At 41.8% G+C, this 461,373-nt stretch carries 452 protein-coding genes, 4 tRNA genes, 2 pseudogenes, 4 riboswitches and 1 other annotated feature (2 of these 463 running past the window's edge); of the genes and pseudogenes, 142 read left to right on the forward strand and 316 right to left on the reverse strand.

Features of this window, described 5'->3' with window-relative positions; genetic code table 11:
- A protein-coding gene (locus tag ACN6NB_RS16900; RefSeq protein ID WP_144491544.1) for a glycosyltransferase crosses the window boundary here: on the forward strand, positions 1-1,207 show its 3' end. The gene continues 1,331 nt to the left of window position 1, outside the view; 1,207 of the gene's 2,538 nt are visible here — the last part of the coding sequence; its start codon lies beyond the left edge, outside the window; it ends in the stop codon at positions 1,205-1,207.
- Between the two features lie 108 nt (positions 1,208-1,315).
- On the opposite strand, the gene ACN6NB_RS16905 is transcribed toward ACN6NB_RS16900, so the two are convergent.
- The 3 genes from ACN6NB_RS16905 to tagD all read right to left on the reverse strand — a co-directional run bounded on the left by ACN6NB_RS16905 (position 1,316) and on the right by tagD (position 5,590).
- Positions 1,316-3,595, reverse strand: coding sequence for a CDP-glycerol glycerophosphotransferase family protein (locus tag ACN6NB_RS16905; protein WP_144516275.1), 2,280 nt, complete (start codon positions 3,593-3,595; stop codon positions 1,316-1,318).
- Between the two features lie 43 nt (positions 3,596-3,638).
- Positions 3,639-5,105, reverse strand: a complete 1,467-nt coding sequence (locus tag ACN6NB_RS16910) for an alpha-glucosyltransferase N-terminal domain-containing protein (protein ID WP_126682378.1) — start codon at positions 5,103-5,105, stop codon at positions 3,639-3,641.
- A gap of 95 nt (positions 5,106-5,200) precedes the next feature.
- Positions 5,201-5,590 (reverse strand): glycerol-3-phosphate cytidylyltransferase, encoded by a 390-nt coding sequence (gene tagD, locus ACN6NB_RS16915; RefSeq protein WP_034281137.1) that lies wholly within the window; start codon positions 5,588-5,590, stop codon positions 5,201-5,203.
- Positions 5,591-5,958: 368 nt separating this feature from the next.
- On the opposite strand from tagD, the gene ACN6NB_RS16920 reads away from it, so the two are divergent.
- Positions 5,959-6,729, forward strand: a complete 771-nt coding sequence (locus ACN6NB_RS16920; RefSeq protein ID WP_039181899.1) for a WecB/TagA/CpsF family glycosyltransferase — start codon at positions 5,959-5,961, stop codon at positions 6,727-6,729.
- 11 nt (positions 6,730-6,740) lie between these two features.
- Positions 6,741-7,931: a CDP-glycerol glycerophosphotransferase family protein gene (locus tag ACN6NB_RS16925; RefSeq protein ID WP_126682379.1), complete on the forward strand. Its 1,191-nt coding sequence runs from the start codon at positions 6,741-6,743 to the stop codon at positions 7,929-7,931.
- Between the two features lie 17 nt (positions 7,932-7,948).
- Here ACN6NB_RS16925 and ACN6NB_RS16930 read toward each other — a convergent pair whose 3' ends face one another.
- The 12 genes from ACN6NB_RS16930 to ACN6NB_RS16985 form a co-directional block, all read right to left on the reverse strand.
- Positions 7,949-10,579 carry a glucosaminidase domain-containing protein gene (locus tag ACN6NB_RS16930; RefSeq protein ID WP_144491547.1) on the reverse strand — a complete coding sequence of 877 codons (2,631 nt, stop codon included), beginning with the start codon at positions 10,577-10,579 and terminating at the stop codon, positions 7,949-7,951.
- A gap of 124 nt (positions 10,580-10,703) precedes the next feature.
- Positions 10,704-11,654, reverse strand: coding sequence for a mannose-6-phosphate isomerase, class I (gene manA, locus ACN6NB_RS16935; protein ID WP_058837516.1), 951 nt, complete (start codon positions 11,652-11,654; stop codon positions 10,704-10,706).
- A 147-nt stretch (positions 11,655-11,801) separates the two neighbouring features.
- The gene (locus ACN6NB_RS16940) at positions 11,802-12,623 is read right to left on the reverse strand and encodes a carbohydrate ABC transporter permease (RefSeq protein ID WP_144489985.1); all 822 of its coding nucleotides are present in this window, start codon (positions 12,621-12,623) and stop codon (positions 11,802-11,804) included.
- The gene (locus tag ACN6NB_RS16945; protein WP_186315101.1) at positions 12,620-13,591 is read right to left on the reverse strand and encodes a carbohydrate ABC transporter permease; all 972 of its coding nucleotides are present in this window, start codon (positions 13,589-13,591) and stop codon (positions 12,620-12,622) included. The genes ACN6NB_RS16940 and ACN6NB_RS16945 overlap by 4 nt, the downstream gene beginning before the upstream one ends.
- A gap of 55 nt (positions 13,592-13,646) precedes the next feature.
- On the reverse strand, positions 13,647-14,912 hold the full coding sequence (locus ACN6NB_RS16950; protein ID WP_144491548.1) for an ABC transporter substrate-binding protein: 1,266 nt from the start codon (positions 14,910-14,912) through the stop codon (positions 13,647-13,649).
- A gap of 102 nt (positions 14,913-15,014) precedes the next feature.
- Positions 15,015-16,433: a response regulator gene (locus ACN6NB_RS16955; protein WP_144491549.1), complete on the reverse strand. Its 1,419-nt coding sequence runs from the start codon at positions 16,431-16,433 to the stop codon at positions 15,015-15,017.
- The gene (locus ACN6NB_RS16960) at positions 16,427-17,869 is read right to left on the reverse strand and encodes a sensor histidine kinase (protein WP_474253498.1); all 1,443 of its coding nucleotides are present in this window, start codon (positions 17,867-17,869) and stop codon (positions 16,427-16,429) included. The genes ACN6NB_RS16955 and ACN6NB_RS16960 overlap by 7 nt, the downstream gene beginning before the upstream one ends.
- The gene (locus tag ACN6NB_RS16965) at positions 17,866-18,867 is read right to left on the reverse strand and encodes a sugar-binding protein (protein ID WP_144491550.1); all 1,002 of its coding nucleotides are present in this window, start codon (positions 18,865-18,867) and stop codon (positions 17,866-17,868) included. Before ACN6NB_RS16965 ends, ACN6NB_RS16960 begins: the two co-directional genes overlap by 4 nt.
- Positions 18,868-18,934: 67 nt before the next feature.
- Positions 18,935-19,390 carry a GNAT family N-acetyltransferase gene (locus tag ACN6NB_RS16970; RefSeq protein ID WP_144489979.1) on the reverse strand — a complete coding sequence of 152 codons (456 nt, stop codon included), beginning with the start codon at positions 19,388-19,390 and terminating at the stop codon, positions 18,935-18,937.
- A 118-nt stretch (positions 19,391-19,508) separates the two neighbouring features.
- Positions 19,509-20,108: a bifunctional 4-hydroxy-2-oxoglutarate aldolase/2-dehydro-3-deoxy-phosphogluconate aldolase gene (locus ACN6NB_RS16975; protein ID WP_058837510.1), complete on the reverse strand. Its 600-nt coding sequence runs from the start codon at positions 20,106-20,108 to the stop codon at positions 19,509-19,511.
- A complete protein-coding gene (locus tag ACN6NB_RS16980) occupies positions 20,080-21,096 on the reverse strand; it encodes a sugar kinase (protein ID WP_144491552.1) in 1,017 nt (338 codons plus the stop codon). Before ACN6NB_RS16980 ends, ACN6NB_RS16975 begins: the two co-directional genes overlap by 29 nt.
- 86 nt (positions 21,097-21,182) lie before the next feature.
- Positions 21,183-22,193, reverse strand: coding sequence for a LacI family DNA-binding transcriptional regulator (locus ACN6NB_RS16985; RefSeq protein ID WP_144491553.1), 1,011 nt, complete (start codon positions 22,191-22,193; stop codon positions 21,183-21,185).
- Positions 22,194-22,451: 258 nt separating this feature from the next.
- Between ACN6NB_RS16985 and kduI the strand changes: the two genes are divergently transcribed.
- The 5 genes from kduI (at position 22,452) to ACN6NB_RS17010 (ending at position 27,873) form a co-directional block, all read left to right on the forward strand.
- Positions 22,452-23,279: a 5-dehydro-4-deoxy-D-glucuronate isomerase gene (gene kduI / locus ACN6NB_RS16990; protein WP_144491554.1), complete on the forward strand. Its 828-nt coding sequence runs from the start codon at positions 22,452-22,454 to the stop codon at positions 23,277-23,279.
- A gap of 5 nt (positions 23,280-23,284) precedes the next feature.
- The gene (gene kduD, locus ACN6NB_RS16995; protein ID WP_144489973.1) at positions 23,285-24,058 is read left to right on the forward strand and encodes a 2-dehydro-3-deoxy-D-gluconate 5-dehydrogenase KduD; all 774 of its coding nucleotides are present in this window, start codon (positions 23,285-23,287) and stop codon (positions 24,056-24,058) included.
- Positions 24,059-24,160: 102 nt separating this feature from the next.
- Positions 24,161-25,627, forward strand: a complete 1,467-nt coding sequence (locus tag ACN6NB_RS17000; RefSeq protein ID WP_144491555.1) for a spore germination protein — start codon at positions 24,161-24,163, stop codon at positions 25,625-25,627.
- Between the two features lie 3 nt (positions 25,628-25,630).
- Entirely contained in the window at positions 25,631-26,731 is a 1,101-nt protein-coding gene (locus ACN6NB_RS17005) for a GerAB/ArcD/ProY family transporter (protein WP_106025548.1), read from the forward strand.
- Positions 26,728-27,873, forward strand: coding sequence for a Ger(x)C family spore germination protein (locus tag ACN6NB_RS17010; RefSeq protein ID WP_144489969.1), 1,146 nt, complete (start codon positions 26,728-26,730; stop codon positions 27,871-27,873). The genes ACN6NB_RS17005 and ACN6NB_RS17010 overlap by 4 nt, the downstream gene beginning before the upstream one ends.
- A gap of 185 nt (positions 27,874-28,058) precedes the next feature.
- Here the strand turns inward: ACN6NB_RS17010 and ACN6NB_RS17015 are convergent, their stop codons facing one another.
- A complete protein-coding gene (locus ACN6NB_RS17015; protein ID WP_144491556.1) occupies positions 28,059-29,456 on the reverse strand; it encodes a bifunctional glycosyltransferase family 2 protein/class I SAM-dependent methyltransferase in 1,398 nt (465 codons plus the stop codon).
- Between the two features lie 136 nt (positions 29,457-29,592).
- Positions 29,593-30,957, reverse strand: coding sequence for a sugar porter family MFS transporter (locus ACN6NB_RS17020; RefSeq protein WP_144489965.1), 1,365 nt, complete (start codon positions 30,955-30,957; stop codon positions 29,593-29,595).
- A gap of 257 nt (positions 30,958-31,214) precedes the next feature.
- Between ACN6NB_RS17020 and ACN6NB_RS17025 the strand changes: the two genes are divergently transcribed.
- Positions 31,215-32,180 (forward strand): LCP family protein, encoded by a 966-nt coding sequence (locus ACN6NB_RS17025; RefSeq protein WP_144491557.1) that lies wholly within the window; start codon positions 31,215-31,217, stop codon positions 32,178-32,180.
- A gap of 363 nt (positions 32,181-32,543) precedes the next feature.
- Positions 32,544-33,425: a Cof-type HAD-IIB family hydrolase gene (locus ACN6NB_RS17030; RefSeq protein ID WP_186319806.1), complete on the forward strand. Its 882-nt coding sequence runs from the start codon at positions 32,544-32,546 to the stop codon at positions 33,423-33,425.
- Positions 33,426-33,481: 56 nt separating this feature from the next.
- Here ACN6NB_RS17030 and ACN6NB_RS17035 read toward each other — a convergent pair whose 3' ends face one another.
- The 5 genes from ACN6NB_RS17035 to pgsB form a co-directional block, all read right to left on the reverse strand.
- Positions 33,482-34,705: a C40 family peptidase gene (locus tag ACN6NB_RS17035; protein WP_058838591.1), complete on the reverse strand. Its 1,224-nt coding sequence runs from the start codon at positions 34,703-34,705 to the stop codon at positions 33,482-33,484.
- Positions 34,706-34,813: 108 nt separating this feature from the next.
- Complete coding sequence (gene edmS, locus ACN6NB_RS17040) at positions 34,814-34,984, reverse strand: extrachromosomal elements maintenance protein EdmS (protein ID WP_087976066.1); 171 nt, start codon at positions 34,982-34,984, stop codon at positions 34,814-34,816.
- Positions 34,981-36,147 carry a CapA family protein gene (locus ACN6NB_RS17045; protein WP_144491559.1) on the reverse strand — a complete coding sequence of 389 codons (1,167 nt, stop codon included), beginning with the start codon at positions 36,145-36,147 and terminating at the stop codon, positions 34,981-34,983. The genes edmS and ACN6NB_RS17045 overlap by 4 nt, the downstream gene beginning before the upstream one ends.
- An 18-nt stretch (positions 36,148-36,165) precedes the next feature.
- Complete coding sequence (gene pgsC / locus ACN6NB_RS17050; RefSeq protein WP_007497520.1) at positions 36,166-36,615, reverse strand: poly-gamma-glutamate biosynthesis protein PgsC; 450 nt, start codon at positions 36,613-36,615, stop codon at positions 36,166-36,168.
- Positions 36,616-36,630: 15 nt separating this feature from the next.
- Entirely contained in the window at positions 36,631-37,812 is a 1,182-nt protein-coding gene (gene pgsB / locus ACN6NB_RS17055; RefSeq protein WP_039181962.1) for a poly-gamma-glutamate synthase PgsB, read from the reverse strand.
- 746 nt (positions 37,813-38,558) lie between these two features.
- Here pgsB and ACN6NB_RS17060 point away from each other — a divergent pair.
- The 9 genes from ACN6NB_RS17060 (at position 38,559) to rbsB (ending at position 48,010) form a co-directional block, all read left to right on the forward strand.
- Positions 38,559-40,040, forward strand: coding sequence for a spore germination protein (locus ACN6NB_RS17060; protein ID WP_144491560.1), 1,482 nt, complete (start codon positions 38,559-38,561; stop codon positions 40,038-40,040).
- Complete coding sequence (locus ACN6NB_RS17065) at positions 40,030-41,127, forward strand: GerAB/ArcD/ProY family transporter (RefSeq protein ID WP_126682398.1); 1,098 nt, start codon at positions 40,030-40,032, stop codon at positions 41,125-41,127. Before ACN6NB_RS17060 ends, ACN6NB_RS17065 begins: the two co-directional genes overlap by 11 nt.
- Complete coding sequence (locus ACN6NB_RS17070) at positions 41,117-42,259, forward strand: Ger(x)C family spore germination protein (RefSeq protein WP_126682399.1); 1,143 nt, start codon at positions 41,117-41,119, stop codon at positions 42,257-42,259. The genes ACN6NB_RS17065 and ACN6NB_RS17070 overlap by 11 nt, the downstream gene beginning before the upstream one ends.
- A 117-nt stretch (positions 42,260-42,376) precedes the next feature.
- On the forward strand, positions 42,377-43,363 hold the full coding sequence (locus tag ACN6NB_RS17075; RefSeq protein ID WP_039181973.1) for a LacI family DNA-binding transcriptional regulator: 987 nt from the start codon (positions 42,377-42,379) through the stop codon (positions 43,361-43,363).
- The gene (gene rbsK / locus ACN6NB_RS17080) at positions 43,360-44,238 is read left to right on the forward strand and encodes a ribokinase (protein ID WP_064497941.1); all 879 of its coding nucleotides are present in this window, start codon (positions 43,360-43,362) and stop codon (positions 44,236-44,238) included. The genes ACN6NB_RS17075 and rbsK overlap by 4 nt, the downstream gene beginning before the upstream one ends.
- Positions 44,235-44,627: a D-ribose pyranase gene (gene rbsD, locus ACN6NB_RS17085; protein WP_064497940.1), complete on the forward strand. Its 393-nt coding sequence runs from the start codon at positions 44,235-44,237 to the stop codon at positions 44,625-44,627. The genes rbsK and rbsD overlap by 4 nt, the downstream gene beginning before the upstream one ends.
- Positions 44,628-44,642: 15 nt before the next feature.
- Positions 44,643-46,124, forward strand: a complete 1,482-nt coding sequence (locus tag ACN6NB_RS17090) for a sugar ABC transporter ATP-binding protein (protein ID WP_474253499.1) — start codon at positions 44,643-44,645, stop codon at positions 46,122-46,124.
- A 1-nt stretch (position 46,125) separates the two neighbouring features.
- Complete coding sequence (gene rbsC, locus ACN6NB_RS17095) at positions 46,126-47,079, forward strand: ribose ABC transporter permease RbsC (protein WP_024423678.1); 954 nt, start codon at positions 46,126-46,128, stop codon at positions 47,077-47,079.
- Between the two features lie 13 nt (positions 47,080-47,092).
- Positions 47,093-48,010, forward strand: a complete 918-nt coding sequence (rbsB, locus tag ACN6NB_RS17100; protein WP_144491562.1) for a ribose ABC transporter substrate-binding protein RbsB — start codon at positions 47,093-47,095, stop codon at positions 48,008-48,010.
- Positions 48,011-48,045: 35 nt separating this feature from the next.
- Here the strand turns inward: rbsB and ACN6NB_RS17105 are convergent, their stop codons facing one another.
- Positions 48,046-48,648: a flavin reductase family protein gene (locus ACN6NB_RS17105; protein WP_047202606.1), complete on the reverse strand. Its 603-nt coding sequence runs from the start codon at positions 48,646-48,648 to the stop codon at positions 48,046-48,048.
- 65 nt (positions 48,649-48,713) lie between these two features.
- On the reverse strand, positions 48,714-49,610 hold the full coding sequence (gene alsR, locus ACN6NB_RS17110; protein ID WP_144491563.1) for an acetoin biosynthesis transcriptional regulator AlsR: 897 nt from the start codon (positions 49,608-49,610) through the stop codon (positions 48,714-48,716).
- 155 nt (positions 49,611-49,765) lie between these two features.
- On the opposite strand from alsR, the gene alsS reads away from it, so the two are divergent.
- The 5 genes from alsS (at position 49,766) to ACN6NB_RS17135 (ending at position 54,035) form a co-directional block, all read left to right on the forward strand.
- Positions 49,766-51,466, forward strand: coding sequence for an acetolactate synthase AlsS (gene alsS / locus ACN6NB_RS17115; protein WP_106025536.1), 1,701 nt, complete (start codon positions 49,766-49,768; stop codon positions 51,464-51,466).
- Positions 51,467-51,501: 35 nt separating this feature from the next.
- Positions 51,502-52,272 (forward strand): acetolactate decarboxylase, encoded by a 771-nt coding sequence (gene budA / locus ACN6NB_RS17120; RefSeq protein ID WP_058838581.1) that lies wholly within the window; start codon positions 51,502-51,504, stop codon positions 52,270-52,272.
- Between the two features lie 152 nt (positions 52,273-52,424).
- Complete coding sequence (locus tag ACN6NB_RS17125) at positions 52,425-52,901, forward strand: Lrp/AsnC family transcriptional regulator (protein ID WP_144467996.1); 477 nt, start codon at positions 52,425-52,427, stop codon at positions 52,899-52,901.
- Positions 52,902-52,917: 16 nt separating this feature from the next.
- Positions 52,918-53,499, forward strand: a complete 582-nt coding sequence (locus ACN6NB_RS17130) for a chromate transporter (protein WP_144516273.1) — start codon at positions 52,918-52,920, stop codon at positions 53,497-53,499.
- Positions 53,496-54,035, forward strand: a complete 540-nt coding sequence (locus ACN6NB_RS17135; protein WP_395944087.1) for a chromate transporter — start codon at positions 53,496-53,498, stop codon at positions 54,033-54,035. Before ACN6NB_RS17130 ends, ACN6NB_RS17135 begins: the two co-directional genes overlap by 4 nt.
- A gap of 33 nt (positions 54,036-54,068) precedes the next feature.
- Here the strand turns inward: ACN6NB_RS17135 and ACN6NB_RS17140 are convergent, their stop codons facing one another.
- Both ACN6NB_RS17140 and ACN6NB_RS17145 read right to left on the reverse strand, forming a co-directional pair.
- Positions 54,069-55,388 carry a UDP-glucose dehydrogenase family protein gene (locus tag ACN6NB_RS17140; RefSeq protein WP_144491565.1) on the reverse strand — a complete coding sequence of 440 codons (1,320 nt, stop codon included), beginning with the start codon at positions 55,386-55,388 and terminating at the stop codon, positions 54,069-54,071.
- 116 nt (positions 55,389-55,504) lie between these two features.
- Complete coding sequence (locus tag ACN6NB_RS17145) at positions 55,505-55,648, reverse strand: YwzD family small protein (protein WP_003214884.1); 144 nt, start codon at positions 55,646-55,648, stop codon at positions 55,505-55,507.
- 186 nt (positions 55,649-55,834) lie between these two features.
- Here ACN6NB_RS17145 and ACN6NB_RS17150 point away from each other — a divergent pair, with 186 nt between their 5' ends.
- Both ACN6NB_RS17150 and ACN6NB_RS17155 read left to right on the forward strand, forming a co-directional pair.
- Positions 55,835-57,442 (forward strand): SWIM zinc finger family protein, encoded by a 1,608-nt coding sequence (locus ACN6NB_RS17150; protein WP_144489947.1) that lies wholly within the window; start codon positions 55,835-55,837, stop codon positions 57,440-57,442.
- Complete coding sequence (locus ACN6NB_RS17155; protein ID WP_144491566.1) at positions 57,429-60,206, forward strand: DEAD/DEAH box helicase; 2,778 nt, start codon at positions 57,429-57,431, stop codon at positions 60,204-60,206. The genes ACN6NB_RS17150 and ACN6NB_RS17155 overlap by 14 nt, the downstream gene beginning before the upstream one ends.
- A 69-nt stretch (positions 60,207-60,275) precedes the next feature.
- On the opposite strand, the gene ytvA is transcribed toward ACN6NB_RS17155, so the two are convergent.
- The 3 genes from ytvA to ACN6NB_RS17170 form a co-directional block, all read right to left on the reverse strand.
- A complete protein-coding gene (ytvA, locus tag ACN6NB_RS17160; RefSeq protein ID WP_039182012.1) occupies positions 60,276-61,064 on the reverse strand; it encodes a YtvA family blue-light photoreceptor in 789 nt (262 codons plus the stop codon).
- Between the two features lie 153 nt (positions 61,065-61,217).
- On the reverse strand, positions 61,218-62,078 hold the full coding sequence (locus ACN6NB_RS17165; RefSeq protein WP_474253552.1) for a Cof-type HAD-IIB family hydrolase: 861 nt from the start codon (positions 62,076-62,078) through the stop codon (positions 61,218-61,220).
- A 402-nt stretch (positions 62,079-62,480) separates the two neighbouring features.
- Positions 62,481-62,837, reverse strand: coding sequence for a hypothetical protein (locus ACN6NB_RS17170; protein WP_041087904.1), 357 nt, complete (start codon positions 62,835-62,837; stop codon positions 62,481-62,483).
- 117 nt (positions 62,838-62,954) lie between these two features.
- On the opposite strand from ACN6NB_RS17170, the gene ACN6NB_RS17175 reads away from it, so the two are divergent.
- Positions 62,955-63,365 carry a YwpF-like family protein gene (locus ACN6NB_RS17175; RefSeq protein ID WP_024423692.1) on the forward strand — a complete coding sequence of 137 codons (411 nt, stop codon included), beginning with the start codon at positions 62,955-62,957 and terminating at the stop codon, positions 63,363-63,365.
- 221 nt (positions 63,366-63,586) lie between these two features.
- Here ACN6NB_RS17175 and mscL read toward each other — a convergent pair whose 3' ends face one another.
- Both mscL and fabZ read right to left on the reverse strand, forming a co-directional pair.
- Entirely contained in the window at positions 63,587-63,982 is a 396-nt protein-coding gene (gene mscL, locus ACN6NB_RS17180) for a large conductance mechanosensitive channel protein MscL (RefSeq protein WP_024423693.1), read from the reverse strand.
- A 127-nt stretch (positions 63,983-64,109) separates the two neighbouring features.
- Positions 64,110-64,544 carry a 3-hydroxyacyl-ACP dehydratase FabZ gene (gene fabZ, locus ACN6NB_RS17185; protein WP_106025530.1) on the reverse strand — a complete coding sequence of 145 codons (435 nt, stop codon included), beginning with the start codon at positions 64,542-64,544 and terminating at the stop codon, positions 64,110-64,112.
- Positions 64,545-64,763: 219 nt separating this feature from the next.
- On the opposite strand from fabZ, the gene ACN6NB_RS17190 reads away from it, so the two are divergent.
- A complete protein-coding gene (locus tag ACN6NB_RS17190; protein ID WP_058838575.1) occupies positions 64,764-65,819 on the forward strand; it encodes a tetratricopeptide repeat protein in 1,056 nt (351 codons plus the stop codon).
- Between the two features lie 14 nt (positions 65,820-65,833).
- On the opposite strand, the gene ACN6NB_RS17195 is transcribed toward ACN6NB_RS17190, so the two are convergent.
- From ACN6NB_RS17195 to spoIIID, 4 genes are all read right to left on the reverse strand, one after another.
- Positions 65,834-66,652 carry a flagellar hook-basal body protein gene (locus tag ACN6NB_RS17195; protein WP_039182027.1) on the reverse strand — a complete coding sequence of 273 codons (819 nt, stop codon included), beginning with the start codon at positions 66,650-66,652 and terminating at the stop codon, positions 65,834-65,836.
- A gap of 29 nt (positions 66,653-66,681) precedes the next feature.
- Entirely contained in the window at positions 66,682-67,521 is an 840-nt protein-coding gene (locus ACN6NB_RS17200; RefSeq protein WP_039182029.1) for a flagellar hook-basal body protein, read from the reverse strand.
- A gap of 124 nt (positions 67,522-67,645) precedes the next feature.
- Positions 67,646-68,647 (reverse strand): cell shape-determining protein Mbl, encoded by a 1,002-nt coding sequence (gene mbl / locus ACN6NB_RS17205; RefSeq protein ID WP_007497573.1) that lies wholly within the window; start codon positions 68,645-68,647, stop codon positions 67,646-67,648.
- A gap of 184 nt (positions 68,648-68,831) precedes the next feature.
- Positions 68,832-69,110, reverse strand: a complete 279-nt coding sequence (spoIIID, locus tag ACN6NB_RS17210) for a sporulation transcriptional regulator SpoIIID (protein ID WP_008343327.1) — start codon at positions 69,108-69,110, stop codon at positions 68,832-68,834.
- Positions 69,111-69,457: 347 nt separating this feature from the next.
- On the opposite strand from spoIIID, the gene ACN6NB_RS17215 reads away from it, so the two are divergent.
- The 3 genes from ACN6NB_RS17215 (at position 69,458) to ACN6NB_RS17225 (ending at position 71,788) form a co-directional block, all read left to right on the forward strand.
- Positions 69,458-69,871, forward strand: coding sequence for a MarR family winged helix-turn-helix transcriptional regulator (locus tag ACN6NB_RS17215; protein WP_024423697.1), 414 nt, complete (start codon positions 69,458-69,460; stop codon positions 69,869-69,871).
- Between the two features lie 15 nt (positions 69,872-69,886).
- Positions 69,887-71,074: an MFS transporter gene (locus ACN6NB_RS17220; RefSeq protein WP_039182032.1), complete on the forward strand. Its 1,188-nt coding sequence runs from the start codon at positions 69,887-69,889 to the stop codon at positions 71,072-71,074.
- Between the two features lie 114 nt (positions 71,075-71,188).
- Positions 71,189-71,788: an undecaprenyl-diphosphatase gene (locus ACN6NB_RS17225; protein WP_024423699.1), complete on the forward strand. Its 600-nt coding sequence runs from the start codon at positions 71,189-71,191 to the stop codon at positions 71,786-71,788.
- A gap of 38 nt (positions 71,789-71,826) precedes the next feature.
- Here ACN6NB_RS17225 and ACN6NB_RS17230 read toward each other — a convergent pair whose 3' ends face one another.
- Positions 71,827-73,215 (reverse strand): MFS transporter, encoded by a 1,389-nt coding sequence (locus tag ACN6NB_RS17230; protein ID WP_059376399.1) that lies wholly within the window; start codon positions 73,213-73,215, stop codon positions 71,827-71,829.
- A gap of 170 nt (positions 73,216-73,385) precedes the next feature.
- Between ACN6NB_RS17230 and ACN6NB_RS17235 the strand changes: the two genes are divergently transcribed.
- From ACN6NB_RS17235 to ACN6NB_RS17255, 5 genes are all read left to right on the forward strand, one after another.
- Complete coding sequence (locus ACN6NB_RS17235; protein WP_058838573.1) at positions 73,386-74,273, forward strand: transporter substrate-binding domain-containing protein; 888 nt, start codon at positions 73,386-73,388, stop codon at positions 74,271-74,273.
- 41 nt (positions 74,274-74,314) lie between these two features.
- On the forward strand, positions 74,315-74,992 hold the full coding sequence (locus ACN6NB_RS17240; protein ID WP_126682410.1) for an amino acid ABC transporter permease: 678 nt from the start codon (positions 74,315-74,317) through the stop codon (positions 74,990-74,992).
- Between the two features lie 10 nt (positions 74,993-75,002).
- Positions 75,003-75,743, forward strand: coding sequence for an amino acid ABC transporter ATP-binding protein (locus tag ACN6NB_RS17245; protein ID WP_099663740.1), 741 nt, complete (start codon positions 75,003-75,005; stop codon positions 75,741-75,743).
- Between the two features lie 192 nt (positions 75,744-75,935).
- Positions 75,936-77,144, forward strand: coding sequence for an ammonium transporter (locus ACN6NB_RS17250; RefSeq protein ID WP_039182048.1), 1,209 nt, complete (start codon positions 75,936-75,938; stop codon positions 77,142-77,144).
- 17 nt (positions 77,145-77,161) lie between these two features.
- Complete coding sequence (locus ACN6NB_RS17255) at positions 77,162-77,509, forward strand: P-II family nitrogen regulator (RefSeq protein ID WP_039182051.1); 348 nt, start codon at positions 77,162-77,164, stop codon at positions 77,507-77,509.
- 87 nt (positions 77,510-77,596) lie between these two features.
- Here the strand turns inward: ACN6NB_RS17255 and ACN6NB_RS17260 are convergent, their stop codons facing one another.
- Positions 77,597-78,493, reverse strand: coding sequence for a peptidoglycan DD-metalloendopeptidase family protein (locus ACN6NB_RS17260; protein ID WP_144489940.1), 897 nt, complete (start codon positions 78,491-78,493; stop codon positions 77,597-77,599).
- 116 nt (positions 78,494-78,609) lie between these two features.
- On the opposite strand from ACN6NB_RS17260, the gene ACN6NB_RS17265 reads away from it, so the two are divergent.
- Positions 78,610-79,119, forward strand: coding sequence for an N-acetyltransferase family protein (locus tag ACN6NB_RS17265; protein WP_474253500.1), 510 nt, complete (start codon positions 78,610-78,612; stop codon positions 79,117-79,119).
- 32 nt (positions 79,120-79,151) lie between these two features.
- On the opposite strand, the gene ACN6NB_RS17270 is transcribed toward ACN6NB_RS17265, so the two are convergent.
- From ACN6NB_RS17270 to ACN6NB_RS17280, 3 genes are read right to left on the reverse strand one after another with little or no spacing between them, the layout of a single operon-like run.
- Positions 79,152-79,682 (reverse strand): TlpA family protein disulfide reductase, encoded by a 531-nt coding sequence (locus ACN6NB_RS17270; protein ID WP_058838569.1) that lies wholly within the window; start codon positions 79,680-79,682, stop codon positions 79,152-79,154.
- Entirely contained in the window at positions 79,679-80,236 is a 558-nt protein-coding gene (locus ACN6NB_RS17275; RefSeq protein WP_058838568.1) for a MauE/DoxX family redox-associated membrane protein, read from the reverse strand. The genes ACN6NB_RS17270 and ACN6NB_RS17275 overlap by 4 nt, the downstream gene beginning before the upstream one ends.
- A 1-nt stretch (position 80,237) precedes the next feature.
- Positions 80,238-82,037 carry an ABC transporter ATP-binding protein gene (locus ACN6NB_RS17280; RefSeq protein ID WP_126682412.1) on the reverse strand — a complete coding sequence of 600 codons (1,800 nt, stop codon included), beginning with the start codon at positions 82,035-82,037 and terminating at the stop codon, positions 80,238-80,240.
- A 98-nt stretch (positions 82,038-82,135) separates the two neighbouring features.
- On the opposite strand from ACN6NB_RS17280, the gene ACN6NB_RS17285 reads away from it, so the two are divergent.
- Positions 82,136-82,645 carry a thioredoxin domain-containing protein gene (locus ACN6NB_RS17285; RefSeq protein ID WP_144489938.1) on the forward strand — a complete coding sequence of 170 codons (510 nt, stop codon included), beginning with the start codon at positions 82,136-82,138 and terminating at the stop codon, positions 82,643-82,645.
- A gap of 46 nt (positions 82,646-82,691) precedes the next feature.
- On the opposite strand, the gene ACN6NB_RS17290 is transcribed toward ACN6NB_RS17285, so the two are convergent.
- The gene (locus ACN6NB_RS17290; RefSeq protein ID WP_144489936.1) at positions 82,692-83,087 is read right to left on the reverse strand and encodes a hypothetical protein; all 396 of its coding nucleotides are present in this window, start codon (positions 83,085-83,087) and stop codon (positions 82,692-82,694) included.
- A gap of 525 nt (positions 83,088-83,612) precedes the next feature.
- Here ACN6NB_RS17290 and ACN6NB_RS17295 point away from each other — a divergent pair.
- The 4 genes from ACN6NB_RS17295 to rpsN all read left to right on the forward strand — a co-directional run bounded on the left by ACN6NB_RS17295 (position 83,613) and on the right by rpsN (position 85,894).
- Positions 83,613-84,035, forward strand: coding sequence for a DUF5362 family protein (locus ACN6NB_RS17295; protein ID WP_039182073.1), 423 nt, complete (start codon positions 83,613-83,615; stop codon positions 84,033-84,035).
- 144 nt (positions 84,036-84,179) lie between these two features.
- Entirely contained in the window at positions 84,180-84,329 is a 150-nt protein-coding gene (rpmG, locus tag ACN6NB_RS17300) for a 50S ribosomal protein L33 (protein ID WP_003214771.1), read from the forward strand.
- Positions 84,330-84,411: 82 nt separating this feature from the next.
- Positions 84,412-85,608 (forward strand): GTP-binding protein, encoded by a 1,197-nt coding sequence (locus ACN6NB_RS17305; RefSeq protein WP_047202541.1) that lies wholly within the window; start codon positions 84,412-84,414, stop codon positions 85,606-85,608.
- Between the two features lie 16 nt (positions 85,609-85,624).
- Positions 85,625-85,894, forward strand: a complete 270-nt coding sequence (rpsN, locus tag ACN6NB_RS17310) for a 30S ribosomal protein S14 (protein ID WP_107162945.1) — start codon at positions 85,625-85,627, stop codon at positions 85,892-85,894.
- A gap of 254 nt (positions 85,895-86,148) precedes the next feature.
- Here the strand turns inward: rpsN and moaA are convergent, their stop codons facing one another.
- Entirely contained in the window at positions 86,149-87,156 is a 1,008-nt protein-coding gene (gene moaA, locus ACN6NB_RS17315; RefSeq protein WP_144489934.1) for a GTP 3',8-cyclase MoaA, read from the reverse strand.
- Between the two features lie 10 nt (positions 87,157-87,166).
- Positions 87,167-87,955: a formate dehydrogenase accessory sulfurtransferase FdhD gene (fdhD, locus tag ACN6NB_RS17320; protein ID WP_047202543.1), complete on the reverse strand. Its 789-nt coding sequence runs from the start codon at positions 87,953-87,955 to the stop codon at positions 87,167-87,169.
- A 134-nt stretch (positions 87,956-88,089) separates the two neighbouring features.
- On the opposite strand from fdhD, the gene ACN6NB_RS17325 reads away from it, so the two are divergent.
- Together ACN6NB_RS17325 and ACN6NB_RS17330 are read left to right on the forward strand one after the other, a co-directional pair.
- Complete coding sequence (locus ACN6NB_RS17325) at positions 88,090-89,355, forward strand: L-lactate MFS transporter (protein WP_144491575.1); 1,266 nt, start codon at positions 88,090-88,092, stop codon at positions 89,353-89,355.
- Positions 89,356-89,437: 82 nt separating this feature from the next.
- The gene (locus ACN6NB_RS17330) at positions 89,438-91,786 is read left to right on the forward strand and encodes an FdhF/YdeP family oxidoreductase (RefSeq protein ID WP_144491576.1); all 2,349 of its coding nucleotides are present in this window, start codon (positions 89,438-89,440) and stop codon (positions 91,784-91,786) included.
- 50 nt (positions 91,787-91,836) lie between these two features.
- Here ACN6NB_RS17330 and ACN6NB_RS17335 read toward each other — a convergent pair whose 3' ends face one another.
- The 6 genes from ACN6NB_RS17335 to ACN6NB_RS17360 all read right to left on the reverse strand — a co-directional run bounded on the left by ACN6NB_RS17335 (position 91,837) and on the right by ACN6NB_RS17360 (position 97,335).
- Entirely contained in the window at positions 91,837-92,514 is a 678-nt protein-coding gene (locus ACN6NB_RS17335; protein WP_144491577.1) for a VWA domain-containing protein, read from the reverse strand.
- Positions 92,515-92,597: 83 nt separating this feature from the next.
- Positions 92,598-93,296, reverse strand: coding sequence for a VWA domain-containing protein (locus tag ACN6NB_RS17340; RefSeq protein WP_039182096.1), 699 nt, complete (start codon positions 93,294-93,296; stop codon positions 92,598-92,600).
- Between the two features lie 322 nt (positions 93,297-93,618).
- Positions 93,619-94,644: a stage II sporulation protein D gene (spoIID, locus tag ACN6NB_RS17345; protein ID WP_041087858.1), complete on the reverse strand. Its 1,026-nt coding sequence runs from the start codon at positions 94,642-94,644 to the stop codon at positions 93,619-93,621.
- 256 nt (positions 94,645-94,900) lie between these two features.
- Positions 94,901-96,208: a UDP-N-acetylglucosamine 1-carboxyvinyltransferase gene (gene murA / locus ACN6NB_RS17350; RefSeq protein ID WP_024423722.1), complete on the reverse strand. Its 1,308-nt coding sequence runs from the start codon at positions 96,206-96,208 to the stop codon at positions 94,901-94,903.
- 32 nt (positions 96,209-96,240) lie between these two features.
- Complete coding sequence (locus ACN6NB_RS17355; RefSeq protein ID WP_126682413.1) at positions 96,241-96,975, reverse strand: YwmB family TATA-box binding protein; 735 nt, start codon at positions 96,973-96,975, stop codon at positions 96,241-96,243.
- 129 nt (positions 96,976-97,104) lie between these two features.
- The gene (locus ACN6NB_RS17360; RefSeq protein ID WP_024423724.1) at positions 97,105-97,335 is read right to left on the reverse strand and encodes a DUF1146 family protein; all 231 of its coding nucleotides are present in this window, start codon (positions 97,333-97,335) and stop codon (positions 97,105-97,107) included.
- 170 nt (positions 97,336-97,505) lie between these two features.
- On the opposite strand from ACN6NB_RS17360, the gene ACN6NB_RS17365 reads away from it, so the two are divergent.
- Entirely contained in the window at positions 97,506-97,982 is a 477-nt protein-coding gene (locus ACN6NB_RS17365) for a hypothetical protein (RefSeq protein ID WP_144491578.1), read from the forward strand.
- Between the two features lie 42 nt (positions 97,983-98,024).
- Here the strand turns inward: ACN6NB_RS17365 and ACN6NB_RS17370 are convergent, their stop codons facing one another.
- From ACN6NB_RS17370 to prfA, 21 genes are all read right to left on the reverse strand, one after another.
- Entirely contained in the window at positions 98,025-98,420 is a 396-nt protein-coding gene (locus tag ACN6NB_RS17370) for a F0F1 ATP synthase subunit epsilon (RefSeq protein WP_003214592.1), read from the reverse strand.
- A 24-nt stretch (positions 98,421-98,444) separates the two neighbouring features.
- A complete protein-coding gene (gene atpD, locus ACN6NB_RS17375; RefSeq protein ID WP_008354929.1) occupies positions 98,445-99,866 on the reverse strand; it encodes a F0F1 ATP synthase subunit beta in 1,422 nt (473 codons plus the stop codon).
- 24 nt (positions 99,867-99,890) lie between these two features.
- The gene (locus ACN6NB_RS17380; protein ID WP_024423727.1) at positions 99,891-100,757 is read right to left on the reverse strand and encodes a F0F1 ATP synthase subunit gamma; all 867 of its coding nucleotides are present in this window, start codon (positions 100,755-100,757) and stop codon (positions 99,891-99,893) included.
- 88 nt (positions 100,758-100,845) lie between these two features.
- Positions 100,846-102,354, reverse strand: coding sequence for a F0F1 ATP synthase subunit alpha (atpA, locus tag ACN6NB_RS17385; protein WP_039182105.1), 1,509 nt, complete (start codon positions 102,352-102,354; stop codon positions 100,846-100,848).
- A gap of 16 nt (positions 102,355-102,370) precedes the next feature.
- The gene (locus ACN6NB_RS17390; protein WP_047202549.1) at positions 102,371-102,916 is read right to left on the reverse strand and encodes a F0F1 ATP synthase subunit delta; all 546 of its coding nucleotides are present in this window, start codon (positions 102,914-102,916) and stop codon (positions 102,371-102,373) included.
- Positions 102,913-103,425, reverse strand: coding sequence for a F0F1 ATP synthase subunit B (atpF, locus tag ACN6NB_RS17395; protein ID WP_007497634.1), 513 nt, complete (start codon positions 103,423-103,425; stop codon positions 102,913-102,915). The genes ACN6NB_RS17390 and atpF overlap by 4 nt, the downstream gene beginning before the upstream one ends.
- Before the next feature lie 120 nt (positions 103,426-103,545).
- Positions 103,546-103,758: a F0F1 ATP synthase subunit C gene (atpE, locus tag ACN6NB_RS17400; RefSeq protein ID WP_003214968.1), complete on the reverse strand. Its 213-nt coding sequence runs from the start codon at positions 103,756-103,758 to the stop codon at positions 103,546-103,548.
- Between the two features lie 48 nt (positions 103,759-103,806).
- A complete protein-coding gene (gene atpB / locus ACN6NB_RS17405; RefSeq protein ID WP_474253501.1) occupies positions 103,807-104,541 on the reverse strand; it encodes a F0F1 ATP synthase subunit A in 735 nt (244 codons plus the stop codon).
- A gap of 7 nt (positions 104,542-104,548) precedes the next feature.
- On the reverse strand, positions 104,549-104,932 hold the full coding sequence (locus tag ACN6NB_RS17410; RefSeq protein WP_024423731.1) for an ATP synthase subunit I: 384 nt from the start codon (positions 104,930-104,932) through the stop codon (positions 104,549-104,551).
- A 499-nt stretch (positions 104,933-105,431) separates the two neighbouring features.
- On the reverse strand, positions 105,432-106,061 hold the full coding sequence (gene upp, locus ACN6NB_RS17415) for a uracil phosphoribosyltransferase (protein WP_003214553.1): 630 nt from the start codon (positions 106,059-106,061) through the stop codon (positions 105,432-105,434).
- Between the two features lie 147 nt (positions 106,062-106,208).
- Positions 106,209-107,456 (reverse strand): serine hydroxymethyltransferase, encoded by a 1,248-nt coding sequence (gene glyA, locus ACN6NB_RS17420; protein ID WP_034281450.1) that lies wholly within the window; start codon positions 107,454-107,456, stop codon positions 106,209-106,211.
- A 177-nt stretch (positions 107,457-107,633) separates the two neighbouring features.
- Complete coding sequence (locus ACN6NB_RS17425) at positions 107,634-108,173, reverse strand: TIGR01440 family protein (RefSeq protein ID WP_039182113.1); 540 nt, start codon at positions 108,171-108,173, stop codon at positions 107,634-107,636.
- A gap of 12 nt (positions 108,174-108,185) precedes the next feature.
- On the reverse strand, positions 108,186-108,635 hold the full coding sequence (rpiB, locus tag ACN6NB_RS17430; protein ID WP_003214714.1) for a ribose 5-phosphate isomerase B: 450 nt from the start codon (positions 108,633-108,635) through the stop codon (positions 108,186-108,188).
- 133 nt (positions 108,636-108,768) lie between these two features.
- The gene (locus ACN6NB_RS17435) at positions 108,769-109,227 is read right to left on the reverse strand and encodes a low molecular weight protein arginine phosphatase (protein ID WP_059376376.1); all 459 of its coding nucleotides are present in this window, start codon (positions 109,225-109,227) and stop codon (positions 108,769-108,771) included.
- A gap of 63 nt (positions 109,228-109,290) precedes the next feature.
- The gene (locus ACN6NB_RS17440) at positions 109,291-109,845 is read right to left on the reverse strand and encodes a manganese efflux pump MntP (RefSeq protein ID WP_059376373.1); all 555 of its coding nucleotides are present in this window, start codon (positions 109,843-109,845) and stop codon (positions 109,291-109,293) included.
- Between the two features lie 60 nt (positions 109,846-109,905).
- Positions 109,906-110,958 carry an L-threonylcarbamoyladenylate synthase gene (locus tag ACN6NB_RS17445; RefSeq protein ID WP_082700845.1) on the reverse strand — a complete coding sequence of 351 codons (1,053 nt, stop codon included), beginning with the start codon at positions 110,956-110,958 and terminating at the stop codon, positions 109,906-109,908.
- A gap of 161 nt (positions 110,959-111,119) precedes the next feature.
- Positions 111,120-111,563, reverse strand: a complete 444-nt coding sequence (locus ACN6NB_RS17450) for a GNAT family N-acetyltransferase (protein ID WP_059376369.1) — start codon at positions 111,561-111,563, stop codon at positions 111,120-111,122.
- A 64-nt stretch (positions 111,564-111,627) separates the two neighbouring features.
- Positions 111,628-112,281, reverse strand: a complete 654-nt coding sequence (gene spoIIR, locus ACN6NB_RS17455) for a stage II sporulation protein R (RefSeq protein WP_247544068.1) — start codon at positions 112,279-112,281, stop codon at positions 111,628-111,630.
- Between the two features lie 123 nt (positions 112,282-112,404).
- Positions 112,405-112,884, reverse strand: a complete 480-nt coding sequence (locus ACN6NB_RS17460) for a hypothetical protein (RefSeq protein ID WP_058838603.1) — start codon at positions 112,882-112,884, stop codon at positions 112,405-112,407.
- Positions 112,885-113,025: 141 nt separating this feature from the next.
- Positions 113,026-113,910 carry a peptide chain release factor N(5)-glutamine methyltransferase gene (prmC, locus tag ACN6NB_RS17465; RefSeq protein ID WP_327842081.1) on the reverse strand — a complete coding sequence of 295 codons (885 nt, stop codon included), beginning with the start codon at positions 113,908-113,910 and terminating at the stop codon, positions 113,026-113,028.
- Entirely contained in the window at positions 113,900-114,967 is a 1,068-nt protein-coding gene (gene prfA / locus ACN6NB_RS17470; protein WP_039182133.1) for a peptide chain release factor 1, read from the reverse strand. Before prfA ends, prmC begins: the two co-directional genes overlap by 11 nt.
- Before the next feature lie 210 nt (positions 114,968-115,177).
- Here prfA and racA point away from each other — a divergent pair, with 210 nt between their 5' ends.
- Positions 115,178-115,726, forward strand: coding sequence for a chromosome-anchoring protein RacA (gene racA / locus ACN6NB_RS17475; RefSeq protein WP_058838550.1), 549 nt, complete (start codon positions 115,178-115,180; stop codon positions 115,724-115,726).
- Positions 115,727-115,959: 233 nt separating this feature from the next.
- Here racA and ACN6NB_RS17480 read toward each other — a convergent pair whose 3' ends face one another.
- From ACN6NB_RS17480 to ACN6NB_RS17525, 10 genes are all read right to left on the reverse strand, one after another.
- Positions 115,960-116,916 (reverse strand): AEC family transporter, encoded by a 957-nt coding sequence (locus ACN6NB_RS17480; RefSeq protein ID WP_341040845.1) that lies wholly within the window; start codon positions 116,914-116,916, stop codon positions 115,960-115,962.
- A gap of 90 nt (positions 116,917-117,006) precedes the next feature.
- A complete protein-coding gene (gene malS / locus ACN6NB_RS17485; protein WP_327842079.1) occupies positions 117,007-118,707 on the reverse strand; it encodes an oxaloacetate-decarboxylating malate dehydrogenase in 1,701 nt (566 codons plus the stop codon).
- 279 nt (positions 118,708-118,986) lie between these two features.
- Positions 118,987-119,589: a thymidine kinase gene (locus ACN6NB_RS17490; protein ID WP_024423745.1), complete on the reverse strand. Its 603-nt coding sequence runs from the start codon at positions 119,587-119,589 to the stop codon at positions 118,987-118,989.
- A gap of 87 nt (positions 119,590-119,676) precedes the next feature.
- Positions 119,677-119,877, reverse strand: coding sequence for a 50S ribosomal protein L31 (gene rpmE / locus ACN6NB_RS17495; protein ID WP_003215407.1), 201 nt, complete (start codon positions 119,875-119,877; stop codon positions 119,677-119,679).
- A 130-nt stretch (positions 119,878-120,007) separates the two neighbouring features.
- Positions 120,008-121,291, reverse strand: a complete 1,284-nt coding sequence (rho, locus tag ACN6NB_RS17500) for a transcription termination factor Rho (RefSeq protein ID WP_008354975.1) — start codon at positions 121,289-121,291, stop codon at positions 120,008-120,010.
- Positions 121,292-121,657: 366 nt separating this feature from the next.
- Positions 121,658-122,623 carry a class II fructose-bisphosphatase gene (gene glpX, locus ACN6NB_RS17505; RefSeq protein WP_012011567.1) on the reverse strand — a complete coding sequence of 322 codons (966 nt, stop codon included), beginning with the start codon at positions 122,621-122,623 and terminating at the stop codon, positions 121,658-121,660.
- A 32-nt stretch (positions 122,624-122,655) separates the two neighbouring features.
- Complete coding sequence (locus ACN6NB_RS17510) at positions 122,656-123,945, reverse strand: UDP-N-acetylglucosamine 1-carboxyvinyltransferase (protein ID WP_024423746.1); 1,290 nt, start codon at positions 123,943-123,945, stop codon at positions 122,656-122,658.
- A gap of 247 nt (positions 123,946-124,192) precedes the next feature.
- Positions 124,193-124,831, reverse strand: a complete 639-nt coding sequence (fsa, locus tag ACN6NB_RS17515) for a fructose-6-phosphate aldolase (protein ID WP_039182147.1) — start codon at positions 124,829-124,831, stop codon at positions 124,193-124,195.
- A 111-nt stretch (positions 124,832-124,942) separates the two neighbouring features.
- A complete protein-coding gene (locus ACN6NB_RS17520; RefSeq protein ID WP_024423748.1) occupies positions 124,943-125,800 on the reverse strand; it encodes a class II fructose-bisphosphate aldolase in 858 nt (285 codons plus the stop codon).
- Positions 125,801-125,978: 178 nt separating this feature from the next.
- Entirely contained in the window at positions 125,979-126,353 is a 375-nt protein-coding gene (locus ACN6NB_RS17525) for a response regulator (RefSeq protein ID WP_474253502.1), read from the reverse strand.
- Between the two features lie 180 nt (positions 126,354-126,533).
- On the opposite strand from ACN6NB_RS17525, the gene ACN6NB_RS17530 reads away from it, so the two are divergent.
- Complete coding sequence (locus ACN6NB_RS17530) at positions 126,534-127,064, forward strand: DUF2529 domain-containing protein (RefSeq protein ID WP_474253503.1); 531 nt, start codon at positions 126,534-126,536, stop codon at positions 127,062-127,064.
- 40 nt (positions 127,065-127,104) lie between these two features.
- Here ACN6NB_RS17530 and pyrG read toward each other — a convergent pair whose 3' ends face one another.
- The 8 genes from pyrG to ACN6NB_RS17570 all read right to left on the reverse strand — a co-directional run bounded on the left by pyrG (position 127,105) and on the right by ACN6NB_RS17570 (position 136,628).
- On the reverse strand, positions 127,105-128,712 hold the full coding sequence (gene pyrG, locus ACN6NB_RS17535; protein WP_039182151.1) for a glutamine hydrolyzing CTP synthase: 1,608 nt from the start codon (positions 128,710-128,712) through the stop codon (positions 127,105-127,107).
- A gap of 239 nt (positions 128,713-128,951) precedes the next feature.
- Positions 128,952-129,491, reverse strand: coding sequence for a DNA-directed RNA polymerase subunit delta (rpoE, locus tag ACN6NB_RS17540; RefSeq protein ID WP_058838549.1), 540 nt, complete (start codon positions 129,489-129,491; stop codon positions 128,952-128,954).
- Positions 129,492-129,738: 247 nt separating this feature from the next.
- Complete coding sequence (locus tag ACN6NB_RS17545) at positions 129,739-129,936, reverse strand: hypothetical protein (protein WP_082700883.1); 198 nt, start codon at positions 129,934-129,936, stop codon at positions 129,739-129,741.
- A 137-nt stretch (positions 129,937-130,073) separates the two neighbouring features.
- Positions 130,074-131,216 (reverse strand): acyl-CoA dehydrogenase, encoded by a 1,143-nt coding sequence (locus tag ACN6NB_RS17550; protein WP_039182155.1) that lies wholly within the window; start codon positions 131,214-131,216, stop codon positions 130,074-130,076.
- A 16-nt stretch (positions 131,217-131,232) separates the two neighbouring features.
- A complete protein-coding gene (locus ACN6NB_RS17555; protein WP_144489926.1) occupies positions 131,233-132,345 on the reverse strand; it encodes an acyl-CoA dehydrogenase family protein in 1,113 nt (370 codons plus the stop codon).
- Positions 132,346-132,356: 11 nt separating this feature from the next.
- Positions 132,357-133,220, reverse strand: coding sequence for a 3-hydroxybutyryl-CoA dehydrogenase (locus ACN6NB_RS17560; protein WP_144489924.1), 864 nt, complete (start codon positions 133,218-133,220; stop codon positions 132,357-132,359).
- Positions 133,220-134,413 carry an acetyl-CoA C-acetyltransferase gene (locus ACN6NB_RS17565; RefSeq protein ID WP_144516271.1) on the reverse strand — a complete coding sequence of 398 codons (1,194 nt, stop codon included), beginning with the start codon at positions 134,411-134,413 and terminating at the stop codon, positions 133,220-133,222. Before ACN6NB_RS17565 ends, ACN6NB_RS17560 begins: the two co-directional genes overlap by 1 nt.
- Positions 134,414-134,516: 103 nt before the next feature.
- Positions 134,517-136,628, reverse strand: coding sequence for a heterodisulfide reductase-related iron-sulfur binding cluster (locus tag ACN6NB_RS17570; protein ID WP_144491588.1), 2,112 nt, complete (start codon positions 136,626-136,628; stop codon positions 134,517-134,519).
- Positions 136,629-136,771: 143 nt separating this feature from the next.
- Here ACN6NB_RS17570 and cls (ACN6NB_RS17575) point away from each other — a divergent pair, with 143 nt between their 5' ends.
- The 3 genes from cls (ACN6NB_RS17575) to ACN6NB_RS17585 all read left to right on the forward strand — a co-directional run bounded on the left by cls (ACN6NB_RS17575) (position 136,772) and on the right by ACN6NB_RS17585 (position 139,271).
- A complete protein-coding gene (gene cls / locus ACN6NB_RS17575; protein WP_144491589.1) occupies positions 136,772-137,968 on the forward strand; it encodes a cardiolipin synthase in 1,197 nt (398 codons plus the stop codon).
- Between the two features lie 12 nt (positions 137,969-137,980).
- The gene (gene uvsE, locus ACN6NB_RS17580) at positions 137,981-138,943 is read left to right on the forward strand and encodes a UV DNA damage repair endonuclease UvsE (RefSeq protein ID WP_144491590.1); all 963 of its coding nucleotides are present in this window, start codon (positions 137,981-137,983) and stop codon (positions 138,941-138,943) included.
- 73 nt (positions 138,944-139,016) lie between these two features.
- Positions 139,017-139,271 carry a hypothetical protein gene (locus ACN6NB_RS17585; protein WP_039182170.1) on the forward strand — a complete coding sequence of 85 codons (255 nt, stop codon included), beginning with the start codon at positions 139,017-139,019 and terminating at the stop codon, positions 139,269-139,271.
- A gap of 27 nt (positions 139,272-139,298) precedes the next feature.
- Here the strand turns inward: ACN6NB_RS17585 and ACN6NB_RS17590 are convergent, their stop codons facing one another.
- The 4 genes from ACN6NB_RS17590 to cls (ACN6NB_RS17605) form a co-directional block, all read right to left on the reverse strand.
- A complete protein-coding gene (locus tag ACN6NB_RS17590; protein WP_144516269.1) occupies positions 139,299-140,297 on the reverse strand; it encodes a S66 family peptidase in 999 nt (332 codons plus the stop codon).
- An 87-nt stretch (positions 140,298-140,384) separates the two neighbouring features.
- On the reverse strand, positions 140,385-140,627 hold the full coding sequence (locus ACN6NB_RS17595) for a hypothetical protein (protein WP_039182177.1): 243 nt from the start codon (positions 140,625-140,627) through the stop codon (positions 140,385-140,387).
- Between the two features lie 150 nt (positions 140,628-140,777).
- A complete protein-coding gene (locus ACN6NB_RS17600; RefSeq protein ID WP_047202612.1) occupies positions 140,778-142,493 on the reverse strand; it encodes an ABC transporter ATP-binding protein in 1,716 nt (571 codons plus the stop codon).
- 105 nt (positions 142,494-142,598) lie between these two features.
- Positions 142,599-144,116 carry a cardiolipin synthase gene (gene cls / locus ACN6NB_RS17605; RefSeq protein ID WP_249117613.1) on the reverse strand — a complete coding sequence of 506 codons (1,518 nt, stop codon included), beginning with the start codon at positions 144,114-144,116 and terminating at the stop codon, positions 142,599-142,601.
- A 136-nt stretch (positions 144,117-144,252) separates the two neighbouring features.
- On the opposite strand from cls (ACN6NB_RS17605), the gene ACN6NB_RS17610 reads away from it, so the two are divergent.
- The gene (locus ACN6NB_RS17610; protein ID WP_474253504.1) at positions 144,253-145,227 is read left to right on the forward strand and encodes a S66 family peptidase; all 975 of its coding nucleotides are present in this window, start codon (positions 144,253-144,255) and stop codon (positions 145,225-145,227) included.
- A gap of 412 nt (positions 145,228-145,639) precedes the next feature.
- Here the strand turns inward: ACN6NB_RS17610 and argS are convergent, their stop codons facing one another.
- From argS to speE, 5 genes are all read right to left on the reverse strand, one after another.
- Complete coding sequence (gene argS / locus ACN6NB_RS17615; protein WP_107162929.1) at positions 145,640-147,313, reverse strand: arginine--tRNA ligase; 1,674 nt, start codon at positions 147,311-147,313, stop codon at positions 145,640-145,642.
- On the reverse strand, positions 147,310-147,732 hold the full coding sequence (locus tag ACN6NB_RS17620) for a YwiB family protein (protein ID WP_003215400.1): 423 nt from the start codon (positions 147,730-147,732) through the stop codon (positions 147,310-147,312). Before ACN6NB_RS17620 ends, argS begins: the two co-directional genes overlap by 4 nt.
- A 124-nt stretch (positions 147,733-147,856) precedes the next feature.
- On the reverse strand, positions 147,857-148,204 hold the full coding sequence (locus ACN6NB_RS17625) for a hypothetical protein (protein WP_099663757.1): 348 nt from the start codon (positions 148,202-148,204) through the stop codon (positions 147,857-147,859).
- A gap of 77 nt (positions 148,205-148,281) precedes the next feature.
- Positions 148,282-149,154, reverse strand: coding sequence for an agmatinase (gene speB, locus ACN6NB_RS17630; protein ID WP_025093863.1), 873 nt, complete (start codon positions 149,152-149,154; stop codon positions 148,282-148,284).
- Positions 149,155-149,223: 69 nt separating this feature from the next.
- Positions 149,224-150,054: a spermidine synthase gene (speE, locus tag ACN6NB_RS17635; protein WP_003214614.1), complete on the reverse strand. Its 831-nt coding sequence runs from the start codon at positions 150,052-150,054 to the stop codon at positions 149,224-149,226.
- Between the two features lie 224 nt (positions 150,055-150,278).
- Here speE and ACN6NB_RS17640 point away from each other — a divergent pair, with 224 nt between their 5' ends.
- Positions 150,279-152,348, forward strand: a complete 2,070-nt coding sequence (locus tag ACN6NB_RS17640) for a transglycosylase domain-containing protein (protein ID WP_474253505.1) — start codon at positions 150,279-150,281, stop codon at positions 152,346-152,348.
- Positions 152,349-152,473: 125 nt separating this feature from the next.
- Here the strand turns inward: ACN6NB_RS17640 and ACN6NB_RS17645 are convergent, their stop codons facing one another.
- Positions 152,474-152,992 (reverse strand): YwhD family protein, encoded by a 519-nt coding sequence (locus ACN6NB_RS17645; protein ID WP_058838534.1) that lies wholly within the window; start codon positions 152,990-152,992, stop codon positions 152,474-152,476.
- 12 nt (positions 152,993-153,004) lie between these two features.
- Positions 153,005-153,661, reverse strand: a complete 657-nt coding sequence (locus ACN6NB_RS17650) for a site-2 protease family protein (protein ID WP_474253553.1) — start codon at positions 153,659-153,661, stop codon at positions 153,005-153,007.
- A 113-nt stretch (positions 153,662-153,774) separates the two neighbouring features.
- Here ACN6NB_RS17650 and ACN6NB_RS17655 point away from each other — a divergent pair, with 113 nt between their 5' ends.
- The gene (locus ACN6NB_RS17655) at positions 153,775-153,960 is read left to right on the forward strand and encodes a 2-hydroxymuconate tautomerase (protein ID WP_003214939.1); all 186 of its coding nucleotides are present in this window, start codon (positions 153,775-153,777) and stop codon (positions 153,958-153,960) included.
- Between the two features lie 50 nt (positions 153,961-154,010).
- Here ACN6NB_RS17655 and ACN6NB_RS17660 read toward each other — a convergent pair whose 3' ends face one another.
- Positions 154,011-154,823, reverse strand: coding sequence for a zinc-dependent metalloprotease (locus ACN6NB_RS17660; RefSeq protein WP_058838532.1), 813 nt, complete (start codon positions 154,821-154,823; stop codon positions 154,011-154,013).
- A gap of 373 nt (positions 154,824-155,196) precedes the next feature.
- Between ACN6NB_RS17660 and ACN6NB_RS17665 the strand changes: the two genes are divergently transcribed.
- Entirely contained in the window at positions 155,197-156,525 is a 1,329-nt protein-coding gene (locus tag ACN6NB_RS17665; protein WP_059377951.1) for an LLM class flavin-dependent oxidoreductase, read from the forward strand.
- Between the two features lie 39 nt (positions 156,526-156,564).
- On the opposite strand, the pseudogene ACN6NB_RS17670 reads toward ACN6NB_RS17665, so the two are convergent.
- A pseudogene (locus ACN6NB_RS17670) lies at positions 156,565-157,456 on the reverse strand (LysR family transcriptional regulator).
- Positions 157,457-157,606: 150 nt separating this feature from the next.
- On the opposite strand from ACN6NB_RS17670, the gene ssuE reads away from it, so the two are divergent.
- Genes ssuE through ACN6NB_RS17710 form a run of 8 tightly spaced genes read left to right on the forward strand, consistent with a single transcriptional unit; the run spans position 157,607 to position 163,113 of the window.
- Entirely contained in the window at positions 157,607-158,158 is a 552-nt protein-coding gene (gene ssuE, locus ACN6NB_RS17675; protein WP_126682431.1) for an NADPH-dependent FMN reductase, read from the forward strand.
- Positions 158,142-159,167: an LLM class flavin-dependent oxidoreductase gene (locus ACN6NB_RS17680; protein ID WP_474253506.1), complete on the forward strand. Its 1,026-nt coding sequence runs from the start codon at positions 158,142-158,144 to the stop codon at positions 159,165-159,167. The genes ssuE and ACN6NB_RS17680 overlap by 17 nt, the downstream gene beginning before the upstream one ends.
- Positions 159,167-159,421 carry a glutaredoxin family protein gene (locus ACN6NB_RS17685; RefSeq protein ID WP_059377943.1) on the forward strand — a complete coding sequence of 85 codons (255 nt, stop codon included), beginning with the start codon at positions 159,167-159,169 and terminating at the stop codon, positions 159,419-159,421. The genes ACN6NB_RS17680 and ACN6NB_RS17685 overlap by 1 nt, the downstream gene beginning before the upstream one ends.
- Positions 159,422-159,447: 26 nt before the next feature.
- Positions 159,448-160,011, forward strand: a complete 564-nt coding sequence (locus tag ACN6NB_RS17690) for a GNAT family N-acetyltransferase (RefSeq protein WP_058838526.1) — start codon at positions 159,448-159,450, stop codon at positions 160,009-160,011.
- Positions 160,012-160,024: 13 nt separating this feature from the next.
- On the forward strand, positions 160,025-160,786 hold the full coding sequence (locus tag ACN6NB_RS17695; protein ID WP_048237685.1) for an amino acid ABC transporter permease: 762 nt from the start codon (positions 160,025-160,027) through the stop codon (positions 160,784-160,786).
- 17 nt (positions 160,787-160,803) lie between these two features.
- Complete coding sequence (locus ACN6NB_RS17700; protein WP_474253507.1) at positions 160,804-161,646, forward strand: transporter substrate-binding domain-containing protein; 843 nt, start codon at positions 160,804-160,806, stop codon at positions 161,644-161,646.
- 16 nt (positions 161,647-161,662) lie between these two features.
- Positions 161,663-162,373, forward strand: coding sequence for an ABC transporter permease subunit (locus ACN6NB_RS17705; RefSeq protein WP_047202585.1), 711 nt, complete (start codon positions 161,663-161,665; stop codon positions 162,371-162,373).
- Positions 162,370-163,113, forward strand: coding sequence for an amino acid ABC transporter ATP-binding protein (locus tag ACN6NB_RS17710; protein WP_047202586.1), 744 nt, complete (start codon positions 162,370-162,372; stop codon positions 163,111-163,113). The genes ACN6NB_RS17705 and ACN6NB_RS17710 overlap by 4 nt, the downstream gene beginning before the upstream one ends.
- A gap of 92 nt (positions 163,114-163,205) precedes the next feature.
- On the opposite strand, the gene ACN6NB_RS17715 is transcribed toward ACN6NB_RS17710, so the two are convergent.
- From ACN6NB_RS17715 to ACN6NB_RS17725, 3 genes are all read right to left on the reverse strand, one after another.
- Positions 163,206-163,706, reverse strand: a complete 501-nt coding sequence (locus ACN6NB_RS17715) for a YwgA family protein (RefSeq protein ID WP_339208494.1) — start codon at positions 163,704-163,706, stop codon at positions 163,206-163,208.
- A 30-nt stretch (positions 163,707-163,736) separates the two neighbouring features.
- The gene (locus ACN6NB_RS17720) at positions 163,737-165,038 is read right to left on the reverse strand and encodes an HD domain-containing protein (RefSeq protein ID WP_007497716.1); all 1,302 of its coding nucleotides are present in this window, start codon (positions 165,036-165,038) and stop codon (positions 163,737-163,739) included.
- 170 nt (positions 165,039-165,208) lie between these two features.
- Positions 165,209-165,430: a YuzB family protein gene (locus tag ACN6NB_RS17725; RefSeq protein WP_003215259.1), complete on the reverse strand. Its 222-nt coding sequence runs from the start codon at positions 165,428-165,430 to the stop codon at positions 165,209-165,211.
- Positions 165,431-165,672: 242 nt separating this feature from the next.
- On the opposite strand from ACN6NB_RS17725, the gene ACN6NB_RS17730 reads away from it, so the two are divergent.
- The gene (locus ACN6NB_RS17730) at positions 165,673-166,482 is read left to right on the forward strand and encodes an RsfA family transcriptional regulator (protein ID WP_034281253.1); all 810 of its coding nucleotides are present in this window, start codon (positions 165,673-165,675) and stop codon (positions 166,480-166,482) included.
- A 33-nt stretch (positions 166,483-166,515) separates the two neighbouring features.
- Here ACN6NB_RS17730 and ACN6NB_RS17735 read toward each other — a convergent pair whose 3' ends face one another.
- From ACN6NB_RS17735 to pta, 16 genes and pseudogenes are all read right to left on the reverse strand, one after another.
- Positions 166,516-166,749 carry a DUF5970 family protein gene (locus tag ACN6NB_RS17735; protein ID WP_024426379.1) on the reverse strand — a complete coding sequence of 78 codons (234 nt, stop codon included), beginning with the start codon at positions 166,747-166,749 and terminating at the stop codon, positions 166,516-166,518.
- Positions 166,746-169,022 carry a glycosyltransferase gene (locus tag ACN6NB_RS17740; RefSeq protein WP_144516259.1) on the reverse strand — a complete coding sequence of 759 codons (2,277 nt, stop codon included), beginning with the start codon at positions 169,020-169,022 and terminating at the stop codon, positions 166,746-166,748. Before ACN6NB_RS17740 ends, ACN6NB_RS17735 begins: the two co-directional genes overlap by 4 nt.
- Positions 169,023-169,127: 105 nt before the next feature.
- A pseudogene (locus tag ACN6NB_RS17745) lies at positions 169,128-169,615 on the reverse strand (tetratricopeptide repeat protein).
- Positions 169,616-169,651: 36 nt separating this feature from the next.
- Positions 169,652-170,497 carry an octanoyl-[GcvH]:protein N-octanoyltransferase gene (gene lipL, locus ACN6NB_RS17750; RefSeq protein WP_058838518.1) on the reverse strand — a complete coding sequence of 282 codons (846 nt, stop codon included), beginning with the start codon at positions 170,495-170,497 and terminating at the stop codon, positions 169,652-169,654.
- 240 nt (positions 170,498-170,737) lie between these two features.
- Positions 170,738-171,151, reverse strand: coding sequence for an SMI1/KNR4 family protein (locus ACN6NB_RS17755; protein ID WP_474253554.1), 414 nt, complete (start codon positions 171,149-171,151; stop codon positions 170,738-170,740).
- Positions 171,152-171,238: 87 nt separating this feature from the next.
- A complete protein-coding gene (locus ACN6NB_RS17760) occupies positions 171,239-171,508 on the reverse strand; it encodes a hypothetical protein (protein WP_151284891.1) in 270 nt (89 codons plus the stop codon).
- A gap of 247 nt (positions 171,509-171,755) precedes the next feature.
- A complete protein-coding gene (locus tag ACN6NB_RS17765) occupies positions 171,756-172,082 on the reverse strand; it encodes a hypothetical protein (protein ID WP_039182239.1) in 327 nt (108 codons plus the stop codon).
- A gap of 19 nt (positions 172,083-172,101) precedes the next feature.
- Entirely contained in the window at positions 172,102-173,796 is a 1,695-nt protein-coding gene (locus tag ACN6NB_RS17770) for a T7SS effector LXG polymorphic toxin (protein WP_474253508.1), read from the reverse strand.
- A gap of 11 nt (positions 173,797-173,807) precedes the next feature.
- Positions 173,808-174,086, reverse strand: coding sequence for a YwqI/YxiC family protein (locus ACN6NB_RS17775; RefSeq protein ID WP_039182249.1), 279 nt, complete (start codon positions 174,084-174,086; stop codon positions 173,808-173,810).
- 4 nt (positions 174,087-174,090) lie between these two features.
- Positions 174,091-174,489, reverse strand: a complete 399-nt coding sequence (locus ACN6NB_RS17780) for a YwqH-like family protein (protein WP_039183359.1) — start codon at positions 174,487-174,489, stop codon at positions 174,091-174,093.
- Between the two features lie 175 nt (positions 174,490-174,664).
- Positions 174,665-174,931 carry a hypothetical protein gene (locus ACN6NB_RS17785; RefSeq protein ID WP_039182253.1) on the reverse strand — a complete coding sequence of 89 codons (267 nt, stop codon included), beginning with the start codon at positions 174,929-174,931 and terminating at the stop codon, positions 174,665-174,667.
- A 13-nt stretch (positions 174,932-174,944) separates the two neighbouring features.
- Positions 174,945-176,279 (reverse strand): TRAP transporter large permease subunit, encoded by a 1,335-nt coding sequence (locus tag ACN6NB_RS17790; protein ID WP_039182254.1) that lies wholly within the window; start codon positions 176,277-176,279, stop codon positions 174,945-174,947.
- A 45-nt stretch (positions 176,280-176,324) separates the two neighbouring features.
- Complete coding sequence (locus ACN6NB_RS17795; protein WP_260774977.1) at positions 176,325-177,200, reverse strand: NAD(P)-dependent oxidoreductase; 876 nt, start codon at positions 177,198-177,200, stop codon at positions 176,325-176,327.
- A gap of 13 nt (positions 177,201-177,213) precedes the next feature.
- Complete coding sequence (locus ACN6NB_RS17800) at positions 177,214-177,885, reverse strand: RraA family protein (protein WP_474253509.1); 672 nt, start codon at positions 177,883-177,885, stop codon at positions 177,214-177,216.
- A gap of 148 nt (positions 177,886-178,033) precedes the next feature.
- Entirely contained in the window at positions 178,034-178,885 is an 852-nt protein-coding gene (locus tag ACN6NB_RS17805; RefSeq protein WP_247543892.1) for a MurR/RpiR family transcriptional regulator, read from the reverse strand.
- Positions 178,886-179,015: 130 nt separating this feature from the next.
- Entirely contained in the window at positions 179,016-179,987 is a 972-nt protein-coding gene (pta, locus tag ACN6NB_RS17810) for a phosphate acetyltransferase (protein WP_024423792.1), read from the reverse strand.
- Positions 179,988-180,227: 240 nt separating this feature from the next.
- Here pta and hemQ point away from each other — a divergent pair, with 240 nt between their 5' ends.
- Both hemQ and ACN6NB_RS17820 read left to right on the forward strand, forming a co-directional pair.
- Positions 180,228-180,998: a hydrogen peroxide-dependent heme synthase gene (hemQ, locus tag ACN6NB_RS17815; protein ID WP_024423793.1), complete on the forward strand. Its 771-nt coding sequence runs from the start codon at positions 180,228-180,230 to the stop codon at positions 180,996-180,998.
- Between the two features lie 67 nt (positions 180,999-181,065).
- A complete protein-coding gene (locus tag ACN6NB_RS17820; RefSeq protein WP_341084830.1) occupies positions 181,066-182,226 on the forward strand; it encodes an MFS transporter in 1,161 nt (386 codons plus the stop codon).
- A gap of 13 nt (positions 182,227-182,239) precedes the next feature.
- Here ACN6NB_RS17820 and ACN6NB_RS17825 read toward each other — a convergent pair whose 3' ends face one another.
- Positions 182,240-182,719 carry an Lrp/AsnC family transcriptional regulator gene (locus ACN6NB_RS17825; protein ID WP_059377905.1) on the reverse strand — a complete coding sequence of 160 codons (480 nt, stop codon included), beginning with the start codon at positions 182,717-182,719 and terminating at the stop codon, positions 182,240-182,242.
- 145 nt (positions 182,720-182,864) lie between these two features.
- On the opposite strand from ACN6NB_RS17825, the gene ACN6NB_RS17830 reads away from it, so the two are divergent.
- The 6 genes from ACN6NB_RS17830 to ACN6NB_RS17855 all read left to right on the forward strand — a co-directional run bounded on the left by ACN6NB_RS17830 (position 182,865) and on the right by ACN6NB_RS17855 (position 188,965).
- Positions 182,865-184,097 carry an MFS transporter gene (locus ACN6NB_RS17830; RefSeq protein ID WP_474253510.1) on the forward strand — a complete coding sequence of 411 codons (1,233 nt, stop codon included), beginning with the start codon at positions 182,865-182,867 and terminating at the stop codon, positions 184,095-184,097.
- 149 nt (positions 184,098-184,246) lie between these two features.
- Complete coding sequence (locus ACN6NB_RS17835) at positions 184,247-184,849, forward strand: type 2 periplasmic-binding domain-containing protein (RefSeq protein WP_024423797.1); 603 nt, start codon at positions 184,247-184,249, stop codon at positions 184,847-184,849.
- 2 nt (positions 184,850-184,851) lie between these two features.
- Positions 184,852-185,559 (forward strand): 3-((4R)-4-hydroxycyclohexa-1,5-dien-1-yl)-2-oxopropanoate isomerase, encoded by a 708-nt coding sequence (bacB, locus tag ACN6NB_RS17840; RefSeq protein WP_058838508.1) that lies wholly within the window; start codon positions 184,852-184,854, stop codon positions 185,557-185,559.
- Entirely contained in the window at positions 185,556-186,317 is a 762-nt protein-coding gene (locus tag ACN6NB_RS17845) for a glucose 1-dehydrogenase (protein WP_058838507.1), read from the forward strand. The genes bacB and ACN6NB_RS17845 overlap by 4 nt, the downstream gene beginning before the upstream one ends.
- A 15-nt stretch (positions 186,318-186,332) precedes the next feature.
- Positions 186,333-187,754: an ATP-grasp domain-containing protein gene (locus ACN6NB_RS17850; protein ID WP_474253511.1), complete on the forward strand. Its 1,422-nt coding sequence runs from the start codon at positions 186,333-186,335 to the stop codon at positions 187,752-187,754.
- 17 nt (positions 187,755-187,771) lie between these two features.
- Positions 187,772-188,965 (forward strand): aminotransferase class I/II-fold pyridoxal phosphate-dependent enzyme, encoded by a 1,194-nt coding sequence (locus ACN6NB_RS17855; RefSeq protein WP_474253512.1) that lies wholly within the window; start codon positions 187,772-187,774, stop codon positions 188,963-188,965.
- Between the two features lie 214 nt (positions 188,966-189,179).
- Here the strand turns inward: ACN6NB_RS17855 and ACN6NB_RS17860 are convergent, their stop codons facing one another.
- From ACN6NB_RS17860 to ACN6NB_RS17915, 12 genes are all read right to left on the reverse strand, one after another.
- On the reverse strand, positions 189,180-189,971 hold the full coding sequence (locus ACN6NB_RS17860; RefSeq protein WP_474253513.1) for an SDR family oxidoreductase: 792 nt from the start codon (positions 189,969-189,971) through the stop codon (positions 189,180-189,182).
- Between the two features lie 104 nt (positions 189,972-190,075).
- Positions 190,076-190,531, reverse strand: coding sequence for a dTDP-4-dehydrorhamnose 3,5-epimerase family protein (locus ACN6NB_RS17865; RefSeq protein ID WP_058838504.1), 456 nt, complete (start codon positions 190,529-190,531; stop codon positions 190,076-190,078).
- Complete coding sequence (gene rfbD / locus ACN6NB_RS17870; RefSeq protein WP_041087734.1) at positions 190,524-191,378, reverse strand: dTDP-4-dehydrorhamnose reductase; 855 nt, start codon at positions 191,376-191,378, stop codon at positions 190,524-190,526. Before rfbD ends, ACN6NB_RS17865 begins: the two co-directional genes overlap by 8 nt.
- A gap of 3 nt (positions 191,379-191,381) precedes the next feature.
- On the reverse strand, positions 191,382-192,347 hold the full coding sequence (rfbB, locus tag ACN6NB_RS17875; RefSeq protein ID WP_474253514.1) for a dTDP-glucose 4,6-dehydratase: 966 nt from the start codon (positions 192,345-192,347) through the stop codon (positions 191,382-191,384).
- Entirely contained in the window at positions 192,344-193,084 is a 741-nt protein-coding gene (locus ACN6NB_RS17880; RefSeq protein WP_099663781.1) for a sugar phosphate nucleotidyltransferase, read from the reverse strand. The genes rfbB and ACN6NB_RS17880 overlap by 4 nt, the downstream gene beginning before the upstream one ends.
- A 2-nt stretch (positions 193,085-193,086) precedes the next feature.
- Positions 193,087-194,115, reverse strand: a complete 1,029-nt coding sequence (locus ACN6NB_RS17885) for a PseG/SpsG family protein (RefSeq protein WP_144493938.1) — start codon at positions 194,113-194,115, stop codon at positions 193,087-193,089.
- A complete protein-coding gene (locus ACN6NB_RS17890) occupies positions 194,112-194,852 on the reverse strand; it encodes a cytidylyltransferase domain-containing protein (protein WP_212043555.1) in 741 nt (246 codons plus the stop codon). The genes ACN6NB_RS17885 and ACN6NB_RS17890 overlap by 4 nt, the downstream gene beginning before the upstream one ends.
- On the reverse strand, positions 194,842-195,966 hold the full coding sequence (locus ACN6NB_RS17895; RefSeq protein WP_474253515.1) for an N-acetylneuraminate synthase family protein: 1,125 nt from the start codon (positions 195,964-195,966) through the stop codon (positions 194,842-194,844). The genes ACN6NB_RS17890 and ACN6NB_RS17895 overlap by 11 nt, the downstream gene beginning before the upstream one ends.
- A 1-nt stretch (position 195,967) precedes the next feature.
- Positions 195,968-196,843 carry an N-acetyltransferase family protein gene (locus tag ACN6NB_RS17900; RefSeq protein WP_474253516.1) on the reverse strand — a complete coding sequence of 292 codons (876 nt, stop codon included), beginning with the start codon at positions 196,841-196,843 and terminating at the stop codon, positions 195,968-195,970.
- The gene (locus ACN6NB_RS17905) at positions 196,840-198,018 is read right to left on the reverse strand and encodes a DegT/DnrJ/EryC1/StrS family aminotransferase (protein WP_474253517.1); all 1,179 of its coding nucleotides are present in this window, start codon (positions 198,016-198,018) and stop codon (positions 196,840-196,842) included. The genes ACN6NB_RS17900 and ACN6NB_RS17905 overlap by 4 nt, the downstream gene beginning before the upstream one ends.
- 21 nt (positions 198,019-198,039) lie before the next feature.
- Positions 198,040-199,452, reverse strand: coding sequence for a capsular polysaccharide export protein, LipB/KpsS family (locus ACN6NB_RS17910; RefSeq protein WP_474253518.1), 1,413 nt, complete (start codon positions 199,450-199,452; stop codon positions 198,040-198,042).
- A gap of 6 nt (positions 199,453-199,458) precedes the next feature.
- Positions 199,459-200,229 (reverse strand): glycosyltransferase family 2 protein, encoded by a 771-nt coding sequence (locus ACN6NB_RS17915; protein ID WP_186315098.1) that lies wholly within the window; start codon positions 200,227-200,229, stop codon positions 199,459-199,461.
- Positions 200,230-200,413: 184 nt separating this feature from the next.
- Here ACN6NB_RS17915 and ACN6NB_RS17920 point away from each other — a divergent pair, with 184 nt between their 5' ends.
- The 3 genes from ACN6NB_RS17920 (at position 200,414) to ACN6NB_RS17930 (ending at position 202,562) form a co-directional block, all read left to right on the forward strand.
- A complete protein-coding gene (locus ACN6NB_RS17920; protein WP_231730911.1) occupies positions 200,414-201,079 on the forward strand; it encodes a YIP1 family protein in 666 nt (221 codons plus the stop codon).
- Positions 201,080-201,272: 193 nt separating this feature from the next.
- On the forward strand, positions 201,273-201,815 hold the full coding sequence (gerQ, locus tag ACN6NB_RS17925; RefSeq protein WP_474253519.1) for a spore coat protein GerQ: 543 nt from the start codon (positions 201,273-201,275) through the stop codon (positions 201,813-201,815).
- Between the two features lie 129 nt (positions 201,816-201,944).
- A complete protein-coding gene (locus ACN6NB_RS17930; RefSeq protein ID WP_039182316.1) occupies positions 201,945-202,562 on the forward strand; it encodes a cupin domain-containing protein in 618 nt (205 codons plus the stop codon).
- A 39-nt stretch (positions 202,563-202,601) separates the two neighbouring features.
- On the opposite strand, the gene ACN6NB_RS17935 is transcribed toward ACN6NB_RS17930, so the two are convergent.
- The 3 genes from ACN6NB_RS17935 to ACN6NB_RS17945 form a co-directional block, all read right to left on the reverse strand.
- Positions 202,602-202,973: a DUF423 domain-containing protein gene (locus tag ACN6NB_RS17935; protein ID WP_025093833.1), complete on the reverse strand. Its 372-nt coding sequence runs from the start codon at positions 202,971-202,973 to the stop codon at positions 202,602-202,604.
- Between the two features lie 70 nt (positions 202,974-203,043).
- The gene (locus ACN6NB_RS17940; protein WP_106025478.1) at positions 203,044-204,351 is read right to left on the reverse strand and encodes a purine/pyrimidine permease; all 1,308 of its coding nucleotides are present in this window, start codon (positions 204,349-204,351) and stop codon (positions 203,044-203,046) included.
- Positions 204,352-204,384: 33 nt separating this feature from the next.
- On the reverse strand, positions 204,385-204,717 hold the full coding sequence (locus ACN6NB_RS17945; RefSeq protein WP_039182322.1) for a YwdI family protein: 333 nt from the start codon (positions 204,715-204,717) through the stop codon (positions 204,385-204,387).
- A 170-nt stretch (positions 204,718-204,887) separates the two neighbouring features.
- Between ACN6NB_RS17945 and ACN6NB_RS17950 the strand changes: the two genes are divergently transcribed.
- Positions 204,888-206,246, forward strand: coding sequence for an aldehyde dehydrogenase (locus ACN6NB_RS17950; protein WP_474253520.1), 1,359 nt, complete (start codon positions 204,888-204,890; stop codon positions 206,244-206,246).
- A gap of 33 nt (positions 206,247-206,279) precedes the next feature.
- Here the strand turns inward: ACN6NB_RS17950 and ACN6NB_RS17955 are convergent, their stop codons facing one another.
- Positions 206,280-206,960 (reverse strand): uracil-DNA glycosylase, encoded by a 681-nt coding sequence (locus ACN6NB_RS17955; protein ID WP_474253521.1) that lies wholly within the window; start codon positions 206,958-206,960, stop codon positions 206,280-206,282.
- On the reverse strand, positions 206,957-207,784 hold the full coding sequence (locus ACN6NB_RS17960; RefSeq protein ID WP_041087706.1) for a glycosyltransferase family 2 protein: 828 nt from the start codon (positions 207,782-207,784) through the stop codon (positions 206,957-206,959). The genes ACN6NB_RS17955 and ACN6NB_RS17960 overlap by 4 nt, the downstream gene beginning before the upstream one ends.
- 128 nt (positions 207,785-207,912) lie before the next feature.
- On the opposite strand from ACN6NB_RS17960, the gene ACN6NB_RS17965 reads away from it, so the two are divergent.
- Together ACN6NB_RS17965 and ACN6NB_RS17970 are read left to right on the forward strand one after the other, a co-directional pair.
- Positions 207,913-208,227 (forward strand): YflT domain-containing protein, encoded by a 315-nt coding sequence (locus ACN6NB_RS17965; RefSeq protein ID WP_126682464.1) that lies wholly within the window; start codon positions 207,913-207,915, stop codon positions 208,225-208,227.
- A gap of 125 nt (positions 208,228-208,352) precedes the next feature.
- On the forward strand, positions 208,353-209,162 hold the full coding sequence (locus tag ACN6NB_RS17970) for a bifunctional hydroxymethylpyrimidine kinase/phosphomethylpyrimidine kinase (protein ID WP_024426411.1): 810 nt from the start codon (positions 208,353-208,355) through the stop codon (positions 209,160-209,162).
- A gap of 45 nt (positions 209,163-209,207) precedes the next feature.
- Here ACN6NB_RS17970 and ACN6NB_RS17975 read toward each other — a convergent pair whose 3' ends face one another.
- The 8 genes from ACN6NB_RS17975 to ACN6NB_RS18010 all read right to left on the reverse strand — a co-directional run bounded on the left by ACN6NB_RS17975 (position 209,208) and on the right by ACN6NB_RS18010 (position 218,519).
- Positions 209,208-210,281, reverse strand: a complete 1,074-nt coding sequence (locus tag ACN6NB_RS17975) for a chitobiase/beta-hexosaminidase C-terminal domain-containing protein (protein WP_474253522.1) — start codon at positions 210,279-210,281, stop codon at positions 209,208-209,210.
- A 154-nt stretch (positions 210,282-210,435) separates the two neighbouring features.
- On the reverse strand, positions 210,436-210,690 hold the full coding sequence (locus ACN6NB_RS17980; protein WP_041087697.1) for a hypothetical protein: 255 nt from the start codon (positions 210,688-210,690) through the stop codon (positions 210,436-210,438).
- A gap of 217 nt (positions 210,691-210,907) precedes the next feature.
- On the reverse strand, positions 210,908-212,248 hold the full coding sequence (locus tag ACN6NB_RS17985) for an MFS transporter (protein ID WP_107162885.1): 1,341 nt from the start codon (positions 212,246-212,248) through the stop codon (positions 210,908-210,910).
- Positions 212,249-212,411: 163 nt separating this feature from the next.
- Positions 212,412-213,500 (reverse strand): amidohydrolase family protein, encoded by a 1,089-nt coding sequence (locus ACN6NB_RS17990; protein ID WP_047203649.1) that lies wholly within the window; start codon positions 213,498-213,500, stop codon positions 212,412-212,414.
- Positions 213,501-214,232: 732 nt separating this feature from the next.
- The gene (locus tag ACN6NB_RS17995) at positions 214,233-215,690 is read right to left on the reverse strand and encodes a glycoside hydrolase family 32 protein (protein ID WP_251180953.1); all 1,458 of its coding nucleotides are present in this window, start codon (positions 215,688-215,690) and stop codon (positions 214,233-214,235) included.
- Positions 215,691-215,709: 19 nt separating this feature from the next.
- Positions 215,710-217,098 carry a sucrose-specific PTS transporter subunit IIBC gene (locus ACN6NB_RS18000; RefSeq protein WP_107162883.1) on the reverse strand — a complete coding sequence of 463 codons (1,389 nt, stop codon included), beginning with the start codon at positions 217,096-217,098 and terminating at the stop codon, positions 215,710-215,712.
- Positions 217,099-217,354: 256 nt separating this feature from the next.
- Entirely contained in the window at positions 217,355-218,188 is an 834-nt protein-coding gene (locus ACN6NB_RS18005; RefSeq protein WP_039182354.1) for a PRD domain-containing protein, read from the reverse strand.
- 52 nt (positions 218,189-218,240) lie between these two features.
- A complete protein-coding gene (locus ACN6NB_RS18010) occupies positions 218,241-218,519 on the reverse strand; it encodes a hypothetical protein (protein WP_144491610.1) in 279 nt (92 codons plus the stop codon).
- A 500-nt stretch (positions 218,520-219,019) separates the two neighbouring features.
- Here ACN6NB_RS18010 and ACN6NB_RS18015 point away from each other — a divergent pair, with 500 nt between their 5' ends.
- Positions 219,020-221,446, forward strand: a complete 2,427-nt coding sequence (locus ACN6NB_RS18015) for a S8 family peptidase (RefSeq protein ID WP_144491611.1) — start codon at positions 219,020-219,022, stop codon at positions 221,444-221,446.
- A 320-nt stretch (positions 221,447-221,766) separates the two neighbouring features.
- On the opposite strand, the gene ACN6NB_RS18020 is transcribed toward ACN6NB_RS18015, so the two are convergent.
- The 3 genes from ACN6NB_RS18020 to ACN6NB_RS18030 all read right to left on the reverse strand — a co-directional run bounded on the left by ACN6NB_RS18020 (position 221,767) and on the right by ACN6NB_RS18030 (position 224,897).
- A complete protein-coding gene (locus ACN6NB_RS18020; RefSeq protein WP_224929803.1) occupies positions 221,767-222,771 on the reverse strand; it encodes an LLM class flavin-dependent oxidoreductase in 1,005 nt (334 codons plus the stop codon).
- Positions 222,772-222,824: 53 nt separating this feature from the next.
- Positions 222,825-223,574, reverse strand: coding sequence for an oxygen-insensitive NADPH nitroreductase (gene nfsA / locus ACN6NB_RS18025; RefSeq protein ID WP_107162879.1), 750 nt, complete (start codon positions 223,572-223,574; stop codon positions 222,825-222,827).
- A 111-nt stretch (positions 223,575-223,685) separates the two neighbouring features.
- Positions 223,686-224,897: an FtsW/RodA/SpoVE family cell cycle protein gene (locus tag ACN6NB_RS18030; RefSeq protein ID WP_144516247.1), complete on the reverse strand. Its 1,212-nt coding sequence runs from the start codon at positions 224,895-224,897 to the stop codon at positions 223,686-223,688.
- A 475-nt stretch (positions 224,898-225,372) separates the two neighbouring features.
- Here ACN6NB_RS18030 and ACN6NB_RS18035 point away from each other — a divergent pair, with 475 nt between their 5' ends.
- Entirely contained in the window at positions 225,373-225,636 is a 264-nt protein-coding gene (locus tag ACN6NB_RS18035) for a spore morphogenesis/germination protein YwcE (RefSeq protein WP_008345491.1), read from the forward strand.
- Positions 225,637-225,713: 77 nt separating this feature from the next.
- Here the strand turns inward: ACN6NB_RS18035 and qoxD are convergent, their stop codons facing one another.
- The 8 genes from qoxD to ACN6NB_RS18075 form a co-directional block, all read right to left on the reverse strand.
- Complete coding sequence (qoxD, locus tag ACN6NB_RS18040) at positions 225,714-226,094, reverse strand: cytochrome aa3 quinol oxidase subunit IV (RefSeq protein ID WP_007497818.1); 381 nt, start codon at positions 226,092-226,094, stop codon at positions 225,714-225,716.
- A 1-nt stretch (position 226,095) separates the two neighbouring features.
- Positions 226,096-226,713 carry a cytochrome aa3 quinol oxidase subunit III gene (gene qoxC, locus ACN6NB_RS18045; protein ID WP_039182371.1) on the reverse strand — a complete coding sequence of 206 codons (618 nt, stop codon included), beginning with the start codon at positions 226,711-226,713 and terminating at the stop codon, positions 226,096-226,098.
- The gene (gene qoxB, locus ACN6NB_RS18050; RefSeq protein ID WP_007497822.1) at positions 226,713-228,671 is read right to left on the reverse strand and encodes a cytochrome aa3 quinol oxidase subunit I; all 1,959 of its coding nucleotides are present in this window, start codon (positions 228,669-228,671) and stop codon (positions 226,713-226,715) included. The genes qoxC and qoxB overlap by 1 nt, the downstream gene beginning before the upstream one ends.
- A gap of 27 nt (positions 228,672-228,698) precedes the next feature.
- Positions 228,699-229,655 carry a cytochrome aa3 quinol oxidase subunit II gene (gene qoxA, locus ACN6NB_RS18055; RefSeq protein WP_099663814.1) on the reverse strand — a complete coding sequence of 319 codons (957 nt, stop codon included), beginning with the start codon at positions 229,653-229,655 and terminating at the stop codon, positions 228,699-228,701.
- Between the two features lie 517 nt (positions 229,656-230,172).
- A complete protein-coding gene (locus ACN6NB_RS18060; protein WP_474253523.1) occupies positions 230,173-231,255 on the reverse strand; it encodes a M24 family metallopeptidase in 1,083 nt (360 codons plus the stop codon).
- Positions 231,256-231,267: 12 nt separating this feature from the next.
- Complete coding sequence (galT, locus tag ACN6NB_RS18065; RefSeq protein ID WP_474253524.1) at positions 231,268-232,779, reverse strand: UDP-glucose--hexose-1-phosphate uridylyltransferase; 1,512 nt, start codon at positions 232,777-232,779, stop codon at positions 231,268-231,270.
- 35 nt (positions 232,780-232,814) lie between these two features.
- Positions 232,815-233,807 (reverse strand): UDP-glucose 4-epimerase GalE, encoded by a 993-nt coding sequence (gene galE, locus ACN6NB_RS18070; protein WP_039182383.1) that lies wholly within the window; start codon positions 233,805-233,807, stop codon positions 232,815-232,817.
- Positions 233,804-234,988, reverse strand: coding sequence for a galactokinase (locus ACN6NB_RS18075; RefSeq protein ID WP_474253525.1), 1,185 nt, complete (start codon positions 234,986-234,988; stop codon positions 233,804-233,806). The genes galE and ACN6NB_RS18075 overlap by 4 nt, the downstream gene beginning before the upstream one ends.
- A gap of 181 nt (positions 234,989-235,169) precedes the next feature.
- Here ACN6NB_RS18075 and ACN6NB_RS18080 point away from each other — a divergent pair, with 181 nt between their 5' ends.
- On the forward strand, positions 235,170-236,015 hold the full coding sequence (locus ACN6NB_RS18080) for an AraC family transcriptional regulator (RefSeq protein ID WP_064498814.1): 846 nt from the start codon (positions 235,170-235,172) through the stop codon (positions 236,013-236,015).
- A 34-nt stretch (positions 236,016-236,049) separates the two neighbouring features.
- Here ACN6NB_RS18080 and ACN6NB_RS18085 read toward each other — a convergent pair whose 3' ends face one another.
- Both ACN6NB_RS18085 and ACN6NB_RS18090 read right to left on the reverse strand, forming a co-directional pair.
- The gene (locus tag ACN6NB_RS18085) at positions 236,050-236,307 is read right to left on the reverse strand and encodes a hypothetical protein (RefSeq protein WP_039182389.1); all 258 of its coding nucleotides are present in this window, start codon (positions 236,305-236,307) and stop codon (positions 236,050-236,052) included.
- A 27-nt stretch (positions 236,308-236,334) separates the two neighbouring features.
- Entirely contained in the window at positions 236,335-236,766 is a 432-nt protein-coding gene (locus tag ACN6NB_RS18090; RefSeq protein ID WP_039182392.1) for a GtrA family protein, read from the reverse strand.
- A 407-nt stretch (positions 236,767-237,173) separates the two neighbouring features.
- Between ACN6NB_RS18090 and ACN6NB_RS18095 the strand changes: the two genes are divergently transcribed.
- The 6 genes from ACN6NB_RS18095 to ACN6NB_RS18120 all read left to right on the forward strand — a co-directional run bounded on the left by ACN6NB_RS18095 (position 237,174) and on the right by ACN6NB_RS18120 (position 241,584).
- Positions 237,174-237,314 carry an anti-repressor SinI family protein gene (locus tag ACN6NB_RS18095; RefSeq protein ID WP_008345506.1) on the forward strand — a complete coding sequence of 47 codons (141 nt, stop codon included), beginning with the start codon at positions 237,174-237,176 and terminating at the stop codon, positions 237,312-237,314.
- Positions 237,315-237,614: 300 nt separating this feature from the next.
- Entirely contained in the window at positions 237,615-238,304 is a 690-nt protein-coding gene (locus tag ACN6NB_RS18100; RefSeq protein WP_144489854.1) for a class I SAM-dependent methyltransferase, read from the forward strand.
- Positions 238,297-238,965 carry a glycosyltransferase family protein gene (locus ACN6NB_RS18105; RefSeq protein ID WP_107162873.1) on the forward strand — a complete coding sequence of 223 codons (669 nt, stop codon included), beginning with the start codon at positions 238,297-238,299 and terminating at the stop codon, positions 238,963-238,965. The genes ACN6NB_RS18100 and ACN6NB_RS18105 overlap by 8 nt, the downstream gene beginning before the upstream one ends.
- A 107-nt stretch (positions 238,966-239,072) precedes the next feature.
- Positions 239,073-239,387 (forward strand): DUF485 domain-containing protein, encoded by a 315-nt coding sequence (locus ACN6NB_RS18110; RefSeq protein ID WP_024423845.1) that lies wholly within the window; start codon positions 239,073-239,075, stop codon positions 239,385-239,387.
- Complete coding sequence (locus ACN6NB_RS18115) at positions 239,384-240,925, forward strand: solute symporter family protein (RefSeq protein ID WP_024423846.1); 1,542 nt, start codon at positions 239,384-239,386, stop codon at positions 240,923-240,925. The genes ACN6NB_RS18110 and ACN6NB_RS18115 overlap by 4 nt, the downstream gene beginning before the upstream one ends.
- A 320-nt stretch (positions 240,926-241,245) precedes the next feature.
- Positions 241,246-241,584 (forward strand): DUF4288 domain-containing protein, encoded by a 339-nt coding sequence (locus ACN6NB_RS18120; protein WP_144489852.1) that lies wholly within the window; start codon positions 241,246-241,248, stop codon positions 241,582-241,584.
- A gap of 25 nt (positions 241,585-241,609) precedes the next feature.
- Here the strand turns inward: ACN6NB_RS18120 and ACN6NB_RS18125 are convergent, their stop codons facing one another.
- The 4 genes from ACN6NB_RS18125 to cidR all read right to left on the reverse strand — a co-directional run bounded on the left by ACN6NB_RS18125 (position 241,610) and on the right by cidR (position 244,502).
- Entirely contained in the window at positions 241,610-241,984 is a 375-nt protein-coding gene (locus ACN6NB_RS18125; RefSeq protein WP_047203665.1) for a nuclear transport factor 2 family protein, read from the reverse strand.
- A gap of 133 nt (positions 241,985-242,117) precedes the next feature.
- The gene (gene thiE, locus ACN6NB_RS18130) at positions 242,118-242,786 is read right to left on the reverse strand and encodes a thiamine phosphate synthase (protein ID WP_058838473.1); all 669 of its coding nucleotides are present in this window, start codon (positions 242,784-242,786) and stop codon (positions 242,118-242,120) included.
- Positions 242,773-243,597 carry a hydroxyethylthiazole kinase gene (gene thiM / locus ACN6NB_RS18135; protein WP_144489850.1) on the reverse strand — a complete coding sequence of 275 codons (825 nt, stop codon included), beginning with the start codon at positions 243,595-243,597 and terminating at the stop codon, positions 242,773-242,775. Before thiM ends, thiE begins: the two co-directional genes overlap by 14 nt.
- Positions 243,598-243,614: 17 nt before the next feature.
- Positions 243,615-244,502: a cidABC operon transcriptional activator CidR gene (cidR, locus tag ACN6NB_RS18140; protein ID WP_039182411.1), complete on the reverse strand. Its 888-nt coding sequence runs from the start codon at positions 244,500-244,502 to the stop codon at positions 243,615-243,617.
- A 165-nt stretch (positions 244,503-244,667) separates the two neighbouring features.
- On the opposite strand from cidR, the gene ACN6NB_RS18145 reads away from it, so the two are divergent.
- Together ACN6NB_RS18145 and ACN6NB_RS18150 are read left to right on the forward strand one after the other, a co-directional pair.
- Entirely contained in the window at positions 244,668-245,051 is a 384-nt protein-coding gene (locus tag ACN6NB_RS18145) for a CidA/LrgA family holin-like protein (RefSeq protein ID WP_080967207.1), read from the forward strand.
- On the forward strand, positions 245,045-245,725 hold the full coding sequence (locus ACN6NB_RS18150) for a CidB/LrgB family autolysis modulator (protein WP_039182414.1): 681 nt from the start codon (positions 245,045-245,047) through the stop codon (positions 245,723-245,725). The genes ACN6NB_RS18145 and ACN6NB_RS18150 overlap by 7 nt, the downstream gene beginning before the upstream one ends.
- A gap of 237 nt (positions 245,726-245,962) precedes the next feature.
- On the opposite strand, the gene ACN6NB_RS18155 is transcribed toward ACN6NB_RS18150, so the two are convergent.
- Entirely contained in the window at positions 245,963-247,144 is a 1,182-nt protein-coding gene (locus tag ACN6NB_RS18155) for a class I SAM-dependent rRNA methyltransferase (RefSeq protein WP_064498819.1), read from the reverse strand.
- Positions 247,145-247,262: 118 nt separating this feature from the next.
- Here ACN6NB_RS18155 and ACN6NB_RS18160 point away from each other — a divergent pair, with 118 nt between their 5' ends.
- The gene (locus ACN6NB_RS18160) at positions 247,263-247,646 is read left to right on the forward strand and encodes a VOC family protein (RefSeq protein ID WP_039182421.1); all 384 of its coding nucleotides are present in this window, start codon (positions 247,263-247,265) and stop codon (positions 247,644-247,646) included.
- A gap of 87 nt (positions 247,647-247,733) precedes the next feature.
- On the opposite strand, the gene ACN6NB_RS18165 is transcribed toward ACN6NB_RS18160, so the two are convergent.
- The 3 genes from ACN6NB_RS18165 to ACN6NB_RS18175 all read right to left on the reverse strand — a co-directional run bounded on the left by ACN6NB_RS18165 (position 247,734) and on the right by ACN6NB_RS18175 (position 249,938).
- Complete coding sequence (locus ACN6NB_RS18165) at positions 247,734-248,462, reverse strand: amino acid ABC transporter ATP-binding protein (protein ID WP_039182423.1); 729 nt, start codon at positions 248,460-248,462, stop codon at positions 247,734-247,736.
- Positions 248,459-249,103, reverse strand: coding sequence for an amino acid ABC transporter permease (locus tag ACN6NB_RS18170; RefSeq protein ID WP_024423856.1), 645 nt, complete (start codon positions 249,101-249,103; stop codon positions 248,459-248,461). Before ACN6NB_RS18170 ends, ACN6NB_RS18165 begins: the two co-directional genes overlap by 4 nt.
- Before the next feature lie 70 nt (positions 249,104-249,173).
- Positions 249,174-249,938 (reverse strand): transporter substrate-binding domain-containing protein, encoded by a 765-nt coding sequence (locus tag ACN6NB_RS18175; protein ID WP_064498820.1) that lies wholly within the window; start codon positions 249,936-249,938, stop codon positions 249,174-249,176.
- A 518-nt stretch (positions 249,939-250,456) separates the two neighbouring features.
- Between ACN6NB_RS18175 and ACN6NB_RS18180 the strand changes: the two genes are divergently transcribed.
- Together ACN6NB_RS18180 and ACN6NB_RS18185 are read left to right on the forward strand one after the other, a co-directional pair.
- Positions 250,457-251,542, forward strand: a complete 1,086-nt coding sequence (locus tag ACN6NB_RS18180; protein ID WP_144491619.1) for a Rap family tetratricopeptide repeat protein — start codon at positions 250,457-250,459, stop codon at positions 251,540-251,542.
- A gap of 19 nt (positions 251,543-251,561) precedes the next feature.
- Positions 251,562-251,702 (forward strand): hypothetical protein, encoded by a 141-nt coding sequence (locus tag ACN6NB_RS18185; protein WP_186319807.1) that lies wholly within the window; start codon positions 251,562-251,564, stop codon positions 251,700-251,702.
- Positions 251,703-251,746: 44 nt separating this feature from the next.
- Here the strand turns inward: ACN6NB_RS18185 and ywaC are convergent, their stop codons facing one another.
- The 5 genes from ywaC to ACN6NB_RS18210 all read right to left on the reverse strand — a co-directional run bounded on the left by ywaC (position 251,747) and on the right by ACN6NB_RS18210 (position 257,973).
- Positions 251,747-252,379 carry a GTP pyrophosphokinase YwaC gene (gene ywaC, locus ACN6NB_RS18190; protein WP_039182427.1) on the reverse strand — a complete coding sequence of 211 codons (633 nt, stop codon included), beginning with the start codon at positions 252,377-252,379 and terminating at the stop codon, positions 251,747-251,749.
- A gap of 93 nt (positions 252,380-252,472) precedes the next feature.
- Complete coding sequence (locus ACN6NB_RS18195; protein WP_039182429.1) at positions 252,473-253,486, reverse strand: ABC transporter permease; 1,014 nt, start codon at positions 253,484-253,486, stop codon at positions 252,473-252,475.
- Positions 253,483-254,979 (reverse strand): sugar ABC transporter ATP-binding protein, encoded by a 1,497-nt coding sequence (locus ACN6NB_RS18200; protein WP_144491620.1) that lies wholly within the window; start codon positions 254,977-254,979, stop codon positions 253,483-253,485. The genes ACN6NB_RS18195 and ACN6NB_RS18200 overlap by 4 nt, the downstream gene beginning before the upstream one ends.
- Before the next feature lie 69 nt (positions 254,980-255,048).
- A complete protein-coding gene (locus ACN6NB_RS18205) occupies positions 255,049-256,167 on the reverse strand; it encodes a sugar ABC transporter substrate-binding protein (RefSeq protein ID WP_144489846.1) in 1,119 nt (372 codons plus the stop codon).
- Positions 256,168-256,338: 171 nt separating this feature from the next.
- Positions 256,339-256,448: riboswitch (SAM riboswitch) on the reverse strand.
- A 97-nt stretch (positions 256,449-256,545) separates the two neighbouring features.
- Complete coding sequence (locus ACN6NB_RS18210; RefSeq protein ID WP_144491621.1) at positions 256,546-257,973, reverse strand: DUF1565 domain-containing protein; 1,428 nt, start codon at positions 257,971-257,973, stop codon at positions 256,546-256,548.
- Positions 257,974-258,341: 368 nt separating this feature from the next.
- Between ACN6NB_RS18210 and ACN6NB_RS18215 the strand changes: the two genes are divergently transcribed.
- Together ACN6NB_RS18215 and ACN6NB_RS18220 are read left to right on the forward strand one after the other, a co-directional pair.
- The gene (locus ACN6NB_RS18215) at positions 258,342-259,433 is read left to right on the forward strand and encodes a branched-chain amino acid aminotransferase (protein WP_039182437.1); all 1,092 of its coding nucleotides are present in this window, start codon (positions 258,342-258,344) and stop codon (positions 259,431-259,433) included.
- Positions 259,434-259,528: 95 nt separating this feature from the next.
- The gene (locus ACN6NB_RS18220) at positions 259,529-259,723 is read left to right on the forward strand and encodes a hypothetical protein (RefSeq protein WP_039182442.1); all 195 of its coding nucleotides are present in this window, start codon (positions 259,529-259,531) and stop codon (positions 259,721-259,723) included.
- 19 nt (positions 259,724-259,742) lie between these two features.
- Here ACN6NB_RS18220 and ACN6NB_RS18225 read toward each other — a convergent pair whose 3' ends face one another.
- The 13 genes from ACN6NB_RS18225 to sigY form a co-directional block, all read right to left on the reverse strand.
- Positions 259,743-260,141: a hypothetical protein gene (locus ACN6NB_RS18225; RefSeq protein WP_064498825.1), complete on the reverse strand. Its 399-nt coding sequence runs from the start codon at positions 260,139-260,141 to the stop codon at positions 259,743-259,745.
- 122 nt (positions 260,142-260,263) lie between these two features.
- Entirely contained in the window at positions 260,264-261,592 is a 1,329-nt protein-coding gene (locus ACN6NB_RS18230) for a 6-phospho-beta-glucosidase (RefSeq protein WP_039182448.1), read from the reverse strand.
- Entirely contained in the window at positions 261,589-261,915 is a 327-nt protein-coding gene (locus tag ACN6NB_RS18235; RefSeq protein ID WP_039182451.1) for a PTS lactose/cellobiose transporter subunit IIA, read from the reverse strand. The genes ACN6NB_RS18230 and ACN6NB_RS18235 overlap by 4 nt, the downstream gene beginning before the upstream one ends.
- Before the next feature lie 26 nt (positions 261,916-261,941).
- Positions 261,942-263,291 carry a PTS cellobiose transporter subunit IIC gene (celB, locus tag ACN6NB_RS18240; RefSeq protein WP_024423868.1) on the reverse strand — a complete coding sequence of 450 codons (1,350 nt, stop codon included), beginning with the start codon at positions 263,289-263,291 and terminating at the stop codon, positions 261,942-261,944.
- Positions 263,292-263,305: 14 nt separating this feature from the next.
- Positions 263,306-263,611, reverse strand: a complete 306-nt coding sequence (locus tag ACN6NB_RS18245) for a PTS sugar transporter subunit IIB (protein WP_003214824.1) — start codon at positions 263,609-263,611, stop codon at positions 263,306-263,308.
- Between the two features lie 122 nt (positions 263,612-263,733).
- Complete coding sequence (locus ACN6NB_RS18250; protein WP_058838462.1) at positions 263,734-265,677, reverse strand: BglG family transcription antiterminator; 1,944 nt, start codon at positions 265,675-265,677, stop codon at positions 263,734-263,736.
- Between the two features lie 236 nt (positions 265,678-265,913).
- The gene (locus tag ACN6NB_RS18255; protein ID WP_474253526.1) at positions 265,914-266,528 is read right to left on the reverse strand and encodes a class F sortase; all 615 of its coding nucleotides are present in this window, start codon (positions 266,526-266,528) and stop codon (positions 265,914-265,916) included.
- A gap of 59 nt (positions 266,529-266,587) precedes the next feature.
- The gene (locus ACN6NB_RS18260; protein ID WP_144489834.1) at positions 266,588-267,979 is read right to left on the reverse strand and encodes a copper amine oxidase; all 1,392 of its coding nucleotides are present in this window, start codon (positions 267,977-267,979) and stop codon (positions 266,588-266,590) included.
- Between the two features lie 121 nt (positions 267,980-268,100).
- Positions 268,101-268,214 carry a hypothetical protein gene (locus ACN6NB_RS18265; protein WP_223250414.1) on the reverse strand — a complete coding sequence of 38 codons (114 nt, stop codon included), beginning with the start codon at positions 268,212-268,214 and terminating at the stop codon, positions 268,101-268,103.
- An 82-nt stretch (positions 268,215-268,296) separates the two neighbouring features.
- Entirely contained in the window at positions 268,297-269,667 is a 1,371-nt protein-coding gene (gene gdhA, locus ACN6NB_RS18270; protein ID WP_041087641.1) for an NADP-specific glutamate dehydrogenase, read from the reverse strand.
- A gap of 311 nt (positions 269,668-269,978) precedes the next feature.
- Positions 269,979-270,191 carry a hypothetical protein gene (locus ACN6NB_RS18275; protein ID WP_039182469.1) on the reverse strand — a complete coding sequence of 71 codons (213 nt, stop codon included), beginning with the start codon at positions 270,189-270,191 and terminating at the stop codon, positions 269,979-269,981.
- Positions 270,188-270,499 carry a YxlC family protein gene (locus tag ACN6NB_RS18280; protein ID WP_144491624.1) on the reverse strand — a complete coding sequence of 104 codons (312 nt, stop codon included), beginning with the start codon at positions 270,497-270,499 and terminating at the stop codon, positions 270,188-270,190. Before ACN6NB_RS18280 ends, ACN6NB_RS18275 begins: the two co-directional genes overlap by 4 nt.
- On the reverse strand, positions 270,496-271,029 hold the full coding sequence (gene sigY / locus ACN6NB_RS18285; RefSeq protein ID WP_058838458.1) for an RNA polymerase sigma factor SigY: 534 nt from the start codon (positions 271,027-271,029) through the stop codon (positions 270,496-270,498). Before sigY ends, ACN6NB_RS18280 begins: the two co-directional genes overlap by 4 nt.
- A 452-nt stretch (positions 271,030-271,481) precedes the next feature.
- Between sigY and ACN6NB_RS18290 the strand changes: the two genes are divergently transcribed.
- Positions 271,482-272,519 (forward strand): pectate lyase family protein, encoded by a 1,038-nt coding sequence (locus ACN6NB_RS18290; RefSeq protein ID WP_064498828.1) that lies wholly within the window; start codon positions 271,482-271,484, stop codon positions 272,517-272,519.
- Between the two features lie 53 nt (positions 272,520-272,572).
- Here ACN6NB_RS18290 and cydC read toward each other — a convergent pair whose 3' ends face one another.
- The 15 genes from cydC to ACN6NB_RS18365 all read right to left on the reverse strand — a co-directional run bounded on the left by cydC (position 272,573) and on the right by ACN6NB_RS18365 (position 289,094).
- Positions 272,573-274,306, reverse strand: coding sequence for a thiol reductant ABC exporter subunit CydC (cydC, locus tag ACN6NB_RS18295; RefSeq protein WP_144491625.1), 1,734 nt, complete (start codon positions 274,304-274,306; stop codon positions 272,573-272,575).
- Entirely contained in the window at positions 274,296-276,032 is a 1,737-nt protein-coding gene (cydD, locus tag ACN6NB_RS18300; protein WP_144489829.1) for a thiol reductant ABC exporter subunit CydD, read from the reverse strand. Before cydD ends, cydC begins: the two co-directional genes overlap by 11 nt.
- Positions 276,032-277,048 carry a cytochrome d ubiquinol oxidase subunit II gene (gene cydB, locus ACN6NB_RS18305; protein ID WP_039182483.1) on the reverse strand — a complete coding sequence of 339 codons (1,017 nt, stop codon included), beginning with the start codon at positions 277,046-277,048 and terminating at the stop codon, positions 276,032-276,034. Before cydB ends, cydD begins: the two co-directional genes overlap by 1 nt.
- Positions 277,035-278,450, reverse strand: a complete 1,416-nt coding sequence (locus ACN6NB_RS18310) for a cytochrome ubiquinol oxidase subunit I (RefSeq protein WP_039182485.1) — start codon at positions 278,448-278,450, stop codon at positions 277,035-277,037. The genes cydB and ACN6NB_RS18310 overlap by 14 nt, the downstream gene beginning before the upstream one ends.
- A 321-nt stretch (positions 278,451-278,771) precedes the next feature.
- Positions 278,772-279,887: a heme oxygenase gene (gene isdG / locus ACN6NB_RS18315; protein ID WP_269433634.1), complete on the reverse strand. Its 1,116-nt coding sequence runs from the start codon at positions 279,885-279,887 to the stop codon at positions 278,772-278,774.
- A gap of 7 nt (positions 279,888-279,894) precedes the next feature.
- The gene (locus ACN6NB_RS18320) at positions 279,895-280,908 is read right to left on the reverse strand and encodes a FecCD family ABC transporter permease (RefSeq protein ID WP_047202949.1); all 1,014 of its coding nucleotides are present in this window, start codon (positions 280,906-280,908) and stop codon (positions 279,895-279,897) included.
- A complete protein-coding gene (locus tag ACN6NB_RS18325; protein ID WP_144491628.1) occupies positions 280,905-281,843 on the reverse strand; it encodes an ABC transporter substrate-binding protein in 939 nt (312 codons plus the stop codon). The genes ACN6NB_RS18320 and ACN6NB_RS18325 overlap by 4 nt, the downstream gene beginning before the upstream one ends.
- A gap of 18 nt (positions 281,844-281,861) precedes the next feature.
- Positions 281,862-282,611: a class B sortase gene (gene srtB, locus ACN6NB_RS18330; protein WP_039182494.1), complete on the reverse strand. Its 750-nt coding sequence runs from the start codon at positions 282,609-282,611 to the stop codon at positions 281,862-281,864.
- Between the two features lie 26 nt (positions 282,612-282,637).
- Complete coding sequence (locus ACN6NB_RS18335; RefSeq protein WP_064498835.1) at positions 282,638-283,408, reverse strand: ABC transporter ATP-binding protein; 771 nt, start codon at positions 283,406-283,408, stop codon at positions 282,638-282,640.
- Positions 283,395-284,381: a FecCD family ABC transporter permease gene (locus tag ACN6NB_RS18340; protein ID WP_058838449.1), complete on the reverse strand. Its 987-nt coding sequence runs from the start codon at positions 284,379-284,381 to the stop codon at positions 283,395-283,397. The genes ACN6NB_RS18335 and ACN6NB_RS18340 overlap by 14 nt, the downstream gene beginning before the upstream one ends.
- A gap of 34 nt (positions 284,382-284,415) precedes the next feature.
- A complete protein-coding gene (gene isdE, locus ACN6NB_RS18345; RefSeq protein WP_144493889.1) occupies positions 284,416-285,303 on the reverse strand; it encodes a heme ABC transporter substrate-binding protein IsdE in 888 nt (295 codons plus the stop codon).
- A gap of 76 nt (positions 285,304-285,379) precedes the next feature.
- Complete coding sequence (locus ACN6NB_RS18350; protein ID WP_327842027.1) at positions 285,380-287,236, reverse strand: NEAT domain-containing protein; 1,857 nt, start codon at positions 287,234-287,236, stop codon at positions 285,380-285,382.
- Between the two features lie 19 nt (positions 287,237-287,255).
- Complete coding sequence (gene isdC / locus ACN6NB_RS18355) at positions 287,256-287,912, reverse strand: heme uptake protein IsdC (protein ID WP_144491630.1); 657 nt, start codon at positions 287,910-287,912, stop codon at positions 287,256-287,258.
- A 20-nt stretch (positions 287,913-287,932) separates the two neighbouring features.
- Positions 287,933-288,391: an NEAT domain-containing protein gene (locus tag ACN6NB_RS18360; RefSeq protein ID WP_048237822.1), complete on the reverse strand. Its 459-nt coding sequence runs from the start codon at positions 288,389-288,391 to the stop codon at positions 287,933-287,935.
- Between the two features lie 370 nt (positions 288,392-288,761).
- A complete protein-coding gene (locus tag ACN6NB_RS18365; protein WP_144491631.1) occupies positions 288,762-289,094 on the reverse strand; it encodes a winged helix-turn-helix transcriptional regulator in 333 nt (110 codons plus the stop codon).
- Between the two features lie 177 nt (positions 289,095-289,271).
- On the opposite strand from ACN6NB_RS18365, the gene ACN6NB_RS18370 reads away from it, so the two are divergent.
- From ACN6NB_RS18370 to ribD, 3 genes are read left to right on the forward strand one after another with little or no spacing between them, the layout of a single operon-like run.
- Positions 289,272-290,126: a VOC family protein gene (locus tag ACN6NB_RS18370; protein ID WP_144491632.1), complete on the forward strand. Its 855-nt coding sequence runs from the start codon at positions 289,272-289,274 to the stop codon at positions 290,124-290,126.
- Positions 290,127-290,142: 16 nt separating this feature from the next.
- A complete protein-coding gene (locus ACN6NB_RS18375; protein ID WP_024427515.1) occupies positions 290,143-290,904 on the forward strand; it encodes a GTP cyclohydrolase II in 762 nt (253 codons plus the stop codon).
- On the forward strand, positions 290,891-291,982 hold the full coding sequence (gene ribD / locus ACN6NB_RS18380; protein WP_041087597.1) for a bifunctional diaminohydroxyphosphoribosylaminopyrimidine deaminase/5-amino-6-(5-phosphoribosylamino)uracil reductase RibD: 1,092 nt from the start codon (positions 290,891-290,893) through the stop codon (positions 291,980-291,982). Before ACN6NB_RS18375 ends, ribD begins: the two co-directional genes overlap by 14 nt.
- A 44-nt stretch (positions 291,983-292,026) precedes the next feature.
- On the opposite strand, the gene ACN6NB_RS18385 is transcribed toward ribD, so the two are convergent.
- The 7 genes from ACN6NB_RS18385 to ACN6NB_RS18415 form a co-directional block, all read right to left on the reverse strand.
- Positions 292,027-292,395 carry a VOC family protein gene (locus tag ACN6NB_RS18385; RefSeq protein ID WP_039183384.1) on the reverse strand — a complete coding sequence of 123 codons (369 nt, stop codon included), beginning with the start codon at positions 292,393-292,395 and terminating at the stop codon, positions 292,027-292,029.
- A gap of 299 nt (positions 292,396-292,694) precedes the next feature.
- A complete protein-coding gene (locus tag ACN6NB_RS18390) occupies positions 292,695-293,543 on the reverse strand; it encodes a polysaccharide deacetylase family protein (protein ID WP_474253527.1) in 849 nt (282 codons plus the stop codon).
- Between the two features lie 65 nt (positions 293,544-293,608).
- Complete coding sequence (locus ACN6NB_RS18395; protein WP_126682501.1) at positions 293,609-293,938, reverse strand: PTS sugar transporter subunit IIA; 330 nt, start codon at positions 293,936-293,938, stop codon at positions 293,609-293,611.
- Between the two features lie 19 nt (positions 293,939-293,957).
- The gene (locus ACN6NB_RS18400) at positions 293,958-294,281 is read right to left on the reverse strand and encodes a PTS sugar transporter subunit IIB (protein ID WP_212043633.1); all 324 of its coding nucleotides are present in this window, start codon (positions 294,279-294,281) and stop codon (positions 293,958-293,960) included.
- Between the two features lie 12 nt (positions 294,282-294,293).
- Positions 294,294-295,727 (reverse strand): glycoside hydrolase family 1 protein, encoded by a 1,434-nt coding sequence (locus ACN6NB_RS18405; protein WP_369880080.1) that lies wholly within the window; start codon positions 295,725-295,727, stop codon positions 294,294-294,296.
- 31 nt (positions 295,728-295,758) lie between these two features.
- Entirely contained in the window at positions 295,759-297,069 is a 1,311-nt protein-coding gene (locus ACN6NB_RS18410) for a PTS sugar transporter subunit IIC (RefSeq protein ID WP_039182533.1), read from the reverse strand.
- Positions 297,070-297,158: 89 nt separating this feature from the next.
- Complete coding sequence (locus ACN6NB_RS18415) at positions 297,159-299,117, reverse strand: BglG family transcription antiterminator (RefSeq protein ID WP_144516224.1); 1,959 nt, start codon at positions 299,115-299,117, stop codon at positions 297,159-297,161.
- Between the two features lie 137 nt (positions 299,118-299,254).
- Here ACN6NB_RS18415 and ACN6NB_RS18420 point away from each other — a divergent pair, with 137 nt between their 5' ends.
- Positions 299,255-299,458 carry a hypothetical protein gene (locus tag ACN6NB_RS18420; protein WP_039182539.1) on the forward strand — a complete coding sequence of 68 codons (204 nt, stop codon included), beginning with the start codon at positions 299,255-299,257 and terminating at the stop codon, positions 299,456-299,458.
- A 48-nt stretch (positions 299,459-299,506) separates the two neighbouring features.
- Here ACN6NB_RS18420 and ACN6NB_RS18425 read toward each other — a convergent pair whose 3' ends face one another.
- The 6 genes from ACN6NB_RS18425 to ACN6NB_RS18450 all read right to left on the reverse strand — a co-directional run bounded on the left by ACN6NB_RS18425 (position 299,507) and on the right by ACN6NB_RS18450 (position 305,230).
- Entirely contained in the window at positions 299,507-299,932 is a 426-nt protein-coding gene (locus ACN6NB_RS18425; protein ID WP_039182541.1) for a YwqH-like family protein, read from the reverse strand.
- 287 nt (positions 299,933-300,219) lie between these two features.
- Positions 300,220-300,483 carry a YwqI/YxiC family protein gene (locus ACN6NB_RS18430; RefSeq protein ID WP_024423905.1) on the reverse strand — a complete coding sequence of 88 codons (264 nt, stop codon included), beginning with the start codon at positions 300,481-300,483 and terminating at the stop codon, positions 300,220-300,222.
- A 37-nt stretch (positions 300,484-300,520) separates the two neighbouring features.
- The gene (locus ACN6NB_RS18435; protein ID WP_041118256.1) at positions 300,521-300,946 is read right to left on the reverse strand and encodes a YwqH-like family protein; all 426 of its coding nucleotides are present in this window, start codon (positions 300,944-300,946) and stop codon (positions 300,521-300,523) included.
- 293 nt (positions 300,947-301,239) lie between these two features.
- On the reverse strand, positions 301,240-302,646 hold the full coding sequence (nhaC, locus tag ACN6NB_RS18440; RefSeq protein WP_058838438.1) for a Na+/H+ antiporter NhaC: 1,407 nt from the start codon (positions 302,644-302,646) through the stop codon (positions 301,240-301,242).
- Positions 302,647-302,790: 144 nt separating this feature from the next.
- Complete coding sequence (gene aspA, locus ACN6NB_RS18445; protein ID WP_039182553.1) at positions 302,791-304,212, reverse strand: aspartate ammonia-lyase; 1,422 nt, start codon at positions 304,210-304,212, stop codon at positions 302,791-302,793.
- Positions 304,213-304,240: 28 nt separating this feature from the next.
- The gene (locus ACN6NB_RS18450) at positions 304,241-305,230 is read right to left on the reverse strand and encodes an asparaginase (protein WP_024427527.1); all 990 of its coding nucleotides are present in this window, start codon (positions 305,228-305,230) and stop codon (positions 304,241-304,243) included.
- Positions 305,231-305,435: 205 nt separating this feature from the next.
- Between ACN6NB_RS18450 and ACN6NB_RS18455 the strand changes: the two genes are divergently transcribed.
- Positions 305,436-305,783, forward strand: a complete 348-nt coding sequence (locus ACN6NB_RS18455) for a helix-turn-helix domain-containing protein (protein WP_039182556.1) — start codon at positions 305,436-305,438, stop codon at positions 305,781-305,783.
- 54 nt (positions 305,784-305,837) lie between these two features.
- On the opposite strand, the gene ACN6NB_RS18460 is transcribed toward ACN6NB_RS18455, so the two are convergent.
- The 5 genes from ACN6NB_RS18460 to ACN6NB_RS18480 form a co-directional block, all read right to left on the reverse strand.
- Positions 305,838-306,302 (reverse strand): helix-turn-helix domain-containing protein, encoded by a 465-nt coding sequence (locus ACN6NB_RS18460; RefSeq protein WP_039182560.1) that lies wholly within the window; start codon positions 306,300-306,302, stop codon positions 305,838-305,840.
- A 98-nt stretch (positions 306,303-306,400) separates the two neighbouring features.
- Complete coding sequence (locus ACN6NB_RS18465) at positions 306,401-306,928, reverse strand: YfjD family protein (protein WP_039182562.1); 528 nt, start codon at positions 306,926-306,928, stop codon at positions 306,401-306,403.
- A gap of 21 nt (positions 306,929-306,949) precedes the next feature.
- Positions 306,950-307,708, reverse strand: a complete 759-nt coding sequence (locus ACN6NB_RS18470; RefSeq protein ID WP_144516222.1) for a hypothetical protein — start codon at positions 307,706-307,708, stop codon at positions 306,950-306,952.
- A gap of 12 nt (positions 307,709-307,720) precedes the next feature.
- Positions 307,721-308,917, reverse strand: coding sequence for a DUF6861 domain-containing protein (locus ACN6NB_RS18475; RefSeq protein WP_024427531.1), 1,197 nt, complete (start codon positions 308,915-308,917; stop codon positions 307,721-307,723).
- A gap of 4 nt (positions 308,918-308,921) precedes the next feature.
- Positions 308,922-309,245 (reverse strand): WXG100 family type VII secretion target, encoded by a 324-nt coding sequence (locus ACN6NB_RS18480; RefSeq protein WP_024427532.1) that lies wholly within the window; start codon positions 309,243-309,245, stop codon positions 308,922-308,924.
- 226 nt (positions 309,246-309,471) lie between these two features.
- On the opposite strand from ACN6NB_RS18480, the gene pepT reads away from it, so the two are divergent.
- Both pepT and ACN6NB_RS18490 read left to right on the forward strand, forming a co-directional pair.
- On the forward strand, positions 309,472-310,704 hold the full coding sequence (gene pepT / locus ACN6NB_RS18485) for a peptidase T (RefSeq protein WP_047202931.1): 1,233 nt from the start codon (positions 309,472-309,474) through the stop codon (positions 310,702-310,704).
- 289 nt (positions 310,705-310,993) lie between these two features.
- Positions 310,994-311,173 carry a hypothetical protein gene (locus ACN6NB_RS18490; protein ID WP_039182574.1) on the forward strand — a complete coding sequence of 60 codons (180 nt, stop codon included), beginning with the start codon at positions 310,994-310,996 and terminating at the stop codon, positions 311,171-311,173.
- A gap of 87 nt (positions 311,174-311,260) precedes the next feature.
- On the opposite strand, the gene ACN6NB_RS18495 is transcribed toward ACN6NB_RS18490, so the two are convergent.
- Positions 311,261-311,938, reverse strand: coding sequence for a DUF3298 and DUF4163 domain-containing protein (locus ACN6NB_RS18495; RefSeq protein WP_064498846.1), 678 nt, complete (start codon positions 311,936-311,938; stop codon positions 311,261-311,263).
- Positions 311,939-312,099: 161 nt separating this feature from the next.
- Here ACN6NB_RS18495 and ACN6NB_RS18500 point away from each other — a divergent pair, with 161 nt between their 5' ends.
- From ACN6NB_RS18500 to ACN6NB_RS18520, 5 genes are all read left to right on the forward strand, one after another.
- On the forward strand, positions 312,100-312,957 hold the full coding sequence (locus ACN6NB_RS18500) for a MurR/RpiR family transcriptional regulator (protein WP_181286087.1): 858 nt from the start codon (positions 312,100-312,102) through the stop codon (positions 312,955-312,957).
- A gap of 198 nt (positions 312,958-313,155) precedes the next feature.
- Positions 313,156-314,049, forward strand: a complete 894-nt coding sequence (gene garR, locus ACN6NB_RS18505) for a 2-hydroxy-3-oxopropionate reductase (RefSeq protein ID WP_144516220.1) — start codon at positions 313,156-313,158, stop codon at positions 314,047-314,049.
- A gap of 7 nt (positions 314,050-314,056) precedes the next feature.
- Entirely contained in the window at positions 314,057-315,478 is a 1,422-nt protein-coding gene (locus ACN6NB_RS18510; protein WP_366206476.1) for a four-carbon acid sugar kinase family protein, read from the forward strand.
- 50 nt (positions 315,479-315,528) lie between these two features.
- Positions 315,529-316,848 carry a gluconate:H+ symporter gene (locus ACN6NB_RS18515; protein WP_212039555.1) on the forward strand — a complete coding sequence of 440 codons (1,320 nt, stop codon included), beginning with the start codon at positions 315,529-315,531 and terminating at the stop codon, positions 316,846-316,848.
- Between the two features lie 82 nt (positions 316,849-316,930).
- A riboswitch (SAM riboswitch) is annotated at positions 316,931-317,043 on the forward strand.
- An 88-nt stretch (positions 317,044-317,131) separates the two neighbouring features.
- The gene (locus ACN6NB_RS18520; protein ID WP_474253528.1) at positions 317,132-318,253 is read left to right on the forward strand and encodes a 5-methyltetrahydropteroyltriglutamate--homocysteine S-methyltransferase; all 1,122 of its coding nucleotides are present in this window, start codon (positions 317,132-317,134) and stop codon (positions 318,251-318,253) included.
- A gap of 75 nt (positions 318,254-318,328) precedes the next feature.
- Here the strand turns inward: ACN6NB_RS18520 and ACN6NB_RS18525 are convergent, their stop codons facing one another.
- The 15 genes from ACN6NB_RS18525 to ACN6NB_RS18595 all read right to left on the reverse strand — a co-directional run bounded on the left by ACN6NB_RS18525 (position 318,329) and on the right by ACN6NB_RS18595 (position 334,675).
- Positions 318,329-319,444 carry a hypothetical protein gene (locus tag ACN6NB_RS18525; RefSeq protein ID WP_144516214.1) on the reverse strand — a complete coding sequence of 372 codons (1,116 nt, stop codon included), beginning with the start codon at positions 319,442-319,444 and terminating at the stop codon, positions 318,329-318,331.
- On the reverse strand, positions 319,441-320,118 hold the full coding sequence (locus ACN6NB_RS18530) for an ATP-binding cassette domain-containing protein (RefSeq protein ID WP_260982277.1): 678 nt from the start codon (positions 320,116-320,118) through the stop codon (positions 319,441-319,443). Before ACN6NB_RS18530 ends, ACN6NB_RS18525 begins: the two co-directional genes overlap by 4 nt.
- Positions 320,105-321,571, reverse strand: coding sequence for a hypothetical protein (locus ACN6NB_RS18535; RefSeq protein WP_144516210.1), 1,467 nt, complete (start codon positions 321,569-321,571; stop codon positions 320,105-320,107). Before ACN6NB_RS18535 ends, ACN6NB_RS18530 begins: the two co-directional genes overlap by 14 nt.
- Before the next feature lie 60 nt (positions 321,572-321,631).
- Entirely contained in the window at positions 321,632-322,066 is a 435-nt protein-coding gene (locus ACN6NB_RS18540) for a hypothetical protein (RefSeq protein WP_144516208.1), read from the reverse strand.
- A gap of 187 nt (positions 322,067-322,253) precedes the next feature.
- Positions 322,254-323,672 carry a glycoside hydrolase family 1 protein gene (locus tag ACN6NB_RS18545; RefSeq protein ID WP_144516206.1) on the reverse strand — a complete coding sequence of 473 codons (1,419 nt, stop codon included), beginning with the start codon at positions 323,670-323,672 and terminating at the stop codon, positions 322,254-322,256.
- The gene (locus ACN6NB_RS18550) at positions 323,644-325,551 is read right to left on the reverse strand and encodes a beta-glucoside-specific PTS transporter subunit IIABC (protein WP_047202919.1); all 1,908 of its coding nucleotides are present in this window, start codon (positions 325,549-325,551) and stop codon (positions 323,644-323,646) included. The genes ACN6NB_RS18545 and ACN6NB_RS18550 overlap by 29 nt, the downstream gene beginning before the upstream one ends.
- Before the next feature lie 327 nt (positions 325,552-325,878).
- On the reverse strand, positions 325,879-326,712 hold the full coding sequence (gene licT / locus ACN6NB_RS18555; RefSeq protein ID WP_024423922.1) for a BglG family transcription antiterminator LicT: 834 nt from the start codon (positions 326,710-326,712) through the stop codon (positions 325,879-325,881).
- 237 nt (positions 326,713-326,949) lie between these two features.
- Entirely contained in the window at positions 326,950-327,765 is an 816-nt protein-coding gene (locus ACN6NB_RS18560) for a YwqG family protein (RefSeq protein ID WP_144491638.1), read from the reverse strand.
- Positions 327,766-327,933: 168 nt separating this feature from the next.
- Positions 327,934-328,773 (reverse strand): methyl-accepting chemotaxis protein, encoded by an 840-nt coding sequence (locus ACN6NB_RS18565; RefSeq protein WP_039182599.1) that lies wholly within the window; start codon positions 328,771-328,773, stop codon positions 327,934-327,936.
- A 150-nt stretch (positions 328,774-328,923) separates the two neighbouring features.
- A complete protein-coding gene (locus ACN6NB_RS18570; RefSeq protein ID WP_058838430.1) occupies positions 328,924-329,658 on the reverse strand; it encodes an energy-coupling factor transporter transmembrane component T family protein in 735 nt (244 codons plus the stop codon).
- Complete coding sequence (locus ACN6NB_RS18575; RefSeq protein ID WP_144516204.1) at positions 329,648-331,246, reverse strand: ABC transporter ATP-binding protein; 1,599 nt, start codon at positions 331,244-331,246, stop codon at positions 329,648-329,650. The genes ACN6NB_RS18570 and ACN6NB_RS18575 overlap by 11 nt, the downstream gene beginning before the upstream one ends.
- Entirely contained in the window at positions 331,221-331,820 is a 600-nt protein-coding gene (locus ACN6NB_RS18580; protein ID WP_025093768.1) for an ECF transporter S component, read from the reverse strand. The genes ACN6NB_RS18575 and ACN6NB_RS18580 overlap by 26 nt, the downstream gene beginning before the upstream one ends.
- Positions 331,817-332,503, reverse strand: a complete 687-nt coding sequence (tenA, locus tag ACN6NB_RS18585) for a thiaminase II (RefSeq protein WP_106025428.1) — start codon at positions 332,501-332,503, stop codon at positions 331,817-331,819. The genes ACN6NB_RS18580 and tenA overlap by 4 nt, the downstream gene beginning before the upstream one ends.
- An 87-nt stretch (positions 332,504-332,590) precedes the next feature.
- A riboswitch (TPP riboswitch) is annotated at positions 332,591-332,694 on the reverse strand.
- A 56-nt stretch (positions 332,695-332,750) separates the two neighbouring features.
- Positions 332,751-333,878 (reverse strand): hypothetical protein, encoded by a 1,128-nt coding sequence (locus ACN6NB_RS18590; protein WP_474253529.1) that lies wholly within the window; start codon positions 333,876-333,878, stop codon positions 332,751-332,753.
- Between the two features lie 140 nt (positions 333,879-334,018).
- A complete protein-coding gene (locus tag ACN6NB_RS18595) occupies positions 334,019-334,675 on the reverse strand; it encodes a type 1 glutamine amidotransferase domain-containing protein (RefSeq protein ID WP_144516199.1) in 657 nt (218 codons plus the stop codon).
- 258 nt (positions 334,676-334,933) lie between these two features.
- Between ACN6NB_RS18595 and ACN6NB_RS18600 the strand changes: the two genes are divergently transcribed.
- Positions 334,934-335,098: a hypothetical protein gene (locus tag ACN6NB_RS18600; protein WP_003214630.1), complete on the forward strand. Its 165-nt coding sequence runs from the start codon at positions 334,934-334,936 to the stop codon at positions 335,096-335,098.
- 35 nt (positions 335,099-335,133) lie between these two features.
- Here the strand turns inward: ACN6NB_RS18600 and ACN6NB_RS18605 are convergent, their stop codons facing one another.
- The 11 genes from ACN6NB_RS18605 to ACN6NB_RS18655 form a co-directional block, all read right to left on the reverse strand.
- Positions 335,134-335,505: a DUF1304 domain-containing protein gene (locus ACN6NB_RS18605; RefSeq protein WP_034281380.1), complete on the reverse strand. Its 372-nt coding sequence runs from the start codon at positions 335,503-335,505 to the stop codon at positions 335,134-335,136.
- 5 nt (positions 335,506-335,510) lie between these two features.
- Positions 335,511-335,765 carry an ORF6C domain-containing protein gene (locus tag ACN6NB_RS18610; RefSeq protein WP_039182618.1) on the reverse strand — a complete coding sequence of 85 codons (255 nt, stop codon included), beginning with the start codon at positions 335,763-335,765 and terminating at the stop codon, positions 335,511-335,513.
- A 205-nt stretch (positions 335,766-335,970) separates the two neighbouring features.
- Positions 335,971-338,352: an immune inhibitor A domain-containing protein gene (locus ACN6NB_RS18615; protein ID WP_144516197.1), complete on the reverse strand. Its 2,382-nt coding sequence runs from the start codon at positions 338,350-338,352 to the stop codon at positions 335,971-335,973.
- Between the two features lie 189 nt (positions 338,353-338,541).
- Positions 338,542-338,835, reverse strand: coding sequence for a putative quinol monooxygenase (locus ACN6NB_RS18620; protein ID WP_144489791.1), 294 nt, complete (start codon positions 338,833-338,835; stop codon positions 338,542-338,544).
- Between the two features lie 25 nt (positions 338,836-338,860).
- Positions 338,861-339,499, reverse strand: coding sequence for a nitroreductase family protein (locus ACN6NB_RS18625; RefSeq protein ID WP_039182629.1), 639 nt, complete (start codon positions 339,497-339,499; stop codon positions 338,861-338,863).
- Between the two features lie 13 nt (positions 339,500-339,512).
- Entirely contained in the window at positions 339,513-339,956 is a 444-nt protein-coding gene (locus tag ACN6NB_RS18630) for a MarR family winged helix-turn-helix transcriptional regulator (protein ID WP_080772274.1), read from the reverse strand.
- 181 nt (positions 339,957-340,137) lie between these two features.
- Positions 340,138-341,439, reverse strand: coding sequence for a pyrimidine-nucleoside phosphorylase (locus ACN6NB_RS18635; protein ID WP_039182634.1), 1,302 nt, complete (start codon positions 341,437-341,439; stop codon positions 340,138-340,140).
- Between the two features lie 34 nt (positions 341,440-341,473).
- Positions 341,474-342,655 (reverse strand): NupC/NupG family nucleoside CNT transporter, encoded by a 1,182-nt coding sequence (locus ACN6NB_RS18640; protein WP_039182637.1) that lies wholly within the window; start codon positions 342,653-342,655, stop codon positions 341,474-341,476.
- 166 nt (positions 342,656-342,821) lie between these two features.
- Positions 342,822-343,493: a deoxyribose-phosphate aldolase gene (gene deoC, locus ACN6NB_RS18645; RefSeq protein WP_039182640.1), complete on the reverse strand. Its 672-nt coding sequence runs from the start codon at positions 343,491-343,493 to the stop codon at positions 342,822-342,824.
- Between the two features lie 84 nt (positions 343,494-343,577).
- Positions 343,578-344,522, reverse strand: coding sequence for a sugar-binding transcriptional regulator (locus ACN6NB_RS18650; protein WP_144489789.1), 945 nt, complete (start codon positions 344,520-344,522; stop codon positions 343,578-343,580).
- Between the two features lie 59 nt (positions 344,523-344,581).
- The gene (locus ACN6NB_RS18655; RefSeq protein ID WP_126682516.1) at positions 344,582-345,457 is read right to left on the reverse strand and encodes an aldose 1-epimerase family protein; all 876 of its coding nucleotides are present in this window, start codon (positions 345,455-345,457) and stop codon (positions 344,582-344,584) included.
- Between the two features lie 239 nt (positions 345,458-345,696).
- Here ACN6NB_RS18655 and ACN6NB_RS18660 point away from each other — a divergent pair, with 239 nt between their 5' ends.
- Positions 345,697-347,520, forward strand: a complete 1,824-nt coding sequence (locus tag ACN6NB_RS18660; protein ID WP_474253530.1) for an acyltransferase family protein — start codon at positions 345,697-345,699, stop codon at positions 347,518-347,520.
- Between the two features lie 166 nt (positions 347,521-347,686).
- Here the strand turns inward: ACN6NB_RS18660 and ACN6NB_RS18665 are convergent, their stop codons facing one another.
- From ACN6NB_RS18665 to ACN6NB_RS18675, 3 genes are all read right to left on the reverse strand, one after another.
- Positions 347,687-348,958, reverse strand: coding sequence for an MFS transporter (locus tag ACN6NB_RS18665; RefSeq protein WP_144491644.1), 1,272 nt, complete (start codon positions 348,956-348,958; stop codon positions 347,687-347,689).
- 96 nt (positions 348,959-349,054) lie between these two features.
- Positions 349,055-350,152, reverse strand: coding sequence for a saccharopine dehydrogenase family protein (locus ACN6NB_RS18670; protein WP_474253531.1), 1,098 nt, complete (start codon positions 350,150-350,152; stop codon positions 349,055-349,057).
- Positions 350,149-350,856 (reverse strand): class I SAM-dependent methyltransferase, encoded by a 708-nt coding sequence (locus tag ACN6NB_RS18675; protein ID WP_474253532.1) that lies wholly within the window; start codon positions 350,854-350,856, stop codon positions 350,149-350,151. The genes ACN6NB_RS18670 and ACN6NB_RS18675 overlap by 4 nt, the downstream gene beginning before the upstream one ends.
- 129 nt (positions 350,857-350,985) lie before the next feature.
- Here ACN6NB_RS18675 and ACN6NB_RS18680 point away from each other — a divergent pair, with 129 nt between their 5' ends.
- Positions 350,986-351,993: a helix-turn-helix transcriptional regulator gene (locus ACN6NB_RS18680; protein ID WP_144493846.1), complete on the forward strand. Its 1,008-nt coding sequence runs from the start codon at positions 350,986-350,988 to the stop codon at positions 351,991-351,993.
- A gap of 37 nt (positions 351,994-352,030) precedes the next feature.
- Here the strand turns inward: ACN6NB_RS18680 and yidA are convergent, their stop codons facing one another.
- The gene (gene yidA, locus ACN6NB_RS18685; protein WP_039182661.1) at positions 352,031-352,843 is read right to left on the reverse strand and encodes a sugar-phosphatase; all 813 of its coding nucleotides are present in this window, start codon (positions 352,841-352,843) and stop codon (positions 352,031-352,033) included.
- 301 nt (positions 352,844-353,144) lie between these two features.
- On the opposite strand from yidA, the gene ACN6NB_RS18690 reads away from it, so the two are divergent.
- Together ACN6NB_RS18690 and ACN6NB_RS18695 are read left to right on the forward strand one after the other, a co-directional pair.
- On the forward strand, positions 353,145-353,504 hold the full coding sequence (locus tag ACN6NB_RS18690) for a MerR family transcriptional regulator (protein WP_039182663.1): 360 nt from the start codon (positions 353,145-353,147) through the stop codon (positions 353,502-353,504).
- A 130-nt stretch (positions 353,505-353,634) separates the two neighbouring features.
- Positions 353,635-354,618, forward strand: coding sequence for a Gfo/Idh/MocA family protein (locus ACN6NB_RS18695; RefSeq protein WP_327842019.1), 984 nt, complete (start codon positions 353,635-353,637; stop codon positions 354,616-354,618).
- 39 nt (positions 354,619-354,657) lie between these two features.
- Here the strand turns inward: ACN6NB_RS18695 and ACN6NB_RS18700 are convergent, their stop codons facing one another.
- Complete coding sequence (locus ACN6NB_RS18700; protein WP_039182667.1) at positions 354,658-356,172, reverse strand: methyl-accepting chemotaxis protein; 1,515 nt, start codon at positions 356,170-356,172, stop codon at positions 354,658-354,660.
- Positions 356,173-356,488: 316 nt separating this feature from the next.
- Here ACN6NB_RS18700 and ACN6NB_RS18705 point away from each other — a divergent pair, with 316 nt between their 5' ends.
- Positions 356,489-357,826, forward strand: a complete 1,338-nt coding sequence (locus ACN6NB_RS18705) for an amino acid permease (protein ID WP_024423951.1) — start codon at positions 356,489-356,491, stop codon at positions 357,824-357,826.
- Positions 357,827-357,857: 31 nt separating this feature from the next.
- On the opposite strand, the gene ACN6NB_RS18710 is transcribed toward ACN6NB_RS18705, so the two are convergent.
- From ACN6NB_RS18710 to ACN6NB_RS18740, 7 genes are all read right to left on the reverse strand, one after another.
- Positions 357,858-358,946 carry a DNA alkylation repair protein gene (locus tag ACN6NB_RS18710; protein WP_366206528.1) on the reverse strand — a complete coding sequence of 363 codons (1,089 nt, stop codon included), beginning with the start codon at positions 358,944-358,946 and terminating at the stop codon, positions 357,858-357,860.
- A 110-nt stretch (positions 358,947-359,056) separates the two neighbouring features.
- The gene (locus tag ACN6NB_RS18715; RefSeq protein ID WP_474253533.1) at positions 359,057-360,385 is read right to left on the reverse strand and encodes a GntP family permease; all 1,329 of its coding nucleotides are present in this window, start codon (positions 360,383-360,385) and stop codon (positions 359,057-359,059) included.
- A 24-nt stretch (positions 360,386-360,409) separates the two neighbouring features.
- Positions 360,410-361,954: a gluconokinase gene (gene gntK, locus ACN6NB_RS18720; protein ID WP_251180903.1), complete on the reverse strand. Its 1,545-nt coding sequence runs from the start codon at positions 361,952-361,954 to the stop codon at positions 360,410-360,412.
- A 184-nt stretch (positions 361,955-362,138) separates the two neighbouring features.
- Entirely contained in the window at positions 362,139-362,996 is an 858-nt protein-coding gene (locus ACN6NB_RS18725) for a MurR/RpiR family transcriptional regulator (RefSeq protein WP_039182677.1), read from the reverse strand.
- A gap of 91 nt (positions 362,997-363,087) precedes the next feature.
- Entirely contained in the window at positions 363,088-364,023 is a 936-nt protein-coding gene (locus tag ACN6NB_RS18730) for a nucleoside hydrolase (protein ID WP_106025416.1), read from the reverse strand.
- A gap of 94 nt (positions 364,024-364,117) precedes the next feature.
- Positions 364,118-364,603 (reverse strand): DUF1433 domain-containing protein, encoded by a 486-nt coding sequence (locus tag ACN6NB_RS18735; protein ID WP_039183393.1) that lies wholly within the window; start codon positions 364,601-364,603, stop codon positions 364,118-364,120.
- Positions 364,604-364,663: 60 nt separating this feature from the next.
- The gene (locus ACN6NB_RS18740) at positions 364,664-365,167 is read right to left on the reverse strand and encodes a DUF1433 domain-containing protein (RefSeq protein ID WP_099663834.1); all 504 of its coding nucleotides are present in this window, start codon (positions 365,165-365,167) and stop codon (positions 364,664-364,666) included.
- Positions 365,168-365,277: 110 nt separating this feature from the next.
- Here ACN6NB_RS18740 and ACN6NB_RS18745 point away from each other — a divergent pair, with 110 nt between their 5' ends.
- The 3 genes from ACN6NB_RS18745 (at position 365,278) to ACN6NB_RS18755 (ending at position 368,947) form a co-directional block, all read left to right on the forward strand.
- Positions 365,278-366,765, forward strand: a complete 1,488-nt coding sequence (locus ACN6NB_RS18745) for a lipase family protein (protein ID WP_395942252.1) — start codon at positions 365,278-365,280, stop codon at positions 366,763-366,765.
- A gap of 12 nt (positions 366,766-366,777) precedes the next feature.
- Complete coding sequence (locus tag ACN6NB_RS18750; RefSeq protein ID WP_144468156.1) at positions 366,778-367,188, forward strand: hypothetical protein; 411 nt, start codon at positions 366,778-366,780, stop codon at positions 367,186-367,188.
- Positions 367,189-367,270: 82 nt separating this feature from the next.
- Positions 367,271-368,947 carry a hypothetical protein gene (locus tag ACN6NB_RS18755; RefSeq protein ID WP_144489767.1) on the forward strand — a complete coding sequence of 559 codons (1,677 nt, stop codon included), beginning with the start codon at positions 367,271-367,273 and terminating at the stop codon, positions 368,945-368,947.
- A 15-nt stretch (positions 368,948-368,962) separates the two neighbouring features.
- Here ACN6NB_RS18755 and ACN6NB_RS18760 read toward each other — a convergent pair whose 3' ends face one another.
- Complete coding sequence (locus tag ACN6NB_RS18760) at positions 368,963-369,862, reverse strand: LysR family transcriptional regulator (protein ID WP_144489765.1); 900 nt, start codon at positions 369,860-369,862, stop codon at positions 368,963-368,965.
- A 172-nt stretch (positions 369,863-370,034) separates the two neighbouring features.
- On the opposite strand from ACN6NB_RS18760, the gene ACN6NB_RS18765 reads away from it, so the two are divergent.
- From ACN6NB_RS18765 to ACN6NB_RS18795, 7 genes are all read left to right on the forward strand, one after another.
- A complete protein-coding gene (locus ACN6NB_RS18765; RefSeq protein WP_144489763.1) occupies positions 370,035-371,030 on the forward strand; it encodes a LacI family DNA-binding transcriptional regulator in 996 nt (331 codons plus the stop codon).
- Positions 371,031-371,202: 172 nt separating this feature from the next.
- On the forward strand, positions 371,203-372,468 hold the full coding sequence (locus ACN6NB_RS18770) for an extracellular solute-binding protein (RefSeq protein ID WP_039182694.1): 1,266 nt from the start codon (positions 371,203-371,205) through the stop codon (positions 372,466-372,468).
- 146 nt (positions 372,469-372,614) lie between these two features.
- Entirely contained in the window at positions 372,615-373,853 is a 1,239-nt protein-coding gene (locus ACN6NB_RS18775) for a carbohydrate ABC transporter permease (protein WP_047203725.1), read from the forward strand.
- 1 nt (position 373,854) lies between these two features.
- Positions 373,855-374,697, forward strand: a complete 843-nt coding sequence (locus ACN6NB_RS18780; RefSeq protein ID WP_041087477.1) for a sugar ABC transporter permease — start codon at positions 373,855-373,857, stop codon at positions 374,695-374,697.
- Between the two features lie 11 nt (positions 374,698-374,708).
- The gene (locus tag ACN6NB_RS18785) at positions 374,709-375,917 is read left to right on the forward strand and encodes a glycoside hydrolase family 53 protein (RefSeq protein ID WP_039182699.1); all 1,209 of its coding nucleotides are present in this window, start codon (positions 374,709-374,711) and stop codon (positions 375,915-375,917) included.
- Positions 375,918-375,940: 23 nt separating this feature from the next.
- The gene (locus ACN6NB_RS18790; RefSeq protein WP_144516187.1) at positions 375,941-378,007 is read left to right on the forward strand and encodes a beta-galactosidase; all 2,067 of its coding nucleotides are present in this window, start codon (positions 375,941-375,943) and stop codon (positions 378,005-378,007) included.
- 284 nt (positions 378,008-378,291) lie between these two features.
- On the forward strand, positions 378,292-379,620 hold the full coding sequence (locus ACN6NB_RS18795) for a CitMHS family transporter (RefSeq protein WP_058838401.1): 1,329 nt from the start codon (positions 378,292-378,294) through the stop codon (positions 379,618-379,620).
- A gap of 41 nt (positions 379,621-379,661) precedes the next feature.
- Here ACN6NB_RS18795 and ACN6NB_RS18800 read toward each other — a convergent pair whose 3' ends face one another.
- The 8 genes from ACN6NB_RS18800 to ACN6NB_RS18835 all read right to left on the reverse strand — a co-directional run bounded on the left by ACN6NB_RS18800 (position 379,662) and on the right by ACN6NB_RS18835 (position 387,108).
- The gene (locus ACN6NB_RS18800) at positions 379,662-380,090 is read right to left on the reverse strand and encodes a DUF4064 domain-containing protein (protein ID WP_474253534.1); all 429 of its coding nucleotides are present in this window, start codon (positions 380,088-380,090) and stop codon (positions 379,662-379,664) included.
- A gap of 24 nt (positions 380,091-380,114) precedes the next feature.
- Positions 380,115-381,065, reverse strand: a complete 951-nt coding sequence (locus tag ACN6NB_RS18805) for an ABC transporter permease subunit (RefSeq protein ID WP_058838400.1) — start codon at positions 381,063-381,065, stop codon at positions 380,115-380,117.
- Complete coding sequence (locus ACN6NB_RS18810) at positions 381,062-381,991, reverse strand: ABC transporter ATP-binding protein (protein ID WP_126682534.1); 930 nt, start codon at positions 381,989-381,991, stop codon at positions 381,062-381,064. The genes ACN6NB_RS18805 and ACN6NB_RS18810 overlap by 4 nt, the downstream gene beginning before the upstream one ends.
- A gap of 239 nt (positions 381,992-382,230) precedes the next feature.
- Positions 382,231-382,704: a tubby C-terminal domain-like protein gene (locus tag ACN6NB_RS18815; protein ID WP_474253535.1), complete on the reverse strand. Its 474-nt coding sequence runs from the start codon at positions 382,702-382,704 to the stop codon at positions 382,231-382,233.
- 298 nt (positions 382,705-383,002) lie between these two features.
- Entirely contained in the window at positions 383,003-383,341 is a 339-nt protein-coding gene (locus ACN6NB_RS18820; protein ID WP_024423969.1) for a zinc ribbon domain-containing protein YjdM, read from the reverse strand.
- Positions 383,342-383,434: 93 nt separating this feature from the next.
- Entirely contained in the window at positions 383,435-384,574 is a 1,140-nt protein-coding gene (locus tag ACN6NB_RS18825; protein ID WP_058838398.1) for a glycerate kinase, read from the reverse strand.
- Positions 384,575-384,605: 31 nt separating this feature from the next.
- Positions 384,606-385,877: a GntP family permease gene (locus ACN6NB_RS18830; protein ID WP_144489755.1), complete on the reverse strand. Its 1,272-nt coding sequence runs from the start codon at positions 385,875-385,877 to the stop codon at positions 384,606-384,608.
- Positions 385,878-385,995: 118 nt separating this feature from the next.
- Positions 385,996-387,108, reverse strand: coding sequence for a CdaR family transcriptional regulator (locus ACN6NB_RS18835; RefSeq protein ID WP_039182716.1), 1,113 nt, complete (start codon positions 387,106-387,108; stop codon positions 385,996-385,998).
- 160 nt (positions 387,109-387,268) lie between these two features.
- Here ACN6NB_RS18835 and ACN6NB_RS18840 point away from each other — a divergent pair, with 160 nt between their 5' ends.
- The 5 genes from ACN6NB_RS18840 (at position 387,269) to ACN6NB_RS18860 (ending at position 394,175) form a co-directional block, all read left to right on the forward strand.
- Positions 387,269-387,919, forward strand: a complete 651-nt coding sequence (locus ACN6NB_RS18840) for a TetR/AcrR family transcriptional regulator (RefSeq protein ID WP_144516177.1) — start codon at positions 387,269-387,271, stop codon at positions 387,917-387,919.
- A 69-nt stretch (positions 387,920-387,988) separates the two neighbouring features.
- Positions 387,989-389,242 (forward strand): MFS transporter, encoded by a 1,254-nt coding sequence (locus ACN6NB_RS18845; protein ID WP_144516175.1) that lies wholly within the window; start codon positions 387,989-387,991, stop codon positions 389,240-389,242.
- A complete protein-coding gene (locus ACN6NB_RS18850) occupies positions 389,239-391,563 on the forward strand; it encodes an FtsX-like permease family protein (RefSeq protein WP_144489751.1) in 2,325 nt (774 codons plus the stop codon). The genes ACN6NB_RS18845 and ACN6NB_RS18850 overlap by 4 nt, the downstream gene beginning before the upstream one ends.
- A gap of 16 nt (positions 391,564-391,579) precedes the next feature.
- Complete coding sequence (locus tag ACN6NB_RS18855; protein WP_039182724.1) at positions 391,580-392,341, forward strand: ABC transporter ATP-binding protein; 762 nt, start codon at positions 391,580-391,582, stop codon at positions 392,339-392,341.
- Between the two features lie 655 nt (positions 392,342-392,996).
- A complete protein-coding gene (locus ACN6NB_RS18860) occupies positions 392,997-394,175 on the forward strand; it encodes a response regulator aspartate phosphatase (protein ID WP_474253536.1) in 1,179 nt (392 codons plus the stop codon).
- A gap of 92 nt (positions 394,176-394,267) precedes the next feature.
- Here ACN6NB_RS18860 and ACN6NB_RS18865 read toward each other — a convergent pair whose 3' ends face one another.
- The 5 genes from ACN6NB_RS18865 to ACN6NB_RS18885 form a co-directional block, all read right to left on the reverse strand.
- Entirely contained in the window at positions 394,268-395,116 is an 849-nt protein-coding gene (locus tag ACN6NB_RS18865; RefSeq protein ID WP_039182729.1) for a PRD domain-containing protein, read from the reverse strand.
- A gap of 30 nt (positions 395,117-395,146) precedes the next feature.
- Positions 395,147-396,613 carry a glycoside hydrolase family 1 protein gene (locus ACN6NB_RS18870; RefSeq protein WP_059377333.1) on the reverse strand — a complete coding sequence of 489 codons (1,467 nt, stop codon included), beginning with the start codon at positions 396,611-396,613 and terminating at the stop codon, positions 395,147-395,149.
- Between the two features lie 4 nt (positions 396,614-396,617).
- A complete protein-coding gene (locus ACN6NB_RS18875) occupies positions 396,618-398,477 on the reverse strand; it encodes a beta-glucoside-specific PTS transporter subunit IIABC (protein ID WP_039182734.1) in 1,860 nt (619 codons plus the stop codon).
- A gap of 341 nt (positions 398,478-398,818) precedes the next feature.
- Positions 398,819-399,772: a hypothetical protein gene (locus tag ACN6NB_RS18880; protein ID WP_039182737.1), complete on the reverse strand. Its 954-nt coding sequence runs from the start codon at positions 399,770-399,772 to the stop codon at positions 398,819-398,821.
- A gap of 210 nt (positions 399,773-399,982) precedes the next feature.
- On the reverse strand, positions 399,983-400,876 hold the full coding sequence (locus tag ACN6NB_RS18885) for a hypothetical protein (RefSeq protein ID WP_059377339.1): 894 nt from the start codon (positions 400,874-400,876) through the stop codon (positions 399,983-399,985).
- A 154-nt stretch (positions 400,877-401,030) separates the two neighbouring features.
- Between ACN6NB_RS18885 and ACN6NB_RS18890 the strand changes: the two genes are divergently transcribed.
- Together ACN6NB_RS18890 and ACN6NB_RS18895 are read left to right on the forward strand one after the other, a co-directional pair.
- Entirely contained in the window at positions 401,031-401,582 is a 552-nt protein-coding gene (locus ACN6NB_RS18890; protein ID WP_047203745.1) for a PadR family transcriptional regulator, read from the forward strand.
- 4 nt (positions 401,583-401,586) lie between these two features.
- On the forward strand, positions 401,587-402,069 hold the full coding sequence (locus ACN6NB_RS18895; protein WP_341084947.1) for a DUF4188 domain-containing protein: 483 nt from the start codon (positions 401,587-401,589) through the stop codon (positions 402,067-402,069).
- A gap of 11 nt (positions 402,070-402,080) precedes the next feature.
- Here ACN6NB_RS18895 and ACN6NB_RS18900 read toward each other — a convergent pair whose 3' ends face one another.
- Complete coding sequence (locus tag ACN6NB_RS18900) at positions 402,081-402,704, reverse strand: NUDIX hydrolase (RefSeq protein WP_341084948.1); 624 nt, start codon at positions 402,702-402,704, stop codon at positions 402,081-402,083.
- Between the two features lie 171 nt (positions 402,705-402,875).
- On the opposite strand from ACN6NB_RS18900, the gene ACN6NB_RS18905 reads away from it, so the two are divergent.
- Positions 402,876-403,082: a helix-turn-helix transcriptional regulator gene (locus ACN6NB_RS18905; protein WP_003215336.1), complete on the forward strand. Its 207-nt coding sequence runs from the start codon at positions 402,876-402,878 to the stop codon at positions 403,080-403,082.
- Positions 403,079-403,759: a DUF3169 family protein gene (locus ACN6NB_RS18910; protein WP_126682546.1), complete on the forward strand. Its 681-nt coding sequence runs from the start codon at positions 403,079-403,081 to the stop codon at positions 403,757-403,759. The genes ACN6NB_RS18905 and ACN6NB_RS18910 overlap by 4 nt, the downstream gene beginning before the upstream one ends.
- Before the next feature lie 47 nt (positions 403,760-403,806).
- Here ACN6NB_RS18910 and ACN6NB_RS18915 read toward each other — a convergent pair whose 3' ends face one another.
- Entirely contained in the window at positions 403,807-405,153 is a 1,347-nt protein-coding gene (locus ACN6NB_RS18915) for an amino acid permease (protein WP_058838384.1), read from the reverse strand.
- Positions 405,154-405,316: 163 nt separating this feature from the next.
- Positions 405,317-405,396: riboswitch (glycine riboswitch) on the reverse strand.
- A gap of 264 nt (positions 405,397-405,660) precedes the next feature.
- Here ACN6NB_RS18915 and ACN6NB_RS18920 point away from each other — a divergent pair.
- The 3 genes from ACN6NB_RS18920 to ACN6NB_RS18930 all read left to right on the forward strand — a co-directional run bounded on the left by ACN6NB_RS18920 (position 405,661) and on the right by ACN6NB_RS18930 (position 409,228).
- Positions 405,661-406,677: a LacI family DNA-binding transcriptional regulator gene (locus ACN6NB_RS18920; RefSeq protein WP_474253537.1), complete on the forward strand. Its 1,017-nt coding sequence runs from the start codon at positions 405,661-405,663 to the stop codon at positions 406,675-406,677.
- 448 nt (positions 406,678-407,125) lie between these two features.
- Complete coding sequence (locus tag ACN6NB_RS18925; protein WP_144493805.1) at positions 407,126-408,307, forward strand: MFS transporter; 1,182 nt, start codon at positions 407,126-407,128, stop codon at positions 408,305-408,307.
- 18 nt (positions 408,308-408,325) lie between these two features.
- Positions 408,326-409,228 (forward strand): shikimate dehydrogenase, encoded by a 903-nt coding sequence (locus ACN6NB_RS18930; RefSeq protein WP_024423990.1) that lies wholly within the window; start codon positions 408,326-408,328, stop codon positions 409,226-409,228.
- A gap of 43 nt (positions 409,229-409,271) precedes the next feature.
- Here the strand turns inward: ACN6NB_RS18930 and ACN6NB_RS18935 are convergent, their stop codons facing one another.
- The 10 genes from ACN6NB_RS18935 to ACN6NB_RS18980 form a co-directional block, all read right to left on the reverse strand.
- On the reverse strand, positions 409,272-410,465 hold the full coding sequence (locus ACN6NB_RS18935) for an MFS transporter (protein ID WP_099663848.1): 1,194 nt from the start codon (positions 410,463-410,465) through the stop codon (positions 409,272-409,274).
- A 306-nt stretch (positions 410,466-410,771) separates the two neighbouring features.
- Positions 410,772-412,247 carry a glycoside hydrolase family 1 protein gene (locus tag ACN6NB_RS18940; protein WP_212044493.1) on the reverse strand — a complete coding sequence of 492 codons (1,476 nt, stop codon included), beginning with the start codon at positions 412,245-412,247 and terminating at the stop codon, positions 410,772-410,774.
- Positions 412,248-412,265: 18 nt separating this feature from the next.
- Positions 412,266-413,108: a BglG family transcription antiterminator LicT gene (gene licT / locus ACN6NB_RS18945; protein WP_048237973.1), complete on the reverse strand. Its 843-nt coding sequence runs from the start codon at positions 413,106-413,108 to the stop codon at positions 412,266-412,268.
- Between the two features lie 35 nt (positions 413,109-413,143).
- Entirely contained in the window at positions 413,144-415,021 is a 1,878-nt protein-coding gene (locus ACN6NB_RS18950; RefSeq protein ID WP_474253538.1) for a beta-glucoside-specific PTS transporter subunit IIABC, read from the reverse strand.
- A gap of 410 nt (positions 415,022-415,431) precedes the next feature.
- Entirely contained in the window at positions 415,432-415,515 is an 84-nt protein-coding gene (locus ACN6NB_RS18955; RefSeq protein ID WP_435890429.1) for a YxiF family protein, read from the reverse strand.
- A gap of 451 nt (positions 415,516-415,966) precedes the next feature.
- A complete protein-coding gene (locus ACN6NB_RS18960; protein WP_064498925.1) occupies positions 415,967-416,632 on the reverse strand; it encodes a hypothetical protein in 666 nt (221 codons plus the stop codon).
- A 20-nt stretch (positions 416,633-416,652) separates the two neighbouring features.
- Complete coding sequence (locus ACN6NB_RS18965) at positions 416,653-418,188, reverse strand: T7SS effector LXG polymorphic toxin (RefSeq protein ID WP_395942248.1); 1,536 nt, start codon at positions 418,186-418,188, stop codon at positions 416,653-416,655.
- A 203-nt stretch (positions 418,189-418,391) separates the two neighbouring features.
- Positions 418,392-419,630, reverse strand: coding sequence for a TerD family protein (locus ACN6NB_RS18970; protein ID WP_144491819.1), 1,239 nt, complete (start codon positions 419,628-419,630; stop codon positions 418,392-418,394).
- 374 nt (positions 419,631-420,004) lie between these two features.
- Complete coding sequence (gene bglA, locus ACN6NB_RS18975; RefSeq protein WP_474253555.1) at positions 420,005-421,444, reverse strand: 6-phospho-beta-glucosidase BglA; 1,440 nt, start codon at positions 421,442-421,444, stop codon at positions 420,005-420,007.
- A 9-nt stretch (positions 421,445-421,453) separates the two neighbouring features.
- A complete protein-coding gene (locus ACN6NB_RS18980) occupies positions 421,454-423,352 on the reverse strand; it encodes a beta-glucoside-specific PTS transporter subunit IIABC (protein WP_474253539.1) in 1,899 nt (632 codons plus the stop codon).
- A 155-nt stretch (positions 423,353-423,507) separates the two neighbouring features.
- On the opposite strand from ACN6NB_RS18980, the gene ACN6NB_RS18985 reads away from it, so the two are divergent.
- Positions 423,508-424,218 carry a GntR family transcriptional regulator gene (locus tag ACN6NB_RS18985; protein WP_341040927.1) on the forward strand — a complete coding sequence of 237 codons (711 nt, stop codon included), beginning with the start codon at positions 423,508-423,510 and terminating at the stop codon, positions 424,216-424,218.
- Between the two features lie 50 nt (positions 424,219-424,268).
- On the opposite strand, the gene ACN6NB_RS18990 is transcribed toward ACN6NB_RS18985, so the two are convergent.
- Together ACN6NB_RS18990 and ACN6NB_RS18995 are read right to left on the reverse strand one after the other, a co-directional pair.
- Positions 424,269-425,252, reverse strand: coding sequence for a hypothetical protein (locus tag ACN6NB_RS18990; protein ID WP_445285728.1), 984 nt, complete (start codon positions 425,250-425,252; stop codon positions 424,269-424,271).
- A gap of 136 nt (positions 425,253-425,388) precedes the next feature.
- Positions 425,389-427,572: a hypothetical protein gene (locus tag ACN6NB_RS18995; RefSeq protein ID WP_474253540.1), complete on the reverse strand. Its 2,184-nt coding sequence runs from the start codon at positions 427,570-427,572 to the stop codon at positions 425,389-425,391.
- Between the two features lie 242 nt (positions 427,573-427,814).
- Between ACN6NB_RS18995 and ACN6NB_RS19000 the strand changes: the two genes are divergently transcribed.
- Positions 427,815-428,711, forward strand: a complete 897-nt coding sequence (locus ACN6NB_RS19000) for a PhzF family phenazine biosynthesis protein (RefSeq protein WP_268501880.1) — start codon at positions 427,815-427,817, stop codon at positions 428,709-428,711.
- A gap of 39 nt (positions 428,712-428,750) precedes the next feature.
- On the opposite strand, the gene ACN6NB_RS19005 is transcribed toward ACN6NB_RS19000, so the two are convergent.
- The 12 genes from ACN6NB_RS19005 to ACN6NB_RS19060 form a co-directional block, all read right to left on the reverse strand.
- Entirely contained in the window at positions 428,751-429,626 is an 876-nt protein-coding gene (locus ACN6NB_RS19005; protein ID WP_268501878.1) for a LysR family transcriptional regulator, read from the reverse strand.
- Between the two features lie 8 nt (positions 429,627-429,634).
- Positions 429,635-430,141: an LURP-one-related/scramblase family protein gene (locus ACN6NB_RS19010; RefSeq protein ID WP_144491814.1), complete on the reverse strand. Its 507-nt coding sequence runs from the start codon at positions 430,139-430,141 to the stop codon at positions 429,635-429,637.
- Positions 430,142-430,246: 105 nt separating this feature from the next.
- Complete coding sequence (locus ACN6NB_RS19015; RefSeq protein ID WP_039183409.1) at positions 430,247-430,588, reverse strand: darcynin family protein; 342 nt, start codon at positions 430,586-430,588, stop codon at positions 430,247-430,249.
- Between the two features lie 70 nt (positions 430,589-430,658).
- The gene (locus ACN6NB_RS19020; RefSeq protein ID WP_039182796.1) at positions 430,659-431,249 is read right to left on the reverse strand and encodes a Crp/Fnr family transcriptional regulator; all 591 of its coding nucleotides are present in this window, start codon (positions 431,247-431,249) and stop codon (positions 430,659-430,661) included.
- Positions 431,250-431,398: 149 nt separating this feature from the next.
- Positions 431,399-432,247, reverse strand: a complete 849-nt coding sequence (locus tag ACN6NB_RS19025) for an MBL fold metallo-hydrolase (RefSeq protein WP_144491813.1) — start codon at positions 432,245-432,247, stop codon at positions 431,399-431,401.
- A gap of 464 nt (positions 432,248-432,711) precedes the next feature.
- On the reverse strand, positions 432,712-434,691 hold the full coding sequence (locus ACN6NB_RS19030) for an AAA-like domain-containing protein (RefSeq protein ID WP_144491812.1): 1,980 nt from the start codon (positions 434,689-434,691) through the stop codon (positions 432,712-432,714).
- Between the two features lie 94 nt (positions 434,692-434,785).
- Positions 434,786-435,265: a 23S rRNA (pseudouridine(1915)-N(3))-methyltransferase RlmH gene (gene rlmH / locus ACN6NB_RS19035; protein ID WP_340868838.1), complete on the reverse strand. Its 480-nt coding sequence runs from the start codon at positions 435,263-435,265 to the stop codon at positions 434,786-434,788.
- An 80-nt stretch (positions 435,266-435,345) separates the two neighbouring features.
- The gene (locus tag ACN6NB_RS19040) at positions 435,346-435,516 is read right to left on the reverse strand and encodes a CxxH/CxxC protein (protein WP_008360116.1); all 171 of its coding nucleotides are present in this window, start codon (positions 435,514-435,516) and stop codon (positions 435,346-435,348) included.
- Between the two features lie 161 nt (positions 435,517-435,677).
- On the reverse strand, positions 435,678-436,508 hold the full coding sequence (locus ACN6NB_RS19045; protein ID WP_003215200.1) for an energy-coupling factor transporter transmembrane component T family protein: 831 nt from the start codon (positions 436,506-436,508) through the stop codon (positions 435,678-435,680).
- On the reverse strand, positions 436,499-438,214 hold the full coding sequence (locus ACN6NB_RS19050; protein ID WP_327842001.1) for an ABC transporter ATP-binding protein: 1,716 nt from the start codon (positions 438,212-438,214) through the stop codon (positions 436,499-436,501). Before ACN6NB_RS19050 ends, ACN6NB_RS19045 begins: the two co-directional genes overlap by 10 nt.
- A 19-nt stretch (positions 438,215-438,233) precedes the next feature.
- Positions 438,234-438,791 carry an ECF-type riboflavin transporter substrate-binding protein gene (locus tag ACN6NB_RS19055; RefSeq protein WP_024424020.1) on the reverse strand — a complete coding sequence of 186 codons (558 nt, stop codon included), beginning with the start codon at positions 438,789-438,791 and terminating at the stop codon, positions 438,234-438,236.
- 14 nt (positions 438,792-438,805) lie between these two features.
- Positions 438,806-439,666, reverse strand: a complete 861-nt coding sequence (locus tag ACN6NB_RS19060) for an SAM hydrolase/SAM-dependent halogenase family protein (RefSeq protein WP_024427616.1) — start codon at positions 439,664-439,666, stop codon at positions 438,806-438,808.
- A gap of 111 nt (positions 439,667-439,777) precedes the next feature.
- Positions 439,778-440,048, reverse strand: a binding site (T-box leader).
- Between the two features lie 192 nt (positions 440,049-440,240).
- Between ACN6NB_RS19060 and ACN6NB_RS19065 the strand changes: the two genes are divergently transcribed.
- Positions 440,241-440,930, forward strand: a complete 690-nt coding sequence (locus ACN6NB_RS19065; RefSeq protein WP_058838361.1) for an ABC-2 transporter permease — start codon at positions 440,241-440,243, stop codon at positions 440,928-440,930.
- Positions 440,931-441,812: an ABC transporter ATP-binding protein gene (locus tag ACN6NB_RS19070; protein WP_058838360.1), complete on the forward strand. Its 882-nt coding sequence runs from the start codon at positions 440,931-440,933 to the stop codon at positions 441,810-441,812.
- A 39-nt stretch (positions 441,813-441,851) separates the two neighbouring features.
- Here the strand turns inward: ACN6NB_RS19070 and ACN6NB_RS19075 are convergent, their stop codons facing one another.
- The 11 genes from ACN6NB_RS19075 to ACN6NB_RS19125 all read right to left on the reverse strand — a co-directional run bounded on the left by ACN6NB_RS19075 (position 441,852) and on the right by ACN6NB_RS19125 (position 449,987).
- Positions 441,852-442,316, reverse strand: a complete 465-nt coding sequence (locus ACN6NB_RS19075) for a GNAT family N-acetyltransferase (RefSeq protein WP_106025382.1) — start codon at positions 442,314-442,316, stop codon at positions 441,852-441,854.
- 68 nt (positions 442,317-442,384) lie between these two features.
- Entirely contained in the window at positions 442,385-443,575 is a 1,191-nt protein-coding gene (locus ACN6NB_RS19080; protein WP_371412197.1) for a S1C family serine protease, read from the reverse strand.
- Positions 443,576-443,653: 78 nt separating this feature from the next.
- Positions 443,654-444,448: an MBL fold metallo-hydrolase gene (locus ACN6NB_RS19085; RefSeq protein WP_024424026.1), complete on the reverse strand. Its 795-nt coding sequence runs from the start codon at positions 444,446-444,448 to the stop codon at positions 443,654-443,656.
- A gap of 6 nt (positions 444,449-444,454) precedes the next feature.
- Entirely contained in the window at positions 444,455-445,318 is an 864-nt protein-coding gene (locus tag ACN6NB_RS19090) for a two-component system regulatory protein YycI (protein ID WP_126682570.1), read from the reverse strand.
- Positions 445,305-446,684 (reverse strand): two-component system activity regulator YycH, encoded by a 1,380-nt coding sequence (gene yycH, locus ACN6NB_RS19095; RefSeq protein WP_474253541.1) that lies wholly within the window; start codon positions 446,682-446,684, stop codon positions 445,305-445,307. Before yycH ends, ACN6NB_RS19090 begins: the two co-directional genes overlap by 14 nt.
- Positions 446,674-448,512, reverse strand: coding sequence for a cell wall metabolism sensor histidine kinase WalK (gene walK, locus ACN6NB_RS19100; RefSeq protein WP_024424029.1), 1,839 nt, complete (start codon positions 448,510-448,512; stop codon positions 446,674-446,676). Before walK ends, yycH begins: the two co-directional genes overlap by 11 nt.
- Positions 448,513-448,519: 7 nt before the next feature.
- Entirely contained in the window at positions 448,520-449,227 is a 708-nt protein-coding gene (gene yycF, locus ACN6NB_RS19105; protein ID WP_024424030.1) for a response regulator YycF, read from the reverse strand.
- 347 nt (positions 449,228-449,574) lie between these two features.
- A tRNA-Phe gene (locus tag ACN6NB_RS19110) sits at positions 449,575-449,647 on the reverse strand.
- 27 nt (positions 449,648-449,674) lie between these two features.
- Positions 449,675-449,751 (reverse strand) — tRNA-Asp (locus tag ACN6NB_RS19115).
- A gap of 82 nt (positions 449,752-449,833) precedes the next feature.
- Positions 449,834-449,905: transfer RNA gene (locus ACN6NB_RS19120), tRNA-Glu, on the reverse strand.
- A gap of 6 nt (positions 449,906-449,911) precedes the next feature.
- Positions 449,912-449,987 (reverse strand) — tRNA-Lys (locus ACN6NB_RS19125).
- A 342-nt stretch (positions 449,988-450,329) separates the two neighbouring features.
- Here ACN6NB_RS19125 and ACN6NB_RS19130 point away from each other — a divergent pair.
- Positions 450,330-450,854, forward strand: a complete 525-nt coding sequence (locus ACN6NB_RS19130; protein WP_474253542.1) for a peroxiredoxin family protein — start codon at positions 450,330-450,332, stop codon at positions 450,852-450,854.
- Positions 450,855-450,883: 29 nt separating this feature from the next.
- Here the strand turns inward: ACN6NB_RS19130 and ACN6NB_RS19135 are convergent, their stop codons facing one another.
- The 7 genes from ACN6NB_RS19135 to ACN6NB_RS19165 all read right to left on the reverse strand — a co-directional run bounded on the left by ACN6NB_RS19135 (position 450,884) and on the right by ACN6NB_RS19165 (position 457,945).
- The gene (locus ACN6NB_RS19135) at positions 450,884-451,093 is read right to left on the reverse strand and encodes a hypothetical protein (RefSeq protein WP_039182844.1); all 210 of its coding nucleotides are present in this window, start codon (positions 451,091-451,093) and stop codon (positions 450,884-450,886) included.
- A gap of 14 nt (positions 451,094-451,107) precedes the next feature.
- Positions 451,108-452,241, reverse strand: a complete 1,134-nt coding sequence (locus ACN6NB_RS19140; RefSeq protein ID WP_059376739.1) for a DUF418 domain-containing protein — start codon at positions 452,239-452,241, stop codon at positions 451,108-451,110.
- Positions 452,242-452,377: 136 nt separating this feature from the next.
- Positions 452,378-453,667, reverse strand: a complete 1,290-nt coding sequence (locus tag ACN6NB_RS19145; RefSeq protein ID WP_474253543.1) for an adenylosuccinate synthase — start codon at positions 453,665-453,667, stop codon at positions 452,378-452,380.
- Between the two features lie 254 nt (positions 453,668-453,921).
- Entirely contained in the window at positions 453,922-454,335 is a 414-nt protein-coding gene (locus tag ACN6NB_RS19150) for a VOC family protein (protein ID WP_268465161.1), read from the reverse strand.
- Positions 454,336-454,465: 130 nt separating this feature from the next.
- On the reverse strand, positions 454,466-455,830 hold the full coding sequence (gene dnaB, locus ACN6NB_RS19155; protein WP_024424034.1) for a replicative DNA helicase: 1,365 nt from the start codon (positions 455,828-455,830) through the stop codon (positions 454,466-454,468).
- Positions 455,831-456,047: 217 nt separating this feature from the next.
- A complete protein-coding gene (locus tag ACN6NB_RS19160) occupies positions 456,048-457,004 on the reverse strand; it encodes a DUF4885 family protein (protein ID WP_144493771.1) in 957 nt (318 codons plus the stop codon).
- Positions 457,001-457,945 carry a DUF4885 family protein gene (locus ACN6NB_RS19165; RefSeq protein ID WP_126682575.1) on the reverse strand — a complete coding sequence of 315 codons (945 nt, stop codon included), beginning with the start codon at positions 457,943-457,945 and terminating at the stop codon, positions 457,001-457,003. The genes ACN6NB_RS19160 and ACN6NB_RS19165 overlap by 4 nt, the downstream gene beginning before the upstream one ends.
- 110 nt (positions 457,946-458,055) lie before the next feature.
- On the opposite strand from ACN6NB_RS19165, the gene ACN6NB_RS19170 reads away from it, so the two are divergent.
- Positions 458,056-458,913, forward strand: coding sequence for a hypothetical protein (locus ACN6NB_RS19170; RefSeq protein WP_126682576.1), 858 nt, complete (start codon positions 458,056-458,058; stop codon positions 458,911-458,913).
- A gap of 118 nt (positions 458,914-459,031) precedes the next feature.
- Here ACN6NB_RS19170 and ACN6NB_RS19175 read toward each other — a convergent pair whose 3' ends face one another.
- Complete coding sequence (locus ACN6NB_RS19175) at positions 459,032-459,250, reverse strand: hypothetical protein (RefSeq protein WP_144491810.1); 219 nt, start codon at positions 459,248-459,250, stop codon at positions 459,032-459,034.
- Positions 459,251-459,774: 524 nt separating this feature from the next.
- On the opposite strand from ACN6NB_RS19175, the gene ACN6NB_RS19180 reads away from it, so the two are divergent.
- Positions 459,775-460,659, forward strand: a complete 885-nt coding sequence (locus ACN6NB_RS19180; RefSeq protein ID WP_474253544.1) for an alpha/beta hydrolase — start codon at positions 459,775-459,777, stop codon at positions 460,657-460,659.
- 4 nt (positions 460,660-460,663) lie between these two features.
- On the forward strand, positions 460,664-461,373 hold the 5' portion of the coding sequence (locus ACN6NB_RS19185; RefSeq protein WP_144491808.1) for a 2,3-dihydro-2,3-dihydroxybenzoate dehydrogenase. It continues 76 nt past the right edge of the window; the window shows 710 of its 786 coding nt (coding positions 1-710); it begins with the start codon at positions 460,664-460,666; the stop codon falls past the right edge of the window.

Consider the following 461,373-nt stretch of genomic DNA (forward strand, 5'->3'; position numbering starts at 1 on the left):
TTTATTTGATCAGATTGATTACAACAAATATGAAGTTGTCGTCATTGATAACTCAAATTATCATAAGGATAAATGGATGAACATACAAAAACTTCATCCTAATGTTCATATTATTTATAGACCAGGTTTTGTTAATAGAACATTAATAGAAACATATAAACAGAATCTAATTTTCCGCCGTGGTATATACAATAACAAAATGTTAAAATACACTCCAGTAAACTCATACAAAAGAGAATTAAAGAGAATTATTGGTAATACGAAGTTTGATGTGGGAATAGACTTTGGAGGATATAACAAATTTTGGACCCTTCTCTTAGCATTCGGAGATTTTAAAGTCAAAAGTATTTTCCTACATGCTGACATGATGAAAGAGTATAACAAGAAAGTGAACCACAAATATAAACATCGCGGTAACCTAAAAGTAATTTTCTCACTGTACAAGTTCTTCGATAGAATTGTTTCAGTTGCCGAATCGACTAACATAGAAAATCACTTGAATTTAAGCCCTTATATTCCTAATGCTTTAGAGAAAATGGTTTTTGTTAATAATGTAATCTCGCCTAACAAAGTACTTCAAATGAAAGAAAATAAAGAGATTATAGAATTTAATAATGAGAGATATTTAATTACTTATCAAAATGATAAAAACGAATCCATCGGTCTTAATTTATCCGGGATACCACTTCCAAATAAGGAGTATATCAACTTTATAACAATAGGAAGATTATCTCCTGAAAAAGGGCAAAAGAAATTAATTTCTGCTTTTTCACAATTACACAAACAATACCCAAAAGCTGTATTGTATATAGTGGGTGAAGGGCCTTTAAAAAGAGAATTAAAAGATCACACAAAAAAATTACATCTAGAACATTGCGTGTTTTTTGTTGGACAACTCGAAAATCCATTTTCTTTACTAGATGAATGTGATTGTTTTGTCTTATCATCAGATTATGAAGGACAAGGTTTGGTTCTCATGGAAGCAATGATTCTAAAAAAACCAATTATAGCTACCGATGTAACTGGAGTGCATTCCGTCTTAGAGGGTGGATACGGATTATTAGTTGATAATAATGAAACTGCGCTATTTAATGGTATGTCTGATTTTATCCAGAATAGTATGGAACAAAAATCCTTTGATTATGAAAAGTATAATAGCGAGGCGCTAGATCTCTTCTACAAAAATGTCTGTACAAAAACTAATTAATCACTTATATACAGAATAAATTATATGTATTTAAAAACACCTTTGGATAATGGTCAAGTATTGAACTTGATACCTTCCAAAGGTGTTTTTCTATCTATAAGAAAACAATTAAAAGCGTTCCGAATTAAAAACTACTTCAACCACCCGCTTCGATGACTCTCCGCTCTCTAAGTAACAGAATTTCTCATAAAACGGTGCAAATGATTCTGGTAGTGTAAAGGTCGGCTGTTCTGTTTCTCTTATCCAGTCAATAACACTTGCTGTTTCTTTCACAAGCGGTCCAGGTGCTTCTTGTTCAAAGTCGAAGTAGAAGCCTCTGAGCTTGTCTCGATAGGTTTCAATGTCTGGCACATAGAACAGCATCGGACGTTTGAGGTTTGCATAATCAAAGAACACAGATGAGTAATCTGTGATGAGCAGATCTGAAATCATATAAAGGTCTCTAATGTCTTCGTAATGAGAGAAGTCATAGGCAAAGCCTTCATATGGTCCTAAATCAAAGTTTTCAGCAACTAGATAGTGCATACGCAGAATGATAATATATTCATCTCCGATAGCAGCTCTCAGCTCATGCAGATCAAGGTCTAAATCAAATTTGTACTGCCCTTTTTTATAAAATTGATCGTCTCTCCATGTCGGTGCGTATAAGATCAATTTTTTATCGAGCGGCAGGTTCATTTTTTGTTTCAGTGCTCTCATCGTTTCTTCATTGTTTTGATTGTGAAGGAAGTCATTTCTCGGATATCCTGACTCAATCATGGTCTTTTGAAATTGGAACGCACGTGTAAAGATTTCAGTCGAGTAGGCATTAGGAGAGATGAGATAATCCCAATTCGATGCTTCTTTCGTGAAATTCTTTTTGTATTTCTTCGTATTTGTTCCAGGCATATGCACCTCGTCCATGTCCATTGCCAGTCGTTTTAACGGAGTACCATGCCAAGTCTGCAAGTATGTTGTGTGATCTGGCTTTGGAACCCATAGCGGCAGACGGCTGTTTACGACCCAGTACTCGGCTCTTGCCATCGCAAAAATCCATTTCAATGACAGACGATTGATATAATAGATGCCTTTTTCCTTAAACGGTGCTTCATGACCCTTTTTAACGCTCCAGATCAGCGTATATTCAGGGTGATTTTCTTTCATATACTCATAAATACCACGCGGATTACAACTGAATTGTTTTCCGTTAAAGCTTTCAAAAACAACGGTTTTCTTTTTCACAGACAGCTTACTCGCCAGTTTAAAGGTCGTTTTAAATGTTCTTGTCACAAGGCGGTTACGGACTTTTTTGATTTTACCGATCTTCTTTTTGAATTTCTTCCACTTGCTTTTGACGTAATACTTGGCACGTGTTTTCATGGTGTAGTCATTAATACGGATGCCAAGCGTTTGTCTTTTTTTCTTTCGGTACACTTCATATCGAATCGGTACATCGTTTCGCTTATGAATTTGAACAAGTCCTTTGAGTTTGTTCGAGCGGTCTCCAAGCACTAAAGAAGTGGTTGTTAATGTTTCCTCTACTCCGTTCACATCGCAGATAAATTCAAGATAGAAGCGATATACAAGGCGTCTGTTCAAGGAATAGGTCAATTCCTCTAAAGGAACTTCTGCTAAAAATTGATAAAGCTGTGGTACCTGTTGATCATCACGGTATTCGATCACTTCATCTTTTATATGGGTGATATTGACCGGAAAACGATGTTCAATTGGTTCTTCACCATTTTTCTTCAATAGAAGTTTTGCTTCTTTGATCTCATATGGATGTTCTGCACTTAGAACACCTGCATACCCGGATAAAGATAACATACATCCTTTGTTGAGCTCGATTTGATTGAATTTCACAACCTTTAGCTCACGCTTGATTTTCAAAGAAGCATTCCCTTTGTCTGTGCGGTATGGAATGATATACAGCATGGCGTCTTTATTTTCTAAAAAAGTCAGCTCAGGCTTTTCTACTTCCATTTTTAAACGGCGTTTATAGTTTGACGTTTTCTCTTCAGATACATTATCTGTATTGATATCTGCTTCTTTTACTTCTTCTTCCTCTTCTTCGGAATCAGAATCATAAGTTGAGTCCTCAAGCTCGTCCTCATCCTCTTCTTGGTTTGTGCTTAAATAGTCCGTGACATACAAGTTATATGTCTGGCCTTGCTCTAACGCAAGCGGCAGCGATGATTCACTCAATACCAATTTGAATAGATTCTCTTCTTGATGAACAAGCGGAAGGAAAAGCTCTTGTTTTGATACTCTTTCCCTCATAAACAAATAAAATTCCCTATCTGTTAATGGCATGTCATCATCGATGCGAATCAGCATTTCTAGTTTCTCATGGTGATTTTTTAACCCTTCAACAACACTCTTCTTCTTATGAATTCCCTCTTCAATCATTAATCGTTAATCTCCTCTGTTCAGAAATCTTACCGTTATATGGCTATTTCACTTTCCAAGAATAGTTTCCTTGCTTCGTTTGATATGACCATCCATCGATGGACGATGGTTTATTCGTAAGCAGCTCGCCTTCTATTTCTAGACGCTGCAACACCTCTTGAAGTTCTTCTGTTTTAAAACGAATGTAAAAATCCACAAATTTCGTTTGGTTGATTTCAATGTTTTTCTTTGTTTGAAAATGGCCAATTGGGAAGCTGACTAAAAGGTTTTCATCGATTGTTTGAGAAATGATTTCAGCTCCATTCACTCGATCATATCCTGCAAAATCGATTTGCACATGATTCGCATGACTCATTTCATCTTTTAACTCAAGCTGAAGATGAAGAACGTGGTTCTCAGAGCTCAGATCACGCAAGATCCATTTTGTACAATCCACAATCCTTCTTAGTTCATCTTTACGCTCACGATTTTCGAGCATATGATGAAGTGCTGTATTCCAAACCGACATTTTATCAGAAGGTATCATATAAAAATAGGCTTGTTCTCCTAAAATCTTCTCGACATCTTCTTTATGCTTAGTATCCCCAAAGAACACGGCATCCACTTGCTGTTTTCTTATTTGTTTAAACAATTCTTCATATTGGGGTTTCAGCTGATGCTGCTCTTCCTCATAATGTGAGTCATGCACAAATGCAGCATAATAAGTTGTTTCAGGCTGCTCAATTTTAAACAAGTGGCGGTCTTGATCCCGGTCTTCTGTAATCATCAATTTCAAACGGTCATTTTGTGATTGAATGCTGGATAGCCATAATTGTTTAATATCCGTCTTCTTTGTAAATGTTTGAATTCCTGTTTTTTTATACCAATTAATATGCCGAACTGGATTCTTTTTTACATCTCCATGGTAGATGAACTCCATATAAATACTGCCATCGTCATTGATCAATTCCTCCAAGTATAGTGCACCTGTATGGGGAACAAAACTTTGTACTCTGCATAAAACGCCCTGCCAATTATATTCTTCCCTTTTCACCAATTGCCGCTCTTCATTATACTGTTCAATATAACAAATGGGAGAAGAAGACCGTTCATATCTCGTCACCTGAATCTTGGATTCTTCTGCTGGAATTACGGCTTCATTGATCGAATGCGATGATTCACCGACAATAAATTCCGAGTAACGTCTTTTACTTCCGCTTTCCGGTAGAATATAGTGTTCATACACATTCAAGATCTCAACCTCAGGAGAAAAAATTTCTTCCATGCGGTGAATACGTTCCTTCATATTTACATCATAATTCAAAGTTAAAATTGCAGTACGTTTATGTGGATCAACTAATGGTTCTATTCTTGCCTTTAAAGACTTCGTTAAGCTCTCATCCTGTTTTGGTACATCGCCCATAATAAAGTAGTAGTCCATATCAGGCATGTCCACTGAGGCCATTGTTTCATGTTGTTCAGGTTGATCAAATGTGTCTTCAACTTTTTTTTTCATCCAATTTTGAAACAAAGGAAGCTCTCCTTCATAATATTGTTGACTTACTCATTGTATTTTACATGAAAAAGTACTTCTTACCAAAAGATAAGAAGTACTTTTTTGATCTATTAAAGTCCAGCAATTTCTTCTTTAATTTGGGTTGTCGAGATGCCTTCGGTTCTCTTCAAGTAAACGACTTCGCAATGTTCTTTTAAGAAATCGAACTTGCCTTCCCAGTCATCTCCCATCACAAACACATCAATATCATGCTCTTGCACATCATGGACTTTTTGATCCCAGCTGTTTTCTGGAATAACTTCGTCTACATAACGAATGGTTTCAAGAATCAGCTTTCTATGCTCGTAACTGTGATAAGCTTTTTTTGATTTTTGTAAATTAAACTCGTCTGTAGAGATGGCCACCACTAAGTAATCTCCAAGCTGCTTTGCACGTTCTAGCAGCTTAATGTGCCCCCAGTGTAATAAATCAAATGTACCGTAAGTAATAACTTTCTTCATTGCAAACATAAACTCCTTTCTTTCATCCTTATTCGTCTGCTTTAGGGCAGTAATGTTTATCCGTAATCCTATTATCATCGATCATTTTCTCGCTCTTCGGAACTTCATTATATCACAACGCCTATGAAAGGTTAAGAAAATGTAAAGACAAACTATTTCCAATTTATTGGGCGCAGGAGGAAAAGTCCGAGGAATCAATGTTTCACAGAGGATCGTCCATTTGAATTGATGAAAATGTCATGAAATTTAAAGGTTTGTAAAGTTATTGTTAATATTTCATGGAGCATCTGTGATAAAATGATGAGTAGGCGAAAAATGATTTTACAATGAACGTTCATAGATAACAAGTTAAAAAGGAGGTCTAAACAATGCAAACAGAAGTGGTCTCTAACCTTTCTTATGTAAACGGCGACTTAGATGAATTTATCAGCTATATGAACCAGCATCATATTTCTCAGAAAAGAGGCGCCATGATTGCAACTGTCAATCCAGAGATAGGCTATGCCGTCATGAAGGATCATGCGTACCATCAAGTCGTCTCATCTGCGGATTATGTACTGCCGGATGGCGTAGGCGTCGTGTTGATGTCTCGCATGACCCAAAGTCCGCTTAAGTCAAGAATTGCCGGCTTTGATGTCTTCATGTCTATGCTTGATCTAGCAAACAAGCAGTCTAAAAGAATCTTTTTATATGGTGCGAAAAAAGAAGTGCTTGAGGCTGTGAAACAGCGAATTGATACGGAATATCCAAATGTGGTCCTTGCCGGAAGCTGTGACGGCTATCAAGCAGATAAACGTTTCGTAGCAAAGCAAATTGCGCGCTCGAAACCTGATATGGTGTTCGTTGCATTAGGTTATCCAAACCAGGAGAACTTTATTTACGAATACCGCCATTTATTCCCGCAGGCTGTTTGCATCGGTTTAGGCGGAAGCTTTGATGTATTTAGCGGAACGGTGAAGCGTGCACCACGCTGGATGATTAAGACAAATACAGAATGGCTGTACAGATTGATTGTGAATCCATGGAGATGGAAACGAATGCTGAATATTCCTAAGTACGCTTTTGCCGTATTGAAGGAAAGCAAAGGAAAAAAACGTTACTATCCTGAGCAGGTAAAGGATCAGACGAAGCAGCTGTGAGAGACTGACAAATGATGAATATACGCTCAATGATGATTTCATGTTACGCAGCTTTTATTTCTTTCATTGGATGGCTGATGAGCGGCGTGAAACCGCGTGAAAACCAGGTGACGCTGCTTGTTTCGTTCCAAGAGAATGCGGCTGCTCTCATTCATACTTATCAACAACAGGCGAACATGACAATGAAGCTTACTGTCCTCTATACGAAGCATGCTTCTGCGATAGAAAAGGACGGGCCTCATCTGTCATTTCGCTATTTTCATGAAAAAAATCCTCTCCATCTCATTCAATGTATGTATACGATGTTTAAAAGCAAGGTTGTCGTGACGGATAATTACTTTCTCATGACGAGTGTGCTTAGAAAACGGCCTTCTACCACCTGTATTCAAGTATGGCATGCCAATGGCGCTTTGAAAAAGTTCGGGCTTGAAGATGCTTCAAATTCTGAACGAAGTCCCCGTGACATCGAGCGCTTCAAACGTGTCTATGCGTCTTTCGACTATATCGTAACAGGCTCAGATCACATGCGTGAGATTTTCAAGACCTCGTTTGGAGCCAATGATGAACGCTTTTTACCAACTGGTGTACCACTGACGGATCTGTACTATGAACAGCATCAGCCTTCCTTAAAGCTGAATGATATCCCAAAAGGGAAAAAGATCCTGCTCTATACACCGACCTATCGAGACTTTGCAATGGACAGTCTTGTCCTGCCTTTTTCAAAAGAGCAATTGCAAACTGAGCTGAATGGCGATTATATTCTGCTCGTCAAGCTTCATCCTGCAGTCAAACATTTAGCGAAAGCAGAAACAGACGGTGAATGGATATTTGATGTGTCCGATCAGCCGCTCTATCCATTGCTTTGTGCTTGTGATGTCCTAGTGACAGATTATTCGTCGATTGTGTTTGAATATGCACTGCTCGAAAAGCCTGTCTTGTTCTTCACTTATGACTTAGACACTTATCGGGAGAAACGCGGCTTAGTTGATCGGTATGAAGACATCATTCCTGGAAAGGCTTGCGTCACACAGGACATGCTCTTGCAGGAGCTTTTACACCTAAACGGATCAACCAATAAAGAACGAATCAAAACCTTTGCTGAGGAATGGAACCAATATTCAAAGGGACAATCAAGTCAGCAGCTCCTTTCATTCATTGAACAGCAGCTGCTCTTACAAAAAAAACGTCCGGCTTCTCAATAGGAAGCACGGACGTTTTTTTATTTGTTATACACTGGGATATCGTAATACAGCGTATAGTCATCAAGCAGGTTATACAAACTATACATACGAGTGACTTGCTTAGAAGCCCAGCCAATATCTGTTGCATATTGATGAGTTGCTGTAGCAGACCAGCGCATTTTATAAATCGTATCTTGTTTGTATGTCGCATTATTGATGTAGCTGTTGCCAATGAATTTTGCCCCGCCAATAATCGCAGCCTCTGGTGTGAACCATTGCTGTTCATACGCATACTTTGCACCGAGATAATTCGGATTGCTGTCATATGCACCAATGCCATACATGTTATATACTTTCTTTCCATTAAACATTGTACCATTCGCTAGAATGGAACTTCCGTTACCCGTTTCAAGCAACGCATGAGAAATAAGATAAATTTCGTTGATATGATACGTTTTTGCTGCTGTAATAAAGGCTTGTCCTTTACCAGCAAGAATCCCTTTGCCTGCTAAAATCTTAGTATTGACCTCTGCCGGATTGAGATTCGCAGCTTCAGAGAGTTTCAGAAATTGAAAATAAGATTGCGTGCCTTCTGCAATATTAGCTGGATCTACATATTTTTGCACCTCTGCTGCACTTGCATTTCTCCAGCCGAGGTTGATCCTGATCCAGTTTCCTTCTTTTCCAAGCTGTTTCACTTTTGCTCCTTTATTCAGCTGTGCCACAATGTTGCTTGCAGAGCTCGAATCAGGTGTTGAACGGACATTTAAGCCATCTGTATTCACTGTCGATGTTGCTTGGTCTACATATGCTGCATAGACATAGGCCGCACCATCTGTCTGTGGTGACACCTTCATTTGTTTGTTTACCATCTCATTGACAGTGAGGTTGTAGTTCGTTTGCATGACCATTGGGCCATTTTTAATTTTTACGGCTGTGGCAGTCCAGCCATATTGGCTTTTCACAAATGCAATGGCTTCATTTACAGTTGGTAATCCTGTAAATTGCTGCGTAATGTTGATTTTGTAAGTTGGTTTCGTTGTTGTTGTATACGCAGCGGTTTCATTCCGTTTTTTGAAAAATGCCATGCCTTGGTCACGCAGTGCAGCTGTTGAGATGGCACCTGTTTTGATCTGATATTGAGCATAATCGACTGCGCCTGTTTTTTGTGCAGCAGCCTTCATTTTTTGTTTCGTCAAATAGCTGAGTGCTTGATTCAGTTTTGTCTGATTCACTGTCGGCTCTGTCGTGATACGGTATTGCTTGACCACTTCTGTCAGCGTTTTTGTACTGCTGGCAATACCATTTTTCTTGATGATCTCTTGAGCCTGCTTCACTTTAGTTTGTTCATATACAGGTGTTGTCTTAAGACTATATGTTTTGCTGACAGCCTGTCCCTTGCTTGTCTTGATGCTGCTTGTCACCTTCTGCGTTTTTAAGTATGCGGCACCTTTATTCACTTTCGCTTGGTCCACTGCTTGATTGACGACGAGTCGATATGTGCTGTCTGATACCTTGCCTGTTTTTTTCGTTGTTGCAGATACTTTTTTCTTTTGGAAGAAAGCCGCTGCTTTTTTCGCTTGGTCATCTCCTAAAAGATTCCCTGTCACTACTTGATATGGCTGTGTAGAAGAAATCTTTTTGGACGTGTAGCGCCATTTCTTTTTCTTGAAAAAAGCTATCGTTTTTGCGTAAGCTGTATCGTTCAATTGATTGAGCTTTACGATATAATTTTTTGTTTTTCCCACTCGCTGCACAGTACCTGCAGCACCGGTTTGCTTCTTAATTTGAGCCGCAGCTGAAGCTGCTTGTTTGTTGTCTTTGAAATAGCCTGATTCCAAGCTGTAGACATTTTTTAAGGCTCCTGTCTTTTGAATCTTCCCGCTGATTTTTGCTTCTTTTTGCAGCTGAGTAAGGAGTGTCTGTGCTTTCGACTGGTTCGCTTGTGCAGCGGATGTGACGATGTAATACGGCTTACCCGCTGTTACCGTTTGAAGCACTGGTTTTAAACCGGATGCCTTCTGAAAACCTTGCAGAATCGTATTCGCCTTACTTTGTCCAACAATACCGCTTGAAATCAGCTGATATACAGTGCCAGCTTTGTTTTCGGTTTGGTATGTACTGGTGACGCCTGCCTGCTTTTGCAACTCGGTTTGAATATTTTTCACTTTCGTTTCAGAATCAATGGTTCCTGATATGACCTGATAAGAAGGCCTACTTTGATTGATAACTTCATAGGAGCTATTGAGCCCAGATGTTTTTGTTAGCTCAAGTGAGAGCTTTTTCGCCTGATTTTCATCGTTAACTGGGTCAGATACGACCTTTTGTAAAGGAAGGCGGTCACCTACTGGAGACACCGTACCGCTCATGCCCACCTCTTTTTTTAATGCAGCTGCACTTGCACTCGCTGCTGCTTGTGACTCATATCCTGAGGCAGTGAGCTGATAGCTCGACGTATTTCCTGAGGTTTGATAAGTGGCTGTCCACTTTTTGTCCTTCTTCAGTGTTTCCACTGCTTTTTTCACTTCTGCTTCTGTTGTAAATACCTTTGTGGTGTTCATCGTATAAATGGATTGGTCGACATAGGAGGCTGCTTGCGCTTCTTTACCCGTGTGTAATGTCATACCAAAGGCAGCTGCGAGTAACATAATCTTGATGGTTTTTTTCACGTTCCCTGTCCCTCTCTTAACTTTGCATAATAGTCTACTAATCTCTTTATCGACAAAAACAAGTACTCTTTCAAGTCATTTATGCAATAGAAAAATAGAGGACCCTCTTGAAGTCCTCTTTGCCTTATATATGCGACACAATCAGTTCACAAGATCCTTCAATTGAGAAGCTTCCTGTTTCAGCCGGCAGAATAAAATGAGCGCCCTTTGGCAGTGGATATGTGTTTCCGTCATGCTCTAAAGACCCTTCTCCATCAATCACACTGCATAGCAAAAACGGATAATCCTGAGAAAGCTCTACTTTTTGATCAATTTCCCATTTATACACAGAGAAGTATTCTGCTTCAACAAATGTACGAATGGTCACTCCTCGGCGTGTTTCAACTGATTCATCTGCATAACCGTCTACATGAGGAACCGTCGTGACATCAATTGCTTGTGCAAAATGAAGTTCACGTTCGTTGCCATCCTGGTCTTTTCGTTCATAATCATATACGCGATAGGTTGTATCTGAGCTTTGCTGCGTTTCAAGGACAAGCGTTCCTTCGCAAAGTGCATGAATGGTACCGCTTGGCACATAATAAAAATCACCAGGCTTAATTTTCACCCGCCGCAAAAGACCTTCCCAATCTCCGCTATTCATCATGGTGACAAGCTCAGTTCTTGTTCTTGCATTGTGCCCATAGATCATTTCCGCTCCTTCTTTGCAGTCAATGATATACCAGCACTCTGTTTTTCCAAGCTCGCCATTTTCATGTCTTTCCGCATAATCATCATCTGGATGTACTTGAACAGACAAGTCTTGGTTTGCATCTAAAATTTTGGTTAACAGTGGGAAGCGATCGCCTTCTATCCCCCCGAACAATTCTCTATGATTGTCCCAAAGTTCGATCAGCGTTTTCCCTTTATATGGACCGTCTTGCACGACACTTGGTCCGTTTGGATGAGCAGAAATTGCCCAGCATTCTCCCGTTTGATCAGAAGGAATATCGTAGCCAAATTGATCCCTTAAGGCTGTACCTCCCCATATTCTTTCCTTCAATTCAGGCAGTAAAAAAATTGGTGACTGCTTCATTCAGGATGACTCCTCCCTTTGCTACCCTTTGATAATCCTTACCTAGCTTGATGAAAACTAGTAAGTCTCAACTTTTATTATGACGCTATCTAAAGAGAAGTCAATCCTTTCAGTACACCGAATGAAAACGATAACACAAAAATTGTTTTACCCTTTGACAGAGCCTGCAAGAAGCCCTTTGACAAAGTATTTTCCAAGAAGAATATAGACGAGTAGTGTCGGCAGCGCAGCCAATATCGCTCCTGCCATTTGGACGTTCCACTGCACAATTTGACTGCCTGATAGATTTTGCAAGGCAACCATCACCGGCTGATGCTCCGCAGTGGTCATCGTGACTGCAAATAAAAATTCATTCCACACATTTGTGAACTGCCAAATGGCGACCACAACAAACCCTGTGATCGAAAGCGGAAGAATCATATGTCTGAAAATCCCGATAAACCCTGCGCCATCCATTTTCGCCGATTCAATCATTTCATCTGGGATGCTCACATAGAAATTTCGGAACATGAGTGTTGTGATCGGAAGTCCATACACGACATGGACAAGCACAAGCCCTGGAATTGAATTATACAATCCGACTTCACGCAAAAATTGAATAAGTGGAATTAGAATACTTTGATATGGAATAAACATCCCAAAGAGCATCAGCGTAAAGACGACTTCTGATCCTTTGAAACGCCATTTTGATAATACATAGCCATTCATTGCACCTAATACAGCTGACAATAAAGTAGCAGGAATGACTAGATAAAGAGAATTCATTAAATTGGGTGCCAGCTTTTCAAACGCGATTTGATAGCTTGAAAAATCGATGGTAGATGGCAGCGACCACATTCGCTCAAGGGTGACTTCACCTAATGGCTTCAAGCTAGTGACGAACATGACATAAACTGGCATCAAAAAAAATAGACTGCACAAAATCAATAAAGCATAAAGAACTGGACGGACAAACTGTCTGGCTGTCATGATGAAGCCCCCTTCCGGCTCGACAGGAGGTATGGCACGATAAAGACCGCAACAGAGATCAGCATGACAATCGCAATGGCGGCACCACCTGCATAATGGTTTCCTCTAAAGGTCATTTCAAACATATACACGCCCGGGACATCGGTGACAAAGTTCGCACCCGGTCCTGTCATCGAGTAAATCAAATCGAAAATCTTTAATGAAATATGAGCCATGATGATAACAACACTTGCACTAATCGGTTTTAAAAGAGGAAAAATGATTTTCCAGTAAATCTGCCACTCCGATGCACCATCCATTCTAGCAGCCTCTCTTACTTCCTCTGGAATTCCTCGCAGACCCGCCAAATACATCGCCAGAGAGAAGCCTGTCATTTGCCAAACAGCTGCAATCACGACGGCAATCATGGCCGCAGGTACACCAAACTCAATTTTCCCCCAGACAAATCCAGCCAAAATGTTCGTATCCGTGTACCATTTAGGCTGGATACCGAGCGTTTTCAAAAATAAATTCACCCCTGTTGACGGGTTTAAAATCCATTGCCATACAACCCCTGTGACAACGAAGGAAAGGGCCATCGGAAAGAAGAATAAATTCCGAAAAAGAGATTCCCCCTTGATCTTCTGATCTAGTAAAATCGCAAGTGCAAGACCAGAGACAATGACAGCCCCAATAAAAAATAGAGTAAAAAAGACCGTGTTTCGAAGATCTGACTGAAAGCGGAAATCTTGAAACAGCATGGCATAATTGCGAAGACCTGCGAAAGAGAAATCAGGAACAAGCGTGGTCCAGTTTGATAATGACACATATCCTGTCCAGCCAATAAAGCCGTAAACAAAGATGAATAATAAAACCGCTGACGGGGCTAAAAAGAGCAGCGCCAGCAGCTGATCTCCATTCCATTTTTTCCGCATACGTTTGACCTTGGGCATAGATGTTTTTGTCATCGGCGATGTGTCCATGCGCATGAAGCTACACTCCTTTTAAAAAAGAGGCGGTGCCTAGCCGCCGCCTCTTTCGTCTTTATTTCATTGCATCTTTTAAAGATGATACAAACTGGCTGCTGTCTTTTTGTGTCACGAAGATATTGACGGCTTGATTCGCTTTCGTCACAAACCCTTCTTCAGCAGCTGAGCCATGAGCAAGAGACGGCGCCAGCTTAGCCTCTTTAAATGCCTTCATCGCCGATTTTCCGTATTCATCATATTTTGATACGTCTGCATCCACACGTGCTGGAATCGATCCTTTTAGCGGATTAAACGCATCCTGTCCTTCCACAGATCCTAAAACAGATAAGAATTTCTTCACGTTTTCTGGCTGTTTCACACCCTTTGGCAGTCCGAATGTATCGGTGATCACCATAAAGCTTCCTTCCGTTCCAGGAGTCGCCGTGTATCCAAAGTCTTGATTCACCTTCAAATCAAGATCATTCACAAAGTACCCCTTCGCCCAGTCACCCATGACATTCATTGCAGCTTCGCCTTTTGCCACGAGCTGTGAGGCATCCTGCCAGTTACGTGAGCTGTGATCATCATTGACGTATTCGAGCATGCGCCCAAAGATGTCTGCCGCTTCCTTCACTTTCGGGTCATCCATTTTCATGTCGCCAGCCCAAAGTTTTTGATAACCATCTGCCCCTAATACACCAAGCAAAACACTTTCAAACAAATGAGTCGCTGCCCAAGGCTCCTTATCTCCAAGCGCAAGTGGCGTGATCCCTTTTTTCTTTAATGCATCTGCTGTTTTGAAAAATTCATCAAATGTCGCTGGCGGCTCTAAGCCTGCATCATCAAATACCTTCTTGTTATACCAAAGCACATTGCCCCTGTGAATGTTCACTGGCACGGAATAGATTTTTCCATCTTTGCTGACAAGATCAATCAGTGATTCTGGAAATTTGTCTTTCCAGCCTTCTTTTTCATATAAATCATCCAGCGGCTCCATTTTGCCTGCCGCGACCCAGCTCTCATTCAGCTCCGCCCCGCCATGCACTTGAAACGTAGCAGGCGGATCATTCCCCTGCATACGGCTAGTCAGAACAGCCTTTGCATTCGTACCAGCACCACCTGCGACAGCTGCATTTTCAATTGGAATATCTTTATTCTTCTCTTCAAACAACTGGATGAGTGCCTTTAGCCCGTCTTCCTCACCCGCTCCTGTCCACCAAGAGAAAATTTCGAGCTTTTCCGTTCCGCCTTCTTTTTTTGCCTCTGAGTTCGTCGATGAACTGCAGGCAGTAACGATCAGCATACAGAGTGCAAGCAGTGTAAAGCCTAATTTGACCTTCATGATTGATCCCCCATCCCTATTTTGTAAGCGTTATCAAAATAAGTATAATGGCAGATCCTTGCTTTTTTTCAGGCAAACTTCTGCACTTTTTTATGAAATTCTTCATTTTTTTACGGCCTGTTTTCGATATTCCTTCGGTGAACAGCCGACCATCTTCTTAAACACACGGCTGACGTAATTAGGATCTGTATATCCTGCTTGATAGGTAATTTCTTTTAAGCTAAGCGAGCTGTCCTTGAGGAGCTTTTTGATTTTATCCAGCCGGCAGTTTGTCACATACTCTTTAAATGTCAGACCCGTCTCGTCTTTAAAACGTTTTGTGAAATAGGTTGGACTTAAATCAACATAAGCGGCTGTTTGCTCAAGTGTGATCTGTTCACAATAATGCGTTTTGATGTAACGTTTTGCCCGCTCAATGTCATTGATGGTCTGGGTTCTCGCTTCATACACGTCAAATAGGTGTTCACAGCACTGACGGCATTCAGCTGCGGTGCTGATTGTCAATATCGATAGATCTGTACGGAGACGTGATTTGAAGAGAATCAGCAGTTCCTTTACTTGTGAAATCGTCGCCCCCTCTAATTGAAAGGCATCAAATAAAGCCAGCGCATCCTCTCTTCTCCCTTCCTCGAGCGCCTGCATCATGCTATCCGCAAGGTCTGGCAGATGAATCAATGGACCGGGCTTTATGTCTGTTTGGTAAAAGCCATAACGAACAACGCTGCCACTCTTTTTTCGCTGATAATAGGAAAGCTTCGCCTCTGCTGCACTTTTCTGAAGATGAAGCGGGTTTGAGACTGGGTGCCCTATGCCAACGACAGGTGAAGGCTGACCGTTTGTCATGGCAGCTCGAATGGCTTGCAGCACCTCTGCCTTAAGCTGACCTGGTCCTTGCTGACTATAAATAAAGCATGTAAACAGTTCACCCCCCATCTGAATAGGCACCGTATGAAATTGTGCAGATTTCTGTAAATCGTTCAACAGTTGATTCCCGCCCGTCCGCTGCACCGCGATGATAAGACCTGCTTCATATTCTGAAAATAGCTGTTGAAACTCCATGGAGGTATAGGATTGACCGTTCATGATATGGACTTCAAGCCACTTTGACTGCTGATCGGCCGCTGCCGCCTGCCGCTGAGACGCCTCCTGCTTTATTTCTGCTGCTACAAATCGAATGGCTGCGATGGTTTCGTCTTTATCAGCTGGTTTGACAAGGTATTGTTTCACCCCTTCTTGCATCGCTTGCTTGGCGTAATCGAATGTATCGTAGGCTGTCAGCATAATGAATTTTGTATGAGGACTGCTTGCTTTGATCTGTTTGATCGCCGCCAGTCCATCCATGCCAGGCATCTGGATATCCATGAGCACAAGATGAATGGGCTCAGATCGCACGAATTCAACCGCCTTCTTTCCATTTTCCGCTTCTCCTGCTATATGACACTCTGGAACCCATTCGGTTAAGAACTTCCGCATCGCTAGTCGTTCTATTTTTTCATCATCGACAATCAGCACGTTCAGCATGCCGGTCCCTCCTTTATCGGAATAGCCAATTGTATGGTGGTGCCTTCGTTTGGCTTTGAATCAATTTGAAGGGCATTTTGCACCCCGTAAAACAAACGCAGTCTTGACATCACATTTCGAAGACCAATTCCTGTCGAGTGGCCTTTACTCAGGATGTTCGGATCTTCCTCTTCTTTTTCTGATAGCAATCTTCTTTTCTCCAATTCATTGATGCCCATCCCATTGTCCCGAATCCGAATCATCACATAGCCGCCTTCTTGATAGATTGAGAGCTCAACAAGTCCCTCTTCCTCCTTTGGTTCGACGCCATGAATGAAGGCATTTTCGACAAGCGGCTGTAAGGTGAGACTTGGGATATGTACAGATAAACACGACTCATCGATGGACGTTTTGCACGTAATACGGTCGGCAAATCTCGTTTCTTGTATATGAAAATACTCTTTTACCACTTTCACTTCTTGTTCCAATGTAACGGATGTACTCAGAGCAGACAGCGAATACCGCATCAGCGTGGAAACGGATTGAATCAATCTCGATGTGGCTTCCGCTGATTCTAAGTAAGCCATCCGCGAAACGATGTTTAATGTGTTAAATAAAAAATGCGGGTTCATTTGGTTTTGCAGCGTTTTTAGCTTCATGTCTTTGATTTTTTGATCCAATGCTGCCTTTTGTTTGATCTCTTCAATCATCATTTTCATCTCTTGCCGCATTCGCTGAAAGGCTTCATTTAAAACAGAAATTTCATCCTTTGAGGTGACATGCAAATTCGCTCCATCAAAATTTCCTTCTGATACTTCTTTTACGCTTCGGGACAGATGAACAATGGGTCTTGATATCCCGCCAGCAATCATATAAGCCATCCATAATGCGACCCCGATTGATAACGTAAACAGGCACAAGGTAAAGAGCGCATAGGTATGATGCCTTTTTTGAAGAGATTGATAGAGTACTTGATATTCAGATAATTCATCATCAAGCAGGGTCATCGTCTGCTCTTGTATATAGGAGGAGACGGTTCTCACTTCCTTCACACTTGCAGCATATTCTTCGATTTTCCCTTCTTTTACATGTGTCATGGTCGCATCACTTTCATTGATGAGCGTCCGTATCATATATTGATATTTTTCAATCGATGGAATCGCAGCATGAAGCCCGGCATCCTTTCGCAGCGCTTGATCGTAGGATTTCATTTTTTGTTTTGACGTAAGGTATTCTTTGGCAAACTTCCGATCCTTTTCAATGGCATAGGCATTGACTTTTTCATACATCGTTTTTGCTTCTGTCGATATATCATTGAGCAGCAGAAAAGAACGGAAGCTCCGGCTATATTCTGATGTGATTTTTGAACTGCTCCAGTAGACAAAAAAAGCGGCTACGTTGCCAAGAAGCACAAGGATTAAAAATGCCAATAACAGCTTACTTCGAATCTTTCTCATGGCTGCATCCCCTGCTTTCTGTCTGTTTGCTGAAGAGGCAGATCCCCGCGCCGGATCACACTCGTTCCCGTGTACTGAAGCGGTTCTTCTTTTTCACCTTTTTGCAAACGAACAAGCGATTCCACCGCTTGATAGCCCATTTCATAAGGATGCTGCACGACCACGGCATCAATCGTTCCATCATCAAGCGCCTGAATCGTATCAGGCAATGTGTCAAATGCAAGCACATAAAAATCAGTGGATGATTGGTACTGTGCGATTGCTTGAATGATGCCTGCACCATCTAATGCACTTGTGCCATAAAATGCGGTGAGCTTCGCATGATCGTTTAATAGTTTATAAGCGGCACCTGAGGCACCTGACTTCGTAATGGCTGATTCTTCTATTCCAGCAATATGAATACGTTTTTCAGCGGAGACGGCATCTCGAAAGCCTTTGACGCGCAGCTTTTGATGAATGGCATCCAGCCTGCCTGTGACAATTCCTACATACTGTTCACCTTTTGTATCTGCGATGAGTGCCTGCCCTGCGATAAAGCCTGAATAGTAATTGTCCGTTCCTACATACACTTGACGCTTGCTCCCTTCTGCATCCGTATCGACGGTGACGACATCAATTCCTTTTTCCCTCGCCTTCTGAAAAAGCGGTTTGTATTTTTTTGCATCAAGTCCCTGCGTCATAATGCCATCAACATGCCCAGCGATCGCCATATCAATGGTTTTCAGATGATCGTCGACATCCGCTTGCTTTGGGCCCAAATATTCTAGATACACGTGATGAACGTCTGCCGCATCAGCAGCTCCTTTTTGTACAAGCTGCCAATATTCGTTATCAAGTTCCTCCGGTACAAGGACAAAATGGTATTGATATGTTGACGCTGTTTTATCGGAAGCGCTTTCAATTTTAAATAAATCTTGACCTAATAACGTTAAAAAAATGACAGATACCGCACAAAATGTGAGAAATGCGCTCATTCCAATCCACTTAGATAATTTCACCGTATCCTCCTCCTTTCACTATTTCCGCATAAAAAAAGAGCTGCTTATAAGCATACTCTCTCGACCTCTATAATTCCTTTGTCATAAATAAACTGTTTGGATCTTCTTGATATGTACCAAAAGGCGGGCCATACTGAAACCCAGCGCTCTCATATAGTTTTCTTGCTGGTTCAAAGAAAGCCATTGCCCCTGTCTCTAAGCTGACACGTGTATACCCGCGCCGTTTTGCCTCTTGGAGAAGATGATTCAGCATATACCTCGCTACACCTTTCCGCATATGGAGGGCTGCAGTTCTCATCGATTTGATTTCCCCATGTTCACTTGACAGCTCCTTTAACGCTCCGCAGCCAAGAAGCTCCTCTCCATCTCGCACACTCCACACGGTGACATCTTGTTTTTTTAAATCAGTTAATGGAAGGGCGTGAATGCTTTCTGGCGGCGAATGCTCCTTCATTTCTTCTATATGTGCAGTAATCAGCTGATCAATTCGTCCATCCGTAAGTTCATCTTGTAGAATATACATTTCCATCACTCCTTCCCGATCATTGTACGTGAAGAGTTGAATGGTTATCTGCTGTTATGTTAGATAACCGAACAAACAACTGGCATCTACACCCAATTGTTTGTTCGGTTACAAGTATTTATGAGGAAAGAACGGCTTGTAATTCCTCTGCTGTACTGTTTTCAAGCTGACTTCCGACACCGACAGCCACCGCGCCTGCTTGAAGCCACTTCGGAACATCAGCTGGATGAATGCCGCCCGTAGGAATAAATTCAATCTCTGGAAATGGACCTTGCAAGTTTTTCATATAGGATAAACCGAAGGAGCCGCTTGGGAAAAGCTTGAGCAAGCCGTAGCCATCTGCTTTCGCCTGCATGATTTCACTTGGGGTGAGAACCCCTGGTACATAGAGTGTGTCGTAAAATGAGAGATGTTCTCCAATCATAGGAAGATATCCTGGACTGACGATAAACTGTGAGCCTGCCTCAACAGCTGATTGTGCCTGCTCCAGTGTCGTAATCGTTCCCGCTCCTACAATGAGGTCTTGCTCCTGCTGAAAGGATGCGATGATGCGTTCAGCATTTGGCGTGGTATACGTCACTTCAATGGCACGGACCCCTTTTTTCTTTAAACGCTCAATCATTTCAATGCCTTCTCTTTCACTACCCGCTCTCACCACTGCGATCAATTTACAAGACGCGAGCTGCTTTTTAACGTTCAAACTTGCTGACTTTCCCATATCTCTCATCCCCTTTCATGTAATCCCGCCTTTGATATCGTTTGGCTTCTTTCATAAAAGCTTGAAGCTCCTCCCGAGTAGGCAGTCCATCCTTATCGCCAGGAGACATCACTGCAAGTGCCCCGACTGCATTGCCTCTTATCACGGATTTTTCATTTGATAAGCCGTCAAGTAACCCGCTGATGACCCCCACTGCAAATCCATCACCAGCTCCGACTGTATCTACGACATCCTGTACATAAAATCCATTCACCATTCCTTGTCCGGCTGCACTTTTATAAAAGGCACCTTCTGCACCTAGCTTAATGACCACTAGCTTGACGCCTTTTTGCAAATAAACATCTGCAATTTCTTCTGGCTCGTGACAACCCGTGAGCCTTTGCCCTTCTGCAAGCCCTGGAAAAAACCAATCCACTTGCGAGGCGATTTGATTCACCGTCTGAATCATGTCCTCCTCCTCTTCCCATAGCTGAAGCCGAAGATTTGGATCAAATGAAATGGTTTTGCCCGCTGCTTTCATTTCTTGAAGGGCACGAATAGAAAACGCTCTCATTTCACTGGATAGGGCAGGCGGAATACCAGTCATATGAAGGTGGCCTGCCTGTTCGAAATAAGTGACGGGAAAGTCGCTTGGACTCATTGTGCTCGCAGCAGAGCCTTTCCGATAATACGTGACGTCAGGGTCTCCATCAATCACTTTTGATTTAAGTAAGATGCCCGTTTGAGACCCATCATTTGAACGGAGCACTGCACTTGTATCGACCCCTTCTTTTTGAAGCTCTTCTAAAATAAATGTGCCAAGTGAATCTGCTCCGACTTTGCTCATCCAGCCCACATGAAAGCCCAGCCTCGCCAAACCGACAGCCACGTTACTTTCTGCACCAGCAAGCGCCTTTTGGAATGTATGCACTTGATGAAGCTCCCCAACTTCCTTTGCATAAAACATCGCCATTGATTCCCCAAATGTGACCGCATCCAATGCTTTCACTCATTTCTCCCCTTTCTCGGTACCGGTTTCAAATCAGTTGAAAAAGAGAGAGCATGCACGTCTGTATACTCTTCTCTGCCTATCATTTATAAAGATTTCCTTACAATGATTTCACCATCAAGCTGAATCGTTTGGGACGCACTTTCATCCCCTTCAAGCCGTGTCTTGATTTTTTGCATGGCTGCTTTCCCCATTTCATGAGATGGCTGGGCAACCGTTGTGATTCCAGGTCCAATCAGCTTATACCATTCTGTATCATCAAACCCTGCAATACCGATCTCATCAGGAATCTTCATCCCAAGCTCTACAAGTTCACTAATCAGCTTCAGCATGAGTAATCCATTGCCAGCTAAAATCGCTTTTTTCTGTTCGTTTGATTGTAGAAAACGGACAATCTCTTCGCGCATTTGTTCCTTTTGCTTTAAATCAATTTCTGCAATGATTGGCTTCTTATGTTTACTCAAAGCTGTCTGTTCATATGCTTCCTTTCGTTCTTCACGAGGACTGATTCCATCGACAGGCTCAGTAAAGAATGCGATGTGATCATAGCCTTTCTCATACATTTGTTGAAGCAGCCGGATTGTGATATCACGGTTGTTCGTGGTCACTGTGTCGACTTTTAGTTCAGGCAGCTTCCGGTCCACAAGAACAATCGGCACACCGTTTTTCTTAAACTCCTCCAGAATGTCATTGTTCTGTCCTGTCGTATTGATGATGAGCCCTTCAATATAATGTGCATTCAGCTTAAGGAGCATTTCCCGTTCTTTTTCTGGACGATTATCTGTGTTGCACACCATGATACTGTATCCATATTCATCACAAATCTCTTCAACTCCGCGAAGTGTTGCCACAGAGAATGGATTCGTAATGTCGGCTACAATAAACCCAATGACCTTGCTTTTTCTGACTTTTAGTCCTTGAGCAAGCTGACTCGGGCGATAATGGAGTTCCTCAATGGCTTTCTTGATTTTTTTTACCTTTTCTGAAGAAATTTCATTTGTTCTGCCATTGATATATCTGGATACAGTTGATTTTGAGACCCCTGCATAAGCTGCTACTTCGTTAATGGTCACTTTCGTTTGCTTTTTCTCTTTCATTCAAAAAACTCCCACAATTGATCTTCTCATTTGGTTCGAAACCGATTTCAAATAAACTTAAAAAGAGCATATCATAATTATTTGCATTTCAGAAGATTTTTTTGCTTGATGATGGCAAAAATTCGTTTAATTAGATAAAAAGAAAGCGATTTCAAATAAACGGTTGACGGCGCTCTCTTTTTCCTCTAGAATTTTCCTTGAAACCGATACCAAATAAATATCAATATTTGTTTCAGATGGAAAGGGAGGCTTATCCAAATGGAAAATCGTTATGCTGTACATCCTGAACAGGTCAAACGTTTTACAACAGAGGAACTTCGTCGTCATTTTCATATTCCTACGCTATTTGTCAGTGGTGAATTAAAGCTCTATTACTCACATGAGGACCGCGTGGTGATTGGCGGAGCCATGCCGGCAGCAGAGCCGCTCACACTAGATGCTGGGGACTTTTTACGGACGGAGTATTTTCTTGAAAGACGTGAAATCGGGATTGTGAATGTCGGCGGACAAGGAACGGTCACTGTTAATGGTGAGGCCTTTGTGCTGGAGCATAAAGATTTCTTATATATTGGTCTTGGTCACGAAGATGTACAGTTTGCTAGTTCATCAGGCGACGAGGCCAAGTTCTATCTAGTTTCAGCCACGGCTCATAGAGCGTACCCTACGCAAAAAGCAGCCATCGCTGAATTAACACCAAACCACTTAGGGGAAGCAGCTGCCTCCAACGTACGAAACCTGTATCAAGTCATCCATGCAGATGGCATCCAAAGCTGTCAGCTCATGATGGGAATCACTCAACTGGAAACCAATAACACGTGGAACACGATGCCTGCACATATTCACGATCGCCGGATGGAAGTGTACTTATATCTTGATATCGAAGAGGATGCACGAGTCTTTCATTTTATGGGGGAGCCCTCTGAAACAAGGCATCTTGTTGTGGCAAATGAGGAAGCAGTCATTTCACCTGCCTGGTCCATCCATTCAGGCTCAGGCACAGCGAATTATTCATTTATTTGGGCAATGGCGGGCGAAAACTATACGTTCAAAGATATGGACTTTGTCCCAATGGATCAGTTGAGGTAACAAGGATGATGACAACATCATATGCAGCGTCCCTCTTTTCCCTTGAAGGAAAAACAGCCCTTGTGACAGGTCCTGGAACCGGCATTGGGCAAGGCATTGCCGTGGCGCTTGCCCAATCAGGTGCAGATATCATCGGCACTTATCACCACACACCGCTTGAAGAAACAAAGGCACTTGTCGAACAGGCAGGCCGATCATTTCATGCGGTTCAGGTTGACTTTTCCGATCCTCAAACTGCAAAGCAGGCTGTCGACGCCATATTAAAAAAGCATACGATTGATATTTTAATCAATAATGCTGGAACGATTAAAAGAGAGCAAGCGGCTCACTATTCAGAGGAAGATTGGCATACGGTCATGGATGTGAATATCAACAGTCTTTTTTTCCTCACGCAAAAGGTTGGACAGCAAATGCTGAAAAACAGGCAAGGGAAAATTGTCAATATCGCCTCCCTTCTATCGTTTCAAGGTGGCGTCTTTGTCCCCGCCTATACAGCAAGCAAGCATGCTGTCGCAGGGCTGACGAAAGCTTTTGCCAACGAATGGGCGAGCCAGCATATTCAAGTGAATGCGATTGCGCCTGGGTATATTGCGACCAATAACACACAAGCCATTCGGGACGATGAAAATCGAAATGAAGAGATTCTCAAACGAATTCCCGCCGGGCGCTGGGGAAAACCTGAGGATCTAGCAGGTGCTGCTGTTTTCCTTAGTTCACCAGCTTCTGATTATATGAACGGTCATATTTTAGCCGTTGATGGCGGCTGGCTTGCAAGATAAAAAGACGAGAGAATTCCTATCCGGGATTCTCTTTTTTCTACTTGTATAATTCTCCACCTTCCGAGTCACTCTATAAAAAACATGTGATGAGGGTGAGGTATTATGAAAAGTCGTATTGAACAAGATATAGCGTCCGTCATTAAGCGTGTCAAAAGCTTTGCCGGAAGAAGTGATGATATCGTGTTCCACTCTTTTTCATTTGGTCCTTCCACTATGTCTGCATGTCTCGTGTACATTGAAGGACTCACAGAATTTGAGTTACTTTCTAAGCAAATCATTTCACCAATGCAAAAGGAACTGGACCTCACTGAGGTTGATTCTACTACACTTCCCTCCCTTTCAAAAACGTTCTTTGGCATTCAAAGTGATGTGCTGGATGATATGAACCTTGCCATCGAGCAGTTATATAGCGGCAGGGCTATTTTATTTGTAGATGGAGCGGCTCAAGCACTTGCACTCCATACAAATCTTTTTCAATTTAGGGAAGTAGAAGAGCCGCAATCTGAAGTTCTTGTAAGAGGACCACGGATCGGATTTATTGAGAATCTTGAAAAAAACACGGCTTTACTCCGCGAACGGGCAAACGACCCAAATCTTGTGATTCAAAAGGTGAGTATCGGTACTCGCAATAAAAAATCCGCTGCTCTTGTGTATGTTCGTGATATTGCTGACCCTAAACTAGTAGAAGATGTTCTATCACGCATGGCCGAAATCAAAATGGATGACATCCCTGAAACCGGCTATATTGAACAGTTGATTGAGGACAGTCACATCTCCATTTTCCCACAGATTCAAAACACAGAACGTCCTGACCGGGTGATTGCATCTGTGCTTGAAGGCAAAGTCTCGATTTTGCTCGATGGGACTCCTTTTGCCCTCATTTTACCTATGACACTTACAGCTTTGATGCAATCACCAGAGGATTATTATCAGAGGTGGACAAGCGCGACTCTTTTGCGTTTACTTCGTTATATTGCCGTGCTGCTCACGATTTTTTTACCCGGGCTTTACATTGCACTTGTCTCTTATCATCCCGGTTTATTACCGACAAGAATGGCACTCACCATCGCAGGCAGCCGGCAGAATGTTCCCTTCCCTCCTGTTGTCGAAGCCATTCTCATGTCTTTTACGATAGAGCTGCTGCGGGAAGCTGGACTACGGCTTCCAAGAGCCATCGGACAGACAATTGGGCTCATTGGCGGGGTTATTATTGGTCAGGCAGCTGTCCAAGCCAATATCGTCAGTGCCTTAATGGTGATTATTGTGTCGCTGACCGCACTGGCTGACTTCACGGCACCGTCATATGACTTTAGTTTCCCACTGCGTATTTTGCGGTTTATGGCCATTTTTAGTTCGGCATTGTTTGGATTATACGGTTTAATCATGTGTTATTTATTTGTGCTTTGTCACTTGATGCAGTTAAAGACCTTTGGTTTTGACTATTTCACACCTGTGTTGTCTTCACCGTTTTCAGATTTAAAGGATACGTACGTTCGTTTACCAATCGGGCTATTTAAATCCAGACCAAAAACAGCAAAAATAAAAAACCTCAGAAGACAAGGAGATTAAACGATGTACAGACCTGAAAAGCTATCATTGTTACAAGTCACCATTCTGTGCAGTTCTACAATGATAGGCGCTGGAATTTTAACCATTCCACGCAGTTCTGCCAATTCAGGATTCCCTGATGGCTGGATCATTGTATTATTACAGGGCGTCATCTTTGCTTTCGTTGCTTTTTTGTTGGGGTGGATTGCCGAAAAGAATGCACCAGACACCATTTTCGAGTCAAATACAAAAGGAGCAGGCGCATTCTTTGGCACAATCTTTAATTTAATGCTGATTGCCTATTTACTAGGCATTGTCGGCTTTGAGGCACGTGTCCTTGGGGAAGTGGTTCAGTTTTTCCTGCTGCAATCAACTCCCATGACCGTGATTGTGATGATTTTTTTACTCGTGGCGATCTATCATTTGAAAAGCGGTATCTTTCCAGTCGTCAAAATGGTGACCTATATTTATCCGATCACCATGGTCATTTACATAGCGCTCATGCTGTTTTGTTTAAAAATATTTGATTTTGATTATTTGCGCCCTGTGATGGCGCATGGTTTTAAAGATTTTAGTAACCTTTTCTCTCAAACCTTTATTCAATTTACAGGCTTTGAAGTGATTTTGTTTGTTGTCCCGCTCATTTATAAAGACAAATGGTCTAAGGCAAAATGGGCGGCTGCAATCGGGGTTGGAATTACTTCTCTTGTATATTCCCTCACACTCTTTATAGTGATTGGCTCCATGACCGTTGGTGAAACGAAATCTCTCACTTGGCCAACAGTTTCCCTCATTCAAGCGCTTGAACTTGAAGGAGTGTTTATCGAACGATTTGATATTTTCTTACTGACGATCTGGACGTGCCAGCAGTTCATTTGTATGCTGGGCTTTTTCCAGTTTGCGATTAAAGGCTGCTTCACTGTTTTTAAAACAACCAATATAACGAGACTGTTATGGCTGTTATTTTTGATTACATCAGCACTCTCACTTTTCCCTAGAAATATCAATGAAGTCTTTTACTACTCTACTTTACTCGGCTACGCATTGTTTGCGGTTTTAGCCATTCCTTTTATTACTGCTATCCTGCTGATGATACGCAAAAAATGGGGAGGTCGTTCTACATGAGAGGCAGGCGTATACTGTTATTCTTTTTTTCCTGCTGCCTTTTCCTTCTATCAGCAGGCTGCTGGGACTTAAAGGATATTGAAAAACTATCGTTTGTACGCGGTGTTGGTATTGATGAGGATGATGACAATGGAGTTAAGCTGACCTATCAAAACCTTGTACCGAAAACAAGCGGAACACAAGAGGCCGATTCTCCCGGCTATGTGAATGTTGTCTCAAAGGGAAAAAATGTGCTTGAGGCTGTCAGTAATGTCGCCTTGAAAGACCCGCCGATCTATAGTGATCACATGAAAATCTTCTTGTTTGGCAGAAATCAAGCAGAGCATCACGATATTCAAGGAACACTTAATCATTTTATTCGAGATGATGAGGTTCGGCGCAGCAGCTATCTCCTCGTGTCACGAGGAGATGCGTCAAAAGTCATCAATCAAAAGTTAAAGTCTCAACAGAAGGTACCGGTTGAGCATATCTTTGAAACATCCAAAAACCGAAGCTTTAACGGGAAGATCGCACCGCCAACACGTATTGGCCGGTCGTCTGATTACTTTCAGATGGGCGTTAGCTTCCTCGTACAAAGTGTAGATGTGATCGACAGTGAAATTATTTATGATGGGGCAGGAATCATACATGGGAAAACGAGAAAGCTGATTGGTTTTATCCCAGCAAAAGATGTCCAATCTTTAAACTGGGTAATGGGCCGTATCACTGGCGGCGTTGTACCTGCCACCTACAAAGGTTATCCGATCACGTATGAAATAAAAAAAGCAAAAACCAAGGTCAAGCCCTATCTGAAAGACGGAAAGGTATCCTTTAAAATTAGCATACAAACAAATGGAAAATTGTCTGAGGATCAATATCCTCCTGAAAACTCATTCGATGAGCAGTACATTAAACGTTTTGAGCGTATCTTTGCTCATAAAATTAAAGAACGCATTCAAAAAGCAGTAAATCATGTGCAAAAAGAAGTCGGCGTTGATCCCATATTTTTAAACCAGCAGTTCCGTATGAAATATCCCGACTATTGGGATCAGCACGGTACCGAGTGGGATAGGCTATTCCAAGAAGCAGCCATCGAATACGATGTCAAAGTCAGCATCTTGAACTTTGGTGCAGAAGGCGCAACAAAAAGCTTTAAATGGTAATGCCAAAAGGCGTTATCCCAATGGGGAGCCGCCCTCATACTGTTGACAAAGGGCTAAAATGATCTTGATTTTAGCCCTTTGTCTTCTTTTCAGCGTGATAGAAAACCTTTGCAGCCCTAGGAAGGACGAGCACCGGAGTGCAGACCTGACACCGAATGCGAGGGTTTGGCTACACGCTGAAGCGGTTATCCCGGTGGGGAGCCGCCTTTTTTACGTACGACAATGAGAAGCTGATACAAAGTCACTTGATCAGACAACGATTTTGTTTGAAAGCCAAGTGATGCTCCTATTCTTGCCACCTCATCAAAAAACAATTGGACGTTTTGATCAATCTGTACATTGATCCGCTGCTCGATCACGCGTTCAAACAATTGATCTGGGAAAAGCGCACGCATGGTGTTTGGTGTGAAGAACCGCATATGGGTTCGATCTAAAATTCCTACATCTTGATACGTAAAGTCCCCTGTCATCAAAGGAAGAAGCACCTCTGCATGCATCATGTTAGGCAGGCAGCAAATGATGACACCCCCTGGCTTTAAAGATGCGTGTGCTTGCTCAATGATGTGCCAAGGGTCTGACACATGCTCTAAAACATCTGAAAAAATGACCGCATCAAAAAAGGCCTCTTTCTCTGACCATGGGTATTCATCCGCATTTGCCTCAATCACTTCTTCGTAATACGCCTTTGCGACCGCTGCTTTTAATGCATCCTCCTCTACCCCGTACATGGTTACAGACTGCCGGTTCATCAATTCAAGCCCGGTTGCCCCTGCGCCGCATCCAACATCCAGCACACATGCAGCTTCCTCAGGGAGCAATTCCGTAAAATACGGATGAGGGGTGATCAAATTTAGATCTATGCCCCACTTATCTAAAAATCGAAGTCTGTTCTCAGTAAACAGTGTAGAGATGTTCGTTTCTTGATTGGCATTGAAGGTAGCATGACCATGATGATGCACAAAGGAATCATGCACAATTTGCAGCTGATACCCTTGCAGTAATGAACGTAAGCAAAGATCGTCATCCTCAAATGATCCATATACAAACCGCTCATCAAATAACCCCACATCCTCGATCAGCTTTCTTTTCACGAGCAAGCAAAACCCTACAAGCCGGTGCACATAAGTTCTCTGACCTTTTCTCTTAGACGTATATTCCTTAGCAAAGGCTGGGAGCTCCTTCACATCTGTATACGACGGCTGAACCATCTGAGGGCCGCTCACATAATTGGAGACTGGCCCCACCATCCCAATCTGTTCTGATGCGAATAGCGCCTCTTTTAATGGAGGAAGCCAATTTTCCGTCACGATCGTGTCATTATTTAAAAAGAGAATGCTGTCTCCTGAAGCTTCTTTTGCCCCTTGATTACATCCCTTTGCAAAGCCTTCATTCTTTTCATTATCAATGAAAATCACATCATCCAGCTCTCTTACATATTCCTTCGTGCCGTCAGTTGACGCATTATCAACGATGATGAGTTCATATTGGTCGCTGCTCGTATGCTGTTTAATGCTTTGGATACATGTTTTCGTTAAATGCAGTTCGTTGTACGTCAGCATGACAATGCTTGTTTTCCCTTTCATCTCATTTCCACCTTTCGCCCGCCTGTTCCATATGTATGTCATATGGAGCACGTTCAGAAGATGAGGGAATGTCCTTTCTTGATTAAACGTTTGTTTAACATAGAAAAACCAGCTGCATACGGCAGCTGGTCATTGTTCACACTGTTTTCCCTTCGTCACCTGCGACGGCACGATTTCTCTTTTTTAAATCTTCTTCAATTTCTTCAAGACTTTTCCCCTTCGTTTCGGTCACCAAGTACCTCACAAATAAGAAGGCGCCTACACCGATGACCGCATAGATGAGGAAGAGATTACTGATACCAATCGCGCTTAATAAAGCTGGGAATGTAAGCGAGATGATTAAATTTCCTGTATGAAGAAGGAAAGTTGAAACGCCTGTACCGATTCCTCGGACATGTACCGGGAACAGCTCAGGAAGCATTACCCAAACGACTGGCCCCCAGCTGACAGCAAAGATGACGATAAAGAGACCTAAACAAATAACGGTTGTCCATCCTGCAGCTGTTGACCCTTCGAAAAATCGGTTGACCACTGACAGGACAATTAAACTAAGGACCATTCCTGCATTCCCAAATAGGAGCAGCGCTTTCCTCCCTACACGGTCAATGATTTTGATGGCAACAAACGTCATGATGACATTCACTGCACCAATTCCGACAGTTCCTAAAATCGCCGCAGAATTCCCAAAGCCAACACTTGTGAATGTTTTTGGTGCATAGTAGATGATCGTATTTGTACCGATAAACTGCTGCAGAAAGGCTAAGCCGACACCGGCAATCAATGCTGGGCGTACCCATGGCTCAAATAATTCCTTAAAACCGCCTTTTTCTTCACTTTCCGCCTTTTGAATATCCGAAATTTCTTCTTCCACTTCTTGCTTACTTTTTCTGAGTTTAGATAATATCTCCTTCGCACGATCAGCCTGTCCGTGGACAAACAGCCAGCGGGGACTTTCCGGCATAAACAAAATCCCACATAACAAAAGAACAGAAGGAACAACCGCAATTCCAAGCATCAAGCGCCATGCCTCTGCATCCGCTAAAGCGTAGTTCACAATATAGGCTAGAAGAATACCAAATGTGATCATGAGTTGGTTTAATGAGGATAGTGCCCCCCGTGATTCCTTTGGCGCAAGTTCAGATAAATATAATGGAACAATCGTTGTCGAGCACCCGACAGCGAGCCCTAGTACAATTCGGAATAAAACCATCACTTCCGTATTCGGGGCAAGAGCTGTACCAAATCCGCCGATAATAAACAAAATCGCTGCGGCGATGATGGCTTTTTTCCGCCCAAATTGGTCTGTCAGCTTTCCAGAAAGAGAGGAACCGAGCATCGCCCCGATTAAAATCGAGCTGACGACAAGCCCCTCTGTAAACGCATTTAAACCTAAATCCTCTTTCATAAATAAGATGGCGCCGGAGATGACACCTGTATCATAGCCATATAAAGCACCGCCAAGGGCGCCGAAGAAATAAAGCCATCCATTCCGATTTTTCATGTTCATAACCCCACTTTTGTCTCTGTACTCTATGAAAAATCATTTTCCTCACTTCCTGTCATTTCAAACATTTCGATGTTTTATGACAAATATATTTCATTTGTATATCTTTGAAACTTTTTACGAGAAGGATACGTCAATTAAGCGTTAGTGAAAAAAATGTCGCACTATATCCCGTTTTAAGGTATATTTGTTTTAGTTTGTAAGCATAAAGAAGGACATCTTTACTATAAAATCATAGCGAGGGTTTAAAATATATGGATCAATCACGAAGTAAACGCAAAGGGAAAAAGCGTTTAAAACCATGGGTGAAAGTCACTCTTTTTATATTTGGTATTCTTTTACTGACGACCGCTTCTGTTACTGGCTACGCCTACTACAAAGTAACAAATGCTGCCAAAAAGGCTCAAGTATCTCTTGATCGCGGCGCACAATCTGTGAAACGGATTGAAGCATTCGATCCAGGAAAAGACAGCTTTTCTGTCTTGCTGCTTGGAATTGACAGCAGACCGGGCGAAACAGTGAAACAAGCACGAAGCGATGCAATGGTGTTGGCTACCATTAACCGCACAAATAAAACCGTTAAATTATTAAGCATTCCTAGGGACTCATACGTTAATATTCCAGGCCACGGTTTTGATAAAATTACTCACGCACACGCATTTGGCGGTGCAGATTTAACAGTGAGTACAGTTGAAGATTTACTAGATATTCCGGTCGATTTTGTCATCCAAAGTAATTTTGTAGCATTTAAAGAAATCGTCAATGAATTAAACGGTGTGTCTATTAACATCAAGGATGATTACCTTGTGAAACAGATTAAAAAAGATACAAAAGGCAAGGTTGTGCTTCAAACTGGAACTCATACACTAGATGGGGATCAAGCACTCGCATATGTGAGAACAAGAAAAGCAGATAGTGACTTAATGCGTGGACAGCGGCAAATGGAAGTGTTAAAAGCCATTTTTGATAAATCAAAATCTTTAACATCTATTCCGTCATACGACAATATCATTGATACACTCGGTGATAATGTGTCAACCACCCTTTCTATGAAGGAGTTAGTCGGTCTTTTCCCGCTTTTAACTTCATTGAAATCGGTTGATACTATCCAGCTTAAAGGATCTGATTACCAGCCAAACGGGGTTTATTATTTCCAATTGGATCAAAACCAGCTGAACGAAGTGAAGACTGAATTGAAGAAGCAGCTTGAATTATCATAAATAGAAGCGTCCCTTTGGGGCGCTTTTAGATTTTTGACAAAGGGCTAAAATGATCTTGATTTTAGCCCTTTGTCTTCTTTTCAGCGTGATAGAAAACCTTTGCAGCCCTAGGAAGGGCGAGCACCGGAACAGAGCGAATTTGAGATTCGTGAGTACCGGAGCGCAGACCTGACACCGAATGCGAGGGTTTGTCTACACGCTGGAAGCGTCCCTAAGGGGCGCTTTTTCTTATTTCCTTGATCATTCGCTCATTTTTGTTTAGCCTTGATAGTGAGGAATCAACCATCCTTTTTTTATGAGAATGAAGGAAATCGTACATACTTTGAAGAGGCTATTGCATGAATGAAGGAGGATTTGACAGCGATGAAAAAAATGATTGCGATTGATCTAGACGGTACACTTTTAAATACAAAAAGTGAAATATCCGCTCAAAACCGAGAGGCATTGATTCGTGCGAAGGAAGCGGGATATATTGTGACCATCTGTACAGGGCGGGCAACTTTTGATGTAAAGGAGCTGCTTGGCGATTTGGACATCCCCATTATTGCGGCAAACGGCGGGACTGTCCATACAGAAGGATACGAGCTTTTCAGCCGAATCACATTGGACCAAGAAGCGGGCAAGCGCGCTGCTAAGGCATTAGTGGAACGAAACATTTACTTTGAAGTCTATACGGACGATGCTCTCCTCTCTCCTTACGATGGAAAAGAGAAACTAAAAGCAGAATTTGATCTGATCGAAAGCGCAAACCCAAATGAGGATCTCGCTGATCTATGGGAAGGAGCCATGACGCAATTTAAACAATTTGGCATCAAACCAGTAGATGATATCCGTCAGATTTTTGAGTCGAATGAACCGACCTATAAATTACTCTGCTTCTCGTTTGATATGAACAAACTGACTGAAGCACGAAATCTTCTGGCAGAGATGCCCGAGCTTTCATTGACCTCGTCTGGAAAACATATTATTGAGGTGCTGCCAAAAGAGTCTGGAAAAGGACATGCCCTGAAAAAACTCGCAGCCCATTATGGTGTAGACCGCTCACATATTTATGCAATTGGTGACAGCCCAAACGACCTTTCTATGTTTGAAGAAGCAGGCCACCGCATTGCAATGGGGAATGCGGTTGATGTCATTAAAGAAAAAAGCACTTACATCACAAAAGGAAATCATGAAGATGGTGTCGCTTATTTTATTGATCTTCTTTTACAAAATCAATTTCATGAAAAAAAGACGCTTGTCTGATCAGCGCCTATAGAGAAGTCGAGAAGTCCGATCCAAGTATTGATCGGGCTTTTTCTTTATTTTTTGATTCTAACAGCCGTTTCATATTTGTCCTTCCAGTACGTACTTGTTTTCATATTGGTTAAGACAACACCGTTTGAGACAGTCACATGAATGACTTGATTTGATCCTGCATAAATTGCCGGCATCAATGATGTCCCGCTGAAGAAGACAAGATCTCCCGGCTGAAGCTCAGAACGTTTCACAGGCGTACCTGCTTTGACTTGACCTGATGCATAGCGAGGCAGCTCAATGCCAAGCACTTCTTGATACACGTACTGCGTAAACCCTGCTGTATCAAATCCTTGCTTTGGATTCGTACCGCCTTTGACATAAGGGACTTCGCCAATATACGTAGCGGCTTTTGATACGATAGGATCCTCTTTCGACAGCTCCAGATCTGTTAATCGTTTCGCACCTGTCCATTTTTCGCGCCAATACGATTCAGACAAATAAGAAATTGTCACACTTTCAGAACGGCTCGCATGAATAAAGCGGTCGCCTCCAATATACATACCTACATGAGAAATTCCGGGTTTATATGTGTTGCTAAAAAAGACAAAATCCCCAGGGCGAATATCGTCTAATGCCACTTTTTCTCCAACAGCCCACTGCTGTTCAGCACTTCGAGGTAAATAAATTCCAAGTGATTTTTCAAATAAATACTGTAAAAAACCTGAGCAATCGAATCCAGTCTTTGGATCGGTTCCTCCAAATACATAAGGAATACCTAAATAGGTCATCGCATCTTTCACAAGAGGGTCATCAGAAATGTCTTGTGTGCCGGGCAAGCGTTTGACCGCATAAAATCGATCAGTCCAATATTTGCTTTTGCTGACATCCGTTTTCACCACACCTTGACTAAGCGTGATATGGATGACCTGATCGTTCCCCGCGTACAACGCCACATGTGTTGGGATATCCTTCGTTTCTTCAAGACTTCGGAAATACACAAGGTCACCGGGCTGCGCTTTATCCCATGATACCTTTTTTCCAATCTGATATTGGTCAATTACCTTCCGCGGCAAATCAAATGTTTCGGATGTCTTGTACACATATTGAATAAACCCAGATGCATCAAAGCCCGTTTTTGGATCGGTTCCTCCTTTATGATAAGGTGTTCCAATCAGCTTTTCCGCTTGCTCCAAAAGAGATGGTGTTTGAGCAGATACCGCTGGTTGAGACATGAACATCAGCCCTACAAGCGCACACCCTCCGATCAACATTCCTTTCCATTTCATGATCCTTTCCCTCCTATCTTCTATAGTTTCGGCATGACACCATTCATTTTACACCCTTTTTCGACAAAAAAAGAACACGCGATGTGCGTGCCCTTTCTCCTATTTAGGTTATTTACCTGCTTCCGCTTTTGACTGCTTTTGCTGTTCAATTTTCTGCATTTCAACCGAAATCTTTTGTTTTTCGTGATCTGTCAGACTGTCACTAAATTTAAAAGCAGACATAAAGACAAAGACTAAGATTAACGCAACAAACGGCCAGCTTGCTTTTAGGAATTTCATTTCTTCTCTTTCCCTCCGTTTTCTTTTAAGTTTTTAACTTTATCAGCGTGATCTACTTCAAAGAAAATGTGTCCGTCTTTTTCTTTCCAATCCGCATTCGTTCCATTGGTCAGCATACGGATAATCGCTTTTGATTCAAGAGATCCTGCTTTTACTGGAGCAGGTGTTGCTTCTTTGATGTACATTGGGACAACTTCAAATGTCGCTTTTCCATCTTCATTCAGATGATACTGAACAAGTGCAGAATCACGTGTTCTTGACCAGCCTTGGTCAAAAATAAAGTTGCCTAGGCTATAGAAAATCGCCGTTCCGTTATAGACTTCCATTGGTTCAAGGACGTGCGGGTGAGCACCGATAATGATATCAGCTCCGGCCTTAGACATCGCTCTTGCCAATTCTCTTTGCCTGTCGTTTACTTCATTGTTGTACTCCTGTCCCCAGTGAGCATGAACAACGACAATATCTGCCTTTTCAGCAGCCTGCGAAATCATCGGAATAAAGATAGATGGATCGGCTGGCAGAATACCCGCCTGGCGATTCGTTGCTTTGAAATCTTTCCCATACACATCTGTAAAACCAAGCGTAGCAATTTTGACACCATTTACTTCTTTGTATGAAATGTTCTGCTTCGCATCTTGGAGGTTACGACCTGCGCCTGTATAATCCATGTCAGTTTGTTCAAAGGCATCGATTGTATTGTTCAGCCCTTTTTCACCATAGTCTGCCGCATGGTTATTCGCAAAGTTTAAAACAGAGAAATTCAAATTCTTCAATGCTTGGACAGAATCTTCATCTGTTTTTAAATGAATATTCTTTTGGGCTGCCTGTTCTTTATCTGTTGCGACTGGATGCTCAAAGTTTCCTGTCACATAATCTGACACATCAAAATATGGCTTGGCATAGCGAAAGAGATGCTCTTTACCATAGCGGTCTGTTACTTTCTCTACGTTTCTTCCAAACATAATGTCACCGACAAACGAAGCGGTCAGGATGTTTTCTGGATTCTTTTGTACAGTGGGCACTTGTGCTTTCCCGATAAACGTAAATAGAAATGTACAAGCAATGACGATCGGTAAAGCAATGAGTACGTGTTTATTCGTCTTTTTCTTTTGGTTCTTTGTGATTTTCAGCAGCTTTTCCTGAAAGCTCAATTTTTTATTCATCATTGGACACACCTTATCTTAAAATAGATAGTAAACATACATGATGGCAAATGTTGCACCACTTAGAAGTAACGTGCTTCCAAGGGTAATTGTAAGACCTTGCTTTTGAATCGTATTCGCAATCAATCCAGGAACGATGATTCCAATTCCGCGGAATTCTGCTATTTCAAATGGGACGACTGGATAGAAGAAATCAAATATCAGTTTTAAGGCAATCCCTGTAATCAGCATCGCAGCAAACTTTCTGCGTCCGTATAAAATCATGAATTTTGATAAGCCAAAACGAACGATCACATACGTAAGCAAGCTGACAGATAAGACGACTAAAATGAAGACTGGCTGGTTAAATACGAGCGCTAGATAACCTGGGACAACAAGTCCAGCTGGTACGATTCCTGTTTTTTCTGCAAAGATTAAACTGAGTAGAACTCCTAAAATTAACGAGATATAAAGATCTGATCCGAACATTTTCTATATTTCCTCCTAGCTGACAAGCTGCTTAATTTTGTATTCTTGAATTTTTTCGATTAACGGTTCAGCGGCACCATGGATATTGCCGACTCCATAAACCACTCGATTATGAAGCTTTTTCTCAAGCATATTCATAATTTGTTCTGTAGATTGATATTCAAGGTTGTGTAAGTGGTCAGCCGGAATTTTCCCTTCCTCATATGCCTTCACAATTGGATCTGTTGTTTCACCAATTAAAACAAGGTCACTTGCTTCAATATAAGGAAGTACATCCTCCGCAAACTGGATCGTTCTATCTACTCGATCCGCACGGCAGTTCATAATAATAATCGGTTCATCTGTTGGATATCCAATTTCTTTCACACGCTTCCAAATGTTCAATGTAGAGGATGCGTCATTTGCCGCAAATCCATTTACAAAGTGTCCAGGTGTTTTCGCGTCCATTAATGGAAGAATTCTCATCGCTCCTGGATCAGGTGGCGCATTTAACATTCCTCTGAATGCCGTATCTTCATCAATCCCTAATGCTTGGGCAACACCAAGTGCCAGTGAAGCATTATCTGGGAAAACCATGTACTCAAATTTCCTCAAAAACTCATCGGAAATCTTGGAATTATCTGCAACAATGACTTCTGTGTTGCGTTTTTTCGCAATCTCTTTAAAGAAATCCGTATATTCACTATCCGTAATAACCAAGTGTCCATTGTAAGGAATTGTCGCTGTAAAGGCTTCTGCTATTTCATCAAGTGTTGGCCCCATGACGTCCATATGATCTTCAAGAACGTTTACGATTACGCCAATGTTTGCTTGAAGCAGCTCTTCCTGAAAGATAATTTGGTAATCTGGATTTACCGCCATACATTCACTGACGATGGCATTTGCTCCTCTTTCAACTGTTTCTCTCATAACTTCCTTCTGCTCTCCGATATTCGGTCCTTGCGGTTTCCTTTTAATCGGTTTCTCCTCTGGCGTATCCCAATAAATCATTCTTGCATCCGTTCCCGTTGTTTTACCGACAGTTTTATAACCTGCCTCCATTAAGATACCGGTTGTCAATCTTGTGACGGTAGACTTTCCGCGAATACCATTAATATTGACGCGCACCGGCAGGGCATCGATATTTTTCTGATGACGCTTCTTTTCAATAAAGCCAATCCCTAACATGATGACACAGGCTATAACGATTAACCACATCGCTATCTACATCTCCTTTTTTTATGAGTGTGATATGTAAATTCAATCAACAGTATATCTGTTCAGCATAAAATCACAATCGGTATTATGTAACATAATCTTTCACTTCCTCGTATGCCAAATTCCTCTAATCAAAAGGCTATTTTGCCTACCTATCCTTTAAATGAAAAGGCCAAAAGACGGACAAAAATCAGTCTGAATTTCTGCTGAATTCATGAGAAAGCGTTAACATCAATGATCCGAAAATCTTTTGTCCTTTTCTCCCTAAATTTTTCGACAATTATTAAGATGTATTTTGAATCAATGTTTTAAAGACCGTTATTCTCTATAACATCAGTCATATCAGCGCTTTAAATGAATAGTGCGTGTTTTGGAATGTTTTATATTTTTGAACGAACAGGTTAGAAAGTCATTCTCCTTGGTCAGATTGCTGTGTGTTGACCTATGACAAAGGTCACCTCTAAAAAAATCAAGTCATCTGCTTATTTTTAGGTCACGAAAAATTGGGATAAGATGTAAAACTTTGATCATTTCGGTGTACCTTCTCTTTACGAGATTCGCACCTTATGACCTAAACAATGAAACATTATTCATTTGTTTTTATCAAGATTCATCATTTCTTAACATTTTTAATATGAATTTAGTTGAAAGTTGTCAGCTCATGTCATGCTTTCCCCAATGATGACGAATAAAATTCGCTTCTTCGCTTACACTATGGTTAAAAAATCTGTGAGAGGAGGCTAAAGATGCCAAACACCAATGAGCAAACACGCCTGCATTTTTTATCAGGAAGCTTTGAGGAAAAAATCCGGATCCTGAAAAAAACATTTCAGCAAAGCGGCGATTTTGAATACCGAGAATTAATGGTGAATGAAACGAAATCTGCGCTGTTTTTTATTAAAACAAGAATAGATGAAGGAAAACTAAATGATTTCATCATCGGTAACTTGTTAGGCCCTCCTGGAAAGCAGGATTACACAAAATCTCTTAGCACACTTGAAACAGGCGACTTGACGCTGATCACAGACAGTATTATTGCAGGAAGTATTGCCTTTCTTGATGAAAACTCCTCACAAATTAAGCTATTTGCTGTTGGACAGCCTCCGCTGCGCTCTATTTCTGAACCTTCTTCGGAAAGTATTATCGCAGGCGCACATGATGGATTTGTTGAAAGTCTTGATACCAATATCTACTTACTGCGTTCCCATTTAAATGATCGAAAGCTCGCCATTCAATATCATAAGATCGGTACAAAATCGGAAACAAAGCTTGCGACGGTTTATATATCTGATATTGCCAATCAAGAAAAGGTCGAAGAGGTCAACAGACGGATTTCTTCTATTAAAGTAGACACACTGTTAAGTCCTGGCTCTATCGTTGAGGCAATTGAGGATGATTCATTTTCTATTTTTCCGCAGCTGATTGATACAGAACGTCCAGATAAGGTGAGATCTGCCATTCTTGAAGGTCGAATTGTAGTGCTGATGGATGGGAGTCCTATGGCCATCATTCTTCCCGTGACCTTTTTTAGTTTCTTTCAGTCACCAGATGATTATAACAGCCGCTGGATTCCTGCTACGTTTATTCGTATTCTTCGGTATCTTGCCTTCTTCATCGCTGTTGTCTTGCCATCTTTTTATATTGCTGTTATTGCGTTTCATTATGAGGTTGTCCCAGATGAACTAGCTATTACGATGAAGAACTCTATTATTGGCATTCCCTTTCCTCCATTGATAGAGGCCATGCTGATGGAGATCACGATTGAACTTATACGTGAGGCTGGGGTGCGTCTGCCTAAACCAATCGGGCAAACGATTGGAATCGTAGGGGGGTTGGTCATTGGGGATGCGGTTGTACAAGCAGGGCTCATCTCGAATGTCCTAGTGATTGTGGTCGCTGTGACCGCTGTTGCTTCGTTTGTACTTCCGTCATTTGAAATGACAGCCACCATCAGGATGCTTCGTTTCCCGCTCATGCTTATGGCATCAATGTTTGGGTTTATCGGCATCTCATTCGGACTCACTCTCATTCTCATGAATTTATGCCGCCTTGAATCACTAGGGGTGCCATATTTATCACCTGTTGCTCCATTTAACTGGCAGGATTTAAAAGATACGGTGATTCGACTCCCAATGTGGATGTACAAGAACCGCCCTGTTTATTTAAATCCGCAAAAGAAAAAACAAGTTGAACAACTGAGAGGGTGGACAAAGAAAAATGAAAAATAAACTCTCTCCACCTCAAGCTGTCTGTTTTATCGTCCAATCTCAAATTGGTGTCGGTATTTTAGCACTCCCCCATTTGCTGATGAAAGACATGGGGCACGATGGCTGGATGGCGATTATTTTAGCGTGTTTTTTCATCCAAATCATCAATACGATTTTTCTTTATATCATCTACAAGTATCCTGAGACATCGTTCTTCCATGCGCTGATTGAAGTCTTTGGAAAATGGATTGGACGTACCTTGGTCGTGCTCTATGCGCTCTATTTTGCCTCCGTTTGTATTGTTGTACTATCTATATTCACTAGGATTCTTGGCATCTGGGTGCTCCCGCTCACACCAAACTGGGTCATAAATCTATTACTGGTCATATGCATCATCTATATCGCAAAAGAGAAAATTACAGCCGTTGTCAGGTTTAATTTTATTTTGACACCCTTAATACTCTTCCTCTCTCTTTTGATGTTCTATGCATTAAAAGGCACCAATATTGACTACCTCTTGCCTTTTTTCAAAACAGATCTTTCTCAAATTCCGCTTGGATTAAAGGATGTGGTACTGTCACTGAATGGATTTGAGATGATTCTGATGATCTCTCCGATGATGAAGGGAACCATTAAGGAACGATATAAAGTGATGACCATTTCAAATATATGCACGACGCTTTACTACCTATTTATTACATTAATTTGTTTTATGTTTTTCAGTCCGGCTGAGCTAGATTTGATTCCAAATCCTGTTGTGTATTTATTAAAAACCATTACTTTCGGAGTCATCGAAAGGACTGATTTAATTTTTCTTAGTATCTGGGGTTTCGTCATTTTAGCCACACTCAGCAATTATCTGTACTTTTGTGCAAATGGTGTGGCCAGTATTTTGAAGAAAAAAAATCACAAGAAATATGTCTACTATTTTGCCATTTTGATTTATGCTGTCAGCTGTTTTCTTTCTACTGATAACTTTAGAATTCAACGCTTTAATGACTTTACCACCGTTGCACAATATTCATTTATTTACACACTTCCGATCATGATGGCCGTTATTATCTTGATCAAACATCGCAAAAAGAAGGTGAAATCACATGCATCATAAGTACATGTTGACACTGCTTATGTGCGTTTCCCTCATTTTCATGCCTGGCTGCTGGGATCAAAACCTATTAAAAGACATCTCTCTCGTTTTAACTTCAGCTGTTGATCAAGGAGAGGATGACAATGCAAGATATTCGATTACCTATCGAAAGGTACAGCAGTCTCAAAGTATGCAGCAAGGGAATTCTGGCAGTTATTTAACCACTGTTCTCACAACCGAGGCGCCTACTTTAAGAAAAGCAAGAAGCAACTTTAGCCGGAGTGTAGACCAAAAAATTGATATGTCGAAAATGCGTGTGCTGCTGATCGGTGATGAATTTGCCCAAAACCGGCTGCTCCCTTACTTAGATATGTTTTATCGGGATCCGAAAAGCCCTTTACTCGCAAACTTGGCGGTGGTGCAAGGCGGGAGCTGTGTGGACTTGATCAATTCTCTGCTCAAGGAAAAACTGATTGTGAGCGACTATTTAAATAACCTGATCACTTCTGCATCACGCTCCTCACAAGTTTCACCTAAGAACATTCAAAACATCAGGTCCAAAATGCTGCAAACCGGTGAGGATTTTACACTGCCGTTACTCTACTACGATAAGTCAAAAAAGTTAACGAGTGTGAAGGGGGTTGCCTTATTTGATAATGAAAAAAAGAAAGGTGAACTCTATGCCCAGGATGCCATTCTGCTCACCATTATGGATGGAAAAATGGGCAGTTATGCGAACTTCACGAAAAAAGTAAGTAGTGATATGAAATTAAAAGAGAACAATTACATCACCGTTCAAGTAACCGATTCAAAAAGAGACATTAAAATCGTCAATCCTGATCACCGAAACTTAACCTTTTCTCTTGAGTTTGAATTCACCACCTCTGTTCTTGAATACCCGAAAGACAATTTAGATACAGATAAAAAAATTGAAATGTTAAATAAAAGGCTATCAGCTATTTTCACAAAAGAAGCCGAAAAAGTGATTGCAGCCCTGCAAGAAGCAAATTCTGACGTTCTCAGCCTTGGCAGAAAATACCGGGTAAGACACTATGATGAGTATATGAAAATGAACTGGGTCACCGATTATCCGAAGGTGAAAATCATTCCAAAAGTGAAAGTGAACATTACACAAACAGGTATTATTAGTTAAGAAAAGGAAGAAGTCATCTTTCTTTTCTTTTTTTATTTTTTTTAGATTGTCATTTTGATGCTTTCGTGATAATCTATGTGTGTAAACGGTTACACACTCATGAAGGGAGGCACTCCATTGGCTACCATTAAAGATGTTGCAAAAGCTGCACAAGTGTCTGTTGCCACTGTTTCACGCGTGCTCAATGATACTGGATACGTCCATTCAGATACGAAAACCCGCGTGACACAAGCGATGCAGGAGTTGAACTACTTTCCCAATGAAGTGGCTAGATCCCTTTTCAAAAGAGAATCACGCTTAATCGGCTTAATCTTGCCTGATATCACAAACCCCTTCTTTCCTCAGCTGGCTAGAGGTGTTGAGGATGAGATTCATGCGCACGGTTTTCGGTTATTATTCGGGAACAGTGATGAGGATCGAGAGAAGGAAATGGCCTACTTACAAACCTTTAAACAAAATCAAGTGGTCGGTGTCATCGCAGTCACAAATGAACCTGAATCAGATATATACAACGATGATGATTTACCTGTTGTGTTTTTAGATCGAACCGTTCCACATGCACCTTCTGTTTTTGCAGATGCTGCAGCTGGCGGGAAAATGGCCGCAATGGAATTAATTAGACGCGGCAGCCGGCAGATCACACTGCTAAAAGGACCTGCCCATCTACAAACAGCTCGGCAGCGCTTCAAGGGCGCACTCGATGTTCTCACGGATACAGGTGTCGACTTTCATGTGATGTCTAATGCTTCCTTTTCCTTTCAAGAAGCCCGAAAAAGCGCCAAAGCCCTCTTCCAGCTGTACCCTGAAACAGATGGAATCATTGCCAGCAATGACATCGTCGCAACAGCGGTCATCCATGAAGCGCTTCGTATCGGAAAAGCCATTCCAGGAGACGTTCAAATCATTGGATTTGATGATATTCCGCAAAGCGAGCTGCTTTTCCCTTCCTTATCGACCATTAGGCAGCCCGCCTATGAGATGGGGAAAGAAGCGGCACAGCTGTTAATCAAAGCGATTCAGAAACAACCGATAGATCAGCCAGTTATTCAAATGCCCGTCTCTTTTATTGAACGAGAGACCACAAGAAAGGTGGATTCACAATGAGTCATATTGTTGTAGTAGGAAGCTGTTCAATGGATTTAGTCGTCACATCAGATAAACGGCCAAATGCCGGTGAAACGGTTTTAGGCGAATCGTTTAAAACGGTCCCAGGCGGAAAAGGTGCCAATCAAGCTGTCGCAAGTGCCAGACTCGGTGCAGATGTATATATGGTCGGCCGAGTTGGTGATGACGCTTACGGTCAGGAAATTCTCAGTAATTTACAAGCACAAGGTGTCCGCACCTCATATATGAAACCGGTTACCGAAATGGAGAGCGGCACAGCTCATATCATTTTAGCAGAAGGTGATAACAGCATTGTCGTGGTCAAAGGGGCAAATAATGAGGTCACTCCTGACTATGTAAATGATGCTCTTTCTACAATTGATGATATCGGGATGGTTCTTATCCAGCAGGAAATACCTGAAGAAACGGTCGAAGCGGTCTGCTCCATTTGCAGTGAAAAAGAAATCCCTGTGATTTTAAACCCTGCACCAGCCCGCAAAGTATCGCAGCAGGTTTTAAATCAGGCTGCTTACATTACACCGAATGAACACGAAGCTGTTCTTATGTTCGATGGTCTGCCAATTGAAGATGCCTTGCGTCAATACCCTAACAAATTACTAGTCACAGAAGGGAAAAATGGGGTTCGATATTTTGATGGATCGAAAGAAGTGTTAGTTCCAGGTGTACCTGTCGAAGCAGTCGATACAACAGGAGCTGGCGATACCTTTAACGGAGCCTTAGCTGTCGCCCTAACAGAAGGCAAATCCCTCTATGACGCACTAGCCTTTGCCAACCTTGCAGCATCAATGTCCGTCACAAAGTTTGGTGCACAAGGCGGCATGCCAACAAGAGAAGAATTGGAGAAAAAGAAATGAAAAAAAACGGCATCCTAAACAGCCATATTGCCAAGGTGCTTGCTGACCTTGGCCATACAGATACAATCGTTATCGCAGACTGCGGCCTCCCTATTCCAGAAGGTCCAGTCAAAATTGACCTGGCATTATCGATCGGCACACCGTCCTTTCAGGAGGTCACCTCCCTCCTTCTTCAAGAAATGGCTGTTGAAAACATGACTGTGGCTAGTGAAATCAAAGAGGCCAATAAACGAGATCATTTATTTCTTAAGAAAGCGTTCTCAAAACCATTACATGAAGTAGACCACGAGACGTTCAAAGACATGACCAAACAGGCAAAGGCAGTCATTCGAACGGGTGAAGCCACCCCATACGCAAACTGCATTCTTCATGCCGGTGTCATCTTTTAAAAGGAGGAGCCAGATATGAACATAGAGATGCATAACATCCATAAGGCTTTTGGGAAAAACACCGTTCTCTCCGGGGTCTCCTTTGACCTCGTCACAGGCGAAGTCCACGCACTCATGGGTGAAAATGGTGCGGGAAAATCAACTTTAATGAACCTGCTTACAGGTCTTTATTCTTTAGATCAAGGAACGATACAAATCGACGGAAAAGAAACCGCTTTCAAAAATCCAAAGGAAGCGGAACAGCACGGCATTGCCTTCATTCATCAAGAGCTCAACATATGGCCGGATATGACCGTCTTGGAGAACCTATTCATCGGGAAAGAAATCTATACGAATCTTGGGCTGCTAGACACAAAGAAAATGAAGGTCCTTGCCCAAACGCAGCTGGACCGGTTGTCTGTGAATCTCTCGCTTGATCAAGAGGCAGGCAGCTGTTCTGTTGGACAAAAACAAATGATTGAGATTGCAAAGGCATTAATGACCGATGCGAAAGTCATCATCATGGATGAGCCGACAGCAGCTCTAACGGAACGTGAAATTGAAAAGCTCTTCCAGGTCATTGAATCTCTCAAAAAAGAAGGCGTTTCCATCGTTTATATTTCTCACCGTATGGAGGAAATCTTTGCAATCTGTGACCGGATTACGATCATGCGTGATGGGAAAACGGTCGATACGAAAGCCATACCTGAAACGAACTTCCACGAAGTCGTCAAAAAAATGGTCGGCCGTGAATTGACAGATCGATATCCTGAGCGTACGCCTTCTACAGGAAATATTGTCCTCGAGGTGAAACAAGCAACGAAAAAAGGACAATTTCAAGATATCAGTTTCTCAGTTAAAGCTGGAGAAATCGTCGGTGTTGCAGGCTTAATGGGGGCTGGCCGGACCGAAATGATGCGATCACTCTTTGGCCTTGATCCTCTTGACCAAGGAGAAATCTGGGTTCACGGAAAAAAGACTGTTATTAAAAAACCAAGTGATGCGGTCAAGCTCGGCATCGGTTTTATCACAGAGGATCGCAAGGATGAAGGGCTCATGCTTGATGCATCCATCCGAGAAAACATCGGTCTGCCAAACTTAAAAAGCTTCTCTCCAAAGGGACTGATTGATAAAAAAAATGAACAGGATTTTGTCGATCTGCTCATCAAACGACTGACGATTAAAACGGCTTCCTCTGACATTTCTGCCCGAAGCCTGTCTGGTGGAAATCAGCAAAAAGTCGTCATCGCCAAATGGATCGGCATACAGCCAAAGGTCTTGATTTTAGATGAACCGACACGAGGTGTCGACGTCGGAGCGAAACGAGAAATCTATCAGTTAATGAACGAACTGACCGATCGGGGCGTTGCCATTTTAATGGTCTCCTCTGAACTCCCAGAGATACTCGGGATGAGCGATCGAGTACTCGTCATCCATGAAGGAACCATCAGCGGAGAATTAGACAAAACAGAAGCAACACAAGAACGAATTATGACACTAGCTACAGGAGGGAAGTAACATGAAACCACTTACTTCAAATGGACGATTTGATCACATCATGCAAAAGCTTGGGCCATTCTTAGGACTCATCATCCTTGTCGCCATTGTTTCTATTTTAAACCCGGCCTTTTTAGAACCTTTAAACATCTTAAACTTACTGAGACAAATCTCCATTAATGCCCTCATAGCCTTTGGGATGACGTTTGTTATTTTAACTGGGGGCATTGATTTATCAGTCGGAGCCATACTTGCACTGTCCAGTGCCCTGACTGCCGGCTTTATCGTTTCTGGCATGGACCCGATTTTAGCCATTATCGTCGGCTGTATCATCGGTGCCGTTCTTGGGATGATTAACGGTCTATTAATCACAAAAGGAAAAATGGCCCCTTTTATCGCAACACTTGCGACAATGACGATTTTCAGAGGTTTGACACTCGTTTATACAGATGGAAACCCGATTACTGGGCTTGGCTCTAACTATGCATTCCAATTATTTGGCAGAGGATATTTCTTAGGCATTCCTGTTCCAGCGATCACGATGCTTCTCACCTTTATCGTCCTTTGGGTACTGCTTCATAAAACACCTTTCGGCAGAAGAACATATGCGATCGGTGGGAATGAAAAAGCGGCTCTCATCTCAGGCATCAAAGTACCGCGCGTGAAAATTATGATCTATTCATTAGCAGGCTTCATGTCTGCCTTAGCAGGTGCGATCTTAACATCTCGTCTGAATTCTGCACAGCCAACAGCTGGCACGTCCTATGAGCTTGACGCCATTGCTGCCGTCGTACTTGGCGGGACAAGCCTGTCCGGCGGAAGAGGACGAATTGTCGGCACACTCATCGGGGTACTTATTATCGGTGTCCTGAACAATGGTATGAACTTACTTGGTGTTTCATCATTCTATCAATCTGTTGTGAAAGGGATTGTCATCTTGATTGCAGTCCTGCTGGACAGAAAGAAATCTGCTTAAGGAGGCAGCCGCTATGAAAAAATATCTTATTCTCATCCTGACTCTCTCATTGTTCATGCTTTCTGCCTGCTCTCTTGAACCACCTGAGTGGGCCAAGTCATCAAAAGATGGCAAGAAAAAAGACATCAAAATCGGGCTGTCAATCTCGACATTAAATAACCCATTCTTCGTTTCTTTGAAAAACGGTGTGACAAAAGAAGCGAAAAAGCTAGGCATTGACGTCGTGATTGCAGATGCACAAAATGATTCAGCTAAACAAACAAGTGATGTAGAAGATTTAATTCAGCAAGGTGTCGACGTATTGCTCATCAACCCAGCGGATTCATCTGCCATATCAACCGCTGTCGAATCAGCGAACGCTTCTGATATACCTGTCATCACATTAGACCGCTCAGCCGAAAGTGGAAAGGTAGAAGCACTTGTCGCCTCAGATAACGTCAAAGGCGGAGAAATGGCAGCTAACTTTATCATCGACAAGCTCGGCAAAGGAGCAAAAGTCGCTGAATTAGAAGGCGTACCAGGCGCTTCCGCTACACGTGAGCGTGGAAAAGGATTCCATAAAATAGCAGATAAAGACTTAAAAGTGACAGCGAAACAAGCTGCTGACTTCGACCGGACAAAAGGACTGAATGTCATGGAAAACCTCCTTCAAGGAAACCCTGACATCAAAGCCGTTTTTGCCCACAATGATGAAATGGCACTTGGCGCGCTAGAGGCGATTCAAAGCTCTGGGAAAGACATTCTTGTCGTTGGCTTTGATGGGAACGAAGATGCACTCAGCTCAATCAAAGCAGGAAAACTCTCTGCAACAGTTGCGCAGCAGCCAGAGCTGATCGGTCAACTGGCAGTCGGTGCTGCAAACGACGTATTAAAAGGGAAAAAAGTACAAAAGAACATCGCAGCTCCACTGAAACTAGAACAGAAGAAATAAACAGAACCCCCGAGCATCACTCGGGGGTCTTTTGATTACTGTGGTCTTTTCAGCACAAATGACGTGCCTAAATGGGCATAATCATTACCTGCTAGTCGCGCGACTGGTTTCAGTTCATTAGTAGAAACATAGCCTTTTTCTACATCATAAACACCCTCATCTAAATGTGCACATACAACCCGGCCAATGATATGATCGACCGTGATCTCCCCTTCATCATTTTGAAAGGTGAGATGCTTTTCCAGCTGACATTCAAAACGAATGCGCGCTTCCTTGATCCCCGGCACTGAAATGACATGACTCTCTACTTGATGAAGACCGGTTCGATCCAGCTCACTCTCTTCCTGCGGCAGCGTAGCAGCTGTTTCATTAATATCTTCTATTATGGCTTCATCACTCACATGAATGACAAACTCTTCCCTATCGATAATATGCTGCGCAGTATCTTTCATCTGACCTTCACGTCGACCGATAGAAACGGCAATGAGCGGTGGGTGTCCACTGATGACATTAAAGAAACTAAATGGTGCGGCATTGACGACATTTTCTTTAGATAGACTTGTAATAAACGCTATCGGTCTTGGAACGATAGAACCAGATAATAATTTATATGCCTCTTTTCGTGACAGCTGATCCATTTGCAATGTAATCAATTCAGGTACGCCTCCTTTTAATGTAACGACATCATACCATAACCCGTTCCCTATACCTCTAATTCCAGCTCGGTGCGATGCAGGATATGGTGGACAAGATGAAATAAAGCAGGATTATGATTTTCCCGTCTATAGGAAATCGTCCATTCCGCCAGAAGCTGTTCACCCTCAATGGCCCGATAAACAACATCCAGATTAAATAGACGCCGGGCTGATTTCGGAATCACCGCAATACCGATCCCTGCTGTGACAAGGCCAATGATCATTTGATATTCCGCCGCTTCCTGCACGATATTTGGAGAAAATCCGTACTTTTCACATAGCAGGACAAAGTGCTGATAAAGGGACGGCCACGATTCCTGTGATAAAGAAATAATCGGTTCATGACGGATATCTTCAATCGTGACAGTCTCTTGTTGAGCCAATCGATGATTTTTTGGAATCGCAAAAATACATTCACTTTGCTTCATCAAACGACTGACTAGTTCTTCATGCGGCGATGTAGGATGTAAAAAACCGATATCAATCTCACCATTTAACAGTGCCTCTAGCTGCTGCGGAACAGAAAGCTGCTGCAGCTCGATACTGACAGAGGGATACAGCTCCCTGAATTCACGTACAACGGGCGGCAGAATATCATACGTCGCCGTTCCAACAAAACCTATGATGATTTTCCCCAGCTCTCCTCTTGCTGTGTGACGGGCATGATCAACCGCTTTATCAAGCTGTTGCAACACTCCCCGAATCTCATGTAAAAAGACCTTTCCAGCAGCTGTTAGCTCCACCACCCGTTTCGACCGGTGAAATAAAGGAAAACCCAATTCTTCCTCAAACTGCTTAATTTGCTGACTAAGTGGAGGCTGTGTCATATTCAACCGTGCGGCTGCTCTGCCGAAATGCAGCTCCTCCGCTACTGTGACAAAATACTGCAAATGTCTCAGTTCCATCCTTTCACTCCTCACACACTTCACTTATTCGTGAAACATATCAAAACTGCGTTAAACATATATTGGAAATTTTATTTTATGAAATGTATAGTAAATCATATCATGAAAATATATTTTCTTAAAAAATTTTACTTGCCGAAAGGAGTGCGGGGTAAATGAAATCTCAAGCACAACCCCTAACAAGACGAGGAGCAGAGTTGATTGTCGATACGCTGATTGCTCAAGGTGTGACCCATGTTTTTGCCATTCCAGGTGCAAAAATTGACGCTGTATTTGATGTATTAAAAGACAGAGGTCCTGAACTTGTCCTATGCAGACACGAACAAAATGCAGCCTTTATGGCAGCTGCTGTCGGACGTTTAACTGGCAAACCAGGTGTTTGTCTCGTCACATCAGGTCCTGGTGCATCTAATTTAGCAACAGGTCTATTAACAGCCAATACAGAAGGTGATCCTGTTGTCGCAATCGCTGGAAACGTCATTCGTGCAGATCGTCTGAAACGAACACATCAATCACTCGACAATGCGGCATTATTCAAACCAGTCACCAAATATAGTGTTGAAGTACAAGACGTTCATAATATACCAGAAGCATTAACAAATGCTTTTCGCGCGGCACAAAAAGGGCAGGCTGGAGCAGCATTTATCAGCTTTCCACAAGATGTCGTGACAGAACACACCACACAAACAGCAGTGTCTGCTCACCCTTCTCCAGAATTAGGTCCTGCACCGGATGCTCTCATCAGTTCGGCTATCGCCAAAATTCAAAATGCACACTTACCTATTGCGATTGTGGGAATGAAAGCCAGTCGTCCAGCTGCTGCAAATGCCACAAGAGCATTATTAAAAACACTTGGTATCCCATTTGTTGAAACGTATCAAGGAGCCGGCGTTCTCTCAAGAGAGCTCGAGTCTCAATATGTAGGCAGAATCGGCTTATTCCGTAATCAGCCGGGTGACCTTCTCATTGAACAAGCAGATGTCCTTTTGACCATTGGCTTTGATCCAATCGAGTATGATCCGAAGCATTGGAATCTTCAGCCGCAACAGCGCCAGATCATCCATGTTGATGACATGCAGGCAGATATTGACCATTTTTATGAGCCAGCGCTTGAACTTGTAGGCAATATTTCTGAAACCGTCAAACATCTAGCGCATGACAGTGTTCCTCTTTCTCTATGCAAAGAGAACATAGAATTAGTCACTGAATTACAGGAGCTATTAAGCGACATTGAAAAGGCACCAGAAAGAGAAAGTCATCGATCTCACCCGCTGGATGTCATTCATACATTGAGACGCCTGATTCCTGATGACACAAAGGTCACATGTGATATCGGATCTCACGCGATTTGGATGTCCCGTCACTTCCGCGTCTATGAACCGAACTCATTCTTGGTGAGTAACGGCATGCAAACATTAGGCGTCGCATTACCATGGGCAATTGCGGCTTCTATATTGAATCCAGATGAAAAGATTATTTCGGTTTCGGGTGATGGCGGTTTTCTCTTCTCCGCAATGGAGTTAGAAACAGCTGTCCGCAAAAAGACAAACCTCGTTCACCTTGTTTGGAACGACAGCACATATGACATGGTTGCGTTCCAGCAGGAAATGAAATATGACCGTACATCCTGCGTTGAATTCGGACAGATCGATTTAGTGAAATATGCGGAAAGCTTTGGAGCGACTGGATTACGGGTCAACTCACCTGAGGAGCTTTCAACCGTCCTTCAAAAGGGTATAAACATAGAAGGACCCGTGATCATTGATATTCCGATTGACTATCAAGATAACCCTGACCTCGCCAGTCAAAAATGGCCAGAAGTCTATCGAAAAAAACACACAGCGAACGTCAGATAAGACTTCGATACATTACATTAAAGGAGTGAGCGGATATGGGTATGATGCACCCAATGAATCAACAGAATGACACAAGACAGCATGACAAACAGCAGGAGGTCTATCAAGTATCAACGATGACCTCCTTGCTTGAAGCCGTATATGATGGAGATTTCTCCCTCGCACATATTCCTGAACACGGTGATTTCGGCATCGGTACATTTAATCAATTAGATGGGGAGCTGATCGGCTTTGACGGTGCATTCTACCGGCTGCGCTCGGATGGAACAGCGACACCAGTCACCGATCAAGATTATTCACCATTCTGCTCTCTAGCTTTCTTTGAAACAGATATCGTTCATCGAATTGATGCACCAATGACGTCCAAAGAACTGGAAGAAGAAATTGACCGCATCTTACCAAGTAAAAATATCTTTTATGCGGTCCGCATTGATGGATCATTCAAAAAGGTTCAAACACGTACGGTTGAAAAACAGGAAAAACCTTACGTTCCGATGGTAGAAGCAGTCAAGTCTCAGCCTATTTTCGACTTCGAGGATATTCAAGGTACGATCGCAGGCTTCCGTACACCGCAGTACGCACACGGCATTGCGGTAAGTGGATATCACCTTCATTTTATTGATGAAGATCGAAGTGTTGGCGGACACGTATTTGATTACACCGTTGATCAAGTCACCATCCGCATATCTCAAAAACGTCATATGAATTTACACCTGCCGAATACGCAGGAATTCTTTCAAGCCGACATTGATCGAGCTGACCTTGCACAGCAAATTGCCAGTGCAGAAAGCAACCCGGATCAATAAATGAAGACACCCCGATGAGCTCGGGGTGTTTTTTAATGCATAAAGATGTTTTTTCACCCGTAACGTTTTCGTTTCGATAGTAAATGAGAAATCAATCATTCTATACGTAATGAAATATGATAGAATATCAACAGAAGAAAGGTGGTTATATGGTGTCAAAAGACTATAGCATTCCGAACTTAACATTAGACGAAAGAGATAAACAAATTTTATCACTATTACACGAGGACGGGCGCATGTCTTACACAGATCTCGGCAAACAGGTCGGTCTGTCACGTGTTGCCGTACAAGCCCGCATTCAGCAGCTCGTTGAAGCAGGGGTCATTGAACGATTCACAGCTGTGATTAACCCCGCGAAGGTCGGCATTCATGTCTCTGTCTTCTTTAATGTAGAGGTAGAGCCAAAATTTTTAGAAGCGGTTGCCCTTCAGCTTGAACAGGAAACAGCTGTCACGAGTCTTTATCATATGACAGGACCAAGCAAGCTGCATATGCATGGCATTTTTCAAGATGAACAGGAAATGGAGACATTTCTGACAAAAAAACTATACCCGCTAGAAGGCGTTGTCAGTGTGGACTGCCAAATGCTCATTAAACGATACAAAAGCCGTATGGGCATGAAATTGTAGACAGGAGTTGAACCACTTGCAATCATATATCGAACTCATTATCGCTATGGTGCGAAGCGGGATTCTCGGTTTTGGCGGAGGCCCTTCCGTGATACCGCTTATTCGCCATGAAGCGGTAGTGAAATATCAATGGATCAACGATGACGAATTCGGAGAAACACTCGCCATCGCCAATGCATTACCAGGCCCGATCGCAACCAAAATATCAGCATACCTCGGCTATCGATTAAAGGGCGTATCTGGCGCAATTGTCGCAACAGCTGCTCATATTTTACCGACATGTCTCGCCATGGTAGCCCTTGTCACACTTGTCAGCGTCTTAAGCTCCTCACAAATCATTCAAAATATGATTGGTGCTGTCACCCCTGTCATTGCCGTTCTGTTAGGCATCATGGCATATGAGTTTGGACAAAAAACGCTGAAAGGCTTCGGCATGATCTTTGGGATCGCTCTATTCCTTCTTGCCTTTGTCGGACTGCAAGTGCTCTCCATTCATCCAGGAATCATTGTGATGATCTTTTTATTTTATGGCGCTTTTCATTTTAAACTGAAAAATCGCTGGCATCGGACAAATAAAGAGAAAGGAGTGTCTTCATGATACTGATTCTCTTTTTATTCTGGGCATTCTTTTTATCTAATCTATTAGGATATGGCGGAGGCCCTGCCTCCATCCCGCTCAATTATGAAGAAATCGTCAATCATTTTCATTGGATGACGAACGAAGGATTTTCCAATATGCTGGCTTTAGCCAATGCACTGCCGGGGCCAATCGCTACGAAGATTGCAGCATATGTCGGCTATGACGTCATGGGCTGGCCAGGTTTTATCGTGGCATTGCTTGCAACTGTCCTGCCTTCCGCTGCCGGACTCATTTTATTGCTCAAGCTCATTGACCGTTTTCGCCAATCTCCCGTCGTCAAAGGCATGACCTTATCCGTACAGCCTGTCATTGCGATGATGATGCTTTTACTAACATGGGAAATCGGCGGAGATGCAGTGAAAGCCATCGGCTGGACACAATCTCTCGCCATTGCCGCGATCTCCTTTTTCTTGATGACCAAATTCAAGCTGCACCCTGCCTTTCTTATTATGGCTGCTTTCTTATATGGTGGATTCATTCTGCCGCATTCATAAAAACCGATAACATTCACTGTTATCGGTTTTCTTTTACATATAAATTGGAGAAACTGATCTGCGCCCAATCGAATGATACTCGACCCCTGCTTCTTCTGCCGCTTCAAGTGTATGACAGTTTCGTCCATCGAAAATAAGCGGCTGCTTCATCCATTTTTTGTAGGACGCGAGTGGAAACGACTGAATATCCGCCCACTCTGTTAATAGACAGACCGCATCGGCATCCTTGATCGCTTCTTCAATCGTTTGAGCAAATAAGACTTGATCCGGCAGTTCACGAGCTGCACGCCGGGCAGCAACAGGATCATACGCCACAAGCTCCGCACCTAATTGATGGAGCTCATGAGCGATCGGAATAGACGGTGCCTCCCTCATATCGTCTGTATTCGGTTTAAAGGACAGACCAAGAAGCGCAATTCGCTTCCCTTCAAGCGATGCTCCCAGCCGCTCCTGGATATTTCGGATAAAACCTGCCCTTTGCTCATTATTTACTTTGATGACAGCCTTTAACAGCTCAAAATCATGGGACACATGCCCTGCAATTTGGACAAGTGCATTTGTATCCTTTGGAAAACAAGAACCCCCGTAGCCAATGCCCGCTCTGAGAAAGGAAGAACCGATCCGCTGATCAAGCCCCATTCCCTGCGCCACCCATTCAACATCAGCTCCTGTTTTTTCACAAATGGAGGCAATCTCATTCATAAAGCTGATCTTTGTCGCAAGAAATGCATTTGATGCATACTTGATCATTTCAGCACTTTTACGGTCTGTTTTCACCAATGGAAGGTGGAAATCAGCATACATCTCCTCTAACTGGTCTAATACGGCTTTTGTTTCAGCTCCAATCACAAGCCGGTCCGCCCTCAATGTATCTGAAATGGCAGAGCCTTCCCGTAAAAATTCTGGATTAGATGCAATAGCTAATGGCTCACGCCGTCCTAATTCTTGATGGATGAGCTGATCGATTTGATCACCCGTTCCGACAGGCACCGTACTTTTCACCACAAGAATTGCACCTGACTTTGCTTTTATGCCCATCTCTTTTGCAGCCTGAAACACATATTGTAAATCAGCTTGGCCATCCGCCTGCTGCGGGGTGCCGACCGCGATCATTAATACATCCGCCTTCGTGTAGACTTCCGCTCCATTTATGTGAAAATGAATTCGTCCTTGCTCAAGATTGCGTTTCAGCAGCTCTTTTAACCCTGGCTCATACATTGGCGGATTTCCATGCTTCAGCTGCATGACCTTTCGTCGGTCAATATCAATACACGCCACATCATGTCCTGCCTCCGCTAAACACACACCTGTCACAAGCCCCACATACCCACAGCCTGCAATCGCAATATTCATGACACCATCAGCTCCCCATACTCCTTATGCTTGTAATGACATCGTATGCCGGGAGCTTTCATTCCATTCTTAAAAGCATACAAAAACCCCCTGCCATCACTAGCAGGGGGTCACTTTTATGAAACAAGACCATTTCGAATATGAGCAATCAGATTCTCAAGCATTTCTTTTGTTGTGACATCATTTGAATTTTCACCAATATCATGAGCGTACATCAAAATCTTTAAAAATTCCTCTTGATTTAAACCCTTATTATCCATGTCTGTATCCTTTCGATTCCACTAATTTCATTATTATATGCTGTAAGGTTGGTTTATGCAATACTCTATTACATCATTCGACAGCTTTTGAAATTTATGACCATTTTCATGAAAAACTTTTTTATAAATCCCCATTGAGCTATAATAAAAGAATTGGAATCTTTTACTTGGTTAGGAGCGGATCAAATGCTTCAGCACAACATCAACGAAGAAGAAATCAAACAAACAGCCGAACAGATCAAAGAACTTCTTCCTGCAACAGATGAAAACAAACAACTCATCAAAAAAGCATTGATTACTTATAGACAGGACAGCGTATATCGGCTCAAGCAAGAGTCTGATACCGAATGGTCAGCTTATGTACATGATGTCGTGGCAGCAAGAGTCCACCTTCATGTGCTGTTTCCTGTGAGAAGCAGCTGCTCATGTCCAGCAGATGGACTTTGTAAACACATTCTCGCTGTCTTCTTTTCGCTATACGCTCAAGTAGAGAGTGTGACCGGATTTACAGAAAATTGGTCAGAAAAGGATGAATTACAGCGCAGCAAAGAACTGATTCGCCAGCACTTCCAAGTGAAGCGCCCAGACGAACAATCACTCCAAAGCTGGCTGACTTTTTTCCAAGAGGAATTTAACCTCTGGCTGAAACGGACACCAAAGCACCAGCAAACACCGCAGCATTTGTATTACGGCTATTTATCGATCCTAAAAAAACACGCACCTGCTTCACCTGAATTCAAGAGCTTGTATGCGATTCATACGTCAATCGATGTATGGCTGAGGCTTCATGAACTGATCGACCTCGGCCGGCTTGATGCCGAAAAAGACTTTTATTCCATGAATCCATATGTAGAACAGCTCATGAACACCATTTTCGATTCAGTGGATCATTTGAAGACATACGCCCTTTCCTTTTCCCTCGATCCGTTTCTTGAAAACACACCAACTGCCGTTCGCACACTTCTTCAAATCAATGGACCTTTCCAGCATGAACGAGTAGCGGTCTTTATGGAGATTTGGGGCACCATATTAAATAGAGGGAAATGGGTCAAAAAAGAAACAGAATTACTAAAGAACGCCCAGAAAAAAGAACAAACGGTTGAACGTACCATCGGACTGATGCACATGGATTATTTACTGAAAGAAGATGAAAGCCTCTTTCAGCAATTACAGCTGCTCAATGCCGACATGCTGCCAAATGTGCTCAATTGGCTGAAGGATCTCACAAACCGAAAAGACTGGAAGCGGCTCAAGCTCTGGTATCACGAAATCACCTATATATTAGAGGAATATTGCCAGCTCGACCTTTCCTACAGAGAACTGCGGGGAGCCGTCAGTGATTTCTTCTTTTATTTAGATGCATATTTTAAGCAGACGAAGGATCATCATTTATATGAACGCTATCTCCAAATCTGTATGCCCTATGCGTTTACAGAATACAGTCAGCTATTGTATGCACAGCAGCGTTATGCGGAATGGATTGAGATTCACAGCCTTGTTGGTTTCTCCATTAGTGAACTGGAGAAGGATCTGATCAAACAGATTGCAAAAGAGGAGCCAGAAGCCCTCATTCCATCGTACCACCGTGAAATCACGCTGCTTCTCGATCAAAAGAATCGAAGTGCTTATCGAGAATCTGTGAAAATGCTGAAGAAACTGCGCACGCTTTATCATAAAACGAAAAAAAACGCGATTTGGGAAAGGTATGTAAAGCAGCTGCAAGATTCAACAAAACGGCTGCGAGCGTTCCAAGAGGAAATGAAGAAAGGAAAATTGATTGATGACACGCCATAAACAAATTGTCATTCATGCAGAACAAACAGAAGATTTCTCTTTCACCATTTCAGCGCAAGCAGAGGACGGACACCCTGTTCCGCTTAATGAAATGAAGAGGCAGCTTTTCCAATGGCACGAATCTTCTTTCTACGGAACATTCTTAGAAGATGTCAGCTTTATTGGAACACCTGCCTTCCTGTTAAGCCCTTGGATGACCGTTGAATTGCTAGGAAAAAATTCATTTAATACGTTTAGTCATGTGACATTAACGGATGAAACGGAGCCCCTGATGAAAACAGCCTCCACTATTTACGAATTTATCGAGGACGAAGATTTCGTTCCCGATTACGAGGCGTGGACAAAAGGCGAGCTTCGGTTTAAAGACAAAGAAGGCCTATTAGAAGGTTATACGGCTGATTGGTTCTCCTTTGCTGTACAGGATTATATTCAGTATGATGATGCCTTGCAGCACAAATGGGAACGCATGAACGCACAATCGCCTGCACTCTCAACCTTCCAAGGACATTTTCTAGATGAGCAGGATTTCTTGGAGACGATTGGCTGGATAGATGATGAGACGCCGTTCACTGTCGGCTTGCGCTTAAATGAGCCGGATTTTGACGGAGATGATTGGAAAATCGAATTGTTTTTGCGAGATAAGAAAAACAGTGACCTTCACTTTTTTGAAGGCATCCGTTCATTGAAAAGGTCTTGGCATCCGTATCAAGATAAAATTTCAAGAGAGCTGGAACGATTCAGTCAAATTGTCCCTTGGCTTTCTTTCACATCTGGCACCACACTCATGTCAGAAGAAGAGGCGTGGCTCTTCCTATCTGAAGCGAGTGAAACCCTTGTTAATATGGGTATTGAGATTCTGCTCCCATCGTGGTGGCAAATTGTTAAAGACAGCACGATGATGTTAAAAGCAAGGATCTCTTCTACACCGCGAGGCGAATCGCATGTCGGAATGGACGCATTAATGGACTTTAATTGGCGCTTTGCTACAAACGGCATTGAACTGACAGAAGATGAGTTCAACGAGCTTGTCCAAAGCAAACGACGCCTTGTCAACATTCGAGGACAATGGATCAAAATAGATCCTACCTTCATCCAGCAAATGAAAAAGTGGATGGAGCGTGCCGAAAACGAAGGACTTCACATGTCTGATATTTTGTCACGTGAATTGGCAGATCAAGAAGCCTCCTCTGAATCGATTCCAGAGCTATTGGACAGTTCAGCATTTGCTCATATTCAATTTGAACTTTCATCGCAATTAAGAGGGCTTGTCCACCAATTAAATGATACGCACGAGCTGCCAACCTACGAAATGAGTGAGTCCTTTAAAGGCACACTGCGTCCGTATCAGCAGCACGGCGTGAACTGGCTTTTATTTTTAAGATCGCATGGATTTGGAGCTTGTTTAGCAGATGATATGGGTCTTGGAAAAACGATTCAAATGATCGCATATTTCACGTATTTGAAGGAGCAGGAGCAAAATGCCGCTCCCTCTCTCATCATTGCGCCGACCTCTGTTTTAGGAAACTGGCAGCGAGAGCTCGAAACATTCGCACCACATTTGAAGGTTGCCCTGCATTATGGCCCATCGCGTCCACAGGGAGAGGACTTCACAAAAGCATACGAGTCAACAGATATTGTTCTGACGTCTTATGGACTCTCACATTCTGATCGTGATGAATTAACGGCAGCAAAGTGGAATACCATTTGCTTAGACGAAGCCCAAAACATCAAGAACGCTCATACGAAACAATCGAGAGCGATTAGACAGCTAAAAGGACAGCATCACATTGCCCTCAGCGGGACACCAATGGAAAACCGTTTAACAGAGCTTTGGTCCATATTCGACTTCGTCAACAAAGGATATCTCGGCAGCCTGACCGGCTTCCATAAGAAGTTCGTCCTTCCGATTGAAAAAGACCGTGAAGAAAAAAGAATTGAACAGCTGCAGCAGCTGATCAAACCATTTTTATTAAGACGAACAAAACAAGATGAAGAGGTTGCCCTGAACCTTCCTGAAAAACTCGAAGAAAAAGAATTCATTCCGCTATCCGCTGAGCAGGCGTCTTTATATGAACAGCTCGTGAAGGATACATTTGAACATATGGCATCATTAACAGGGATGCAGCGAAAAGCCATTATTTTAAGTATGCTTGGCAGACTCAAACAGATTTGTGATCACCCTGCTCTCTATTTAAAAGAGAGTGGAACAGATGTGAAACTGCTGAAACGTTCGTTAAAAATGGATAAACTCGCAGAGCTGTTAAAAGCGATACATGAGCAAGGAGAAAGCTGCCTCATCTTTACGCAGTATATTGAAATGGGCAACATGATCAAGCAGCTGGCAGAAAAGATGTTTGGAGAACCGGTCCAATTTTTAAATGGCAGCCTCTCAAAACAGGAGCGGGACAAAATGGTGGACCGCTTCCAGAAGAAAGAATTCAACATTTTAATTCTTTCTTTAAAAGCAGGAGGAACAGGACTCAACCTAACCGCCGCAAACCATGTCATTCACTACGATAGATGGTGGAATCCTGCTGTGGAAAACCAAGCGACAGACCGAGCTTATCGGATTGGACAAAAACGATTTGTTCACGTCCATAAGATGATCACAACGGGCACAATCGAGGAAAAAATCGATCAAATGCTCGAAACAAAACAAACATTAAATGATCAAATTATCCAAAGCGAGAGCTGGATTACAGAGCTATCGACAAACGAACTAGAAGATTTATTTACCTTAAGTGCTGCCGCTCAATCATCTTAATCACAGCAAAAAGAGGACTTTTCTCAAGTTTCATGAAAAGTCCTCTTTTTCATTTGATATAAACGTAAGCTAAATGTTCAGTTTTTTCAATGCAGATTTCACATTCATATACGTATTTAATTCACGGAAGTCCTCTCTCATTTCTCCCATTTTCATGGCAAGATTCGGTTTAATTCCTGTCACAATGAGTTCAGTACCCGTCATTAAAATCAAATCGTTCAGCTTAAAAATCGCATCTGCCACAAATGAATCCACTTCTAATAATCCGGACAGATCGACAATAAAATAATCATCCTTGGATTGAGAGATATAGGTGGAAACCGTTGAAATGATCTTATCAAATCTTGGCGCTGTTAATGTACCAATGATCGGTAACACAGAGATCCCATCTTTCACAGGAACGATTGGGACAGAAATATTCAGCACTTCATCAATTGATTGCTCAAGAAGCTCTTGCTGTTCCTTCTCTTTCGTGACATCCTTTTGCAGACCAACGAAATAAAGACGTTTCCCTTCATTTTCGTCAATCCAAAGTGGAGCGACACTTAACTCGTTCCAAAACATTTGTCCAGATTTTTTATAATTTTTCAGCTGAACAGTGACAGCCTCTTTGTTCTCAATGGCTGTTCTAATTTGTTTGAGAGCGATTTGTTCAGTTTCATCTCCCTGAAGGAAACGACAATTCCTCCCCAATACTTCGATTTCTTGATAGCCTGTCATATCTAAAAAGCCCTTGTTCACATATATTAAAGGATTATCAGGTAAAGACGGGTCCGTCACCGTCAGGCCAACCTGAGTATAGTCCAAGGCTTCCTTGATTAAATGCAGATTTTCGGACTTATAAGATTCCAGCGCCATTCGTTTACTCTCCTTATTTTCCTTACAAGCGGGTTATATTCTTAATTAAATTATATGATGTTCCACATCATGTGTAAATAGAAGTGGTTCTGAATTCCTCTTTTGTAGAATGCGCTTCATCCTATGTGATTTATACCGCGACATCTGATTCATCTATTTCAAAAGGTGCCGGATCATATGCGCCACTCCATGTTTATCGTTTGATAACGTGACGTGATCAGCGATTTCTTTTATATCCTGCCTCGCATTCCCCATCGCAACCCCAACACCAGCAGCTCGAAGCATCGATTCATCATTTAAACTGTCTCCTACAGCCGCTGCCCTACTTAAAGGAATACCTAGTCTTTCTGCCAGCCTTGTTAATGCCTGCCCTTTAGACGCGTGCTTTGAACCAATTTCAAAGTTATGATCAGCCGAACTGACCAATGTTAAATCTAAATCATCACCAAACATATCCCATCCGGCTTTCAATCTGTCCTGAAAGAAAGAAAAACCTAAGATGTTGTAAAATGAAAGCTTTCGATCCTCACGAAACAATTCTTTATATGTATCAATATAAGAAAAACCAGACTGGCTGTATTGAACTTCTGCCGCTTGCTTTAAGACATTTTGATCCGTTTCTGGATTTGCACTTTTTAAACGGTCCATTTCAATCGCAAGAAGCTCTCTGCCGCGATTCGGTGTGAAAATGGCTTCGTTTGTAAAGACTTCATAATAATAATCACGTTCTTCCAGCCATGACAATATGTGTTTAGCCTTTTCTTCTTGTAAAGCAGCTGAATGGTACACTTGTCCAGTTGGATCATGAATCACAGCTCCATTGGCACTAATCACCCATGTATTCATACCAAGCTGGTAAAAAATAGACTTCACATCAAAATACGCTCTCCCTGTTGAAACGACAACCTCAATTCCATTCGCAGCTGCTTCCTTTAATGCCTGCTCGTTTTCCTGACTCACTTTGTGTTCACTGTTCAATAAAGTGCCATCTAAATCCGTTGCGATTAATTGAATGTTTGTCATCATTCTCTCCTTTTTGTCTTTATTTTCAACCGATATACCGTTAACAAAATCCATCATCATTATGTAATGAGTATCCACTATTTGCAAGAGCTGATCGGTTAAACAGTGAATAAAAGGGTATCCGGCCACGCATTATGACCGGATACACACAAAGGGGATTCATAAGGGGACACATGACCTATACAAAGAAGCATTGGTTCTATTACGCAGTGTTCATATGCACAAGGCAGCATCTATCAGCTTTAGCTAGAGGGGGGCTGTCAGATGATAGACGTTACCTTTTGATCGGGACTTTCCTCCTTTCCTTTCAGCTACCCCTAGTCTACGGAGAAAGGCCTGATGTGACAAAACGTGAGAATAGCAAAATAGGCCTTCAAATTCTCTATATCCTCATTAATTTCTGTTTTTTACCGCTTGCGTATAAAACATCATCTTGTTTTGTTTGATGAAATACTTATTTTTCATAAATTGATAAAAAATATCTGAATGAATCCAATTACTAGAAGGCATGTGAATATAATCAGATCCGTCCCACGCAAACCAATAAAAACAAAGCCGGCCATCATGAACCGACAGCTGAAACTCAAAGCAGTCCATTTGATCCTCAGTAACATATTGAAACGTGAGTGACTCTCCTTCTTCCATATAGACATCACAAAATGAAAGAATGTCCCCCCACGAATAAACACGTATATCACTCTTTGCCTTCTCCTCGCCAATATGAATATTTCTCAATTGATAGGACTCCATAAAACATCTCCTTTCACTCATGTGCAGCTAGTTCTAAGCAGGCAGCGGTTTCATTTATACAGATGTTGTATGCTATAATAATACTTACGAATAATGAACGCTTGTGAGGTGATAAATATGAAAACCTTTAGGCTGATTGATTTAAAAATTGAACTTGATCCACAGCAAGATAAAATGTCCAGCATTCCCCTTCGTGACGGTTTAATCATTAATAAAGAAGACGGTGAAAATCACTGGATGATCGAGGCACTCATTCCAAAGAAACATAGACAGGTGTTTGAGGTACTCTTTCAGCAGCACACAGAAGTGAAGATTCTTGTAACGATCACTAAAGAAAACAACCGCCCTGTTCACCTATCTGTCCAAGTCAAAAACATCGTTGCCTTAGAAGAAAACATATCTGTATTACTCGATGGTAAAATGATTACAAATCGTTACAGAACAGAAACTGAAGAAGTATTAAAAGACCTCGTCAAAGAGGGGCTTTCAGGAGAAAAACTACTGGATGCTTTTAAACAAAACACATAAAAAAGAGCGGGATCAGCCGCTCTTAGATTGTTGACAAAGGGCTAAAATGAACTTGATTTTAGCCCTTTGTCTTCTTTTCAGCGTGTTTGAAAACCTTTGAAGTCTAGGAAGGGCGAGCACTGGAACGGAACGAATTTAACATTCGTGAGTACCGGAGCGCAGACCTGACACCGAATGCAAGGGTTTGTCTACACGCTGAGAGCGGGATCAGCCGCTCTTTTTTATTGCACATCTTTAGACTGGCTTTGATTTTTCAATAGATCTCTAATTTCAGTTAGCAAAACTTCCGTTTGATCCGGCGTTTCCACAACCTCTTCTTCCTCGACCTTTTTCCGTTTTAACTTATTCAAATAACGAATAAAGATAAAAATGGAAAACGAGATAATTAAGAAATCAACCACTGTTTGAATAAAGTTTCCATATAAAATTTGAGCAGCTCCGATTTTAATGGATAAACCGCTAAAGTCATGCCCTCCAATAATAATACCAACAAGCGGCATGATTAAATCATTCACAAGAGAAGTGACAATTTTGCCAAATGCTCCCCCAATGATGACACCTACAGCCAAGTCAATGACATTGCCCTTGACGGCAAACTCTCTAAATTCTTTCAGCATCCTTTATCACCTTCATCTTTTTTTGTCTAATATGACGTTTTTTTGTCAAAATTGCAAGTCCTTATCCGTTCTAACTGAACGTTTCTAAATAAAAAAGCGATTCATGCTTGATGAACCGCCAGGAAAATCATGATACTTTAGGACCGATAGAAAATGTCAGTTCTGCTTCACATGCAACTTCGCCATCTACTGTCGCTACTGCTTTTCCTTTTGCAACCGGTCCGCGGAGGCGCGTCACTTCAACCTCTAAACGAAGCTGGTCTCCAGGCTTGACCTGTCTTTTAAAGCGGCAGGCGTCAATCCCTGCAAACAAACCAATTTTCCCTTTGTTTTCTTCCTTGCCTAACATAATCACACCAAAAACCTGTGCGAGTGCTTCTACAATAAGCACACCCGGCATGACTGGGTATCCTGGGAAATGGCCATTAAAAAATTCTTCATTTACTGTGACATTTTTAATCCCAACCGCTCTTTTTTCTCCCTCAACCTCTAAAATACGGTCGACCAATAAGAATGGATAACGGTGTGGAATAATGTCTTGAATTTGCTGAGCATCAAGCATATCTTGATCTCTCCTTCTTTTCTATATCGCTGATCTTCATTTGATTCCTATAGAAGTATATTATGAATGCTGGCATTTTTCAATATTCTCCTCGCGTATATGGTAAAAAATAGAATCTACCATTACCAATTGTCATCAAATATAATCCACACTACACTCATTGTTTTTTCACAAATATGGTAATATATATTACATCATTGATTAAATAAGAGGGTAAAAATGAATTTTATGAGCGATAAATCCATAAAAAAACTTCTCCATTCCTGGTATACAATGCTGAAGCATCGACATTTTTCGAAGGCTGAAGAAATCAAAAAAACACTACTAAAATATAAACGTAAATTATCAAAAAAACAGGAGCTCTATTTCCATTATCAGCTGGTGCTTTTTCGTCATCAGCTCTGGATGAATCAAACAGAGGACTTAGAAAAACTCAAACACGAACTGCTGCCACACAAAGATGAAATGAACGAAGAACTACAATATTATTTTTACTTCTTTCTCGGATTATATGAATCTTTAAAAAGTGACCAAAATGATGCGATTCATTATCTCGAAAAGGCAGAGGAACGACTGCCATTGCTTAACGATGAGCTGGAAGAAGCAGAGTTCCATTTCCGTACAAGCGGTGTTTATTATAACAACCGTTACTCGTTGTTATCGATTCGTCATGTTCAAAAAGCCATGGATATTTTTGCAAAGCACGAAGACATCCACAGCATCTATCGGTGTAAAATTGTACTCGCTCTTAACTATAGCGACCAAAAAAAATATGAGGAAGCAGAAGCTATTTTCATTGAGATTATTGATTACGTGAAAAAGATTGATGATCAAGAGCTGCTCGGTATCGTTTATTATGACGCTGGCTTTATTCAGTCGAGACAAAATCGTCACAAGGAAGCACTGGACTACTTTAAAAAAGCGCTTCGTCTCCCAGCATACCGAAAGTCAGCACACTCCTATGTATCGTGCCTATACGAAACTGTGCGTTCCTGCTTTAAAGAAAATTTAACCGATGAAGGGATGAAGTATATTCAAAAAGGGCTGAAAGAAGCCGTTGCTTCGCAGTTTGATATATTAAGAATGAAGTTTCAAATCTTATCTCTTCTCTACAGCCAAACGCCAAAGGCAGATGAGCAGATCGCCACGCTCGTCACATGTCTTGAACGAAAAGAAGCCTGGATTGATCTTGAGGATCTGCTTGCTGATGTCTCAGATTTTTATAAAAAAAAGGGCGACTTTGAGCGAGCCGCCTTTTTTATCATGAGAGGCTGATACGAGCCTGCTGATTATCGAATTGTATTAATTAATCCCAGCATCTGATCGCCCATCGTAATAGATCTTGAGTTCAACTGATAGGAACGCTGCGTTGTCATGAGGTCTGTTAATTCTTTCGACATGTCCACATTTGACGTTTCCAGCGCACCTTGCTGAAGCTGAATCGCCTCTCGGTTTGCACCATTTAGAGCTGTTAATGCGCCTTGATAGGTTCCATCAACTGAGAATAAATTATCTCCTTCAGAGACAAGTGCTGACGAATTGTTGACTCGTACAACGCCTAGATTCACTTGCTGATTCGGTTGATTATCTCTTGAAATCGCCGTAAGCCGTCCATTTTTATCGATTGAAATATCACGGAAATTCGCATTTAAGACGATTGCATTCCCATTTTCATCAAGAATCGGATAGCCTTCGCTCGTGACAAGCTGTACTTGGTTACGGTTATTGCCCGGCTGTAAGTAAAGTGAACCATCTCTTGTATAACGGATATTACCGCCGGCGTTGACCTGCAAATACTGCGACGGCGCTCCGAATGCAACATCAAGATCACGTCCAGTTTCTTTAATTGAGCCTTGCAGCGAGTTAATGGACGCATTGACCATTGTCCCCGTACCAAGCCTTAACCCAGCAGGTGTCAGACGACTGTTTGCCACCTGATCATTTTTTTCATCTACCTGATTAAACTGCTGTCTGATCAGCTCTGAGAAACGGGTGTTTTTCGCGCGGTACCCTGTTGTCTCACTGTTCGCGATGTTGTTGCTGATGATGTCAAGCTGCTTTTGCACTTCATTCATCGATACAGCTGCGTTTATCATCGTTCTAAGCATAAGTATCCTCCTTTCTTTTTATTTCTTGATTAGTACACTCTTCCAATTTCATTCACTGCTTTTTCTAAGCTTTTATCATATGCCTGAACCACTTTTTGGTTTGTTTCAAATGCTCGGTAGGCTGTTGTCATATCTGTATATGATTTTGTCACATCGACGTTCGACAGCTCCGATACCCCTTGGCTTAACGTATAGGACATTTGACCGTTATTGACTGCACTTGGGAGGGGCTGATTATCAGCTGTACGATATAAATCATTTCCTTCACGCGCTAGATTTCTTGTATCCATCGCAACTCGTACATCAATTTGACCAAGATTTTGGCCATTTTCAGTGACAGTACCATCTGCATTCACTTTGAAATTCTCACTCTGAACCGTAATCGGCTGGCCGGTCACGGAAAGAAGAGCACGTCCATTAATGGTCAACTGATTTTGTGCGTTCAATGTAATGGAGCTGCTTTTCGTATAACGAACGCCTTCTGGTGTGTTGACCGCATAAAATAGCGCTGATTTCTGATTGGTCTCAGGATTGATCGGCACATTATTTTCAACTAGTGCTACATCTGTTGTTTGATCTGTTGTTTTTAAAGTTCCCTGTGTAAATTGAGGGATTAATTCCTGCATATATGTCCCAGTATTGATTCCACCAATCGGCGATTGCAATGGAACACTAAAGCCTTTGCCTGAGGATGTTTGGAAACGTCCTGATTCCATTCGGCTCAGCAGCATTTCTGGAAATGCACGCATTGCCCCTTCATCTGCTTTATAACCTGGCGTATTCGCATTTGCGATATTATTTGAAAGCATTTCTGTCCGCCGCTCTTGAGCAATCATGGCAGATGTTGCGGTGTATAGTCCTTTTAACACGTGCTCACCTCATTCAAATTCTTTCACATGACCTAAACACAATCTTCTATGAAATATATCGGCTAATTAGCAGGGTTCTTTAATAAAAATCCCCCATTCTTTCTAAAAAGAATGAGGGAAATCATTAGCTGAGTTTACGCTTTGGCAGCTTGTCCATATTATCAAGCATCACGCCAGTACCAACTGCTACACAGTCCATTGGATTTTCAGCAACGAAAACCGGTACTTTCAGCTCTTCTGCAAGCAATTGATCAAGCCCGTTTAGAAGAGCTCCGCCACCTGTAATGATGACGCCGCGATCGATAATATCAGCTGATAATTCAGGCGGTGTTCTCTCAAGAACTTGTTTCGCAGCCTGAACAATTGCAGATACAGATTCACGCAATGCTTCTTCTACTTCTTTGCTTGTGACGGTAATCGTTCTTGGTAATCCTGTCACCATGTCTCGTCCACGAATTGAAATCTCTTCGTGACGTGCGTCTGGGAATACCGTTGCAACTTGGATCTTAATATCCTCAGCCGTGCGCTCACCGATCAACAGCTTGTACTCTTTTTTAATGTAGTTTAGAATTTCCAGATCAAATTTGTCTCCAGCCATTTTAATAGAAGAGGCGGTTACAATGTCACCCATTGAGATGACAGCGATATCTGTCGTTCCGCCTCCAATATCTACGACCATGTTTCCACTTGGCTGAAAAATATCCATACCAGCACCAATGGCTGCTACTTTTGGCTCTTCTTCAAGAAATACATGCTTACCACCGCTTTTTTCAGCAGCTTCTTTGATCGCCTTCTGCTCAACAGATGTAATATTTGTCGGGCAGCAGATGAGCATACGCGGCTTAGAGAATAGCCCTTTCACATTTAATTTGTTAATAAAATGCTTGAGCATCGCTTCAGTTACTTCAAAATCAGCAATTACGCCATCTTTTAATGGACGAATCGCAACAATATTCCCAGGCGTACGTCCAACCATACGTCTAGCCTCTTCTCCAACAGCCAAAACTTTCCCGCTGTTTTTGTCAAGAGCTACCACAGATGGTTCATTTAACACAATTCCTTTTCCTTTGACATGAATCAGTACATTGGCAGTACCAAGATCAATTCCAATATCCCTAGCAAACATCTATATATATCCTCCTTGAAAATCTGTTTCCATAGCAAATACCACATTCTGCCCTAATTATATATTCTATCATAATTTGCAGAAAAAAAGATATTTCTTTACAAAAGTCTTTACAAAATTTGTGGTTAGAAACTACCGATATGAGGAAGATATATATATCATGTTTATGAACAAAGAACTAAGCTTACTGTTTCACAGGCTCGCCTTCTAAAATTTCTTCTTTTTTATACTTTAACTTGGTGGCTTCTCCTCCTCGCAAGTGGCGGATTGATTTATGATAATCCAGTATCTCCTTCACTTCATTAGCCAGATCTGGATTAATTTCTGGCAGTCTTTCTGTTAGATCCTTGTGTACAGTACTTTTAGAGACTCCAAATTCTTTCGCAATAACACGAACAGTTTTCTTTGTCTCCACGATATACTTTCCTATCTTGATTGTTCGCTCTTTGATGTAATCGTGCACACCACTCGACCTCCCTAAAATGGATGTGAGAAGTGTGAAATGAGATCCGTATGAAGATTATCCATTTTCAGCGGCGCTTGTTCGTCGTAATTTCTCATCCATTAGGTAGTAAATGCCAAACACGATCCCTCACCTCAAACACTCTCTTTGTCAGGTTTGTAACAGTGTATTAGCATTGAATAGGGAATATGCTAAAAATGAAGATGGGACAAGGGATTTATCAGAAAAGGCAAAACAAAAAATCATTTCGGGGCGCGAAAATTTTCACTTTACAAGAAAGGATTTAGCACGTAAAATAGAAAAGGTGAATTTATTTACCTAGCTAAATATTTAAAAAAGGTGAGCATATGGATACGTTAAATAGAGAGTGTTTACATCAAATACATCAAGGCGCACGACTGCTGTCTAAAAAGGCGAACGAAGCGCTTGCTGCTTATGACTTGTACATGTCCCAGTGGACTGTGCTTTTTTGTTTGGATACATTCGGCCCGAAAACCCAAAAAGATATCTGGACATATTTGAACGTCGAAGCACCGACGATCACCAGAACCGTCACCCGTTTAGAAGCAAACGGCTGGGTGAAACGTGTACAAGGAAAAGACAAACGTGAGAATCTGATCGTGATGACAGATGATGCAAAAGCCCGATTTGAAGAAATCAAACGCACGATGGAACAATTTGAAGAAGAATGTCTTTCAGATTTTACCTACGAAGAAAAACAACTCCTCCATACACTTTTACACAAATTATCAACTGAATAGGAAGTGACACACATCATGAACGAACGTATTTGGACAAAAGACTTTATTATGATTGTCCTGGTGAATTTATTTACGTTCACCTCTTTTTATGCCCTTTTGACATTACTGCCCATTTACACAATGGATGAACTAAATGGAACAGAATCACAGGGCGGCCTGCTTGTGACGGTCTTCTTATTGTCTGCAATTGTGACAAGACCTTTCTCGGGCGCCATTATTGAGAAATTCGGCAAAAAACAGATGGCGATTTTCTCTTCTACGGCCTTTGCCTTACTCACTTATTTATACATCCCGATTGATCAATTCCAAACGCTTCTTATACTGCGTTTCGTACAAGGGATCTTTTTTAGTATTTTGACGACAGTAGCCAGTGCCATTGCGGCTGATATGATCCCAAAACATAAACGCGGGGAAGGACTCGGATACTTTGTGATGTCCATGAACCTGGCTGTTGTCATCGGTCCATTTATCGCACTGAATCAAGTAGGAAAAATAGGATTTCATTCCTTATTTCTTCTCTTTTCCATTATCGTAACGATCGGAGCCGCTTTTACAATGCTGATTAGACAGCCAGAGCCGGAAAACGGTGGAAGTATCGTCTTCCGATTCACGTTTTCTCACCTGTTTGAAAAAGGCGCATTAAAAACAGCGGCCGTCGGCATCATTATTTCCTTCTGTTATTCGCCGATTATTTCATTTATTTCAGTTTATGCCAATTCACTCCATTTGATGGGTGCAAGCAGTTATTTCTTTATTGTGTTTGCGGCTGCAATGCTTGGATCACGTCCATTTACAGGCAGACTTTTTGACCGCGTTGGAGCTCACGTTGTGATCTATCCTTCGATTGCCCTTTTTGCCATTGGTTTATGGATGCTGACAGCGACACATTCAGCCACAATGCTTCTTCTATCAGGCGCTGTGATTGGGCTTGGCTACGGATCACTCGTGCCATGTTTACAAACACTTGCGATTCAGCACTCACCAGCCCACCGTACAGGATATGCGACGGCCACTTTCTTCACCCTGTATGATACGGGCATTGCTGCTGGCTCATTTGTCTTTGGACTCCTTGTCAGCTTCACAGACTTTTCAAATGTGTACCTCATTGCGGGTATTGTGGTCTTACTGAGTATGGGCGTTTTTTATTGGAGCGAACGAAAACCACAGGAAGCAAAAGCACAAAAGGTCTCCCTTTCAGAATAAAAGGATACTATTTTAAACTTCACCGGAAACATGCTAAAATATAGGATATTTCAAATAGAGCATACAAGCTTTTTTGAAAAATAGTTGGCATTAAGCGAAAGTATAGGTGATGTTTTGAATTACGAATTGTTTAAAGTCATACACGGGATGGCTCACCATTCTGAGTTTTTAGATCAGGCCATGATATTCATTACGAAAAAGGCCATTCTTGTGTATGCCCTTGTCTTATTGATTTGCTGGTTTTTAGGGAATCACAAATTTAAGAAGCATGTCTTCTTTTCCGGTGTAACAGGCATTGCAGCACTTATCGTCAACTTTGCCATTACATTGTTTCATTATGAAGAGCGGCCGTTTGTGGCGCATAAAGTCGACACACTCATCCCGCACTCAGCAGACGCTTCCTTCCCAAGTGACCATACAACAGGTGCACTGGCTCTTTCATTAGCCATTCGATCCCGTAATAAAAAGCTCGGCAACATCTTGCTCGTCTTTGGATTACTCACAGGATTCTCCCGCATCTGGGTTGGCCACCATTATCCATTTGATGTTTTAGGCAGCTTGGTCGTATCGATTGTGGTTGTCTTTATCATGAATAAATTATGGAAGTTCTTTGACTCTCCTATTGATCGTATCGTGACATTTTACGAGACAATTGTGGGGAAAATTTTCAGAAGGAAGACAAAGGATCAGGGCTCAGACCTGTCCAACTCTTAAGCGGTTTTGCGATAACGTGATGAAGATTCTTCTCTCACTTATCGTGCCGCTTTTTTTATTGGCTGTCTCCCTCTAACCATACTTGAAAAATAAAGACTGACACCAATGCCAATAAGAGAAATGATGATCAACGTCCAGCCTAATTGCGCAAAATGAGAACCAGCAATTTCATCCCCAAAGAGCATGCCAAGCACAGCAGATGACAGAATGGAACCAAGGTAGCGGCATGTTTGAAAAAGTCCAGAGGACGTGCCAATCATTTGCTGAGGACTTGCTTTGAGCATCGCAGCTTGAAGCGCAACATTCCCAATTCCATAACTGAGTCCAAGCAGCGCTAGAACCAATCCTTTCCCCCATAATGGCGCAGGAATAAAAAAGAAAGTCATTGCAGACGCTCCAGCCAGCATCAATACTGCACTCGCTAAAACTGGATGGCGTTCATCCCCGCGATCTACCCACTTTCCTGTCAGAGGCGACACAATAATGCTCACTCCTGACATACACAGCATAAAAAGACCCGTCATCTCCACACGCCAGCCTAACTCATCTTGAAAATAACTCGGCAAACCAAAAAAGAGACAATAGAAAAAGATATTTAAGATGATAAATTGCACATACACAAGTGACAGCCGCTGCTCTTCTCTGAACATCCGTATTTGAATAAACGGTTCATCCACCTGATACTCCCACCAAATAAAAGCGCCTGCACTCAGGAGACAAAGAATGCCTTGAACATATTGAATGCCATCACCGAGTGATAATAAAAATGAAAGCAGGAGAACAATGCAGACAGTAAAAAGAAGCATCCCTGGCAAATCGAGTGTTCGCACGGTTTCGCCTATGCGCAGCTTTCTCTTCTTCTGCTCCTTCGGAAACAACAATAGACCGAGAAAGAAACTGATCAAAATAAACGGCAGATTCACTAAAAAGATAGCCGGCCAGCCACCAATGGTCATCAAAAATCCGCCAAGCGTCGGCCCAAGTGCCGTCATCGCTGAAGCAAAAATGGATAATACCGCTAACGCAGAAGCCTGTCTTTCTTGAATATGATCCCGAATGAGTCCGACCCCAGAGGGATAAATGGCACTGCTTCCAATCGCCTGTAACAGCCGGATTACAATCAGTACCGCAAACGTTGGGGCAAACGGCGCGCAGATGGCTGAGACTGCGACAAGAACGAGACCGAATAAAAATAAGGTTCTCCGGCTCATGACATGATCCCCAATCCGGCCACTCACTGGCTGCGTCACTGCACTTGCTAAATAAAAAGAAGAAATAAGCCAAGATACAGTCGTAAACGACAAACCGAATTCATGCTGAATTTGATGCAAGGCTAAAGCAATCATTGATGAATTCAGCGGATTCAACATCGTTCCAAAGGCAATAGCGGTTAAAAAAACTTTTCGATTGTCTGTCCACTTGTGCATACACTACTCCTCTTTCTGGCATGTTCTTTGCCCATCCTCCCGTTATTATGAGATTCAATTCCCTTTTTTACCCTGATCAAATCGAGTTCTCTCTCGGAAAAGCTAGACATACATTTTAAAAAGGGTGGCTTTTGGAAAAGCACATATAAAATTGAGAATATGAGGAAGAGATGGTAATATTCATTTCATATTTAAAAGCCTACTTTCTCCTTACAGGGAGAACGGCTGAAAAGGAGGAGAAGCTTATTATTAAAAAAAGACGGTTTTGGGTCCCAGCCCTTTTCTCGGTTGCAGTATTACTTCTGTCTTCGTGTGGTTCAAACGAAACAAATGGGAACGGAGATAAACGTAATTCTACAGCGAAAGGGTCGCCAATTTTGGAGGATGGAAAATTTATTTTTGCAGCATCAGGTGAATTTCATCCGTTTAGTTACATGGATGGAAATCAGATGTCTGGCTTCGATATCGACGTAGGCAATGCGATTAGTGACAAACTAGGTCTCGAACCTATACAGAAAAAATATAAATTCGCAGGCATCGTCGAAGGTGTGAAAGCAGGTAAATTTGATGCGGCAGTTGCCAGTCATACCATCAATGAGGAACGAAAAAAACACGTCCTTTTTTCTAAGCCCTATTACTACTCTGGTCCGCAAATTTTCACAAGACCTGGAGCAGACATTCAACATGCTGATGACTTAAAAAACAAAGAAATTGCTGTATCAAAAGGATCGTCCTACGCTGATATTGCAAAGGAACATAGCGGGCAAGAACCAAAATATTACGATAGTGATGTCGTCGCCTTAGAAGCACTAGCCAACGGAAAACACGATGCAGTCGTGACAGATTTCGCCACAGGTGCAGAAGCGATGAAGAAAAAATTGAAAATCGAAGCGCAGGAAAGACTCGGACAAAGCGAGCAGGCAATTGCTGTATCAAAAGAAAATGAACAGCTCATAGAAGAGATCAACGATGCGATTGATGCATTAAAAAAAGACGGAACATTAAAACAAATTAGTGAAAAGTACTTTGATGAAGACATCACGGTCAAACAAGATTAAAACCACGATTGTGCGCCTTTTTATAGGCGCACTTTCTTCAAATGGAGATGATTGTTTTGCCTACCTTAGCACACTTTTTTCAGACACTCATTGATTCTAGAGGCATTTTCGTAGAAGGAATGCTGATCACCTTACAGCTCACGGTGATCAGCATCTTCATCGGTATGTTCATCGGGCTCTTCTTTGCTTTATTGAAAATATCCCGCATAGCCGTTTTCGGTTATATTGCCAATGCTTATATCTTTCTTGTACGCGGAACACCACTTATTGTTCAAATTTTCATCCTATATTTCGGTCTCACAGAATTGAATATACCCGACTTCTGGGCTGCTTCCATTGCGCTCGCCTTTCATAATGGCGCCTATATAGCCGAAATATTTAGAGGCGCCATCCAATCCATCGATCAGGGGCAAAAAGAGGCAGGACGCTCTCTTGGCATGGGTCGTTTTTTAACCATGAGGCGCATCATTCTCCCGCAAGCGATGCGGCGCGCCCTCCCCCCTCTTGGCAACCAGTTCATTATCGGCTTAAAAGATTCATCACTCGCCGCCTTTATTAGTGTGAATGAACTATTTAACATCGCCACCACGCAAGGCTCCAACAGCTTTGATAATATGACGTATTTACTTGTTGTAGCCGTCTATTACTTAGTTCTTGTCCTGCTGTTAACATTCGCTGTCCAAACCTTTGAGAAGAAATTATCAGCCAGTGACCAATAGGAGGAGTAGTATGACAGAATCAAAGGAAGTCATTCGTGTTGAAAAACTCAATAAATACTTTGGAGAGCTTCATGTTTTAAAAGATATCGATCTCACCGTTTATGAAAATGATGTAGTCGTCTTAATTGGCGCAAGCGGTTCTGGAAAAAGCACCCTGCTCCGCTGTATGAACTTTTTAGAAATAAAAAATGACGGAGATATCATCATCGATGGCAGCCCTGTTCATCCAAAGCGCGATCAATTAAACGAAATGAGACAAAAAATAGGAATGGTGTTTCAGCATTTTAATCTTTTTCCGCACAAAACTGTGCTTGAAAATATCATTGAAGCACCTATTATGGTGAAAAAAACAAAGAAAGCGCAAGCCATCACCGAAGCGAGCGCCTTGTTAGATAAAGTCGGACTTGCAGATAAAGCCAACGTATATCCTTCTAAACTATCAGGCGGTCAAAAACAGCGTGTAGCCATCGCCAGATCTCTCGCTATGAAGCCTGATGTCATGTTATTTGACGAACCTACGTCTGCCCTTGATCCAGAGCTTGTAGGCGAGGTGCTGCAAACGATGAAAAGCCTCGCAAAAGAAGGCATGACCATGGTCATTGTCACACATGAAATGGGCTTTGCGAAAGAAGTTGCTGACCGTGTCGTCTACATGCACGAGGGCCGCATCGTCGAAGAAGGCGTCCCTTCGGAATTATTTGATTCTCCTAGGGAGGAACGTACAAAACTGTTTCTCAGCTCCATTTTATAGGTCAAACGCCCTTCATTTTTAGTGCTTAACTGACGTTTTTGCTCATTTTTTACGAACTTTTCATCCATTTATATTGAACTTAACCAAAAAACCATGTTAGATAAACTTACACGTATATGTTATATATGACTTTTCTCTCTATAATGAAGAATTAAGAAAACAATAATTCTGAATGATTCGGGGGAATGCAGCATGCAAATGGGTGATACAGTATTTATGTTCTTCTGCGCACTACTCGTGTGGTTAATGACACCGGGTTTAGCTTTATTCTACGGAGGACTCGTGAGAAGTAAAAACGTTTTAAGCACAACCATGCACAGCTTAACGTCACTAGCGATCGTTTCAATCGTATGGATCGTATTCGGTTATTCCTTAGCTTTTGCACCAGGCAATGCATGGATCGGAGGATTAGACTGGGTTGGCCTGAAAGGCGTAGGCTTTGAACCCGGTTCCTATAGCGAGACCATTCCACATTCATTGTTCATGATGTTCCAAATGACCTTTGCCGTCTTAACAACAGCCATCATCTCAGGTGCCTTCGCTGAACGGATTCGCTACTCAGCAGTCGTTGTATTTACACTCCTTTGGGTCACATTTGTATACGCTCCAGTCGCACACTGGGTATGGGGCGGCGGTTGGATTGGCGAGATGGGTGCGCTTGACTTCGCAGGCGGAAACGTGGTTCACATCTCATCCGGTGTTGCGGGTCTTGTCGTGGCGATTGTGCTCGGGAAGCGTAAAGACGCAGCAAGCTCTTCTCCGCATAACTTGATCTACACCCTTCTCGGCGGAGCTGTCATCTGGTTTGGCTGGTTTGGTTTTAACGTGGGGAGTGCTCTTACATTAGACAGCGTGGCCATGTTTGCCTTTATTAACACCAATACAGCCGCTGCTGCAGGAATCATCGGCTGGCTGTTAGTAGAGTGGATGATCAACAAAAAACCAACCATGCTCGGCGCGATCTCTGGAGCCATCGCAGGTCTTGTCGCCATTACACCTGCCGCAGGCTTTGTTACACCGTTTGCTTCTATTATAATAGGATTCATTGGCGGGATCGTCTGTTTCTGGGGCGTCTTTTCTCTCAAAGCCAAATTTGGCTATGATGACGCACTAGACGCATTCGGCCTTCACGGAATTGGCGGTACTTGGGGAGGAATTGCAACAGGACTTTTCGCCACAACTTCTGTCAATGACGGTGGAGCCAATGGCTTATTTTACGGAGATCCCAGCTTACTTTGGAAGCAAGTGGTCGCGATTGTTGCCACGTACGCTTTTGTTGCCGTTGTGACATACGTGATCATCAAGTTGGTCAATGTCTTCTTCAAAATTCGTGCAACCGAAGAAGAAGAATCCGTGGGTCTTGATTTAACCATGCACGGTGAAAAAGCTTATCAAGATTAAGAAAAAGGGGTGTCTCTATGAGCAAAATGTATAAAGTGGAGATTGTCACACGTCCAGCTAATTTTGAAACATTAAAGGTGGAGCTTGGAAAGATTGGTGTCACCTCGATTACCTTTTCAAATGTACACGGCTGCGGCTTACAAAAGGGACATACAGAGCTATACCGCGGTGTCAAAAGAGAAAGCAACGTGTACGAACGATTAAAGATCGAAATCGTCCTAAGCAAAGTACCTGTCGAACAGGTCGTTGAAACAGCTCAAAAGGTACTTCGTACAGGCGAACCAGGGGATGGGAAAATTTTTATATATGAGATAGCGAATACAATCAACATTCGGACAGGTGAAGAAGGACCTGCCGCCCTATAGTTTATCCTCCGCCGAGTGGCGGAGGATCTTTTTAAGCAGAAAAAAACCTCTGCATATTTTTATATACACAGAGGACCTTGTAAGACATTAAGATTGTTTAGTTTCTTCTGACAGACTGCTGTCTTTAGAGGAATCAGAAGACTTTTCTTGATCAGAGGATTTCCCCTTCTCATCAGACTTTTCTTCCGATTTTTCTCCAGCTGGCTCTTTGGCTTTATCTTCAGCAGCAGGTTCCTTCGTTTTTTCCTCAGTCTTTGGCTGAGCAGGTTCTTTTGCTTGTTCCGTCACTTCTTGCGCTGCTTTTTCAATCGTAGAAACAGGCTTGTCAATGAAGCTAAGCGGATTAAGCGCTAAACCTTCCATACGAATTTCAAAATGCACATGGTTGCCGCTTTCAGCGCCATATAGGTTTTTACCAGAAGCACCGATGACATCATTCTGCTTCACTTCATCGCCTTCTTTAACACTCACTTGTGACAACGATTGATAGACAGTTGATAATCCATCTTCATGTTCAATTTCAACGACATGACCAAGAACTGGATCTTTTTTCGCTTGAACCACTGTTCCACTAAGAGCAGCTGTGACATCAAACACTTTGCCATCTTTATCTGCAAGATCAATACCTTTGCTCAAGGTATAGGTGTTATTATAGTTTACAAGTGCTGCTTCTTTTTCTTTTTGGTCAGCATCTGCTTCATAGAACTTTTTCACGACAGAAACATTATCAGAATTCTGGACCGGCATTGCGACATTTTCAATTGGCTTTCCAACTTCAACAGCATCATCGCGCTGTTCTTGCCCTGTTTGATTTCCATCAGATAGTTGGTCTTTCACATCTTTTGATACAGCTTGATACCAAAGAACGGCTGTTAACACGACCGCTGCGCTGACCAAGTAAATAGCAGGGAATACCCAGCGCTTACGGAAAAATTGCTGAACTTTTGTGATTTTGGAAGTACGTTTCTTTTCTTCCTCTCTCATTTTTCATCACCTCAGCAACATTCTGAACACTTTTCAAAAAATATATACACACGAAATCATTTTTCTTTTTATTTTGCGCAATCGCATCAATAATATGTATGATAAATGAAAAAAAGATGGGGGACTTAATTGTGAAAACTTTCAACCGCATAGCAACAGAAGATAACCTCAAAGCGATCGTTGATATCTACAATTCAACCATTGCTTCAAGAGAAGTGACAGCTGATACAGAACCAGTTTCTGTCGAGGACCGCCGGCAATGGTTTTTGAATCATTCCGAAAAAAGACCTCTCTATGTGAAAACAGATGAGGATGGAATTATCTACGGCTGGCTGAGCTTTGAAACATTTTACGGTAGACCTGCATACAACGGGACCGTTGAAATGAGTATCTATTTGAACCAAGACTATCGAGGAAAAGGCTTAGGCTCACTTTTCTTACAAGAAGCCATTGAGTTAGCACCGTCATTAGGCATTCGAACGTTACTTGCCTTTATTTTCGGGCACAACGAAGCCAGCATTCGACTATTTAAAAAGCACGGCTTTGAGACATGGGGCCACCTGCCACGCATCGCAGAAATGGACGGCAGCAGATACGATTTAGATATCCTAGGAAAAGAATTATAAAACGAGCGTCTCCCTGACAAAGAGACGCTTTTTTATGACGCATGTAACAGCTGTTCAAACTGTTTCGCATTTTGAAGAGATTTTCTTTGCAGAATGATACCTTGTTCATCAATGAGAATTGCTTGTGGAACAACCGTTACCCCATACAGCTCCATAATTTGTGAAGAACGAGTATACACAGCTTGGGACGGAAGCAATTCAAGGATCGGCGTATCATCCGCCTGCTCATCTCCATTAATAATAATGAATTGAGTATCATCGCCAGCGATTTGCTGCTGCAGATCTGCCAAAATACTTTTGCACGTCATACAAGTAGAATTCACAAATAACAGCATCACAGCACTCCCACTTTGAAAATATTCCTTCAAAATGACCTTCTTCCCTAAATGGGAATAGCTTCGAAATAACGGTGCAGGATCCCCCACATCCGCTTCCTTTAATTCAATTCCATCAAGGGTTTTAATTTTATTCATAAATTTTCCGATAAAACGGGCGAGCAAAAATATCACAGCCAGCTGAGCAATGACAATGAATAACACAATAATCAATAGAATATCTGTCATTTCACATCGTCTCCTTCTATAAATAATTCAAATTGATTGATCCATTTTCTTTTAAACATTAAGACTTCTTGACCCACCGCTATTATGAAAGAGACAGCCACGGCAATGAGAAAACAAATAATGTTATATTGCCATGGAATGGTTTCTACATAGGAATGCACATAAAACAATCCGATCACAAGAGACAGCATCGACACATTGCGAATCACAATTCCCCAGTGAAGGCGTTCATTATCAAGTAGTCCACCACAGCCGCAAGAAATATCACGATGTCCTCTCAATAAATTGAAGGTCACCGCTCCAGTATAAATACATAAAAGTGCTGTAAGACCAATCGCAGGTACAAGAGTCATGTGCCATATGAACAAATAACCAGTACAAACCAATTCAGCAGTTAAAAACAAATAAAACATGGGTGCCGTGAAAGAAGGAGGCAGCAGCCGATAAGCATCCATCTGCTGCATATGTGCCGTCTGTTTTTTCACTTTATCAAACCATGCACCCGCAAAAATGATCCCTAGTAAATAGACACCTATATAATAAAAGACACTCACCTTACGCCATCTCCTTTTGTTGAAATAATTGAGATTGTGCCTCGTAAAGCCTTTTGTACTCTCCGTTCAACACCATCAGTTCATTATGGTTCCCCTCTTCAACGAAAGCACCATCTTTCATTACGATTATACGGTCTGCTAAACGGGCCGCTCCCATTCGATGTGTGATAAACAAGACACCCTGATCCTGCGTGTGATCGAATAGCTTTCGAATGAGTGAAATTTCCGAGAGTGGATCAAGAGCAGAAGTCGGTTCATCTAAAATGATAAAATCACTCTCTCTAAAGAAGGTTCTAGCCATCGCGAGCTTTTGCCATTGTCCGCCAGACAGTTCATGTCCTTCTTCAAAAAACCGTCCAAGCTGTGCATCATACATTTCTTCCATTTGATGAATTCTTTTCTCTATGCCTGCTTGCCGTGCAGCTGAGATCATCCGCTCTTTCTCGTCCATATGATCAATACGGCCAAACCCGATGTTTTCTTTCACAGTGAACTCGTACTTCATAAAATCTTGAAAAAGAACAGCCATTCTCGCATGGTATGACTTTTTATGAATGGTAGAAATAGACTCACCGTTGACTTTTTGCATATTCGGCTGATCTGGATCATATAAACCGGTCAAACATTTGATCAAGGTGGTTTTACCTGATCCGTTATCCCCCACCAATGCAATACGTTCACCTTTATTGATATGAAAATGTATATGCTCAATGGCAGGTGTTTTCATATTCGGATAAGTAAATGAGAGATTTTCAAGTGTAATAGACTGAATAGACTCGATCTTCCGAAGCGATGCCCCCTCTTCTACCTGCTCATGAATTTCTTCTTCTCTCTTTTGAAAAGCTCTCATTTCATCAATATAAAGACTTGTTTCATATAAACTAGAACATTCTCTTGTTAAGTCCTGAAAACCACTTTGGATGTTTTGCACCGCTTGCAGCACAGCGACAAATGTCCCGGCAGCTAATTTTTTTTGAAAAATAAGAAAGACAATAAAAAGACCGCAGCATACATAGGAAAATGTCATAAGCAACCCGCCCGCCATCTCCCAGCGAACTTGCCGCTTAAGCAGTTTATATTTTTCATCTGCACTTTTTACATAATGACCTTTCCATTTCTGAAGAAGATAATCCCCGATTCCATATAAACGGATTTCCTTCAATGAATCTCGTTGCGCAACAAGATCGGACACATACATTTCTCTGCGGTCATTGGCAGTTAACATGCGGTTTAATTGATAACGCGCTCCTCCAAAGAAAAGCTCAATCCATAAGACAGGCAGGGTAAACACGATCAGAATAACTGCCAAGCCCCAATGGATACCGATCATATAGAAAAGAAGTGATACAACAGTAATCAATGCGCTCATGATTGTAAAGATACTTCTAACCATACTCAGAACATGCTGATGACTGTTCATCACACGTTGACTTTCATTGTAAAAAGAAGGGTGTTCAAATGTAATAAACGGCAGCCTGATCGCCTTTTGAAGCAATTCACCCTTCAAATGCAGACCAATCAAATTTGTCGCTTTCTGCTGGCTAAGCTGAAGAACGAATTGAAGCCCATATCCTAAAACCACGATGACCATTTGCAGTCCAAATAACCACAAAACCTTTTGAATGTCTCCTGAAGACGTCATGAATAAAATAATTTCATTAATCAAAGTTTGAATAATCCAGACACTAGCCAAAGGCATAAAACCAACGATTACTTGGATCAATAAGGTAAGAAGAAGATAAGATCGACTTCTTTTCCAAGTATAGGAGATTGCATATAGACAATGGTTCACTGTACTCATCAAACGCTCCACCTTACACCATTTAGTATAATTGACATATTTTTGATATTTGTATTATGATAGCTTTGCGTAACTTCACTCTGAGAGGACGATATACGATGAATGCAATCTTACTTTTACAGCTCACTCTTATTCTTTGCAGCCTATTATTAACGATCGGAGTCATCATCTATTTAAAACAACAAATGGAACTGATCATTTTACCGATACAGCATGTTGGACAAAAACTAGTGCATCCGCTGCTTGATAAACCATCACCTATTCCAGTGAATGATTTACTGCAAACCAACAGTAAGCAGCAGCTGCTTATTTTCACTGATACATCATGTCCGCATTGCATTCCATCACTTGAACAATTTCTAGAAACGAAAAAGCAGCGTAAATTAGACGTTTCATTTAGTATTTTGCTAAAGAATGGGCAAAAAGAGGATCAAGAATTATATCGTGATAATAAAACCAACATGCGAATTATCCCAGTGGACGAACAAATGATAGACACATTCCAAATTGAAGAATTTCCGTATTACATCATGGTAGAAGAAGATGAAATCATCTCATATGCAGCACCTTTTCCGGATGGTCTTTATTCAAGGATATCTGCAAAATAAAGATAAATGAGGCATGTGAAGAATATCAAACACATGCCTCATTTTTTTATTGTGGATCTGAGTGAACATCTAGATCTTTTTCCCCTGCAGCAGCTTCTCTTGCTTCATCTGAAGCCTGTTCCTCGGCTTGTTCAAACTCACTCCGTGCCTCATTTGAAATGTCTACTTGGTCACCATGCTGATTCACAGTAACAGACGAAGAAGACGTCTCTTTTTGAGCCTCTTTCTCTAGTTCCTTTAATTTAGAAACATGAAGTTCCAAATCTTTACCTTGCTGAACTAAAGTAAGTTGTTGAAATAATGCCTTTCTCTCTTCTGGAGAATGGTCACCTTGAACAATTTGAGCCGCTTGGGTTAAAAAAGAATTTGATGATTGACCCGCTTGACGCCTATTTGACGTCTGCATAGCATTTGTTAAGAATGAAATTGAAGATATGCTCATGCGTTCACATCCTATTAAATAAGATCCTTAAATTTAGCAGCCACATCTAACGCGTTCTTGACTAGTACAAATCTCACCTGTGTCACGATCCACGTAGTAACGGAAAGTTCCAACACCTTGAAGGAAACAAGTCGGTGCTGATTTACATGAAGTGACTAATTTTTGCAAAATACATCTTGCAGCTGCAGGTTGAACATTGGTCATTTTGTTTAAGAAACGATCTAACATATGAATTCCACCTTCCAATTTTTATGGTAATACAACACAATAATAACCAATTACAAGACAACTAACAACATATTTTGATAAATTTACTAATTATTTTTTACTATCAATCTTGTTTATGACATAATTTATCGATAATTTTAATAGTAAATGTTACTTTTTTCTTATTTGGAAATAATTTATTTATCCATAAATAGTGAGGTGAAGATAGAAACATTTTCATTAATCAACATTCACTCTTCCTAAAGCACTACTTACTCAAGTATGATAAAGAGTGAATACATAAAGGAGTGAACACCAATGCAACAAACTGAGAAAATCATTCAATCTCTTCATTCAATCGTAAAGTGGGGAAAGGTTGGTAGTATCTTTCTCTATATTTCAGGCGGTCTGGCTATTCTTATTGGTTTTTGGCTTGTTCTTCCTGCAGCCCTTGGCGTCTTCCTCATTATGATGGGAATCCATGTACAAAAATCTGTAAAAGCAGCTGAACAATTGATTCAGGCTCCTGATACTTCTTACGAAGAATTATTAGAACAATACGCTAAGATGATGAAAATGCAGACACTGTTTGCCATTTCAAGTATTGCCGCAGTTATTCTTTCATTCATTGCCATTGTTTTGATGCTTATACTAGGCGGGTTAGCCTTCCTCCAAGAAATTCCTTATGATGTCCAGCAATATGAAGGTGATTACGAACAAGAACTCGGTGACTTTTATTAATGGAGTGGGGTATCAATGGTCGTTCGATACCCCTTTTGTTTTTATCATTTGGATTGGATTATCCTCCTATGCTTGACATTCAGTTTTGTTCATTTTAAAATACAAATCGTAACTATTACGAATTAAAGGAGGACCCTATTACTTATGCGCGTGAAAATTACGTTGGCCTGTACTGAAACAGGTGACAGAAACTACATCACAACAAAAAATAAAAGAACGAATCCCGACCGATTGGAGTTAAAAAAATATTCTCCTCGATTAAAGAAATATACCCTTCATAGAGAAACAAAATAAATTTTTTAGATTATAAATCGTAATGATTACTTTTTAAGTGAGGCGGAAAACAAAATGATCGTTTTCAAAAGGACAAAAACAAATGAATAAGCGTATACCTGTTACAGTATTAAGCGGCTTTTTAGGAGCAGGAAAAACAACGATATTAAATCATGTTCTTCAAAATCGCAAAGGATTAAAAGTGGCTGTGATCGTCAATGACATGAGCGAAATTAATATTGATGCAGAACTAGTCAAACAAGGCGGTGAGCTTTCTCGATCAGATGAGAAACTAGTTGAATTATCTAACGGTTGTATTTGCTGCACTTTGCGAGAAGACTTGTTAATTGAAGTAGAACGCCTTTGTAAGGCAGGTAATATCGATTATATTGTCATTGAATCAACTGGAATTAGTGAACCAATTCCCGTCGCTCAAACGTTTTCTTATATTGATGAAGAAATGGGCATAGATTTGACCCGCTTTTGCCGTCTAGATACGATGGTCACAGTAGTAGATGCAAATCGCTTCTGGACTGATTTCCAGTCAGGAGAGAGTTTATTAGATCGTAAAGAAGCGGTTTCCGATGACGACGAACGAGAAATTTCAGATTTACTCATTGATCAAATTGAATTTTGTGACGTGCTCATTATCAATAAATGTGATCTAGTATCGCCCTCAGAGTTAGATCGACTTGAGCATGTTCTGAACAAACTACAACCAGAAGCATCTATCATCAGAACCTCACAAGGTAAAGTACAGCCAGATGACATTTTGAATACTGGTTTATTCGACTTTGAAAAATCAAGCGCTTCTGCTGGATGGATCAAAGAGATTAACGCAGGACATGCTCAGCATACGCCAGAAACAGAAGAATACCAAATTTCATCCTTTGTTTACGAAAGAAGACTCCCTTTTCATACAGGCAGGCTGAATAATTGGTTAGATCAGATGCCTGAGCAAGTCGTTCGTGCGAAAGGTTTTACTTGGCTTGCCACACATCATGATTTAACCATTTTAATTTCACAAGCTGGAAAATCTGTTGCGATTGAACCAATTGCATACTGGATTGCTGCTTTGCCTGAGCAAGAAAAAACACGGATATTAAATCAGGAACCAGAGCTTCTAGATGAGTGGGATGCAGAGTTTGGTGATCGTCATACAAAACTTGTGTTTATCGGTGTGGATTTGCCTAAAGCAGAAATTATTCGCACTCTTGATCAATGCTTGCTCACACCTGAGGAATTTGATCAAGATTGGACTACATTTGAGGATCCCTTTCAATGGAAAATACAAAATTAGGCCAGGAGGGTTTTAATTGGCAAAGAAATCTAAGATTGCTAAAGAAAGAAAACGACAGCAGCTTGTATTGAAATATGCAGAATTAAGGAAAGAGTTAAAAGAAAAAGGTGACTATGAAGCTTTACGGAAATTACCTAGAGACTCTTCCCCTACCCGCTTAAAAAATCGCTGTGAATTAACCGGCCGTCCAAGAGGTTACTTAAGGAAATTCAAAATGTCTAGGATTGCTTTTCGTGAGCTTGCCTATAAGGGTCATATCCCTGGGGTGAAAAAATCGAGCTGGTAAAGAATGATTTGATCTTATCACAGCACTCGGAAAAGTAAAGCGGCACAAAACAATGAAAAATCTATTTTCAAGTCTTATCTCATGCTTTTTGAAGTTCAAAATAGGCATTTAAAAACCAGCAGAATCTCTGCTGGTTTTTTATACTGAATGAGTTCATAAGATAAAATAACCTTTTCTCAAAAAAGGATTTTCAACAATGATTATGCCAATTTTCCTTCTTTTCAAAAATACCTGATCATGATACTTTGTTGTCATTATCCACCGATATATGACATTTCAACCTTTTTCTGATCTTTTTTCTGCTCTCTCTCAGCTGAATATTGATCATGTCTATTCGACCATAGTTCCTTTAACAAGTTTGCTAACTCTTCATTATCTTTTGTCGTACGAATCATCCGTTTCAGATCAAAACCCGATGATGCAAACAGACATGTAAACAATTCCCCGCGTGCAGATAGCCTTGCTCTGTTACATGTTCCGCAAAAAGCATCTGAAACGGAAGAAATAATGCCTATCTCTCCTGAACCATCTTTGTAAAAAAATCGGTTGGCTACTTCACCTGTATATTGAGGAGGTTCAGGTTTGATAGGATATGTTGAATCAATTAATTCAATTATTTCATTCTTTGTCATGACATGTTCTAGATTCCATTTATTCGTATTACCGACATCCATAAACTCGATAAACCTGAGAACGTGTCCTTCTTTTTTAAAGTAAGCCGCCATTGGTAAGACATCCTGATCATTCACACCTTTTTGAACAACCATATTAATCTTGATAGCAAGTCCAGCCTTTTTTGCCGCCTCAATGCCATCAAACACTTTTTGGATAGAAATGTGCCTTCCGTTCATTTGCTTAAAACGATCGGGATTTAATGAATCTAAACTAATGGTGACTCTATTAAGACCAGCTCTCTTTAACTGATCAGCATATAAAGGTAAAAGCGTTCCATTGGTTGTCATCGCAATGTCTTCAATCCCTGGAATTTTTGCGAGCTTTTCTATTAAGACAGGCAGATCCTTCCGCATTAAAGGTTCCCCGCCCGTGATGCGTATTTTTACCACACCTAGATTCTTTACAAAAAGGGTAGCAAGTCGTTCAATTTCTTCGAAACTAAGCAGTTCTTCTTTTTTCAAGAAAGGATAATCTGGTCCAAAAATTTCAGCAGGCATACAGTACGTACATCTAAAGTTACAGCGATCAGTTACTGATATTCTTAAATCGCGCAATGGTCGATGTCTTTTATCTAAAATACTGTCCATACTTTGCCTCCTATTCTGTAATACGCTGAGGATGAGTGTAAATATTAAAGGATTTTCCTCTGACGAATCCAACTGTCGTAATATTTAATTCTTCTGCCATTTGAAGCGCTAGCTCAGTAGGTGCTGATTTTGAAATGACGATAGAGACTCCTAGTTTTGCTGCCTTCAATAGAACTTCTGACGATATCCGGCCGCTAAACACAAGAATTTTATCTCTAAGTGGGATTCGCTGAAGTAAACAATATCCATAAATTTTATCTAAAGCATTATGTCTTCCTATATCAGTTCTAGTGATGAATAGCTTCTCTGTGTCACACAGTCCAGCATTATGCACTCCGCCAGTATGTTGAAATAATTGACTTTCTTCTTGCAAACATTTCATGAGATGCATACAGGTTTCAGCAGAAATACTAATTCGATCAATGGCTGTTTTTGCCGTCTTCACATCTTGAAGAAAATAAAAGTGTCTTCCTTTCCCGCAGCATGAACCAATCACTCGTTTTGTAAAATCTGATGAATCAAATCCACTTGAGTGAACTAAATCAACATAGGCAAAACCCATACTTTCATCTATTGTAAACCTTTTAATCTCATTTTCAAATCGAATGACCCCTTCTGAAGCCAAAAAGCCGATAACCAATTCTTTCAGGTGCTCTGGTGAACAAACAAGTGTCACAAATTCTTCTCCATTCACCATCACAGTTAAAGGAAATTCTTCTACAATTTCATCAGATTTGCATGTAAACTGGCCTTCACGGTATTGGTGTATGACTCGTTTCTTTTTAACAGAAGGATTCATTGTATGATCTTCCTTTCAATGCAAATTTAGTTATATGATCCAATCAAATTGTGATATTATTTTAAAAAGTCATGAAAATGTAACATATTTCTATCTTATCAAACTTCTTGATTGCTTTATATGGGGGGAACAAAATGAACAAATCGAAAAATCGCTGGCTCATTGCAACAAGTGCTGTAGGAATTCATTTATCTATTGGGTCCGTTTATGCTTGGAGTGTTTTTACGAATCCTTTACATGAAGCCTTTCAGTGGTCATTAACAGAAATCAGTCTCACCTTCAGTATTGCTATTTTGTTTTTAGGTTTATCTGCTGCTTTCATGGGACATTTCGTTGAAAGGTACGGTCCAAAGGCATCGGGGCTCTTCTCAGCTATTTTCTTCGGCATCGGAATGACTGGATCAGGATTCGCTGTCCACATGTCCTCACTGCCTCTCCTCTATTTATTTTATGGTGTACTCGCTGGAATAGGTTTAGGTGTAGGCTATATTGCACCTGTATCAACTCTAGTCAAATGGTTTCCGGATCGAAGAGGGCTTGCAACCGGATTAGCCATTATGGGGTTTGGATTTGCTTCTCTTATTTGTAGCCCAATTATTCAATTTCTCATTGAAAAAGTGAATATCGCAAATACTTTTTATATTCTTGGAATCTCCTATTTTATCATCATGGTGATCTCATCTCTTTATTTATCACCACCAACACCTGATGACGTCAAGCAATTTGACGCATTCAAAACAAGGCAAAGAAAAATTCCTCAAGATTTATCACAGCTTACAGCAAATGAAGCGATCAAGACAAGACGTTTTTATTATTTGTGGCTTATGCTTTTTATTAATATCACTTGCGGAATTGCTATTATTTCAGTAGCGTCACCTCTTGCTCAAGAAAGTGTTGGGTTCACTGCAGGTGCTGCCGCTACTCTTGTGGGCATTTTAGGTGCCTTTAATGGGTTAGGACGAATTGGCTGGGCATCGTTCTCAGATTATATAGGAAGACCGAATACGTACACGATTTTTTTCAGTATCCAGCTCATTGCTTTTCCTTTACTCCCCTATTTAAAAGAACCGCTCATCTTTTCAATCGTCATGGCGATCATTTATACATGCTATGGAGGAGGATTTGCTTCAATTCCAGCCTATATTGGGGATTTGTTTGGTACAAAGCAGCTTGGTGCCATACACGGTTATATTCTGACGGCTTGGGCCGCTGCGGGTTTAGCAGGACCCCTATTTTCATCCTTCATCCGAGATATAACAGGTAATTACACACAGAGTCTTATGGTGTTCTCTGGCTTATTTTTCATCGCTTTTATCATATCACTTCTTATTCGGAAGGATATTCAGCAGCTGAGAGAAACAAGCCCACCTGCTGCTTCGTCTGTCTCAGCCCGACCTTAATTTGAATTTGACAGAATCACAATCTAAAGGTAATTTTTAGATATGAAAACGCTTTACAAAGTATTAGGAGGGTGATGAACTCATGGGGAAATCTAAACATAAGGGGCCTGTTAAACTCAATAAAAAACCCTCACCAAAGCTATGGGCCTCTTTTGCACCAATGGGGCTTGGCAAAGTGAAACCGAAACACATTCGAGATACGATGAAAGTGGCATGGGAAAACAAAGATAACCTTCCCTACGCGTACCGTATTTTAACGCAGGGCGTTTGTGACGGCTGTGCCCTTGGCGTCTCAGGACTGTATGATCAAACGCTCGCAGGACCCCATATATGCACTACAAGACTAAATGTACTTCGTCTTAACACAATGCCAGCTATTGATCCAAAATGGTTTGAAGATATTCATCAGCTAAAGCAAATGGACAGCACCTCTCTTCGCAAGCTTGGGCGAATTCCTTATCCATTGCTCCGAAAAAAAGGTGACAATGCCTTTACACGTATTTCTTGGGATAATGCACTTGATCAAATCGCAGCTAAAATTCAATCAATTGATAAACGGCAGCTTGCTTTCTATTTAACCGCCAGAGGAATTACAAATGAAGTTTATTATACCGCTGCAAAGGCAGCTCGATTTATAGGGACGAATCATATTGATAATGCTTCTCGCATTTGCCATTCACCAAGTAAAACCGCTCTTAAACGGTCCCTTGGCATCGGCGCTTCCAGCTGTAATTACAGTGATTGGATTGGAACGGATGTATTAATTTTTTGGGGATCTGTCGCAGCAAACAATCAGCCTGTTTCCACTAAATATATGTACGCTGCTAAAAAGAAAGGGACAAAAATTATCGTCATCAATCCATATAAAGAGCCTGCCATGGAAAAGTACTGGGTTCCTTCTATTCCAGAGAGTGCTTTATTCGGGACAAAAATTGCGGATGATTTTTACCAAGTCAATATAGGCGGAGATATTGCGTTTATGAACGGCGTCATCAAGCATTGGTTTGACATGGAGCAGCATGCTCCCCATTCAGCTCTTGATCACGAATTTATTCAAAACCATACAACAGGCATACAGGATTTAAAACAGCATGTCGCACAGTTGAAGTGGGAGGACCTAGAAGCATCATCAGGTTTATCAAAAGAAAGAATGAAGGATTTTGCAACACTGCTTGCCAATGCTAATTCAGGTGTTTTTATTTGGAGTATGGGCCTTACTCAGCATCGCTTTGCAACTGATAATATATCACAGGTTGCCAACCTTGCCATGCTGCGAGGATTCATTGGCAGAAAACATTGTGGTGTCATGCCAATTCGGGGGCATAGCGGTGTCCAAGGTTCCGGTGAAATGGGCGCTGATCCATTCGTTTTGCCGGGTAGTGATTTTGATGAAGAGAATATTGAAAGAATCGAACAAATATGGGGATTTGACATTCCTAAATGGCATGGTGACACCATTGGGCAATCCTTTGAAAAGATGGCTCTCCCAAAAGATCATCCACAAAAACTCAAAATGCTGTTTACGAGTGGTGGAAACTTTTTAGAAACGATGCCAAATCCAGAAGCGATTGAAAAAGCATTATCTGAACTAGAACTCCGTGTCCACCAAGATATTATTCTGAATACCTCTACGCTGGTAGACGCTGAAGAGGCGGTAATTGTGCTGCCTGCTATGACAAGATATGAACAACCAGGCGGCGGCACATCAACCAGTACAGAACGCATGGTATATTTCAGTCCAGAAATTGAAGGACCTCGTATTGAGGAAGCCAGAGCTGAATGGGACATTTATGTTGATCTTGCGAAAAGGGTTCGGCCAGAAGATGCCGAGCTGATTCATTTTGAAACAGCTGAAGACATTCGTCGTGAGATAGCGATCGCCAATCGAAACTATGATGGCATCCAGCATTTACGTCATAAGGGAGACGTTTTTCAATGGGGAGGCGCATGGCTTTGTGAAGATGGCGTATGTCCAACGCCAGACGGAAAGGGACATCTGCTTCCTGCTCAGCTCCCTCAATATCGAAAAACCGAAGGACATTTCAATATCACAACAAGAAGAGGAAAGCAATTCAACTCCATGATCTACAGTGAAAAGGATGCCTTTAATGGTGGAAAACGTCATTCTATCCTAATGAATGAAGAAGATGCAAAGGAGCTTTATGTTCAAGAAGGTGATCCAGTTGTTCTCTTTAATCAATATGGATCCTATCAAGGAGTGGCTCAATTCGGAGAGTTGAGACGTGGCAATATCGCAGTCTATTGGCCAGAAGGGAACGTTTTAATTCCTAAAGGTGTGTATGAGAGTTACTCTCAGATTCCCGAGTATAATACGGCTGCCATATTAGAAAAAGCCGAAACCTTCCATGCAAGAAAGGATCAGCATTACGTGGAGAAACGAATTGATGAATTAGAAACGACTTTGAATTAATCGTCAACTTAAAAACAGCTGGGGTTGTTTCCCCAGCTGCCATTCACTCTCTACTGACCAAAAGCGCTCGCTTCTTGTTGAAGAATGCGGTTCAATTCTTCGGCATTTGCAGCCGGTTGATAATGTCCTCCACCCGCTTTTGCAACAGATTTTAAACTTTTTGCTTCTTTTTCATTTACGTCGAAGCCAATGATATTGACGATTGTATCTATTCCTTCTTCATGTAATTCCTTTGCTGCTTGTGAAGGGCTTCCACCACAAGTTTCTTCACCATCACTGACAACATAAACAATATTTTTCCCTTCAGCCTGGTGATCTTCAAAATCTTGTTTCGTATCAGTTAATGCTTTTGCAAGTGGTGTCCAGCCGGTTGGCTTATACACATTTAGTGCTTGCTTAAATGTTGATGGCTCATATGATCCAAATCCGTAAACAGCTTCAGAACTTGAACAAGAAACGGCTTTCCCTGCATTTTTATTGGTTCCTTCATGACCAAACACACGAAGCAGAACTTGTGTATCTTCTGATAAAATGCCCGCAAAGCTTTGAATAGACCGTTTGGCGATATCGATTTTCTTTTCACCTTCAACTGATTGTGCCATGCTACCGCTTAAATCGAGTAATATCACCACATGAGCAGGCGGCTCTTGTTTTGTTACAGCATGAGCTGGTGAAGAAAGAAGCAGGACAAGACTAGCCAAAATGGTTAATATGATATTTCTTTTCATCAATAAAAACCTCCATTTTTTACTTTTGTACAGAAAAAGAGAAACGAAAGCATGAATCAATCGTTTCCCTTTTGTTCAGCAAGTTATTCGTGTAGTTTTAATGATTCTGCTGATAAGATAGAACCCATTTCTTTACCAGTGCTTGCTTGGTAGTAATGGCCTTTACCAGCTTTGGCTACTTGCTTCAATTGACCTTCATAGCCATCGTTAAAGTCTAACCCGATCACATTTACAACAGTTGATCCTTTTGAGTTATGCAATTCTTTTGCTACTTTTACTGGATCTCCGCCACAAGTTTCTTCACCATCAGTGATTAAGTACACAATATGCTTTGTTCCTTCAGTAAGCTGCTCATCCGCTTGCTTTGCATTTTCAAGTGCACGTGCAATTGGTGTCCAGCCATTTGGTCCAAGTCCGTTTAAAGAGTTTTCAAAGCTGTCTTTTTCATAAGGCTGTACGCCGTAAACGCCTCTAATGACTTCACATGATTGAGCTTTACCTGAATTTTTGTTGTTTCCTTCAGAACCAAACAAGCTCATACGAATTTTAGCGTCTTTTGGAAGTGACTGGGCAAATTTAAATACCTCTTGTTTGGCGAGATCAAATTTGCGCTCTCCCTCAACTTTTCTTGCCATGCTTCCACTTGCATCAAGCAAGATTGTGACTCTTACATCTTTATTATGTTTTTTGACTGTAGATGCTTCTGCAAATACTGGTGAAGAGATTGACATAGATAATGTCAATACAGCTAAGGTTACGAGTGAGAATACTTTTTTCAACATAATTTTCCTTCCTCCTTATGTATTTAATTGAAACATCTTAATCGTAAAATATTCTGTCTTGGAATGGTATAGGACTCGGTCCCTTTTTCTCTTTCATCAAAATCACTAAAATTCTGTCAGATGTCTAGATATTTTCACCTAACAGACCCTTTATCCTCTCGATTTCTCCTCCTTTTGAGGGGCTTTGTATCGGCCATCAGTTCTTATCGGGACATAAATGTTTAAGTTTTCCTTCGGTGCGCCTTAAGTCGCAATTTGTCACATTCTGTTCAAACCTCTTTGACCACACAAAAAAATGCCCCATTTCTGAGGCACCTTTGCTTTATTTTTTAGCCATATACGTGTTGAGAAAACGATCGGCTGATTCGATTTGAATTCCTTTATAATAATGTTTCACGATGGCATCTACTTTTTTTCCAGCCTGCGCCATATAATGCGCACCATATTGACTCATGCCTACACCATGACCATATCCTTTTGTTGTAATGACAATCTGCTGGCCCTGGCGTTCCCATGTGAAGTCCGCTGAATGAAGGCCTAGTGATTCTCGAATGTCTCGTCCTGACAGTGTTTTACCGTTGATCACGGCTTTCGCTACTTGGTTTCCTGGTGTCCGTTCTACTATCTGTCCGACCTGAGCCTGCTGAGTGAGCGTCACACCTAATTTTTGCTGAAATTCACTTACCGAGATGGTTTTCTTGTTTTGAAATTTTGGCGATTTTTCGTCCCATTTACTTGAGACACTTTTCAAATAAGGGATTTCGTTTTTCCAATAGGCTTCGGCATTTTCCGTTTTTCCGTTACTTGTTGAAAAGAATGAAGCATCAATTGGTTTCTCGTCATAAGTCAGCACTTTTCCTTGTGTGCTGGCAACAGCTTCCGTGACCTTTTTTAATTTCCAATTGTACGCTTTCCCCCAAATTTTCTTGAGTTCCTGTTTGTTTTTGTACACCTGGAACATTTGGGTATCATCTACAAGAGAGCCCTTAGGTGATTTGACGGTCTTATCACTGATCATTTGTCTGACGATATACGTTCTTGCTGCGAGCGCCTGTGCCTTGAGTGCTTCCATTTCAAAATCAGCTGGCATTTCAGATGCTACGACACCGATCACATACTCTTCTAAGGGGATGTTTTCTACCTGCTGATGAGCAGAGCGATAGACGGGGATAGCGACGGGTGATTGCTTCAATTTGACTGAACCCTTCACTTCTTTTTTAACTGATGGTTCCGCTGCTACGTGCTGGCTGGCCGCCGGCTTCCCTTGGAATGTCGGCAACACAAGTAATGTTGGAATCATTAAAATGATGATGCATATTCCTGCGATTGTCCATATCATTGGTTTCATATTTGGCTGCCCCCATTTGTCATTGAATCTCTTTTATCCTATGGGCAGGGACAAGCTAATATGACAGCTTCTTTCTTTTAGTGGACAAGTCTTTTATGAAGGTATGAGGCTGTTCTTCAATTGGATTTTACTGTTCGTCTGTATGAATAAAATTTAAGATGGTTGGATACACTAATGATAAGCTTCGTGAAATGAGGCATTCTATGAATCTAAAAAAAAATCAGCATGCCCAATGGACACACTGATTTCTTTATGATTACGCGTTCAGATCTGATACAACTTGTTCTTGTGTCACATCTGCTGATTCATCGTTTACTCTTTCAATATCTGCACCGATTGCTGCAAGCTTTTGGTGGAAGTTCACATAACCACGGTCAATATGCTTCAACTCTGTGACACGTGTATGACCTTCTGCCACTAATCCAGCAAGTACAAGTGCTGCTCCTGCTCTTAAATCAGTCGCTGCCACTTCAGCACCTTGAAGTTGAACCGGCCCATTGATAATGACAGAGCGACCCTCAATTTTAATATCGCCATTCATGCGGCGGAATTCTTCAGCATGCATAAAGCGGTTTTCAAACACCGTTTCTGTGATCATGCTTGTTCCGTTCGCACGAAGCAATAGCGCCATCATCTGAGATTGCATATCCGTTGGGAACCCAGGATGCGGCATTGTTTTTAGATCGATTGGCTTGAGCTCAGATGGTCCAATGACTCTTAAACCTTCTTCTTCTTCAATGATCTGAATACCCATTTCTTCCATTTTGGCAACAAGTGATGTCATGTGCTCTGGCACTGCGCCTTTTACAAGAACATTTCCTTCTGTAATGGCTGCTGCCACCATGAAAGTACCTGCTTCAATTCTGTCAGGGATGATGTTGTGTTTTGCACCGTGAAGTGTTTCCACACCTTCGATTTTGATTGTACCAGTACCAGCACCGCGAACCTTACCGCCCATGGCATTGATGTAGTTTGCTAAATCAACAATTTCAGGTTCTTTTGCTACGTTTTCTAAAATTGTTGTTCCTTCCGCTAATGCTGCTGCCATGATGATGTTTTCAGTTGCCCCTACACTTGGGAAATCCAAATAGATTTTTGCACCTTTTAAACGGCCTTTTACTTCAGCCTCGATGAAACCATTACCTACTTGAATTTTAGCTCCCATTGCTTCAAAGCCTTTTAAATGCTGATCAATTGGTCTTGAACCAATTGCACAGCCTCCAGGTAATGCAACTCTTGCATGACCTGTTCTTGCTAAAAGTGGTCCCATGACAAGCACGGATGCTCGCATTTTACGGACATACTCAAACGGAGCCTCAGTTTCTAGTGCATGAGATGCATCAACTGATACTTCGTTATTTTCAAAATGTACTTCTGCTCCTAAATGACGTAACACTTCATTGATTGTATATACATCGGAGAGCGTAGGTACATCACAAATTACGCTTTTTTCTGTACTTGCTAACAAAGATGCAGCGATAACTGGTAAAACGGCATTTTTTGCGCCTTCTACTTTAACTGTGCCGTTTAACTTTTGACCGCCGCGGACGATGATTTTTTCCAAGGTCTTCCCCTCCGCGTCCCAAATTCTCTATATTAATATTCAGTCGTTACGATTGGTGTGCCAACCGTAATCGTATGATTTTCGTTCATTTCCGAACTTCTGATGGCAATTTGAACATTCATTTTATCATTTGAAGTCATAATGAACTGTTCCCACTTCTCTGTGTAAGCGGAAAGCGACACAAAATTAGACTCAACGAGATACTCAACTGGTTTTGCTTGAAATTCATTTGCTAACGTTTCAGCTTTTTTTTGCAAAACAACATCCATCATACCATTTACATGACCATCGAGACAAGTAAAAATTACAATTTTCTCTTGTAATATGCTTTTTGCATGACGTACGAACTGATCATATGTATGCTCCCAGGTATTCAGTGGGCGAGCACCTTTTTGCTCATATAATAAATACGACTTTTGATTTGATTTTGTGTCGGTCTTCACGAGTAAAATTTTCGATTCTGTATCATTTTTTTCATCTTTGTAAATTCCTGTGACTTTGGTGACATGTTGTTCTTTTTTTTCGGTCCACTCATACTGTCGTAGTTCGTCTTTCAAACGTTTCACTTTTTTTGAAAATTGTTCGGATGAAATATCTACATTTGTTTTGGCATGAAGGGTCCATCCATCGACTTCGATTTGCTGGTTTTTCAAACCTTCTGCTATTTGAGCGAGCGGAGAAGATTCTTCCGCACGAACACCTTGAATCATCAGAACAAAAAAAAGAATAAACGCAAATAATGGCCAACCTTTCAAATACTTTTTCACCTGTCATTCCCCCTTGCTACAAGTGTTGCCGCAAGGAGGTCAATGCATACGTGGAAAAGTCAACAAAAGGCGCGCCTTTTGACCCTTCTTTTTACGTTCCCGCAGAAGGCCGTGACCAAACCTTTTATGTTAGAACATATAAGGAATTTGTCTGGAGAAATTTAAGTAATCAAGGAAGAAATTACTGACCGCAGATGCGATGGCAATGGTAATGAGCATCATTAGCAGCCTTGCTTGAACGATTTTCCCTTTTTTAATGAGTGGATCAATATTTACAGCAAGCAGTGCCCACCATGTAACCGCGATAAAAAATAGGTGAATCACAATGCCCACGATTGCTTGTTGTCCTACGTCTTCCATACAATTGAATCCTCCTTTTATTTATTTCTGTAAAGGAAAACTCCCTTTCATTATATCCTCGAAAATCGGAAAGATGAATCATTTGGAAAAAAGAGCTACATTTAGTGTGAATCCCCTCTTATCCTGATCCCAAGGAGATGATATACTGCGTGTGGAAGGAGCTGAACACATTGAAAGATTCTTTTCCTGACTTTGTTGATTTGTACGGAGATTTGGTTCCCTCATTTGATCATGAATGGGAGGCCATTGCTTTCTACTTTGATTATAGACAGACACAGCTAGAAGAATTAGCACAATTGTGTCATTTTCATAACATTTCTTTGGATTACTCTGAGGAAAGCCTGTATCAGTTAGAATCACTATACTTTGATGCATTGACCAAGCAGCTGTTCGCTGAGTGGAAAATGCCAATAGATGCATTAGAAGCGATGATGAGTGTGTATTTAGGAGAGGTTGTCATCCGTCATCATTCAGATGCTGACTGGGTAGTGCGGCCTTATATGGACTCTTCGCACCAATATACGCTTGGCTTACGCAGAAACAATAAAACATGGCATTGCAGTACGCAATTTTGCGAGCAGTTATATTTAGAAAAGCAAGCATCTCATCCTTATGTGTCGTTGTATCAATCTCTCATGTCATCCTAAAAAAAATCCTTCTTATCACAGTGATAAGAAGGATTTTCTGTTTTATTTCCCTGCTACATTTAAACGGTTTAACGCCCGTTTTAATGCGAGTTCCGCCCGGCGTACATCACTTTCATTCGGGTGGTTCAAATGCTCTTCAGCACGCTGTTTCGCTGATTTAGCGCGATCAACATCAACTTTGTCTGATGTTTCAGCGGCCTGAGCAAGAATCGTTACTTGTTCAGGGCGGACTTCAACAAATCCGCCACTTACTGCAACCAATTCAGTTGATCCACTATGTTTTAAGCGAACTGCACCGATTTTTAGCGGAGCAACCATTGGAACGTGGCCAGCTAAAATACCAAGCTCACCGCTTTCTGCTCTTACACTGACCATTTCCACATCCGCTTGATACACTGGGCCGTCGGGAGTAACGATATTGACTTGAACGGTCTTCATGCTTTTACCCTCCTAAGGACCAGATTAGGCCTCTACACCCATCTCTTTGGCTTTTTCAACCACTTCTTCAATGCGTCCAACTAAGCGGAATGCATCTTCTGGAAGGTGATCGTATTTACCAGATAAGATTTCCTTGAAGCCTTTTACAGTTTCTTTCAATGGCACATAAGAACCCTTTTGGCCAGTGAACTGCTCCGCTACGTGGAAGTTTTGAGATAGGAAGAATTGAACACGACGCGCTCTGTGTACCACAAGCTTATCGTCCTCAGATAGTTCATCCATACCTAAAATGGCAATAATATCTTGCAGCTCTTTATAACGCTGCAATGTTTGCTGTACTTCACGCGCAATCGCATAATGCTCTTCGCCAACGATCTCAGGTGCAAGTGCACGAGATGTTGAAGCAAGAGGATCAACCGCTGGGTAAATACCCATTTCAGTCAGCTTACGCTCAAGGTTTGTCGTTGCATCAAGGTGAGCGAACGTAGTTGCTGGAGCTGGATCCGTATAGTCATCCGCAGGTACATAGATCGCTTGAATCGATGTAACAGATCCTACGTTTGTAGACGTGATACGCTCTTGCAGCTGACCCATTTCTGTTGCAAGTGTCGGCTGATAACCTACCGCTGAAGGCATACGTCCAAGAAGGGCTGAAACTTCAGAACCTGCTTGTGTAAAACGATAGATGTTATCGATGAAGAACAATACGTCTTGACCTTGTTCATCACGGAAATGCTCTGCCATTGTCAAACCAGTTAGGGCAACGCGCATACGTGCACCCGGCGGCTCGTTCATTTGGCCGAAGACCATGGCTGTTTTTTCGATAACGCCAGAATCTTTCATTTCGTAGTAAAGGTCGTTTCCTTCACGTGTACGCTCTCCAACACCAGCGAATACAGAAATACCGCCGTGTTCTTGTGCGATGTTGTTGATCAATTCTTGAATCAGAACGGTTTTACCTACACCGGCTCCACCGAATAGACCGATCTTTCCACCTTTGATGTAAGGAGCAAGCAGGTCAACAACTTTGATACCTGTTTCAAGAATTTCAACTTCTGTAGAAAGTTGATCAAAAGAAGGCGCTTGTCTGTGGATTGGATCTCTTTGAGCTTCCACACCAAGTGGCTCATCTAAGTCAATGTTATCTCCCAGTACGTTGAATACACGTCCAAGTGTTACGTTACCAACTGGTACTGAAATTGGTTTTCCAAGGTCTACAGCTTCCATACCGCGCTTCACACCGTCTGTTGATGCCATCGCGATGGTTCTCACTGTATCATCACCTAAATGTAGTGCTACTTCTAAAGTTAAGTCGATATCAACTTCACTTTCGCTTTCCGCTTTATGCGAAACTTTGATCGCATTATAAATCTCAGGCAAGTGACCGTCTTCAAAACGAACGTCTACGACTGGTCCCATGATCTGACTGATGCGTCCTGTTTTCATTGCATTCCCTCCTGACAATTATTTCTATTCTAAGGCAGCTGCTCCGCCGACAATTTCTGTAATCTCTTGTGTAATCGCTGCTTGACGAGCACGGTTGTAAGAGAGTGTCAGGCTGTCGATCAATTCTTTTGCGTTGTCTGTTGCACTCTTCATTGCTGTCATTCTTGCAGCATGTTCACTTGCTTTGCTGTCAAGAAGCGCACCGAAAATCAAACTCTCTGCATATTGAGGAAGGAGAACTTCAAGAATTTCTTCTTCAGAAGGCTCAAACTCATAAGATGCGGAACGTTTATTTGGTGTCGCTGCGGCCGAAAGGTCCGTTAGCGGCAATAATTTCTTCTCTGTTACTTCTTGTGAAATCGCACTGACAAAGTGGTTGTAGAACATGTAAAGTTCGTCAAACGCTTCATCAGAGAACATTTGAACTGTGCTGCTTGCTAATTCTTTAATATCAGCAAACGCTACTTCGTCTCCAAGCCCTGTTACTTCAGAAATAACTGGAATACCACGCTTTTTGAAGAAGTCGCGTCCGATTTTACCAATGACAATCACCGCATATTCATCAGCGGATTGATGACGAGATTGAATGGTTTGGTAAGCGGCACGCAAAATCGAGCTGTTAAAAGGTCCTGCAAGCCCTCGATCAGATGTAATGACGAGATACCCTGTTTTCTTGACAGGTCTTGAAAGAAGCATTGGGTGCTTAGCACTTGTTCCAGTTGCGATTGCAGCAACCACTTCCTGGATTTTCTCCATGTAAGGAACAAAAGACTTCGCATTGTTTTCAGCACGATTCAGTTTCGCAGCTGATACCATTTGCATCGCTTTTGTGATCTGACTCGATTTTTTCGTTGACGTGATCCTTGACTTTATATCGCGTAATGAGGCCAAAGATTTCACCACCTTTTTTCAGGAATCCGTGTTCATTTACGTGAAAAGAGAGAAAAAGAGAATCTTTTTCTCTCGGAAAGATTACTAATTAGTTGCTTGGTGCAAACGTACGTTTAAAGCCTTCGATTGCTGTCTTCCACTCTTCATCAGCAGGCATATTTCCTGTTTGAGAGATTGTGTCAAACAAGCCTTTATGGTTTTCTTCAATGTACATGAATAACTCAGCTTCAAAACGTTTAACATCAGCAATGGCAACATCGTCTAAGTATCCTCTTGTTAGTGCGTAAAGAATCGCTACTTGTTTTTCAACTTTAAGCGGTTTGTTCAAGTCTTGTTTTAAGACTTCAACAGTTCTTGCACCACGGTTTAATTTCGCTTGAGTCGCTTGGTCTAGATCAGATCCAAACTGAGCGAACGCTTCAAGCTCACGATAAGAAGCAAGATCCAGACGAAGTGTACCTGCTACCTTTTTCATCGCTTTGATTTGTGCAGAACCACCTACACGAGATACAGACAATCCTGCGTTTACCGCTGGACGTACGCCTGAGAAGAAGAGGTCAGATTGTAAGAAAATCTGTCCATCTGTGATGGAAATAACGTTTGTTGGGATATATGCAGAAATATCGCCAGCTTGCGTTTCTACGAAAGGCAATGCTGTGATAGAACCGCCACCCTTTTCGTCACTAAGCTTCGCTGCACGTTCTAATAAACGAGAGTGAAGATAGAAAACATCACCAGGGAATGCCTCACGACCTGGAGGACGACGAAGCAATAATGAAAGCTCACGGTAAGCTGCCGCTTGTTTAGAAAGGTCATCATAGACAACAAGTACGTGCTTGCCGTTATACATGAATTCCTCACCCATCGTTACACCTGCATAAGGAGCAAGGTAAAGAAGTGGAGCTGGCTGTGATGCAGAAGCTGTGACAACGATTGTGTAGTCAAGCGCACCATGCTTACGAAGTGTTTCAACAACACCACGAACCGTTGATTCTTTTTGTCCGATCGCTACATAGATACAGATCATGTCTTGATCTTTTTGGTTCAGGATCGTATCGATTGCAACAGATGTTTTACCTGTTTGACGGTCCCCAATGATCAATTCACGCTGTCCGCGGCCGATTGGAATCAAGGCATCAATTGCTTTAATTCCTGTTTGAAGCGGCTCATGTACAGATTTACGATCCATAACACCAGGTGCTTCACTTTCGATTGGACGTGTTTTGCTTGTTAAAATTGGACCTAGTCCATCAACAGGCTGACCAAGTGGGTTCACAATACGTCCGATTAACTCTTCTCCTACTGGAACCTCCATGATACGACCTGTACGTTTTACGTCATCACCTTCACGGATATCTTTGTAAGGTCCTAATATTACGATACCTACGTTAGACTCCTCAAGGTTTTGAGCCATACCCATTACACCGTTAGAGAACTCAACAAGCTCTCCTGCCATAATGTTGTCAAGGCCATGTACACGCGCGATACCGTCCCCTACTTGAATGACTGTACCGACATCTTTTACTTCAATTTCTGATTGATAGTTTTGGATTTGCTGCTTTATCAGCGCGCTAATCTCTTCAGCTTTGATACTCACTAAGGTTTCACCCCTTCTAACGATTTTCGCCTGCAAGCTGACGTTCAATGCGGGAAAGCTTTCCGCTGACACTGCCGTCATAAATGCGGTTTCCGATACGGATTTTCACTCCGCCTATTAGATCCTTGTCAATCACGTTCTCTACACGCAGTGATGTGACTCCGGCTTTTTTGGCAAATACTTCAGATAAAGATTGAATTTCAGCTCCGCTGAGCGGTTTCACTGAATACACGATCGCATCGTCTATTTGTTTCGTACGGTTTGCAAGTTTCACAAACTCAGACGTCATTTCAGAGAAAATATTTGTGCGTCCGCGGTCAATCAGTAAATACATTGTGTGCAACACATAAGTAGAAACACCTTTGAAAGCTTCAGCAATCAACTGTTTCTTTTTGTCTGCCGTAATCTTTGGATGAACAAGGAAGTCATTGAGTTCTTGATCAGCCTTGAGAACTTTTTTGATCTCATTCAGCTCTTTTTCAGTTTCGTCTACTGCCGAAGAAGCAAGAACGATGTCAAAAAGAGCAGAAGCGTAACGCTTAGAGACAATAGTTACGCTCATCGGCTTTCGCCTGCCTCTTTTAGATACTCTTGGATCAATTTCTCTTGTGCTTGCTCATCAAGTTCTTTTTCAATCACTTTAGAAGCAATCAGCACAGAAAGTGATGCAACTTGCTCGCGCAGTGCAGCCACAGCTTGTTCTTTTTCTTTGACGATTTCAGTTCTAGCAGACTCTTTCAAGCGCTCTGATTCTTGACGTGCTGCTTGAATGATGTCTTCTTTTTGTTTCTCACCAATCTTTTTCGCATTTTCGATGAGTGTATGTGATTCTTCGCGTGCTTCTTTCAATAAGACACGTTGTTCTTCAAGAAGCTTTTCAGCTTGAACGTGCTTTTCTTCAGCACTTGAAATTTCATTTCCTATATAATCTTCACGCTGTTTCATAATCCCTAATAAAGGCTTAAGCGCAAATTTCTTTAAAAGTGCAAGCAGGATGAGCATAGCGATCAACTGGAATATGATATCTCCGGTGTTTAGACCTGCTCCTAAAACTACTGGTAACTGAGACATTTAGTACGGCAACTCCCTTCTTTAAATAATATGTTAAGAAACAAAACATAAAGGAATGGCGAAGTTTCGAACTAATCTGATCTTCGCCATTAAAATTCATATTAGAACGCTTCTCACATATTAACCAAAGAATGCCAAGAATGCGATAACGACAGCGATAATTGGAAGTGCCTCAACTAAAGCTACCCCGATGAACATAAGTGTTCTTAGTTCTCTACCAGCTTCTGGCTGACGAGCGATTCCTTCAACTGTTTTAGATACGATTAGACCGTTACCAATACCTGCTCCTAGTGCTCCTAAACCGATTGCAATTGCTGCTGCTATTAAATTCATTAAAAAGCTCCTCCTTTAAAATAACGTCCTTTTTGGACTCTCAATTTTTTAGTGTTCGTCGCTGACTTTATGGGAGATATACACCATTGTCAGCATGGTGAAGATAAATGCCTGGATGGTTCCGACAAACAAACTGAATGCCTGCCATACAATCATCGGCACGATGGCACCTAATGTACCAATGATACCTAGTGCAAGGTTTTGCGAATAGAAATTAGTCGCAAGTCCTGCAAGTAAACCAAGAAGAATCTCTCCAGCGAAAATATTTCCATAAAGACGCAAACCAAGTGTTAATGTGTTTGCAAATTCTTCAATAATTTTCAGCGGTACTAAAAGTGGGATTGGTCTAAAGTAGTCTTTTGTATATTCCTTGACTCCTTTTGCTTTAACACCATAGTAGTGTGTTAATCCCATGACCATAACCGCTAGTGTCATTGTGATTGCAGGATCAGCAGTTGGTGATTTCCACCACAAGTTGTGATCGACCGTAATCGAGAATGGCAGTCCAAGCATGTTTGAAACAAATATGTACATGAGTAATGTAACGCCAAGCGCTAGAAATGGGGCTCCTGTTTTCATGTCCATCGAACTACCTATGATATTTCGAACAAAATCAACGATCCATTCCATGAAGTTCTGCGCCTTAGTCGGACGAATAGACAGAACACGAGTAGTCAGCACCGCTATGAGAAGAACGATGATACTAGCAATCGTAATCATGAGAACATTGGATAAGTTGAACGTTAACCCTAAAAATTCTGTAGTTTTTGAACTGTGACCCAAAGAGTATTCACCTCTCTTCCATAGTAGAACGTTTAAGTTGAATGAAGGAATCTATCATAATGACAGGATATATTGTCATTAATCCTATAACAACACCTGCCAGATGAACTTCATTAGGGTAACGCCAAGCAATCGCTACTGCGAGAATCGCGTTGGCCCACCTGGCTGTACTTCCCATTGAACGAATGGATTTTCCTTTTTTAACCGCTCGATCAAAAGCGTGCATTCTCCGTATAAGTAGGAATAAATTAAAGAAAGCAAAAATTGTGCCGATAATGAAACCAAGAAACAGTGGTTTAAAACCAGGCATGGCATAGCCAAACACAAAAATTGCCAATAGATAGAACATGTATTTACTCTGTCTGCGGAAAATCGCGTTTGGATCGTTCATTCATCTGACTCCCGATGAAAAATATTGTAAAAAAGGTGATAAATGGTGATGAAAACTGCGTAGAAGACGCTTATGATAAGCCGTCCTATTCGAAAAAAATCAATCACCCATCGGTCTAATTGCACAATCAGACTTGAAATCTTTAGATCTATGGGATGCTGCTTCATTCGTTGATACAAACCCTGATTATTAAAGGGTTCACAATGAGGATTAGTAGAGTGCTATAGGCTATGAAAACCTTACCATAATACCCTCGTTTAGCATACAATAGCGTCTATGATGTGTCAATCGGTTGAAAGTTAAAAAACTTTTCTATAGTGATAGAGCACACAAAATGTTCACAATTTCATCAAACTTTAGGAGAGATGTGACATTCATTGAAAAAAACAGCCAATGTTCAGTATACAATGATTTTTCTATGAACGGTATCAACCGTTTGTCATATATTTCAAAAAAGCCCACATGCACGTTTTGCATGTGGGCTTTTATTAAGACTTTCTTATTTCGTTCCATACATACGGTCACCAGCATCACCAAGACCTGGAATGATGTAACCTTTTTCGTTTAGTTTCTCATCTAATGCTGCAATGTAGATATCAACATCTGGATGATGCTTTTGCATTTCTTCTACACCTTCAGGGGCAGCAATCAGACACATGAAGCGAATGTTTTTCGCACCGCGTTTTTTCAAGCTGTTTAACGCTTCGACTGCTGAGCCGCCAGTTGCAAGCATTGGATCTACTACGATAAATTCACGCTCTTCCACATCAGATGGAAGCTTCACATAATATTCAACAGGCTTTAATGTTTTCGGATCGCGGTATAAACCAACATGTCCCACTTTAGCAGCTGGAATGAGTTTCAAAATCCCGTCTACCATTCCAAGACCTGCTCTTAAAATTGGCACAACACCGAGTTTTTTACCTGAGATCACGTTTGATTTCGCTACTTGTACAGGTGTTTCTACATCTACCTCTTCAAGCGGTAAATCTCTTGTGATTTCAAATGCCATTAATGTTGCGACTTCATCCACTAACTCTCTAAATTCTTTAGTTCCTGTATGAACGTCACGAATATATGTAAGTTTGTGCTGAATAAGCGGGTGATCAAATACATAAACCTTTGCCATAGCTTGCTACAACTCCTTTTCTGTCATCTTCCGGTGAACTTTGCACACTTCCTACAATTCTACATAAAAAGACATCATCTTTCAATATGATTCGCAAATCCTACAAAAAAAACCCACATGCCAAAAATAGGCAAATGGGTCTGTTTTTTAATAATCTAATTCGTTATATAGAGGGAAACGAGCCGTAAGATCAGATACACGCTTTTTCGCCTCTTCTAATTTCGCTTCATCTTCATGATGTTTTAGCGCAAGTGCAATAATGGAACCGACTTCTTTCATCGCTTCTTGATCGAAACCGCGGCTTGTTACTGCAGCTGTCCCTACACGTACACCACTTGTGACAAATGGTTTCTCTGGATCATAAGGAATTGCATTTTTGTTCACTGTAATACCGATTTCATCAAGAACGTTTTCTGCAATTTTTCCTGTGATGCCAAGAGAACGCAAGTCAATGAGAACAAGATGGTTATCTGTTCCGCCAGATACAAGCTGAATATCTTCAGATAAAAGAGTTTCAGCTAGTTGTTTTGCATTATCAATGACGTTTTGTGCATATGTTTTGAAATCTCCGTTCAATACTTCACCGAAAGAAACAGCTTTTGCAGAGATGACATGCATGAGTGGTCCACCTTGAATACCAGGGAAGATCGATTTGTCGATCTTTTTACCAAACTCTTCACGGCAAAGAATCATTCCGCCGCGAGGTCCGCGTAATGTTTTGTGAGTTGTTGTTGTCACAAAATCTGCGTAAGGAACTGGATTTGGATGAAGACCTGCTGCAACAAGACCAGCAATGTGAGCCATGTCGACCATAAAGTAAGCACCGACTTCATCAGCAATCTCACGGAACTTTTTGAAATCAATTTGACGTGGGTATGCACTTGCACCCGCAACGATTAGTTTCGGCTTATGTTCACGTGCTTTTTCAAGTACATCTTGATAGTCGATATGCTGAGTTTCTTTATCTACACCATATTCTACAAAGTTGTACTGTACACCACTAAAGTTTACAGGGCTTCCGTGTGTTAAATGTCCGCCATGTGATAAGTTCATGCCCAGCACTGTATCGCCATGCTCAAGAATAGTAAAGTAAACAGCCATGTTCGCTTGAGCACCTGAGTGAGGTTGTACGTTCACATACTCAGCGCCAAAAATTTCTTTTGCGCGGTCACGTGCGATATCTTCCACAACGTCTACATGTTCACAGCCGCCATAGTAGCGTTTACCAGGATAACCCTCAGCGTATTTATTTGTTAATACAGAGCCCTGTGCTTCCATGACTGCTTCGCTTACGAAGTTTTCTGATGCAATTAATTCGATTTTGTCCTGCTGGCGTTTCCGCTCTAGTTGAATTGCTTTGAATACTTGTGCGTCTTGCTCAGGTAAATGTTTCATCAGCGAAATCCTCTCCAATCTATTTCCATTCGATGTTTTCACCATCTCATTGTACACGGTTTTTGAGTAAAATGTAAAAGTTTTTTTTGGAAAATCGACTTCTTTTTTATGAAAACCCGAATATTCAAGTGGTAAAGCGTCTTCATCATTCAACATTATATTAGAAATATATCGAAGCTATGATCTTGTATAAACCGCTCTTTCTCCGCCAATCAGCTTCGGACGTGTTTTCGCAAAAGTCACATGTGCATGTCCTAATTGATGACGGCTGAGACGGACAGGTACAGCGACTCTCTTTAAGTGCATCCCAATTAACGTATCGCCGATATCAATTCCAGCATGCGCCTCAATGGATTCGACCAATACAGGATGTTCCATTTGCTGATACGCGTGAGCCGCCATCGAACCACCCGCTTTACGGACAGGTACTGCAGCTACAATCTCCAAGTTAAAACGGAAAGCCACTTCTTCTTCAACGACTAGGGCACGATTTAGATGCTCACAGCATTGAAAGGCGAGCTCAATGCCGGTCTCTCGTCTTAACTGATCCAATTCTTGATAGATGGACGCAGCAATTTGCTCACTTCCTGCAGTACCAATATGCTCACCAGCCACTTCTGACGTACTACAGCCAATAACTAAGATTTGCCCGGCACGCAATTCAACTGTTTGATGAAACTCTTTTAACATTTCAAGCCAATCTTGACCAATGTTCATATTAAGCGCTCCTTATAGGTGCTTTTCTTCGTAATCAGCAATTTTGCCAATCCGCACAGCATGGCGTCCTGCTGTAAACTCTGTTGTCAGCCAAATGTGCGCAATCTCACGTGCTAATCCTGGTCCAATCACTCGCTCTCCCATTGCAAGAACGTTCGTATCATTGTGTTCTCTAGTTGCTTTAGCACTAAATGTATCATGTGCTAATGCACAGCGAATTCCTTTTACTTTATTTGCCGAGATGCTCATGCCGATGCCTGTCCCGCAAATTAAAATGCCGCGGTCGACTTCTCCGTTTGCCACCATATTGGCTACAGGGAATGCATAATCTGGGTAGTCTACAGAACCTGATCCGCATTCACAACCCATATCAATGTATTCAATCTTCAATTCATCCATCAGTTGTTTGATTTCTTCACGAATATTCGTTCCGCCGTGATCGGATGCAATGGCTACTTTCATCGGGCAATTCCTCCTAAGGGTGAGTTGATCTGTTATATCTTACATTCATTCTTTATTTACAGTTATATTTTAACCTCTGCCTAGTGATTTGCAAACAAAAGCAGAAAAACCGTTGACGCAACGGTTTTACAGGTTATCTATGATGATGATCTTTTTTCAATTTCTCAGCGAGCTGATACAGTAAGGCTTCAAGTTCATCACGAGTTTCCTGATAAACAGAAAGACTTCCTCCAAACGGGTCGGAAACATCACCTTCTGTTCCTGTCGCAAATTCCTTTAAAGTGAAGACCTTGCCTTTTGCATGCGCATACTGCTCAGTAATCAACTGTTTATGCTGCATAGTCATCGTGAAGACGTAATGAGCTTCGCGCAGAAGCTCCTCTGTCAATTTTGATGATGAGTGATTCAGTGGAATGCTTTTCTCAAATAATGCTTCGATCGCTTGAGGAGACGCCTTCCCTTCATCGGAGGCAAAAATGCCCGCTGATTTTACAGTGACCTCTAAACCTTTTTCATCTGCAATGGAAGCAAAAAGGGCTTGAGCCATTGGACTTCTGCATGTATTTCCCGTACAAACAAATAAGATTTTCATCTTTCGCCCTCCTTTTCTTCTATTATATAGCATTTCATTCTACATGTTATGTAAGGAGACTGGCTAGAGCGGAAATAATAATTTGATACCAAAGGCTAGTAAAATGATTCCGCCAAGCGCGCCGCTATATGAACCCACCCATGACCGAACCTGTTTGCCGAGTAATAATCCGAGCCATGTGAGAAGCATACTAAAAAAACCAAACAATAATATAGTCATCCACACCTGGGAACCGTAAATCCCGAGGCTTAAACCAACAGAGAAGCTGTCTAGGCTGACACTTGTAGCAAAAAGAACGAGACCAGTCCCAACAGGTGCGATAAAGGGCTTATCCTCTTTGCGGATAGAAGCAACGATCATTTGCAGTCCCAGCACCAAAAGCAGCGCCCCGCCAATATAGGTGGCAAGAAGACCGAGCCATCCGGATAAGAGCTGACCTGTCAGCATCCCAAAAAGCGGCATAAACATATGAAATATCCCAATAACAAATCCAATATAAATGATCTGGCGGAACCTCAGCTGAATCATCCCCATACCAAGTCCAACCGAAAAAGCATCCATTCCAAGTGCAAAAGCCATGATGCTGAGCGTCAGCAATTCGCCAGCTAGTTCGTTCATGTAAATCCCCCTTGGACACACATTCTCCTTTAACCTATGTTTGTCCAAGAAAGGTTAGAACTATTGGAACGAAGGGAGTGTACGCCCTCCTGCGGCTTTTTGCAGACGGTTCATAATGGCAGAACCAACTCCTTGCTCTGGAAAGGCTTCTGAAATAATCAAGTCTACATCCGTTTCATCAAATTGTCTCAGTACACGATAGAGGTTTGCAGCAACTGTTTCAGGTTTTTCTCTCCATCCACAGCTGTACACAACATCTGCCGCAAACAGCGATTTCTTTTCTTCTGTTGTCAGTACTCCGACTTTTAGACCTTCAGCTTTGTATTTCTGAATGTGCCGCTGCATGTCTTCATCACTTCCATGAAAGATATACATCTGGGCTTCAGGTGCATAGTGTGTGTATTTCATACCTGGCGATACTGGCGCCTCGTCCTTTTTTGTCAGCCCCGGATCCACACTCACCGTCCCCACAACCTCTTCTAATGCTTCTTTTGTAATTCCGCCCGGTCTTAAAATCACTGGGGTCTCACCGACACAGGATACAACCGTTGACTCAACCCCAATTCCAGTTTTACCTCCATCCACAATTCCAGCGATTCTTCCTTCGAGATCACTCGCTACATGGTCGGCTTGTGTTGGTGAAGGTTTCCCTGAACGGTTCGCACTTGGTGCAGCAATTGGCAGACCAGCTGCTCGGATGAGCTCAAGCGCAATGGGATGGTCAGGCATTCTCACACCTACTGTGGATAAACCTGCTGTAACCTGCTTGGATAAAGTGCCCGGCTTACACGGAAGAACGATGGTTAAGGCGCCCGGCCAAAAGGCATCCATCAGCGCCTTCGCTTTTTCGCTTTCTATTTGTGCAAATTCGTGAAGCTGCTGAACTTCCGCAATGTGAACAATCAACGGATTATCACTCGGACGCCCTTTCGCTTCATAAATTTTCATCACGGCTTCTGTCTCTTTCGCATTTGCCCCGAGTCCGTAAACGGTCTCTGTCGGGAAAGCAACCACTTCATTTTGCTGCAGCAGATCGGCCGCCTGTTTAATTTGTGGGTAGTATGTGGATAAATCCTTTTCTAAATCCACAGACCACCTTTTTGTATTTAACATCATACAAACTCCTTTTAAAAAAGATAAAACTGTTGATATATCTCAATTATCCTTTTGAAAGTATAAAAGATGATGATCAATAAAACAAGCGTTGTCCACAATTTGTGGATAACGCTTGTTTTATAGTGGATAAGTATGTGTATAAGTCCATCGTTTTGTGATTAACTGCCTTTTTTTTGCAGGACCACAGCCTGTTCTTTCCCCAATGTCTCTTTTGCATGTGCAGAACTCCATATGCTTTCTGGGATTTCCTCTAAAGGCGTAAAGCCCATTAATGCCAAAAAATCATGGGAAGAGGAATGGTTTGCAACGACATAAAAAGTATCCACACCTATTTTTTCTCCGAGCGTTTGAACGCTTTGGAACAAGGAGACAATGTGCCCCTGACCGAGCTTATCTGATATGACAAGCGACCGCAGCAATCCCTCTTGTTCATTGAGCTGTTCAAGACCTAAGCAGCCTGCCAGCTGACCATCCGCATCTTCCATCACGACAAATGTCGTTCGCTCTGCAAGCGTTACTCCGCCTTTTGCTTGTCCCTTTTCAAGAAAAGCATTGATCGACGGGACATCTTCCTCTGTGGCTATTCTTAATTGATAATACATGCTTTCACCTCTTTTTTGATCTCTTACTTCAACTCTATGAGGCAAAAACCGATTTATACCTTTTTTAAGAGAAAAGACTAGAGACCCATTCGAACAAAAAGAACTTCACTTCACCTGTCTCTTCTTCCTCTTCTTTCACCACTTCATTGACAGACTCTTTCGTTTGCTGCGCTGTCACTTGTTTATCATCATCGCCTTCTGGTGAGGCGATGGCTTCTCCGTTTGAAAAATCGATAAAACAGAGCGGCGGGAATAACACACACCACCAGTTGGCTCCGTTCCCTTCTCCAAGCGTAATTAAAATGGCTTCATATTTCCCAGCAGGATAGACGAAATTTCCATAGAGTTTTGTTGGAAATGAAGCTTTTTGAAAACTGACCGATACAGATTGATCAATATGCTGTTCCTTTAATTTCGCTTTGGCGATACGATTGATTTCTGGCAGCTTTGATCGAATGACACGTCTTGCTTCTTCAATGGATCTGAGGTCTTTGACCCACTCCGTCATATTCGCATTGACCTCGTCACGAATACTTCTTTTCACATCCTGATCCGCTGAACGATCACTATTTGCTAAAATGCGTAATCGAATCGCTTCATCTGGTATAACAACAGGCTGATTTGCAGAAGCAGCCGCCGTCTCCTCTCTGCCAAGGTTTGCAAAAGCACCGCATAATAATAGAAACATATAAAGACAAATCATGGTTTTACTTTTCAACATTGAGTGTTCCCCCCACTTTTTCTCTTCGCTACAAACATTGTGTCCAGGAAACGCATTTCATAAACAGTCAATATGAATTTTTTAATAGATTATGAGTCAAAACAAAAAAAGCCGTTCTCTTTAAGAACGACTTTTGAGTGAGGATTGGTAGTCAGAAGGGTACAGTCTCCCATCCCAATCTCGGCTGATTTTTAAACCAGATTCTGTTTTAATAACAGTCATGGCCCCTTTTTTCTCGATTTCTTTTTTGACTTTTCCTTTGTGATCGATAAATTGGATCACCATTTCATAGTTAAATTCAATTCTGTCATCGCTTTCATCTGAAGGCGTAAACATAATTTTCTTCAGCTTAATTTGACAATCTTGATCCTTCGCCGCTTCTAATATGCTCGGGAACATGCTGTCTTGTGTATATTCTTGATATTCATGTTCGGTTAAATAAACCTTCAGCTTCTCTTTCATATCAGATAGGTCATCCGTTCGATTCACTGTGTATTGTGCTTTTTTATAGCTTTCTCCAAATGCTGCTGCCTCTTTTTTAAAGCTCGGTTTACCACAAGCACTCACAATCAATAGTACACTGACGATGACCAACACCATCGCATACCTTTTGTTCACACCATTCGCTCCTTCAAAACAAATTTATGTAAAAAATCATGATCAGAATGTTCATTCTTCTATATATACGTTTCTCTTTTACCATAAGTTTCATCTTTACATAATAAAATAGTCCGGCTATATTCAGCCGGACTTTCCGTTTTGAATGTGTGCGCAAACAGCTCGATCTTTTCCATTAATATCTTTGACGGTGTAGACATGCGCTTCAGGAAAAGCTTGCACGAGAAGCGCTGTGACATCTTGACCTTGCGTATGTCCAATTTCAAAGACAACAACTGCCTGTTCACTCAGCACGCTGTGAAGATCACGAACAAGACGTTTATAAAACCACAAGCCATCACGTCCGTCCGTCAGCGCATTCACCGGCTCATGCTTCGTCACAACCTCAGACAGACTGTCCATTTCTTCCGCCGCAATATAAGGTGGATTGGAAATAAATACATCTACTTTAATACCTTGAGCTATAACCGGTTCAAGTAAATCTCCATGTAAAAAATGAACGTCTGCACCGAGCGCTTGTTGATTCCGCTTTGCTACCGCAAGTGCTTCTTGTGAGATATCAGTCGCTGTGACAGATAGTGATTTTTTTTCAAGAGCCAGCGTAATTGCAATGGCTCCGCTTCCTGTGCCAACGTCAACTGCTTTGAGCGGCTGATTGGGCGGGAAAACGTCACCTACCAAATTGAGCGCCGCCAACACAACTTCTTCCGTTTCAGGACGAGGAATAAGAACATGCTTATTCACCTCGAAAGGACGTCCGTAAAAGAATTCAACACCCGTTAAATGCTGAACAGGAACACCTGCCTTATGCTGCGTCACAAATTTGCTGAACAGTTGATCTTGCTCCTCAGGCAGCGCATCATGAAATCGTGCAAGAAGCTCACTTCTGCTCCAGCCGAGCACATGCATCAACAGGAGTTCTGCTGCATTTTGGTCTCTGCCAGCTTCCGTTAACAAAGAAGAAGCCCATTTAAGGGCTTCGAAGATTGTTCGCTCTTTATTTTGCATCTTGAAGCTTTCTTGCTTGGTCTTCCATAATTAGTGCATCAATGACCTCGTCAAGTTTTCCTTCTAAGATTTGATCAAGCTTTTGAATCGTCAATCCGATGCGGTGGTCTGTTACACGGTTTTGCGGGAAGTTGTACGTACGGATACGCTCTGAACGATCCCCTGTTCCAACCGCAGATTTACGCGTTTGATCATATTCAGCCTGTGCTTCACGCTGGAATTTATCATAAATTCTCGCACGCAGTACTTTCATGGCTTTTTCTTTGTTTTTAATTTGTGATTTCTCATCTTGACAGGATACAACAACACCTGTTGGAAGGTGAGTTAATCGAACAGCAGACATGGTTGTATTGACACTTTGTCCGCCAGGTCCACTAGATGTGAAAGTATCGACACGGATGTCTTTTTCATGGATATCAATTTCAACTTCCTCAGCCTCAGGTAATACCGCGACTGTCGCAGTTGATGTATGAATCCGTCCGCCTGATTCCGTTTCCGGAACACGCTGTACGCGGTGTGCGCCATTCTCAAACTTTAGTTTGGAGTATGCGCCTTTCCCGCTGATCATAAAGATAATCTCTTTATAACCGCCTGTGCCAGTAACACTTGCTTCCATGACTTCTGTTTTCCAGCCTTGCATTTCAGCATAACGGCTGTACATACGGTAAAGGTTTCCTGCAAAAAGAGCAGCCTCTTCTCCACCCGCTGCACCACGAACCTCCACAATAACGTTTTTGTTGTCATTCGGATCTTTCGGGATCAGCAAGATTTTCAGCTCGTCTTCTAAACGTTCCGTTTCCTCAGTGAGCTCTGAAATTTCTTCTTTGACCATGTCGCGCATCTCAGCATCCAGCTTCTCTTCGAGCATTGCTTTCGCATCATTCAGCTGGTCGTATGCCGCACGATATTGTCTATATACCTCAACAGTTTCTTGAATATCGGATTGTTCTTTCGAATATTCACGAAGCTTCGTAGTGTCGTTCACCACTTCAGGGTCACTTAAATATTCATTTAGTTTTTCATAACGTTCTTCAATTGATTTTAAACGGTCTAACATGGTCTTCACCTCTGTTTTGTGCGTAACAGTCTAATTATAGTATAGCGGGGTATGACAGTCAAAAAAATTTCCAAAACAATTGATTTTCTGCAATTTTTCGCTAGAAAACACGATCTTTGGCGATTGGTTACTTGTTTTGTCTAACGTGAAGGAACAGGTCCTCCTTAAAGAGAATGGTACTTGTAATTGAAAAAAGGGAGGGCATTTGGTTTGAATACAAATGAGGTTGCAAAGGAAATTGGTGTTTCTTCAAAGACGATTCAGCGTTGGGTCAAACAACTCAACATCCCTGTCGCCCGGAATGAACTTGGACATTATGAATTTCATGAAGATATTGTACAGCTGCTCAAAGAGGTCAAACACCAGATGAGTGAAGGTGTGATCCTCCAAGATATTCAACTGCCAATCCATAAGGAAACCGTTCGTCAATCAGCACCTGCTGTCGAAGCTGATGTCTCTATACAGCGGATTGAAGCATTAGAAAAACAAGTGAAAGCGCTCATCCAGCAGCAATTACACGTCACTGATGTCGAAGACCGCCTGCAAGAACTTGAACGGAAATTGGCTAAAAAAGCAGATGAAGGTGTATCGTATCAACTGCTTCAGCACCGCAGAGAAATTGAAGATTTATCCACAAAATTTGACCGCCTCGCCGCAACCTTGAAACAACCGTCACAAGCAGAAGAAAAAAAGGAAATCGCACCCCCTGACCTCAAAAAAAAGCGTGTACTCTTCCCTCTGTTTCATTCATTTCGCTAAGAAAGGCTGCCTCAATAGGCAGCCTTCAGATTTTTGACAAAGGGCTAAAATAATCTTGATTTTAGCCCTTTGTCTTCTTTCAGCGTGATAGAAAACCTTTGCAGTCTAGGAAGGACGAGCATCGGAGCGGATCGAATTTGACATTCGTGAGCACCGAAGCGCAGGACTGACAACGAATGCGAGGGTTTGTCTACACGCTGAAGGCTGCCTGTCGAGGCAGCCTTTTTACTATATTATACGGTAAGAGCAATAATGATCGGTAATGTGATGAGTGACATGATGGCACTGATGACAAATGCGGATGCAGTTTCCGCCTCTTGTTTTTCAAATCGTGTTGCGATCATTGCTGCAACAGCTGAACCTGGGAAGGCTACAAGTAATACAGCTTTTGTAATTTCATCAGCCGAAAGACCCATAAGAACCGCAATAAGATACATAAGTATTGGTTGTACAGCTACTTTTAGCAATGCAATACTGAAGGCTGGCAAGCTTAATTTAATTTTGCGGATACCAACAGTGACACCGACTGCGAATAGCGCAACCCCTGATGTAACGCTGCCAATTTCCTCTAACATTTCGTGTCCAATTGAAGGAAGTTTAAATCCTAAAAGAACAAGAATGATACTGGCTAATGGTGCAAGTGCAAGCGGCTCTGATAAACCGTGCAAAATTGCTTTTGTCGTCATTTTTAGGAAGCTTTCGCCGTCTTTGGTTTTCCCTTTTGTTTTTTCACCGACAGTTGATACAATAATTGCAATTGGATCAAGCATTGCATTTACAACTATTCCGGTAATCGCAATCGGAATTGCAACTTCTTGAGCCCCAAATAAACTACCCAAGACCGGAATCCCCATAAATGCAAAGGTCGGTTGTGCTGAGTTTAATGAGAAAACAGATGAGTCTGTTAAATCATATTTAAAAGCAAATTTCGTAACTAAAAGGATAATGATATAAAAACCAACGATTCCGAAAATCAATGCAACGAAAAATGGAATTTGACTATAGAATTTATCTTTTGGTGTTGACAGAATACTGGCGATAAAGTGCGCTGGTAAAGCATACTTTGTTACAAGTGTACTTACACCTTTTGCAGATTTAGCGTCATAGCTGCCGAAGTGTCCTGCGAACCAACCCAGCGCGATAACGAAAAAAATCGGTGCTAGGAGGATCAAAATATTTAAAAAGTCCATCTTACTATTCCTCCTTAAATCCTTTACATGTTTCTTATTTATTGCGGCATTGCTTAGATTACCCGAAGCAATGCCGCGTTACACATTTTATTATGCTCTTACTATTTTTTTATATTCAGGAATCCACATTGCGTCTTTCACAGCTTGTTCGATGTTGTCCGGCGTTTTTCTTGCGACACCATCTTCAATTGCTGCTTTCGCTACTTCAACAGCCACATGAATTGACACTTCTTGCAATTTATCAATACTTGGAAGAAGACCAGCACCTGGTTTCTCATGATCAACCATTTCAGCAATTGCATTTGCAGAAGCAACGAACATGCCTTTTGTGATGATTTTTGATTCTGTTACGATTGAACCAAGACCAAGTCCAGGGAAAACGAACGCATTGTTTGATTGTCCGATTTCATGTTCGATTCCGTTATACTCAACGTTTTCGAACGGGCTTCCTGTTGCAACAAGTGCACGGCCGTCAGTCCATTTGAATAGATCCTCTGGCACTGCTTCAGCAAGCGGTGTTGGGTTAGACATTGGCATGATCACTGGACGCTCTGTATGAGCTGCCATTTCTTTAATGATTTCTTCAGTGAATGCGCCGCCTTGACCTGAAGTACCAATAAGAATTGTTGGCTTCGCTTGGCGAACCGTTTCAGCAAATGAGATTTGTCCTTTTTCATCGCGTGCCCATCCTTCTACTTCATTAGAAGAACGCAGGTATGGTTTTTGGAAATCAAGCACTTCATCTTCAAATTGGTCTGTTAGCAATCCTCTGTAGTCTAAAGTCCAGAATGCATTGTTTGCTTCTTCTTCTGTTAAACCTTCAAGAACCATTGTGTCACGCATTTGATCTGCGATTCCGATACCAGCTGATCCAGCTCCGAAGATGACAACACGGTGATCTTTCAATTGAGTACCAGTTTTCTTGACAGCTGCAAGAACACCCGCTAAAGTAATGGCACCAGTACCTTGAATATCATCGTTGAACGTTAAGATGTTATCATTGTATTTTTTCATGATGTTACGCGCATTTTTGTTTCCAAGGTCTTCCCAGTGCAGCAATGCTTTCGGGAAGAATTTAAGTGCTGCTTTTACATAAGCATCAATGAATTCTTCGTATTTTTCACCTTGTACACGTTTGTGATGGTTCCCGATGTATAATGGATCATTCAATAATTTTTCATTGTTTGTTCCAACATCTAATACAACTGGAATCACGCGGCTAGGATCAATACCTGCTGCAGCCGTGTAAACAGCTAATTTACCGATTGCGATGTTGATACCACCAACACCCCAGTCACCAATTCCAAGAATACTCTCAGAGTCAGTTGCAACGATGAGGTCAATGTCTCCAGCAGTTGCGTGCAAGTTTTCAAATGCTTTCTCGATGCCGTCAATGTCGTCGATTGAAAGATAGACACCATGAGGTCTTCTGTATTCATGGCTGTATTCTTGAATCGCTTCACCAACAGTTGGTGTGTACACAACAGGAAGCATTTCACGAAGCTTTTCTGTTAAAAGCTTGTAGAACAATACTTCGTTACGGTTTTGTAAATCACTTAAGTATACGTTTTGACGAAGACGATCCGGCTGAGCTAGAAATTGCTTGTACGCTCTTTCTGCTTGCTGTTCTAAAGTGAGAACCGTTGGAGGAAGTAAGCCTTCAAGTCCAAGCTCTTGTCTTTCTTCTTCAGAGAAAGCAACGCCTTTGTTCAACGTTGGAATCGATAATACATCTTTACCTGTCAAAGTGGTTTCGAGGTACCCTTCTTTTGTTTTCTTCACGTTGTTCATCAAAAACTACCCTCTTTCTAAAATATAAATAAAGTGAACTATTAATCCAAAGAACGATTAAGGAGAAAAATCCTTAATCAAAAAAATTATGACAAGAAATCGAACTTTTCGTTTAAATGCTTTACACTACAGTTAGTCATTTTATGCCTGCTTATAACAAAACGCAAGCGTTGAAAATTAGATAATTTAATCGTAGTGTTATTTAATTTATTTAAGTACAAATGATGGGTGTTCAGTCAAAATCTCGAAAAACGAAACACAGCGGCATTTGCTATTTTTTTATTTGTCAAGTGTTGTACCAACATCAAGTCTTGGTACTTCATGGTGATGTCTGCATCGTGCTTCGTATGATTCCTGCGCACCTACTAAAATAATAGGATCATCATAGGATGCGGGTTTACCGTCGATCAAGCGTTGTGTTCTACTCGCTGGGGAGCCGCATACCGAACAAACTGCTTGAAGTTTTGTTACAAGCTCTGCACATGCCATTAAATGCGGAACAACACCAAATGGCTCTCCTCTGAAGTCTTGATCCAGGCCTGCAACAATGACTCGGTAGCCTTGGTCAGCCAATTGAGTGACAATGTCAATGATTGTCTCATCAAAAAATTGCACCTCATCAATGCCAATGACATCGGTTCTTTCTGATATGTGCGTTATTATGTCTTTTGGTGAGGCTACTGCAATCCCATCTAATGATGAACCGTTATGTGACACAACAGAGCTTGTACTATATCGGTTATCAATCGCTGGTTTGAATATTTTTACTTCTTGTTTGGCAAAGGTGGCCCTTTTGGCTCTCCGAATCAATTCTTCCGACTTTCCAGAAAACATACTACCGCAGATGACTTCAAGCCAACCGCTTTGTTTCATCACATACATAAGGTCTTCTCCCCCGTTTTAAAGTTCCATCAATCCACGTAAAAAAACAGGCAAGAACGGATTCCTGCCTGTTTATTGTATCTATTATTACTTAAGACCGTATTTTTTGTTAAAGCGGTCAACACGTCCATCAGCAGAAGCGAATTTTTGACGGCCTGTATAGAAAGGATGGCACTCAGAGCAAATCTCGATGCGTACCTCTTCTTTTACTGATCCAGTTTCAAACTCATTTCCACAAGCGCATTTGACTGTAGCTTTTTTGTAGTTAGGATGAATTCCTGTTTTCATCTACTGTCATCTCCTTCCGCCCTGAATCCAATTCGGAAACAGAGTTAATATCTCAGAAATAAATTCTGAAACGCACATGATAAAATTATAACAGTGTAAGTCTATGATTGCAAATGTATTTTTTAAGAAGCTATCTTCTTGATGCAGACATATTCGCTTGTTTCCATTCTTGCGTTAAAATATCGAAAAACTCTTGGTTTGTCTTTGTTTTTCTCATTTTACGCATGAACTTCTCAGCGAAGTCAGGTGTATCTGACATCGATTTTCTCATTGCCCATAGACGATCAAGATGCTCTTTTGGCACAAGCAGTTCTTCTTTTCTCGTACCAGAACGGCGAATGTCGATCGCAGGGAAAATTCTTCTTTCGGCCAAAGAACGGTCCAAATGAAGCTCCATGTTTCCAGTTCCTTTAAACTCTTCATAAATCACGTCATCCATACGTGATCCTGTATCAACAAGTGCAGTGGCTAAAATCGTCAAACTTCCGCCTTCTTCAATGTTACGCGCAGCACCAAAGAAGCGTTTTGGACGATGGAAAGCCGCTGGATCAATACCACCTGAAAGCGTTCGGCCGCTTGGCGGAATCACAAGATTGTATGCACGAGCAAGCCTTGTGATGCTGTCCATTAAGATGATGACATCTTTTTTATGTTCAACAAGACGCATCGCACGCTCTAAGACAAGCTCTGCTACTTTAATGTGGTTTTCCGGTACTTCGTCAAAGGTTGAACTAACAACATCCCCTGCAACAGAACGTTCGATATCTGTTACTTCTTCTGGTCGTTCATCAATCAAAAGGACAATCAGCTCTGCCTCTGGGTGATTTTCAGAAATGCTGTTGGCAATTTCTTTAAGCAAAATGGTTTTCCCAGCCTTAGGCGGTGCAACGATTAAACCACGCTGTCCAAATCCAACTGGCGCCATCATGTCCATAATTCTAGTAGACAGGTGATTAGGCTGTGTTTCAAGAATCATTTGACGGTCAGGAAATAGCGGTGTGAGTGCAGGAAAGTGAACACGTTCCTTTGCTGATTCTGGGTCGTCCCCATTTACCGCTTCTACATGAAGGAGGCCATAGTAGCGTTCATTCTCTTTTGGAGGTCGTACCTTTCCAGACACTTTATCTCCATTTCGTAAATCAAAGCGTCTGATTTGTGAAGCTGAAATATAAATGTCTTCAGAACTTGGGGAGTAGTTAATCGGTCTTAAGAAACCAAATCCCTCAGACTGAATAATTTCAAGAACCCCTTCCATAAATAAGAGATCCTCTTGCTCAGCATTCGCCTTTAAGATGGCAAAAATTAATTCTTTTTTTGTTAGTTTGCTGTAATAAGAGATTTTGTATCGTTTTGCTAACTCATACAGCTCTTTTAATTTCATATTTTCCAAAGATGAAATCGAAACATCTTTCAATATGGACACCACACTTTTCTAGTCAATGTATTTCTTTACAAATGCATGACCATTGTATTTGATTAGCTTTTTAATTCCGTTGTTGTTGGAATGACCTCGCTCTGATGGTAACGCTCCCACTCGTTTTATCGTGAAAGATAGGAACAATGTGAAATAGAGCTTTTTTAACATAGAGAAGGATAATGAGTATATCGTCATGATGCGGCAGTATTTAAACTTGTTGAAGCTTAAAAGAAGTAAATTCGCAGAAAATTTCGCAGCACTCTTTAGTTTTACCTCATTTGCAGAGAATATTCAACTTTAAAAAGAAAATGATATACATTTGACACCTATATGAAAAGCGGGTAATGAATACCCGCTTTCAGATTACGGACGAATGACAAGATTCGGTTTTTTCTTTAAGCTGTGTCTGCCGTCTACGAAACGAACTGTACCCGATTTCGCACGCATGACAACACTATGCGTTGTTCCAACAGAGCCTTTGAATTGAACACCTTTAAGTAATTCCCCGTCTGTTACACCTGTCGCTGCAAAAATGGCGTCATCTCCTTTTACGAGATCTTCCATTCTGAGGACTTTACCAACATCCAGCCCCATTTTCTCACAGCGTCTTAATTCTTCTTCACTTTGAGGAAGAAGCTTACCATGAATTTCACCACCAAGTGCCTTTAATGCAACAGCAGAAAGGACACCCTCAGGCGCTCCGCCTGAACCAAATAGAATATCAACACCTGTGTGATCAAATGCTGTATTAATGGCTCCTGCAACGTCACCATCATCGATCAGTTTAATTCTTGCTCCTGCTTCTCTCAGTTCAGCAATAATTTTTTCATGTCGATCTCTGTTTAAAATCGTTGCAACCACATCTTCAATATCTTTGTTTTTCGCTTTTGCAACAGCGCGAAGATTATCAATGACAGGCGCTTCAATATCGATGCAGCCTACCGCTTCTGGACCTACTGCGATCTTATCCATGTACATATCAGGTGCATTCAGCAGGTTGCCATGATCTGCAACTGCAATGACAGCTAAGGCATTCCAGCCGCCGCTTGCCACAATGTTTGTTCCTTCTAATGGATCAACAGCGACATCCACGCGAGGTCCATATCCGTTCCCAAGCTTTTCCCCAATATAAAGCATTGGTGCTTCGTCCATTTCTCCTTCGCCAATCACCACTGTTCCCTTCATCGGAATGGTGTCAAATACATCACGCATTGCACTTGTTGCAGCATCATCCGCTTCGTCTTTTAATCCTCTTCCCATCCAACGGGCAGATTTTAATGCAGCTGCTTCTGTCACCCGTACTAGTTCCATCGATAAACTTCTTTCCATTTTTGTCCAAATCTCCTCTCACAGTCAAAGCCTTATGAATTTTGAAGTTCTTCTATTTCTTGGTCATTCAGCTTTTCACGCCAGATGGTTGCACCCAAGCCTTCAAGCTTCTTCTCAAGCAAACTATATCCTCTGTCTATATGTTCAAGCCCTGTGATTTCGGTCACACCGTCTGCCATTAGCCCTGCGACAACAAGACAAGCTCCTGCACGCAGATCACTTGCTTTGACCTTTGCTCCTTGAAGCTGCGTTTGTCCGGTAATAATAGCGGATCTTCCTTCGACCTTCATGTTTGCACCCATTCGGCGCAATTCGTCAATATGCTTAAAGCGGGCTGAGTAGATCGTATCTGTGACCACACTCGTGCCTTTCGCTTTTGTTAACAGCGCCGTCATCGGCTGTTGAAGATCAGTCGGAAAGCCCGGATACACAAGGGTTTTGATATCGACAGGCTTGAGTCCTTCGTTTCTGCCAACGATCAACATCTGATCGTTGCTCGTTTCAATGGTGAACCCCATTTCTCTAAGTTTCGCCGTAATTGATTCTAAATGAGTTGGGATCACATTATCAAGTACAACTTCATCTCCCATCGCTGCACCAGCTATTAAAAATGTTCCTGCTTCGATGCGGTCAGGGATGATTGAATGCTTACAGCCATGAAGGGATTCTACACCTTCGATTCGAATGACATCGGTCCCCGCACCTTTGATTTTGGCACCCATGCTTGCAAGCAGTGTCGCTACATCAATAATTTCGGGTTCCTTTGCAGCATTTTCAATCACGGTTTTTCCTTCAGCCAGTACGGCTGCCAGCATGATGTTGATTGTCGCACCTACACTGACAACATCAAGATAAATCCGGGCTCCGACTAATTTTTCAGCACGCAAATAAATCGCACCCTGCTCGTTTGTCACCTCGGCTCCGAGTGCTTCAAAGCCTTTGATATGCTGATCAATCGGTCTAGGTCCTAAGTGACATCCTCCTGGCAGTCCGATGACAGCCTGCTTGAATCTTCCCAGCATGGCTCCCATTAAATAATAGGATGCACGCAGTTTCTTCACTTTTCCATTAGGAAGCGGCATACTGATCATGGAAACAGGATTAACAACCATTTCACCTTTTTCAAAAGTGACCTTTCCGCCAATTTCTTCTAACAGATCTCGCAATGTGTCGATATCTGATATATGCGGAAGGCCTTCAATGGTTACTGGAGAATCAGCGAGAATCGTGGCAGGAATCAGTGCCACAGCACTATTTTTCGCACCACTAATATGTACGGTCCCGCGCAAGGGATCACCGCCGGCAATGTTTAACTTTTCCATATTTGTCTCCCTTCTTAAAGAAGATCACTGTTGGAGTTATACTGTTTGTGGATGTCGCGCTTTAAAAGGTCTTGTCCAAAATTTAGCCAATATCAAGAGAAAGAATACAGGTTAAACGAAATTTGTCGGAAGAAAAATAATCGAAGCTTTGCGAGGCTGTGATGTTCTCTTCTTTGCACAAAACATTTCTTAGCGTTTATAAGGAAAACTGCGGCAAACGAGAGACAATCCCGCCTGCCACAATCATTTATTTATTCCAGTCTGCTAAAAATTGCTCAATGCCTGCATCCGTTAATGGGTGTTTCGTCAGCTGCTTGATGACTTTCAGCGGCATTGTGCCGATATGAGCACCTCTAAGCGCAGCTTCTGTCACATGCTGCGGGTGACGAATGGATGCAGCAATGATTTGTGTATCTAATCCATGAACATCAAAAATAGTTTTCACTTCGCTGATGAGATCAAGACCATTTTGGCCAATATCATCTAGGCGGCCAAGGAATGGAGAAACATACGTCGCACCAGCTCTAGCTGCAAGAAGTGCCTGGTTTGCACTAAAAATCAATGTGACGTTTGTTTTAATTCCAAGGTCCGTTAATGCTTTAACAGCTTTAAGGCCATCTGTAGTCATTGGAATTTTGACCGTGATATTTGGTGCGATAGCAGCAAGCTCTTTTCCTTCTTCAATCATTTCCTCTGCTTTTAAGGAAATCACTTCTGCACTGACAGAGCCTGATACCACGTCAGTGATTTCACGAAGGCGGTCGTGGAATGATACGTTCTTTTCTTTCGCTACTAAACTAGGGTTTGTTGTGACGCCTGCTAAAATGCCAAGCTCGTGCGCCTCTTTGATGTCTTCAATATTCGCTGTATCTACGAAAAATAACATAACTGTGCCACTCTCCTATCAATAAATTGTCTGAAATGTAAATTTGATTGCGCTTTCTCGAGATATGGAGAAAACCGCCTGTGACTCAGGCGGCTTTCGGTTCTCATCAAATTATGCTTGGTTAGAAGAACCAAATTCGCGCATTTTGCCGATAACAGTCGCTTTAATTGCGTCACGAGCTGGTCCAAGATATTTACGTGGATCATACTCTTCTGTTTTTGCAGCAAGTGTTTCGCGTACTGCTTTCGCAGAAGCAATTTGGTTTTCAGTGTTTACATTGATTTTTGCTGTACCAAGTGAAATTGCACGCTTGATGTCAGCAGTTGGGATACCTGTTCCGCCGTGAAGAACAAGTGGAAGGCCAGTCGTTTTACCGATTTCTTCCATTTCAGCGAAACCAAGGTTTGGTTCACCTTTGTATGGACCATGTACTGAACCTAATGCAGGTGCAAGGCAGTCAATACCAGTGCGTTCTACAAGCTCTTGGCACTCTTTTGGATCAGCATAAATAACGCCCTCAGCGATGACGTCATCTTCTTGCCCACCAACAGTTCCAAGTTCAGCTTCAACAGACACACCATGGAAATGTGCAAGTTCAACAACTTTCGCAGTTGTTTCCACATTCTCATCAAATGGGTGGTGAGAAGCATCGATCATGACAGAAGTAAATCCTGCATGAATCGCTTTTGCACATGATTCAAAGCTTGAACCGTGATCTAAATGAATCGCAACAGGAACTGTTACATTATATTCTTCGATTAACGCTTTAACCATTGCGACAACTGTTTTGAAGCCGCCCATGTAGCGTCCTGCTCCTTCAGATACTCCTAAGATAACAGGAGATTTCTCTTCTTCAGCAGCTTGTAAAATCGCTTGCGTGAATTCTAAGTTATTTAAGTTAAACTGTCCAACAGCGTAACCTTTTTCCTTTGCGTCTTTCAACATTTCTGTCATTGAAACTAAAGGCATGATGAAAAATCCTCCCTATGTAGCTAATTTGCTTGCTAAAAAAAGCTCTCCACCCTAGCATGACCAGAATTTCTCGCCATATGTAAACTTTCAAAGTCAGATCGCTTTCTTCTTCCTTTATAGGATACCAATTATTCGACAAATCGGCAACAGAATGACTCGATTCAATCATTTCCATCTAGCCATTTGTTTCAAGCGGCAAGTATTCTTTGACAGCATCTCGGATTTCATCAATATCAAACGACTTAGCGAAGTGCGTCAATGCACCGAGTTCTTTGGATTCTTGGATCATATCTAATTCGCCATAGGCTGTCATAATGATGACACGGATGTCTTCATCAATTAATTTCATCCGTTTTAAAATTTCGATACCATCCATTCCGGGGATTTTCATATCAAGCAGGACAAGGTTCGGTCTATGGTTTTTCACAATATCTAATGCCTGTAGTCCATTGGCAGCTTGGAAGGTTTGATAGCCTTCTTTATGAAACACTTCATTCAATAATATTCTAATACCGTACTGATCATCGACAATTAAAATTTTCTCATTCATCTGTTACACCCCATTGCTTTCATTTTTCGCCATAAAAAGAGCTGTTGTTAAATAATTCTGTTTGATTTTCACATTTCCTTTAATTATAATAGTTTACTTTACGACATTTTCTGAGCATTTTTCCTAATATTCTCTTTATATTCTATTATAAAATGATCTGACCGAAGGAGGAAATGAGTCTTGTTAAAAATTTTTACGACCCAGTTATCAGGTATTTTTTCACGTATTGGAGAAAAGCAGGCTGAAGCGATTGAGGACGGTGCACGCCTTCTTGCACAGGCTGTTGTCAGTGGACATGCCGTTTATTTTCACGGAAAGAATGAACTGGCTGCTGTCGCCCTAGAGGCATCTGAAAGCAAGGAGCCGTTTCCCGGTGCGAAAGTGCTGCCGCTCGATCAAAAGGAGCGCAGCTTACTTCAACCAAGTGACAGGGTGCTGCTATTTTATTCAGACCCAGAAGATCAGGAGATTCAATCTCTTGTTAAAGAGCTGCACGAACAAGGTACGCCCGTTGTTGGTGTAGGGCCGGCACAAAAGGAGCCGTCCACGATTGAAGAGCATTGTGATGTCCACATTGAATTCCAGCTCAAGAAACCGCTTGTGCCCGCAGAAGATGGGACAAGGTTTGGTTTTCCTGCTTTAATGACCTGCTTATACGTCTACCATGCCCTATCGTTTACTGTGAAGGAGATCGTGGAGGAATATGAATAAAAAAACTGCCGAGAAGTGATATTCTCGGCAGTTTTTTGTTTTATTTTGATTCAGATGCTTGTAGTGAAGCACCAACGAAATCTCTAAATAATGGCTGTGGTCTTGTCGGTCTTGAAACGAATTCAGGGTGGAACTGAGAAGCAAGGAACCAAGGGTGATCCTTGAGCTCGATGATTTCAACAAGACGTCCGTCTGGGCTTGTACCAGAGAAGACGAAGCCTGCTGCTTCCATTTGCTGTCTGTATTCGTTATTAAATTCGTAACGATGACGGTGGCGTTCGTAGACCACTTCGTCATTGTATGCAGCAAAAGCTTTTGAGTCTTCATTTAATTTACAAGGATATAGACCGAGACGAAGTGTTCCGCCTAGATCATCTACATCCTTCTGTTCTGGAAGAAGGTCAATGATTGGGAATGCTGTTTCAGGATCAATTTCCGCTGAATGAGCTCCTTCAAGGCCTAATACGTTTCTCGCGTATTCGATTGATGCCACTTGCATTCCTAAGCAGATTCCGAAGAATGGCACTTTGTTTTCACGGGCAAATTGTGTAGCAATGATTTTCCCTTCTACTCCGCGGTCTCCGAAGCCTCCAGGAACAATGATGCCGTCAACATCTTGTACGAAATCAGCGATATTCTCTGCTGTCACTTCTTCTGCATTGATCCATTTAATTTGAACATCTGCATCAAACGCATAACCAGCATGACGAAGTGATTCAACGACAGAAATATAAGCATCTTGCAGCTCAACATATTTCCCTACAAGACCAATTGTGACTTGTTTTGAAAGGTTTTGCACTTTATCAACAAGTGCTGTCCACTCTGTCATGTCCGCATCTTGGCAGTCAAGTTTCATATGTTCACATACTAGCTTGTCCAGCCCTTGTTTTTGTAAATCAAGCGGAATAGAGTAAAGCGTGTCTGCATCCTGACATTCGATAACAGCTTTTGTATCAATATCACAAAACAGTGCAATTTTGTCCTTCATATCTTGTGCCAATGGCATTTCCGTTCTGACCACGATGACATTTGGCTGAATACCAAGACTGCGAAGTTCTTTTACACTATGCTGTGTTGGTTTTGTTTTCAATTCACCCGCTGCACGGATGTAAGGAACGAGGGTACAATGAATGTACATCACGTTTTCGCGGCCGATGTCACTCTTCATTTGACGAATGGCTTCAAGGAATGGAAGGGATTCGATATCTCCTACTGTTCCGCCGATTTCTGTAATAACCACATCTGCACCCGTTTCTTTTCCGGCACGGTACACGCGGTCTTTGATTTCATTTGTAATGTGGGGAATGACCTGTACTGTTCCACCTAAGTAGTCACCGCGGCGCTCTTTCTTCAGAACAGTAGAGTAGATTTTACCAGTTGTGACGTTGCTGTACTTATTTAAGTTAATATCAATGAAACGCTCGTAGTGACCTAAGTCAAGATCTGTTTCAGCACCATCATCTGTGACAAAAACCTCACCGTGCTGGTATGGACTCATTGTCCCTGGGTCTACGTTGATGTATGGATCGAATTTTTGAATGGTGACATCCATCCCTCTATTTTTCAGAAGGCGGCCTAACGAAGCAGCCGTGATTCCTTTTCCAAGTGAGGAAACAACTCCTCCTGTTACAAAAATATACTTTGTCATTTCGTATGCTCCTCTCTTTTTTACCCTTGCATGTCTACACATGCACAGCTTCATCCTTTTTAGAGTGTATCCCTAAATCTCTTGAAAAATAAGAAAGCTCCCTTTCAAATAAATGAAAGGGAGCGTAAATGAACGTATCTTTACGTACTCTTTTTTAGAGAGCCCAAAATACATACTACATAGTTCGCTCACGAAAGTCAAGACGGTTTTGTCCTGTTTTGAGGACCGGTTTGAGAGGGTTATTTCTCTTCCTCTTCATCGTCTAAATCGTCTTCATCAATCTCCGTTAAGCCGTCATCATCTTCATCATCATCTTCGTCGAAGTCTTCAAGATCTTCATCGATTTCTTCATCATCGTCTAGGTCGAGATCATCGTCGTCTTCAACAAGATCAAGGTCTTCTTCAAGCTCGTCGATTTCTTCTTCCTCTTCGATTTCATCGAAGTCGTCTTCAACGACAGCTGCTTTTGTTTTTTTCTTTTTCGCTTTTGTTTTCACAGCTGGCTGAACTTCTTCTTCGATTTGATCAACTGGATACCAGCTGCGAAGTCCCCATCTCTGATCACCTAACGAAATAAAGCGGCCATCTATATTTAAGTCTGTATAAAATTGAGCAAGTCGATCATCTAGATCGGATTTTTGTATTCCTTGCAAACGGACGATTTCATCTATTAACTCGGAAAACGTAATTGGTGTTTTGCTGTCTCTGAAAATTTCATAAGCAAGTTCAACTAAAGACATTTGTTTGAGCTGTTCCTGTGAGTATTCTTTCAAACTCAAGGTCAGACACTCCCTTTCTATTACATGTATGTATCCATTTATCAGTGAAATAATAAGTATTTATACCTTATTCTTACGACAAACCATACCTCTCATTATAAACAAATTAGGGGAGTTTATGCCACCTTTATTGTTGTTAATTTTTGATTTTTATCACGAGTAGCGCCAAGAGGTCCATCATCTGTATGAAAATGGACCGGTTCTTGTATACGGCATACTTTTTGTCTTTCAGTTGATCACGTCTATTTTAAAACTGGATATTCTGAATGGATGAGAGAACGAGAAAAATCGTGAATAACATTCCCGCTGACATGAGTACGATTAGTTTTCTGCGGCTGTTGTTTTTTTCTTCCTTCTTTTTTGTAGACTTTGTAAGCTCTGCGGAAACCATAATCCAGATAACCATTGTGACGATTGCTGTAATGCCCATAAATGTTGAGTTCAATATCACACCCCCATATTATTCCTATTTTTAACATAATACCACATGCTTATGGATTATGATTGGAAATTACATTACATACTAACTGCATGGCCCACCAAAACAGACCACCTCACATTCAGGTGGTCTTTGCTTGTTTTCTACATATCTAGCAGTTTCCTTGAGATGACCAGACGCTGGATTTCCTGTGTTCCTTCATATATTTGAGTGATTTTCGCATCACGCATGTATCGTTCGACTGGGTAATCCTTTGTGTAGCCGTACCCGCCGAAGATTTGAACCGCTTCTGTCGTCACCTTCATCGCTGTATCACCGGCAAAGAGCTTGGACATGGCTGATTCCTTTCCATACGGGAGGCCTTTCGTTTCAAGCCATGCCGCTTGGTAAGTAAGCAGCCTTGATGCTTCAATCGCTGTGGCCATATCAGCCAGCTTAAAGGCGATCCCTTGCTGCTGAATAATCGGTTTGCCAAATTGTTTACGCTCCTTGGCATAATCAACCGCCGCATCAAGAGCGCCTTGAGCAATCCCAACTGCCTGTGCAGCAATGCCGTTTCTGCCGCCATCGAGCGTCATCATGGCTATTTTGAATCCTTCTCCTTCTTGACCGAGCCGGTTTCTTTCATGAATCCGGCAATCTTCAAATCGAATTTCAGTTGTTGGGGATGAGCGTATGCCCAGTTTGCTTTCCTTTTTGCCAACGGAAAAACCAGGTGTCTCTTTTTCTACAATAAAAGCAGTTGTATTTCGGGATGAAGCTCCTTGGTCTGTTACGGCAAACACAATATAATAATCTGCAATGCCTCCATTTGTAATAAAGATTTTCGCCCCGTTCAGAACATATTCACTGCCTGCCTTGACAGCCGTTGTCTTCATTCCGCCAGCATCTGAGCCTGAACCACTCTCTGTGAGCGCATATGCTCCTATCTTCTGCCCTTCTGCAAGCGGCTTTAAATAGGTCTCTTTTTGTTCATCTGTTCCGAATGTATAGATTGGCCATGAAGCAAGAGATGTATGGGCGGACAGGGTGACGCCTGTAGAGGCGCATACTCTTGAAAGCTCCTCAACTGCTATGACGTAGGCTAAATAGTCACTGCCGATTCCGCCCACGTCTTCCGGCCAAGGGATACCCGTTAAACCAAGCTCTGCCATTTTGCGAAAAATAGATGGATCATATGTCTCTGTTTCGTCTCGCTTTGCTGCTGTTGGCTCCACTTCATTTTTCGCAAAGTCTCTCACCATTTTTTGAATCATTTCATGTTCGTCACTTAATTGGAACTGCATCGTGAGCCACCTCGTTTCATATTAGCTGTTTACAGATGACCAGCCTTTGTATTTCACTTGTTCCTTCATAGATTTCACAAATTTTCGCATCACGAAAGTAACGTTCTGCTGGATAGCGATTCGTATAACCATCCATGCCTAGCAAATGGATCGCTTCTGTACTGATCTCCACCGCCGTTTTTGACGCAAATAGCTTTGCCATTGATGCTTCCTTTGTGACGGGACGATTGGCCTCTTTGAAAGAAGCCGCTTGATAGACGAGCAGTTTAGCTGCCTCAAGCTTCGCCGCCAAATCGCCCAGTCGAATGGTCGTTTCAAGACCTGCTGGATGTCGCTTTAAATAGCTGACTGCCTCGGTTAAAGCAGCTTCTCCAATGCCAAGGCTTTGAGCCGCAATTCCGATTCTCCCTGCATTTAAGCTAGACATGGCAATTTGAAAGCCTTCTCCTTCTGCACCCAGCAGCTGATCTTTTGGAATCCGCACGCCATCAAAATGAAGCGTGACTGTTTTTGAACCGTGCAGCCCCATCTTTTTCTCATCTTTTCCAATCGTAAATCCCGGCGTATTTTTCTCTACAATGAACGCCGATATATTTTTTCTCGCAGAAGCCGGATCGGTCACCGCAAAGACAAGATATAGTTCTGCTTCTCCGCCGCTTGTGATAAAGATTTTCGTTCCATTTAATACATAATCACCGCCCATCCGCTCTGCCCTTAACTGAATACTGGAGGCATCTGATCCGGCCTTTGGTTCAGTCAGACAAAAGGCGCCCAGCTTCTCTCCTGATGCAAGCAGCGGGACATAGGATTCTTTTTGTTCCTTCGTTCCAAAAGTCAAAATAGGCATCGTCACAACAGATGTATGAACGGACACAATGACACCGATGGTCGCACTCACTTTCGATAATTCATGGATTGCGATGATATACGTTGTAAAATCTGCTCCTAAGCCTTGATACGAAGCTGGTATTGGAATCCCTAGATAGCCTTGCCGTCCCATTTCACTTAAAAGGGTTTTTGGAAACCGGCCTTGTTCCATAGCTTCAACTTCAGGGAATACACGCTGGCGTGCAAATTCTGCTGTCTGTTCTCTCCAGAGACGCTGTTTATCCGTAAGCATAACATCCATCTTGACTCCCCCTATGAGTGGTCGTGGTATGTGTAAAAACCTCTCTTTGTCTTTTTGCCAAGCCAGCCTGCATTCACGTATTTTTTTAAAAGAGGACAAGGTCGATATTTGCTGTCTCCAAGTCCTTCGTGAAGGGTATTCATAATAAATAAACATGTATCCAGTCCAATGAAATCAGCTAGACGAAGCGGCCCCATTGGGTGATTCATCCCAAGTGTCATCACGCCATCAATGCTTTCTACATCTGCCACGCCTTCATATAGGGTGTAAATGGCTTCATTGATCATTGGCATCAATATGCGATTTGAGACGAACCCTGGGAAGTCTTCCACTTCAATTGGGGTTTTGTTTAATGTCTTCGCTGTTTCATAAACGAATTGATATGTGTCATCACTCGTTTGCAGCGCGCGAATGACTTCAACGAGTTTCATGACAGGAACGGGATTCATAAAATGCATGCCAATCACTTTCTCCGGTCTGCTCGTCACAGCTGCTAATTCTGTGATCGACAAGGAAGACGTATTTGTCGCAAATATGGCCTCCGCCTCTGCAAATTGATCAAGTGTTTCAAAGATTTGTTTTTTGACACTCATTTGTTCAGAAGCAGCTTCAATCACTAAATGAGCCTGCTGGACGTCTTTTAAATCTGTGGATACGGCAAGCCGCTGCGTGATATCTCGGACGGCCTGATGTGCCAGCTTTCCTTTTTCTGCCCGCTTTGTCAGTTGTTTGGTCATGGAGGAAATCGCTCGATGAATCTGCTTTTCTGATGCATCATGGAGCAGGACTGTATAGCCTGACTGTGCAAACACTTGGGCAATGCCTGATCCCATTTGACCGGCTCCAACGACCATAATGGTCTCTTCTATACTCATCAAAAAACGCCTCCCTTTTCATCTACCTTTATCATGATCGCATCTCCTTGACCGCCTCCACTGCAAATTGCCGCAATGCCAATGCCACCGCCTCTTTGTCTTAATGCATGAATCAATGTCAATATGATACGTGTTCCGCTTGCCCCAATCGGATGACCGAGTGCGACAGCCCCTCCGTTGATATTCATTTTCCGCCGGTCGATCCCGGTCATTTTTTCACATGCCAGAGCCACAGCTGAAAAGGCCTCATTGATTTCAAACAAATCGATATCCTCTAGGCGCTTTCCTGTTTTCTTTAAAAGCTTCTCGATGGCAAAGGCTGGTGTTTTCGGGAAATCCTTCGCCTCTACAGCAACCTGAGTATGACCGAGAATGACTGCCATTGGCTTTACGCCATGCCGTGCAGCATACGTGTCTTTCATTAGAAGAAGTGCACTTGCACCATCATTGACACCTGGTGCGTTTCCAGCGGTGATGGTACCTTTCTGATCAAAAACAGGCATGAGCTTTGACAGCCGTTCATATGACGTATCACGCCGCGGAGATTCATCTTCTGTGATCAGCCGTTCTCCCGTTTTTGTTTTGACGGTGACGGGAGTGATTTCATGTTGAAAAAAGCCACTTTTTTGCGCTTCGATGGCCCGTTCATGACTTCTGAGTGCCCACAGATCCTGCTCTTCCCGCGTGATACTAAGCTCCTTTGCAGCCATACCTCCATACTCACCCATATGAACGCCTGTAAACGAACAGGTTAACCCATCTAAAATCATCGCATCTTGTACTGCACCATCTCCCATTTTGTAGCCCCATCGCGCTTTTTTTAGCAGATAAGGAGCGTGAGACATGGATTCCATACCGCCCGCCGCGATGACCTCAGCATCACCGGCTCGCATGATTTGATCTGCTGTGGTCACACTGCGCATGCCTGATGCACAGACTTTATTGATGGTTTGTGTTGGAACAGACCAAGGAAGATCAGCATATCTTGCTGCTTGCCTTGAAGGAATCTGCCCTTGCCCTCCTTGTAAAACACTTCCCATAATGACCTCATCTATTTCATGAGAACCCGAAACTCTTTCCAGTGCAGCCTTGATCGCTATACCGCCTAGTTCTGCGGCAGTCAAACCACTGAGAGCCCCGCCTAGTTTTCCAAATGGTGTTCTTGCACCAGATACAATGACCGTCGTACTCATGTATGTCCCTCCCCATTTGTTAACGCTTACATATCATTTAGACAGCTGATGAAACAGCGCCATGGATAAGCCGATGAACATCCTATTCATCGGCCTGTCATCTTTACGACACCTGTTTTCCAGGCTCGCCAAACACTGATTTTTCAAGAAGTTCGGCGACATCAAATGTGCCTACCTGCTCCTCTACTTCCTTCGCCTTCGTCCCATCTCCCAGCATCGTTAAGCAATAAGGACACCCTGAGCTGATGATGGACGGCTGGACCTGTAGCGCCTGCTCCGTTCGTGCAGTGTTAATCCGGGTACCCGTCTCCTCTTCCATCCACATTAAGCCCCCGCCTGCTCCGCAGCACATACCAGTTTCACGGTTGCGCTCCATTTCTTTCAGCGTCACACCTGGAATGGCTTTTAAAATGTCTCTTGGCGGGTCGTACACTTCGTTATATCTGCCTAAGTAGCAAGAGTCGTGGAAGGTAATTACCTCGTTCACTTCATGTACAGGCGTTATTTTCCCTTCTTTCACTAACTCTGCCAGTAATTCTGTATGATGGTACACTTCTGCCTCAAGTCCAAAGTCTGGATATTCATTTTTAAATAAATTGTAGGCGTGTGGATCAATCGTGACGATCTTTGTGACGCCGTTTTTCTGGAATTCTTCAATGTTTTTTGCAGCAAGCTCTTGGAATAAAAATTCGTTTCCGAGTCTTCTTGGTGTATCGCCTGAGTTTTTCTCTTTATTGCCTAGGATCGCAAAGGATACCCCCGCTTCATTGAGGAGTTTTGCAAAGGCAAGTGCAATCTTTTGGCTTCGATTGTCATATGCCCCCATTGAACCAACCCAGAATAAATAATCAAAGGTTTGCTCTGCTTTTTTCAGCTCTTTCACTGTCGGCACATACACATCTTCTCTCAGTTCACGCCAATTTTCTCTTTCTTTCCGGTTCAATCCCCACGGGTTTCCTTGGCGCTCAATGCTTGTCATGGCACGCTGTGCATCTGCGTCCATTTTTCCTTCAGTCAGCACAAGATATCTGCGCATATCAATAATCTTGTCGACATGTTCATTCATGACAGGGCATTGGTCTTCACAGTTTCGGCATGTCGTACATGCCCAGATCTCTTCTTCTGTAATGACCTCTCCAATAAGAGAAGGATGGTATATAGAGCTGGCAGCCGATTCTTCGGCACCTGCTCCTCTCGCCTGCAGTGCCAGCTGGTTTCCTGTGGTCTGCTTGAAGGCAAGCTGCGGGACCCAAGGTGTTTTTGATGTAATAGCGGCCCCTTTATTGGTTAAATGATCTCTTAACCTTAAAATCAAATCCATCGGAGACAGCATCTTCCCTGTCCCTGTTGCCGGGCACATATTCGTGCAGCGCCCGCATTCCACACAGGCATAAAGATCGATCAGCTGAGACTGACGGAAGTCTTCAATTTTTCCCACACCGAAGGTCTCTTGTGTCTCATCTTCAAAATCGATTTTTTGCAGCTTGCCTGGCGGGTCTAATCTGCTGACAAATACGTTGACAGGCCCCGCAATCAGATGGGCGTGCTTTGACTGTGGAACATATACTAAAAATGTCAGCAAAATGAGCAGATGCACCCACCATGCGGCATAAAAAACAATCGCAGCCGCAAGAGGTGAAATTCCGCCCAGCAAGAAAGCAATACCAGAAGCGATTGGCTCAGTTGGTGATAGAGAGTGTCCATGCCAGATGATGTTCATGCCGTTCCCTAGTAAAACTGTCAGCATTAATCCGCCAATAAATAAAAGCACTAGACCCGATTTAAAACCTCGTTTTAAACGGACAAGTTTTTCCACATATCTTCTATGGAAAGCCCATACAACGGCCACTAAAATGAGAAGTGTGACCACCTCTTGGAAAAACGTAAAGACGCCGTACACCGGACCTAAAGGAAGCCCGCTGTCTGGAATAAGCCCCTTCAAAATAAAATCAAGGGCTCCGAACTGCACAAGGATAAATCCGTAGAAAAACAGCACATGAATGATGCCGCTCTTCTTGTCCTTTAACAGCTTCTTTTGCCCAAATACATTGACCCAAACACGCTCTAAGCGTTTCTTCATGTCTTGTTGAAACTCTTCTTTTTTACCAAGACGAATATACGCCGCTCGTGTTCGAATGAGATAAACAAACAAATACAGAGCGTAAGCGGTCACCGCCGCAAATGCGATCAAGTTGATGATTAAAAGGCTATTCATCTTGCTCCCCCTTTCATTCCCCAAAACCCACTTTGTTCCGTTTCCATGTTGTACCTCTATCATAAATAATGAATGAGTATTCAGTCAATATTTTTTGTGCGTTTGGGTACACTATTGAAATATGCAAAAAAGGAGGAAGTTTCATGATCACATTGATCATCCTACTCGTACTCATTGCCATCGTTTTGCTCGTCATGTTAGACCTTTATATGGGAAAGAAATATTTTTCTACGCACGCATTTGAACGGTCTTTTGACCAAACAAGCGGCGATGCCACCTTTTATCATGATGGCGAACCATTTTTCGATCAGCTGCTTACGGATATACAGCAGGCCTCTTCTTCTATTCATATGATGTTCTTTATTGTAAAGAACGACAAGATTGGTCAAAGGGTGTTCCAAGCATTGAAAGCCAAAGCGGAGCAGGGCGTTTCCGTCTTTTTGCTAACCGACCGATTAGGCTCCTATCCGTTTGATCAAAAGTCGATTGACATGCTAGAAAGAAGCGGCATTCAATTTTACTTTTTAAATAAGCCTCGTTTTCCTTTTTTGATTTACCGGTTAAACATGAGAAATCACCGTAAAATTACGGTGATTGATGGGAAGATTGGCTATATTGGCGGATTTAATATAGGCGATGAATATGTTGGGAAAAAAGGCCGCTTTGGCATTTGGAAAGATTATCATTTGCGGATGACTGGACAGGTTGTCGCAGATCTCCAGCATGTGTTTCTGAATGATTTGTACCGGTCGTCTGGCATTCATCAGCTGCAATATGAGGTTTTCCCTGCATTGGAACCGGGAACATTACAATGCACAACACGCGCGACTGCCGGTTTTTCTTTAGAAGCTTTATTTCTCCAAGATATTGAGCAGGCGAAGAAACAGATCATCATCTGTACGCCTTATTTTATTCCATCAGCTCCTCTTCTGAAGGCGCTGCTTGATGCACGAAAACGGGGCGTCATAGTTGAAATTATCATTCCAATGAAAGCGGATCATCCACTTGTCAAAGAGGCTGGTTTTCATTATTTGAAGGATCTCATTGCCTCTGGATGTCTTGTTTATCGTTTTTATAAAGGGTTTTATCATTCGAAAGCCATATTGATTGATCACAGCCGCTGTATGATCAGTACCGCGAATTTTGATAAACGAAGCTTGTTTTTAAACGAAGAAGTAGATGTAGCCATTGATGATCCCGACTTTACTGCACACGTAGAGGAAAAAATTCGGGAGCATATGGAAGTATCTGAGATCCTGACAGAAGAAACATTGTCAAAGCGCCCTCTTTTCACACGGCCGCTTGAGTGGGTTGCCGCCATGTTCTCGTATTTTTTATAAAGGAGATGACCTATGCGTTATCGATTTGGTTATGTATCCAATGCCGTCACCTTGTGGGAAGCTTCTCCTGCCAAGTCGCTGACCTTTGCAAGATACAGCAAGCTCTCCAAGGAAGAAAGAAAAGAGGCTTTATTGCGAACAACGAAAGCCAATCTCGTGAATACATTAAGAACACTTTATTTCGCCATTGCTCATGATATCCCGCTGTACCGTTTTTCAAGCTCGATCGTCCCGCTCGCGACCCATCCCGAGGTGCGCTGGGACTTCGTGACCCCTTTTCACAAAGAATTTCTTGAGATTGGCAAGTTGGTGAAACGGCACAACTTACGGGTAAGCTTTCACCCCAATCAATTCACCTTGTTTACCAGCCCAAAACCTTCAATTACAGACAATGCCGTCATCGATATGACGTACCATTATCAGATGCTTGAGGCGATGAAGCTCGAAAAGGAAGGTTACATGAATATTCATGTAGGCGGGGCGTACGGTGATAAAGAATCGGCTCTTCAACGCTTTGATGAAAATATCAAACAGCTTCCGGCTCATATCAAAGCGAGAATGACACTTGAGAACGATGACAAAACATATACGTCGCTCGAAACGCTTGGTGTATGTGAAAAGCATGACATTCCATTTGTTTTTGATTATCATCATCACGTGGCAAATAAAGATGACGATGCCGCACTCGATGACATCCTTCCAAGAATGTTCGACACTTGGACAAAGACTGGCATTCCGCCCAAAATCCACTTGTCTTCACCTAAATCAGAAAAAGCCATACGCAGTCATGCAGATGGTGTAGATATGACCTTTGTCTTACCGCTTTTTCAAGCATTAAAACCGTATGGCCGTGAAGTAGATTTTATGATTGAAGCAAAATTAAAGGATCAGGCTCTGCTCCGTCTAGTCGAAGAACTGTCTGCGATTAGGGGCAATAAGCGGACGGGCGGAGGAACCATTGAATGGAAATCATAGAGAAAGGTTTACCTTTGTGCAAATGGGGGTAACAAAGCTATTGTGAGAAAGTAATTAACAGGAGGATATGAAGATGTCTCAAATCTATTCAATCCGAATCGCTGCAAAAGCGTTGAATTTACATAAGCTTATTTCTCTTTATGAAAAGTGCCAGCAGGCTCAGCATCGTATATATGTGTATTCTAAAAAAACAATGTGCAGCATTAAGAACATCGTAGAGCTTGAAACCTTCAGGCTCACTCATTTAGAATCTGATTACTTAATTGTCGTAGAGGGGAAAAAAGCGCAAGACCTTCTACAGCCGTTTGAGAAAGAAAAGGTTTCATAAAAAAGAGCAGCCCCGAGCCGCTCTTTTTTATATCCACTCTTCTGTCAGCCAAACTTGTTTAGAAGCTGCATCTATTTTCACTTGTGCCCCAATTGGCATCGTAAGCATTGGGTGCGTATGGGCACAGTCAAAATCAGCGATGAGTGGTCTCTTCGTCTCTCCGAGCACCTCAAGCAAAATCTCGTAAGGCTCTTTGCCCGTCCCTTCATCATCAAACAGCTCATGTTTTCCTAAAAGAATCCCTGACACCCGTTCAAACACTCCATTTACTTTCAATAAAGAGAAATTCTTTTCGACAACAGAAGCGGTTTTCATGCAATCTTCAATGAGGAGGATGTCTCCGTTTTGGATGGCTGGCATGAACTCACTTCCCCAAATGCCGTACATCGCATTCAGGTTCCCTCCGATCAATCTGCCTTCTGCCTGTCCCTCTATGACGCACAGCCAATCATTCGGACGCTGCTTTTTGTCACGCGTCTTTTCTTCCCAATTGATTCGTTCATCTGTCCAAAAAGGCGGTTTTTCAATCTGATAAGGAATGCTTTGAGGAGACATCAAGATGTCCTCAAATGACTGATATGTAAAATTGACAAACGGTTCAAACTCGCCAAAAGAAGGAACAAGCGCCGGCCCGTAGAAAACAGGAAGTCCCGTTTTTTCATACGCCGCCAGTAGAATCGCTGTCGCATCTGAATAACCGATCATGATTTTCGGATGTTGATTCAGCAGCTCAAAATCAAGATAAGGCAGCAAACTATTTGAATTCGTACCGCCAATCATTGACATGATGCACGCCAAGTCCTCTCTAGCCATCAGCTCATTCAGCTCATCAGCTCGTTCTTGAATTGTACCGGAACGGTAGTGATCCTCTTTCCCTGTTAATGATCCTGGGATCACAATGAATCCTTTTTGCTCAAGCCACTTCTTCGCCCGCTGATACCTAAGAGGCGAGGTCGCTGATGCAGGACTGGAAGGTGAAAAAATACCGATCTTATCGCCCTTTTGTAATCGCCGAAGCCCCTTCATTCCATCAGATCCTTCCTACACGCATTTTTTCTATCCTAACAAAAAAAGCCCTTTATCAAAAGGGCTACTGAACGAATGAAAATCTTTTCAAAAAAATATTTTAAAAAGGCCAAGTAATATGAGCGTAAAACTAATAATCAATGCTATCGATATTTTGACTTTGCTTAAAGAACTGTCTATAACGTTTACAAAAAGGTGAATGCCAAATAGAATAATCCCAATGTAAAAAAATACTGGGTTGATTCCAGCTGGAATGATCAATATAAATAAACCAACAAGAGTCACGTAGTGAATGCTTTTCAGCATGAATGTTTTTGCTGTTTCGCTCAAACAACCCTCTCCTTTTGGATCTAATTTCCTTAAATTATATCAAAATTCCATTTAAATGGTGATTTAAATATTTGCAGACGAACCACTTTTTATTATCACATGTAAAAAAATGAGTCCAACTCAATAGCTGAACTCATTTACGCCTTACTATCAATGACCAAACTGCGCTTCATGCAGTCTGCTGTACACCCCGCCCATTTGGATGAGTTCCTGGTGGCGGCCTTGTTCTTGGATGCCTTCCTCTGTTACGACGATGATACGGTCGGCGTGTTTAATTGTTGCCAGGCGGTGGGCAATAACGAGTGTCGTCCTGCCGACAGCCAGTTCGCTTAGTGCATCCTGTATAGCTTTTTCTGTTTCTGTATCAAGTGCTGATGTGGCTTCATCTAAAATAAGAATTGAAGGATTTTTCAGGAACATCCGCGCAATCGACAGGCGCTGCTTTTGACCGCCTGACAATTTGACGCCGCGCTCGCCTATGACAGTATTTAATCCTTCTGGAAAACGCTGAACGAGTTCCTCTAAATGCGCACGACGTACAGCCTCCCAAATCTCTGCATCGCTGGCTTCTAGGTTGCCGTATGCGATGTTTTCTCGAATGGTGCCTGAGAATAAAAAGACATCCTGCTGCACAATGCCGATCTGCTGTCTTAAAGAAGAGAGGGTCATCGATTTTGTACTCACGCCATCAATCGTAATCTCCCCTTCATCCACATCATAAAAACGTGGCAGCAAACTACAAATCGTCGATTTTCCGGCTCCTGAGGGCCCGACAAACGCAACGGTTTCTCCTTGTTTGATCTTCAAATCGATATCCTTTAACACATGACTGTGCTCATCGTAGCCAAATGTCACGTTTCGATATTCAATTTCACCTTTCAGCCCAAATACATCACGAGCTCCTTCTGTATCCTTCACATCTGGCTCTGTTTCAAGTAAGTCGACATAGCTTTTAAAGCCAGCAATGCCTTTTGGATACATTTCAATCACTGTGTTAATCTTATCAATCGGTCTGAATAAGACGTTTGTAATCAGAACAAACGCGATAAATCCACCTGCCGTTAATTGACCCTGCAGAACAAACCATGTCCCTGCTAGAAGGACAAACAGTGTCACAAGACGTGTCAGAATGTAACTGATTGAGCCGTTAACCGACATGATTTTATATGAAAGAAGCTTCGCTTTCCGAAAGCGGTTGTTGTTTTCAGCAAAACGCTTTTTCTCAAAATGTTCGTTGGCAAAGGCCTGAACAAGACGAATACCGCCGATATTGTTTTCAACCCTTGCATGAAAGTCTCCAATGTCATTGTTCAGCTGTGTAATCGCCTGTGTCATCTTTTTATTAAAATGAAGGGCAAGCCAAATGATGACAGGCATGATCAGGAAGGTTAAAATAGCAAGCTGCCAGTTAATCATTAGCATGACAGCAAAGGCGCCAAGAATCGTCATAATCGCAATAAACAAATCCTCAGGTCCGTGATGAGCCACCTCACCAATGTACATGAGGTCATTTGTCATCCGAGACATAAGCTTACCCGTTTTGTTGTTATCAAAAAACTTAAATGAGAGACGCTGAAAATGATCAAACAGCTTCTTCCTCATATCTGTTTCAATATTGATGCCAAGCATGTGTCCCCAGTACGACACAATAAATTGCATCACTGAGCTGAGGGCATAAATGATAAACAGAGCAAGTGCGGTCCAGGCAATGACTGTCCAGTTCCCTGTTGGTAATAACGTATCAATGAAGTAGTTCACGATCAGCGGGAAACCAAGTTCCATTAATCCAACTGCGACAGCGCAAAAGAAATCTAAAAAGAACAGACCGCGATAGGGCCTGTAATAGGCGAAAAAGCGTTTTAGCATATGTAAAAGGACCTCATTTCCTCTATAATTGATAATCATTTTCAATTATAGAGGAATCCTCTGCAAAATACTAGATCAGGAAATGATTTCTTTGACTGGAAACCCTCATAATACGCCAGAAAACAATCGGGCAAATGATTCCTTCAACCGCTCTTTTAAGCCTCTTTTATAAAAATGAACAGGACCCATTTGCTCACATTCCTTCATATCTTCCTCATAGTGGGCCATCAATTGCTCAATTGGCTTTTTCGCAGCTGTAAAGACATTGACCTCAAAATTGAGCTGAAAGCTTCTCATATCAACATTTGCGGTGCCAACAGAGGCGAGCTCTCCATCTGCGATCATCACCTTTTGATGCATGAACCCTTTTTGATAGTGATACACCTTGATGCCCTCTTTTAGAAGCTCAGAAAAATAGGATCGTGTGGCATATTGCGTGAGAAATCCGTCATTGATCTCCGGTACCATCACCCGCACATCCACCCCTCTTGTGGCAGCGATTTTGAGCGCAGTGCGAATCGATTCGTTTGGTACAAAGTAAGGTGTGGCAATCCAGACAAATTGTTTCGCATTAGAAATGAGAGCATCATATAAATCACTCATACTTTCTTTCATATCAGGTCCAGTTGGTACAACCTGAATGACATCCTCTCCTGTCACAGGATGCGGCGTATGATACTTCGGATCATCAATTAATACTTCATCTGATACGTATTCCCAGTCGAGCATAAAAACGGAGTGAAGGGTCTGAACAGCCTCACCCTTTAACATGGCATGCGTATCACGCCAAAAGCCGATCTTTTCATCCCGTCCTACGTATTCCTTGCCAACATTTAATCCTCCAACAAACCCTGTTTCTCCATCAATAATGACGATTTTTCGGTGATTTCGGAAATTGAATTTTTGGTTAAAGAATCCATATTTTAAAGGGAGAAAAGGAGCGACCTTAACCCCTGCCTGCTTCAAGCGTTTAATATCTTTTCGGGAGAAACGAATGCTACCCGCAGCATCATATATGAAGCGGACCTCTACCCCTTCTTTCACTTTTTCAATCAAAATCTCCATCATCCGGTGGCCGAGGAAATCAGATTTAAACATGTAATATTCAATATGAATGAATGATTTTGCCTTTTTTAACTCTTCAAAAATTCGAGGAAACGTCTCCTCTCCATTCTTTAAAATGTCCATATCACTATTTGTATTCACATGCATGCCTGTAGCTTTTTCTGTGTATTGAAAAAAACCACGCTGATTATCGGTTAAACGTGATTCATCCGGCTTGCTCTCAAGCTCAGATATTCTTCTTAATTTTTCACGGTTATACATTCTCTTTGATTTGAATAAATGACCTTTTACATAGAGCTGCCCTGAGAACAGATAAAACATATAACCAATGATCGGGAAAAAAACCAGCACATATATCCATAACAACGTGTGCTGTGATGTACGGTTCTCCAGCATGAGTGAGACGATACTAAATAAAATAATGGCGATATAAATCGCTGCGTACAGCTGAACGCTCCATGCCGGCACAGTCCACCAATACACCACATATGCCCCGAATATCATAAAATATAAAAATAAAAATTCCAGTCTTCTCTTTTTCACATTCTCCGCCCTCATTCTGTCTTTTTCTCTTCCATACCCTTTGGACAGCTTGTATGAAACGCACGACCCATTCCTTTCTCCTAGCCTTTACAGACTTGCGCTATTTGATCCGATATAATAGAGAAATATGTGATGGAAAGGAAGATCTGTTATGCATACCCCCTCACCTCTTGAAAAAGGGAGCCATATACGTGTCATTGCCCCAAGCCGAAGTGCCAGCATTTTATCAGAAGAAGGGATTTCTCAAGCGAAAAAACGTTTAGAGTCTTTAGGCTTCACTGTCTCTTTGGGACAGCACGTGTTTGAATGTGACCTTCATTCCTCATCGTCTATTGAACACCGCTTGTCTGATCTGCATGAGGCGTTCAGAGATAATGATGTCGATGGTATTTTAACAGCCATCGGAGGCTTCAACTGCAATGAACTTTTGCCTTATATTGATTACGACTTGATCCGTCAGCATCCTAAAGTCCTTTGCGGCTATAGTGACATCACTGCACTTGCAAACGCCATTACAGCGAAATGTGATATGGTGACATATTCTGGCCCCCATTTCTCAAGCTTTCAAATGGAGCAGGGACAGGAGGAGCAGACTGCCATGTTTCAAGCTTGCTTGATGAACGGCGGCGAACCGTTTGATGTAATTCCATCGACAAAATGGAGTGATGATGCGTGGTATCTCGATCAAGCGAACAGACAGTTTCATCCGACAACATGGGGGATTTATCAGGAAGGAACAGCTGAAGGCACCTTGTATGGCGGAAATCTTTGTACACTGAACTTACTGCAAGGGACATCGTTTATGCCGAATGTAAAGGATGCGATCTTATTTGTCGAGGATGATGAGCTGGTGTTCCCTGAAACGTTCGCCAGAGACCTTACCTCCCTCTTGCAGCAAGCACAATCAATCAAAGGATTGATCATCGGACGCTTTCAGAAGAAATCCAAGATGACAGAGGAACATTTAAGATTCATTCTTGATAAACACCCAATGCTCAAACACATCCCAGTGATGTACGATGTCGATATCGGACATACACAGCCAGTCTTCACCTTGCCGATTGGCGGAAACGTTCAGCTAGCGTGTACAAAAGGAGAAGACATAAAGCTGCGCATTCATTCATAACTAAAGGCAAAAAAGCACCCGAATAGGCGGTGCTTTTTTCTATGCCGCCATCTTTTTTAAAAATTTTTTAGAAAAAGTGATCCAACCCTTCTTTCCCTTCGTTAAGTAGATGTAAAAAGAAAAGAGAGGAGGCAAAAATATGTTTTCTGATGTACTTAGCCAATTATTCGATTCTATTTCTAACATCATCAACACACTTGGATAATTCCATTTGACGCACACATACTACATGCTTACCGAAGGGAGGCTGCACTCTATGTTCTCTGATGTACTTAGCCAATTATTTGATTCTATTTCTAACATTATTAATACGCTTGGATAATTTTCAAAACCCGCTATCTCTTGAGGATAGCGGGTTTTTTATATGAAAAAGCCCCACTCATTCAATAGAGTGGGGCTTTCTTTCATTTCATTACATCTTTTCCGGAGCCGATACACCAATTAGTTTTAATGCATTAGCGAGCGTGATTTGTGTTGCTTTCATGAGTGAAAGACGTGCTGTTGTTTTTGTTTCGTTTTCTACATCGATGACCTTCTCGGCATTGTAGAAGCTGTGAAGGGCTGATGCAAGGTCGTAAATATAGTTCGTCACGCGGTGCGGAATACGCTTTTCAGCTGCTTCTGCTACAACTTCTGGGAAGCTGCCAATGATTTTCAGAAGATCGTATTCTTTTTCCGATTGAATGTGAGAGAAATCGGCTTTTTCAAGGTTTGGTTCGTAGCCTTTTTCTTCTCCTTGACGCAACATGCTGCAAATTCTCGCATGCGCATATTGAGCGTAGTACACAGGGTTTTCGTTAGACGTAGAAATGGCTAGGTCTAGGTCAAAGTCCATATGTGTCGCCGCACTTCTCATCGCAAAGAAATAACGAGTCGCATCTAAGCCGACTTCTTCAATGAGATCACGCATTGTGACAGCTTTTCCTGTACGCTTACTCATCTTCATCTTTTCACCGTTTTTGTAAAGATGCACAAGCTGGATGATTTCTACTTCAAGCTTGCCAGCTGGATATCCAAGTGCTTGGATCGCCGCTTTCATTCGAGGGATATAGCCGTGATGGTCCGCTCCCCAAATATTAATAAGCTGGTCAAAGCCTCTGTCCAATTTGTCTTTATGATATGCGATGTCTGGAAGCAGGTAAGTGAAGCTGCCGTCTTTTTTAATCAGCACACGGTCCTTGTCATCGCCAAAATCAGTTGAACGCAGCCACGTTGCTCCGTCTTCTTCAAAGACATAGCCTTTTTCACGAAGTGTTTCCAGCGCTAGTTCGATTTTTCCGTTTTCATATAAAGAGGTTTCTGAATACCATACATCAAATGGCACACGGAAATTCTCAAGGTCTACACGTAATTTCTCTAATTCGTATTTCAATCCGTATTCACGGAAGAACTTCATCCGCTCTTCTTCCGGTTCATGAACGAAACGGTCACCAAATTCATCCGCAAGCTTTTGTCCGATGCCTTTGATGTCTTCCCCTCTGTAGCCGTCTTCAGGCATTTCTTTTTCAAGACCGAGTGCCTCAAAATAACGTGCTTCGACAGATAAAGCGAGATTATTGATTTGATTCCCTGCATCGTTGATATAGTATTCACGGCTCACATCGAACCCTGCTTTATCAAGGATGTTGCAAAGGGAATCTCCTACAGCTGCTCCGCGGGCATGTCCAAGGTGAAGGTCACCTGTTGGGTTGGCTGAGACGAATTCGACTTGCACCTTTTGACCGCCGCCTGTATTCGTTTCGCCATAAGCTTCTTTTGCTTCAAGGACAGCTGGAATCAGCTTTGTTAAATACTGATTGTTCATATAAAAGTTAATGAATCCTGGACCTGCGATATCCAGTTTTTCAATGGAAGCTTTCCCTTTATCAAACGCATTGACGATGTCTTCTGCGATTTGACGAGGTGCTTTTTTCGCAATGCGGGCAAGCTGCATCGCCATGTTGGTAGAGTAATCACCGTGAGTTTTGTCTTTCGGCACTTCTAAAAGGACATCTGGCACCTGGCTTTCATCGGCAAGTCCTGCTTTGACGACTGCCGCAATGATTTCTTCTTTTAACGCATCTTTGACCTGTTCTGCGATATTCATGAACGTAAATCCTCCTTATACGAAATCGATAATGTATGTAAATGCTTTTGATCTTCTCCTGTCAGCATATCGTACGTAATGTGCAGCAGTCCCTTGTCCACATCGAGATCAATGCCATGTGTGTGCACATCTAACTGAAGTGTACCGAATGGCATTGTGTAATGTGTGACGGTCGTTTCTCCAATGAGAAAGCGCTGCTTCATTTGAATAGCCCCTGATCTCATGACAAAAATTTCTTTTTCACTCATTTTCACAACGGTTTTTACTTGACCCATTTCATGTTCTTCATGGTAAGTGAGATACGTTTTGTCATTCTTCTCTTGATACGTTCCAGTCGTGCGGAATTCGATCGTTTCAGCCGGCTCCGTCTCTGGTTTCATCACTGACTTTACATGAATTGAAATTTGGTTTTGTGTCATTTTGCACTTCCTTTGCTAAGACCCGTTTAACTAAAATAGTATACCATATTCATGATCGCCTATCATACCATCATTTCTCTTCTTCACGGTGATTAAACTTCGTTTTTCATCTTCAGCCATCCCTTTAGAAAAAAAGAAAAATGCAACTGACCAATACGACAAGTCCAGCCTTTACGCCTAAGTCTTTTCTTTTCAGTAAATAAAAAAGAGCCTGTATGCCTGAACTTGCCAAAAATGCCTGAAAAAAATCAATTGGTGCGATTTGATTCTTCTTAAATACCACCTGCATGAATAACGCTATGGCCGTCAGATAGAAAAAGCCCCGATCCTGAAATAAACCAACTAACTCCTCCTTTGCTTCCTTTTTAGAAGCAAAAACAGGCGGATCAGCTGCGAGCTCTCGTTTCAGTGTGAGAAAGCCTGCCGCTAATACGCATAAAGCGAGGGACACCATCAATATTGACGAAAACATGAGCTGCCTCCTTTAAGTTTGATCAATGTAAAAAAAGAGCTTGTCCACATGAGATGACAAGCTCCTCTATCAACTGATTATTTCACAAACCCAAGCAGCATTTCGCGTAAAAGCTTACTCGCTGTATTCGCTGTTTGGTCAGAGTGATCATATACAGGTGCTACCTCGACTAGGTCTGCCCCAACGACTTTGACGTCAGATCCTGCAATCGCATGAATGGATGCAAGCAGCTCTTTTGATGTAATACCGCCAGCATCTACCGTTCCTGTACCAGGTGCATGGGCTGGGTCAAGTACATCAATATCGATCGTCACATATACTGGACGCCCTTTTAGCTTTGGCAATACTTGCTTCAATGGCTCCAGCACTTCAAATTTAGAAATGTGCATACCCGCTTCTTTTGCCCATTCAAATTCTTCTTTCATTCCAGAACGGATGCCGAAAGAAAATACATTTTCAGCTCCAATAAGTCCTGCAACTTTACGAATTGGTGTTGAATGTGAAAGTGGCTCACCCTCATATTCCTCACGAAGATCTGTATGTGCGTCCATATGGATGATCGCCAAATCAGGGTATTTCTTATACATCGCACGGAAAACCGGCCAAGACACAAGATGCTCGCCGCCCATTCCTAATGGAAACTTTCCTTTTTCTAAAATACTGTCGACATACTCTTCAATTAAATCTAAGCTCTTTTGTGCATTCCCAAAAGGAAGTGGGATGTCACCCGCATCGAAGAATGGCACCTCGTGCAGCTCACGATCTAAATAAGGGCTGTATTCCTCTAAACCGATCGATACTTCACGAATGCGGTTCGGACCGAAACGTGAACCTGGGCGGTAGCTGACTGTCCAGTCCATCGGCATGCCGTATAAAATGACCTTTGCATCTTCCCATGTCGGATGACTTCCAATAAACACTTTTCCTGAATAAGCCTCGTCGAATCTCATGCAAGATTCCTCCTTTTACGCTTCAAAAAATGCGCAAACTGTCATTTGCGCATTCCCATTTCGCTTGATTTATTTGATTAAGTCGCTCACAAATTTCGGCAGAACGAATGCCGCTTTGTGCAATTCTTTTGTGTAATATTTCGTATCAATATCAAAGAAACGGCTGTCTTCTACAGCAAGTGGATCATATTTTTTAGAACCGATGGTGAATGTCCAAAGACCGCTTGGATACGTTGGAATATTCGCTGTGTAAAGCTTCGTAATTGGGAAAATTTCTTTTACATCACGCTGTACATTTGTAATCAGCTCCGGTGTGAACCAAGGGTTGTCCGTTTGTGCAACAAAAATACCGTCTTCTTTGAGTGCCTTTGAGATTCCTGCGTAAAATCCTTTAGAGAATAGGTTCACAGCTGGTCCAACCGGCTCAGTTGAGTCCACCATGATCACATCATACTCGTTGTCAGCTTCAGCAATGTGCATAAAACCGTCTCCGACTTTGACATCTACACGAGGATCGTCTAATTTCCCAGCAATAGAAGGAAGGAATTTTTTCGAGTATTCGATGACCTTTCCGTCAATATCAACAAGTGTCGCTTTTTTCACACTAGGGTGTTTGAGGATTTCACGAATGACACCGCCGTCTCCTCCGCCTACGACAAGAACATTTTCCGGGTTTGGATGAGTGAAAAGAGGAACATGAGCCACCATTTCGTGGTATACAAACTCATCTTTCTCAGATGTCATCACCATGCCGTCTAAAAACAGCATATTGCCAAACTCTTCTGTTTCCACCATTTCTAAATGCTGAAAGTCTGTTTGTTCTGTGTGAAGGGTTTTGTTCACCTTCAATGTAATACCAAAATTCTTCGTTTGCTTCTCTGTATACCAAAGTTCGCTCATTGTTCATCTTCCTCTCATCCAATAATAAACAAACATCTATTGTTAGCGCCTTTTATCGGCTTTGACTATATCGATTGTCCAAGAAAAAAGTATAGTGGATTCATATCAAATTGTAAAGAACCGCATGAGTTCTCTTCATTTTTTAAGGTGCTCCTGCAATCGCTTGTTTAAAACGGTTTTCTTTGTTCCATACTGATAAAAAACCGTCAAAATGGGGGCTTTGCATGGACACAATCATGAGTAATAAAAGAATCCGCATGACCGTGAAAACGATTCGAGCCTGTTTTTTTATCGGCTTGCTCGCTTTTCTATTTGCAGGCACTGTCTTTTTGACGATTCTATTAATAGCTAAATGGCAAGGTGCCCCTTCTGTTCAAGTTCCCCAATCCACGACCATTTATGCAGCTGATGGGTCAAAGCTTGGAGAATCCAGTTTTGGAGAAAAGAGATATTGGGTGCCATTAAAGAATATGTCTCCTCATATGAGACAGGCTGTTGTGGCTGTTGAAGATAAAACCTTTTATGAGCATCATGGCTTTGATGTGAAACGGATGGCAGGTGCTGCGGTGGCCGATATTCGTGCCATGGCTAAGGTACAAGGTGCCAGCACGATCACCCAGCAATATGCACGAAATCTGTATTTAGATCATGATAAAACGTGGAAGCGGAAGTGGAATGAAGCCTTTTACACGATTCGTTTAGAGCAAAACTATACAAAAGATGAGATTTTAGAAGGATACTTGAACACCATTTATTATGGTCACGGAGCGTACGGTGTGGAAGCAGCGTCACGTCTGTATTTCGGAAAAAAAGCAAAGAACTTAACCCTCGCTGAATCTGCCCTTCTTGCCGGTATCCCAAAGGGGCCTTCTCTCTATTCCCCTTATGTGAATGAGGAGAAAGCCGGCGCAAGAAAGAATATGATTTTGAGACAAATGCAAGAGGATGGCATGATTACGAAAAAAGCAGCCAATGACGCTGCGAAAGAAAAGCTGTCCTATCGCCCTTTGCAGAAGAAGCAGCTGCAAGCAAAGCAAGCCCCATATTTTTATGACGATGTGATTCGAGAGTTGAAACAAAGCTTGGGGTTAACAGAGGAACAGATCGAAACCTATGGACTTCATATCCAAACGACCCTTAATCCAAAATTACAGAAAATCGCAGAAAAGACGTTAAAAAACACGATGGATTCCAAATCAGATATCCAAATTGGCTTTGCCGCCATCCATCCTCAAACAGGCCATGTACTTGCCCTCATAGGTGGGAGAGATTATGAGAAAAGTCCATTCAACCGGGTGACACAAGCAAAAAGGCAGCCCGGTTCAACCATGAAACCCCTTCTTTATTACATTGCCTTGCAAAACGGGTTTACACCCGCAACCGTCATGCGCAGTGAGGAAACGGTGTTTGAACTGGATGATCAAGGCAGCGGTGCGGCTTATTCACCAAGCAATTATCACGGCTATTACGCCAATGACGGCATTACAATGCTACAAGCTTTAGCGCTGTCTGATAATATTTACGCTGTAAAGACCCATCTATTTTTAGGAATGGAGCAGCTTGTACGTGCTGGCAAGACATTTGGAATCAAGGAGAAACTAGATCAAGTACCATCTCTTGCTCTAGGCACGTCTCCTGTGAAACCCATTGAAATGACCAACGCTTACGCCATGCTGGTTAATGGCGGAAAACACGTCAAACCAACCTTTATTACGAAAGTAACCGACGCAAAAGGCAATGTGCTTTTTGAAGAGAAACAAAAACGAGAACAAATCCTAGATGAAAAAGCAGCCTTTGTCACCACCGATATGATGTCAGGAATGTTCAACGATCAATTAAACGGCTATACAAGTGTCACTGGCCGCACCATTATAAAGGACCTTACACGAACATACGGAGGAAAATCCGGGACAACAGGAGCCGACAGCTGGATGATCGGCTTCTCTCCCCAGCTCGTCACAGGAGTATGGACTGGCTATGATAAAGGACGCACCATTGATTCAGTCGAAGAAACAGCCTATGCAAAGAAAATATGGGCTTCTTTTATGGAATCAGCCCTCTCGAAGCAGCCAGCCTCCTCCTTCATGCCGCCTGACGGTGTCAAAGGGGTATATATCAATCCAAAAACTGGCGATCTCGCAGGACCAGGATGTGAATCAAAGGTATTCACCTATTTTATAGAAGGAACAGAGCCGACAGGTGTCTGCTATGGTGCTGAGGACAAAGCCTCTGAACAGGAACCAGTTCAAGATCAAAAGCCAAAGAAATGGTGGGAAAAGTGGCTGAAACGTTAAAAAAAGACATGAAAAACCCCGAGATCAATATCTCGGGATTCTCCATGTCCTAGCTTTAACACCAGTTTACTCAAAAAACGGATGTATTTGGTAGTGATCCGCCATTCTTCACAAAAATTTCACAATTATTCAGGGACAGACAATCCTTCTTTTAATTCATCTGTCGATGCGTCCCATAGTGCTTCATTATGACCTTTTAAGAAATCAGCCAGCACCTTTTTGGATACGTCATCCATATGACTCACGACGATTTTTCGCTTCATCGATTTATCCATTAAATTCACATGCTCTGGAAGTGACTTATACCCGCGGCGAATCGAACGGTCAACGGTCATTTCACAAGCCGTCACACCTGCATAATAAGGCCCTTCTTCTCTGCGGTCAATCGTCACCCATACGAGCCAATAAGGCTTTCCGTTCGGCACCTCTTCTTTTGTTTTCAAAAATTTAATTCCTTTTTCGACGGCACTTCTTGCATGCATGGCACCAATATCAATGACAGCTTCCTTTTCCTCTACATCAATGATGACTGGCGAGATATTATCAAGACTGAGGGCACCTGCCCCAAAGCCTCCATGTCCGTCGGTTGCATCTGTTTTTTTAATGATGTTAAAACCAATTGGTTTCTTCTTTTTACCTTCCATTCATTAAACCTCCTAAAGCAGCGGCTTCAAAATAAGATTAAACCAGTATATGATTTGATCCCGCATTCCGATCAATGGACCAAACACAAACTGACCCAGCGGTGTGATCACGAATATGAGAAAAATAATGATCCCATATTGTTCAAATTGCGTCATTTTCGCACGAATACTAGGACTGACGACGTCCTCAATGATACGATATCCATCAAGCGGCGGAAGCGGCAATAAGTTAAATAGGAACAAGATGACGTTTAAGTTAATAAAGATTAAGAAGAAATTATCGACTCCCGGCTCAAAACGCATGATCCATTCCCCGCCAAACTTCTGAAGAAGCACATACACAAGAAAGCCCAAAAACGCCAGCACTAAGTTACTTAATGGCCCAGCAATAGAGACACAAATCCCTGCTAAACGCGGTTTTTTAAAATGGTAACGATTCACTGGTACAGGTCTCGCCCAGCCAAACCCCGCCACAAAGATCAAAATCGTCCCGAAAATATCGAGATGCTTCAGTGGATTTAACGTCAGTCTCCCTTGATTCTTAGCCGTCGGGTCTCCGAAACGGTACGCAACATATGCATGTGCCAGCTCGTGCATCGTAAATGCAACAACAAGCGTAATGGCGACATATGGAATAAGTTCTAATGGATAAACAAGAAATTGGTTCAAAGGCATGAATCCCTCTTTCTTTCTATACAATGATTTACTTCATTCAGTATACTATAAGAAGTCCCTTAAACTAAAGGGAAGCGTAGCATTAAAGGAAAAAGGAGGTTTTCGCCATGCCGATTGTCACCGTACAAATGCTTGAAGGAAGAACAGACGAGCAAAAAAGAGCGCTTGTGGAGAAAGTCACTGATGCTGTTGTTGAAACAACAGGCGCAGGTGCAGAAAAAGTCTCTGTTATTATTGAAGAAATGAAAAAAGAACACTATGCCGTAGCAGGAAAGCGAATGAGCGACCTGTAAGCATATAAAAAGGACAAACCCATAAGGTGTTTGTCCTTTTGTCTTCTTTCTTATCTGTACCAAGCTTTATTACGGTTCACTTGATTTTTATGAGCCGCATCAAAGTAGTCAACTGTGTAGGAATAATCATAATTCATTAAGCAGACAATGCCGCTTCCTTGAGGGTCATGCGGTAAGCCAAAGTTATGGCCGTATTCATGTGTAGCCGCTTTTGCTGTATTCGCTGTTCCTTGGTCAAGGTTCACGGCGAATGCACTTCCACTTGGTGCACTATTGTAGACATAAGCGATTCCGCCAGCATCAAAGTTTGGATTTGCTGTAAATCCAGTGACAAAGTCGTATCCTCTGCCATCAAAACTGCGCGCAAGGTTGGAAAGAATTTGTGATGAATTTGATCCCGAAGACGTCCAAGATCCTACTGCTTGTACGACAAAGTCCACATCATGATCACGGTTAAACGTGACATCTGCTTGCTCGATGATGTTGACAATCCGTGTTTGCCAGTCACTATATTTCGCACGATACTGCGCATCAGCAACCGCATAGACAGTGACCTTCTGACTGCCTGTACTTGCTTTTGTTGAAATTGAATCTCCTGTATTGGCCTTAAAGGTTCTTGAGCCTACCTGCTTACCAGACTCATCTAATACCTTTGTTGTCACATCTCGTTCAATTGGAGGTGCTGCCGTCAAATCTTTAAAACTGTTTGCTTTTGGCAACCCCTCACCAATATGGGTTTCGAACGGCGCATGACCATGATCATGCCCATGACCCGCACTCGCTACTGGTGCTGAAGCTGAACTTACTCCCGGTAACAAACTACCTACCAATAAAAATGACAAAAAGACTGAACGCTTTTTCATTCCTATCCCTCCTTTGTTTTTCACAAAGTTATATATTCACTGAAAATTCACCATTTTCCTTCTCTTCAGTCAAAAACAGGGAATTAGATGCACAGAAAAAAAGTCGAATTACGTCATTTTCACTAATTTTTCAGATATTTTGACACACATTTTATCGAAAAATAGCGCTTTTGGTCTGGGTCATTTACTTAGTAAACATCCATGTTTTTCAAGAAATCATATCATGGACCTAACGACACATCTAAAAGAAACAAAAAATGATATTAGAAAAGATAAAGTCACACTTTACTGATACCAATTATACTTCTCTGCGGTTCTGCCTTATGATGAAGGACATAAAACATTGCTACCTCAAACAGAAGGGACGATCGGCATGACTGGAAAAAAGCACATACAATTTGGATTAATGTTACATGGCCCAGGGGGTCACATGAATGCATGGAAGGATGAATCGGTTCCAGCAGATGCAAGTGTTAACATTGATTATTATCAAGCGATGACAAAAAAGGCAGAATCAGCGGGTTTCCGTTTTGTTTTTGTTGCAGATGGTTTATATATCCACGAACATTCAATTCCTCATTTCTTGAACCGATTTGAACCATTAACCATCTTATCTGCGCTTGCCACAGTCACCAAACAGATTGGACTTGTGGGTACTGTATCCACTTCATACAGTGAGCCCTTTACCATTGCCAGACAATTTGCTTCCTTGGACAAATTAAGTAAAGGCCGGGCAGGCTGGAATGTTGTGACTTCCCCATTAGAGGGCTCTGCTGAAAATCACATCATCCGTTCGCACCCAAGCCACTCACTTCGATATGAAATTGCAGAAGAGTACTTACATGTAGTGAACGGGCTTTGGAGCTCATGGGAAGAAGATGCTTTTGTAAGGGATCGTTCAACGGGGGTTTTCTTCGATCGAGATAAATTGCACACTTTAAACCATCATGGAAAACACTTTTCTGTCAAAGGTCCTTTAAATATTGAACGCTCTGAACAAGGGCAGCCCGTGATTTTCCAGGCAGGCGCTTCAGAGGCTGGAAAAGATCTAGCCGCAAAAGAAGCAGACGCTGTATTTACAAATGCCGATTCACTCGAAAAGGCAAAAGCCTATTACCGCGACGTGAAAAATAGAGCCGAGGCGTTTGGTCGAAAACCATCTGATATTAAAATATTCCCTGGCATCCACCCGATTACAGGGAAAACAGTCGAAGAAGCAGAAGAAAAATATGAAGCCATTAAACATCTAGTCTCTATTGAAGAAGCTCTGCATTATCTGGGCCGATTCTTTGACCACTTGGACTTCAGTCAATTCCCGCTTGATGGACCTTTTCCGGATATAGGTGACGCTGGGTCAAACAGCTTCCAATCCACAACAGATTCCATTAAGAAAATGGCCAAAGAACAAAACCTGACCTTAAGAGAAGTCGCTTTACAAGTGACCACGCCTAAAAGTGCCTTTTTCGGCACTTATGAACAAGTAGCTGACAAATTAATTCAATGGATCGAAGAGGATGCCGCAGATGGATTTATTTTTGGCGCTCCGATTTTAGCTAGTGGTTTATCCGAATGGACGGAGCACGTCATTCCGATATTAGTCGAAAGAGGATATTACGACCCAAATTATCCAGCTCATACCCTTCGCGAAAACTTGGGTCTGCCCATTAAGAAGAATCAGTTTCTGAAACAAACAGTGAAATAAACTTGAAAGAGGGGCTAGCATAAAGGCTAACCCCTCTTTTTATGATGGTTGGTGCTGGTGCAATCGATTTTCAATGAGATCAATAAACTGGAGCACAGCTCTTCCAGGCGTATCATTTGTTTTCCTCAATAGACCAACTGGCGGGGAAACTTGAATGCCCTTTATTTCTAATACCTTCGTACCTGGGAGTGTAAAAGAATGTGCCGTTCGTGTAAACAGAGAAACTCCTAAGCCCGCCTGAACATAGTGTTTATGGGACATGCTGCTAGTAATCTCTAATTTCTTGTAATTTGTCCCAATGCCATCGACGATTTGTTGTTCAATTTGAATGCGAATGGGGCAATTGTGCGGTGTGAATACTATGGTCTCATTTTCTAAATCTGTTACCTCCACTGCCTCTTTTTCCGCCAATCGATGGGAAGACGGGACCAGCAGGACGATATCATCTTGAAAAAGCGGCTTATTAGCTATTTTCCATCGAAGCTTCTGGTGCGCCGCAAATCGCAAAATCAATCTCATCATGGGAAAGCAAGGAACTCAGTGTATTTGCATCTGCTACTTGCACAGAAAATTCTACATTCGGAAACCTTTCCTTGAATTCTGCAAGGAGCGCCGGGAATTCTAAACTGGCAGTAGGCTCAGAAACACCGATGCGAATTAATCCCGCAATGCCCACTTCTAAATCTTGGAGCGTTTTCGTCAGTTTCTCATATTCATTGAGTAAAGAATTGGCTCTTTCATAAAAAAGCTGTCCTGATGCTGTTAACTTTAAGGTCTTCCCTCTCTCTAGAAGCTTCTCTCCAATTTCCTCTTCTAAATGCTTGATGTGCAAGGTAATGGTTGGCTGAGAATAATTCAGTGCTTCTGCTGCTTTTAAAAAATTCCCATATTTCACGATGGTGGCAAAGGTGCGGATCGCACGAATCTCCATAAAAACCCCTCTTTTCTCTATATTTTAAATAACTGAATCGTGTATTTATGATTACTAATTATACTTTTCAATTGGTTTGCCTTATTATAATTTATATTATCAACTATTCCAAGTTGTTTAGAAGGAATTATGTGAAATGGAGGAGACGAATTGAAGAAAGTAACGATTATAGCAGGCGGACATTCCGTCCAATCTCGATTAACCGGTATTCTGCAGCATGTTCAGCAGCATTTAACGATCAATGGAATCGATGTACATATCATTCAAGTTCACCAGCTGCCTAGCAGCGCACTAATACGTGCGGACTTTTCAAACGAAGAGATTGTCAAGGCGATTGAACTTGTGAATGAGAGTGACGGTGTCATTGTATTAACGCCTGTCTACAAAGCGTCATTTTCCGGTATTTTAAAAACGTTTTTAGATTTACTTCCACAGAAAGCGTTGCAAGGAAAACCCGTCCTTCCATTCGTTTTAGGAGGAACCTACGGTCACCTGCTCGTCATTGAATATGCTCTTAAACCGATTATTCATCAACTTGGTGCAACGGTTGTTCAATCTGGCGTGTATGTCGTGGATCAACAGGTCACAAAGCAGGAATCAGGTGATTATTTACTTGATTCAGATGCCGCAAACAGGTTAAACCTCGCATTATCTCAATATCAAAGTCTGATAGGAGGAACAGCCAATGTCGTTCACCCTTAGTATTCTTGATCAAAGCCTTGTCGGTGAAAACGAGAACGCAGAGACGGGCATTCAGCATACTGTCAGATTGGCTGAAGCAGCGGATCAGCTTGGCTATCACAGGTTTTGGGTGTCTGAACATCACAATAACCCTCAAGTAGCAGGTTCTTCCCCTGAAGCTCTCGCCGGCTATCTCTTAGCAAAAACAAACAACATACGCATTGGGTCTGGTGGCGTCATGCTTCAGCATTACAGTCCGTTTAAGGTGGCTGAAACATTTCACGTCCTGGCATCATTAGCGCCTGGAAGGGTCGATTTAGGTGTTGGGAAAGCACCGGGAGGACTGAACCTATCGACACAAGCTCTTCAGGAAGATTACCAGGCGTCACGGAAGGATTTTTCTCAAAAATTAGTGGATCTCAACACCTATCTGACGGAACACACAAATGACTTGAATGCTCAGCCCATCCCGCGTATATCACCCGACATCTTCCTTTTAGGGGGAAGTACGGAGAGCGCTGAATTCGCAGCAAAACTTGGTATCTCCTTTGTGTTTGCCTTCTTTATTAATGGAGATGAAGCCTTATTAAAAGAAACAAGAGAGATCTTCCAAACATATCAGAAAGCGGGCACCCACCAGCAGTTCCTTCTTGCCATCACCGTTTCTGTAGCTGAGGATCACGAACAGGCACTCTCGCACATCAAACAAAAGGAAACAGTAAAGGTCTCCTTTTCCGATGGAAGGAAGCTGAATGTCACATCGTTAGAGGATGCAGAAAAACTGGTGAAAGAAACGGAGAAGGAACACTACAACATTCACGTACAAAAAACCGGCTACACCGCTGGCACAAAAGAAACCGTTCATCACAGGCTGACTGAGCTATCCGAGTCATACGATATCGATGAATTCATCGTGCTGTCGCCGATCGTAGATATTGATAAAAGGATCAAGTCTATCACTTTATTAAAAGAAGCACTTGATCAAGAACAAACAAACCAAAAACCAATCAATCAAGAGGTGAACGTCTAATGTCAAATAGTCAAAAAATCATTTTATGGAGCAAAAATGGATGCAGTTATTGCAAGGACATTCAATCCTACTTCAACGAACAGCAGATTCCTTTTTCAACGATTGATGTCACAGAGCATGACGATTACAGAAACATTTTAGAAGCAAAATACGGTGTCCGCTATGTGCCTGTAGTTGAGATCAGCCATGATTCCCACGTGTATCAAGCATTGCTGAATCCAGATATCGAGACTTTAAGAAAAGCGTTAATCTGACATTACATTTTGAATGGAGGTTTGTCATGAGTCGAGATATTTTTCGCATCGCTACCGAAGAAGATGCACCAGCTTTTTTAGAATTGCTGTCCAGTGCATTTAAACCGCTTGGTGAAATGGGCATCGATTGGCCATCCACGAACGCCACACTTGAAATGGTCACAGAAAACATTAAACAGTCCGCTGCTGTTGTATTAGAACGAGACGGCCGGCTCATATCTACCATCACCATACGTTTTCCTTGGGAAAGCACTGAGCCGGTCTCAGGCTATCCATTTGTTTGGTGGTTTGCGACAGCTCCTGATTTAGCCGGTCAAGGGATTGGAAATAAGCTGCTCGATTATGTAGAAAACACCTTGCTTCGGCAGACATATAAAGCGCCTGCATATACACTGGGCACTTCTGGCCGGAAACACCCTTGGCTTTTAGAGATGTACGAACGAAAAGGATATACAAAATATATTGAACGCGAGGCTGAAAATGGAGATTTAGGTGTTTTGATGTATAAAGTGCTTATCCCTGAACGCTTTGATCCAGACATTCTAGGGACACCACCCGCAGAAGAAAAAGTCGAAACGACTTCTACATAGGAGGTGATTCAACGTGGGTGAGTTTTTCAAATGGGAGTACGTGGTCACACTCTTTCCTAAAGTATTATCAGCCCTTCCAACAACCTTGCTGATTGTTTTATTTGCCACTTTGATTGGCAGCTTTCTTGGATTCATCCTTGCTTATTTTCGAATTGAGCGCATTCCTGTTCTGCACCAACTCAGTGCAGTCTATGTCTCATTTATTCGCGGAACGCCTATCCTGGTTCAAATGTTTATTGTCTTTTATGGTCTGCCAGGTGTGCTCGCCGCAATTGGTCTTGATATCTCCATGTGGAACAAATTGATCTTTCTTTATATTACATATGGACTCAATACAGCTGCCTACTTTTCAGAAATATTCCGATCAGCCTTATCAAGTGTCCCAGCATCTCAATATGAAGCGGCTGCCTCAATTGGGCTGACGAAATGGCAGATTTATAGAAGGACACTCATTCCTCAAGCAGGTAGAATCGCGCTCCCGAATATTGGCGTAGCCATTGTCAACTTATTACAAAATACCTCCCTCGCCTTCACATTGGGCGTGATGGATATTATAGGAAAGGTTCAAACATTAGGGGCTTTATACTATCGCGTATTAGAAGGATACTTTATTGCTGCCGTCATTTTTATTTTGTTAAGTCTGCTGCTGGAAAAAGCGTTTGACCTATTGGAAAAACAGATCAATACACCGAAAACAAGGAAACAGCGTCAGACGACATTCGTTTCCTTAAAAAGACCCGAAACGGCTTTCACAGTCGAAAAGCGTGCGAAGTAAAACGAGGAGGATTTCACATGAAAAATAACAAACAATTCAAAAAACATTACATCATCGGTCTGCTTACACTTGGCTCATTGTTGCTTGCTGCCTGCGGAAATACGGAACAATCGAATGAAGTCAAAGCAGAATCAGCGAATAATGATCCAGATGCGAAGGAAATCATCGTTGGCACAGGGAATGCTTACCAGCCTTTCGTTTACTTAGATGAAAACGGCAAATTAACTGGCTATGAGAAGGCTGTATTAGATGAAGTGGATCAGCTGCTTCCACAATATAAGTTTAAATATGAATCCTTCGAATTCAAAAATATTCTGCCCGCTTTAGATGCTGGAAAAGTAGATCTCGCTGCCCATCAATATGAAATCAATGATGAGCGCCAGAAGAAGTATCTATTTGGAAAAGTTGGCTACACAGATTATACAAGCTATGTGGTTGTTGATAAAGCCTCCGGTCATGATTTTCAAAGCCTTGACGATTTGGCTGGACACAAAGTGCACACCTCTACAGGAAGTAATTTCGCTTATCTTCTTGAGCAATATAACAAAAAGCATGATCGGAAAATTGACATTGTCTACGGAGATGGCGGGAACGAGATTCTCGTCAAAAACCTTCAAAATGGCACAGTCGATGCGGCCCTGCTCACAAAGTATGACGTCAACAAGCTAAACAAACAATTTAATGCCAATCTAGTCACCTCTGGAAAGCCTGTAAACGTATCTAAAACGTATTATCTTTATCAAAAAAACAATACGAAACTTCAAAAAGACATTGATCAAGCATTACAAAAACTAATTGATAATGGCAAGCTCGCTGAATTGTCTAAGAAAATATTGGGCGGAGACTTTACTACATCATAAGAAAGGAGCGATCTGAGTGGATTTTGATGTTGCCTTTATGCTGCAGGCCTTTATAGCCGCACTTCATTATTTGCCAACGACATTGCTATTAGGCTTTCTCCCGCTATTATTTGGCTCTGTCTTTGGATTTGGTATTGCCCTTATCCGTTTTTATCAGGTGCCTGTATTGTCTCCCTTGTTCAAATGGTTTGTGGCTATTTTTAAAGCAATTCCGGTTGTCCTGATTTTGCTCGTATCTTATCTGCTTTTTTCCGATTCACTGGACCATTTGGCTGCATCTCTTTCTCTTCAGATTCGTTTCAGTGATTTGGACAGACGATGGATTGCCATTTTCGCCCTTACTTTATATGCCGTAAGCGGGTTATCTGAAATATTTCGAAGCTCTCTTGCATCTATTCCAAAGGGACAATTCGATGCTGCTCTATCCGTTGGTTTCACCAGCAGACAGGTTTTAAGAAGGGTCATCATACCGCAAGTCTTTCCCATCTCCCTTCCAATGCTGAACAACATGCTGATCAGTTTAATCAAAGCCTCTTCTCTCGTTTCTATGGTGTCTGTGGTCGATATTTTAAACGGCGCTTTAATTAAAGCCAATGTGAACTATCGTTATCTTGAAGCATACATCGCAGTTGCCCTGATTTACTGGGCCCTGTGTGCCTCTATCGAAGCCATTACAGCCGGATATGAGAAATATGGACACAAAAACAAAAGGAGACGATTGGCATGATTGATATCAAACAGGTGCATAAAGCGTTCGGTAAAAATCAGATTCTGAGAGGAATTGATTTAACGGTAGAAAGAGGCGAAGTGGTCGTCATTTTAGGTCCGAGCGGTTCTGGAAAATCAACCTTTCTGCGATGCTTGAATTTTCTTGAGCGTGCAGATCAAGGAGAAATCAGCATTGATCACACGACCGTCAAGTTCAATCAAGCAAGGCCTAAAGACATTCTCGCACTTCGCAGAAAAACCGCCATGGTCTTTCAGCAATACGATCTATTTCTTCATAAAACAGCACTTGAAAACGTCATGGAAGGTTTAGTCATTGCCCGTAAACAACCAAAAGATCAAGCCTATGACACAGCTCTCCAATTACTCACAAAGGTCGGATTACTAGAGAAAAAGGATGCCTATCCGCATCAATTATCTGGCGGACAGCAGCAGCGAGTCGGCATTGCACGGGCACTGGCTTTGAATCCAGAAGTCATTTTATTCGACGAACCGACCTCTGCATTAGATCCAGAACTTGTAGGAGAAACGCTTGATGTCATTAAACAGGTAGCACAAACCGGTGTCACCATGATCATCGTCACCCACGAGATGAGCTTTGCCTACGATATTGCCGACAGGGTCATTTTCATGGAGGATGGGGTCATCGTCGAATCAGGTACGCCGGAAGAAGTCTTTGAACAGACGAAAGAAGAACGTACAAAACAATTTTTAGCAAGATTCTCTTATCACCATTCATAAAATACAAGTCGATCCATGCGGTCGGCTTGTTTCTGTGCAAAATAAAAACCAGTCTGTTCTAGCCATCAGCCATCACATACTGGTTCTTCTCGTTAGTTCAATTCCTTCAACTGATTAATATAAGCAAGGGCAGCCTCAAATTCTTCGTCCGTATAGCGCTGCTTGCTTTTAATGGTGAAGACCTTTTCCTTTATCTCATCTTCTGGCAGGTCATCAAAATATAAAATCGTTGAGACAAGCTCTAGGAAACGGGACGATTGCTCGTTCATCTGCTGCGTCAGCGCTTTGAGGTCAGGCATGTCCACTTCACATTGATCGAGAAACTCTTTCCCATTGTCCGTCAGCGAATAGCGATATTGATAGTATCCGCCCTTTTTTTCCTTCATTTCGTCCAAGAATCCAAGGTTGCACAGCTCTTCAATTCTGAGCGTCAACTCCTCTGAATAGGGGCCATAAAAATGAAAATCGTATTTCTCGTAAAAAGGCAAATCTAGCTTTTTTGCTATGTAAATCATCTTTTGCAGCTTCTTCCGTCCAACGATTTCCCCTGATTCAGAGAATACCTTCATCAACTTTGCATGCTCTTTCAACAAATTCCCGACATCTCCTTTTTCAGTACTTCTTTATCCCAAACCAAGCAGCTTCATGATCGCCTTCTTTTCTTCAGCTTTTTCCGACATATCTACAATTAAGTCCATCGGGAAATAAAGTTTATGATCGGTTCTTCGTTTACCGGAAATGGCGTCAACAATATCTGACTGTCTCGACAGTTCTTTAATATGACCACTTTGCGTCAAAAGGTGAATTGGCAGCCTCTCTTCTTCCTCTCCTGGTCTATAAAAGTCATAGGGCAAGTCAGAAGACGAGTCGACCACTAAATAGTAGTCAGGATCAATTCCTGCCTCCTTAAACAAGGCGGTCAGCTTGAAATATTTCGTCATTTCTTCATTTGGATTAAACTCTGTATATTGGAACAATCGGCGGTTCATAAAACGGCGGCACAAATCGGCCAGCACGTGATCTTCTTCATCTTCCCACGCCTGAAAATAAAATAAAACAATAGATTCATCCAGCTTAATATAGTCCTCTGTGGTGACATTTCCCTCAAAGATTGAGTAAAAATGAACTGGGGCATGTGTAAAAATATAACCCGTTTCATGCAGCTCTTTTGCACGATGAAGGATTTTCGTTAAAATGACTTCAGCACTGCGTGTCACTGGGTGGAAATAGACTTGCCAGTACATTTGATAACGGCTCATAATATAATCTTCTACCGCATGCATCCCGCTCTGCTTCATCACAATCTGATCTTCTCTCGGGCGCATCACACGTAAAATACGTTCCATATCAAAGTGGCCGTAGCTGACGCCTGTATAGTAGGCATCACGCTGCAAATAGTCCATTCGGTCGGCATCGATTTGACTTGAGATCAAACTAACTACCTGTTTGTTTTGATACGTTTTGGCAATGACTTCAGCCACATGCTTCGGGAAATCATCACTCACCCGGCGGAGCACTTCATTGACTTCCGTCTGCCCTAAAATAATATCTCTTGTAAACGATTCATGGTCTAAGTGGAAGACCTTTTCAAAGGAATGAGAAAATGGACCATGTCCGAGGTCATGAAGCAAGGCTGCACTAAGTACAAGCTCGCGCTCTCCTTCATCCCATTCCGGCCGCCCTTTAAACACATCATCCACAATTCGTCTCACAATCTCGTATACACCGAGTGAATGATTGAATCGGCTGTGTTCTGCACCATGAAACGTCAAATACGTGGTTCCTAGCTGTTTAATCCGTCTCAGGCGCTGAAATTCTCTTGTTCCTATTAAATCCCATATTAATGCGTCCCTTACGTGAACATAACGGTGCACAGGATCTTTAAATACCTTTTCCTCAGATAATTTACCTTTTGGATACGCCATCGTTTCGTCCCTCTTTTTTTAAGACGTGTTTCTATTATATCGGGTAACTTTTCCCGAAAACATCCTTGAATTTGCTGGTGAATGTGTTCTCAAAGATTGCATGGACGTAAAAAGCCCGACCTGACAGGGACGGACCTCTTTTTAGGTCGACTGAACACATTCAGTGACATTTATTTGACTTTTTTTTGAACCTTTTCGAGTAATTCATCTTCTGTTGGTGCGGATAATGGGCGATTGTTCACAAACGCAAAAGCCTTTTTTCGTCCTGGACCACAATAAGATTGACAGCCAATCTCAATTTTTGCATCAGGGTCAACCGATTTGAGTCGAGGCAATAACGTCTTTAGGTTCGTCGCATCACAATCGTCACATACGCGAAACTCATTAGCCATGGTCTTACGCTTCCTTTCAATGATGATACTTCATTCTATATGAAACAGTTGGACAGCCAATCGTGATTAATATACCACCCAACATTGTACATCGAAGCGGCTGGACTTGCAAGACGCTTTGCCGTCCCAATGACGCGCTTACATAAAAGCTAGTATTTTCCACTATCCTTTTAGCAAACTTGTATAAACCATCATGAACTTGGCTAATCTAATACCATCAAATCATATGGGGGTTTAAACACATGTCAAAACAAAGACAAGATGCTTGGTCAGAGGAAAATGATCTCCTCTTGGCAGAAACCGTCTTACGTCACGTCAGAGAGGGCAGTACGCAGCTAAATGCGTTTGAAGAAGTAGGAGACAAGCTGAACCGCACCTCCGCAGCATGCGGATTTAGATGGAACGCTGTCGTGAGGCATCAATATGAAAAAGCGTTGGCACTTGCCAAAAAACAGCGAAAACAACGGATGCGCGCACTTGGCAATGGCCAGCCTGCGAAAAAACGATTACTTTATCAGCCGCAAGTAGAAGAAACGGTCACTCAGGAGGAATTCTCACAGGAATTGGAGCCAGCAAAGGAAGAAACATTTGCACCAGCTGCTGAAACTGCCGAACAGCTTCAGTTTGTGGATCAAAGCTACAATGAAGAGTTAGCTAGTTTATCACATTTATTGTCACAGGCTTCTCCTGCCCCAAATACCGCAGAGAAAAAGCCGGAAGCGAATCCATTTAGGCAGCATCAAGAATTAACCATCGACGATATCATTGATTTCTTACGCCGTTATGAAGGCGATGGTCAGCAATCCACTGCCTTACGTATGGAAAACAGCCGCTTAAAACGAGAAAACAATGAGCTTTCTCATAAAGTCTCGCAGCTAGAAGCTGAAGTGAAAAAGCTCGAAAAGGATCAGCTCACGATTCAAGAAGATTATGAAACACTCGTCAAAATCATGAACCGTGCAAGAAAACTAGTTTTGTTTGAAGAAGACGATAGTGCCGCACCAACCTTTAAAATGGACCGGAACGGCAACCTCGAAAAAATGGCAGAATAACAAAAAGTGCTCCCCGCCTCGGGAAGCACTTTTTTAAATGCCCAAAAATAGCATCACACTAAAAAGGACATTGATCAAAAACACGAACATAAAAATATACCTGACCTGCCTTACTTGAAAATCACCAAACATAAAAATATAAAGACCTGCGATGCCAAGTGTCAGTACAGGCTGAAGAAATGGCACTAAAAGCGAAATGCCGTAGCCGGCTCCCATGATGACAGGAAGCCATAGTAAATAGAGGTAACCGCCATTTTTGGATTTCAAGAAACCACTCCCTCTCTTTCTTCTATCTGCTTGATTTCAGGCTGAACAAACTTGAGTCCGGCTATTGTGCGGCCGCGTTTTTGTGATGTCCAAACCACAATCGCCGGCTGCTCTGTCAGAGATTCTGTATCAATGGTGATTAGCACTTTGTCATGTAATTCAATTGAAGCTTCAGACTCGATTTTACACCCAGATAAACTAATATCATGTATATTCACCGGCACCTTCTCTTCTAACCGGTCCTCATAGACTAGCGTGCCTGCCACACCTTGCAATGGTCTTCTCATCCATTTGCGCCGAATAGCCTTTGGTACTTTCTCCGTTTCTCTTACAAAGCGGAGAAATGTCCGAACAGCATAGGATTTTTTCTCACGATCCGTTATCGATACGTGCTCTCGTGTGAATAAGAAGCGGATCAGTGATAGGTACTGTGATTTTTCTGTGTTAGTAAAAGCCACACCAACCATCAGCTTGTCTCCCTCCGGATGACTCCAGACCACATCACATGCCACACTTTCATTCTCTGAAAAGGATAATTGCATTTGTCCTTGATTTAGAGAAGAAGCTTGATCCAATGGAATGGATAGACGTGCACCTGAATCACTCATATCTAGTAGAAAACAAGCAATCGACTCATCTTGATGATCAGAACGGAGCTGCCCCTCTTTTTCAATGACAAACCGCTCTGATTTTCGATAACGCGGACGATCAAACGCCACAATGAGTGCCATGAACAGGCCTGCACCGTTATAAAGTACCCAAAAAATATTAATCAACGTGAGATCAGCATTCATCGTCCCATTTACTTTCATATCGTATCCTATTTTCACAAGGACAAGCAATGAGAGCAGCAAGAAGATCAAATGAGGAATCATCGTTTTCAAATGGAAATGTCTCTTGTCCGTTTGAATTCCCTTCGGCGTGACAAGAAATTCAACCCTCTTCTTCAAAAACAGCTCACTTAAAGCCACACCAGCCAGATGGAATGCCATAGAGCTTTCATAAATATGACTCCAAAACATACTTCTTTTTTGATTCGACACCAGTTTAAACGCTAAATACGAACTAAAGAACGCCGGCAGCCAAAACATGAAAATGGACTGAAAATCGGCCCAGAAACTTTGAATACCAAATAATAAAAACAATATCGGTGTAAGAATGTAAATCATTTTAAACAAACCGTTAAACCAATACACAATGCCATCTAAATAAAGAACGCGCTGCATAAGCGTTAAGCCGCGAACCTTCAATGGATTAAACTTACGGGCACACTGAATGTTCCCTCTCGACCACCGGTCTCGCTGCTTTAACAGATCAAGCCAGCTTTCAGGTGCCAGACCAACAGCTAATACCTCTCCGACAGACACAGATTTGAACTTCCCTTGGAGAAGCATTCCTGTCGCCATGTCTTCTGTAATTACCCCAGTAGCAAATCCGCCAATTTCCTCTAATGCTGTTCTTCTAAATACCGTATTACTCCCGACATACATGACCGCATTAAATCGATCTTTACCAGCTTGGAGGGTTTGCATGAAGAAGTCCTGCTCATTTGGAATTCGATCCTTCGAGAACATATTATATTGGAAAGGATCTTCGTTATAAAACGCTTGTGGAACTTGAACAAATGCAGTCGCTCCATCATGAAAGTAAGGCACTGTCTTTTCTAAAAAGGCAGGAAGCGGGACCATATCAGCATCAAGTGTGAGAATCAGCTCCCCATTCGTTTGAGACATCGCATGGTTTAAATTCCCCGCCTTAGCAAACTTGTTATCAGTTCTTGTCAGATAATGAACACCAAACTCAGAAGCAAGCTGCTTCACAGACTCCCTCTTGCCATCATCACATAAATAAATATGGACGCTGCCTTTTGGATAAGACAGATTCAAACAACCTGCAACCGTGCGTTTTAACACTTCAATTGGTTCATTATATGTAGCTATGAAAATATCAACTGTTGGCAGCCTGTCAAGATCACTGATCATGACTTGTTTCCGATTTGAAGGCTTCCAAACAAGTGTATAAAACACAAGCAGCTGTAAAAATCCAATACATTCACAGGCAACAAGCAAAATTCCCATCACAATATTAAATGTACCTTCATGCGGCAGTGTAAAGAAGAGACGCCAGCAAATGTATGCGGCATTTGTTAACACACAGAGCACAATGGTGATTTTTTTAATCGTAGAGGCCATCGGCTGAATACGATACATCACATACAACAAAGACAAAACACAAAGCATAAACAGCGGGTAATACGTGGTGATGAATGACAATACATTTTCCTTCTTTCTTATGTCATAAAGGACTATCACATATATAAAATTTCATAACAAAGGAGGGGATTCTTCCATTACATTGCCCCTCCAAATCTATATAAATCATTTCCACAATCTAAATCTAACTGATTCGAATAAAAATCAATGGCTTTTCGATAACTCAAAATAGCAGGATCGTTTGTCGTCTCAGTTAAACAGTTCAGTAATATTTCCATCGCTTTGCTATGTTCCTTCAAATTATACAAAGTCATGGCATAAAACGTTTGAATGGCTTTATTATGCGGATAAGCTTCCATCGCATGCAGGAATATCTGTTTTGACTTTTCATATTCCCCTAAGGTTCTGTATGTACTTCCTAATCCTAGTAAAGCGTCTTCTAGTTCTTCTGAAGACAATCCTAACTCAATGGCCCTTTCATAAAAAAAGACAGCTTGTTTTTCTTTTCCTAACACATCATAACTCCAAGCACATTGATAATGGATGGAGGCATGGTCTGGATACTCTTCTACAAGACGGGTGAGCATGTCATTGGATTCTTGAAGATGTCCACTTTCTCGAAGTTCAATGGCTTTCAGAAGTTTCGTTTCCATTACATCACCCCTATTTTTTAAGATGGAAAGATGTGTTTACGAGAACACTTTCTCATTCCGCTCAATCATCCGCGTCATGTTTTTCTCAAACTCTAGCTGTTCCTCGGTGGTCAGTCCTGAAGCTGTCAGTTGATCGCTCAGCTTTTGGAGTTCTTCTAGTAAAAGACGCATGAGAAGCGCACAGTCAATTGGTTTTCCAGTTAATTCTGATAGGGATGCCATCGTATCCGGCTGTATATCAGGGAATACCGCTTTCACCTCATGTCGTTTATCCTTTAAGGCCACCTCATAAAAACGGCGAATCAAATCAGCTCGTTTTCGACCGCTTCCATCTGCACACAAATAGATTTGCACAGCGACCCCTCCGCGTAATCTACGCTGAGAAATGCCGGCAAATTTCTTTCCATTGATACTCAAATCGTAGCTGCCTGGACAGTAAGAGCCGACAATTTCATAGGCTTCAATGTCCACCTCGTACATTGACAGCATCCGGCGGATCAATTCCACCATCGCATCATACCCGCGGTCAATATCAATGCCCTTCTTTTGTTCAGCAAAGATTAAAGACACATTCAGTACGCCTTCATCCAGTACCACAGCAAGACCGCCTGAATTGCGCACAATCACACGATATCCCTCATCCTCAAGCAGCTTTACGCCATCTTGGAGGAATGGAAGTCTTGTATCCTGAATCCCAAGCACAATCGTATTGTGATGCACCCAAGAACGGGCTGTCGCTGGTGAAAGGCCCTTCCCCACCGACGCGCAAAGCGTATCATCCATCGCAAAGGATTGCTTTGGGTCTACATAGAGACCTAGGCTCGATTGATCTATGATTCGCCATGTCGGCTGTGTCAATAACTCAATAGGTTCATTTTTCATGTCCTGCATATCCTCTCGTTCATAAACTGTGTTTATTATACCATGGGAGGAATGGAGGGAGAATGCAAAAAAGCTCCATAACATTTGGCGTCACAGAGCGTTTCAGTTGGATGATTTGGTTTTCTTATTCTTCCTTTTCGAGATGAAATAAACAGCTGCAATTAAAACGACAGGAACCCCAACCACGAGGCATGCAGCGATCAATGTATTCCACGGCAAATTGATCATCTCCTTAATAGACTAAACTTCTATGAAACAGCCCTCATTTACCCAGCTCAACAAGTCTTCAGCCACCAATTCCGCATGCTGAGGGTCCATCACACCAGCATCGACGATCCACACTTTTTTCTCCTCTTCTGCCTGCCGCATGAGAAATACTCGCCCGCCGCCATCGTCGCCAATTGCTGCATAGCCGCTTGCATACTGCTGAACCTCCCACGTTGCATTGCGTTCCACTATGTCCTCAGTTCCGTATAGTAGAACATCGCCTCCAACAGAACATCCATTTGTCTGTTTCAGCAATTCCTTATAAGCACGGGGCAGTACCATGTTTAGCTGGGATTCTGCCTCTTTGATATGTATGTCACTTGCTGGTTTGTTCACGTGCAAATCTAGGATTTGAGTTAAATTGAGCATTTTAAGAGCCTCCTCTATGTTAAGCTGCTGATTTTTTCATGCCCCGTTTATACATCTTTAAAAGAAAATAGCCTCATCTAGAACTATAGACAGCCATTCTATCTATTACAACATTTCTTTTAGCAAACTCTCTGCTTTATGTAATTCATCTAGAAAGGGGTTTAAATAATCATTGTAACTATCCAAATAAGCTCTTACCCCGCCAATGATCAACATCTTTTGGAGATCTTCATTGTTCTGAATGATCCTTTGTGCATCCTTATATCTTTTGTATATTAATTGGAGAACACCTTGATTGATTTCTTGGGAATAGTCTTTTTCTAGGATGTTGATGACGGTTTGGATTTGTTTCGTTAGTTCTTGTTTTTTGTTCATTGATCGCTCCTATTTTCGAAGTTTTATTTAAATCATTCAATGGTACTTTACTGTTAATAATATTGATTGAGCTTTGATGATACACATGCGCTATCATATTTCAGCCCAAACTGCCCCAGTTATGAACCTACAGAAACCGGTTTTGCCAACGATCAACTTGACGCATATTTCACTAACTCATAAATAATTAAAAGGCCCTCTTACCGAGGGATTAGATTTTAAAATTCTAAAATGTCAATTGTTACTCTTATGCCAATTCCCATACTATTTGGCCATCTACCAAAATCTTATTTGGTGGATCATCATAAAGAGATATCTCAACTAAAGAGCTTTTCTCTTGAATTAACCAATCGTATACACTGCCACTGTTTTCATTAGGATGAGATAGAATATCATTTACTTGGAAAGCAGCTGCAATATATTCTGTAAAATTAATATCATCTTCATCTAACATATTATTTGTTTCAAAAACTGTATCTAGTTTCCCTAAGATTTTCAAGCCACTATTCCATTCCAAAATCATATCTTTTTTTTCATATTTTATTAATGTTCCAATCAAAGAATCATAACCCATTTTTTACCTCCAATTCATTTTAAGGCCTCGCTGGTACGATGTGAGCACCATCTTTCCCATAATGTATCATTCCCTTAGTAGTCTCTTCATACTTTCCAGTATCAATATTATAGTATTTTCCTATTGCTTGGCCAAAGTCTATCCTTTCTTTATTCTTACCCAATTCTTTGCCTGTCCCTGCATATTTATCCAGCAATTCTTGTGCCTTTTTATTATCTCCGTAAAAAATACTTTTCTTTTTTCCATTTGCTACTTCTTGCTTGTAATTTGGTGTTTCTGGAATATGTTTTTCTTGAGCTCCTGATTTTACTTTTGCTGGGAAACTATTTACTTCACGGTAAGGTCCTTTAGGTACGGATTGTTTTCCGTAAGCAGGTGTTTTAACCCTCTTAATATTCTTCCCTTGATCCAACCTAAAAACATATTTCCCAGCCTTCACTATTTTCGTGATTGGGATGGTAGAGGCTGCGGATAAGGCTCGGTCTGTGCTGCTGATGTTTTGGCTGGTTTCTGGGTCTTTGCCAGTAACGGCTCGGTAGCCGTCGTAGATGCCGCTGTATTCTAAGATGATGTTTTCGGTAGTTGAGACAACTTCACCGTCTAATATGCGTTTAGCGTTGCCACGGCTACGGCTTTCTGGAATTTTATCGACTTCTTCTATTCTTATTTCGTCGTTTGCGATATACGTTCGGATGATTTGTTTATTGGCGTAAACGGTGTATCTTCCGCCAATAAAATCAATATCCGATGGGTCCGTGACGACTTCATCTGCGATGTCGAATTCTTTTAACTTTTTAATGCCTTTTACGTTGAATAGTTTACCATTTATGACCCTGATGTCTCTATGAATCTTGTTTTTCCCGTTCACGGCTTCCCTTTGCAATGTCGTAAGCGATGGATCGTTTGCTGTGATTTGTTTACTGATGTTTTTATGGGTGTCATTCCGAACAACCGTCTCCACATTCGCTTGTTGTTTCTCTTTCAGTTTCTTCAGCATGATGATCATTGGATTGTCTTTTGGGTTGTCTATTTTGTCGTTCAATCCACTGATAGTGCTGCTTACTTTTTCTTTTTTTCCATCTTTGAAAATAGATCCCTTTTGATAGCTCGTGATGTCGATTCTTGGGCCGGTGAACATGGTACTTAAGGTATCTATGTATTGCTTCATTGTTTGAAGGGAGCTTTTGGTTTCATGTAAAGCACTTGTTTGCTCCCTGTCAAATGCATGAAGCAGACCAATGGTTTTTGAGGTCTCAAGCCATGCCTTTTGATAGTTTTGCTGAAAAGCTGATTCGTCTACACTTGGCAAGTGAACAATATGACCAACTCTGCCGATGGCGTGGTTTACCTCTGATACGATTTCAGAAATCGTACGTTCAGCTTTTTTTAAGCCTTGATCAAGATCATCTTCGATAAACGCTTGTGAGATAAAGCCGTGCTCGTTTGATTCTAGTGCGTGAAGAGCCTGCTTTATGTTTTTTAATGCAGCACTATATTCCTCAATGACGACCTGAAAGAATTGCAGGAAGGGAATATGGCATTCTGTATAGAAGGCGCGGATGGCTTGTCCTGCCTCTCCCTTTAGTGCGCCATCGAGTGAGATGATGTGATGGATTTGTTTCTCTATGGAGCTGATTTGCTGTGACTGCTGATTTAACGCATTCAGCGTTTGATCTATTCCGTTTATTAGCGCAAAGGCGTCAAGGGTTTTCATTGCTTTCTCCTTTATTTTCTTTTACTGCTGGAAGCAAGAGCCTTGTCCGTTTCAATCATGGTGTTCACCGCTTGTTCTGTTTGTACAAGCTGTTTCTGAAGGATGCCTATATAGGATGTACTTAATTCGTTCAACTGTTGATTGATCTTTTCTAATGAGTCTGCCGTCAGGAGCTGATTTCTTCCTTTGATGGTTGTTGGAAGGGCTGCATTCATTTGAGTGCCTGATTGTTTTGCATGCTGTAATACTCGTTTGACCTGACTGGCATCTATTTTAATTTCTCTCGTCATGTGACTACCCTCTTTTTTCTTCCAGTTGTTTCTGCTTTTCTTTCTCTATTTTTCTTTCAACCGAATGAATTTCATGTTCTAACGATTGGATCTCTGATATTAGGTCATTGATTTTCTCATCAATTCGATTTAATAAATTGGTTAGCTGTACACTTTTTATCTCTTGACTGGCGGAAGCCATTCCGTCACGAATGTCATCAAACGTGTCTGCCAAATGGCCAAACCATGTTTGTGATGTCAGATCTGGATGAGTGATTTTCTTGCTGGCATCTGACAGGGTTGATTTTGCCTCTTTAATTTCTTTGCGGCACATGTTGAGTTCGATGATTTGTTCTTTTTTTATAGATATATCTGCCTTTAATGAATACAAGGCTGTTTTATAACCGATGATTGCTCCAGATATCGTCAAACACCTCTATCCCTTAAATAGTCCTCCGTTATGTTACCATTTACTAGAACAAGAGGCATATGATTGAAAGTGAATTGACCAAAAAATGAATCGTACGTATTGGGTTTTAATACCTATTTCTCGCGCGCAAAAAAGCTGAATTCATTTTCTGAATCCAGCTGTTTATTGCTTATTTGAGCGAATCACTCGCTGATGCTGATGGATGATCGCTAAATGAGGTGTCTTTCTTTTCAGGAATATAATTGAGAGAGAAACCAACAAGACTAAAAAAGGCACTTAACACCAGTGTTGGGTTTTTGAATAGATTCGTACTCGCAATAATCATATCACCCTTTTGCAAGAGAATCCCTAGTATTTGACCGAATACCAACAGGGCTCCTGACGTTAAGAACAGGACAAGCAGCACTTTAAATAATAATTCCATTAATGCTCTCATGTGTTTCTCCTTTCTATACTGGAAGTATTCCCATTCCGATGAGCCAGCCAATTCCCACGATCGGCAGCATATAGTAGAGAATCAGCGGTATAAATGTTTTCTCAGGTTTGGCTCCTGCAAGACCAGAAGCAATGAAAATCGATCCTGATGCCGGCGGGGAAGCGCCTTCTGTCGATGAAAAAGCAAGAATGGCGACAACAGCCACAACTGGATCAACTCCGACTGAGACTAAAGCTGAAAACGAGACAAGTCCAACAGCTGTTAATGTGGCTGTTGAAGATAATGGTCCAGCCACCAGCGTGACAAGAATTCCCACAATGAGTACCATGAGCCATTTCGGAATGGTAAGTACTGATGTGATTTGCGTCAAATCTTCTGCCAATCCTAATTCAGCAAGCACCTGACTTGCCGCAACAGCAAACAGCATCAAGGCACCGATCGTTGTAAATTTAGGAATGGCCGACTTGAAAAACTGAGACCAATCAAGTGCAGACGCCTTTTTTCTCCCGATCGTTAAACTAATCAACATCATGAGAATCGGAATCCACGTAATTAAAGAAATTTGATCCATTGCCTCTGGTCCAATGTTTGGATTACTTTTTAAGTAGTTTGCCAGTGGACCAATTGTGATAATGATAGGAATCAAGGCACCGAAAAAAATAAAGATCGACTTCCACCCTTGTTTCACAGCTTCCCTAAAAGGAAGAATATCATCTGGCGGCATGGCCTGAATTTTATTCTTTTTCACCAGAATATACACCAAAATAAATCGGTATACGACTTGATACAGTCCTCCTATGAGAAGCGCAATATATAAATCTCCCTCAGATACAAGGGCTGCAATTGGTGCAAACCCCAGCATGATAAACATGGAAGAGTTTGGAGGCAGTGCCGCTCCAAGTCCGCCATTCCCTGCTAAAATGGTCGCTGTATGGGTTCGGCTCCAGCCTGATTTAATCATCCAAGATGCCGTGATAGAGCCAGTGGCAGCTGTGTTTGCAGAATTTGAACCTGAAAGAGCACCTAAGACTGCTGAGCCTAACGTACTCATATAAGCCGCTCCACCAGGAAGTTTACCTACAACCGAATTTAAGATTCGCAAGAGTGCATGAATTAATTCCAGCTTTTCAATTAAATAAGCCATGAATACAAATGCGACAGCTGCATAGAGCACCTCATATGTGGATGCAAATTTTAATCCATCCCAGAAAAGTCTTAATGCATCCAATCCGCCAAATAATGTGGTTGCAATAAAGCCTAATAGCATGGCTTCTCCCATATTCCGTTTCACGACGACATTCCATATAATGATGACAGCTATGAATACAATCAACGCAATAAAACCCATATCGTTTTTCGCCTCCCCTTTGTTAAATAAAACGCTTACAATTTATTACCCCTGCTGCATCACGTCAATAACTTCTTCCCAGCTGGCCGGCTTTTTCCCATTAAACCGTTCAACGAATTGAAAGTCTGCTAATCTCTCTAGCTTCTGTTGCGCTGCCCGAGACATGCTGGCATCAACCTCTGCTTCATCTAACATTTCAATAGAGCCAAGAAGCTCGATCGCTCGTCGTTTTGCATGTAATGCACTCCCTGTCACAAGACGGTTCATGGTCTCTTCAAAACTTTTGCTATCCATTGTATCGCTTAATGAAGAAATCACTTGTTGTTCCACATTATATTTTTTGGAAATTTCCAAAAATTCAATCATGAGACCAACGATCCCCTTCATATAAACGCTTCTGATCAGCTTTAAGGCAGAAGCATCTCCTGGCTGGTCACTGATTTTTGTGATATTCATGCCATAAGCATTCATTACTTTCATGAATTGGTCGGTTCCACTGCCGCTTGCCGTGATCGGAACCTTGTGTTTGTTGACTGGAAGAGGCCCTAGCATGGCAGCATCTACGAATAGAGCTTTTTGCTTTTCAATTTCATTGGCCACTTGTTTTTTGATGTCTGGTGTTGATGCTGACACATCTACATATACTCGATTCTCTTTCAAACTTCCCGATACAGATTGGGCCACTTCTAAGGTTTTATTCGCTGGCACAGCTGCAATGACAATATCAGATTTCTCAATGACTTCGCTGATACTGCTGGTTAATTGAACTCCTGTCTGCGATGCTTTTTCTTTCAACGCTCCAGCCAATTTCTCATTTTGTAACAGTACATCATACGCATAAAATTGATCTAATCCTTCTGTTTTCAATCCCGTTGATAGCTCATATGCTGCTTCTCCATAACCGATAAAGCCTATCTTCATCACCGATTCTCCCCTATTCCTGAAATTTTTTCAATTTGCCTGCCAGCCATGCAGGTGCTAAGAGACTAGTGTCTTGCTTTCCTTCGTCCATATATTGTTGAATCGTGTTTAATCTCTGATTTTCATACGCTTGTTTCTCTTCCGCTAGTGTCAGCATGTGTTCCGCCTTCTCCTGTGGAACGATGACGACTCCATCATCGTCAGCAATGACTAAATCACCTGGTGCTACTTTGACACCGCCGCACGAGATGGTTTGATTCAATTCCCCAGGACCATCTTTAAAAGGTCCGTTTGGCATAAACCCCTTACTGTATATTGGAAAAGCCAGCTCCTCTAAAGCGAGTTTATCGCGAACAAGCCCGTCAATCACGATTCCTTCTATTCCTACAGCCTTTGCTACACCTGCCATCAATTCCCCTAAATATGCATGACCTTTATGGTCTTTTCCATCAACAATCAGTACATCTCCTTCTTTAGCAGAGTAGATCGCTTGATGAAGAAATAAATTATCCCCTGGCCGTAAGCTAACGGTAAAAGCTGTCCCTACTATATTCATGCCTCTTGCAACAGGTTTAATTTGATGATCCATCGCTCCAGTGCATCCCATCACGTCTGACAGCAAGGTTGAGTTAAGCTTTCTTGCCCGATCTATTAGATCATTTGACACGAATTGAACAGTACTCATTGTTCCATCATCCCCTTTGAGTTATATTCATTACATATAATTTTATTAAAGTAATATATATTACTTTTGTGACACGATCATACCATCTCGATTTTATTTAGTAAAGCGCTTTCAAAAAAATAAATGAAAAAAATGAGTCACCACACGACTAATGTGTTGTGTGATAACTCATTTTCGTTAACATATGATTGATTTGATCTAAACGTGGTTTTGTCCTTTCAGGGTCATTAATGGCTAAGGCACTTAAAATATAATCTACAATAAAGATAGCAGATACGACAGAGTTATGAGAGCCCACACTTGCTGAGGAACATGGTAATACATATTGTGCATACTTAGTTAGTGGAGAGCTGTAGCTGTCTGTAATTAAAAGCACTTCCACCCCATATGACTTCGCTGCCTCCAGCAAGTCCTTTATACGCTTTGCATAGCGAGGATAGCTGACCGCTATAATGAAATCATTAGATTGAAAATGAACGAGATCATCCACCCAGTCACTTTTGTCCGCATCAATATATTGACAGTTCCCCAATAGCCGATTGATTCCAAATGACAGATACTCGCCAACAGGTCTTCCACTTCGGACACTTGTACACAGAACATGGCGGGAGCTGGCTATTTTTTCAACAATATGCTGAAAGGTTTCTTCCGTGATATTGTCTAAAGCGTACTGGATATTTTGAAATTGCAGGTCTACATGATTATGCAAAAGCTTACTTTTATTTGAATGCTTGAGGTTCGCTTCAAGTCTCGTTTGAGGGGCGGCTTTATGCTTCATATTTGATTGAAGCTCTTTTTGAAGCTCAGAGAAACCGGAATACCCTACAGCAGCAGAGAATCTCATGATGGTAGCTGTACTCGTCCCAACTTTTGAAGCCAATTTATCTACGGTTAAAAACGCGACCTCCATCGGATTGTGCACGATATAATCTGCAATTCTCCTTTGTGCCTCTGTTAATCCCGCGACCTTATGCTGAAGCTTATGTATTAAATCGTTCATTATAGCACCTGCCCATTCTATCGGCTTTATCTACGATCAAATTTTTTCTTTTCCCCCTATATTGTACACATTTGTCATCAAAAAAACAGCCAGCACGAATCTATCGTACTGGCTGCCTTTGTCGAGATCATTATAATGCTTGAGCTGCTGTGATCAGCGCAAGGTTGTAAACGTCTTCGGCATTACAGCCTCTTGAAAGATCGTTTACTGGCTGGTTTAAGCCTTGCAGGATTGGACCTACAGCTTCAAAGTTACCTAAACGCTGTGCAATTTTGTAGCCAATGTTTCCAGCTTCGAGGCTAGGGAAAACAAATACGCTAGCGTCGCCTTTGATCACGGAATCTGGCGCTTTTTTCGCTGCTACTGAAGGAACGAAAGCTGCATCAAATTGGAATTCTCCATCAAGTACAAGCTCAGGTGCCTTTTCTTTTGCAATGCGAACTGCTTCAGATACTTTTTCTGTTTCGTCTGATTTTGCTGAGCCTTTTGTAGAGAAGCTAAGCATTGCCACACGTGGTTCGATATCAAACATTTTTGCTGTGTTTGCACTTTCGATCGCAATTTCAGCTAGATCTTGGCTGTCTGGAGCAATGTTGATTGCACAATCAGCAAACACATACTGCTCTTCGCCGCGAGCCATAATGAAGACGCCAGATGTTTTCTTTACGCCTTCTTTTGTTTTAATGATTTGAAGTGCTGGACGCACTGTGTCAGCAGTTGAATGTGCCGCACCGCTCACAAGTCCGTCTGCAAGACCTTTATATACAAGCATTGTACCGAAGTAGTTTTCATCTAGTAATGCTTTTCTTGCTTGCTCTTCTGTTGCTTTGCCTTTACGTCTTTCGACGAAAGCTTGTACAAGCTCTTCAAAACCTTCATATGTATGAGGATCATACACGTCAACACCATCAAGTGTAAGACCTAATTCTTTTGCTTTTGCTTCAACTTCTTGTTTTTTACCTACCACAATTGGCTGTAATACTTTGCCATCTGCTAGTTTTTGAACGGCTGTTAGAATGCGTTCGTCCATTCCCTCAGGAAAAACGATCTTTACTCCTTTACCTGCAACCTTTTCCTGAACTGTTGAAAAAATATCTGCCACTACAATACCCTCCTTGATTTTACAAAAAAAGCGTTCTCTTTTAAGCATACTCTTCTTCTACCTAAATTCAAACTACCAACTTATATTATAGCGCTTACAAATTAAATTCTTATTTTTCAAACTAATTTAATCAATTTTGATAAAAGCTGTTTTCTTCGTTCAAGTTTTGATCACATCTCCATTTGGACAAACTATGTTATAGTTGGAACAGATGGAAAACTGTTAATAGGAGTGAAAGAAATGAGCGAACAACATACAACAAATGAAGCAGCTCAAACACTAGATGGCTGGTATGCGCTGCATGATTTTAGAACGATCGACTGGACAGCTTGGAAGCTGCTGACAAGTGATGAGCGCCAAGCCATCATTCATGAGTTCACAGGTCTATTGGAAAAATGGAAAACAGCTGAGCAAGATAAAGCTGGAAGCCAAACAATCTATAGTATTGTCGGCCAAAAAGCAGATATTATGCTCATGATTTTACGTCCGACAATGGAAGAACTAGGTGAAATTGAACTTGAATTCAACAAAACACGACTAGCAGAGTTTACGATTCCAGCTTATTCGTATGTTTCAGTTGTTGAGCTCAGTAACTACTTAGCAGGAGGCGGCGATGGCGGAGATCCTTACGAGAACCCGCATGTACGTGCGCGCCTATATCCAGAGCTTCCTTCTTCTCAATACGTGTGCTTCTATCCAATGGATAAAAGACGTTCTGGCAATGACAACTGGTACATGCTTTCCATGGATGAGCGTAAATCTCTTATGAGAAGCCATGGCTTAATTGGCCGAAGCTATGCTGGAAAAGTAAAACAGATCATTACAGGTTCTGTTGGTTTTGATGATTATGAGTGGGGCGTTACCCTTTTCTCTGATGATGTGCTCCAATTTAAAAAATTGGTTTATGAAATGCGCTTTGATGAAGTCAGTGCACGCTATGGCGAATTCGGTTCCTTCTTTGTTGGAAACCGATTAGCAAACGAGCAGCTGGCGTCTTATTTCCATGTATGATAAACTCTTAAGGCTTCGGATCTTTCCGAAGCTTTTTTATGTATTTGTTTAGAAAGGTGATCACATCATGAGAAACTTCCCCATCGCTATTTTTGCATTAACGCTCGGTGCGTTTTCGATTGGCATGACTGAATTTGTCATCATGGGCCTTTTGCCAAATGTCGCAAACGATCTTCATGTATCAATTTCTGCTTCAGGACAGCTGATTACTGGATATGCACTTGGTGTCGCAGTTGGCGGACCTATATTAACGTTATCGACTGGGAAAATGTCGAGAAAACGTCTCCTCATTCTGTTAATGATTCTTTTCGTGGCGGGAAATGCTGCTGCCGCTGTCTCGACCTCTTATGGTCTATTAATGGCCGCCCGTATTTTAACGTCATTTGCTCATGGAACGTTCTTTGGCGTCGGAGCCATTATGGCTGCACGGCTTGTGCCTAAAGAGAAAAGTGCAAGTGCGATCAGCTTCATGTTTACAGGACTGACGGTAGCCAATGTACTCGGTGTGCCGTTCGGTACCTTTATAGGAAATCAATTCGGCTGGCGTATGTCTTTTCTAGTCATTGCCGTCATTGGTCTCATTTCCTTAATCGGTATCATCAGCTTAGTTCCGAATCAATCAAAGGAAGAAGTATTGGATATTCGAAATGAAGTATCCGTCTTGAAAAAACCACAGGTACTCGTTTCCTTTGCGATGACCATCTTTGGTTTTGCTGGTGTTTTTACAGCATTTACGTATATCAGCCCAATCCTGCTGCAAGTCACTGGCTTTCAGGAAAATGGGGTAACGCTCATCCTTGTCCTATTTGGACTTGGGGTCACCATCGGGAATTTAGTTGGCGGAAAGCTTGCTGACTGGAAGCTGATGCCGAGTATTATGGTGACACTGATCCTACTCATTGCTGTCCTGTTATTGTTTACAGTCACTTCCGAATTCAAAGTGTTTGCCGTGCTGACCATTTTTGTTTGGGGAATCATTTCATTTATTCTTGTTCCTACCTTGCAATACCGCACGATGAACATGGCACATGAAGCACCGACACTCGCATCGACGCTCAGCCATTCTGCCTTTAATATTGGGAATGCCGGCGGTGCAGCGCTTGGCGGTCTTGCTATCGACATCACACATTTACAGCTTGTTCCGTTATTTGCTGCAGCTGTGACATTTATTGGCCTTATCATTACGTTTATGAGTTATCAGTCAGATAAACGAATAAAAAGGACCTGACATAGGTCCTTTTTTATTTCACCACGGTCATTTTTGGCTCTTCTATTTGTTTCAAGCGTTCCTGAATAGGGTGAGAAAAAGAGTGCTCTGACAAGACAATATGGGAGACGGTTTTTGTAAATCCAGATACTTCTTGAATAAAGGCTTCAATTTCTTCAAGAGACGAAACTGACAGCTTAATGAAAAAGCAAGACTGTCCTGCCACTCGATAAGCAAAAAAAGCGCGTGGGTGCTCGTTCATAAAAGCCACAAAACGCTGATACTCCCCATTTAACACCGTAACTTCCAGCAGGCAGTCAATCAGAAGCCCTAATTTTTTATAATTGACCTGAACAGAATACCCTTCGATAATCCCTGCGTCCTCTAATTTACGCACTCTTTCTGCTACCGCAGGTGCTGATAAATTCACTCGTTTGGACAATTCCCTCATGGATAAGCGGGCATCTTCTCTCAATTCATTTAAAATATGCACATCTACATCGGTGATTTTCATTCGTACCTCTCCTATCCAAAAATCGTTCCATTTGAAAAGTATTTGATGATAATACTTATGATGCGAAATGTAAAATAAAACTAAATAATGGTAGAATTTATTTTAACGGAATTGAATGAAAAAGCAAGTATGGAGGGATCACTTGATGAAAGAATCTTTAGACAGCCAGGCTTCTAAAACATTTCCCATCACACTTGCCATCGCACTCACACTTGGCGTTTTTGCGGCGGGATCGGAGGAACTGGTGATTTCACCACTGCTGCCTGATTTATCAAACTCCTTTCAGCACTCTCTTGATGTTCTCGCTCTTTCCATCAGCATTTATGGGTTAGCTGTGCTGGTTGGAGCTCCGCTTCTCGTTCCTTTAGGGGACCGATATTCAAGAGAGCTGTGTTTGATAATTGGGCTGTCTTTCTTTTTGATTGGAACAGTGATGTGTGCTGCTGCCCCAAATTTGGCCGTGTTTTTTGCCGGCCGTGCTATTTCTGGGCTGGCGACTGGTGTATTTGTGCCAACAGCCTATGCTCTTGTGGGGGACCGGGTTCCATATGAATATCGCGGCAAAGTGATGGGACTCATTGTATCGAGCTGGTCTCTTTCTCTTGTCCTTGGTGTGCCCATTGGCGCTTTTATCGGTCAAAGTTTGAACTGGCGCTGGACATTTTGGATTTTCGCCATGATGAGTCTCGTTGTCCTGCTGCTCGTCATCCTTGAATCTAGAAAACAAGTCGCCACAGCTGATAAGAAGGCACCTCAAGCTAGGGAGAAATCAGGTTCTTTATGGGGGGCTTTGAAAATCGACCGTGTCCCTGCCTATATGACCGTGACATTTTGTAACATGCTTGGATTTTATGGCATGTACTCATTTTTAGGAGCTTACCTGCAAAGTTTGTTTTCCGGAGGGCAATCAACAGCTGGACTTCTGATCATGGCTTATGGCGTTGGTTTTTCCATGAGTATATTTACCGGGAAATTAGCAGATTGGTTTGGCAAAACACGGTCTCTTTTCTTTGTGCTGGGCGGGATTGCGCTCGTTCTTGCCTTACTTCCTTATGCACCGTTCTCATGGACATTGCTCATTTTCGCTTTATTTATTTGGGGTGCCATGCAAAGTTTATCCGTCACGCTTTTGAGCACCGTCCTGAGCGACTGCTCCCAAACCCACCGAGGCAAAGTGATGGCTTTTTACAGCCTTGCTTCCAATCTAGCCGTTATGCTTGGGTCCGCTTTGATGGGACCTGTTTATGTCCATTTCGGCTATCATACGGTAGGACTTGTATGTGCACTCATTACGCTCGTTGGTTTTCTCATCAGCTTCATCAGCTATAAACGTGAAAAAACCTTACAGCAGAAACATAAAAATACCTTTGAAACGTGAGCTCATTTCACTGCACATCTCGATATGTGCAGTTTTTTAGATCAATTTTTAATATCATCATAAAATACATTTTTTATAAATTTTGTTGACAATTACCAATTTTATTTTTTATAATCTAGTAAAAATTTGAAAAAGATTGGATGGTAAACATGATCTTAAAGAATGATGTTTTTCATTTCAAAGAAGAGCCCATCGTTTCACCTAAGATGTTTACAGTCAATACATTAGGCCCTAAGGGGACAAGCAGTGAATATGCAGCAAAACATTTCATCTCTCATTCCACCACTACACTCGGCACTCATACGAAACTATCCCTTTACGACACATTCGAAACTTGCATTGAACATACTCTCTCTAACGCACTCCAATACACTCTCGTTCCACACGCATACGAAGGAATCAAACATTTCTACATGAGACCTGACCTGCAGCTTTTACAAATATTCAGATGTGACACGCCCATGTATGGTTTGGCTGTCAGGCCAGATTTCCCCTTTCAAGAACAAATGCTTCACCATTTAAAAATTGTTTCTCATCCTGCACCTGTGAATTTGATTCAATATTTTATTCATCAAAATGCTGAATTTGAGCTTGTCAATTCAACAAGTACAGCCGCACAAAAAGTAAGAGACGGCGAATTTGATTTCGCTTTAACCAATGAGGTGGCTAGAGCTACATACGGCCTCACCTTCATTCGAACATTTAAAAGCATTCCTATGAGCTGGTCTATATTCGGAAAAGGAGAGATGTAAACATGACAACTGAACAAAAGGTGCAAGAATTATATTTTCCTCAAGCGAAAAAACGAGAATGGGATAATGGTGTCATCCAATATTCTACTGTCAGAGGCGATACGGAAGTGTTAATTTCACACGTCCCTCCTCACACGATCATCGAACCTCACGAGCATCCAGAAGCACAAATCGGCATCGTATTAAAAGGCGAGCTTCAAATGACGGTCGGCCAATCGACCCAAGTGCTCACCCCATTAGAATCAGCCTATATTGCACCACCATTCGTTCCTCACGGCGCATCGAATTTGACAGATGAAGAAGTGATCGCCATTGATATTAAGAGATTAAAAGATGGCGAGGAATATACGGCTCCTCCTACTTATTTCTTAGACATTTTCAAAACGCGTGATTTGCTTCCTGGCATGGAAGTGACTTTTTTTGTTGAGGACTGGATGGAGCTTATGATTGCTAACATTCCGGGAAATGGCGGGGAAATGCCTTTTCATAAGCACCGTAATGAACAAATTGGGATTTGCATTAGCGGTGGATACGATATGACGATTGAAGGCTTTACAGAGAAGATGGAATTTGGCACGACCTACTTCTGTGATCCAAAAGAAGATCACGGCGCCATTAATCCAAAGCCAGAAGCATCAAAGTCTATTAATCTCTTCTTCCCTCCACGCTATAACCGCTTAAAGCCAAAAGCGTCTAAGGTGAAGAAATGAACATTGCCGGAAAAGTCGTCCTGATTACAGGAGGTGCGTCTGGGATTGGGCTTGCCGCCGTCAAGCTTTTCCTTGAACACGGAGCAAAAGTAGCTGTGGCTGATATCAATGAAGATAGCGGTAAACAACTTGTTGAATCATTGCCTCATGAACATGCTGCGTTTTTCAAAACAGATATTACAAATGAGGCTGACTGTCAAAAAACCGTTCAATCCGTGCTGAACCAATTCGGGACAATTGATGTGTTGATTAACAATGCAGGCATCGAAATTGTCTCACCTATTCACGAGATGACATTGGAGGATTGGAACCACATTCTACAGGTCAACCTGACGGGTGTATTTCTCATGAGTAAGCATACATTGCCGCATATGCTTGAGAAGAAAAGCGGAAGTATTATTAATACTGGATCTGTCGGAGGTCTCGTTGGCTGGCCTGACATTCCTGCATACAACGCAACAAAGGGCGGTGTCATCCAGCTCACCAAATCGATGGCGATTGACTATGCCGCTCATCAAATCAGGGTGAATTGTATCGCCCCAGGCATCATTGATACGCCATTAAATGAAAAATCCTTTTTAGACAATCATTCAGAAAGTCTTGAGGTTGTCAAAAAGGAAAAAGCAAAGGTGAATCCCTTGCTTCGTCTCGGAAAACCTGAAGAAATTGCGGGCGTGATGCTGTTTCTCGCCTCTGATCTATCCAGCTATATGACTGGAAGTGTTGTCACAGCAGATGGCGGATACACCGCTAGATAAAAAGGAGTGCTTTCATTGAGTAAAAAAACCGTACTTGTCATTGCTGACTTAGGAGGGTGCCCGCCCCATATGTTTTATGAAAGCGTGGCGGCACCTTATCATATCGTTTCTTATATCCCGAGACCCTTTGCCATTACAAAGGGACACGCTGAGCTAATAGAAAAATACTCCATTGCCGTCATCAAAGATCGCCATTATTTTGAGACACACCCTTCTTTTGAACACCCTGATTCTATTTACTGGGCACATGATGATTATTTGAAATCAGAGGAAGAGGTGGTGGATGACCTAGTCCGTGTGGCTTCCTTTTTCAAAGCTGATGCCATCACCACCAATAATGAATTATTCATTGCACCAATGGCAAAAGCCGCCGAACGGCTGGGGCTGCGCGGCGCTGGGGTAAAAGCAGCTGAAATGGCGCGTGATAAAAGCCAAATGAGAGCTGCATTCAACGCTGCTGGTGTCAAAGCGGTGAAAACTCAGCCTGTCACCACTTTAGCTGATTTCCAGCAAGCTATTGAACATATCGGGACACCGCTTATTTTAAAGCCTACATATTTAGCAAGCTCGATTGGCGTGACCCTTTTTCATGACAGAGCCGGCAGTGATGATCTCTTTTTAAACGTACAGTCCTATTTGCAAACCATTCCCGTCCCAAACGCTGTGACATATGAAGCACCATTTGTCGCTGAAACGTACTTAGAGGGGGCTTACGAGGATTGGTATCAAGAGGGTGGCTATTCTGATTATGTCAGTGTAGAAGGGTTCGTCGTGGAGGGAGAATATATCCCTTTTGTCATACATGACAAGACCCCTCAAATCGGTTTTACAGAAACGGCTCATATTACTCCCTCGATCCTAGACAATGAAGCACAGCAAATCATCATTGAGGCAGCTAAGAAGGCAAATGAAGGGCTGGGACTTGAAAACTGTGCGACCCATACAGAGATCAAGCTCATGAAAAATCGAGAAACAGGACTGATCGAATCCGCAGCTAGATTTGCTGGCTGGAATATGATTCCGAATATCAAAAAAGTGTTTGGTGTGGATATGGCCAAGCTGCTGATCGATGTATTAGTCGATGGAAAAAGAGCGAATCTGCCAAAAGAGCTGCTTTCTGGACATACGCATTATATAGCAGACTGCCATTTATACCCTCAGCATTTCAAAGAAAGCGGACACATACCGGCAGAGGCCACACATATCACCATTGATCATGTCCATATTCCGCAGGATGCTTTAGTTGGAGATACTGTGATCGTCAGTGAATCCGTCCCATCTAAAGGCACCTTTGTGGATCTCTCTTTATTTGAAGCCTTTAATGGCATCGTGTCGCTTGAATTAAAAGGGTCATCCTCACAGGATGTTGCCGCATCCATCCGCAACTTACAGAAGCAAGCTGCCATTCAGTTAATGGATGAATTAGTGAAGGGATAGAAAGAGAGGGTAATGTGGTGAAGATCTTACCATCTAACGTGATTGAACGGCTGCCAGAACAGAAATTTGGAACCGTCTTTGAGAAAATTGCACATAAAGCACAAAACGGGGCGAACATCATAAACCTTGGGCAGGGAAATCCTGATCTTCCGACTCCTGCACATATCGTAAGCGCGCTTCTAGAGGCAGCAGGCACTTTAGAGTTTCAGCAGTATGCACCTTTTAGAGGCTTCGACTTTTTCAAGCAAGCCATTGCAGATTTCTACAAAAAGGAGTTCGGCACTGAGATAGACCCACAGAAAGAAGTGGCCCTTTTCAATGGGGGGAAAACAGGCCTTTATGTCATGAGTCAGTGTCTGCTTGACCCAGGGGACATTGCCCTCGTCCCCGATCCAGGATACCCAGAATATCATTCTGGGATCTTGATGGCAGACGCAAAGCCCTACTGCATCAAACTTGAATCGAAAAATGGCTATTTGCCGAATCTCTCTTCAATTGATCCGGAGGTGCTCAAAAAGGCAAAGGTTCTTTTCTTAAATTATCCGAATAACCCAACAGGAGCTGTGGCAAATGATGCATTTTTTGAAGAGGCTGCTGATTTTGCATCGGCTCACGGACTACATGTCATTCATGATTTTGCCTATGGTTCATTTCATTATGAGCAAAAACCAGTAAGCTTTCTGAATGCTCCTCTTGGAAAAAGTGTAGGAGTAGAATTATATTCTCTATCCAAAACATTTAATATGGCAGGGTGGAGAGTCGCTTTTGCTGTAGGTAATGAGGACATCATCCAAGCCATTAACGCCTTCCAAGATCATGTGTTTGTTAGTATGTATGGCGGATTTCAACAAGCCGCAACCGTCGCCTTGCAAAGTGATGACCGTCACATTCAATCATTAAAAGAGGTCTACCTTGAACGAATTCACTTCTTCATCCGTCAGGCAGAAAAGCAGCTAGGATGGTCCATCGAACGTCCAGCTGGCGCCTTTTATTTATGGGCTCCAATCCCTGATGAGTTTGAACATTCTCATGCATTTGCAGACTATTTACTCGAACATACCGATGTCGTTGTCACGCCCGGGGGGGTGTTTGGAGCACATGGAAAACGTCATGTCCGCATCTCAATGGTTGCTCCAATTGAACAGCTTGCCCTGTTTATCGACCGGCTTCGCATCCTTCCGATTCGCTTTAATCAAAAAACCCGCATCTAGCGGGTTTTTTTGACAAATGGCTAAAATGGGTCTTGATTTTAGCCATTTGTCTTCTTTTCAGCGTGATAGAAAACCTTTGCAGCCCTAGGAAGGACGAGTATCGGAGCGGAGCGAATTTGACATTCGTGAGCACCGGCACGCAGACCTGACACCGAATGCGAGGGTTTGTCTACACGCTGGATCAAAAAACCCGCATCTAGCGGGTTTTTTGATGCTATATACTTTTCATCGCTCCACCATCGACAGATATTTGTTGTCCTGTAAGATAGGAGGCTTCCTCTGATGCGATAAAAGCGGCCAATGAAGCCATTTCACTCGCTGAGCCCACTCGTTGCATTGGAATTCCTGACGCTACAGCCTGTACAGCTTCTTCCCGCGATAATGCCTGTTTACGCATCATGTTTCCGATAAATTGTTCATACCGATCTGTAGCAATAAATCCCGGGTTTAAACAATTCACTGTGATCCCTGAAGGTGCAAGCTGTGTGGCAGCATTTTTACTAGCATTGATAATCGCTGCATTCATCATGCTGTTCGTAAACATTTGGTCACCAGGTTCCTTCCATAGGTTCCCGACAATTTGAATGATCCGGCCATATTCATGTCGTTTCATCATCGCTACTGCACGCTTCATCGTATCAATGTACGCAATGGCTTTTTGAGAAAATGCTGCCATCATCTGCTCGCTCTCACACGAATCAAAGGTATCTGGCTTTCCCCCCGGAATGTTATTAATCAACACATCCAGTCTGCCAAACTCTTTTTCTATTTCCTCAAAAGCCTCAGCCCTCACCCCTTCATCTGACATGTCGCCACAGAAAAGAGCCACCGGCTCCTTTGTTTCTGCCATACGCCCAATGTCCTGCTGCGCTTCTTCTAGTGAGGATTGATTTCTAGAATTGATGATGATCTTTACATTGTCTTGAGCGGCAAGCTTAATGGCGATGGCCTTTCCAATCCCTGTACTTGCTCCTGTTACAAATGCAATTCTTTTAGACAAACTCATCCACATCCCTTTTCTTATCAGCTTCGTACATATACATAAAATGACACATATAGAATGTATTTCAACAAAAAAAGACCTTTCTCCTGCGAAAGGCCCCTCGTTCTCTATTTAAATGTCGTTTCCCAATCAAACCCGATCATTTCGTCATTCCAGGCGATTCGCTTTTCATCTGGGTTTTTCGGGTCATACGATTCTGTTGTGAAATACACAATTTGCAGTGGCGTCTCACCTAATACACGGTAGCCATGCGCGACACCCTTTGGGATAAGAAGCAGCATCGGATTGTCTTCCCCCATATAATACACATCGGTTTGCCCCTTTGTGGGAGAGTCCTCACGCAAATCATATAACACGACCTGTGCATGACCTGCGGGGAAGAACCAAACGTCGTCTTGTTTTTCATGATAATGAAAGGCTTTGATCACGCCTGGAAAGCTTTTCGACCATGACGCCTGACCAAAGCGTTTCAGCATCGGTTCATCATCTCGAATGAGCTCTGCAAAAAAGCCGCGGTCATCACAATGTTTCATGAGTTTTTTCGTTTGAACACCATCAATCATGCTGATGCCATCTCCCTTCTTTCTGCAAGTATTCGTGAAGTGCATCCTTCCAATGCCTCGGCTGCCAGCCTGTGGCTTCAATCGCTTGAAGATCTAAGACAGAATAGGCCGGGCGTGGCGTTTGGAAGCCATACTCTTCCGTGGAAATCGGCTCAATTGTGGCGGACAAGCCGCTTTTCATCACAATTTCTGACGCAAAATCAAACCAGGAACAGCTTTCTCGGTTACTGACATGGTACACGCCTGCCTTCTGATCAAACAAATGAATCAGAGCCTCGGCTACATCCTTTGTATAAGTAGGAGACCCTATCTGATCGTTCACAATGCGTAAATGATCCTTCGTTTCAGCAAGCCGAAGAATGGTATTCACAAAATTATGCCCCTCATGTCCGTAAAGCCACGAGGTACGAATGATTTTCACTTCGTCTGATACAAGCTGAATCAATTCCTCACCAAGCTTTTTACTCTTTCCATAAATGGTTTGAGGATCTGCTTGTGCATCGACTTGGTAAGGGGTGTCCGCCTGCCCGTCAAACACATAATCTGTACTGACATGTAACACATCAGCCCCTGCGCGCTTTGCTTCTAATGCTGTATAGTAGGCGCCAATGCCATTCACAAGATACGCCTTTTCGGTTTCTGTTTCACATTGATCAACAGATGTATAGGCTGCTGCACTGACAACAATATCAGGCTGATAGTGTCTCATCGCATGTCTGACTGCTTGCTGGTCTGCGATATTGAGCATGTTCCTCGTTAAGGCAATGACGGTCATGTCTTTTTCCTTGAGCTGCCTGCTCAATTCTTTCCCCAATTGGCCGCCTGCACCGGTGATTAAAACTTTCATCCGTCACCCTTCTTCGCTCTGATCGTATTTGGCTCGATACCAATTGATCGTTTTTTCGATACCTTCTTCAAATGACGTCTCCTGCGTCCAGCCGAGCTCGCCTTTTAGCTTGCTGGCATCAATGGCATACCGTCTGTCATGTCCTTTTCGGTCTTGAATAAACGCAATTTGATCATGACTAATCCCGAGCTGCGATAAAATCGTTTTGGTCAAATCGAGATTTGTTTTCTCATTGCCGCCGCCAATATTGTATACCTGCCCCGCTGTGCCATTTTCGAGCACCTGCTTCACAGCTCTCGCATGGTCCTCTACATACAGCCAATCGCGAATTTGCTGACCGTCTCCATAAATCGGGATGTTCTCTCCATTGACTGCTTTTCTAATAATGGTCGGGATTAATTTTTCCTCATGCTGATACGGTCCGTAATTGTTGCTGCATCGTGTAATCATCGCGGGTAATTGGTGAGTGTGGATATAGGATTTCACAAGCAGGTCTGAACTCGCCTTGCTTGCTGAATAAGGATTATTCGGTGAAAGTGGTGTTTGTTCTGTGAAAGCAGGATCATCTGGCTCCAAATCTCCATATACTTCGTCTGTTGAAATATAAATGAGCTTTTTCGCCTTTCCTTTTAAGACCGCTTCAAGCATACGATACGTTCCGAGGACATTTGTTTGAATAAAAGGCTCTGCTGATTCAATGCTGCGATCAACATGCGATTCTGCCGCAAAATGAATGATGGCATCATAGACTTCGTCAAATGCTTGATCCAGCTCATGCTGAAGGGTGATATCCCCTTGAATAAAACGAAAATGAGACAACTTTAATAATTCATCCATCTCCTCTGGATGGCTGGCATAAGTTAATTTATCAAAAACGGTGAGCCGGACATCTGTATCCTGAAGCAGCAGCTTCACAAAATTCAGTCCGATAAAACCCGCTCCGCCTGTAATTAAATAAGACTTCGTCATTCGGATCCCTCTTTTTTCTTCATCGTTTCAAACATTTTCGCAGATGCTTGGTGGAGAGATTCATGTGTTCCTGCATCAATCCACCACCCTTTTAACATATCATAGGTCAGCTGGCTATTTGAGATATACAGATTGTTCACATCTGTAATCTCTAATTCGCCTCGATCTGACGGTGAGATTCTCTCAATATATTGAAAGACTTCCTGGTCATAAAAATAGATGCCCGTGACGCAGTAAGATGAGCGCGGATACTCCGGCTTTTCCTCTATTGATAAAATCCGTTGGCGCGAGGCATCAATTTCTGCAATGCCAAACCGCTTTGGATCTGCCACTTCTTTCAACAAAACCTTGGCTCCTCTTTCTTGCTGTTGAAAGGCTTCAACAAAAGGGTTTAGTGAATCCTCAAATACATTATCACCAAGCATCAGCACAAACTTCTCCCCTTCTACAAAGGGCTTTGCATAGGATAAACCGTCTGATATTCCAGACGCTTCAGGCTGTACCTGATATACGATGTTCATTCCCAGTTCCTGATCGCTTTCAAGCAGCTTTTGAAACAGCGGGATTTGTTCTTCTTGTGATATGACCATCACATCTAAAATCCCTGCTTCCTTCAATTTGAACAATGACCAATAAATCATTGGATATGGACCAACCGGCAATAAATGTTTATTGAAAATCTTCGTTAAAGGCGCCAGTCGTGATCCCTTTCCTCCTGCTAAAATAACTCCCTTCACATCTACACATCCTTATGTTCTTTTTGGTAATGATTCATGAGGTGTATAAGAATGTTTTTCACTCGTTCAGTTCCTTTTCCATCTATGAGTGTCCGTCCATTGAGATGAATGCTTCTGCGGAGAAAATAGCTGCCGGACAGTCTTTCCACAGCACGCCGAATATCTTTTTCATCCACAAGTTCACCTAATCCAAGATGGTGACAGGCTCCCTTTTGCGCAAAACGAGCGGCTGTCACTGCTTGGTGGTCTACTTGTGAAAGGACAATGCTGGGCACTCCGATACAAACTGCCTCGTATAACGTCATCCCGCCAGCCACTATTGCCAGATCGGCTTCCGAGAGACGCGCAAGTAATTGATCTGTATGACGAATGAATTGTATATGCTCAGCCTCTATTTGTTCTTCAATGCGGGAGGCTTTTCCTGTAACCGCTAAAATGTGTAGGTGGTCAGCTTCGAGAAGTGCTGATACAGCCTTTGATAACAATCCACGCGGGTCACTGCCCCCAAGGCTGATGACCACCTTTTTGCATTCTTTTCGAACCTCATATGTGTCTTTTAACCGACTTATCTCTTGATCTAACAATAAATAAGGTGTTCCATCAAAATATGCTGTCCCATCTACTTGCATGTGATTTTCGTCCAGACCGCCATAAATGCCGTTCACGACAGCATCGGCAAGCTGACACGCTTCTGCTCTATTTTCTTCGAATAAAACCAGCCTTGCAGAGCCGGAGCACGCTTTGATCAATCGAAGAAATTGGAGGTCACATTCAAGTACATCAATCAGCAAAAGATCAGGATTCAGCTCTTTTATATCCTTTTCCATCTGAAGGAATGCCTTCGACTCCTGCACTAAATGAACGTGCCAATTTGGACCTGAGAGCATTTCTACACAGATCTGTTCATTTGTATAGAAATATAAGTCGTTTCCTTCTTGAAGCAGTTGATTTGCCAGCCGTTTCATTCTGACAACATGCCCCATTCCTCTTAAAAACCCGCCATACACAACAATCATGATTTTCTTGTTCATTCAGCATCCTTCTGTTTCACAAATTGATTCAATCGAACAATATCGGGATCTTGTTCGCAAATGGTGATGAGTTCAGCCGTAGGTACATCAATGGAGCCGCCAGCTTTCTCTAGTAAACGGGTCGCAAACTCATAATCTTCTTCTGTATCAATCGTGAATCGATAAGCAGAATATGCAAGTTCTTTGGGCGGTGTGAATAATTGCAGATGAAATTGCTCAGGATGCTTTCTGATATAGAGCGTGACATGCTCACGCTCTGGCTGCGTAAGGGGAAAATTGTCGATTTTACTTAAAATCTGTGCGTCGATCATTTCCCCGGAAATACCGAGTGGTGTGCCAGTCGTATACGTGTAATCAGCCTTCTCTTGTCTATGTTTTTCAAGCATTTTCGACAAAAGGGCCGGATCTATAAATGGGTTATCTCCTGTTAAACGCACAATGATTTGCGGTTCAAAATGACGGACAATCTGCGCAAATCGCTGCAATACATCTGTCTCACTGCCACGAAATACTTTATATCCCTTTGAGAGACAATAATGAGCCAGCAGATCATCTTCTGCCTCAACTGTTGTGGCAATCATGAGGTTCTGCGTTTTGTGATTGTAATGATCTGATTGCTTTACCCGTTCAACAATCAGGTCGATCAGCGCCATACCGCCGATCGGTTTCATCACCTTTTTTGGCAGCCTTGTTGAGCCCATTCTCGCCTGTATGACAAAGAGCACATCATTGATCATTTGGCGTCTCCTGCATGAGTACATCTTTCCACGAAACCCCTGTATGGGCTGGGATATCTCTGACAGCCTTTGCGCCAAGTAAAATCGCCATATAACGCGGATGCAGACCTTGGCTTTTTTGTCCTGGACGTAACACGGCTAGATTTTCTGTGGTTAATGTCTCGCCCTTCGCAATGCCTTTTGTCGTAAAAATGCCTCGATACGCAAATTCACGAATCTTGCCTTCAATAGCTGTTGTCGTTTTATAAGAACTGCCAAGGAGCTCTTCTGGCACTGAATGAGTGTCAGCTTCTTTTAGATGCCGCTGCTTTTCTACCGCTCGAATATGCTGAACCATTTCCTTCAATTCATCAGGATCAAGAGCAAAGGAATGATCCGCCCCAGGTAACGTTTTATCTACTGTAAAATGCTTTTCAATAATTGCTGCCCCAAGCTTCACAGCGGCCACTGGCGCTTCAGTCGGATGCTCACTATGATCAGAAAAGCCAATAACTGCATCGGGAAATGCCGCAGCTAATGTTTGAAGCACTCGCAGATTCGTGTAAGCTCTAGGTGCTGGATACTTTGCTATGCAATGCATGATAGCGACCTGCTGATTTTGTTCGCTTGTAATCGCCTCATATGCTTCATGGACATCTGAAATGGTTGCCCCAGCTGTTGAGAAAATAATGGGCTTTTGAAAAGATGCCGTGTGACGCATAAGCGGCAAATGATTGATTTCATAGGATGCCAGTTTGAAAGCCGGCGGATCAGTCTGATTCAATAGATCCGCAGATTCTTCGTCACACACTGTGCTTAAAAAAATCAGCCCTTTTTCCGCGCAGCGTGACAATAACACCGGAAGCCATTCTGGCGGCAGCTCCATTTGTTCTACTAAAGAAAAAATGGACACCTCTTCTCCCTTGGCTGTTTCATACAAACCCGGTTCCTTTTGATACATCCGACCAGCTTGAAACATTTGAAACTTCACCGCATCGGCACCTGCTTCTTTTGCCACATCAATTAAAGCAAGTGCCTGATCCAGCTTTCCATCATGGTTAATGCCTGCCTCTGCAATGATAAAGACAGGCGCACCATCCCCCACTTTGCGATCTCCGATATAGAAATGCGCCATCTTACCTCTCTCCTTTTTTCGGCCACACATGGTAATACAAGAAGGCATTTTTTGTTCTAAAGCCCAGCTTTTCGTACAGCTGAATCGCGGTTGTGTTATGCATCTGAGTTCCGGCAGACATAAACCGGTGCCCTCTCTCATACGAGGCTTTTATCATCGCCGTAACCAGCTTTTTTCCGATCCCTTTTCCTTGTGCATCTGGTCTAATGGACAATAAATCAAGGATCAGTTCATCGCCCTTTGTTACACCTTGAATCAATCCAATGACTTCACCGTTCACCTTTGCCGCGAGATTGATATCTGCACGTCCGAGCAAATTATTTCTCATCCATTCCTGAAAAAAATGCTGGACGACATTCTGATCTAGAAAAGGATCAAGTGCATACCGGCTTTTCCCAAAAGCTTGATGAGCAAGTGACACCGCCTCATCGTATTCCTTTTCATCTGGCAGACTGATGACCACATCTTCACCTGTTGATGGCATTTCCATTTGAACAGGCGGCGCCTCAAGACGAGTGAGCCCGCCTACATAGTACACATGTGACAGCCTTTGGACGATGCGGTTTTTTTCAAGATCAGACGCTTCAAGACGTAAAAAGAAAAAATCGCATTTTTCTGTTCTCATCCAATTGATGAAACGCTCCATCAATTCTTGAAAAGCTGACGCTGACTCCGCTTCTATAAACTTCACATGAAAAATATGCTTATCAAAAATGCCACTTTCCCATTTTGACCATTCATATAACAGGACCGCTTTGAGCTGGGCGCCATTAACAAGAGCAAACTGCTTGAAGGCGTTCATTTGTTCCGCTTGTTGGCCGTATTTCTCCAGCCAAGCCGCCAGCACCTGATCATCGATGGAATGAACGACCTTCATGATGATGCCTTCTGTTCTTTTAAAATAGACAACACCGCTGTGATAACATCCTGCACATCTTCATCTGTCATACTTGGATAGAGCGGCAGTGAGAGCGTCTGCTTGTAGTATGCGAGTGACTCAGGGAAATCCTCTGGTGAATAGTGATACGTTTGTTGATAGTATGGGTGCAAGTGAACAGGGATAAAGTGAACACTCGTGCCGATTTTATATTCCTTTTGCAGCTGATCAATCAGTTCATCACGCGTGATGAATGCTTCTTTTGGATTCACTTGCAGTACATACAAATGCCATGCATGTCTTCCTTCTTGATGCACAGGCGGCAGGATCAGGCCCGCTTCTTTTTGAAAAGCCTGATTGTATTCTTTTGCAATCTGTTCTCTCCGTGCCTGCATGTCATCTAGTCGGCTTAGCTGAACAAGCCCTAACGATGCCTGCACGTCAAACATATTCATTTTATAACCAGGTTCCTCGACCTCGTAATACCACGTTCCTTTTTCTCCATAACGATTCCACGCTCCCTTGCTCATCCCATGGAGCGCTAGTCGTCTAATTCGAGCCGCAAGCGCATCATCATTTGTTGTCAGCATGCCGCCTTCACCAGTCGCTAGGTTTTTCGTTGCATAAAAGCTAAAAGCGGTCGCATCCCCAATCGATCCAACGGGCTGACCATGGTATGTTGTGTAAAGAGCATGGGCAGCATCTTCAAGTACAAATAGATCATACTTTTTGGCAATCGCTAAAATCCGGTCCATATCGCACGATTGACCAGCAAAGTGAACAGGAACAATTGCTTTTGTATGTGGTGTTACGGCCGCTTCTATTTTTTCTGCATCCAGATTGAGTGTTGCTGGATCAATATCGACAAATACAGGCGCTGCTCCCGTATGGATGATTGTATTTGCTGTTGCGCAGAATGTCAGAGGTGTTGTAATCACCTCATCCCCAGCCCCAATCCCTCTTGACTTTAACGCTAAAAATAAAGCAGCCGTACATGAATTGACTGCGATCGCATGTTTTGCACCGGTCAGCTGCTGAAATTCTTCTTCAAACTGTCTTACTTTTGGTCCAGTTGACAGCCAGCCGGACTTTAATGTTCCGATGACTTCATCGATTTCTTCCTGTTCAATGAAAGGCAGAGCATAAGGAAGAAATTGTGCTCTCTTTTTTCCCATATCGCTTGCACACCCCTATCTTCATCTCTGAAAATCCACACCAGTTTTTGTTTTGAGCAGAGAAAGCAGAACATCGGTAGATCGCGCATGCGGATAGTGTTGTTTAATGAACTGAGCTCCTTGCTGCTTTGCCAGCTTCATCTCTTGTTCATCCGACAAAATACGAATGGCTTTCTCAGCTAGTTCAACAGGGTTTTCCATATGATAGCTGCCAAGCGACTCGTAATATGGGTATCTTCTGCCTTCTGTCATTTTCCCGATCAGCACACTCTTTTCAAAAAGCATGGCTTCAAGACCAACTGTTGATGTGAGCGTAATCACGATATCCACATATGGCAGCAGGTCATACAGGTCAATTTCTTTTTTAATCAATTTCACATGATTTCCCGCTCGTTCAATAGACACATAGTCGTTTAATCGATTTCGAGCAATTTCCCAAGGATGCGGCTTCATGATCAGCTGAATGTCTTTCCGTTTGGCAATCTTTTTAAGAACATCACCATAGAAGGCTTCAGAAAACGGCTGCGTTGCCACAAGCACGGTCTTTTTAGCCGGACTGAAGTTCAATTTACGAAAAATGAGATCCTGTTGAAGCGGTGTTCGCTCCTTCACCAAATCAAACCTCGGATGACCTGTGATTTCCACCTGTTCCGGCTGACAGCCTTTGTCTACATACCAGTCCTTTTCATACTTTCCAAACACCCCATGACAAGTCGTGAAAATCGGTAAAAAGGCTTCGTCTCCCATAAGCGCGCCGTGCTGAAGACAGATACTCGTCAGCTGGCGTTTCACTGTTTGCAAAGCGAGTACACGGCTGTAAGCATCCTCCGTCGTTCCAACAATAACAGCTGCAATCGGCTGCATTTGAAACAGCACTTCTATCTGGTCAATGACATCAATAAATTGCACAATATCCTTCCGCAATTTTTCTCTAAAAAAGACATTGCCAAAGACAGGGTGGTGAGCGTAAGGTTTAAGGAGAGCATTTGCTTTTTCAATATATTCAGCGTGGGCTTCTTTATTAACCTCTCCGGTTAATTCCGGCTTACTGATAACAGGTAATCCGAAATAATCTGCCTTCTTCCAGCGAGCAAGCACCACCGTTTGGTTTGGATGGAACCGCTTGTAATTTTGTTCAGTAAAACGCAGGTGTTCAAAGTGAAGCAATACCTTTCCATTCGCCGGACGATAAGCGATACGCTTGATCTGCTGCTTATGCTGATCAAAAAATGGCTGAATCTCTTTCGGTAATGGACAATCGGTTGTCAGTTCTTGACCAAATGCTTCATCTTCCATGCGTTCCCTCACTTCAGGACTGATATATTGATAGAAATTGCTGATCAACCCAAGAGGAATTTCCTTGTAGGACAAATCTTTCATCAGATTCACATACTCAAAGTACACCTGCCAATAATGATGAATATAGTGCGACATTTCAGGTCACCTCCCATATTTTTGTTTTAATATGCTGCGGAGATCCCAGCAGGTAGACTGCTCGGGAAGTGCTTGAATAAAGGCACTTTTCTCTTCTGCTGCCAGCTGATAATGAATCGACTGTTCTGTGATGTAATTTGTATCTAATATTTCATCAAAGGGATAAAACGGATAAAAATGATTTAATCGAAAAAAGAAGCGGGCATCCCCTATTCGATAAAAATGCGGACTCTCGTCCCAGCAGGACCCAAATTCATCATGAATTTTTGATAAGATGGATGCACGATGCACGACAGAGCAATGATCTATAGCGCAGGGAGCATTCCATTGCACTGTTTGCGCCGGCCGAATCATTTCCTTCACTGGCTCTTTTTTGCTATTTAAATAGATAACTTTAGAACTAGAATAGACAATATCTTCATCTGGATGGGCATCTAGATAATGAGTGAGCTTCTCTAAACGGTCCGGGGCGTAGACATTGTCATCAGTGGCATAGGAAATATACTCACCCTTTGCCAGTTCTAATGCTTGATTAATCAGCACGGCGTAGCGAGTTTTCGCTGTTCTCTCTTCCAATGTTTTGACACCGCTTTGGATAAAGTGAACGCGGGGATCTTTGCGAAACGGTTCAATAGCAGCAAGGGTTTTTTCGTTTGATCCATCATCCATGATAAAAAGTTCAAAGTCTGACAGCGTCTGCTGCAGGACCGCTTCAATCGATCTGCCGACGTAAGCCGCCTTGTTGTAGCTCGTCATAATGACAGTTACTTTTGTCAAAATTATCACCTCGGTCTCTTTCAAACTATGTTTATCATATGTGTCTCCTCTTAAAGAGACTGTAGAGTGACCTATTTTTTATAAAATTGTATTTTTTTATTGATCTTTCTTTGAAAAACGTGAAGTTTTTGGTAATATAAGTAATCATTTATGTGTATTAAAGGAGTAAAGAACATTGGAAGCTATGAAGAATGATCACTCCCAAGAAGAGGAAGTAAAAGGATTTTTTCGATTTTTTAAAATTTTCGTCGCGACAAAAACGATTATTCGCTCATATCGACATTCCAATATACCAATTTGGCTGATGATGCTCCTTGCAAGTATCGCCGGTACGGGCTGGATCTACGAAGGGTATTTTAGCGAGTATATGGGCAATCATATTCCATTCCCTTTTATTCTGTTACAAGGAGCGGGTTATGGTATTTTGGCAGGCAATATGATTCTATTTTTCGGTGCCCTCATCATCAAGTGGTTAGGGCGTCTCTTTTTCGGCTGTCAAACGGCGTATCGAGATATACTCAAGGCCTGCACACTGACGGTCTTTTTCCCTTCTGCTTTATTTGCACTTACTTGGATTTCCACTGTTGGGATGCTCGGTCCGTATACGTTTGTTAAAATCACACCATATTTAGATCAGCATTATGAAGTATGGTATTATATCGATCTTTTGACTCTTACGGATGTATATGCAAAGACGTGGATATTTGGAATGGCTGTTTTAGGCATTGTCGCTGTGATGAAGCTCAGATTATGGCAAGCCTTCATCATTGTGATCACACCGCTTGCCGCGTTTTTTCTCATCGTGACACTTTTATTTGATGTTCAGCACGCTGTAAACTGGATCATGTAAAAAGGACGAGTACCGATAGAAGGCGAAGGTTTGTCTACACACTGAGGAATTGCGTAGCAGTTCCTTTTTTTCGTTCAATGTACATATTCTCCCCTCCTGTCTCATAGTGTGAAAGAGAGAAAGAATGCTATGGAAACAACAGGCGCCTAAACGCCTTCTGTTTAGAACACCATGAGGAAAGAGGAGGAACGTTATGAAATTGAAAAATCAATTTGGGCAAAGTTCGGGTTTCGAAGGTCAAGATTTCCGCCAGCAACAATATGGAGCAAATCCGTATCCTGCGCAGCAGATGGGTTATTCAGTCCCTCCCCAAACGCAGGGTCAAATGCAAGGACAAATGCAACAGGGGTTTTCACCAATGCCGTCTACCGGCACTTCACAAGGAGGCCAAGGAACGCAAGGCGGCGGTCAGCCATATCAAATTCCTTCTGGACCGATTTATCAGCAAAATGTCACCGGACAGCTGCCTATTGAGCAGTCCTATATTGAAAATATTTTACGATTGAACCGCGGCAAGGTAGCCACGATTTATATGACGTTTGAGGCGAGTAAAGAATGGAATTCGAAGATTTTTAGAGGCGTCATTGAAGCTGCAGGACGTGACCACATTATCATTAGTGATAACAAAACAGGAACACGATACTTACTATTAACAATCTATCTTGATTACATTACGTTTGATGGAGAAATTCAGTACGACTATCCATATTCAATGTCAACATATTCTCCGAGATAACGACATACATGGCAAAAGCAAGGCTCAGGTGCCCTTGCTTTTTTCTTTTGTCTAGGTTTTTGTCACACCTCTGGGGCGCGGCTCATAAGATGCCTAGTAGTTTTTATCAAAAGCCTAGAGGTGACATCAATGACTGTTGAACTGGATTATACATCACCAAATGTGAAATTTTCATACGACCTGAATCAAAGCCCCCTTGTGAAATACGATCAGCATAACCTGATTAATGTGTTAGGAAAAAAACAATTAAACTCATTGGATCAAGTGTCCCTGCTGGATATATATTTGAGTAAAAGCAAAGTCGTAGAGCCTCATTATCATCAAAATGCCGCAGAGCTTGTTTATTGTATAGCCGGTTCTGCTGCCGTATCGATGCTGAATCCATTTACAAAAAAACTGCACACCTACACCATTACACCTGGACAGGTGGCAAACGTGCCTCAAGGCTGGTGGCACTATGAAGTCGCTCTCCAAGACAGAACTCATTTGTTAGCCATTTTTAACGCATCTACACCTGAAGTGATCCTAGGCTCAGACCTTCTCACCCTCACCCCTTCTCACATCATGGCCCATACTTATTGCATGAACGAAACACAATGGAAGCAGGCGACAAAGCCTGTGAAACCAAGCGTGTTTATCGGACCATTTTGCCACCGGGAGGAAGAGTCTCAAACGCATCCTGTCCCTCCTTCTCACTACGTCCCTTATTATCAAGCACCACCCAATTATACTCCTTACTGGAGTTAAGAAAAAACCGATGCCCCTATGAGAGCATCGGTTTTTGGCTTATAAATTTTTTGCTGCTGCAATGACAAGCATGATCCAAGAGGCGATAAATGCTACTCCGCCAATGGGGGTAATGGCACCTAGAATCTTCACCTGAGTCAATGCCAGCACATAAAGGCTTCCTGAGAAGAAAAGAATGCCTGCAAGCATCACCCAGCCAGCGGCAGGAACCAAGGAGACACCTGACAGCTTATCTGCAAGAAAAGCGACAACAAATAAGCCAATGGCATGGAACATCTGATATTGAACACCTTTATTCCATATTTCAATATATTTTTCAGGGATTTTCCCTTCTAGACCGTGCGCACCGAAGGCTCCAAGGCCTACAGCAAGCATGGCGTTAATCGCACCTAAAATGAAAAATAGTTTCATTTGTCATTCTCCTTATCTCATCAATTATGTTTATCATAGCGCGGGTGAAGGGCGACATTCAACTTTCCCTTTACGTTGACACGAGATTGTCGGATTTCTTTTTCTTTCGTAACAAGACCTGATCGACAACAATCGCAATGAGCGTGCCTAGAACAAGACCGTTGCTTAATAATGAAATGAGCACAGGATGCATGCCTTTCAAGGCCCCCTGAGGCACAAACATCGCCCCTACGCCTGCTAAAACGGCAATCCCAAGGACAAAGCGAATCCGCGGAATTTCTTCTTTCTCATATTGATCAAACTCTGACATCGCAATCCCAATCATAGAAGAGAAGACCACAAAGTTTACAGCAAGCCCCACAGGTGATGGCAATGCAGAGAAAAAGCTCATGAGCAGTGGAAACAAACTAATGAGAACAACAAGTAGACTTCCTATGAAAAAAGGCTTTCTCGAAGGAATTTTGGTTGTCTGGATAAATCCTGCTGCCCCCGAAATAGGTACAGGCGCAATCGCACCGATCAGCCCGCTTAGTAAATGACCAAATGCTGCGACAAAACCGGCAGGACGTGCTCTCTTCCGCTCACGCAGTTCACCAAATGCCTTCACTGAGCTTTCCACAATTCGGATACTTGCCAGCATGTTCACAATGAGTAAAATCGTTATAAAAAAGGACGTGACAAGCAATCCACTGTCAAAGACCGGCATACCGAATGGAAACAGCTTCGGAAACTCGATGATTTGCTCTGGAATTCGAACTGGCTTCGCCAATCCGAGTAGAGCGAATAACAGCCATCCGCCTGCAAGTGCGAATAACACAGAAAACTGCCTCAAGTAATGCCATTTTGAGCGGCTGATCATGAAGGTGAGGATAATAATCAAGATCGATAAGCAAAAGACAAGCCCGTCTACTTGATTTCCTCGATACCCGATCCCCATCAGCCCTTTCATGATTGGCTGACTTAGCTGCACAACAAGCAGCAGCAGGTAAATGCCTGTGACGACTGGCGTAAATAAAGACGCGAGCCAATTGATGATTTTAAATAGACTAAAAATAAAAAAGAAAATAGCACTAAAAATTAAAGCCCCTTGTAATGCTTGCAAGGTTTCAGGATACGTCGCAAAGATTGTTCCTGTCATGCCGGCATAAAGGGTATACACACCCCACCAAAGCCCTGCTGGACTTTCATTGATCGGCAGCATATGGCCGCATAAACACTGCACCATCGCCACAAGACCAAGTGAAAAGAAAGTACTTTGAATCAGCTCTGCCGCTTGTACTTGGTTCAATTCAAATGCTTGTGCAATCGCAATTGGTACGGCAATAGAAGCTGCGATAAAAAATGCCATCCACTGAATGGCGCCCAAAAATAGTTTCAAACCAATCACCTTCCCTTTGTCGTGACAAGACCATTAAAAATCAAAAATAGAGTCGCCGTTCCCGTCCTTCTCTTTTTGACCCTCATCATTTTGCTGAAATTTCTTCGCGCCACTTGTGCCCATGAGTTTCTCCAGCATGGCTTGATCTGTAGACACAGATGGCGCTGATGGTGTATGTATCGATGGAGGTGGTGAGATGACTGGCGACTGCGGCATTTGCACCTGTGATGGTGCGTCGAGAATGACATCACATAGTGAAGAAATCGCCGCCACTTGACGTTTCACCTCTTCATCATTTCCACTTTGTTTTGCTTTTTGAACCGCTTCCTCCATTTTTTGAAGCAGGCTTGATATATGAATATTCAAGGGTAGACCCTCCAATCTAAAAAAATCTCTTTTCAACATTATTTTACCAAATGAACAAACCAAATGGGTTCATTTTTTCAAAGCAGTGCGCTCACGCCTCTCTTAATTGACCCATCACCTTTATTCACACATAATAAAAGAAACAAAATCGTCTATGAAAGGATTAAATCATGAACAAGCTCACCGCTCTATTTCAGAAACAAAAAGTCTTTCAGAAGCCGGCAGTTAAAGAACGCATCCGCATTCTTCAAGACTTAAAAGCAGCAATCAAACAGCATGAGAAGGATATTTTACAGGCCTTAGCCCATGATTTACATAAATCCGAACAGGAAGCCTATACAACGGAGATCGGGATGGTGTATGAAGAAATCAATCATACCATCAAACACCTTCACAAATGGGCGAAGCCAACACGCGCGAAAACACCGCTGACTCATATCGGATCGAAAAGCATGATCATCAAGGAGCCCTATGGAAGTGTGCTCATCATTGCCCCTTGGAACTATCCTTTCCAATTGGCCCTTTCTCCATTAGTCGGCGCGATTTCTGCGGGAAATGCCGTGATTTTAAAACCGTCTGAGCTGACCCCGGCAGTCTCACAATTGATCAGCACTATCATGAAACGTGTATTTCAAGAAGACCATGCGGCTGTCGTAGAGGGCGGTGTCGATGTCAGTACAGAGCTGCTGAAGCTGCCCTTTGATTATATCTTCTTTACTGGAAGTGTGGCAGTCGGCAAAGTCGTCATGGAAGCCGCCGCAAAGCATTTGACCCCTGTCACACTTGAGCTTGGCGGAAAAAGCCCTTGCATCGTCATGCCTGATGCTGACATCAAGCTAGCAGCGAAGCGGATCACCTTTGGAAAATTCACCAATGCAGGGCAAACCTGCATTGCACCAGACTATTTGCTCGTTCATGAATCCATCAAAGAGGAACTTTTGCTAGAAATGACGGCCTGTATCCGTGACTTTTATGGTGAACATCCCGAAACGCATCCGCACTTCGGAAAAAATGTCAGTCAGCGTCATTTTGACAGGCTTTCACAATTTCTCTCAAATGGAACGATCGTCACAGGTGGACAGCGCAATGAACACGAGCTTAAAATCGCTCCGACCATTTTAGACGACATCACTTGGGAGGATCCCGTCATGCAGGAGGAAATTTTCGGGCCGATCCTGCCTGTCATGACCTTTGATTCTCTGCATGAGGCAGCGCATATGATCAAAGCAAGGCCAAAGCCGCTGGCGCTTTACTTATTTACAACAAATAAAGACACAGAATCGTATATTCTAGAAAACCTCTCATTTGGCGGAGGATGTATCAATGACACGCTTATGCATGTCGCTACACCTTACCTGCCATTCGGAGGCGTCGGCGAAAGCGGCATGGGACGATATCACGGGAAGGAAAGCTTCTTTACTTTTACGCATGAAAAAAGCGTCCTGCGTCAAACGAACCGCTTCGATTTTTCCTTCCGTTATCCAAATGCGAAAAACGGACTCGACTTGGTCCGCAAATTTTTAAAATAAACAGGACGAAGGGGCTCTCCCCTCGTCCTATTTTCATTCAATATCCTTGATACACCAATTGATTTCTTCGAATCCCATTTGCTTTAAATACGTGTTTACCTTTGAAAACGGCCGGCTGCCAAAAAAGCCGTTTCTTGCAGAAAAAGGACTTGGATGAGGTGACTCAATGATGTAATGCTTGTTTTGATCAATGCGTTCTTTCTTATTTTGAGCATGTCTTCCCCATAACACAAAAACGACGGGCTGATCACGTTCATTCAGCACATCAATCACGCGGTCTGTCACACGTTCCCAGCCCTTGCCTTTATGCGAATTCGCCTCTCCCTTCCTCACAGTCAGCACAGTGTTTAAGAGCAGCACATCCTGCTCTGCCCAGCTAACAAGTGAGCCCTGGTTTGGAACAGGGCAGCCAAGATCATCCTTTAGCTCTTGAAAAATATTTCTCAAAGATGGCGGGTGTTTGACGCCCGGCTGAACAGAAAAGCTTAATCCATGTGCCTGTCCTGGGCCATGATAAGGGTCTTGTCCTAAAATCACCACTTTGACCTTTTCATATGACGTCAAATGAAGGGCACGATACACGTCATCTGGTTTTGGAAAAACGGTCTGCGTGCGATATTCTTCCTTCATCCATTCACGTAATTCCTGATAATACGGCTGTTCAAATTCACTTTTCATCACAGCCCACCAGCTATCATTTAAAAATGGCTTCATTGTGGTTTTCCTCCTTCTACTTGCTGCGCTAGTCTGGAGATCATCGGTTTTCCATCCCACACAATCTCACTCTCTGATTCTCGCTTTTTCATCGCTGGTTCTTCTAATAATATAGCAAAGTTCGCTGTTGGCAGGTCGCCTAAATCATGCTTTTCACTTAAATCATCTAGGTAGTTCTTCCTTGTTTCACCAAGATCACTAGACTGATTTCCACCGCCGTCAAAAAACGCATAGATCACGCTGGCAGCTGGTACTCGTTTGACTCGGGCATGCTGTGATACACGCAAAAAGAAGTCCCAGTCCCAATAATGATGCATCGCTGGATCAAAATAGCCAATCTCATCGTGTATAGAGCGTTTGTACATACTGCCGGAAGGAACATATGTAGAAAAGACACGCATATCCTCAATGTCCGCTGTATAAGCAAACAAACGTCTCGACAACGGGAAACGGGTCGCGCCTTTTTCTTCAAACGACACAATTTCTGCATCAGAAAAGACAAAATCGGCATCTTCCAACGCCTTGCTCATGCGTTCGATATGACAAGGTGTGAAGTAATCATCGTCGTCACTCAGCATGATGACGTCGCCTGTCAGCTCCCGCACCCCCACATTTCTGGCATTCACATGCTGAACATTCTCATCTAAATGAATCAAACGGATCGGAAGCTCAGGGTAAAGTTCCTGTATGATGTCGACTCGCTCTCCTGCATCATTGACGACGACAATTTCAAAAGGCTGTACGGTTTGTCTTGTAATGGATTCAAGCAGCTCACACAGTGCACTGAGCCGGTTATGTGTCACAATTAATAAGGAAATCTTCATATGCAGCTTACTCCTTTAATAGATTCGTCTTTTTCCATTAAAACATAAATTGGCTTTCTTCTCATGATATAAAAGGCGGTTTGATTTGATGAAAAAATGGGAATTTTTGATGAAAAGGAGTGATGATCATGGAATATATCACGGTTGAGAATAGTAAAGAAGCGAAACAGGCCATCGACCACTTTCATTCATCGGGTTCAACAAAGGACGCTGTATTTGTTTTTGCGTACGACCCAGAACGCTCTGATACCGTAACGGAGTATACAGACGCCAAAAGCATGACTGCGGTCGATCAAGGGATTTTGGATCAAGTTGCCAATGTCATTCGCACCCGGGATGATGAACTGATGGCCAAAATGATGTCAGTTGGCGCCGATCAAGAGTTAGCTTTAACCCTTTTAGACGAACTGAAAAAAGGGAAATTGGTGATTTGTAAAAGGTAAAAAAGAAAGGCGTTCCGAAGAGAGGAACGCTTTTTTATGCCGTTTCATTGTGATAAATGGAAAAGCTGATTATAATAAGGGATAGAACAATAACTGTTACACATCACATTGGAGGTTCAGCAACTATGTCTATGAATAAAGCACTCACCATCGCAGGTTCGGATTCAAGCGGCGGTGCAGGTATCCAAGCAGATTTAAAAACGTTTCAAGAAAAAAACGTCTACGGGATGACAGCTTTAACCGTTGTCGTTGCAATGGACCCTCATAATCATTGGGATCATCAGGTGTTTCCAATTGATACGGCGACGATTCGCGCGCAGCTCTCTACCATTGTTGAAGGCATTGGTGTAGATGCACTGAAAACGGGTATGCTCCCAACCGTCGACGTGATCGAGCTTGCAGCTGACACCATCAAAACATACGACCTAAAAAATGTCGTCATTGATCCTGTTATGGTTTGTAAGGGTGCGAACGAAGTCCTTTACCCAGAGCACGCGGAAGCATTGCGCGAGAAGCTCACGCCACTGGCAACCGTTATTACACCTAACCTTTTCGAAGCAGGTCAATTAAGCGGAATCGGCGAGATCAAAACGATTGAACAAATGGAAGAAGCAGCAAAACGCATTCACGAACTTGGTGCAAAATATGTGGTCATCACTGGAGGCGGTAAGCTAAGCGAGGACAAAGCCATCGATTTGCTTTATGATGGACAAACCTTCGAACGCCTTGAAACAGATAAAATCGACACAGAATACACACACGGCGCAGGCTGCACATTCTCAGCAGCAGTCACAGCTGAACTAGCGAATGGATCAGACGTGAAAGAAGCCATTTATGCAGCAAAAGAATTCATCACTGCTGCTATCAAAGGCTCTTTCCAGCTAAACGAATACATCGGACCAACAAAGCATTCTGCTCATCGTTTTGATAAATAAAACAGAAAAAAACCGATTCGCCGTTTAGGTGAATCGGTTTTTTGTTTATCGAAAGCTACGTCTCTGTGCAAACAGCCAATCGGTTAAGCCTGGCGTCTCATAAGCAGGCGTCCATGATGCATGATCATATCCATACTTGCTTGCGTACTCCGTATAAAGCGGCTGACCGCCTGCTTTTTGAATAGCTTGAATTGTATTTCTCGCATAGCTGATAGGGATAATGGAATCATCTTCTGCATGAAATGCCCATATCGGCTTGTGTGCTAAAATTCCTGCCTTGCTTGGATCTGCACCCCCCGCAATAGGAATCATCGCTGCAAACAAACGAGGATATGTGATGTTCAACTGGTACGTGCCAAATCCACCTTGTGATAAACCCGTCGCATAAATCCTTTTCTGATCAATCTGATAAGAAGTTAACACATGCTGAAGGACATCATAAGCTTTGTGTAAATCCGGTGAAAATTGAAACACGTTTGTCAGATCGATTTCATTTTGCAAATTTCTTGTTAATGCAAAGCCTCCATCCACAGCATTTCGCGCCTGAGGGGCTAATACGTACGAAGGATGTTTCTTTTGGACTTCAGGGGAAGCCCATAAAACTGCACCATCATTCGCAAGTAACTGCTTTTGATTGTCTGTTCCCCTCTCACCTCCTCCATGTAAGAACAGGACGAGAGGATAGGCTTTACCCCTCTTACGATTTTTTGGAATATACAGCCGATAAGGCATTCCTTTGTATTCGAAAGATAAAAAAGATGATGCAATGTCCTCTCGTGTGACAAACCGATAATTGTATGTAGACGTGGAAAGGCGGTGACTTTTATTGTAAACGCTTACTTTTAAAGTCGTATCTGTTTCGATATGAATGGGCTTTTTGTACAACTGACTTTGAGTTGTCGGCTGGCTGCCATCTGTTGTGTAATAAAGAGAAGCTTTTTGAACGTGAGAATGCAGAGCTACCTCTTGTGAACGATAATATTGACCAGACGGGACTGAAGCAGTTGATGCAGCATACGACGTATGATTTCGGGCAGAAGAAATGGAAGGAAAAAGAAAACTCATAGAAAATAAGACAATCATAAAGGTGATCAGGCATTTCTTGGTTGTATGGTTCATATCGTTCCTCCTGTACATGCTCAGATGAATTTTTATTTATTATTTATCATGACAATAAGAATGTCAACGCTTTCATTCAAATTTCTGAATAATCTGACCGAAACAAAAAAGCATACCCGCAACCGAGTACACTCTTTTATCCATACATGAATGCCTATTTTTGCTGATCGGACTCTTTCGCCATTTTTCGAATAAAGGCTTCGATGGATTCAACAAATAAAGCATATTCTTTCATTTGTTTATACGTATCTGTCAGCTTCTCTTTCACTTCTTCCTGCTCTAAAGAAGGTTCACCGAGAATAGATTGAACTTGAATGAGCAATTCTTTATATTCTTCACGTTTATCTTCAACATGATCTGCCATTGTCTCCAAGCGTTTTCTAGTCGTCGGCTGCTGTTTTGAATTCAAGTAAACAACCCCTTTTTTGTCCTACCGCATTTGGATAAACGTCAGCCTCAGCTGTATATATTTTAAAATGATACCATAATTCCACCTGTTATCATATATGTAAAACGTCATCAAACCGCTTTAGGCCAACCTTGTATATACATGGTATAGGCTTTAAGATACAGGCTGATTTCACTAGAAAAAAGCAGATCATTGATCTGCTCAGATTGTAGATAAATTATTTTTCAAGCCGGATTTCCCCTATTTCCTTCTGACTCTTGAAGGCAGTTCTTTTTTGCTCAAATTTCATAGCTAATACTAATATGAAAGCTATTATTAAAATAATACTTAAGAAAATCAAACCGGCTTGCATTTTTCCTGTAGCATCTTTTAGCCATCCAACTGCATAAGGGCCAACAAAACCTCCTAGACTTCCAATTGAATTAATGACTGCAATTCCAACAGCTACTGTGGCCGGACTCAATATCATTGTGGGTAATGACCAAAAAGGACCTTTAAAACAATACATGGCTGCCAATGAAATGGTGATGAAAATCATTGCAATAAATGGATTGGATACCATTCCTACACTGAGTAACGTTAAACCAGCTACGAGTAATGGTAAAGCTGTGTGCATACGTCTTTCACCAGTGCGATCTGAGCGTCTTGACCAGTAATTCATGACGATTGAAGCAATAATATAAGGGATTGTAGCAATGAAGCCGATTTGGGTGTTTGATAAATAGCTAGATAATCCTTTAATAATTTGGGGCATCCAATATCCAACACCCAGTGTACCTGCAGTATATACAAAGTAAATTAAGGCGAGGTACCACAGTTTAGGATCAGTCAAGGCCGTCTTATGACTAGAGGTTTGTTGGCCTTTCTTTTCTCGTAGCTCCTCGTCCTTTCTTAATTCTGAAATCAACCAATTTTTTTCTTCGGCTGTTAGCCACTTTGCTTGTTCTGGCCGGTCTGTTAAGTAGAAATATGTAACAAACCCTAAAATAACAGCAGGGGCGCCTTCGATAATAAACATCCAACGCCATCCAGGCACATTCATCCAATGAATATGATCAATAATTAAAGTAGAAACGGGAGCTCCTATAATATAAGAAACGGCGATTGCTGTCATAAACATCGCAATTGTACTTGCTCTTTCTTTAGCTCGGAACCAATAAGTAAGGTATAGAATAATACCTGGAAATAGACCTGCCTCTGCTATTCCAAGAAGGAATCTAATGATATAAAGCTGGGTAGCATTCTGAGCAAACCCAGTTGCCATAGAAATAATTCCCCAAGTAAAGAGTATCCTAGTAATCCAAACTCTTGCCCCAAATTTTTGCATTAGAATATTACTTGGTACTTCAAAGAGAAAATAACCAATAAAAAAAATACCTGTCACAAGACCAAACATTTTACTTGTTAGTCCTAGTGCTTCATTCATTTCCAATGCAGCATATCCCACATTTGCCCTGTCTAGATAAGAAATAATATAGAGTAAAAATAGTAACGGGATAATTCTTCGTGTCACCTTTCGAATCGTCTTCTTTTCGAAATTCAATTGAGAATTTTCCAATCAAATTCCTCCTTTTAAAAAGAAATTTTGATAACGCTTACATTTATCTAAAAAATAAAGAGATACTCTTACGGTTCTGTAAGATGTCTAAGAGTATCTCCATTTACCCTTCTGTTGTTTCCTCAAGACAGCGAACAAAATGAAATATATCTGTCAAAAATGTTTATTTCCAACTAGAAACGCTCTCAATATCTGGTATACCGTTAAATATTAAGTGTTTCGGTTGATAATTAATGTTACCTAACACGGTTTCTCCATCTACATCAGGAAAAGCAGTCTCAGTAGAAGTAGAATCCAGAACCACAAGGTTATTTGGAGTAAAAGTAAAATCGTCAATTCCTAACAATTTAGGAGCTGTTACCAGAACGGTTCTAAAAGCTTCATCTAGAGACAGTCCACCTACAATCATTTTAGAAATGATATAGCTCATGTTATAAACAGGGTATTTTCTCCATGACGCGCTTGTTAAATCTGAACTGATAGTATCTGGTTTAATTCCCTCAGCTAAGCATTTATAAAAAACATTCCAATTAAAGTGTTTTCTACCGTGACCGATATCTAATACTATCCCTCTTTCTACTGCAGCTAGAAATTCTTTTTTTACCTTCCCGGCAGTATTTAACACGTTTCCATCCCTTCCTTGAAATGGATGAGTGAGAATGTCCCCTTTATTAAAATATTGTGTTACCTCTTCAATATCTAGTTTAGTTTCAGTTAAATGAACCATCATTCGTAAATCAGTTCGATCGGCTGCTTCTCTTGCTAAGCGTAATAAAGACCGGTCAGTCGTTATGTCCACCTGACCTAAGCGAATCTTAATTCCTAATAAACGATCATCAGCTAAAGATGCAACTTCAACAATTCGATCCAACGAAATACTTTCTGGCTTGGTTGGGTTAGGGTTGGGATGATTGGTTAGCCCTTCTGGTAAGGCTGATAACCAAGAACGAACTGTTAATGGGCTCTTTTCCCAATAACGATTTGCTTCCTCCCATCCGTCATAGCCAAAAGTACCTGCGTCCCCAACTGTCGTTACTCCTGAGGAGAGATATTGTTTATCTTTCACACCAATCTCCGCTCCAGGTGCCCATAAGTGACAATGAAAATCGACTAGTCCTGGTACAATTACGCTAGATTCAGATAAATGAATCTCCCTATCATCCTCATGAGTAACTGTTATTCTTGTAGACTTATTTGGAATGAATCCCTTTTCTGACCAAATAGAACCGCCTTTAAAATTCCATACTCCCATGCAAATACACCCCTTAACTTCATATTGATATAATAGATTCGTTTATTTAATTGTTAACAATAGCATTCTCTTTACATGCCTTGATAACATCCAACCACTGTGCTAAATCACTGACCAACATACACTCCTCTTCTTTTTGGATAGTGGAAACAATCAACTAAGTGGTTCATTTCCAAACACAAACCAAAAAGATAGCGCTTTCAAAAAATAAAATGAATGACGCAACCCCTATCCCCAAAGGATTATCACGCACCTCAAAAAAATTTTTATGATTTATCTTACGTAATAAAAATTACTATTTTTTATATAAAAGTAATATTTATTACCAACAATTTAAATGTATGTTATCACTCATACTTAATAAAGTAAACCTTTTTTATAAAGAACAGCAGATAAAGTAAAACGAACAGTGAAGTAAATGGGAAACGATCGTTTTCCGGAAAATATAATGGAATTGATGGCGAGGGATATGTAGACGTTGTGATTACCATTGGTCCAAAAGCAAAAAACAATGAAAATAAAAATTCCACTTATGATCAGTGGAATAAGATGAGGATGCGGTATTGGGGTACCCAATTTCCCGCACCTCGCTTATCTGATAGAGAAATGTATTCTACTTGCACCTTTCTATCAATCGTGCAGACGGCTCTGAATCTCCCTTTTTTATATGACGTGCTGTTTTTGGTTACTTTTAATTTCACATCATATGAATCATCACATGTAGGGTTCGGATCAACGACCTACTTCTTTTTGTAAATGCCATGTCTTCAATGTCAGCTTTGTTTCATTTCTTCCACTGATGGAGATTGATTTATTTCCCGGGGAAGGAAAGTAACGTGCAGTAAAAACTTCTCGGCCACCATTTACAAAAATCTCAATCGACGATGCATCAATAAAGATATGAAGGTCGTGTAATTCCTCTATGACTGCTTCACGAACTTCCTTTGATCGATCTTCAAATCGATCCCGCTCTAATGTCAGCTTCCCTTTCTCTTTATCATAGATGATCCGTGCAGCTGCACGGATACAGCATTCAAACCCTTTCTGTGTGTCAATTTGATCAATGAATACCTCTGCGCTCGTAATATCATCTACAGGGATAGAATGAACAGAACGTTTAATATGAAAAACATGCTCTTGTTCATTGGTCCGCATGGATTGAAGTTCACTTACTGGTTTTTGAATGAGATGTCCGTCATCATCTAAACGGAGCTCTCTCGGGATCGTGAGGCAGTGTATCCATTGATAAGAAATCGTCGGATGATGCTCTTCTCCTTGATCAGGCACCCCCATCCACCCGATTAAAAGACGTCTGCCTGATTCGTCTAAAAAGGTTTGCTGCGCGTAGAAGTCAAAGCCTCGATCCAGCTCCTCAAACGCTCCATGCGTATATTGATAAGTATGATCATCCAATCTCCCAACAAAATAACCTGATTGATGGGTATTGTGATATTTTAAACCATCCGGCTTGAGCCCTTGCGGTGATACAATCAATACATCTCGGCCGTCTAACTCAAACAGGTCTGGACATTCCCACATATAGCCGAAATTGTCTAAACCATTCTTTCCACTGCCTGCAATCGTGCCTTGAAACGTCCACTTCTCTAACGTATCAGAGGTAAACAAAACAAGGTGTCCTTTCAGGTCTAAACTTTGTGCACCAAGAACCATGTACCACTGACCATTCCTCTTCCATACCTTTGGATCTCTAAAATGGGCAGTGAAACCTTCCGGCAGCGTTGCCACGACACCTTTTTTCTGAAAGTGAATGCCATCCTCTGAAACAGCTAAACATTGATACGTCTCACGGTTCCCTTGTTCATCCCGAACGTTTCCAGTGTACATCACATGCATCTGCCCATCGTCTATAAATGCACTGCCAGAATAACAGCCGTTTTGATCAAACCAATCACTTGGGGCAAGAGCGGCTTCTTCGTGATGCCAATTCACTAGATCTGTCGATGTGTAATGACCCCAGAATTTTGCACCATGTCCCGTTTTAAATGGCTGCCACTGATAAAAAACATGATAAATTCCTTTCCACTGAATCAGCCCATTCGGATCATTTAAAAGACCGACTGGCGGCATTAAATGAAATTGCTGCCGGTACACATCCTTTTTAACCAAATGCTCATAGTTTCGAATACGTTCTGCTATCTTTTGACGAAGTGCTGCGTCAGTTGTTGTCATGACTGTGACCACCCCTTGATTATTTTTCGACTTCTTTTACTTTAAAAATGATGGTGAGAATAAATGAAACAGCAACAGCGATTAACATACCAATTACATAATTGACCACATTTTGAACACCGAATGGTGCTGCAATCGCAATCATCGGAATGCCTGTTAAACCATAAGCATTGGCGGCTACCTTCGTGAAAACGACAAATGCCCCGCCCAATGCGCCCCCGATCATCGCCGCAATAAATGGTTTACGGTAGCGGAGGTTTACACCGAATATGACAGGCTCGGTAATTCCTAAAAAAGCAGAGAAGGCAGCAGGAAGGGCAATTTCTTTTGTTTTTGCACGCTTGGCTAAGAAAAAGACAGCCAATCCTGCCCCGCCTTGCGCGACATTCGACATTGCCCAAATTGGCAGCAAATAGTTACGTCCAATATCATTCAGCAATCCTGCCTCAATCGCATGGAAGCTATGGTGAACCCCTGTGAGCACAATTAAAGAGTAAGCACCGCCGAAAATGAGTCCTGCTAAGAACCCTGCATGGTCATAAATAAACGTCAGCGCATTCGAAATTCCTGTACCAAGCATTCTTCCAAGCGGGCCAACTGCAATAAACGTCACAAATCCAGTTACAATCACCGTCACAAATGGGGTCACAAGTAAATCAATACTGTTCGGAACCAATTTTCTTAAATTCTTCTCAACAAGACACATGATATATACGGTCAATAACACTGGAATAACCGTCCCTTGGTAACCAAGAAGAGCAATATCAACATTGAATAAATGCATATATTCTGGTTTTGCTTCCGTCAATCCCCACGGATTAAGCAGATTCGGGTGAATCATAATTCCCCCAATGACGGCTCCTAAATATGGATTTCCACCAAACTCTTTCGCTGCACTGACCCCAATTAAAATCGGTAAAATGATAAAGGCTGCACTTGAGAACATATCAAGCATTTGGAAGACCGCAGAGCTTGGGTCAGCCCATTTGAAGGCTTTCATCATACCTAAGAGACCCATTAATAAACCGCTTGCCACAATTGCTGGAATGATCGGTACAAAAATATTCGATAACGTCTTGGCAAAACGCGCAAGTGGATTCATTTTTTGTTTCACTGCTTCATCATGGCTGACAGGCTTTTGTTTCTCGTCGCCTGTCTCGAGACCAGTCTCACGAGCAAATGGTTCATACACTTTGTTGACAGATCCCGTTCCGAAAATGACCTGAAATTGTCCTGAACTTGAGAAAGCCCCCTTCACTCCTTCAAGTTCTTCAATGGCCTCTTTGTCAATCAAATCCTCATTTTTCACCACCAATCTGAGTCTTGTTGCACAATGCGTGGCACTGATGACATTTTCTTTGCCGCCTAACAGACTTGTTAATTCTTTGGCTGTTTTTTGATAATCCATGATGTCTCCTCCTTTTTTAAAGCAAAAAAGACCTAAAATTCACCAACGAGTAAAGGACATACACGTCCCCTCGTTACGCAAATTTTAGGTCTTGCCTGCCTGACAGTCACAATCCCGCGATATCAAATTTTGATGACGCTTTCATCATAGTATAAGACTGTGACATGCGTCAACCTCTTTTTTCAAATCCAATGACCCATATACACTAATAAGAGTAGTGTGCATAAAAAAAAGCCTGCATGCAGGCACGATCATTTTAAACCAATTCGGCTTCCTGCAGACGCTGGACATGCAGCGTGATGTAGCCGATCTCCGATTCAGGGAGATGAAGTCCATATTCATCTTTTAACAAATCAGCGAGTCCAAGTGCACACCGGTAAGCCGTATCATACTTTGTTTGGATAAAAATCAGCATGTCATCGTCCATGATTTGAAATGCCTCATTCGATTCCAACCTGCCTAATGCATACCTCAAATGTGTCACAAGCCGCTGATAGGAAATACTATCCTCATCAATTGAATGCTGAAAATAGCTTTCAATATGCTCGATCATTTCTTTGATCATCGTTGTATATTTTACGGTCTTTTTCATGGACTCCGTATTCATTTTGGCCGTATGAATATGAAGTGCCACATATCCTGCCTCATCGTCCGGCAGTTCGACCCCCAGCCGCTCCTTTACATAACGAATGGCATACTTTCCAATCTCATATTCCTGCTTATATAAGACTTTGATCTCACCAAGCAATTTATTATATAACACAATGCCTTTTTGAAGGCGTTCAATGGCGAAGGACAAATGATCAGTCAGTGATATGTGGATGTGATCACTGAGCGGCATCATGAGTTTACCTTCTGCATAACTGATGATATGCTCTGCCACCTCAATATGCGCTTCTGGCAATGTGGCAAGAATTTGTTTGAATTTCTCATTTTCTTCACGCACAACAAAGATTTTCTCTATTTTTTGAAGAGGAACGACGTCATTTTTCCCCTTCTGAAAAGCAATTCCGGGTCCCATCACAATTTTCTCCTGATCGCCCTCCTTTACAACCACTGCGTTGTTATTCAATATTTTATATATCTTCAAGGGGTATCCTCTCCCAGCAGATAACATTTCTTATGTGGGATTTTACCCTGTTTCACTTTTTCTGTAAAGGTAAGAGCGGACCAGCACGCGCCTCTCGCATCGTCTTCTCTTCAAGCATCATCAGACTTTGAATCAACCGCTTCTCTGCCCTGCGTTTCTTCTTATGTTCTTCTGCCAGCTTCTCCAGCTCTCTCTCTTTCACTACTTGAAAAAATCCGGCATCCGCCTCGGCCACCTGAAACCCTTGCTGCTTCATCATCACACCAGGGTTCACAAGCACATTCATCATGAAACCAAACCATACGCTCAACCAGCTTTTTAATTTCTTCACTGAACATCCCTCCGCTTTTCTTAGAATCTAGCAGCTCTAGCAAAACAACTGCTCCTATCATATCCCGAGAAAAAAGAGAGGTTTGTCACAATCTGGGTGAAAAAATAAACTAGTTTTCAGAAGTTTTGTTGAAAAGTGCAGAAGATCATCATGTGCCTAGATGTTTCATTGAAAATTTTATGCACACGCTATCCCAAAGATAAGCACACCTTATCAACAGGGTTTATCCACATATCAACACCCTCTCACTAGATTTTGTGTATGTAAATTTTTTATTTTCCATATATGTATCTTAATAATCGAGTTATCAACAGACATTTGTGAATAAGTGCGACTTTATAAACAAAATAGTTCTTTGTAACTATGTAAAATAAGACCATTTTAGTAAAGGAATTGTTTTCAACATATTGAATACTTAATAACGGGCAGTGAATCTTTCCTATTTATCCACAAAAAGAAAGGCTATCTCCCTAAAAACACAGCTAGAAAGGGGAAAATTAATGAAAAAGGTCATATCTCGTTCTTCTGTTCTATTGTTCTCCACTATTTTTATTTTATCCACATTCTTTACCGGTCAACAGGCTGCTGCTGCTCCATCTAACAAAAAGGTGGAACTAGAAAAAGCAGAAATCTTCGGTGAAATCAATGTCAACTCGAAAAAACAAATCACTGTCATTGTTGAATTAAAGGAAAAATCCTTAGTTGAAGCTAAGCAAGACGGCGAAGCACAAACAAAAGCCTCCCTCAAAAAATCTCGAACAAAAGTAAAGAACGCAGCACTCAAAGAGGTAGATAAAGCGAGTGTTCGTCAAGAATATGAAAAAGTCTTCTCTGGTTTCTCTATGAAACTTCCTGCAAACGAAATCCCGAAGCTGCTCGCAGTTGATGGAGTAAAAGCTGTTTATCCGGATGTTACATATAAAACCGATGAAGTGAAAAAGGAAAGCATCCAGCTTCCAAACGAAGATGTCTCCCCGCTTATGGATAAGAGCGCTCCATTTATCGGTGCACCAAAAGCATGGGATGCCGGCTATTCTGGAAAAGGGGTCAAAGTCGCAGTCATTGATACTGGAGTAGACTATACCCACCCTGATTTAAAAGGAAACTTCGGTTTATACAAAGGCTATGATTTTGTTGATAATGATTATTCTCCGCAAGAGACACCTAAAGGAGATCCTAGAGGCGAATCCACAGATCACGGCACACACGTCGCAGGAACGATCGCGGCAAATGGACAAATTAAAGGTGTCGCAAAGGATGCCACACTTCTTGCATACCGTGTACTTGGACCAGGTGGATCTGGAACAACTGAGAACGTTCTTGCAGGCATCGATCGGGCGGTTACTGACGGAGCAGATGTCATGAACCTCTCTCTTGGAAACAGTGTCAATAACCCTGATTATGCAACGAGCATCGCTCTCGATTGGGCCATGTCTGAAGACGTCGTCGCTGTTACATCCAATGGAAACAGCGGTCCGAACAACTGGACAGTCGGTTCACCTGGCACGTCAAGAGATGCCATTTCTGTCGGAGCAACTCAGCTTCCGTACAGCCTTTACAATGTGAAATTCCCGAACTATTCAACTGCAAAAGTCATGGGCTACTACCAAGAGAGCGATTTAAAAGCGCTTGACCAAAAACAAGTCACACTCGTCCAAGCTGGAATCGGTGACGAAAAGGCCTTTGAAGACATCGATGTTAAAGGAAAGGTGGCCGTGATTGAACGTGGTGCCATTGCTTTTGTGGATAAAGTCGACAATGCAAAAGCAGCTGGTGCAATCGGCGTTGTGATGTATAACAATACCGATGGAGAGATCCCAGTCGATGTACCAGGTCTCGCTCTTCCTACAATTAAACTGTCAAAAGCTGATGGAACAGCGCTTATCAAAGCCATTGAGGCTGGAAACAATACAACGGCTTTCTCCATTCAATTTGTCAAAGAACTTAGTGAGCAAGTCGCTGACTTCTCGTCCCGCGGACCTGTTGTGGATACGTGGATGATTAAGCCTGATCTATCAGCACCCGGCGTCAGCATTGTGAGTACGATCCCAACGCATGATCCTTCTCAGCCTTACGGATATGGTTCTAAGCAAGGAACAAGTATGGCTTCTCCGCATGTGGCAGGAGTAGTAGCGATCATCAAACAAGCAAAACCATCGTACTCAACTGGACAAATCAAAGCATTACTGATGAATACAGCAGAAAAACTGTTTGACGCAAATGGCAGCCCATTCCCTCATAACACACAAGGAACAGGCAGCGTTCGAATCATGGAATCACTTCAAGCGTCTTCTATCGTTTCTGATGCGAGCTATTCTTACGGCACTTTCTTAAAGGAAAAAGGCGTTCAAATCAAAACGAAGAAATTCAAAGTAGAAAACCTTTCAAAAGCACCGAAAACGTATACCATTGATTACAAATTCAATGGCAGCGGCATTAGTACAAACGGAACGAAAAAAATCACCGTCAAAGGGAATTCCACTGGATCCTTTACTTCCGCAGTACAGGTGAATTACGGAAAAACCAAAAAAGGGACGTACCAAGGCAGCATAACCATTCGCGAAAATGGCAGAAAGGTCACGGAAATCCCCACTTTATTGATTGTGAAAGAGCCAGATTATCCGCGCGTCACTTCTGTTTCCGTAGAGCCTGACAACCGTGCTGGAAGCTATGTTATTAGCAGCTACCTGCCTGGCGGTGCTGAGAACCTTGCATTCCTTGTCTACTCGACAGATGGAGAGTATTTAGGTGAAGCTGGTGTTTATCAACATGTTGATAAAGGAGAGCACCGCGTAAAATGGAATGGCACGATCAATCAAGGCCAGAAGCTTGAAGCTGGTGAGTATACAATGCTTGCGTATGCAAGTTTGAAAGGAAAATCAGATACCGTACAAACGAAGGAACCTTTCGAAATTTACCCTGAATAAATGTGAATCACAAGAAAAGCCTTGTATGAGCGGATAAGCTCATCAAGGCTTTTCGATCATATATGGAAGAAAGAGAAACTCATGTTGATATTGCTATCGATCGTTTCTTTTTTTACTGCTTTTTTTCTGACGATCACCTTGGTTTATTTTCTAACCTTTTTACATACGAAGCAGCCTCGTCCTTTTCATCAAGCATGCGAACTGACTGTTTATGCTTCCTTTATCTACCCACTCAGCCTGCTGGTGTCAGCCGCCTTCTTCCTCACTATGATGCTCCTTTTCCCCTTTTACTGGCTGCGTGAACGTTAAATATACATACGTTATGCATCAAAGGCTTCTTTTAATAAACGATACGATGTGAGCCGGTCTTGCATGTGATGTGTGATGGTCACAGCAATCAATTCATCTGTTCGATAAGCCTTCGCAAGTGTGGTCAGCTGCTTTTTCACAGAAACTGGTGTTCCAATGACCATCCTTTGACGATTGGCAGCCACTCGTTTTTGTTCATATGGACTATAGGAATACGCCTGTGCCTCTTCATATGAAGGAAAACCATCAAGATTCAGCCCCTGTTCATTGGCAAGTAAAGATAAATCTAAGCTGACAGCCAGTTTTTCTGCCTGCTCCTCTGTTTCAGCACATAAAACAAAGACTGCCAGACTGACACGCGGCTGATCACCGAATACTGAAGGTTCAAACCGATTGATATATTGCTCTACAGAATCTTCTCCGCCTTCACCATTAATAAAAAGAGCAAACGTGTAGCCTGCACCTGCTTTCGCCGCAAGCCTTGCACTCCCTCCAGAGGAACCGAGCATCCAAACTTCTGGCGCGGTCTCTACCTTCGGAGAAGCAGTCAAATGAGGCAGCGGGTAAAATTCATCCGCTAGATCGTGTAAATACACCTTCAATTCTTCTACTTGCTCAGGATATTGATCACCTAAACGCTTTCGCTCCCCATGATGAAGGGCAATAGATGAAATGGGCATACCGCCAGGGGCACGTCCAATCCCAAGATCAATTCTACCAGGAGCCAACGCTTCGAGAACCCTGAAGTTCTCTGCTACTTTATAGGCGCTATAGTGGGGAAGCATGACGCCGCCCGAGCCAATGCGTATATGCGACGTAACGGCTGATAAATGGCCGAGAAGCACCTCTGGACTCGATCCTGCAAGCCGATTTGAAAAATGATGCTCTGATACCCAAAAACGGTGATAACCCCACTTTTCCGCCTGCTTCGCCAGTTCAACCGTCTGCTTCAAAGCCTCAGCAGGCGTAGCACCTCCTATCAAAGGAGATTGATCCAGTATACTTAATTTCATCATGCTGCACCTCTTACAGAAATCCCCCTCTCTTAATGGAAAGGGGGTTGTCTTATTTATTTTCGATTAAAGCCCTTCTCTTTCACAAATTCTCCAAGGAAGGCACGCTTTGGCTGGCTAAAGCCTCGCAGCATCTGCTCAGACCAAGTATCTTTTCTCTCACCGTTTGTTCGTGTTTCATAATATGCGGAAATACGATCGTCGTATTCTTTTAAATAACGATCCACATGCGCTTCATCTTGCTGATATGAATTTTCATGATATATGAGTTCAACTGGCAGTCGTTCCTTTTGAGACGACTGATTAGCTGGATGCCCAACAGCTAGACCGAATAACGGCAGCACATAAGATGGCGTTTCAAGCACTTCAGAGACTTCTCTCAGCTGATTACGCAGTCCGCCAATATAGCAGATTCCAAGTCCCATTGATTCTGCGGCAACACTGACATTTTGTGCAGCCAATGCCGCATCAATGACGCTAATGAGAAAGGCTTCTGTATTCTCAAGCGCCTCCTGATGATTCTTCCCTGCTTTTTTTGCAATATAATCATGGCGTTTCAAGTCTGCACAGAAGACAAAGAAATGCCCATTCTTCTCAACGTAAGGTTGATTTCCAGCCAGTTCAGCAAGCTTGGCCTTCTTCTCCTGATCTGTTACACCAATAATACTATACGCCTGTACGTAGCTTGATGTTGAAGCAGCCTGTGCACTTTTGATCAGTGTCAGCACCTCTTCTTCTGTCAAACGCTCGTCTGTAAACGAACGAATGGATCGATGATTTAATATGGTTTCTATCGTTTTGTTCAACTCGAAGACCTCCTTGACTTCTTCTATCATAAAACAAAGACATAGGGCTTTTCAAAAATTAAAACTCGCAATAAAAAAAGACAGCCTATAATTAGACTGCCCTTACCCGTTTTATTTAAATAAATAACTTTGATATTTAGTTAATTGAACGCTTGCGTTATAGGCGATCCCGAATCCAATCAGAACGGACAAGACAGAGCTTCCTCCAAAGCTGATAAATAAGAGCGGAATCCCTGTTACAGGCATCACGCCTATGTTCATTCCAATGTTCTGGAACGTATGGATCACAATCAAGGCTGTATATCCGACGCAGAAGAATGACGCAAATCGGCTATAAGGATGTATTCGGTCAATCAGTACGACCAGCCGGTAAATCAAGAAGAAGAACATGATCACAACAAACGCACAGCCGATAAAGCCAAAGGCTTCACCTATAATGGAGAAAATCATATCCGTTTGTGCTTCAGGAACATAGACCTTTAAGTTTTTAATGCCGTTCCCAAAAATCTGCCCTGCCCCAATGGCCATAATCGCCTGCTCTACTTGATATTTATCAGATCCAGATGCATCCTGCGTCTGTGCTTGGTTGGCTGCCGAAGAACTATCAGGCAGCCAAGCGGTAATACGGTTGATCTGGTACTGCTGAATGCCTATTGTTTTCGCAAAATCAGGGAATAAGATGATTACGGCTAAAATAGAGGCAACTAAAAGCACAACCACTGAGCCGATGAGTGAGATCAGTTTCCAATTGACCCCTGATAAAAATACCATCACCACAACAATAAACATACAAACAGCCGCAGTCCCTGCATCCTGCAAGAAGATTAGTCCAACTGGTACAGCCGCCACTCCGGCAATTTTTAATAGAAGGAAAATATCATCCTCTAATGTCCGCTTTCCTCTAGGTGTAGACTTTCCAATGACAGATGCGAGCATCATAATCAAACCAATTTTCATGAACTCTGAAGGCTGAAATGTCCCTATTCCTGGCAACACAAACCAGCTTTTTGCACCATTTTTGATTGGAGCAAAATCATGACCCCCGATTTGTGCAGGAGCGACTTTAAGAAGAATTAACAGCATAATGCCGCCTATAAATATATATAAGCTCAGTTTCTCTAATTGCTCTAAGTCAAAATAATTAATAGCAACAATACATATAACTCCGACCATATAGTATATGATCTGCCTCGTCCATGCATTAGATCCATACTGCCCAAATTGACCCGCAGCATAAATCGCAATGACACTGATGGCAAAGAAGGCTAAAAATATAAAAATCAAATCTCCTTGATAGTAAGGAGATGTATTCTGCTTGTTCATGAACTAACCACCCTTATTACAAAACATAAAAGCCCTTGTTTATATTAGATTGAAATTTTCACAAAATCAACTCACCTTAAATATGACGGAAGATACATCCGAAAGGTTCCATTCAATTTTCAAAAAATGAAATACTTTTCATCCTAACAATAGGAAAAAATTCCTCTATACACTTTTCATTCAACCGATCTCAAGTCCTTTAAAAAGTTTATTTTACAGATTTTAAGGGGAAAATTCAATGACCTATGTGGCGATATGACAAGTAAACATCAGATGAGATAGCTGCACTGAGGAATGAGGAATAAAACCATTTTGTATGGAATAAGGCCCATTTTCCAATTATTACGTTTACTTCAAAGTCAATTGTGGTATAATACCTGTAACAAAATGTTCACAATATCTCCTAAAAACAGACACAATTGCATCCTGACCTCTCATTTGATTTGAACATCAACTTACAAAGGAGTTGGATACGATGGATATGTTCTTTGCGTACCTATGTATTGCAACGGCTACACCCCTGTTTTTATGGCTGGAAAACAGAAAGATTGCATTAGCATCTATTCCACCCATTATGATTATGTGGATTTTCTTCGGTCTTTACATGACAAGCAGTTTATCTCCAGCAGGACATACCTTCATGATCGCATTCTTTGCCATTAACGTGATTTTGGCTCACATTGCAGCGTTCCTCATCTATGGACTTCCATTCATTCGCAAAAGATTCAGCAGCAGATAGATATCGCCCAACTATTGGAAGCGTTATCACCATTATGATAAAAACCACTCACCTTTAAGAGATGAGTGGTTTTTTTATTATTTCTCTGAATGCTCAGACTGCTTTGGTGCAGACGGTGAATAACCGTCTTTACTGTTCTCTCCGTGGCTGTAGTGAGCCGCAAAGATCCAAACAGATCCGATGACGAAGATAATCGCACAGAACAGACCAAACAAAGTATTTCCGACTTGAACAGTTCCGTTCTCGCTCTCTGTCATGTGCATAAACATGAACAGCTGCAAGAATGCTTGAATGAACGCAAAACCAAAGATAATCCATAGTTTTGCGGAACTGCCAATTTCAGCTCCAATGGCAATCCAGAATGCTAAAATTGTCAGCACAATGGATAGAATGAAGCCAACTACGTGTTTCCAAGGGAAGTGTTCGTGCTCTGCTGAGGAATGTGTTTTTCCAGCCATATCACAAAAGCCCCCCTAATCCGATCAAGTAAACAGCTGTGAAGATGAAAATCCATACAACATCAAGGAAATGCCAGTATAGACTTGAGATGAAAATCTTCGCTGCTGTTTGTGGAGTTAATCCACGTTTTTTAATTTGGAACAAGATTCCGGTAATCCAGAAGATACCGATCGATACGTGTAGTCCGTGAGTTCCTAAGAGTACAAAGAATGCAGACCAGTACGCACTTGTATGGATGCTCGCACCCTCATGTACATAATGGAAGAACTCAAAAATCTCAAATCCAACGAAGCCTGCACCTAGAAGCAGTGTGAGAATCGTCCAGATGACAACCCCTTTTGTACTTCCACGGCGCATTTCATGAACGGCAATCCCGCATGTAAATGAACTAACCAATAGCAGGAATGTCATGATCAATACAAGTTTCATATCAAACAGCTCAGCTGGTAAAACGCCACCAGCTGTTCTGCCATGTAGAACAAAGTAGGTCGCAAAAAGTGTTGAGAATAACACGATTTCCGCGCCAAGGAATATCCAGAAACCAAGAATGTTTAAACGTCCGGTTTCAGAGCGATATTCAAGCGGTGCATTTGCATAGCTGCTATCATTATGTCCCATTACTTCTGCGCCTCCTTATTCTTTTTCTCTGTTTCGATTACTTCTTCAACAGGAATATAGTAGCCATCGTCATATTCGAATGAACGTAAAATCATCGTTGCGAATACACCGATTAAGCCAATAACGCCAATCCAGTACCATTCAAATACAAGACCGAATGCACCAAGTCCAAAGAATGCAGACATGATCAGCGGTCTGCCTGAATTGTGCGGCATGTGAATTTTCTTGAATTCTTTTTCAGGATGAACGTCTACATTGTTTTGCTTCCAATGATGGAATGCATCTGGTGTTGTCACTTCTGGAAGTGCTGCAAAGTTATAATGCGGCGGAATTGCAGAAGATGTCGCCCAGTCAAGTGTACGCCCTTCTCCCCAGCTGTCTCCAGACACTTCACGTTTTGCGTGTCTCCAGCTGTAGTAAATGTTGTAGCAAAGGATGATGAATCCGATACCCATCATAAATGCACCAATTGTTGAAATAAAGTTTAGTGCAGTCCAGCCATCTTCTGGTCCATACGTATAAATACGTCTTGGCATTCCTTGCAGTCCTAAGAAGTACTGCGGGAAGAAACAGATGTTAAATCCGATCATGAATACCCAGAAGAACCATTTGCCTATTCTTTCGTTTAACTTGTAACCAAACATTTTTGGATACCAGAAAACAAGACCAGCAAAACAAGCAAATACAGTACCTGCGATTAATACATAGTGGAAGTGGGATACAAGGAAGTACGTGTTATGGTACTGGTAATCCGCAGCTGCCATCGCAAGCATAACCCCAGTTACACCACCGATTACGAAGTTCGGGATGAAACCAAGTGCCCAAAGCATTGGTGATGTAAAGCTGATACGGCCTCGATACATCGTAAAGAGCCAGTTAAAGATTTTCACACCTGTTGGTACAGAAATCGCCATTGTTGTAATCGAGAAGAATGAGTTAACCGCTGCACTGTTCCCCATTGTAAAGAAGTGGTGAACCCACACAAGGAAACTAAGAACAGAGATTGCCACAATCGAGACAACCATCGCTTTGTAACCAAACAACTGCTTTCTTGAGAACGTCGCAAAAATTTCTGAGAAAATACCGAAAGCCGGCAGGATAACAATATATACCTCAGGATGTCCCCAAATCCAGAATAGGTTCGCCCAAAGCATCGGCATACCGCCTGCTTCGAGTGTAAAGAATGCAGAACCGAATAAACGATCAAATGTCATAAGTGCTAAAGCAACTGTTAGTACAGGGAATGCAAAAACGATGATGACAGACGTAATCAATGTTGTCCATGTAAACATTGGCATACGCATAAGTGTCATACCTTTTGTACGCATTTTTAAGATGGTCACCATGAAGTTAATACCTGTCATAAGTGTACCAATACCTGCAATTTGGAGCCCGAGCAAGTAGTAGTTCTGTCCAGGTCCTGGTGAGAAATCATTTCCGGCGAGCGGCATGTAACTCGTCCAGCCTGCACTTGGTGATCCTCCAATAACGAAGGAAATGTTGAACAGCATTGCTCCGACCATGAATGTCCAGAAGCTAAGGTTGTTCAAATAAGGGAATGCAACGTCACGTGCACCAATTTGAAGAGGAACAACGACGTTGATTAAACCAATTAAAAATGGCATCGCCATGAATAGAATCATGATCGTACCATGCGTTGTAAAGATTTCATTATAGTGGTTTGAATCTAAAAACGTATTATTAGGAAGCGCCAGCTGCGCGCGCATCATCAGTCCGTCTACCCCACCGCGGAAGAACATAATCACAGCAGCAAGGATATACATGATACCAAGCTTTTTATGATCAACTGATGTCAGCCATTCTTTCCAGAGCCATTTCCACTTTTTAAAGTAGGTTAAAACAAACACGATGGCAATGGAGGTAAGAGCGATAGAAATTTGCGCACCAAGAATTAATGGGTCTCCAGTTACAAAAAACTCATCCCATTTTAAATGCATAACGGCCTCCTCCTTTCCTTAGTCAGTTTATTCTGTTTCTAATTTTCTTTTATAGTTCTTCACATTCTCGAAAGGATCTGTCTTGGAATGCGGAGAAACTGCTTGGTAACCTAAACGTTTGCGTGCTTGGAGTGCATATTCAGAATCCTCTCCGTGCTTCGCAAAGGATAAATGTGTTGATGAGAATGTCTGCACATCTGCAGCATCAGGAAGCATCAAGTAGTCATACGTTTTCTTCGTTAACTTCGGTGCTTCTTTCTTTGTTTTATTTACCCATTTATCATAGTCAGACTGCGTCATCGCATTGACTTTGAATTTTTGCTGAGCAAAGCCCTCGCCTGTGAAGTTGGCGTTTCTTCCTTGATATGTGCCAACTTGATCAGCTTGAAGGTATTGTTCCATCTCCATTCCAGCCATCGCATACTTCTCCCCGCCTAGCTGAGGAATCCATAGTGATGCCATTGTATCAGCGGAAGTGATTTTGAATAAAACCGGCTGATCTTTTGGAATGTTTAAGTAGTTCACTGTCTCAATATTTTCCTCTGGATAGCTAAAGATCCATTTCCAATCAACAGCTGTCGCATAAACGACAAGAGGATCTTTATGGCTTGTTGCTTGAGGTGCCTCTTCCAAAGAGTAAATTGTTTTTACAGTTGGAACTGAAAGGGCAGCAACGATTAATATTGGGATCACTGTCCAGACAACTTCTAGAAGCGTGTTCCCGTGTAGTTCTGGGTTATAAGAGGCGTTTCCAACGTCCTTACGCTCACGGTATTTAACCAAAATGATGGTAAACATTACAAATACCGCACCAACGATAAAGAGCATAAATCCGATCGATAAAAGGATTAAGTCTTTTTGTTGTGCTGCGACTGGTCCTTTAGGATCTAAAACAGCGATATTGCTGCAACCTCCTAATACAAAAACACTCACGAGCATCGCTAATAAAAGCATAGGTTTAATGGCTCTGAACAAGAAGATCACCATCCTTCCTTAGATAATGTATAAATTGCTGAATAATTGTGAAAAGCCATCTGCCTTCGAAAACTTTTCTTCCCTTTGTAATGCTATCAAAATCTGTTAGAGTTAGCTTCCCTTTTTTCAAAAGTTCATTTATTTTTCAACAGATTTCTTTTAAAATGTCATAAATTCGACATAAATTTATATTATTGCACACACAATAAATTTCTAGGATTTTGAAAAGTTGAGAGTTGAAGGCAAAGGACAAACAATCAAGAACTTTGTCAAATTTAGGTTTACCACAATAAAAAAGTTTGGTCAAATTTCAATTTAACTTAATGAAATTTTATCTAGGTAAACAATTTCAAAATAGGTATCCCCACATTTAACAAAAACCTTACTTATTTTAACGCAAGTTGATAAGAAAAGAAAGTATCGATCCTCTGACTATACGCTGTAAGAATTGGTAATCATGTTGAATATGTGGAATCCCACTTAATGACTTCCAGCAAAAAACCGGCTTAGCGCCGGCATTCTGCAATTATTCATCTCTTACTAAAATATCAGGGCGCCTATAGATGTCCCCTTCATGTTCAACGTCAATGTATGTCCACTTGCCTGTATAGGTTAAAAAGCGGTTCCCCTCTTTCTCTACGACCATCGTATCCTCTGATTTCAATCCAGGCAATGAAGGGTTCCATGTAAACACTTGCTGCAGCTGAATTTCTTCCTTCGATGAAGGCACTGCAATCATTTCTCTAGATACAAAGCCCGTTTTCCCTCCTTGATGAAGCTTTTTCCAGCTTTCAGGGAAGCCCTCTTTTTCATACTGAGCGATACCTGCTTTCAACACGTCTCCCAAAGTCTTACCGGGGCGCGTAGCGGCATTCATGACCGTGTCAATTCGTGCCAGCCGCTCTTTGTTCTCTTCAAGCTCCTGTGGAAGCTGACCGAAGTAAACAGACCTTGTGACATTGGCCACGAGTCCATGCCGTTCAGCGCAAAGGACAACAAGCGCATGCTTTTGAAGTTTTTTGTCTGTTGGAATTGGATGACGGTATTGATGAATCCGGTCATCTGTTGCTACAAGCAGCACTTCAATCGTCATTCCCTGCGCGATCGCTTTTTGAGCCGCAAGCGAAGCGATTTGGTGCTCCGTCTGTCCTGGAACGATTTCTTTACAGACACTCTCTACAATGACCGCTGTTTCATGACAAAGTGTTTCATATTGGCGGAGCTGTGATGCAGAAAGAATGGATCGAACTTGCGACAAATCCGGCTCAACCCATTCGAATCCATCCATTTGAATGTCTGACCCGATTCGTTTGTCTTTTGTGAGTGTTTGAATGTGTGCCGTATCATCCTCAAACCAATCCATCGTCACCACTTGAAATGGGTGATCGATATACGCCATCTCTTCTTCAATGATCCGCTTTTCTTCCATTTGATTCACAATGAGGACGATGTCGTCTTTTAACACAAGCAGCTTGCACACGCCCTCTGGTGTATTTAACACAATATGATTTCTTCTTCCTCCTGTCAGCCAGGAGAAGTTATTTCGCTTGTGAATCAAGACACCGTCGAGCTGTTTTTCTTCCATTATTGTTCTTACTTGTTCAATCATCTAATCACCTGCCTATATGAGTGTATGAATGAAACGTTTAAAAGCTGTTTTCCCTTGCTCAGTTCTTTTAAACACACCAGCCTGTGAGAGAATTCGAGAAAAAATGATGCCGACTTCTTTTTGTAAAATGGCTTCTGTATTCTCCTCTGTAAAGGTGTTCTCTTCAAGCAGACGCTTTGCCCATGCTTCATGTTTCGTGATAGCAGGACGGGCTTTGATTTCTACAAGGGGATTTTGGGATAACAGCGCTTCTTTTAATTGGCTTAATTCCTCTGCTAATCTACCAGGAAGAACTGCAAGACCCATCACTTCAATTAATCCGATATTCTCTTTTTTAATATGATGGACTTCTTCGTGCGGATGGAAAATTCCGTCCGGGTGCTGCTTGTTTGTGCGATTATTACGCAGCACTAGATCTAATTCATAGTCATCTCCATGTCGGCGTGCAATTGGTGTAATGGTATTATGCGGCGTCTCTCCTGTATGAGCTAGCAGCTCCACTTCTTCATCTGAATACATTTTCCACTCGTTTAAGATAAAGTCAGCGGCGTCTGCAAGCGTCTGCCTATCGCTGCTTCGAAGGCGGATCACAGACATCGGCCATTTCACAATCCCGGCCCTCACATTCGGAAAGGCACTCAGGGAAAAAACATCTTCAAGCTTCGCTTTCGCCATCGGAAATTCATGCGCACCGCCCTGAAAATGGTCATGACTTAATATACTTCCCCCCACAATCGGAAGGTCGGCGTTCGATCCGATGAAATAATGCGGGTATATATATATGAAAGAAAGCAATCGTTCAAAGGTCTTTTTGGTGATACTCATCGGCTCATGTTCGCCTTTGAACACAATACAGTGCTCGTTGTAGTACACATAAGGTGAAAATTGTAGAAACCAAGATTCATCTGTGAGTGTCACAGGAATAATCCGGTGATTCTGTCTCGCTGGATGGTTGATCCGTCCCCCAAACCCAACGTTTTCTTTACAAAGCAGACAAAGAGGATATTGCTTTTGACTAAGTTTTTTGGCTTCAGCGATTGCTTTTGGGTCCTTTTCCGGCTTCGATAGATTAATTGTGATCTCCAGCTCGCCATCATCTGTTGGTGTAAACCACTGCACATTTTTGGCGATTCTGCCTGTATGAATATAGTGTGCGTGCTGCTGCATTTCATAGAACCAGCTTGTAGCCGCCTCTGGTCCTTCATGCTGGCGTTTCTCTTCAAACTTCGCGTAGATGACACTTGGAGGCGCCACCAAGCATCCCATGATTTTCGCATCTAGTAAATCGCGATACGTATCCGTCCCCTCAGGGATAAGGCCAGTCTCTACTGCCCAATCCAGCATTGGCATTAAGATGTCTTCAAGTTCCGCATCCCCTGAGACTGTTCTTGCCTCAGCTTCATCCAGCCCAAGCACCTCAAGCAGCCGATTTCTCGTATAATCGATATCTAGTGGTGTAATCAGCTCTTGATTGACTCCGTATTGAATCAGCTGTTCCAGTTTTTCAAAAATATCTACCGCCATTCTCTCTGTCCCCTCTCTTGCCTGCCTGTTACGCGTTATTTACTCTGGTAACCGTCTGGATGCTTCTGAAACCAATCCCACGCACTTTGAATAATGGTGTGAAGGTCAGCATATTGAGGTGTCCACCCTAATTCCTGCAGCGCTTTTTCAGAAGAAGCAATCAGCTTTGCTGGATCTCCCGCGCGTCTGTCAGCCACCTGTGCTGGAATCGCATGCCCCGTGACGTTTCTTACAGCATCTACTACCTGCTTCACGGAGAAACCTGTGCCATTCCCTAAGTTATATGTTGCACTTCCTTTTCCAGCACGCAGACGATCAACTGCTAAGATGTGCGCCTCTACTAAATCCATGACATGAATGTAATCTCTAATACACGTGCCGTCCTCTGTCTCATAATCATCACCGTAAATCATGATCTGATCTCGTTTTCCTAAAGCCACTTGCAGAATGATCGGAATGAGGTGTGTCTCAGGCTGATGATCCTCTCCGACAAGTCCATCTGTATGAGCGCCAGCTACATTAAAGTAGCGAAGCACGACGTATTTCATTCCATATGCCTGCTCAGACCACTTCAGCATTTTTTCAATCGCAAGTTTTGTTTCTCCATAAGGATTGGTTGGGTTCGTCTCATCCGTTTCAACGATCGGCACACGCTTTGGTTCACCATACGCAGCTGCGGTTGAAGAGAAAACGATGTGTTTCACATCAAATTCATTCATCACCTGAAGTAAAGCTGTTGCTCCCCCAACGTTGTTGTCATAGTACTTTAGCGGGTTTGTTACACTCTCACCTACAAGTGAATCTGCGGCAAAGTGCATAACCGCTTCTATTTGATGCGTTTTGAAAACCTGTCTTAAAAAATCTTGATCTCGTAAATCTCCCTCTTCTAAAACAGCTCCCTCCAAAACAGCTTCTTTGTGGCCTGTCTGCAAATTATCCACTACTACTACTTGTTCACCTTTCGCTAAAAGAGCCGCTACAGCATGACTGCCAATGTACCCTGCTCCTCCGCACACTAAAATCGTCATAACAATTCCTCCTTCGTGAGTTCTCTTGCGCCGCCTCCAATTCCAGCTGTGTAAAAAGAGGCTTCAATACCTGTCTTCTCTTGATAAATCGCACCCGTTTCTTCTATAAATGATGCCAGCTGCTCCTCTTTCACAATACTGATCGTGCAGCCGCCAAAACCCGCGCCCGTCATACGGGAGCCAATTGTTCCAGGATGGAGCCAAGCGGCTTCTGCCAGAGTATCCAGTTCAAATCCAGTCACTTCATAATCATTCTTTAAAGAGAGATGAGATGCCTTCATAAGCGCACCTATTTCTTCCATTTTATCATCTTTCAGAAATTTGACTGCTTTTATGGTTCGGTCGTTTTCTGTCACCACGTGCCTTGCACGTTTGCGGCATGTTTCATCCTGAATCAAGTGGGCATGCTCGGCAAATTCATCAGCCGTGAGCTCACATAAGTGGGCAAGATCAATTTCTTTTCGCAAATCGTTTAAAGCGGATTGACACTCTGACCGGCGTTCATTGTATTTGGAGTCTGCCAGTGTCCTCTTTTTGTTTGTATTGGCAATGACAAGCGCCAGCCCCTCTTGCCGAAACGGACTGTATTCAAAATCAAGGGTATCGCAATTGAGCAAGATGGCGTGATCTTCTTTTCCAAGAGCAATTGAAAACTGATCCATAATGCCGCAATTGACGCCAATAAATTCATTTTCTGCACGCTGCGAAAGGAGGGCAAGACGGGCATTTGAAACGCCGAATGAATGCCATTCATTGATAAAGACAGCGGTGACAAGTTCGATGGAGGCAGAGGAAGACAGCCCTGCGCCATTGGGAATATTGCCGCCGTATACAATGTCAAAGCCTTCTTCTATCTTCATCCCTGCTTCGATAAACTGATGGAACACGCCCTTCGGATAATTCGCCCAGCCGTCTGATTCCAAGTAAGCGATTTCAAAAAGGTCGAATTCTTTCACACCATCGCCATCAAAGTTCAAGGAATACATTCTCACGCGGCCATCTGACCGCTTGGCACATGCTGCATATGTACCGAGAGTGAGCGCACAAGGGAATACATGACCTCCATTGTAATCTGTATGTTCACCAATCAGGTTCACTCTTCCCGGGGCAAAAAAATAGCGAAGTTCTTCTTCTCTATCCCCAAATTGCTGGTGAAATGCCGTGCGTAACATATCGATCATATCCATTCCCCTTTTCTCTTCTGATACTCTTATTTTAGTTGCCTGAACTGCGTAAGTTCAATGGTAAAAAAATCGTTAAAAAATACCCTTTTTTTGCTGTGAATGGTACGATGTGATATGAGGTGTACCATGATTCAAAATAGAAAAAGGTTGTTTTTTGCTGTGAAGGAGGTTTTCCAATTTGAAGAAGGAAGCATTTGCATTTCGTTTTCACCATTCTGATGTTACATTGCCGGCACAAATATGGTCTGTTGGCTGGGAGGTTCAATCATCTTCTTTATACAGCTGGAATGGCGTGGAGCGGAAGGATCAGGGCAAGTGCATCTTTCAGCTCACACTGTCTGGACACGGCATGATTGAAATCGGACAGAAGCGGTTCAAAGTCTTGCCAGGGCAGGCCTTTCTTGTGAAAAGCCCAAGTGCCTATCAATATTATTTTCCAGAAGACAGTGAGCATTGGGAATTTCTCTATTTGACGCTTTATGGGGAAGCCTGCGATCTTTGCTTTGACCAATTTATAGATCAAGGAAAGCAGGTCATGCGTTTTCATCCTAATTCCAAACCGATCCGCCTGCTGAAGAAAATTTATGATGAAGCCAGTGAAAGACGGATTACCAATCCATTTGAGGGGTCTAGCCTTGCTTATCAATTTGTCATGGAACTGTATTCATATTTGCCAAAGCTTGAGGGACAAATGGAGAAATGGCCTGAGCCCATCGTTCAAGCGGCCTTGTTTGCCAGCCATCATTTTCACGAGGAAATTGGCCCAGACGATATGGCAGCTGCGGCACGTTTATCCAAAAGTCATTTTACGAGGGAATTCAAAAAGGCCACTGGCTTCACACCTATTCACTACTTAACCAATATCCGGTTAGAGAAGGCGGAAACATTACTAAAAACAACGAAATACTCGATTGAAGAAATTGCCATACAGTGCGGCTACCGAAATGCGAATTACTTGAATAAAGTCTTTCGAAAGAAAATCGGCATGTCTCCAAAGCAAATGCGGGAAACAAGCGATGCATAATAAAAAGCAGCCGCTTTATCATTGGCTGCTTCTTTTACGCTTTTGACAGGTCAACATGAATTCTCCCTTGTCTTAAAACAATGGTCATTTGCGTATCAGGGGTCATTAAGTTTTCTAAAATGTCCGTTGCCGTTTGAAGCGCAATGTCCATTCGGTTGATCTTTTCCTTTTCTTGTTCCGAAAACGCTTCTGGATGTGCGGTCATTTCTTTGACTAGCCTCAGCACTTGTTCATGCTGCTTTTCTGTTTGTTGATATATGGCATCATATAAGTCGTCTGACCTGCTGCTCATTTCACATCACCTATCTTTTTTTATGTGTTAAATCGCATCTTCTTTTGTTTTCTTGAAGACGAACCATTTACTGGCGACATAATTGACCACCACAATCACAAAGTTGACGAGAATTTTTGCGACGGTTTCATTGAGCGCCATTTGGCTCACAAATAAAATCATCAGCCCCAGATCTACACCTAGAGACATGAGACGAACACTAAAAAATGAAGAAAGCTCACGCATGAGGCTTTTTGTGTCACGAGCCTTTTGCTTGAAGACATACTTCTTATTGGTGATATAAGCAAAGAGAACAGCAAATACCCATGAAACAACCGTAGCTGTTTTGTAATCCATGGAAAACATCTCAACGAATAAATAGAAGCTGACGATATTGACAATGGTTGTACACACACCCATCACAAGATACATGACAACTTCTCGATACTTTTGAAAAAGGCTATACATGTCTTTCTTCATTCCTTCTTGGTGGTTTCTGTTTCTTTTAGAATACCATCTTAAGAAGAACTTCCCAAACGAACAATATGTACGTCCTGCAAAGATGAAATTTGTTCTACTCGATGGCAAATGTCAACACAATTGGTTTATATGAGTCAAATGTTTTAGGTCTTTTTCATTATTTTAATTTATAATCTTTCAACTGACATAACAATTGTTTATTATTAGAAGTAAGATTTCAATATTTATGGGTTTTTTAGTCATTTTTTTAGGAACGTGGTAGGTGATAGATTTTACAAAATAGGTTAAATGTCATCATTTTTCGACAAAATTTATTTTGTGCTGTTTTCAACCACACGTACAGTTACTAGACGGTTTGTTCAAGTCATTGGTTGCAGTGAATATGTCTTATTGAACTGGAGGATATTATGGATACGCAAGTGAAAAGAAGAGTTGACGAAGAGTGGGTTTATTTGATTCAGGAAGCGAAAAAAATTGGACTAGGCATCGAAGAAATACAAGCTTTTTTAACATCCAACGGTGATCAGAAGATGATAAACAAACCGTAAATCAACGCCGTTATCCTTTGTCTTTCAGACTGCTTTGGCTAAAAGTTCTGACCTGTCAATTGACCTTTTGAAAATCCTTTCATGACGATACGCTACAATAATTGAACACCTCTCCATACCAATCCCTTCACTCAATGGGGTTCTGTCTTTCTATATTAGGAGGACAGTCCACTTCCCGTTCTCTATATGATCCCTTTTTAGTTGCATTCATGAAAATTGTCCTTCTCTCGTTATAAAACCAAGCTGCCCACCCATATATTAACCATGAAAACAACGAGAAAGCAGAAAGGTGGGTAGAGCGTGAGTTCAGATTCCCTTTCGTATTATCACCAAAAAAAGGATCAGTATTATCATGGGGTAAACCCGGTCATCGTCAGTCGTATTCGCGCGGAATGGACGTCTTTATTGGATATCGGATGCGGCACAGGCAAGCTTGGAAAAGTCCTGAAACAAAAGGGCCGAACCATCTATGGCATTGAGTCATTTGAGGACGCAGCAAAAGAGGCTGAGCAAGAGCTAAATCATGTTCTCTGCGGAAATATTGAACAGATGGCTCTCCCTTATGACCATGAACAATTTGACTGCATTATTTTCGGAGATGTCCTCGAGCACTTATTGGACCCTTGGGCCGTTTTAAAAAAGGTGAAACCCTTCCTTAAAAAAGAGGGTGCCATCTTGTCATCTATTCCAAATATCGGCCACATTTCAACGGTTTTAGAATTACTAGCCGGCAGATTTACTTATACAGATGCAGGGTTAATGGATCAAACCCATTTACGCTTCTTCACGCTTCACGAAATACATGCACTCTTTCATTCAGCGGGTTTTCGCATTCGCGAATTCGAGGCTATTCGCGTACAGCATCCTTCCTATGCAGGCGTGTTGAATGACCTACATGAATTACTCATGAAACACGGCATTCGTTCTGATTTTCACGAGGCTGCTACAGCCTATCAATATGTGGTCGAGGCGGTTCCATTTCATGAGTAATCCGACCATCCTGTTTGTTTTATGTGTAAATGATGAATCGATGTTTCAGGCTTGTTTCCGGCAGCTCGCTTCGCTTCCGGCTCCTCATGGATACCATGTGGAGGTCTTACCAATCAGACAGGCATCAAGTATGACCTCTGCCTATAATGAAGCCATCACTCATCCAGCTCAGTTTAAAATCTACCTTCATCAGGATACCTTGATTGTCAAACAGCATATGCTGCTCGAGCTCATCCCCCTTTTTTTACAAAATCCATCACTTGGCCTGGTGGGCGTGATTGGAGCAGAAAGCGTGCCTGACAATGGAATTTGGTGGGAGAGTGCTGATTGCAGGGGTAAAGTCATTGAATATCGCCACGACACCTATCAGCTGCTTTCGTTTGAAAAAGACCGTCAGCAGCCCGAAGTGCAAGATTATATCAAAGCTGCGGCTATTGATGGTCTATTCATGGCAACACAATACGATGTGAGGTGGCGTGAGGACCTCTTTGATGGCTTTCATTTTTATGATGTCTCGCAGTCCTTTGAATTCACTCAGCAGGGCTATGAAGTTGGGATTGCAAAACAAGAAGAGCCTTGGTGTATTCATAAATGCGGAGATCATTTTGACGCAGAAGCGTATGAAAAAGCGAGAGAACAATTTCTTGCAAATTATCGATAGAAAGCACCCTTTTCGGGTGCCTTTTTTATGATATACTGTCATAAACAGCCAGATCGTCTCATATGCATTGGAGTACCTTGTCCCTAATTCGTACAAAGGAGGAAACAATGGCAGACAAAAAAGTTCATTATAAGAAGGTTGCCGCTTCAGAGGATTTCCGAAAACTTCTTGAGGAAAAACGCAGATTTATCGTACCGATGACGATTTTCTTTTTTCTCTTTTACTTTTCACTTCCGGTTGCTACATCCTACTTCACCTTTTTGAACACGCCGGCAATTGGCGCGATCTCATGGGCTTGGTTATTCGCCCTCACACAATTTGTCATGACCTGGGTTTTATGTGGACTTTATGCAAAAAAAGCAGCTAAGTTCGACAATTATGTAAGCGCTTTAAAAACTGAATCAAGAGGTGATGACGAATGAGCATGACCGCGTTTATTTTGTTCGTAGCGATCGTAGGTCTCACATTGGTCATCACATATTTTGCTGCAAAAAAAACAAGCAATGCGAGTGATTTTTACACTGCAGGAGGGGGCCTGACTGGGTTTCAAAACGGCCTTGCCATTGCTGGCGACTATATGTCTGCTGCATCCTTTTTAGGGATTGCTGGAATGATCGCGTTAAACGGATTTGACGGCTTTTTCTATAGCATTGGTTTTCTAGTAGCGTATCTTGTCGTTCTTTACGTTGTGGCTGAACCGCTACGAAATCTAGGGAAATATACGATGGCCGATATGATCGCTGCACGATTTAAGCGCCCTGCCATTCGAGGGGTTGCCGCCTTTAATACCATTACAGTCTCCACTTTTTATATGATTGCACAGCTTGTTGGAGCAGGTGCGTTAATCAAGCTGCTTCTTGGCATTGATTACTGGATCGCAGTGCTGATCGTGGGTGTCCTGATGACCATTTATGTCGTGTTTGGCGGCATGATTGCGACCAGTTGGGTACAGATCACCAAGGCTGTGCTTCTCATGCTTGGGACGCTCATTATTTCTCTGCTTGTGTTTGCAAAGTTTGATTTTAGTCTGCTAAAGATGTTTGAACAGATGAAAACTGCAACCCCGCTTGGTGAATCGTTTCTTCACCCGGGAAATAAATATGATGTGCCTTTAGAAACCTTGTCTCTTAACCTCGCCTTAGTGCTTGGGACAGCAGGTCTGCCGCACATTTTGATTCGTTTTTATACAGTAAAGGATGCGATTTCTGCGCGAAAATCGGTTCTTTCTGCTACTTGGATCATCGGGATTTTTTATTTAATGACGGTTTTCCTTGGCTTTGGTGCTGCTGCCTTTGTTGGAACAGAAGCGATCACAGCAGCAGATGCAGCCGGAAATATGGCCGCACCTCTTCTGGCACAAGCCCTTGGAGGAGATTTATTATTTGCCTTTGTTTCCGCTATCGCCTTTGCGACCATATTAGCAGTGGTGACTGGTCTTGTTTTATCCGCCGCGTCAGCTTTTGCCCATGACTTTTATAGTCAGATTATCCGCAAAGGAAAAGCGAGTGAGCGGGAGCAGGTGAAGGCAGCACGCTTTGCTTCAATCGGCGTGGCGATCCTCTCCATCATTCTTGCATTATTTGCCCAGTCCTTAAACGTCGCTTTTCTTGTGTCTCTTGCCTTCGCAGTCGCAGCGAGTGCGAATTTACCTTTGATTATCTTCACTGTTTTTTGGAAACGATTTAACTCTACGGGTGCCATCGCCGGAAGCTTAACAGGCCTTCTGAGCGCACTGATTATCGTCTCGCTCAGCCCAAGCGTCTGGGACCCATCAGGAGCAGCCATCTTCACAGGAGAGCCGCTCATCCCGCTGTCGAACCCTGGGATTATCTCGATTCCACTCGGATTTCTTGCCGCATACTTAGGCACGATATTCTCGTCTGAAAAAGCAGATGAAGACACCTTTACGGAAATTCAAGTAAAGGCACATACAGGCATGCATATGGATACTGATTCATAAGGAAAAGCCGGCTGCTCAGCCGGCTTTTTTTGTGTTCTTCTGTTCAAATCTCAGTAAGGTATAAATTGGCTTTTCAACTTATTTTTATACTTCTCTAATCTGGCAACCCTTCTAAACATGATGAGAGAGCAGCATGTAATGATGATTAACAGAATTTCATGAACTTCCCCTCTGTTATCAACCACACTCTTCATTCCTATCCCTCCCCGTAATGAATCTATTTATCGTTATGTATTCCCTGCAAGATGTCATTCCTATGTTATCATGTTATACACATACTGGAAATTATTTAAATCGACACGAAAGAAGTGGGATGACGTATGCAAAGGATTTATTCTGCAAAATTATTATTCGAATCCATCTCATCACCAAGCAATATTCCCGATAAAATCTTTGAAGAACGAATCATCTTGGTAAAAGCTAAGAACCAACGTCAAGTGAAGGAAATAGTCAAACAAGGCTTCCCAGAGGAAATCTATGATAATGCAGAAGGTGGCCAAACTAACATAAAATTAGCAGCCATTCTAGATATTTTTGAGCTTGTAGATCACTTAGAGCAAAAGTCACTACACTTGAGTGAAGTGTACAGCCGCCACCTTATTTTTGATGAAGAAACTTCTGTTCAAGAAGCCATCAAGGCCTATTCTTTAGACAAATAACAAAGCCGGCTGCTAAGCCGCCTTTTTAATAGCGCTGGAATAACTCTGGGTTTTTCGGAACGTTTTCTAAATAAACGATCTTCCCTTGGTCGTCCAGCTCTGCGATATCAATTCCTTCTGCTGTATAGACACGGCCATCTGAAAGCTTTCCGCACACGGCCCAGTTTGTTTCATACTTTCCATCTTCTCTTTTAATCCATCCATCCCACATATGCTTAATGTCATCATGTACGTGGAAAAATGTGTTCAAAAATTGTGTGAATGCTTGGATTCCAGGCCTCCGGGCGCCATTTAAGACAATCATGACATCGTCAGAAAACAATGCCAGCAATTCATCCAATTGCTCCTGCCCTTTTCCTGCTTCATCGTATCGGCGAAAATACGTATCGAGCACTTCCATGTTCATTCTCCTTTATTTACCTGTCATTTCGAAAACAATAGAACTATATAATTGTACACAATTGTTTCTCGCCTGTCTATTTTCCCCTACATAAGAAAAGACATGAATTGATTCAATCCATGTCTCCCTCAGATCAAAGAGATGCTTTTTCTGCTTCAACAAGTGATTTCAGCTTTTCTGCTGCTTTTTTTGGATCGGCGCTCTGGCTAATAGCACTAATGATGCTTACACCATCTGCTCCAGCTTGTATGACTGGTGCAGCGTTGTCGTATGTGATCCCTCCGATACCCACAATCGGAATTTGAAGGCCATGACGGCGGACTTCAGTAATCAAAGACACCCCCTGGACACTGCGTGTATCCTTTTTCGTTTCCGTTGGATAGACTGGGCCCATCCCGACATAATCTGCTCCGTCTTTCATGGCTTGTTTCACTTCATCTAGGTTATGCGTCGACACTCCTAATATTTTATTCCCGATCCTTTGTCTGACGTCTTGTGCGTTTGCGTCTTCCTGTCCAACATGAACGCCATCTGCATCAAGATCAATCGCTAGCTGTACATCATCATTCACAATAAAAGGAACATTTGCTTCTTGGCAAAGCGCTTGAATTTGACGAGCCAATTGTTTCTTCTCTTCAGCCTGCAAGGCGTTTTCACCCTTTTCACGAAATTGAAACATGGTGATTCCGCCTTGAATGGCCTCGTTCACAACATCAAGCGGCTGTCTCGTTGAATTTGCTGTTCCCATAATAAAATAAACCGATAATTGCTGTTTGATTTGCTCTTGATCAGCCTTTGTCATGTGAAACTCCCCCTAATTTCCCTAATGTCAGCACATCATCGCCGGTTGTGTGTGATAGTGCGTTTAACAATTCCATTTGAAAGGTCCCCGGTCCTTTATCCTTTGTTTGCAGAGCTGCCTTTTCAGCTGCCACACCATAAAACAGCAATGCAGCGGCCGACGCATGAAGCGGCCTTTCACCTGCTGCACAAAATGCTCCAATGATAGATGTCAGCAAACAGCCGGTTCCTGTCACCTTGGTGAGCCATTCATGTCCATTATGAATGGACAGCACCTCATTTCCATCTGACACCACATCGACTTTTCCTGTGATCACCACTATTGTCTGAAGTACAATGGACGCTTGTTTGGCTAATGCCGATACATCTCCATTCGCCGCTTTCGCATCAACGCCTTTTGACTCCCAGCCATCCACTCCAAGTAAATGAGCCACCTCAGCAGCATTCCCTCGGACAACGGTCATTTTTACTTTCTCTAACAGCTGTTTAGCGGCATTCGCTCGAAACGTTGTCGCACCTACGCCGACAGGATCTAACAAAACAGGTACACCTTTTTCATTGGCGGCTTTTCCAGCGAGTATCATGGCTTCCACCGTCTCCTTGGTCAGTGTGCCAATATTAAGCACAAGTGCATCCGCTAATTGTGCCATTTCAGCCACTTCTTCTTTGGCGTTTGCCATGACTGGCGAAGCACCTAAAGCAAGCAGCCCATTCGCTGTGAAATTCGTCACGACTTGATTCGTGATATTATGAACGAGTGGATTTTCCTCTCGAACCTTCTCCAATAAATGAGACGCGCGGCTTGTTTTCATCTGTATCATCCTCCCTTTTACTCTGCATCCCACACGTAAGATTTCGTATGCTTTAACCATTCTCTTGCCGCAAACGACAAATAACGGTCTTTTCGCCAAATGACACCTAAATGCCACGGGATCGATGGGTTTAGGGAAATGACCTTTACCTTTTCAGGATCAAGATCACGGCAGATTCGTTCTGGCAGAAGTCCAATCCCTAAGTTTTCAGCTACCATTTCACTAATGAAATCCCACTGAGACGTTTCATAAATGACATTTGGCCGGAATCCCGCATTCATACATTCATTTAAAATCCGGCTGTGCAGAACAAAATCTTCTCTAAAGAAAATAAACGACTCTTCCCTTAAATCAGCTAAATGTACCTCCTCACGACCGGCCATCGGATGGGATGGATGCGTCACGAGCTTCATGTTCTCTTTAATAATGGTGTACGTATGAAAAATTTTATCATTTGCAGGCAGAACAATGACACCAATATCTAACGACCCATCCTCGACCCCTTCCTCTACTTTAATGGAGCCGTGCTCGACCAATTGAAATGTGACATCTGGATATTGCTGGCGGAATTCTCCCATGACATTCGGGAAGAAACTTGACCCAATCATCGGGGGCAGTCCGATTCGGATATGTCCTTTTTTCACATTCATTAAATCATTTAATTCGCTCGTTAAATTCTGAAATGACTGCGTGATTTCACTCGCCTGTGTATACATGGTTTGGCCGGCATCTGTCATTTCAACCTGCCGTCCATTTCGGTAAAACAACTGCACCCCCAGCTCATCCTCCAAGTTTTTGACCATCTTGGAAATGGTCGGCTGTGATACGTAAAGGGATTGCGATGCTTTCGTGAAGCTCTTTAATCTTGCCACTTCTAAGAAATATGTTAAATGTCTAATGTCCACATGCTTCATCCTTCCTATAGACAAAAGGAATAATTACTATTCGATATATGTATTTTACCTATAACTAAACGTGCTGTACACTTTAAAGTAACCTCATCAATTGGAACGTTGTCATGTTTTTGTGAAATAGTGAACAATTTATATAGAAAAAGGAGTGAACAGAAAGTGAAATTGCTCAAAAAGCCGCTGATTGCTGCCCTTCAGATTATGGTCTTGTTTATTTTTGCGAAATTCATGAATGTGCTAGCGGCCTTTTTGCATTTAAGAATCCCGGGCACGATCTTAGGCATTCTTGTCATTTTCTTATTACTTCATTTTAAGATCATTCAATTAAAATGGATAGAACTTGGCGCCGTATGGCTGCTCGGAGAACTGCTGCTTTTCTTTATTCCATCAGCAGTTGGTGTCATTGATTATGGAAAACTGCTTTCTCAATCTGGCACAAGTATTGTCCTTGTCGTCTTAATTAGTACGTTTGTGGTCATGCTCTCAACTGGTATCATGACGCAAATGATTGCGAAACGAAAGGAGCGAAAAAAGCTATGTTAGTTGGCGGACTATTTCTGATCTTAACAGTTCTTTTATATCTCGGATCAAAAGCGGTGTACAAACGGCATCCAAAGGTTTATGTCTCACCATTACTTGTCACTCCGCTTGTTCTTGTCGTCTTGCTGTTAATCGTCAACATTCCTTACGATGCTTACAATCAAGGCGGGAAATGGCTCACGAATATGCTGCAGCCTGCGACTGTTGCTTTTGCCATTCCTTTATATAAGTATTTTCATATCCTGAAGAAGCATGCAGTGGAAATTCTTTTGAATGTTGCTTGCGGCTCTATAATTGCGATTTTATCAACGGCATTTATCGCCAAGTTATTTCATCTGGACACAGGCCTTATTGAGAGCCTTGTCCCAAGATCGGTCACAACACCTGTAGCAATGAGTGTGTCAGAAATGATCGGCGGCATGCCGTCCGTTACGGCTGTCTTTGTCATTTTAACCGCACTGTTTGGATCGATTATCGGTCCAATGGTGATCCGTTACTTCCGCATCGATAATGACATTGCCATGGGCGTCCTGCTTGGAACAGGTGCACACGGTGCAGGAACATCGAAAGCCTTTGAAATGAGCTCCGTCTCAGGGACGATCTCAAGTGTATCGATGATTATTTCAGCCATTATTACATTATGCGCAGCGCCGATCCTCATGTCGTTTGCCTTATAAAAAAAGCTATTTCCCTTATAGGAAATAGCTTATAGATTGTTGACAAAGTGCTAAAATGTTCTTTATTTTAGCACTTTGTCTTCTTTTCAGCGTGATAGAAAACCTTTGCAGTCTAGGAAGGACGAGTACGGAGCGGAGCGAATTTGACATTCGTGAGCACCGGAGCGCAGACCTGCGGGCGAATGCGAGGGTTTGTCTACACGCTGAAAGCCATTCCTTATCGGAAATGGCTTTTTCTTATGCTTGTATGAAGACAACCTTTAAATAGTTCCCTTCAGGATAATTCTTCGTTGTACGGAAATCCTCAGGAAGAGAATATTCTTCAAGTATCCGATAGCTTTGCCCTGATTCTTTAAAGGCCTGCGCAATAAATCCTTTGAACTTCTTCATGCCAAATGCACTGCTATTCGTTGATGCCACAATGACGCCATTCTCAGCTGTGATTTGGATGGCTTCTTTTAATAGCTTCTTATAATCCTTCGCCGCACTGAATGTGTGCTTTTTCGTTCGTGCAAAGGATGGCGGATCTAAGATGACGAGATCATAGGTCCAGCCTTTTTTCGCTGCAAACGGAAAATATTTAAAGACATCCATGACTTTGATATCCTGCCCGTCCACATCAATATCATTGACTTCAAACTGCTCAGATGTTTTTTTCAAGCTGCGGTTTGCAACATCCACACTTGTCGTACGGCTCGCTCCACCAAGCGCAGCTGCTACTGAGAAAGCACCTGTGTAAGAAAACGTATTGAGCACAGTCTTTCCCTTTGCATAACGATCTCGAATCGCTTTTCTCACATGACGCTGATCAAGGAAAATGCCCGTCATCGCACCATCATTTAAGTAAACTGCTACGTTCATGCCGTTTTCTTTCACAATGAGAGGAAATTCACCTTTCTCTCCCTTCACAAAATCATCATCTTCTATATACTGTCCAGACGTATCAAATCGTTTCTTCTCATAAATACCTTTATAGTCTGGATATACTTGCTCAAGTGCAGCCAATACTTCTGCCTTTAATGTATAGACTCCTTCGCTATACCATTGGATGAGGTAGAATCCGTCATAATGATCAATCGTGACGCCGCCAATTCCATCCCCTTCTCCGTTGAACACACGAAAAGCAGTCGTCTGTGCATCACGAAATAAATGCGTTCTGCTTTTTGCTGCCTGCTCAAGCCTAGAGACAAAAAAAGCTTGATCTATTTTTTCGTTTGCATCAAAGGTTAGTACCCAGCCAATTCCTTTGTTTTGCACACCATAATACCCTTTTCCTAAAAAAGCGCCCCGCTCATCCACCCATTCAATGAGCTCGCCTTCCCGTACACCGTTCACATTCGATACTGCATCTTTGGAAATGAGCGGATATCCCTTTTTCACTTGTTCCGCAAATGTTTGTTTTAATGAGATTTTTTTCATTTGTGTCATCCTTATCCTAAATTGACTCTCTCTATCCTACCATATGAATGTATACGTTACTTCTATTATGATAAGATGAGGAGAAAAATATCAACATGACATAGAGGAGGCACTTCTTTTGACGACATTACGCTTAGATCATACAGGTATTATGGTTTCGAATATTGATCAATCGATTGATTTTTATGAAAAAGTGGTGGGGATGAAATTAAAGGACCGCATCACTCATACAAATGGAGTGATTGAGCTTGCATTTCTCGGTTTTAAAGATGAAGCAGAAACGGAAATTGAGCTCATCCAAGGCTACAGCAGTGACCTGCCATCTGAAGGGAAGGTCCATCATCTCGCCTTCACAACAGACAATATTCATGCTGAATTCAATCGTATTCAAAAGCTACAAATTGAATTAATCGATGAAGAAATCACGACATTACCAAATGGATATTGCTACTTCTTTTTCAGAGGACCAGATCAAGAATGGATCGAATTCTTCCAGCGCTAATATTTCCTAGGAAATCGTGCCGCTAAATCTATCTTCCATTTATTCATAAAGAAAAGAGTAAGAGCATATACATGCCCTTACTCTTTTTTATAACACCTTACTAAGAAATGATTTTGTACGCTCATGCTGTGGGTTTCCAAAGAGAGCTTCCGGTTTGTCTTCCTCGACAATATATCCGCCATCCATAAAGATGACACGGTCTCCTACCTCTCTTGCAAAGCCCATTTCATGTGTCACCACAATCATGGTCATGCCTTCGACAGCTAATTGTTTCATTACAGCTAATACATCACCCACAACTTCAGGATCAAGAGCTGATGTCGGCTCATCGAATAATAGTACTTTCGGGTCCATTGCCAAGGCTCTTGCAATGGCAACACGCTGTTTTTGTCCACCGGATAATTGGTTAGGGTAGCTTTGGGCTTTGTCTTTTAAGCCGACTTTTTCAAGCAAGTCTAGCGCTTTTTCGGCCGCTGCCTTCTTTTCAATGCCTTTTACCTTTATCGGTGCGATCGTAATGTTTTCTAAAACAGTTTTATGAGGAAATAAATTAAAGTGCTGAAACACCATGCCTACTTCTTGTCGTACTTTATTGATATTCACCTTTGGGTCTGTAATCGTGTGTCCGTGGACAACGACTTCTCCAGCAGTGATATCTTCTAATTTATTGAGGCATCTTAGAAACGTGCTTTTCCCTGATCCAGAAGGACCAATGACACACACTACTTCCTTTTCCTCGATGACTGCATTAATATCCTTTAAGACTTCGTGATCGCCAAAGGATTTCTTTAAGTTTTTCACCGTAATCATACTCATTTGATATCAAATCTCCTTTCTGCGTAGCTAGCCAGTAGAGAAAGTAAATAAATGATCACGAAATAAATGACACCGACAATGAGCCAGACATTCAATGGATCAAATGTAGCCGATGCTTGAACTTGTCCTCGCTGCATAATATCGGCAATCCCGATAATAGATAAGAGAGATGTATCCTTCAAGCTGATGATGGCCTGGTTTGTAATCGCTGGAAGCATGCGGCGGAAGGCTTGCGGAAGGACGATAAAGCGCATGTTTTGTCCCCCTGTAAAGCCTAATGAGCGCGCAGCTTCTGTTTGCCCTTTATCAATGGACTGAATCCCTGCACGAATAATTTCTGAGAAATAAGCCCCTGCATTAATTGCTACTGTTATAATCCCTGCGGGCACTCGATCAAGCGAAATGAATTCCAGTGTATTCAAACCAAAATAAATGAAGAATAGCTGTACGATAAATGGTGTGCCTCGAATGGCATTCACAAAGACGAGTGCGATGAAATTTAAGATTTTAAATGGTGACAGACGGAATAATGCCACAATTAACCCGATGATAAATCCTAAAATGATGGCAACAACAAAGATATATAAAGTGGTTTGCAAACCATCCATTAAATACGGAAATGCATTAATAATTGTATCCATGTTTCTCCCTCCCTAATTCACATACGGCTGACACATAAAGAAAGCGCGCTCGGAGCGCGCCTCGCTTGTGTTATGACTTCAAATATTTATCAATAATTTTGTCATATTCACCGTTTTTCTTTAGGTTCTCCAGACCTTTATTGATTTTCTTCAATAGGTCTTGATTTTTCCCCTTCATGACAGAGATACCATACTGGTCTCCATTCAAGCGGTCTCCAACTGTTTTCAATTTTAAATCTTGTTGTGCGATCGCATACGTAATGACAGGATAATCCTCAATTAAGGCATCTGCATTTCCGTTTGATACTTCCTGGAACATAGATGGGCTGTCATTAAATTGAACGACTTCATACCCATATTTATCTGCGTTATCAGATGCGAACTTTGCACCAGTCGTCCCGTTTTTAACAGCTAGCTTTTTCCCCTTTAAATCATTAATTGATTTGATGCTGCTGTCCTTTTTCACAACAACTGTCAGCCCAGCGTCAAAGTAAGGATCTGAGAAATCTACTTTCTTCTTACGCTCATCTGTAATACTCATCCCGCCCATTCCAACATCAAGCTGTCCTGCCTGCATTGCTGGAATGATACCTGAGAAGTCCATAGCTTCCAGCTTCACTTTGAAACCTTGATCTTTCGCGATTGCATTAATTAAATCAACGTCTATGCCTTCATATTTACCGCCCTTTTCAAATTCAAATGGCGGATACGTTGTATCTATCCCAATTTTATATGTGCCTTTGTCTTCTCCCGAACCACTGTCTGATTTTGATCCACAGGCTGCCATGACAAGCACAACAATTAGTCCCATGATCAATAACATCGATTTCTTCATAAAACACGACCCCCATTGTCAGTTTTGTCTAAATATTCACAATAACAATAATACTATAACACGCTAAAGCTATAGTGTGTGATGTTTTTTATCAATACCAAAGATCCATACAATTCTAGATCAATAGTCTCTTTAAATTTTACTTTTTTGCGAATAACTCATTTTATTCTAAAAGAAGAGTCATTCACAATTATAATGTAAGATAATCTCACAAAAAAATGAGACAGCACCTTGATAAATGATGTTTCTTTCTAGTATACGAAAGCAAACTCAACAACCGGCTTCCACTCTTTATTGATATTGTAGTATATTTTTTTCAAAACCCTCTTTTTACCTAAAAATATGTAAGCGTATACAAAATGTCTCTTCTCCCTATTTCTTTCACTAATGGTTTAATTTACATCAAAAAACATGTTTTACAAACTGCATGAGAGAGCTTAAAATATAAGAAGATACTGGAATATGGAAAGTTGATTCAAAAGAACGGATTTTGATAGATGAAGAAAGGAGGATAAGAATTGGCAGAAGCAGGTGTTTTGTCGTCCGTTGATGTAGCAAATATGCTCAATGATTGGTATGTCATGATGAAAAAAAGAGAGATACAAGGTGCCATCCAGTTAAAAGAAGACATTCTTCAGGCGTTTGATCGAATGGAAGAAAATCAAGACGTCTTACTTTACTATCAACTGCTAGAGTACCGTTTTAAAGATCTAATAGAAGATACAGCTTCGTTAGATCATAGTCTTTTTGTTGATGAAAATGCCATCCGTACGGATGATATGCTCAGCTATTATTTCTATTTCTTTAAAGGGATGTATGAAATGCGCAGAGGCAATCAGGATACGGCATTTCACCATTTAAAATTGGCCGAGGATAAATTAGATCTCGTGCATGATGACATTGAAAAAGCCGAATTTCATTATAAAACAGGGTGTCTTTACTATAATATCAGGTCCACGCTTCTCTCCATCCACCACTTAAAGAAGGCTTCATCTATTTACGACGCAGATCCATGTTATGTGAAAAAATCAATCAGCTGTCAAATGATGCTTGCTTTGAATTATGCGGATCAGTCGAAATATGATGAGGCAGAATCGTTGTTCAAAGAAGTGATTCATTCACTAGAACAGATGGAAGATCCAGATTTGCTTGGACACGCCTATTGTAATGCAGCCTTTATTAAAAGTCTAAGAAATGAATACAGTGAAGCTGTGCCACTCCTTGAAAAGGCTTTAATGATAGAATCATTCGAAACTTCTTCTCCAGGCGGCTATTTACTTGCCATGTACGCCTACACAAAAGCACTATTTAAGCTAAAAAAGCCAGGTTTGTTCCACTATTATGTACAGCTTTCACTTCAAAAAGCAGAAAATTTAAAACAACGAAACATTTCACTTAAATTATCCATTTTAGAAACACTTATGATTCAGCCAGACAACATGATTGAGCAAATCAAGTCTTATTGTGATCAATTAGAATCGATGAATTTCCTTGTTGATCTTGAAGCTATTTGTCAGGATGCAGCTGCTTACTTAATGGATCTTGGACTTCATGAAGAATCCTCTTATTTTAGAAACAAGGCGTTGTCCTTAAAAACTTGTTAAGAATATGGAGTGATGTATGATGAAGAAATGGCTTATCACAAGTGCGATTTTTACCCTCTTGATAACAGGTGTTTCCATTGGTGCTTCCGTTCATAAAGACAGCAAATCTGCACAATCTCAAGATATCATTCAAAAGAGAGATCGTGGAACCAACCCTTAATATGAAAAAAGCAGCTGTGATCAAAACAGCTGCTTTTTTATGCGTTAATCAATTTCTCGTTTGATATTTTGCATTTTTTCATCTAAGTAATGGGCAATATCTGCGGCTTCCTTCAGTTCATCAGTCAGTTGATGAGGAACATCGTTTTGCAGTTTATAATAGATTTTATGCTCTAGACTCGCCCAAAAATCCATCGCTATGGTCCGTACCTGAATTTCAACCTTCACATACTCCACACGATTCGTTAAGTAGACAGGAATCTCAACAATTAAGTGAAGGCTTCTGTAGCCATTTGGTTTCGGATGTTGAATGTAGTCCTTCACTTCAAGGATCTTTAAATCCTCTCTTTGCCTCAATACATCCATAATGTTATAGATATCTTGAATAAAAGAACAGATGATGCGGACACCTGCGATATCATGGATATGCTCCTTGGCACATTGTGTCGTGATATCGCATCCTTTTCTTGCTAGTTTATTCACGATGCTTTCAAAGGATTTGATCCGTGATTTTGTATGCTCTATAGGGTTATGTCCATGGATTAAATTATACTCCTGACTGATAATCGAAAACTTTGTATCCATTTCATCTAATGCAAATTTATATACTAATAGTTCATTTTTCCAGTCTTCCATGACATTTTTCAAATCTTCAACATGAGTTGCTGACATATTCATTTTCTTTGTCATCTCCTTTTGGGAAACGGCAGCTGTACCGCTTTCCGTTTACTAGACGGAGAGAGGACTCGAATGGTTTTAAAAAATACGCAGTTAGCCTCTTTGTTTGTAATATGTCAGCGCCAGTGCAAGAGCCAGCACAGAACCTTTCACAATATCCATTGCATAATAAGGAACAGACATCATCACAAGCCCATTTTGTAAGATTCCGATGAGTACAGCCCCGATAAAAGTACCAAATGCGTTTGGCTTACCTGCTCCCATGACGGAAAAGCCAATAAAAGCAGCCGCTACTCCATCCATTAAATATGGTGCCCCAGCATTAATTTCTGCTGTCATCACCCTTGATGCCAGCACGATACCTCCAATCGCTGCAAATAACGCAGAAAGCAGATAGGCCGCAATTTTGTATTTGTTCACATGAATGCCAGACAATCGAGCCGCTTCCTTATTCCCACCGATGATGTACATGAATCTGCCATGCTTTGTGTAGGTCATGAAAACATGCGCAAATAGTACAATGGCAGCCATAATGAGAATGATATATGGCACCTGTCCGATTTTGCTGAAAAAGGCAGGGATCGTTCCCGTTGAAAACGTGCCATCGGGCAGCACCATATTTTCAGAAATGGTCGCCCCTTTCGTATACGTTTGAGCCAGCCCTTGAATGATAAACATCATGGCTAATGTCATGAGCATATCTGGAATTTTCATTTTGACGATCATCCATGCATTTAACAATCCAACAATGATAGAAGCCGCTAGTGCAGAAAGGATTGCAATCAGTGGGTTTTGCGAGAACCATACGAACATCGAAATGACAATGGCATTTGACAGCGTAGCGACTGATCCAACTGATAAATCAAAACCGTTTACTGCCAATGAGATGGTTAAGCCCACCGCAATGATGGTCACAATTGAGATAGACCGTAAAATATTGATGATATTTCCCGATTGCAAAAACGCTGGATTCGCTGCCGCAAATACCACAATTAACACGACAATGGTTAAAATCGTCCCATATCGATAAAAGAAATCAAACAGATGAAAGGATGGCCGCTGTTTTTTGATTTGCTGCACAGGGGCTGGAATTTGTTGTTCGCTCATGATTGTCCTCCTGTTGAATGATATAAAAGCTCCTCTTCAGTCGTCGGTGCAGTCATTTCCCGGGCAATGCTGCCATCATATAACACGTATACTCGGTCAGCGATACCTGCAATCTCTGACAGCTCACTCGACGCATAAATGACAGATTTTCCGCGGGCGGCAAGCTCTGCAATCAAAGTGAAAATATCTTTTTTCGCTCCAACGTCTACACCTTTAGTTGGTTCATCAAAGAGATACACATCTGCCTCAGCCAGCAGCCATTTTCCGATGGCAACCTTTTGCTGATTTCCACCAGATAGGTGCTTCACCTTTGCTTCAAGAGACGGCGTTTTGACACCAAGCCGTTTGACGATGTCCCCTGCACCCTGCTTTTCCTTCGAACGATGTAAGAAGCTGAATATCCGTGAAAATGAATGAAGACTTGCAGCCGTTAAATTCCACCCCACGCTCTCTTCGGTCAGAACCCCTTCTTTTCTCCGCTCTTCAGGCACAAGGGCTATTCCAGCTCTCACAGCTTGATGAGGCGATGTGATGTGAATGGTTTGACCATGCAGCTGCACAGTCCCCGTCTTTTTTTCTGAGGCACCGAAAAGGGTTTTGCACAATTCTGTTTTTCCAGCACCGACAAGTCCTGCGATCCCGAGAATTTCTCCTTTTTTGACATAAAAGTGAATGTTGTTTAATTTGTGTTGATCGTTTAGCTCTTTCACTTCAAGCACAATAGGTGCATCCTTCAAAGGTTTGCGAGACGGGAATTGTTCCTCTAATGGCGCACCTAGCATTTCTTCAATGACTTGCTGCGGATTTGTGTCTTTGACAAGGTGAGCTGCAACATCCGTTCCATTTCGCATCACTGTCAGTTCATCACAGATGGTGAAAATTTCGGGCATGCGATGAGAGATAAACACGATCCCTGTCCCATACTGTTTCAGCCGATCAATCATTGAGAATAATTTGCTTGTTTCTGCATGACTAAGCGGAGCTGTTGGTTCATCTAAGATTAAAATGCTGCATTGAATGGAAACGGCCTTAGCAATGAGCACCATCTGTTTTTCAGCAAGGGTCAGATCGCTGACAAGTCGTTTTGTGGAGATGTCGATGTCCATTTCTTTTAATAGCTGAGCCGCCTTGCGATGCAGCTCTTTCCAGCTGACAAATGTTTTTTTCTCAATCTCATGCATCATCATATTCTCGCCAACACTTAAGTAGGGAACAAGAGCCGTATCCACTTCTTGATGAACCGTCTGCACACCATATGAGGATGCATCCTTTGGGGTTTGAATGGTTGCCGCCTGGCCATTGATGTGGATGGTTCCGTCGAAGTGGGAATGAGCGCCAGAAAGAACTTTCATTAACGTGGACTTCCCAGCACCATTCGCTCCAATTAGTGCATGGACCGTCCCTTTTTTTAATGTGAAATTCACTTGATCTAAAGCTTTGACCCCTGGGAATTCAATTGAAATATTTTTCATACGAACAAGCGGCGCTGTCATAGGTGTCCTCCTTTTCTTGATATCATCTGAAAAACGAAACACCCTCTATGGAAAGAGAGTGCACGTCGCTTATTTTGTATAATGCTTCTTCAAGGTCTTCATCCAGTCTTCCTCAAAAGCAGTCGATGAACCGAATCCCTTCACCTCGTCTGCAAGATTGACCATGTTAATGGCTTTTCCTGCTTGTTGAAGCTGCTTTTGCGAGATGAGAGAGGCCTCAAGGTCATAGGAAGATGGTGTTTTCTCACCAGCTATTTTCTTCGCAAGAATCCTCACGTCGACTGCGCCGATGAGCTTCGGATCAACCGCTGCTGTGTACTTCCATGGACTGTCCTTCGCTGTCATTTCTTGAAGATCAGCATTTGACACATCAATCCCATAAATCTTCACTTCTGTTCTTCCTGCTTCCTTTAACGCTCTTGCTGCCCCAATGGCAAAGGCATCCCATGTGGCAAAAATAGCGTCCAGTTTGCCCTTTGGATACTTATTCAGCATGGCTGCTACTGCATTTTGCGTTTGAACAGACGTATCAGAAGAGGCTACACCAAAGCGGTCAAGCTCCTTGATCCCTGAATGTTGTTTAAGCGTTTCTTGATAGACCTTGTTTCGTCTCACCATTGGCGGGAATCCATCTACCCACAGGTACGCAATATTTGCTTTTCCTTTAAAATCAGCCACGAGCGCGTCTAATGATTTTTTCGCTAATTGTTCGTCATCTTGAGACGTCACTGTGACCCCTTTGATGTCCTTTAGCTTAGGATTCGAATCAAACGCTACAACCGGAATGCCTTTCGCTGTGATCTTTTTCACATCAGCGACTGTCGCCTCGTCGTCCCCGTGAGAGATGATAAAGCCATCATAATTTTCTTCCAGCGCCTGAGAGATGGCATCATGAAACTTCGCTGTATCACCATTGGCGGTGTAGACATCTACCGTAAAGCCGAGTGCTTCACCTTCTGCCTTCGTTCCAGCTAAAAATTGAGCTGTATGATCGTCTCCTCCAATTTTGCGGATCACTTTAATTTTTGCCCCCTGTCCCTTTGCAAATCGCTTCGGTACATTGTCAAAAGAGACTTTTTCGTTTGCATTTGCCTTTGAGCCTGCACTTGATCCAGTGCCGCAGCCAGATAATAGGACGGTTAATGCCGTTAATAAGACAAGAAATGATGTAAAATGCTTACGCTTCATTGCTGTTCCTCCTCAAGTTGTTTTTATTTTTCACATCGGAAAACTAGGTAAAAATGTGGTAATACGCCTGTAAAAACAGGCATTTGATTCGAAAAAGAGACGAAAAAAAGCCTCTCTTGGAAAGAGAGGCTTGATCACCGTTGCATGAAACATGTATCGGGAAGTCTTCCTCTCTTATCTGTCAAAGCTGTAACAGCTTTGCAGGAATTAGCACCAATTTCTACAATAGAAACGGTTGCTGGGCGTCATAGGGCCAGTCCCTCTGCCTCTCTTGATAAGAGATCCGTTATGAAATTTGTTTTCGTTGAAATGTCTTCTTTACTTTAATGTGATGTCACATCAATGTCAATGACTTTTTTGAAAATTTCTAAAATATCATTAACTTCCGATGATTTTCTTAGCAGGTGATGATTTCTTCAGACGGAAATCATATTTTTTCTCATTCACAAATTGTGGGTTGAGATGTGCTGATCCTTTATCTTGACCGCTTTTAGAGAGATAGGTTTTGTAGCCTTCCATCCATTTCCCACGCCAAATCCACTGTGATGCTTTCGCACCTTTGCGGTCATCATAAACGTTCTTCTGGAAGGTATTCTTTTGGTTCACTTGATAAAGATTCACGACTAAGTAATGCGAGGCGCTAGCCGTCATGATATTATTCGTGATTCGATTGTTCACTGCTTGATACTGCATTAGCAATTGACCGCCTTCTAAGCCGGCTGTGTCATTTTTGTACAAAATATTATGTGAAATCGTCGTATTGGTTGTACCGCCACGCTTCTTATCATAGCCGCCAATAGAAATACCTGTATAACGGTTTAAATATACTTGATTGTGTTCGATGCGGATGCGATCTGCCATTTTTCCTTTATGTTCGCTTGTGACCTCAATCCCCAGGTCATTGTGATGTGAGATATTATGATCGATCACAATGTCTTTTCCGCCATCAACATAAATTCCGCCAGCGGAGATGTCGCTTCCATAGGCTGGGTTCCCTGCACTCGTAATCTCATATACTTTGTTTCTAGAGACGACTCCATTTCTAACTTGATCATACTTTTTAGAGGGTGCTACGTTCTCAAAACCAATTAAATCAATGCCAATATTATCAGTGTGCCGGACCGTGTTATGTGTCACACGGAACTTTTTGACGTTTCCATTTAGCACAAGCGCTTCACTGAAGCCCAGTTTTAATTTTTCAACGGTATTTCCTTTGATTTCAATGTCTTCTATTGCTGCAGGAGCTTTTGTCCCATAGACAGCAATTCCATGTGCATTTCCATTTTCATGTTTCGTCTGAATGTCATACACTCGGTTATTGAGCAGTTTTACGCCTTTACCGCTTCCTTTGATGAAAATACCAACTGGTGTTAAATCTTCTTTATTCGTCTTAAGATGTCCTACAGTCAGGCCTTTGAGGGTGATGTAACTCTTTTGATCGACCGTGACAAGACCGCCATCGGCTTGATTTCCTTTAAGGGATGCCCCGCTAATCACAGGTTTTTCTTTTCCGTAAGCTTGAAAGACAACGGGTGCTTTCTTTGTTCCGGAATGACGGACAATCAATTTCTCTTTGTATGTACCGCCTCTCATGTAAATGGTTGTCCCAGCCTTCGCCATACTTGCTGCTTTTTTCAGCGTGCGGAAAGGTTTTTGCTTTGTTCCCGGGTTTTTGTCGTTTCCGTTTACCGCTACGTAATAAGCTGTGCTTTGCTTAGCACCAGCTTCCTCTGTCATCGCCTGACAGCCAAAGCTGATCATGGACATGAATACAATGAGTAAAATGCTCGGTATCGCTCGTTTCATCTTGTTGTTTGCTCCTTTCCCTTCTCTTCTTCCTTTATCGGTTAAAAAAAAGAGGATTAAAATATGACAATGTCCCTTGCAATGCACTAGTCAAAAGGTGTATGGTTGAAAGAATATCTTACAGGAAAACCATTCGTTTTTAAATTGTCAGATTAATCAGTTAATAATGTATTTGGATTTTATTTCTTTTTTAAAAAGGGGGGATATGAGCCAAACTGACAGCAGAGAGAAGGAAAGCGCTTTAACAGATTTTTCTTGTCTGAATTCCAGAAAACCTATTGCTAATATTTTGTGAAGGTATAGAATAGAATCATAATTATTTCATATTATTAGAATTTTCAAATAATCAAACAGCAAGGAGATTTACAATGCCAAAACAACCCATCCGCGTTGAACTTAGTTCAACAAAAAAACCAAAACCTCAATCTGATCAACTTGAATTCGGAAAAATCTTCACAGATCACATGTTTGTGATGGATTATTCAATTGATAAAGGCTGGTATGATCCAAGAATCATTCCTTATCAGGCTATTCCAATGGACCCAGCTTCGATGGTCTACCATTATGGTCAATCTGTTTTTGAAGGCTTAAAGGCTTATGTTTCTGAGGATCAAAAAATTCTCTTATTCCGTCCGGAAAAGAACATGGAACGCTTAAACAGATCCAATGACCGCCTGTGTATTCCGCAAATTGATTCAGAAACAGTATTAGAGGGCTTAAATGAACTCATTCGCATTGATAAGGATTGGGTACCTGATGCAGAGGGCACTTCCTTGTATATTCGTCCATTCATTATTTCCACTGAGCCGTATTTAGGCGTTGCACCGTCTAGCACGTATAAGCTGATCATTATCTTATCTCCAGTGGGATCATACTATAAAGAAGGCATTCATCCGGTCAAAATTGCTGTTGAAAATGAGTTTGTCCGTGCCGTTAAGGGTGGAACAGGAAATGCCAAAACAGCTGGAAACTATGCATCAAGCCTTAAAGCACAGCAAGTGGCTGAAACGAAAGGATTTTCACAAGTTCTTTGGCTTGATGGAGTCGAGAAAAAATACATTGAAGAAGTCGGCAGCATGAATATCTTCTTTAAAATCAACGGAGAAATCGTGACGCCTGAATTGAACGGCAGCATTTTAGAAGGCATCACACGTAACTCTGTACTTGAGCTGTTAAAGCATTGGGGAATTCCAGTCACAGAGCGCAAAATTTCAATTGATGAGTTAATTGAAGCACATCAATCTGGCGAGCTTGAAGAAATCTTTGGGACTGGAACGGCAGCCGTGATCTCTCCTGTCGGGGAATTAATTTATCATGATCAGCCATATGTGATCCAAAATGGTCAAACAGGCGAAGTATCCAAAAAATTGTATGAAGCCATTACTGGCATCCAAAAAGGAACACAGCCAGACATCTTCGGCTGGACAGTTGAAGTTGACTCGGTCGTCAAGCAAGCATAATCATGTAAAAGAACCTTTCATTCACGAAGGGTTCTTTTTTGTTTATTAACCTCTCCAATATACCTTATAATGGTAATAAATTAAGGAGGGATGGTATGTTTTTTACTTATCTATTAGCGTTCATTGGGATCTGTATCGGATCGATGATTGTCGCTACTGGTTTCGACGATTCACCGTTCCTCACCCGATTTCTATTTAAGGCGCTTGGGATTTCTATCCTTGCTCTTTCCATCTCTTTTGTAAAGGTTAGACGAAAGAAGTTACAGAAACAAAAGGCGAAAAAGACTTAGTTGACTCGTCTGCTTACCATCAAATCGTGCACCAAAACAAGACCGATACCCCAACAATTGCCCCGACGTATATCCACTGTTTCCCCTTGATGCTCCGCTTTCTTTCGATCAGTAAAAAAATCTCTGGCAAAAAGATGATCATGATTTCTAGGATAAAGACAAGATAGTAAACAAGCGGCATCGGCTGGAAATCAAACTTTCTTGCATCTCCTCCAATCGTTGCGAAATACATCAATAGGTTGGTCACTGGAATGGTGAAACAAACAAGCAGACGGAGAACATAGATCCACACATAGCCCTTATGCCGAATGAGACCAACAAATGAAGCAATAAGGCCATACAAAAACAAGATCACTGTGCCATAACTCATGATAGGCTGTACGACAAACCCGTAAAGCATTAAACCAATTGCAACCATATTCCAACAGTCCTTTCTTTGAAGCCATACATGCTGTTTTTTCTATCATACACTTCTTTCTCCAGTTTCCATATGAAGAAATCATAAAAAATGACCCCATAAAAGGGGCCATTTTTTATGTGTTAAGCATTGACTGATTTGAAGAATTGCGGTAAATATTCACGATGCGCTTCAAGCATTTCATCTAAAATTTGCTTTGCAATCTCGTCAGATGGGACGAGCGGGTTGATTGTCATCGCAACAAGAGCCGTCTCGTAATTTCCAGTTACAGCCGCTTCAGCTGCCACACGCTCGAATGATTTGATTTGTTGAACGAGCCCTCTGACAGCTACAGGCAGATCACCTGTCGCGATTGGCTTTGGTCCGTCCTTCGTAATGATACAGTTTACTTCAACAGCTGATTCAGCCGGAATGCTGGCAATCGCACCTCTGTTCACTGTATTGACTGGTTGAATGTCGTGCTTATCATTATAGATGGAGCTGATTAAGTTACAAGCCGCATCGCTGTAATAGGCTCCGCCTCTTTTTTCGAGCTGCGGTGGTTTAATCGACAAATCAGGATCTTTATAAAGCTCAAATAGTTCCTTCTCGACCTGCTGTACAACTTCCGCTCGAGTTCCTTTTTCTTGAGCCGCCTTTTGTTCTTCTTCCAGCATATCTTTCGTTTTATAGTAATAGCGGTGATACGGACATGGGATGACCCCTAATCCTTTCACAAAAGAAGGCTCCCAGTTTTTCGCTTCAATGTTTTTCATGGACCACTGGCTGTTCGGATTTCCTAGTTCATCAAGCACTTGATCCATAATGCTGACCCCGTCTAAATATACGTCTAATCCATAGACCATGTGATTGAGACCGGCAAACTGCACCTCAATGCGTTCTACATCTACTTCAAGCGCCTTAGCGATTCCCATTTTGATCCCAATCGGCACATTGCATAGACCGACGACTTTTTTTAGATTCGTGTAGCGTAAAACAGCTTCTGTAACCATGCCGGCTGGATTCGTAAAGTTCACAAGCCATGCGTCTGGGCAAAGCTCTTCCATATCCTTTACAATGTCTAAAATGACTGGGATGGTCCGAAGGCCTTTAAATAAACCGCCTGGTCCGTTCGTTTCCTGACCGATGACGCCGTATTTAAGCGGTATTCTCTCATCCTTTGCCCGTGCTTCCAGTAGTCCTACACGAAATTGTGTCGTCACAAAATCTGCGTCCTTCAAGGCTTCCCGGCGGTCAAGAGTCAGGTGTACCTCAATCGGCAGACCTGCTTTTTCGACCATACGTTTCGCCAGAGCGCCCACGATGTTTAACTTTTCCTGACCCGCTTCAATATCCACAAGCCATAATTCCTTTACAGGCAATTCATGATATCGTTTAATAAAACCTTCGATGAGCTCAGGCGTATAGCTCGATCCACCGCCTATTGTGACAATTTTGATTCCTTCTTTCATGAATTGACACCTCCGAGTTGCTTCATTTTTTCATGGAGCTCAATGATTTCTGCTGCGAGCTCCTTAACGGTCATTGCGTTCATGAGATGATCCTGCGCATGAATCATGAGGAGGCTAATATCCGTCTTTTCGCCCCTGATTTCTCCTTGGATCAGCTCTGTCTGTGCGTGATGCGCCTCATTTAACGCGTCTTGTGCTTCCTGCATTTTTTGCTTCGCCTCATCAAAATTACCTTGCTTTGCACACGTAATGGCTTCCATCGCTGAGCTTCTGCCATTTCCGCCGTGCAGGATGAGTTGAAACACAATTTGTTCCATTTCCATCGGCCGCATCCCCCTTGTTCCCTCTATTACATGCTGACAACATTTTCATCAGTTGATGCTTTTGTTTCTAGTTCACTTTCTTCTTTCAATTTCTGCTTATCCCACATTCTAAAGAATGGGTAGTATAGAGCAAATGACAACGCAAGGTTAATCAGCTGCATGACAGCACCAGAGATTTTGCCTCCTGTGGCGAGATAGCCTGAAATGATTGGCGGCATGGTCCATGGAACAGCAATCCCTGCAGGTTTTGCCACAAGCCCTGTGCTCATTCCGATATATGTGGTGATGATCATCATGATTGGCGTAAGGATAAATGGAATGAGAAGCATTGGGTTCATCACAATCGGCATTCCAAAAATGATCGGTTCGTTGATGTTAAAGATGGCTGGCCCAATGGCAAGGCGGCCAAGCTGTTTCATTTGTTTACTTCTGGCACGTAAGATCATGGTCAGCACCAAAGCAAGCGTTGCACCGCTTCCGCCGACGTTGATGAAGATTTCAAAGAACTGCGCTGTGAAAATATTCGGCAGCACTTCTCCTGCTTGGAATGCAAGACGGTTCTCATCCATTGCACCGAGCCAAATTGGCCCCATGACGCCCCCGACAATGGTTGCTCCGTGAATACCACATGCCCATAGGAGCATTTGCACACCCATCGCAACGATACTGCCGCCTAAGCTGCCACCAAGAATGGAAAGCGGTGTGCCAATTAAGACGGTGATGATATTATGAATACTCTCAAAAGGTGTCATCTCAATCACAAGTCTAGCGACCCAGATCAGTGTGATGACCACAAAACCTGGAATAAGTGCAATAAACGATTTACTGACTGCTGGCGGTACACCATCAGGCATTTTGATGACGATATTCCGCTGTACAATAAAGCGGTAAATTTCGGTTGAAAGCATGGCAATAATCATGGCAACGAATAAGCCTTTACTGCCCATCAGTGTGACAGGAATGCCCCCGCCTACTAGGATAGCTTCTGTTGAGCCTTCAGGTGTGAAAGGTACTTGATATGGAGTAGCCAACAGGAAAGCCGCAACAGCGATCGCACCAGATGATAGTGCATCAACGGCATACTTTTCAGCCAGCCTGTAAGCAATCCCGAAGGTTGCAACAAGTGCCATAATGTCAAAGGTTGCATTAACAGGATAGGATAGTTTCGTGGCCCATTCTGCTCCGAAGATACTTGCCATAAAATCGCTGTATCCTGGGATCGGAAGGTTGGCTAAAATGAGAAACAGTGAACCGACAATAATGAGAGGCATCGTTAAAACAATTCCGTCACGCAATGCTTGTAAATGTCTTTGAGCGGCAATCTTCCCTGCAAACGGCATGACCTTCTCTTCTAGAAATCGGTTGAATCCATTCATCCCCTCCGCCCCCTTTATCCGTTCACTAGCTGTTCAGCAGATTTTAAAACCTCGGCGCCATTACATACGCCATAATGCACGGTATTAATTACGTCTACTGGTATTCCTTTTTCTTCTCCGAGCTTTTTCATTTGCGGTAATAAATATCGAACCTGAGGTCCTAATAAAAGCACATCGGCTTGATCAATATGATTTTTCGCAGAATCTCCAGATACTGCCCAAATACGATAATCTTTTCCTTGTTCTTGTGCGCTTTTCTCCATTTTTGTGACAAGTAAGCTTGTAGACATACCTGCTGCGCAAACCAATAAGATGTTCATGTGTAAACGCCCCCTTTTCAAAGTGTGAAGCTATTCTTTACACATTCATCATATTATGAAACCGCTTTCATAAACACCCATACTTTTTCCTTTAGGAAGCGGAAAAAGTTAATATCACACAGTTAGTTCTTGTACGAAGGAGCCTTTTTATACATGATATCAAGCATGTCTTCAAATGTATCACAGGCGATCAGGTGCTGAATGAATTTCACATTATGCACAAGCTCCCCCAGCAGGCGGTACATGCCTTTTAAATCTTTGGCATTCTCTTTTTCGACACAAAGCAGGCAGACAAATTGAACCTTTTTCTCTCCCCAAATGATTGGTTTTTCTAATGTACATATCGCCCAAAACGTCTCATCTGTCAGCGGTGTCATCGGGTGCGGAATCGCCGTATAATGTCCGAAAGAGGTAGGAGCAGCCTCTTCTCTTTCCATGACAGATGGTGTGAGCTCAGCTGGCGCTAATCCCATATCGATGACTTTTTGCGTTAAAAAGGTGATGACCTCTTCTTTTGTGTGAAAGGCGCGTTTTGTAAAAACCAATTCCTTTTTCATATATTGCGAGGCCAATGTCACCCTTGTTTCACTCGTCAGGGCTTCTTCAATTTTTAAAAAATCGCCGCCTCCCAAAATGGTGTTCACTTGAATGACTGGAACCGGTAATTCCATATGAATTGGAATGGTTGTAATAATTAAATCCAGTGCATGTAAAGAGACATGCGGAAGCGAATATAGCTCTGCTGTTCCTAAAATAGTCAGTTTTGATCCAAATTGTGAACGCAAACGATCCTGCAGCAGCCTTGCACTCCCTGCACCAGACGCACAGACAATGAGACACCGCTTCGGCGGGATCTCCATTTTCCTCCGCTCTAAAGCCGCACCAAAATGAAGCGCCATATATCCGATTTCATTCTCATGAATACTCAGCCCCTCCTCTTCTTCAAGGACCCTGCTGGCGATAATCCCCGCTTCAAAGGCAAGTGGATACCCCGCTTTTATTTCATCAAGCATCGGATTTCTTAAGTTCATTCCATATTTACATCGGTTGATGGCAGGCTTTAAGTGCAGACTCAATCCAATCATTAGTTCCGTATCGCCGGCTAAATCAAGCTGCAATTTTTGATCAATGGCCTTCAGCATGAGCTGTACAAGCCGACTCGTGTCATCATCGACAATTTGTTTTTGACCGCTCGAGGAAAAGGACTGTACCATTTTGGCTGTTCCTAGTAAATGAATGGTGATATAGACGATTTCCTCTTGTGGAAATGAGACATCCAGCAGCCCTTCAAGACGCTCCACCATTTTTTTAGCGACCTTGTATTCTTTTGCCCGCGGAATTTCGCTGATTTCCTCTGGAAGAACAGATACATAGTTTCCGTGTCTAATTCGTTTGCAGGCAATAGCAACATGAACGATTAAATTATTCATGCAAATGTCTGATAGATTCATGCCTTCCTCATTGATATAATCTATCATTGTTTTCTGAAGCAATTCGAGTTCATGCTTTGGCAAAATGGTGACCGCTGTGTTCAGCATCGTTTGATAAGAACGACGTTCATTGAATAAATATTCTGACATGCAATAACGAATTTTCATCTCTGATCCCTTGATCCGGCAGCCTTTGCTCGGCTTCGCTTCCAGCTTCAGATCAAAGGGCTCCAGCTTACGTTTGACCGATTTCACATCGTTGCTCATCGTCGATTTACTAATAAACAGCTGCTCCTGTAAATCCTCCAGCTTCACATAGGATTCTGCCAAAAGAAGCCTTTTTAAAATAAACCGAACTCGCTCCTCTGGCAGCACAGCAAGCGGCTCTTCCTGCTCAACCTCCTCCTTCATAAAACGGCGAAAGGCATTCTCATCGTTGATCAACAGCTCATAGCCAGCTCCTCTTACAGCTGTTACAGCCGCTTGATAAGGGGCAAGACGGTCGTTCAGTTCCTTTATGTCTGTACGAATGGTGCGGCTTGTCACTTGTAAACTGGCAGATAGTGCAGCGCTTGTGAGCGGGGTCTCAGCTGCCATGAGCTGACTTAAGATGTGCGCCAGTCTTTTACTCAGCATCAGATCGGCCTCCTTATGTAGGGTGGAGAATCTGCCTTGTCTGGACAGGTTGTAAACGCTTGCAGTTCTCTTCATTACTCATATTCTACTGAAAAGAAATAAAAATTGCCATCTCATTTATATGACAAATGCCCCTATTTATACAACTAACCATATCTAATGTCCTATGAATCTTTTTGAAAGATACTTGCGAAAACCACGAAAAAAAGGCGTACACCATCGTGTATCCGCCTTCTTTATGAAGAGAGCATCTGGGTAAAGACAACCAATCTTTTTTCATGCGTGCCTGCAGCATGATCAAATGTCCCTGTACAAGTGATTAAATTGAGATTCCGTGTAAAGGCGTATCCAAAAAACGCATTAGGCTTCTCTTCACGCGGATAGCTTCTAACTTTTATGACTTCAAAGCTTCGCTTTTTTCCCGATGAGGACGTGACGATCACCTTGTCTCCCTTTTTCAGCTCCTTTAATCGATAAAAAACCGATGGCCCCCATTTATTATCTACATGGCCATTCATGACGGCATTCCCTTTATCCCCCGTTTTTGGACCATCTTCAAACCAAGCCGTGTTGTCTGTATCCTGAGGGACACCCATACTGCCATCCTTTAATAAAGCTGTTTTCTCCACTTTTGCTTTGACATCAATAGCGGGAATGGCGATTTCAGCTGGCACAATACCAGATGGCTCGTCTTTTAATGTATCGTGTGAGTGGTTCTGTTTCTCAGCTTGATGTGTGGTCATTTCCTTAGAAGCTGATATGTTTTTTGAGGATGACGATTCATCCATTGACTGTGATGAACAGCCTGTGATGATGAGAAATGAAAGAATGCTGAGCAGCCAATTCTTCATCTAAGCCGGCCTCCTTTTGAAGAAAGGAACGGCACGATTGTGCACGTTCCCGTCTGTCTTTATGAGTTAGAATTTGATGCCTTACGGCGATTAAGGAAGAATGCACCTGCCACGCCGCCTGCGAGGATCAAACTTGCGATCATTCCCGCAAATGCTTCATAGGACATGCCTAAAGGACCGGCTGTGCCTCCCATACCTGTTTTCGGCATTTCATTAGGCATGTTCGATTTGAACAGCTCAGGATGCTGATCAACAATCGCTGCTGCGACATCCTGACCAACCATGAACATATGACCATAAGCCTCTCTCACTGTCGGATAAAGCTGATCATATTCACCATTATGGTAAGACGTATACGTTTTGATCAGCTCATCAATATGTGTTTTCAAACCAGCTTCTAAATCAGCTGCCTTCAAACGTCCATCTGTCGCTTGATCTAGGAATTTCGCTTGCTTCATTCGATACGCATCTAAATCTTTGACAGCCTTTTCTTTTGCTTGATGATCCCCTGATGCATCCGCTTTGACATAATCAACTAAGTAACCGATATGGCTTGACCAAATGTCTTTGAATTGTTTGCCTGCATCCTTACCATAAACAGTTGCAATTGCAGCAGATAAATCATTTGTGTTTTCATTTAAAGCCGCCGCTGCTTGCTTAAAGTCTTTACTGCCATCATTTCCTTTTTGCATGGCAACTACTGCGAGTGCCAAATGCTCTGAGAACAAGTAGTTTAAATCTTCACGAAGATCCGCTGCTGGTGTATCCACTGACTTTTGATCAAATTTCCCAGGAAATTGATCTGTGATGGCCCATGACACGCCTTTTCCTACCTCAAACATATGATGAATGGATTTTCTCACTGTTTCATAGGTCGTATCAAAATCCTTTTCATTATAGCTATCAAACGCTTTTAACAGTTCGTTCACATGCATCTTCAAGCCTTCTTCAAGCTCACTTGCTTTCAGTCTGCCGTCTGTTGCTTGATCGAGCATATCGGCTTGTTTCATTCGATATTGGTCAAGCTGCTTGATCGCTTTCTTTTTACCTGCATCATCTTTTTTCGCTGTGGCTTGTACATAGTCAACAAAGTAGCCGATATGACTTGACCAAATGTCTTTGAATTGTTTGCCTGCTTTTTTACCATACACAGAGGCTATTGCATCTGATAAGTCATTCGTGTTGTCATTTAAAGCCGCCGCTGCTTGATCGAAGTCTTTACTGCCGTCAATTCCTTTTTGCATCGTGATCACCGCTAAATAGGCATGCTCTGAAAACAGCTGATCTAGTGCTGCTCGAAGATCTGTTGCTTTATTTGATACCTCTTGTGACGAAGACGTCTTCTTCGCCTCCCCATGCATATGTCCTTCGTGTGCACTTGCGCTATGAGCCGCTGGGAATAGTAACGCTGCGCTCAGTGGAATGGTTAACATTGCTTTCTTCATGTTCATCTTTTATTTCCTCCTCTTTCCGTTTGTTATGTACTTAACGGAGAGAGGGATGAAATGGATCATTCGATTCTATTATTTTTTTACAACACAGGATCTGTATGTTTGCATAAAAAAAGCCGGATTATCCGGCTGATACGTTACGACGTTTAGATGCTTTTCGCTCTTTATATATTTTCCTCACCACTGGATAAATCACAGGTGCCCATTTGACAATTTGTTTCAGCCATTTTTTCATTTCTCCCGCGCCTCCTTATTGTCATTCTTAAAGGACGATTCCCCATCTTGTCATGAAATAAACAGGTGCGGGAGAGCAGGAGTTAAATCACGCCTTGTGCAATCATGGCATCTGCCACCTTACGAAATCCTGCAATATTTGCTCCAACCATGATGTTCCCTGAGTGTCCATATTCGTCCGCTGTCTCTGTACACTGACGATAAATAGACTGCATCATTTGTTTCAGCTGATCATCTACTTCTTCAAATGTCCAAGACATTCTTGCACTGTTTTGCGCCATTTCCAGTGCTGAGACACCTACTCCGCCAGCATTCGCCGCTTTTGCCGGCGCAAACAAAATACGATTCTCTTCAAATACTTTGACCGCCTTAAGAGTGGACGGCATATTGGCTCCTTCTCCAACAGCGATGACACCATTTGCCACAAGCTGCTGTGCATGCGCCTCTGATATTTCATTTTGTGTTGCACATGGCAGCGCAATATCACAAGGAACGGACCAAATTTGTTCACAATCTTCAATTAATTCAGCATGCGGGTGAATGTCTATGTATGCCCCAATCCGCTGATTCTCGACTTCCTTCAGCTGCTTAATGGTCTCAAGTGATATCCCTTGAGGATCATATATTGCTCCGCTTGAATCACTGCAAGCCACAACCTTACCGCCTAATTCCATTACTTTTTCCATTGCATAAATAGACACATTTCCTGAGCCCGACACAACAACTGAACGCCCTTCAAATTGGAGCCCATGTGCTTTCAGCATTTCCTCCATGAAGTACACCAGTCCGTAGCCTGTCGCCTCTTTTCTCGCTAAGCTGCCTCCGAATCCAGGGCTTTTCCCCGTGAGTACACCCGCTTCATAAGCACCGCGCATTTTCTTGTACTGTCCGAACATATAGCCAATCTCGCGTGCACCTACACCAATATCACCTGCTGGCACATCTTGATCAGGTCCAATATATCGGCCGAGTTCACTCATAAAGCTTTGAACGAAACGCATGATTTCTCCATCAGACTTTCCTTTAGGATCAAAATCCGATCCACCTTTCCCGCCGCCAATTGGCATACCAGTCAGTGCGTTTTTAAAGATTTGTTCAAACCCTAAAAACTTGATAATGCTTGCATTGACGGTTGGATGGAAACGAATACCTCCTTTATAAGGACCGATGGCACTATTGAATTGAACCCTAAACCCTCGATTGACTTGTACTTTGCCCTCATCGTCTACCCATGGCACTCGAAATACCACAAGCCGCTCAGGCTCAATGAGCCGTTCTAAAATGCCCTGTTTTTCATACTCTGGATGCTTCGCAAAAACTGGGACGAGTGATTCCAGAATTTCTTTTACCGCTTGCTGGAATTCCTCCTCGCCGGGATTTCGTTTTTCCACCTCTTCTAACACACGGTGGATGTAGCTTTGTGCTGTTTGTGCTGCTCGATCTAAGGTCAACATGTCGCATCTGCCTCCTTGTAGATATCTCCACACTTTTAATTGTTAGATTTTCTAACGCATATTGAGATTAATTTAACACCAATTGTAAAATCTGATCAATATTGATAACAGATGAAAATGATGCCGAATTGAGATAGATCAAGCAGCCGCAGCAATTGACTTTAAAAATAAGCGCTCAAGGAATGACTAATGTGCTAGAAACGAACAAGCGGATGTTTCTCGTCCCGTTTTCTTTGACAAATACATGAATCATGATGAATTTCTAGCTTGTTTTCCAACGAAAAAAGGGTCAAAAGTTTGATCGGATGCACTCAATCTTTTCGGAGCTTCCCGCCTCTTTTTCGATCAGGTAGCACGACACAAAGCCAATATAGAATAGAAGACGATGGAAAGTTAATGAGACCGACAATACCCCAGAACCACTTGTAACGACCTCTTTTCTTGGCATCCATAAATAAAAGAAAGCCCTGTGCAAACAATAACGGCAAGACGCACAATAAGATGATCATTTCCGTCTGACTCATAAGGAAGACCCTCCTTTGATATGTTGATATTCCTTGTAGCCAACAATAAAGCAGATGGGTATGCTCACTATTTGGAGAAGAATGAAGATGATAGGCAAATGGGTAATGGCAGCTGCAAAGAGTGCCAGAATGGTCAAACTGATCAAAACGTATGCCAGCACTTCTTGTTTAAAACGCCTTTTCTCTTGTTCCTTCGCCTGTTTCAACATCATCATGACAGCCTGCTCACTTGGCTGTTTCACTTCAATTTGTTCATCTAGCTGCTGCAGCTCTTCTTTTAAACGTTCGGTCAAACGATCTTCCTTCATACATCCCACTCCTTTCGAATTTTCTTTAATCCATGATGAACCCTCGATTTCACAGTGCCTTCTCTCATTCCGAGCATTGAAGCCATTTCTGGGTAGGTAAAGCCATAATAATAGTGCAGAATAATGGGTGCTCGCTCCTGAGCCTTTAATTCATTTAAAGCATCCCACATGTCATGCCATGTGTTCCCCTTTTGCTGAACGTTCCATTTGAAACGGCGTATGGCCTCCTGATTCGCTTTTCCTTCTCTCAATTGTTCACGTTTTCTTTTCTTCTGGTGATCTAAAAATTGCCTAGATGCAATCGAAATGAGCCAGGTTGAAAATAAGGCATCTCCTCTAAATGAAGAAAGTTTCATATACGCTTTCAGCATCGTTTCTTGCATGATTTCCTCTGCCAGCTCTTGTTGAAGGGTCAGCTTCAACATATATCGGTAAAGAAAGGAATAATGATGTCGATAAAGGGCTGTAAACGCAGCATCATCGCCCTGTTTTGCCCGCTGAATCAATAATGTCTCTTCTGTCTGCTCCAAACACGTCCCTCCTTCCTTTTCTTCTCTTACTCATGAGACGACACGAATGACAATACCGTTTAAAATAGACCTTATTTTTTAGCATAACTTCTATGAAACCCATTTTATATGCCATTTTTTCTTATGTAATGATTATGGCATTCCTTCTTCTCTAACAAAATGATGCGTTTTGATTTTCTAGCAAATGAAGAGCCTCCTCTCCATAATCATGATGTCATCCACATACCTATCGACAATGGTCCTTATCTCATGAAGATGAAATAAAATAATCATTGGCTTAGCTTCCTAGAAAATCATGGAATACGCTGCGCCTATCCTTAGCCGATGATACCTTTTTGCATGCTATGCTCTTCCTACATTCCAAATGAGGCGATGCTTGTGAAGGAAGGAGGATTGGGTGAATCACAGCTTATTTTGGAAACGTTTTCATTAAAACAAAATAAAGAATGGAGATGTTGACTTTGAAGAGAAAAGTTCCAATGTTAGCCGGTGTATTAGCTGTTGGTCTCGTCACTTCATTATTTGCACCAAACGGGGAGGCAAAGGCAGCAGCCAAATACCCAGAAAGCCCTTCTATTATGGCCAACTTTAATCAACAAGGCTTCTCCACATTAAATGGCGGCACAACAGGCGGTGAGGGCGGTAAAACCGTCACAGTCAAGACTGGAAATGAATTATTGGCTGCCCTCAAAAACAAAGGAACAAACGAAAAATTAAAAATTGTAGTAGACGGGACGATTACCCCTTCTAATACATCAGCCAATAAAATCGATGTGAAAGATACAAATAATGTTTCGATCGTCGGTAAAGGGACGAACGGCGAATTTAATGGGATTGGCATTAAAGTATGGCGTGCCAATAACATCATCATCCGCAACTTGAAAATCCACCACAGCAAAATCGGTGACAAAGATGCAATCGGGATCGAAGGCGGTTCTAAAAACATATGGGTCGACCATAATGAACTGTACAACACATTGAATTCTGGGAAGGATGACTACGATGGTTTATTTGATGTGAAAAATGACTCTGACTATATTACCTTCTCGTGGAACTATGTACATGACAGCTGGAAAACAATGCTTATGGGCAGCTCCGATAACGATAACTATAATCGAAAAATTACGTTCCACAACAACCGTTTTGAAAACCTGAACTCTCGTGTACCGTCTATGCGCTTCGGGGAAGGCCATGTCTATAACAACTATTATAAAGGCATCTTGGCAACAGCGATTAACTCACGTATGGGCGCAAAGATGAGAATAGAACACAACGTATTTGAAAACACCAATAATGCCATTGGAAGCTGGGACAGCCGTCAAGTTGGAACATGGCATGTCATCAACAACTCTTATATTAACAGCACAGGCAGTCTGCCAACATCTTCAACAGGTACGTATAACCCTCCTTATAACTACTCTTTGCTTAACGTGAACAATGTGAAATCAGAAGTGATCTCAAATGCAGGTGTTGGTAAAGTAAACCCTTAAACCACAAAACGTTCGGGCAGAGATTTCCTGTCCGAACGTTTTTGTCATTTCATTTAGATTGTAGAAAAAGGACGATCCATTTCATACAACTTTTGATAACGCTTGTTTTCTTTTAGTAAAACCTGATGCTGACCCTGCATCTCAATGCGTCCGTCTTCAATAAACATGATGCGGTCACACGCCTCACAGCCAGTCAGATGATGGGTTATCCAAATAACTGTTTTCCCTTTTAACACACGGAAGATGGTTTCAAGCAATTCACGCTCTGTCCGTGGATCAAGCCCGACGGTCGGTTCATCTAATACAACAACCGGCGTGTCCTGCAGCAAAATCCGAGCTAATGCCATACGCTGTCTTTCTCCACCTGAAAATCGAACCCCTGTCTCCTGAACACCTGTGTGATAACCTTCTGGCAAAGACTCGATGTAATCATGCAGCTGCACTTGTCTAGCTGCTTCTTTTACCTGCTCTTCTGTCGCCTCTGGAGATCCTAAACGGATATTGTTTAAAACAGACGTATCAAATAAATAAGGCTGTTGATTGAGCACAGACACATAGGCAGACACATTCTCTTGAATGCTTTGAACCGGTTTTCCTTGAATGCTGACAGCTCCTTGATTTGGAACGACTGCCCCTTCTAACAATTTTAAAATGGTCGATTTGCCTGCACCGCTTTTTCCTAATAGTGCGAGTGATTCCCCTTGCTTCAGAGAAAAGGACAGGTCTTGAAGTACATATTGATGCGTGTCATACCGAAAGGACACCTGATTGAAACAGACAGCTTCATCGTGAGAAAGGGTTGAATGATCCACTGCCTCGCTCTCAGTTTCTCCTTCATATGACTGCTTTTCATAATGATGTAATCTGCTGACAGCATGCTGATAGACAGGGATATCACCTGCTGCATCTGACAGCGGAAGAAAGGCTTCTGTTAATGGAAACAGCACAAGTACAAAGGCTGCAATCAGGGTGTGTGACATGGATCCTGACTGAACAACCGATCCGCTCCAATACACGACAAGCACGACAGCTCCTCCAATGATCAGCTGTGCAAAAAATTGGCGCAGACGGATAAACCGGTGCTTGGCTGCTTCAAGCGCTAACAGCTGCGCTTCTTTTTGTTCATAACCATCAACAAAATCTTTCTGCCTGCCGCTGAACAACCAGTCACTAACGCCCATGACTGCATCTGTTAAATGGCTGTACAGTTCATTTCTGCCTTTTTTCATTTGAATTTGTCTTGCCCGGTTCACAAGCACTGTGACGTATGGGAAGACGAAGACGAGAAGTGCCATATAAAGCAGCATCAGTCCAGCAAAAGGCCATGAGAAAAGGCCAAGTGCTCCAATGGATGCGGCATATAAAAGCAGTGCACCGATGGATGGAAAGATGGTTTTTAAATAGGCATCCTGCAGTCTCTCTACATCATCTGACAAGAGACCAAGCATTTCACCTGTCCCCAGCTTTGTCTGTTTGGCACTTCGTTCAGCCATGTCATACAGACGCACACGCATTTTTTCAATCATTGCCAAAATGAGTTGATGGCTCGCCAGCCTTTCTGCATAGCGTGCAGCAGAGCGCGAAATTCCAAAGGTACGTACAGCCACGATTGGGACGTAGACCATGAGTATATTCTCAGGTCTTGTCGCGGCTTTTGAAATGAGAAAGCCCGACGTGTACATCAGCATAGAAGCAGAGAATACCGCAATGGCTCCTAAAAATAAAACCAAGGCAAACAGCTTTCGATTCTCCTTGATATAAGGTATAAACCAGCCTTTACTGATCATGTGTGACCGCCCCCATTTGCTCCTGTACCAATTGATAATACACGCCTTTTCTTTGCATTAATGATTCATGTGTCCCCATTTCTGCGACGGTTCCTTGATCCATGACAATGATTTCATCCATGTCCGGCATCCAATGGAGTCTGTGTGTCGCTAAGAACACAAGTTTATGTTCAAACAGTGGAAGCATTGTTTTTTTCAATTCATACTCTGTTTCAATATCGAGATGCGCCGTTGGTTCATCTAACAGCATAATCGACCGCTGGCCCAGCACAGTTCGAGCAAGGGCAATTCTTTGCGCCTGTCCGCCGCTTAGCCCTCTTCCCTGTTCTCCAATGACCTCATCCAGGCCATTTGGCAGCTGTGTGACAAGCTGAGTTAAACCAGCCTCATGCACAGCTCTTTCCACTTCTTCATCTGTTGCATTCGGTTCATAAAAACGAATGTTTTCTCTTAATGTCATGTGAAATAAATAGGGGTGCTGCGGCATATAGACAACTTCCTTTTGCCATTCCTTCATCTGTAAATGAACAAGCGGCTGGCCGTTTAGCGTGATTTCACCCGAAGACGGTTCAACAAAGCCGCCAAGGACATCGGTTAACGTCGATTTCCCTGAACCACTGGCACCAATAATGCCGATTTTTTTCTTTCCTTTGACAGTGAGATCTACATCCTGAATGGAATAAGGGGCATGTTCATCATGCTGGACACAAACATCTTGCAGCGTGAGCACGGATTGTGCATCCCACTTGCCTAGCTGCACAGATTGTGTCTCCTGCGTGCGAAAGCCCTTTTCTTCTAAAATGACCTGCATAGCTTCATTCGCTTCTTTTCCATTTAACGTCGCATGATAATCATTTCCTACTTCACGTACCGGCAGGAAATACTCTGGCGCCAGCATAAGCGCCGTCAAAGCCGGCAATAAGAGAAGCTCTCCTTCAATTAATCGCAAGCCAAGAAAAACAGCGACGGTTGCAATCGATAGCATGGAAAAGAAATCGAGCGCAAACGATGACAGAAAGGCGACCTTCAGTGTGCTCATGGTCGCTTTTCGATATCGCTTTGACACCTCTGCAATATTACGGGAGTGCTTTTTGCTGATACCTAAGTAACGAAGCGTCTCAAGGCCGCGGAGAGAGTCAGTAAAATGATTGGATAATTTCTCATACGATCTCCATTGTTTGGCCGCTTTACGCTGAGCAACAAGGCCTAGCAAAATCATAAAAATAATTAAAATAGGCAGCGTCACAATTAAAATGACGGCCGATGTTTCATCTAATGTCCACACATAGATCAGGACCATTGCCGGAATCACTGCCATGTTCACCATTTTCGGCAAAAACAGCTGTAAATACTGACGGTATTGAGCAATTCCTTCCATTGCTAATGTGACAAGCTTACCTGTCCCCTTTTTCTTTGCGAAGGCAGGCCCTAATCGAAAGAGTTGGTCTAGCAGCTGCTTTCTGACGTCTGCTCCAATTCGGGAAGAGTACGTAAACATGACCTTCTCCCGAATCAAGGTGAGACCGTGCCGCACAAGAAAGGCAGCAAGAAATAGCAGGACATATGGCGTTGCCTGCGAGAGGCTTTTCCCGTCAAACAGCGTTGTAATGGCATGTGCCAGCCACTGTGCTTGGAAAATAATACTTGCTCCTTGGATGAGTGACACAATACCTAAGAGGGCAAGAAGCCCTCTCATTCCTTTTAGTTGAAGCAAACGTTTATCCATTAGTAGGTCATTGGCTCCTTACCGCTTACACGTTTACGGAAGACGTAATAGCTCCAAATTTGATACCCAAGCACAAAGGGCAGCAAAGAAATGGCCACAATCGTCATGACCGTCAGTGAATAAGATCCAGATGCAGCGTTTTGAATCGTGAGATCAAATGAATGGCTGATTGAACTAATCATGACGCGCGGGAACAATGCAGTGAACAGCATGGACACCGTCACCATGATGCCTGCGCCTGTGAATAAGAATGTCCAGCCATCACGTTCTTTTCTCATCAAAACAAGAGCAGCTATATAACAAGCCACAATCAGCACAGTTAACGGAATGGTGATGATCGGGCGTACGGTATAAATGTCTGTTTCTATGATGGACACACCGACAAAAATAACAAGAACAGGGAGTGCAATAAGCAGGACACGCTGGCCCAGTTTTCTTGCACGATCTCTTAATTCACCCTCTGTACGAAGTGTGACGAAAATCAAGCCATGCAACAGGCAAAGAACTGTCACAGCTACCCCGCCGATCACTGAATAAAGATTCACAAAGTCCGTAAAACCAGCGTACATGTTCATGTCTTGATCAATTGGCATCCCGCGTAAAATACTCGTGAATAATACACCTAGTAAAAATGGCGGAAGCAGACTGCCAAAGAAGATGACCCAGTCCCACACCTTGATCCAAGAGGCTTTCTCAACCTTCCCTCGGAATTCAAAGGCGACCCCGCGCCCAATGAGCGCTAAGAGGAGAACCGCAAACGGAATATAGTATCCGCTGAACATCGTGGCATACCAGTGAGGAAATGCAGCGAAAATAGCGCCGCCAGCTGTAATCAGCCAGACCTCATTCGCATCCCAGAAAGGACCAATCGTATTGATTAAAATGCGGCGCTCGTGCGCGTCCTTTCCAAGCAGCTGCATGGACATCCCGACACCAAAATCAAATCCTTCTAAGAAGAAAAATCCAACAAACAATACTGCGACAAGAATAAACCAAATCTCGTTAAGATATGCCATGATATGCGCCTCCATCAAATGGATCTGTAGACAGGTCCGTTTCATCCTTTTGATCTGTATCTTCTTCAGAATGTGCACCTTTTTTAATTTCTCGAATGAATAAGTAAGCGAGCACAATAGCAAGAATCAGATACATCGCCGTAAAGCTAATGACTGAGAATAACAGCATGCCATACGATACGTTCGGTGAAATCGATTGAGCCGTCGTCATCATGCCAAAGACGGTCCACGGCTGACGCCCGATCTCAGTCATGATCCAGCCGGCTGAGTTCGCAATAAACGGGAACGCAATCATCCATACCATGAAGCGTAAATACCATTTGTTTGTTTCAAGTTTCTTTCTAAAGCTTAAGTACAAGCCAATCATACTAGCAAAAATCATCAGCATGCCTGCACCGACCATGATTCTAAAGCTCCAGAATGTTGTTTTCACTGGCGGAATATAGTCCCCGGGACCAAACTTGGCTTCATATTCTTTTTGAAGTGTCAGCATACCTGGAACATCCCCGCTGAACTTCGAATAAGCCAAATAACTTAAGGCAAACGGAATATTGATCTCCGCAGAGTTTTCTTTTTTATCTGTGTCAATGTTGGCAAATAGTGTCCAAGCCGCTGGATCTCCACTATCCTTCCAAAGGGCTTCACTTGCTGCCATTTTCATTGGCTGTGATTTCATTAAATGCTTCGCTTGATCGTGTCCAGAGAACGCCACACCTAAGCCAGAAATTAAAGCGAGGACCATCGCAATCTGGAATGACTTTTTGAAAAAGGCGATTTCTTGCTTTTTAATCATTTTATAGGCACTAACTCCTGCAATAAAGAAAGCTCCTGTTGCCAGTGCACCAAACAGAACGTGCGGGAATTCAACCCAAAGCTGCGGGTTCGTTACAAGAGCGCCAAAATCATTCATTTCTGCACGACCATTTTTAATGGCAAATCCAACTGGCTCCTGCATAAATGAGTTGGCGAGTAAAATCCAAAACGCCGAAAAGATCGTACCAAGGGAAACAAGCCAAATGCACAATAAATGAATCTTCTTCGGCAGACGATCCCAGCCGAATATCCAAAGTCCAATAAATGTAGATTCAAGGAAAAAGGCCAAAAGCGCTTCAATGGCAAGCGGTGCACCAAAGACATCACCGACAAACCTTGAATAATCTGACCAGTTCATCCCAAACTGGAATTCCTGCAGAATCCCTGTCACCACACCTACTGCAAAGTTAAGTAAGAACAGGTGACCCCAAAACTTCGCCATCTTTTTATAGATGTCTTTTTTCTTGACGACATAAAGGGTCTGCATCAATGCGACGATAAACACCAAACCTATTGACATAGGAACAAAAATAAAATGAAATAATGTCGTTGAAGCAAATTGAAATCTTGCTAAAAACAGCTCACTCACAGCCTTACATCCTCCCTTACTTTCACATGCCGAACGATTCATGCTCACCATTTCACAAAACGTTCACTATTTGTTCAATGATTCACAAATAAAAGTCCATTTGAAATGGTTCACTCGGTGAAATTTTACTCTTGATTTTCATTCGGTTAGTTATTTATACCTGTACTTTACACCCATACGCTTCAAAAATAAAGTAAATTTTACCTAAAAATTGGATGGTATTGTGTCAGTTGTTTGAATACTTTGTCAAAAATATGTGACGGAAAATAAAAAAGCGAAAAAAATAGCGCTGCATGTGGGCCGCAGCGCTGTGTTTCTATTTTAAGCTTTTTTCTGTAAAGCAGGTCTTGTCACTTGTACTTCATAGTACGTAATTTTGTTTTTTAATAGCCCTTCAGGTTTCGCTTTTCCGTGAGCGTGTGCATCTCCAAATGCCTGAGATTTTGTCCAGTTCACAAAATCTTCTTTTCGATTCCAGCGGGTATGAATGGTCACTTCATCGTAATCAGTTGTCTGCTGTGTGACCCAGACTTCCATGCCTAAAAATCCTTCCATGAATTCTACTTGTCCCTGCTTGTTAAAACGCTTGACGAGGTGGTCTGCACTGCCTTTTTCTACTCTAACCTGGTTGTTTACAATGATCATGTTTGATTCATCTCCCTTTTGTTGTTGGATCGAAGCGATTGGGATAATGAGCGGATGCTCTCCATCTAAGTGAACCTCTGCCTGAATCCCAAAGACTTCTTTGAAAAAGTTTTCTGTTAATACTTCGTTTGGTGTCCCTATTTGGTAAACCTGACCACGCTTCATCGCAATCAGGCGGTCACAATATTTTGCTGCCTGCTGCAGGTCATGAAGAACCATTAAAATGGTGATCCCATGCGTTTCATTCAGCTGTTTGAGCAGCTCTAGTAAATCAAGCTGGTGCGCAATATCTAAGTAAGTGGTAGGCTCATCCAGAATAATCGTCTCTGTCTTCTGAGCCAGTGCCATTGCAATATACGCCTTCTGCCTTTCTCCGCCTGACAATGTATGCAGCATCCTGTTTTCATTCACGCGGCTATTTGTCACATCAAGCGCCCACTCTATCGCTTCCTGATCTGTCTGCGAGCTCTTTTTCCAGATCGAACGATGCGGACTGCGTCCAAGTGCAACCAGCTCACGTACTGTCATCGATGGGATGGCAGTTCTCGTCTGCATCAGAACGGCAATTTCCTGTGCAATCTCCTGTGCTGTCATTTCTTTTTGCGGGATATTGTGAATATAAATCATGCCGCTTTCGATCGACGTAAGGCGTGCGGCCGCTTTAATAAACGTCGACTTCCCTGACCCATTCGGTCCAATAATTCCTGTTACACTCCCTTTAGGCACAGCTGCTGAAATAGACGACAGCCGAAAGCCTCCTTGACTGAGGCTCACGTCATCCATCGCAATCACATCCAACTTAACCCCTCCCTTTCTTTTTTAATAAATAGAGGAAGAAAGGTGCACCAATACAGGCAAGCAGAATACCAACAGGCAGTTCAACCGGTGTAAACCATACCCGTGCTGCTGTATCAGCAAAGACCACAAGTACGCCGCCGCCCAGCATTGAGATCGGAAGCAGGTACCGGTAGTCATCTCCAATTAAAAGGCGGATAAAATGAGGAACGACAAGACCGACAAATCCAATTAAACCGCTCACGCTTACCGCTGCACCCGCCAAAAGCGCCGCCAGTGCAATTAAGAAAAAACGGGTTCGCTCGACTCTAAGGCCGAGCAGCTGCGCTGACTCATCACCAAGTAAAAGAAGATTTGCGGGCTTGATCGCAAAAAAACAAAGACACAAACCGGCAAGCGCATAGGGTGACACAAAGCTCAGATGATGCCAGCTCCGTCCATTTAATCCTCCCGATAAAAAAGGCAGAACAGCCTGCACACGCTCACTATAAAGCACCATCAACCCATTCATGACCGCACCAAGCAGCGCATTGACTGCCACTCCCGCCAGAATCAATTTCAGTGGCGAAACCCCTTGGTCAAACGACAGGATATACACAACGAGTGCCGCTAATAAAGCGCCAAGGAAGGCAGCCGCTGGAAGCAGATACGTGAATTGTGGAAACACAATCATGCTGAGTACAGCCGCTAATCCACCGCCGGCGGTCACTCCGATGATGCCAGGGTCAGCGAGTGGATTTCGGACGACTCCTTGTAAAATCGCTCCTGATGCTGCGAGACAGGCCCCGACGATGAAGCCTATGAGAACGCGCGGCAGGCGTAAATCCATGACGATTTTTTCATGGACAGGCTGGCCTGATCCCGTCAAAGCAGCGATCAAATCTGGCAGCGATAATTGAACAGAACCTAATGCAAGCCCTAGACATATGCCCACACCTAGCGAAAGAAGCAGTCCTGGTATCAGCCACCTTCGTCTTGACTGTCTTTTTTGAAAATCTAACTCTGCATTCACCTTCATGATGACAATCGCTTCAATCTCTTCTCTAGTTCATCAATCGCCTTGATGACGTCTGCGCCTGGATTTGTCCCGAATAAATCACTAGGCAGAATCTCCACGCGGCCATTTTTGACAGCTGATACGTCGTGCCATGCTGCATTCTGTTTCATTTCACTTATAAAGCCCGCTTTCACATCTTCAGGATTGCTGTGTGTCATGAGCAGAATGAGATCAGGATCGGCTTCGATCACCATTTCTGCATTGATTTGGGCGTATTGAGGGAATTTTTCGAGTGCTGGTTCATTCTCAGCAATGTTTGCACCCCCAGCGATATGCAGTAAATCTCCGCTTAAGGATTGAGGAAGCGCCGCCATATATGTGCCGGGTGCACCGTACACAACGAGTGTTTTTACTTTTTTCTTAGGCTGCTTGACCTGCTTTTTCCGCTCAACAATTTGATCATTGAGTGCTTTAGCCTTTTGCTGCTTCCCAAGCAACTCCCCAAATAACGAAATTTGGCGCTGGATGTCCTTCACTGAATTGGCGCTTGTCAAAAGAAGCTGTGAACCAATTCCTTCTATTGTAGAGATGTCCTTGCTGTTTAATTGTTCATTTCCAAGCACAACATCAGGGTTTAAGCTTGTGATCAGCTCTACATCAAATTGATGCGTTGTGCCAATCGTTTGTACGGACTTTGCCTTTTGTAAGCTGTCTGGTAACTCGGCAGTTGGCCTGCCGACCGCCTCACCGCCTAAAGCATATAGAATGCTCAAGTCCCCGGTCGATAAGGCAACGATACGCTGAGGGGATTCATCAAATGACAGCGTTCTTCCGGTAAAATCCTTTATCTTCAGCGCTCCCGCCACGCTTTCTTTCTCTACAGGTGCTGCCTGACTGCATCCGCCGAGGAGAAGCATCAAGACGAGTCCCGCCAAGATCACATGTGAAAATTTCAACCGTCTGTCTCTCCTTTTCTAGTAAACTTTCTTTAGCTTTGCCTGTACCACAAGACGCCCGTTTTTAGGTGCAAGTACATGATCACAGGTCGATAAGGTGAGGATGAGGTCATCTGTGGACACGTCTGTCTTCGTTTGATAGATTGATTTCTTCCGCACAGCTTGCAAGTAATGGGCATATTCGCCAAGATCCTGAAAATCGGTTTGAATATAATCGAAGTCAACCGTCGTTTCATACACGGCAAAAATCTCCGCTTCATAGCTTTGATACAGCGTATCGTACTGAAATGTCCGGTGCTCATGGAAGAAATCTTTTTTTAGATAGTTTGTGAGTCCAGCAAACATGGATCCATCCCTCATCCGATGGCCGTACACCACTGTATTTGGGCTTTCATGCAGGACATCATTACGATAATCCATAAAGATACTGCCTGCCCGGGTGTCGTTTTTTAAATAATTACGAGTTAAGTAGAACGCATTATCGCGAGATTGAACGATCGGATACTGAATCATCGTATCCTCCATATTGATCCAGCCGACAATGTCCTCATTCACCTTCCGCAACTCATCAAATGACGAACGGATATTTCCCGACTCCCGTTTTTCATTCATTTCTTCATGTCCATACATCGTCTGGGCCTTTGCAAGCACCTGGCGATTTTGATAATAACCGAAAAGCTCGAAGCCGATAGCTGTACCGCTATAAATAAATACGCCTAAACAAACAATCGTCAGCATCCGCTGCCAGAGCTTTTTTCCTCGTTTCACACTGTCTCACCTGCTTTTTGCCCAGCTTATATGCCAACAGGCACGATGTACATTCCTGTTTCTGCATCCTGTCTAATCGTCACGGACACATCATAAATGTGCCGCACGTTTTCCTCTGTTAACACATCGTTTGGCTGTCCTTCACTGATAATCTGTCCATCCTTCATCGCTATGATGATATCGCTGTAGCGGACAGCCTGATTCATATCGTGGAGCACCATGACAATGGTTAATCCATGCCTGGCATTCAGCTCACGAATCAGCTCAAGAATGTCAAATTGATAGTAGATATCCAAATAAGTTGTCGGTTCATCTAAGAAAAGGATCGGTGTTTTTTGCGCAAGTGCCATCGCAATCCATACACGCTGCCGCTCTCCACCTGACAGTGAGGCGAGCGGCACCTTTCGTTTGTCCGTTAGCTTTGTACTGGACAGCGCCCACTCTATCGCTCTCTCATCCTCTTCCTTGTCTCCTCCGCGCATTGTCTGGTACGGCGTTCTGCCGAATGCCACGACCCGTTCGATCGTTAAATCAAGAGGTGCTTCATTTTGCTGATGGACGACAGCCAGCTTTTTTGCCAGCTCCTTTGGCTTGAACGCATTCAGCGCTTGCCCGTCTAAGTGAATCTGCCCTTTATTTGGACAATGATTATTTGCCATTAAGGAAAGCAGTGTGGATTTTCCCGATCCATTTGGACCGATAATGGTTGTGATTTTCCCCTTTTCAATCTGTGTTGTGACCGATTGAACGATGTCCTTCTGCTGGTCATATGAGAATGACACCTCACGAATGTCCATGGAGACGGTCCCCCCTTCTTAATAAAAAGATCAGAAACGGCCCGCCAATCACGGCCATGATCGTAGAAGCAGGAATCTCATTTGGCGCCACAAGCGTCCTGCCAAGCGTATCAGCCGTCAAAATAAGCAAAGCCCCGCTTAACGCAGAAAATGGAATCAGTACTCGGTGATCCGAGCCGACAAGCCTTCTTGAAATGTGCGGAATGAGCAAGCCGACAAAGGCTATTACGCCCGCTACTGCAGCTGTCACTGCCGCAAGTAAAACGGCTGTGATGGAAATCAAAAGGCGCATTCTGGTCACACGCAAGCCTAAGTTTTTCGCTGTCTTGTCTTGAAGGGCCAGGAGATTGCACCATCTGCTGAAGAAGAGTGCAACGACAAGACCGACGACACCATAGACACCGATTAAACGGACATCTCCCCACGTTTTCATCGTGAGATTCGACTGTCCTGACTGATTAATTGTGATATTGAAATAGCTGCAAATGGTCACAAATGCTTCAGCCATTCCAGTAAACATGGCATTGATGGCGATCCCAACTAAGATCATGCGGATCGGGCTTAAACCACCCTTCCAAGATAGAACGTATACGAGGAAACACGCAATCGCCCCGCCTAATACCGAAAATAAAGGTGAGTAGAAATAAAATTGAGGAAGCGCTGTAATCGCCATTAATGAAAAGAAGCTGGCTCCTGATGAAATCCCAATGACGCCGGCATCAGCTAACGGATTCCTCATGACCGACTGCAGCAGTACACCGGAGACAGATAAGGCGGCCCCTGTAAACATCGCGATGAGCACGCGGGGGATTCTCAAATCTTTAATGATTTCTACCTGTGCATGTTGACCGGTGATGAGCCCTTCTATTAATTCAATGGGGGTGACATGAATGCTCCCAGTAATGGCTGAATAAATAAACACGCAGACCAGTAAGAGACTGACTATCAGAAATAAAAATCCTGTTTTTTTCATCTTGAACGTCCTTTTATCATTAAGATTCGCAAACTTATGACGGATACAACATACGAGTCAATTCATCTAATGCCTCTGCTGCCTTTAAATTACCTGTTGTCCCGAATAAGCTTTCTTCGAGGTCATACACCCGGTCTTGTTTGACCGCATTAAAATGTTTCCAGATGTCATTTGTTTTAAATTCTTGATCAAACATTTTGACGACTTCATCCGGCATCCCATGTGCGGCTCGGAGTATGATATCTGGATTCGCTTTTTGTAAATACTCCGTATTGGATTCCAAATACTCCATTTTCTCGCCTTCCACAATGTTCTTTCCTCCTGCGATACGTACAAGATCACCAATATATGAATTTTCTGTCGCCACCAAATAACTTCCTGGCACACCAAGCAAAATCAGAACGGACGGCTTGCGTTTTCCTTTTGCCTTCTCTTGTATGTCTTTCTTTTTTTGCTCAAACGCAGACACAATGCGCTCAGCCTGCTTCTTCCTGTCATACTTATCTCCAAGCTTCGTGATGGCCTTCTCCATGTTGGCCATACTCTCGAGATTTAAGTATGTGGCAGGGACACCTGCTTGCTGAAAGGGTTTCTCTAAATCATATTGAAGGGTTGTGACAGACAGGACATCTGTCGGTTGAAGTGATTGGATGATTTCCATGTCCGGGCTCATGGGATTGCCGACTTCTGGCAGTCCTTTGTAACGAGCTGGGAAGGATTTTTGACTTGTTGGCACCCCGACAAGATCAACCTCTAAAGCATCCATGATCTCCGCAGCAGCTACAGTCGTTGCTACAATACGCTCACTTGATTCAGCGCTTTTTTTGCCTTTTGCTGAGCTTTCAGCTGACTGTGAGCAGCCCGATAAGATCATGCACACACTGAAGGCAGCGATCAAGGTACATAACATTCGATGCTTCAAAAACAGAAGCCTCCTTTCGAAAAAAGAGAGTGGATGCGCCGAGGAAAAAGGCGCATCTCACTTAAAATAAAACGAACTATCTTATCCGTGTTTGATATTTTCTGACGAGTACGAATAACGAACCGCCGAATAAAAGAATATACACCCAAAGAAGAGAGGTATCTCCCGTTTTCGGATTCAGCTGTCCAGACTCAGATTTGGTTTGGTCATCTGATGGCGTAAATGTCATCTGCTCCGCACCCGTTTCCTCTGGTGCTACATTCTCAAGTTGAGTTGTTTGAGAATCGTGATCATTTGGATTTTTGATAAATCCGATACTCTCATCGTCTCCAATGACCGTTGAAATTCCGCTTCCCTCACCGAGAGCGATTCCTTTTGTGTCATAGACAAGTTTGACATCGTACTGCTCATGGTAGTTCGCAGCTGGAATATCAATTTTTACGCGTGCAGCCTGAGCACTGCTTAAACTTTTTGCTTCATATTGAATGACACGTGTATCTGCTTTTTGATCTGTTTTCGCGACAAGTGTCTCTTCAAACTTTCCGCCTGTTCCTACTTGGAATGACGTGATGGCTGAGCTGTTTTTCACTTTATATGAAACGAAATGGCGGCCATTTTTCACAACCAGTGTCGCAGGGCTCACGACGTAATCGTTCATGCGGGAAAGCTCATCCTTGTCTGCTTTCTTCATTGAGAAAGGAAGCTTGTATACACCATCTTTTAGCTGAGTAGTCTCTTGATCAGCTCCGCTGTTATTTGTTTCTGGTGATGGTGTATTTGGTTTTGGCGTTTCTGGTGTAGCTGGTGGTTCTTCCTCTACCACCTGTCCGTCCTTCACTGGAGCGATACTCTTTGAGTCAAATTGAAAACGAATATCGTAGGTTTGGTCATAGTTAGCGGCTGCTACTACAATGTGTACTTTTCCTTTCACCGCTTTTTTCAAATCAGCAGCATCGAATGAAACCACTCTTGTATTCTTCGCTTCATCTGTGCTCACTATCTTTGCTTCTTGATAAGAACCGTTTTTCTCTGTTTTCAAAGAAGCGACAGACTTATGATCCTTCACCGTAAAGGAAATGGTCTGCTTTCCATTTTTGACGGTTAAGGATGCGGGATGTGAGAAGTATTGATTCATTCGAGATGCTTCATCCGTATCCCCTTTTAGCACACTGTAATTGATACGATATACGCCATCTTTTAATTGATTTTGCGCAGAATCATCTGGTTTTGTGCCATTGTTATTGCCTGGTGTTGTCGATTGATCGTCTGGTTTTGTACCATTTTGGTCATCCGGTTTAGTTTCATTGTCGTCTGGCTTTGTACCGTTTTGATCATCCGGCTTTGTTTCGTTATCGTCTGGTTTTGTACCGTTTTGGTCATCCGGTTTAGTTTCATTGTCGTCTGGTTTTGTACCGTTTTGATCATCTGGTTTTGTTTCGTTATCGTCTGGTTTTGCAGGCGTAACGAGTGTTAAGCTGCTTTGATCGAATGCAAGCTGTACGTCATATGCTTCGTCATAAATAAAGCCGCCTAAATCCCAGTAAATTTTCACCCAGCCGTTTAATTTCGCTGATAAGTCGGCGACATCAAATTTGATCACACGTGTATTGGCTGTTTCGTCCTCACTGACCGTTTCAGTGGTAACGAGCGCACCATTTTGTTCAACCTTGAAGTCTGTAATTTCTTGGCTTTGTTTCAGTGTGACATAAGCTGTTGTCTTGCCATTTTCCACAATCAGCTTAGCTGGCTTTTCTGTATAGGTATCCATCATAGACGCTTCTGAGGTACCATCTTTTAAAATGGTGAATCCGACTGTGTATTCCCCATCAACGAATGATGCCGCTTGAGCTGTTCCTTGAGGAATCTGAAACGCAGTCAACAAACTGAATAAAACAAGCAGAATGGCTGCCTTTAGATGAAAAAGACGTTTCAAATGGTGACACTTCCTTCCGTTAATGCTTGATGATCCACTTTCTTGCTAAAAACCCGCCAGAACATAAGACAAGCACAAGGAGCCATCCTATCTGGCTTGTATCACCAGTTTGAGGGTTGTCTTCTTGTTGTTTCGTTGTGGATGTATCAGCTTTGTTTGTTGATTCTTTTGATGGCTGCTGACTTTCTTGTGCACCCGTTGATTTATTTTCACTGGTAGACGATAGCGATTTCATACTGCTTTCATCAAATTTCAGCTGAATGGTGTAATCATGATCATAATCAGCAGATTTCACAGTGACATGAATTTTGGACTTGATCGGTTTAGACAAGCTTTGAGCTTGGAACTGAACGAGCCTTGTATTGGCTTTTTTATTTGTTGAGAGAACGGTTGTATCGACATAGCCGCCATTTCCCGGCACTTTAAATTCCGTTACCCAGCTGCTATTTTTAATCGTCATTTGTACTGTCAGGTTCCCATTTTTCGCTATCACTTTTGCTGGCTTCAGCCAGTAATCATTTGCCATTGAGACCGCATTTCCTTCAGCTTTTAGCACTGTATAATTGAGGGAGTATGTACCATCCTTTAATGCGGCAGCCTGTGCGTTTGAAAAAGGCAGCATAAGTGCCAGTAAAAAAACCGCCATGAAGACTGACAGCTTCATTCTTTTTTTCATCAAGCGAATTTCCTCCCTTTCTATTGAACAGATGGCGCATCAAACTTGAGGCGAATGTCGTAATTGCCTGTATATCCGATGGCTGGTACAGTCACACTCACTTTTGCTGGTACAACCTCAGTCAGGCTGTTCACATTGAATTCTACTGTTCTCTTATTCGCAGCTGTATTTGTACTGATCACCTTCGCATCTTTGTAGACACCTTGATCGAGCGTTTTAAAGCTTGTGATCCAAGAGCTGTTCGTTAACGTGACTTGTGCTTTGATTTTTCCATCCTTTACGACAAGCTTGGCTGGTTTTTCAAAATACGTATTCGCTGTTGAAGTCGAATCGCTATCTGCCTTCCATACCACATATTGCGCTGAATATTGACCATCTGCTAAGCCAGCTGCTGAGGCCGAGCTAACAGGTGCTAGAGCAAATAATAGAACAAAACTAAGGAATAATAATACGGGTGATGTTGAACGAATGACTTTCATGTGAACCCTCCTAAATGATATTGATAATTATTCTCAATAGATAATAAAAAAAATAACCTTCACAAGTGCTGGAACACACTTATAGATGATTATGATAATCATTATCAATTGAGTTAAAAAAATAAATCTTTGCTTCCTAAAAGTCAAAGATGTCTGCTTCTAAATGATGGATTGATACGAGTTTTAGGCAATCTGTCCCATTTATAATACCATGGCATAACCTCCATTCCATTACAGGGAAAAGAACCCTCTTCTCCTTGATATTATATAATGCATGAAATGATTGTCAACATCATTTTTCATACTATTGTCTTAGTTTTCTGGAAAATCACACAAAAAAATTTCGATCAGACACACTGATCGAAATGGATTAAGATGAAACATGTTCCTCTATTTTGCTGTGTTTACGATCTAAAGACCAAGCATACATTTCACGAATAATCGGTTCAATTTTCTTCCCTTGAACTGTTAATTCGTATTCAATCCGTACTGGAATATCGGGGAATACTTTTTTCTCAACAAGTCCCTCAGCTTCTAAATCCTTCAGCCTTTCTGATAGTAATCTTCCGCTGATGTTCATTTCATTTTCAAGCTGACAAAAACGCTTAGGCCCTGTCAGAAGCTGATTGATGATGAGAATGACCCACTTCTTGCCTAGAATCTCCATGGCATCTGTAATTGGACAGCCATCTACTTGAGCCATATCTTACTCCCTCCTGCTTTTTTCTCTTTTTTTTATTATAACACAATTAATTACTTGAAATAAGTCACTAACTATTATATAGTTTAGTTACTAAAAGTAACAAGGTATTCATTTTTTATAGATTTTCAAAAACATTTGAACATGCCGATGCATATATCATGAAGGAGATGACCGAGCTTGAAGACAATTGAGCAGCTAAGGCTGGGTGTAACAGAATTACATGTGTCCAGCTTTGATCTTTCTTTACCTTTTTATACAGACATTTTAGGATTTTCTATATTAGAAAAGACAGATTCCACGGTGACACTTGGCAGCAATGCAAAGGAACCGATTCTTTTGTTAAAAGAAGATGCACAACTGAAAGAAAAGCCTGATCATGAGCCAGGACTTTATCATTTTGCTGTTTTATTACCTACCAGAAAAAACCTGGGCACATGGCTGGCACATGTAATCAAAAAAGGCTATCCTTTAATTGGAGCAAGCGATCACTTTTTCAGTGAAGCCATTTATTTAAGTGATCCTGACGGCATTGGCGTAGAAATTTATGCTGACCGTCCTCAGGACATTTGGGTCGGTGAGCATGGAGAACTGAAAGGTGGCGGAAATGCACCGCTTGATGGAGATGGACTCCTGCAAGAAGCAGCTGATACCACATGGGAAGGACTCCCTGCCGGTACAGTGATGGGACACTTGCATTTCCATCTCAACCCAGAAGAAGCGGATTCCTTTTATGTCAATACGCTCGGTTTTCATATCCGAATGGCTCCACCAGCAAGCGTATTTATCGCCGCTGGTGTGTACCACCACCACCTTGCCTTTAATGCATGGGGACGCGGACGAAAAGGAGCCATTGATCCACGTTTTTCAGGAATTAGAAGCTATACACTGGTTTTCCCAGAAGAAGCAGACAGACAATCCGTCGTCGAACGTCTGACAAAAGCGGGCACTCAAGTCAACACGACAGGAAAAAGCAGCGAATTTGTTGATCCATTTGGCGTTCTCGTTCGTTTACAGATTGAAGAAACAGACTAAAAAGAAGGTGCAGAATATGGACAAACACACAGAGCTTAAAACAGCCATATTAAAAGATAAAATCAAACGAGTACAGCAAGAAGACGGGTATATCTATATCACTGGACCCATTAAACTGCCAGTGAATTTAGACGGCAGAACCGTGATGTTTAACTGGTATTCATGGTTAAAAGACGATGGAAAAGAGCCACTGTCAGATGAAGCTTTAATTGAAAGCCTTTCGTCGCGCCAGCTGGCTGATCATCAGCAGTCAAGCGTTCTTGTGTATGGGGATTTCGAGCACGCTGACGAAGCTCTTATCCGTATGCATTCCATTTGCCACACTGGCGATATTTTCGGAAGCAAGCGCTGCGACTGTGGATTCCAATTGAAGCAGTCTATGCGAATGATTGAGGACAATGGAGCAGGAGCCCTGTTTTACTTAGCCAATCATGAAGGCCGCGGCATTGGTCTATTCAGTAAAGCCATGGCTTATATTCTTCAAGAAAACGGCTATGATACAGTAGAAGCGAACGAAGCACTTGGTTTTGAAGATGACACACGTCAATACGAAGAAGCCATTGCCGTTCTTCAAACACTTCGTACAAAGCCGGTCAGACTCATTACCAATAACCCGAAAAAGACAGATGCGATCAGCCATGCAGGTTTATCTCTTTCTGGACGCATTCCGCTTTGGGGAGATGTCTCTGAATTTAACGAGAAATACTTGCAGACAAAAATCAACCGCTCAGGTCACATGAAGGCGGAGCAAGAGGTGCGTACGATTGCCACATCATGAGCGATATATGAAGCTAGCCCTTGATAATGCACGAGCAATGAAAGGTCAGACATCTCCGAATCCGCTCGTCGGGGCTGTGATTGTGCGAGAGAATGAGATTGTTGGAGTCGGCGCTCATATGAAAGCCGGTGAACCGCATGCTGAAATTCATGCACTCAACATGGCTGGAGACAAGGCAAAAGGAGCCACGATTTATGTGACCCTTGAGCCTTGTTCCCACCATGGGCGCACAGGCCCTTGTGCCGAAGCACTTGTGAAAGCCGGCGTCGAAACCGTTGTCGTCGCGGCACTTGATCCGAATCCACTTGTCGCTGGCCGCGGGATTGCCATTTTACAAGACGCGGGCATCCAAGTCATCACGGGCGTACTTGAACAAGAATCCATACTGATGAATGAAGTATTTAATCACTTTATTACGAAAAAAACACCTTTCGTGACGCTCAAAGCGGGCATTACCTTAGATGGGAAAATCGCCTCTGCCACGTCTGACAGCAAGTGGATTACATCTGAGACATCCCGTTATGATGCTCACCATATCCGCAGTATCAATGATGCGATTTTGGTCGGTGCTCAAACGGTCATTCACGATGACCCTTCATTAACTGCGCGGATTCCAAATGGAAACAACCCGATTCGAATTGTCTTAGACTCTAAGCTGTCAACACCACTGACAGCAAAGATCGTCACAGATCAGATGGCACCTACATGGATTTTTACAACAAAGCAAGCCGATGAGGAAAAACGAGCGGCTTTAGAAGAAGCTGGCGTCCGTGTCTTTATGACAGACAGCGACACGCGGGTTCCCCTGCAGGAAGTGCTTCAAGTGCTGGGAGAAAAAAATATCTCCTCCCTCATGATTGAAGGCGGCGGCCAGATTAACGCCTCTTTCTTAGAACAGCAGCTTGTAGATAAATTGGTCATCTATATGGCGCCTAAACTCATTGGCGGACGACTTTCCCCTTCCTTTTTCGGAGGCGAAGGCATACGCCTCATGAGTGATGCCATTGAACTGGATCAACTCGCCGTGGAACCACTCGGGAAAGATATCAAAATGACGGGCTATCCCGTTTATCAATAACAAGTAGGCTGTCGAGGAAATCTCGACAGCCTTATTTTTGTCTTCTAGTCTCTTCTCTCTAAAAACTCAATTCGATTCCCAAATGGATCTTCTACATAAAACCGATTGGCTCCCTCCAATGGCTCATCTTCTTTTATACTAATCTGATGCTTCAATAATACCTCTTTTAATTCTGATAGGCTCTTTACAAGAAAAGCTGGATGAGCTTTCTTTGCAGCTTGAAAATGTTCCTGAATGCCAATGTGAAGCTGATGATGACCGCATTGGAACCAGACACCTCCTCGTTTAGCTAAATTACTAGGCTTAGGTATTTCTTTCATCCCTAAAATTTCACCAAAAAACAAGCGAGCTTTCTCTTCACTGCCTTTTGGGGCAGCTAGTTGAACATGGTCGATTCCAACAAAGTTTGACATATTTCCCTCTCCCTTTCTGTTCTCAATTGGTTTTTCAATGTAGTGTTTCTTCAGTTTTTTGTGATGCTCAACAAATTTGATTGTTTCTTCATTGGTGGGCTTGATACTTGAAGATTTTCTTTGAGGTGTTTCATAAGATGTAGTGTTTGAATGCAGTATTTTTTTCAAAAACAGAACTCCCATGGTCATGAAAGTTCTGTCCATCTAAGTGTCTCTTGTCATGACAGTTGAAACCAAGATATATCATGATTCATTTTGATGAAACTTGTCGTAAAATGTTTCATGTGAAACATTGATCGTTACTTCCCTTCGACCAGCCTGCCAAAGCTTTCTGGTGAAAGTCCCGGTGAAATGCGGACGCGGTGCAAGGACATCATGCCTTGTTCCTTCTTCGCATGTCCTGGTTCAGTGGTAACAGCCATTTGGTATCCGGCTTCCTTCGCCAGCTTCAACGTCTCTTCATTATAGCGCCCGACAGGATAGCTGACCATTCTCGTACGCTGAGAAAATCGCTGATCAAAGAATGTCTTTGATCCTTTTAACTCCTCTTCCTGCTGCTGCTTTGATAATTGATTGAGCTCTAAATGATGAATCGTATGACTCTCAATCGAGATCCCATGTGCCATCATCTCATCCATTTGCTCATCCGTTAAGTGATTCGGACGGCCAATGGATTGCTCAATCATGAAAATGGTTGCTTTCATTCCATGCTGCTTTAAAATCGGAAATGCCTTTGTATAGTTATCCGTATATCCATCATCAAATGTAATGAGGACACTCTTCTTACTTGGCATCGAATTTGTTGTGAAAACGCGGTACGCCTCTTCTGGCGACAGTGTGACATAGTCGTTGTCCTTCAGCCATTTCATATGAGATGCAAATTCGCTCTTTGGCACACGTAACGAGTTACCGCTTGAGATACTGTGATACATCAAAATCGGAAGCTCGACCGGCTCCTTTTGCTTCATCCAGTTTTGTGTCTTTATCACTGCCGTTTCTTTTTTCTGATGCATATCTTTTGTTTGTAATGGACCCTTTTCCTCTTTGACGACTTGCTGGCTTCCTTCCGCCTGCTCCTTCATTCCCATACAGCCCGAAATGAGCAGCAGCATAAGACCAACCGTCATCAGCATACATGTTTTCTTCATTCACCAATCCTGCTTTCTCTTTATCTACCGAATGATTATAACAGAAATTGGTTATTCATTGATATCTATTTTGACAGGGTATTTATTTTTTTACACATTTCGATCATTTCGATGGCGAGCAGATGAATGGTCTCTGTTGTGAGCATTTGATCTTCTGCGTGTATCAGCAGTAAAGAAAACGGAAGCTGTTCACCTGCCGCTTCTTTTTGAATCAGCGACAAGTGCAGGTTGTGGATACTTCGAAACGCTTCCTCCCCTTTTTCGATCAACTGCTGCGCTTTTTCAAAATCATCAGCTCTTGCTAGACGAATCGCTTCTACATAATGACTTCTTGCCTCGCCTGCATGGGCAATGATTTGAAAGGCTGCTCCCTGCATTTCCTCTAATACCGTCATCTGCTTCTCCTCCAATTACTCAAGATTCATTTGCTAGTTTCAGTGCATGATCTAGGATTTTTTCTCCGTTTGCTGTTCCGTATAATCTCACATTGACGACATCGACAGGGATTTGATAAGGTGCCGCTGTTTTTTCTGCTGCTTTTTTCATAAAACTTACTTGCGGTCCAAGTAAAATCGCCTGTACATCCTCTCCATGCTCTTCTAGTTCATCCGCAATGGCTCCTTCAGGTATAGCATAAATATAGTAATCCAGCCCTTTAGCTTCTGCGGCGGCCTTCATTTTCGACACCACAATGGACGTCGACATTCCTGCTGCACAAGCGAGAATGATTCGTTTCATATCCCATCACTCCTATTGATAAATGACTTCCGTTTTAACTGTCAGTTGCCTATTTTTGATTAATGTCTGGTACCAATATGCAGATGCTTTCAGCTGACGATTTCGTTCATTTTCCAGCTGGATTTCGACTAAGCCGTAGCGATTTTTAAAGGCATTCATCGGTGAGACATTGTCTGTAAATGCCCAAAGCATATAGCCCGTGCAATTTGATCCTTCTGCTTTCGCTTGAAGTGCCCGCTTCAAATGCTGGCTGATAAATGAAATGCGATACTGGTCATCAATGATACCGTCTTCTTTTTTAAACCGTTCTTCCTTTTCTACACCCATGCCATTTTCGGCCACAAACCACTCAATATTTCCGTATTCTTCTTTTATCCTCATCCCCATATCGTAGACAATCTTCGGGTAGATTTCCCAGCCTCTGAAAGGATTCATTTTTCTCCCTGGAAGCTCAAACATATCGTAATAATAGGATGGATGAAAAGGCGTCCCTTCGTTCCAAGCCTTACTCGGCGCCTTGACACGATGCGGATAGTACAAGTTAAGTCCGACGACATCTACCGTATGATTCTTGATGATTTGAAGCTCTTCCTCTGTGGAATCGAAAAGAATATCATGCTTTTTCAACACATCGATCAGTTCCTCTGGATACTCCCCTTTGATGGAAGGATCTAAGAACACTCGATTAAAAAACAAATCATACATACGTGCCGCTTCTTGGTCATGCGGAGCAGACGATCTTGCATACGTCACTTCTGGATTGAGAATCACCCCAATTTTGGCTCCTGTCGATTCCTTCAAACCCATCTCCTGAAACAGCTTCACCACTTTTGCTGTTGCCAGTGCTTTATGATAGTTCCACTGCATCCATTTCTTCGTATTTTGCTCATACGGATATCGGATAGCATCTAGATAAACGCGTGTCTGGACAACAATCGGTTCATTAAAACTAAACCAATGCTTGACCCGGTCTCCGTAGCGCTCAAACACTTTTTCTGCATAGAGAACAAACAGATCAACGACATGCTTTGATGACCATCCGCCGTACTTCTCAAGCAAAACGGCAGGAAGCTCATAATGCTCTAAGCAAAACATCGGTTCTACACCTGCTGCGATTAATTCATTGATCAGATCATCAATGTAACGAGCGTAGGCCTCATCCACTATCCCATTCTCGTAATCTATGAGAAATCTCGACCAATTGATCGATGTCCTGTAATGTGTCAGCCCAATCTCTTTCATTAAGGCTACATCCTCAGGATAGCGCTCGTAAAAATTCGTTGCACCAGCCGGCCCATAGCCTTCGTGCCATACGTGATACCCTTCCTTATACCATAAATCGATGTACGAGTCCTGATGCGCCCGCTTTCCCTTCCAGCCCTCCGTCTGCCATGCAGAAGCCGCAGCACCTAGGATAAAATCTCTTGGAATCTCAATGCTGTTCATGTTGCCGCCTCCCTTTTCTTTGTCTGAATGTTTATTCTGAATCTGGTGCTGCTTCTGGCTTGCGGTTAGACAAGAGAACAAACGGTAAATAGATGAAAACAGCAACCACAATGCAGATAAGCTGTGTGATGACGGCTCCCATGCTGCCAGCGGTTGACAGCCATGCATTCACAAGCGGCGGTGTCGTCCACGGCACCATCACGACCGCTTTTCCAGCGAATCCTGTAGCCGTCGCAATATAACCAATCGTACCTGTCACAAGCGGTGTGACGATAAATGGGATCGCCATCACAGGGTTTAGCATGACGGGTAATCCAAAAATAACGGGTTCATTGATGTTGAACAGTCCGGGTCCTGATGAGAGCTTGGCAATGCTTCGCATCTCTTCCCTTCTCCCAGCAATAAAAATCGCAATCAAAAGACCAATGGTCACACCTGAACCGCCGATGCTCATATACACATCCCAAAACGGCATCGTGATAATATTCGGGATCTCTTTTCCCTCTTGAAATGCTGTCATATTCACTGCAATCGATCCTAATAAGAGCGGCTCCCGGATCGGCTTAATCATCTGGTTGCCATGGATGCCGATCACCCAGAAAAATTGTGCCACAAACATCAACGTTAAAATCCCTGGCAGCCCCTGCACAACACTTTCTAGCGGACGCTGCACAACGTTATACACTGCTTCATGCAAATAAATGCCTGTCACACGATGAAATGCAAACCCGAATGAACTAATGATCGTAATTGTAATGATAGAAGGAAAAAGTGATGAAAAAGACGTTGCCACATTCGACGGAACCGAATCTGGCATCTTGATTTGCAGCCATTTCACCTCAGTCAGCTTACAAAAGATTTCCACAGATACGATCGCAATGATCATCCCTAAAAATAAGCTTTTTGGATCGGAAAATTGTCTTGCCAACACGTCTACAACCTCACGCATCGATCCATCAACTTCAAGAAGAAGTGTCGTTGGAATAACAGATATGAATGAAATCAACGCCATCAATCCCGGGAACAGCGACTTGTGCCCGTTGATTTTCCCAAGCTCAATCCCAATGAGGAACACAGCCCCAATGGTTAAAAAGTTCAGCGTGGCATAATTGATTGCCTTCATAATAGGCTGAAGCTCTGCTAAAAACCTGAATATCTCAAAATGAGCAAGCCCTGTTTCCGGGCTCATGATCATATTTGCCACCAGTACAGCAAAAGCTCCTGTAATGATGATCGGCATCAATGTGACAAATGCCTGTTTAATCGCCATAATATATTTCTGATTGGTGATGCGATAAGCCACATGCCCCATGACATCTGCCGCTTTCTCCTTGAAGCTCATGATCCGTCTCCCCCTTTGCACAAACTCGTGATCATCCTCCTTTTTGATGTTATTTTAAAAGCGCTTTCATTAACATCTAATCTTTTTCCTCACAGATGCGGAAATGGGTGTCGCGTTTTTTCATTTGGCTGCTCCAATACTTGAAGTGCTGCTGTCAGTTCTTCAAATGAAGAGGCTTTGATGAGCTGTTCCACCACTTCCTTCCGTTCTGTCAGCCGCACAAGAAATTGATAAAGCGACTGTAATTCTTTTTGATACGTCTTCTGGATGCTTAACAAGCAAACGACTTGTACTCGATCTTCTCCCCACAGCACCGGCTTTTTTAACGTACAGATTGCACAAAACGTATCGTCTGTTGCCGGCTTAATTGGATGAGGAATCGCAACCAAATGACCGAAAGAGGTGGGTGACACTTGCTCTCTTTCTAGCAATAATTGTTCAAACTCGTCTGAGATTCGATGCTGCTCCTTTAACACGTTCACGAAAAATTGAAGAACCTCTTCCCTTGATTGAAGGTCTTGCTGAAAAAATGTCAGCGCCGGACTCACATACCGTAAAACCCCTGTATCCTGTGAATTTTGAACAAATCGTTTTAGCCGGACAATATCATCGTCACTTAGAATCGTATGTACATCAATTACTGGTACCGGCAATGTATTCTGTAGCGGAATGGTACTAATAATAAAATCAATGCTTCTTAAATCATATGAAGGAAGTTCCCCGGCACTTGCAGTTCCAGCGATTTCCAGTCTTCCGCTAAAAGCCGCCGTGAGCTTATGAAGAAGAAGCTGACTGCTGGCGACACCCGTCGCACACACAATAAGACATGTCTTTCTCACATGCTGTGATTTTGTCCGCTCGATTGCAGCTCCAATATGAAGTGCCAAATATCCGATTTCATCCTCAGGAATCTCAACACCCTCTTTTTCCTTCAGCCACCTGCCCATATAAACACCCGCCTCAAACGCAATGGGATAGTGCCTTTTAATGTCTGGTAAATAGGGATTTCGAATATTCATATCGTATCTAAAACGATGAATGGCGGAACGCAAATGAAGACTTAAACCAACGATCAGCTCCTTATCAAACTGAATATCAAGTGACATATGCTCCTCCACATAAGCAAGCAATTGGTGAGTGAAACGAAAATGATCTTCTTCCAGCAGATGAAATAGCGTATGGCCAGCCTCTCCATATGCCATCATCTTTGCCCCCATTAAGTGAATTGCGATGTACGCCATTTCAGATAACGGAAAATCAATCGCTAATACACGGCGAATATCTTCTGTCATTTGTTGAGCTATCTGGAAAACTGGCTGCACTTGAATTTCTCTCAATTCCGCTTCTGGCATCTGAACCAGCTTTTTTTCTTCTATTCGTTTGCATGCGATGGCAATATGGGTCACTAAATTACTTAAACCGATTTCCGATAAATGAAGCCCGGTGGCTTTTGTACGTGAACGCACGATGTCCTGAATCAGTTGATACGTTTCTTCAGGTAACAGTGTAGAGTGCGCTTGATCCTGCTGAAATACATGCACTGCCATACAATATCTTAATTTCATTTCATCGCCTGTCAGACGCAGTCCATATTTAGGGCGGTGCGATATAGAAAGTCCATGCAATGAAAACAAATGCCTGACAGCTTTTAAATCATTTTTCACTGTGGATTCACTCACAAATAATTCCTCTGCCAATCCCTCTAATTTGATATAGTCTTCTGACAGAAGCAGTCTTTTCAATAGATAAGCCACGCGGTCCTCAGGCTGATTGGGAATGGACTGTTCCTTTTTGTCATTTCTTTCTCTCAGTGAGGTTTTCAAAAATGTACGAAATGCTCCATAATCTTCAACACTCAATGTATACCCTGCCCCGCGTTTAATATGCAGTGCGGCACCATGTTCTTCTAAGATTCTTTTAAGCGCTTTCATATCTGTGCGGATGGTTCGTGATGTGACTCCGATCACACGGGCAATTTCTTCACTTGTCAGTTCCTGCTCCGCTTGCATCAATCTTTTCAGAAGCTCCTCCTGACGTAGAGATAGCATGGGCTCTCCTCCCTTGGCATTTACTTTTGCCTATCATCATAAACGAAAATAGAACTCTTTGCCCAGTTTTTCTTTCAAATCGGGAACCTAGATATGGCTCATTCGTATGAATATGAAACTAGAGGAGGGATGCTTTTATGTTTGTTGTCATTATCATATTAGCTTTTTTAGGAGCCATCATTGCCAGCTTGTTCACACCAAAGGATAAACGTGCATCTGCTAAGCGTTCTGCACATCATAATTCAACGACAAGTACATATACTGATTCGTATACCCATCACGCTTCTGACGCCTCCTGCGGGAGTGATTCAGGTGATAGCGGCGGTGGTGGATGTGACTAAACAAAAAAACAGCCGCCCTTTTATGAGACGGCTGTTTCGTTTATGGTTTTAAAGAGCTTTCCAGCCCCGTTCAATCAAATGTTTAACGTCCTTTGCAAAATCCTCGCCCTTTTCCATCACGTCCTGAGCTCTTCCTGCAAAATTACTGGCAACGGCCAGCTCCATTTTTTTCAATTCAAAGTGTAAGATTTTTTGGTCAATCTCTGTTATATATTTTTCATATTCATCGTTGACGATGTCGTGCATCACGCTGTAAGCGTCTTTTCGGTGGCGATGAAAGTCGGTTCCTCTCTCGCCTTTCCATGACGAATCTAGAGCAGGCTTCTTGATTTCTTTGATATCTGACTGGGCAAGATCTTGTTCTGTTCGAATATTGCTTTTGGCTGTCTTTAACCGAGAGATCATTTCGTCAAATTCTGCACGTTTGTTCTCAATTCCCATATGCAGATGGTGCAGCATCTCGGATAAACTCATGTCATCCACCTCTATCTGACCTCATACGAAAGCACGGCGTGAGCACCTTTGGAAACCATCGACTCACTTGATTTTTCCAATCCTGACATTTCTATCGTTCTGCTTTCATTAAGTATAGTATAAGGTGAAAAGCCTCAGGCTTAAATAGGGAAAAGGTGTCCTTTTAGCGACGCGTTTGGAAGAAAAACGGAATAATACAAGGTCTTAAACCCTGGATTTTATATGAGTCTTTGTAACTATAATTACTTCATGTAAATGATATCCATAAATAAAAGCGATTGTGCTGATTATTTTGCAGCAATCGCTTCGTCTTGTTCTTTTAATGTTTTCACGTTAGAACGTGTATCCTGAACGTTTTTGATTAGAGCTTCTTTAAAGCTTGAAACCATTTCGCTCACCTCTGCTTCACGTGCCGTCCACTTGGTTACAAATTCAAGGCTGTTTTCACCCGCTTTATCTGCTGCCTTTTTCATCGCTAAAGCTTCGACTGCTTGGGAGACTTCATCTAGTTTATCCATGACTGTTTGGTAGTTTAACTTAATTTGTCCCATTGTGATATCCTCCAGATTTGTTCAGCATGAATCTTGTTTACAAGCTGCTCCATGCTTTTGAGATCAAGCGTTTTGCGTCCTCTACTGCGTCTTCTCCTTTTTCAGCAAGGCGTGCGGCGTCTCCAGCTAAGGAACTGGCAAAGGATAACGCAGCTTGTTCTGCTTCTAATGTACTGATTTTGAATTCGATACGGCTCACATAGCGTGGGTATTTATCGTTCACGATCGTTTGCAGCGCATCATGTGCTTCATTTCGGTCTGTTTTGAAATCCTGGCTTCGCTCACCTTTCCAAGAGGTCCCAAGCTTTGGCTGCTTGATTTGCTTTAAATCTGTTTCTGCCGCATCTTGTTCACGTTCAACCTTGCTTTTCGCCTTTTTGAGCCGAGCGATTTTCTCTTCAATTTCTGCTTTTTTATTTGAAATGCCACCGTTAAGGGCAGACAGCATATCCGATAAGCTCATATGGGTTCCTCCTCCTGTCAAAATAAAAACGCTGCTTAGAGTCCCTCTAAACGAGCGTAAGGTGAATAGCACTTTTTCCAATATTGTTATTATAAGGTTCAAAGACTCATGTTTGAATAGGGATTTGTGCCCTTTTTATGGGATAAATATGCTTTCACTCTGCTTCACACTCCCCCTTTCGACCTCTTTTATAGGAGGTCTAAATTCCTGTTCGTTTGCTATATGTCACATATAGTCTCTCGGTCCTAGGACAAACAAAGCCGCCCCGTGCAGGAGCGGCTTTTGGAAACGGCTTATGAGGCCGATTCTTCTCTTTCTTGTTGATCTTTCACGTACCAAATGAATTTGCCCGTATATCCGTAAATGATCGCAAGACCAATGGCGACAAAGCTCAACCACATAAATGGTAAATAAGAGAATGTCGATACGCCAAGAATTCCTGCCATGTAAATACCGTTATCTGACCATGGAACCATACCAGAAGTAAGCGTACCACCGACCTCAGAGTTTCTGGATAAAACTCGTCTGTCTAACTTTAATTTATCGTAGCTCTTTTCCATAATTTTTGGTGTAAGGATTAACGATACATACATCGCACAGCCAAAGATATTGGCGAAGAACGCAACAACGAGTGTAGACAGCGTTACATTCCCTGCATTATGTAATTTTTTCTCAAATGTCGCAACGATGACTTTTAATACGCCTAAATATTCTAATACTCCACCGAAACCAAGTCCGAGAATAATGACCACTAAAGATCCAAGCATATTCACAATACCGCCACGGTTTAACAGCGTATTTAAGAATTCTACATCTGAATTAATAGAGAAACCATTATAAGCTGTACCAAGTGCATCGGCTGGATTCATCCCTTGGAATGCCATTGCCCAAACTGCGCCAAGAAGCGCACCAATCGCAATAACAGGCATTGAAGGTTTTTTCAAGACAAGTAATAGCACAACAATAAGCGCCGGAATGATCATCCAAATATTAATCGTGAATGTATCTTGCAATGCTTGTTTCAAAAACTCTACTTTTCCTTGATCAATATTTTTTCCGCCATACATAAACCCGGTAATGGTAAACATAATGGCAGTTATGACAAAGGCAGGTATGGATAAGACCATCATCGCTCGAACATGTGCGAGCACGTCCACTTTTGAAAGTGAGGAAGCAAGGACAGTACTATCAGATAATGGAGATAATTTATCACCAAAATAGGCTCCAGATAAAACAGCACCAGCCACGATAGGTAATGGAATTCCCAAACCTTCACCAATCGCAATCATGGCAATACCTGCGGTTCCAACTGTACCCCATGATGTTCCTGTAGCAACAGACATAATGGAACAGATAATCAGTGTAGCTAGTAAGAATATATTAGGATGAATAAATTCCAGTCCATAGTAAATTAACGTTGGTACAACTCCACCAGCAATCCATGTTCCTACAAGTGCACCTACTGCAATTAAAATTAAAACAGCTTCTAAACCATTCGATATCCCTTTTGTAATGGCGTTTTGAAGATCCTTATAAGAATGCCCCAATCGAATACCCAACGCAATAACCATAAACCATGAGATAAACAATGCGAGTTGAATATCTAATTTGAAGTAAAGAGTAAATGATAAAACAATTGCTAAAAACAAGCCAAGTACAGCTACGACTTCTAAAATAGATGGTAGACGTGGTGTTTTCATTGTGTTTCCTCCCTTTGTGCGTTCGTTAAGCGTTTTCAAAATATTGTGAAAAAAGTGTGTCAATTCGAAAGAAAGTGAATTGCCTGTTTTTTCTCTTTTTCACAGGCAATTCCACATATTAATAAAATAAAATTTTTGATAATATTATCGCTCTAGGAGCTCTGCACCCGCAATGCCAGGCTTTGTCATCTCAAATGGATTTAAGATAATATCAAGTTCTTCTTCCGTTAAAACATCGTTCTGCAAGCAAAGATCTCTGATCGATTGACCTGTTAAAATGGCTTCTCTTGCAATTCTAGCAGCTGCTTCATAGCCTAAGTGAGGGTTCACGGCAGTGATTACGCCTGCACTTTTTTCTACATATTCTTTCAAACGTATTTCATTTGCTTCAATGTCCACTAAGCAATGATCTGTGAATGAGCGGAATCCGTTATTCATTATACTAATAGACTGAAGCAAGTTAAAGACCAGAACAGGCTCCATCACATTTAACTCAAGCTGGCCTGCTTCAGAAGCAAGACAGATCGTGTGGTCATTCCCAATGACCTGGAATGCGATTTGGTTAATGAGCTCTGCCATGACTGGATTGACTTTCCCAGGCATAATGGATGATCCAGGCTGACGAGCTGGCAATGCAATTTCAGCAAGACCTGCACGCGGACCAGAAGCCATTAAGCGAAGGTCATTGGCAATCTTAGACATGTTCATCATACATACTTTTAAAGCGGCGGATACTTCTGTGTAAGCATCTGTATTTTGCGTTGCATCCACGAGATGCTCTGCGCCTACAAGAGGAAGACCAGAAATATCAGCGAGCTTTTTCACCACGATCTCAATATAACGAGGATCTGCGTTTAAGCCCGTCCCAACAGCTGTCGCACCCATATTGACTTCATATAAATGCTGCTTCGATTGGTTGATCCGCTTAATATCACGGCTCAGCACACGGCTGTAAGCTTCAAACTCCTGTCCCAAACGGATTGGAACAGCATCCTGCAAGTGCGTACGACCCATTTTGATCACATGATCGAATTCTTTTGCTTTCTTTTTGAAGACGTCCTGCATGGCTTGCATCGTTTCAAGCAGAATGTCTAACTGCTTGAGCACAGCAATATGAATCGCCGTTGGGAATGAGTCATTCGTTGATTGCGACATATTCACATGTGTGTTTGGGCTTAAATGGATGTATTCACCCTTTTGATGTCCCATGATTTCTAGCGCTCTGTTTCCAATCACTTCATTGGCATTCATATTCATGGACGTTCCTGCGCCGCCTTGAATTGGATCGACAATAAAGTACTCGTGAAGCTTGCCTTCAATGACTTCGTCAGACGCTTGAACGATGGCATTTCCAATTCCTTCATATAAACGTCCGACTTCCATATTGGCTTGAGCTGCTGCTTTTTTCACGATGGCAAAGGCTCTGATTAGTTCCTCGTGCATCCGATATCCTGTAATCGGGAAATTCTCTTTCGCACGAAGGGTTTGAACCCCATAATACACGTCTGCTGGAATTTCTTTTTCACCAAGAAAATCCTTCTCATAGCGATAAGTTGCTTGAACCATCTCTTATGACCTGCTTTCTATAGAATAGTTAAATCACTAAATCTTCTGCGATTGGCGTTTCCATAATCTTTTTGACTTCTCTTGGATCTGTTGTTTTGCCTAGTGCCCACATCAGTTTCGGCACGATAGCTTCTGTATTCATATTTCTTGAACGTGCCACCAATTCTTGATTGATCTTGCGTCCTACCTCATACACACTCATGTCTTCGCCTTCTTCAAGACACTGAGTGGTGATGACAACAGAAATGCCTTCTTCCAGCAATTCGTTGATCTTTTCTAAAAGGTTTCTTCCTTCGAAAGGAATTCCGCCGCTGCCGTAGCTTTCAATGACAACGCCTTTGTACATGCTTTTGACTGCATCTAAAAACTCAGGCTTAAGGCCTGGGTGCAATTTTAACAGACACACATCTGTGTTCAAGGATGCATCTAATTTAAGCGGTTTCATTGGTGTTCTTTTTACTTTGCTATTGTATTCAATTTGATGGTTTTCAATTGATGCAATATATGGGTAGTTAATGCTTTCAAATGCATCATAGCTTTTCGTTCTTAGTTTGATCGCACGTGTTCCTTGGATGACTCTGCCATCAAACACGACATATACGCCGCCAACACCGTCACATGCAAAACGAATCGCATCTGTGATGTTTTTCTTCGCATCTGTTTTCTTAAAAGTAATCGGAATTTGTGAACCTGTAATCACGATCGGCTTATCAGGATTTTGCAGCATATAAGACAGCGCTGCTGATGTATAGGCCATTGTATCGGTTCCGTGAGTCACGACAAACCCGTCATACTGATCATAATTCTCATAAATGGCTGTTGCGATATCAACCCAGTATTCAGGCTGCATATTTGTACTATCTATACTCATTAGGGACTTTGTGTCCATTGTATATTCTGCATTAATTTCGTTTAAATAGCTCAAAAGATCCTCAGCTTTAACACCTGGAGCTAATCCATTTTCACTCTCTACAGATGCTATCGTCCCACCAGTCGTTAAAAGCAATAATTTCTTCAACAGGTCCACCTCTTTCGTAAAATTACTTCGTTTGTCACACATATTATAAGCTAGCTTGTGCTATTCTATAATATACGCTTTACGCGTACCTTCATTGCCATTATAGTCACATAACGCGAATTAATCAAGAAATTGTTACGCATAACGCGTACATTCTATACCAAAATATGATATACTGTTGTTGTAAATAAAGGAGCGTTCATGTATGATACTCGATCGTTTAACCACTCTTAGAAAAAAGAAAAAATGGTCTCTCCAGCATACGGCAGATCGCCTAGGTATCGCCAAAAGCACCTATGCCGGTTACGAATCTGGGTACCGACGACCTTCGCTTGAAGCAGTGAAGCTGCTGGCTGATTTGTATGATACGTCCATTGATTTTTTACTTGGTAGAACGGACGAGCCAGAGATACAACGCAAAATCTCTGATATCAAAATTGAACTGACGGAAGCAAAAGAAGGAACCATTCATGTAGACGGCGTTCCCCTAAATGATGAAGAAATCAAACAGCTTGTTGCCTTTATTCGGGCGAAAAACACTCTAAAAGTATAAACACAGAAAAGAGAGGCACCTATCAAACAGGTGCCTCTCTTTCCTTTTCCAATCTCAATATGGAGAAGACAGCTGGCTTAATTCCTCTAGCCGCCGCTTCGCTTCTTCTTTATTAAAAGAACTATAATAGCGATAATTCTCCTCATCTAGGATGCGGTAGTGCTGACTAAGTACATTTTGCTGAAGGCGAAACGTGCCTTTTTTGACAGCCGTCCTCCACCAAACCTTTCCGCCAATCGTACGCTCAACTGATAGATGTAATTCATCATGTGCCACAACTTCCAAAATCTCAAGCGGGTCATCCCCTAGTGTCCCTTTCAGAATGTCACTATCTCTGAATAATGCACATACGGCCGCGGATTGCGTCCAATTGAGACGCAGCCTGTTTTTTTCAACCTGCTGTAAATGCCGTTTCGATAGACCAAGTACCTCCGCCATGCGATCCTGCGTATAATCCTTTTCTTTTCGAATCCGTGCCATTTGTTCTGTGACGAGGTCGATTACCATCTCTTTATCCATATCTCATCACCTCTTTCGAGTGTTCAGTCTTTACTGACATCATACACGATTTTTTCGAAAAAGTGGCGCCTCATCCTATACAATTCTGACAAAACAGCTTAGTCGGTCTTCTCTTCTCCTTGGCCATGCTGCTGTCTCCAATTTTCTTGGGCTGCCTGATGTAAATATGGATAGATCTCCTGTTTGACGGTCTGCTCAAATACTTCTTCATCTAAAATGCTGTACGCCGGAATTTTAATCAATTTCCCATCTACTTTCCGAATGAGCACATCCATAAAAAGAAATCCTCTTATACTGTAACGATGCCTGCGCATGTCGATTGATTGAATATCTTGAAAAGGAATCGTTCGCTCCCGGTGCAGCACAGCGCCATTCTCTCCGCGCTGAATCCGAAAAATCACATTTCCCCTCTTCGTAAAAGCAGGCAAAATCATCAAAAAGGAGATCCAGCCATAGACAATACCTAATAGTCCGCCTAAAAATAAAAACAATGTATAGTTCGATTCAAATGTAAGAGCTTCTGAAAATAACCAAATACCGATGATACCGAAGCCGCCCGTTGCTAAGAATGCCCATACTCTTAAAAAAGGTCTGCTCCTTACTTCTATTACTTCACTTGGATTCAAGCGTCATTCTCCTTTTCTCCATTAGAATATAGAACGGAACCCGTCTCGATGAGCCGTCTCAATGCGAAATTGATTTTCTTTTACTCCTGATACAAGCCACGATTGGTTCTCACCTGGAATGACAAATATCATCGACTCCACATCAGGCGTATTATTTTTGTCATAGACGACCTTCATGAGGGAATCCATCTTTCCTTTTCTCGTCTGTACATCAGAAACAAATGCCTTCACGAGCTCTTGATTCTCTGCTTGATTCAGAAAGGATGGCCACTCATTTTTTGCTTCGCTTGCTTGCTCTAACAGCATTTCAAATTCGTCTGCCTGGAGGCTGATGACAGGTTCAGGGTGTTCATTCATCTGTATATTGAAAAAGGCTGTCACTTGCTCTTCTGCCTGCTGATCGCCGCTCAGTTTACGAATCTGATGCACTTGTTGATCATAAAGCGTATGATGCGCATATACACCCGCCTGAGTTGTGTGAAAGGAGGTGCTGACTTCTTCATCTAAATCTCCAAATCTAGACGCCTTGACGGTGTAAGAGGCATCATTCATCGCCTGGATGAAATGACGGTATTCCGCTTTATAACGGTATTGTCTGTTTCGAAATTCCAGTACACCTTTTGCGAGCAAAGAACGGCACGCAATTTCAAATAAAAACCCAAGGCGCTCATCCTCAACATCAGGATAATACGCTTCCTTTAAGGACATGCCTTGTTCAAAATAGCCTTCACTGTAAAAACTAAAGATGAGTTCCTCAATACTTAGACTTAGCTGATCCAACTTGATCTCTCCTTATCCAAAAGAAAATGCACCCTTAAAGAAATCGCCTGCACCCTTTATGAGCGAATCTGCGGTTTCTTTTGTTTTCTCTATCCCTTTATGTATCACCTGATTCGCCTGATCAATGGTATCATTGACTGCTTTCACACCTTGACCCGCCAGTTCGAATGCTTTTTTCCCTTTATCCACGACCGCATGAATCGGGTCCTTTAATTTCACTGCCATCTGTTCAGCAAAACCGGATGTCAGCTTGGCGACTTTTTCTCCAATAAATCCACCTACCGCTGATCCAATGGCTCCGCCAACAACGGTACCAATCGGGCCTGCAAAGCTTCCAAGAGCGCCGCCGACAACGGCACCTGCGACAGAACCTCCAGCGATAAAGACCGTATTGTTCACTGCATTTCCAACAGCCTTTGCATTTTCACGCTTAAGAACTTCTGGCTGATCACCGAATTCTGCATAGTTCTCGGCAATTTTCAATCCACAGCCCACTGTTTCTGTTGCACCAGTGACAACTGTTGCAATGATGGCATTCCCTTTCGCAAACCTTGCACCATTTTTCAGAACAGACTTGATCGCAGCTGTGTCCTTCCAATTAATACTTCCTTTTGTAAAATCACGGACACTGTTTGTGAACGCAACTGTATCGTCAGGATAAAATTTTGTGAATTTCTTATGGACCAAGTCAGCCATCGGCCAGTTCGATCGTTTTAATAATTCTTTTTTACTCAGCCAAATCCTTGCTAACCGGTCAAATCTCGTTCCTTCTACCCGGCTGGTCAGATCAAGCAGCAGCTTCGAATGCTGCGCTGCATATCGGCCATTTTCTTTGATAAAGGTCGTCATCCCAAGCCCGTAATATTTCGCCTGCATCATCACGATACCTGCTAAGCTCGTGAGTGTACCATATTGATCATAGATGCTGTACAATTTCCGCAATATATCATCTGCTTCGACCATTTTATCTGTTGCATGACGAATGGCAATATCATCGCTGCTCAATTTGCTGATTAACGCTTGTCCTGCTCCCCATGCATCCCCGACACCAGAAAAACAGCTTCTATACCGAGGATCGCAGCCTAAAATCAGCCCGTCCAGTTCACTATGTAAATCGCGGTGCTTCGTTTCAATGGCTGACAGCTCGCCTACAAAATCATTCGCCAACCCTGTCAGCTGATCTGGATCAACCACAATGTCACGTGCCATCACATCATCTCCCTTCTCGGTTTCTTTCTCTCCGTTCTTCTCTTCTCTTTCGCTCAAGCTCTTCCATTCTGGCAATTTCAGCTTTACGCTCCTCAATTTTGACCGCTGCATCCCGCAGTTCCTGACTTGTTTCAAGCAAATCCTTTTCAAATTGATCATAGCGTGCCGTTGTTTCTTCAAAGCTTTGATCAAATTTATCTCTTGCTTCTCCCTGCCAGCCTGATCCTACTGCCTTCAGCCGATTTTCCAGCAGCTGCTTTGACTGCCGAATCTCATCAGCCGCTTCCTGAAACTTTTGAGCGAGTGCCAGCGTTTGACTAGAATCCAACTTTCGCACCCCCTTCTCCCAATTTAACGTACAAATGGATGATTTTATATGTCCTCATTATAAATAAAAAGACACCCAAAAAAATCACCCTAAAGAACCATTCAGCACATCACCTAATGAAAGTAGGCCTTTTTCCTCTCTAATTGCCAGAGAAAGCCTTTCTTGTTATGAAGCGCATTCAAGACGTGATAAAATGGACGTATTCTACAAAAGGAGTGACGTATAGATGAAAGAGGAAATGATTCAGCGTTTCACAAGTTATGTGAAGGTAGATACGCAGTCAGATGCAGAAAAGGAAAGCTGCCCATCTACTGAAGGACAATTGAATCTGGCGAGACAGCTTGTTGAAGAAATGAAATCTATCGGGATTCAAGAAGTGACAATGGATGAAAACGGCTATGTCATGGGAACGATTCCGTCTAACACAGACAAAGACGTGCCGACTATTGGCTTTTTGGCTCATATCGACACCGCCACTGACTTCACCGGCAAAAATGTAAAACCGCAGCTTCATGAGAACTATCAAGGCGGCGACATTACCTTAAATGAAGATCTACATATCGTTTTATCTCCACAACAGTTTCCAAATTTACAAAAGTACCAAGGACATACGCTGATCACAACAGATGGCACTACCCTGCTTGGTGCAGATAACAAAGCTGGTATCGCAGAAATTATGACAGCTATGCATTACCTAATTGAACACCCAGACATTAAGCATGGAAAAATCCGCGTCGCTTTTACGCCAGATGAAGAGATTGGCAGAGGGCCGCACAAGTTTGATGTTGATGCCTTTGGCGCTTCCTATGCTTACACAATTGACGGCGGACCGCTTGGCGAGCTGCAATATGAAAGCTTCAACGCAGCAGGTGCGAAAGTATCCATTAAAGGAAACAACGTCCACCCAGGAACAGCTAAGGACAAAATGGTCAGCGCTGCGAAAATCGGGATGCTCTTTCATAACAAACTTCCTTCTGACGAATCTCCGGAGTATACAGAAGGCTACGAAGGCTTTTTCCACCTGACGAAATTTGTAGGAGAAGTAGAAGAGGCGGAGCTGCAATATATTATCCGTGATTTTGATAAAGAGAAATTCAACAATCGCAAGGCATTGTTTGAAAAAATAGCAAATGACTTAAAAGCCACCTACGGAGAAAACAGCATCACCCTCAGCATTCAGGATCAATATTATAATATGAGAGAAAAAATTGAGCCGGTGAAACATATTGTGGACATAGCTCATGAAGCTATGGAAAATCGCTCAGTCACACCGGTCATTGAACCAATCCGCGGCGGCACAGATGGCTCCCAGCTTTCATATAAAGGTCTACCAACGCCAAACATCTTTACTGGCGGAGAAAACTTCCACGGTAAATATGAATTTATTTCCGTTGAAAACATGGTGAAAGCAACCGAAGTTATCGTTGAAATTGCCCGTCTATTTGAAGAAAAAGCATAGACATGTTTACAACCGTTCCTGTTCGGGAACGGTTTTTTAATAAAAGTTTACAATTTTCTGAAACTTTTATGACACTTATTCGTACTAATAGAGACAACCCCAGAAAAAATTCTTCTTGACGAGTGAAATAACTGGAAATATAATAGTTAAAAACAACCAGTATTTTAGACCTAAAATAGCAGATCGAATGAACCTTAAGGACTAAACCGATTCTGCTGCTTATTTTCAGTTATAAACATCACTCACCCTGTCTACACTTAAAGAATAGGATGAATTGGAGGAATGTCATATGATGATTTTATTGATTATCGCTTCACTTTGCTGCTACTTACTATTCTCTTTCAAAAAAGATAACCGCACCCAAAAAAGAAAAAGCGCAGAGCTTTCGGAGTTTGAAATCTTTCGTATGCGCCGCCACTACAACGGAAAACGCCGTCACCCACTAAACGAAGCACCTAAACAAGTATAAATCCAAATAAAAGAGCCTCATGAGGGGCTCTTTTTTGTGTTGGCATAGATAGCAAAAAACGACCAGATTCAGTGGTCGTTTTTCTTTTTATTTATATACCTTCGCAGGAACTTGAATCATAGGAATTCCAACATAATAAGGTGAAATTTCATATGGCTGGAAGACAACAGCAATTCCCTTTTTCGTGAAGTAATACTGTGTGTTGTAGTTGATTTCAATGTCACTTTTTTTCAGGTTCGCATAGAATTTACTTTTATGTTTCTTTGTGTAGTTATAAATATAATCTCTTACTTTCGTACGCTTTTTCTTTGTTTTCACAACGTCAGTCAAGAACAGCTGCTTTGTTTTTTTCTTTGTTAACACATAGTTCATGCTGGAAACCATTGTGTCCCCGTGCATGCTGCCATCATTCATGTAGTCATAGTTTAAGATACTTAGTTTCTTCCCATTGTTAAATTTCGTTTTAAACGATCTCTCGTACGTGATCTTCCCAAAGCCTTCCTTTTTTGCTTCATCCTTTAAGAACAAGTAAGTAGAATAAGAGAAAGCAATATCTTCTTTTAAATCACGATTGATGGTTTTCATATGCGCCTTGCTTAGGTTTTTCACCTGTGCATATTTGAACGTTTTTTTCTTTTTATAATAGTGTGTGCTTACTTTTGCTTTTTTTGCTTGTTTGGCATCCGCAGATCCAACTGGCGCAAACAAGGAAACAATCAGTGAGAAAATAAGCAGGCCGATCGTTAGGCCTTTTTTCATTGTCATAGTAAAAACCCCCATTTTTGTCTATTACCAAATGAGTATACCATGACAAAAGAACCAAAAGAAGTATTTTTTCCATATTATTCTTCATTTTTCCACATCTGGTTTGTTTACCGTTTTCATAAGTTCCTGTATGCTTAATATAGAATGCTAGATGAAGTGTGGTGTTTATCATAGAAGAGAATATTTTTAGTCACATTCGGACGACGTTTCATAGTTTGTCCCCAACCCAGAAAAAGATTGCCAATTACATCTTACAAAACCCTCAGAAAGTTGTGCTTCATTCTATCAGTGCACTCGCTGCTGAATGCAGCACAAGCGAAACGACGATTTTTCGTTTTCTAAGAAAAATTGGCTATGAATCGTACCAAGTGTTTCGTGTCCATGTCGCACAGGATATCGCGACCAATACACCTCAATCCATATACGGCGAGATCGAGGCATCCGATAGTGTAGCTGACATTAAGCATAAGGTCATAGAGTTAACAACAAACTCTATTCAAGATATGAAGCATATTTTAGAGGATCATGCCGTCACACAATTCATTGAACACATGAAACAGGCACATAAAACCGTCTTTTTTGGAGCAGGTGCGTCCAGCTTTATTGCTGGTGATGCTTATCATAAGTTCCTGCAGCTTGGTTTTGAAGTGAGCCTCTGCAGTGATCCGCATATGATGAATATGATTGCAACACACGCCACGGAACACGATTTTATCGTCGCAATCTCCCATTCAGGAGAAAGCAGAGAAATTCTTGACGCCGTACAGTTTGCAAAAGAAAAAGGGGCAAAAATTGCCTCTATCACCAGCTATCCGAAATCAGAGCTCGCAAAACGGTCTGATTTTCATCTGCTTAGCTCTTCCAGAGAGACAACCTATCGATCGGACTCCATGATCTCCCGTATCAACCAGCTTGTGATCATTGATGTACTATACGTCGCCGCTGTTTTAGAGCTAGGATCAAATGCCATTGAAAACGTGAAACGATCTAGATTAGCTGTAGCTAAAAATAAAACATGAACACAAAAGACCGGAGCTGATTCCGGTCTTTTTTTGTGACTTTTTTCATATTTTCCGTTGACACGTTCCTATCACGTCATGTACATTAAATGAACAATAGTTTATTTCCTACTATTAAATTTAAAAGATAGTATATATACTAACAAAAAGAAAAGAAAGCGCTTTTTGTAAGGGTTTTCTATATAGGAGGCGGACAACGTGACAAAGAAGATTGGATTTATTGGACTAGGTATTATGGGAAAACCTATGGCACTCAATCTATTAAAAGCCGGTCATACTTTAACGGTTTTTGACCTAAATGAGGAAGCGATTCGATCGTTACAGAAAGCCGGAGCAAAAGGTGCTGTTTCAGCAGCTGAGGCAGCTTGTGAAAGCGATATCATCATCACAATGCTTCCTAAAGGAGAGCATGTAGAAGCAGTCGTTTCAGGTGATCAAGGCATTTTAACGACAGCCGCATCTGGCACTGTCATCGTAGATATGAGTTCAATTTCTCCTGTAACCTCTAGGGCTTTAGCTGCTCTTGCCAAACAGCATCAGGTGGAATTTATCGATGCACCTGTCAGCGGCGGAGAACCGAAGGCAATAGACGGAACACTTGCCATCATGGCTGGCGGCGAAGAATCCATCTTTGAGCAAGTGAAGGATGTCCTGCTTGCAATGGGCACTGAGGTCGTATTAGTTGGACCGAATGGAAGCGGAACAACAGCAAAGCTTGCCAATCAAATCATCGTCAACTTAAATATTGCGGCCATGTCCGAGGCGCTCGTTCTAGCTGCTAAATCAGGCATTGCCATTGATAAGATGTATGAAGCCATCCGCGGCGGACTGGCAGGAAGTGCCGTTCTCGACGCAAAAGTCCCCCTCATCTTAGAAAGAAATTTTGAACCTGGCGGACGCATCGACATCAACTTGAAGGATTTAACCAATGTCATGGAAACTGCTCATGATATCGGTGTTCCTCTTCCGCTTTCTAGTCAGTTGCTTGAAATCTTCCACGCCCTCAAAGCAGACGGAAAATCCGGGCTTGATCATGGCGGCATCGTTCAATATTACGAAAAAATGGCTCATGTCGAAGTAAAGAAAGGATGAGATGGTCATGAAGCAAAGTACTGACATATTGAATGCCATTCCAAAAGCAGATTCAAAGGCCATTCAATCAGCATACGAACAAGCACTGAGCGACTTTCAGCATAAAGTCATTGTATTAGACGATGATCCAACAGGGATTCAAACCGTACATGGCGTCTCTGTTTTCACCGATTGGTCAGAAGAAAGCATTGAGGCTGGTTTTCTTGAAGACAGCCGCATGTTCTTTATACTGACAAATTCTCGCAGTATGACAGAGAAAGAAACTGCCGCTGCGCACGAAACAATTGCTGCAACCATTGTAAAGGTGGCTGAACGGCTTAATCAGGAATTCATCATTGTCAGCCGAGGAGATTCTACTCTTCGCGGACACTTTCCGCTTGAAACTGAAGTACTCAGAACGACCATTGAACAGCAAAGCTCCCGCCAGTTCGATGGAGAAATCCTTCTTCCTTTTTTCCAAGAAGGCGGACGCTTTACGATCGACAATATTCATTACGTACAGGAAGGACACGAATTAATTCCTGCTGGTGATACAGAATTTGCAAGAGACCGTACATTCGGCTTTCAATCCTCTCATCTAGGAGAATGGATTGAAGAAAAGTCAGAGGGATTGTTCACAAAAAAGAACACGACCTACATTTCGTTAGCTGATCTGCGGGCTTTACGCATCGATCAAATCAAACAACAGCTCATTGGTGTGAAGGACTTCAAAAAAGTGGTTGTAAACGCAGTGGACTATGACGATGTCAAAGTCTTTGTCACCGCTCTCATTGAAGCCATTCAAGCAGGACAGCAGCTGATGTTCAGAAGTGCGGCGGCGCTCACAAAAGTACTTGGCGGTATAGGGGATCACGCCTTATTAACAAGAGATGACTTGATACAAGAAGAAAGCCCTCATGGTGGTCTCATTATGGTCGGTTCTCATGTAAAAAAAACAACAGAACAATTACAAGCGCTTGAGCAAAATAAAGAGATGGCTTTTATTGAATTTAATACCCACCTCGTGTTAGAGCCTGATGCCTTTCGCAAAGAAATTGACCGTGTCATTCAGCAAACTGAAGCACTGTTGGTAGCAGGTCAATCTGTGGCTATTTATACAAGAAGAGAACGGCTTGATCTTGGGGATGATCGCCAAGAGGAAGAATTAAAGCTCTCTGTACAGATTAGTGATGCTGTGACAAGTATTGTCCAGCGCCTCACCATTCGTCCTAAGTATCTCATTGCCAAAGGCGGAATCACCTCCAGCGATATTGGGACAAGAGGACTTAGCGTGAGACGTGCGACCGTGGCAGGTCAAATCAAACCAGGGATCCCTGTTTGGCAAACAGGAGAAGAAAGTAAATTCCCTTTCATGTCTTATGTGATTTTCCCGGGAAATGTTGGGTCAAAGGATACGTTAAAAGAAGCTGTAGACATACTTGAAGGATAAGGCATAGGGGGTGTTTGCGCCCCCTTATGCACCACAAAGGAGGAAAGATCATGTCGTTAGTGTTTATTGGACTTGGCGTTTTGTTATTGCTTTTACTCATGGTTGTCTTTAAGTTAAACGCTTTCATTTCTTTGATTATTGTCTCTTTAATTGTTGCTGTGTTAGAAGGGATGACACCACTAGAAGCGATTGCTTCCGTCGAAAAAGGACTTGGCAGTACGCTCGGACACCTGGCACTCGTTCTCGGTTTTGGAGCGATGCTTGGGAAATTGATGGCTGATTCTGGCGGTGCTCAGCGTATCGCGATGACACTCATTGACCGATTTGGCATCGGAAAAATCCAATGGGCGACAATGCTGACTGGATTTGTGATTGGAATTGCTCTATTTTATGAAACCGGATTCATTATTTTAATTCCATTAGTCTTTACGATCGCTCAGGCTGCAAGACTTCCTGTGCTGTATGTGGGCATGCCGCTTGTCGCTGCTCTCATCACCACACATGGCTTCCTCCCTCCTCACCCAGGGCCGACTGCCATTGCGAATGTCTTTCAAGCAAACATGGGACAAACCTTATTGGTTGGGATTATTTTAGCGATTCCTGCTGTTTTAGTAGGTGGACTTCTGTTTACAAAACTATTTAAAAAAGACCAGTTGCACGCACATATCCCAAAGAACTTATTTAATCCAAAGGAATTCACAGAAGAAGAAATGCCTAGCTTCGGCATTAGCATTTTCACCGCTGTTTTGCCTGTATTGCTTATGACTTTCAGAGCATTTCTAGAAATTTTCTTCCCTTCCTCCCCATTGCTGCCTACCGCTGAGTTTTTAGGCGAACCGGCGATTGCACTATTAATCTCAGTGCTGCTTGCCATCTACACGTTTGGGCTTGGAAGAGGAAAGAGCATGCATGACGTAATGAAGTCCATCACGGATTCTATCGGCTCTATTGCCATGATTTTATTAATTATTGCGGGCGGAGGCGCCTTTAAACAGGTGCTCATTGATAGCGGCGTCGATCAATACATTGCAGGGATCATGCAAGGAAGCACACTTTCTCCCCTGCTTCTGACTTGGCTCATTGCTGCTGTCCTTCGTGTCTCTTTAGGATCAGCGACTGTCGCCGGTCTCACGGCGGCTGGCATTTCTGCACCACTGATTGGCCTGACGGGTGTCAGCCCTGAGTTAATGGTGATCGCAACAGGTGCCGGCAGTATCACGTTCTCTCATGTGAATGATGCAGGTTTCTGGATTTATAAAGAATACTTTAACCTATCAATGGCTCAAACCTTTAAAACGTGGACTTTGATGGTCACCGTGCTTTCACTTGTCGGACTTGCTGGTGTTCTTGTTGCTGATTTGTTCATGTAGGAAATTAAATTGTAAAAACCATTGACTTTTCCCTAAAAACGTTGAATAATTGTGTTTATTAAGAAAATTGAATCAAAAGGTAACCTTATTAAGAGTGGTGGAGGGACTGGCCCTGTGAAACCCGGCAACCGCTGTTCCTAGGAACAGAATGGTGCTAATTCCTTAAGCAAGCAGATGCTTGTTTGAAGATAAGGCAGAGTTCTCACAGTATATGATGCTCTTCCTTATCCAAGGAAGAGCTTTTTTATTTGATTTTTTAACCTGAAGAAAGAAGGGATTCAGCATGACACAAGTAAAAACCATTGGAAAGAAAACAACGAAACCGCCATACCGCGCAGATCAAGTAGGAAGCTTACTACGTTCAGAACGCATCAAGGAAGCACGCAAGCTAAAAGCAGACGGTACGCTGACAGCAGAACAACTCCGACAAATTGAAAACGAAGAAATCACACGTATTGTAGAGAAGCAAAAAGAAATTGGGTTAGAGGTTGTCACAGATGGTGAGTTCAGACGTGCATGGTGGCATTTTGACTTTCTGGAAGGACTCGATGGGGTTGAAGGATTTGAAGCAGATCAGGGCATTCAATTCCATAACACGACGACAAAAGCAAGAGGGATCAAGGTAACAGGCAAGATCGATTTTACAGATCATCCAATGTTGGAGGATTATCGTTTCCTTCACAGCATCGCTGGTGATCATACGGCTAAAATGACGATTCCAAGTCCCAATATGCTCTTTTTCCGTGGAAAGCTTGAAGAAGGAGTGTATGACAGCTTAGAGGAATTCCACCATGATGTGGCACAGGCGTATAAGAAAGCCATCCGTGCTTTTTATGATGCAGGCTGCCGCTACTTGCAGCTGGATGATACGGCATGGGCCGTGTTCTTTTCTGAAAAAGGTCACGAGCAAATCAAAGCCTTTGGCCGTGAAGAGGATGAACTTCGTGAGTCGTTTGCGAAGACAATCAATGAAGCTGTTGCCGATCGCCCAGAGGATTTGGTGATTACTATGCACATTTGCCGCGGTAACTTTAAATCAACTTGGGCTGCTGAAGGTGGTTACGAAGCAGCGGCAGAAACAATTTTCGCCGGCTTAGATCTTGATGGTCTCTTTTTAGAATTCGACGACGATCGTTCTGGCGGATTTGAGCCTCTTCGATATGTGAAGAACCCAAACCTTCAAATCGTACTAGGCCTTGTCACTTCAAAATACGGTGAGCTTGAGCCAGTTGAACAGATTAAAAAACGCATTGAGGAAGCGGCTCAATATGTGGACATTAACCAAATTTGTTTGAGTCCACAATGCGGTTTCGCCTCAACAGAGGAAGGCAACCTGTTAACAGAAGAACAGCAATGGGAAAAACTGCGTCATGTGATTGAGATTGCTGATCAAGTGTGGAAATAAAACATCTTGTTCTAAGCTCTCTAAGTTTAAGGGTTTTATTATTAGAAAAGAACTGCCAATAAGCAGTTCTTTTTCTTAGTTTCGTAATCTTGATACGATATTCTCTTGTGACAGTTCTTTCTTCATACGTTTTGTGATAATGTATCGCACAAACCATTTATTCAATAGAACCAAGATAAGTAGAAGTCCAACTGCTGTACCACCAATCCATAGAATGATCTCTCCCGGTAATTGTCCAAGTAGGAAAGCACCCAAGACGGCAATAAATAGTAACGCAACAATATACACTTTTAGGTTCATCTTGTCTATACTACTGTAAAATTGCTTGATCATATCCTTTGGTGACATCCCATTTAAATACAAGGACAATAAATCTCGATTCAAAATGCTAATGAGTGTATGCATCTGACCTCGATAAATAAAAGCAATCACCACAAATAAAATGATTTGAAAAACAACAAGCAGCAAAAATGACAATTTTGAATTAGCAACTAGTTTTTCTAGACCTTGCGCTTGGTAGTATACAAAAACATCTTCTTCATCGAACATTCGATCGAACTGGTTCACAAACTCATAAATATCCTCGGTTTTATTTAAATTAACAATGAGTGTTCTAACACCATCGTAGTTCTCACCAATCTTAATTTGACTACTCAATTTTTTGTACAGATCTGGTGATAGGTAACTGTAATCTTTTAAAAAATAATTCCCTTCTCCTTTGTAGTACTCAATATTCGCTTTTAATGGTTCTACTTCACCATCATATGCTTTTATTTTTTTGCCTTTAAATCTTTCTGGAAGCAGAATAGTGTTTTCTTTTAGATCCCCTTCATAACTCACAGCTTCTTTTGTTGTCGAATTGAATGATAAAGCTGACAATATATCCGTTTCTCCATTTGCTTCAATAGATAACGAGACGTCATATTCGTAAACAATGTCTTTGACATTCGGCATCCGCTTAATTTTATCTGTATCGTATTGATACTCACCAGTTTTCGAATATCCATTAATTAAAACCATTGATAGGCGATCGTTAGTCAATACATTTTTATAAATATTATCAGCAGAAATCAAGATAGTAAATATGGAGAAAAAGATTAACATCAGCAATACAAAATTCAAAACAGCCAATTTTCTCAGAGTCGATCGATGTTTCTTTTTTAAATACTCAAAGACGAATAATTTTTTCATATGGACTGGTCCTTTTTATTCAAATCTTCAAAACGAAGGACAACATCGGCATGTTGCACAACCGTATCAGAGTGTGTAACGACTAAAATCGTCTTCGTTTTCTTCAATTCAGATAACATACCAAGCATCATCTGAATGTTATCTTTATCAAGGTTGTTTGTTGGTTCATCTAATAGAATCAATGAATAATCAAACAGCATGATTTTCAAAAAAGCAGCGCGTTGCCTTTCTCCGCCTGACAGATTACTTACTGTGACATCAAGTTTCTCGCTCATTTTAAGCTTCTTAGCCTGTTCTGCTAATCTTTCATTTGAGACTTCTTGTTCATTAATTAACGAGATGACATGTAAATTTTCTCTGACGGTTAAAGACTCAATCAAGTTCAGATCTTGAAAGAAATAGGCAATTTTCTTGCGGTATTTATCAACCTGTTCTTGATTTGTATAATCAATGGACTGGTTGAACAACATCATCTTCCCAGAACTCGGTTTTTGAATCAATGCAATAACGTTAATAAATGTTGTCTTTCCACTACCACTTTCTCCATAAAGGGCATAAAGACCAGGGCCTTGAATATGTAAAGACAAATCTTTCAAGATGGTTGCATTCCCATATTGAAAACCAAGGTGGTCGACCTTTAGAATCGACGTATCTTCCTTATTATCTAAGTTCACTAGCCATCTCAATCCCCTCTAATAAATTAAGTGTGTGATTTCCATAAACACTTAATTCAAAATCGTAACTTCCTTTAGATGTGCAATAACCTAAGCCACATTGAGAGGCTTGAATTTTTTTCTTAATTTTAACTTTTGGCACATCCAGATTATAGCGTAATAAAATATCCGTATATAGATTGAGAATAATGTAATGATTATCTCCATGATACGAAATAACTTCATTAAACATATCTACCAATTTATTCTTATCATTTTGATTAATGTCTACAATATCATATTTCATAAGAGTTGTTAATAAATCATCTGAATCGCTCCACTGCATAGTACTCTTATCGGCTTTTCCTCCTTTAAGTTTAAAGCAATAGTACATTTCACTAATATTCTCTATGTTTTGACATGTGCCATTAGGAATCAATGTTTCGTCAAACGGCAAGCCTAATTCGCTCGTAATTTGCTTTGCAAAAAACTGATTCTGATAACTACTTAATTGATCTTCATCTTCTAGTAAACCTTCATAACGATTAGTTAAAATTCTCCTGTATTCTTCTGCTTGATCGAGATCAGCACTAGAAAAAATATTCGACATTAAATAAATATTCCTTAAAGAGTCTAATGAGTAAAATAATGAAGGAAAAGGCTTATAATTTGAAGGAATGTTAAAAGTAAGCTCATTCTTTTTTTTATGATTCATATCCTGTAATAACTGAATGATTTGAAAATGAAACCAATATGTAATTTCATCTCTAAACAAAATGGTTTTTTGGTTATCTTCATTAAAATAAATCTTCGTTAAATGTTTCACATTGGACTCTATCTCTAACATGTTCGCCAATATAAGAGATGCATAAAGAATGATAGGTTCGTCATAATCAAAAAGAGATAGACTTGTATACTCTGCCAAATTAGATTGAATTTCTTTTTCTAAAAAAGAAGGTACCTTATGATGAAAATATGATGTCAAGATTAGATAATAATCGTACTCTATTTTATCTTGCGGAGACGGCTTATCCAATTTGGAGAAAGTTTTTTTGACTAGTCTAATGCCGCTAGAATCTTTTATTTTAGTAAAAGTATCATATAATAAGAAAAGGTTTAAATAGGAATCCGCGCTGGTGATATCTTTCTTGGAAAATTTACTTGTATATGTTACTTGAGAAAGTGCCACCTTACAGAAAAATTGATTTTTTTCTTCCCTACATTCTACTTGTTTACTATTGTGACCTTGCTTTTTTTGGTAAAGTGCTAGTGTGTTGTGAATTAGTTCAGATGGTTGTTCTTGTTGACTGTTAACCTCAAAGACTTGACCTCCTGACTCACTCTTCATATAGGAATGAATAGTACGTTCAAAGTCTTTATTATATATCTTTCTTTGCATAGACAAATTCTCATTTTGACTACAACCCGTTACAATCAAGATTATTGAGACGATAAATATTAGTATTCTATACATCATGTATTCTCCTAATATTATAATAATTGTGGAATAACTGAATCGAATAGACTTTTAGATTTAGATTTTGGCTGTAGCTGTGTATGTTCTGCTGCTATTTTGATCTACTTCAGTTGTCGTATACATACCTAGATAAATAGCTAATCCACCTGCACAAACGTTACCTGAAGTAGTGTAGATTTTACCTTTCGTTGACTTACTATAAGATTTACTTGAAGCACTTCCTGTAGCTCCTGTTCCTGGAGCAGAAACACTTCCACCAACAGTATAGAAACTGACATCGTGATGAAGTTTCTTAAAACCTTTACGTGTTGTTTGACTTTGAGCTTTAAACTTACCGCAACCTTTAAGGTCAGACCAATATGGTAAATCCGCTTTAGCCGTTACCTTAGAAATTGTTTTCACTGCTCTATAAGCTTGAGCATCTTGAACATAAAATAATGATGATGCAACTACAAAAATAATAGCTACATATAAAAATTTAATTTTAGACATATTTTCCCCCGATTTCTCGATATAGTTATTCCACAATAGGGATAATTATCCAATATTTCCAAATTTATATCAACCTCTATCACTCGACATATTACGACAATCCTCACAATTATGTAACATTTTTCAACTTATGTGTTTAATTATCCAAAAAGAAAAACCACTCAATGCATTGAGTGGTTTTTCTTTTTTATACATCCAAATGCTCTCCATTCGTCGCAATCACTTGTTTATACCAATCGAAGCTTTTCTTTTTCTTTCTATCTAATGTACCGTTTCCTTCATTATCACGGTCGACATAAATGAAGCCGTAGCGTTTTTTCATTTCAGCCGTTGATGCGCTGACTAGGTCAATTGGGCCCCAGCTTGTATAACCGATCAGGTCTACTCCGTCTGCGATGGCTTCTCTCGCCTCTAGCAAATGGCTTCTGAGGTAATCAATTCGGTAATCGTCTTGAATTGATCCGTCTTCTTCTACTTGATCGACAGCACCCAATCCATTTTCTACGATAAACAATGGCTTTTGGTAGCGGTCATACAGCTGATTCAGTGTTGTACGAAGTCCTTTCGGATCAATTTGCCAGCCCCAATCACTTGCTTCCAGATATGGGTTTTTCACACCTTCAAATAGGTTACCACCAGTAACTTGTTCAAGGACCTTTGGATCTGTACTCGTCACAAAACTCATATAATAACTGAAGCCAATATAGTCAACTGTATGGTTTCTTAAAATGTCTTCGTCCCCGTCTTGGAACTCAATGTTGATGTCATTTTCAAGGAAATAACGTTTCATGTAACCTGGGTAATAGCCTCTTGCCTGTACATCTGAGAAGAACAATGTTTTGCGGTCTTGCTCAATTGCAGCAAACATATCCTCTGGTCTTGAGCTGTACGGATATGTGGTCATCGCTGCAATCATACAGCCAATTTTTGCATCTGGAATGATTTCATGTCCTGCTTTAACAGCCAGAGCACTTGCCACAAATTGGTGATGCGCTGCTTGATATTGAATGCTTTTCTCATCTTCACCTTCTTCAAATACAAGCCCGCCGCCAGTGAAAGGCGCATGTAACACGACATTAATTTCATTGAAGGTCATCCAATATTTCACTTTATCTTTAAAGCGAGTGAACAATGTTTTAGCGTATGTTTCATAAAGATCCACAAGCTTACGGTTTCTCCATCCGCCGTAGTTTTTCACAAGTGCAAGCGGCATTTCATAGTGAGAGATCGTGACAACTGGCTCAATTCCATGCTTATGCAGTTCATCAAATACTCTTTCATAAAAAGCGAGGCCTGCTTCATTCGGTTCCGCATCGTCGCCATTTGGAAAAATACGCGGCCAAGAAATGGATAGTCTGAAGCACTTGAATCCCATTTCTGCAAAGAGTGCAATATCTTCTTTATAGCGATGGTAGAAATCGATGGCATCATGATATAAGTTAAGGTCTTTCATTGATTCATCGAATGGGTGCATAATACCATGCGGTGATACGTCTGCTGTCGATAAGCCTTTTCCACCTTTATTATATGCGCCTTCAATTTGGTTGGCTGCAACAGCACCGCCCCATAAGAAACCTTTAGGAAATGTTTTTTCTAACTTGTTCATGTTGAATACCCTCCTCTTTTTCTTCTACACTGACTGTAAGCAGTGTCTCTTTCACTGTAATCGCTCCATCTGTTTTCGCATCAACTTGAGCATAATCATTTGTGTTGGTCACAATAACAGGTGTGGTCACATCATAGCCTTCTTGCTGAATACCCTTGATATCAAATTCAACGAGCACATCCCCTGCTTGTACAAGATCACCGGACTGCACATGACTTGTGAAATACTTTCCGTCAAGTTTTACCGTGTCAATCCCGACATGAATAAGAAGTTCTGTGCCTTGGTCACTCTTCAAGCCAATGGCATGTTTTGTGTGGAAAATGGTTTCAACCTTGCCGTTGAACGGTGCAACAACGCGTCCAACAGTTGGTACAATGGCTGCACCTTTACCCATGATTTCATTAGAGAATGTTGCATCATTTACTTGATTGAGCGGCTTTAGCTGGCCCTCAAGCGGGCTTTGTACCACTTCATTTTGAAGCGCCGCTGTGTCTTTCTTTTCTTCTGGTTTGTCTGCTTTTGTATCTTCTTTTACTGGTACATCTTTAAAGCCTAGAACAAGTGTCATGATCGTTGCTACAACAAATCCGATGACTAAACCGATGATTGAGTAGACAAATGTTGGTCCAATGAATGTTGGGAGACCTGGGAGGCCTGCTGATCCAGATATCACATATGATTTTACTTTAAAGATCGACATGAACACGCCGCCTGCTGCTGCACCAATGAGGGCTGCAAGGAACGGTTTTTTCAATCGCATGTTCACACCATACATAGCAGGTTCAGTAATACCCATTAAGGCTGTGATACTTGTAGACATCGCCAATGATTTGAATGTTTTGTTTTTTGATCTTAAGAAGACACCGAATGCTGCGCCTGCTTGTGCCATATTCGCTACAAACATCATTGGAAGAATAAAGTCAAAACCGTTTAACGTAATGTTGTTAATCATGATTGGAAGCAGTGCATAGTGCATGCCCGTAATGATCAATGGTGACATGAATCCGCCTATCAAGAGCCCTGCCAAAATACCTGCATGTTTAAACAATAAATCAATTCCACCTGAAAGGCCATTTCCGATAATTCCACCAAGCGGTCCAACCGCGATAAGCATAACTGGTACAACGACAAGAAGTGTGACTGTTGGAACAAGGATGATCTTTAATGATTTTGGACTATATTTTTCCGCAAATCTTTCAACATATGAGCCGAGCCAAATGGTAAGTAGAATTGGAATCACCGATGAAGAGTACACAACGGCAACCACTGGCAAGCCGAGAAATTCTGTATTTCCCGCACCCAGTAAAGCGGTTAACTGCGGGTGCAGTGCTGCTGCTGCAATGGCAGCTGCGATATACTGATTTGTACCAATTTTTTTGGCTACGCTTACAGCAAGTAGAATCGGTAAGAAGTAAAAGGCTCCATCTCCGATAGCTGTTAAAATCGCATACGTGCTGCTTTTATCTGATATCCACTGAAATGTGAGCATCAGTGCCAAAATCCCTTTGATCATACCGGCTCCAGCGATGGCTGGGAGAATTGGTGTGAAGACACCAGAGATAAAATCGAAAAGCTTTGATATCACATTTTGTTTTGATGCTTCTTCTGTACCGCTTGATTTTACATCTGTTGATAACCCAGAGTCAGCAATCATTGCTTGATAGACGTTTGATACATCGTTACCGATAATGACATGGTATTGACCGCCGCTTTGATTCACGCCCATGACGCCGTCTGTTGATTGCAGCTTTTCTTTATCTGCCTTGCTTTCATCGTATAAGTTGAAGCGAAGTCTTGTCATACAATGTGTGACTTGCTTAACATTTTTTTCACCGCCGACAAGTTCTAGCACTTCTTTTGCTGTTTGTTTGTGGTTCATTGTGTTACCCTCCAATCGTCGATTTCATCTTGATATAGAAAAAACCTAAACATCCATTAATGTCCGAGAAATAGCGATTCAGACATTAATCGATATTTAGGTTTTGCCTGCTTAACCAGTAACAATCCTTCATAGCGATTGATCGTTATTTAATTTTTATAAGTCTTTAGATATAAAAAAACCTAAATCATGCCTTATCAAAGATAGGGACAATGATTTAGGTTTTGCCTGCTTGACCAGTAACAATCCTAAAAGATTGTGGGTTATTTAGTTTATAGTTATAAATTATCATGTTAATTTTGTGATGTCAACGCTTTCTTTTTGAATTTATTTTCTTTTTATTACTCTGTCTATATGCAAAGTTAAATATAGCATTTCATCTTCTATGAGACTTCGGTTGTATTCTTTTTGAACATACTCGTTAATTTTTTCTGCACATTGAAAAGCTGCAGTGTTTTTCTCTTTTACCACTTCATACAGAAACTCATTTTGATTTTCCATTTGAGTTTCGTTAAACAGACGCTGCCCAAAAAACTTCAAATGCGTCACAAAACGGAAATAATTTAATGATTCCTCGTCTAAATCAATTTGAAAGTGATATTTAACGATGTTTAAAATATCTTGAATGAGTTTGGTGATTTGAATCACGTTTGGCATTTCCTCATTGAGCTCTGCATTGACAATATGCATGGCAATAAAGCCGGCTTCATCCTCAGGAAGATGGATGCTCAGCTTGTCCTCAATGATCCGAATAGCTTCTAAACCACATCTGAACTCATCTTTATACAGCCGTTTGATTTCCCAGAGCAAGGCATTTTTGATGTCCATTCCTTTTTGATGACGTTCTATGGCAAAGGTGATATGATCCGTCAGCGTCACATAGATGCTGTCATTTAAATTTTTGTTAAGAGTCGTTCTCGCATGCTCAATAATCGCCTCGCACACTTGCATATACTCGATTGGAATATCATAAAGCAGGGTTTTGAATTTTTCTGATATATCTTTATTTTGAATAGAAAATACCTTCTCGATTCGTTCTTCGTCAATCGGGTCTCCGCTTTTCTTTTGAAACGCGATCCCTCTGCCCATAATGACCAGCTCATGCTGCTCGTCATCATACGCACTGACAACATTATTATTGATTACTTTCGAAATGATCAATTGATACCCCCCAGTACATTCCGCTTTTTCGAGCATTTTATCGTTGAATCATATGTCATGTTATTATTATTTTCAAAAAAGAGGACTTTAAGATGATTTTACATTTTTTTTTGATCCGGTCAACTAGTAAGAATGACATATTGCCTCTTAGAAATGACGAAATAGGGACAAAAAAGTCTAAAAACATACACAAAAAAACACTCTATAAAGAGTGTTTAAAGTGTGTTTTTTACAAAATCAGGAGCAGTCCCAATTATAGACAACATTCTCGAAATTTTTTCGTTTGAGGTCTTCTGGTTTGATAAAGAAGTTGGCAATACCGCAATCTCCCCACATCAAATCTACTTCATCATCTGAGTCAATTTGTAATAATAAAACAGTATGTTCTTGATCTACATAGGTACGCGGGTCTTCTTGTGTAAACCCTGGGTACCCGCCCAATTTGTGACCAAAGCCACTCGCTGTTTCATAAAATTCATCCAGCAGGGCATCTGCTTCTTCGCCATTAACACCATCTGCATCTTCGAATAGGTCCCAGCTGTTTTTTCCTGTGACTTTTTCAAAGCGGAAATCTCCTACACTGATCGTTTCGCTTGCTAATTCACCTGTAATTGCGCCTTCTTTCGTTACAGGAAAATAAAAATCATCTGGAATTTTCACAAAAGAAAAATCAGTCAATAACTCTTCTTCTGCCAAGAAAGGTTCCTCAATAAATTTAATTCGAAAATCTTTTTGCTCTGTTTTATGGTCAATATTCATTCCATAAAGATCATCATGCACAGAAATAAAGACTTGCAAAATCCCTGTTTCTGGATAATCCTTTAGCTTTGGCAGCTGACCGAAATTGATTTGTGCCAAAAGTTTCATAGGATGTCCTTCGCCGTCAACTGGATATTCGTCGTTTCTGGGGAAGTAAGGATCACCAGCTATTTTGCTGTCGTATGGTCCTGTTTTTCCTTGTTTCATCTGCAATTGTATCATTGGTTTTTCCGTTTCATCTAACAACGGACGGTAGGGTGCAAGTATTTCTTTCAGCTTCGCTGATTGTGTCACGATGATCTTCCTCCTTATGAATAGGTCTAATCACAAAACTAGTCTCTCTTTTTCTATCATACAGAAGTGTACCCTGCCTGTCAGCGATAAAACGGTCATGATCCTAACAAGTTTCTCACCTTGAAATGATAAAAAAACCTCCGATTCAGCTGGAGGTTTTGTCATTCTTTATTTTACTTGATAGTTCACTAAGTCGTTTGCCAATGATTTCATTGTTTCGTTTGTTTCATGAAGGCCTTCAATAATTTTTGTAAAAGTGCCAACAAGTTCTGCCTGATGCTCAGAGGAAGCGACAATTTGCGCAATTTCTTCTTCCATTCCTTTGATCGATCCCTGCACATCTTTTAGGGCTGTTTCAATATCAGTTGTCGCCTGTTTCGCGTGAGTTGACAGCTTTCTCACTTCTGTTGCGACCACTCCAAAGCCTGCTCCTGCTTCTCCCACTCTTGCAGCTTCTATTGATGCGTTAAGTCCAAGTAAGTTCGTTTGATCAGAGATACCTTTAATGAGATTAGACACTTGATTGATTTTAGAGGAATTTTCGACAGTGGTTTTCGTATTTTGTAGAATTTGTTCACTTGTCGCTTGTAGTTCCTCTGAATGTGCGGCAACCTGCTGTACCATTGCGACTAGTTTTTCGGAAGCCTCGTTGCTCTCCGTCATGATGTGCTCTAATCGTTGTTGATTCGTTTGGTCATAGGCCACACAGAAGGCAGCAACCACTTGACCTGATTCATCAGTAATTGGAACGGCTACGATATCCATTGGAATCCCGTATACTTCTTTCGGAATTTGGATAAACGATGGTTCTCTCCCATTTTTCAGCATCGCAAAGTTTTGGAATCCAGGATCTACTGTATCACCAGCTTTAAATCCTAAATCAATATTCCCATGTTGCTGATAATAAAGAACCTTCTCTTTCCCTAAAACAGAAAAAGTTAGCTGTTCTCTCATAGCAAGTCCAATGATTGGTAAAGCGTCTATTATGTTATCAATTCTCTGTGACATTCGCTTACGTTCATCCTCTCTTTTTCTCAGTACACCTTCTTTATCGGTTCGTTATATGATCTATTACAGCCTGTAATGTGTACTAATATCAATCAAATGACCTAAGGCATATAAAAAGCCCACATTCTATCTAGTGAATGTGGGTGTTTTTTAAAAAAAGTAAATGCACATAAAGACACTGATACCGATGAGAAAAAGATACATGTAGTCAATCCATGAGGTGCTGATGATATGATAATACGTTCGCTCTCTCGTCCCTGTGAAGCCCCTGGCTTCCATCGCAATCGCTAAGCGCTCTGATTTTCGTACACCTTGTGTAAAAAGGGGTAATGCATAACGCATAAAGGCTTTCCAGCTGTTTTTTTGCTTGTAGCCTCTGATTTTATGTGCAGCTTTCATTTGTTTTAATTCACTTTGAAATAACGGAATAAACCGGAAGCCGGCAAGCATTCCATACGCCCATTTTGGGGACATTCGGCATTGGTGAATCAGACTCATCATAAATGCCGTCAAATCGGTTGTGGACGTAAAAAGGAGACCAAATGTCACAAATCCAAGCATTCTGAAAGCGATGGTGAGACCATTTCTTAAACTCTCCTCCGTGATATGAAACCACGCCCACTTCCAAACAGTATGATCCCCCTTGCCGAATGCCGCCATCATCCAAAAGACGAGAATAAAAAAGAGCAGATAAGGGACAAGCCTTGTGATGAGATACTTCATATTCCATCCACCTAAAACAAGTCCAATGCCAAGAGCAAACAGCCAGATGATAAAGGTTGTTTTAGGATCAGATATCGCCATGAGGCAGCCCATCGCAAGCAGGTGAGCGAGTAATTTCATGACTGGATTCACAGTAGAAAGAAAGGAATGATTACTTTGCAATTGTCAGCACATCCTTTCTTTCTGCCACATAGCGATAATGTAAGGGAGCTTTCAGCTGATAAGCATCGACAAGTTCCTGATTTGAGAATAAATCATAAGGGGGACCATCATATACATGCTTGCCTTGATGAAAAAGAAGCACTTGATCGGCACATTCATCGACAAGCTCCATATCATGTGTAACCATCACAATGGTCGTGCCTTGGCGCTGCCGTTCTTTTAAACGCCTCATTAATTCCTTCGCTGTTTTTTCATCCTGACCGAAAGTCGGTTCATCTAACAGCAATACATCTTGATCAAAAAGGAGCATCGTGGCAACACTCAATCTTCTTTTTTGCCCTAAACTTAAGGTGAAGGGATGTGCTTTTACATGCTTCTCTAAACCGAACTCTTTCAGCAGCTGGACCGTTTTTTCTTGTACGACTGATTCTGGCCAGTTGCGCTGTCTGCCGCCAAAAGCAATTTCATCGAATACTGTGTCTTGTATAAATTGAAGCTCCGGATTTTGAAACACAAAGCCTGCTTTTTCATAGAGTAGTCGGTCAGACCATTTTTTAAGGTCTGTTTCTTTTAAGAAAATATGACCTTTTTTAGCTGGCTCTAAGCGGATCAAATGTTTGAGAAACGTACTTTTTCCGCTCCCATTTTCTCCAATAATCGCCACCCAATCTCCTGCTTTGATATCAAGCTGAAGGTTACTCATAATCCTTTTTTTCCCGTAGCTTAATTGAAGATTTTCTGTACGAATCATTGTCTCTCGTTCGATTGACGGCACTTTTTCATGCTGCGCTTTTCTTGCTTCGTAGGTTTGCATAAAGGTTTGACTCAGTGGATGAAATGGATCTTGAATAATCGTGGACCATTTCTCGGGAAATAATTTTGGCCGCCAAATTCCTGCCTCTTTCATTTCTTCCTCATATGTCACGAGCACATCTTTTGGAGCTCCATCTGCTAAAATGCTGCCTTGATCATCTAATAAAATTACCCGATCCATCCATTCGATGACTCCGTCAAGCACATGCTCTACAAAAATCATGGTTTGCTGCTGATCGGCTGCAAGCTGCTGCAGCAGTTGAAATATGTCCATTCTACCTGCCGGGTCAAGCTGTGCGGTTGGTTCATCAAAGAATAGAACATCCGGCTGTAATGCTAGTAAACAAGCAAGTGCCAATCGCTGCTTCATGCCGCCAGATAAAGTGTGAATCTCTGTATGCGGATCGACATCCAGTTGGACTTTTTGCATGAGCTGCTGAATGATGTCATCCATCTCTTCACGTGGGACGGAACGATTCTCTAAGCTAAAGGCAATTTCTTCATTGACGCGGTGCATACAAAACTGAGAGTCTGGATCTTGAAACATGACGCCTGTATGTCTTTGTAACACCACTTCGCCCTGCATGTCTGCTTCCACATGCTCTGGAATGATTCCAGCCAGAACCGAAATGAGCGTGGATTTCCCGCTTCCGCTCGGTCCTAAAATAAGCACCTTTTCCCCTTTTTGAATCGTCAGGGAGATTTGATTTAAAACAGGCTTAGGCTGTTCATAAAAACGGACAGTCAGATCATTGCACGCGAGAAATGAATTCATGCTGTTCACCTTTATTTCGTTTTTCTTTCATGATGGCATATTGATTGAGTACACCAGTTTTGGATAGTGCGTCCACCACCACTTTCGCAAGGCATCCGCCAAGTATCATTCCACTAATGATTTGAGTCACAAGCGTCATAAGTAAAACTTGAGGCGTATAATATCCGAAGCCATTTGCCACGAGACTGTACGCCATCGCTCCGATAGCGGCAAAGGCACCAGACAGCATCAGTGTCCACATGCGGTATCGTTTATACCCAAAAAGAGCGAAGGCGATTTCTGCCCCAAGCCCTTGGCATACACCAATCAGCAGAGCTGAAAGTCCGAAGTGGCTGCCTGTCAATAATTCCACAGCCGCGGCAGCTGTTTCCGCAATCAGGGCAGCCCCCGGCTTTTGAATGATATACGCAACGATTGGACTGGCAATGACCCATATTCCAAACATGATATTGCCTCCTGCTGGGCCAACAAGTGCTGTAATCGGTAAGTAAAGTGTGGACCACCCTAAATAGATCACACCGCACGCAACGGATAAAATCACGGCAAGGACGACTTCTTTCATCTTCCATGTCATGATGTATGCACCTCCAGTTGAACTGGCCACTCTTCAACAGTGAAGGCCATTTCCCAAAACTTGTACTCAAGCTGGCAGCTTAAGATAAAATGCTGTTTCATTTTTTCCTTTTCCTTCTCACTTGCTGCTTCCGCCAATTGGTCGAGCCGCTTGCAAAGTTCACCAGTGACAGAATCGGTTAATCCTCCATAAAACGTGATCCATTCATAAAACGGATGTGACGGGTCTGGCTGCACATCTGTGAGCATTCGTTTCCCTATTTCCCAATATGTCCAAGGACATGGAAGCAGGACAGCGATGATTTCACCCAGCGTACCTTCCTGTGCGACTTGCAGCATGTGATGAATATAGTGATGAGCACTCGGAGCCAAAGAAGCACCTTGGAGCTCATCATACGCTACTCCTGCCACTCGGCAAAGGTTTTGATGAGGGTGCGTTTCACTATCTAGTACAAACGCAATCTGCTGATGAAAAAACGCAATATCCTCTCTGTCTGTACATCTGCTGAGCGCTGCTGCATAAATTTTAATGAATGCTTGTAAGTATTCTGCATCCTGTTTGACATAATGAATGATCTGTTCCTTTTCCAGCTTTCCTGCTGCCAGGCCTCTAACGAACGGATGCTGATAAATGGCTTCAAATAACGGTTCTGCTTCTTTCCTTAATTGCGTAGAAAATGTCATAAAAAAAGCCTCCTCTTCTTCAGTTGAATAAATGAAAAAGCCACCCCAAATGGAGCGGCCTTCTTATCGATTCAATCATGAATAAGACAAGGTCCAGCTCCACTTCCCTCCGCTAGTACGAACTAGATCAGGTTCAAAGGGTCCAAGATTTTCTCTTGTCTCAGTCATACATGACTCCCCTAGTGGACTTTTGTCATTTAATTATCTTTACTCTACACATGTGGCGATTTGATGTCAACCGCCTTTCTTAATTCAACGTTCTGATTGTTGGCAGTTTCTCGATCCCTGCAGCATAGTAGAAATTCAACACACTGAAGAAATCGATCGGCTTTCCTGTTTTTAAATCTACAGCTAAAATATGATCACCGTAATTTGTCATATCATCAATATCTAAGCGTCTTGGTGTCGTCTTCCCAAGTGTATCAACAAAGCTACTATGGTAGTACTGCCCGCTAGCAAACGATGATTCATGATACATAAATAAAGTCTCCACATCTAAGTAGACGAGAATGGCCTCTGAGGAACTTGCGTATGGAGCAGAGTACGACACTGGTGCTGAAATACTTTTCACCTTCACACTGTCAACAGAATGAGTTCTCTGTTCATATTTTCCATCATATGAGAAGTAAAATACACGCTCCCATTTATAATCGGCGGTCTTAGATTGTTTGTTATATACTTTTGTACCATTTGCGAAAACATCCCCATTGGCATACGTAGCGACAAAGTATTGCAATGTTGATGACAGGGATTCAGCACCTGTGAAATTTGGTGGGTTTTTTGCATTCACCTGTAATGTATATGAGTCTCCAAAGTCTCCACCGCTGGTAATACCAAACGCATAATCACCCGCTGGTAAATTGCTTAACGCGAGCAGACTGCCTGCCGGTTGAATAAGATCCGTTGGGTAGGCTTGTCCTGTTTCATAATCAACAACAAACAATTGAACGAAATAATCAGGGTTTGAAGAGGTAATCCGGCTGATGAGTGCCTGAGGTGAAGATGTGCTTAAAAACCATAAATCAACTGGGTCGTCCTCTGTTAAGACAGCCGATTGATTTATGGCTAGTCCATCAATGGAGCGAACGGCAGACGTGCGCATTTTGCCATCTTTAGCAGCTTTTCGTTTGATACTGATTCCTTTCTTCTTAATCACTTTAAATGATTTTTTCACTTGCTTCTGTTGGATAGCGGTTCCTTCATCCTGCTTTAAAAACGACTCTTGCACTTGCTGAATCGCTTTTTCTGTCAGTGGTGATCGTTTCCCACTTGATTTTGGTGCTTCTTCTGCTTTTAATGCTGGTGAAAACAAACCTGTTGCGACGAGTAAAACAGACAGTAAAGCTGCAGTGATTTTGACATAAAATGCTCTCACAGGAACATCCCCTTTTCCTCATTTGGGTTTTTTACCCTGTGATAATTTTACCATTATTCCAATCATTGTTTTGGTCTTTTTTGGGACATTTTTATAACAAAAAAACCAGCCGCATGAGTAACGGCTGGTTTTTGAACGTTTTATGCAATAGTTTTGACAAACAAACGTGCTGTTTCTGCACTTGATCCTGGGTTTTGTCCAGTAATGATTTGTCCGTCAACGACAGCAAATGGCGCAAAGGTATCTCCTTTTTCAAACGCTGCCCCCTGCTCACGAAGTTTTGTTTCCAATAAAAATGGAACCTTTGATGTCAGCTGCACGGCTTCCTCTTCTTCGTTGGTGAAGCCTGTGATTTTTTTGCCTTCGATAAATGATTTGCCATTTTCGTCCTTCACATCAACGAATGCTGAAACACCATGACAAACGGCTCCGATCGCACCATTTTTATCTGAAACCGCTAAGATCGCATCCGCCACCAATTGATTAGACGCAAAGTCGATCATAGGGCCGTGTCCCCCAGCAAAGAAAATACCGTCATAATCAGCTGGATTCACATCTGTAAGCGCCTTTGTGTCTTGAAGTCGTTCATACACATCTTGATATTGCGCTGGGACACCTTCAGGAATTGAATTTTTGTCAATTGGTACAGTGCCACCTTGAATAGAGACAATTTGTACTTCTAGTTCATTTTCTTTAAAAATATGAAATGGCTCTGCTAACTCTTCTAGCCATAAGCCTGTTGGATGTCCATTCATTTCTGGGCTGCTTGTCGATACTAATAACACTTTCTTACTCATCTTGATCATCCTTTCGATTTATCCTGTGGTTATTTTATATTTTGCACAATTAAATATCAAGCAATATGACTTCGGTTCAGTTCTTTATGTTATACCCGATTTTCTAAAAAATATGGTATGACTCAAAATCTAATCAATATGTCACATTCTATTGGTAGGGAATTTCATGTAAAATTGTCATTGAGTGATATAATATGAGGAAAGATTGACAGATCTCTCGTGTCACATGAGGGGATTTTTAAAGGAGTGGAAAAAGAGATGAAAACCTATTCGATTGTGATGATCATCATCACGCTCTGTATTATATTGGCCGTCTTTTTAATGAACCTAACAGGGGTCATGTACGGAAAAATCATTTTGGCCGTTGCTGTTGCCCTTTGTCTGACATCCATTATTCGTTTGATGGGACTTCGAAAAAGATAAAAGCCGCCCTTTCTAGGGGCGGCTTTATTTTAAGATTAGATCGCCAGCATCAGTGCAATTAATGCAAGAAGCGCTGGTACTCCTTGTTTGATGATAATTGATTTATTGGATGTTACACCGCCAAATACTGCTGCGATGATGACACAAAGAATGAAAAATAGCTGAATCATATATCCAACGGTATTCGATCCAAGAATGAGTCCCCAAATGAGTCCTGCTGCTAAAAACCCGTTATAAAGCCCCTGATTAGCAAACATCACTTTGACATTTGGATCTTTTTGCAAGTGTTCTGGCAGCTTAAAAGATCTCTTCGCCATCTTTGATTCCATAAAAAACATTTCTAATAACATGATGACAATGTGTTCTAATGCGACAATTCCTACTAAAATCATTGCTAAAATATTCAATTTAGTTAATTCCTTTCTGATAGACGGTCACGAATCTCTATTTTGTCCGTGTATAAATCGAAGTCTTGTATTAATTCTAGCGCTTCTGTAAAGCGACTTTGTGGAATGTCTTTCATTTTTCTCACGCCGAATTCCTTTTTAATAAAAGCCATGATGGTATTGATATGAAGCTTACCATGACCATCATACTCCAAATGGCTGCAAAAAGTCTGCATCGTCCCTCGAATCACCTTTAATTGCTTGGCAGTGACATAACTCATTGGTAACGCTCATCCTTTCCTTTGTTTTAACAGCTAAAAGAATCATGGTTGAAAGAAAAACCTTCCAGGCTCTATTATATAATGGTTTCATTCGGATATCAAAATAAAAAAGAACAGACATTCGGTTAAAAACCAAATCGTGTCCTTATAATCCTTTTCTCACATATCAAAAAGCCGAATTCAATAGTAGAATCCGGCTTTCTATTTAGTTACTTTTCGAAATTAACACCTTTCCAACAGAACGATCCTTACTTTGTCCAACGACTTTAAAGGATAATCCATAGTTCGGTACATCGCGTCCTGCATCTGGGTTATTTGGATTCACATAGTTCTTTTTATCACTAAATGTACGAGTCGGGCGAATGTAGCGATCTTGCAAAGTTAAGCCCGTTGTTGCTGTATAATCGATATTCAGCTTCGTACTTGGATTCAAAGAGAATGCTGCATCATGTACTTGGAAGCCTGTGGCGGCAATAGAACCGTCACTCCATTTTAATACTTGCTGATCTGCATCTACTACGCCAAGGAAGCCGTTCCCCGGATGCTTTCCAACCCAGTTATCACTGTATGATTGATCGACTAACCACACGACCAAACCGTTATTATAGCTCATCAGACTTGCACCGCGTTTAATATGCTTTAAGCCTTTATCGACATCAGCATAAGAGCGCCACTCTAGTAAATAGTATTGTGCTGCATATTGTTTTCCATTAGATTTTGAGAATCCATTAAAGGTAAAAGTAGATGTATCCTCGGCATCATCTGACCATACGTTCGTTCCATCTGCTTTGACGTTCAGATCATCTACAAATAAACCTGGAAGTGAATAGCCTGCATCGGTTGTGTAACGGAATTGCAGGTCGATTTTCTTCCCTGCATAAGCAGACAGGTCAAAGGATGCATCTACCCAGCCGTCTGATTTTCCATCGATGCCATTGCCTTCGTTTGCACCTGCTTCATTTCGATTATTCGTGATGTTACCCGCGATGGTCTTCCATTGATCAGTCCCTGTTTCACGCACTTCGACATACGCATAATCATAATCTTCTTCAATATCGTACCATGCTTTAAATGTCAGCTCTGCTTTGCTTCCTTTTGACAAATCAATACCTGTTGTCGTCATAGTTGCATTCAAATTGTCACCCGTTCCGCTGAAGTACGAATATTTTCCTTGAGCAGGTGTCGTAACGACAATCTCTTTATCTGGTAAATCGACTCGAACGGCGTCATGGTTCGTTCCTTTTGTTGCTGCTTCATCAATTAAGACGGTTTTGCTTTTCTTTAATGTTTTACCATCGATGGTTTGTCCAGAAAGCCAGTTGCCCCCATGCAGATTTTGAAGCATTTCTTTCGCATATGGGCTAAAGCCTGTTGGTTCCGTGCCAGGCACTTTACCTGCCCAGCTTCCGCTTGACATGATCGACCAGTAAGAAACGGGCTCTCCGTTGCCTGTGTACTGTGTATCGTACTCGTCAGGAAGACCAAGATCATGTCCGAATTCATGTGTAAACACACCTGCTGCGCCATCTTCAGGCTCAATGGTGTAATCCAATGCGCCTATTTTCCCGCCTTGTCCGACTTCAGATTCAGTATCCGGAATTTCAAATACATCACCAAGTGACCAGCGGTGTGACCAAATCGCATCAGCGCCAAGTTGTCCGCCGCCTGCTTCTTCACCAACACCGGCGTGAACGACCATCAGATGGTCAATGATGCCGTCTGGCTCGTTATAAACACCGTCGCCATCAATATCATAGCGGTCCCATTGATCATACTCGCCGAGATCAACATTCGGATCTTTGGCTGCTGCTTCGAGTGCTTCTTTTACCAATTCGCGCGGTCTGCCGTCACTGCCTGAATCGTCAGGTACGTTCCCGCCATAATAAGCTGCTTCATGCTTCGCTGTATACCATCCTGCAACTGTTCCACTAACTGTGTAACTGCCGCCGGACTGCTTTTCATAATATTGCTTCATGGATACTTTTCGTTTCCCATCTGGACCGATGTAGCCATTTTTTCCGAAAAGCATATCTTGATAATGCTGTTGATCAAACTTGTCATAATACATATCAGTCTCTTCTTTTTTGATACTATTATGCTTATAATCTTTAAAATCTACTAATAAAACCAATACCTTATCATTGCGGACGTCACCTTTATACTTTTCCTTTTTGACCGGTTTTACTTGATTGCCTTCTTTTCCTTTATGCTTCTTTAACTTTTTCTTTTTGGCAAGTTTGTTATGTACCTCTTGTTTGTATTCTTTGAGGAATTCAGGCTCTTCTGTTAAAGTGCTGGCACTTTGTTTCATTGCCGATTCTTCTTTTTTCTTTAGATAGTTCTTTAATGCTTTTTGGGTTTCTGCCTCATTGGCATTCTTTTTGATCTTTCCTTGTTTTTTCAAGGCTTTGACGAGACGGTCTTCATTTACGACACTTGAGTCAAATGGAATACCTGAATAATGACCGCCATCAGAGGATGTTGATTTTTCTGTGGTGTGGGCAGATAGAGGGGTGCTGAAAGCTGTCAATGTTCCTAAACTTAGGACAGCGGTTAGTGCAATTTTCGTCCATTTCCCTTGTTTCATATTGGTTCCTCCCTATTTTGGTAATAAATAATATCTAATTCTAGCATATTCCAATATAGTTAAGTCGAAAAACATTTTATTTTCAGAAATTTTGTGGAAAATGCACAATACGTGAATGAAATAGGTGGAACCATATGTCGAAAATAAAAGAACCCTAGGCGATAACCGCCTAGGGTGTTTGTTGTTTTTCTATGAAAGCTGCTGACCTTGAAAGGCAACCACGTCAAGTGGAGCGGCTAAGAATTCTTTTGCCTTCGCTACGAAAGCCTGGAAATGAGCACTTGCATTATGGCTCTGAACCGCAGCGTCATCTTTCCACACTTCTACCATTAAAAAGGTATTTTCCTTATCTGTATCCTTGAACAGCTTGTAGGAAACATTGCCTTCTTCAGCCTGTGAAGCTTGCATTAATTCGTTGATTTCTTCTAAAAATACGTTTTCTTTTTCTGGATGAATGGTCATCCCAGCATGAATAATAATCATTTGATCGTCTCCTTTTGAAAAGATATTATTTCCACTCAGCAATACGATCAACCGGTAAACGGTAAGATGCATAGCCTTCGTCAGCTGCTTTCCCAATTGATAGCAGCATGACTGGTACATAACGTTCTTTATCCCAGCCAAATGTTTCAGCGATTACTTCTTTATCATATCCGCCAATTGGATTTGTATCATAACCGTGTGCACGTGCAGCAAGCATAAGCTGCATAGACACAATCCCACCGTCAATTAAAATTGTTTCGCGATTCACTTGCTCTGGAAGAACTTCAAAGTGTGCAGTTAATGCAGCAATTTGTCTTTCTTTCACTTCTTGCGGCATGTAGCCATGCTCTACTGCTTTTGAGTAAATTTCTTCTAAGTATTCATCGCTTTTCATATCTGCAAATACTGCAATGACAGCTGCTGATGTTGACACTTGTGTTTGGTTGAATTTTGCAAGTGGTGCAAGCTTTTCTTTCCCTTCTGGGCTGTCAATCACCATGAAGCGCCAAGGCTGTGCATTCACTGATGATGGTGCAGTTGTTGCTTCTTCTAAAATCTCTGTCATTTCTTCTTTGCTGATTTTCACAGATGGATCATAGTTACGAATAGAGCGGCGCCCTTTCATAATTTCCATAAAATCGTTTGTTTTTAATGTTGTAGCCATGTGTAACACTCCTTTAGGTTGTTTGAATCTTTTCGATGTTTTGTTGTATACGGATGAGCACATCAGTGAGAAGCCTTCGTTCTTCTTCACTTACGTTTTCAAGCATTTCTGAGATAAATCGTTCTTTTTCTATTTTAGAAGCTTCGATTCTTGTTCTGCCTTCGTCTGTTAAGCGAACAAGTGTGACTCGATTGTCTTCTGGTTTTCTTCTGCGTGTGACCATTCCTTTTGTTTCTAACTGTTTCAAGTGACGCGTCACAGCTGCACTATCAATATTTACTTTTTTCTGCAAATCTGATTGGCTGATTTCATCGGCTTGGAATAACAGCGATAACAACTCAAGTCTTGATTGGCTGATGCCCGTGCATGCTTCGAACTTCACGCCCATCATACGGTTCACGCACTGCAAACGATATAATACCTCTGCCTCTTCAGAGCAAAATGCAGTCAATGCCATCCCCTCTTTTCTATTCGGAAATCAATTACTTGATATATCAATCATTGACTCGTCAATTAATATACACCCATTGTTTGATGATTGCAAGAGGTTTGTTTCATAAAGTGAATTTTTTTATTTCAATAGAAAAAGACGAGCATAAAAAAAGACAAAAGCGACGAATCACTTTTGTCCTTTTTCTTTATTCAGTAATGACTGTGTGGATCAAAGTTGGTGCATCGGCATGATCAGCGATGCGGATGTTGTCATAAATTTTCTCCATGACATTTGCAACATCTTCTCGATTCGCATGCAGAGTCACAAGTGAATCTCCTTTTTCAACACGATCGCCTACTTTTTTGTTCAGCATGATGCCGACAGATAGGTCGATATCGTCCTCTTTTGTTGCGCGTCCTGCTCCAAGAATCATCGCTGCAACACCGATTTCGTCCGCGACGATTTCAGCTACGACACCTGACTCTTTTGCAGGCACTTCGATTTTGTAAGGTGCTTGCGGCAGTTTTTCAGGCTGATCCACAATGGAGCTGTCTCCACCTTGGTTTTCTAAGAATTCCTTGAATTTCTCAAGTGCTTTGCCGTTTTTCATCACTTCAATCAGCTTTTCTCTTGCTTCATCAAGTGTGTCTGCTTTTTTCGCAAGAACGACCATTTGACTTCCTAATGTGAGCACAAGCTCGTTTAAGTCTTCAGGACCTTCGCCTCGAAGCGTATCAATCGCTTCTTTCACTTCAAGGGAATTTCCAATCGCTAATCCTAGCGGCTGGGACATGTCAGAGATGACCGCCATCGTTTGTCTGCCTACGTTATTTCCGATGCGCACCATGGCTTTTGCAAGCTTCTCTGAGTCTTCTGGTGTTTTCATGAAAGCACCTGCGCCTGTTTTCACATCGAGTACAATCGCATCTGCACCAGCAGCAATTTTCTTACTCATAATGGAGCTTGCAATAAGCGGAATTGAGTTAACAGTTCCTGTCACATCACGAAGAGCATACAGCTTTTTATCAGCTGGTGTCAGGTTGCCTGATTGGCCAATGACCGCTACTTTATGACGGTTCACGAGCTCGATGAATTCGTCTTTTGTAATTTCTACGTGGAAGCCTTTGACCGCTTCAAGCTTGTCCACTGTACCGCCTGTATGCCCAAGGCCGCGCCCAGACATTTTCGCAACAGGTACATCTAGTGCCGCAACAAGAGGAGCGAGTACAAGCGTAGTTGTATCACCTACACCGCCTGTTGAGTGCTTATCTACTTTAATACCCTCAATAGCAGACAGGTCAATTGTATCTCCTGAGTTCGCCATAGCGAGTGTTAAGTCTGCACGTTCTTGATCCGTCATATCTTGGAAGAAAATTGCCATAGCCAAGGCACTTGCTTGGTAGTCAGGAATTGTTCCGTCCGTATAACCTTTGACAAAGAAAGAAATTTCCTCTGAAGATAATTCTTTTCCGTCACGTTTTTTCGCAATGATATCTACCATTCTCATTGTTTTTCACCATTCCTTTTTTTAAATTAGAAAATTAGAAAATTAAACCGACAACGCCTGCTGTTAAGAAGCTGACAAGAGTTGCACCGAATAACAGCTTTAATCCAAAGCGTGCGACAACGTTCCCTTGCTTTTCGTTTAAGCCTTTGACTGCTCCAGCAATGATACCGATAGAAGAGAAGTTCGCAAATGATACAAGGAATACAGAAATGATCGCTTCTGTACGAGCACTGAATTGGAAAGCATCACCGGATAGAATTTGCATTGCCACAAATTCGTTCGATACCATTTTGGTCGCCATAATGCTTCCTGCTTGTACCGCTTCGCTCCAAGGAACACCAACAATGAACGCAAATGGAGCAAAGACATATCCAAGTACATCTTGGAAAGAAACACCGATGGCAGCTGTAAAGATACCGTTAATCATCGCAATTAATGCAACGAATCCAATCAACATTGCAGCAACAACAATCGCTACTTTGAAACCATCCATAATGTATTCGCCAAGCATTTCGAAGAAGGATTGTCTTTCTTCCTCAACGACTTCAAGCATGTCTTCGTCCTTAGACACTTCATATGGATTGATGATCGATGCGATAATAAATCCACCAAATAGGTTCAGCACAAGTGCTGTAACCACGTACTCTGGTTTAATCATTTGCATGTACGCACCAACAATCGACATCGAAACCGTCGACATTGCAGATGCACATAATGTATAAAGACGCTGCTGTGGTAATAATCCAAGTTGTTTCTTAATAGAAATAAAGACTTCTGATTGACCTAAAATCGCAGACGCTACTGCGTTGTAAGATTCTAGTTTTCCCATACCGTTTACTTTACTAAGCAAATATCCGATTCCACGTACGATAAGCGGAAGAATACGCCAATGCTGCAGGATACCGATTAACGCCGAGATAAAGACGATCGGCAGTAAAACATTGATGAAGAAAGTAGACGCTTTATCATTCATTAACCCGCCAAATACAAAGTTGATTCCTTCGCCGGCATAGCCTAGAAGCATTTGGAATCCTTTTGCAAAGCCTCCGACTAGGAAGTTTCCAACACCTGTATTGAGCAGAATATAACCTAAAATAAATTGCAGTACAATCATGACAATTACTGGACGGAATTTCACTCGTTTTTTCCCATTACTAGCCAGCCATGCAATGGCCAGAATCACTAGCAAACCGATGATACCAATCACGTATTTCATGTTTTTCCTCCTTGAATGAATTCGTTTACATTAATGCGCTTGTATGGAACAAACCCTATTTCGTAAACAAAACGCGGAAGAAATTCCCAGAAGAGAGGTCCTTCCGCATATGACTTTTTCATCATTTATGAGTCATGAATGTTATCCTACCATAGGATCGTATGAATTAATAGTCTTTCGAAGGAGATGATTGATCCCCTTTGATAATGGAAACGCCTGCACTTGCGCCAATACGGGTAGCACCTGCAGCTGTCATTGCCTCAACGTCTTCTTTTGTTCTCACGCCGCCTGATGCTTTCACACCGATGTCAGGTCCTACTGTTTTACGCATTAATGCGATGTCCTCAGCTGTTGCACCGCCTGTACTAAATCCAGTCGATGTTTTCACAAAATCAGCGCCCGCTTTCACTGAAAGCTCACAAGCTTTGACTTTTTCCTCATCAGTAAGTAAACATGTTTCAATGATAACTTTCACTAATGCTTTGCCTTTTGCTGCGTCTACAACTGCACGAATATCTTGTTCAACCACATCATATTCGCCGTCTTTCAATGCGGCAACATTGATGACCATGTCCACTTCTGTTGCACCGTTTTCAATCGCATCCTTTGTTTCGAATGCTTTCACCGCTGTTGTGTTTGCGCCTAACGGGAAACCGATGACTGTACATACATCAACACCTGTTCCTGCTAGTTCTTTCGACGCAAGAGATACCCAAGTTGGGTTCACGCAAACAGATGCAAATTGATGAGTCTTTGCTTCTTCAAGTAACTGCATAATTGCAGCTCTAGATGTATCTGGTTTTAGTGCTGTATGATCAATGAGCTTTGCTATCGTCATGCTTCACACTTCCTTTTAATTATGATACTTTCATCATATATGACGGATGAACAATTGTAAACATGGTTATGAAATTTTGTTCATCTATTTTGTGACATTTAAAAGAGCCCTCGCCGTGTGCTGATCGATGATCAATACATTCGCATATTTCCCTCTTAGTGCACCGTGTATAGAAGCCACCTTTCGATGACCGCCAGCGACAAGGATGGATCGTTCTTTTGTCCTTAGATCATCTAGCTCCACGCCAATTGTGCGATTGTTAATGGCTTCACTGCAAATGCGTCCATCTTGATCATAAAAACGCGAGCAAATGTCTCCGACAGCGGATGCCTTGAGGAGCGCTTTTTCTTCTTCACGGAAATAACCTAGTCTAAACAAAAGTGCCTCATCTCTTACCGTTCCAACAGTAAACACAGCGATATTCGCCTGCTTGCCCATTTCAATAATTCGCTGAATGTGTCTGTCCTGCTCAACCATTTCCTTGACAGCAGCACTATCAAATACAACAGGAAGCGGCAAATAGCGCGGTGCTGTTTGAAAGGCCTCAGCAAACAACTGAATGGTTTCCGCAGAATATGTATTCACATGAGAATGGCTGATTCCGCCCTTGAGCTGGACAACCTCTACACCTTTTACCTGTTTAGGTTGCATCTTTTGTGCAATTTGATACATAGTCGTTCCCCAGCTCACGCCAACGATATCACCGTCTTTCACCGTCTCTTGCAAGTAATCTGCACCAAATCGGCTCAAATAATCGGTGATGGTTGGATAGTCGTCTTTTGGCGAAAACACCACATGAGCTTCGAGCAGGTCATATTTTTCCTTGAGCAATGAAGAAAGCTCGTTTAAATCCTCAAACGGATCCATCACCGTAATCTGGACGTATCCCTTCTCTTTCGCATATTGAAGCAGCCGAGATACAGTCGGTCTCGACAAGTTGAGCTGCTTGGCAATTTCCTGCTGGCTGTAATCAGACAAATAGTAAAGCCTTGCCGCTTCAATACTCAGCTGTTGTTTCTCTCGATCCATTCATACGCCCCCTTTTTCTTCTATCATAACAAATTGTTCACCTCATCATGCACAAATGTTCATTTGAAGAAAACGGTATAAGCGGCATGAAAGGTCTCATTCTTTTCTAACGTTTGAATGCCAAACTTCTCTTTATACTGCCCATTTGTTCCTTCCATATCGGCGATGCCATACCACGGCTCAATACAAACAAAAGGAGCCATCGTTCCTTTTTCTTGATCATAAGGCGACCAAATGCCCACGAACGGAAAACCAGTGAGATCGACCTCAACTCCGTGACCTGCCCTAGAAGTCAAAGACACTCGATTGATATGGCTAAAGATCATCGCATCATGCTGAAAAAGCTCTGGTCGAAGCTGGATCGGCTCAATCTCAATGCCTTTTCCTTTCTCTCTGACAAGTGAATTCCGCAGTTCATATTGCACAGGGAGATGTTCAGTCGAAGGTGTCAATGTGAGTGAATAATCTGCTGCTTGCTCACCTTCAACAAGAGGAACACGAAATGCTGGGTGCCCTCCAATGGAGAAATACATCGTATCATCTCCGTCATGATCAATTTCCCAGGAAATCTTCAGTCCATTTTCTAATAGTTCATAACGAATACGTGCTGTAAATTCATACGGGTATTGCTTCACGTGCCGGCCTCTTGATTCATATTGAAAGGCCACCGTATGCGCCGTTTCTTCATATAAATCAAAATTGACATCACGCAAAAATCCATGCTGCGTGAGCTCGAAGGTTTGATCGTCAATCTTGTATTGATCATTCATTAATCGCCCAACAATCGGAAACAAGACAGGCGACACCCTGCCCCAATAAGCTGGATCACCAGACCACATATAGTGACGCCCGCTTTTCTTGTCAAGCACCTCCCTGACTTCCGCTCCCTTTTCATGAATCTGAACCAATAACTGATCATTTTCGATCGTTCTCATTCAACACATCCCCTTTCCTTCTTCTTTTATTATGACAGGGATTTTGGTTTTGAGTATCAAATTCGACATCTCTTCACCCACCAATTCTTTTTTCGTATGAAAAAATTTTAAAAAAAGACAGAAATTCGCCAACAAAATGTAATGCTGATTCGTCTAATTTTATATAAAATAAAAGAATCGTTGCTCTTTTGAATGAACAACAAAAAGAAGCGTTTGACATTGATGGGGGATTCATTTTCATGAACAGCAAGGAAAATCGTTTTCGTTATATTTTAGGATTAGATGGACTAAGAGCCGTTGCTGTATTGGCAGTCATTGCTTATCACTTACATATCGGACCCGCAAGCGGCGGGTTTCTTGGCGTTGATTTATTTTTTGTCATTTCTGGTTACTTGATTACAACGATCTTGTTACATAAGCAGGATTTAGGCTATCAAGAGCTTTTGCCATTTTGGATGGGACGGATCAGGAGGCTTCTTCCAGCTGCTTACATCATGATTTTTATAACCGTCAGCTGGTGCGCGATTGCAGGTTCAAACGCATTATTGTCCATTCGTGGCGATGCCATATCGTCCTTTTTTTATGTCAGTAACTGGTGGTATATTTTTCACGAGCTTTCATATTTTGATAGCTTCAATGCTCTATCTCCACTGAAAAATTTGTGGTCTTTGGCAATTGAAGAGCAATTTTATATCATTTGGCCGGTCCTGTTGATTGCAGGGCTGAAATGGGTAAAAAACAGATCTCATCTGCCTATGATCACCTTTGGCCTAGCACTTGTCTCCGCCCTATGGATGGCGATTCTTTATTCACCAGATACCGATCCAAGCAGGGTTTATTATGGAACAGATACTCGTGCATTTGCGCTCCTGATTGGGTGCAGTCTGGCATTTGTGTGGCCTATGCAAAGACTATCCAGCAAGAAATTACTTCCTGTTGGCAGACGTATTTTACATATTGCCGGGTTCGGTTCGTTTGCGATTTTCCTTCTTTGTGTTTATGCAGTGGACGATTTTGATGCCTTTCTCTATCAGGGCGGCATGCTTTTATTCTGTCTGAATGCGGCCATCTTAATTGCGTGCGTCTGCCACCCTGCAAGTCTTATCGGGAAATGGCTGTCCTTTCAGCCGCTCGTCTGGCTTGGTAAGCGATCTTATGGTATTTATCTGTGGCATTATCCCATTATCGTTCTGACCACACCGGTCATTGAAATTGGACAGCCTTCCATCGCGCGTGTCACATTGCAGCTCATCGCCATTTTACTAGTTGCTGAGGCTTCCTATCGCTTCATTGAACAGCCAATCCGCCAGCATGGCTTTAGACAATATTTTGCCTCTTGGTCTATTTGGAAAAAAGGAATCAAACAATGGTCTACATCTAATAAGGTGTTCCTGGGAATCACTGCAGCTCTTTTGATCTTATTTATCATTGGCATGTCTAGCTCGTCCACTTCCTCCCCACATGTGAAGGAAGTGACGCAAATTAAGACAGCACCGAAAAAAACAGCCGAACCATCGGAATCAAAAGCGAAGAAAAAGAAAGAAAAGCACGAGAAAAAAGCAGCTGATCAAAAACAATTTCACCAAATTCTTGCCATTGGTGATTCTGTCATGTTAGACATTGCGCCGAATCTTGAAAAAGCATATAAACAGATCACCATCGATGGGAAAGTTGGCAGACAGATGAACGAAGCCATCAGCATCGCCCCTCAATACAAATCATTTAATCAATCTGATGCCGCTGTTATCATTGAACTTGGCACAAATGGTTATTTTACTGAGGACACGCTGACAGCATTCATTCAAAACTTTTCAAAGGCACATATTTTCCTAGTGAATACGAGGGTCCCGAGGTCATGGGAAAATGATGTGAATGCGGTAATTCAGCGAGTGGCAGATCAAGATCAAAATGTCACCTTGGTTGATTGGCATTCAGCCGCTACTGGACAACCATCCTATTTCCAGCCCGATGGTGTCCATCTTTCAAAAAAAGGTTCTGACACATTGACACAGCTCATCACAGCGAGCATCAAGAAAAAAGGGGATGTGTCGACATCATCATAAAAAAACAAGCATCCAGCTTGTCAATGTGAAGAAATTTGTGCAGGTGCTCTACTATGAAGCAAAACGTATTTTTATGGAAGATGAAAAAAAGACATGCTCTCCCATGATGGGGCGTCATGTCTTTTTTTGTGATGGATTGCAGGAGCTTATGCAGCACGGAGCTGCATTATGTTTTACTTTTAAAGGACCAAACTATTGCAGGTATGAGAAATAAAGATAAAATTCCTCCGCTTAAAGATAATGTCGCATAACTCGTATTCGCAGCTACCATTCCTGAAAGAGCACCGCCAGCAGCACCTGCTAACGCAATAAAAACATCGAGTGTTCCTTGGATTTTGGCCCGGGTTGATGGTTCTGTAGAATCAACTATTTGAGCAGTACCACTAATTAAACCAAAGTTCCATCCCAATCCAAGTAAAGACAGAGCAATGATTAATAGAATCATTGAATCACTTGGTGCGAATGCTGCTAATAAACCAGCAAGTAACAATGTTATGCCCGACGCTATGCTCATAGTTGTTCGTCCTAATTTATCTACGAGTACACCCGTGATAGGTGAAGGAAGATACATTGCACCTATATGAAAACCAATAACAATTCCCACTTCGGCTAATCCATAACCATGATGCTGCATATGTACCGGTGTCATGGTCATGAGTGCAACCATGACAATTTGAGTTAAGATCATAACCGTGGCACCTACTGTAATCCCTTTTTTATCTATTTTTTTATCAACAGCATCTGGTTGATTTCCATGCTCATGTTTTGCTTTGTAAGCTGCTATTCTTTGAGCAATAACTAACGGATCAGGACGCAGCAGAATAAAAAGGACAAGACCTGCTACAATAAATGCTGCGGCTGATAAAATAAAGGGACCCGCAAGTGATGGAACACCAATTGATACAGCGAATTTACCCATCATTTCAACTAAATTCGGACCTGCTACAGCCCCAAATGTTGTCATGACCATTGTCATACTAATGGCCGTTGCACGTTGTTTAGAGTTCGCTAAGTCAGTCCCAGCATAACGAGCTTGTAAATTTGTGGCTGTTCCCGCACCGTAAATGAAGAGCGATGCAAATAATAAAATGACACTATTTATCATAGCTGCAATCACAACGCCAATTGCTCCGATCCCTCCAACAACAAAACCTGTCGATAAACCGATGCGTCGTCCATAACGTTGTGAAAGTTTTCCTACAATGAAAGCTGCCCAAGCCGACCCCAAAGTAAATAAAGCCATTGGCACTCCTGCATAGGCTTCCGTTTCAAGCATTTGTTGAGCTAAAAGGGCACCTACCGTAATCCCTGCGGCTAGTCCAGCCCCTCCAAATATTTGCGATAAACTAACAACGAACAATACTCGTTTATATAATTTTTTCAATTTTTGGGGTGAATCTATATAATTCTTAATGATATCTTGTTCTGTATTTAACACTTGTAAACACCCGCTTGAAATTTATTTGCAAAACGTAACCTTTTTATCATTCCCGTCTACAACCCTCAATTTGAATTACCCTATGTTCGTATTCTTTTATGCGGTTAAAAGGCTGGCTTTCAGCGCTAACACACGCTTTTCCTTTGTTTTTTGATCCACCAACGCAAATTCTCCATTCTCATACGCTAATGAAAATAATTGTTCGATATGAAACACACCTGTCTGAAACCGCCTGCTCAATAAATGTAGTGCTGCAGCAGAGGCGACTTGAGCTGTGGCTTGAGACTCATCATGCCCTTTTATTCCAAGCGCTGCTTGATGAATCTTGTTCCTCTCCATTCCTGTCGCCTCCACTTTCACTGCATATTGATCTGTTCCCATTTGAGCCGATTGAATCATGGAAATGGCTCTTCCCTTGATTTTCGGAACAGTGAGAAGTGACGTCATTCCAAGACTCCTTGTGAAGGCAAATGCCCGCGTTGCCGCGCGAGAATCAAAACAAAGCCTTGTCGTCACAGAAGGCACGCTGAGTGTCAAAGGCAATGTCTGCTGATCAGAGAAGGGGAACTGATAGGCTTTCCTCTTTCCAAGTTTCACCCCAAAATCTATACGCTTTCCTCCAGTAAAGCTTTTGACTCTTTTACGTTGATGTTGCTCAGTAAGCACATAGTCAGTATGGACATTGTCAAGCGTCCATTCAATGGCGGCTTTTCCATGCTGATCACCCAATCCAAGCATAATCCCTATATCTATTTGATTCACTGATGAGAGCATAGATGATGCTTTTGCTGCCAATAAATTCGTAAGGCCAGGCGCAAGCCCAACACTGAGTAAAGCCGTTGCACCGATGTACTGCTGATCCAGCTTTGCCACCTGTTCCATGTACGCCCCTTTCGCAGAGATATCTATATAATCAATACCTGACTGCAGAACTGTTTCAGCAAATGACGTGTCTTCTTGATCGAGACACATGATCACCAGCTTTGTGTGATCCACCCAGTCCGAAAATAACGGCTCACTGACATCAAGTTGATAGGGAAGAACCTTCCCTTTTGTCTGGCGTGAAAATTTCTCTGCCTTCTCATAGCTTCTGCCTGCTGCAACAATTTGACCGGGATACACTTCACTTAGCTGAAGACATATTTGCTGTCCAACATGTCCATAGCCGCCTATCACCATCACCTGTGTTCTCATTTCTCATCCGCCTCTCTACGATTCCGCTTGCAAACAAGCCCTTTGATCATTCCTGCCTGAAAATAAGGTCTGATGTCTTCAAATCCTGCTTTGATTAATTGCGCTTTTATTTCTTCCTCGGGAACAGGGTGTGTCGTCTGTCCCAGCCTGTTTTTAAAGGACGTAAACACCTCTTTTTCTAGGCCTTGCCGCTGCATGAAAAGAGAGAGCATGTGAAGCTCCTGTTGAAATGCATGAGACTTCATCTCGCCTTGTATAAATGCCAACATAAACGGTGCTTCTGGTTGAAGCCTGCGGGCAAACTCGTTTAAAAAGAGCTGGCGCTTTTCTATAAAATGAATGACAAGCAAGCTCACTGCTGCATCGTAAACAGGTTCAGCTGAAACCTTATCTAATGAGGCCTCATGCCATGTGACACGCGCCTCCATTTCTAGCTGTGCAACTCGTTGTTTCGCCATGTCCAGCATAGAAGGTGACGGATCGACCCCTGTGATGAGCCAGTCTTCTTTTCTTTGTAACATGTTGATGATCTCTTCGCCCCCACCTGCTCCGACAGTTAGAATACGAGAGCCCGCTTTCTTTATTTCAGTTTCTAATACATCTACTGTTAACTCATGCAAAAGGTGATAGCCGGGTACTTTATGTGAAATCGTCGCTGCATATGACTCAGCAACAGGATCGTGCCAATGCTGGTTTTCTTTCATGTCCTTCTCCTCCAGTTCCTTTCCGCTTTCCATCGTTTCCTGTACACTAAAGATATGACATCTTTATTGTAAAAAGAGACAACAGAAAACACGATCCCTAAAAGTGGGGATTTTTGAGGAGGAGATCATGTGACCAATCCAGCCACTCATTTTCAGCAGCTGAGACAACACATTCGGGACGAACTTGCTGCCGTCCTTGATTTTGATGCCGCCTGTATCACGACCATTGATCCAGCCACTCTCCTCTCGACAGGTTCCTTCACAGATGAACCGATTGAAGAAATTCATGACCAGCTGTTTCAAAATGAGTTTTTAAAAAGGGACGTACATCAGCATGAGTTTCTAGCCAAAGGCCCTGTTCATGCTGCGAGCCTAGTCCAAAGCGGAGAATACCTTAGCAGTGAGCGCTATCAAAATATTTTGTTACCTAAAGGATGGTCTGATGAATTGCGGGCAGCTCTTGTGATTCAAGGGGAATGCTGGGGGATTGCCAGCCTCTATCGTCTAAAGGACAAGGAACCTTTTCAAGAAAAAGATATCCAAGCGGTCATCGAACAAACGCCCAGACTCGCAGCCAAGCTAAGAGATGAACTTTTCAAGAAAAGAGATACTGAAGAAGACGCGGCGGCGGAGCAACAAGGCTTCCTTATTCTTTCGCACGATTACAACCTTCTTTATGGAAATGAGACAGGTCTTCATTGGCTTCAGACGTTTCAAGCCTTTGAACAAATCCATGACAGGGCGATCATGCCACGCCCGTTTAGAGCATTAGGGGCAAAACTTTTATACGGCGGTATTGAGCAAACACCGGCAAGCATGACGAGATTGCCTACGGGGTTGTTCCTCTCTCTTCAAGCCTTTCGATTAGCGCAGGCTGACAGGCAGGAGGAGGCTGTCATGATTCACATCAAACGAGCTCAAACAAATGATATCCTTCCTTATGCGGCGAAAACGTACAGACTGACAGAAAGAGAAATGAACGTCCTCGACTGCTTATTAAAGGGCCAGTCGACAAAGGAAATTGCGAGCACGTTATTTATTTCACCCCATACCGTTCATGATCATGTGAAAGCGATGCTGCAAAAGACGAATTTAAGTAGCAGACGTATGCTTGTTTACTTTTTCTCCAATATATAAAAAAGCGGCTACCGCACTGGTAGACCGCTCTCTCTTTTTATTTTCCTAAAACCAGCTCATGCAGCACATGTGCTACTCCGGCTTCATTATTAGATTTTGTTACAACATCTGCTACAGCTTTGACATCATCAATGGCATTTCCCATAGCGACGCCGCAGCCTGCAAACTCTACCATTGATATGTCGTTCCCGTTGTCACCAATGGCCATGACTTCTTCACGAGGAATTCCCAGCTCCTTCGCTAGAAGCTTCACAGCATTTCCCTTACTCACATCAGGATGCAGGATTTCAAGGAAGAAATCTGTACTTTTCACCATCATATACTTTTCCTTCACTTCAGACGGGATGGCTTGTATCGTTTTTTCCAAACGTTCTGGCTGATCAATATACATCATTTTCGGAAGTCTCATCGATGAATCTGCCTCTTCAACAGGCATATATTTCAGCGGCAGCTTTGTTAAATAGGCTTCATGCACTGTGTATTCACTAATATCGCGATTCGGTGTGTATAAATTGGCCGAATCGAAATAATGCATCGGTGTATCCAGCTGACGGCTCAATTCATATAAAGAAGTTAAGTCATCATAGGATAATGTCAGCTCTGACACCACTTCATTTGTATGGCTGTTTTGAACAAGCGCTCCATTATAGGCGATCACATAATCTCCCTCTTGATCAAGCTGAAGATCAGTTAAATAGCGATTTACCCCGCCAATTGGCCGGCCTGTACATAAAACAATTTTAATTCCTTCTGCCTTTGCCTGTTGAATGGCTTCAAACACTTCATCCGGCACCATATGTTGATCATTTAATAACGTACCATCCATATCAATTGCGACTAATTTATACATTCACTGGTCCCCTTTTCTCAGCAAAAACGTGCTGTCACTATTTTGAGCCACCATTCCCATGATGACAGGTTATTTCATTACTATTTACCTATTTTAGCCTATCGTTTTTTCTTCACGCTGTCTACTTGTTCATATCTGTAACAAATATCACATGAGTCTACTCTATTATAACGTATTCTATTCATCGTGCTGATCCCCCATTTACAACAAGTAAAATAGACCAATTGTTTAGCACTATAGAATGTTTTGAAACTAGCAAATCTAATTGTATGATGGATAGCAAAGAAAGGAGGTGCAGGGAATGATTACGTTTACGAGAGGTAAATTGTCAAAGATGTCTGGAGTACATATTGAAACCATTCGTTTTTACGAAAATGAAGGGGTGCTTCCAGAGCCCAAAAGAGCGCATAACGGCTATCGTCTATATGATAAAAAATATGTACTCATGCTATCATTTATCACCGAAGCGAGAAAGCTAGATTTCTCCCTTAAAGAAATTCGTGAAATTATCAAATCACTTTTCGAAAAACAGTCAAAAACAGAAGCTGAACAGCTGCTCGAGCAAAAAGTCGAAGATATTCAACACTCTATTCAAGAGTTAAAAAAAAGGAAGGCAGCTATTCAATTGTTAACAAAGCAAACATTAGCAAACATCAGCTGATTGTAAGGGCTACCAAAGGGGTGCCGGTCTTGGTCACTGGCACACCTTCGCTCAGGTATCTCATTACACGTCCAATGAGAACATCGGTTATACTAGAGACAGCTTAAACGAGTGGAAGGGGTTTTGGAGAATGAACATCGCAACCATTGGATCAGGTATCATTGTGGAAGGCTTCCTGCAAGCCATTGACCAGCTCGAAGGTGCTTCTTGCCACGCTGTCTATTCAAGAAAGGAAGAAACGGCAAAGAAGCTCGCAGACAAATTTGGGGTGCAGACAACTTATACGGATCTTACCGCTATGCTAGAAGATCCTCACGTAGAAGCCGTTTATATCGCGTCACCGAATCGTTTACATAGCGAGCATGCAACGGCTGCATTGAAACACGGAAAACATGTGATATGCGAAAAGCCTTTCACCTCAAATGTTAAAGAGCTGGAAGCCTTAATCGCTCTAGCAAAGGAAAAGCAGCTTCTCCTATTTGAAGCCATTACGACCGTTCATATGCCAAACTATCATTTAATCAAAAAGCATCTTCATCAATTAGGTAAAATCAAACTGGTTCAATGCAATTATAGTCAATATTCAAGCAAATATAATCAGCTACTAGCCGGCGAAACGCCAAATGTCTTTAACCCTGCGTTCTCTGGAGGAGCGCTGATGGATATTAATATCTATAATGTCCATTTCATCATGAATCTCTTTGGATCACCAGAGCAGGTCCGATATCAGGCAAACCGCCATCCAAACGGTATTGACACATCTGGTGTTTTGACGTTCACTTACAATGATTTTATTGCGACAAGTGTGGGCAGTAAGGATACAAGCAGCATGAACTTTGCATTGATTCAAGGAGAAAAAGGCTTCATTCATGTGAAAAATGGGGCGAATGGGTGCGAGGAAGTGCTGCTGCATGTTGATGATAGGGTCGTCTCACTCAATGCACAACCGAATCCAAACCGTCTGTTTTATGAGGCTGAAGCTTTCCAGCATATTATTGAAACAGAAAATCACGAACAATGCTATGCATGGCTTGATGAAAGTCTCTCCGTGATGAAAGTCCTTGACGCTGCAAGAAAAGATGCAGGTATTGTTTTCCCAGCAGATCAATTTTAATGAAAAAACCGCCTTCGACGAGAGGGCGGTTTTTGACGATTAAATACTCTTTGAATACGCCACAAGACGCTGAGACATGTGATTCACTTCATCGACTGCAGCGTTCACCTGCTCTGTTAAAGCAGCCTGAGTTTGCGTAAGAGCTGTCATATTCGAGATATTTTCAAGAATTTCATCAATTTGTGTTTTCATATCCGTTAAACTAGATTCGATATTTTCCGTTGCATTGGCACTATGCAGCGCCAGCTTTCGCACTTCATCTGCAACGACAGAGAATCCACGTCCCTGTTCACCAGCTCTAGCTGCTTCAATCGCAGCATTTAGACCAAGCAGGTTCGTTTGGTTCGCCACTTCTTTGATTAAGTCAGAAATATTTTTCGTCTCATCTGCACTATTTTTTGCTAAGTGGGCGGCAGACGTTGACTGCTCTTGAGCAACAGCAAGCTCCTGTGCTTGATTTGTCACAGAGCTAATGCCCGATACCATCTCGCTAATAGAACTTGAAAGCTGTTCTACTTGTGAAGCCATTTCATCCGCTGTTTTCTCTTTGTTTTTTTCTAACGTGATGTCACGAATAGTTCCTGCCACACGAAGAGGAACACCTTTTTCATCACGAATGGTTTCACCACCCGCATGATACCAGCGGTACTCACCATTTTTACTCTGTAATCTGTAATCAATGTCGAATGGTGTGCGGCCTGAGTGGTCATTTAAATGATCTGCAAAAGCTTGGAGAGCCATTTCTTGATCCTCAGGATGCAGACGATCGCTCCAGCTGCTCAGAACATTCGGGAAATCTTTTTCATCCGTAAAGCCAAGAGTTGATCTGAACTGCGGAGACCACCAGAATTCGTTATTTGGATTGACTGGATCGCCGGCCTCTACCACCATGTCCCAAGGAGCTTCGACAAGCGCACGGTTGATTAAGTCATATCTTGTGACGAATGCTTGCAGCTCTTCTTCTTTCAATTTCTGATCATGAATATCAAAAAGTGCTCCCGCCACACGAAGAGGGACACCATTTCGATCACGAACGGTCGTTCCAGTTGCTTTGAACCAGCGATAATCTCCGTTTTTTAACTTTAAGCGATATTCGATATCATACGGCGTACGCCCCGAATGGTCCAATAAATGCGAAGCAAATGCATCTAATGTATATTCTTGTTCATCCGGATGTATTCGAGATGCCCAGCTGTCTAATAGATTTGGAAAATCGTGCTCATTTTGAAAGCCTAGCATTTTGCGGAATTCATCCGTCCATGTAAATTCATTTTTTGGATTGACCGGGTCTCCAGCGATGACGACCATATCCCATAAGCCAACTTTAATGGCTTTTGTCACTAATTCCACCCTCATTTGAATATTTTCATTTGCTTCTTGCATCTTTTGCAAAGCTTCATTAATTTGCGCTACCGCTTCTATCGTTTGGCTTGAAGAGAATGCAGCAGTGTCTAGTCTTGCTGAAAGGTCTCCTTTTTCGATTTTTTCTATTAATTGGCTGCTTTCACTCAGAAGGATTTCAGACGATGAATCATTTCCTTTTCTCTTAAACATCTTTCATAACTCCTTTCAACTCTTACGTTTTTGAAATATTTTACAGTTATAAACAATTCTTTATTAGGACTTTAGTAATACAAAAGATATATCGACAAAAACAGACAATTGTTTATGTCATAATGAAGGCAAATGTTTATTTTTTCATGGGATTTCATATGTTGGATTTGGATGAAGGAAGTGTTTTATGGAGTTATGTGGGTAAAATGATAGAATCAACCTCTGTTTTTGTCTGAAAAATCTCTTTTTTTATATTGACACTGGCGTCTTGAAAAAAGAAAATGGAACATAAGCATTTTTAAAAAAGGAGAACGTCATGAGCGCGAATCAGGAGCAACAAGAATTAAAAAAGCTTTTATCACCGCGTCACATTCGCATGATTGCGATGGGCGGGGTCATTGGTACAGGAATCTTTAAAGGAAGTGCCGATACAATTGGTTTAGCAGGTCCTGGGGTGATCTTTTCCTATGTATTTGCCGGATTGCTGCTCCTCATTGTGATGGCAGCATTAGCCGAAATGGCCATTGTGTACCCGGGAAATAATCTACGCGACCTTATACAAATTGCGCTTGGTCAACGTTTTTCATTTGTCGTCGGCTGGGTTTACTGTTTTATGTGGCTCACTGTATGTGTCATTGAGATTATTGCAGCTGGCAGTCTGCTTCAATACTGGCTGCCGAACGTACCGCTATGGTCACTATGTTTACTTTGCTCACTCTTAGTCATCGGAATTAACTTAAATAATGTAAAATACTTTGGTGAAATTGAATTTTGGTTCGCTGGAATGAAGATTTTCGTTATTATTGTCTTTATTATTCTCGGTGCAGCATTATTATTTGGGATCATTCCAAACGAACAAAGCACACCAGCGCTTACCAACTATCAAAACTTCGTCCCGAACGGATGGGGAGCGATCTTTGCATCACTTTTAGTGGTTATTTTCTCTTATGGAGGCTCTGAATTGATCGGGCTGACCATTACTGAAACAAAGGATGCGGAGAAGGTCTTGCCTGGAGTAGTCAAAAGTATGATGTGGCGGATTATCTTATTCTACACATTGCCGATTTTGATCATCTGCGGACTCATTCCTTGGAATCAAATTGACCCAAATAACAGTCCTTTTGTCCAAGTCTTCTCTGCTGCTGGTATGCAAGGCGCCTCTCACTTCATTAATTTCGTCTTGATTACAGCCGTTCTATCTGCGGCGAATTCTGGAATTTATGGAACGACGAGAATGATTCATTCTCTTTCTAAATCAGATGGCGGGCCGAAAAAGCTGGCACAGGTCAACAAAAGAGGCGTACCCATTTTGAGTTTATGGGTCACCGTTCTATTTCTTCTCATTGGAACATTCTTTGCTTACTTATATCCGGACCAAATTTTCAGCTATATGCTGGCTATTCCTGGTTTTGCGGTTTCACTCATTTGGATCAGCATTTGTATGGCACATCTAAAGCTACGTCCAAAATATCCACAGGAGCCGTATTTCAAAGTGTGGCTGTTTCCGTATTTGACTTTATTTGCAGGTCTTGTACTCAGCTTGAGCTTTGTTTTGTTCCTATTCAGACAAGAAAACCTGCCTAGCTCCATTATCAGCATCGGCTTCTTAGTCGCTGCCATCATCGCTTCATTCTTAATGAAAAAGAAGGCTTAAACGCCAAAACCCGCCGAAATGGCGGGTTTTTTCATGAGCTGCTATCTTCTGTTACTTCAAAATCAACCGACGCTTTTGGAATGCCGTTGATGATAATCGTTAAAGTATGGATTCCCTCATAGTGCTTTCTCGTCGTCATATTTTGAAAGGACTGTGACCTGACGAATTCTCTATGTAACGCTGCACTTGTTTCAAACTCTGTGATTTTAAATACCTTTTGGTTGCGGGTACCCCGAGCTTTGACATAGTCTATGGCATACTCTACACGCAACTTTAGTGGCTTAGCAGCTTGAAGTGTAAATTGAAAGATCATTTTCTCTCCAATACGAATTGGATTTTGCACTACCTTCAAATCCGTTACTTGAACAGATGGATCGTCCCCATAACCAAACAAAGCCATGATATCTGGATCGCCTTTTTTTAGTAAGGTACGGGATGCATGTTTGATGATCCAGTTCGTATGTTCATTCGTTCCATACCAGCTTTTAGCCGTCTTCTTCATCAGATCAGGCTGAATTGCAGAAATATCATTTAAGTGGTTCGCTACACTTTTTTGCACATACCGCGCTGGGTCCGACTTCAAGTTTTCTAATATAGGGAACGTAACCGAAGGGTCTTTTTTAAGTGCAGGAACAGTTAATCCCCATGGCAAACGTGGTCTGCATCCTTCACTAGCAAGCCGCCGGATATGCTCGTTTTGATTCTGTGACCATACGAGCATTTGCGCCAGCATTTTGTCTTGATCCTGAATTAGAAAAGGCCGAACAGCAAATTCAGAAGTGGAAAAAGGCGTAAAGAATTCGAGCGCCTTGATCGAGATATCCCAATGTGTTAGACCGTACGTTTCGACGTAGTCTGGAAATACAAGCGCACTAAGTCCTGAAAAATGCGGGGCTGTCTGACGCAGCACCTCAATTGCCTGCTCATAATCCTTAGGTAGACAGGCATGTATTGATTCAGTGACTCTTCTCATTCTGCCTTTTAACTCCAGCTGCTCCCAATCCTTTTGGAGCACAAGCCGCTGGAATTCTTCAGCATCAAATCCAGTCGACGCTTGTGCAAGTTTCTCGGCTAATTCTGCAATAAATAATTCATGATAAACGTGTTTTAATGGTTCGATCTTGTCCGCCTCCCACTTCTCAATATCTTCATTTTACCCCAATCTGAAAAAGGTGGTATGGCTAAAAGCAAAAACAGCCCCATTCCGAAGAATCAGGCTGTTGCGTTTCACTATATAAACATATTAATGATCATAATAAATGCAATGGCACTAACAGAAATGATCGTCTCCATAGCCGTCCATGTCAAAAACGTTTCTTTAATGGTCATACCAAAATACTCTTTAATCAGCCAAAAACCAGAGTCATTCACGTGAGACAAAATCAACGAACCCGCCCCTGTAGCTAACACTAGAAGCTCTCTGCTCACATCCGGCATAGATGCAGCAATCGGTGCGACAATACCGGCTGCGGTCATCATGGAGACCGTAGCAGATCCTGTTGCCACACGAATAACCGCAGCAATCAGCCAGCTAAGCAAAATTGGCGAGATCGGCGAGTGTTTGGCTAAATCTGCAATATAATCACCGACACCTGAATCGATAAGCACATTATTGAAAGCCCCGCCTGCTCCAATGACAAGCAGAATGGAAGCGATCGGACCTAAGCACTCATTACTAAAGGAAAGCACCCGGTCACGGCTCATCCCTTGCACAAAGCCAAGACTGAAGAAAGAATACACGGTTGCAATCAGCAGTGCTGTAATTGGATCTCCAATGTACTTGAATATCTGAAACCATAAACTGTCCTCTGGTAAAATAATATCTGCCAGTGTGGCAAGAAGCATTAGAATCACTGGCACCAAAATCGTAAACATCGTATTTGCAAAGCCGGGAAGTTTTCGATCTTCATTGCGTTCAGTAAATTGCTTTCTCAGCAGCTCCGGAACTGGTTTATGAATCCGTTTTCCAATCCACTTTCCATACAGCGGCCCAGCAATAATAGCTGTCGGTAAACCGACAATAATGGAAAAGAAAATGGTTTTCCCCACGTTGGCATGATAGATGCTGACAGCCGCCATGGCAGCTGGATGAGGCGGCACAAGACCATGAACGACAGACAAGCCAGCAATGAGCGAAATCCCAATTGTCACGAGCGAGATGCCCGTTTCAATCGCAATCGTAAACAATAAAGGAATGAGAAGAACGAATCCGACCTGGAAAAAGACAGGTATCCCCACAATAAAGGCAACAAACATCATTGCCCAATGCACATTTTTTGTCCCAAACCGGCCGATTAATGTGTGAGCGATCCGCTCAGCTCCACCTGATTCAGCCATCATTTTCCCAAGCATGGTGCCAAGCGCTAGAACTATGGCCAATAATGATAACGTATTGCCTAACCCTGTTTTAATGGATTGAATGATTTCCTGCAGGTCCATCCCTGTGGCAAAGCCGACTAACATAGAAGTAATAATTAAACTCACAAACGGATTCAACTTAGCAACTGTTATGAGGATGAGTAAAAGGACAATTGCTGCAATCACGATGAATAAAAGCATGCTCTCCCACCTTTTCCCTGATGTTTAATGATTTTGTTTTAATTGCAGCGCACTGATGACATCAAATTCATCCTTCAGTTTGTCATAGAGGCGCTCATATAAGTAAAACAATTCTATGTATGTTTCATTGTTCTCCATATTTGGTTCATGACGGGCAGAGATTCGAATCCAATCTTGAACCTCTTCTATCTCTTTCATATAACCTAAACTATGAAGTGCGAGGACAGCCGCCCCAAGTGCTGATGCCTCGTAGCTTTCTGGAACAAGTACTTCCCTGCCCATCGTATCCGCTAAAATTTGCCGCCACAGCGGAGATCGCGCAAAACCGCCCGATGCCCTGACATCCTTTGCTGAACCGGTTAAATCCCTTAAGGCAACACCGATTGAGAAAACACTCATAATGACGCCTTCTAACACAGCTCTTATAAAATGCTCCCGCTTATGCTGAAGACCGATCCCAAAGAAAGTACCTCTCGCATTTGGATTCCAATAAGGTGCACGCTCACCCGTTAAAAATGGCAGAAACAGCAGCCCCTCTGAGCCGGCTGGAACTTTTTTCGCGATATCAATCATCAGATCGTAAGGATCCACTCCAAGGCGCTTTGCTACCTCCACCTCCGAGGATCCAAATTCATCCTTCAGCCATCTCAGCATGATTCCGCCATTATTCGTCGGTCCTCCAACCACCCAATGCTTATCAGTCAGCGCATAGCAGAACGTTCTTGATTGTTCATCTGTGATTGGTTTGTCCACGACCGTACGGACTGCACCGCTTGTCCCAATCGTGACAGCCACCTCACCTTTTCCAATCGCTCCCACACCTAAATTCGCTAGAACCCCATCATTCGCACCAACCACAAATGGTGTATCTTCCGCAATACCCATTCGCAGGGCGATCTCTGGCTGAAGACCTCTCAGCTGATGCGTCGTCGGAACAAGTTCAGACAATTGATTGGCTTTAATTCCAGTAATACGAAGCGCCTCTTCATCCCATTGAAGCGTTTCCAATCGGAACAGCCCTGTTGCTGAAGCAATTGAATAATCGACCACATACTGGCCAAAGAAATGATAAAGAATATATTCTTTGATGGAAATAAATTTCGCTGCCTTCTTGAAGACATCAGGTGCCATTTCCTTGAACCACCTTATTTTTGAAAGCGGTGACATTGGATGGATCGGTGTACCGGTTCTTTTATACACTTGGAAGCCATCCATGTCCGAAATGATTTGCTTCGCTTGTTCTGCACTTCTGTTATCTGCCCAAATGATACTGTTCGTTAACGCCTTGCCATCTTTATCCATCACAATCAAGGAATGCATCGCTGTACTAATTCCGATGCCTATGAGACGTTTTGCATCAAATGCTGCTTTCGTCAACACACCTCTTACACTTGCAATGACAGCTTCTAATATATGTTCAGGGTCCTGTTCAACCCATGCTGGTTGGGGCTGAATGAGATCATAAGGAACCGAATGCTTTGCTATCACTTTCCCCTGTTGTCCAAACAGAACCGCCTTTGTACTTGTTGTTCCAATATCCAAACCAATTACCGCCTGGTTTCCCTTCATCTGTATCACGCCCAATCATTGATTTGAAATCATATTTACTGTTTTCATATACCTGTTAAATCCCATTATAGGAATAATTTTTTCGACATTCAACGACTGAAAAGAAAATTTTTTTCACTTAAAAGCTCACAATCGTTACCACAACAGCATTTTTCATTAATAGAAAAATTTATTTTTGAAACCATTACACCCTTTTTTGTGAAATGGTTTCTCTCATTTGTTTTAAATTCGATAAAGTTTCCTGCTGCCTTAAGTGAGCAAGTGCAAAGTATAGTACGTCAATGACAGTGAGCTGAGCAAGTCTTGCAGACATCGCCTCTGTTCGAAAGGCCGTTTCCTGCGTCGATGTATACAATGTAACATCAGCAAGCTGGCTTAATGGAGAGCGCTGATAGCTTGTAATACCGATGGTTTTCGCGCCTTTTTCCTTTGCTGTTTTCATCGCATCGAGTAAATCTTTATTCCGGCCAGAATGAGATATACCGATCACTGTACTGTGCTGGTCGAGAAGACCGGCAGACATCGCTTGAAAATGAGAATCGGTGTGAACAATACAGTTGATGCCTGTCCTCATAAATTTATGAAAAGCGTCTGTTGCAATGAGGCCAGACCCGCCACTCCCATAAAACTCTAAGCGCTTTGCTTCATGAATGAGTTGTATGGCTTTTTCTACATCTTCTGGATTCAACAATTGAAAGCTATCCTTTAATGCGGATATATTCGCCTGAAAAACCTTTTGCATAAAAACGGCCGTATCATCATCAAGACTCATTTCTTCGTCTACATAATCAGGCTTTGTTTGATCTATTTCCTGGGCAATTGCAATCTTCAAATCTTGAAAGCCCTCAAATCCAAGCCTTTTACAAAGACGAAAAATCGTTGCCTCTGAGCTCGCTGTCTTTTTGGCAAGCTCGACAATAGATAAATGAATAATGTCGCCAGGTTCACTCGTAATATGTTCTGCTATTCCTTTCAGCTTTGGCGGCAACCCTCTGCTTGCTGCTCGTATTTTTTCAATACTACTTAAACTGACAGAAGCCAATTGACTTCACTCCTTCCTTTTCATGTGAGCGCATACATTTCCTCATGTTCCCATCTTATAAAAAAGAAGCCTGTTTGCACAGACTTCTTTTTTATGAATTCATCGTTTTGATCAATAAATCAAAAAAAGCTTCAGCATCTACATCCATACACACTTGGACATTGCGCTCCTTCTGCCATTGGTGCTGAAAATCACAGATCATTTGACCGTCACAAAACTCACTCTTCGTCTCCACTTCTACATGAAAAGCCTGTGTGCTTACAAGCTCCTTGTTAATGGCAAGACTTACAGCAAGCGGATCATGCATGGCACACGCCCACACACCATTGCGCTCAAAATAGCGCTGGCGGTAAATGCTTGTACTCTCTCTGATGTAAGCTGCCAACGTTTCATTTTGAATGGCATCGATTCTCCCATCTGTTAACAAGACCTGTCTCGTGACATCCAACCCTACTTGAGTCAATGAAGGGAACCCAGCCTCCAGCACCAATTTTGCCGCTTCTGGATCTGCATATGTATTAAATTCCGCAACCGGTGTGACATTCCCCTGTCCCTGCACGACTCCCCCCATAAAAATGACCTCTTTCACGTGATGAATCAGCTCAGGGCATTTTTTTACCGCAAGGGCTAAATTCGTTAAGGGCCCTGTCAACACAATCGTGACCTGCTTCGAATACTGCAGCACTTGTTCAATGATAAAATCAGGCGCAAAACCAGCATCTGCGGTCTTCTTAGGCCAGGCATCCTTTAAAGCGCCGCCAATTCCATCCTCACCGTGTACCCGATGTTCATAATGAGGTGCTCTTAAAAGAGGGGTTGCTGAACCTTTGATGACAGGAATGTTATCTGCCTCAACCAGCTCAAGCACTTTACACGTATTCAAAGTAGCGGTATCGACAGACACATTCCCGCACACCGTTGTAATCCCCAACATATCAAACTGCTTACTTTTCACTGCCAGCAAAATCCCAATCGCATCATCGATTCCAGTATCTACATCCAAGATCAATTTCTTTGTATTTACCATGGGTGAAATCTCTCCCTTGTTTGTAAGTGTTGTTAGGTGAATGATAGCATATGCCTGTTTCAACTATTTAGGGAATATTAGCAGGTTGATCTTATTACTCTTTTTCTCCAATGTCCTTTAGATACTGTTCACGTTCCTTTTTAGAGAGACTATTCAAAAAATCTTCTTTCACTTGCGGATCAAAATCATCCCAGTTCTCAAAGCGATCTGATAAATCAGGGGAATGACTCATCGAACCTATTTCATTAGATTTGTATATTAATGATGCAGAAAAATGGTATTTATCAGGCTCATTATTTATATATCCATCAACTGTGACATAACCCATAGGGCTTATAGATACATTTTTTTTAAATGTGATGGTTTTGATAAAATTGTGAATATCTTCTTCGTGTAAACGTTCTTCAATTTTTGGTTTCATCTTTTCTGCGAATTCTTCGGCCTTTTCTTGATCGCTTTTTTCTTTTACCTCTACATCTACATTTGATTGACTTTGCTTATTGTGCTGAACGATTAACGAAATCACTGAGACAAGAATGATCACAACTAATACAGCAACAAGTTTTATTGTATTTTTCATATCTAGCACTTCCACCTTTTTATGAATGAAACATAAAAAACAGGCACTTAAATACCTGTTTTACTCTTTTTCTCCAATATCTTTAAGATACTGTTCACGTTCTTTCTCAGAAAGTCGTTTAAGATAGTTTTCCTTTAATTCTGGCTCATCTTTATATTTACCCCAGTCTTTAAAGCGATAAGATAAATCAGGAGAAAAGGTCATCGTACCTACTTCCTTTGATCGATATTCTAATGATGCAGAGAAATCATACTTTTCTGGGTCACCATTAATATAACCTCTAATTATTATATAGCCCATTGGATTAATGTTTACTCCATTATCAAATGTTATGGTTTTGATAAAGTTGTGAATATCTATTTTGTGTAAACGTTCTTCTACTTTCGGTTTCATCTCCTTTGCGAATTCTTCTGCCTTTTCTCGATCGTTCTTCTCTTGCACGATTGTTTTACCTCCTGATTCATTCGTTCTTTTTCCCTTATCTTGTTGAAATATAAGTGATACTATTAGAATAATAACGATAGCAATCAAAATAATTAGAAAAAATTTCAATTTGTTTTTCACAATGGCTCCCGCTCCTTTTAATATTAATCGGTAGGTTTTTATACCTTTTTTTATAGATATTTATCACACTATATCTTATAATATATATGATAAATATTACAGGAGTGTAAATGTTGACCAATAAATCTTCTATTAATAAACTTAGCGATAAAGAATATAATGAAATATCATCAGCATCTTATGACATTTTCAACTACAAAAATTCCAAAGATATACGTTTTAAAAGTGGTAAAATCATGTATGTCGTTGACCATAAAGAAACAAAAGAAGGACTTAACGCACTAACCATGGTATCAGAAGAAGATTTCGATCGTTCAGATGGCGGAAGAAACCTCACCAAAATCAAAAACGCCGTCATCGCCTACCGTGGTTCTGAACCGATTGGTGCAGGCCAATATAAAGATACCATTAAAAAACATGGAAAAAAAGAGTCAGATGATCTTCTTTCTACCATTTTGACGAAGCTGCCTCCTTTTAGTCGGTCGAAGGGTTCACAGGAAGTGACGACTAAGTTGACAACAGGCACAACCGCCTATACAAATGAAATCGTTCAAGATTGGATGGTTTCGGATACAAAGTATCTGATTAAAAATATCCCATTTGAGCATGGTGCAGAGAATCAAATGGTCCAAGCGGATCGATATGCGAAAGAAATCCATAAGAAAATGCCGAATGCGAAGATGTATGTGACAGGGCATTCACTCGGCGGGTCAAATGCTTCCTATGTTCTTGTCAAAAATGATTTTATTCAAGGCGGGGTCACCTTTGAGAATCCGAATATTTACCCAAATCTATCGGATGGTCTACAAGCTAAAGCATTAAAAGGCGATTACCGCAGTAGATTAACAGAATATATCAATCTCAATGACGGGCTTTCTCTTTTAAATCGGCATACGACAGAAATCGGTCGAGTGAAAGTGATGTATGATGCCGCTCTCCCTGAAGGCGTCGATTACTCCGAGGACTCCTCAAAAGCCGTCCAATTCATAAAAGACCTCCTCAATCGGGCAATGAGTGTGAATCCTTCACTGGATGCGAATTTATTTCTTGAAGCCCTCGCTGGCAGCCATGGATTAGATCGTTATACCTTTTCGCCAGATGGCTCCGTTCAAACCATTGATGATATGTTGAAAAAAAATCCTTCTCTTACTACGGCCATGTTACAACAGTTGGGTCAATCTAATGTTGATCCGCATAGTGTAGTGGCGATTTTAATTAAGTCCCACGTTCTCATGAACACAGGGCGTAAATTCTCGACATATGCTGATCACCATATGCAGCAAATCATTCGCAAAATTGAGAAACTCGATGACAAAGTAGATCAATCGGTAGAACGAGTTCGTTCGAGATACAAACAAATTGTCGGTTTCGGTTCGTATGATCAGCTGACGGCTTCAGATGTAGATGCCGTGATTCGCCACTTAAAAACAGAAGGTCTTGAAAATGAGTTCTATTCGGTCAAAAAGTATGATACAGCGATAGATAGCGCTATGAATATGAAAAGGTGGATGGACTCAATATCAGATGATATGAGCGATCTTGGAAAACAATACCACAATGCAGATACAGCCCTGGCAAAGAACATGGGTATTTCTTAAGGAGTACGATAAATGGAATTTTCAAAGAAACAACCAACTGATGCAGATCGTTTTTTGCAAAGAATGACAGATACGCATACATCAAGCTCCATCTTCTCAAACGCAAACTTTGACACGGAAGACATGACACCAGCAGAGCTGGCAGCTTTGAAAGCAAAGATTAAAGAAGAACAGAAAACAGCACTTATCAGAGCCATCCGGTATCAGCTTCAAAATGAGTTTGCAGATGACCGTCAAGAAGCGGAAAAAATTTTAGATCTAATCGATGAACTTCAGATCAAAGTGTATACACATCAAAATCGCATCCAAACACATATGTCAGGTCAAGCCATTGATGCCTTAATAGAAAAAATTGAACAAAGACTCAAGTTTTACGAACTGAAAGAAGATGTTCGTTCCGCCATCAACTCGATTGGCATTTAGATGAACCTTCCATCCGATGAATCTTTTCCCCGCCTCACTCGTATATACTAAAAGAGTGATTGATTTGAAAGGAGATCTGTTTGTGGGATATATTCTGTTATTTTCGGTTGTGATCGGTCTTGTCCTGACCCTTTTGCTCACACCAATTAGGTTGATTATAAGAAAGAAAGGAACAGAACAGCAGGTGCCGTTCATGTGGATTGCTGGCCTTGCTTTACTGTTTATGATCGGTATTTTTGTTTTCTATTACATCACCAATTTAGATCGGAACCCTTCCTCCCTATGGCTGATTGGTCTTGTTGTGACAGCAGCAGGCGCCTTTTTGTCAGTTGGATTGGAGCGTAAAATCAAAGGCGTGCTGTTCCTTATTCTATTACTGCTCGGTGTTTACATGGCGACAGCTTTTCTATTCAATGCGAATGAGAAATTCGATGTCTCCAAAATGGAGCAAAAAGTAGAAATCAAAGCGTTTGAAGAGACAGAAACACCTGCGAGTGTACCGCCTCAATTTGCTCGTAATAAAATGAAGAAATCGTTCGGACAGGTTCCAAATACAAGCTACTATGAGCTTGGCAGCTTGCAAATTCAGAAGGTCAACGGTGAGTATGTTTACATCGCTCCGGTGGAATTCTCGGACTTCTTTAAATGGATTCGTGCAGGCAGCACGCCGGGTTACTTTACATTAAGCGCGACTGACTCATCTGCTAATCCAAAGTTCGTGAAGACGGAGATGGTTTATACGCCTTCCTCCTATTTCAACAAAGAAATTGAGCGGCATATCCGTCTCCAGTACCCAGATTTGATTTTCTACGGCGATACACAGCTGGAAATCAATGATGACGGCAAGCCTTATTACATTCAAACGTATGGCGATTTCATCTCTGCACGAAACGGCTTTAAAGCTTCCGGTGTGGTCGTTGTTGATGCCAAAACGGGTGCCACGAAGAAATATGCTCTAGATCAAGTACCTGCCTTTATCGACGGTGCTGTTTCACCAGAGGCGGTCAGCCTGCAAAACAGCTATTTCGGAAACTATATTCACGGGTTCTGGAACAGTATGTTTGGGAAGTCAGATGTAAAGCTGCCTTCCGATGAAGGAACGGAAGCCAATGTGAGCCCAGTGTTTGATTCAAAAGGAGATATGTATTACTTCACAGATTTCACAAGTCCGAAAGAGGGCGTTGATTCCATGCTCGGATATGCCCTCACAAATGCCCGGACAGGAAAAGCGACTTATTATACCGGAAATCTTGAAGAATCCTATATGGATTCTCAGGGCGCTCTGCAAATTATTGAGAAACGATTCATCGAGAAGAAATGGAAAGGGCGCATGCCGATTCTCTATAATTTCTATGGTGAAGCCAGCTGGCTCACACCGGTTCTCGATTCAAATGGATTCCTGCAAAACTACTTTATCGTTTCTGCAGCCAATCCAGAAATCGCTGCGTACGCTTCTACACCAAACGAAGCACTGAGAGCCTATAAAACAGCTCTGCAAAAAGGCGGCGGTACCGTTAACAGTTCCTCTAAGCAAGAAAAGAAAGAAGCAGCAGGGAAGGTCAAACGAGTCTACAAAGAAAAGACCGGTGATTATACAACCGTCAACTTCCTGCTAGACGATGGAAAAAGCTACACTATGTCATCTGAAAAAGAACCTCTCGTCATCTATTTAAAAGAGGGCGATCAGGTCACCATGAAATATACAGATACAGGTGAAATCTTCCTTCCAGTCGATGAAATCAAAATCAAAGGGTTATAAAAAAAGAAGCTTCTCCTATTTTGGAGAAGCTCCTTTTTTCTCTTTCCTTAACAATTCAACGAGCAATTCCTTATTTTTATTTCCCCCAGTCATCGGTGACTCGACATAGGAGAATTTTCGTTTGAAATCCATGCCTCTCACAGAAATAACAGCCAATTCACCGCCAATGCTGCCTCGCTGGAGGACATATTTAGATAAAACAGAAAGACCCATTCCGTGGATCACAGCTTCTTTAATGGCTTGATTGCTGCTAAAGGTCACAAAGGTTCGTGCTTTCAGTCCATTTGATTTCAGGACATGCTGTAAATATTCTCCTGTCCCTGATCCCTCTTCTCTCGTGATCCATGTTTCGTTTTGTAATTGATCAATGGTGACATCTTTTTTCTTGGCAAAAGGATGATCTAATGGCGCCACAATATACAGCTCGTCCTCTAGAAAAGTTTCTACAGAAAGTTCTTTGTCATTGGTTTGTCCTTCGATCAAACCGATATCGACATGGAATAAACGGACGTGTCCGGCGATCGCCTCTGTATTATCAATGACCACCTCAATATCAACATGCGGATAGAGCTGATGAAACTCCGCCAATATTTGCGGCAGCACATACTCACCAATTGTGAAGCTCGCCCCGATGGTCAGCTTTCCTCTTGCCAAATGATGATGCTCATAAATGTCCTGCTTCGCCTGTTCATAGAGACGAATGATTTGTTTTGATCGATGGTACAGCATATCCCCAGTTGGTGTAACGGTTAATTGCTTTGGCGAACGATTCAGCAGAACGGTCTGGAATTCCTGCTCCAAGTTCTTTATATGAAGACTGACACTCGGCTGAGAAATCCGCAGCTTTTGGGCTGCTTTTGTAAAGTTCTTCTCCTCCACCACTGTTACAAATGTCTTCAGTGCATCGTAATACATCGGTCCCTCTCCTATCAGAAATCTTAATCCAACACCTTACATATATATATCTTACTAATTCCTTTCCAGCACGTAAAGAACCGCCTAAACGAAAACAATTTAATAAAAATATTTACTAATTTTTTTAAAGACTCTATACTAAGAGGAGATATTTTCTATAGGAGGTGCTGATTTGGCAGCTAAAATAAAGGACATTGCAGAAAAAGCAGGCTTATCCATTGCAACGGTATCTCGCGTACTGAACCAAGATCCCAACCTATCTGTCACCGATCAAACACGCGAAAAAGTATATGCCGCCGCAGAAGCTTTGTCCTACCAAAAGAAGACATTCAAACATTCATTAAAAAAAATCGCCTTTCTCTATTGGATGACCGAAAAGGAAGAGCTTGAAGATATTTATTTTAAATCCATTCGACTCGGCATTGAGGAACTCACCAATACTCGGAGCTTAAATGTCACCGCTTACAATCCTTCTGATGGGCTTCATTCCATTGATCCTGCTACAGAAGGGATCATCGCCATCGGCCGATTTAAAACGTCAGAGCTTGACCAATTATATGCTGTCACTCCGCACATTGTCTTTATTGATACGACACCGGATGAAGATCGTTTTGATTCTGTAAAGCCGAACCTGAAACGAATTGTTGAAAAGATCGTCGATTCTTTTATTGAAAAAGAACACTCATCCATTGGATTCATTGGCGGCACAGATCTTGACCTCAATACGAATGTGCACATTCCAGATATTCGTGAAACGACTTTCCGTGAATACATGCTTGCCCGCCATATGTTTGATGAGCGATTGGTCTATATCGGCCACCATTTCTCAGTCGATGAAGGCTATGCGCTCATGATGAAGGCGATTGATGAGCTCGGTGATGATCTGCCCACCGCTTTTTGTGTCGCTAGTGACCCTCTTGCCATCGGCTGCTTACAAGCATTAAATGAGCGCGGATTTTCTCTGCCGAATCGCGTCAGCGTTTTTAGTATCAACGATATTCATGTATCTCAATATGTGTCGCCGCCGCTCACCACGTATCATATCCATACGTCATTACTTTGTGAGACAGCGATCGATTTACTTTTAGAAAGACTTGTGGACGGCAGAACATTGCCTAAAACTGTTCTGATTGCCTCAGAGCCTGTTTTTCGAAAAAGCACCATATAATCAACTGGAAGCCCCTCCTAATGTGGAGGGCTTCTTTTCTCTCTATATGAGTAAAAAATTTTACTTAATAAATTTAATAAAATATGTTTACTTTTTTTACTTAAGTTGATATTCTCACATTAAGAAAGCGTTTTCTTATCATCTGTGAAAAAAGAACGAGAGGGGATTACCAATGAAAAAGGGAAAATGGGCGACATTATCAGCAGTCGTTGGTACTGCTGTGCTTCTACTTTCAGCATGCGGGCCAGGAGACGACAATTCAAGCGGAAGTCAGCCAGCATCTACAGGTACAAAGACCTTGCTAGTATGGGAGGATGTCAAAAAGTCTGATGGGATTCAAGACGCTGTAAAAGAATTCGAAAAACAAAACGATGTGAAAATCAAAGTGGTCGAAAAAGCGTATGCTGACCAAATCGAAGCTCTCCGCCTTGATGGAGCAGCCGGGACAGGCCCAGACGTCATCACAATGCCTCACGATCAAATTGGATCAGCTGTCACTGAGGGGCTGTTACAGGAAATCAAGCCTGATCAAAAAGTAATCGATTCCTTTACAGACGAATCCATTCAATCACAAACGGTAGACGGCAAGCTGTATGGCCTTCCGAAATCCGTTGAAACGACTGTGCTTTTCTATAACAAAGACCTTGTCAAAAAGGCACCAACTACACTTGATGACTGGTATGACCTTTCGAAAAAGCTGACAAAAGACGGGAAATACGGTTTTGTTGCGAAATGGGATGAAATTTACTATGCACAAAGTGTGTTAGGCGGATCAGGGGGCTATATTTTCAAACAGAAAAGCGATGGCTCCTATGATGTGAATGATATTGGCCTGAACAACAATGGCGCCATCGAAGGCGGAAAATACATTCAAAAATTCTTTAGCGAAGGACTTTTCCCGAAAGGTATCATTGGTGAACAAGGAATCAATGTCCTCAACTCCTTATTCACAGAGAAAAAGGCGGCAGCTGTCATTTCTGGTCCATGGTCATTTGGTCCATATAAAGAAGCTGGAATTGACTATGGCGTAACAGAGCTGCCAACACTCCCTAATGGAAAGCATATGAGCTCATTCTTAGGTGTAAAGAGCTACAACGTCTCCTCTTATTCTAAAAATAAAGACCTTGCTGAGAAATTTGTTGAGTTTATCACGAATGAAAAAAATTCGAAGAAGCGATTTGAAGTAACAGAGGAAATTCCACCAGTGAAAAAGCTGATGAAGGATCCAATTATTACTGAAAACGTCAATGCGGATGCTGTTTCAAAACAAACGAAATATGCCACGCTGACACCGAATACCCCTGAAATGGCAGAGGTGTGGAAGCCGATTGACAGCGCATTAGGCCTCATTGCAACCGGACGAACAGATGTGAAAAAGGCATTTGATGATGCGGTCAATCAAATCGACTCTCAAATCAAAGCAAATCACTCCAAATAATTATCAAACACGGGTAGCCTTTAAGTCTATCAAGCTGCCCGTATTTGATCTAATTTCATATGAAGTAGGTGTTAGACGTGACGGGTAACCTTGAACTAGACCGCACACACATAGTGGAATCAAAGACACACCGGAGACGGGCGCTAATGTTCTCCCTTATACCCGGGATGGGGCAGATATACAATAAACAGTACGGCAAAGGGGCACTTTTTTTCCTATTCGGCGTCTCTTTTATCATCGTATTTTATGATTTATTTAATATTGGCTTCTGGGGGCTGTTCACACTAGGTACGATGCTGCCTCGTGACAACTCTGTTTTTCTTTTGGCAAAAGGGATTATTGCACTGTTAACAGCTGGTTTTGGTATCGGCTTTTACGTACTCATGATGCGTGACGCTTTTATAAACGGAAAAAAACGTGATCAAGGGGTTCCGCTTCATTCCATCCGAGCTCAATATCATCAGCTTATCGACCAAGGCTTTCCTTACTTAATGAGCACTCCTGCTTTCTTTTTACTTCTATTCTCTGTTGTCTTTCCTATTATGTTCAGCTTTGCGCTGGCTTTTACGAACTACGATCTATACCACTCGCCTCCTGCCAATCTGATTGATTGGGTAGGGATCAAGAACTTTCAAAATATCTTTTCAATTGATATTTGGAGAGACACTTTCATTGATGTACTTGGCTGGACCGTCGTATGGACGTTGGCTGCGTCGACCCTTCAATGTGCCATTGGCATCTTTCTAGCGGTTCTGCTCAACCAGAAGGATTTAAAGGGAAAACGTTTTTTTAGAACGATTTTGATTCTTCCTTGGGCTGTTCCAGGTTTTGTGACCATTTTGGTGTTTGCCGGACTGTTCAACGATACATTTGGAGCCATTAACAACACACTTTTTGCATCGATTGGGATTGATCCAAAACCATGGCTAACAGATCCATTTTGGAGCAAAATCGCCCTCATCGCGATGCAGACTTGGCTTGGATTCCCTTTTGTTTTCATTATGACAACCGGTGTTTTGCAGGCGATTCCAGAAGATCTATACGAAGCTGCGACCATTGATGGGGCAAACTTCTTTCAGAAATTCCGGTCCATCACGTTACCGCTTGTCCTTTATTCCATTGCACCTATATTAATCACGCAATATACGTTTAACTTTAACAACTTTAATATCATCTACTTATTTAATGGCGGAGGACCGCCTGTGGCTGGCTCAACTGCTGGGGGAACGGACATCTTGGTTTCTTGGATTTACAAACTCACGATGCAGTCTTCTCAATATGCACTTGCTGCCGCAGTCACGATCTTACTTTCAATCTTTGTCATCGCCATTGCACTCTGGCAGTTTAAGAGAACGAATTCATTCAAAGAGGAGGATATGATGTGATATGGGATCAAAACAAAACAAGCTCATTCGCCTGAGCATCACTTATTTTATCCTTTTCATTGCCTCCATTTGTATTCTATATCCACTGCTTTGGACGATCGGTGCTTCTTTTAACCCTGGGAACAGCCTGATGAGTACCAGTATGTTTCCGAAGAATCCAACGTTCAGCCATTTCACCGAGCTGTTCTTCGGTCAGGGAGCACTTTATGCAAAATGGTATTGGAACTCAATGAAGATCAGTATTGCCACTATGGTTTTAACGCTGATTCTTGTTAGTTTTACAGGCTATGCCTTTTCCAGATTCCGCTTCAAAGGACGGAAAAATGGGCTGATGCTCTTTTTGCTGCTGCAAATGATTCCTCAATTTTCAGCGCTGATTGCGATTTTTGTTCTTGCTCAAATGCTTGGACTCATTAATAGCCACCTTGCCCTGATTTTGATTTATGCAGGTGGACAAATTCCGATGAATACGTATTTAATGAAAGGCTATCTTGATGCGATTCCGAAGGATCTCGATGAATCAGCCAGAATGGATGGCGCAGGGCATTTCCGGATTTTCATCCAAATTATTATGCCGCTCGCTAAGCCCATCTTAGCCGTTGTCGCAATCAACTCATTTACAGGTCCACTGGGTGATTTCATCATTTCCAGTGTTATTGTCCGCTCACCCGAAATGTATACGCTCCCAATCGGTCTGTACAATCTTGTGTCAGATAAAATGGGTGCCAGCTACACGACCTTTGCAGCCGGGGCTTTACTCATTGCGATTCCAGTCGCTTTATTGTTCCTTGTTTTACAAAAACAATTTGTGTCCGGTCTCACACAAGGCGGGACAAAAGGATAAGGGGAGATTTGATGAAAAAATGGTTGCTTGTCACTGTTGCCTTTTTCTTTCTGATAGGGTTAGGTGTTTTGCCTGAAGCTAAGGCAGATGCGATTTCTGTTCAGCCGATCAATGGATTGCAAGGTGATTTCATCAAAGGAGCCGATATCTCTATGCTTGCAGAAGTAGAGAAAAGCGGTGGCAGATACTACAACCAGAACGGACAGCAGGTTGATCCGCTCAAGCTATTAAAGGATAAAGGCGTCAACTATGTGCGTATCAGACTGTGGAACCATCCATATGACAATCAAGGCCGTGCTTATAACGGCGGGACAAATGATCTCAATACAGCCATCGCTTTATCGAAACGTGCAAAAGCACAAAATATGAAAGTGCTGCTTGATTTTCACTACAGTGATTTCTGGACGGATCCTGGTAAACAATTCAAACCGAAAGCGTGGGCGTCCCTCTCACAAAGTGATTTAGAAAAAGCAGTCGGCACTTACACAGGCGATGTGCTCAAAGCGATGAGAGCGCAAAATGCCTTGCCGAATATGGTTCAGGTCGGGAATGAGTTGAACTCAGGTATGCTGTGGCCAAACGGAAAAAGCTGGGGTGAAGGCGGTGGTGAATTTGACCGGCTCGCTGCTTTGCTAAAGGCTGGCACAAATGCCGTCCGCTCTGTCGATTCAAACATCAAAATCATGCTTCACCTTGCACATGGCGGAGACAATGGTGCATCCCGCTGGTGGTTTGATGAAATCACAAAACGAGGCGTCTCATTCGATACAATCGGTTTATCTTATTACCCGTATTGGGACGGCGGCTTTAGCGGTCTTACGTCCAATATGAATGATATTAGTGCCCGCTATAACAAAGACGTCATCGTGGTGGAAACTGCTTACGGCTTTACGACAGCAAACGGTGACAACCTAGATAACTCATTTAATCAAGACTCTGTCAACACAGCCGGCTATCCAGCCTCACCTCAAGGCCAGGCATCTTTTATACGAGATCTATCCGAAAAGATTTCAAAAGTAAACAACAACCGCGGAAAAGGATTCTTTTATTGGGAGCCGCTTTGGATTCCAGCGAAAGGTGCTCCGTGGTCTAGTCAATACGGGCTCGCTTATATTCAAACCACCGGTACTGTCGGAAATGCGTGGGAAAATCAAGCGATGTTTGATTTCAACGGAAAAGCACTACCTTCTCTTGATGTATTTAAACAAATGACACCGTAACTAAAAGGATAGGACGTGACAAAATGGGAAAGCGTTACCCACTCGTTCACCCAAATGTGAAAGGCTTTTTGCATGGTGGCGATTACAATCCAGATCAATGGCTCCATATGCCAGAGATCATTGACGAAGATTTTCGATTAATGAAGCTTGCACACTGTCAAACATTCTCCATCAACATATTCGCATGGAGTAAGCTAGAGCCAAAAGAAGGTCAATATGACTTTGCTTGGCTGGATGACATTATGGACCGCTTGGCAGCGCAGGGGGCACACGCCATTCTCGCTACGCCAAGCGGGGCAAGACCTGCTTGGCTGTCGCAAACATATCCAGAAGTATTGCGCGTCGAAGCGAATCGTCAGCGTAACTTACATGGACTGCGCCATAATCATTGCTTCACCTCTCCGGTTTATCGAGAGAAAACGAACACACTCAACCGGCTGCTTGCGGAACGCTACAAGGATCATCCAGCACTGATCATGTGGCACATTTCAAATGAGTACGGCGGCGAGTGTCATTGCGATCTTTGCCAGGAAGCATTTCGAGACTATTTGAAGGACAAATACAATCATGATCTTGAGGCTTTGAATCAAGCATGGTGGACAGGATTTTGGAGCCACACGTATAGTGATTGGTCACAAATCGAGTCTCCCGCACCACACGGGGAGCACATGATTCACGGCATGAATCTGGATTGGAAGCGCTTTGTCACAGCGCAAACGATTAATTTTTATCAAAATGAAATTAAGCCACTGCGGGAATTGACGCCTCATATCCCAGTAACCACGAACTTTATGGGTGATTATCCGCATATGCGTCCATTCCTTGGGCTGGATTATCATCAATTTGCTAAAGAGGTCGATGTGATCTCGTGGGATAGCTATCCTGCTTGGCATAGCGGCAGAGAAACAACTGCCGAATTAGCATCAAACGTCGCCTTTGTACATGATTTGTATCGTTCATTAAAGGACGGACAGCCGTTTCTCGTCATGGAGAGTACGCCGAGCCTTGTGAACTGGCATGAAGTGAACAAGGTCAAACATCAAGGCATGGCACACCTTTCTGCCATGCAGGCCATTGCACACGGATCAGACTCCGTGCTTTATTTCCAGTGGCGGCAAGGCCGAGGCGCCTCTGAAAAATTCCACGGTGCCGTTGTTGATCATTCCGGTCATGAACATACGCGCGTGTTTCAAGAGGTGGCTGATCTAGGAAAACAACTGGAGCAGCTGCAGCCAATTGCGGGCACATCCGTTCAGCCAGAGGTTGCCATCATTTACGATTGGGAAAACCACTGGGCCATTGATGATGCGCAAGGCTTAAATAATACAAACAAACGCTATGTAGAGGCTTGTCAAACTCACTATCGAAGCTTTTGGAAAAAGGGCATTCCTGTTGACATTGTCGGAATGGAAAAGGATTTCTCATCCTATCGTGTGCTTATTGGGCCAATGCTCTACATGATCAAACCAGGCGTTGCAGAAAAAATTGAAGCCTTTGTCAAAGCGGGCGGCATTTTTATTGCGACTTACTGGAGCGGCATGGTCGATGAAAATGATCTCTGTTTCCTCGGCGGTTTCCCTGGTCCTCTCCGCCATGTACTTGGCATTTGGGCAGAGGAAATCAACACATTGATGCCAGATGAACATGTGTTAATGACGACAGGAAATGGACGCACCTATCATGTCGGACAATATTGCGAATCCATACATCCTGAAACGGCCTCTGTGCTAGGGCATTTTGAGAATGGCTGCTACGAAGGACAGCCAGCCCTGACTGTACGTTCATTAGAAAAAGGGAAGGCATACTATATGGCCTCAGAAAATGAACAGGCTTTTTATGATGAGTTTTACGAAGACCTTATCGCAGGCATTGGCATACAGCCCGTCCTATCCACTGCAATTCCAGAAGGAGTCAGTGTACAAAAACGAACAGACGGTACGCAGGACTATGTGTTTTTGATGAATTTTTCAGAAGAGCAGCAGAACATGTCACTAGATTCAGAGGCAAGCTATGAGAATATACTGACTGGCCAGCAAGTGCCTGAGCAGCTTCAACTTGATCCTTACGAGTACGTCATCCTGAAAAAATAATTGAAAGAAGCGTCCATTTATTGGGCGCTTTTTGATTTTAATGAGTATATATACCCATATTTATCGCTGTGAATTTATTAGTTATTTTTTATCTAAATTTTTTTGCAATATTTGATGCCGCATTACGACTGGTCTCTCCATCCTTTTTTACCATTGTATAGGTATGAAAGCGGTTGCTTCATACTCATAAATTTGATAATCTTTTTTTTCAATGCACCTATGGGAGTGCATTGGATGAAAAGAATAGATAAATGTAAACGGTTTATTTGCAGGGGGAGGGGCTTATGTTAACGTTTGTTGGATTGTTGATTATTTTAACGATTGTTGTGCTGCTGATTTGGGGGAAAGCAAGTCCAATTGTCGCCATGGTCATGGTGCCTTTAATAGGGGCACTCATCGCGGGATTTGGGATCAATGACATTCAAACCTTCTTTGAGGAAGGGATTATCAAAGTATTACCGGTGGCGACCATGTTTATCTTCGCCATTTTATTTTTTGGCATTTTGCAAGATACAGGGTTCTTTGAACCTGTAATTAAAGCTTTAATCAAGCTGACAAAAGGAAATGTTGTCACAGTTGCAATGGGAACTGCTTTGATTGGGGTTATCGCACACTTAGACGGAGCAGGGGCTACGACCTTTTTATTAACTGTACCTGCACTGCTTCCGCTTTATAAAAAATTACATATGAGTCCTTATTTACTGCTGTTATTAATCGGGACGAGTGCCGGATTAACCAATATGATTCCATGGGCCGGACCGACTGGACGGGCAGCAAGTGTCCTGAATATGGATCCCTCTGAACTCTGGGTGCCGCTCATTCCAATTCAGCTCATTGGCGTTGTGCTCGTATTAGGGATGGCATTCATTTTAGGAAAAAGGGAAGAAAAACGAATTCGGGTGAAAATTGCTGCAAATGAAATAGCTGCGGTTCAACTAGAAGGCGCAGATTGGGATCGTGCGATTCAGTCTATTAGTGAAACGGGAGACGCCTCTTTAAAGCGTTATCATCTCATTTGGGTCAACCTTATCCTATTTGTATCTGTTGTCGTGCTTCTCGTGTTGAACGTGATTCCTGCTAGTTTTATGTTTATGATTGGCCTGTCACTGGCACTATTGATTAACTTTCCGAATGTGAATCTGCAAATGGAAAGGATTAAGGCACACGCACCTAGTGCGCTGATGATGGCGGCTGTCATTTTCTCCGCAGGGTCATTTTTAGGAATTCTTGAAGGCACGGGGATGCTGAAAGCCATTGCTGTGGACAGTATTCACATTTTACCAGCCTTCTTGCTGCCATTTTTACATATCATTGTTGGGCTGCTTGGGGTGCCTCTGGATATGCTGACAAGTACAGATGCCTATTATTACGCCCTTCTGCCAATTGTTGAATCCATTACATCTGAAGTTGGCGTACCAGGCACTTCTGCGGCATATGCCATGATGATTGGGAACATCATCGGAACCTTTGTCAGCCCGCTTGCTCCCGCTGTTTGGCTCGCTGTAGGTCTTGCAGGGGTTGATATGGGGAAACACATCCGCTACTCTTTCTTTTGGATGTGGGGATTCAGTATTATCCTTCTGTTCGTGGCGATGCTGATTGGCATCATTTAAAAAGAAAGACATGCGCGGATATGCGCATGTCTTTTCTATCATTATGAAGGATATTCACTTGTGTGAATGTCTGTATTCGGCTTTCTAATAAGAGACATTAATCCAATGATAAACAATAGAACCATTGGAACGAATGCAAGGCCAACTGTTCCAATTAAAAGAGTCACAGCAGAAACCAAGAAAAGAATACCTGATAGCACGGCACGACGGTCAGTTTTCAAGAAAATCACACCGACAATCGACAGCACAGCCGCAATTGTGGAAACGACCATGAACTGAGTACCAAATGCATGAACCGAAGCCTGAAGCGTTTCGATCGGCAATGTTTCTCCTTCCTCTTTTAACACTTCATTGATTTCATCATAAAAAGATGGACCTACAGAAAGGATTAATGCCCCAAACCCAACACCAATGGCATTGAGGACAATACTAATAATCCCCATAATTTTTTCACCTTTACGTTTCATCATGTGTAAACCTCCTAAAAAGTTAAATTAACCTGTTTTCACTTCACGCTTTTGGAAGACAATTAAGGCAATGGCTAAGAAAATAGCCCAATAGATGACTAGGACGATTAATGAGAATCCTAGAGACATACCTTCGATAAAAGTAGGTGTGTCCGCGAAATATTGTGCAGGATCGTTGGCAAACAATAAGTATTTCGCCCAATCAAAGAAGAACATCAAAATGCTTGTGATGGATGCTCCAACAATATAAGCTAACACACTAATCGCAATAGAAAGGGCCTCACTTCTAAATACCGTTGAAATGGCAAAAGAAAGTGTTCCTAGTACAACAAACATAGCACAATGTGCCAAATAATATGACACCATATTTGTAAGCTGAGATTGTTCAATGACTTTACCATTTTGATAGGACAAGTACACATAATCATGATTAAGTCCAAAGAAGATCGCACCTAGAATAAATGACAGGATAAATAGGACCGCGATCAGAAATAGAGAGTAAAGTTGAACGGTAAAGTATTTAGATAAAAGAATTTTCATTCTTGATGGTGGACGGATGAGTAATAATTTAATTGTACCATGCTTATATTCAGCCGAGACAATCGTCGCTGCAATGATAATCACAAATACACCGACCAGCTGAAGCAAATCAGCATTGATCTTCACATAAGTCCATGCATTTTTACCGAATTGATCTACAGGAGGTAAATTATGCTTGATTCGATACTCATTGATTGCTATTTCGCTTTCAAGGGATCTCTTATAAAATCCTATATTATCCTCTTTCAATTCTTCCTTGTTTGCTTTATTGATCGCTTGCAGTTCAGTCTTCCAATCACCTGAAGCTTGATCTTTGTCATTTGTTTTCACTGCAAAGATCAGCGTGGCAACCATACCTAATACAAGAAGCCCAACCATAATCCAAGTACCAATACGATAACTGATCTTCATCCACTCGTTTTGAATGAGGCGAATCATACGTCTGCCTCCTTTTTACCTGTTAAGCTTAAGAACTTATCTTCTAAGGTTTGTTTTTCGATTTTGATTTCGTACAAATGAATAGACGCGCTGCTCAAATGACGAATTAATTCTGGCATTTTTTCTTCTAGCATAGAGAAAAATAAGTACTGCTCTTCTTCCCTTACAGTGACGCCTTCCTCAAATGCACCAATGAGCTTCTGTGCTTCTTCAAGCTCACCAGCTGCTACCTTCATTCGATAATTAACCAAATCATCCTGCTTCGTCTCAGCACGCTGATCCTCAATGGCAACTAGCTTTCCTGTTTGGATAATCGCAAAGCGATCACACATCAATTCCATCTCTGACATGAGGTGGCTTGAAACAATAACAGCCAGCCCTTCTTCCTTCGCAAGCCTTCTCAAGTAATCTCGTATCATTCGAATCCCCTCAGGATCAAGCCCATTGGTTGGTTCATCTAAGATTAGCAGTTTCGGTCTATGTATGAGTGCCTGCGCAATGCCCAATCGCTGTTTCATTCCTAATGAAAATGTACTCACACGTTTATGTTTCACATGTTGTAAGCTGACTAGCTCTAACAGCTCATCAATTCGCGCTTCATCCACTTTCCCATTCATTCTGGCAAAGTGAACAAGATTTTGTCTTGCCGTTAAGTGATTATACATTTCTGGGTTTTCAATAATGGCACCGACATCTTGGATGGCATGCTGATAGGAGGTTTGAATACTATGACCATTAATCAGAATGTCACCAGATGTAATGGGAGAAAGACCGACCATCATACGAATGGTTGTTGTTTTCCCTGCACCATTTGGTCCTAAGAAGCCAAAGACTTCGCCCGCTTGGACAGAAAAGCTCAAGTCTTGAACAATCTTTTTCCCGCGAATATGCCTAGATACATTATGCAGTTCTAAAACGTTCGTCACGTTACCTCTCCTTCTTTGTCTAAGTATCATCTATCATTCTATTTCCTGATAAACACCATGATCCGTCAAAAATAGAAATACACTTCCATATGGTACAGCAATGCCCAAAAGTTGTGAAGGGGATTAGCCAAAATTTAGCGAATCATCTGCCTTTTTTAAGGTAGGGTTAAGGTAATGATTTAAAATACTGTTTATAGAATGTGGGATTCAAAATGATGATGCACTTATAGGATCCCCGCTTACTCTCTTAACATAAATATATAATAGAGGCATGCGATAAGATGTAAAGATAAGTCACCCTGCTTTTTTTCAATATTAACTGTTACAGGAGGTATTATTTTATCGTATGTAATTTCAGCTATCGTCTGCTCTGAGTTTTCTAATCTAACACGTTTATTGGAAAAATCTTTCTTTAGATAGTATATAGTTTCATTTATTATTAATTTCATAGTTGGATTTATTTTAATTTTAGTTCTATCTTCTAATAATAACCTTCCTTTATCTTTACATTCTATCACCCAATTTGAACGTAACATTGATTGGAGAGATTTATTTTCAATAGCCTTTACAATCATATTAGAATTCGAATCCATTACTTCAACATTCACATAAAACTCATCAAATATGTGATCAATCAACTTTTCAACTTTGTTTGTATAAAATCTTTTTATAAATCCAATGGTGATTTCTTCTTTATTACTATTGGTATACATTTGGTCGTTTTTTTGATCACAGGCTTCTTAAAATATCCAAACTCCATTTTTATCTCCCATTTATTTTTAGACTCAATTAATTTATGAAATGATAAGCTTAAATTATTCCAATAATATATACGGATATTCCTTTGAATAGTTCCTCATCATTTTAAAAACTGTATAAAAATATAAAACACCTAATTTATTAAGGGATATGTTTCCTTTAACAATTTAGGTGTTTTTTGTACAACTACAACATTCTTATACTTATTTCTTGCTCAGATTTAGCAATTTCTAATAGTATAACTTTTTTTGTTTATATCTTCTTCACAAACTCTGATTTTAATTTCATTGCGCCGAAGCTAGGAATTTTACAATCAATGTTATGATCGCCTTCCACTAAACGAATGCCTTTGACCTTCGTTCCTATTTTCAAAACGGATGAAGAACCTTTTACTTTTAGGTCTTTAATGACAGAGACCGTGTCCCCATCACTTAACAGGTTCCCATTCGCATCTTTGACCACAAGCTGTTCCTCTGCCGCTTGCTCTTGTTCAAGTGACCATTCATGCGCACACTCAGGACAAACCAGCAGACTGCCGTCCTCGTATGTATAAGGTGAGCTGCACGAAGGACAATTCGGTAGATTAGACATTTTTGTTTCCTCCAACTTTCTACATCATTTATATCGATTTTACCACATTTCTCATAGAAGGAATGTGATAGAAAAGGAAACATTTTTCACCTTTTACTTTTTTATTCCAAATTCTAACAAAGCTGCGATATTCCGAGCTGTTCTCTCTACATGAAGATTTGCATCGCGTATCGCCTCAGAAAGAGAGGTAATACCTGGAACAATACTAAAAAGTGCATCAATTCCATGATCATGTACGACTGCACTGTCTTTTGAAAGAGAGCCTGCGATGGCAATCACGGGTAGATTATACTGCTTCGCTGCTTTGGCTACGCCGATTGGCGTTTTTCCATAAATGGTCTGCCGGTCAATTCGGCCTTCTCCCGTAATGACAAGGTCTGCCTCCTTGATGATGTCATCAAAATGAACAGCTTTCAGCACAATATCGATTCCTCTTTGCAAATCGGCTTTTAAAAAGCCTAATAAACTCGCACCAAGTCCTCCAGCCGCTCCTGCCCCTGCTGCATCTTCAAAGGATACATTGAACTGCTTTTCAGCTACTCGTGCAAAATGAGCTAGGTTCTTGTCTAACACTTGAACCATTTCTTCATCTGCTCCCTTTTGAGGGCCGAAAACGGCAGACGCTCCTCTCTCACCTGTTAAAGGATTATCCACATCACAAGCCGCCTCCAGCCGGACGGATTGCAGTCTTGGATCGAGTCCAGATAAATCAATTGAAGCTAATTGATGAAGTGCCCCGCCGCCTGACGTCAGTGCATGTCCTGTTTTATCAAGGAAAGCTGCACCTAATCCTTGCATCATTCCAACACCGCCATCATTTGTTGCACTTCCGCCAAGCCCAATGATCACATGCTTCGCTCCTTTATCCAGCGCTGCAAGTATTAATTCACCAGTTCCTCTCGATGTCGTCCATAACGGATTACGTTTTTCTCGCGGAACAAGGTGTAATCCAGAGGCTGCAGCCATCTCTATGACAGCAGTCTGACTGTCTCCTAACATGCCAAAAAAAGCATCCACAGGCTCACCAAGCGGGCCCGTGACCACTTGATGAACAATGTGCCCGCCCGTCGCATCAACCAACGATTGAACAGTTCCCTCTCCGCCATCTGCCATTGGCAGTTTGATATACTCTGCGTTTAGTAAAATAGAACGAAATCCTCGTTCAATGGCACATGCTGTCTCATAAGCAGACAAACTTTCTTTAAATGAATCTGGTGCGATCACAATTTTCATCCTATCAGCCCCTCATTTCTTATCATGTCCTTTAGCCAAACAGCTGGAAAACGCCAAAAATAATGGTCGATACAACGGTTAACGTCAAACCGATTAACGATTCAAAAGGCATGAGCTTTAAACGCTCTTTAATATCCATTTGAACACTTCCTGCTGTTGCATGGAAAAAGCTCCCGTGCGGCATATGGTCAAGTACTGTTGCGCCAGCATGAATCATGGCTGCCCCTGAAAGAGCAGACACACCAAGCCCAATCAGTGTTCCGCTAAACACACCACTCGCTACCGCCGTGCCAGCTGTTGTCGAAGCAGTAGCGGCTGACATAAATATCCCTGAAGTTGGTGCAAGTAAATATGGAGGTAAACCCGATGCATCAAGTGCCTGAATAAACACATCTTTTAAGGTAGAATTCGATACGATTCCTGCTAACGTACCTGTCCCTAATAACATAATCGCGACACCTGACATTTTATGAAGCCCTGACATCGCATAATCATTGAGAAATTTCCCTTTTTTCATGAAAAGAGCGCCTACAATCCCTCCAATTGGTAAGGCGATCATTGGATCTATATTGATTTGAAAAAGCGGCCTTAAAGCCAACAATAAAATGGTAACGAGCGGACCAGCCAGTGCTTGAAAAAAAGCAGGTATTTGAACTTTACTTTGCCCGGTTTCCTCTTCAAGAACGGGTGTCCCTTTGTTTGCAAGCTTTTTAGCTAATACATATGTAACCGCCAGCCCGAACATAGCTGGAATGACACCCGCAGCCATCATTGAAGTCAGAGGTACACCAAAAGCATCTGAAGCGGCAATGGCATTCGGATTCGGTGACATGATATTTCCTGCCTTCCCGCCTCCAATCATAGCAAGAAGAATTCCCGTTTTTGAGAGCTTTGCGCGTTTGGCAATGGCAAGTGCGATGGGCGCTACCGTAATAACCGCAACATCTACAAAAACGCCCACTGTTGTTAAAATCATCGTTGCAAGTGCGAGTGCTAATAGCGCCCTCGCCTCACCAAGCCTTCTCACGATGGCCTCAGCGATCGATAACGCAGCACCCGACTCAATGAGAACACCAGCCAATACACCTGCCGCCATAATTCTAAGGACAGCTGGAATCATGTCCTTAGCACCTTCCATCATGACGTTGACGGTCTGAACAATATCTACACCGCCAACCAAGCCGCCTATAAATGCACCTGCCAGCATGCCATAAGCAGGTGATACTTTTTTTAGAATGAGAACAATCGCGATCACAAGCGCCGCCAGGGCTCCCAAAGTACTTACCGTTACATCTCCACTCATCCTCAATCCCCCTAAAAATATCTTTCTCCAATTGTAAGCGTTTACCCAAAGGGATTGTGTTGTGAATCTGGATGAACTTTTTTCATCTATCACTCTACTCAATTGTGCATTTGCACAATCAAGATAATTGATTCATTAGCTGCGCCATATAAAGCTCGATTAACTGTTTTACATGACGAGGGTCTTTTCCAGTCAATTCTTGAATTTTGTCTAAACGATAACGCAATGTATTCCGATGAATAAATAAACGATCAACAATGCTCTGCAAATCACCGCCCTCTTCAATGTAAACCCTTAATGTATGGGCGAGCTCTGCTTCTTGTGTCAGCGGCTTGTAAAAGTCAGTCCATCGACTTTTCTTTTCAGCAATTCCCGCAATCATGAATAAGCTTTCCAGCTGATAAGACTCAAAGAAATACATACTTTCTTCCGGATCAAGAGCTTTCCCTAATCTCAGGGCTTCTCTCGCATGCTGAAAAGAAATTGGCAGCTGGCTGATGTCGTCAGCGACAGTCCCTATCCCCACTAGCACTTGGCCTCCTATTGCTCTTTGCATTGTTCTTTGCAGATGACCTGCCATCTGCTTTAATTGATGTTCAGGTATTGAATGACTTAAAAGAATCAATTCATGACAAAAGGTCATACCAAGTAAATCATCCGACTTCTTATCATATTGAATCGCATGCATCAATTTATGAACAGCATCCTCTGAGGATGGAACTGGCTGAAAAACAATAGCCCTTCGGCGCTTGTCTAAATCCATTCCCAGCCAAGCAGCTCGATTTTTCAGCTGATGATCCCCAACATCAGAATATGAAATCAACTGATTGACAATTTCACTTTCTATTCGATGACGCCATTGAACCCGTTCGAGTAGAAAAGATTGCTCTAACACCAGTTCAGCTGCCATCTTCACCAGCTCGGCATGATGCCGAATGTCCTCTGGCTCACCAGTAATCCCAATTACACCAACTACTTGTTCATGAAAGCAAATAGGCAGGTTGATCCCCGGTCTCACTCCTTCTAAGCGCAAGGAGGTCTCATGGTCAATTTCCACACTGTTCCCGCTTGTCAGAACAAGTCGTGCACCATCATGTTTCTGGCCAATCCTGTTTCGTTCACCAGAACCAATAATGACACCATCTGCATTCATTACATTGATGTTTTTATGTAAAATATGCATCGTACGTTCAACCATTTCTTGAGCCAATTCACTGGTTAAAAATTGCATGAGGCATCTCTCCTGAAGGTGTTTTCATTCAATGTATCATAGTGTCTTTGAACAATAAATGCAAAGTGTTTAAAAACCAGCCATTGACAAAGACACCCTAAAAAGTGTTTAATCAAATCAAAGACCGACCGACAGTCTAGTTAAAAGAAAGGATGGCTTTATGAGAACCGTTAAACATCCTGAGGAACGTAAAAATGACATATTAAACGCAGCAGAAGCGCTTTTTTCAACCAAAGGCTATCAGAAAACAACGATTATTGACATATTAAAATCCGTTGGCATTGCAAAAGGCACCTTTTATTACTACTTTGCATCCAAAGAAGAAGTAATGGATGCCATTATTGACAGGATCATCAAAGAAGATATCATCGTGGCAAAGCGTATTGCGGCTGATCCAGACCTTCCAGTCGTTGACAAACTATTTCGTATCATCATGGCGCAATCACCTCAGCAAGGAAGCCATAAACAGGGGATGATCGATCAGTTCCATCAGCCTTCTAATGCAGAAATGCATCAAAAAAGCTTAATCAAAGCCATTAAAGAACTATCACCAGTGTTGGCAGATGTCATTCAGCAAGGTGTAGAGGAAGGGACATTCAAAACGAAGTATCCGCAAGAGACGGTTGAATTCCTTCTTGCTTCTGCACAGGTCATATTTGATGAAGGCCTGTTTCAATGGACAGCCGAAGAAAGTATACAACGCGCTTTAGCTTTTATCGATATACTCGAATCCTCATTGCATGCAGATAAGGGGAGCTTTTCCTTCCTGCTGAAGCGATTATCTGGTGAGCAGGATGAAAATAATCAGTGATTGGTCACTTCAATACCAATCCTGCATACATTATAGACTGACGGTCGGTCTAAAAGGAGAGTGATATTTATGACTGTATTATTCAAAAGAGATTCATCTCACTTTATCTACCTCGTTCTCGGACAGATTATTTCCGTTTTCGGATCTTCTCTCATTCGATTTGTTCTATCTTTACATGTGCTTGATATGACACAACGAGTTGATTTATTTGCCTTACTTTTCGCTTTATCCAATATCCCGTTCCTTCTCTCCCCATTAGCTGGTGCAATCGCTGACCGGTTTAACAGAAGGAACTTGATGATTTTATTTGACGTCCTCGCCGGCATCATGATTCTGGCTTTTTATTTCTGGTTACTATCTGGAAATGATTCACTCTACATGATCGGAGCTGTTATGATACTTCTTGGTGTGATGAGTACGTTTTATGCACCTACTGTGATGTCCAGCATTCCACAGCTAGTGAAAGAAGAGCAATTAGAACAAGCGAACGGCATCGTCAATGGCGTTCAGGCACTTTCAGGTGTTCTCGCACCTGTTATCGGTGGTGTTCTATACGGAATGATTGGAAGTCAATTCATTATAGGTGCCAGTGCCATCATATTTTTCCTATCTGCGTGCATGCTCTTACGATTAAAAATACCCTTCTCCTCTAGTCCGCTGACAGATTCTATGGGCAAAGTGCTCATAAAAGATATGAAACAAGGATTTTCTTATATCGGCAGCCAGCCGTTTCTAAAAAGAACCATGCTGCTTGCTGCAATGTTAAATTTCATCCTTACACCATTTTTTATCGTAGGTGGCCCAATCATTTTAAGGGTTACAATGAAAACAAGTGACATCATGTATGGAGTAGGAATGGGCTTGATTGAGTTCGCTGTCATCGCAGGTGCTCTGCTAGTTGGACTTGTAGCGAAGCATTGGCGCATTCCTACTTTATATCGCTGGATGCTTGTCATCGCTATCATCCTGCTGCCTGTGGCGTTCTCAACATCGACTATGGCTCTACAATTTGGCACTTATCCAGCTTATTTCCTCTTTTTAGCAGGATGTCTTCCAATTGCTATGCTGCTTACAATGATCTCGGTCGTTGTGATATCACATATTCAAAAGAAAACACCAAATCACCAATTAGGAAAAGTGATGGCCAACCTAACAATGGTTTCTCAATGTGCTGTCCCGCTTGGTCAAATGATGTATGGGTTCTTGTTCAATACGTTTTCAGCCAACATGTATGTGACTGTGTTAATCGTCAGTGTTTTCATGTTTGCCCTAGCCTACCTAACAAAAAATATGCTGCAACATGAAGGGGAATCAGCCTCATGAGATTCGCCTTTATAAAGAAAGACTTAACCCGCCACCGTCTTATTTCAATTGGTTTAACTATTTGCATCATGATGACTTCATTTCTCGCAGCAAGTGCCGCTCAAATGACAGTACAGCTGAATGGGTCCATTTCTGGCCTGCTCCATTCTGCTAAAGCGCCAGACTTTGTCCAAATGCATGACGGCGACCTAAATGAAAAAGACATTGAAGCATTTTCAAGTAAGCAGTCCATGGTAAAAGCTCATCAAATCGTCCCTATGATACCAATTGAACATGCAAACATCAGGTTCGGACATGAGCCTGCCAAAGCAGGTGTGATGGATCATTTATTTGTGAAGCAAAATCGCAATTTTGATTTTCTTTTAAATCAACAAAACGAGAAGCTCATTGTCAATAAAGGTGAAGTGGCTGTCCCAATTTATTTTCAACAAAAGTATCATCTCAACATAGGTGAAACATTACTGATTGAGAAAGGAGCTAATCAATTCACCTTTCGCATTAAAGCGTTCTTGCGAGATGCACAAATGAACCCCAGTCTAGTCAGTTCAAAAAGATTTCTTCTTCATAACGAGGATTGGGACGCAATAAATCAAGTGTTTCAACAAAAAGAGTACTTAATCGAATTTTTACTGCATGATGCCGCGCAGACAGATGCTTTTCAAGCAATCTATCAATCATCACAGATGCCACAACAAGGCCCAGCTGTCACACTGCCTTTGCTGCGCATGCTGAACGCATTGACAGATGGAATGGTGATTGCCATTCTTTTGCTTGTTTGCCTGCTGCTCATTAGTATAGCCCTTCTCTCACTCCATCTTGCTATGACGGCTTCTATAGAAGAAGATGAACGTGAAATTGGCATACTGAAGGTACTTGGGATTCCTTTAACAAAAATTAAGCAATTATACGTTGGAAAGTATGCCGTGCTTGCTTGTGCAGGATGTATAGCAGGCTATGTGTTAACACTTATATTTGGTGATATGTTTACGGCCAATATTCAGCAATACATGGGGAATCAGCCTTCTTTTGATCATTTGTTAATCCCGCTTTTTGTTTCTATTGTGACAGCAATGATCGTCATCTCTTGCAGCTATGCTGTCCTAAGAAAGTTTGGTCAAATATCAGCTGCTCAAGCCCTTCAAGGTGGTATCCATTCATCGAATCATAAGAAAAAAATACCTATGCACCTCAAGAAAAGCAGGTTCTTACCAATCCATATTTGGCTTGGTTTAAAAGACCTGATATCACGAAAGAAGTTGTACACAACGATTACTTGTATTATTGCACTTTGTACATTTTTAATGCTGATGCCTATTCAGCTATGGCATACCTTACAATCACCGAATTTCATCACCTACCTTGGCTCGGGTAAAAGTGACCTTCGAATTGATATACGCCAAGGAAATCAACTAACGAAAAATACAAACGAAATAGAATCAATGATTCGTGAAGATCGGAGCATTCAAACAGCAGCCATCTATGAGACTGCTTCTCTTCAGGCGAAATCAAAGGAGAATTCATTAGAAACGCTCTATTTAGAAACAGGTGAGCTCTCAGCATTTCCCCTCACCTATTTACAAGGCCGGCAGCCTTTAAAGAATGATGAAATTGCCTTATCCGTGTTAAATGCAGATTCACTTCAGAAAAAGATAGGAGAAAGAATCACTCTCGTAACTAACGGGCATGAAACCCAAAGAACGGTGACAGGTATTTATCAGGACGTCACCAATGGAGGCAAAACAGCAAAAGCAATATCACAGCCATTTCCTCAATCAGCTCTTTGGAAAACCATTCAAATCCAACTAAAACCAGGAGTAAATATTGCAGAGAAAAAGGCGATATTTGAAAAAAAGGTATCTCCTGCAAAAGTGACAGATATGAAAGAATACGTTCATCAAACGATCGGCAGCACAGCAGCTATCGTAAAAGTCGTTGCATTTTTTGCTACATTAGCTGCTTTTGGGACCGCCAGCTTAATGCTGTTCATGTTCTTGCACATGTTAAAAGCTAAAGATTCAAGCCGGAACAACATGTTAAGAACAATTGGGTTTTCTATAACAGATATAACAGCACAATATATAACAAGTTTTATTGTTGTTCTCTCTTTTGGCGCCTTTATTGGAACAATCGCGGTCAATACAATTGGTCCTGCTTTGATGAGTATAGGTGGAGCATCATTAGGGGCGTCGAGCCTCCAGTGGCTGTCATCGCAATGGGTGTCGGTTGTGTATCCACTCATACTATTTATTGTCAATTTAGCTTTGATCGCCTGGTTATTGAAGACGTTTTTTTCTAGCCAAACGACAAGGCATACACTTTAATAAGGAGTTGTTTCACATGGAACACTTGATTGAAACGAAGCGATTGTCATTGCATATCAATTCATTAAAAGGACAGAAACAAACGATTCTTAAGGATATTCATTTATCGATAAAGCGCGGGGAATTCGTGACCATTATGGGACCTTCTGGATGTGGAAAAACATCCTTACTTTATCAGCTTAGCGGCATAGAAACAGCTTCAACAGGAGAGATCAAATATAAAGGCCGAACACTATCAGAAATGACAGAAAAACAGTTAAGTGCTCTGCGCTTAACTGAGATGGGATTTGTCTTTCAGCACAGCCACTTATTAAAAAAACTTAATCTATTTGACAACATCATTGCAGCAGCTTATTTAGCAAAGAAAAAGCCAAGACAAAAAGTGAATGAACGAGCTCAATATTTAATGGAAAAACTTGAAATTGATCATTTGGCAAATAGATATTTGACAGAAGTATCGGGAGGACAGCTTCAAAGAGCCGCTATCTGCCGAGCGCTCATGAATGAACCAGATATACTTTTCGCTGATGAACCTACAGGTGCTCTTAATTCCAGTACAACAAAGGAAGTAATGAATATTTTTTCAAGAATCCACTCTGAAGGAGCAACACTGCTACTTGTTACACATGACCCCAAGGTGGCTCTTCGTTCTGAAAGAATCATGTTTATGAATGACGGAGAAATGGCAGACAGTTTACAATTAGGAAGATATGATCATTCAACTGTCGAGAAACGAGAAATGAGATTAAATCATTGGCTGCAAGATTTAGGTTTTTAATTTGAGTACAAACAGGCAGAAACTGCCTGTTCTACTTTTTCTGGCACTCAAACGAGTAATCCATAGACAAACTATTTGTTTCTAAGATGATTTTGCCGCCAGCTTGTTGACAAGATTCTATCAACAGCTCAATTTCTTTGCTATAAAAGTATCTCTTTGACATATATAGAGTCACTAAAACAAGTAACAGAGTCGTGATAATGACTGTGATTTGTCTGTTTAAGCTTTGAAATCTTTTTTTCATTTCAACATCCTTTCTTAAAGGTCGGAGTTTGTGTTTAATACTTACTTTTGTCGTCATCTATCAGTTTCTTATCTCATGATCTAGCAACATCATACCTGATTTTCTTTCCTAGATCGACCTTCCATTTCCCCTCTTAAATAGCTAAAATTTCTTTATATCAAATATATGAGCGGTATTTTCGTACATTATCTTAAAACCCGTTGTATATAACCCTTTTTTAGATTTCTAAAAAGAGATTTTATTCATTTGTGTTAACAAGCATTCTCCCTTACAATATCGTACATCACATGACCTTAGGTCCTTTTTATTACCCCTTGTCAATCGCCTCACCGAAACGATTATATTTTACCAAAAATTGTGATATCGTTTTTTATGAAACAGGTGAAAGGATCTTAAAGAGGTGAAATTTCCATGGCTATCATTTCTGCTGAACAGGTGGGGAATCGTTTAAATGATTGGAGAATTGCAATTCGCAAGCATGATGTACACAGTGCAAAAGCAATGTATACAGAAGTAAAGGAATTACTTCAAAAAATGGAAGAGAATCAGGAGGTCTTGACCTATTACTCATTGCTAGAAGGCAAGTATAAGCTCATGTTATATGAACGAAGAGGTACGAAACTGAAGGAACAGCTAGAGCCAGATTGCCCCTCTAAAACAAACGACTTAATTGAATACTATTTTTACCTATACAAAGCCCTTTACGCGTCATATAAAAGAGACTATGCATCAGCCATTGGACTGTTTAAAATTGCCGAGAAAAAACTACAACACATTCCTGATGAAATAGAAGTAGCAGAATTCCATACGAAAATTGCCAACTTATATATGCTGCTTCGTCAAAGCCTAATTTCTCTACACTACATTCAGAATGCTATTGATATTTTCAAAAGCCATGAAGGATATGAAAGAAGACTAGCTGCAGCCTTTGTCATCGCCGCTGCTAATTATATGGACATTGGCGACTTTATAAGGGCAGAAAATTACTACAAAAAAGCATTACACATCGCAGACAGTCTAAACGATCATTTTCTAACATCACAGCTTTATCATAATATCAGCATTTTGTATGCCGAAGCTGGCGAATCAAAAAAATGTATCGATGCCCTAGAAAAGGCTCTTAGTGACGAAGACTATTTCTCATCGTGTTACTTCCATCACTCCATGTACATGTTAATGAAGGAGCTACTCTCTATCGATGAAAGGACACAAGCTCTCTATTACTTCGAATTGGTTAACCAAAAACATGAATCAGAGAAATGCCCCATCTATACAGCAAAAATGAATTTGCTTTACCATCTATATTTCACTGAAGATATGGCTCAAAAAGCTCAAGCCTGTTTCGATGAAATCAGCATTCTTAAAAAATTAAAAGATGCTGAAGGAGTCTGTGAATTAAGTGCGTTAGCAGCAAAACACTTTGAAGAGCTGGGAGCAATTCATCAAGCCTATCTCTTTTTAAAGGAAGCTGATAGCATGAAACATCCTATCATTGACTGGGGGAATTCTAATGAAAAAAATGAGTTTATTGATTATCACTTTGACCATCGTTGTTTTAGGACAAACAGGGACTTTCAATTCATTAAATGATGAAAATGGTACAACAGAACGACCTATCGGAACTTAATATAAACATTTGAAATAAAGAACCACTCGCCTCATCAAGGCAAGTGGTTCCACATTTATTTTAGTTGCTGATAAGAAATAAGGCGGTGTATATGTACCGCAAGATAAGTAAGCTCATCATTAGGAATGATGATACTATGCACCTGTTTAATATAATCTTTGATCTTAAAAGCAACATCCATCGCTTGAGGATATAAATGTGCAATTTGTTCAAATAACTCATTTTCCTGATCTGATAATAATTTATCAGCATAAAATCTCTCTACAAAGAATTTCACATGTGTAATGAACCGACTGTAATGAATATTCTCTTGATCCATTTTCATATTCAACGTATAGCGCACAAGATTAACAATACTTCCGATCATCTTGGCGTATTTCATACCATCTTTGGACTCGGACTCTTCACCTAATGCATTAATCAAGTGAAAGGCGATATTGGCAGCTTCTTCTTTTGGTAATTGTATGCCCAATGTGTCATTGACTAACTCAAGTGCGTAGTTCCCTACTTCAAATTCTTCTGTATAGTAATTTTTGATTTCCCAATACACACGATTCGTAATATTAATATTCTTTTTATGACGTTCCACTGCAAAATTCAAATGATCCATTAAGGTAAAATAAACACCTGAATTTAAAGTTGAGTTTAAACGTTTTTCTGCATATTGGACGATTTGCTGAGTTAAATCGATAAACTCCTGAGCCATTGAATCTAACAATTGAAGAAATTCTTTTGCTCTCATGTTATCGACTGACATAAAGACTTGGTCCGCTTTTTTCTCTTCTATCATTTGACCTGGTTTCTGGCCATAGCCAATTCCTCGGCCGAACAAAACCATCTCCTGTTGGTTCTGATCTTCAGCCAGGACCACGCTCGAGTTTAAAACTTTTTTGATTTTAAACATCGTCATCACCTGTTTTCATGATTGTGGTGTTCAATCAAGCGATTCACCATTTGTCTCAATGACTTTTTGGTACCAATAAAATGAGTCTTTTCGAGATCGTTTTAATGTCCCGTTCCCGTCATCATCTTGATCTACGTGAATGAAGCCGTAACGTTTTGACATTTGTGATGTACCTGCACTAATAATATCAATCGAGCCCCAGCTCGTATATCCAAAGAGATCGACGCCTTCTTCAATAGCTTCTCTCATCTGACGGAAATGCTCTTTGAAATAGTTAATACGATAGTCGTCATGGATTGAGCCATCACTTTCAACTACATCCTTTGCACCCATGCCGTTCTCGACAATGATAAGAGGTTTTTGATAGCGATCATACAATTCGATCAAAGAAATTTTCAGACCAACCGGATCAATTTGCCAGCCCCAATCAGTTGAAGGAAGATAAGGGTTTTTGACTCCACGAATGGTATTCCCTTCTGTCTCTTCTAATCCTTCTTGGGCTGATTCCGTTAAAGACATATAGTAGCTAAATGAGATAAAATCTACTGTGTTTTCTTTTAAAATGGTAAGATCATCTGCTTCCATATGAATATGAATATCTTTTCTCTCAAGCATACGCTTGATCAGTGGCGGATACTCGCCAAACACCTGAACATCTGCATAGAAATAGTTTTCTAAGTTTTGTTTCAAAGCTTGTTCTACATCATTCGGGTGGCACGTATGCGGATACGTTGTCAATTTTGTCAGCATACATCCTACCTGACTGCCTGGGATGATACGATGGCAATCTGCTGTTACGAGAGCAGATGCGACAAATTGATGATGAAGTGCTTGGTACACCGTCTCTTCTACTTTTCCTTCTGGGCAGCGATCAGGAATAATTCCCGCTGTAATGAAAGAGTGGCGGTGAATACTATCAATTTCATTAAAGGTAAGCCAATATTTCACATCATCTTTATAACGTTCGAAACAAACATTGGCGAATTTCACAAAGAGGTCAATTACTTTTCTTTCAACCCAGCCGTTATATTTCACACTAAGGGCTAAAGGCATTTCATAATGAGAGAGAGTCACGATCGGTTCTATGTTGTGTTTTTTCATTTCTGCAAATACACGATCGTAAAATTGCAGCCCTTTTTCATTCGGTTCCGCTTCTTCTCCAGTAGGGAAGATACGACTCCATGCAATAGAAATTCGAAGTGTTTGAAATCCCATTTCAGCAAAGAGAGCCAAATCCTCTTTATAGTGATGATAGAAATCGACACCTCTGCGTTTTGGGTATTTTTTATCGTCTGGATCTTTCATCGCACGATCTATATTTTCAGTGGTAACTGCAAGATGGCCTTCATAATCTTCTACACTCAAGTTGGAACGGTACATTGCAATATCTGCAACAGACGGCCCCTTTCCATCTATATTCCAGGCGCCTTCTGCCTGGTTAGCAGCAATGGCGCCGCCCCATAAAAATCCTTTTGGAAAACCTTTGATTTTTGTCATATGATTAGCCTCCTAATTGTGTAACAACCATCAATGTATCTTGACGATTGACCTCTTGTAATGGCTGTACCTTAATATCATATTGATCTGTATTTGTGACTACAGCAAGTGTTACTGGATCATATCCTGCTTCCATGATTTTTTCTAGATCAAATTCAATCAATAAATCACCCGCTTGAACACGATCTCCAGCCTGTACTTTTGGATGGAAATACTGCCCTTCCAACTGAACGGTGTCAATGCCGATGTGGAATAATACTTCAACTCCATGGTCCGTTTTCATACCAAGTGCATGGTTTGTTTCGAACAGCAAGGTTACCTCTCCATCTACAGGTGCATAAAGTGCTCCTTTTGAAGGTACAATGGCAATTCCTTCTCCCATGACCTTTGAAGAGAAAATATCATCTTTCACTTCAGATAGAGAGATCATTTGGCCAATCACAGGGCTCTTGAATGTTTCGCCTGCTCCAATTTTTTCAGCAAACCCAGCTTGGTCCTTTGTCTTTTCTTCTACTGTTCGATCTTTACCTAATACAAAAGCAGCGATAAAGGCGACAATAAACGAAATGACCGCTCCAATGATAGCAAACATCAGATTTCGCGGTAGCTCATCTGATATAAACATCGACATGCTTGCTAAACCAGGGCCAACAAGCACAAAGGCTTGTATACCAACTAATCCAATGAAAATTCCGCCAACAAACGAACCAATCATGACACTTCCTAGAACTCGCTTATTTTGCAGTGTCACACCATACAACGCTGGCTCTGTGATGCCAAAAAAGGCTGATATCCCTGCCGAAATGGCTGTTGATCTAAGTACCTTGTCTTTTGTTCGAAGTGCCACAGCGAAACACGCTCCACTTTCCGCAATATTATGCGCAAGTGATGCCGGCAAATAAAGTGCTTCTTTCCCAAGGGTTCCCATCGTTGTGACTGCATAAGGAACCATTGCTTTATGCATGCCTGATGCCACCATGAATGGGAGGACCGCTGCTAAAATGGCGACAGCTACCCAGCCTACCGTATTAAACATCGAAAGAATAATAGATGAAAAACCTTGCCCCGCTGTAAAACCAATCGGTCCTAACAGAAGTAGCGTAACTGGTACAGTAATGACCAATGACATCATCGGAACGAAGAAAATCCGAATTGGTTTTGGTGAAAACCGTGTAAAGAATTTTTCCATTTGCGCGTAAAGCAATACAGAAAGGATTGCCGGAAACACTTGATACGCATAAGCTATATTTTTCACATCGAATGACAGTAATTGTGCACCTTCTGTAAGCATCGCCGTCATGTTCGGCAGAAGAAGCGCACCGACTGCTGATAGTGCGACCAGTGGGTTTACTTTTAGTTTATTCGCCGTCGTTACAGCAACTAGTAAAGGCAGAAAGTAAAGTGGTGCGTCACCTACCATGTTCAGTATTTGATAGGTTTGTCCCTTTGCATCCATCCAGCCTAATAAAGAGAAAAGGAGAAGAAATGATTTTAAAATTCCTCCGCCTGCGATAGCTGGTACAAGCGGCTGAAAGACACCGACAATGAAATCTAACAGAACTGTGCCTGCTTTTCTTTTTTCTTTTGGCTGATTGGATGGCACGTCTTGGCTTGATGAGCTGCTGCCTATTAAATTTGTTACCTTTTGATACACTTCAATGACGTCATTCCCAATGACTACTTGGCATTGTCCTGTCATTCTGACAGCTATGACACCCGGTGTTTTTTCCAGTGCTGGTACATCTGCTTTTTTCTGATCAATGAGTGTGAAGCGAAGTCTTGTTGAACAATGCTCAAGGTGCGCAATGTTTTCTTTGCCACCTACATGCTGTAAAACGTCTTTGGCAACTTGTGTGTAATTCATTTTTTCTCCCCCTTTTCTCATACACGAGACCTATATTTTGGCAACAAAAAAAGGACCTAAAACGACAAATAAAAGAAAAATTCATCGTTTTTAGATCCTGCCTGCATGACCAGTCACATGTCTAATTTATTCATATTGGATTTGTTTTTAGTATATACGCATTATATGAAAGCGTCAACATTTATTTTTCTAAAAATTATTAGGGTCTATATACCTAAAATACTTTTCTCTATTCACTTATAGGAAACCTTCTACTCTTTTGTTCCTTCTATCATCAATCAACAATATTTTTCTCCACAAAAAACCAGATAAGTTGATTCACTCATCTGGTTTAAATTCATCTATTTTTTCTTTTCTTCTGCCCTCTTTTTAAATGCTTTCGCTTGTTTTTCATACTCCTTTTTCGTGACAGCTTTTAACTCTATTGAATCGCCTGTCATGATATATGGTTTAGGGAGTTTTTTATATTCCTTCCTCGTGAAAGCTTTTAACTCTACTGTACCGTCTGTCTTTTTAATTGGCAGCTTTACTGATTTTGCATCTCGATCAGTCGAACCTATAATGACACCATCTTCAATTATAGGATCATAGCTCATTTCGAAAAATCCTGCCCCATCAGTAAAGCCCCCGACCTCTATTTTCATTTCTTTATAGGGCTTACAACCTTCTTCAGTAACAGTTGTTATTAAAAAGGAGCCGTCCCATCCATTCTCAACATGCATGCTTTCCACTTGTAAAAATAGTTGTTTATCCTCTGCCGTATATAGAAAACCATATACTTTCGCCACTTTATCCCTGAAGTGTCTCATATTTTCATAATATCTAGTTTCTGATGAATCAACTAGATTTTGATGTCGATTTTGAATCTTTTTTTGATACGTTCCTAGCTTTTTTTGATTGATTGCTTTATAAATCGTGCTTTGCTTCTCGCCTTGTTTTTTCACAGAAAGGTTTTTCCCCGAAAAATGAACTTCGTATATGATCGTTTCTTTTCCTTTTTTCATTTGAAATTCATACCCATTTTCTTTTGAATGGCCGGTTATGACATATTGTTTTTTATATAATTGAGGGTCCCACCAAATTTCTTCTATATAGCTTTCATTCAAATGACCTGTTACTTTGCCTTTATTCTCAGATATCTCGAACCAGTTCAGTCTATCCTTAGTTTTATACGCAAATGCATAGGAATGATTCAATGAATTTTTTTGTGCGATTGCTTGATATGCTGTCCAGCCGCCTCCACCCAAGATGAGTACGGCTAGGATAGACACGACCCAGATTTTCAATTTGCTCATACGTACCTCCTCTAATATTTAATTTGAGAAATCAACATCAACAATATTTTACCATATATTCAACTAAATTCTTATTCACTTAAAAGTAGATACTAGAAAATTTAGATAATTATTTTAGTAATTATATCTTACATCTATGCAAATAATATCCTTTTTTTCATGGAGAATTCAGATATGTTATTAACCCTTATTCACCTGGTCCAATACGATCTATTTTTTCTTTTCTTCAGCCTGCTTTTTAAATGCTTCCGTTTGCTCTTGATATTCCTCTTTCGTGACAGCTTTAAATTCTATTGTACCGCCTGCCATTTTAAAGGGAAATCTAATTGATGTTGCGTCTCGGTCAGTTTCCCCTAAAATAAAACCCTTTTCAATTGCAGGATAAGTACTCAAATCAAACATTATCCCATCTGAAACACCCCCGGCTGTATGTTTCGTTTCTTTATAAGGTGCTCCACCATCTCCTGGGACCGTTCTCATCAGAAAAGAACCTGCCCATTCAGACTGCATATACATTCGTTTTACTTTTAGAAATAGCTGGTATGAACCATCCTCCGCCGTATACAGATAACCATAAGCGCCTGTTACTTTCTTAATGAAGTTTCTTACATAATCATGAAATCTATTTTCAGTGTCCTCCATCAGTTCTTCATATAGGTCATGAATGTCCTTTTGAACAGCACGTAGTTTTGTTTGATCAACTGCTTTGTATGTGATGCTTTGTTTTTCACCTTGTTTTCTCACAGAAAGATCTTTTTCAGCAAGGTGAACTTCATATGTGACCGTCTTTTTCCCTTGCTTCACTTGAAATTCGTAACCGTTTTCAATCGTTTTGCCGGTTAATTTATATTTGTTGATAAATAGATTAGGATCAAAATGCCTTTTTGGGTTTTCCTCCAAAATGGTTTCATTCAGATGACCTGTTACTTTCCCTTTTTTCTCCGTTACTTTGAACCAGTTCACATGATTCTTGGTCTTATATGCAAAGGCGTAAGATTGATTCAATACACTCTTTTTTGCATTTGCTTGATATGCTATCCAGCTGACAGCACCCATGATTAGTACCGCTAGAATTGCCACGATCCAGATTTTCGATCTATTCATACATACCTCCACCGACAGAATTTCATTTTTTCTATCAATATATGAGTGAGTCACCTCCTTTATCGAATTTATTTTTCAACAACCCCTTGTATCTGCCACTCCCCATCATATATTATATATCTAAATGATATATCTTTTAGATAGGTGTGCTGATATGAAAAAATACAATGATACGACGTATGCGATTTTAGGTATTTTAACGACAGATTGTAAGTCAGGGTACGAAGTGAAGCAATTAATTGATAGGAGCTTGCATCATTTTTGGAAAATCAGTTATGGACAAATTTATCCAGCTTTAAAGCTAATAGTCGAGGAAGGCCTTGCGGAGGTTTCACCTGCTGCTAGCTCTGGTCGCTCAGACAAGCGGGAATATCATTTGACTGAAAAAGGACTGGACACGTTAAGAGAATGGCTGGCGCAGCCGCTCGATCAGTTACCAACAGAGCGGAATGAGGTGTTATTAAAATTATTCTTCGGTCAATATCTTTCGTTTGAGAAAAAACTAGCGCTTTTACAGGATTATGAGAGGCAGCTCCGTATTCGTTATGAGACATATGTTGCGATTGAACAAAACATTCAAGAGCTGTACCCAGATGAAGCGGATGCGAAGTATTGGCTGTTTACTTTAGATTATGGGAAAAGAGTGGCTCAAGCTGGAATTGATTGGTGCGTGGAGACATTCCATTCGATGAAGAAGGAAGGGTAAATGAATGAAAAAAGACATACGTGCTGGCAGATTTACAACGGACAATTCTGATTCGATTGTGGTGTTCATTATCGGAATGAGGATCAACAAACGCTGGGCCATTCATCAATGGATGCCTGTGTTCATGGCGATGCCTGGCATGATCAAGGAGCTGTATACCCATCAAGAGGAGCTAGGGTTTCTTGGAACAGAGAATTACTTTGGATTACGCACGACAGCGATGATTCAATATTGGAAATCAACAGATGACCTCCTTGCCTATGCCAAGATGGAGAAGCATTTGGCTGCTTGGAAAAGATTTAACCAAATGGCACGAAATAATGATGCGGTCGGCATTTATCATGAAACATACCAAATTCAAGCCGGCTCGTATGAATCCGTCTACGTGAACATGCCTTCCTACGGATTGAGCCAAGCGAGAGCGCCTATTCCAATTGGTAAAGGAAAACAAACAGCGCAGGAACGGCTGAATACAACAAATTCCTAGAGAGCGATTCTCTAGGAATTTCTTTTTGCAACGGTCACAAAATGCTTTAATATGCGGGCTGTTAATCCCCATATGGTGTAGTTTTCGTAATCATAAAACCATTCCTCAATCGAACGGCTCCCCCAGCTGTATTTTTCACCATTCATGATTTTTTCATAAGGGAAGTCCTCTCCTGGTGTTGGCTGAACGGATACATGATGTAGGTACGGCTCATATTGGCTGAGCCATGATAGAGGCACGGTAAAGGTCTCTTCTACTTCTTCTTGATTATAGGAGTGTTTCACTTTTTGCTCATCAATGATACCGACATATGGGTATACGACAAAGGATGGAGAAGCGATATAAGGACTGAGCTGCCCAACGATTTCGACCGATTCTGGCGGAATGCCCAACTCTTCATGTGTTTCTCGCAGTGCAGCCTCCTGTGCTGTTTCGCTGCCGTCGAGCTTGCCCCCAGGAAAACTAATATCACCCGGCTGTTTTCTCATGGTGAGCGATCGTACCTCAAATAATATATGCCATTCTCCATTTACTTGTACTAAAGGGATCAGGACTGCTGCTTTGAACGCTGTCTCTTCTCCAATGAACAACGGTTGTGATTGATGTAAGTCATTTTTTAATTGATCAATGAACACGGCCATCACCTGTTTTCTGTTTCTCTTTCCTTTAGCGTATCATGGTTCACCTTTTCAATAAAGATGATCTTTCTGACAATTATTTTTATCAATTTGACAACTTTACTTGTCAAATTGAATATAATGCTTTACAATCAAGGAAAGATTTCAATTAAAACTTGAGGTGACAGAATGAAAAATCGGTTAAAAGAGCTTCGTGCGCGTGATGGTTTAAACCAAACTGAGCTTGCGAAACGTGCAAAGGTCTCTCGTCAAACCATCAGCTTAATGGAACGTGATGAATTAATGCCGTCTCTCTTGCTCGCTGTTAAGCTTTCACGAATTTTTCAGGAACCCATTGAACGTATTTTTCTATTCGAGGAGGATGAACTATCATGAAAACTGTATACAAAATGCTCTTAGGTGCTCTCCTTGGCTTTCTCGGTGCTTACTGTCTGCTGGCAGCCGAATTTGAGATGACACTTATTGATATTGCATTTGAAGCGACTCTTGTCATCAGTGGAGTGACAATTTTATTGATTATTTATTGTTTTTCAGGGATTTCACGTATGAAAAAAAGAGTGTCTCTTTCGGTCTCTGGAGATGAGGAAGATGAACTGGAGGCTAAGCAATATCGGACCTTTACTGATTCGACATTAGCCAATACGGTGAGTACGATTTTGTCCATTATTGCCATCGGTATAACCATCGTCACCGAGCAGCCACTCTGGTTGATTCTGGTCAATGCTGCTTTATTTATCGTCACCATTATTAGTTCTTATGCAGCGATATCCGTCCTCAAACTTGTCTATCCTAATCGCAATCTACCAAATCCGTCCGACAAAGACTATAGTAAAAAGCTGCTCGCCATTTCAGACGAAGGGGAAAAGCATGTCATGCTTGGCGGACTGTTTCACACGTATCAAATGATGAATATTCTATTGACTAGTGCCATGTTTATTTTGATTGTGTATTCGCTTGGAGCCAATCACTCTCAACTGTTCTCGATCGTGGTCATTGGGATTGTTTTGATCATTTTGAATGCAAATTATGTGTTGAAGATTAGAAATCGTTAAATGATAAAAAGCACAGCTCTGTCAAAAGGCTGTGCTTTTTCCGTCCGTTACGATGCACGGCGTTTCTTTCGTGCATAAATCAAAAATAAGAAACCAAACCATACCGGTGTCAATAGCAACGCAGGACGTGTTGCATCTGCGAAGAGCATGATCACGAGAATGGCTGCAAAGAGCGCAAGAACGCAAATATTCACAAAAGGTGTGAACGGTGCTTTAAAGGTAGATGCTGCATGCAGTTCAGGCCGTGTTTTTTTATATTTCAAATGACAAATTAAAATAATACTCCATACCCAAATGAAACAAATGGCACTGATCGTGGTAACAATCCCAAAGGCTTGTTCGGGAATCAGCTTGCTTAAAAGTGCACCGACCGATACTACAATCGTTGAAACAAATAGCGCATTACTCGGGACAGCGTGCTTGTTCAAACGTCCAAAGGAAGCTGGCCCCTGCTTTTGATGACTGAGATTATACAGAATACGGCTTGTCGAGAACATGCCGCTATTACAAGCTGATGCCGCAGACGTCAACACAACAAAATTGATAAGCCCCGCTGCTACTGGTATCCCAATGAGCCCAAAGGTTTTCACAAAAGGACTTTCTGATGCACTGAGCTCAGACCATGGGTTGATACATAGTAAAACAAAGATCGCACCCACATAGAAAAATAGAATTCTTAATGGAATCTTATTAATCGCAGAGGGAATGTTTTTTTGCGGATTAGCTGTTTCTGCTGCGGATACGCCAACCAGTTCAACTCCCACATACGCAAAAATCACCATCTGGAATGACAGCAAGAAGCCTGTGACACCATTCGGGAATAACCCGCCATGAGACCATAAATTCGTTACTGTCACCGGTCCGGCATCGGTTTGAAAACCAATGATTAAAAGAACAATTCCAACACCGATCAGTAATAGAATCGTAATCACTTTAATGAGTGCAAACCAAAATTCCATTTCTCCGAAAAGCTTCACCGTTAATAGATTCAATCCTAGTAAAATCAACAAACAAATGATGGCAGGAATCCATTGCGGGATATCAAACCAATACTGCACATACACTCCGACCGCAATGACATCCGCCATCGCTGTCATAATCCAGCAAAACCAATATGTCCACCCTGTCACAAAAGATGCCCACGGGCCGAGATAGTCCTCTGCAATATCGGTTAATGACTGATAGCCCGCCTTCGATAAAAGCAATTCTCCAAGTGCCCTCATGACAAAAAAGATGGCCATTCCGACAATTAAATAAGCAAAAATGATTGATGGACCTGCCAATTGAATGGCTTTTCCAGAGCCTAAAAACAGCCCTGTTCCAATGGTTCCGCCAATGGCAATCAATTGCACATGACGGTTTGATAAATCTCGTTTTAATTCTTGTTGTGCCAATGCTAACACCCTCCTACGACACGATCTTATACTGAAATAATGAACTCTTTAAAAAGTCCATAAAAAAAGAGATTGGATGCGCTCCAATCTCACGGTCATAAAAGAATAGCAAAATAGAGAAAAGTAATACACGGCATCATCCATGCATCACAAATACAATATTTCGTACTCTTCTGTCCTTTTGCCTGAGATTGTGAACCCTTCGGCGCCGCACATACATGCGGTCTCTCCAGAAGCTGCTCCTGCTATAGTGTGACCCACAGCAATCATAGCCTTCGTTATTTAATTAAAATGTTGCTATTTCTGAATAATTTTATATTTTACGCCTCAATCAGAATGCTGTCAATGGTAATCTTTTATGATTTACGGTGATACCCATATGTCTTCACTTCATCAATCCCCCCTAATTCATGTATAATAAACCAAAAGATGTTCGGCTCGTCTGATGGAGAAATCCCTCTTGATCATGAACAAAGTTAGGCAATCCATTGAAGTTGGTGAAGATAAATGAAAAAAATGAACAAACAGCGTGTCACATTACAGGAAGTCGCCAAGCATGCCGGTGTCTCGACTTCAACGGCATCACTCGTTGTTCGAAACAATCCTAGAATCTCTGAAGCCACTCGAAACAAAGTACTGCAATCCATGGAAGACTTAGGATACGTATATGACCGCGTTGCTGCCAACATGCGGTCAAAAAGCTCAAATATCGTTGGTGTGATTGTCACAGATATTTCTAACACCTTTATTTCGGAATTTTTAATCGGCGTGCAAACCACGCTTGAATCACTAGGCTATACCGTTTTACTTGGTACAACCTTTGACAGTGTCGACAAACAGGAGCGGCTCATTTCCACCATGGTAGAGCACCGAGTGGGCGGAATTATTTTAAACCCAGCTTCGAAAAGCTCTGCTCGAACCGTCAAACAATTAAATCAAATTCGCACCCCAAAAGTACTTGCAAATCGTGAGTTATCAGATGTGCAATGTGATTATGTCGGTGTTGATTATGAACAAGGCACTTGGATGGCCATTCATCATCTTCTTCAGAAGGGGCATCGACGTATCGCCTTCTTAGGCGGCATCAAGACCTCATCGACTTGGATTGAGCGGATGAAAGGTTTCAAAAGAGCTCATGACGATGAAAACCTGACGATTGATGATTCCCTTATTATTGATATCGTACCTACTCGTGAAGGCGGGAAAGAAGCACTCGCTCAAGTGATGGATCAACCCGAGCCTCCTACCGCTATTTTTTGTTTTAGTGACTTAGTTGCATTTGGAGTCATGCAAGCACTGTCAGCACGGGGCATCCAGCCAGGTGAAGATATTGATGTGGTTGGATTCGATAATGTTCCTGAAGCGGAGATGTACCATCCGCCGCTCACCACTGTTTCTTCATTCCCCCGATCCATCGGGGCAAAAGCAGCGAACCTTTTATATCATAAAATGAACGATCAGGATGAAGAGCTGCAGAGATTGATTTTAAAGCCTCAACTTCATATTAGAGAAACCTCTACCTGATATGGAAAGGAGAATTGTGGACAGCAATTCTCCTTTTTTTATTGATCAAGTCAACTATTTCTTTGTTTCAATTTTCTTTTTTTAAATCACAAAGTCATAAACTTGACACATTTAAAATGCAGGAGTATATTTATCTCGTTGCTTCTTTTAGTATATCGTTATACCTATTTCGTCCTATCGTTATTTCTATCAAAAAACAGTTAAAAGTGATTTTTTATGATTCTGATCAAATCATGAAGTTTCACTTCCTAATCAAGGCTGTTATTATTTTTTAAATTTTAGTAGAACGATGTACTTGATTGAAGAACAGATGAATATTCATTATTTTTTCATCAATCACATAAGGGGTGTTGTGATGGGCTTCATATTATTCATTTTGAAGGAAACAATAACAAAGGGTATACAAAGAATTTGACCTTAAAGGGGTTTCAAATATAGGAGTGGGAACATGAAAAATCCTTATATTAAATCGTCACTTGGCATGTATTTAAACTACTTCATGCTTGGCATGATCAATATTATTGTAGCTTCCAACATGGACAGCTTATCTGAGCGCTACCATGTAGATATTCCGAAAATCAGCTTGCTTGTATCGGCGATCGGAATTGGTAAACTCATTGCTCTCTTTTTCTCAGGTCGGTTAGCCGATAGCTGGGGACGTAAGCCTGTCATTATTACAGGAAATTTTCTTTACTTATTATTCTTAATCGGTATTCCAACGACAACGAGTTATACACTGGCATTTATCTTTGCGATTTCAGCAGGTATTGCCAACTCACTGCTTGATTCAGGAACCTACCCTGCTTTGACAGAGTCATTTCCGAAAAAAGCAAGTTCGGCTTCTGTTTTAGTAAAAGCGTCTGTATCCATTGGGGCGACTGTTCTTCCATTTATCTTGGCGTACCTAGTGGCACATGACATCTTCTGGGGCTGGGCGTTCTTTGGACTAGGGCTTCTTTATTTACTTGTAGGAATTTACTTACTCTTTATGCCATTCCCGAACCATAAGCAAGTTTCTTCACAAGATGCTCTTCCAGTACAGGACCAGCTGAAGGAAGAACCAAAAATGCTTGGTGAAGGCTTAGCCGTTGTTCTTATGGGATTCACGTCGACTGCATTGTTTGTCGTATGGCAGACATGGCTTCCGCAGCTCGGGTTAAAATTAATCGGACTTGGCACAGGACAAGCCACACAGCTTCTATCTTATTTTAGTATTGGTGCACTCGTATCTGTTCTCTTGCTTTCGATCGTCTTAGATAAATTCATTTCACCAATTATGGTGGCAATCATTTATCCAATTGGGGCGTTCCTTGCAATGCTTTCACTTTTCCAAATCGAAACGTACAGCATTGTCATTGTCAGCACCTTCTTCTTAGGTCTATTTACAGCAGGGATCTTCCAGCTTGCGATGAGTATCATGATGAAATTGTTCCCGACAAACAAAGCAACGGCTTCATCCTATGTCAACATTGCGGCAAGCTCAGCGTTTATTCTCGTGCCGCTCATTACAAGTGGGTTGGTCAGCACGTACGATATTAAAATGACGTTATTCTTCGATATGATCATTGCGGTTATTAGCGTATTACTAGCGGTCTTTGTTCTTGGACGCATGAAAAAATTATTTAGATAACTAAAGGAGATGTCAATCATGACAAACATACATGAACGAAATATTGATGGAAAAACAAAATTAGTCGGTCTTCTTGCTACACCAATCGGACACAGCCTTTCACCACGTATGCATAACCTTGGCTATACACTAACAGGTATCAACTATGCCTACCTCGCATTTGAAGTAGGGAATGATGAACTAGAAGCAGCCGTAAACGGTATGAAAGCAATGGGTGCAGCTGGATTTAACGTCTCTATGCCGAACAAAATGAAAGTACTAGATTACTTAGACGAACTAGATGATTCTGCAAGATATACACGTGCAAGTAACACTGTAGTAAACAAAGATGGTAAGCTCATCGGCTACAACACAGATGGTCTTGGATATGTGAGAAACTTGATTGAGCATGGCGTTGAATTAGCCGGCAAAAAAGTCACACTTGTTGGCTCTGGCGGCGCGGCAACTCCGATTGCGATTCAGCTTGCACAGTCCGGCATTCGTGAAATTAGTATTTTTGCTCGTAATGACCAATACTTCGTTCAAGCAGAAGAAAATGTAAATTACATCAACAACGAAATGAAATCTTTCGGTGTCAAAGCAAACATTTTCCCACTTGAAGACAAAGACGCGTTCCGCCGTGAAGTAGCAGAAAGTGCGATCCTGGCAAACGGGACAAGCCTTGGCATGAAACCACTAGACCAGCTCAGCATTATCGATGATACACTTGATGTACTTCGTGAAGATTTGATCGTGACAGACGTCGTATACAACCCGCAAAAAACAAAGCTTCTTGCACAAGCACAGGAAGCTGGCGCCAAAACGATTAACGGTCTTGGAATGATGCTATGGCAAGGTGCACTTGCTTACAAACTCTTTACTGGCGAAGATATGCCAGTTGATCAAGTAAAACAAATCCTTTTTGAAAATGACCGTTTCTAATACAAAAGAAAGACGACTTCCTAAGCGGAGGTCGTCTTTTTTTTTAATCATGTACCATAACTTGACGGTAGCGATACAGGATATACAGTGCGCCGATAATGGCCGCAACAGCCACCACTGCATCGAACATAAAGATTTGTAAAATGGACGCGTGACTCTGAATTAAACCTGTTACGACCGGGATGACGATAGCCGACACGCCGCCTGCTGTGGAGATAATCCCTGTCATCGTCCCTTTGTTTTTCCAGAAGAATTCAGCCATCACAGTTAACGTCAGCTGAAAAACTCCTGCTGTTGAAAATCCTAATACAAAAGCATTGACGGTTCCTATGACTGGCGATTTCACGACCAAAAGTACACAAATAGAAACAAGTGTAATGATTGGATAGATCAGCAGTACAGTGACCGGACGGACAAAACGGCGCAAAAGAAACGCGAGCATCACAACAGACAGCAGCCCGCCCATACTATAGTAACTGAGCAGTTTCACAGCACTGCCCGATGCCATCCCCAAGATAGCCTCACCGTAAGTAGGAAGCCAAATTTGCGGCAGCGCATACAGCCCATTTGATGTAAAGCTGATTAAAATGAGTGCGATCCCTTCCCTCCAAAATGTAGGCTCTGTCGAGAAGCGCGGAAGTCCATCATGCTCCGTTACCTGGACTTGCTCCACCTTGCGATGATTCGGAAATGGCAAGGTCCACAGCATCAAGACATTCACAAGATAGATCAGAGCAGGAACAAAAAATGAAATTCCATAAAACAAATCATGCTCTGCTAAAAAGTAAATCGCCAGTGGCAAAATGGTTGCCCCAATGGAGATAAAGGCCTTCACCATCACATTCGCAGATCCCGAGTTTTGCGGAAAAGCCTCCATTAACGCAGGATACGTTCCTGCATCCATTGCCGAATTCGCGACCCCTGCCAAAATCGCAAACGCAAATGCGATTTGATAATTCGGTGACAATGGGATTCCGATGAGGAACACCGCCATCAGCACACCAGAAACCAAAATGACCGGCTTTCGCCCAAAACGATCTGACAGTACGCCTGATAAACCATACGTGAGCACCCTGCCAATGCCAAGCGCCGAAATCATATAACTAATTCCCGCACTATTGGTATCTAATTGTTTGATTAAAAATGGCATATTTGAAGCCAAAATAATATTGACCATACCTAATAAAAAGTAATTAATATACAGACTAGAAGCCGTTCTCACATACGGATTCCTCATCCTGACACACCCCTCAACACCATCGCAATGAAGTGACAAATAATGGTTACGCTTACAAGATCTCATATGTGAGGAAGAACAGCTTTGCAGCCTTCACGTTCATACATCTCATCATGTCATGCAGCTCACAGCTTACACGCCCTTCATGTATCAAGCATTTCTTCAATTTTTCACTGCTCTTATTTTATACGAATGAGAAAGGTAAAGATAGTGAATTGCTTAAATTTGAGGGGAATTCACCGATCAAGCGTATGACACCATCGATCGAAAAAAGGAGTGGTTAGCTGCCACTCCTTAACTGATGTCTCATTTCTGTTCATCGTTCATTTTCAACCCATTTTGACGAATGACTTCTTGATACCAGTAAAAGCTTTTTTTAGGTGTTCGATTTAACGTTCCGTTTCCATCGTTATCTTGATCAACATGGATAAACCCATATCGCTTTTCCATTTCAGATGACGAGTAACTAATTAAATCAAGAATTCCCCAGCTGGTGTAACCTATTAATTCGACTCCATCCTCAATGGCTTCCAGCATCTGCTGGAAATGCTGCTCATGATAGCTAATCCGATAATCATCATTTATCTTTCCATCTTCCACCTTGTCGTATGCACCTAATCCATTCTCAACTATAAATAGTGGTAGTTGATAGCGATCGTATAAGTCATTTAAAGAGATACGAATTCCAATCGGGTCGATCTGCCAGCCCCATTCACTCACTTCTAAATATGGGTTTTTCACTCCACCTATTGTATTGCCGCTGACAGTTTCCATGCCTTCACTATTTTCAGTAGCAACCAAGGAATTGTAGTAACTGAATGAAATAAAATCAACCGTATGCACCTTTAATAATTCGTCATCTCCCAGCTGTTTCTCAATGTGAATATTTTTTTCTTTAAACAGTCGATTGATAAAACGCGGATACTCACCACGCACCTGTACATCTGTGAAAAACATATTAAACTGATTGTTCTTTGATGCCTTCAGAACATCCTTTGGATTACAAGAATACGGATATGTTGTTAATTTCGTCAGCATACACCCTATTTGTGCCCCCGGAATCATTTCATGACAATATTTAACGGCCAAAGCACTTGCAACAAATTGATGATGCAATGCTTGATAAACTGCCTGTTCTACATTGTCAAAGCGCTCTGAAACGATTCCACCACTTGTAAATGGATGTCGGACAATACTATCAATTTCATTGAAAGTCAGCCAATACTTGACTTTATCTTTATATCGATCAAATACAACTCGACTAAATTTCACAAAGAAATCAACGACAATGCGATGAGACCATCCTCCATATTGATTCACTAAGTATAGCGGCATTTCATAATGAGATAACGTGACGAGTGGTTCAATATCATGCTTTTTCATCTCATCGAATAGGCGGTCGTAAAATAATAATCCCGCTTCATTTGGCTCTTCTTCATCACCGTTTGGAAAAATACGTGTCCATGCAATCGAGACACGTAACGTCTTCAATCCCATTTCTTTGAACAGCGCCATATCTTCAGGATAACGATGATAAAAGTCTACACCTCTTCGTTTCGGATAACCTTCAGCGGTATCTGCACGCATCGCTTGCTGAATTTGTTCTTCATCCACTTTGTTGTGCTTTTTATAATCAGACTTACTGAGACCTTTTTTAAAGATCGCCACATCAGCAGTCGATAGCCCTTTTCCGTCTACATTCCATGCGCCTTCGGCTTGGTTTGCCGCGATGGCGCCTCCCCATAAAAATCCTTCTGGAAATTTCCTGATTTGATTAGACATGTTTCTTCCTCCTCAAGACTATGCGTTATTTCTTTGAACCACTCGATTAACGTGAATAATTAAATACATTTTTTCGTCACTGGATATCGTGTAATCCACATTTGTTTTAATATATTTCTCGATTTTCTCCACACATTTTACTTCTTCAGGATACTTCCTCATGATTTGATCAATGAGATCGTGATCATCTGTTTCAAGCATTTTGTTCTCAAGTAAACGTTGAACAAAGAACTGTAAATGTGTTAAAAACCTGGAGTAATTAATCGTATCTGTCGGAATGTCGATCTTATAATGCATTTTGATAATATTTAAAATGTCTTTGACCATATTGGTCATCATCACGATTTGATTTAAATTATCTTTGGTCTGCTGCGCATTTACTAGATGAAATGCAATATTCGCCGCTTCTTCTTCAGGCAGCTGAATGCCTAACTGTTTTTCAATCAGCTCTAGTGCATGCAGACCAATGCTAAATTCCTCGGGGTAAAATTTCTTCACTTCCCACAGCAGTCGATTTTGTATCGTTAAATTTTCCTTAAAGCGCTTCGTAGCCATAAAAAGGTGATCGGTTAAAGAAATATAAAGATGCTCATTTAGGTGTGTAGATAAACGGCGCTTCGCATAGGATATAATCTCATCTGTCATGATTAAAAATTCCTCTGGGGTCTCCCTCATAAGCTCAGCTAAATCATTAGACGTACTTTGATCTTCTAGCACATAGATTTTTTGAATATCAGACTCTTGAATAAGACTGCCTGGCTTATTTTTAAATCCAATCGCCTTACCCATTACGATGATTTCCTTACCGTCATCTCTTTTAGCGAGAACCACACTGGTATTCAGCACTTTTATAATTTCCATACCATATCACCTTCCTGGATACATTCAAAATCGATTTATAAGACCGTTAAAAGTGGCTGCTGATGACCAGAAACAGGATTCGTTTTTCCCTCTTGGGGTAAAATTTCTAAATAATCAGCTGTATTTGTAATAATGACTGGTGTTGTTGTATCATAGCCAGCCTTTTGTATATTCTGTTGATCAAATTCAATCAGAAGTTGACCTAGTTTCACTGTATCACCTTTTTGAACATGTGAAGTAAAATATTGTCCATTTAAGTTTACAGTATCAATACCAATATGAATCAGAACTTCCACACCAAGGTTGGATTTTAAACCAATGGCATGATTTGTATGGAAAATCATTTCTACTTGTCCATCAAAAGGAGCAAATACTTTCCCTTCACTAGGTTGAATCGCTGCCCCTTTCCCCATCACTTCTTCAGAGAATACTTTATCATTCACTTTTGTTAAAGGAATGATGTCTCCTTTAATTGGTGCATAAATGACTTCACGATTTCTTGTGCTTTCTGATGTGGAAACAGGCTCATTTTTCTTCTCGATGTTTTCAGTTTCTGCATCTTTAAAGCCGATGATGTAAACAGCAATAAACGCAACGACCGCTGAAACGACTGCACCAATAATGGCAAACGTAAAGTTTGAAGTCCCTTTTTCAATGAAAATCGGCATTGTTGCGATACCAGGTGAAACCATGACAAACGCCTTTAGCTTAATCAATCCAACAAAAATACCTGAAACCCCTGCTCCAATCATACATGCGAGTAATGTTTTCTTAAGTTTTAAATGAACGCCGTATAATGCAGGTTCTGTTATACCAAATAAAGCAGAAATTCCTCCGGACATCGCAATTTGTTTTAACTTAGGATCTTTGGTTTTAAATGAAACAGCCAAAGCACCTCCACCTTGCGCAAAGTTCGCTGCTAGCATAGCGACCCCAATGAGAGCATCGTATCCTGGTGAAGCAAGGGACGCGATAACAACTGGATAGAACACCTTCTGCATCCCAAACATGACGATAAAAGGTAAGAAAACGGCTAAAATCGCAACAGCTGCCCATCCCGCAGTTTGCTGGATCCATAAGACCCCTGCAGCTAAGCCTGCACCAAGATACATACCGAGCGGCCCTAAAAACAGTAAACCAATCGGAGCGACAATAATCATCGTAATTAAAGGAACCATAAAGATTTTGACAGGTCCCGGTGATAATTTATCTGCCAGCTTTTCTACATATGACATCAGCCAGACAATGAGTATGATCGGAATAACCGATGCACCATAAGAAACAGCTTTTAGTGGGATGCCCGCAAAGACAACTGGATCACCACTGCTAAACAGGGCTGTTAAGTTCGGATGTAACAAAACTCCAGCCAAAGCCATTGATACCATAGGGTTTGTGCCAAATTTTTGTGAGCTTGTATAGGCTAACAAAATTGGCAAGAAGAAAAACGCTGCATCTGAGATGATTTTCAATACCAAATAGGTTTGGCTGTCTTCTTTCATCAAGTTCAGCATCGGCAATAAAATTAATAGAGCCTTCAACATTCCTGCACCAGCGATCGCAGGGATGATCGGTGCAAAAATGCCAGTGATTAAATTGGCAAAACGATTGAAATATCCTTTCAAGCTATGATCTTTATTCTGTACAATCTGTCCGCTTGCTTCCGGATTTTGATCAATCAGTTTTGCAAACTCTTTGTAAACATAACCAACATCATTTCCAATAATAATTTGATACTGACCAGCTGTATCTGCTACTTGAATGACGCCATCAAGACGGCTAATTTCTTCAGAGTTTGCGCGTGAAGAATCTTTTAAAGTCAGCCGTAATCTCGTCATACAGTGGATGGCATTTTGAACATTTTCGCTTCCGCCAATATGTTTTAGAATGTCTTGAGCTAAGTCTTTATGATTCATTAAAGTCACCGCTTTCATTTTTGATTATAGGCGCTCAGGGAACAAAAAAAGACCTGGATTGGGTGGGAATATACAAATACAGATATCCCATCCAATCTAGGTCTTGCCTGCCGAACAGTAACACGCCTTATTGAATGTACGCATTATTCTATTTTTAAATTTTCATCGTTTCATGAAACCGCTTTTAACATGTTAATATCTTTATAGTAATTAATTATCTTCACAAAAGCAATGTTTTTCTTACAAATCAAATCATAAATTTATTAAATATAGATCAAAGAGCACAGTTATATCATCTAATCGTACCTTTTTAGGATTCGTATTGAAGGCGAGAGGTATTGTTTTAACTAGAACAGTCAGGTGATGACATCTTCGAATAACACCCAGCCGTTTCTATCAACATATCCCTTCTAAACTTCACAGCCACAAGTACTGAACTCATAAAAATATTCCGTTCTCTCGATGCATAATCCAAAACGGAAACCCTCTGCCACTAAAATAAAAAATACCCACTTAAAAATTTTGTTTGCTCAAGAAACTTCATTCAAATTCACTTCAAGTGCTTCAATTTCATGCTCTATGTTCTCTTGATTGAAGGTAAGCAAACACCTTCTGGCAAAACACATGTGAAATTGTACCATTATGGGGAACATCATCGCTTTCATCAACAAGTTGGAAGACGGTAAATATCTGAATATCAAGAAGAACATGAGAAGTTAAAATTAGGAGGTTTCTATCATCTCCACCATCTGACAAACATTACGCAGCGATTTTATAAAATCCATATACCACTATTCGAATTCTATGGAAATTAAACAACCAGTCATCTAAAGAGTTTCGACAACTGGCTGTTTCATACGGTGTTTTGATCCCAGTCTCTTAAAAACGGGGGATCAGTCCCGAATGTGGAGATTGTTTAAAATATTACGGATCATTTTGAAGATACTATGAATGGCTTTGTATTCGCTCCTGTATTTTCTGGGTATGATCTTTATTTAAAATCATTGCCAATTCGGCCTCATTTAGAACAGATCCCCATCTAAAGATAATTTCACTATTCAAACCATACTTCAAGAAAAGCGCTTGATAATCTACTTCATTACTATTCTTATCCAATCCTGAGTAAAATAAATCTTTTATAGATTCCTCTGAGAGCATAGAATTCCTTCTACTGGCAATCATGAAACTAGATTGATACTGATCCATTATTCGCAATGCTTTATCTAAATCATGTTGAGGAACCTTGGCCATACTGACATAAAAATGATTTTCATGTTCATCTAAAAGTAATTCTGGCCCCTTTTCAAAACCTGATGTATTTATTTCTGAATCAATAGATTTCCATACTTTTCGGAATTTTTCTATTCGAGAATGTACATCACTTACTTTCTTACTCAGAAAGATATAAAAATGGTAATTAGTCAATTGATCGCTAAAAATTTCGATTAGTTCATTTTGACAATAACTTTGAAAAGTCTTAATACCACCATCATCTAAAAAGTAATATCCATTAATACTATATACACTTAACTGTTTGAGTTCATTTATTTTTTGATCTAACCACTTATAGTAGTTTGTCACTTCTTGTTCGAATTCAAGTTCTATTTTCATTTATAATCCTCCAATGATAACTATTTTTCATAGTCATAGTGGTTTCCATAAATATCATTAAAATGAGCATCTCTATTCTGACTTAAGTCGTCTGGATAATAATGACCTCCTGCATGATCTCTAACCACTTTATCATCTTTAAAGAAATAATCCTTACCAGGGATAGGGTTACCTCTTTTGTCCACTGCTGGTCTAACTTCTATGGGTTGTTCACTTACTGGTATACCACTTGCCCTTTTAGATTCTCGATAAGCCCCTCTTCTTTTGGCTCCTTCAGGTGAAAAATTAGGAGGACGCTGCCCATTTTCAGCTTTCACATATCTTTGATAATTTTCTTTTTTAGTTATTATTTCTTTTGGTTTATGTTTAAATTGAAGTTGTTTTAAACTCTTACTTCTATATGGCAATAGCATTCCAAGTGCCGCGTTCATACTCGCTTCCTGCTGTTCTTTTGAGATCTTGTTTCCAAACATATCGCGGCCTGTGATTGCTTCGCTGAAACCGTTTGTGGCGGTGAGGCCATATAAGCCTTTTTGAGATGTTTTCAGGGCGTCAAAGGATTTTTGAGATGTCTTGTAGATGTCGACTGCTCTGACTGCAGCTGATGTGGCTTGAGTCGTTTTATAGACCGCCTTTCCGCCTTTAAAAATGCGGCCTGCCCAGCCTACGATTGGGATATAGCCTGCTGCTGCCATGCCGCCTGCCGCGACTCGCTGGCCTGCGGTGAGCTCTTCCCCTGTGATTGGATCAACGCCTGTTGCGGCACGTTTTGCATCGTTCACACCTGTCAGTTCATTGACGATATTTCCACCGTAATCGAGCGCTTTTTCATACCAAGGACGGTTGGCGAGGGCTTCTTGTTCTTTTGCGATCTCGCGGGCTTCTTCTTGTTCTTTTTTGATTTTCAGATATTCAGAAGTTTGCTTTTCAATATCGCTTTTTGCCTTGTAGATTTCGCTATTTTGATACGCTTTCTTGTCAAAATTCATAGGCGAAATCGCTTTTCCGTCATTTGTCGCATTCATCATTTCTGCGTACAATGCCATTGTAGCTTGCTGCTCCGTTTCTGACAAAGCATATTCATCTTTTAAATTTTGATCAAGCTCTCTCAGATCTTTGACCGTCTTTTTTCGTTCATCTTCCGCATCTTCTATTTTTTCATCAAAGGTTTGGCTATCAAATACCTCTAGGGAAATGAGGTCATCAATGTCTTGAAAAATGGTTTTGAGTGCCTTTTTTTGATCCTTCACAATGCTTTTGGCATTCTTGATGCCCATATGTACTGCGTTGTCTAAAAAGTGTTCTTCTACAAAGGTGTCGCCGCCAAAGTTTGTATCATCAAGTGTCCCAGAAACACCTTCATGAAAGGCTTTTTGCTTATCAATGAAATTGATAAACATATCAACATTACCCGCTAGTTCTTTATAAAAGCTTTTAATGTTATCGGCACCTTTTCCAGTAAAATCATCACCGAGGTTGGCAACACCTTGTAATGCCTTTTTTAAATCTACCATTTGTTCGCGGAGTTCCTGGTAGTGTTTTGCTCTTGTGTCCATGGCACTGGTTAGTGCTTTTGCATCAAGTATCTTACCCAGAAGAAGTCACTCCCTCCATTATTGATCATAAAGTCTATTTTACCGTGCCCCTCAAAACGGAAAAATAGGCTAAATGACACAAAAAATGGGATAGACTCTCTATTTAAAGGTCAAATAAAATAAGCTAGACAATGCACTTTGCTCTGTCTAGCCATACATTCATTTTATTTATAATCATTGATTGGTCCTTTATCCATCAAAACATCAATTTCATCAGAAGACTTCATTTTTAATTTAGGTCTACGCTCGGAATTTGGTTTGCTGTAAAGCTCCAGCGGACGTATGATCACACCATCATTTGTATTTTGAAGCATACCCGGCACACAAGAATAAATCCGATCATTATCATTCGCATGTTTGGCATGAATTGTCACAGATGTTCCTTGGTGATTATCGATACTCATAGATACCCTATATCTATAAAAAGAACCTGTTCCGTTTGATTGAGCAGAATAAACAACCGGAACGATAGCAATGATATCGTCATTTAACCGTAATTTAATGACTTCTGTTTTCATCGATTCACGGTCTCTACCGACATCTCCCATATGCTCTACAGCTCCGTTACCGTAACTTTTGAGAGCAGGAACACCTTTTGCGCCAAACATGGCCACATCTATTTGTTTTCCTGACTTCGTATAGACCAATGCATAAATATCATAATCGGTTCCAGACTCCCAGGATACTGTAGCTGTAATCTCAGGCGTTTTTTCAATGATGATCGGTTTATGACCTTTGTCTAGACTAATTTTACCTTGAACTTTCTCTAAGCTAATTGGTGCAGCGACTTTCTCTTTAGCAGCTGTCTTCATTGGAGGAGCAGGCTCATCAATTAATTTTTCAGAAGTCATTTGAGGAGGTGTAGAAACATCCTGTTCATCAGGTTCAACCTCTACCCCAAAAAGCTTACATAACCCTTCTAATCCAGAATCGAAGCCACGCCAGATGGATCGTGCTTTCGTTTCACCATTTCTGATATATAGCTCTACTACGACAATACCCTTTTCATTTGTAAAGCTTACTGGTGTAAGGTATAGTACCTCATCGCCTGTTTGAATTTCTGCTTGCAGATTCTTCACTTGAGAAAAACCAATTCCTTGATCCTCTGTTAGTGTAATCGCCACCTTTGTGATTCCAGCAGGCACTTTGCTCATATCAAAATTCAATTGATGCCTTTTCAACTGACCTGATATCTCTGCTGGTAAAAGTGTCGCGACACCCGTGGCACTCTCCGGCTGATTGTAAAAAATAATGCCATTATCTCCTTGAACTAGATCTGAATCTGTTAAGAGAAACGCTGTTAAAGAAATATCAATTGCAGATGATACTTCATAACTGATGGATACTTGTCCCTTTGGAGAGTTTAGTACGGTATTGGCACCCATTTGCAGAGTTTGATTCATTTCAACAACTCCTATTCTTTATCTACCATTTATCTCTTTTATAGATCAATTATACCAAATTGTATAATAGAACCTATGAATATCTTTATCTCATTACAATCTCTGCATTGATATGAGACAATGCCAATGAAAAACAAACTACTCTCGAAAGGAGAATCATTGTGTATAAAAAAATCATTCCTGCTGTTATGGTGATATTCGGCTTTTGGATTCTTCTTCAAATTTCCTTGAACATTAAGATCTTTCACAATCCAATGAACTATTTTGTCGCTATTACTCTCTTTTTTCTTTGTATTCAGGCATTAATAAAACATAAACAATGAAAAACCCGAACAAGCATATACCACGCTCGTCCGGGCTTCTATTTTCCTTTATTACACTTCTTCACCATTCGTTGCGATGACGTTTTGATACCAAGTAAACGAATCTTTTTTGAGGCGCTTCATTGAGCCGTTTCCTTCGTTGTCGCGGTCAACGTAGATCATGCCGTAGCGTTTTTTCATTTCGCCTGTTGTGAATGACACGATATCAATGATGCCCCAAGGTGTGTAGCCAATAAGGTCGACACCGTCGTATTCAATGGCTTTTTTCAGTGCTTCGATATGAGAAGCGAGATATTGAATTCTTTCTGGATCGTGAATAGAACCGTCTTCTTCCACTTGATCTATTGCACCAAATCCATTCTCTACGATGAATAACGGGATTTGATAGCGATCGTAAAAACGATTCAATGTATATCTTAAGCCTGTCGGGTCAATAGACCAGCCCCAGTCACTTGATTTGATATAAGGGTTATCTACACCATGCGGCAGGGCTCCGTTGACAATGTCTCCGTTGTGATCAGACACCGTATCACTTTTAACCGTTGTCGACATGTAGTAGCTAAAGCCTAGATAATCCACTTTCCCTTTTCTTAAGCTTTCTTCATCGCCATCTTCAAATGGAATGTGATAGCCTTCGCGTTCGAATTCTTTTAATGCATAGCTCGGATAGTAGCCTCGCACCTGTACATCTGGGAAGAAATAGCGCTGTCTCATATATTCCTCTGCCAGCATGACATCCTCAGGGTTTGAGGAATATGGATAGATTGGCACGTGAGACACCATCGCTCCAATTTGGAAAGCAGGATTAATTTCTTTTCCTTTGGCTACTGCCCATGCACTTGCAAGTAATTCATGGTGTCCTGCCTGATACATGACTTCTTTGGCATTTTCGCCTTCTTTGACTGATACCCCTGAATTTGTCCAAAGGAACAGCGGGTTGTTGACATCCATTTTGTTATTGATTTCATTAAATGTCATCCAGTATGTGACCTTGTCTTTGTATCGATTGAAGCATACTTCTGCGAATTTCGCGAAATACTCAGCGACTTTTCGGCTGCGGAACCCGCCGTACTCTCTTGCTAAATGGAGCGGCATCTCAAAGTGAGACAGCGTAATCACAGGCTCGATGCCATGCTTGAGCAGTTCATCAAATACATCATCATAGAATTGTAACCCTGCTTCATTCGGTTCTGCTTCATCTCCCTTAGGGAAAATCCGGCTCCAGCCAATCGATGTACGTAAACATTTTAAACCCATTTCGGCAAACATTGCGATATCTTCCTTATAACGATGGTAGAAATCGATCGCTTCATGGTTCGGATAAAATTTATCTTCTTCTATCGTTTCAGTTATTTGTCTCGGTACTCCATGAGCACCTGCTGTCATCACATCTACAACACTTGGGCCTTTTCCTGCTTCATTCCATCCACCTTCAAATTGATGTGCAGCTAATGCTCCGCCCCATAGAAAATCTTTTGGTAATGTCATTATTCATTCCTCCTATTTCACAATTGTGATCATGACGTCTGTTGACTGACATGTCGATTGTTCTTCTACAATCACATCTTCGTACGCTTGTGTATTGGTGATGATGACTGGTGTGATTGTTTTTAATCCTTTGCTTTCAATGGCTTCTTGATCAAATGTCATCAACAAGTCACCCTTCTTCACCTTGCTGCCTTCTTTGATATGCAGAGTAAATGCTGAGCCATCTAGGGAAACCGTATCAATTCCTACATGAACTAGTAACTCCACCCCGAATTCTGAACGCAGTCCAATTGCATGCTTTGTTGGCGCAAGCATGACGACACTACCGTCAAACGGTGCATACAGCTTGTTGTCTGTCGGTTCAATCGCAAACCCTTTGCCCATCGCCCCCGAGCTAAATACGGCATCTGGCACTTCAGATAACGGGATCACTTTCCCTGCAAGCGGTGCAGGAATGGTTTCTTCATTATTCATCGAAGCATTAATTTTTTCTCCAACTTGCTCTTTATCAGACGTTGCACCGGCTGTCTGTTCCACTGTATCTTCCCCATAACCAAACATTTGAATAAGCACAACTGGTAAGATCAGCGCAATTGCGACACCAATCAATATGCCGATGACCGATGTTGGATAATCTGAACTAATTCCGTTTACAATCGTCAGTGGACCAGGCAAACCTGCATACGCAAAGTAATAAGGCGTAAAGAAGCTGGCAGCAATGGCACCGACCGCTCCAGATATACATCCGAAAATAAATGGTTTTTTGAAACGCAGGGTAACCCCATAAATCGCAGGCTCAGTAATTCCAAAGAGACCCGTGATTCCCGCTGAAACCCCGACTTTTCGTGTTTCGCGGTTTCTTGCTTTTAAAATAACCCCTAACACTGCGCCGACCTGAGCGATAACAGCGATGGTTTGATATGCCTGGAAGGAGTCACGTCCATATTGTTCAAAGTTGGCGAGCACCATTGGTGTAATGCCCCAGTGAACACCGAAAATGACAAGCACTTGCCAGAATCCTCCGATAATAGCACCTGCTAAAGCTGGTACATTTTCCGCTAAGACATTGTATCCGTTTGCAATCCCATTTGCACCGGCTGTTGAAAGAGGACCAATTAATAGAATCGTTAACGGAACCATGACAACCATACAGATAAATGGCACAAATAACGGTTTGACCACTTCGTGAATGCGTTTGTTTAAAAATCTCTCTACATATGAAAGGATCCATACCAAGAATAGCGGCGGCAAAACAGATGACGTATAAACTGTTTCAGATAACGCTATGCCTAAAAAAGTAACGCCTTCCCCTGATGCCACGCGTCCAGCAATCTCCGTCCAAGCTGGACTGACAAGCGCTGCTGTACACGCTACGGCGATATACATATTCGTTTTAAAATGCTTGGCTGCTGTGATGGCGATAAAGATAGGCAAAAACGTAAACGGCGCCCATGAAATAAAGCTAAAGACTTCATACGTTCCCGTTTTCGAGAAGCTTGGAAATAATAAATTAATGAGGATAAGTGCACCTTGTAAAATACCTGCTGCTGCCAAAATATACACAAATGGCGCAAACACAGCAGACATGGTCGCGATGACACGGTTCAGCACCGTTCCCTTGTTTTCATTTGGCTGATCATCATCAGACGGCTGCAGCTGAACAAGGCTTGAAAAATGCTCATATACCTCACCAACATGCTGACCGATAACGACCTGAAATTGACCGCCATTTTCCACCACGGTAATGACGCCAGGCATCGCATTGACTGCTTCCTTTGCCTTTGGATTCGAACGTTTCAAGACCAAACGCAGCCGCGTGGCGCATCTTGCAGCACTCACCACATTTTCTTCTCCGCCAACTGCCTCTAAGATGTCTTCTGCAAGCTTTTGATAGTCCCTCACTTTTGACATATAAAACCCCCCTTTATCACTACTAGTATATGTACATTATAATTATACCGGTACAATTTATCAATACATATATAATTTTAGATAGCATATCAAAGGAAATTAGGTATGTGCTATAATACAAAGACAATAAATCGTGAAAACAAAGAGGAATAGCCATGTTAAAGTATCAACAAATTGCGAGCGATATTGAAAAATATATTGTCACCCATGAGATGCAACAAGGAGATAAGCTCCCTGTACTCGAAACACTCATGAGTCAATTTGCTGTGAGCAAAAGTACCATTATCAAATCGTTAGAATTACTCGAAAAAAAAGGAATTATCTATCAAGTGAGGGGCAGCGGCATCTTTGTTCGAAGACACCGGCGCAAGGGATACATCAGCCTTTTATCCAACCAAGGGTTTAAAAAAGATTTAGAGGAATTTCAACTGACCTCAGAGGTTTTAATGCTAGACACCATCAAGCCGTCCGAAGAAACTGCACTTAATTTGAACATTGAACAAGATGAAGATGTTTTTTACCTTAAACGCATTCGTTACATCAACGGACAAACCTTATGTTTAGAAGAATCCTATTACCGAAAAACGATTATTCCTTATCTCAACACAGAAATTGCCGCCGATTCTGTTTTTAAATTCGTCAGTGAAGGTTTGGGGCTCAAAGTCGGTTTCTCCGATATGTACTTACAAGTAGGCAAATTGAATGAAACCGAAGCGACGCACCTCGGCCTCAAACAAGACGATCCCGCCCTCCGCGTCGAGACGGTCTTTCACCTCACAAACGGCCAGCCCTTCGACTTTTCGAAAATCACATATAACTACACACAATCCCAATTTTTTATTCAAGCCAATAATTATTATGGGTGATGGACGGAAAAAGCCCCTCATAAACTGAGGGGCTTTTTGCAAATAACCTATCACTTGTAATAGTTATAATCATTGAACGTCGCGATCATATCTTCTTGTGTGCCTTTCTTCCCGCGATTTGTATTAAAATATAACGTTCCGTCATCAAAATCAACAGCTTCTATTTCAAAAAGAGTAAATGCACTGCTCGTAATTCGAAATGAAAGGTCTTTTCTAGTAAACAACTCTTTTGAAAAATCTTTTGCAGGTGTTTCCTTTTGCTCTTTCAGGATTTGATTGATATTTAATGGATATGTGAGAATGACACTCACATTAGAAGCCCCTCCATTGGAGTCTGGCTTAGATAATGGTACATATAATGTTCCTTGATAGAAAGAAATGCCTTGAAGAATGTACTTAGAAACATCCACCACTGATTGATTTACAATCGCTTTCGTATAATTTAATGTAAACGTTGCCTCATATTCAAATTGTCCTTTTTGGTCATTAAAATTCCCAATAAAAAAGCGATTGCCAGACCTGACAATAAACTTGTCCGCTCCAACAGAATATGTGATGCCGCTAATTGATAAATTCGCCCCTTGGTACTGAAGGACATAGGATTTAGCCACTTTGTACGTATTTTTCTTCGTGTTCACACTTAACTTCACTATCTTTTTTACATACTTTACACCATCGGCCATAGGCGCTACATATAAGCTAACTTGCTCATCACCTTTTTGAGCTTTCACAGCTAAGTCATTAGCATGTCCTAAGTCATTACTAGTACTGTTGGTGTCAGAGTTTTTAAGGAGCTTAACAGTTCTATTGCTTGAAGAGCCGTTCATTTTAATAGCGTACAATTGCGTCAAGTGATTTGACGTATTTATTTTTGCAGCATAAATCATATTATTATTACGATCTACAGCCATCCCTTGCATAGAAGTGTAGAACCCAGAACCTGACATTGCAGAATACGTTGTATATGTGTTGAAATATCCGGATTGTGCCTGAACAGTCGCGGACCACATACTGCAGCAAAAGATGACAGCCATTAGGATAAAATACTGCAATTTTTTCAATATAAACACTCTCCTATCATTGGAATTTATATCGTTTGGCTATTAAAAATAAAATCGTCACCATAGAAATGAATGACGATTTTTTTAAAATGATCATTAAGCTTAAGCTCTACTTTTCAGCTTTAAACGCCTTTACAGTTTTACTACTTTCCGACATGCCTTTCCCAGTGACGGTGAAGTAGAGTTTTCCTCCCTTAGCGCCTAGTTGTTTAAAAGTGACTTTTACAACTTTGCCTTTAGTAGCTGTTGACTTCCCAATAAGCTTTCCCGAAGAATGATAGATTTTGACAACATCTTGATTGGTGAGTTTACTGACCGTAACCACGTCTTTTTTCTTTTTGTTGTTCACAATGTTGATTTGGTTGCTTTTTAACGAAGCAGACGGCTCACCTTTAAAAGAAATGGTTTGCTTTCCGCTTTCCAGCATCTTATCGCTGCTACGCGTGATATACACTTTACCGCTCTTAGTCCCAACTTGTTTAACGTACAATTTGATGGACGAGCTGGTAGCTGGTTTTGATGCAGCTAGTAATTTCCCGCTTGTTGAGTAGACTTTAATTACATCTTTTTTTTTCAATTTACTCACTGTAATGATGTCATTTTTATTTTTAAGATTATTGATTTTGACTTGGCTGGCTTTTAAAGCCTCTGACTTTTCACCCTGATAACGAATTGGTACTCGATTTCCCTCTTTTAAACCAGGCTCTTTTATACTGATATAAAGCGTTCCACTTGTTTGACCCAATTGCTTCAAGGAAATCGTCAGGTTCGAGCTAGATGCAGCCTGTTGGGCAATCGCTTTTCCACCAGAAGATTGTTTAAAAACTTTGATGACTGATTGCTTTTTGATTCCTTTTATCGTCACCGTATCATTTTTCCCTTTATTGTTCGTCACCTTCACTTGGGATGATGCAAGTGGAGATGTGACGACTTTTTTGACGGTGAAGGCTGGCAAGGCGACCTTTCTCTTTCCACTCTGCAACGTGATTGTTACTTTAGATCCTTGTTGTAATTTTCCCGTTTTCAATTTAAAATCTTTGCCCGGCGTAATGTTGAATGGTCCAAATTTCTTTTTCGTTGTGCTAGCGCTGAGTTTCGACATTGCTTTTATTGTGTTATTCGTTGAATCAGATTGCACCTCTACAATAGCTTGATCGCCAAACGTACTCATGCCATTAATGGTCTCACTTGAATCATCGATTTCTTCCACAAAAACTTTCTGTACATCTTCCTGAGATTGATCCGTTTCACTCGGATTATCAGCCATGAACGACTTGACTGTAATGAAGTCACCACCGATTAACTTTGAAACAGGAACATCATAGACGCCATTAGAGTCTGTCTGACCTTCCCCAATGACTCTTCCCTCTCCATCTAAAATATTGATCATACTTTCAGGAGTTGCAGTTCCGCCCACTGAAGTTGAAAGCTGAGTAAAAGGATCAATAGTCGGAGCGGTTGATCTCAGTTGGAAAGTGGTCTCATACAAAGCATTATCATAAGAAGGTTCCAACACTTGAAATTTACTTTGATTTAATGACTTTATTGTGTTTTTGTCTAAATTCAACTCAAAGTTGCCATCACCATCTGCAGTCATCGATTGAATGATGTCACTTGATTTTTGATTTTTAAAGACGATCTTTGCATAAGGAATTCCCGTTTGGCCTTTCACTGATTTAGACCATTTTGTCGTAGGAATAAGTGAGATTTTCTTAGGATTCACAATTTTTTTGTAAACGTCGATATTGCTGCCAGTCGTCATTTTCACTGTTAGGAATGTCCCTGCACTTAGGGCAGGCAGCTTCAAATGAATGGCATCATTGAATGTGCCTGAGGCAATTACTTTGCCATCTTTCATGACCTCTACTTTTGTGTTCTTCACAGTTTTCCCAGTTAACTCCTGAGAAGTATCATATATCGGATCTAATGAGCTAAAAGATTCCTTGAAAACATACACTTTGTTTGAAGAAAGCATTGTCCCATTTTGGTCATACGTATCTAACTCCGCCGTTTGACCTGAACTAATGTTCCAAGAAAACAACTTAAAGTTTCCATTACTATCTGCTTTTGCGTAGTGCATATATTTAGATTTCCAGTTACTCGGAACACCCCAATCTACGAATGCAACGATTGCGTTTGGCGCTGTTTTACCTGTCAGATAATTATCACCATATTGATAACGATCAACCGTTGTTTTCGTTCCACCCTCTGTGGCACTCACACTTTCTTGTATATGAAAACTCAACATCATCACACATAGAATAGAAGCTACTAATTTCAGGACCATTTTCATAAATATATCCTCACTTTTCCTATTAATGTTTTTATATACAAATATTATACATTTCATCTAGTATAGATACAAGAGTTAATAACATGACTAAAGACTTATCAAACTACCAATTTAATAGGTACAGTGAACCCCCCTCTCTTACATGAACATCTCCGATTTAAAACATCAAAAAGATTCATTTTACGAATGCATCAAACAAACTTATGATAAACGTAACAAAAATGTATAGGAGGGTTCGTCAGATGAGAGACATTAGAGTGTATCATGTTGATGCGTTTACAACTGAGAAATTTGGAGGAAATGCCGCTGGGGTGGTGTTGGATGGTGAGTTTTTAACAGAAGATGACATGCAGAGCATCGCCAAGGAGTTGAATTTACCGGAATCCGTCTTCTTGCTGCCTGCCCATGATAAGGAAGCCGATTATCGGGTCAAATACTTCACGCCGACGGAAGAGGTCAATTTTTGCGGGCATGCGACTGTTGGATTGACTTGGCTTCTGGCGACGGAGCTAGGGCTGGCTAAAGAGAGATCAGGGGTCGTGTTAGAAACAAAGATCGGCAAGGTTCCTGTCGTATGGCACGAAGAAAATGGCAAGGTCGTTGATGTGGAAATGACTCAGGTGACACCGAAGACGCGAGATTTTGTCATTGATTTAGAAGAGCTTAGTGACATGCTTGGTGTGAGCATTGACCGCATTGATCCATCCTTTCCTATCAAATTAGCAAACACCGGTAACTGGCATCTGCTTGTTCCGATGAAGGACCAACAGGACATTGATCAAGCAGCACCAAACTTAGCGGCTTTAGCTAGAATGAATAAAGAGCATGTCATCTCGACAACCCACCTTTATACGTTCCACACCTCAAAAGAATGCGATCTTTATACGAGAGATTTTGCACCTGGGATTGGTATACCCGAAGATCCTGTGACGGGGGCAGCAAACGGGGCATTGGCTGGATATCTTTATTTGGAGGGCATCATTTCTCAGCAAGAAATCACTCACCTGAACATTGCCCAAGGCGATGCCATCGGCAGACCTGGCTTGCTTCGTATCACAGTCATTCCAAATGAATCAAAGCCGGTGATCAAAGTGGCAGGCGCAGCTGTCATCACGATCCGCGGCGTGTTGTCTTTATAAAACACCAGCTTGAATGGGGACTTCCTGTTCAAGCTGATTCTATTTAAAATGATTTTTGACCGTTTCGATCCACCTCTTGGTCGATGGGGAAGCTGCTTTGAACGATTTGAGCGCCAAGTTGACCTCACGAAAGACGCTCGTCTCCAGTGGAATGACTTTCGTATGAGGTATGTGCGGCGGTAACACTAATTTTGGAATAATCGTGACCCCAAGCCCTTCTTGCACCATAGAAATGAGCGTATTGTTGTCTTCAATTTCAAACAAAACATGAGGCTTCACGCCGCCTCTTTCTTTTAACAGCTTCTTGACGAGTATGTCGCAGCCCGCTTTCGGCATGATAAAGGCTTCATCATGTAATGAATCAACTTCGATCACATTCTTCGTATGAAAGCGATGATTCTCTTGTATGAGCACCACCAATTCATCTTGAAAAAGTGGAATGGTCTCGAATTCCCTCGATGACTGCGTTAAAAAACCAACATCAACCGTGCCTGAAGCGATCCATTCCTCAATCTCCTCATAACCGCCTTCATATAACTCCAGCTTGATATGCGGATAGCATTGCGTAAAACGGTGAATAAGGCGTGGTAGAACATTTGAAGAAAAACTAGGAAATGTCCCAATCTTGATGCTCCCCACTTCCATCCCTTGAATTAGCGCCGCCTCCTGCTCAAGCAATGCCGCATGATGCAAGATTTGCCGGATATGAGGCATCACCCGCTCACCTGCGTCTGTCAACGACAGCCCGTTTCGATTCCGTCGAAGCAGCACAATCCCGAGTTCCGCCTCAAGCTTCGCAATATTATGACTCACCCCAGACTGCGTCAGCCCAAGCTTCTCCCCGGCTTTTGTAAAACTCCCGCATTCGACGACTGTTAGAAATACTTTGTATTGGAATGTGATCAGTGTGCTCACCTCACTTATTAATTCGTCGTTGCCGACGACGAAGACCTAGACGCTGCTTCATCAGCTTTCACACAATCAATCGCAACAACGAGCGCAATCATCACAGGCTCCATCTCTTCTTTCAAAATATCAACCTTATAGCTGTCACCCCAAGTAAACCATTCCTTCTTCACCTGACCGATCACTTCGCCATTCTGCAGCACTTGGAAATTCATATCCCACCAGTTACCTTGCACTTCGATCCCAGCAGCATCAATTGAATATTTTGCTTTAAAAAACGTAAACTCTTTTTTAATCGTCAATACCTCTTGACCATCAACTTCTACAAAAAACTTCGGTAAAAAGGTAAACATTTTCTTCGTAATCACAGCGATTTCATCTCGTTCTGTATTCAAAATGGTAAACGTCTTCGGCATCTTCATAAAGCTGCCTTCTACCACATACACATCCTTCTCCTGTTGATCCTTTACCGTAAATCTGCCGCTCAGGCTAAATACTTTCTGCTTCATGTAAAGCTGTTTCATATGTACCTCCGATTCAGTTCAAAAATTTATCCGTTCTTACATTACCTCTGATTATACCAAAAAATAGAATGTACAAAAAACCACCTGATAGCAGGTGGTTTTCGATTACTGATCCATTTTCAGAGACTCTTTTTCATATGTTTGAAAAGCATTTTCCATTCCCATGATGACTTCTTTAATTTTGACATAACCACTTGTGTAAGGAATAGAATCCCTAATCTCTTCCCACATAAAATGATAGAACTTCAGGTCTTCCGTTTCACACATCACAAAATCTGTGTAATCTTTACCTGGAAGAGCTTCAGCATCAAAAAAGCGCACCGTCACATGTTCCTCATATTTCTGCATCAACTCTTGCAGCGAAGCCGCATGGGTTCTGCGCTCCTCTCGTGGTAAAGCAAGCCAAGATGGGTAGAACTCTAATAAAACAACCATCATATATTTCATCATCATACCCCCGATTCTTCTATGATGTGATGATTGTACGTCAGATCTAGAGAATGTGCATTAACATAGGTTAATGTTCAGCAGGATGGAGCAGCCTGCTCAACGAAACCGGAGAAATACCAATATATGAGGCAATATGATATTGAGCGATACGTTGATGTAACCCGGGATATTTCAATAAAAACGCCTGATATCGCTCAATTGCTGGCAAATAAAGCAGTTCCCTCTCACGCTCTTCCTTTCTCGTATACAGCCTCTCTACACTAACCCGAACAAACCGCTCCCACATATGACTTCTATCCATCAACATTTGAAGCAGATCATACGGAATTTCAATCACAATAGAATCCTCCATCGCTTCAATCGAATAAGGAGAAGGCTGCCTGTTGATCATACTTGCATAAGAAGTAGCAAAATCATCTTCCAACGTAAAAGCCACGTTGTACTCCCTTCCATCCGGTAACAAATAGAAGAGACGGAAGAGCCCCGTTATGCAGAAATAAGCGTGTTTCACAAGATCGCCAGCCTTGACCATGCATGTACCCGCTTTTAATTGTTTAATTGTTGTTCCATCTTTGAAGGCTTGCCAATGATTTTGTTCGATTGGATATTTGGATATTTTGGTTTTGAAAGTGTCGTATGGGTCAGTTATTTTGTCCATCTGTTTTTTACCTCCTAATAAGGAAAACTCAAACCTACTTGGGGATTGTTTTTATGATCAATGCTAAAAATAAGTCTGTCACAATACGTGATGCAAAAAAAGTCTCGTTTGAGGAAAATCACTCAAATGAGACTTTTTTTAGTGTTTATTTAATACCCATTTACAAAGTAAGCAATGGTTTCTAATTCATCTTCTTTCAGTTCTCTGTTCACATAATGTTGATATTCTTTCGTGATTTTCTGCTTATCTCCACCAAATAGATCAGTGAATTTCGCTATCATCCGAAGTTTGTCTGTTTCCTGACGAAACTCCTCTTTTGTCAACGGTCTTTGGTGTGAAGGAATATACATATCAGCATCAAAAGCATCTAACTCATCTAAAAGACGCAACGTTTCCTTCACCGTATAATGTACTTTTTCGGCATACATTTTAGGATAAATACAATCACCAAGAAACAGGATTTTCTCTTCTTTCACATACACGATCACGGAATCAGCAGCATGATCGCCTCCAACATGTTGCACGACGCAAGTGACCCCACCAAGATCAATCTCCATCCGCTGGTCAAACGTCACATCCGGTAAAACCACCTGAATATCTCGATGATCCTGATATTCTTCTTTGATCGCCTTCGCACAGAACTCAATCTCCGTTCCTTCCCTCACCCGCTCATCAATCGCATCATCTGACCACGAAAACGGAACAAGCTTCTCCATTTCCTTTCTGGTCTTTGCAGAAGCAATCGAAACCGAATCAGACAGCGCTGGCAGACCAAAAATATGATCCCAATGCCAATGCGTGAGGACAACGAGATCGGGCTTGGCGTTCTCGTGTTTTATGGTTTCTTTGATAAAGTATTTGGCATGATCTTCCGAGTTACCAGCATCGATCATTAATGTTTTGTTATTGCCTACGACCATACCTAGGATGGGGCGGTCGGTGAGTGATACTGGTGTGATGTAGGAGAAGGTTTGGCCTATTTTTTTGATTGTGTGCATGGTGTGCCTGCTTTCTAAAATTTTTTCCCCTTCGTTAACATTAACACTGTAATGTTTTTAATCATTTAGATATTAGCAGCTGGATGCTATTACTCTAGCTCACTTAATGCATGGGATGGTAAAGTGAGGTGAGTTCCCATTATTTGATAAAAGTACAATATGAATAAATGTTAACTCTACACTTTGATGTTTATATAATTCTTAAAAAATATATTGTAGACAAGTTACTTTATTATCTGAAAGGTATTTGGTAGCCCTCGGGTGTTCCAATATTGATTTATTGCCAAATACTCTCCCAAATCACCTAATAATTTCTTACTTCTAATAATTCTTCGTTTTTTAAATTCCTTAATACTTCTCCATATGCTTTAATCAATTCTTCGTCTGATAGTTTACTGATTAAATGCATCCTTTTTCTCCTTAATGAAGTATATCATTTCTAATAGAAAGAATCTCAATTAGGTTTATATTATACAATCCTCAAACCATTTTAGAGCCATATTAGCCATAAAATATTCTTCCTCTTGAATATTTTTAGCATGAGCATCAACTCTATAAATATTTATAATATCCATATGCATTTTAAATTTTACTTTATCTTCAAAAACTTTAGAAAAATCTTCCCAATTCTTATCAATTAAAACTTTCAATTCAGGAAAATAATAAGCCTGTTCCATAAGTTCATTTGTTGGTATACCTTCAAACCTTGTTCTTTCATCTGTTTTTTTTGCTTTTAAAATCTTTTCTCTAGCTTCTTTTTTACCATATTTAGTGACGAATACTGTGTGAATTAAATTTCTTAACTTAATCTCTATATTGTTTCTACGCATACTAATTGCAGTTCTTTTTGCTTCCATAGAATCATCACTCAGTAAAATACTATTATTTTTCAAGTGAATTGATAACGCTTCTATAGTAATAAAATAACTCTCTTTATATTTCTTTAAAACTCCATAACCAACTAAATGTTGTATAGTAGCGAAATTACCCATTCCTAATTTTGTAAGAAATATATCATTTCCTTGAACAGCTAAAGATTCTAATAAAGCATATTCATTTGGATAAGAGTTTTTTAGTACTTGTATTATTTGTTCGATATATTTCGATATCCCAATATCATAATTTTCTTTTTCTCTTAAATAATCATATTTATTAACTTTAATTGGCCTATCTAAAGATGCTGACTTATTAATTAAACTACAAATATGTCTAATTAGAAATGGATGTCCTCCATAATCTTCAACTAGCTTTGTATATATTTCCTGTTCAAAATCTAAACCCATGTATTTTCCTATGCTACTAACCATATTTTTAACATCCTCAATACCAAATAAATCTAAGTAAACTGGATTAATCATAGAAAAAATAGGATTATCAATTCCCTGAATTGATGCCACTTCTACACAATGAGGATTAACTCCTGCAACTAAAAAACATATCTCATTTTGATGTTCCTGATAAAACGCTCTAATAGTTTGCCAAAAGTAAACAAAATCTAAACTATTTCTCCAATGATCTGAACTAGCAGTATCAATAGAAATCATTTCTATTTCATCAAATATTAAAAGTATTCTTTTCTCATCTAATTCTTTATAAATTTGTATCATTATTTTTTCAAAACTAAAGGCTGCATATTTTTCGTCAAAAATAAAGTTTGAAATATCTAACTGAATCTCATATTCTTCTATAAGTTTATTAGTAATACTTTGCAATAATTCATACCATCTTAATGCATGTACGGATGGGTTTTGACAATCAATAAAGATATATCTACCATCTTTAGAATCTATTGTTCTCATTAAAGCATAGAGTACTGAAGTTTTGCCGATTTTTCTCAGACCAAATAAACCACCCTGTTCACCACTTGTATACTTAGAGTAAAATTCTTGTACTATTTTCTTCCTACCAAAAAAATAACTATCATTTCTAATAGGAGATTCTATAGCAAACAAATCACGACTATAAAAATACTGTCTTAATTTATTTTCAACTTCTTCTTTAGTAAGTTTACTTTTTGTGAATTCATCATATGTAAAAGGAACAATTAATTTTGAATCCTTATTTTCGTTATTTAAAGCCGCAATTTTATTAGTAATATTTAAATCCCTACTTACTAAGAAAATGCATACCTTATCTAATCTATTGTCATAATCTGTAAGCGTTTTATCCACAAAGTCTAGTACCCTTCTATCAAAATCTTGAAAAGGAGAAAATAACAAGAGAAATTCATTATACATATTGAATTTCTCTCTATATTCGTCACCGGGTTGTAAAAAACTAAAATTATATTCAGTATTCTTGAATTTTTCTATTTTAGAAAAAGTTACACCAAAAAATCTAGAAAAATTTTTTACAATGTTTCTCTCAATATCACTTCCTTTTATATTTAATTTATACTTAATACCTTTGATAACACGACCATTAGAAACTACATTTTGATTCATACTCATCACCTCAAGTAATATAATATAAATTGCAAAGACCAATTTAGAAACTTATTCCGGAAAAAGGAATTTTATAACAAATTAAAAACCCCACTCACTTATGATAAGGCTCCCCTCGCACAATCCGAAACGCCCGATAAATCTGCTCCACCAACACCAGCCTCATCAACTGATGCGGGAACGTCATCTTCGAAAACGACAGTTTCTCATTCGCACGCTGCATCACAGCATCGCTTAAGCCAAGGGATCCACCTATGATGAAACATACCTTACTTTTTCCGTATGTTGCTAGCTTATCTATTGTATCGGCTAATTCTTCGGAAGTTTTCATCTTTCCTTCGATGGCGAGGGCGATGACGTGGGCGTCTGGGTTGATTTTGCTTAGGATGCGTTCTCCTTCTTTGTCTTTGATGATTTTCATGTCTTGATCGCTGAGATTCTCGGGTGCTTTTTCGTCCGCAAGCTCAATGATTTCGATTTTCGCATAGGCTTGTAATCGTTTTGTGTATTCGGCTATGCCTTGCTTTAAATATTTCTCTTTTAATTTTCCTACTGTGATAATTGATATATTCACAGGTCATCCCCACCTTAAGAACAAGTTATTCATATAAGTTATCAACAATTGTGGATAAAATTTGTGTATTTTGTGTCCGATCATTCGTTCCCCACTATATATATTGCAGGTTCATCACACAATTCACAGGTTGTGGATAAACTGTGTGTATGTTCGATTTTTCTGAATTCTGGTGGCGTTTCGTGATCATCTATGTACATGTCTAATACGGTTTCTATGTGTTCTGCACAAGCATAAAGTGATTTGTTCATAAGTTTCTGATTCCTCCAATTTGTTGTCTCGTTATTCACAAGTGTTTCGCTCATTGTTCAATATAACCGATTTATTCACATGTTAATAGTCTTTTACCATTTTCCACACCTTTTATCCACAAACTAAAGAAAGAAGCCTCCACTCCTGTGAAGGCTTCTTTCTATAAAAATGGATTATAAAATCTCGTTCCTCTAACAAATGTAATCACTAACGAAACAATCAGTACCGCACCAACAAATATGAACGCCACATAATCTGCTTTTTGAAAGTCTTTTGCCGTAAACCATGTACGCTTTTTATGCTTTCCAAACCCGCGCAGCTCCATTGCATTGCTGATCGTTTCAATCCGCTCCAAGCTGGAGAAAATCAGCGGCATGACAATCGATAACGCATTTTTGATCCGTTTCCCCAGCTTTTCATTCTTTGATAAATCAATTCCTCTTGCTTGCTGAGAAATCGCGATCGTGCGAAAATCCCGCTGAATATCTGGAATATAGCGAAGAGCAATCGCTACCGCATAGGAAATCCGGTAGCTGACCCCGATTCTGCTGAGCGATGAGGCAAATTCACTTGGATTTGTTGTCACAATAAATAAAAGCGCTGCTGGCATCACGGTCACATATTTTAGCGTAATGTTCAACTGATAGAAAAGCTGTTCAAGTGTGACGTTGTACCAGCCGGCAATATGAAACAGCTCATGCTTTGCTCCGTAGATGGCGACACCTTGCTGAGGCGCAAAGATGTAAATGGCGATGTTATTAATCACTAGGAAAATCGCCAGGACGATCACCACGAAGGAAATATCACGAAATCGCACGTTTGATAGCTGAAAGAACACGATACTAGCAACTAGCATAAACACTAAAACGCCTGTATCATACGTGAGCATCGCTGCGGATGACCAGAGGATAAAGCAAATGAGTTTGGTGGCACCTGTCAGCCGGTGAATCGGCGACGGGCGATCGATATAGGACAGCATGTCTACAGCCATGTCATTCGTTCCTTTCTGTCAACCTCAATGAAGCGATCCACGAGTTCATTTGGATTCGGCCAATCAGCTTTCAGCGCCAGTTCATACAGCGAAGTTTCCTTTAAGCTCGCCTTTTGGACAAGCAGCTGATCTGTCAGTACTTTGGCTGGTGTATCATCTGCGATTTTTTCTCCATCTGAAATGACAATGGTTCTTGTTGTGTATTCTAGCATTAAGTGCATATCATGGGTGATCATGAAAATCGTGACACCCTGCTGATTTAATTGTTCTAAAAACGTCATCATCTCTGTGTAATGTTTAAAGTCCTGTCCTGCGGTTGGTTCATCTAGGATGAGGATTTCTGGCTCTAATACAAGAATTGACGCAATGGTGACGCGTTTTTTCTGTCCAAAGCTGAGCGCTGAAACCGGCCAGTTCCGAAATGGATACAGCCCACACACTTTTAGGACCCGCTCCACCCGTTCTTTGATCTCTTCTTCCTTTACGCCTCTTAAAACGAGACCGAGTGCGACTTCATCAAAAATCATTTGTTTTGAAATCATTTGATTGGGGTTTTGCATGACGACGCCGATTCGTTCGGAGCGCTGTTTGATCGTATCTCCTGTGATGTCATCACCATTTAAAAGAATTGAGCCTTTCGTTGGCTTTTCAAACGCACAGAGCACCTTAGATAATGTTGTCTTGCCTGCTCCATTGGCTCCTGCGATGCTGATCATTTCTCCTTTTTTGACCGTAAAAGAGATGTTTCTCAGCGTGTTTGGTCTTGTTGGATAATCAAAACTCAGCTCACGCACTTCTAGTAAATCCTGTGCTGCAATCTGCTCTACTGATGGTTCAGACGCTTCCATCCACTTCTCAATTTTCTCTTTTGCCTCATCGTCTAAGATGAGACGCTGTAAATCAGCGATTTGATCTCCAGGCGCGACCGGAATGCCTGCATATTTCATCGCCTTTACATATAAAGGCTCACGTAAATACGCCGCTTCTAGAACATTTGAAGCGAGCAATTCATCTGGTGTCATATCCGCTACAATCGTTCCTTCATTGACAACGATGATGCGATCCACATGACGGAAGAGGACGTCTTCTAATCGGTGCTCAACCATCACAATGGTTTTTTTCGTTTGTTTTTGCAGCCGGTCAATGAGGTCGATGACTTCTTTACCTGTTGCGGGATCAAGGCTTGCAAGTGGTTCATCAAACAGTAAAATGTCGACATCGTTGACAAGTACACCCGCAATGGCGACACGTTGTTTTTGCCCGCCTGACAGCTCATGCACGGACGATGCCAACTTGCCGTCTACCTCTGTTAATCTAGCTGCTTCCTCGACACGTGTTTTCATTTCTTCTCGTGTGACTTGATCATTTTCAAGTGTAAATGCGATGTCTTCTCCAACGGTCAACCCTATGAATTGTCCATCAGGGTCCTGAAGCACCGTTCCGACAAGCTGGGAGAGGGAGAAAATGTTCTCTTTCTCTGCATTTTTCCCGCCGATGTGAAGACTTCCTTCCATAGAACCTTTATAAGACGCAGGAACTAGCCCATTGATACAATGGGCTAGTGTGCTTTTTCCCGATCCAGACGGGCCTGCGATGAGAACTTTTTCTCCTTCATAGATGGTCAGGTTGATATCCTTTAATGTTGGTTCTGCCTGACTGCGATACTTGAATCCGAAATGTTCGAATTGAATCATCGGTTTCTTCATTTATGTGTTCCACCTTGCTTCATGATGTTTCTTTCGATAGACTGCCGCTTTTGCTTCTCGTTTTTGCATAGGCTGCAATGATGATGGTTCCTAGTACACCAACTGTGATGATGTTCGAAATTCCTGCCACAATGCCTTGAACAAATACTTTGTTCGCAGGTTCTGCATAGATCACAATGTCGAGCACAGGAGCAATGATAAACCAGCCTAATGCCTGTGCGCCTGCTTGTACGGCGTTGAAAAGCGTGATTTTCTTCCAGCCGAAGTCTCCCTCTTCTACTTTTAAACGGTTAGAAATAAAGCCGATCAATAAACCAACGACACCCGAAACAATAATCCAGCTCCACCAAGGGCCAAATGTGGTCGCATCTTTAATGAGATGGCCAATAAAACCAATCAATGCGCCTGCAACAGGACCAAATAGCACGGCCATTAATGCAAGGAATGCGTATGAGGTTTCAATTTGTGTATTCGGAATTCCAGTTGGAATGGAGACAAATCGTCCTAAAATCACAAAGACGGCTGCGCCAATTCCAATAGCAACGACAGTTTTCGTTGAAAGTTGTTTTCCTGCCATGATGTATCCTCCTCTTATTCGTATATAATGCGCGGAGCTTTGCGAATCGAAAGGCGCCAGCCTGTGCCTGTACCGATGTTATAAGCCTTTGCAAATGACCCTTGATTGATCGCCACGCCTAAATGGTCTAGTGAATTGACATATACGAGTGGTTCGCCTACCTTTAAGTCGGCAAAAGATCGTCCATAGGTCATGATATTTTTATACACATTTTTTGGCCCGTTGGCAATGGTAACTTCTATTGCATCCCCATAATTAATTGAAAGCTGTTCAAATAGCGTGTGATGAATGTTTGTCCATAGGTTTCCAAATCTCACATCTAAAATATCAATCGTCCCTGTGATCACATCTTCTTCCGCATATGCCTGTACGACTGGAAGATGGATAATATCATCAATATTCGCCTTTGGCCCAACCTCTTCAAAAGAAATGACACCTGATGCAATTCTTGCCCCTGTATAAGCGTAAATATCTCTCCCATGGAATGTATGTGATTTTCCCGACTTTGGCAGCCGGTTAATGGTTTCATCTAAATAACGGGCTTCCACAATGCCAATATCCTGCGCGACGTGCGTGAGTGTCCCGTTATCTGGGGTAATGATATAGTGTGAGCTTGTCGTTTTAACAACAAGACTTTTTCTCTCTGACCCAACACCTGGGTCAACGACGGAAACGAATACCGTCTCTTCCGGCCAGTATGTGACGGTTTGAAGCAGACGATAAGAAGCTTCCCAAATGTCATACTGCGGAATATTGTGTGTTAAATCAAAAATGCGGATGCTGCTGCTGACCGTATTTGCCACTCCGTACATCGCACTGACAGCTCCATCATCAATGCCGAAATCTGATTGTAAAACCAATGCATGTTCACTCATGTCAATCTCCCTTTCATTTGAAAAAATGGATGTGGTGTTTCACGTGGAACATTTGAACAATTGTATGAAAAAAAGTGGACAATAAAAAATACCCCATCCTTATCTTTGAATCATAAGGACGAGGTATTTGTCTCGTGGTACCACCTTTATTTACTGTTTGCTCGCGCTAAACAGCCTCTACAAGTACAAAGCTCCAATCTGGCTCATATACTGTGGTTTTGATAACGAGTACCAACTCTCGTCGTCACCTACTAATATCATAGATATGTTCAGCACGAGGCTCAGAGACCATTTTTCGAATCATTATTTTTGCTTCTTTTCAGCTGCCGAAGCTCTCTGTGGAAAAATTGATGATTGTACTTTCTCTCGTCATTGCCTGTATAATTATCTTGAATTAAAGCTATCATACATGATATTTTTTCATAAATCAAGATATTTTTCTGAACATTTTTAAAAATGAGTCAACTGGTGCTGGAAGAGTCTTCTTTTTATGAAATTTAAACAAATGTTAAAGAGCAAGATATGGTGTCTTTCTATTCTAGGGGTATAATAAAGGTGAAGGGAGGTACAGCGTGTGTGGACCATCTGTATGAATGAGTTTAAGCAGCTCTTCAAAAGCACAAAATCTATTTTAACAATTGTTATTATTTTCATTTTATCTACTTTTGTTTCAAGTCTTCCATTTATCGCTGCTCATCAGGAACAATGGGAACTGGCAAAGGATCCTTATTCTATTGGGAATGAACTGGTGATTTCTTTATTTGGTTTTTTCCTTATTTTTTTGTTGTCTCATGATATTTTAAGCCGCGAAATTCATTTGAAAACCATTCGTTTTCTCGTCAGTAAAACAACCCGTTTGAACATCATCATCGGGAAATATCTTGGACTGATGCTGTTTTGGCTTAGCTGTATTATGACGACATATGTCCTGAATATGATGATTTCACACCGTTTTTTGTTCTCTGATGCGTTAAAAATCTTAACCTTTATCAGTGTCGGTATCTCATGTGCTTTATTTTTATCCATGCTCTTTCCAACACCGCAGAAATCAATGTTTGTCGGCATGTTATTTTCCTTTCTTTTCCCAATCGTCAGTATGATTTCTGTTCTTTCTTCAGAACGAATGATTCATTGGTTCCAATATATGACGCCTTATTATTATGCGCGCTGGAGTGAACCGCTGACCTACGTCCTAATGAACACGGCATTGACCGTTATCTTACTCATTGGAACTGCACTGCTGTTTCAAAGGAGGGATGTGTAGATGCTTCATACAAAAGGGCTTACAAAAAAATATCGTACAAAAGTCGCAATAGATGATATTAATCTTGATGTCAATCAAGGCGATATCTTCGGACTCATTGGACCAAAGGGATCTGGTAAGACGACGTTTTTCAATATTATTACCGGAATCTCCCGCCCTACCTCTGGTACGTTTACAGTGATGAATAAGCCTTCGCTAAAAAAAGTGAGGCAGCATATCGGTGTTCTGCCTGAATATACGGATTTATATGAAGGTCTTACGGCTCTTGAGCATATTGCCTATTTATCAAAAATCACCGGAACACGCCAGAAAACGAGTGATTATGAAGAACTGCTCGAATTTGTCGGCTTACATCATGATCATCAGGAGAAGGTCGGTGCCTTCACACCTGGTATGAAAAAGCGGCTTGGAATGGCGCAGGCCATCGCCCATCAGCCGGAATTTATTTTACTCGACGAGCCTTTTGCCGATATTGATGCAGATTCGATCTTGCACATCCAGCGGGTCATTGAAGCATTAAAGGATGAAGGAAAAACCGTCTTTTTAACAGCTGACCGCCCAAGGTTCACCAATAGTATTTGTACCAAAACTGCATTCATTTCTGAAGGAAAATTAGTGTCCCCACATACTCATCCTCAAGAGAAAACCATCACATCCTCAAACATACGTGCAACCTTCAAGCATGCATGGATTGATGATGAGGTGAAACCTGTTCTCACGCAGTACCTACAAACTGTCGGAACAGATCTTGTGATCAGTGATGACGAGACCTCATTGTTAATTCGTTCAGAAGCTCAAGTTCCAGCGATCATTCGCGCTTTCGTGAAGTGTAAAGTCGATTTATACAGAGTCACGGCTCAGGATGCCATGATGTCCTCATAAAAAAGTACCGTACGCTTTCTGCACGGTACTTCTTCTTTTTTATAAAGATTTACTCATATAGATCCCAGTTTCTGCAAATCCCGTTTTTTCGTACAGTGAACGGGCGATTTGATTGTGAGCAAAGACATGGAGCGAGAGTTTTTGCACACCTAATGACTTTGCCTCCTTTTCTAATGCAGCAATAGCCTGCTTTGCAAAGCCTTTTCCTCGATAAGCTTCAAACAAAATAAAGTTATAAATAAATCCTTCGTGCTGCGGGTGATTCGGGTCATAGCAAAGCCAAACCCAGCCAATCGCTTCATCTCCGTTTAAGAAATTCCATAGCTCATGATGCTCTGTCTGAAGTCCTTCTGGAAGAAGCCTGTCAAATTGTTCTTCTGCGTTCGCAAGTGATTCTTCCTTTTCCCATGTTCCTGCGAGTACCTTTTCTTCCGCGTACCGCTGAATGGCCTTCTTTATCAATACATCGTAATCGGTTTGTGACATCCGTTGTAGTGTAACCAATCGTACAACCCCCTTTTCTTCATCATATGTCAGTCATGCCAAAAAAACCAGTCCCTTACTGGAACTGGTTAGCTGCCATATCGGTCGGTTTGAGAAAGTTTAATCTCTGCTGATTTTTTCTTCCCGCTTCGGTAAAATTGCACTCTTACCTTATCGCCGACCTTCTTTTGATATAAGTATTTACGAAGATCTACGATATTCTGTACACTTTTGCCATCAAAGGAGGTCACGACATCCAGCTCTTTTAGTCCCGCTTTTCCTGCTGGAGATAAAGGCTCAACACTCATGACAACAACCCCAGATGTGACCTTGGATGGCAGTTTCAATGTTTCCTGCCAGTGGTAACTCGCAATATCCGCTAATGATTTCATGCCGACGCCAAGATACGGACGCTTCACCTCTCCGTAGCGCTCTAAATCCTCTATGACAGGGATAACCAAATTCGCTGGAATGGACAGCCCGATTCCTTCTACCTCTGATTCAGCAATCTTCATTGAGTTGATGCCGATCACTTTTCCGTCCATATTGATCAAGGCACCACCGCTGTTTCCAGGATTGATGGCGGCGTCTGTTTGCAGTACTTCTGCATTCCAATCCGTTTGTCCGTCTCCATTTGAGTCGACAGGGATCGCTCGCTCCGTGCCCGAAATGACCCCTTGTGTGACAGAGCCTGCGAATTCAAGCCCTAATGGATTTCCAATGGCGATGACTGGCTCACCCGGCTTCACATGATCTGAGTTACCGAAGGCCGCCGTTTTCTTGATTTTATCACTTTTGACAGTGAGAACTGCTAAATCCATAAGCTGATCACTGCCGACAAGATTGGCACCAATTCTTGTCCCATCATGAAGGCTCACTTCAAGCTGGTTGGCGCCTTTGATGACGTGATGGTTTGTGACAATATAAAACGTGTCACCCTTTTTTTTATAGATCACACCTGACCCGCTGCCTGCTTCTCCGCCTTCCTCCCAAAAGCTCGACTTTTGGATATTAATGACGCCGACTACCGTATCTGACATATTAGACACCACTTTCGTGACAGCATCATTGACGTTCACATTCACAGTTTTTAAAGGGCCCTGAGATGTTTGTCCATCACCATTTTGCTGCCATCCAAAGGGACTGCCGCTCTGTCCAGATACATAGGGGAAAAAGAATCCCATTAAAAAAGCTCCTACCAATACACCGATCAAACCAGAAAGAAAATATCCTTTTCTGCTTCGTCTCGGCTTCCACTCTACATCGCGATAATCCACTATGTTTCCTTCCTTTCAGTGAATAGATGATGTATATAGTGTTGGTAAGAAGCTCTTATCTTAATCATACGATTGTAAAAATCATACGGCGCAAAGCGGGGTTGCTTTTTTCGGGTCCGTATCAAATAAATCAAAGCCGTCCCCAACAACAAAGCCCTTCATTTCAAGCGTCTGCTGGACCGCCATACGGGCTAAATCCTTCATGTTGTTGTCTTGACTCAAGTGAGCCAAATAAATGCGTGAGGTGGCATCTCCAATGACATCTGTCATCGCAAGAGCAGCATCTTCATTCGATACATGTCCGACATCGCTCAGAATTCTACGCTTAATGCTCCATGGGTATCGGCCCATTTGCAGCATACCGACATCATGATTGCTCTCAAACACAAACGTATTGGCTGACTTAATAATGCCTTTCATGCGGTCACTCACATAGCCGGTATCCGTCATGAGCGCAAGTTTGCGCCCTCCATAATGGAATACGTAAAACATAGGCTCTGCCGCATCGTGTGAGACGCCAAATGACTCGACATCAAGACCGCCAAAGGATTGAACGGTCTCCATATCAAAATGGAATTTCTGCTCTGTATCAATTTTTCCGATATGAGACTCCATCGCCTTCCATGTTTTCGCATTTGCATAGACAGGAAGCTTGTACTTTCTTGCCATGACACCAAGCCCTTTAATATGATCGGAGTGCTCGTGTGTCACAAAAATGCCGTCCAAGTCTTCAGGCTTGCGGTCGATTTGGCCAAGCAGCTCGACCATCTGTTTGCCGCTTAAACCAGCATCGACCAAAAAGGCATGCTCGTCTGTTTCTAAATAAAAAGCGTTCCCCGTACTTCCGCTCGCTAGTACACTGAACTGCAAGCTCATGTTCTCTCACTCCATTGAAGATTTGTCATCTTTCTCTATATGATCAAGTGTTGAGCCATCGATGGCATTGATCAAATATTCTTCCTCTGTCTTTTTCTTTGAACCTGCTGATACGCCTTCAAGCTCCACACGCCATACAGGAACCATGACTTGCGTGCTTGCCCCCGGGTATTGCGTATAGTAACCAAGCTCTACCTTTTTCACGGTCGTGTTTTGGCTCAGCATATTTTGCGTATATAAGTCCTTCACGGTTTCAAGTGCTGGGACAAGTGTTTCTTTTCTCACTTCATTAATCGACGTCACCATTGACTGCTGATAAGAAACAACTTCGTTTTGATCGTTGAGATCTAAGGTGATTTTACCGATGGTTTCGGTGTCATCCAGGCCTTCTTGGAAGATGTATTTCCCTTTATACGTTTGGAAAAAGACGATTTTCCCTGTCTCTTCATCTATATTCCACAGCTTATAATTCTTCCCATCCAGCAATCGCTGGTTCACAAGGTTCGTCGCCGCTGTTTTGATATCCTTTTTCGGCAAGGCAACTGGCTTATTGAAGGTCATTTCAAGCAGCGTGACAGGATCATCTTTATCTGTTTTCGGGAATGTGCTTTTCGCCTTTTGATCAGCTAATCCGTCGACATCCTTTTTTGTATATTGCTTCTTTTCAGCTGTAATGCGGTATCCAATCTTCGCTTCATCTGATAGATTGCCATATTTGATCCCGTCTGCCTTCATTTCTTCCAGCGTATCCGTTTTTTCGATAATCGCAAAATGATCGGTTGACCGTTTTTCAAAGTATTGAAAACCTAGAAAGATATCGAGAACGAGAAAGGCTAGGATAAAGATCGTTTTGGTCTTATTCCACTCCATGATTCTCGCTCCCCTCTGTCAAAAGATCATTCGATAGAATCACGGTTTTGCCGTTATACTTCATACACCATACAGGCTCCAGCCAGACAAACATCCCTTGATCTTGATCTGATGCAGTTGAAACAGCTTGATATGCCGGGAAAATCTGTTCAATTTTCTCCAAGTCATCATATTTCGTCTGCTTGATGATCAAGTCCTTCAGCTCTGTCCCGTTCATCAGCTTGACCTGTTCACTTTGACTCGCTTTATTGCCAAGAATATAGTTTGGACGCTTGTAATTCAAAATGTCATCATTCGCCCATTGGACTTCAAGGGAGGTCATCCCAAATGGATGCTTTGTACTGTTCACAATCGGCAGACCGTCCATAAACATATTGAAGGACAGCTGCTGGTTTCTGTTGATGCCAAAGTATTGGTAGTCATCAGTAAAGCTTCCCGTATCATTGAAATATTTCACGCTTCGCTTGATCAAATCCCCCGTTTGGAAAACAGTGCTGGAATTGATATTGCGATGCTGATATTGAATGCGGTGGTCTTTTTGATTGGCTTCAAGGCGGCTTGTGCCATCTGTGTACACCGTCCGGTTTAAATTAGATTCCTCACCGACAAGACTCGGGTCCGTAAACAAAGCGTCTTTGAACTTGTTTGTCTTAATCGTTTCGATAAAGAACATTTTCGCTTCAAGCTGCTTTTGCTTTCTCGGAAGAAGGAAATCTCGTTTAGAATTCGTAGAGAATGTATAAAGATCATAGCGCGGCATCTCGTTTTGAGCGGCAGCGATACTGGCCATTAGATTACGGTAGTTGGCGGACTCAATTGTCAGCTCAAGCACCGTTTCCTTGCTGTATGAGACCAAGTACACTTTCTTATTGGCCTTATCCTGCTGAGCGAACGGCACAATCATCCGATCAAACGAGTTGTATTCAATGGACTTGTTCGGCCATTTAAAGAGCGCCTGGAAAATATCAATCGGAATCGGATCATTGAATACAAGATCCAATGTCTTTCCTTGCCCTTCGCGTCCATAGAAGAAATTCTTAAATTTCTGCTCGGAATATTGATCCGACACATCATTAACCTCTTTGACATCCCAAAGGCTCACATCATTCCAAAAGTTTTGAAAGAGTTCCTTTTGATCTACTTTAAAATGCTCCCCATTTGAATGGATAAACATCTCGCGCGGCTTCACGACATCAATGAGACTTCTAGGCTCGTCGCTTGAAATCTTCTTCGTTTCCACGACCTGTGTGCCTGTATCTGCCTGATCCTGCATGACGGGCTGGAACATCCAGATATTCCACGTAAATACAAGACTGATCGCAATTAGGATTGTCAATATTATGGTTTTAAAGGTCTCACGCTTCATCCCAATCATCCTCTTGTTCTTCATTGTACGGAAGGGTAAAGGTCACCGTTGTCCCTTTTCCTTCAATGCTGTCAGCCCAAATATCTCCGCCATGAGCCTGAACCATTTCTTTTGCAATCGCAAGACCTAGGCCGGTTCCGCCAAGCTTTCTTGTTCTTGCTTTATCCACTCGATAAAAACGTTCAAAGATTTTATCCATATCCTTCTTCGGAATACCGATTCCTTCATCTTTCACGCTGAATAACACAAGGCCTTTCTCCTCATCCAGATCGACGGTAAACGTGATGTGTCCACCCTCTGGTGAGTATTTCATGGCATTGGAAATGATATTATCGAGCACCTGTGTAATTTTATCTTGATCGATTTCCACATATACTTCACGCTGCGGCAGGTTGCGGATAAAATCGACATGCTGCTCCTTCGTCATCTCAAAACGATCAATGACGAGCGAGATAAACCTGATAAAGTTCGTCCACTCACGGTTGAATTGATAATCCTTGCTGTCGAACTTAGACAGCTGCAGCAGGTCATTGACAAGCCGGATCATGCGCTCAGTTTCATTTTGTGTGACACTAAGGAATCTTGGCGCAAGCTCCTTATCACCAATCGCCCCTTCAGCCAGCGCCTCAAGGTAGCTTCGCATCGTCGTCAGCGGTGTGCGCAGCTCATGCGATACGTTCGCGACGAATTCACGGCGCTCAGCATCAATTTTCTCCTGCTCAGTGACATCATAAATGACCGCAATTAAGCCATCAATTTTCCCATGCTCTTTCTGAATAACGGAGAAATTAACACGCAATACAGACAGCTGGTCTTCTCGTTCAATTTCGATCAGCATGGAGTCTTGATTTTCGACTAAATCTTCAAATGTATGAGTTTCCTCTAATCCAAGTAAAGACGTAATCGGCATCTCTAATGCTGTTTCACGTGAAACATTCAACAGCTCTAATGCGGGGCTGTTTAATAGAATAATTGCACCGTTTTGATTCGTTGCGATGACGCCGTCCGTCATATAGGCAATAACAGAAGAAAGCTTTTTCCGCTCACCCTCCGTCATCAGCTGAGCTTCCTCCAGCTCTCTCGTCAGATGGTTAAAGGTTGTCGCAAGCTGGCCAATCTCATCATGCCCATACTTCCGGACCTTCCTGGAGAAGTTTCCTTTGGCAAGCTCGATCGCTTGCTTTCTCATATCTGAAATAGGATGAGTGATCGTTCTGAAGATGAAAATACCAAGTAGAGCAGTCGTCCCAAGTGCAATCAGTGTCCCTGTTGCCAAAATGGTGTTAATGGTTCGCATTTGGTTAAACACACTTTCCATTGAAGACACAACATAAATCACACCAACGGTCTCTTGGTTCTCATTTTTTACGGCTGTCGCAGAAATACGCACCCTTTTATTTGATTCAGGGTCATAGAATTTTTTTTCATAGTCTTTGCCAACCGCGAAAATACGGCTAATGATTTGATCAGTGATTTTCTTGCCGGCAATCTCTTGGCTGCCATTATTGACAGAGGCAATGACCTCTCTGCTTTCGTCAATATAGCTGACTTCAGAGATTTCATTAGACTCATCTTTGTTGTTAAAATCGTTCAATATCTTTTGAGCATCCTCTTTTAATTCTGCCTTGCTTTTCGATGAATCTTGTTCTAGGTAATACGATAACGAGTAGATTCGCTGATTCAAGGAATTATCATATGAATTAATTAAGGACTGCTCTAGCTGCTTCACAAAGTACACGCCAATGATCTGCATGGCGACGATGATCAGCAGCACGTAAATCAAGGTCAATTTGAAGTGAATCGAGCGAAAAAAACCTACTTTACTCATAAGAATCTTAGTCCTGCTCTGGGTTTCTTAAATAGTAGCCGACGCCTCGTCTTGTCACGATCCAGCTCGGATGGCTAGGGTTGTCTTCAATCTTTTCACGAAGACGGCGGACTGTAACGTCTACTGTACGGACATCTCCGAAGTAATCGTAGCCCCATACGGTTTGCAGCAAGTGCTCACGTGTCATGACTTGTCCGATATGTTTCGCTAAGTAATGAAGCAATTCGAACTCACGGTGCGTCAATTCAATCGTTTCCTCACGCTTAGACACCACATACGCATCTGGATAAATGACGAGTGATCCAACCTCAATATCATTTGATTCAGATTCTTCCTCCGTCTGCGGAGCAGCGGTTTGTCTTCTCAAATTCGCTTTCACGCGGGCAAGCAGCTCACGCGTGCTGAAAGGCTTTGTCACATAATCATCTGCGCCAAGCTCAAGGCCGATGACTTTATCAATTTCAGAGTCTTTTGCTGTCAGCATGATAATGGGCATGTCGTATTTCTTTCTCACTTCACGGCATACTTCAACACCATCTTTATTCGGCAGCATAATGTCGAGCAGAATAATGTCCGGCTTAATTTCTTCTACCATTTCAAGGGCTTCGTTTCCATCATATGCACAATGGACCTCATAGCCCTCTTTCCTTAAATTAAATTCCAATATATCAGCAATCGGTTTTTCATCATCTACGACAAGAATCTTTTTTTCCATTGTGATTTCCTCCTGCATTTTTAGCATCTATGTCATTCCATTTTGCATATATCATTACGCCTTTTCCGTTTACGAAAAAAAGGCTCACTGTCTATTATAACGTTTTACGAGGCAAAGATAAAAATAATAACGGCTTTCTTTTCTAGTAAACGTTGGATAGGAAGGCGCCGCTCAAAAAAATTGATGACTTTTTCCTTTTTTATTGAAACTTTTCCAATCATCAGCCGTCTATATAGATGTAACGTCTTCTTCTTATGGAGCCGGGCCCTACCTAGGTCCGGCTTCTCCCTTTTTATGCCTTCTTTTCATAATAAAAACGCACCTGCGATTGCAGATGCGTTTGGAAGTGGCTCGGGACGGAATCGAACCGCCGACACACGGATTTTCAGTCCGTTGCTCTACCAACTGAGCTACCGAGCCATCATCAAAAAGATGAATATGTATAAATGGCGGTCCGGACGGGACTCGAACCCGCGACCTCCTGCGTGACAGGCAGGCATTCTAACCAACTGAACTACCGGACCTCAGTAACTTGCCCGAAAAAGCAATCGTGGTGCTCCTTCAAGCAAGTGAGGAAAAAATTAGCTTAACGCTAAAGTAAATCAATGACCCGTACGGGATTCGAACCCGTGTTACCGCCGTGAAAGGGCGGTGTCTTAACCGCTTGACCAACGGGCCAATACATGGTGAGCCATGAAGGACTCGAACCTTCGACCCTCTGATTAAAAGTCAGATGCTCTACCAACTGAGCTAATGGCTCTCGGTTTGTGAAAAGTAAATCTGAAGAAGTTGTATTGCGTCAAACCAATCGCTTTAAAAAAGCTGGAACATCGCATCCTAACAAGTTTCAGAGACCTTTGCAACAACGAGATTTATAATATCATAGAATAATTACATATGGCAATACGTTTTTCGACATTTTTTTAAAAAAAGTGTCGGATGTCAAATCTGCTTTCAAAGCCTCCACTTCTGCAACCGCATTCATTAAATACGTCTTTTCGGATGATTTCTGCCTATTCAAACACATAGACACGTTTCAGGCCGCTCAAAAATGGCTATACATGAAACAAGTGACATTGTCATTGAAAAAGGAGGAAGCAGTATGAGTTCATTCAAATTAGGAGATAAAATGCCCAACTTTTCACTTCCAACAATACAGGGCGATCACATTGATTTCGACAAACATTTAGAGGAGCATCAAAGCTGGCACCTGATCGTTTTCTTTAGAGGATCTTGGTGTCCGGTATGTGTAGAAGAATTAAAAGAGCTCGAACAGCAGCAGTCCTATTTTCAGGACAAGGATATTCACTTGATGGCGATTTCAACCGATAACCCTGATGACTTGAAGGCATTTGCGGAGAAAGAGGGACTGTCCTTCCCAATCATGTATGACCATGACCTCACGTCTTTAAAAGCATATGAAGTCCACTATCACGGGGAAGATGCCCCATATGAAGACCACGGGGTGCATGGTGAACCCGCCTATTTCTTATTAAATGAAAAAGGGCAAGTGCTCTATCAGCAAAGACAAACAAGTCCGTTTGGCAGACCGCATGCAAACGAATTACGCAAAATCATTCAGTACATCCGTAAAAACTTAAAAGGCCAATATAAAAGCCTGAAGTAAGAAAAAAGCCCTCGTGATGAGGGCTGTTTTTATGAATGTTTTTTGTTAAATAACCAGTCGGCGGAGAAAAAAACAAGGAGTCCCGCCATTAAAATGACAAAAGTAACCGGTGGCCTGTCACCTTGGAAATACGCGTACAACGCATGCCCTCCTAATGCGAGAAGATAAAAGACAAATGCCGGCACAGCCGCTTGATGTGCATTCGCTTGTTCTTTTTTCGTCATTTTTTTAAAAAACATATTGTCTATCCCCTTTATGATGCTTTTTTCATCGTCACCCTGCGAAGTGCCCGTGAACGGATATATTCCATTGGTCCAATTCTCCAAACCTTTAGGCAAACTGCTGAAATCGCGATTTGCAGAAGGGAAATTAACAGCCATGCCAATACAATAAGGGGCGCATTGATTTGACCGCCAAGACCCAATCCCCAACTATAAAAAAGAATGGAGCAGATGACATTTTGCAGGATGTAGCAGCTAAGCGCCATTTTCCCTACATATTCAAACCAATTCCACATGAACCATGACTCCGTGCGTGCGAGGAGCTTCGCAATGACAGCTATATAGAAAATAGAGAGGAATGGTGAAAAGGCGTAGCGCACCGCAAATTCCACTAGATCGTTTGGAACGAAGACTAGTGCATTCAGCGGCAGACCAACCCACAGTCCGATTCGGAACAATATTTTCCGGAGAGATTGTCCGCGTTCATTTGCATAAAATACACCGGCTCTCATCATCCGCACACCTAATAAAAACAGAAATGTGTTCATTGGAATGATAAAGATTGCTTCTTCTCGGTACATGAAAAAGTATTGTAACCGTTCTTGAACCTGCGAGATCCATGTCTCTGGAAGCTGCTCTTCCAGCGCCGGTTCACCGTTTTGATCATCGGCCGCTGACTCCATGTCAGAGAGGGAGTACACCATCAAACATGACATGACGAGTAGATGAATCACACCTGAGAATATCATGCCTTTTTTGATACGCCTGCTGCCTCCCCGTACAATGTAAGCCACAAGCAGCCCAGTAACGGCATAACTCATGAGCACATCATATTCCATCACGAGCGCAAAATGGACAAAGCCTTCGATAAATAAAAATAAAAGAATCCATAAATAAGTGCCCGGCCAAGGCGTGTTTTTCCTTTTTGCCTGCTGGTATTTCAGCTCCAATCCAACACCAAACATGATCGTGAGCAGCGAGAGCATTTTTCCATAAACGAACATGGAGACAAGGCTTTCAAGAAAACTGCCATTTTCATATTCATCCGCAATCTGATCTGTCGCAAAGGTATCCCCTGTGTACGCAAAAAACCAGACGTTCGTTCCCAATGTGCCTAGTATGGCAAAACCTCGTAAAATATCTAATAATCGTATTCTTTCTTTCACTAGAACGCTCCTTCCCTCTATACAGTTATCATATTTTGGTAATGACCGGAAGTCCGCTCTACTGAAATTAAGGAATATTTAAACAAAAAAACACCAGTAAAATGCGAGATTTTACTGGTGTCTCATCAATCTATTCTTATGGACGGTACACGCTGCGGACAACGTTCGTTTGTGAACGATCTGGTCCGACTGAGAAAATGGAAAGTGGAATACCTGTTAATTGTGAAATGCGTTCTAAATAATGGCGGACATTTGCAGGCAGTTCACTTAAGTTCTTCACACCTGTAATATCCTCTGTCCATCCAGGCATTTCTTCGTAGACAGGCTCACATTTCGCTAATTCGTTTAGGCTTGCTGGGAATTCCTCTGTGATTTCTCCGTTCAATTTATAAGCAACACAGATTTTCAACTTTTCAATCCCTGTTAGTACATCAATTGAGTTAAGAGATAAATCTGTAATTCCGCTCACACGGCGTGCATGACGGACAACAACGCTGTCAAACCAGCCGACACGGCGCGGGCGTCCAGTTGTCGTACCGTATTCACGGCCAACCTCACGAATTTGATCGCCAATTTCATCATGGAGTTCTGTCGGGAATGGGCCATCTCCAACACGTGTTGTGTACGCTTTTGACACGCCGACCACATGTTGAATTTTCGTTGGTCCTACACCAGAACCAATCGTCACTCCTCCAGCTACTGGGTTAGATGACGTCACAAATGGGTATGTCCCTTGATCGATATCAAGCATGACCCCTTGTGCTCCTTCAAATAGCACGCGGCGGCCTTCATCTAGTGCATCATTCAGAACAACAGATGTGTCTACGACATATTTTTTCACTTGCTGGCCATATTCATAATACTCGTCTAAAATATCTTCAATCTTGAAGCCTTCTGTGTCGTACATTTTCTCTAAAAGACGATTTTTCTCTTCTAGATTACGTGCAAGCTTCTCTTCAAATACTTCACGATCTAATAGATCTGCGACACGGATACCGACGCGAGCTGCTTTGTCCATATAAGCTGGTCCGATTCCTTTTTTCGTCGTGCCGATCTTGTTAGCCCCTTTCCGCTCTTCTTCTACCTCGTCCAATTTTAAATGGTAAGGCAGAATAACATGGGCTCTATTGCTGATTCTGAGGTTATCTGTACTCACATTCCGTTCGTGAAGATACGCAAGCTCAGTGACCAACGCTTTAGGATCAACCACCATTCCATTACCGATGACACAAGTTTTCTCTTTATAAAAAATACCGGATGGAATGAGGTGTAGCTTGTATGTCACTCCATCAAATTTGATCGTGTGACCTGCATTGTTTCCCCCTTGATAACGGGCAATCACCTCTGCATTTTCTGAAAGGAAATCGGTAATTTTCCCTTTCCCTTCGTCACCCCACTGCGTACCTACTACGACTACTGAAGACATATCGTGCACCTCCGTTAACCTTTCAAAACGTTATCTCTTTCAAACACATTTATTTTATCAATGCACACCGAAAAAGTCAACGCGAAATCCGAACATTAATATCTCGAAATCAAATTTTGTTCGCTTTAAATATATAGAAAAGCGCTTTAATCACTTCTTTAGCGCTTAGAAATGGAGATTTTGAGAAAAAACAACTTTTTATCGTGTCCACTGTTCATCAACATAAAAAAGACCCCCAGCAATGGGAGTCTTTTTTAAACCGGTGTAATACCATCTGTATTCATCAGCACAACCCGATACCCATCTGGATCTTCAATGGTTGCTCCTCCCCGGTCCCAGTAAGGATTCGTTGAGGTGACATGCCGGCCGCCAAATGAAATCAATCTCTCTTTCATTTGCTGAAATTCCTCTGCATCCGGAATATAGAAAACAAGCAGCTGTTCTGGATGCGGGGCAGGCAGGCTTTCTTCTTCTTCATATTTGGTGATTTCTAAATGAACATGCTGGTGAGGCAGCCCGAGCATCACACCATCGTACCCTTCATGCTGATCAAATGAGCCTATTCGTTTGAGCCCTAAGCCTTCTTCATAAAAGGAAACAACCTCTTTCATGTTGACGGTTGGGCGTGCGATACGTAATTGAGCGGCTTCAAACTGTTGAAATTTCATCAGTCTTCACTCCTTTTCTCCTTTTAGTATACGCTCTCTCTTTTTCTCTCTCCTCCTCATATTGACTGTTTTTTCAATCATTCTTTCGATGTAGATCAATCAAAAAAAGCCCAGCTTCTTGAGCTGGGCTTTAAGCACCGGGCGGAACACCCGCATCATCAAATCTTCTTTCCAGGTTGACGAATTTGTTATATTCTTTGACGAACGCCAGTGATACTGTACCAACTGGACCGTTACGCTGTTTGGCAATGATGATTTCAATAATGTTCTTATTCTCTGATTCTTTGTCGTAGTAATCATCACGATAAAGGAATGCCACGATATCGGCATCCTGCTCGATACTTCCTGATTCACGAATATCAGACATCATCGGACGTTTGTCCTGACGCTGCTCAACCCCACGTGAAAGCTGAGACAAGGCAATAACCGGAACTTCAAGCTCCCTTGCCAGCGATTTTAATGCCCTAGAGATTTCAGAAACCTCCTGCTGACGGTTATCACTTGATCGTCCGCTCCCTTGAATGAGCTGCAAGTAGTCTATCAGGATCATGCCAAGACCATTTTCTTGCTTCAAGCGGCGGCATTTCGAGCGAATTTCACTTACTCTGATTCCAGGTGTATCATCAATGAAAATCCCGCTGTTTGACAGCGAGCCCATCGCCATTGTCAGCTTGCCCCAGTCCTCTTCTGTCAGATTACCGGTTCTTAAGTTCTGTGCATTGATATTCCCCTCTGCACACAGCATTCGCATAACGAGCTGCTCCGCACCCATCTCTAAACTAAAGATGGCGACACTTTCGTCCGTTTTGGTCGCGACATTTTGGGCAATGTTCAATGCGAAGGCGGTTTTCCCTACTGATGGACGAGCCGCTACAATGATTAAATCATTTCGCTGGAATCCAGCTGTCATCCGGTCAAGCTCAGAGAAACCCGTTGGAATCCCTGTGATATCGCCTTTGCGGTTATGAAGCTGTTCAATATTATCGTATGTTTGAACAAGAACGTCCTTAATGTTTTGAAAGGCTCCTGAGTTTTTACGCTGAGCCACTTCCATGATGGTCTTTTCAGCATCACTCAACAGGTCTTCTACTTCATCCTCACGCGTGTACCCATCCTGTGCAATGGTTGTCGCCGTACGGATCAGACGTCTTAAAATGGATTTCTCTTCTACAATTTTTGCATAGTATTCAATGTTTGCGGCCGTTGGGACCGAGTTCGCAATATCGGTTAAATACGAAATCCCGCCTACCTCTTCTAGTAAATCTGTATTGGCAAGCTCAGATGTCACCGTGACAAGATCGACCGGTTCTCCTCTATCGCCAAGTATAAGCATCGCATTGTAAATCTTTTGATGCGACATTCTATAGAAATCCTCTGGAATTAATACCTCAGAAGCGAGCGTTAGCGCAGATGGTTCTAAAAAAACAGCACCTAATACGGCCTGCTCGGCTTCTATATTTTGCGGCGGCAGCCGGTCATCGAGAAGTTCCGTCATGCCAAGCACCGTCCTTTCATAAAAAAATACGCTACTCATCATTTTAACATTTTCATCAATAAAAAAGTGAAAAACATCGACTATAGTCAAAATTACCATGAGGATGTTTCGTTGAACAGCGAAACAACGCACTTCAATAGAAAAGACTCTGTAACATAAATTGTTATAGAGTCCTTTATTAACGGTATCTAGTTTTGTACCTGTCGTCCACGTTTTGTTAATCTATCGTTTTCTTAACCCCATAATTCTCTTTTTGTCCAATGTCTTGTAAAGAGCCATTTTGATAACCAATAGATAGCACCAAATCGGGAATAGAATCAAACCCGTTTTTCGCTAGGTCAAATAGTTGTGCACCATAATGTGAAGCAGCAATGCGTGCATTTTCAGCTGTGTATGGATTTTTCAGGAGTTCTTCTTTGTATAGATCAAAAATATTCGTTCCTTTATCCGTTACAAATTGACCGTTTACAATGCTTAAATCTTTTAAATTGTAGCCTGTCACCGTTTTGATTTGATTGACAAGATGGAACTTTGCTAGAGAATCAGGTGTGAATTGAGTAGAATCATCATTTTTGCTTTTCATAATATGGAAAAATAGTTCTCTTGTATTGTTAGTTGTATTTAATAGGTCTTCTATTTGTTTCATCAGCGATTCTTCTTTTGAACCACTTACCACTAATTTAAAATTGTTCGGGTCAATAGTAAAGGTTAAATTCGTGTTTTTAGGAATGGTTATACCGTTTTTAGAGAATAAATCTTGTAATTGTTCGTTCACTTTTTGACGATTGAGTATTTTCTTTTCTACACTTTCTTGTGTAGGATCGTACCGTTTTTCATTACGGAAGATGGCGTCATTAAAGTCATATTGACCTCCTTTTCCAGAATTAGCCCAGCCAATCTCCATCGTATAAGCAGCTTCTCTCTCTACTTTAGTTAGATCACTCCTGAAATAAGGAGAGCGTGGATTTCGATACTTATCGTGTATATGACTATGAGGATTTTTGAAACGTTTATTTTGTTCATTTATTTTTTGGTATTTTTCATCTAGTATTTTCATCCGTCTATCAGCTTCGGTCATCACCTCATTTGTACTTTTAATAGCTGAATGGCTATTGAAGTCCGAAAGGTTCTGCTTATTTAGAACGGCTGTCGTGTTAGATGTATTTATCTTCACTTTGATACTCCGTAATTCACCTTTTGTCCAATGTCATATAAGGAGCCGTTTTGGTAACCAATAGATAGCACCAAATCGGGAATAGAGTCAAACCCATTTTTGGCTAGATCAAAGAGCTGTGCACCATAATGTGAAGCAGCAATACGTGCATTTTCAGCTGTGTATGGATTTTTTAGGAGTTCTTCTTTGTATAGATCAAAAATATTCGCTCCGTTATCCGTTACAAATTGACCGTTTACAATGCTTAAATCTTTTAAATTGTAGCCTGTCACCGTTTTGATTTGATTGACAAGATGGAACTTTGCCAGAGAATCAGGTGTGAATTGAGTAGAATCATCATTTCTGCTTTTCATAATATGGAAAAATAGTTCTCTTGTATTGTTGGTTGTATTTAATAGGTCTTCTATTTGTTTCATCAGCGATTCGTCTGTTGATCCACTCACCACTAATTTGAAATTATTTGGATCAATGGTAAAAGTTAAATTTGTGTTTTTAGGAATGGTTATACCGTTTTTAGAGAATAAATCTTGTAATTGTTCGTTCACCTTTTGACGATTGAGTATTTTCTTTTCTACACTTTCTTGCGTAGGATCGTACCGTTTTTCATTACGGAAGATGGCGTCATTAAAGTCATATTGACCTCCTTTATTATTCCTTGCCCAACTCATTTCCATAATGTAAGCAGCTTCTCTTTCCGTTTTTGTTAAATCACTTCTGAAATAAGAAGAATAAGGGTTTCTATACTTATTATATATATGGTCTTGAGGATCTTTGAATCGTTTATTTTGTTCATTTATTTTTTCGTATTTTTCATCTAATATTTTCATCCGTCTATCAGATTCGGTCATCACCTCATTTGTACTTTTAATAGCTGATTGATCTTTAGAGTCGATTCGGTTCTGATTGTTTGAAGGTATCGTATATGACGTATTGATATTCATTTTGATTCTCCTTTTTTAAAAAAATTAGTGATTATTAAATATATCGGCAATTCAGTTAAAATTTGTTAGTTTTGATCCGATATAGTAATTATTACAAGGAGGGTTAAAATATGACAAATACTATCTTCAAACGTTTTTTATTACCTGCATTATTATTAGTGCTTTTTACTAGTTTTTTTGCACCTCATTCAGCAGAAGCAGCTATTACGGGGAATAACAGTCCTAACACAGCAAGCTCAATGGGATATTGGAAATATAGTCGTCCAGATACGACAATCTTACCTGAAGGTGAAAATGAAGCGTATTATCAGTTTACGATCAATAAAGGTGAAAGAGTTTATGTCAGAAGTTCGTATAATAAGCAATATACAGGGATGAATATCGAGGTGTATAATTCTAAATATTCTAGGACAGGGTCCGAAGTTATTAATCCTGATTCAGTAACGCCTTTTATTTTTGCTAATACTGGTGACGTGACTTCAACTTCAGAAACTTATTTTGTGAAAGTGACCCGTGGTACATATACAGGGAATATGTACTTTACTGTTTCCATTCAAGATCGTATTAAATCTGGGAATGGGACATTCAATTTTTCGGGGACTGCTACTAACTTGGGGAATTCTTCTTTAAATTTTTTAGGAGTTGATTCTTCAGTCATTACAATGGATTTAACTAATAATTCCACAGTTCCTAAACGTGCTGTAGTTAAATCGATTTCGACAACTAGTACCCAAACACCCAACCAAGGGAATGTCACTCACAAACTGATGGCTAGTGAAAGTAATATTTGGTACACATCACTTGTTTCATCTGCAACAAGTGGTTCTTACCGTATTTCTCTGGATGATCAATTAAAAGTCGCGCAAAAATGGAGCTTTAAGTACAACGCAAAGGCTACAGCGAGATCTACTATGAGCAATGTCAAAGCCGATATTCGTTACGAATATGATGTCACAGATGGATTTTAATTGAATGGTGTTTGCAGAAAAAAAGTAAGGGGACATCCCTTACTTTTTTAATTGCCGCATTTTTGATGCTATATGATCTTTTGCCACTCTTAAAACAGCACCGTCCTTTCATAAGAAATTATTGGGGTTTTTGCTTGAGGGCGTGTTGAAAGAGGAGGACGGTGATCATATCGGTGGCCCGCTGGTATAAATCCCATTGTTCATAAGCCGCGAATGACATCCGTATTTCATGTAATGACTGCTTCATTTCATGATATTCTTCCACTGTAAACGTATTTGTCAGTTTGAGCTGATTTTCAAGCAGTTTTAGCCTCAGCTTTCCTAATGAAGTTTTCATTCTGCCTACATTCCCTTCGATCTTGTCTTCCTTAGAAAATTGTATATGAATTTACGTATAATATTGAATAAGTTGTGAGATATGATCACCAGCTTTTCGAAAAATTCTCCTCTTTTTTCCTAAAAATACAAGAAGGTCTATAGACTTATTTTTCCTCAAAATGATTTCAAGAAGAAACACCTATATATATTCCTGAATCAAACAGAAGAAAATGGTAAATATCCCGAGACGGTCAAGGTCTTTTGGCATTTCTCCTCTTTTTAAATGACTCAGTCCGGCATTCCCTATTTCCATTCATTTGGTAGTTATTTAGTCCTTTATTTTCATAATATTTAGATTAAATGGTCAACTACACGACTTAATGAACATTTGACTTCATAATTGATAACCATTATCATTTGATTTGCTTGCGTGATAATTGAGAATCATTTTCATTTCAATTCTATTACTACACTCATCCTATATCCGCAAGCCTGCTTTTATCATCGTATGAGGCTCAATTTGAGGAAGGGGATTTTTTACATATGTCTAAACGCCCTGAAGGAATGGGTGCTGAGGATTCAATTTTCGGAGAAAGCCGGCCTTTTTTTATACCTGGGACGGAGCAACTGGATATCACAGCACACCCATATAGACTTTTTATATTTAAACCGAATACTACTCCTCCAGCGGCTGGTTTTCCAGTCATGTACGTACTTGATGGAAATTCACTTTTTGGCACAATGGTCGAAGCACTTCGTTTACAGTCAAGAAGACCTGAAAAAACAGGTGTCGTACCTGCCATCATTGTTGGAATTGGCTATCAGACAGAAGCGCCCTATCATCCGCTCAGGCATTATGATCTCACTCTAACCGGCCCTGACGCTTCCATTGGCGGCAAAAGACAGGACTTCTCCACCCATACATATGGCGGCGCCTCTTCGTTCTTTTCTTTTTTAGAAAAGATTGTAAAGCCTTATATCGAGCAGCGCTTTCCGATCAACCAGAGTCGTCAAACACTGTTTGGGCACTCTCTTGGCGGTCTTTTTGTATTACACACACTATTTGAGCACCCTGATGCTTATCAGACATATATTGCGGGCAGTCCTTCTATCCACTGGAACAAAGATTTATTTCTAGAAAAAGAACACCAATTCACCAATCATATACGTCAGATGTCTATGGATGCCAGGCTGCTTGTAGGTGTAGGTGAATTAGAAAAACATCATCCATGTCAAATGAATGATCATGCACATGCACTAGCAAATCGGATGCTGCCTTTATCTTCATATGGCTTGCATACGGCCTATCACGAGTTCCCTGAAGAAGGACATACATCCGTTTTACCAGTGCTGATGAATTACGCTTTTCGTTTTGCACTCTATCATGATGATCCTTTCACAACCACAGACATGAAGGAAAGGCAGTGAACACATGAAACATAGTGGTCTATCTCAAAAAATTGCTCTTATTACAGGCGCAGGACAAGGTATTGGACAAGCAGTCGCTAAAAGACTAGCCGAGGAAGGTGCGATTATTGCAGCAGTTGACGCAAATGAAGATCAGTTGCAAAGCACCGTCCAGCAAATGAATGATGAAGGCATACGTGCCTTTGCCTATCCAGGGGACATCACCGATCAAGCTTCTGTTCAGCACATTGTTGATCAAATTGAAAAGCAGCTTGGACCCATTTATTTACTGGTCAATGTAGCAGGCATTCTTCGAATTAGTTCTATTGACCAGCTTAGTGCAGATGACTGGCAACAAACTTTCGCAGTCAACACACATGGTGTCTTTTACGTATCTCAAGCTGTCTCCAAATACATGATGAAAAGATCAGAAGGGGTCATCGTGACTGTCAGCTCTAACGCAGGTGCCATTCCTAGAATGAATATGGCTGCCTATGCCGCTTCAAAAGCAGCAGCTACTTCCTTTACAAAAACGCTTGGATTAGAGCTGGCAGCCTACGGGATCAGATGCAACGTCGTCTCTCCCGGCTCTACCGCAACACCTATGCAATGGGCTTTATGGGCTGATGAACAAGGAGAAAATCAGGTGATTAAAGGCTCATTAGAGACGTATAAAACCGGAATTCCTTTACAAAAAATCGCTGATCCTCAAAACATCGCTGATGCAGTCATTTT

It is taken from the genome of Bacillus sp. 11B20 (assembly GCF_056098985.1).

What these genes read in the sequence shown, in the direction of transcription:
- ACN6NB_RS16905 (WP_144516275.1), bottom strand. Translation starts at nt 3,595, where the DNA reads ATGATTGAAGAGGGAATTCATAAGAAGAAGAGTGTTGTTGAAGGGTTA.
- tagD (WP_034281137.1), bottom strand. Translation starts at nt 5,590, where the DNA reads ATGAAGAAAGTTATTACTTACGGTACATTTGATTTATTACACTGGGGG.
- ACN6NB_RS16920 (WP_039181899.1), top strand. Translation starts at nt 5,959, where the DNA reads ATGCAAACAGAAGTGGTCTCTAACCTTTCTTATGTAAACGGCGACTTA.
- ACN6NB_RS16925 (WP_126682379.1), top strand. Translation starts at nt 6,741, where the DNA reads ATGATGAATATACGCTCAATGATGATTTCATGTTACGCAGCTTTTATT.
- manA (WP_058837516.1), bottom strand. Translation starts at nt 11,654, where the DNA reads ATGAAGCAGTCACCAATTTTTTTACTGCCTGAATTGAAGGAAAGAATA.
- ACN6NB_RS16940 (WP_144489985.1), bottom strand. Translation starts at nt 12,623, where the DNA reads ATGACAGCCAGACAGTTTGTCCGTCCAGTTCTTTATGCTTTATTGATT.
- ACN6NB_RS16945 (WP_186315101.1), bottom strand. Translation starts at nt 13,591, where the DNA reads ATGCGCATGGACACATCGCCGATGACAAAAACATCTATGCCCAAGGTC.
- ACN6NB_RS16950 (WP_144491548.1), bottom strand. Translation starts at nt 14,912, where the DNA reads ATGAAGGTCAAATTAGGCTTTACACTGCTTGCACTCTGTATGCTGATC.
- ACN6NB_RS16955 (WP_144491549.1), bottom strand. Translation starts at nt 16,433, where the DNA reads ATGCTGAACGTGCTGATTGTCGATGATGAAAAAATAGAACGACTAGCG.
- ACN6NB_RS16960 (WP_474253498.1), bottom strand. Translation starts at nt 17,869, where the DNA reads ATGAGAAAGATTCGAAGTAAGCTGTTATTGGCATTTTTAATCCTTGTG.
- ACN6NB_RS16970 (WP_144489979.1), bottom strand. Translation starts at nt 19,390, where the DNA reads ATGTATATTCTACAAGATGAACTTACGGATGGACGAATTGATCAGCTG.
- ACN6NB_RS16975 (WP_058837510.1), bottom strand. Translation starts at nt 20,108, where the DNA reads ATGGGAAAGTCAGCAAGTTTGAACGTTAAAAAGCAGCTCGCGTCTTGT.
- ACN6NB_RS16985 (WP_144491553.1), bottom strand. Translation starts at nt 22,193, where the DNA reads ATGAAAGAGAAAAAGCAAACGAAAGTGACCATTAACGAAGTAGCAGCT.
- kduI (WP_144491554.1), top strand. Translation starts at nt 22,452, where the DNA reads ATGGAAAATCGTTATGCTGTACATCCTGAACAGGTCAAACGTTTTACA.
- kduD (WP_144489973.1), top strand. Translation starts at nt 23,285, where the DNA reads ATGATGACAACATCATATGCAGCGTCCCTCTTTTCCCTTGAAGGAAAA.
- ACN6NB_RS17000 (WP_144491555.1), top strand. Translation starts at nt 24,161, where the DNA reads ATGAAAAGTCGTATTGAACAAGATATAGCGTCCGTCATTAAGCGTGTC.
- ACN6NB_RS17005 (WP_106025548.1), top strand. Translation starts at nt 25,631, where the DNA reads ATGTACAGACCTGAAAAGCTATCATTGTTACAAGTCACCATTCTGTGC.
- ACN6NB_RS17010 (WP_144489969.1), top strand. Translation starts at nt 26,728, where the DNA reads ATGAGAGGCAGGCGTATACTGTTATTCTTTTTTTCCTGCTGCCTTTTC.
- ACN6NB_RS17015 (WP_144491556.1), bottom strand. Translation starts at nt 29,456, where the DNA reads ATGAAAGGGAAAACAAGCATTGTCATGCTGACGTACAACGAACTGCAT.
- ACN6NB_RS17020 (WP_144489965.1), bottom strand. Translation starts at nt 30,957, where the DNA reads ATGAAAAATCGGAATGGATGGCTTTATTTCTTCGGCGCCCTTGGCGGT.
- ACN6NB_RS17025 (WP_144491557.1), top strand. Translation starts at nt 31,215, where the DNA reads ATGGATCAATCACGAAGTAAACGCAAAGGGAAAAAGCGTTTAAAACCA.
- ACN6NB_RS17030 (WP_186319806.1), top strand. Translation starts at nt 32,544, where the DNA reads ATGAAAAAAATGATTGCGATTGATCTAGACGGTACACTTTTAAATACA.
- ACN6NB_RS17035 (WP_058838591.1), bottom strand. Translation starts at nt 34,705, where the DNA reads ATGAAATGGAAAGGAATGTTGATCGGAGGGTGTGCGCTTGTAGGGCTG.
- edmS (WP_087976066.1), bottom strand. Translation starts at nt 34,984, where the DNA reads ATGAAATTCCTAAAAGCAAGCTGGCCGTTTGTTGCGTTAATCTTAGTC.
- ACN6NB_RS17045 (WP_144491559.1), bottom strand. Translation starts at nt 36,147, where the DNA reads ATGAATAAAAAATTGAGCTTTCAGGAAAAGCTGCTGAAAATCACAAAG.
- pgsC (WP_007497520.1), bottom strand. Translation starts at nt 36,615, where the DNA reads ATGTTCGGATCAGATCTTTATATCTCGTTAATTTTAGGAGTTCTACTC.
- pgsB (WP_039181962.1), bottom strand. Translation starts at nt 37,812, where the DNA reads ATGTGGTTAATCGTTATAGCCTGTGTCATCATGTTAGGGATTGGCTTT.
- ACN6NB_RS17060 (WP_144491560.1), top strand. Translation starts at nt 38,559, where the DNA reads ATGCCAAACACCAATGAGCAAACACGCCTGCATTTTTTATCAGGAAGC.
- ACN6NB_RS17065 (WP_126682398.1), top strand. Translation starts at nt 40,030, where the DNA reads ATGAAAAATAAACTCTCTCCACCTCAAGCTGTCTGTTTTATCGTCCAA.
- ACN6NB_RS17070 (WP_126682399.1), top strand. Translation starts at nt 41,117, where the DNA reads ATGCATCATAAGTACATGTTGACACTGCTTATGTGCGTTTCCCTCATT.
- rbsK (WP_064497941.1), top strand. Translation starts at nt 43,360, where the DNA reads ATGAGTCATATTGTTGTAGTAGGAAGCTGTTCAATGGATTTAGTCGTC.
- rbsD (WP_064497940.1), top strand. Translation starts at nt 44,235, where the DNA reads ATGAAAAAAAACGGCATCCTAAACAGCCATATTGCCAAGGTGCTTGCT.
- ACN6NB_RS17090 (WP_474253499.1), top strand. Translation starts at nt 44,643, where the DNA reads ATGAACATAGAGATGCATAACATCCATAAGGCTTTTGGGAAAAACACC.
- rbsC (WP_024423678.1), top strand. Translation starts at nt 46,126, where the DNA reads ATGAAACCACTTACTTCAAATGGACGATTTGATCACATCATGCAAAAG.
- rbsB (WP_144491562.1), top strand. Translation starts at nt 47,093, where the DNA reads ATGAAAAAATATCTTATTCTCATCCTGACTCTCTCATTGTTCATGCTT.
- ACN6NB_RS17105 (WP_047202606.1), bottom strand. Translation starts at nt 48,648, where the DNA reads ATGGATCAGCTGTCACGAAAAGAGGCATATAAATTATTATCTGGTTCT.
- alsR (WP_144491563.1), bottom strand. Translation starts at nt 49,610, where the DNA reads ATGGAACTGAGACATTTGCAGTATTTTGTCACAGTAGCGGAGGAGCTG.
- alsS (WP_106025536.1), top strand. Translation starts at nt 49,766, where the DNA reads ATGAAATCTCAAGCACAACCCCTAACAAGACGAGGAGCAGAGTTGATT.
- budA (WP_058838581.1), top strand. Translation starts at nt 51,502, where the DNA reads ATGGGTATGATGCACCCAATGAATCAACAGAATGACACAAGACAGCAT.
- ACN6NB_RS17135 (WP_395944087.1), top strand. Translation starts at nt 53,496, where the DNA reads ATGATACTGATTCTCTTTTTATTCTGGGCATTCTTTTTATCTAATCTA.
- ACN6NB_RS17140 (WP_144491565.1), bottom strand. Translation starts at nt 55,388, where the DNA reads ATGAATATTGCGATTGCAGGCTGTGGGTATGTGGGGCTTGTGACAGGT.
- ACN6NB_RS17145 (WP_003214884.1), bottom strand. Translation starts at nt 55,648, where the DNA reads ATGGATAATAAGGGTTTAAATCAAGAGGAATTTTTAAAGATTTTGATG.
- ACN6NB_RS17150 (WP_144489947.1), top strand. Translation starts at nt 55,835, where the DNA reads ATGCTTCAGCACAACATCAACGAAGAAGAAATCAAACAAACAGCCGAA.
- ACN6NB_RS17155 (WP_144491566.1), top strand. Translation starts at nt 57,429, where the DNA reads ATGACACGCCATAAACAAATTGTCATTCATGCAGAACAAACAGAAGAT.
- ytvA (WP_039182012.1), bottom strand. Translation starts at nt 61,064, where the DNA reads ATGGCGCTGGAATCTTATAAGTCCGAAAATCTGCATTTAATCAAGGAA.
- ACN6NB_RS17170 (WP_041087904.1), bottom strand. Translation starts at nt 62,837, where the DNA reads ATGGAGTCCTATCAATTGAGAAATATTCATATTGGCGAGGAGAAGGCA.
- ACN6NB_RS17175 (WP_024423692.1), top strand. Translation starts at nt 62,955, where the DNA reads ATGAAAACCTTTAGGCTGATTGATTTAAAAATTGAACTTGATCCACAG.
- mscL (WP_024423693.1), bottom strand. Translation starts at nt 63,982, where the DNA reads ATGCTGAAAGAATTTAGAGAGTTTGCCGTCAAGGGCAATGTCATTGAC.
- fabZ (WP_106025530.1), bottom strand. Translation starts at nt 64,544, where the DNA reads ATGCTTGATGCTCAGCAAATTCAAGACATTATTCCACACCGTTATCCA.
- ACN6NB_RS17190 (WP_058838575.1), top strand. Translation starts at nt 64,764, where the DNA reads ATGAATTTTATGAGCGATAAATCCATAAAAAAACTTCTCCATTCCTGG.
- ACN6NB_RS17195 (WP_039182027.1), bottom strand. Translation starts at nt 66,652, where the DNA reads ATGCTTAGAACGATGATAAACGCAGCTGTATCGATGAATGAAGTGCAA.
- mbl (WP_007497573.1), bottom strand. Translation starts at nt 68,647, where the DNA reads ATGTTTGCTAGGGATATTGGAATTGATCTTGGTACTGCCAATGTACTG.
- ACN6NB_RS17215 (WP_024423697.1), top strand. Translation starts at nt 69,458, where the DNA reads ATGGATACGTTAAATAGAGAGTGTTTACATCAAATACATCAAGGCGCA.
- ACN6NB_RS17220 (WP_039182032.1), top strand. Translation starts at nt 69,887, where the DNA reads ATGAACGAACGTATTTGGACAAAAGACTTTATTATGATTGTCCTGGTG.
- ACN6NB_RS17230 (WP_059376399.1), bottom strand. Translation starts at nt 73,215, where the DNA reads ATGCACAAGTGGACAGACAATCGAAAAGTTTTTTTAACCGCTATTGCC.
- ACN6NB_RS17235 (WP_058838573.1), top strand. Translation starts at nt 73,386, where the DNA reads ATGGTAATATTCATTTCATATTTAAAAGCCTACTTTCTCCTTACAGGG.
- ACN6NB_RS17240 (WP_126682410.1), top strand. Translation starts at nt 74,315, where the DNA reads ATGGAGATGATTGTTTTGCCTACCTTAGCACACTTTTTTCAGACACTC.
- ACN6NB_RS17245 (WP_099663740.1), top strand. Translation starts at nt 75,003, where the DNA reads ATGACAGAATCAAAGGAAGTCATTCGTGTTGAAAAACTCAATAAATAC.
- ACN6NB_RS17250 (WP_039182048.1), top strand. Translation starts at nt 75,936, where the DNA reads ATGCAAATGGGTGATACAGTATTTATGTTCTTCTGCGCACTACTCGTG.
- ACN6NB_RS17255 (WP_039182051.1), top strand. Translation starts at nt 77,162, where the DNA reads ATGAGCAAAATGTATAAAGTGGAGATTGTCACACGTCCAGCTAATTTT.
- ACN6NB_RS17260 (WP_144489940.1), bottom strand. Translation starts at nt 78,493, where the DNA reads ATGAGAGAGGAAGAAAAGAAACGTACTTCCAAAATCACAAAAGTTCAG.
- ACN6NB_RS17265 (WP_474253500.1), top strand. Translation starts at nt 78,610, where the DNA reads ATGGGGGACTTAATTGTGAAAACTTTCAACCGCATAGCAACAGAAGAT.
- ACN6NB_RS17270 (WP_058838569.1), bottom strand. Translation starts at nt 79,682, where the DNA reads ATGACAGATATTCTATTGATTATTGTGTTATTCATTGTCATTGCTCAG.
- ACN6NB_RS17280 (WP_126682412.1), bottom strand. Translation starts at nt 82,037, where the DNA reads ATGAGTACAGTGAACCATTGTCTATATGCAATCTCCTATACTTGGAAA.
- ACN6NB_RS17285 (WP_144489938.1), top strand. Translation starts at nt 82,136, where the DNA reads ATGAATGCAATCTTACTTTTACAGCTCACTCTTATTCTTTGCAGCCTA.
- ACN6NB_RS17290 (WP_144489936.1), bottom strand. Translation starts at nt 83,087, where the DNA reads ATGAGCATATCTTCAATTTCATTCTTAACAAATGCTATGCAGACGTCA.
- ACN6NB_RS17295 (WP_039182073.1), top strand. Translation starts at nt 83,613, where the DNA reads ATGCAACAAACTGAGAAAATCATTCAATCTCTTCATTCAATCGTAAAG.
- rpmG (WP_003214771.1), top strand. Translation starts at nt 84,180, where the DNA reads ATGCGCGTGAAAATTACGTTGGCCTGTACTGAAACAGGTGACAGAAAC.
- ACN6NB_RS17305 (WP_047202541.1), top strand. Translation starts at nt 84,412, where the DNA reads ATGAATAAGCGTATACCTGTTACAGTATTAAGCGGCTTTTTAGGAGCA.
- moaA (WP_144489934.1), bottom strand. Translation starts at nt 87,156, where the DNA reads ATGGACAGTATTTTAGATAAAAGACATCGACCATTGCGCGATTTAAGA.
- fdhD (WP_047202543.1), bottom strand. Translation starts at nt 87,955, where the DNA reads ATGAATCCTTCTGTTAAAAAGAAACGAGTCATACACCAATACCGTGAA.
- ACN6NB_RS17325 (WP_144491575.1), top strand. Translation starts at nt 88,090, where the DNA reads ATGAACAAATCGAAAAATCGCTGGCTCATTGCAACAAGTGCTGTAGGA.
- ACN6NB_RS17330 (WP_144491576.1), top strand. Translation starts at nt 89,438, where the DNA reads ATGGGGAAATCTAAACATAAGGGGCCTGTTAAACTCAATAAAAAACCC.
- ACN6NB_RS17335 (WP_144491577.1), bottom strand. Translation starts at nt 92,514, where the DNA reads ATGAAAAGAAATATCATATTAACCATTTTGGCTAGTCTTGTCCTGCTT.
- ACN6NB_RS17340 (WP_039182096.1), bottom strand. Translation starts at nt 93,296, where the DNA reads ATGTTGAAAAAAGTATTCTCACTCGTAACCTTAGCTGTATTGACATTA.
- spoIID (WP_041087858.1), bottom strand. Translation starts at nt 94,644, where the DNA reads ATGAAACCAATGATATGGACAATCGCAGGAATATGCATCATCATTTTA.
- ACN6NB_RS17360 (WP_024423724.1), bottom strand. Translation starts at nt 97,335, where the DNA reads ATGGAAGACGTAGGACAACAAGCAATCGTGGGCATTGTGATTCACCTA.
- ACN6NB_RS17370 (WP_003214592.1), bottom strand. Translation starts at nt 98,420, where the DNA reads ATGAAGACCGTTCAAGTCAATATCGTTACTCCCGACGGCCCAGTGTAT.
- atpD (WP_008354929.1), bottom strand. Translation starts at nt 99,866, where the DNA reads ATGAAAACAGGACGCATCAGTCAGATCATGGGACCAGTCGTAGACGTT.
- ACN6NB_RS17390 (WP_047202549.1), bottom strand. Translation starts at nt 102,916, where the DNA reads ATGAGCGTAACTATTGTCTCTAAGCGTTACGCTTCTGCTCTTTTTGAC.
- atpF (WP_007497634.1), bottom strand. Translation starts at nt 103,425, where the DNA reads ATGTCTCAGTTACCAGTAGTTTTAGGAGCAGGTCTAAACACCGGAGAT.
- atpE (WP_003214968.1), bottom strand. Translation starts at nt 103,758, where the DNA reads ATGAATTTAATAGCAGCAGCAATTGCAATCGGTTTAGGAGCACTAGGA.
- ACN6NB_RS17410 (WP_024423731.1), bottom strand. Translation starts at nt 104,932, where the DNA reads ATGAACGATCCAAACGCGATTTTCCGCAGACAGAGTAAATACATGTTC.
- upp (WP_003214553.1), bottom strand. Translation starts at nt 106,061, where the DNA reads ATGGCAAAGGTTTATGTATTTGATCACCCGCTTATTCAGCACAAACTT.
- glyA (WP_034281450.1), bottom strand. Translation starts at nt 107,456, where the DNA reads ATGAAACATTTACCTGAGCAAGACGCACAAGTATTCAAAGCAATTCAA.
- ACN6NB_RS17425 (WP_039182113.1), bottom strand. Translation starts at nt 108,173, where the DNA reads ATGAACATTGGTCAAGATTGGCTTGAAATGTTAAAAGAGTTTCATCAA.
- rpiB (WP_003214714.1), bottom strand. Translation starts at nt 108,635, where the DNA reads ATGAAAGTAGCCATTGCATCCGATCACGGCGGAACGAATATTCGTGAA.
- ACN6NB_RS17435 (WP_059376376.1), bottom strand. Translation starts at nt 109,227, where the DNA reads ATGAAAATCTTATTTGTTTGTACGGGAAATACATGCAGAAGTCCAATG.
- ACN6NB_RS17440 (WP_059376373.1), bottom strand. Translation starts at nt 109,845, where the DNA reads ATGAACGAACTAGCTGGCGAATTGCTGACGCTCAGCATCATGGCTTTT.
- ACN6NB_RS17445 (WP_082700845.1), bottom strand. Translation starts at nt 110,958, where the DNA reads ATGTTAAATACAAAAAGGTGGTCTGTGGATTTAGAAAAGGATTTATCC.
- ACN6NB_RS17450 (WP_059376369.1), bottom strand. Translation starts at nt 111,563, where the DNA reads ATGTATTATCAATTAAGAATAGCCACAGAGGAAGATGTCCCGTCGATC.
- ACN6NB_RS17460 (WP_058838603.1), bottom strand. Translation starts at nt 112,884, where the DNA reads ATGGTGTTGGTCATCGTCAGTGTACTATTGATTGTGAGTGCTTGTGGT.
- prmC (WP_327842081.1), bottom strand. Translation starts at nt 113,910, where the DNA reads ATGCAAAATAAAGAGCGAACAATCTTCGAAGCCCTTAAATGGGCTTCT.
- prfA (WP_039182133.1), bottom strand. Translation starts at nt 114,967, where the DNA reads ATGTTAGACCGTTTAAAATCAATTGAAGAACGTTATGAAAAACTAAAT.
- ACN6NB_RS17480 (WP_341040845.1), bottom strand. Translation starts at nt 116,916, where the DNA reads ATGGACTTTTTAAATATTTTGATCCTCCTAGCACCGATTTTTTTCGTT.
- malS (WP_327842079.1), bottom strand. Translation starts at nt 118,707, where the DNA reads ATGAACAACGTGAAGAAAACAAAAGAAGGGTACCTCGAAACCACTTTG.
- ACN6NB_RS17490 (WP_024423745.1), bottom strand. Translation starts at nt 119,589, where the DNA reads ATGTATGTGATGAAACAAAGCGGTTGGCTTGAAGTCATCTGCGGTAGT.
- rpmE (WP_003215407.1), bottom strand. Translation starts at nt 119,877, where the DNA reads ATGAAAACAGGAATTCATCCTAACTACAAAAAAGCTACAGTCAAATGC.
- glpX (WP_012011567.1), bottom strand. Translation starts at nt 122,623, where the DNA reads ATGGAAAGAAGTTTATCGATGGAACTAGTACGGGTGACAGAAGCAGCT.
- ACN6NB_RS17510 (WP_024423746.1), bottom strand. Translation starts at nt 123,945, where the DNA reads ATGGAAAAGTTAAACATTGCCGGCGGTGATCCCTTGCGCGGGACCGTA.
- fsa (WP_039182147.1), bottom strand. Translation starts at nt 124,831, where the DNA reads ATGTTATTTTTCGTAGATACAGCGAATATTGAAGACATCAAAGAGGCG.
- ACN6NB_RS17520 (WP_024423748.1), bottom strand. Translation starts at nt 125,800, where the DNA reads ATGCCTTTAGTTTCAATGACAGAAATGTTGAAAGACGCAAAGGAAAAA.
- ACN6NB_RS17525 (WP_474253502.1), bottom strand. Translation starts at nt 126,353, where the DNA reads ATGAATGAGAAAATTTTAATTGTCGATGATCAGTACGGTATTAGAATA.
- pyrG (WP_039182151.1), bottom strand. Translation starts at nt 128,712, where the DNA reads ATGACAAAGTATATTTTTGTAACAGGAGGAGTTGTTTCCTCACTTGGA.
- ACN6NB_RS17550 (WP_039182155.1), bottom strand. Translation starts at nt 131,216, where the DNA reads ATGCAGTTCCAATTAAGTGACGAACATGAAATGATTCAAAAAATGGTG.
- ACN6NB_RS17555 (WP_144489926.1), bottom strand. Translation starts at nt 132,345, where the DNA reads ATGGATGTTATGCTTACGGATAAACAGCGTCTCTGGAGAGAACAGACA.
- ACN6NB_RS17560 (WP_144489924.1), bottom strand. Translation starts at nt 133,220, where the DNA reads ATGAGTATAGAAGAGACCATTATGGTCGTTGGAGCCGGTCAAATGGGA.
- ACN6NB_RS17565 (WP_144516271.1), bottom strand. Translation starts at nt 134,413, where the DNA reads ATGAGTACGACGGTCATTGTATCTGGTGCAAGAACACCATTTGGAAAA.
- ACN6NB_RS17570 (WP_144491588.1), bottom strand. Translation starts at nt 136,628, where the DNA reads ATGAATAGCCTTTTAATCATCAACTTGATCGCATTTGCGGCGGTGACC.
- cls (WP_144491589.1), top strand. Translation starts at nt 136,772, where the DNA reads ATGATCACATTGATCATCCTACTCGTACTCATTGCCATCGTTTTGCTC.
- uvsE (WP_144491590.1), top strand. Translation starts at nt 137,981, where the DNA reads ATGCGTTATCGATTTGGTTATGTATCCAATGCCGTCACCTTGTGGGAA.
- ACN6NB_RS17585 (WP_039182170.1), top strand. Translation starts at nt 139,017, where the DNA reads ATGTCTCAAATCTATTCAATCCGAATCGCTGCAAAAGCGTTGAATTTA.
- ACN6NB_RS17590 (WP_144516269.1), bottom strand. Translation starts at nt 140,297, where the DNA reads ATGAAGGGGCTTCGGCGATTACAAAAGGGCGATAAGATCGGTATTTTT.
- ACN6NB_RS17600 (WP_047202612.1), bottom strand. Translation starts at nt 142,493, where the DNA reads ATGCTAAAACGCTTTTTCGCCTATTACAGGCCCTATCGCGGTCTGTTC.
- cls (WP_249117613.1), bottom strand. Translation starts at nt 144,116, where the DNA reads ATGAGGGCGGAGAATGTGAAAAAGAGAAGACTGGAATTTTTATTTTTA.
- ACN6NB_RS17610 (WP_474253504.1), top strand. Translation starts at nt 144,253, where the DNA reads ATGCATACCCCCTCACCTCTTGAAAAAGGGAGCCATATACGTGTCATT.
- argS (WP_107162929.1), bottom strand. Translation starts at nt 147,313, where the DNA reads ATGAATATCGCAGAACAGGTCAAAGATGCGTTAAAAGAAGAAATCATT.
- ACN6NB_RS17620 (WP_003215400.1), bottom strand. Translation starts at nt 147,732, where the DNA reads ATGACACAAAACCAAATTTCAATTCATGTAAAGTCAGTGATGAAACCA.
- ACN6NB_RS17625 (WP_099663757.1), bottom strand. Translation starts at nt 148,204, where the DNA reads ATGTTTTCGTCAATATTGATGGTGTCCCTCGCTTTATGCGTATTAGCG.
- speB (WP_025093863.1), bottom strand. Translation starts at nt 149,154, where the DNA reads ATGAGATTCGACGAGGCTTATTCAGGAAAAGTGTTTATTGGAAGTCAT.
- speE (WP_003214614.1), bottom strand. Translation starts at nt 150,054, where the DNA reads ATGAGCGAACTTTGGTATACAGAGAAGCAAACGAAGAATTTTGGTATT.
- ACN6NB_RS17640 (WP_474253505.1), top strand. Translation starts at nt 150,279, where the DNA reads ATGGACACAATCATGAGTAATAAAAGAATCCGCATGACCGTGAAAACG.
- ACN6NB_RS17645 (WP_058838534.1), bottom strand. Translation starts at nt 152,992, where the DNA reads ATGGAAGGTAAAAAGAAGAAACCAATTGGTTTTAACATCATTAAAAAA.
- ACN6NB_RS17655 (WP_003214939.1), top strand. Translation starts at nt 153,775, where the DNA reads ATGCCGATTGTCACCGTACAAATGCTTGAAGGAAGAACAGACGAGCAA.
- ACN6NB_RS17660 (WP_058838532.1), bottom strand. Translation starts at nt 154,823, where the DNA reads ATGAAAAAGCGTTCAGTCTTTTTGTCATTTTTATTGGTAGGTAGTTTG.
- ACN6NB_RS17665 (WP_059377951.1), top strand. Translation starts at nt 155,197, where the DNA reads ATGACTGGAAAAAAGCACATACAATTTGGATTAATGTTACATGGCCCA.
- ACN6NB_RS17680 (WP_474253506.1), top strand. Translation starts at nt 158,142, where the DNA reads ATGTCGTTCACCCTTAGTATTCTTGATCAAAGCCTTGTCGGTGAAAAC.
- ACN6NB_RS17685 (WP_059377943.1), top strand. Translation starts at nt 159,167, where the DNA reads ATGTCAAATAGTCAAAAAATCATTTTATGGAGCAAAAATGGATGCAGT.
- ACN6NB_RS17690 (WP_058838526.1), top strand. Translation starts at nt 159,448, where the DNA reads ATGAGTCGAGATATTTTTCGCATCGCTACCGAAGAAGATGCACCAGCT.
- ACN6NB_RS17700 (WP_474253507.1), top strand. Translation starts at nt 160,804, where the DNA reads ATGAAAAATAACAAACAATTCAAAAAACATTACATCATCGGTCTGCTT.
- ACN6NB_RS17710 (WP_047202586.1), top strand. Translation starts at nt 162,370, where the DNA reads ATGATTGATATCAAACAGGTGCATAAAGCGTTCGGTAAAAATCAGATT.
- ACN6NB_RS17720 (WP_007497716.1), bottom strand. Translation starts at nt 165,038, where the DNA reads ATGGCGTATCCAAAAGGTAAATTATCTGAGGAAAAGGTATTTAAAGAT.
- ACN6NB_RS17725 (WP_003215259.1), bottom strand. Translation starts at nt 165,430, where the DNA reads ATGGCTAATGAGTTTCGCGTATGTGACGATTGTGATGCGACGAACCTA.
- ACN6NB_RS17730 (WP_034281253.1), top strand. Translation starts at nt 165,673, where the DNA reads ATGTCAAAACAAAGACAAGATGCTTGGTCAGAGGAAAATGATCTCCTC.
- lipL (WP_058838518.1), bottom strand. Translation starts at nt 170,497, where the DNA reads ATGAAAAATGAACCTATTGAGTTATTGACACAGCCGACATGGCGAATC.
- ACN6NB_RS17760 (WP_151284891.1), bottom strand. Translation starts at nt 171,508, where the DNA reads ATGAACAAAAAACAAGAACTAACGAAACAAATCCAAACCGTCATCAAC.
- ACN6NB_RS17765 (WP_039182239.1), bottom strand. Translation starts at nt 172,082, where the DNA reads ATGGGTTATGATTCTTTGATTGGAACATTAATAAAATATGAAAAAAAA.
- ACN6NB_RS17770 (WP_474253508.1), bottom strand. Translation starts at nt 173,796, where the DNA reads ATGAAAACCCTTGACGCCTTTGCGCTAATAAACGGAATAGATCAAACG.
- ACN6NB_RS17775 (WP_039182249.1), bottom strand. Translation starts at nt 174,086, where the DNA reads ATGACGAGAGAAATTAAAATAGATGCCAGTCAGGTCAAACGAGTATTA.
- ACN6NB_RS17785 (WP_039182253.1), bottom strand. Translation starts at nt 174,931, where the DNA reads ATGAGAGCATTAATGGAATTATTATTTAAAGTGCTGCTTGTCCTGTTC.
- ACN6NB_RS17790 (WP_039182254.1), bottom strand. Translation starts at nt 176,279, where the DNA reads ATGGGTTTTATTGCGTTGATTGTATTCATAGCTGTCATCATTATATGG.
- ACN6NB_RS17795 (WP_260774977.1), bottom strand. Translation starts at nt 177,200, where the DNA reads ATGAAGATAGGCTTTATCGGTTATGGAGAAGCAGCATATGAGCTATCA.
- ACN6NB_RS17800 (WP_474253509.1), bottom strand. Translation starts at nt 177,885, where the DNA reads ATGAGTACTGTTCAATTCGTGTCAAATGATCTAATAGATCGGGCAAGA.
- ACN6NB_RS17805 (WP_247543892.1), bottom strand. Translation starts at nt 178,885, where the DNA reads ATGAACGATTTAATACATAAGCTTCAGCATAAGGTCGCGGGATTAACA.
- hemQ (WP_024423793.1), top strand. Translation starts at nt 180,228, where the DNA reads ATGAGCGAACAACATACAACAAATGAAGCAGCTCAAACACTAGATGGC.
- ACN6NB_RS17820 (WP_341084830.1), top strand. Translation starts at nt 181,066, where the DNA reads ATGAGAAACTTCCCCATCGCTATTTTTGCATTAACGCTCGGTGCGTTT.
- ACN6NB_RS17825 (WP_059377905.1), bottom strand. Translation starts at nt 182,719, where the DNA reads ATGAAAATCACCGATGTAGATGTGCATATTTTAAATGAATTGAGAGAA.
- ACN6NB_RS17830 (WP_474253510.1), top strand. Translation starts at nt 182,865, where the DNA reads ATGAAAGAATCTTTAGACAGCCAGGCTTCTAAAACATTTCCCATCACA.
- ACN6NB_RS17835 (WP_024423797.1), top strand. Translation starts at nt 184,247, where the DNA reads ATGATCTTAAAGAATGATGTTTTTCATTTCAAAGAAGAGCCCATCGTT.
- bacB (WP_058838508.1), top strand. Translation starts at nt 184,852, where the DNA reads ATGACAACTGAACAAAAGGTGCAAGAATTATATTTTCCTCAAGCGAAA.
- ACN6NB_RS17845 (WP_058838507.1), top strand. Translation starts at nt 185,556, where the DNA reads ATGAACATTGCCGGAAAAGTCGTCCTGATTACAGGAGGTGCGTCTGGG.
- ACN6NB_RS17860 (WP_474253513.1), bottom strand. Translation starts at nt 189,971, where the DNA reads ATGAGTTTGTCTAAAAGAATTGCATTTGTAACAGGAGCAAGTACAGGG.
- ACN6NB_RS17865 (WP_058838504.1), bottom strand. Translation starts at nt 190,531, where the DNA reads ATGATTGATGGTGTTCAAACGAAAAAACTCATGAAACATTGTGATGAC.
- rfbD (WP_041087734.1), bottom strand. Translation starts at nt 191,378, where the DNA reads ATGAAAGTTTTAATCACCGGTGCAGGCGGCCAATTGGGGAAAGAATTG.
- rfbB (WP_474253514.1), bottom strand. Translation starts at nt 192,347, where the DNA reads ATGACGAAGTCTTATTTAATTACAGGCGGAGCGGGTTTTATCGGACTG.
- ACN6NB_RS17885 (WP_144493938.1), bottom strand. Translation starts at nt 194,115, where the DNA reads ATGAACAAGAAAATCATGATTGTTGTGTATGGCGGGTTTTTAAGAGGA.
- ACN6NB_RS17890 (WP_212043555.1), bottom strand. Translation starts at nt 194,852, where the DNA reads ATGATCAATGATGTGCTCTTTGTCATACAGGCGAGAATGGGCTCAACA.
- ACN6NB_RS17895 (WP_474253515.1), bottom strand. Translation starts at nt 195,966, where the DNA reads ATGGCGCATTTCTATATCGGAGATCGCAAAGTGGGGGATGGTGCGCCT.
- ACN6NB_RS17900 (WP_474253516.1), bottom strand. Translation starts at nt 196,843, where the DNA reads ATGAAGGTCGTTCATTCCATCGATGATCAGGTGCTGGCGGCTTGGCTG.
- ACN6NB_RS17905 (WP_474253517.1), bottom strand. Translation starts at nt 198,018, where the DNA reads ATGGGAAAAAAGAGAGCACAATTTCTTCCTTATGCTCTGCCTTTCATT.
- ACN6NB_RS17910 (WP_474253518.1), bottom strand. Translation starts at nt 199,452, where the DNA reads ATGTCGCACTATATTCATCATTATTGGCAGGTGTACTTTGAGTATGTG.
- ACN6NB_RS17920 (WP_231730911.1), top strand. Translation starts at nt 200,414, where the DNA reads ATGAAGAATGATCACTCCCAAGAAGAGGAAGTAAAAGGATTTTTTCGA.
- gerQ (WP_474253519.1), top strand. Translation starts at nt 201,273, where the DNA reads ATGAAATTGAAAAATCAATTTGGGCAAAGTTCGGGTTTCGAAGGTCAA.
- ACN6NB_RS17930 (WP_039182316.1), top strand. Translation starts at nt 201,945, where the DNA reads ATGACTGTTGAACTGGATTATACATCACCAAATGTGAAATTTTCATAC.
- ACN6NB_RS17935 (WP_025093833.1), bottom strand. Translation starts at nt 202,973, where the DNA reads ATGAAACTATTTTTCATTTTAGGTGCGATTAACGCCATGCTTGCTGTA.
- ACN6NB_RS17950 (WP_474253520.1), top strand. Translation starts at nt 204,888, where the DNA reads ATGAACAAGCTCACCGCTCTATTTCAGAAACAAAAAGTCTTTCAGAAG.
- ACN6NB_RS17955 (WP_474253521.1), bottom strand. Translation starts at nt 206,960, where the DNA reads ATGAAGCCATTTTTAAATGATAGCTGGTGGGCTGTGATGAAAAGTGAA.
- ACN6NB_RS17960 (WP_041087706.1), bottom strand. Translation starts at nt 207,784, where the DNA reads ATGAAGATTTCCTTATTAATTGTGACACATAACCGGCTCAGTGCACTG.
- ACN6NB_RS17965 (WP_126682464.1), top strand. Translation starts at nt 207,913, where the DNA reads ATGGAATATATCACGGTTGAGAATAGTAAAGAAGCGAAACAGGCCATC.
- ACN6NB_RS17970 (WP_024426411.1), top strand. Translation starts at nt 208,353, where the DNA reads ATGTCTATGAATAAAGCACTCACCATCGCAGGTTCGGATTCAAGCGGC.
- ACN6NB_RS17975 (WP_474253522.1), bottom strand. Translation starts at nt 210,281, where the DNA reads ATGAACCATACAACCAAGAAATGCCTGATCACCTTTATGATTGTCTTA.
- ACN6NB_RS17990 (WP_047203649.1), bottom strand. Translation starts at nt 213,500, where the DNA reads ATGGGAGTATGGAATTTTAAAGGCGGTTCTATTTGGTCAGAAAAGGGA.
- ACN6NB_RS17995 (WP_251180953.1), bottom strand. Translation starts at nt 215,690, where the DNA reads ATGACAACAACTGACGCAGCACTTCGTCAAAAGATAGCAGAACGTATT.
- ACN6NB_RS18000 (WP_107162883.1), bottom strand. Translation starts at nt 217,098, where the DNA reads ATGGATTATCAAAAAACAGCCAAAGAATTAACAAGTCTGTTAGGCGGC.
- ACN6NB_RS18015 (WP_144491611.1), top strand. Translation starts at nt 219,020, where the DNA reads ATGAAAAAGGTCATATCTCGTTCTTCTGTTCTATTGTTCTCCACTATT.
- ACN6NB_RS18020 (WP_224929803.1), bottom strand. Translation starts at nt 222,771, where the DNA reads ATGATGAAATTAAGTATACTGGATCAATCTCCTTTGATAGGAGGTGCT.
- ACN6NB_RS18030 (WP_144516247.1), bottom strand. Translation starts at nt 224,897, where the DNA reads ATGAACAAGCAGAATACATCTCCTTACTATCAAGGAGATTTGATTTTT.
- ACN6NB_RS18035 (WP_008345491.1), top strand. Translation starts at nt 225,373, where the DNA reads ATGGATATGTTCTTTGCGTACCTATGTATTGCAACGGCTACACCCCTG.
- qoxD (WP_007497818.1), bottom strand. Translation starts at nt 226,094, where the DNA reads ATGGCTGGAAAAACACATTCCTCAGCAGAGCACGAACACTTCCCTTGG.
- qoxC (WP_039182371.1), bottom strand. Translation starts at nt 226,713, where the DNA reads ATGGGACATAATGATAGCAGCTATGCAAATGCACCGCTTGAATATCGC.
- qoxB (WP_007497822.1), bottom strand. Translation starts at nt 228,671, where the DNA reads ATGCATTTAAAATGGGATGAGTTTTTTGTAACTGGAGACCCATTAATT.
- ACN6NB_RS18060 (WP_474253523.1), bottom strand. Translation starts at nt 231,255, where the DNA reads ATGATTGAACAAGTAAGAACAATAATGGAAGAAAAACAGCTCGACGGT.
- galT (WP_474253524.1), bottom strand. Translation starts at nt 232,779, where the DNA reads ATGGCGGTAGATATTTTTGAAAAACTGGAACAGCTGATTCAATACGGA.
- galE (WP_039182383.1), bottom strand. Translation starts at nt 233,807, where the DNA reads ATGACGATTTTAGTGTGCGGAGGAGCAGGGTACATTGGCAGTCATGCT.
- ACN6NB_RS18075 (WP_474253525.1), bottom strand. Translation starts at nt 234,988, where the DNA reads ATGATCGATATGTTACGCACGGCATTTCACCAGCAATTTGGGGATAGA.
- ACN6NB_RS18085 (WP_039182389.1), bottom strand. Translation starts at nt 236,307, where the DNA reads ATGAGCAGCAGGTCAGACGACTTATATGATGCCATATATCAACAAACA.
- ACN6NB_RS18090 (WP_039182392.1), bottom strand. Translation starts at nt 236,766, where the DNA reads ATGAAGAAAGACATGTATAGCCTTTTTCAAAAGTATCGAGAAGTTGTC.
- ACN6NB_RS18095 (WP_008345506.1), top strand. Translation starts at nt 237,174, where the DNA reads ATGGATACGCAAGTGAAAAGAAGAGTTGACGAAGAGTGGGTTTATTTG.
- ACN6NB_RS18105 (WP_107162873.1), top strand. Translation starts at nt 238,297, where the DNA reads ATGAGTAATCCGACCATCCTGTTTGTTTTATGTGTAAATGATGAATCG.
- ACN6NB_RS18110 (WP_024423845.1), top strand. Translation starts at nt 239,073, where the DNA reads ATGGCAGACAAAAAAGTTCATTATAAGAAGGTTGCCGCTTCAGAGGAT.
- ACN6NB_RS18115 (WP_024423846.1), top strand. Translation starts at nt 239,384, where the DNA reads ATGAGCATGACCGCGTTTATTTTGTTCGTAGCGATCGTAGGTCTCACA.
- ACN6NB_RS18120 (WP_144489852.1), top strand. Translation starts at nt 241,246, where the DNA reads ATGCAAAGGATTTATTCTGCAAAATTATTATTCGAATCCATCTCATCA.
- ACN6NB_RS18125 (WP_047203665.1), bottom strand. Translation starts at nt 241,984, where the DNA reads ATGGAAGTGCTCGATACGTATTTTCGCCGATACGATGAAGCAGGAAAA.
- thiE (WP_058838473.1), bottom strand. Translation starts at nt 242,786, where the DNA reads ATGACAAAGGCTGATCAAGAGCAAATCAAACAGCAATTATCGGTTTAT.
- thiM (WP_144489850.1), bottom strand. Translation starts at nt 243,597, where the DNA reads ATGAAAACAAGCCGCGCGTCTCATTTATTGGAGAAGGTTCGAGAGGAA.
- ACN6NB_RS18150 (WP_039182414.1), top strand. Translation starts at nt 245,045, where the DNA reads ATGTTAGTTGGCGGACTATTTCTGATCTTAACAGTTCTTTTATATCTC.
- ACN6NB_RS18155 (WP_064498819.1), bottom strand. Translation starts at nt 247,144, where the DNA reads ATGAAAAAAATCTCATTAAAACAAACATTTGCGGAACAAGTGAAAAAG.
- ACN6NB_RS18165 (WP_039182423.1), bottom strand. Translation starts at nt 248,462, where the DNA reads ATGAGTATGATTACGGTGAAAAACTTAAAGAAATCCTTTGGCGATCAC.
- ACN6NB_RS18170 (WP_024423856.1), bottom strand. Translation starts at nt 249,103, where the DNA reads ATGGATACAATTATTAATGCATTTCCGTATTTAATGGATGGTTTGCAA.
- ACN6NB_RS18175 (WP_064498820.1), bottom strand. Translation starts at nt 249,938, where the DNA reads ATGAAGAAATCGATGTTATTGATCATGGGACTAATTGTTGTGCTTGTC.
- ACN6NB_RS18185 (WP_186319807.1), top strand. Translation starts at nt 251,562, where the DNA reads ATGAAGAAATGGCTTATCACAAGTGCGATTTTTACCCTCTTGATAACA.
- ywaC (WP_039182427.1), bottom strand. Translation starts at nt 252,379, where the DNA reads ATGAATATGTCAGCAACTCATGTTGAAGATTTGAAAAATGTCATGGAA.
- ACN6NB_RS18195 (WP_039182429.1), bottom strand. Translation starts at nt 253,486, where the DNA reads ATGAGCGAACAACAAATTCCAGCCCCTGTGCAGCAAATCAAAAAACAG.
- ACN6NB_RS18200 (WP_144491620.1), bottom strand. Translation starts at nt 254,979, where the DNA reads ATGACAGCGCCGCTTGTTCGTATGAAAAATATTTCAATTGAATTCCCA.
- ACN6NB_RS18205 (WP_144489846.1), bottom strand. Translation starts at nt 256,167, where the DNA reads ATGAAGCGTAAGCATTTTACATCATTTCTTGTCTTATTAACGGCATTA.
- ACN6NB_RS18210 (WP_144491621.1), bottom strand. Translation starts at nt 257,973, where the DNA reads ATGAAACGAGCGATACCGAGCATTTTACTCATTGTATTCATGTCCATG.
- ACN6NB_RS18215 (WP_039182437.1), top strand. Translation starts at nt 258,342, where the DNA reads ATGCCAAAACAACCCATCCGCGTTGAACTTAGTTCAACAAAAAAACCA.
- ACN6NB_RS18220 (WP_039182442.1), top strand. Translation starts at nt 259,529, where the DNA reads ATGTTTTTTACTTATCTATTAGCGTTCATTGGGATCTGTATCGGATCG.
- ACN6NB_RS18225 (WP_064498825.1), bottom strand. Translation starts at nt 260,141, where the DNA reads ATGGTTGCAATTGGTTTAATGCTTTACGGGTTTGTCGTACAGCCTATC.
- ACN6NB_RS18230 (WP_039182448.1), bottom strand. Translation starts at nt 261,592, where the DNA reads ATGAAAGAAGGAATCAAAATTGTCACAATAGGCGGTGGATCGAGCTAT.
- ACN6NB_RS18235 (WP_039182451.1), bottom strand. Translation starts at nt 261,915, where the DNA reads ATGGAAATGGAACAAATTGTGTTTCAACTCATCCTGCACGGCGGAAAT.
- celB (WP_024423868.1), bottom strand. Translation starts at nt 263,291, where the DNA reads ATGAATGGATTCAACCGATTTCTAGAAGAGAAGGTCATGCCGTTTGCA.
- ACN6NB_RS18245 (WP_003214824.1), bottom strand. Translation starts at nt 263,611, where the DNA reads ATGAACATCTTATTGGTTTGCGCAGCAGGTATGTCTACAAGCTTACTT.
- ACN6NB_RS18250 (WP_058838462.1), bottom strand. Translation starts at nt 265,677, where the DNA reads ATGCTGAGTAAAAGACTGGCGCACATCTTAAGTCAGCTCATGGCAGCT.
- ACN6NB_RS18255 (WP_474253526.1), bottom strand. Translation starts at nt 266,528, where the DNA reads ATGAAGAATTGGCTGCTCAGCATTCTTTCATTTCTCATCATCACAGGC.
- ACN6NB_RS18260 (WP_144489834.1), bottom strand. Translation starts at nt 267,979, where the DNA reads ATGAACATGAAGAAAGCAATGTTAACCATTCCACTGAGCGCAGCGTTA.
- ACN6NB_RS18265 (WP_223250414.1), bottom strand. Translation starts at nt 268,214, where the DNA reads ATGAAAAAATGGCTGAAACAAATTGTCAAATGGGCACCTGTGATTTAT.
- gdhA (WP_041087641.1), bottom strand. Translation starts at nt 269,667, where the DNA reads ATGTTGACCTTAGATCGAGCAGCACAAACAGCACAAAGCTACATCCAC.
- ACN6NB_RS18275 (WP_039182469.1), bottom strand. Translation starts at nt 270,191, where the DNA reads ATGAGTCAGACGGAAATGATCATCTTATTGTGCGTCTTGCCGTTATTG.
- ACN6NB_RS18280 (WP_144491624.1), bottom strand. Translation starts at nt 270,499, where the DNA reads ATGAAGGAAGATCGTTTGACCGAACGTTTAAAAGAAGAGCTGCAGCAG.
- ACN6NB_RS18290 (WP_064498828.1), top strand. Translation starts at nt 271,482, where the DNA reads ATGTTGACTTTGAAGAGAAAAGTTCCAATGTTAGCCGGTGTATTAGCT.
- cydC (WP_144491625.1), bottom strand. Translation starts at nt 274,306, where the DNA reads ATGATCAGTAAAGGCTGGTTTATACCTTATATCAAGGAGAATCGAAAG.
- cydD (WP_144489829.1), bottom strand. Translation starts at nt 276,032, where the DNA reads ATGGATAAACGTTTGCTTCAACTAAAAGGAATGAGAGGGCTTCTTGCC.
- cydB (WP_039182483.1), bottom strand. Translation starts at nt 277,048, where the DNA reads ATGGCATATCTTAACGAGATTTGGTTTATTCTTGTCGCAGTATTGTTT.
- ACN6NB_RS18320 (WP_047202949.1), bottom strand. Translation starts at nt 280,908, where the DNA reads ATGAAGGTGAATGCAGAGTTAGATTTTCAAAAAAGACAGTCAAGACGA.
- ACN6NB_RS18335 (WP_064498835.1), bottom strand. Translation starts at nt 283,408, where the DNA reads ATGGACATTCGTGAGGTGTCATTCTCATATGACCAGCAGAAGGACATC.
- ACN6NB_RS18340 (WP_058838449.1), bottom strand. Translation starts at nt 284,381, where the DNA reads ATGAAAAAAACAGGATTTTTATTTCTGATAGTCAGTCTCTTACTGGTC.
- isdC (WP_144491630.1), bottom strand. Translation starts at nt 287,912, where the DNA reads ATGAAAAAAAGAATGAAGCTGTCAGTCTTCATGGCGGTTTTTTTACTG.
- ACN6NB_RS18360 (WP_048237822.1), bottom strand. Translation starts at nt 288,391, where the DNA reads ATGAAAGTCATTCGTTCAACATCACCCGTATTATTATTCCTTAGTTTT.
- ACN6NB_RS18365 (WP_144491631.1), bottom strand. Translation starts at nt 289,094, where the DNA reads ATGGCTCAAGTAGATGGCTGTCCAATTACAGATGCCATGGAGATTCTA.
- ACN6NB_RS18375 (WP_024427515.1), top strand. Translation starts at nt 290,143, where the DNA reads ATGGACAAACACACAGAGCTTAAAACAGCCATATTAAAAGATAAAATC.
- ACN6NB_RS18385 (WP_039183384.1), bottom strand. Translation starts at nt 292,395, where the DNA reads ATGTCAAACTTTGTTGGAATCGACCATGTTCAACTAGCTGCCCCAAAA.
- ACN6NB_RS18390 (WP_474253527.1), bottom strand. Translation starts at nt 293,543, where the DNA reads ATGAAGAAAACATGTATGCTGATGACGGTTGGTCTTATGCTGCTGCTC.
- ACN6NB_RS18395 (WP_126682501.1), bottom strand. Translation starts at nt 293,938, where the DNA reads ATGACGGTATTAGAGGAAATGCAGGGAGCAGCCTTTCAAATCATTGCC.
- ACN6NB_RS18400 (WP_212043633.1), bottom strand. Translation starts at nt 294,281, where the DNA reads ATGAAACGAATCATTCTCGCTTGTGCAGCAGGAATGTCGACGTCCATT.
- ACN6NB_RS18405 (WP_369880080.1), bottom strand. Translation starts at nt 295,727, where the DNA reads ATGAACAGCATTGAGATTCCAAGAGATTTTATCCTAGGTGCTGCGGCT.
- ACN6NB_RS18410 (WP_039182533.1), bottom strand. Translation starts at nt 297,069, where the DNA reads ATGAGCTTCAAGGAGAAAGCGGCAGATGTCATGGGGCATGTGGCTTAT.
- ACN6NB_RS18415 (WP_144516224.1), bottom strand. Translation starts at nt 299,117, where the DNA reads ATGCTATCTCTACGTCAGGAGGAGCTTCTGAAAAGATTGATGCAAGCG.
- ACN6NB_RS18420 (WP_039182539.1), top strand. Translation starts at nt 299,255, where the DNA reads ATGTTTGTTGTCATTATCATATTAGCTTTTTTAGGAGCCATCATTGCC.
- ACN6NB_RS18425 (WP_039182541.1), bottom strand. Translation starts at nt 299,932, where the DNA reads ATGAGTTTATCCGAGATGCTGCACCATCTGCATATGGGAATTGAGAAC.
- ACN6NB_RS18430 (WP_024423905.1), bottom strand. Translation starts at nt 300,483, where the DNA reads ATGGGACAAATTAAGTTAAACTACCAAACAGTCATGGATAAACTAGAT.
- ACN6NB_RS18435 (WP_041118256.1), bottom strand. Translation starts at nt 300,946, where the DNA reads ATGAGCTTATCGGATATGCTGTCTGCCCTTAACGGTGGCATTTCAAAT.
- nhaC (WP_058838438.1), bottom strand. Translation starts at nt 302,646, where the DNA reads ATGAAAACACCACGTCTACCATCTATTTTAGAAGTCGTAGCTGTACTT.
- aspA (WP_039182553.1), bottom strand. Translation starts at nt 304,212, where the DNA reads ATGGTTCAAGCAACTTATCGCTATGAGAAGGATTTTCTTGGTGAAAAA.
- ACN6NB_RS18455 (WP_039182556.1), top strand. Translation starts at nt 305,436, where the DNA reads ATGATACTCGATCGTTTAACCACTCTTAGAAAAAAGAAAAAATGGTCT.
- ACN6NB_RS18460 (WP_039182560.1), bottom strand. Translation starts at nt 306,302, where the DNA reads ATGGATAAAGAGATGGTAATCGACCTCGTCACAGAACAAATGGCACGG.
- ACN6NB_RS18475 (WP_024427531.1), bottom strand. Translation starts at nt 308,917, where the DNA reads ATGGCACGTGACATTGTGGTTGATCCAGATCAGCTGACAGGGTTGGCG.
- pepT (WP_047202931.1), top strand. Translation starts at nt 309,472, where the DNA reads ATGAAAGAGGAAATGATTCAGCGTTTCACAAGTTATGTGAAGGTAGAT.
- ACN6NB_RS18490 (WP_039182574.1), top strand. Translation starts at nt 310,994, where the DNA reads ATGATGATTTTATTGATTATCGCTTCACTTTGCTGCTACTTACTATTC.
- ACN6NB_RS18495 (WP_064498846.1), bottom strand. Translation starts at nt 311,938, where the DNA reads ATGACAATGAAAAAAGGCCTAACGATCGGCCTGCTTATTTTCTCACTG.
- ACN6NB_RS18510 (WP_366206476.1), top strand. Translation starts at nt 314,057, where the DNA reads ATGAAGCAAAGTACTGACATATTGAATGCCATTCCAAAAGCAGATTCA.
- ACN6NB_RS18515 (WP_212039555.1), top strand. Translation starts at nt 315,529, where the DNA reads ATGTCGTTAGTGTTTATTGGACTTGGCGTTTTGTTATTGCTTTTACTC.
- ACN6NB_RS18520 (WP_474253528.1), top strand. Translation starts at nt 317,132, where the DNA reads ATGACACAAGTAAAAACCATTGGAAAGAAAACAACGAAACCGCCATAC.
- ACN6NB_RS18525 (WP_144516214.1), bottom strand. Translation starts at nt 319,444, where the DNA reads ATGAAAAAATTATTCGTCTTTGAGTATTTAAAAAAGAAACATCGATCG.
- ACN6NB_RS18535 (WP_144516210.1), bottom strand. Translation starts at nt 321,571, where the DNA reads ATGTATAGAATACTAATATTTATCGTCTCAATAATCTTGATTGTAACG.
- ACN6NB_RS18540 (WP_144516208.1), bottom strand. Translation starts at nt 322,066, where the DNA reads ATGTCTAAAATTAAATTTTTATATGTAGCTATTATTTTTGTAGTTGCA.
- ACN6NB_RS18545 (WP_144516206.1), bottom strand. Translation starts at nt 323,672, where the DNA reads ATGAACAAGTTAGAAAAAACATTTCCTAAAGGTTTCTTATGGGGCGGT.
- ACN6NB_RS18550 (WP_047202919.1), bottom strand. Translation starts at nt 325,551, where the DNA reads ATGAACCACAAACAAACAGCAAAAGAAGTGCTAGAACTTGTCGGCGGT.
- ACN6NB_RS18565 (WP_039182599.1), bottom strand. Translation starts at nt 328,773, where the DNA reads ATGTCACAGAGAATTGATAACATAATAGACGCTTTACCAATCATTGGA.
- ACN6NB_RS18575 (WP_144516204.1), bottom strand. Translation starts at nt 331,246, where the DNA reads ATGAATTCATTTCTCGCGTGCAATGATCTGACTGTCCGTTTTTATGAA.
- ACN6NB_RS18580 (WP_025093768.1), bottom strand. Translation starts at nt 331,820, where the DNA reads ATGACATGGAAGATGAAAGAAGTCGTCCTTGCCGTGATTTTATCCGTT.
- tenA (WP_106025428.1), bottom strand. Translation starts at nt 332,503, where the DNA reads ATGACATTTTCTACGCAATTAAGGAAAGAAGCAGAACCGTTATTTGAA.
- ACN6NB_RS18595 (WP_144516199.1), bottom strand. Translation starts at nt 334,675, where the DNA reads ATGAGTAAGAAAGTGTTATTAGTATCGACAAGCAGCCCAGAAATGAAT.
- ACN6NB_RS18600 (WP_003214630.1), top strand. Translation starts at nt 334,934, where the DNA reads ATGAAAACCTATTCGATTGTGATGATCATCATCACGCTCTGTATTATA.
- ACN6NB_RS18610 (WP_039182618.1), bottom strand. Translation starts at nt 335,765, where the DNA reads ATGAGTTATGTCACTGCCAAGCAATTAAAGGTGATTCGAGGGACGATG.
- ACN6NB_RS18615 (WP_144516197.1), bottom strand. Translation starts at nt 338,352, where the DNA reads ATGAAACAAGGGAAATGGACGAAAATTGCACTAACCGCTGTCCTAAGT.
- ACN6NB_RS18620 (WP_144489791.1), bottom strand. Translation starts at nt 338,835, where the DNA reads ATGATTATTATTCATGCTGGGATGACCATTCATCCAGAAAAAGAAAAC.
- ACN6NB_RS18625 (WP_039182629.1), bottom strand. Translation starts at nt 339,499, where the DNA reads ATGGCTACAACATTAAAAACAAACGATTTTATGGAAATTATGAAAGGG.
- ACN6NB_RS18630 (WP_080772274.1), bottom strand. Translation starts at nt 339,956, where the DNA reads ATGGCATTGACTGCATTTTGCTCTGAAGAGGCAGAGGTATTATATCGT.
- ACN6NB_RS18635 (WP_039182634.1), bottom strand. Translation starts at nt 341,439, where the DNA reads ATGAGAATGGTAGATATCATTGCGAAAAAACGTGACGGAAAAGAATTA.
- ACN6NB_RS18640 (WP_039182637.1), bottom strand. Translation starts at nt 342,655, where the DNA reads ATGAAATACGTGATTGGTATCATCGGTTTGCTAGTGATTCTGGCCATT.
- deoC (WP_039182640.1), bottom strand. Translation starts at nt 343,493, where the DNA reads ATGACGATAGCAAAGCTCATTGATCATACAGCACTAAAACCAGATACA.
- ACN6NB_RS18650 (WP_144489789.1), bottom strand. Translation starts at nt 344,522, where the DNA reads ATGGATCGAGAGAAACAACAGCTGAGTATTGAAGCGGCAAGGCTTTAC.
- ACN6NB_RS18655 (WP_126682516.1), bottom strand. Translation starts at nt 345,457, where the DNA reads ATGAGAACGATCGAAAATGATCAGTTATTGGTTCAGATTCATGAAAAG.
- ACN6NB_RS18660 (WP_474253530.1), top strand. Translation starts at nt 345,697, where the DNA reads ATGAACAGCAAGGAAAATCGTTTTCGTTATATTTTAGGATTAGATGGA.
- ACN6NB_RS18670 (WP_474253531.1), bottom strand. Translation starts at nt 350,152, where the DNA reads ATGAGAACACAGGTGATGGTGATAGGCGGCTATGGACATGTTGGACAG.
- ACN6NB_RS18675 (WP_474253532.1), bottom strand. Translation starts at nt 350,856, where the DNA reads ATGAAAGAAAACCAGCATTGGCACGATCCTGTTGCTGAGTCATATGCA.
- yidA (WP_039182661.1), bottom strand. Translation starts at nt 352,843, where the DNA reads ATGTATAAATTAGTCGCAATTGATATGGATGGTACGTTATTAAATGAT.
- ACN6NB_RS18690 (WP_039182663.1), top strand. Translation starts at nt 353,145, where the DNA reads ATGATTACGTTTACGAGAGGTAAATTGTCAAAGATGTCTGGAGTACAT.
- ACN6NB_RS18695 (WP_327842019.1), top strand. Translation starts at nt 353,635, where the DNA reads ATGAACATCGCAACCATTGGATCAGGTATCATTGTGGAAGGCTTCCTG.
- ACN6NB_RS18700 (WP_039182667.1), bottom strand. Translation starts at nt 356,172, where the DNA reads ATGTTTAAGAGAAAAGGAAATGATTCATCGTCTGAAATCCTTCTGAGT.
- ACN6NB_RS18705 (WP_024423951.1), top strand. Translation starts at nt 356,489, where the DNA reads ATGAGCGCGAATCAGGAGCAACAAGAATTAAAAAAGCTTTTATCACCG.
- ACN6NB_RS18715 (WP_474253533.1), bottom strand. Translation starts at nt 360,385, where the DNA reads ATGCTTTTATTCATCGTGATTGCAGCAATTGTCCTTTTACTCATCCTC.
- gntK (WP_251180903.1), bottom strand. Translation starts at nt 361,954, where the DNA reads ATGAAGGGAAACCAGGCGGTAATTGGTTTGGATATTGGAACAACAAGT.
- ACN6NB_RS18730 (WP_106025416.1), bottom strand. Translation starts at nt 364,023, where the DNA reads ATGGTAAATACAAAGAAATTGATCTTGGATGTAGATACTGGAATCGAT.
- ACN6NB_RS18735 (WP_039183393.1), bottom strand. Translation starts at nt 364,603, where the DNA reads ATGAAAAATACAATAAAACTTGTTGCTGTATTAGTTGTGATCATTCTT.
- ACN6NB_RS18745 (WP_395942252.1), top strand. Translation starts at nt 365,278, where the DNA reads ATGTTGACCAATAAATCTTCTATTAATAAACTTAGCGATAAAGAATAT.
- ACN6NB_RS18750 (WP_144468156.1), top strand. Translation starts at nt 366,778, where the DNA reads ATGGAATTTTCAAAGAAACAACCAACTGATGCAGATCGTTTTTTGCAA.
- ACN6NB_RS18760 (WP_144489765.1), bottom strand. Translation starts at nt 369,862, where the DNA reads ATGTATTACGATGCACTGAAGACATTTGTAACAGTGGTGGAGGAGAAG.
- ACN6NB_RS18770 (WP_039182694.1), top strand. Translation starts at nt 371,203, where the DNA reads ATGAAAAAGGGAAAATGGGCGACATTATCAGCAGTCGTTGGTACTGCT.
- ACN6NB_RS18775 (WP_047203725.1), top strand. Translation starts at nt 372,615, where the DNA reads ATGTTCTCCCTTATACCCGGGATGGGGCAGATATACAATAAACAGTAC.
- ACN6NB_RS18780 (WP_041087477.1), top strand. Translation starts at nt 373,855, where the DNA reads ATGGGATCAAAACAAAACAAGCTCATTCGCCTGAGCATCACTTATTTT.
- ACN6NB_RS18785 (WP_039182699.1), top strand. Translation starts at nt 374,709, where the DNA reads ATGAAAAAATGGTTGCTTGTCACTGTTGCCTTTTTCTTTCTGATAGGG.
- ACN6NB_RS18790 (WP_144516187.1), top strand. Translation starts at nt 375,941, where the DNA reads ATGGGAAAGCGTTACCCACTCGTTCACCCAAATGTGAAAGGCTTTTTG.
- ACN6NB_RS18795 (WP_058838401.1), top strand. Translation starts at nt 378,292, where the DNA reads ATGTTAACGTTTGTTGGATTGTTGATTATTTTAACGATTGTTGTGCTG.
- ACN6NB_RS18800 (WP_474253534.1), bottom strand. Translation starts at nt 380,090, where the DNA reads ATGATGAAACGTAAAGGTGAAAAAATTATGGGGATTATTAGTATTGTC.
- ACN6NB_RS18805 (WP_058838400.1), bottom strand. Translation starts at nt 381,065, where the DNA reads ATGATTCGCCTCATTCAAAACGAGTGGATGAAGATCAGTTATCGTATT.
- ACN6NB_RS18815 (WP_474253535.1), bottom strand. Translation starts at nt 382,704, where the DNA reads ATGTATACCAATAGTAATAAAGAAGAAATCACCATTGGATTTATAAAA.
- ACN6NB_RS18820 (WP_024423969.1), bottom strand. Translation starts at nt 383,341, where the DNA reads ATGTCTAATCTACCGAATTGTCCTTCGTGCAGCTCACCTTATACATAC.
- ACN6NB_RS18825 (WP_058838398.1), bottom strand. Translation starts at nt 384,574, where the DNA reads ATGAAAATTGTGATCGCACCAGATTCATTTAAAGAAAGTTTGTCTGCT.
- ACN6NB_RS18830 (WP_144489755.1), bottom strand. Translation starts at nt 385,877, where the DNA reads ATGAGTGGAGATGTAACGGTAAGTACTTTGGGAGCCCTGGCGGCGCTT.
- ACN6NB_RS18835 (WP_039182716.1), bottom strand. Translation starts at nt 387,108, where the DNA reads ATGCAATTTTTAACCAGTGAATTGGCTCAAGAAATGGTTGAACGTACG.
- ACN6NB_RS18840 (WP_144516177.1), top strand. Translation starts at nt 387,269, where the DNA reads ATGAGAACCGTTAAACATCCTGAGGAACGTAAAAATGACATATTAAAC.
- ACN6NB_RS18845 (WP_144516175.1), top strand. Translation starts at nt 387,989, where the DNA reads ATGACTGTATTATTCAAAAGAGATTCATCTCACTTTATCTACCTCGTT.
- ACN6NB_RS18850 (WP_144489751.1), top strand. Translation starts at nt 389,239, where the DNA reads ATGAGATTCGCCTTTATAAAGAAAGACTTAACCCGCCACCGTCTTATT.
- ACN6NB_RS18855 (WP_039182724.1), top strand. Translation starts at nt 391,580, where the DNA reads ATGGAACACTTGATTGAAACGAAGCGATTGTCATTGCATATCAATTCA.
- ACN6NB_RS18860 (WP_474253536.1), top strand. Translation starts at nt 392,997, where the DNA reads ATGGCTATCATTTCTGCTGAACAGGTGGGGAATCGTTTAAATGATTGG.
- ACN6NB_RS18865 (WP_039182729.1), bottom strand. Translation starts at nt 395,116, where the DNA reads ATGTTTAAAATCAAAAAAGTTTTAAACTCGAGCGTGGTCCTGGCTGAA.
- ACN6NB_RS18870 (WP_059377333.1), bottom strand. Translation starts at nt 396,613, where the DNA reads ATGACAAAAATCAAAGGTTTTCCAAAAGGATTTTTATGGGGCGGCGCC.
- ACN6NB_RS18875 (WP_039182734.1), bottom strand. Translation starts at nt 398,477, where the DNA reads ATGAATTACACACAAGTTGCCAAAGACGTTTTACAGCATGTAGGTGGC.
- ACN6NB_RS18880 (WP_039182737.1), bottom strand. Translation starts at nt 399,772, where the DNA reads ATGAGCAAATTGAAAATCTGGGTCGTGTCTATCCTAGCCGTACTCATC.
- ACN6NB_RS18885 (WP_059377339.1), bottom strand. Translation starts at nt 400,876, where the DNA reads ATGAATAGATCGAAAATCTGGATCGTGGCAATTCTAGCGGTACTAATC.
- ACN6NB_RS18890 (WP_047203745.1), top strand. Translation starts at nt 401,031, where the DNA reads ATGAAAAAATACAATGATACGACGTATGCGATTTTAGGTATTTTAACG.
- ACN6NB_RS18895 (WP_341084947.1), top strand. Translation starts at nt 401,587, where the DNA reads ATGAAAAAAGACATACGTGCTGGCAGATTTACAACGGACAATTCTGAT.
- ACN6NB_RS18905 (WP_003215336.1), top strand. Translation starts at nt 402,876, where the DNA reads ATGAAAAATCGGTTAAAAGAGCTTCGTGCGCGTGATGGTTTAAACCAA.
- ACN6NB_RS18910 (WP_126682546.1), top strand. Translation starts at nt 403,079, where the DNA reads ATGAAAACTGTATACAAAATGCTCTTAGGTGCTCTCCTTGGCTTTCTC.
- ACN6NB_RS18920 (WP_474253537.1), top strand. Translation starts at nt 405,661, where the DNA reads ATGAAAAAAATGAACAAACAGCGTGTCACATTACAGGAAGTCGCCAAG.
- ACN6NB_RS18925 (WP_144493805.1), top strand. Translation starts at nt 407,126, where the DNA reads ATGAAAAATCCTTATATTAAATCGTCACTTGGCATGTATTTAAACTAC.
- ACN6NB_RS18930 (WP_024423990.1), top strand. Translation starts at nt 408,326, where the DNA reads ATGACAAACATACATGAACGAAATATTGATGGAAAAACAAAATTAGTC.
- ACN6NB_RS18935 (WP_099663848.1), bottom strand. Translation starts at nt 410,465, where the DNA reads ATGAGGAATCCGTATGTGAGAACGGCTTCTAGTCTGTATATTAATTAC.
- ACN6NB_RS18940 (WP_212044493.1), bottom strand. Translation starts at nt 412,247, where the DNA reads ATGTCTAATCAAATCAGGAAATTTCCAGAAGGATTTTTATGGGGAGGC.
- licT (WP_048237973.1), bottom strand. Translation starts at nt 413,108, where the DNA reads ATGGAAATTATAAAAGTGCTGAATACCAGTGTGGTTCTCGCTAAAAGA.
- ACN6NB_RS18950 (WP_474253538.1), bottom strand. Translation starts at nt 415,021, where the DNA reads ATGAATCATAAAGACTTAGCTCAAGACATTCTAAAACATATTGGCGGA.
- ACN6NB_RS18960 (WP_064498925.1), bottom strand. Translation starts at nt 416,632, where the DNA reads ATGAAAATAGAACTTGAATTCGAACAAGAAGTGACAAACTACTATAAG.
- ACN6NB_RS18965 (WP_395942248.1), bottom strand. Translation starts at nt 418,188, where the DNA reads ATGGACACAAGAGCAAAACACTACCAGGAACTCCGCGAACAAATGGTA.
- ACN6NB_RS18970 (WP_144491819.1), bottom strand. Translation starts at nt 419,630, where the DNA reads ATGAATCAAACTCTGCAAATGGGTGCCAATACCGTACTAAACTCTCCA.
- ACN6NB_RS18980 (WP_474253539.1), bottom strand. Translation starts at nt 423,352, where the DNA reads ATGTCAAAAGTGAGGGACTATCAAAAGCTTGCAGAAGACATCTTAGAG.
- ACN6NB_RS18985 (WP_341040927.1), top strand. Translation starts at nt 423,508, where the DNA reads ATGTTAAAGTATCAACAAATTGCGAGCGATATTGAAAAATATATTGTC.
- ACN6NB_RS18990 (WP_445285728.1), bottom strand. Translation starts at nt 425,252, where the DNA reads ATGGCTGTCATCTTTTGCTGCAGTATGTGGTCCGCGACTGTTCAGGCA.
- ACN6NB_RS18995 (WP_474253540.1), bottom strand. Translation starts at nt 427,572, where the DNA reads ATGAAAATGGTCCTGAAATTAGTAGCTTCTATTCTATGTGTGATGATG.
- ACN6NB_RS19000 (WP_268501880.1), top strand. Translation starts at nt 427,815, where the DNA reads ATGAGAGACATTAGAGTGTATCATGTTGATGCGTTTACAACTGAGAAA.
- ACN6NB_RS19010 (WP_144491814.1), bottom strand. Translation starts at nt 430,141, where the DNA reads ATGAAACAGCTTTACATGAAGCAGAAAGTATTTAGCCTGAGCGGCAGA.
- ACN6NB_RS19015 (WP_039183409.1), bottom strand. Translation starts at nt 430,588, where the DNA reads ATGAAATATATGATGGTTGTTTTATTAGAGTTCTACCCATCTTGGCTT.
- ACN6NB_RS19020 (WP_039182796.1), bottom strand. Translation starts at nt 431,249, where the DNA reads ATGGACAAAATAACTGACCCATACGACACTTTCAAAACCAAAATATCC.
- ACN6NB_RS19025 (WP_144491813.1), bottom strand. Translation starts at nt 432,247, where the DNA reads ATGCACACAATCAAAAAAATAGGCCAAACCTTCTCCTACATCACACCA.
- ACN6NB_RS19030 (WP_144491812.1), bottom strand. Translation starts at nt 434,691, where the DNA reads ATGAATCAAAATGTAGTTTCTAATGGTCGTGTTATCAAAGGTATTAAG.
- ACN6NB_RS19040 (WP_008360116.1), bottom strand. Translation starts at nt 435,516, where the DNA reads ATGAACAAATCACTTTATGCTTGTGCAGAACACATAGAAACCGTATTA.
- ACN6NB_RS19045 (WP_003215200.1), bottom strand. Translation starts at nt 436,508, where the DNA reads ATGGCTGTAGACATGCTGTCCTATATCGATCGCCCGTCGCCGATTCAC.
- ACN6NB_RS19050 (WP_327842001.1), bottom strand. Translation starts at nt 438,214, where the DNA reads ATGAAGAAACCGATGATTCAATTCGAACATTTCGGATTCAAGTATCGC.
- ACN6NB_RS19055 (WP_024424020.1), bottom strand. Translation starts at nt 438,791, where the DNA reads ATGGCAGGAAAACAACTTTCAACGAAAACTGTCGTTGCTATTGGAATT.
- ACN6NB_RS19060 (WP_024427616.1), bottom strand. Translation starts at nt 439,666, where the DNA reads ATGAGTGAACATGCATTGGTTTTACAATCAGATTTCGGCATTGATGAT.
- ACN6NB_RS19070 (WP_058838360.1), top strand. Translation starts at nt 440,931, where the DNA reads ATGCTTCATACAAAAGGGCTTACAAAAAAATATCGTACAAAAGTCGCA.
- ACN6NB_RS19085 (WP_024424026.1), bottom strand. Translation starts at nt 444,448, where the DNA reads ATGAGCTTGCAGTTCAGTGTACTAGCGAGCGGAAGTACGGGGAACGCT.
- ACN6NB_RS19090 (WP_126682570.1), bottom strand. Translation starts at nt 445,318, where the DNA reads ATGGAGTGGAATAAGACCAAAACGATCTTTATCCTAGCCTTTCTCGTT.
- yycH (WP_474253541.1), bottom strand. Translation starts at nt 446,684, where the DNA reads ATGAAGCGTGAGACCTTTAAAACCATAATATTGACAATCCTAATTGCG.
- walK (WP_024424029.1), bottom strand. Translation starts at nt 448,512, where the DNA reads ATGAGTAAAGTAGGTTTTTTTCGCTCGATTCACTTCAAATTGACCTTG.
- yycF (WP_024424030.1), bottom strand. Translation starts at nt 449,227, where the DNA reads ATGGAAAAAAAGATTCTTGTCGTAGATGATGAAAAACCGATTGCTGAT.
- ACN6NB_RS19130 (WP_474253542.1), top strand. Translation starts at nt 450,330, where the DNA reads ATGAGTTCATTCAAATTAGGAGATAAAATGCCCAACTTTTCACTTCCA.
- ACN6NB_RS19135 (WP_039182844.1), bottom strand. Translation starts at nt 451,093, where the DNA reads ATGTTTTTTAAAAAAATGACGAAAAAAGAACAAGCGAATGCACATCAA.
- ACN6NB_RS19145 (WP_474253543.1), bottom strand. Translation starts at nt 453,667, where the DNA reads ATGTCTTCAGTAGTCGTAGTAGGTACGCAGTGGGGTGACGAAGGGAAA.
- ACN6NB_RS19150 (WP_268465161.1), bottom strand. Translation starts at nt 454,335, where the DNA reads ATGAAATTTCAACAGTTTGAAGCCGCTCAATTACGTATCGCACGCCCA.
- dnaB (WP_024424034.1), bottom strand. Translation starts at nt 455,830, where the DNA reads ATGACGGAACTTCTCGATGACCGGCTGCCGCCGCAAAATATAGAAGCC.
- ACN6NB_RS19165 (WP_126682575.1), bottom strand. Translation starts at nt 457,945, where the DNA reads ATGAATATCAATACGTCATATACGATACCTTCAAACAATCAGAACCGA.
- ACN6NB_RS19170 (WP_126682576.1), top strand. Translation starts at nt 458,056, where the DNA reads ATGACAAATACTATCTTCAAACGTTTTTTATTACCTGCATTATTATTA.
- ACN6NB_RS19175 (WP_144491810.1), bottom strand. Translation starts at nt 459,250, where the DNA reads ATGAAAACTTCATTAGGAAAGCTGAGGCTAAAACTGCTTGAAAATCAG.
- ACN6NB_RS19180 (WP_474253544.1), top strand. Translation starts at nt 459,775, where the DNA reads ATGTCTAAACGCCCTGAAGGAATGGGTGCTGAGGATTCAATTTTCGGA.